We start from the raw sequence: 461,373 nt of genomic DNA, 5'->3' as shown, positions 1-461,373 counted from the left end.
TATATTCATCAATGATATCAAGTATTTCCGGGCTCTGAGTCATGTTAAACTTACGTGCAAAAAGCATGTCAGATTGCAATAACTTTTCAGCATCGCTGGCATTCAGCACTTTGGGATTTGCACCACCCCGCGACCAATCTATATAACGATAGCTGTTGTTAATAATTTTATCCCGGTAGGGAGAGTTCATTAGTATCGTTTGAAAAACGACCTCATCACTCGCCCAGCTGAAGAAAAAGAAGCGCCGGAGCTTTTTATCGGCCGTAACCCTGTTCACTACATATAAAGCGGCTTCCGGGCTTAGCATCCAGAACATAGAACCACCATAGGGATGCAGTCCGTAAGGGATCTTCTTCCTCGGAAACACTTTGTTGATCACGTTTTCCAGGCTATATTTCCCCGGAAAACTAAATGCTGTCAGGTAATATTTTCTTAGCCGGATCCATCCTTCTTTCCAGTCGTTGATAATGTCCCGGTAACTTATAAATTCCTTTCCCCGGTGTGCTTCCAGGAAGTCGTTGATATAATCGGCCGACTTAATCGGATAATCCTGGCCACTCAGGAAGTTGATAAAATCATAACGTATTCCTGTAGCTGCAATTTCCCGGATACAGGCAAAAGTAGCTAATACCGTGCTGAATGCTGCCCAGGTAACCTTTTGCCGGTTCTGTATAAAATATACATTAGGCAATGTACCCAAATATAAATGTGGCTGTATATCAAACTTTTTATCTACGTGAATATAAAAGTCAAAGTTCTCATGAGATAATCTTTTGATCATCCTTTCCGTTTGATGCGGATCAGTGTAGGTAAGGATCAAATGGGCGATGCGCATACTTTGCCGGCGACATTAATTGTGTATGAATGACGGGTGCGCTGCCTGGTGCGGGAAGCTTGCTTCCTGTACCAAATCATCATCACCCGGGTTAAATATAGTCATTTAAATTCATAATGTATCGTAGTAAATTGTTGTAACAGTGCTAATACTCAAATAATTGTGCGTGGGTTGCATGCGGGGAATATTTTTGATGAGCCTGTTATAGCCCCATAACATCGACAGCTCAGGGCTTGCACACCTTAATTACTTCATATAGATACAGCGGCACAGACCATCCCAGCCAGAAGAAGCTGGGTCCCACTATCGTGAAACTTCCCAGCGTTTCTACCCAGGGCATTTTCAGAATTAATCCCGAAACAACGAAGGCGAGTGTGACCAGGTAGCTACGAACCATCCAGTCTTTATGCTGTTTGAACCGGCGTTTCATTGCCAGCCACCAGGCGAGGAAGGTAGTAGTGATCCATACAGATACCCAGATCTGCAGGGAAAAAGCATAGGCCCAGCCCAATGCATAGGCGCTGGTAGATGCCAGCACCACGGCACAAATGCTGCTGCTTAGTATGGCGAGTAAGTATAGGTAGCCTATCAACCGGTGCAGCCGGGCATTCCGCTGCAACCTGCCCCAGAACTGTAATGGGCCGAGCACCAACGCACCTCCTCCGGCGGTAATGTGCAGTAACAGGAACCATTTTACCGGCAGGTATTTTCCCAGCGCTGCCGGCGTTAACTCCAGGTATTTATCTGCTCCGTGCATGAAGGTCCAGGTAATAAAGAGAATGCCCAGCCAACCGGAAATATAAAGTAGGTCTTTCGATGTAAATGCGCCCTGGCTAATTGTCTTGTTCATGTGTGATACGGATTTGTTGCAACAAAATTCCGTAACGGCGGAGGAACAATCAATAACCGAAAAATTATTCGGTATAGGCAACCGCTTCTTTTACCTGCCCGGCATATGTTTTTCCCCAGGTGTCTATCGCCTGTACTACCGGGAGCAGGGAGCGTCCCAGGTCAGTCAGTGTATAGTTAGCTTTTAACGGGAAGCCGGGGCCCTGATTTTTCTGTACCACGCCTATAGCTTCCAGCTCCCTCAGTTGCATATCCAGTACCCGTGGCGTAGCCTCTTTCAGGTAACGATGCATTTCACTGGGGCGCTGGTACCCCTTATCGATCATATCAATGATACAAGGCTTCCATTTGGCGCCGAGTACTTTCATGTATACGGTAATGCCACAATCAAGGTCTAATGGAGTTTTACGTTCGTATGTTAACATGCTTCAGTCAGTTTACGGTAGGTGGTGGTGGAAAACAAATCTAAGGATTATACCGCTTCATCTTCAGTAACACCCATACACCCGATAAAAAAGTAAGTATGCCGGCAATATGCACGGCCCAAACCAGCCCCGCCAGCTGCGCTACAATGCCCGACATGACGGCGCCCACGGCATATCCTATATCTCTCCAAAATCTATATACCCCCAGGGAAGATGCCCGCCAGGAAGGATGCGCCGCATCGCTCACCGCGGCCAGCAACGCAGGATACACCATCGCAGTGCCAGCACCTAACAACACGGAGCCTATTATACCAGACATAAAGGGGGAGAAGAGCAACAATCCAATCACTACATGGCCGGCGGCCTGGGTAAACATCCCCCATACAATCAAGGGCTTCCGGCCAATACGATCCGTCAGCGGCCCCGTTACTACCTGCCCCAAACCCCATACCACCGGGTAAATAGCTTTTATCCAGCCAATACCCTCCAGGCCCACACCCGCGGAAACAAAAAGCAACGGGAATACCCCCCACGACATACCATCGTTGAGATTATTGATAAGCCCGGCCTGAGATACAGCGAACAGGTTTTTATTTTTAATACTGGTTTCTTTAAATACCCACCACAGGTTGGGCCGGTGTGGTCGCTCCCCGGACGTGGTAATAGCTACCTGGCTGGCTTCCAGCGCAGCATGAGGACGCGTATCGCGGATAATGAAAATAGACAATAACAGCCCGAGAATCGTATAGGCGATACCGATATAGAAAGGGTGAGGCCTTAATCCATATTGCGCCGCTATATAACCGGTGAGTAATGCCGTTAGGCCAACGGCGCCATAACCGGCGGCTTCATTGAGCCCCATGGCCAGGCCTCTTTTCTTGGGACCTACCAGGTCAATTTTCATATTAACGGTCATCGACCAGGTGAAACCCTGGCTCATGCCCAGTAATACGTTGGCCAGGATAATCCAGTTCCACGACGGTCCCCAGGCGAGCAAAAAAGGTACGGGCAAACCAATGATCCATCCCAGTATCAACACCCGCTTACGGGTCAGCTTGTCGGCCAGTACGCCGGATACCAGGTTGGTAAATGCTTTCACCACACCAAAAGCAATGATGAAGGAGAATACAACAATGTCGGAGGCAATCTTAAATTCTTCTGATCCTACGAGGGGTACTACGGTACGTTCTAATCCCACCATGCCCCCCACCAGGCAGTTTACCAGCACCAGCAACACAAATTGTTGCCAGTTTTCTTTCAATCCCAATTTGATCTCCACGATAGCTTGATTATTTGATGGCAACCGGGTAACCCTTCGCAGCCCAGTCAGGGAAACCTTCATATAGCCTTTGCGCCTTATAGCCTTTTTTCTTCAGTAAGGCTACGGCTTCATCGGCAAACACACAGAAGGGGCCACGGCAGTAAGCGATCACAGTTTTACTTTTGGGTAATGTTTTCAGGATGCTGCTCAACTCCTCTATCGGGGCAGATAGCGCCCGGTGTATATGTCCCCGGTTATATTCTTCCGCTGATCGTACATCCAGCAAAATTACTTTGTCTTTTTCCAGCAGAACAATCAGCCCTTCGGCATCAATGCTTTCGATAGGGCCGTATCCTTTCCGGAAATCACTCACCACTTTTTCTACTTCGGCATTATACACAATGCCCAACGCACGCAAGGCCGCCCAGGCATTAAACACGTTTTCGCCGGCCAGGGAATATAAAATAAAGTTGCCATCCCGCGTAATGCAAACCAGCTTCGCGTTTTTTAATACCTGTAAATGCTGAGAAGCATTGGCTACCGACATGCCCGTATGGTTAGCAATCTGTTCTACTGAAAAAGGACCTTGCCCCAGCAGATCAATGATCTCCAGGCGATGGGGATTGCCCATCGCCTTCGTGATCTTCGATAACTCGCCATACACTTTGTCCTTAAACGCCCGCTTCATCATACCGGCACACTATTTTTGAGTAGGATAATGTTGATCGATCCAATTCACTTTCACGTTCTTCTCAATATTCAATAGCCTTGCCTGTTTGAATCCCATTTCCGTCAACGTTTTAAATGCCGGGCGAACATTCGGGCATTTATCAAATGGGCAACAGCCACAGTAGATCACCACTTCTTTATTTTTGTCGGTGGTTTTCAATACCTGTTTCAGCTTGGCTAAACTTTCTGCATCTGATGCCGGGCCTATGTCAATACTGTTTTTGATAATCGCGCCCGGACCTACGGATAAAATGAGCAGGTTACCATCTTTTTGATGGGTAATGGCATCTGCCAATACCGCTGGCGCCATTAACTGGGCAGGTGTCCATGGCTCCGCTTTTTGTTGCGCTGATAAGCCCTGTATACAGGCTATTAACCCCATCATCAACAAAGAGAAATACTTCATAAGCTCTTTTTTTGACAAAAGTAGGGGATATTTAACTATTCAACAAAATTATTGAATAGATATGGCGTCCACAAGTGACGAAACAGGAAGTCTTGTTATGAAGGGAAAAAGTCAGGGCTGATAATCCAGCATCCGCTCTACCATAAGGGCAAAAGAAGGTCCATACTGTTGGCGTATGCGGGCCAGGCAAACGTTGATGGTATATGGGTGGCGGGTAGTATCGTAGGGAATGACCTGCAAACGGGGATTTCGCTGCCGGCATTCATCTACCCCTGCTTCCCGGAGGCCAGGTACATGCAGTTCGTCCAGCGGGTGTTCACGGGTATTACCTGTAGGAATCAGGGTAAGTCCGAACCTGGATACCACCGGGCGGTTACCGGCAGAAAAAGAACGGATAGACGCCGGAAAAGTACGGTAATAGGTATCCATAATAGCCGCCAGCTGTAATTCATTGACACCGTCGGTAAGCAATACGCCCACATGCTGGTTGGCGCCAAAAAATATTTTCCGTGCAATGCGCCATTTGGCAGCACCGTTCACCTCAAGGCTTTGATGACGCAGGGAAACGTCGTTGTACGGATAGCCAATATCCTGGATAACTTGACGTAGTATAACGGTGCCGAATAAACGCTTGATCACTACGAGGCTGCCTGTTACAGCATTGGCTACGCCGGCGGTACTGTAACAATTGCCGGCTGCGGTAACACCGGTATCCCGCACCCAGGCCAATTCAGGAAACTGCTGTTGGTTTTTCCGCAGTTCGGACGCATGGGTAGTGATGGGTTTATCATGGTATAACCCTGTAGCAGCCATCGTGAGGGACCCCTGGCAAACGGAGAGCAGGAGGGTTGAATCGGCATATTGCTGCCGTATCCAACGCACGATAGCGCTGTCCTGCCCTTGACGGTCCATGGCCGATAACGCTGGTACAACCAGCACATCAGGTTTTTGGGGCAGGAGGGCCGCCTCCTGAAAACTCAGGTGCGGCAATACGTATAACCCTTTACGTAGTATCACCGGCTTTTTTTCCGGCGCAACAAGAAACACATTCGCTTTCCCGGTAGCCTGGAAAAGATAAAAAGGCGCCATCATATCAAACAGTTCGGTACCCCGGTTGTCTGCCACAATAAAGACGGTCTTTTTTGCAGGATCATAAACGGGAGCAGCATAGTGGAAGTCATGATGGCCACGGTATTCCGGGAATGTATAGAATGCTTTGAGTGGCTTACAGCCATGAAAGGTCACGGCCAGGCATGCCACGGCGGCCAGGGCCAGCCCGGCTTTAGTAATCAGGTGCATATAGTAGATATTGTTTTAAGGAAGAAGTATCCGCTGTAATTGGCGGGCCGACGTGAAGCCGCACTGGCTGGCAATATAAGCCATGGTATGCGCGGGATCTTTACGCAGGGTATGGGCTTTTTCCATTCTGAGTGCGGTAAGGTATTGGTGAACGGTGATGCCGGTTTGTGTTTTAAACACCCGGGCCAGGTTACGGGGGCTCATAGCAGCAACATCCGCCAGCGTATCCAGGTCACAGTCGGTAGACAGGTGTTCGATCATATAGTCCTGAACCCGGTGTATTTCCGCCCGTATATGATTGCGGTAAGCGAGATAAATACTTTGCTGGGAATGACCGGCATTGCGCCGGTGGTATACCACCAGCCCCCTGGCTACCTGGTGGGCAAACAACGCCCCCTTCCATTCCTCCAGTACAAATAGCGCCAGGTCTATACCCGAACTGACACCGGCACTGGTATAGATTCGCTCACTTTTTACAAACAATACATCCGTTAATACTTTGACGGCAGGATACAGCTGCTGTAACATTTTTACAGATCTCCAGTGAGTAGTACACTCCCGCTGATCCAGCAGTCCCGCTTCGGCCAGCACAAAGGCGGCATTACAAACGCTGCAAATCAACACGCCTTTCCCCGCCTGGCTGCGGAGCCATTCCAGGAAAGCCTTTTCGGCAGCCGGTTCACGGGAAAGTGTTTCGGCATGTATGCCCGGCAGAAAAATGATATCACTGGTATCCAGGCTTACATCGTTGTAATGCAACGCGGGTGCCAGCGCCAAACCTGCCGCACTGTTGACCGGCTGATGAAACCCGCAAAATATTACATCGGCGGCCAGCCCCTGGCTCCTGGCCTCGGTAAATACCTGTGCAGGTCCCGCCAGGTCCAGCAATTCTACCTGTGGTAACAAGATGAATACAATTTTTCTCTTCGTCATACTACAAAGGTATTGCGCTACCAGCAACTACCCAAGGACATTCATGCGTCAGAAAAGGACAAGCCGTAAACAAAAACAGGCGCCTCTCTGCAGAAGCGCCTGTCGGTTATACAGATGAGAATAGTTTTAGAACTTATACGTTACGTTACCGGAAAAGCGCCTGGGCATCTGTGGTTCCAGGGTACTCCAGCCTTTATAATAGATCTGGTTAGTGAGATTGTCCAGTTTAAACGCCACGCCAAATTTGTTGGTGTTGTAAAACAGGGAACCATTCAGCACGGTATAGGAAGGTAATGTGAAAGTACCAGTGGTAGCGCGGTTCAGGATAATGTTTTCACCAGCGTAGTTGCCACCAAAACCAATACCGAACCCTTTAACAGCACTCCGCTGGAATTTGTAGGTTACCCAAAGGTTAGCCAGGTTTTGCGGACCAGCTTCCTCGGGACGCCTGTTCATATAATCAGCGGCGTCTGTTTTGGTGATCTTACTGTCGTTGTAGCTATAGCCGGCAATGACATTTAACCCGGCTACCGGGTTGGCCGTGATCTCCGCATCGATACCGCGACTGTATTTTTCCCCGCCCTGGTTGTAATACCGTGGTTGATGGGGCATTTCCATGATAATATTTTTCACCTTGATATTGTAGTAACTTACAGAACCGGTGATCATACCTCCCAGCAGACTGGCTTTCACGCCCGCTTCCAGCTGGTTGGCCTGCTCAGGTTTGAAGGTTTTGATACTGTTGTCGCCCTGCTGCTTAGGTGAGCTGTTGGCGTTGGAGAAGCCATTCATATAGTTGGCGAAAACAGACAAGATATTGGGAATAGGTTGATATACCAGGCCAAACTTAGGCGATACGGTGGTTTGCTCGTATTTGTCGTTCTTATTGAGTGTCAGTCCCCCGTTGGTGAAATGATCCACGCGCAGGCTTACCATCGCTGATAAGTTAGGCAGGAAGTTAAACACATCGGATACATACGCGCTGTACACATCCTGTTTCAGGTTGGCATTTTGCAGGGGCAAGGCGTTGAGCAGTGAATCAGTATGCTGTTTGGAAAGAATGCCATTGTCGGCGCCGGCCATATTGATGATGCCATTCATGGCATAGCCGGTGGCGCTGCTCACGGAACCGCGACTGAAATAATCCAGCCCGGCTACCACCCGGTTGCGGAACTGACCTATTTTGAAATCACCAATGAAATTTTGCTGGATATCCGTGGTATTGGTACTACCGTTCTGGTAGCTGATATACCGGGCAAAAGTAGGGGAGATATTCGGAAACCCAGGCGTGCTGGCAGATCCTTCATACAAGTAAGAATAATATCCTTCAGATTTGGCCGTTCCTCTCGACACAATCGTCTGGGATGTCCACGCATCGGAAAGTTTATATACTGCCTGTGCCTGCACACTGGAGGTAGGCGTTTTAATGCTCAGGTTATTGCTGGTATAAGAGCGCCGGTAATCATAGCCCAGCGCAGCCAGGTTCTTGGCAAACAGCGATGATCCGCGGTCAAAGAACAACATAGTGGGATTGGTGCTTTCGGCTGACAGGAATTCTGTATGCAGCATCAGCGTAAGGCGATCATTTACCTTGTAGGTGAGGGAGGGTGCAATAAAACGTCTCTTCGCGAATCCTGCATCCTGGAAGCTGTTTTCATCATGATAGGCGCCGGTTACACGCAGGAGCACTTTTTTATCCTTATCCAACGGGGTATTAATATCCATCGTTAAGCGGTTCAGACCATAGCTGCCACCGGTGTAACTGATCTCTCCCCCAAAATGATCATAAGGCTTTTTGGTAATGGTGTTGATCAAACCGCCGTAGGAGATAACAGAGCTGCCAAACAGTGTGCCCGATGGGCCTTTTACCACTTCAATCCGGTCAATGTTGATCACGTCCAGGCCGCCGTTGGTTAAGCCAGGCAAACCATTTACCAGCGTAGGCTGTACGGCAAATCCACGGAGGGAATAGTAGCCGGCGCCATCGCCTTCGCGACCGGTGGAGGACCACAGTTTGCTCAGCCCCGGTGCGTTGTTCAAGGCATCGTCGAAACTGCTCACTACCTGGTCTTTTAGCAGGTCGGCCGAAATAACACTGTACACTTGCGGATTTTCAATATTCTTGAGCGGCAGCTTGGCTACGTAGTCGCTGTTGCTTTTCGTGTATTTATTACGGGTACCGGTAATCTCTACTTCATTTAAATTCTTTTCGGATATGTTCAGGCGGAGATTAATGGTAATGGTTTTATCTTTTATTACGGTCACCGGTTGACTGCTGGTTTCATAACCCGTGAGTGATACCTGTAGGGTGTATTGCCCAGGCGTAATGTTACGCAGCAGGTAGTTGCCATCGTCGTCTGTTACGGTCGTCTTCTTACTGCCCTTTAACACCACTACTACGCCGGGCGCTGGTTTGTTGTCTGAGGTAGTAATCAATCCTTTTATGCTGCCGCCGTTGTCAATGTCGGAAGCAAATCCCACTCCGCAAAAGAGCAGGTTGATAAGCAATCCATACCAGATGGTACGGCTGAAAAATTTTCCTGTCAATAATGTATCCATAATCCTAGGCATGTTAATTTGCTGGCGCAAAATTCGGATGCTTATGCCGCCGGGGATAATCCGATACGGAATTTGATTTACGCGATGCGGAAAAACATGTATTCTTGTCTTGCCATCGCCATAATTTGGTTTTTTTTAACACCGTTAGCCCAATGTCTCCCCAATGAATAACATAATTTAACGGCTCCTTTTACGGCTTATGCAAATGAAAATCTACCTGGTTCTTTTCTTGTGCCTCGGTACTTTAGTGAGGCCGGCATGGGCGCAGCAGCTCCCGCGCAGCATTAGCGGCAAAGTGATAGATGCGGCCAGTCACCAGCCATTGTCTGCCGCCAATATTACGGTGCATAAAACCGGTATAGGCACTATCAGCAATGAAGCCGGCGAATTTCGCCTGCAGGTACCCGCCGGTTTTCAAAAGGATACCCTGCGCATTTCCTGCCTGGGCTACGCGGTACAATACCTGCCGGTCGCACAAATGACCACCGACGCCATGATCGCATTGGAGGCCACGGGCATTCAGCTGAAGGAAGTTGCCGTAGGTATCAGGGATCCGTTGAAATTACTGCAGCAGGCGGTGAAGAAAATACCAGGGAACTATCTCACCAACCCTTACCTGTTAAAAGGTTTTTACAGGGCCGTTACCAAAAAAGACCAGGAATACCTGGAGCTATCGGAAGCCGTTTTTAATATTTATGGCGAAGGGTATGGTAGCGCAGCTTCCAACCAGCTATACCTCGAAGGTATGCGGGCCGTGAAAGATGAAGCAGCGTCCCATGGCGTGGAATGGGGACTTAAACCCAACAACCTGTTCGAATTTGATGTAGTCAATAGTATGACAGGCAATGGGATGTTCGGCGCAGCCACATGGCGCAAGTATGTGTTTGCATTAACAGGTATCATTAACTACAAAGGACAACCGGCTTATGAAATTACCTTTGATCAACGGGAGGACGTAAAAGAATCTTTATACAAAGGAAGGTTTTATATAGACGAAGCCTCGCTGGCGTTTCTGAAAGTTGAGTATGCCCTGAGCCCCAAAGGATTGCCCTATGCCCGCTATGGCGATATGGTAACCCGCTCCCTGCTTAAAATGCTGGGCATGGACATCAAACGGCTGAAAGAAACCGTGGCAGTGGAATACAACAAAGTGGGAAACCGGTGGGTACTATCGAACGCCGTAAATTACTCCGATATAAATATCCATAGTAAAAACCGCGGCTATAATTTTACCAGTCATACCAAGGTCGATTATATCATTACCAATGTAGATACCGCCGCCACGGGGCAAGGAATTGCAGGTCAGAAAATCAAAAGCGACAAGCTGATTGAATTCCATACCTTACCACCTGATACAGCGTTCTGGCGTAATAACACCATCCAGCTGGCCGACTTCGATGCAGCAACCGTTTTCGCTACCCTGCGTGCAAGAAATGAAGCGGCTAACCTGAAAAAGCAATGGCAAATACGTACCCGGAAAATGAAGTGGACGCCCATAGAGCGAATCGACTCCCTGCTGAGCTTTTATCATCAACATCAGCAATTCAATGGCACCGCGCTGATCAGGGATAACCAGGGAAACAGCTACGTTAAACATTACGGCTACGCTAATAAGGAACAGCAAAAGTCTGCAGATAGCCTCACCCAATATCGGATTGGTTCCCTGTCCAAATCGTTCACGGCGATCATAATCCTGCAACTGGTGGAAGAAGGAAAGCTGCACCTAAACGATGAAGTAAAGAAGATCTTACCCGGCTATGCGCATGGAGAGGTAACGATTGAACAGCTACTCACGCATCAGTCAGGGATTCCCAATTATACCAGCAACAACGAATATGTTTTCAGCATACTGCATCAGCCGTTTTCCCTGGACGAACTGGTGACGCGGTTCTGCAGCGACTCCCTGGATTTTATACCAGGTACCCGTTTTCAATATAGTAATAGCGGCTATGTGGTGCTGGCCCGTGTGATAGAGGTGATCTGTCATCAGCCATTTCCCCGGGTACTGACAGAGCGGATTTTTATGCCGGTGGGGATGCGGCACACTTATGCAGGAAGCAGGGATACCACGGTTGCCGGGCAGCCGGCTGCAGGGTATATCGATAACGCCCCGGAGCCAGCCTATTATACCAACAACACGTTGGGCGCCGGCGGCATTGTTTCTACGGCGGAGGACCTCCTTCGCTGGAATAACGCCCTCGCTACACATACGTTGCTGCCACAACGCCGGCTGGAGGAAATGTGGCAACAGCATGCCTTGTACCCCGATTGGGATGCAGGGTACGGCTATGGCTGGATGATAGACTTGGGACAGTTTGACGCATCTACGGAAGCCAATCGCATTATCTACCACCCCGGGACAGATATGGGTTTCTATACCATGTTCGCCCGGCAAGCGGGCAAGGCAGGGGTAGTGATACTGCTGAATAACACCGGCGATTTCCCTCGCTTCGATCTCACAGACATGATTTTTACTACCCTTAATGAAGCCCCTTAAGGGCTATGGCATCTGTTGCAATTGCTGTAGCGTGAGCGGGTATTCTTCCAAACGTTGCTTCAGGTTAGATAAGATGTAGGAGTCAGCGCTGTGCGACCTGGAGGCGAGGTCCTTGTATATGGGCAACAGCTGCGGATCTTTTATCCCCGATAATGCCTGCAGGGCCGTGCGGATAACGTCTTCCGATTCATCCTTCAACCCGCTGATAAAAGAGGAGAGATAAGCGCCTTTATCGTCCAGCTTGCCCAGGGTATATAATGCCGTAACACGTATATCAGCCAGCGCATGATGTACAAGAGGCGCTACCACTGGGCCAAAAGGGTACTGGCTTTCGGTGAGGAGATAAGTACAGAACCGGAATGTTTCCCCATCGTTTACAAGTGGTAGCGTGGCCACCACCAGCTCGCACCATTCTGCACAGTGGTCTTTTGCATACCAGTATATAAATTTAACGATGTCTGGGAAGTAGTCATCCCAGGAAGCCAGCAGATGGGGCTTTGCGCGGTTATAATCAAACTTGGTTAATATTTGTAACCATCGCAGATGAGTTGTCTTATCCGCATTTTGCAGGGCAGTTTCCAGCTGATCTGTTGTTACGGTACCCAATACCGTTTTCGCAACGATACCATCCAGGCATTCCGCCTTAAATACCGGGTCTGTAGACGATTGATATTGCTCCAGCAGGGCGGCCATACTTCCACTCCGCCGGTAACCATACCAGGGAGCTGTATCGGCAGTAAGATCGCCGGAAATAACTTCGTTCAACCAACCCTCATACCAGTCCAGGAAATTATCGGCAAAGGAAAACACCGGTTGCGCCAGGTCCAGGTCAATATTTACCACACGGCCGGCGTGCGGGCCATTCAGTAGCAATCCATGATAATAACTGCATCCCTGCGATCCAATAGGCAATATGCCGGAAAACACCAGACCTAACGCCGCCGTATATACGTCGTCTGCCAGATCATCGGCCAGCAAGTCCTGTTTTAAGGCTTCCCAATAAGCTGCTGTCATGCCGGGATAAATGGTAACTGCCTGCCGCAGGTAGCTGGCAGCATTTTCTAAAAACTCGTCCGTATTTTCTCCCATTGGATAAATACCATAAAATGGCCCGGCGGCGGAATCCATGTAGGATGGACCTCCATTGCCTATAGCGGTAAGAAAGGCTTTATAACAGGCAGGTAACGTAATTCCCTGGGTAAGTTCAAACGCGGCTACCTGCTTAGGTTTGAGCGGTTTGTACAGCTTGTATCGGTGATAGCTGGCGCCAAATGTTTTGCGCTTTGCATCTACGCTACGCGCCTGGGCCAATTTGAGCTTTATCCGGCTGATCTGTTCTTCAAATACTGACATTGCTGTTCCGGTTAACAAGAAAATATTTTTTTTCAATGGCAAGGTACTAAACCGGTTATTACCTGCCGCCAGTTATTTTCATTATTTATAAAGAGATATTTGTATCTTGCAATTAAATGTTTAATTGACAATTAATTAGACGTCGATATAGTATTGCTAAAATTCCACGTTACAGCACCTTTAGACATCGCTTACGTATAAACGGAAACCTATGAAAACCGGTTCTCTCCTAAACGGGAAAACCGGTATATTGTATAGATCAACTAAAACAGTAATAACATTTATGAAGAAAATCTGGATGGTCATCCTGCTGATAGGCATGGTGAAGGTAGCAGCAGCACAGGATTCAATATATATATTTTCTTATTTCAAAGATAACGGGCAAGACGGTCTGCACCTTGCGTATAGCGAGGATGGCTATACCTGGAAGGAACTGGGCAATGGCCGTTCTTACCTGCAGCCTACCGCGGGAAAGGATAAACTCATGCGTGATCCTTGCGTAATCCGCGGCGCCGATGGATTGTTTCACATGGTGTGGACCGTTAGCTGGAATGAAAAAGGGATAGGCTATGCTTCATCCCCGGATTTGCTGCACTGGTCGGCCCAGCAAGACATTCCCGTCATGGAGCACGAGCCCGGCGCACTCAACTGCTGGGCGCCGGAAATCACCTATGATGCCCGGAATAAAACCTACATGATTTACTGGGCTACCACCATTCCGGGGCGTTTCCCTGCCGGGGATACCAGCGGTGATGATAAATACAACCACCGCCTGTATTACGTCACCACTAAAAACTTTAAAACGTTCACACCTGCGCAGGTACTGTACGACCAGGGATTCAACGTGATAGATGCTACCATCATACCCGACAACAACCGTTACGTGATGTTCCTGAAAGACGAAACCAGGAAGCCGCCACAAAAAAATATCCGCGTTGCGGTCAGCAATAAATTGACCAGGGGATACGGAAAACCGTCAGCGCCCATCACTGGTCAATACTGGGCAGAAGGTCCTACGGTATTGAAAAGAGGGAAGGAGTGGATTGTTTATTTTGATAAATATACCCAGGGCAGCTACGGCGCCGTAAGGTCTGAAGACAATGGGAAAACCTGGACCGACATCTCAGACAAACTGACCATGCCCAAAGGGCTCCGCCATGGAACGGTGGTAGCCATTACCCGGGAAGAATTTAATAAGCTGAAAGACTAAGCAGAAAGCATAAAGCATAAAGCAAAAAGCTATTAAAGCGAATCCATCTAAGCGGATATTTACTCGCTCGGATCATTCGCTTTAATAGCTTTTTGCTTTATGCTTTATGCCTTCAGCTTTTTAAAAATAATTGTCAAATTGACGATTAATAAAATAATTTATTATTTTTCCGTTGAAAACAGCCGGCAAAATATATACAATGCTGCCGGGAAAAGCATTCACGGTTATGAAAAACACAAACAAATGGTATGCTGCCAAAAGACCGCTCCCTGGTATGGTAGCATGCCTGGCAGCAGTACTCAGCAGCTTGTCAGCCAACGTTACTTACGCACAACAGCAAACAGCCGGGCCACTGGTAAATGGTATCCCTGCGAAAACTATTTCGCCCAATTTGTTTGGTATCTTCTTCGAAGACATCAGCTATGCAGCGGATGGAGGACTTTACGCAGAACTGATCCAGAACAGGTCGTTCGAATATACGCCCGCCGACCGTAGAAACTGGCATTCCCTCACGGCCTGGGAGTACCTCACCAAAGGCTATGGATATGGCTCCTTGTCGGTGGAAACAAAAGCGCCGGTGCATCCCAATAACCCGCATTATGTGGTGCTCAACGTAGACGATGCCGGACAGGAAGGAGTTGGACTGGTAAATGAAGGTTTCGATGGCATCGTGATCAGGGCAGGAGAGCAGTACGACTTTTCGGTATTCACCCGCTTGTTGTCGGCGCAACCAATCCCGGTCACGGTACAACTGAGAAGTAAGAAAGGAGAGATTTACGCTGAAACGACCTTTACAGCAGATGCCAAAAACTGGAAAAAGTATTCCCTGGCACTCACACCCGGCAAAAGCGACGATAGCGCCAGGCTGGCCATCGTAGCCAAAACCAAGGGGATACTGGCCATCGATATGGTGTCCTTATTTCCGCATAAAACTTTCCATGGAAGAGCAAACGGGCTGCGTTCCGATCTGTCGCAGGCCATTGCTGATCTGCAACCGAAATTTATGCGCTTCCCCGGGGGCTGCCTGGTACACGGCGATGGACTCGATAACATGTATCGCTGGAAGAATACCATCGGCCCGGTAGAAGAGCGGAAGGAGCAAAGAAATATCTGGTCTTACCACCAGTCCACCGGCCTGGGGTATTTTGAGTACTTCCAGTTTTGTGAAGACATTGGCGCCAAACCTCTGCCGGTAGTGCCTGCCGCGGTGAGCTGCCAGAACTCAGGCGGTACCTGGGTGATCGGCGGCACCGGGCAAAAAGCCCTGCCCCTGGCAGATATGCCGGCTTATATACAAGAGGTCCTCGACCTGGTAGAATATGCCAATGGCCCCGCCACTTCTAAATGGGGCGCAAAAAGAGCCGCTGCCGGCCATCCGGCGCCTTTCCATCTCGAATACCTGGCCATCGGTAATGAAGACAAACAAACACCGGAATTCCGGGAGCGGTTTAAAATGATTTATGACGCGGTGAAGAAAAAATACCCCAACATCACGTTGATCGGTACTTCCGGACCCGGTTTCGAAGGAGAGGATTTTGAGGAAGGCTGGGCATTTGCCAACAAATACGGCTGGCAAATGATGGATGAACATTATTATGAGAACCCCGAATGGTTCCTGGCACATACCCACCGCTATGATCAATACAACCGGAATGCCTCCAAAGTTTATATCGGCGAGTATGCTTCTAAGGGAAATACACTGTTCAATGCCATGTCGGAAGCTTTGTATATGACGGGACTGGAACGCAACGGCGATGTGGTAAGCATGGCGTCTTATGCGCCGCTGCTGGCCAGAACGGCGCATACCTCCTGGAACCCCAACCTGATCTATTTCACCGGCAGCAGCGTGTCGTTGACGCCCAATTATTATGTGCAGCAATTATTTTCCCGCAACAATGGAGACGTGTATTATGATAACGTGGTATCATTTTCACCGGCGGATAGCCACACTGCCAGCGCTTCCTGTGTAAAGGATACCAAAACCGGCGACGTGATTATTAAGCTGGTAAATGCCGGTGATACACCGGTTACCGCTACTGCTTCACTGCCTCCACTGGGAGCACGTTCAGGAATGGCCGTCATCACGGTGCTCAGCGGCGAAAGCAAAACGTCCACACAACCCGTGATCAAGACTACAGACTTTAAACCGGGAGAAACCCTGAACTATACGTTACCACCTTATTCGTTGTCCGTGATCCGGGCAAAAACGAGAGACTAATCATTCCCGGCGCCGGTAATGCCGGCGCCGGAACCAGGTATTAGTGCAAACTAATAACCCGGGATATCTGCCAATGACCATCCGTATTTTTCCAGAGCACAATAAACTTACTGGCTTTAGACGGCGTACCGGATGGCTGTTGATTATTATGAAACCGGTGGTAGGCTATTTCCACCGCGCCATAACCGTGAATCGGGTATACTTCCAGGCTGCCGGGTACCAGTTCCCGGGTTACCTTGCCGCAAATATTTTTACGGGTAGACTCCAGCACATCTTTTTTGGAAGCACTCAAACCTGTTTGGTCATGATAAAATTCCAGGCTGTCACTAAATGTGTTGGTCATCGTTTCCATATCACAGTTGTTGTAGGCATGGAAGAACAGGCTGTCTTGCCGCGCAATCACTTCATATAATGGCTCCGAAGAGGGCACAAACGGATTCGGTACATAACGGGCCTGCCCGGCATCAGGGAAGCTGGTTTTTACTGCATAGTCCAGCTCACTCACCATCTTCCAGTCGTTGCCCTGCTTTTTCCAGTTGCGCGTAAATTTAGATTCCTCCACCAACTTTTCCCCTCCCTGCTCCGGCAGCACATACAGGCGCTGTATCCCGGTTTGTATCGCCTCCTGGTTGTTGACCGGGATCACCTGCAGACTGTTGCCAACAATTTCACGTCGCATCTTCGGCGTATGGGTTGTACAGCGACGCTGGATGTTGTCAGTAAAATTGGCCAGCGACTGTGTTCCTGTGGGACCATCAGACCCATTGTCGTGATAGAATACAAAGTCCGGAGAAAAGATTTCATGTAACCGTTGAACATTACAGCTTTGAAAGGCGATATCAAACAACAGGCTGTCCTTTGCTTTCAAGGTCGCATAAAGCGCCGCCGGTGCCTGCCCCCGGGCGCCTGATACTTGCAGTGACAGCGCGCCTATTATAATCGTAAATAATTTAATGTGTTTGATCATGACATGATTTTTTGGCTGTAGATACCGTATAAATGGATAGTTGATGTAATGCAAAGATATATGTATTTAATAGTAGTATGCAATACATATTACATGGTTTTCAAAAAAATAATGATCAACGGTAAATGTTGTCCAGTGCCGGTGGTGTTATTTTTTATGCTATCTTTAATAAGTTGATCCCTGAAATTCCATTATGATCCTGTGATGTTTAGCTAATAGAAATCCTCATAAACCCTCAAATTATGATACGCCACTTTAGGAAAATTTCATGTGTATTGTTATTGATTACCCTGATGGGTAACGCTACTGCGCAGAAGGAGATTGCCTCGCTGCCTGTTGCCAACGACAGTTCTTATGGCTATACGGCGGCCAACCCCGTGAAACTTAAAAAAGGTACTGTGGAGAAAAGCATCCTTCATACAATGGATTACCTGGCGGGACTAGTGACGGCAGATAACCAGGCGCTGGTGCTGGTAAAACGCTCCTCCGTACCGGCTCCCGGACGCTCCTCCACCGCCGTCAGCGAACGATTTGGCGTGGCCAAACCTGGCATACTGGATAAATATGTTTTCGTAACAGCCACTTCAAAAGATACCATTACCCTGTTCGTAGATATTTATAACAGAAGCAAAACCATGATACCAGCAGGACTGAAGTATGTACAACCCTGATGGATTTCGTGTATTCCTGCCCGTTAAGTCATCATCCTCCCATAAAAAAAGAGGTTGTACAGCGTACAACCTCTTTTTTATGATCTCTTACTCGTGCTTACTCAACAGGCGTCAGGTATTGCGCATAGGCATATCCTTCCGCTCCGCCATCAGTACGGATTAACCACCACTGGTCGCTTTGTTTGCTGATCAGTGAAACCACTTCGTTGTGAGCGGCTTTACCTACAATCGGCTGATCAGTGCCCGGACCCTTACGGATATTCAGGTTGGTAGAGTCGGTAGTCACCGTCAGTTTAGCGCCCGCTACTGCCGTTGCTACATTGATGTTCATGACTACATCGCCGGCCAGGAAGTTAGGATCTATCTTGCCGTAAATGTCCCACAGCTGGTCTTTTACAGCGCCACTGGGTGCTTCGCCATCAATATGTAATACGCCATCCTGTTCAGCTACCTGGAGATTGGTGGTGCCGGAGGATTTAGCCGCATCAATCAGCTCTTTATATTTATCCTGTAATGCCATGATTAATAAATTTAGGGGTGGAAATTATTTTACTTTCAAACCGGAAGCATCAACTTTCTTAGGTTTCAGCGCATCCAATGCCATTTTCAGTTTTTTCCAGCGATCTGCTTTTGCTTCCCCGGTAATAGTAATAACACCGTCTTTTACATCTGCTGTAATACCAGGAAAATCTTTTACGATATCTGCTACTGAAGTCTTCAGCGCATCATCAGCAGTGGCAACAGGAGCTGCCGGAGGAGGTGGAGGAGGTGGCGTTACGGTAATGTTGTCTACCACGCTTTTTACTCCAGCTGTTACTTTGGCTGTATTTTCTGCCGCATCTTTGTCCGCTTCATTGGCAACGGCTCCCGTAAGCGTAACTACACCATCTTTTACGTCAGCGCTAACGCCGGGACTCGACTGTAAAGCCGCTACTACCGCAGCTTTGATGTCCGCATCTTTAGGTTTTGATTTACAGGAAATCATAAACATAAGTCCTGCAGCAAGGGCGAGTGAGGTCAGGTGTTTCATTTTCATAGTCATACTGTGTTTTAGTAATGAAATAATAATTCTTAAGTTAAGTATCTTTTTTCAACTGGCCATCACGCCATTGTATGTTGTTTATTTTTTAATACGACGCTTCAGCTTGCAAAATCATGCCGGTTTTTTATCTACCTCAAAAAATTCCCAAAATTTTTTTAAAACCCGTATGGAATTTATACCACCCCAGCATCATGCCGCCGGACAGCGATAAAAAGTCTGGTCACATTGAAAGTATCGTCCTGGTTAATAAATATTTATAGCGTTTACATAAATTTTAGTTCCATGTCTTCATCCGGATAACAATGACATATATACGATAATATAAGTTATTTATATTGAGAAAAACAAAAATATATCCCTTTGAAATATCTATACTGTTTACTGTTGCTCCCCGCCGGGTTAATGGCCCAGGAAAATAAGCCGGTAACCCCGGTTATTTCCAGCGACTATCAACGCCTTATACACACCGACGGCATAGTACCATCCAGGCATTCCACTTATCACACGCTGCAGGTAAAGAATATGGCGCCCGCCAACACGCCACTCCGGAAATTGGCCGTCCGCCGCGATGAACTGGTCATGCGCCAGCAATACCCCACCACATTGTATATTAAAGGCGTCTATTCTGCCACCATGGAACTGAAAACAGTTAACCGGCAGCCAGCCCTGCAAACACAGTTTGTACAAGGCCGCTCCGGCGCCTGGCAGGGACCTGAAACCAATGAACTGTTTAGCTATGGACCGGCACTGCATAGCCTCGAATTCGACGGCAGCGCCTACACATGGGACATCAACGGGAAACTGGTGCCTGCCGGAACAGGCAACGGGCATAACGCCATCGCCTATATGAACAGTATCTTCCACACCGGCAGTCGCTTTTCCCAGAGCTTTGACCTGCAATCCAGGCTGATGCAGCAACATAATAATATAATGGAGCTCAACCTGCACCTGGGGCATAGCAATGAAAACACGGTTATACGCGACAACAACAACTATCACAAAGAACTCAGTGCCACCGCCATCGCCCGGATAAAATGGCTCCGCATCGCCGGCACCATCCAATATACCGATGACGCCTTTTCAAATACCAACCGCAACGGATTCCTGAACCAGGTATACCGCCAGTCTATCCTGACCCCTGTGAGCTTCGATAACGCACAGGGCTACACGCTGGGAGCCGGCCAGAGAAGCTATAGCCTCCTGGCCGACAACCCCGGCTTCCTCCTCCATAACCCCAGTCACTACGCCAACGCCACCAGCCGTCGCATGAACCTGGTACTGGAAAGAAATAGCTACAAAAAAGTGAAGTATACCCTGAGCCAGCTGTTCGACCGGCATACCAGCAACAGCGGCGAAGGATACCAGCCTGGCAGCAGCAGCTTCCCCTCCGGGAAGCCACTATACCGCAATGCCACGGATAAATTATACCAGCTCAAAGGAGAAGCTTACCGCAACATCCCGTACGGGGTCTACAGCCTGAATGGTGATATAACCGCCCGGTATATTTTTACCAACGTCAGCACCGGTATCCAATACCTGCCCAATGAACAGTACTATCGCTACGCCCGCTCCCAGCATGAACTAAGCCTTAGCTATAATACTTCGTATGCGCTTGACCGTTGGTTCTTTTCCCTCGGGCTGGAAGACAAAGTCTATGTCTCCAACACCGCTACCCGGAAGGACTTCTTGCTGCCGGCTGTTAAAGCGACCGTCAGGCTCAGCGAATTTGGCGACGGCTGGAGCGGAAGCATCAATACCTTGTACACACAGGTTAACACCGAATTACCGCTGTCCGGCTCACTGGCCGATATCAGTCTCCTCCGCTATAAAGTAAGCGAAGCGGGCAAATACCTGCCGGCAGAAGAAATCGCCGGCTTCGATCAGCTGGCCCCCATACATCACACCGACTGGACCGGTAGCCTGGTTGTTAATAAAAGCCGCTGGCTGGGATTCACCGGTACCCTGTTTCTAAAACAGGTAACGGATGACCAGTTGCCCATCTTTGAAAAAAACAATTTCCAACTCGTGAACGTAGCTAACCACCAAACCAAAGGAATAGACCTGGAGCTGTGGTTATTTCAGATCGCCCCACAGGACAAACGTCTGCAAACCAGTCATACACTCAGTTTTTATGCTTACCGGAATAAGGTGACATCGGTGCTTTCTTCCGCAGAGCCCGTACCCATGGCCGGATTTAGCGATGTACATACTGCCGTGGTGGCCGGGCAACCTATGGGAGTGATCATGGGAAGTACCTGGGAAAGAGATGCCCGGGGCAACCGGGTGATAGGCGCTGATGGTTTTCCCCTGGTGGCAAAGAACACCGCCATTATCGGAAATCCTCATCCCGATTTTATCGTGAAGTGGAACAATACCGTGCATTGGTGGAAGCTAGACCTCTATGTCAACGTGGAATGGAAGAAAGGAGGCGACCGCTGGAACGGCACCCGGGCAGCACTCGATTACTACGGCCGCTCACAGGGCTCCGCGCAGGATCGTAACGTGAACGGCTATATCTTCCCGGGAGTATTAACGAACGGCGCACCTAATCATACGCCGGTCAGCTTTTATGATCCCAAATTGCCGCTGGAAACCAATCGCTGGGTAAGATATGGGGAAGCCGGCGTAGCGGCCGACTATATCGAAAGAGCGGACCAGCTACGGCTTAATACCCTGAAACTAAGCTTCCGCCAGCCTTTCCGGCAGGGAATCCGGCAGCTCACGCTCAGCGCATACGTCAACAACCTGGTGCTGTGGACACCCTACAAAGGGGTGGATCCGGAGCAACGGCTATTCGATCAAACCAATAGCATAGGCCTCGATTATTTCAATCTCCCCGCTACAAAAACCTATGGTATTAACGCATCTATTCAATTTTAACTGTTATGAAAAAGATCATCTGTTGTATCGCTGTATACCTCCTGGCCATGTTTGTAGCCCATGCACAAACGAACGATTATGCTACTTATAAGGAGAAAATTTATATCCATACCAGCCACGTCTTCTTTCAACCAGGCGACGACGTATTCTTTAAACTCTACCTGGTGAACGCACAAGACCAGCGGCCCGCTAAGCTCAGCAAAGTAGCCATCGTAGAGGTAATGAACCCTGCCGGTAACATCCTCAAAAAGATGAACTATAAAGTGACCGATGGTTATACGGAAGGCTCTTTTACATTCGACAAAGCAGATCCCGGTGGTGTATATAAGATAAGAGCCTATACCACCTGGATGCGGAATGAAAACGACAGTACCTTCTTTGAAAAGGAAATTACCATGCAGCAGGCCATCAGCCCCAGGATACTGATGCAACTGGATTTCCCAAAGAAAGGATATGGCCCCGGCGATGAGGTGGTGGCAGATTATTCCGTTCGCAACCTCGCCGATCAACCCATCTCCAACTATAAAATAAGGTATAAGATATCCCTGGCCGGCAAAGAATTCGTTACCGGCAAAGCGCAGACCAACAGCGCCGGTAAGGCCCGGCTGACATTTACATTGCCCAATGATTTGCAAACCGCCGATGGTTTGCTCAATGTAACGATCGACTATGATGCCTACACAGAATCTATTTCCCGGAGTATCCCCATTACACTAAACAAAATTGACCTTCAATTACTGCCGGAAGGAGGCACGCTGGTAGCAGGAATCAGCTCCAATATTGCCTTCCGGGCGGTCAACGAATTTGGCAAACCGGTGGATGTAAGAGGCGCCGTGTACGACAACTCCGGGAATAATGTAGCCGGTTTTGAAAGTTATCACGCTGGTATGGGGCAGTTTCCCTTCACGCCGCAGGCCGGAAAAAAATATACGGTAAAAATCACATCGCCTTTACATATCAGCCAGGAGTACGCTTTCCCGCTATTTACCAGGGAAGGAGTGGTCATGAATTTTGTGAGAAAAGATGGCAAGCTGTATGCATTGCTCAAATCCTCCGGGAAACAACAACTGGTATTAACTGGTCAAACTAAAGCCAAAACTTTTTATACCCAACCCCTGCGCCTGGAAAGGGGAACGCAGACCGTGGAAATAGACACCACCTTGTTTCCCACCGGTATTGCGCAATTTACCTTATCCCGCGAAAATGGGCTGCCACTGGCGGAGCGGCTGGTCTTCCTGAACAGGGACCAAACCTTGCAGGTAAATATCAGCACCAATAAAAGCCGTTACCTGCCAAGAGAAGAGGTAGTGATGACCGTCAAAACCACCGATGATAAAGGCATACCACTACCATCCAATTTATCACTGGCGGTGATGGATGATAAACGCTGGTCGTTTGCCGATGATAAACAGGATCATATCCTGTCCTGGCTACTCCTCAGCTCTGAACTGCATGGTAAAGTGTTTGAGCCTTTATTTTATTTCCGGAGAGAAGCGCCTAAAGCATTGCCTGCATTGGACCTGGTAATGCTCACACACGGCTATCGTTACTTCGACTATCTGCCGGAAGTGGAGGGCGGTAAATCGCTTAAATATATGCCTACCGGGGGATATGTGGTGAGTGGTACCATTCGTGATAATGAAGGACATCCTGTAAAAGCCAGCGTATTCCTGATACAGATGAGCAACCAGGGGAAAGCCCGGCAGATGAATACCGGCGAGGATGGTACGTTTTTCTTCTCCGACCTGGAGGGGCAGGTAGGGTACTATCTTGCCGCAAAACCGCTGCATTCCAAACAGCCGGTAACCATTGTTATCGAACAAAGTGGAAATGATGAAAATGCGATCCGTACCCGCAAGATGCTGGAACATGGCGATAATCCCTTCGTTGCACCGCTTAAACTGGCCAGTCCACAGCGCCCCGCTTCCGTCGCGGAATTAAAGAAGGTCACCAAAACCCGGGAGTGGGAGGCATTAAACGATGATAAAAAACTCGATGAAGTAATAGTCGTTGGATATGGGGTGCAAAGAAAAGAAATGAATGTGACCATCAAACCGGTAAATAATGCGGTAGATGCCCTGGAGGGTAGGGTAGCGGGCATTGTGGTCAACCGCCAGTTTAATACAGGCGCAGCACCCGAAATACAGGTGAGAGGCGCCAGGGGCTTAACCGGCAACGGTCAACCGCTCTTTATTGTAGACGGTGTGCCCATGACCGCACTGGATGCTAACCTGAACCCGAATAATATTACCTCTATTGAAGTTATAAAAGATGCTACCGCAACAGCCATCTACGGCACCAAGGGGGCTAATGGCGTGATAATCATAAATACGAAAAACGGCGACTGGGAACGTATTAAGGTAGGCTTGCATAAAAGAAATTATTATAGCCTCCGGTATATTGGTGATAACGTTGACGCATATACGGTGGCCCGCCGTTTTTATGCTCCTCACTATGCTAACACGGAAACGGACGAACGAACAGATTTCCGTGAAACCATTTACTGGAACCCGGTAGTGCAAACAGATAAGGAAGGAGTAGCCACATTGCGGTTTTATAACTCCGACGCTGCCACCACCTTTCGGGCTATTGCCGAAGGCATTGCCTGGAACGGAAAGCCGGGGCATACCGAAACTACCTGGTCTGCCCGGAACGCATTGCAGGCGGATGCTAAAATTCCTCCTTACCTCACGGTAGGCGATCGCGCCAGGATACCACTGGTGCTTAAAAACAACAGCGGCGCCACAAAAGTATTTGATATCAGCATCGCAGTACCCGAAGGCATCAGCACCGGGCTGTTTACCAGCCAGGTAACCCTGGAGGCCGACAGCTCCCGCCAGGTATTAATCCCATTGGAAGCAATAACATCGGTAGCCGGCATTGTGAAATTTACGGTGAAAGGCGCCGGTGAGAAGGAAGTATTGTCACTCCCTATAACGGTGGCCCAGAAAGGCTTCCCCGTAACGCAAACTTTTTCCGGTGATCAGTCAGCACATCATGCCTTTAGCATTACCCGGCCACTGGCTGGAAGCATGCACGCACAGCTGAAAGTGTTTAGCTCCGTAGAAGGTCAGCTGTTAGATGGTATTGAGTCGATGTTGCAGGAACCTCATGGCTGCTTTGAACAAACCTCTTCCGCTACCTATCCGAATATTTTAATTCTCAAATACCTGCGGGAATCGGGTAAGTCGAGCCCGGAAGTGGAGGCAAAAGCAATGCAATACCTGGAAACAGGCTACAAACGGCTGGTGAGCTACGAAACCGCAGATCATGGCTTTGAATGGTTTGGCAATACGCCTGCGCATGAAGCGCTCACAGCTTATGGGCTATTGGAATTTACGGACATGCAGGCGTTCATCAATGTAGATAAAGATATGCTGGCGCGAACCAAAGATTTCCTGTTGAGCCGCCGCGATGGGGCAGGAGGATTTAAGCTGTCCCGCAGAGGTTTGGACAGGTTCGCTGCCGTGCCAGATGCCATTGCCAACCTGTATATCGTGTATGCGTTAACGCAGGCCGGTATCGGCAAGGAAATCCAATTGGAATATGCCACGGCCGTTAAAAAAGCGCTGGCCTCCGGCGATCCTTACCAGATGGCACTGATGGCACTGGCAGCCAGTAATATGAAAAATAACGCGGACTATGATTATCTCATGGAACAACTGCAAGGGCTATACGAAAAGGGCCATTTCCAGGCGACTACTACCGTCGTTAACTCCAGGGATGCATCGCTGCGGGTGGAAACATGGGCTTTGTACGCCATGGCATTGGCCCGGCAGCAATCGCCCAAAATAGGCATGATAGCGGATGTCATCTCCCGCATATTATCAGAGAAAACCTACTATGGCTACGGCGCTACACAGGCTACTGTACTGGCTCTGCAGGCAATAGTAGATTATATAAAGATAAAAGGCACCGCGGAAAGCGCCGGCAGCCTCAACTTTGAGGTGAATGGTCATGCATTGGCTGTTGACAGCAATGTGGTGGCATTGATGAAAACCGGTGACAACATTTTTAATGTCCGTTATAGTAACCCCAAAGGCGGATTACCCTACAACCTGCAGCTGTCGTACTTTACCCTCCAACCACCCGGTAACCCGGAAGCACCACTGCGGCTGGCTACCAGCTTAAGTGATACGGTCGCCAAGATAGGGGCAACGGTGCGGATGACCATCTCCGTGGAGAACCGGGAAAATGTATTGCAACCCATGTCCCTGGCCAAAATAGGGATCCCGGCTGGCTTGTCGCTGCAGCCCTGGCAGCTGAAGGAGCTGACGGACAAGAAGGAAATTGCGTATTACGAAATCTTCGATAACTACCTGGTGCTGTATTGGATGGGATACGCGCCCAACGAAACAAAGACGGTACAACTCGATCTTAAAGCAGATGTGCCGGGTAACTACCAGGCCAAGGCCAGCAACTGTTACCTGTATTATACGCCGGAGCATAAGCACTGGCAGGAGGGCGCCCAGATAACGATTCAACCCTAATGTTATCGTGTCACGCAGAGGCGCAAAGCAGCAAAGATTGTAGCGAATTTTAAGTCCGCAAAGCGGGGAGATTACATAATATGTTTACATATCACGTTAACGCCGCGGACTTAAAATTCGCTACAATCTTTGCTGCTTTGCCTCTTTGCTTCTTTGCGTGGGAAAATATTTTGCAGATTACCTCCGTTCACCTAATTTTGTATTTAGATAGTTGTCTAAATATATATCTGATGAACAACGTTTTCAAAGCGCTCAATGATAAAACCCGCCGGGATATCCTGGAGCTGCTGAAGCAGGAAGACATGACGGCGGGACAGATTGCCGACCACTTTAATTTCTCCAAACCAACGATCTCGCATCACCTGGATCTGCTGAAACAGGCGGAATTATTGACCAGCGTGAAAAAGGGACAGTTTGTGTTTTATTCGCTTAACACCACGGTGATGGATGAGTTATTAAAGTGGATGCTGCAGTTTACCGCCGATACCCTACCTCTCAGGAAGAAAATAACACCCCGTTATGAAGGAAAATAAATGGTTGAGGGAGATCCCGCTGCTGGCCGTTATGGGCGCACCTTTCGTGGTATACCTATGCCTGCGGACCCAACTGCCACCTACGTTGCCATCGCACTACACAATTGGCGCGGATGGGAAGTGGATCGCCAATGCCTACATGTCGCCGCTGGGAAACGTATGCGCCATGCTGATCGGCAGCCTCATTGTATACGCCGCGATGAGCATCCCTATGTTTATAAACTCGAGAAAGCCCGGCGCCGACCGGCAAATCAAAGCCATCGGTCCTACTTTATATATTATGAAAGTAGCGCTGGTACTGTTGTTTACGGGTATCCCGATTTATGAAATGCTCGTAGGCGCCGGTAAGTTATCTACTGGAAGCTCTTCTATACTGGCTTACATCGGGGGCGCCGGGTTGCTGGTGCTACTGAATATCTTTATTTACCGGGTATACGCCATCATGTATAAATATGCCGATGAAAAACCGCTGGCACGTAAATCCTATGTGGTCATTTGGGCCAGCACCCATGTGGTAACATCTATCGGTCCCCTTTGTATACTGCTTGCCGGTATCCATGTCAACCCGGAACGAATGATAGCACAGTTTGTCCTGGTGTTTCTTGCCATTACCGGCAACCTGTTGTACAATGTGCGCCCCAACCGCTACCTGGGCATCCGCACGCCCTGGACGCTCAGGAACGATACGGTGTGGAAGAAAACACATCGTTTGGGAGGCGTCCTGTTTTTCGTGTTTGGCGCCCTGGGTTTTATCGCTACCTTAGTGGCCACCGGTTATCAGTCGCGCTACATCATGCTGGCTGTCCTGGTCATTACCACGCTGATACCCATCATATACTCGTTTGTCCTCTACAGAAAATTAATTCATCAAGCTTAATACTATGAAACGTCTATTAACCTTATTGATAGTAGGCTGTAGCCAAATGGTAACAGCATCTTATATTCATCAAACTACGCCTTTGCGCCTTTCTTCCCTTGTACCTTCGCGTGACCAACAGCAAAAAGACAGCGTTGTCAGCTTCTTCTTTGAACAACTCGGCAAAGGCAACTGGGAGGCCGCCCGGGAGGCGGTGGATCCTGCGGTAAAGGACAAGCTGACCGCCGCCTTGCTCGGCAGTACCTGGCAACAGTTGGAACTGGCCTATGGCAAGTGGGTGGCATTCACCAACCAGCAAACAATTCCGGCCGACCGTATGCACGTGATACTCGCTGCCAATACCTTTGCCCGCGGGTATATTACGTTTAAAGTGGCATTGAGCCAGCAGCATAAGATAACAGGATTTTTTATAGAAGAAGCCCGGACTAATGCGCCGGTATTGCAATCCAATGAAAGCGCCGACTCCATCACCACGAAAGACGGTGGTACGCTCCATGGCACGCTGACGCTGCCCCCGGGAAAAACAGCCGTCCCCATAGTGTTGATCATCGCCGGATCTGGTCCCACCGACCGCAATGGGAATAATGTGATGCTGCCGTTACCCAACAGCGCTTCCTACCAGCAACTGGCTGCCGGCCTTGCCGCCAGCGGTATTGCCTCCCTGCGCTACGACAAACGCAGAGTAGGAGAGAGCCAGGGATTTTCTATACCGATAGATCAAACGACCCTCAACGAATTTACTACCGACGCCATTGCCTGGGTAGACCACCTGCTGCAAGACAGGCGGTTTATTGACGTTACCGTTATGGGGCACAGTGAAGGGTGCCTTATAGGCAGCAAAGTGGCGGGAGAAAGGAAGTTACGCCGGTTGGTACTGCTCTGTCCCCCGGGAGAACCCATGAGCAAACTGCTGGCCATGCAATTAAAACCACGCCTGAGCGATTCCCTGAATCAGCAGTTGGATAATATCTTAGCCACGCTGAGCCAAGGCAACAATCCCACCACCATACCCCCCGACCTAGGAATGCTCTTTGCTCCCTCCCTGTATAATTTCTGGAAAAGCACCTTTAAGTATGTGCCCTGTACTTTACTGGCCTCCGTAAAAACACCCATACTGCTGGTAGGCGGTTCGGCCGATGTACAGGTGCCTCCCGCGCAACTGGATATCCTGCACCACTGCAAGCCTGCAGCCGCCTTGCTGATGGTACCTGGCATGACGCATACCCTGAAAAGTAACAATAATATAGGGCCGGATAAAAATGCTCCCTTACCTTTGGCCCCGGAGTTACTGCCCGCATTGGTAGCATTTATTAAAAAATAAGCCAAAATTATTTTTCGCCGGCATAGGGGGATTTTTCGGGTAAGGTGTATTAAAGGTATAACAGCAAAGAGAGTTGCATCTGCCACTGGAAATGGAGCAAAGTCATGACAAACTGGTTTCACTTGTAGAACACTACTTTCATACTTACTATGAAAGCCTGCATCGCTATGCCTTTACAATCCTGAAAGACAACGACCAGGCAAAAGACGCAGTACAGGCGGTGTTCCTGAAACTATGGGAGAAAAGAAGTACGATCGACGAAGAACAATCTGTAAAATCGTATCTCTATACAGCCGTATACAATTATTGCCTGAATGTAAAACGGCACGATAAGATAAGAGACCGCTATACCACAGAAAGCAATGCTATAGGTTATGAGGAGGGAAATCAACTGGTCGGCAAAGAAGTCAACCAGCGTATCATGGGAGAGATAACTGCACTGCCTCCTCAATGTCAGCTGATCTTTACTAAGAGCCGCTTTGAAGGTAAAAAGTATGCAACTATTGCCGCAGAAATGAACCTGTCGGTAAAAACGGTAGAAGCGCAAATGGGCAAAGCATTAAAAATTTTACGGGAAAAATTGGGAGATTTAATTGTTATCCTGGTGATCATTTTTTCCTGATATAGCTAACATTATTAACGATGAATAGTCCCGGTCACATACAAGTAGATGAGGAAGTACTGGCTAAGTATCTTTCCGGAGAAGCATCTCCGGAAGAAGCCATGGCTGTGGATAATTGGGTGAAGGCAGATGATAGGAACCGGCGCCTGTTTGAACAGGCTATGAAAGTATGGGAGGGCGCCAACACCGGCCCTTCCTGGCAGCTTCCTGATCCGCAAATCATTTTAGCAGCTATCCGCGCACAGGCGCCGGCTAAATCCTCCGGCAGGATAAAAGCGATCCGCTGGAGTATTGCTGCCGCTGTGCTGCTGCTGTTGGGCGCCACCGGTCTGTATGTGGGCTGGCAAAAGAAAAACACCGGGCAACCGCTACTGGCACTGATCACCCGAACAGCACAGGACACCCCGTTACAGGATATATTACCGGATCACTCGCTGGCTATTATCCAACCAGGCAGCACGATTGCTTACACGCCCGGTTTCTCCGGCACCACCCGGGAGGTACAACTGACAGGTAATGCCACCTTCGATGTAACTTCCAACCCAGCTAAACCGTTTAGGGTGCGTGTGGGAGATATCCAGGTGCAGGTGTTGGGTACGGTGTTCCGTGTGAGGGAAGACAGTGAGCTCATCAGGGTACAGGTAAATACGGGTGCGGTAAAAATGTACAGGAACGAAGATGGTATCATATTGAAAGCTGGACAAACAGGCAGCTACGACAAAGCCCTTCACCGCTTCATCACCGATTCCATTCCGGCTGTTGGAGCACCGCTGCAGTCCTTCACCTTTACCAATGCCAGCCTGAAAGATATGGCCACACAACTGGAAAAAGCCTATGGTATACGTGTAGTATTTAAAAATAAAAAACTGGAAGCCTGTACCATGAGCAGTTCTTTCGATAATAAAACGAAGGAATTTATTTTTGATGTTATCTCAATTACGTTGAATGTTCAATGCAGGATCGAAAAAGATACGGTGTATATCAGTGGTAGGGGATGTAATGAATAATATTGGCCGCTGCATCATAGTTGTGTTAATCGCCCTGGTTGTCGCCAGCCCTGCCAACGCACAAAGAAAAGTAAACCTGCAAAAGCAGGTAGTGCTTCCGGGAACTGCCCTCCGGTTTGATTCGCTGTTGGGAATAATCAGCCGGCAGACGGGCGCGCGCTTTTCGCTGAACACCCGCAAGTTTCCACCGGGCCGTATCATCCGCGTGGGTAGCGGCACCAGGTCTATGGCAAAGCTGCTGGCGGAGATCAGGCAATATACCGGTATCTACTATACGATTTTAGGCGAACACATTATCTTCATTGATAATCCACCTCCCGGTGCTAAACCGGCGCCGGCACATCCGGTAACGAAAATGACCGCTAAGACGAAAGCGCCAGCCCCTCTTATTACCCCATGGCGTCAACAATTACATACGCTGCCTCCACGATATCCTTCTCCCGCTATACCCACCAACTTTGATACGGCTATCCGTCTTTTCATGGCAGATACCGCATGGACGCTTTCAAAAAAAGACACGGCATTTAGCCGGCTATACCCGCCAGCAGATAGTTCCAGGCAACTGACCTTAACGGGCGGATGGTCCTGGCGTCCGGGATGGCATTGGAAAAAAGGAAACGATTCCTCTCAGTATATGCCTGTTATCGTCCCAGGAAAAGATACGGCTGCGGATAAAACAAAACCACCGATAACCGATAAGGCCAGGGCAACTGCTACCGGCAAAACCAGCGCGCTGCAATCATGGCTGCAGGAAACCTTTGCCAGCCGCTATCAACGGCCGGCGGCTATGAAAGGGAATGGAAGCAGCGAACGACGCCCCTTTGCCTTCCTGCTCAACGCCGGCGTATCGGCAGATGAAATGAATTATGTAAACCCCACCGTGCAACTGGGATTCCCTTTTCTGTATGGCATCGGCTCCTGGAGCAGCGACTTTAGCAATTCCAGCCTGCGCTGGGGCGCAGGTACCTCTATACGATTGTCGGATGATTGGCGGCTACACCTGCAAGGGACTACCGGCCAGCTCAAACAATCCTGGGACACTATGACGTTAGTTTCCACGATGAAAACGCAACACTTGAAACTGGCACTGATAGCAGAAAAAAAATTAGGCCATCATTTTAGCCTGCAAGGGGGATTATCCTTTAATCGCATGGTCATGCGTTATTATGATTTTAATGGCAAATTCCAGGCGCTGGATAAACCAGGTATGGAAGCGATGAATGCTTTTTTTACGCTGCCCAAACCTCCCTATACGCTCAGCGATAACTATGGCAGTAATGGAAATGTGAAAACCTGGATAGGCTTTCAGCTGGGCATCTTTTATAACATGAATTTACCAAAACGCAACTAAGGGTTTTTCATTATCCGTGTGTAGTAAGTAATGCCAGGTAAAATGACGATAGTCAGGATACCGATTATTCATTTAAAGACGCATTACTATGTTGGCATTATTGAAAACGGCCGAACGGATCAACAACACTTCTTTTGTAAATAACTATGTTTTTCAGCGGCATGTATTTGCCTATAAGGCTATTCCAATGGAGTACCTGCTACACAAGCAGGTATTGGAGCTGGGCTGTGGAGAAGGATACAGCCTGGATTTGCTGGCAAGGCATACTGCCCATTACCGGGCAGTCGATAAAAAGAAACCACCAGCCGCACTTCCCGCCAATGCTTCTTTTCAAACCTGCCACCTGCCACGCCTAACGGGCATTGCCGGCAACAGCTATGATACGGTGATCTGTTTCCAGGTAATAGAACATATCCGCGATGATCACGCATTGTTGCGGGAAATAAAACGTGTATTGAAGCCCGGTGGCCGCCTGTTGCTAACCACTCCCAATAAATACATGTCGCTGAGCCGCAACCCGTTTCATGTGAGGGAATACCTGCCATCCGCCATGCAGGCGCTGATGAGGGCACACTTCCCACGGGCCACGGTAGCAGGCATTTACGGCAATGATACGGTGATGAGTTATTACGGAGAAAATAAACGACACCTCGACGCGCTGGCCAGGTTCGATATTTTCCGGCTGCAATACAGGCTGCCAGCCTTCCTGTTCAAAGGGCCCTATACGTTATTGAATAACATCAACCGCTATTTCCTGCTGAGAAAAATAGAAGATGTAACCGTGAATATTCGTCACAACGATTTTTATCTCCAGGCCCTGGATCAGCATTGCCTGGATTATTTTGTTACTGCGGTAAAAGAAAGTTAACTGTAGCGATCGTTCCTCCAGGGATAGGCGGTGTTGGAATAGCCCCGCTCTTCCCAGAATCCAAGGGTGTTGGCCGTTAAAAATTCAATGCGGTGTATCCATTTTGCGCCTTTCCATGCATACAATTCCGGGGTGATCATTCGCACCGGGCCTCCGTGTTCCCTGGGCAATGGGGCATTTTCTACGGTGTGCGCCAGCAGCACATCTGGTTTTAATGCTTCCTCCAGGGATACATTGGTGGTATAGTCGTCATACCCATAACACAAGATATGCGTAGCATTTTCCACTGGTTGAACCAGGGCCGCCAGATCGAGCAGGCGTACGCCTTTCCAGTGCATGCCGAGTTTCGACCAGCTGGTAACACAGTGAAAGTCGGATGTATCCTCCGTTTGAGGCAAGGCCATGAAATCGTCCCAGGTAAGCGTCGTAGGATGCTCTACAGCGCCATCCAGTATCAGTCGCCACTCTGTTAACGATATCTCCGGCTCAATACCCAGGTCCAGTACCGGCCATTTATGGGTAATGATTTGGCCTACCGGTAATTCCGGCATGCCATGCCGGTTGAGCTTACCGCTGCCCTGAGGCCGGTTGTCTGCCACCGATGGGGTTAGCCGCATCTTCTCTTCAAAGCGGGATTTTAGCTTCATCCTCGCTTCCACAATGCGTTTCAGTTTGTCTGCCGCTTCCATAAAATATATATAACACGAAGGTACGCATTTACCGCTGGTCCCATAATGTTTGAATTTTTAGGAAGAAGTTAATACTTTGTACGAACAATTTGTTATTTGTTCATACAAGCTGAGCTATTCCGTTGATTTAAATGTGCGCGTTATGATTTTTTTTCAGACATTATTCCACGAAATTATCGGCTTCTTAGGGATATCCAGGTTGATAGAGATTTGCAAAACCGGCGACTATAAAGTATTATTGACGCTCAACGGGATCTTCTCTGTGATTTCCCCGCTCATACCTTTTCTGTTGCTGCTGGAAATTGGCCGGGCAGTATTTTATAAGCGCTTCAAAATAGAGGACTACAAAATGCCCTTCTTTATTTTTGTAGCCAATCGCTTCATCTCCCGTTTTATTTCTATTGCCGCTGTGGCATTCTGCATCGGCGTACTGGAGAAATATGCACTCTTCAGCACTTCCCTCAAATGGTATTGGTTTATTTATGGCTACGTGGTATGGGAATTTTCTCATTTTATTTATCATTACCTGGGTCATAAGGTGCGCCTGTTCTGGTGTTTACACTCTACTCATCATGCGCCGGAAACCATGAACTTATCGGTGACCTATGCCCACTTTTTCCTGGAGGCGCCCTATGCAGATGTAATCCGCACCAGTATCTGCATACTGATGGGCGTAAACCCACCGCTGTTGTTTATCATCATGTTTATCGACGGCACCTGGGGCGCGTTTATCCATGTCGGGGAAAACCTGATCAAAGATGGGCGCCTGGGTTTCCTGAACAATATTATTCTCACGCCATCCCATCACCGGGTACATCATGCTAAAAACCCGCTATATATGGATACCAACTTCTGTAACCTGCTTAATATATGGGACAAGGTGTTTGGTACTTTCCAGCATGAAAAGAGGGCAATGAAGATTGAATACGGGATATCACGCGATGTGAATCCCAATAATTTCCTGGATGTTTACTTTGGGGAGCTGTATGGCTTATGGAAAGACATGGTAAAAGCGCCGGGGATTAAAAATAAGTTGTTGTATATCGTGATGCCTCCGGGCTGGAGCCATACCGGCGAACATAAAACCGCCAGGGTGGTGAAACGCGCCTGGCTGGAGGAAAATAAGGAATCAGTCCATCTGGTCAAAGAGATAGTAGAGGGGTGATTCTTCCAGGACCGTGCGTGTATCATTTTTCCATTTTACCAGGAGGATAAATCCATCCGCTATTTCAATGCCGGTAATGTCGCCATCACTGAAGCAGCAGCAGCCCGTATTGAAGTAGGAGGGATGTGCCATGGTTTTTACGAATTGTTTACCTGCATATTCGACCCTGCGGGCCTGTAATGCCTGTTGTAAGACGTGTACCTCCGCGGTATCTCCCTGGCTTTGGGCTTTTTCCAGTTGCTTTGTCAGCCGGTCTATATGATCCAATGAGGCAAACACCGGTTTATGTGTATGTCCTGAAACCAGGAAAGTTTTTTGGTAGTCTTTACTCCACTCGTACATCAGGCTATTGTGCCGGTCGGCCAGATCGTAGCTATCGGAAAGGGTATCCATGCGGACATTAAAATACCGTTGTACCGGCGTCCAGATAGCAGCAACAAACCATTTGCTGAAAGCATTGCCATCGCTCCGCAAATCGCCCTGGTGGCCATGTGTGAGGAAAATGCGATAGGTTTGTTCCCGGTAGCTGGTTTGAAGGATAAGCCCCTCATATACCTTCAGTTTCCTGCCGAATATGGGTTTCAGAAACTGCCGCCGGGGAACGGCATACCGCCACTCCAGGTCGTGATTACCAAAGATCCGGAAATACTTTTTTTCCTGTAAAAAACGGGCTTCTGCTGTAAGCGTAACCTGGTTGGCGGCCAATACCTTTGCAGGCGTACATTCCCACAGTTCCTCACAGTCGCCGAGGTTAATAAATGTGAATTGTTGTTCCCCGTAATGCCGCAAGGCAGCCAGGTAGCTGGACTCTGCGGCCATGAAGTCATCTGCACCATCTTTTCCGCCTTTATGCTGATCGGAGAAAATGATAAAGCGCGACTGCTCCATATCAAAAGGCAGTACCAGTCCCTTTTGGCGCCGGCCTGCAAGAATAGCTTCGTGCAATGCCGACAGGGAAGTGAATACCTGTTGCCGGTCAGGACTGGATGAAAACCTGGTGGAAAGCCAGATCACCGGGCGTTGTAACAATCGTTTTAACGGGTTAGACACGCTTCGTTGACTTTAGGAATAGTAATAGCGTTGGTTCCCCGTCCGTGAGGAGGAACGATGCGTGGTAATAGTGACAGGTTTGCCGGTGGTTAACGGCTTACTTCTTCTTTACATTCACCGCATTCAGCCCTTTAGGGCCTCTTTCCACTTCAAAGGTCACGCGGTCTCTTTCTTTAATCGGCCCGGCCAACTGGTTAATGTGTACGAATACACTATCCTGTGTTTCCTGGTCAATAATGAATCCATAACCTTTGGACTCGTTGAAGAATTTTACCACTCCGCTACGTTCGGTATTAACGGGTTCGGAAGGCTGCTGTTTGGGGGCACCTATCTGGATGTCCTCCAGTTTAATTTCCACTTTCTTGTTTGGATCAGGAGGGGTAGAAGTCAGGTTCCCGTTTTCATCGAGATAAGCCAGCATGTCTTCCAGTCCCTTTCCTTTTCCACTGTTTGCTTTCCGCTCTTCCTTTCTCTCCGCCTTTTCCTGGCGTTGTTGCTTTTTTCTCTTTTCTAATTCTTTTTTGCCACCTGTGTCCTGAGATTTGGCCATATGTTACTTATAAATTTTTGGTACGGCATAAAGATCGGTTTTTTTTAGCTATGCTGGTAGAAATATCCGGTATAATCCTGCGGGGTTGAGTTACCCTGTATCCCCTGCATAGAATGCATTATCCTGCCAGATCACCGGCGATACCAAATATGGGATTTTAACGGGATGTTTTACCGGATTTACATAGATTAGTAAACAGGTTTTAATCCTGCAACATCCGGCCTTAAATAAAAGGCACCGGTGTAACCATCTAAAACGCTTATGATGAAAAAAATAACCCTGATCTTCCTGGCCGCCATGGCCGGAAAACAGGCCATGGCACAGGTAGATGCCGGCCTATTCCGCTATCCCGATGTGTCCAGGTCGCAGATCGCATTTTCCTATGCAAATGATATCTGGATTGTCCCCAAAACCGGCGGCACCGCTATCAAACTGATTTCCCCGCCCGGCGTGGAAACCTTCCCGAAATTTTCGCCCGATGGCAGCAAACTGGCTTATAGCGCTAACTACGACGGCAACACCGACGTGTATGTATTGCCCGTGGCCGGTGGGATACCATTGCGACTTACCCAATACGGTGGCGCCGACAGGGTGGTTGACTGGACGCAGGATGGGAAACAGGTGCTCTTTGCCTCCGGCAGGGAAAGTACCAAGGAGCGCTTTAACCAGTTCTATACCATCCCGGAAACCGGTGGCGCCCCGGTGAAACTGCCGCTGGCTTACGCGGAATTCGGCTCCTGGTCGCCCGACGGCAACAGCATCGCGGTAACCACCCGCACCCAAAGCTTCTCCAACTGGAAAAGATACCGGGGCGGCATGAAAGCAGATATCCATATTTTCGATTTTAATAAACAACAGTCCGAAAATATTTCCAGCAAAAGTGAAACCAGCGACGAGTTCCCGATGTGGTATAAAAACTATATTTATTTCCTGTCGGATCGTGGCGACGAAAAACGGATGAACCTCTGGCGCTACGACACCAACACGAAAGCCAGTATACAGGTAACCCACTATAAAGACTACGACGTACATTTCCCCTCTATGGGGCCGGCCGATATTGTGTATGAAGCCAATGGGAAATTATATCTCCTGTCACTCGACAATGAACAAACCACGGAAGTAAAAATCAGCATCAGCACCGACCTGGCAGGCCTGAAACCCCGTACGGTGCATCCGGGGGCGCTCATACAATCTTCGGCCATCAGTCCCGACGGACAGCGCGCCCTGATCAGCGCCCGGGGCGATATATTTTCAATACCAGCCAATAGCGGGTATATCAAAGACCTAACCCGCACCAGTGGTGTAGCGGAACGCTACCCGGTATGGTCGCCCGATGGCAAAAATATCGCCTGGTGGAGTGATAAATCGGGGGAATATGAACTCTGGCTGGCGCCTGCCGGTAAGGAAAACGAAGCGCACCAGGTCACCCACTATGGCCCCGGTTTCCGCTTCCGCCCTTACTGGTCGCCCAATGGAAAGCAAATCGCCTTCATCGACCAGACCATGAAAATATTTGTACTCGATATTGCTACCGGCAAAACCACCGAGGTAGACAAAGCCCTGCACTATTCTCCCGATGCATTTGAAACATTCCGCTTTAGCTGGACGCCTGACAGCCGCTGGTTAACATATAGCCGCGACCTGGAAAATGGACATGAAGCCGTTTTTCTCTTCGATACAAAAGATAACCAACGCCACCAGGTCACCAGCGGCTTTTACGACTGCAACCGTCCCATATTTGATGAAAGCGGAAAGTACCTGTACCTGTTCACCAACCAGTCTTTCAAGCCTATCTATAGCAGTATAGATAATACTTTTATTTATGCTAATAGCACCCTCATTGGCGTCATAGGGCTGCAAAAAGAAACCCCTTCTTTGCTGGCTACCCGCAATGATGCCGTAGACATGAAAGAAGATAAAAAGGGATCCCCCGCGCCCGCAAAGGATAAAGACAAGCACAAGAAAGACAAGAAAGAGGATGACAAGAAAGAGGATGACAAGAAAGACAAGCGGGGTGCCGGAAAAACAGTCGCCACCGCGATTGACCTCGACAACATGGAAGCCAGGATGATATTGCTGCCGGTGCCAGGCGGCAACTATTCCCGGCTGGGGGCCACTAAAGGGAAAATCCTGTTTCTCACCACCAGCACGCCGGACGAAGACGAAGGAAACGGCGAAAGCACGTTACAATACTATGATATCGCCACCCGCCAGGTGAAAACCATCATCAAAAACCCAGGTCAGTACGAGCTTTCTGCCAATGGCAATAAAATACTGGTCAATAACGGCCCCTATGGCGTGATCGATGTAGCCGAAAATCAGAAAATAGATACGGCTATGCGCATTGCCGAAATGACCATGACCGTCCAACCCATGGAAGAATGGAAACAACTGTTTATGGATACCTGGCGCATGGAAAGGGACTTCTTCTACGATCCGCATATGCATGGGGTAGACTGGAATGGTGTAAAAGATAAATACCTGCGCCTGCTGGAAGGGGCCCGCACCCGCGATGAGGTCAGCTTCGTTATCCGCGAAGTGCTGGGTGAAATAAGCTCCTCGCATACCTACAATATGGCTGGTGACGTAGAAAATGCCAAAATAGAAAATGTTGGTTACCTGGGCGTCGACTGGCAAGCCGACGGCCAGTATTACAAAATAAAAAGAATTATCCGCGGCGCACCCTGGAATGGAGAAGTGCGCAACCCGCTCGACGAACCCGGTGTAAACATCCATGAAGGGGATTATATACTGGCGGTGAATGGTGTGCCGCTCACCACCGCACAGGAACCCTATGCCGGCTTCCAGGCACTGGCAGGCAAGGCCGTGGAACTTACCTACAACAGCAGGCCTGCAATGGAAGGCGCTAAAACAGCGATCGTTACCACTATGGGCAGGGAATACCGCCTGCGTCACCTGGCCTGGATAGAAAGTAACCGTAAACGGATTGCGGATGCCACCAACAACCAGGTAGGCTATATCTATGTGCCCAGCACGGGCTGGGATGGGCAGGATGAGCTGATCCGTCAGTTCAACGCGCAATGGGATAAAGCCGCGCTCATTATCGATGAACGCTTCAATAACGGTGGACAAATCCCCGATCGCTTTATAGAAATGCTTAACCGCAAACCCCTCGCTTACTGGGCCACCCGCAGCGGTACGCCACAGCCATGGCCCATGTACGCCAACTTCGGTCCCAAGGTAATGCTCATCAATGGCTGGAGTGGCTCCGGAGGAGATGCCTTCCCCGACTACTTCCGTAAAGCCGGCCTCGGGCCCATTATAGGTACACGCACCTGGGGCGGATTAATAGGTATCAGCAATACACCGCCACTGATAGATGGCGGCGTGATAACCATCCCTAATTTCCGCATGTTTAACCCCGATGGCACCTGGTTCCGCGAAGGCCATGGCGTAGATCCGGATATCCCGGTAGATGAAAATCTCGGGGATATGGCCAAAGGAGTGGATCCGCAGATAGAACGTGCTATTACAGAGATAAAAAATCTCCTGCAAACCAAAGGCTATAAGGCGCCCACACAGCCGCCTTATGAAGTGAGGTAGAGATTTTTTAAGCAAAGCGGCTTTGCCGCTTTGCTTAATCAGGCAACTGTTGAATGCTTTCCGGCTATAGGTCGGAAAGCATTTTGTATTTTAATATACTCGTTCCCGTTAGTGACGCCCAGGCTTGAAATTCCATCGTAGACCACCGCTAAAAAAATAGTTCGTTGCCAGGCGATGTGGATGCTGTTTATCAAACATATGCGACAAATCTTTTTCCTGGAAAGACACTTCATTCAGCAGGGTAGCGCCCCCGGAGGCGACAAAGTCGATATGCTTGTTCAGGTGCCAGGTATTTTCCAGGCCTATACTCATCTCCGTTTGGCCCATCATTCTTTTGTTGTTTTGCTGATTTTCTACGTCGTAAGCGGCGCCACGCATACGGAAAGCAAGACCGAGGTCAGTATATTTATTCAGCGTGGTAGACACACTGATTTTTTCAGGGAAATTAATATCTATCCTATACTTGTTATCTGTTTGCCATCTTACCATGAAGGCGGGAAGTACCATAGGCGTACCAAAGGAATTGGTCAGCATTGCCCCTATGCCGTAGGAGAAACGACGATTCACCTGTTTCACAAATAAAACGCCTCCATTTACAAAAAGATCTTTCTCATCGACCTTTACAAGGTCCGTGTAAATACCTGCTGAAACCAGCGCCACCAGCGACCATCGCCGGTTGAGATTGCGGTAGTGCTGCAGTGCCAGTTGGGTACCCAACAGTTCTTCCGGGAAGATGTTGCGCTCATAATCTTTGTTGCTGAATTTGGTGTAACTGCCGGAAGCCGCCAGGGTCCAGTTTCTTACCTTACCGGTGATGGTGTCAACACGGCTGCTGAGCGAAAAGATAGCACCAAAATTATAACGTACCTGTGAAGAGGTGGAATGTGTTTTTACGCTGTCTTCCGGGCGGATATAACGCGAAGCAGGCAGGTAATCTATGCTGAATCCAATGCCGGGTCCATTGAGGGAAGTGGCGCCCAGCTGGGCAAAGATACGTTGAGCAGGAGCAAGGGTGAATATGGCCACTAATAAATAAAGTGATTTTTTTTGCTTACGCAGTTGCAGGTGTTTTGATGTGTAACCCATCATGATTGTCTTTTTTAGTATGTTTTTTTAAACTACATGAGGAAGACAGCATGACCCGGGCATACCCCTACGCACTTTTTAAAAATTAATTTTCGCGAGGTAGTTGATAAAAAAGGCGGTCGTTTTTATGACGACCGCCCCAGGTATTATAGGTAAGTTTTCAACTATATTTTTCGGAAGACGACAATACCATTGTGGCCGCCAAATCCAAAGGTATTGCTCATGGCTACCGACACTGGTTTTTCTATAGCATTGGTCAGCACTATCTGCATCCCTGCGGGAATGGCAGGATCCAGTTGTTGGGTGTTGATGGTAGGAGGGATGATACCCTGCTGTATGCTCATCACGCTGGCAATAGCTTCTATGGCGCCTGCTGCGCCCAATAAGTGCCCCGTCATAGATTTGGTGGCGCTGATATGCAGGTGTGCAGGTGCTGCTCCAAATAATTTACCAATTGCGGCTATTTCGCTCAGGTCGCCCACCGGAGTAGAGGTAGCATGGGCATTCAGGTAATCGACGGAAGATTTATCCAGTCCGGCATCTTCGAGTGCCTGCTGCATGGCACGGAAAGCGCCCAGTCCTTCAGGATGCGTAGCGGTCATGTGATAGGCATCTGCTGTCATCGCGGCGCCCGCCACTTCTGCATAAATATGCGCGCCCCTGGCCTTTGCATGTTCGTACTCTTCCAGTATCAGTGCGCCGGCGCCTTCTCCCATCACAAATCCATCGCGATCCACATCAAAAGGCCTCGAAGCCACCGTCGGATCATCATTACGAACCGACATGGCCTTCATCGCGCAAAATCCACCTACGGAGGCCGGCGTAACAGGCGCTTCAGAACCCCCTGTTACGATAACTTTAGCCTTGCCCAGCCGGATGTAATTTAACGCATCCATGATGGCAGTATTGGAAGTGGAGCAGGCAGATACAGTGGTATAGTTGATGCCCATCAGCCGGTATTTAATAGAAATCATTCCTGAAGCCATATTCGTAATCAGCTTGGGTACGAAATAGGGACTGAAGCGCGGATTAAAATCACCGGACACATATTCGGTCACCTGCTCTTCGAAAGTCTGCATACCGCCTTGTCCTGAGCCCCAGATCACCCCGGTATCAAAAGGATCCATGTTACTGAAATCCAGTCCGCTGTCGCGAATGGCCTGATCGGCAGCAACCAATGCATATTGTGTAAATGGATCAGTTTTCCGGAGTTCAGCCTTATCCAGCAGGGCGCTGGCGTCAAACCCTTTCAATTCATGGGCAAACCGGGTGCGGAAGCGGCTGGCATCAAAATGGGTGATGGCGGCAGCGCCACTTTTCCCATTCACCAGGTTATTCCAGAAAGAGGCAACATCATTGCCTATTGGCGACACCGCGCCCATGCCTGTTATGACAACTCTTTTCATAGTTAGCTATTTTTGACAGAGGTCTTCCAGTAGTTGATCTGCAATCCGGTGAAAGGCGGATGGGCCCATCACGCGGGATAGCAGCAGGGAAGACTGTAAATTGGATATGATCATCAGCGCCCGCGCATCGGCGTCGCCTTTAAAGTGAAGACGTTTGTTTTTACGGCCCTGCTCCAGGCAATTGGTCAGCCATTGCAGAATGATGCCGCCCATTTCCTGTACCTTGGCCTGCATGTCGGGCGACAATGTTTCAAAATCAGTAGCCAGTGAGCCCATCAGGCAGATGTTGCCTTCGCTGTTGTAGCGCCGGAATACATTGAATAACTGCGACAGCTGCTCATCTTCCGGCAGGTGGGCCCATTTGCCGGTGTTGCCGGTAAATAGCGCAATTTCATGAGCTACTACCTCTATTCCTAAATCTGCTTTCGCCGGAAAATGATAGTGTACCGCTGCATTTTTAATATCCAACGGCGCGGAAATGTCTTTGTAGCTGAAGGCGTTGAACCCCTTGGTTCTTACCAGCCTGTCGGCCATGGATACGATTTTATCTTTTGTGCCCGCCATATCTTTTGTTTTTTGGCGGTGTAAAGATACTTACTTAGTGGTAAGTAAGCAAATCAAATTCTTTCTGTCAGCAAAATTGCCAGCGCCTGGATCGCTTTCCTGGAGAATAGCTCCAGCTTCAATGGGATCTTTTCACCACTTTTCATCAACAACGTGAGTCGGTATACGGTAACCTGCTGACTGGTATGTGTCAGCAATTCAATATCCACGATATCGCGGTAATAGTAACAGGTAGCCTGGCGCCGCAGGTTTTGAGTAGTAATGCATTCGGAGTAAACATCGAGGTAACAAACGCTGTTGGATTTGAAAAAGGCGTCATAACAATACCAGCCGATCCCTCCCAGGTACAACACAACGAACACCATTTCCGGGATCTCGTAGTTGAGGTTGGGCACCAGGTACCAGTACAAAGTGTACATCAACCCGGTGAAAATGAAGAACAGCAAAACAGAATGGTAAAGGCGGAAGGAGAAATGCTGTTCTTTCATTTTTACTCATGTGTTGACTGGGCCAGGATCTCAGGTATGATAGAGTCCTTGTAAAATTTTTCCGCTTCTTTGGGTAAACCTGCCAGTGGCTCACAATAGATCTTGCTATCCTGTTTGTTTTCGAAACCTGCAAAGGTAAAGTCGCCATACTCCGGGAAATTGAGGTTGAAAGAGAAGTTGGCGTAGGTTTCATTGCGGGTAATTACATAGAAACGGGTTTTGCTGAATTTCACCCCAATCCGGTGCGGTCCCCGTGCAACCCTGATAGCGCCCGTGGGAAATGTGGTGCGTACATCCAGGCTGTCAATGCGGGTAATCTCCAGGTTATTGCCGGTATACAGTGTAACAGTGCTGTCGCCCTTAGCAAGGCGTTCCAGCTTCCGGATATTGCTACGTCCCTTGATTTCTTTCTGTGCCAGCACAAATAATCCCAGCAGCAGTAAAGCGATATAAATGATGTTTCGTAGCAGTTTCATACATACAGATGGTTAAAATCTGCTGTTAAACTACACACAGCCCCGCATCCGTGATGGATACAATACATATTCGCGGTTAATAATCTTATATTCGCCCCGTTTGCCGGGATACGTGTTTTTCTTGTTTGGTTCACCAGCATCTACAGGACGCAGGTGCCGTAAGTCAGATGCTATTTTTTATGATACCCTTTTTCATCATATGGCGCCAGTTCCAGCATCACCAGCTGTTCCAGGGCTTTAACATCTTTGCGGTGGTCTGCGCCCGGCTCAACAGACTCCTTTAGTACTTCTACGACCTCGTACACGAAACCTTCTTCGCCGTATGCCAGCCAGTCGCGCTGTAAGGCTTCATTGGCGTGATTCCCGGATTTTAACTGTACCCGCAGCGAGTTCCAGGCCCTGTCCAGGTCCATGCTGCTGCCAATAAATATTTTGTCGTTGTGCTTATTACGCAGCTGGTATACTCCTTTGGGAAAAGTCATTTCTTTGTATACCTGCTTCAGTGCTTTCTTCGATGACATGATGTTAACTTTTTAGCTGGCTGTCGATAAAATGGGTGGCCTGTTTGAAAAAGGCGTCATAGCTGCCGGGATGGCGCCTGTTGAGGTAAAGCGTGAGCAGGCCGGTAGTGCCGTATAGCAGGGCGGCTTTTTTCAGCCCCGCTTCGCGGGAAGTGAGCATACGCATGTCTATACAGTAATCCCAGTCCGCGGCGCATAACTCCTCCAGTAGCGAGGTAATCAATGTACTGGTATCTCCCTTACCACTGATATCCGATAATTTCTCCGCAAAAAACAAGTCGAATATACCCGGGTATTGGATGAAGTATTCCATATAAGCCAGGATAATGGCTTTCAGTCGTTTGTTGCCGGGCGTAACAGTCGTCGTGCGGGTGTCCACATACTCCCTGCATTCTTCCCGGAAATCCTTTACACAGAGGAATACCAGGTCTTTCACATCTTTGAAATAGTTGTACAAAGTAGCAAAAGAATACCCCGCCCTGTCTGCAATGTTGCGAACACTCACGCTTTTTAGACCCTCGCTTTTCAACAGGTCTTTCGTAGCGGTAATAAAATAGCCTTTTACCCGCTGCTCCTGTATTTCCTTTTTATTCATAATAGTGCAAATATATTGAACAGTGTTCAAAATGTAAAACAGTATTAAATTAAATGAATAAAAAAGGCGCTTCCATTGGAAGCGCCGCATATAGGTGAAGTCATGATAACCGCTCAGGAAGTGCGTTTCGCCTTTTTCAGGGCTATCTTATATTTATCTGGTGTGCCGGAAACATTCAGGCTCATAAAGCGGACCTTCTTGTCCTTATCGCGTACCTCAATTGCATCTACCTGGTCTACATCCACCTCTTCCCGTTTGCGGCCAAACAGGGCCTGGAAGCCCACCTGCGTCACCATCTTCATAGGGATACGGAGGTAATAGTCCATCTGCATATTCAGCGACTGGCTGCCGGAAACCTCTATATATCCCAGGGAAGAATTGATGTTCATCTTGGGGATCTGCAATACGCCGTTTTTCAGCGTGAGCTGGTTACGCAGGGTGTCAAACCGCACCATACGGAGGTTCTTATCCTTGAAATAGCCAGCCATGGCCTGCATAGGACCGAAATCCAGCAGGGTGCCATTCACAATGGCAATATTCATCTGCGATTCGGTTTCGCTCAGCACCGGCGTCAGATCTGGGTGCAGGCGTACATTGCTCTTGATATGCCCGCTCAGCGTACCTTTCAGGTTATTATTCAGCACGAAGTCCTGCCCAAAATTGTCGAACTTGATCAGCAATTTGGAGATATCTACATTTTCGAGATAGATACCGTTTTTGAAATATAGTTTCTTTGGATCACTGGCGTTAAACATGCCGCGCATGGCTACATGCCCGCCGGCAATGTTCATAGCAATGGTGTCTACCTTAATCTTTTTATCTTCCCGCATATGTACATTCGCCAGCAGGTTTTTTATCCATAGCCGCTTATACTTGACCTTTTTAATATCTACCTGCGTTTCAAATTCGGAGAAGGGGATATTGAATACATTAAAGCCAGCCGCATGCAGGGAATCGTTTTCCTTTATGGTGGTGTGTTTCGCCGGCGCGGTGGTTACAACCGGTTCGCTGAAATCGTAGTTCATCAGCTCATCCACATCCAGCAGGTTGGATTTAAACCGGAAATAATTGCTGCGCTTTTGTTTGTTCTTACCCGGCCCTACGGCATAGCGCATGTTCAGGTCAAAGTCGGTACGACCTATTTTGCCGGTCAGCGTATCTATCACAATAAACCGGTTGTTGCCATAGCGTATCCGTCCGTTTACTTTTTCTATATTAATAGGATGCTCCCGCAGGCTGCCGGAAATATTGGCGATATGTGCATCTACTTTCTTAAATACGGTATCGTATTTAAGGCTCATCTTAGAGCGCAACCACACATTGTTTGCCTGCTCATACCAATACCCCTGGGGAATAAACTGGCGCCCCCGCTGGCTGATCAGGTCATTCACAGCCAGCCGGTCCGATTTAAAGTCAAACGCAATTTCTGTATTTCCCTTTTTGATTTTACTGAACCAGAGGAGATAGTTATTGAGTCGTCCCTTCAGCACAAAATTACTGCTGTCGATGTTTCCACTGAAATTAGACACCCGTAAACTGCTATCACTGATCGCCACCGCAGCGTTGAAGTTGTGCAACGCATGCGGGTACTGCTGAAATGCTGCCTGCAGATGCTCCACTTTAAAGGTTCCCTTAGGCAATGGATTGGGATGTAATAACTCTTTTACCGAGCTTTCAAAAGCCAGTCCTATATTGAAGTCTTTTACCACTTCTTTAGCCAATGCCGGGTGGGTGGAATCCATTTTCCACAGTTCGCCCAGCTGCAGGCGCCTGCTGGACGCGCCAAAGGTAACGGCTACCGGCTTGTTTTGCTGGTGGAACAAGGCCGGTACATCGCTCACAGCAGCATGCGCCAGTATATCGGAACTGCCTATACGAAAAGCCACGGAATCGACCTGTAGCCGCCCTTGCTGAATCACCGCATGCACATTCATATTTTGTACTGGCAGGTGATAACCGGGAATCCTGAACTCCAGGTGCTTTACGGTTAACTCGCTTTGTACGCCTTCTTTCAGCTTGGCCAGGCTTTCTTCGGGAATACGCATATCCACCATTTCCCGGAAATTCATATTAAGCTTAATTTCTCCGCTGATCTGCTCCAGGTCTTTAATGCCCAGGAATTCCCCCACAAATCGCAGGTTCAGCTCAGAATATAACTGCATAATGATTTGCGGATCGGTGAAGTTCTTCATCACAAAGTTGCCCTTGAATACACCAGTACCCGGGCGGGCATTGAAATTAAGGATATGCAACTCTGATGTTTGAAGGTTATGCGCTGCGCCATTGGTGTAATATCCCTTAAAGCCCAGTTGATCTACTTTCCGGTCTACTTTTTTATTCTGGAACCATACGGCTTCGCAACCAAAATTAACGGTAATCAGGGGGGCTATTCCCTTGCCTACTGGTCCTTTGATAATACCGTCGAAAAAGATACGACCGTCGTGTTTGTATTTCTCCAGTAACACCGCTACGTCCTGCGGCACCAATGCCAGCAAGAGATTCATGTCGGGCTTGTCGCCCTTCACTTTAAGATCCACAAAGTGCTGGCTCAATAGTCCCTCCAACTCGAGGGAAGCGGCTTCCAGCCTGATCTTACCCGGAGGAAGCGTCAATGTTTTCTTCTGTTTGTCATAAACGGCACTCAACGTAAACTGAAGCTGCTTGTGCCGGAAAAGGCTGGTATCGGTTTTCCCGGTAACATCCACTGTCAGCTTACTGTCCATGTTAATAGCAATGCGGTTGGCGTCCATGGAGAACGCGGTTTTGATTTTATCGATATGGGAGGTAACCTTCCATCCGGTAGCATCATCATGATAGGTGACGTCGATATTTTTCAGGATGATCTTTTTTAGATCGAGATTCAGCGCAGTTGTGGCAGTATCTGTAGCAGCGCTGCTGCTGTCGCTTTTCAGCGTATGTGCGTCAATAATATCTACGGCGCCATTGGCGTAACGGGCCACATGTACTTTCCCGTTGGCCAGCACAATGATGCGGGCATTATACCGCTGCTGTAATACGTCGGGCAGGCTAAAACCTACGTAGAGTCGTTCTACCTGGTACAAAGGAGTCCCATCCATTTTTTTATCTCTGAAAAAACGGACATCGTGTAAGGCAATAGAGATATAAGGAAAGTTGCTGAAAGGGGAGATGCTGCTGCTGGCTATTACCAGTTCCCCCGGGAGTTGTTTGTTCAATTCCCTGATGGCCATCTGGGTAAGCCGTTCCTGCTGACTGTACAGTATACTTCCTGCTATAGCGATCACCAACAGGAAAATACCTGTGATGATCAGTAATAGCCTGATTATTTTTTTTCCACGCTTCATGCCAATTGCCTTTCTGTTGAATAAAAGTATGCAAAAGTATATCGGAAATTTATCATCTTTAAAAACGCTATGGAGATTTTATTATTTTTAACGATTCATTTTAATTGTTATTCATGAAAAGAAGAATTATAGCATTGTTATTATTGGCAGGGAGCGCGGGCATGGCTACAGCACAGCAAAAGAAGCTGGACAAATTATCCGGAAACCCTGTATTCCCCGGCTGGTATGCAGACCCGGAAGGGGTGGTATTTGGTAAGGAGTACTGGATTTATCCAACATACTCCGCGGCTTACGAAAAGCAGGTGTTTTTTGATGCCTTTTCTTCGCCCGACCTGGTTACCTGGACCAAACACCCGCGGATATTAGATACCGCCGCTGTAAAATGGGCTAAAAGAGCCATATGGGCGCCGGCTATCATCCAGAAAAATCAACACTACTATTTGTTCTTCGGCGCCAATGATATCCAAAGTAATGCCGAAATTGGCGGCATTGGTGTGGCGGTTGCCGATCATCCCGCCGGACCGTATAAAGATTACCTGGGAAAGCCCCTCGTGGATAGGATCATCAACAAAGCCCAGCCCATTGATCAATACGTGTTCCACGACAGCGATGGTAAATACTACCTCATCTACGGTGGCTGGGGGCATTGTAATATTGCGCAGCTGAAAGATGATTTCACCGGCTTTATTCCTTTTGAAGATGGTACTATCTTCCGCGAGATTACGCCGGAGAAATATGTAGAAGGCCCGACCATGTTTAAGAAAGACGGTAAATACTATTTCATGTGGTCGGAAGGCGGCTGGGGAGGCCCTGACTATTGTGTAGCCTACGCTATCGCCGATTCTCCGATGGGCCCTTTTAAACGCATTGGCAAAATACTGGAGCAGGATCCGGCTATTGCCACCGGCGCAGGGCATCACTCTGTGATCAGCATTCCTGATGAAAATCGCTGGTATATTGTATACCACCGCCGTCCGCTCACAGAAAAAGCAGCCAACTCACGGGAAACCTGTATCGACCGGATGGAGTTTGATGCCAACGGGTATATCAAACCGGTGAAGATCACTAAAGAGGGGGTGACGCGCGCGCCGATCCGATAGACAAATTCCTTATCGCGTAAATCATTTTCCCGATACGATAAAGGCGCCGGTCTGCCTGGTTATATCTTGCGAAAAAAAAGCAATATATGATTAAGCAGACCGGCTTCTTAATAATATGGGTAGTACTCCTTTCCATTCCTAAATTCCTCCTCGCCGAAGACGAGCACGGTGGATCCGTTAAAGGGAAAGTGGTGACCGTAGATGGAAAATCCGCCACAGATGTAGTTATCCGTATCATAGAAACCAACGAGGCCGTTGTGTCAGAAGCAGACGGCACTTTTATATTCGAGCATCTCAAACCGGGTAATTATCATTTGAGCGTTACCCTCATGGGATATCAGCCCATTGAAGAAACGGTAGTAGTCAATGCCGGTAAAGCCACCCATATCCGGATTCAGTTGGCCGTATCCAGCAAGGCGCTGAGGGAAGTGGTGGTCACCGGTAATCACAATAAACTGGTGCGTACTTTCAGTGAAGATGTCGCTAAAATGCCGCTGAAGAATATTGAAAACCCACAAGTGTACAGCACCATTACGAAAGATCTGTTGCAGCAACAGGTAGTTTTTTCGGTAGATGATGCCCTGAAGAATGCACCCGGCCTCACCCGCATGTGGGATGCTACCGGCAGGGGCGGAGATGGTGGCGCTTATTATAACCTCCGTGGATTTATTGTGCAAAGTAAACTGCGCAACGGTCTCGCGGGAAATGTGACCGCCCGGATCGATGCCTATAACCTGGAACAGGTGGAAGTGATCAAAGGCCCATCTGCAACGCTGTTTGGCAATGCGCTTACCTCTTACGGCGGGTTGATTAACCGCGTCACTAAAAAGCCCTATGACCGTTTCGGCGGCGATGTTACCTATTCCATGGGCAGCTACGGCTTTAACCGCATCAGCGCTGATATCAATACGCCGCTGGACAAAGAAAAAGATGTGCTGTTCCGCTTAAATGCCGCCTATAATTATGAAGGCAGCTGGCAGGACTACGGCTTTTCTAAGAACCTGGCGCTGGCGCCCAGCCTGTCTTACCGCGTCAACGACCGCTTATCTTTCTTATTTGATGCCGAATTTTCCACCGGGCAAAATACGGGCCTGGGGGTGTTTTTCTTCCCGTATATGCAGCCGGTATCCGCGCTGGGAACGGATCGTGCTGACCAGCTGAAGATCGATTACAAACGCTCTTACGCCAACAGTAACTTGTTTCAGACAGCCCGCAACACCAATATATTCGGGCTCATGAAATATAAAATTTCGGATCAATGGAACATGAGCACCAATATCAGCTCCACCAACAGTTTTTCCGATGGCCCATCGCCTTACTTTTATCTCTTGTCCGATGCTGCAGCTACCGGGGTAGCGGGAGCAACGGGCAGTAACTATATCTCCCGTAATGACCAGTTTACCGACAATAGCCGGGATGCAATTGTGGAGATACAACATAACTTCAATGGCGACTTCCACATCGGTAGCCTGCGAAATCGCTTTGTAGGCGGATTGGATTATTTCCATCATCATTCCAACCAGTTCTTTGGCGGCAATACTTACGATACAATCCCTTCCCATGGCGATATTCCCGCTTATGGTAACTTCAACCGCCGCAACCTGGATACCCTGTATGCCCGGCATGGATTGTCGTTTACTTTCCCTGTGCGCACCATCAGCAATACGTACAGTGCCTACGCCTCGGACCTGCTCAATATCACCGATAACCTGATGGTATTGGCCGCCCTGCGTATCGACTACTTTGATAATAAAGGCAGCTATAATGAAGTAAAAGGTATTTATGAGGGAAGTTATAACCAGACTTCTTTCTCTCCCAAATTCGGGATCGTATACGAGCCGCTGAAAGACCGGCTGTCCCTGTTCGGTAACTATCAGAATGGATTCACCAACCAGGTGGGCAATGCTGCCAATGGTAAGCCATTTAAACCGGAACAGGCCAACCAGCTGGAAGGTGGTGTGAAATTGCAGTGGTTGAATGGACGGATCAACAGTACGATCAGCTATTACTATATCAAGGTGAAAGATGTACTGCGCCCGGATCTGGGCAATCCTAATTTCTCCGTACAGGATGGTACCCAGGTGAGTAAAGGGATAGAGGCAGAAGTAATTGCCAATCCTTTACAGGGACTAAATATCGTGGCTGGATTTGCCTATAATGACGCGAAATACGAAGCCGCTGCGAAGGAGGTAGAAGGACTTCGTCCTGGTACTGCAGGAGCGCCCACGGTGGCCAACCTTTGGATCAGTTACCGCTTGTCTGCCGGCGCCGCGAAAGGGCTGGGAGCGGGTTTTGGCGGCAACTATGCCAGCGATAATAAGGTGCTGAATGATAGAACGGTAGGCACTTTTATCCTGCCGGCCTACACGGTATTAAATGCCAGCGTATTTTATGATCAGCCCCGTTTCCGGGTAGCGTTGAAAATGGATAATCTCACTAATCAACATTATTGGATTGGTTATACCACCGTAAATCCGCAGAAACTCAGGAGTGTTACCGGCAGCCTGTCATTTAAGTTTTAATGAAGGCGTTGTTATACCAGCACCATCTTGTACCCGGTACACGGTGGTGCTGATTTTTTTACGGTAGTTAACAAATACCACGGTCGCCACAGCGCCCGCCAAACCCGCTACAAATACGGTCAACCGGGGACCAATCAGGTGGGACAATAACCCTGTTAATAAACTTCCTACCGGGATAATACCCTGGAAGGCCATGATATAATAGCTGATAGCCCTGGCGCGCATGGCAGGAATGGCGTGGGTTTGTATGTAAGTATTGATACTGGCTGTTTGTGCCATCATACCCACACCCGAAAGCGCCATGAAGAGGAGCGCTAGCGGCAGCCAGCCGGAAAAGGCCAGCAGCAGCACGCTCAGCGAAAAGATCAGGCTGGCGGTGATCAGGATCTTTATAAGATCTTTATTAGGCTTCAGTTTGGCCATGTAAATAGCAGAAGCGATGGAACCCAGTCCCGCAGCACTCTCAAACCAACTGAAAGTTTTTGCATCTCCATTAAAAATATCTTTGGCAAATACCGGCATCAGGGTATTGAAGGGAATGACCAGCAGGCTGCTGGCACAAAGCATCAGCAATAACGAGGATAAGTCTTTATCGCCTGCAATATAATCGAATCCTTCCCGTAGTTCGGCCCATATACTCCGGTCGGATTTTACAATGACCGGCAGGGTGATTTTCATCATCCACAGGGAAATCAATACCGGTACATAACTGAGGAAGTTGCTGAGAAAACAGAAATCCTCCCCGAAGGTGCTGAGTATAATACCTGCCAGCGCCGGGCCGGCAATGCGGGCAAAGTTAGCCATGGTGGAATTGAGCGCAATAGCGTTGGGCAGGTCTTCCCGCTGCTCCACCATTTCTACCATCAGCGATTGACGGCAGGTTACATCAAATGCATTGATAATGCCCTGTACGAGCGACAGGAAAATGATGCCGGGGATATTATAATATTTGAGTAAGATGATGCCTGCCAGCGCGCCCGCCTGCAACATGGAAATCACCTGGGTAATGACCAATACGCGGTAACGGTTATGCCGGTCGATGTAACTGCCGGCATAAGGTGATAAAAACAGGGAGGGGATCAGGCTTACAAAGCTTACAACACCCAGCAATACCGGCGAGTTGGTGAGCCGGTATACCAGCCAGCATACCGCCGTTTTTTGCATCCAGGTACCTATAAGGGAGATTGATTGTCCGTAGAAGAAGAGCCGGAAATTCCGGGATTTTAAAGCACGAAAAGCATCCATTATTCCACACTATTTAAGTCGTTAATCATATAACCTGGTGCAAATTTCGGGAAGTTGAATATATTTGCTAAATAGATTGTTTTAATGATATTGATTGATAAAACCGATTGATGTATGGAATTAAGGCAACTGAATTATTTTGTAAAAGCGGCGGAGCTGTCCCATTTCACAGAAGCTGCGGGCGCCCTGTACATCACGCAATCGACTTTGTCGCAGCAAATCCGTCAACTGGAAAATGAACTGGGTATACTGCTATTTGATCGTATAGGCAAGCATGTTAGTCTTACCGAAGCAGGCAGCGTATTCCTCTTGCATGCCCGGCAAATACTGCTGGAGGTAGAAAAAGGTAAACAGGCGATACAGGACTTGCAGCAGCTGCTGAGCGGCGATTTACGTATAGGCGTTACCTATGCCTTTACCTCCTTCCTGTTGCCTGCCCTGGCTAGTTTCCCGGTACAGTATCCAGGTATCCGCATGTATGTAGAGTATGGCACCACTCAATTGCTGGAAGCTAAGCTGAGAGCATCAGAACTGGACCTGGTGTTGGCTTTTCACCAGGAGACCTTTAATAAAGACCTGGAAATGCTGGAGCTGTTTCGCTCCAAAATGGTGGTGGCAGTTTCGCGCAAGAATAAGCTGGCCTCTCTGAAAAAGATACCACTGCAGCGGCTCACAGGGATGGACCTCATTTTTCCGTCCCGTGGCTTTAGCGCCCGGGATTCGCTGGACGAGGTATTGCAAAAGAATAATATCCAGCCGGCAGTGCGTATTGAAATGAACGACGTGCATTCCATACTATCGCTGGTAGAAAAGGGGCATTGGGCCACTTTGCTGAATGAGCGGGCCCTGCTGGGTTGGAAAAACCTGGTGGCCATCCCTATTGAAGGCCGGGAACTGCAACGCCGCGCCTATATCATCTGGCAGAAAGGTACGTACCGGAAAAAGGCGGCCGATTTATTCATACAAGAGCTATTGAAGGCATTGCCGGATATGGAGAAATAAGTGACGGCACTCAGCAGCAGCATCGGCCACTGCCGGGTGACCACAGAAAGTGTTATTGTGCCATCCGCAGATCAGCAACGACACAGCGGTAATATTTTCCAAAGGCCTGTACCATTTCTTCCCGGTTATTGTATTGACTGATAGCGGCAATATGCGTCAGTGAATGATCAGTTTCCGCAATCATTTTAAAGAGGCAGGCCATTTTCTCCTGTTCAATCAGTTGTTCCACGGTAGCCAGGAATTGTTGTTCAAATGGCGCTTCCAGGAACTCGGGCACTACCTTAAAGCGTTGGCAAAGAGCTTCTTTACTGACAGCTTCCAGCGGATGCTGCTGTATAAAGGTGGCGATCTCTGTTAACTGCTGCTGATAGCTTTCTTCGAACATAATGGGCGGCCTGTTTTGAAGAAAATGAAGATAGGTGAGATAAAAATCGAGTGCATTCCGCTCAAGGAAAATATCGGAAGCCTTTCCAATATACTTGCAGTTGCAAATCCGCTGCATCACGCCGTAACTGACAAGATTTAGCTGGAATGGCCGGTTATGCGACGGTTTCCGGGTTTCTTCCAGGCCTATGGCGTCGATGATTTTAAATGCAGGGAATAGCGACGACATTTTTTTGAGGGAGTAGCGATTAAAGTTTACATGGAAGCTGAGGATAAATTCTTTTTCATCGGCCGGCACTTCAGGAGCACCTTCCACAGCTTTCACTGTTTTTTTCCTGAGCCGCATACGCATGGGCATGGCGGGATTATTTTCAGTAAACCCCGATACGTGGGCCGGGAGCGCATAGTCGAACGGAAGTACCGTATCCAGGTGTACCCCTTCTGCCAGGTGAATAAAATGATAGTAGATGGCCCAGTCCTCCGATTCCAGGATCTGCTGGTCGATCACCATACCATTCTCGTCAACATCGGTAAAGCATTTAGCATTGGGAACCAATAGGGGATGTACATAGCTGGGTATATGTTCATAAGTGGTATACCTGGTATCGCCACGGACGATCCTCAGTTCTTTGGTTGCAGATTGTTGCATGTGGAATGGTTGATAGATTTTGAGATTTTCGGTTATTTAAAGTGTAGGGTGCTGTCTGCTGTAAAATAGTAATCGGTGCCGGTGGTGGCTTTGATACCTTCCAGGAAAAAGCTCATGGAAGTACTCTTGTCCAGCAGACCGGTAAATGTCCGCGACGCCAGTTCGGGTTTGTCCAACACCGCTTTTACGCCATACCAGCGGAAAACGGACTGGCAAATTTCGTCGAGGTGCGTGTTTGAAAAACAATACAATCCTTTTTGCCAGCTCAATTCTACGGTGGCATTAAACGGTTGCGTATCAAGCGTGGCTGCCTGCTTGTTGAAAATGGCTTGCTGACCGGGTTTCATCGTCACGGTTTTTTTGCCGGCTTTCATTCTCACTTTCCCGTCTACCAGTGATACCTTTACCATGCTGCTGTCATAACTATTGATATTAAAGCTGGTACCCAGTACTTCTACCGTGCTGTTGGGCAGGTGTACCAGGAAAGGACGGTTGGGTTGTCGCGCTATTTTGAGATAAGCCTCGCCGTTGAGGGTAATTTCCCGGCCGGGTCCTGTTGTGGCAAAGCTAAAATCCATGCGGGTGGAGGCATTCAGGTTCACTACCGAACCATCGGGTAGTGCTACCTCATAGCTTTTCCCCGGGGGAACGATCAGCGTATTCATTCCTTCCGGGAGCTGGTCGGCAGCGTTGAGGAACAATGTGTTATTTTTATTCGGAATGGAATGGCCACCAATAGTGACGGCGCCGGATGACTGGCTGAGGTTGATAGTAGGCTGTCCGGCTACCTGTAATAATACGTCTGTATTTATTTTAGCGACGGGAGCGGGTTTGGGGGGAAACAGGAAGTTCCATTTCCACGCAGTCAGCGACACCAGCGCCAATACAGCTGCGGCGGCGGCCCAGGGCAGCATCTTGCGATAGATGGACCTTCTGGGCTTGAAATCAATGATTTCTATCCAGGGATCGGGGGGAGGCGGCACCTGGATAGCGGAAAGCTGCATCCATTTTTCGCGTACTTCCGGATCGGATTCGATCAAATCCTCCAACCATTGATCATCTGTTGCGGAAATAAGGCCCGCAATCTTCTCTGTCATTAACTTGTATATTTCTTCTGCGCTGTTCATGTACACTATTAACCGATTTTTAAATGGCACGGGGTATTAAAAAAAGAGGATTTTTTTTAAAGAAGCCCGTAACGTTTTCAGCGCATTGGCGACTTGTTTTTTCACTGTTTCTTCACTGGTGGCCATCTCCGCGGCTATTTCCTTGCGGGTTTTATGCTCCTGGTAGGCGAGCCGGAACGCCATGGACTGGCGTTCCGGCAGGCGACTGATGGCTGATTCCAGCTGCTCCCGCAATTCATTGTTCTCCAAACCGTTGGACGGAAGTGTGTAAGTATCTGAAAGAAAAATGTCTTTTAATCTCCTTTTCCTGGTAGCATCTTTGGCAATCTTATTCAGGCAGCGGTTCCGGATGCTGACAAATAAAAAATTCCTCAATGAGCTGGTGGTATTCAGGTCAATCCGCATCCCCAGCCCTTTCTGCCAGAAGTCGACAAACAGGTCCTGTACCAGTTCCTGTGCTTCTGCCTCATTTTTTATGATAGAGTAGGCCGCTACGTACAGCCAATGCCGGTAGGTAGTATAAAAGTGCTGAAAAGCTTCAAGACTGCCCGTCTTCAGTTGTGCAAGCAATTCATCATTATCGTTGATAGATGCACTCATGATGGGATTTAGTTGATAATGGTAACAACGGTGGTAGGTTCCCCAGAAGACAACTGCTTTGGTAACAATGCATTAACATGCCTAATGGTATATTCGGTTCAATCAATGACACGGATTTCTATTTTTGCCCCTGATTTGTTAATGATTTGTTATTCAGGTGAATCTAATACCCCTCTCCAGCATTTTGCAACAGGAAATCGTTCAATTGGAATTTGCCAGGTGCCATTTGTACAATAGTACCAAATGTTTTGATAAAATGTGCCTGGTCATAAAAACCATACTCCAGCGCCAATTGCGTCATACGGGCGGGATCGGGCAAATGCGACAACGCATCCACCAGGCTGCGCACGCGGATAATGCCGGCATAATCCTTTGGGGTAATCCCCAGGCTGCGTCTGAACTGCTTTTCCAGGTAACGGGTAGAACATCCCAGTTGCACCCCTAAAGCATGTATCCCCAGGTTTCCGCGATACGCGCGTATCAGCCGGCAGGCAGGTTGTAATATATCTTTCCGGCCTGCATTCCCCAGGATCCGGAGCAACGCCCCTTCGAAAAAAGCCACGATTTGTGCTTCATCATCCAGTGGCATTTGCTGTAGCTGCCGGTACAACAGCGCGTCGATATCTCCCAGGGGAATAAAATTACCGGCAGTATCCTCCAGGGAAGTGGCCAGCAGCTGCCCGGCTGTCCATGGATATAGCTGCACCAGGGTAATCTTCGTATAAGGCCGGATACTGACCTGTATACTGGAACGCAATTGTCCCACCAGGTAAATACCGGCTGACAGGTATATTTCTTCTTGTTTTGTTTTTATCGAGATACCTTCCCCCGAAATAAAGGCCAGGTTGGCGCAGCCATTGGGAAGAATACTTTTATTGCTCATAGCGGTCGTCTGCTGGGAGTTATCAAGTACCCAGAATTTTTTTATATAAACAGACAACGCAGCATCGGCTGGGTATTCCCTGTAATGAAACATAACGTGGAGCTTTCGGCTTGTAAGATAAATCATGTTCGCATTTTTACAAGGATGCGGCGTCAACGTCTTTTATTTTTATCCCCTGATTTAAAATTCCTTCGTATGAGTAACAGACGACATTTCCTCAAGCAGGCAGGTATTATCACTACCGCAGCCTGGCTTAGCCCCGCATGGGCCGCTGCAGCCCCGTTCAACTACAAACTGGGATTACAGCTATATTCCCTTAACAACGAAATGAAGAAAGATCCCAAAGGTACCCTGCAGCAGGTGGCTTCCTTTGGCTACCGGGAAGTGGAAACTTACGGTTTTAATCACGGCAACAACCAGTTCTACTGGGGAATGGCGCCGAAAGATTTCAAGCAGCTATTGGATGATCACCAGCTCACCTCTTCCAGCGGGCATTACGACATTGATAAATTCCTGATCAACGGCGTCGGGAAAGAGGAACGTACCAGGTATGTAGACGACTGTATCAAAGGGGCGCATATCCTGCAACAGGACTATATCGTATGGCCCTGGCTGGATCCGCAGCTTCGCAATCCAGAAAAGTTCAGGTTGCTGGCAGCTACGCTCAATGAAATAGGGGAGCAGGTGAAAAAAGCTAACCTGCAGCTGTTGTATCATAACCACAATTTCGAATTTGTAAACATGAATGGCGAAATGGGCTACGATATCATCCTGCGGGAAACAGATCCTTCGCTGGTAAAACTGGAACTGGATCTATATTGGTCCATACGTTCGGGACAAAAACCTCATCAGCTCTTTGCCAGTCAGCCCGGACGCTTTGCCGTCTGGCATATCAAAGACATGGATAAAAAGGACCCGGACCTGCATACGGTAGTAGGTGATGGCAGCATCGACTTTAAAGAGATTTTGCCGGATGCGAAGTTATCAGGACTGAAACGCATTTTCGTGGAACAGGGCAATAACTATGTACCGGATGCATTGAGCTGCGTGGCGAAGAGCGCCCGGTATATGAAAAAGGAGATATTACGGTGAGTAAAACAGGGGTTACCCTGTTTTACTCCGTGCCTGGGGCGCTTTAGAATGAATAATAAAACTTACATTAGCGGCTTGCCTTACAGGTATGGAACAACATGAGTGTATCGATCAGTAGTTTACAGCAATTACTATTTGAGCTGTCGGGGGTATTGCCGGCAGATTCCTCTCCTTTATTTGCCGTTACCCGGCAGGTAAAGCTGCATGCGAATGAAACGTATATCCGGGAGGGAGATAAGGACCGGCGGCTGGCCTATATTGAAAAGGGGATTATGCGCGCCTATACGCTGAAGCAAAATGGCGATGAGGCCACGTTGTTTTTGCGTTGGGAAAAGCAGTTCATCGCTTCCCATGATACGATCATACACCGGAAGCCGTCACGCTTTGTATACCGGGCCCTGGAAGACGTAACACTGCTGGAAATTGACTACGACATACTGGAAGAGGTCATGAAAGTACATCCCCGGTTCGAACCGCTGCGCAATTTCTTCCTGCTGCGCATGCTGTCTGAATCCCTGGCTATAATGGAGGCGTTTGTAACCCTCTCCCCGGAAGAACGCTACCGCAACCTGCTGGCCGAACGCTTCGATGTGGTGAACAGGGTACCCGACAAGTATATCGCCTCTATGCTGGGCATTACGCCGGTTTCGTTGAGCCGTATCCGTAAGCGTATGCTGGAGAAGGGAAAATAGGAAATTAACTTTTGTTATCGCCGGAAATTAACTTTTGTAAACCACTGCTGCCACTGCCTTGCGTTATTTTTGGAGATAAATACACAAGGCGATGAAATCAATTATTGAAGCAGGCATTAAGGTTTTCAGCATGTCGGCCCTTCGGTACTTTTTACTGGCGGGCATTCCTTTTACGCTATTTTATTTGTTGATGCCCGCGAGGTTCAACCGGTTTAAGATCCAGTTGAAGCAGGCCACCAAAAAGGATTTCCTGCGTGAAATCTGGTATTCCATGCAAAGTACCCTGGTATTCACTATCATCACCGTGATATTACTCTTTACACCAGTGAGGAAATTTACGCTCGTTTACGATCACCTCAATGATTTCCCGCTATGGTATATAGGCGTGAGCCTGGTAGCCAGTCTCATTTTACATGATACCTATTTTTATTGGATGCACCGGTTGTTGCACCACAGGCAATTGTTTAAACGCACACACCTGGTGCACCATGAAAGTACCAACCCCTCTCCATGGACGTCCTATAGTTTTCATGTGCTGGAAGCGGTGGCAGAAGGAGGGATATTAGTGTTAATCGTCAGTGTTATGCCCATGCATCCCTTGACCGTACTACTGTTTACCATTTCCGGTTTTATCATCAATGTATATGGTCACCTCGGATATGAGCTAATGCCGGAAAACTTCCGCTACACCTGGTGGTTTGAGGTACTGAATACCTCTGTGCATCACAACCTGCATCACAAAAAATTCAAGGGTAATTACGGGTTATATTTCCGGGTATGGGACCGGATTATGGGCACGGAGCATCCGGACTATGTGAAAGAATACGACCTGGTGCAGGCCCGGCGTTTTGGCCCCCAAACAATAAAAGCTTAGCATAAAAAAATCCACCGCCAGCTGCGGTGGATTTTTTTATGCTAAGCTCGTACTATTTTATTTCTTCTTCGGTGTCCGCTTCTTCGGCTTACCGTATTTCAGCATCATCTTATCTTTATGTGATACTTTCTTGTTGGTCTTCATATTTTTTGCCAGCTTCTGGTGGAAGGCAGGTCCCACGTCTTCCCGTTTGGGTGCTTTCACCAGCGTATTACGCATGAACACCTTCGGTTTTTCATCTTCCGTTAATATATCTGAAATAGTAAGATCGGCTGGTAACGCCTGTTCCGGGACGGCGTAGTTCATCAGGCTTTCTATGCGTTCGAGGTTTTCCCTTTCTGCATCTTTGGTAAGCAGGATGGCAATCCCTTTTTTGTCTGCTCTACCGGTTCTGCCTATACGATGAATATAGTTTTCCGGTACTTCCGGCGTATCGAAGTTGATTACATGCGTTACTTCGGCAATATCCAATCCACGGGCTACGATATCGGTAGCAATGAGGAAGCGGGTTTCGCCCGACTGGAACTTACGCACCGTATTAAAACGATGGTTCTGTTCTTTATTGGAGTGAATGATACCCACCTTGTCGGGGAATTCTTTGATCAATTGTTCGTACAGGTCATCCGCCAGCTGTTTCGTTCCCACGAAGATGAGGGTTTTGGTCATGCTGGTATCATCGGTGATCAACAGTTCCAGCAGGTTTACCTTGGTATAAAAGTTAGGAACTTTATATACGATCTGGTCGATGTTTTCCAGGGGAGTGCCGGTAGGAGCCGCTTCTATTCTAACAGGATCATTGAAGTGTGTGTTAATCATTTTCTCCACGTCTTCCGTAATTGTGGCGGAAAACATCAGGTTCTGTCTTTTTGGTGGCAGCAGGTCCATAATATTGGTTAGCTGTGTACGGAAGCCCAGGTTCAGCATTTCATCTACCTCGTCGATGATCAGGCGTTTGATGGATTTAACTTTAAGAGCGCCGCTGAGAATGATATCGTATAGGCGTCCGGGTGTGGCCACCAGGATATCCAGTTTATCTTTTACGGCTTCCATCTGTGGGTTCATGTTCACGCCGCCATATACGCCCAGCACCGATACACTCATGTAGGGAGTTAATCTCCTTACCGATTCTACCACCTGCTGTACCAGCTCACGGGTAGGCACCATGATCAGCACAGTGGGGTGCTTTTCTTTTGAAAACTTGAACATCCGGAGCGTGGGCAGCAGGTAAGCAAAAGTTTTACCGGTACCTGTTTGTGCAATGCCGCATACATCCTTACCGGACATGATCACGGAAAATGCGCGTTGTTGTATAGTAGTAGGCTTGCTTAGGCCCAGTTCATCCAATGCGTTTAATAAGGGGGTGTTAAGATTTAAATCACCAAAAGTCATGATACAGCTATAATTATGAACGGCAAAGGTAAGTTTTTTCAATTTTATGACCGGTGGTTTCCACTTTGGGCAGGCTGCAAGGTGTATCTTAGCAAAAAAAAGCTATGAAGAACCTCCACATACCCGCTATCCGCGTACACACCTATGGAGGGCCGGAACAGTTGCTGCTGGAGGAAATCCCGGTGCCGCTTCCCGCCAAAGATGAGGTGTTGATAAAAGTGGTCGTCAGCGGGGTGAATCCTATCGACTGGAAAGTAAGAGAAGGCTTTATGCAGCATCCGCTGCCCTATATCCCGGGTGTAGAAGGGGCCGGCGTTGTTACTGCTGTGGGAGAAGGCGTATACGGCCTGAAAACAGGCGATGAGGTGTATGGATCCATAGATGGCTCCTATACGACCTATGCCTCCGTGTCTACTGAGGTATTGTTCCGTAAGCCACCTGCGGTTTCTTTCGAGGAAGCTGCTACCATGGCCGGCGCGAGAACCGCCTGGGGCGCCTTGTTCGACGTAGGGCGACTGGCCAAGGGCCAGCGTATCCTGGTACATGGCGGGGCTGGCGGCGTAGGCCATTTTGCCGTACAACTAGCCTATAATGCCGGGGCATATGTGCTGGCTACGGCCAGCGAGGCTAATCTCGACTTTGTGGCCACGCTGGGCGCCAATGAGGTGATCGATTACAAAGCTGCGCCTTTTGAAACGCAGATGGACCCGGTAGATATTGTGTTGGATACCGTGGGTGGCGATGTGACCGCACGGTCTATGAAAGTGCTGAAACCCGGCGGGTTGCTAATCAGCATCGTCAACATGCCCGATCCGGCCATGGCGGAAGCTGCCGGCGTAAGAGCCATATGGGGAGGCACTAAAACCCTGGCCGCTATGAAAGCAGTACATGAGCTGTTGGATAAGGGCCTGATAAAACCTTATGTACGCCGGGTATTTCATTCCCTGTCTGAGGCTGCTGCCGCCCAGGAATACAGTAAAAATGGAGGAAGTGGGAGAGGGAAAATTGTATTGAAAATAGGAGAGATATAATCCAAAGCGGCGCCACCAGGCGCCGAGGTTATTTTCCCAGTATCTTCTTCCGGTGCTGCAATCCCCACTGCTGCAGCGCTACAATCACGCTTTCCAGGGTGGCGGCGTAGGGGGTGAGGGTATATTCTACCTGCACCGGCTGCGTATTATATACCGTCCGCCGGATAAGCTTATGCGTTTCCAGGTCTTTCAACTCCTTGGAAAGCACCTTCGAGGTAATTTTAGGGATGCTGCGCTCAATGTCCCGGAAACGGTTATGCCCCCGGGAAACGGCAATGATAATGGGCAGCTTCCATTTTCCACTGATCACGTCCAACGCATCTCTTACGGGCATGATCACCTTATGACAATCGGTATGGCTGTCGCCCGTTGGCGGGGCGCCACAATCCACCAGCAATCCTGTACTCTTCATCTATATCGGTTTGGTTTCCCCCGGTAAAGCACTTACCTTTTGGAAACTGGTTACTTTTTGATAGCAAATGTATTTAACTTTGCGGAGCAAACACTAAAAAAATAAAAATGAAAGTAGAAATATGGTCCGACATCATGTGTCCGTTTTGCTATATCGGCAAAAGGAAATTTGAAGCGGCATTGGAACAGTTTCCCGGTAAAGACAAGGTCACAGTGGAGTGGAAGAGCTTCCAGCTGAACCCCGACCTCAAATCCCAGCCAGGCAAAGATATATATGAATACCTGGCAGAAATAAAAGGACAGTCCCGCGAATGGTCGGTGGCCATTCATGAGCAAATGACGGGCACTGCCCGGGAAGTAGGGCTCACCTATAACTTCGACAAAGCCGTGGTAGCCAATTCTTTTGATGCGCATCGCCTCATCCAGCTGGCCAAAAAGCACGGAAAAGGGGATGCGGCAGAAGAACGCCTGTTTTATGCCTACTTCACAGAAGGAAAAGACATGAGTAATCATGATACCCTGCTGGAAATAGGCACCGACATCGGTCTCGATAAAGCCGAAGTAGCAGCAGCGCTGGCATCCGGCGAGTTTGCCTCAGCAGTGAATCATGATGTAAATGAAGCGCAGCAACTGGGCATCCGCGGAGTACCCTTCTTTGTATTGGACCGTAAATACGCGGTATCCGGCGCACAGCCGGTAGATGCTTTTACACAGGCACTGGGACAGGCTTTTGATGAATGGAAGAAAACACAACCGGTAATAGAGCTGGAAACCTTGTCAGGACAGGTGTGTACGCCGGATGGAGAGTGTAAATAAGTTGTTTTTGGTATAGTAGGGTTGGTTACGGTGTAACCAACCCTTTTTTATGGTACATCGTTAGAGCGATTTCAGGATGGTCATAAAAACATGTGCCTGTTCCTTGGTTTTAATGACTTGTGCCAGGGAGTTTATACCACCTGATTTTCATGAGGGTGATGTCCTCATTTACCTGGGATTTTAAAATCAATGTAAAAATGCTGAAAGGTCATCTCCCGTTGGGAAGATGACCTTTCTTATAGAACAATATTCTTCTTAGCTTTATATCACAATTATTGATCTTATGGCGCTTCTGAAAAGAATTAACCCTTTTTTAAGACAAAACAACGACACCGGCTTTGGCGTGAATGCCAACGGTTACGGTGGCCGCTTTATTAACCGTGATGGGAGCTTCAACATACGCCGGGAAGGCCGGTCGTTTATGCACCGTTTCAATATTTACCATGCGCTGCTGAATGTCCCTGCCTGGAAGTTTGCAGTCGTGATCCTGTTATTTTATTTTTCCATCAACCTGTTATATTCCGGTATTTACTGGTGGATTGGTTACGACGATTTCCAGGGAATCATCGGGAAAACGCCGTGGCAACGTTTTAAGGAAATTTATTTCTTCAGTACCGAAACCTTCACGACGGTAGGATATGGGCGGGTAAACCCGGTGGGTGACGGAGCTAATACGGTGGCAGCTATTGAAGCTATGACAGGCTTCCTGTCCTTTGCGGTGGCTACGGGTCTTATCTATGGCCGGTTTTCGAAACCCCGGGCACACCTGCTGTTTAGCGACAATGCAGTAATTGCCCCTTTCCAGGATAAAACCGCCCTTATGTTCCGCTTCGCTTCCTACAAGGAAAATCATACGCTTACTAATGTAGAAGTGCTGGTTACCCTGGGCTTGCAGGTGCAGGAAAATGGAAATGCGGTGTATAAATTTTATACGCTACCCCTGGAACGGCGACATATAGAAACCTTGTCTATGAACTGGACAGTAGTGCATCCTATTGATGAAGACAGTCCCCTGCAGGGATTTACGTCACATGACCTGGAAACAGCCGATGTGGAAGTATATGTAACCGTAAGGGGCTTCAACGATGTATATGCCAATACCGTTATACAGCGTACATCTTACACTTATGATGAAATTGTATACAACCGGAAATTTGTACCGATGTACCGGGAAAGTGATAATGGAAAAACAACGGTGCTGGAGTTGCACCATCTGAATAAAACCGTGGAAGTTTAAAAAAGCGGAAAGCTGAAAGCTGAAAGCAAAAAGCTATTGTGGAGATTGATTAAAGCGAATTTAAACAATCGCTAAATTCTTTTCCACAATAGCTTTTTGCTTTCAGCTTTTAGCTTTCTGCTTTACGTGATATCAGCAACAAGCCCATAAACGTAAAGAAACCATTTATAATCAATAGTTCCAGCCCTATCTGGAAATGTCCGAACAATACGGACTGGTAAATATCTACTACTAAGCACAGCAGAGGTGCTGCCACGCATACCAGGGGTACGAGGGCGTCATTTACTTGACGTTTCGACAGGATACCAAAGGCAAATAATCCCAGTAATGGTCCATAAGTATAAGTAGCCACTTTCAGGATCACGCCAATCATACTCTGGTTATTCACCCACTCAAATACCATCACGAACAATAAGAAAATGAACGCCATCAGGAGGTGTATACGCTGCCGCACTTTCTTCTTCATTTCTTCCGGCCAGTCGCTTCTCCGCTGCATGTCCAGTATATCGATGCAGAGGGAAGAGGTGAGCGCTGTCATAGCGCCATCGGCGCTGGGAAACAGTGCAGATATCAGGGCAATAATAAAGATCACGGAAATCACCGGCGGCATATGATGCAAGGCCAGTTCGGGGAATAGCTTATCGCCCGTAGCAGTTACCTGCTGCTGGGCGCCATACAGGTGAAGCAGGCCGCCCAGGAAGAGAAACAGGCCGATCACGATCACCATGATAAAGGCCAGTGATACCATGTTTTTCTTGGAATCCTTTAATGTTTTTACAGAGATATTTTTTTGCATCATCTCCTGGTCAAGCCCGGTCATCGTAATGGTGATGAAGGCGCCCGCCAGTATCTGTTTTATAAAAAATAACTTGCTATCGGGATCCGTATTGAAAATGGTGGTCAACCCCCGTTCATGCATGGCACTTAGGCTCTGCCCCAGGCTGAGATCCATGGTGTGCAGGATAAAGCCTACACAAATGACCAGACCTGCCAGCATACAGGTGGTTTGCAGGGTGTCCGTGTAAACGATGGTTTTTACCCCTCCTTCATACGTATACAGGAGGATCATGATCAGGATGACCAGGGTGGTGACCCAGAAAGGCACTCCGAAGCTGGAAAGAATGGCATCCTGGAGGATGCGTACTACCAGGTATAACCTTGCGGTAGCGCCCAGGGTGCGGGACAGGATAAAAAAGGAGGCGCCGGTTTTATAGGACCTGGTACCGAACCGGGTATCCAGGTAATTATAAATAGAGGTGAGCTGCAAGCGGTAATACAAGGGAATCAATACGTAGGCGATGGTGACATAGCCAATAAAGTACCCAAGGGTAATCTGCATATAGGAAAAAGCGTCTTTCCCTACAGCGCCAGGTACGCTTACAAAGGTAACCCCGCTTAAAGAGGTGCCAATCATACCAAAGGCCACCAGCATCCAGTTACTGTTACGGTTGCCGATAAAGAAAGAGTCATTGTTCGAATTACGGCCTGTATACCATGCCACGATCAGCAGGATGACAAAGTAAGCAATGACAAAAGAAAATAATAAACCCGGAGACATAAATCTGATTTGGTGATAAGGGCCTTTTGCTGCTGAACAGCAAAGGGAAGGTAGCAAATATAATATTTGCTGGAAATTTATCTTCATAGGTAGCAGAAAACCGGTAAATGGTTGCTTAAAACCGTCCAAAATAAATAGTTGACATAGGCAAGTAAATTATTTGCCTATGTCAACTATTTGTGTATTTTTGTTTGAAAAACAGCCTCCTATGTCCAGCAATTCCCAGGTAGTAAGTGATGTACGCAGTTTTAACCGGTTTTATACCGGCATGATCGGGTTATTAAATCAGCATATCCTGGATAGCCAGTTGTCGCTATCGGAAGTGAGGGTATTATATGAAATCGGGCAGCTGGGAAAATGTACGGCGGGGCAGCTCACCGGTATTTTGGGAATAGATGGGGGCTACCTCAGCCGCATGTTGAAGCGCTTTGAAAAGAATGGCTGGCTGTTAAGGCAACAATCTACCGCCGACGGACGTACGTTTTTTTTACAGCTGAGTGCAGCTGGGAAAAAACTGATGGCTCAGCTGGAGGACAAATCGACCCGGGAGATTCATCAACTTACCGATCCCCTGTCTGAAAAGGAGCAGCAACAGATCACCGGCGCCATGAAAACCATCCGGCAGGTGTTGTCGAACGATAAAAGCGGGGAAAATTCAGATATCCATATCCGTTATAACCTGCTCCCCGGTGATGTGGGATACCTGATTTACCTGCACGGACATTTATATGCCCGGGAATGTGGGTACAACCTGGAATTTGAAAGTTATGTCTGTAAAACGTTCTATGAGTTCCTGCCCACCTATAACCCGGCGAAAGACCGTATGTTTATCGCTACGGCCAATAACCAGATGGTAGGTGCCGTGGCTATACTGGGATCTTCCCGGCACCTGGCGCAGCTGCGCTGGTTCCTGATCCATCCCGACTACCGGGGCAAAGGACTGGGAAAGCGTTTGCTACAGGAAGCCCTCGATTTTTGCCGGGAAAAAGATTACCAGAAGGTATACCTGATGACAACCAGCATGCAGGAAGCCGCGATTAGCCTGTATAAGAAGGCCGGCTTCCGCAAAACAGGAGAAAAGCACCTGCAGCTGTGGGGACAGCAACTATATGAACAACGTTATGATATGGACCTGTTTTAGGCGTATTTATGTAGCAACACAATTTGACCGAGGTGATAGGCATCGTGTTCGGCCAGTCCCTGTAAATAGTAGATGACAGCATGTTCGGTGCCGGGAATGGTATCAAACAGGAATTTCTCAGGGAAGTTCCGGATAGCCATGGTGATCATATCAAAAGAATGTCCCAGCCGGTGAATGGCCGCCTGCCAGTTTTCCTCCCCATGATTTTCAGGCATATAAAAATCAGGCAGATCTCCGTCCTGCTCGGGGGCCTCATTATGCATATGCCGTTGCACCCGTTGATGCCAGAAGATAAGGTGATTCACCAGCTCCCAGGTATTGTTGGAGCCGCCGATACGTTGCACAGCCTGGGCTGCATTTATGCGCGACAAATGCTCCTGGAAAGTGACATCTATCCAGGGATCGCCGTTGTATAGTTTTTCCAGTGATGAGGCTAAGTGTTCCGTTAACGACATACAAAAGAATTTTATTTTTTAAAAGATATCTGTATCTCTTTTAAATGCTATACATATAACTGGCATACAGCTATATAAATGAGAAACAGAATCGCGGTAATCATAATATTCATCAAAATACCAACGAAGTCCGGCAGGAGACGGGCAGCTCCCTCTTCGTAATTTACTGAATTCTTTCCCTTATTTTTAAAGAATATAAAACCCATCGTTATGGATCAGCAGCAACTGGAAACCAATAAAAATGAAGATGCCATGCGAATGGCGATCAGTACTATGAAACAACGCCTGGGAGTGATTGAACAAGGCGGAGGAAAAAAAAGCCTGGAAAAGGTGCGGCAACGTGGTAAGCTCACTGCGCGCGAACGTATCGACTACCTGGTCGACAAAGACACCACTTTTATGGAAATAGGCGCCTTTGCCGCCTATGATATGTACGATGAATATGGAGGTTGCCCCGCCGCCGGTACCGTTGGGGGGATCGGGTATGTAAGCGGGCGGCAATGTATGATCGTAGCGAACGACATGACGGTAAAGGCGGGCGCCTGGTTTCCGATGACCGGTAAAAAGAACCTGCGTTTACAGGAGATAGCAATGGAGAACCATCTCCCGGTCATTTACCTGGTAGACAGCGCCGGCGTATTCCTGCCCATGCAGGATGAAATTTTTCCTGATAAAGAACACTTCGGCCGCATCTTCCGTAACAATGCCCGGATGAGCGCCATGGGCATTACCCAGATTGCAGCCGTAATGGGTAGCTGCGTGGCAGGAGGCGCCTATCTGCCCATTATGAGCGACGAAGTGCTGATGGTAGAAGGCAATGGCTCCATCTTCCTGGCTGGTCCTTACCTGGTGAAAGCCGCTATAGGAGAAGAGGTAGATGCTGAAACGCTGGGCGGCGCCGTTACCCATACTGAAATTTCCGGTATCGCAGACTATAAATTCAAATCAGATGAAGAGTGCCTGGACCAGGTGAAACGAATCGTCAGCAAAATAGGCCAGCCCGCCCAGGCCGGATTTGATCGTATCGCAGCAGTGGAGCCGGCTAAGCCAACTGCCGAACTAGATAGCGTGTTGCCAGCCGATAGTACCCGTCCCTATGATATGCTGGAAGTAATAGAACGCCTGGTAGATGATTCTGCATTTGACCAGTATAAACAGGATTATGGTAAAAGCATTTTGTGTGGATACGCCCGCATCGATGGATGGGCAGTGGGTATTGTGGCCAATCAACGTAAGATTGTGAAAAGCCGTAAAGGCGAAATGCAGATGGGAGGCGTTATTTACAACGACAGCGCTGATAAGGCCGCCCGCTTCATTATGAACTGTAACCAAAAGAAAATCCCCCTGGTATTCCTGCAGGATGTTACCGGGTTTATGGTAGGCAGCAGAAGTGAACATGCAGGCATCATTAAAGATGGCGCTAAACTGGTAAATGCGGTAGCCAATTCGGTGGTCCCTAAAATTACGATCATCATTGGCAACTCCTATGGAGCAGGCAACTACGCGATGTGCGGAAAGGCTTATGATCCCCGTTTTATCTATGCATGGCCATCTGCCAAGATTGCAGTGATGGGAGGGGAGCAGGCGGCGAAGACATTATTACAGATACAGGTAGCTTCCCTGAAAGCCAAAGGCGAAGTGATTACCCCTGAAGAAGAAGCACGGCTGCTCAAGGAAATCACCGATAAATATACCGCACAAACAACCCCTTACTATGCAGCCGCCAGGTTATGGGTAGATGAAATCATCGACCCGGCCGATACGCGTATACGTATAGCAGAAGGTATTAAAGCCGCCAACAACGCGCCTGTGGAACATGCCTTTAACGTGGGCGTATTCCAGGTGTAGTAAGCTTAAAGCAGAAAGCGGAAAGCAAAAAGCTATTGTCGCGAATGATCAATCCGGATAGTTATCCGATATAATGACTCGCGACAATAGCTTTTTGCTTTCCGCTTTCTGCTTTCTGCTTTTGCGCATTTATCCTACCTTAGCACTTCTTTAAAAATAAATATGGCTGAACTGGTAGTATATACGGATGGGGCATCCCGTGGTAACCCTGGCCCGGGCGGATATGGAGTGGTATTGATATGGGGTAGTCTGCGCAAGGAGTTGTCACAAGGGTACCGCAAAACCACCAACAACAGGATGGAGCTACTGGCTGTAATTGTAGCGCTGGAAGCCCTCAAGAAGGAGGGATTGACAGTCACTGTTTTTACCGATAGCAAGTATGTAGTAGATAGTATAGAGAAAGGGTGGCTATGGGGTTGGGTAAAAACAAACTTTAAAGAGAAGAAAAATAAAGACCTGTGGCTTCGTTTCATTCCACTCTATAAAAAACATCGCGTCAAAATGCAGTGGGTAAAGGGACATGCCAGTAACCCATTCAATAACCGCTGCGATGAATTGGCTACAGCTGCGGCCGACAGCGGTCATTGGCTGGTAGACGAAGAATTTGAACGCGCAGGCGGTTAGATAAACCCCACGATGTTACTCCAACATTGACGATTAAAAAAAACAGCCCTTCTGCATTTTGATAACAGGGAATTTCCGTTCATCACATTTTTATCAGCGCAATACCGCGTCAAACCTGTAAAACGAATATTTGAAAAAGTTTATCCATTTTTTTAACAAATGTTTTGTTTTTCTTTATGAAAGCACCTAGCTTTGCGACCCATTAGTCTATAGAAATTATAGGGTAATAAAAGATAGAATTTAAATGATTGCTTATGCGGAAAACAACCCAACCATTTTTAGTCAATGACTATTGTTGTTGCCATTAATTAACCAATAAACTGAAAATACCAACTGTCCATGCAAACCGCTGTGGCGGCGAGTTACAACAATCTATAACCGTACCTGGTCACACCAGCCGTTACGGCTATTAACAACAATGAAATGCCATACTGTAAAAGTCTGTTTACACAACAGGCCTGTACTTGTATTGCCGAAAACCTGGTTTATTATACTCTCAACCCTTAGTTTATGTTACAACGACTACTGCTCTCATTGCTGCTATTTGGCCCGTTGGCCATATTTGCGCAATCACGTACGGTTACAGGCCGTATCTATTCTGCAAAAGACAATACGCCACTACCCGGGGCCACCGTGGTAGTAAAGGGAACGACTAACGGAACAGTTAGCAGTCCTAATGGAAATTTTACATTACAGGTCAACGACCCCGTTGCCACTACGCTGGTAATCCGTTTTGTGGGCCTGGAGTCGCAGGAAGTACCTATCAGTACTACGCCATTGAGTATTTCCCTCAAAAGCGCAGGGAAAGACATTGATGAAGTAGTGGTGGTAGCTTACGGAACGGCCAAAAAGAATTCCTACACAGGTTCGGTGGCCACCATCAAAAGTGATGAACTGGTCAACCGCCAGGTATCCAACGTTACCAAAGCCCTGCAAGGTCTGGCTGCCGGCGTGCAGAGCTCCGCTTCCAGCGGACAACCTGGCTCGGAAGCTACCATCCGCATCCGTGGAGTAGGTTCTATCAATGCATCCGCCGATCCTTTGTACGTGGTAGATGGCGTGCCTTACGGAGGTAGCCTCAGCGCGATCAATCCATATGATATCGAATCCATCAGCGTACTGAAAGATGCCGCTTCCAGCGCGCTATATGGTTCCCGTGGCGCCAACGGGGTGATTATCATCACTACCAAAAAGGGCAAAAAAGGTGGAAATAATATAGACATTCGCGTTAGCCAGGGCTATTCTAACAGAGCAGTAAAAGATTATGAGAAAGTAAGCACCGACCAATATTTCCAGATGTACTGGGAAGCGTTGCGCAACGCAGGATTGACCAATGGCTTATCTCCCGCTACAGCAGCCGCTCAGGCCAGCAGCAACCTGGTAAGGAGAGTAGGCATTAACCCATATGGCACTGCCTTCCCGCAACCGGTGGGCGCCAACGGTAAACTGGTGAGCGGCGCTAAACCCCTCTGGGATGACAGCTGGAACGATGCCATGCAACGTACCGGCCACCGTACAGCAGCCGACCTCAATATTAGCGGCGCTACCGACAAAAGCCGCTACTACATTGCCGGAGGCTACCTCGATGACCAGGGCATTTACCTGGGCTCAGGATTTAAACGCTATAATGTGCGCAGCAACGTGGAACTGGATGCCAAAAAATGGCTGAAAGTAGGACTGAACCTCAGCGGCGCACACTCAGATCAACAGGCGCCTCCTTCAGAAGACAGCCGCTCCGATAACTATGTAAACTATGGCCGGCTCATGTCGAACTTTTATCCTATTTACCAGCGCGACAAAGCCACAGGACAATACATCCTGGATGCCAACGGTAATAAGATATTTGATTTTGGGAGCTACCGTCCCAGTGCCGATAATCCAAACAGTAACCTGGTGGCCACTTCTGCAATAGATAAACACAATGTGATCCGGGATGACGTGTCTGCCCGTGTGTTTGGAGAAGCAACGATCTGGCGCGGACTGAAATTTAAATCCAGCTACAATGCCGATTATACCAACCGTCAATCACACGACTACACCAATCCGACCCTGGGATTCGATGCAGAGGTAGGTGGTACCGTCGAAAAGGCCACTTATCGTACTTTCAGCTGGACCTTCAACAACCTCCTTACTTACGAGGAAACGTTCAATGAAAAGCACCACCTGAGCTTACTGGCCGGACAGGAAGCTTATAAATACCAGACCACTTTTATGGATGGTCAGAAATCCGGTTTCTCTCTGCCCGGGCTGGATGAGCTGTCGGACGCCTCTCTGATCAAGGACTTACAAGGATATACAGATACGTATACCCTTTCCAGTTACCTCGGCCGTGCCGAATACGACTACGAAGGTAAATACTTCCTGTCGGGTTCCCTGCGCCGTGATGGATCTTCCCGCTTTGCGCCCAACCGCCGCTGGGGTACCTTCTGGTCAGTAGGCGCCTCCTGGAAACTGACGGAAGAAAAAGCGCTGAAAAATATTGCCTGGCTCGATTTGCTGACAGTACGTGCCAGCTACGGAGGACAAGGTAACGATAACCTGGGTCCGGATTCTTATTATAACTACTATCCTTTGCTGGAAGTAAACAGCAACCTGGGTGAAGGCGGTACTTACCGCAGGTTTCTCTACAACCCGCTGCTGAAATGGGAAACAAACCTGAACTTCAACGCAGGGGTAGACTTCGCCATGTTTAATAACCGTTTTAGCGGTACGGTGGAATTCTTCCAGCGTAGTTCGAAAGACCTGCTGTATTCTAAGCCACTGGCGCCTTCCCTGGGCTATGGTTCCATTGCACAAAATATCGGGGCCTTGAAAAATACCGGCGCTGAACTGACCTTGCACGGCATACCCGTTAAAACAAAGGATTTCAGCTGGGCCATAGACCTGAATATGACGCACTACCGCAATAAGGTAACAGAACTACCACAAAAAACTATTATCAGCGGCACGAAAAGATTGGAAGTAGGGAAGTCCATTTATGAATTTTATCTCCGGCAATGGGCGGGAGTAGATCCTAATACAGGTTTACCGCAATGGTATGTAGACAAAGCCGACGGCACCAAAGGAATTACTAATAACTACAGTGCCGCCAGCCTCTATGGTAGCGGCTCTTCACTGCCGGATGTATATGGTGGTATTACCAATACCTTTAACTATAAAGGATTTTCTTTCTCCTTCCTGGTGGCGTATAGCCTTGGAGGTAAGGTACTGGACCAGGATTACCTGTTCCTGTTAGGAACCGGCACCAGTCCTGGACGCCCGTTTGCTACGGAAATGCTGAACCACTGGACGCCGGACAATAAGAACACAGATGTACCCAAGTTGACAACTATCAACACCAACTGGACGTCCGTTTCCAGCCGCTTCCTCTACGACGCCAGCTATGCGCGTTTAAAGAGTGTGAACCTGAGCTATAACCTTCCTGCTTTATGGATGGAGAAAGCGCACCTGCATAACGTAATGATTTACCTGCAGGGAGAAAACCTGTTCACCCTCTATAAACATAAAGGGCTGGATCCGGAACAATCCATCGGCGGAACCACCTATTACCGTTATCCGGCTATTAAATCACTATCCGCCGGTATTAACCTCAGCTTCTAAACATTCATGCCATGAACAAGAAATTATTACTGATCATATTCGCAGCATTGGCGTTCAGTGCCTGCAAAAAGGATTTCCTGGATACAAAGCCCACCAATGCTGTGCCTGACGACCAGGTGTTCAATACTGCCGACAATGTAGAAACGGTATTGAATGGTACCTGGTCCTATATGTTTGAGGAGTTTTTTAGTTACGCCGTACCGGGTTATAAATCCATCAACCTGACCAGCGATGCCATGGGCAGCGACGTAGCCGTGATTTCCTCTTACGGATTCAGTGCAGCCTACGGCTATACGGAAATGAATGACAACACCAAGAACCGCGTAAGCGCTTATTGGACCATCTTGTATAAGGTAATCGACAACTGCAATAACATTATCGCCCGGGTGGATAATGCCACAGGAGATGATAGCAAAAAACAACGCCTTAAAGGCCAGGCATATGCGCTGCGCGCCAACTGCTACCTGACCCTGGCTTCCTTTTACCAGTTCAACAGAACCGGTGCAGAAAAAGCAGTGCCCATTTATACTACCCCATCTGGCCCTACTTCCGTAGGAAAGCCCAAAGCTACTATCGGAGAGGTGTATAAACTGGTGATAGATGATTTACAAAAGGCGTTACCGCTGCTGAAAGATTACCAGCGCAGTGGTACCCAGAAATGGAAAATCGATGCCAGCGTAGTGAATGGTTTGCTGGCCCGTGCTTACTTATATAACCGCCAGTGGAACGAAGCCATTACCAGCGCTGTAGCCGCACGTAACGGTTATCCGCTGATGTCGGGCGACGAGTATAACAAGGGATTCAGTGATATCAGCAATGGCGAATGGATCTGGGGACATGCGCAAACGCCTAATCAAAGTAATGCCAGCTATAACTTCCATTTCCTGGATGTGTCTACTCCTGCGTCTTACTACCAGAGCTTTATGGCCGATCCGTATTTCAAAAATTTCTTTGATAGTGCAGATGTGCGTTTCCGCTTGTTTGACTGGGATACGCTGCCTGACCAGGAAGGGCTCCTGCGGTATAAAAAATTCCGCTTCAGGGATCCGGGGGCACTGATCGGCGACCTGGTACTGATGCGCTCCGCTGAAATGTACCTGGTCGAAGCAGAAGCCTATGCACAGAGTGGTAATACCGGCAAGGCAGCAGCAGCATTGAATGTATTGAGAGATGCCCGCAGCGCCACCCACTACACCGGCAATGGCAGTCACCTGTTGGATACAATCCTTGTAGAAAGAAGGAAAGAATTATGGGGAGAAGGATTTTCGCTCTCTGACATTATTCGTACAGGCGGTACCGTGATCAGAAAACCATTCTTGTCATACGATGGGCAAGACAGTATTATCCGGGTACCGAGAGGAGATGGCTCTTTTGTGGAAGTAGCAGGACAGGGGCATCAAACGCTGAAACAGCCAGATGGAACGGCCTTCACACCTTACAGTAATTTTTACTTGTTCGCCATACCAATAACGGAAGTACAGAATAATCCTAATCTTAATAACTAGTGGTTAGAAAAAATCCCCCACGCGGTTGGCGTGGGGGATTTTTTTATTAATTATTGGTTGCTAGTAAATCCATGGCACCAGTCGACTGGTGTGTTTCATATAGTTAATATACTCCTCTCCAAATTGCGTTGTCAGCATTTTCTCTTCCACGTTTATCCGGTGAATAAAGGCGGCCAATACCGGGATAAATGCTACTGCCATCGCCAGCCAGTTATTGAGCGATAAGCCAAATCCCAGGAAGGACAGCAGGGAACCGGTATAGGCAGGATGCCGCAATATGCTGTACAACCCATCTGTTTTCAGGACATGATCTTTACGGATAGTGACTACCACGGTGAACAATCTTCCCAGCTGTTGAATAGCTGCAAAACGGAGTATCATACCGAGCAGTATAAGGGTTAAGCCTATACGTGGCATAAGCGGGCCAGGCGTTATAATATACCGGGTTTTAAAAGCGATAAAAAAGGCAACGTTCAGGAATATGATAATCACCAGCCAGATATACGCCAGGCTGCCTTTGTCCTGCTTCTTTTTGTCTGTTTGGGCGCCGCCGCGTAAGATCCTGTGCAAAAGAATTTCAGAGAGAAACCAGGCCAGGTAGATGATGGAAGAAACAATATTCATATGCAGGGAAATAAATGATTTTGTATATCTAATATATGTTATATTTTACGATCTTCAAAAAGTACGTAATTTGGTGTTGGAATTAAATCGTGTGCCATGGAAAATCTGCAAGCTATGCTGCAATCTCCCATTCCTGTATTAATTGATTGTTTTGCGACCTGGTGCGGTCCCTGCCAGATGGTGCCGCCAATCCTGAAAGAGGTAAAAGACAAAATGGGTGATCAGCTACGGATCATTAAAATAGATATCGATAAGAATCAGCAGCTGGCGGCGCAATGGCAGATCAGCAGTGTGCCTACCTTATTGTTGTTCAAAGCAGGCCGGCTCATCTGGCGCCAAAGTGGGGTAGTGCCCGCACACCAGTTAATTCCTATCCTGAAGCAAAAGATATAATCTCCCTTAAAGACTGTTATAAAAACTCTGCAGGTCCCTGGCCAGCACATCATAAATGGGGCGGGTAAATTCCATGAACAAGTCGGAAGGTGGTGGTGGCGGTACATCCTGTCCACCCATAAGTTTACGGTCCTCATCACTCAGCGCTCTTTCATCACCCCGGAAAGTACCAAATTGATTCACCCAGGTATAATTGCCTGGGATCCGGTCAGTACGCAGCACCTGGCCGTTGTTGGTATCGGTAATACGGTAGTCCAGCAGCCCTTTCGATACTACCGTCTTTTTGGTGATGTATAAGGTAGCTTTTACAGTCTGGTATAAATTGATAGTATTGCCGCTGGTATCTTTTGTGGTGCCGGTTACAATTTCCTTTGACACATCCCGCTGGATACGGTCTACAAAGGTTTGTCCCACTACAAAGTCAAAAAAGCGTAATTCGATGTATTCATCCGGGCGAAGGTTTTCGCTGCGGGCTATCCGTTCATCGTAAAACTGTACAAAGCGGTTGATATTGCGCTGTTGCAGGTTTCTCACGAGGTAATCGCGGAACTGGTCGGCGCTGAACTGGTAATAGGGCGAACGTACTTCTATCTGGCTCACCACCACATTTACGACGCCCAGCTGAAAGGCCTCGTCCATGCGCTGTTTGGTATCACGATAGTTGGGGATCAGTTTGAGCGCAGCGCCAAATTCTTCATATGCCTGCCGCGCGCTCACCTTATCGCCACGATTCAACAACGTGGTGCCGCGGTCATACCGTATTTCAGCGGCATTTTCCTGGGCGCCGGTGATGGCGTCACGATAATCCTTCGGCTGCACCAGTTTCAGGGCAGCAGGGGAGCCGTGGATGCTGTTATAGAGGTTTTGAAGCGCCCGGTACTCATTCCTGACACTTTCCCATTTCAGTTGATTATTGGAACGCAACCATTCGTTTACCCGGTCTTCCCCCGATTGCAGGGCCTGGTGGTAAGCATCCGGCAGCAACCGTGTAGCGGTAGCATCCTGTGGTTTGCGTTGCAGTTTTTTTACAAACGTGAGCACTGCTTCACTGTAGCGGCCTTTGTTGTAGAGCTTTTCACCTGATTTGCAGGAGAGGAGTAGGGTGTAGGCGAGGAGGGCAACTATACAGCATAACTGCCTGCAGGATAATTTTTTCAAGGGGGTGGTTTTAAATGGACTCGTTTACCAGCTCGATGATTTATTTGAATTGTCGTCTTAATTCTCTGTCAGCCTCCCTGGCTTTGATGGTATCCCGTTTGTCGTGTACTTTCTTACCTTTACCGAGTCCTATCTCCAGTTTAGCGAGACTTTTATCGGTGATAAACATGCGCAGGGGTACAATGGTATAGCCGCGTTCTTTGATCTTATTTTCCAGCTTCCTCAGTTCCCGCTTGGTCAGTAACAGCTTGCGTTCTCTTAAAGGGTCGTGATTGGAGGACGTGCCATGGGAGTATTCTGCAATATGCAGGCTTTTCACATATAACTCTCCTTTGGAAAAGTAGCAGAACGAATCATTAAAACTCACTTTATTGGCACGTATAGATTTGATTTCCGTACCCAGCAACACCATCCCGGCAATGAATTTATCTTCTATTGCGTACTCAAAATATGCCGATCTATTCTTTAATTCTGCCATTATTCGTTTTTTAGCGATTTAACAGCCGGCTTTCCATGATGAAAGGCCGGCTGCCAAATGCTTAATTTTTGAAGATGGTCAGCAGGCTGGCCAGCTTCGTCTTCAATTCTTTTCTATCCATGATGAAATCCAGGAATCCATGTTCCAGCAGGAACTCTGCACTCTGGAAGCCAGCAGGTAAATCCTTTTTAATTGTTTCCTTAATAATCCTTGGACCGGCAAAACCAATGAGTGCGCCTGGTTCAGCTATATTCAGGTCGCCCAGCATAGCATAAGATGCCGTTACGCCACCCGTGGTAGGATCGGTCATCAGGGAAATATAAGGCAACCTTGCATCGGCCAACTGGGTCAGTTTAGCAGATGTTTTAGCCATTTGCATCAGGGAAAATGCACTTTCCATCATACGGGCGCCACCTGACTTGGAAATAATCATCAGCGGGCTCTTATGAAGAATACAGTGGTCAATGGAGCGGGCTATCTTTTCACCTACTACAGAACCCATAGAGCCTCCAATGAAATTAAAGTCCATACAGGCTACCACCAGGTCGTTCCCCAACACTTTACCAGCTCCCACTGTCATCGCATCTTTCAGACCGGATTTCTTCTGGGCATCCTTCAACCTGTCACCATAAGGCTTCAGATCCTTGAAACCCAGGAAGTCCGTTGGGTAAATATTAGGAAACAGTTCCTCGAACTGATTGTTATCAAAAATGATCTCAAAATATTCGGCAGAGTTGATACGGTTATGATAATTACACTTATCACAAACATAGAAATGCTCCTTCAGATCCTTAACAGTGGTGGTTTTCTTACAGTTAGGACACTTATGCCACAACCCATCCGGTGCTTCCTTCTTTTCACTGGTGGTAGTGGAAATGCCTTGTTTAATTCGCTTAAACCAGCTTGACATATTTTGCTATTAGATTAGAAAATAGTGGTGCAAGATACGAATTATCGTATAAAGCCAAAAACATATGAGAAAAAGCTTAAAGCATAAAGCGGAAAGCAAAAAGCTATTGCAGCAGAGATGGTAAATATATTATATAATATAACATAATTTATAATCTCCTCTACAATAGCTTTTTGCTTTCCGCTTTATGCTTTAAGCGTTCCTTATGCGTTTCTGTTGATGCAGTTCAGGTCTCTGAATGCTTCTTCCAGGCGTTTTACAAAGGTTTCTTCACCTTTGCGCAGCCATACGCGTGGATCGTAGTATTTTTTATTAGGCTTGTCGGCGCCTTCGGGGTTACCCAGCTGTGCCTGCAGGTAATCTCTCTTCGCTTCGTAGAAATCATGTACACCTTCCCAGAATGCCCATTGCATATCGGTATCGATGTTCATTTTGATAACGCCATAACCCAGAGCTTCGGAGATCTGGTGTTTGGGAGATCCGCTACCACCGTGGAATACATAGTATACTGGTTTCGCAGCAGTTTTAAATTTCTCCTGGATGAATTCCTGGCTGTTGTGCAGGATCACCGGGCGGAGTTCTACGTTACCCGGAGAATATACGCCGTGTACGTTACCAAAAGCGGCAGCTACGGTGAAACGGGGGCCTACTTTAGATAAGATTTCGTATGCATAAGCTACCTCTTCAGGTTGCGTATATAATTTGGCGTTATCCACACCGGAATTATCAACGCCATCTTCTTCACCACCAGTTACGCCCAGCTCGATTTCGATAGACATACCCAGTTTGTTCATTCTCTCGAAATATTTATGAGAAATTTCGATGTTCTCTGCAATAGGTTCTTCAGACAGATCCAGCATATGAGAGCTGTACAGTGGCTGACCAGTTTGTTTGAAATGCACTTCACCCGCGTCCAGCAAACCATCGATCCACGGCAGCCATTTTTTGGCAGCGTGGTCAGTGTGCAATATTACTGGTACGCCATAATATTTAGCTACTTCATGTACGTGTTTAGCACCGGAGATACCACCTGCAATATTGGCCTGCAGCTTGTCATTCGGCATACCTTTACCGGCAAAAAACTGTGCACCGCCATTAGAAAACTGTATAATCACCGGTGAATTTACCTTAGCAGCTGTTTCCAGTACCGCATTCACGGAGTTAGTTCCCACAACATTCACGGCAGGCATAGCAAATCCGTTGTTTTTGGCATCGTTATACAGCGCATCCAGCTCTTCGCCGAATAATACGCCAGCTCTGTACTTTCCCATACTCTGATATGTGTTTTATTTTTTAGGAAAGCAAATATAAGGAGTTAAATAGAAGATTTATAGCGAAAAGTAAGTGCTTATGTATTTAATCTACCAACAGAAAAATGTATTTTACCCTTTTCTCAACCCGGTTCCATATGAAAAAATACCTGGCCCTGTTACCGCTGTTATGGCTAGAGATGCCCGTTGCGCAAGCTTTTGCGCCCAAGGCGACCGACTCTCTCCTGTACTATACTTCTTTTGACGGTACCCGTATTCATTATACAGTAAAAGGAAGCGGCAAACCGGTAATATTAATACATGGCTTTATTGTAGACGGCGAATCCTGGAAAAGAACCGCCTTATATGACTCTCTGCTCTTGCATGGCTTCCGCGTTATAACACTGGATATGAGAGGTAACGGCGCCTCTGATCATCCGCAGGACAGCACTGCCTACCTGCACGATGCCGAGGCAAAAGATGTGATGGAGCTGGCCAGCCGGCTGGGACTCCAGCATTACCAGGTAGTGGGATATTCCCGCGGATCCATTATCACCGCGCGTTTGCTGGTACTGGATAGTCGTATATCCAGTGCCGTTATAGGGGGGATGGGAACCGCCTTCACCAATCCGGCCTGGCCGCGCCGCCAGCAATTTTATGAGGCCCTCTCCGGGAAGCCGGTCCCGGCATTGGCCGCGATGGTGAAAAATGTGCAGCAGGCAGGCCTGGATCAGCGTGCCCTCGCCTGGATGCAGTTTGGCCAGCCTGCTACGACACCGCAGGAACTGGCCAAAGTACAGCAACCAGTATTGGTTATCGGAGGGGATAAAGATGAAGATAATGATACCGGCGGATCACTCGCCGCTATGATGCCGGCTGGTATGCATGGCACGGTGACCGGCGATCATAATTCCGTAGTGCGTAGCGCCGCATTTGCCGCATGGGTACTGGATTTCCTTCAAAATCACTAGCTGACGGTCAACACACTTCCATCTACTTTTACGGTAAAGGCAGATAATGCCGCCGAAGCAGGACCCGTATTCACGGCGCCGGTAGTGGTATACCTGCTGCCATGGCCGCAAGGCGCATTGCACTCAATTAATTTGGAGCTGTTGTTGTAGGTAGCTACGGTACAGCCCTGGTGCGTACAGGTGCTGGACAGCGCAGTGAAAGCCGATGCCGTATTACCGCTGCCGGTACGGATCAGGATAACGCCATTAGAGATTTTAAAATCGCCTACATTAGGCAGATCGCTGGTCAGGTTGAGTGTGAGCTTTGCATTGCCATTGCCGCCCGCCGGGGGCGTAGGGGTGGGATTGTCATTACTGCCGCCTTTACTGCAGGCCGCCAATCCCGCTGTGCAAGCCAGTGCCAGCGTTAGTCCGAGGTTGGAAACAAAATCTCTTCTTTCCATAAATGTGCGTTTTTTTGTTGATCTATTCACTGTTTACGCAAACGAAAAGAAGAAGGTTGCCTCGTCATTTTAAAGGATGTAGCAAAGATTGAAAATAAGCCGGAGATTCCAGTAAACGGCTGCCGTACCACGAAAACATTTCCCCATCTACCAGCTGTACCTGTGCATCCGGCAGGATGGCCTGTAATTCCGCGATATGTTTTTCCTTAAAAGGATAGGGCTCCGACGATAATAATACCCGCCGGCACCCGCTAAGCGAAAGCTCTTCCGCAGTCACCGATGGATAACGGGGCCGGGCACCGAAAACATTCTGCCACCCGCACGCACGCAACATTTCGTGAATGAAGGTATCACCGCCGGCTACCATCCACGGATCCCGCCAGATAAAGTAGGCAGCAGGCTCCGGCTCAATGAGTGGTTGCAACGCGCTAAAGCCCGCCTGTATACGGGCACGGATGTCGGCAGCTGCCGACTGCCGGCCGGTGATTGCTCCTATACCGGATATCATCTCAAAAGCATCTTCCAGGGTTTGTATATTGCTCACCCATACCGGGTATTGATCCATCAACGCCGTTATATCTGCTTCGGTATTTTCTTCTTTATTGGCAATGATCAGGTCCGGGTTCAGCGACCGGACAATGTCGGGGTGTATATTTTTCGTTCCGCCTACCCGCGTTTTTTCGCGAAACCACGCAAATGGGCGTACGCAGAATTTAGTGATGCCCACCACTTCTTTTTCAAGCCCCAGGGACCAGAGCAGTTCGGTTTGTGAAGGCACCAGCGAAATAATGCGCTGTGGCGGATGGGCAAGTGTTATTTGCCGGTTTAACTGGTCAGTGAAAGTGAGCATAAAAGATAAAGCATAAAACAAAAAGCTCAAAGCAAAAAGCTATTATAACGAGTGAGTATAGCGGGTAATTATCCGCACTGGTCATCCGCTATAATAGCTTTAAGCTTTCCGCTCTTTCTAACGGCCCAGGGCCTGGATAATGTCGTATTTCGTAACAATATGGTGATTGCCGCTGTCATCTTTGGTGAGTACGGCACCGTTTTCCCGGTTAATGTATACCGACAGTTTTTCTATAGGCGTATCTTGTCCTACCAGCGGGAAAGAAGCCTGCATCACCTGTTGCACGGCGGCGTCTTTGAGGTTGGCGTCATCGATCAGGCGATTGAATAAACCGCTTTCAGAAATAGAGCCTACTATCTCTCCGTCTTTTACCACGGGGATATGTTCAATATCAAATTTTTTCATGCGGGCAATGGCTTCGCTTACTTTTTCATCTGTGCCAATGGTGACCAGCGGCTGATTACGGCGGCCATTCACCACATCCTTTACCGTCTTTACATCAAGGAAACCCCGTTCCATCATCCATTGATCGTTGTATATTTTTCCTACATAACGGCTGCCGTGATCATGGAAAATAACCACTACCACATCGGTAGGTTTGAGAGAAGCCTTCAGCTGCAGAAGTCCCTGTATCGCCGATCCGGCAGAATAACCCACAAAAATACCTTCTTCTTTGGTGATGCGGCGCGCCATCACGGCGGCATCTTTATCGGTTACTTTTTCGAACTTGTCGATGACGGTCATATCGTAGTTCTCCGGCACAAAATCTTCTCCTATACCTTCTGTGATATAAGGGTATACCTCATTCATATCTATTTCACCGGTTTCAAAATATTTTTTCAGCAGGGAGCCATAGCTGTCAATAGCCCATACCTGTATATCGGGATTTTTTTCTTTCAGGTACTTCCCGGTACCGGTAACAGTACCGCCGGTGCCGGTAGCCACTACCAGGTGGGTGATCTTTCCCTCCGTTTGCTCCCAGATTTCCGGGCCTGTTTGCTCGTAGTGGGCATCCCGGTTGGCCAGGTTATCATATTGATTCACATAAAAAGAGTTGGGCACTTCTGTGGCCAGCCTTTTGGATACGGAATAGTAGGATCGGGGATCTTCAGGTTCCACGTTGGTGGGACATACAATTACTTCGGCGCCTACCGCCTTGAGGATGTCCACCTTTTCCTTGGATTGTTTATCAGTAGTGGTAAAAATACATTTATAACCCCTTACAATGGCGGCCAGGGCCAGGCCCATACCGGTATTGCCGGAGGTGCCCTCAATCAGGGTGCCGCCGGGTTTCAGCAGTCCTTTCTGCTCGGCTATGTCTATCATTTTTACCGCCATCCGGTCTTTAATAGAGTTGCCGGGGTTAAAAAACTCCACTTTGGCCAGCACGGTGCAGGGAAGGGTGGCAGTAACGCGATGCAGCCGGATCATCGGGGTATTTCCTATCGTTTCGAGTATGTTATCACAATATTTCATAAAAAATGAGGTTGTATGTTTACGAAAATACGGAATTGGGCCGATACCGCCCGGGCGCTTTAGGATTGGTTTCCGGCGCTACTTTATACATTCTCCCTATATTTGCTGCCAATGAGTGAATGCATATTTATTACCGGTATAGGAACCGGCGTGGGAAAAACGATCAGTGCAGCCTGTATAACCGAAGCGTTGCAGGCAGATTATTGGAAACCTGTTCAAACAGGGTTGCTGGAAGGCACAGATACGGATACTGTCGGCAGCCTGTTATCCAATAACGTGTCAGTTTGTCACCCGGAGGCCTGGTTACTGCAGGCACCTGCCTCTCCGCACCTGGCAGCCCGGCTGGAAAATAAAAATATTGATATCGACCGCATCGTGGCCTTGTCGAAACAATACCAGCCCAGGAACCGGGCGCTGGTAATGGAAGGCGCCGGGGGATTGCTGGTACCCATTAATGAAACACTGTCGACCCTCGACCTGATCCTGGCGCTGGAAGCGAAAGTGCTGGTGGTGGCGCAGAATTACCTGGGGAGCATTAATCACGCAATGCTTACTGCGAGGGTGTTGCAACATACAGGCGTACCCGTTATTGGATGGGTGTTTAACGGCGATTATCACACCAATGAAGACGATATTGTACGCTGGAGCGGCTTTCCCAAAGTGGGGCGTATCCCGCTGGCCGATCCTGTAGATAAGGCATTTGTACAACAACAGGCACAGTTGTTGTCTGCCTCGCTGCATACTTTAATGGCATGACCACTAAAAAGGATATACGAAAACATTTCCTGGAGCTGCGGCTCAATATGGACGACGATACGGCCCTGGACCTGAACGGGCGGCTGCTGGACCGCTGCCGGCAGCTGGATTACAGCCGTTTCCGGATGGCGCATGTTTTCCTGCCCATTTCAGAAAAAAAGGAAGCCGATACCTGGCCGCTGGTAAAATGGCTGCGGGAGGAACAACCCGGCCTGCAATGGGTGCTTTCCCGGTCGGACATGAAAACAGGCGACATGATCCACTATCTCTGGAAAACCAATACCATCCTTGTCAAAAACCAGTTTGGCATCCCCGAACCCGAGCATGGGGAGGAAGTACAACCGGCTGATATAGACCTCATCTTTGTACCTTTACTGGCCTTCGACCGGAAAGGGCAACGGGTAGGATACGGCAAAGGTATGTACGACCGTTTTCTGCAGCAATGCCCGGAGGCGCATACGGTGGGATTGTCCCTGTTTGAACCTGTGCCCGCCATCCAGGATGTAGATCCCTGGGATATTCCGCTGCAAACGGTGGTGACCCCGGATCATATTTATCAATTTAAATAAACAACAGTGCTCAGATACCTGAATTTTCTTTTATACCCCTTTTCCCTGCTGTATGGCCTGGTGATGTGGATCCGTAACCGCTTCTATGACAAAGGACTGCTGACCGCCGTGGAGTTTGACCTGCCGGTTATTGCCGCCGGCAACCTTTCTGTAGGAGGTACCGGTAAAACGCCGCATGTGGAATATATGATCCGCCTGCTCAAAGACCATCTCAACGTAGCCACCCTCAGCCGGGGGTATAATCGCCGTACCAGCGGCTACCTGCTGGCCGATGAACATAGTACCGCTGCAGATATCGGGGATGAACCGATGCAGTTTCATGATAAATTCCCCGATATCAAAGTCTGCGTAGGGGAAGAAAGGATGCTGGCTATTCCCCAGTTGCTGGGCGATGAACCCAACACCCAGGTGATATTGCTCGACGATGCCTTCCAGCACCGCTCTATTAAGCCAGGCATGAATATCATGATCACCGATTACAGCCGCCTGTTTACCCGCGATCATGTGGTGCCCTTCGGCCGACTTAGAGAGGGCCGGGCCGGTTATCAACGCGCCAACTGTATCATCGTATCCAAGTGTCCGCCGGATATGAGCCGGGCAGAAAAGGCAGCCCTGGAAAAAGAAATTAACCCTTTGCCTCATCAGCGGCTCTTTTTCACTACCTTGCAGTACGGCGCCCTGTCCGATATGGTAACCCATCAACCGGTGGAAATCCCCCCATCAGCAACTGTATTGCTGGCTTGTGGTATAGCAAGGCCCGAACCATTGCTCGATGAACTGAAACGGCGTTATGACCAGGTTTACCTCTTGTCCTTTCCCGATCACTATTATTACACAGAAAAAGATATCACAAAAATCAAAAAAGAATGCAGCGACTTGCCAGGTACCGAAAAGATTGTCATCACCACCGAAAAGGATGCAGTGAGGCTACACCTGCTGAAAAAGGAGCTGGCAGAACAAAACCTCCGCATGGCTGTTATTCCTGTGGAAGTATCTTTCCTCTTCGGGGAAGCAGAATTATTTAATAACTTTATTTTTGACTACATAAGCCGGCACCTGCCAGCTCCGGGTCAATGATAACTTACGACTAACATGAGTAGAAAAAAGAAAAATAAAAAAGGGAGTCATCACCATAACCACCAAAATACCCAGAAGAAAACCTTTAAAGGCATTGTGGAAGTAACAAAGTCAGGAATGGCTTTTGTAATCGTGGAAGGCCTGACCAAAGATATCATGGTGAAGCAGAAAAACCTGCAGACCGCCCTCGACAGGGATGAAGTACTGGTAGATGTATTGAAGCAAGATCGTAACAATGGCACCCGCATGGAAGGCATTGTAACAGACATCCTTAAACGAAATAAAACCGAATTTACCGGCACCCTCCAGGTCAGCAAGAGCTTTGCTTTCCTGATCCCTGAAAAGGGATTGTTTATGCCGGATATTTATATCCCCGCCAATTCCCTCGGAACTGCCAAGAGCGGCGATAAAGCTGTGGTGAAAATAGTGGCCTGGGGCGAGAAATCCCGCAAACCGGTAGGCGAAATCATAGAAATACTGGACGCTACCAATACCAACGACCTGGCGATGAAGGAAATCCTCATCGAAGCAGGCTTCCCGCTCAACTTCCCCAAAGAAGTCATGGCCGAGTTAGACCATCTCCAGGAAAATATAACGGAAACGGAAGTACGTAATCGCAAGGATATCCGCAAATTTCTCACCATGACCATCGACCCGGTGGATGCAAAGGATTTTGATGATGCCATTTCCCTTCGCCTGTTGAAAAGCGGGCTGTATGAGGTAGGCGTACACATCGCAGACGTAAGTCATTATGTATTGCCCGGAACGGAACTGGATAAGGAGGCCGATAAACGCGCCACGTCGGTATACCTGCCAGACAGGGTGCTGCCGATGTTGCCCGAAAAAATATCCAATGAACTTTGCTCCCTGCGCCCGCATGAAGATAAACTCACCTTCTCGGCCATGTTCCAGATGACCGATAAAGGAGAAATAAAACAACACTGGATTGGGCGGACGGTCATTCATTCCGACCATCGCTTTACCTATGAAGAGGTACAGGATATTATAGAAACGAAAGAAGGTCTTTACCGGAATGAAGTACTGCTGCTGAACAGGATTGCTCAAAACCTCCGTGCACAACGTTTTGAGAAGGGAGCTATCAACTTCTCTTCCCAGGAAGTACGTTTTAAACTGGATGAAACAGGTAAGCCCATTGGGATTGTGGTCAAAGAAAGCAAGGAAGCCCACCAGCTGATCGAAGAGTTTATGCTGCTGGCCAATAAAACCATTGCAGCCTTTGTAGCAAAACTGAGAATTAATAAACAGCCTATTCCTTTCCCATATCGCGTGCATGATACGCCGGATCCGGAAAAGTTGAAAACCTTTGCCCTGTTTGCAGGCAAGTTTGGTTACAAATTCGATCTCAGCGGGCCGGAAACCATTGCGGAATCATTTAATAATATGCTGGCCCGGGTAAAAGGCCGGCCGGAACAGCCGGTGCTGGAAACGCTCGGTATCCGTACCATGGCGAAGGCTATTTATACGGTAGATAACATAGGCCACTATGGCCTCGGCTTTGAAGATTATTGCCACTTTACCTCGCCTATACGTCGCTACCCCGACGTACTGGTGCATCGCGTACTGGCAGAATGCCTGGCCAACAGCGTACGCCCCGATAAGCAAATGGAGCAGAAATGCAAACACAGCTCGGAGATGGAACGTAAGGCTATGGAAGCAGAAAGAGCCGGTAATAAATATAAACAGGTGGAATACATGCAGCAGTTCATTGGTCACACCTTTGAAGGCGTGATCAGTGGCGTGGCGCATTTCGGCTTCTGGGTGGAAACCATGGATACCAAATGCGAAGGACTGATCAGTATTCATAACCTCAACAGGCGGGAAGATTTTCAGTACAACGAAGGAGAATACGCCCTGGTGGGACAACGCACCGGTCGCAAGTTTCGTATAGGCGAGAAGGTAAGTATCCGGGTGGTAGCATCCAACCTGGCCAAACGCCAGCTGGACTATGACCTGGAAGATGAACTCACCGGCACAGGTGTACCTGCCGCTCCTGGCGCCTTCCAACCTAAGCGCCGTGATGAACAACGCAGGGAACAACGTCGCGATGAACGTAAACGGAAAAAAGAAAAATTCCGTGCCGACAAGCAACGCAGACCATGGGAACATGCACCCGCGCCTAAAACACATGAAGCGCCCCGCATTGAGGCAGAGCCAGTGCCAGTAGTAGACCAGGTGGTGGCAGAAACCCATATGGTGCCCGTTACGCCTGTAACAGAGCCGGTTAATCCTGTAGTGTCTCAACCTGCTGCGCGGGAAAAGAAAGCGAAGAAACAGAAAGAACAAAAGCCCGTCACAGTAACAGCTGCGCCTGCGCCAGTAGGCACTCCTGCACCGGAACCAGCAAAACCTGCTACACCAGCACCTGTTAAGGAGACGGCTGTTAGTAAGGAAGAAGTGAAAGCGCCGGTGAAGAAAGCTATTGATAAAGTAGCCGCTAAGCCAGTTACTGCAGCGAAAGCACCAGCCAGGAAAACAACGGCGAAGCCGGCTGCTAAACCTGCTCCGGTAGCAAAAACACCAGCTAAGAAAGCCGCTGTAACCAAAGCGCCTGCGAAGAAAGCGGTGGCAAAAGTAGCTGCTAAACCGGCGAAGAAAGCTGCTGTAACCAAAGCGCCAGTAAAAAAAGCAACGGCAAAAGTGGCTGCCAAACCGGCTAAGAAAGCCGCTGTAACGAAAGCACCTGCGAAGAAAGCAGTGGTAAAAGTGGCTGCTAAACCGGCTAAGAAAGCCACTGTAACGAAAGTGCCTGCGAAGAAAGCAACGGCAAAAGTAGCTGCTAAACCAGCTAAGAAAGCCAATGTAGCTAAAGCGCCTGTGAAGAAAGCGGTGGCAAAAGTAGCTGCTAAACCGGCTAAGAAAACCACGGTGGCCAAAGCACCCGCGAAGAAAGTAGCTCCTAAACCCGCGAAGAAAGCTGCAGTAACCAAAGCGCCTGCAAAGAAAGCGGTGGCGAAAGTGGCTACCAAAGCAGCTAAAAAAGCAAACGCTAAACCGGTCAATAAAAAAACAACAAAGAAAAAGAGTAAATAATAAAATCCGAGCCAAGAGTGATGCAGTCATTTCAAGATTTAATAGCCCAGTTTAGTCAACATTTTAATCAGCAACATTTTCCGGAACACCCCCGGAAACTGTATGACGCGGCCTCTCATATTTTGGGAATAGGTGGTAAAAGAATCCGGCCGGTATTGTGTTTGATGGGAAATGAGTTGTTTGATGCCCTGCGCCCGGATGCATTGGAAGTGGGAAGCGCTGTTGAACTTTTCCATAATTTCACCCTGGTGCATGATGATATCATGGATAAAGCGCCGCTTCGTCGCGGTAAGCCCACGGTACATACGGTGTATGGCGACCCGGCCGCTATCCTGGCCGGCGATGTGATGCTGATCAATGTATACGAACGCCTGAACAAGGTACAGGCACATTACAAACAAAAGATCATCAGCGTTTTTAATAAAGCGGCTATCGAAGTATGCGAAGGTCAGCAGCTGGACATGGACTTCGAAACCATGGACCCGGAAGCGGTGCAATACGATGACTATGTAAACATGATTGGCCTTAAAACTTCGGTATTGCTGGCCGCCAGCCTGCAGCTGGGCGCTATCATCGGCGGCGCCGGAGAGGGCAACCAGCAACACCTGTATAACTTCGGCAAAAATGTAGGTATTGCTTTCCAGATCCAGGACGACTACCTCGATGCTTTCGGAGATCCCGAAAAATTTGGAAAACAACAGGGAGGCGATATCCTGGTGAATAAGAAAACGTTCCTTTTACTCAAGGCTTTTGAACTGTGCAATGCAGCGCAAAAGGCTGAACTGATCCGGTTAATGGAAACATCGCCGGCAAACAAGGTAGAAAGGGTATTGGAGCTGTTCCGCGCCTGCAAGGTAGATGAGTGGGCCGAAAAGGAAAAAGAACGCTTTACCCAGCTGGCCTTCCAGAGCCTCGATCATATCGCAGTACTGTCGTCCCGCAAGGCGCCGCTGATGGATCTGGCCAACTACCTGTTAAACCGCCAGCAATAAGTTTTGTATTCAAATTCGCGTTATATTCGCGCTTGTCTTATTCAGGATGAAAGTGAGAATGCTGTTTACACTGATTTTTTTCTGAAAGATTTAATCAGGGTAATCAGCATTTTTATTTTACCAGGACAGGATTTTTTTAAATTACATTAAAAGCCAAACTGTAACACGTAATTCCTTAGCCAATGTCTAATTCGCTGTTTCGAAAAAAATCGCTTGCCACTATTTTAAAAGATGCCAAAGATGGATTGGCAGACGGTCATGAAACAGGGGGGATGCATAAAGTGCTGAAAGTAAAGGACCTTACTGCCATGGGAATTGCGGCGGTTATTGGCGCCGGTATCTTTTCCACCATCGGGGAAGCTTCTTTCCATGGTGGTCCGGGCGTATCCCTGTTATTTGTGATTACTGCGATTACCTGTGGATTTTCCGCCCTCTGTTACGCCGAATTTGCCTCCCGGGTACCGGTATCCGGTAGTGCCTATACTTACTCTTACGTTACTTTTGGAGAATTAGCCGCCTGGGTGATAGGTTGGGCGCTGATCCTGGAATATGCTATCGGGAATATCGCCGTGGCCATTTCCTGGAGCGGGTATTTCAATAACCTCCTTGGGGGCCTGGGATTGAGCCTGCCGCCCTGGCTGGCCAGCAACTACGACAGTGCCAGTCCTGCCCTGATAGCCGCAGCCCCGCATATTGCCGGTATCCCGATAATTCTTAACCTGCCCGCCTTTATCATCGTGGTAATTGTTACTTACCTGGCTTATGTAGGTATCCAGGAAAGTAAACGGAGCGCCAACTTCATGGTGGCCCTCAAAATACTGGTGATCCTCTTTGTCATCGTAGTAGGTTTTTTCTACGTAAATAAGGCCAATTGGTCGCCTTTTATGCCTAATGGGTTCTCCGGTGTCATGAAGGGGGTATCGGCCGTATTTTTCGCTTATATTGGCTTTGACGCAGTTAGTACTACTGCGGAAGAGTGTGCCAACCCACAGCGGGATTTGCCCAAAGGCATGATTTATTCCCTTATTATCTGTACGGTATTATATGTGCTGATTTCTTTTGTGCTGACAGGTATGGTGCCGTTTTATAACCTGAAGGTAGATGACCCCCTGGCATTCGTTTTTGACCAGGTACATTTACCATGGATCAGCTACCTCATATCTGTGAGTGCAGTGGTGGCTACCACCAGCGTATTGCTGGTGTTCCAGATTGGTCAGCCCCGTATCTGGATGAGCATGAGCCGCGATGGGTTATTGCCCCGCCGGTTTAGCACGATCCACCGCCGGTTTAAAACGCCTTCCTACGCTACTATTATAACCGGCTTGCTGGTAGGTATCCCGGCGCTGTTCCTCAACCTGACGATTGTAACAGACCTCACCAGCATCGGTACCCTGTTTGCCTTTATCCTGGTATGCGGCGGCGTATTGCTGCTTCCCCGGGAGGAAAAAGCTGCTACCAAACGCTTTCAACTGCCTTATATCAACGGGCAATGGATTGTTCCAGCACTGGTAGTCGGTCTGATTATCCTGTTTAACAAAGAAATATTAATCAAACTGTCTATGGAAGGAGGGTGGAATGTATGGAAACATAATATTCCTTTCTACCTGTTTGTGGTGGTAACCCTGATCATTTCCTACCTCTCCGTTACCCGCAAACTCTCGTTGATACCGGTATTAGGTATGCTAAGCTGCTTTTACCTGATGACAGAAATAGCCTTGAAGAACTGGATCGTATTTTCTATCTGGCTGGCGATAGGCTTAGTGATTTACATAGGCTATAGCTATTCGCATAGTAAACTGGCGGTAAAGGAAAAACAGGCGTAAGCCGTACTTTATACATAATTACGGGGAGATGAGAACTGGTTACCTGTTCTCATCTCCCCGTAATAGTTATATGCATTCCGCTTTTCCCTTTTTCGTAACTTCACAGTAGCTCTTTGATCTTAAAATTTATATTTTATGAACATGCTACAACGGGTTGAACACTGGGGCGATACTCATAGCCCCAATTGGCTGAGTGCAGTACGCATTCTGCTGGGCGTATTTCTCATGGGAATGGGTGTCCTGTTTGTGATGGACAGAGATGCTTTGGTGTCTATGATCAGTCAGCGGCCTACAATGGCGGCCATGTCGATCATACTGGGGCACTATATTGTATTTGCTCACACGGTTGGCGGTTTATTCATAGCCATGGGGCTGGTGACACGGTTTTCCGTGATCGTCAACATACCCATCCTTCTGGGCGCCGTTTTCTTTGTACATTCTCCTACCAGGTTATTTAATGTATATCCTTCTACAGGCCTTGCAATCATAGTGCTCCTGTTACTGATTGTCTTCCTGGTGGAAGGAAGCGGCCGCATTTCTGTCGATGACTATATGCGCCGGCATCCGGAAAAACGCAACCACAAGTATATCGACTTCTGATATTCCGGATATCTGTGGCCCGCATATCCTTTCAAATTTCTATTTTTGCAGTCTGAAGAATGCAATTATGAAATACCAAATAGGCGACAGGATACTGCTGTTGAGCTCAAAAGAAGAAGGAACGGTTGTTGAACTGGTGAATGATAACATGGTAATGATCGAGATAAAAGGGACATCTTTCCCGGTGTATCTCGACCAGATAGACTTCCCATATTTCCATCGTTTTACCCAGCAGAAGCTGGTAAAGGAAAAGCCGCGGCTCATTCCCGGCGATGAAATCAAAGTAGACAGAAGCAAGTATGAAGTGTTTAAAACAGATAAAGGCATGTTCCTGTCTGTTTTACCGGTATACCAGATGGACGGTTTAGATGAAACAGTGAAACTGATGAAGTTTCACCTGTTCAACGATACTCCGCATGCCATGCGTTTCTATTTTCAGATCTGGCTGAACAATCAGCTGGATCTGGAAATAAAGAATGAGATCCAGCCTTACAATCATTTCTACCTGGCAGACCTGCTGTTTGAATCACTGAACGACAATCCCCGTTTCGAGTTTACTTTCTTCCTGAAAGAGCCACAACCCAAGCTGGCTACTTCTGTGAAGAAAACCTGGAGAATAAAGGCAAAACAAATGTTTGTGCAGCTGGAACAGCTGCGTACCAAGGCAGAAGCCACTATTACCTATCCTTTATTTGATAAATTTCCGGAGAAAGAACCAGAACCGGAGCCCACACCGGAGCAGCCTAAAAAGAAGGCGCCCGTTACCACTATCGGATCCGGGAACTTTGCCAGCCTGTTGAGCAAAATACAGCTGCAGCCTGAAACTTCGCTGACTCCCAAACAGGAGGTAGACTTGCATATAGAAGCGCTGGAAAAAAACTGGAAAGGTTTGAGCAATATTGCCATCCTGGCTATCCAGCTCAATGCTTTTCAACGGTACCTGGAACTGGCTATCAGTCACCATCAGCACAACCTGGTAGTGATTCATGGCGTGGGTAAAGGAAAGTTGCGGGATGAAATTCACCAGGTATTGCGACAAACGCCGGAAGTGGCCAACTTCGTTAATCAATACCACGCCAAATATGGATATGGCGCTACAGAAATAACGTTTAGGTAATATTTTCTTACCTTCGCGCCTCAACTACAAACCGTGCTATCGTTTCGCTGACTTGTTCAGCGAAAAGGAAAGTCCGGACAGCGCAGAGCAACGCACCACCTAACGGGTGGGGCCTCCATCATTGGTGGAGGCACAGCAAGTGCCACAGAAAATAACCGCCTCTACCCCGGTAGAGGTAAGGGTGAAAATGTGGGGTAAGCGCCCACGGTGCAGGCAGGTAACTGTTTGTGCGGGTAAACCTTGCGTGCTGAAATGCCATGTATACGGTCGCCTGAGGGCTGCTCGCCCGATGACCGAGGGTAGGCAGATACAGGCAACGTGCGAACGTTGCCGCAGATAAATGATAGCAGCCCTCCGCGAAAGCGGGGGGAACAGAATCCGGCTTACAGGTTTGTAGTTTTTTTCTTCTTCTCTTTTGATATGCTAAAATAAGCTGTTAACTTCCCTTTAATATTTAATCTTATATTTTATGAATCCTAAAGAAGAACGTACCTGGAGTACCTTTATTCACCTGGGCGGCCTTATTGGTATGTGGATTATCCCTACTGTAGGCAATATTATCGGGGCGCTGGTACTATGGCTGATTAAACGCAATGATTCCCATGTAGTGGACGATCAGGGCAAGGAAGCTGTGAATTTCCAGATCACTTATAGCCTGGCTGTTATTGCCGCCAAAATCGTTGAAAATATCCTGTATGGCATCTGGTCAGTGGCTACGTTTTGGTCACGGCCCTGGTGGAATTTCAGTTTTACCTGGGGATGGGGAAGCCTGGTGCAGATATTATGGTTCCTCAATATTATTTTCAGCATCGTGGCAGCAGTACGGGCCAATGAGGGCAAGGTATACCGCTATCCCCTCAGCCTGCGCCTCGTTAAATAAAAAGCATTAAAAATAAAAAGACCTGGCTGATGATCTTATCGCAGCCAGGTCTTTTTAGTATGATGGATACTGATTAGTTCTTTTTGATCGGTTTCACTTTCGCCTTGTGTTGTTTCTTTCCTTTTACATTTTCTCCCTTAATAGTAGCCGCCAGCTTCAACGCTTCATAAGCATTTACCAGGCCCCCGGTAACAGATAAATCTGAAAAAGCAATTTTTTCATCGCTGCTGCCTGGTTTGTTAACCATGGTAGAACCATCCGGCAGCGGGGTAGCACTCTTTTCGAGCACATACTTCAGTTGTTTGGCACTCAGTTCGGGGTAATAGGAGAGTACTAATGCCGCCACGCCTGCTACTACCGGGCTGGCCATGCTGGTACCGCTGGCAGAACCGTATTTGTTGCCACCCGGGATCGTAGAATAGATTTGCACGCCCGGTGCAAACAGGTCTACTTCTTTCTTGCCATAGTTGGAGAAGCTCGCCACTTTATCAGGCATGGTGCCGGTACTGATGGCACCTACGGTGATAAAGTTGGCAGCCCGGCTCCCGTCGAGGTAGTTCGGGTTAGGGTAGTTGGCAACGGAATCGTTGTTGGCGCCATCATTACCAGCGGCATGCACCAGTAATACCCCTTTTTCTTCTGCATATTTCACGGCGGCATCTACCCATTCTTTATGAGGAGAGAAGGGCTTGCCGAAGCTCATATTGATAATCTGTGCGCCGTTATCCACTGCATAGCGGATAGCCAGGGCCACGTCTTTATCTCTTTCATCGCCGTCAGGAACCGCTTTTACGGCCATGATACGCACATTGTCGGCTACGCCGTCGATACCTACGCCATTATTCCTGGAGGCGGCAATAATGCCGGATACATGTGTTCCATGGAAGCCGAAAGTACCCATCACATCCTTGTTGCCGTATTTGTTGTCGTTGATATCTTCGAGGTTGTCGCCTACAATCCTTTCGCGGTTAGCGTTGGGCAGTACATCGGTGGCTTCTGCCTTACGTTTCAGCTCATTCATGTACTCATCGAACTCCATTTTGAACTCGCCGAAAGTAGCTGGTTCATCGCCGGCGCTTTTCAACAGGCGACTCATGAAGTTGCGGGCCAGCAGCACATCCTGGTTGGTAGTTTGGATACTGTCCAGTTGCGCTACATTGAAATCGTCTTTACCCAGGTAGTTTTTCAGGATGGTTTCACATTTGTTCACGTTTTCCTGGAGCTTGGACATGCTCTTGTATTGCACCTTAAACTGGGAGTTCGGCTTTTCCACTTTCGATTGCAATTGCTGCCAAATAGTATATTCCTTCGAATCTTTTGCCAGCGAGGAATCAGGATTGCCATATTTGGTTTTATAGCGATAGTATTCGCGGGCTGCTTCTTCAGAGTCTTCTTTCAGACTTGAGCCGTCCTTGCCTCCGAGGAAGTTCCAGCCATGAACATCGTCGATATAGCCATTGTGGTCGTCATCCTTGCCATTGCCGGGTATTTCCCGCGGATTGGTCCACAATATGTTCTTCAGGTCTTCATGCAGGGTATCGATACCCGAATCGATCACGGCTACAATGACCGGGGTACTTTTCTTCCCTTTTAACAATTCTTTATAAGCTTTTTCGGTAGACGTACCGAACACACTATCGGTATCGTAGCTTAAGAGTTGCCAGTTTTTGGGGACCTGGACTTTACTTTGTGCATCGGCGCTTGTTGTAAATGCAGTCATCAACGCAACGCAGCCTGCAAGGGCCGCTACCTCTCGACTAAACAATTTCATGTTCAATAATTTTCCCTATAAAAAACAACTAAAAATATCTTGATGATAAACGATAAAGGTATAGAAAAAGCGGTATAACATTAAATTTTAATGATAAACGCGCTATTTATTGGTTGATTGGAGAATGGAAGGACAGGAGCAGTAGGATAACAGTGAAAGGAGTGACTTAACGGGAAATGCCATTCTTATCTTGATAAAGTAGCCTGCCAGCACTGGCAGCCACCTGTCATAATGTGGTTGATGATCGATGAAAAGCAACGTAGTTTTGGGTTGTTCCTGATACACATTATACCTGCTCTTCTACCATATCTAACCGGGATTCTATCTTTTTTTTTACTGGTATCCATTTTTCATTTATTAAATCTATCGTCATGTTTAAAGCAGTTCTGATGGCCACTTTGCTGGCTACTGGTTTGCGGGTGTCTGCGGGAGAACCCCAGGTAACCACCCTTGTTTTCGTGAACGCAGGTGAAATGGAAGTTTCTACCTCTACTGATGCCAACCTGAGCACCACCGGGCAGGAGCAAGCCAATCAATTGGTGTCCTCGCTGGATGGAATGGACATTTCCGCCATTTACACCACTTTTGTGAATCGTGCTGTAGAAACAGTTACCCCGCTGGCAAAAGCCAGGATGAAGCAACTGGACTATTTCAAATTGACTGATGACCCAGAGCAGGCCGCCAGCGTATTTAACGACTTGATAAAGAGAAATAAAGGCAAAACCATTGTTATTTGCAGTGATCCGGAAAATATTACTGCGATGATTTATCGTACCGGTTTAAGGGGAAAAGAGATCAAAACCCTTTATGACAAAGGATGCGGACATGTTTTGATAGTGAAACAGAGCAGCAATAACGCACCCGTAGCACAAAAGTTGAATATGAATATTCAAAAAAAAGTTTAATATTTATATCCAGAAGAGTATTTAATGGCTTCCGGCCATTTTTACTTTTCTCATAAGCATGGTTTCCGTTTAACGAAAAGCGGGGTTCTCTAACCTCGCTACTATTTTTAAAACTGTGCACGCAGTATGTAGAGTAAAGTGCAGCCCAGGTTGCGCAAAAAGAGTATTAGTCACGCATTTTATCAACCGCTTTTAAAAATCTGATCGGGTAGCAGTTCCAGTCATGAAAATTAAAAGCTCCGGGGCTACCGCCTCGGGGCTGGAATCCGAAAAAAAGCGAAAGCAGCTATCATAAAAGTAAAAAAGCTATTAAAACAAACGACCGGTGCGAATATCCGCACCGGTCGTTTGTTTTAATAGCTTTATGCCAATTCTTAGAAATCGAATTTGATTCCTTGTGCCAAAGGCAAGCTGGTAGAGTAGTTGATCGTATTGGTCTGACGGCGCATATAGGCTCTCCATGCATCGGAGCCGCTTTCGCGACCACCACCGGTTTCTTTTTCACCCCCGAAAGCACCGCCGATTTCTGCACCGGAAGTACCGATATTGACGTTGGCAATACCGCAATCAGATCCCGCATGGGAGAGGAATTGCTCCGCTTCCCGGAGGTTGAGGGTCATGATGGCAGAGGAAAGCCCTTGCGGTACATCATTCTGCATAGCAATAGCCTCCGCCAGGGTCTTGTATTTCATCACATACAGGATGGGGGCAAAGGTTTCATGCTGAACAATCGCGTAGATATTTTCCACAGCGGCAATGCAAGGTTTCACATAGCAACCGGATTCGTATCCTGCCCCGGAAAGCACACCCCCTTCTACGAGGAAACTGCCTCCCTGTGCTTTTACCTGTTCAATGGAATCCAGGTAAGCGTTAACAGCCGCTTTATCAATCAATGGGCCTACATGGTTATGCTGATCCAGCGGGTTACCGATGCGCAGCTGTGAATAGGCTTTTACCAGCCTGGCGGTAAAGGCGTCGTATACGCTTTCGTGGATGATGAGCCTGCGGGTAGAGGTACAACGTTGCCCGGCAGTGCCCACGGCGCCAAATACAGCGCCAATGATAGACATATCGAGGTCGGCATCCTGCGAAATGATAATGGCGTTGTTGCCGCCTAATTCCAGCAGGGAGCGTCCCAAACGCTGTCCTACAGCTGCTCCTACAGCTTTACCCATGCGGGTGGAACCAGTAGCCGACACCAGCGGGATACGGGTGTCGTTCGACATCCATTCGCCGGCATCACGGTCGCCGATCACCAGGTTGCATACGCCTTCGGGTACCTTATTGGCGGCAAATACGGTGTCGACTATACGTTGACAAGCCAGTGCGGTCACCGGTGTTTTTTCTGAAGGCTTCCAGATACAAACGTTTCCGCAAACCCATGCCAGCATAGAGTTCCAGCTCCATACGGCTACCGGGAAATTGAAGGCGGAAATGATGCCGGTAATACCCAACGGATGCCACTGCTCATACATGCGGTGGCCCGGGCGTTCAGAGTGCATGGTTAACCCGTGCAATTGCCGCGATAATCCAACCGCAAAATCACAGATGTCGATCATCTCCTGTACTTCTCCATATCCTTCCTGCAGGCTCTTTCCCATTTCATAAGACACCAGTTTACCCAGGTGCTCTTTATGTTTACGCAAGGCTTCGCCAATCTGCCGCACAATTTCTCCTCTCTTGGGGGCAGGCCAGTGACGCCATTCTTTGAAGGCTTCCTGGGCGGTAGCTACGACCTGGTCGTAGTCTTCCCGGCTGGCGCCTTTTACTGCAGCAATTTTTTTATCATCTACCGGGGATACGGAGGTAATAGTAGCTCCGTGAGCTGGCAGCCAATGGGCGCCGGTGCTGACACCGCTTTGTTCACCCTGGATACCTAATGCTTTTAAAATATCTTCAACCATTGTCAGGTGTATTATAGAACTAAATTAGGAAGTTTTTTTTGTTTGAGCAGCGTAGGTACTTTCGAATATCTTATCGGCATTACCGGCTTCAAAGCCTTCCCGGCGGTGCTCGCGGCGGATTTCTCCGGCTGGCAGACCAGCAAATGCGGGGAGTACCTTCCTTTCGGCAAATTCAACGTAGGAGCCGGCAATATCCTGTTTTTCCCCGCCGGCAAATTCGGCGGTGATCATACGGGCTACGGTGGCGCTTTGCAGCAACATGCCATCCGGGCTGGTTTTGATTTTGCCCCCGGCATCATTCAGCCGGAAGCCGTGTTTCTCCAGAAAAGTATTGAAATCGGCTACTGTATTATATCCTGTCGGCAGGTTATGTACGCTCACGGTAAAATGGTTCAGGTAATAGCGATTGTAAATTACCCAGGCGGCATACTCACTTTCCGCCGCCAGCAGGTTGTAATCTGCTACGGTAGGGGTACGCCACAGGGCGCTGTGTAAAAAGGTATCTACAGCGGCGCTATTATCCAGGTTCAGTTGATCTACCGGGTCGCTGCTCACCTCGCGGGTATAGCTATGAATAATATCCTGCGCCTGCTGGCTGAGATCTTTCACCCGGAGTTCGCTGATAAAGATCCGCGGATACTGGGGCGCAGGCGGCGCATACCACCAGGCGTCCAGCTTTTTGGCGGCGAAATGGTAGTGGTCCATTTTCCGGTAGCCATAGTGCAGAAATATTTTTTCCAGCGAAGCTACCCCCAGCTGAGGAACTCCCATTGTTCTGAACGCAATATGATCGTTTTCGATATCATCTGCCTTCCGGATCATTCCTTCTTTTATCATGGCGGTAATCACTGCCGCCACATCCGGAACCCGCTGCTGATAGCGTTCCATCAGCCCATTTAATACATCTTTTAACATGGAGGATGCGTTTTTGCAATTAGCTGTTAGTATTTCTGGTAAAGAGGCCGCTCTTTACCGCAATTTACCAAGAGCAGATAGTTAAAAACTAATTATAATATACCGCAAAGCGGTTCTTGATCAAATCTCCGAACGCCACATCTTCCTGGCGAACAAAGCCGGTAGCCGGCAATTTGCCCTTGGCATGGAGGTCGATTACCGCGCAGGCAGCACCGGCGGTGGTAAGCTGGATAGCTGTGAAATCCTTGCCGGCAATAGCCTGGTTGTAGATCTTACGGGAGTAGGAGCGTTGTACCGAACGGCCATTTACGGTGCCGGAAACGGATACAAATACCAACACCACGTCCTGTGGGGTGAAAGGTATGCTATCTTCCATAATCTCCTTCAACATTTCTCTCTTTTTATTGAGTTTAAGCTCGTTGAGCAGGATTTTCATCAGGTTACAATGACCAGGATAACGTACGGTTTTATAGTCGAGGTTATATACTTTGTTATCCAGTATTTCAGCCAGGGCACCTAATCCGCCGGAGGTATTGAATGCTTCATATTCCACGCCATCGAGGGCAAAGCGTTCGTAGCCTTCCATTGGCATTACTTCCTTGCGTTCGCCTTCATGAATGGCATCGCAGGGGTTGCAATATTCGTTGATCAGGCCATCGGTACTCCAGGTAAGGTTATACATGAGGCTATTGGTAGGAAACTGGGGCAGGGCGCCAACTCGCAGGCGTACGGCATCCAGGGTATCGAATTGTTTGGCAATATCATGAGCGGCAATGCTTATAAATCCCGGCGCCAGGCCACACTGTGGCATAAAACTCACATTGGCTTTGGCGGCTATTTCCCGGATAGCATTGGTAGTAGCCACATCTTCTGTGAGGTCAAAATAGTGGGTGTTGGCTTTGGCTGCAGCAGTGGCAATTTTTACGTTCAGGTAAAAGGGACAGGCACTCAATACCATATCCTGGTCGGTTAATGCCTGCTCTAAGGCGGAAGCATCGTTTACATTCAGCAAGGTTTTGTGAATGCCCTCATCTGTACATTTTTGCAAAAGCCCTTCATTACTGTCTGCCAGGGTTACAGTATAGTCGCCAGACTGTTGCAGCAGGAAAGCTGCGGTTTCACCGATCTTGCCGGCGCCGATAATCATTACGCGTTTCATAATCTGTTTGGAATTATAGTGATGCGTGAAGCGGTTAGCTTCACCCGTTTAGTGAAAAAACATAGCCATTATTACACACTACGTATATCCGTTAACGTTATATTCCATGCAACAAACTTTTATGAATGATGACTGTTAGTTTATACCATGGAAAATACCGGTACAGCTGACGCCGATCATTCATTACAGGAATGCTGAAATGCAATACAGTTAACCGCTTGAGCGGTAGTGTAGCAAGAAAAATATGTAGGGAAGTTAAATGCCCTTTGTGCTACCTATGGCACATGGGAGCAGGTGCTCCGTAAATAGGAGAGAAGAGAAAGCTGTATGTTTAACAGGTGATTCATTCAACTTATAAAAGTGATGAACAAATATAAGTATTTGAAACGAAAGAAAAGCGATATCTATAAAAATAAACAGCCCCGCTTTTGGCAGGGCTGTAAAAAATGAGCTTAGTATTGTTCGTTGTCGTTCGGGAAATCTTTGGCTTTTACATCGTGGATATAAGCCTGGGTGGCTCCGTAGATTTCTGTATAGAGATCGAGGTAACGACGCAGGAAGCGTGGTTTGAACTCCTTATTGATACCCAGCATGTCGTGCATCACCAATACCTGGCCATCTACATATTTACCGGCGCCAATACCGATAATAGGAATTTCTACCGACTCGGCCACTGTTTTAGCCAGTGTGGCAGGGATTTTTTCCAGCACAATAGCGAAGCAACCAGCTTCCTGCAACAGTTTGGCGTCGTTGATCAGCTTATTGGCTTCGGCTTCTTCTGTAGCACGTACGGCGTAAGTGCCAAATTTGTAAATTGACTGGGGGGTAAGTCCCAGGTGACCCATTACCGGCACACCCGCGGAGATAATACGTTTTACGGATTCAATAATTTCTTCGCCGCCTTCTATTTTAATACCGTGTGCGCCGGTTTCCTTCATAATGCGGATCGCAGAGCTCAGCGCTTCCTTGGAATTGCCCTGGTACGAACCAAAAGGAAGATCTACTACCACAAAGCAACGTTTAATGGCTCTTACCACCGAAGCAGCATGGTAGATCATCTGATCTAATGTAATAGGCAGCGTGGTTTCATGACCGGCCATTACGTTGGAAGCAGAATCACCCACCAGTATGATATCAATGCCGGCATCATCAAAAATGCGGGCCATAGAATAATCGTATGCAGTGAGCATAGATATTCTTTCTCCGTCCACCTTCATCTTCTGTAGTACATGCGTGGTGATACGCTTAATTTCTTTATGGACTGACATAAGCAGTAGCTTTTAGCATTAAGGGCTGTTAGCAATAACCGCAAAGGTGGCAATATAAAAAGATAAAAGGAAATGTTTTTTATGTGCGGCTGACGGCTATTTCCTCGTAAAGTGCATGGATAAGGCCATCTGCCAGTCCGATCTTAGGAACGAAAATTTCCGGCGTATCGGCCCAGCGCATCACGTTTACGTAGATCTGCAAGGCAGGTACGATCACGTCGGCGCGGTCTTCCCGGAGGTTGTAGAGGTGAATACGTTCTTCTACAGTAAAGCTGCTGAATTCCTTGTAGTAATCTTTCAGCGTATCCAGTGATAGTGGTTTACCTTCTTTGCGTTTAGAGAGAGAGAATATTTTATTAATGTTGCCGCCGGAGCCGATCGCGTATACGGGACCGGCCCCTTTGAGCTGTTGTTTCAGAAAATCTTTCAGCTGCTGCCACTGTACGTCGGTCACCTGTTGCTGCAACAACCGGATCGTACCTATATTAAACGATTCTTTGAATACCTGTTTGCCGGCACTGAAGAGCGTGAGTTCTGTACTACCGCCACCTACGTCTATATAAAGATAAGACTTGGTGGTATCCAGGTGTTCGGCTACATGGTTCTCATAAATAAAAGCTGCTTCTTCCTGGCCGGAGATAATTTTAATATCGATACCCGTCGCTTCTTTTACCTGCTGCAGGATTTCGGGGCCATTGGTGGCATCCCGCATGGCTGAGGTGGCACAGGCCTTCAGGTATTTTACATCGTATACGTCGAGCAGGAGGCGATAGGATTTGATGGTATTGATGAGTTGTTCGGCCTTTTTCTCTGAGATGATATTGCTGGTAAATACGTCAAATCCCAGTCGCAGCGGTACCCTTACCAGATTCAGCTTGGTAAAGTCCATCACTCCGGAACTATTTGGCGATGCTTCAGAAATGAGTAATCTGGCAGCATTGGAGCCAATATCAATCGCAGCTAATTTCATCTGTCAGTCGTTAGATCAAAAACCAAAAGTAAAACATTTTAAATTTACAGGTATTGTTTTTCGTGCAGGTACCGGTAGATTTCTACCTGGGTACGGATCTTTTTATCCCCTTCTTTCTTGTATTGATTGGTTTGCTCATTATCCAGTATACGGGCTTTTACGTTGCCGCTCAGCTGTATCTGCATAATATCGATCAGCTCCTGTCGTATAGCCGGATCCGTTATCTGTACGGCGGCTTCTATGCGATGATCCAGGTTACGCACCATCCAGTCACAGGAGGCAATAAATACTTTCTCTGCCCCGCCATGATGGAAAATAAATACGCGGGCATGCTCCAGGTATTCATCTACAATACTGATGGCATTGATATTCTTCTTCCATTTTTTATTCTCCGTATAGGCGCAACAGATACCCCGGATCACCATCTTCACATCTACGCCCGCTTTGGCAGCTTCATACAACTTGGCAATCAGCATCGCATCCGAGAGCGAGTTCATTTTGATGGTAATGGCGGCCTTCTTCTTGTGTTTGGCGTTTTTAATTTCCCGGTCTATCAACCGCAGGAAGGTATCGCGCATGTTCAGCGGACTAACCGGCAGGGTTTTGCAGCCCTGTAGTATTTTGATATCATGCCGCGGACTTTCCAGGTAAGAGAAGATGCGGTTCATGTCGGCAATGATCAGGCGGTTGGCTGTTAACAGGCAATGATCGCCGTATACCCGCGCTGTTTTTTCATTGAGGTTGCCGGTGCTGATAAAGCCGCACTGAATGGTTTTGTTGCCAATCCGTTTTTTAATCACACAGAGCTTGGCATGTATCTTCATGTTGGGAATACCCAGCAATACTTTTACGCCTTCTTCTTCCAGCCGGGATTTCCAGTCGAGATTGGCTGCTTCATCAAAACGTGCACGCAGTTCCAGTACTACGGTTACCTGTTTACCGTTACGTACGGCATTCACCAGGGCATTGATAATTTTTGAATTACGGGCCAGCCTGTACGCAGTTATCTTGATTGCGGATACGTTGGGATCTATGGCGGCTTCCCTTAACAAGTCGATAATGGTATCGAAGCTATGGTAAGGGAAATGGAGCATCACATCCTGTTGCTGAATCACATGCATTACGCTGGGCGCATTTACAAACAGGGGATGGGTAAAGGTTTTGCGGTGTGTATGCGGGGGGAAGATAGATTCCGGGAAGTCCATAAAATCTTTGAAGTTATGGATGCGGGCTCCCGGGATGAGGTTATCTTTCCCCGATAATCCCTGCCGGCGCATCAGGTATTCCAGCAGCAGCGGGTCAATATCTTTGTCGTATACAAACCTTACCGGCTTGCCTTTACGCCTGTCTTTCAGGCCTTTTTCAATCTGGTGAATGAGGCTGTCGGAGATATCATTATCGATGTCCAGTTCCGCATCACGGGTCACTTTGATGATGTGTGCGGAAAATTTATCGTAACCAAAATAAACGAAGATGCTGGGTAAGCAGAAGCGTATCAGGTCTTCCAGCAGGATAATATCATGCTCTCCTGGTTTGGAGGGCAGAATGATAAAGCGGGGAAGTACGTTGGCAGGGATTTCTATCAACGCAAATTTCTGTCGCACCGAATTATCCTGGCGGGCCAGCACAATGGCCAGGTAAATGGACTTATCACGCAGGATGGGAAATTGTTGTATACTCTCGATCATGAGCGGGATGATGTTGGTACGTACCTGCTCATTGAAGTAATTGAGTACAAATTTCTGTTGTTCTTTATTGAGATGTTTTTCCGTGCGGAGGTAGATATGCTGCGCTTCCATTTCCGTGGCAATATCTTTCCATACCTGGTCAAATTCCCGTTGTTGTTCTATTACCCTGGCCTGGATTTCATCCAGTATTTTGTCGGGGTTTTCTTCGAGGTGCATTTTGGCTGATTTGCCAAAAGACATCATGCGTTTGAGGGTGGCTACGCGTACCCTGAAAAACTCGTCGAGGTTATTGGAAAAGATACCCAGGAAGCGAATGCGTTCGTGAAGGGGAACTGTTTTATCAGCTGCTTCCTGTAATACCCTGGCATTGAATGCCAGCCAGCTGATATCCCGGGCTATCATTTTTTTCTTTTCGGGAAGGGGCTTTTTCCGGGCAGTTTTTTTAGATACAATTACTTCAGGCATTGTCATGATATCGAGGTTCTCACTATTCTGCAAACGCATACTAACTAATTTACATTCAAAAAATTCACATCATACTAAAATACGATGATACGGCTTTCGCTTTAATTGAAGTATTAAATTAAAGTTAAAGAAAAACAGGATATTTCGTACGGTCAGGCATCTTTATAGGAAATAAAAAACGCCCCGTGTTAGCGGGGCGCTTCTAATCGATATCTTTCAGCTGGGGAGACACTAAGGCGTTACGGGCACGGCTTCTTTCTTTTTGTTATAGATAGGAAGGGCCACCAGGCTAACAAAGCCCAGGATGATCACCAGCATGGTTTGTGCCACCCAGATAATCCAGCCAAAGGCGAAGCCGATAGCTGAAGGGATGCTGTAGATTTCCAGCGTTTTCTGTACCAGTGGCTGATAGGCGCCGATACCGCCGGGCATAACGATCATGCCTACACTACCGATCATGAGCACGGCCAGGGCGGCGCTGATGCCCAGGTGGCTGGTTTCCTGGAGACAGAAAAAGCCAATATATACCTGGGAGAGGTAGCAGGACCAGATCAATACGGAATGGATAATGAACCATACTTTTTTCTTCCTTTCCATTTTGCCGATCGACAGGAAGCCTTCCGCAATGCCCCTGATCAGGCCTTTTACGGTGATAGCTATTTTGGAACGGGCAAAGCGGCGCAGCAACCATCCGAGTACCAGAATGGCCACGGCAACTATGATGATGCCTGCCAGCAGTTGCATGCCGTTGGCATGCGCTATCTTGTTGGAGATGGGCTGCAAAACGGTTTCATTTACCAGGGAGCCTAGAAGATCGAGCTGGGTTACCACGGTAAGGATCATGAGGAGAATAAGGCATACCAGGTCCACGGCGCGTTCGGCAATCATGGTGCCTACCAGTTTGTCGGCCGGTACTTTTTCATACTGGGCCAGTAAACCACAGCGGGTTACTTCTCCCAGGCGGGGTACGGCCAGGTTGGCGAGATAGCCCACCATCACGGCAAAGAAGGTGTTGAGGGTAGCAGGTTGATGGCCCAGGGGCTTCATCAGTAGCTTCCATCTTACGGCCCGGAACCAGTGACTGGCGATGCCGATGGTCATAGTAGGGATCAGCAGCCAATAGTTGGCTTTGCGCAGGGCCACTTTAATCTGGTCCCACTCTGCTGCATTGATATTCCTGGAGAACAGCCATATCAATAGCACCCCTATGCCGAAAAAGCAAACAAACTTAATGACGTTCTTAAGCGTTTTGGGCATGATCCAAAGTTGTTTAGGGTGTTAATAACAATAAGGGTTACAATTTATTCCCTTCTTTAGGGAAAATGGCAATAGGCGTATATTTTTTAGCTTCTTCAAAATCCATGGTGGCATAGGAAATAATAATCACAATGTCTCCAGGAGCTACCAGGCGGGCCGCAGGGCCATTCATACAAATGACGCCGGAACCGCGTTTTCCTTTGATGACATAGGTTTCCAGTCTTTCCCCGTTATTTACGTTTAATACCTGGACTTTTTCGTATTCGATTAAACCAGCAGCATCCATCAGGTCTTCGTCAATCGTAATGCTTCCAACATATTGCAGATTGGCTTCGGTAACTACTGCGCGGTGAATCTTACACTTTAAAATTTCGATTTGCATAATTTGTACTGGCTTAACGCTTATTAAAAGAGCGTCTGCAAAACTAGGAAAAAAATATGGAAGATCGAACAAGACATGCAGTCCTGGTGCAGCGTGCGCTGCATGTCTTGTTCCATAAGGCTAGAGGCTGCCCTTTAATATCATGTTGTCGATCAGGCGGACCCCGTCGAGCCAGGCGGCCAGTGCTACTACCACCGTGGCATCGCCGGGTGGCTGATCCAGGGGACGGAGCATACCGTTTTCCAACTGGAGTATGTCCACGTACTCCGGTTCAAAGCCCTCTTTTTTCAGGTGGTCGAAAGCCTCATGGGCTTCTTCCATGAAATAGAGGCCTTTACCAAAATTATTTTTGATGATCGTCAGTTCCTGGTAGATGGTGGTGGCCTTTTTGCGGGCGGCAGGGGAGAGCCGGGTATTGCGGCTGCTCATGGCCAGGCCGTCTTTTTCTCTTTCCGTAGGACACACGACCAGTTTCACAGGAGAATGGGTAATCTGGAGCAGGCGACGGATAATCAGGCACTGTTGCAAATCTTTTTGTCCCATAAAAAGCTGGTCTGGTTGCACAATATCCAGTAACTTGTGAACAATGCGGCCTACGCCCTGGAAATGCCCGGGCCGGAATTTACCTTCCAGGATGTTTTCCAGGTCGCCAAAGTCGTAATGCAGATCGCTTTCCAGTCCCTCCGGGTACATTTCTTCTACGGATGGTAAAAAAAGTATATCTGTCGATGCGTGATTTAATTTTTTAATATCCTCTTCAATGGTGATAGGATATTTTTCAAAATCTTTTGGATCATTGAATTGAGTTGGATTGACGAAGATGCTGCAAATGACCACGTCAGTATTTTTCCTGGCGGCCTGAATAAGTGACAGATGCCCATCGTGGAGGGCTCCCATAGTGGGCACAAATCCAATGCTTTTGTTGTTTTTTCTTACCAGGTCAAGATGCTTCTTCAGGTCCGTGCTGCGCTTAAATAGATACATAAATCATTGCTTAAAAGGATGTTAAAACTGACAGATTGGCCAATATTCCGTAAAAAATCCGTAATTTTGCAAGCCAAATTAAAATTACTGCATTAATAATCAGCGTTAAATGTCCACAAAGAAAAGAATTCTTTTTATTGCCCAAGAGATGTCGCCGTACCTGGAATTGAGTGATTACGCGAACATGGTCAATAAAATGGCAATTAAGTCCAATGAGGCTGGCCTGGAAGTGAGAGTGATCATGCCCAGATTTGGAATTATTAATGAGAGAAGACACCGTTTGCACGAAGTGGTAAGGTTGTCGGGTATCAACATTGTGATTGACGGGGATGATTACCCGTTGATTATCAAGGTGGCATCCCTTCCGAATGCCCGGTTGCAGGTTTACTTCCTGGATAATGAAGATTATTTTAAGCGGAAGACTGTATTTGCCGATGAAAACGAGGAGTTTTTTGACGATAATGCAGCCAGAGCTGTCTTCTTTTGCAAGGGAGCCCTGGAAACAGTGAAAAAGTTCGGATGGCCTCCGGACATTATTCATTGCAGTGGCTGGATGACCTCTCTGATACCGATGTATCTGAAAACGGCCTACAAGAAGGAGCCGGTTTTTGCCAACTCAAAAATCATATATTCGCTGACGCCTAACACGTTCAAAGAAAAGTTAGGCACCACCTTTGTGAAGAAAGCCACCATCAGTAACCAGATCAAAGAAAAGGATATGGAGCTGTTTAAGGATGGTACCAACACTGCCTTGAACAGGGGAGCTGCCAAATACGCAGATGCGGTGGTACTGGCGGGCGACAAGCTGGAAAAGAAAGTGGTGGATGAAGTAAAAGCAGAAAAGGGAAAGATAATTTTGCCTTTCAAGAAAGATAACGATGATCTTGGCGATTACCTCGCATTATACAACCAGTTGCTGGGTAAGTAGCTATTTCAAAGCATGTTCGGCAGTTTAACCAATACTCACTAACAACATAACGCGTGAAGATCAATTTCAGAAACCTTAGTTTCTTAACAACCTATATTACTCTACTGTTTGGCGCCGCAGGTTGTAATAAATCTACCCTCCTCGGAAGTGGCCTTATTCCTCCTGGCGATTTTGTAAATGCACATGACACCGTGATTTCCGGTATCATCGCCAACAACATTCTCCGGTATGATTCCTCTGTTGCAAATGGTAATAGCAGTTACCGGAAAATCCTGGGCTCTATTACTACAGACCCGGTTTTTGGTAAAAGCCATGCCTTCGTATATACGCAGGTATCGCTGCCCAAAAGCGCTTTCACCTTTGACGGAGCCGGACAAACCCTCGATTCTGTAGTATTGTCACTGGCATATGCAGGTTATACGGGAGATTCTTCCACCCCGCAAACGTTCCGCATTTACCGGATGACAGATCCCAAGTTTACGATCGATACCAACTACGCCTATGACAGGGCATTGGGATACGATAAAAGTAATCTCCTGGGCCAGGTAACGGTAACGCCCCTGAGTCTCCGTGATTCGGTAAGCGTTTACGGCAACAAAGAGGCAGCACAGCTGCGTATTAAGCTTAGTCCTGCCTTTGGTAACGAGTTACTCCAGCAGAAATCGGATGGCGCATTTGCCACCGACTCCGCATTCAGGGCTTATCTGAAAGGATTTGCCATTATACCGGATACCCTGCTGGGCACCAACCGGAACATGATTTACCTGTCGCTCAATGATGTAAATACGAAACTGACGGTATTCTACAAGAACTCAGAAAAGGATTCGCTGCGGGCCGTAATGAGCTTCAACCAATATACCAGCGCTCACGCCAACTATTTCGCCAGGAATTACAACGGTTCTCAGGCAGGCCGGTTTATCAATACCGGTAACCCGCAAGGCGACAGTATCCTGTTCCTGAACAACGCGCCTGGTTTGTATACGAAGCTGACTATCCCGGGATTGGAAAACTTTCCTAATGTGATGATCAACAAGGCAGAATTAATCATTACACAAATTACTGCCGGACCTTCTGACATGAATAATATTTTTATTGAACCAGGAAGCTTATCTTTACTGCAATATGGCAATGGGGACTCCACCAAGGTGCCCATCGACTACTATTCATCCGGTGGCCCCAGTTACTATGGAGGAACCCGCCAGGTAATTACTAACTTCGGAGGAATACAGGTAGTCCAGTATACATTTAACCTTGCCAATACGGTACAGCGGTTTATCAAAAAACTCGATGCCAATAATGGTTTCAAGCTGAAAGCGTTGAATACTTCCTCTCTGCCCATAGACGTGGATAGGGTGAAAGTAGGCGGAGGTAATCTGTCGCAATACAATATGAAACTTAGAATTATTTACACTAAACCATAAAACTACTAATCCCAGTTTTTTATGCCTTACTTATTTACATCTGAATCTGTTTCAGAAGGACACCCTGATAAAGTAGCAGATCAGATCTCCGACGCTTTGATTGATAACTTTCTGGCATATGATGCATCATCTAAAGTAGCTTGTGAAACGCTTGTAACTACCGGTCAGGTTGTACTGGCAGGAGAGGTGAAATCAGAGGCATACCTCGATGTACAAGACATCGCGAGAGAAGTAATCCGTAAGATCGGTTATACCAAGAGCGAATATATGTTTGAAGCAAATTCCTGTGGTATCCTGTCTGCTATCCATGAACAATCGCCTGATATCAACCAGGGTGTAGACCGGCAATCTCCTGAAGAGCAGGGTGCTGGTGACCAGGGAATGATGTTTGGCTATGCTACCCGCGAAACCGAGAACTACATGCCGCTGGCGCTCGACCTGGCGCATAAACTGCTGTTGGAACTGGCCGTACTGCGTCGTGAGAATAAAGATATCAAATACTTGCGCCCGGATGCTAAATCCCAGGTAACTATCGAGTATTCTGATGATAATAAACCAGTGAGAATTGATACGATCGTGATCTCTACCCAGCACGATGATTTTGATGCTGATGAAAAAATGCTCGCAAAAATCAAGGAGGATATGATCAATATCCTGATCCCCCGGGTGAAAGCGCAGCTGAAACCAGAACTGCAAAAACTGTTCGATGGTTTCGACATCAATCACCATATCAACCCAACCGGCAAGTTCGTTATTGGTGGCCCTCACGGTGATACCGGCTTAACCGGCCGTAAAATTATCGTAGACACCTACGGTGGTAAAGGTGCTCATGGTGGTGGTGCATTTTCCGGTAAAGATCCTTCCAAAGTAGACCGTTCTGCCGCTTACGCTACCCGTCACATTGCCAAAAACCTGGTAGCTGCAGGCGTTTGTGATGAGATACTGGTACAGGTTTCCTATGCTATCGGCGTTGCTAAACCTTGCGGTATTTATGTGAATACCAACGGCTCTTCCAAAGTGAAAATGACCGATGGTGAAATCGCTAAGAAGATTGAAGAAATCTTTGATATGCGCCCATATGCTATCGAACAGCGCCTGAAACTGCGCAATCCTATCTATAGCGAAACGGCTGCTTATGGCCATATGGGCCGTGAGTCGCAGGTAGTGACCAAAGTGTTCAACAAGGGTAAAAAACATGAAAAATCAGTGGAAGTAGAGCTGTTTACCTGGGAAAAACTGGACTATGTGGATAAAGTAAAAGCAGCATTCGGGTTGTAATAACCAGGATGATATAAATCATAAAACAAAGCAGCCGTTTCAAAACATTTGAAGCGGCTGTTTTGTTTTTAACCTATACCTTTTTAATCATTTAATGCATCATCCACCTCTTTTTTAAGAATGTGGAAAAGTTTTTCAAATTTTTTTTGATTTTTTCAATAAAACTTTATGTATTGTTATTTTTTATATATATATAAAATAATAATACAGTTGATCGGCCTGCGTTTTAGAGTAGGCAAGGACGTTATGGTCTCGGTATATTTTCTGATCAATGTTTGAATCGGGCGATTTATTTTCTCTAACAATGGATAACTTAAAAACACCCCGTTTCCGGCATATAATATTTCGTTTCGGAGGTGCGTTAGAGTGCTGTTTTGTATTCAAAATTCTGGATATTCGCAGCCATAAATTATAATCGGACCGTTTTAATTGTTTCCGGAGACGTTAATATGTGTGCAGTTATTTTTTAGAAAAACCGAGTCCATATCAGATGATCACCATTTGCTATTAAACTTTTAGTAGTAAATATTTTATTGAAACCATACAAATAATTTGAAAAACCATGAGGCATTTTAGCACTGCACGATTGACTATGTTCACGATTTTATCAATTGCCCTGACATATATGATTACAGCGGAAAGCTGTAATAAGGCGCAATTGGACCAACTTAAACCTTCAACACCAACTGATACGGTTGCTACAACAGCACCCATTACCGGAAAGGAATATATACTTGTACCTGATGCTGCCGGCCACCTCGTGGTAGATGGTAGTATTTATAAAGGAGGAGATGTAATAAGCCTTAAAGGAAACTTCGCCGCTGTTGTTTTTAACAACTTACGTGGAAGCGCAGGTAGTCCTATCATTGTTCGTAACGCTACCGGCACTGTTACCACTATTGGAAACCCAACCTGGAACGGTGGATCCTGGGCTACTGCACTCAGCTTCAGCGATTGTCATTATGTAAAAGTAGGAGGTCAGAGCTCAAAATCTAACTTTGTTGTGAGCGGTAGTACACAAAGCAGCAGACAAGCTTATTTTAACGTGGCACTTGCCAAACACTCAGATAACTTTGAAGTAAGCAACATCACCATTCAGAACGGCGGTACCGGTTTGTGGGCAAAAACAGAAGTGGTTGCCAGCGATGCGACTACACAGTATCCAAATTCATACATGGAAAACCTGCTGATACATGACGTATCTATCAGCGGCACTTTCAATGAAGCCATGTATATCGGTCATACCGCTACTTACTGGGACATGACGACCAATGCACCTTATTATGGAGCTCCATCAGGATTTACTTCCGGACAACAGTACGCGCAACCCATCAAATGGCGTAATGTGAAGATCTATAATAACAGCGTATCTGGCAGCGGTGCGGATGGTATTCAAACTTCTGCCATTGATGGCCTGGAAGTATACGGTAACGAAGTAACCAACTGGGCTACCAAACATGGTAGTGCTGATGCAGGTGGTATCTTAATCGGTGGCCGTACCACCAACACCAATGTGCACGATAACTATGTACACGATGGTTGGGGTGAACTTTGCCAGTTCTACGGTTCTGGTGAAAATGGCGCTACGCACATTATCAAAAACAACCTGTTCAGAGACAACCAGCTGGATGGTGTTAGCCTGAGAGGTACCAACAATGCAGTAGTACAAATCGTTAACAACACCATTGCCCGTATTGGTGGTGTGGGTATCCGCATCAATGGTTACCTGGGTATGACTGCTCCGCAGGTTGTTAATTCGAATGCTATCATCCAGCCTCGTACTACTGGTGGCACGATCTATCCTAACGCGTACATCTATACTGAAAATGGTGGTACGGTTACAGAAGGTACCGGTGGCTACGCCAATGCTAAATTACCAACCGTTGACTCAGCGCTGGTGGATATCAACAACTATTACATGCCTATGGCAGGGTCTCCGTTGCTGTCGATTGGCTATAAAAAATAATTCATCTCCCGATACTGCTTCTGTTTAAAACAGTATAGGAGTTACCATATTAAGCAATCGCCATCCTGGTTTACCGGGAGGGCGATTGTTGTTAGATGGCAGGGAAGTGAAAATTAATCCTTTGCCTGCAGGTACTCCCACATGAGGCTATTTACCTGTGTTGGCTGTTCATAATGCGGCATATGTCCCGCACTATCTATTTCATGTACTGCTAAAGTTGGGTATAAGGAGGTGTAAGTATCCAGTTTTTCCCGCGGGAAAAAAGGATCTTGTTTGCCGTAAATCAGCAATATCTTTTGCGGGGCAACCTGTTTTAACAGGTATAACTGGCTCTGGTTGAGCATATTCATCCACGAAGACAGGGTAATACGTTTATAACCGTTAAAATTGTAGAAGTACTTCAGCCGTTTGGCATAGTCGTTAAACAAGGGTTGATTGACAAATTCCTTTCGTTGATTTTCAATAGCCCGGGGATACCAGTACCCACTCATCAAAATATCAGAAATGACGGGAACTTTCAGGAATGGACTGGGATGGAGATCTCCGCTGGCAGCAGGACCCAGTAAAATGATCTGTTTTACCTGGCTGGCATGCGTGGCCGCATAGTCCAGTCCGATCGCTGCTCCCATCGACATCGCAATCAAATCAAAGGGCTGGTGAATGCCCAGCGTATCCAGCAGGCTGCTGAGCTGCCGGCGATACAGCAGCAGGTCATAAGTAGTTTCCGGCCGGTCGGAATACCCCCGGCCGTACAGATCGTAGGTAAGTACCCGGTAGCCTTTAGACAGGAGAAAGGGCACATTGTATTTCCATACTTCCATGCCACTGGAGCCGCCGCCATGAATCAGTACCAATAATCTGGCCGTATCGGGGCCTGACAAGCGGTAATGCACCAGGCCTTGCGGGAGCCGGATAAACCGCCCGGGAGCGGCTGCTCTCGCGGCTTCATTCATGACAGCAGTTTCCTGCCTGCTTTTAAAGAGCAGGAAACCTGATATGAACACCACCAATGCTCCGGCGCCCGTAATACATAACCACTTTTTAAAAGAAGCCATACCTGGTTATCGTTTGAATTGCAGCAGCCATTCGTAAATATTCATTCCATTCTCCCGATAGGAGGGGTTGTAATATTGTTCCCAGCAGCAGTGCTTATGGTCACCAATCGTTAGTTTGGTAAGCCCGGGTTTATATTTATTGGTACTGTCGGCAAACAGCTTGCAATTGCCCAGGAATACCGGCTCTTCAATGCCCCCGAAATACCATACGTGGATATTGTTTTGCGCTGTTACCTGGAAGCTTTTCAGGTTTTCTGCGTCGATCGTGGCGGGCGACATATTTACAGCAGCAGCGATTCGCTTCGCCATTCGTTTGTCGGTAACCGCCATTCCTACCGACCATCCGCCGGCGCTATAGCCGGTGATATATACACGGGAAGAATCGATAGGATATCTTTTCAGTACATCCGTCAGCGCAGCATCCAGGTGTTCCGGGCCCAGTGACCAGCTGGTGGCCAATGGCGCCAGGACAATGAACTCATATTTTTTGCCGTCTGTTTTGTTGACAGCATCTATGTTTTTGCCCTCATGCATTTGCCGGGCCACCCCTTGTCTGAATATCTTTGTCAGGTCCGTACCGGCAATACTTCTGCCATGCAGGCAGATTAATATCGGGTAACGTTTACCAGGTTTCATATTATCCGGCAGCTTTAGCAAAGCCGGTATATGATGCCAGGGCGTTATCTGCACCTGTATCGCCTGAAATGGTTTTAAATCCTGCGCTGCCAACACCATTGTCTGCAGCATTAATCCAATTACTAACGTCAATCTCATTGTACAAATTTATTTGCCGGCATACTTCCACCGGCAGCCCCCCTGATTATAAATGCAGCAGTACTTCTTCCATAGAACTACCGATAATACCTTCCAGCGCTATTTTAGATTGTTTTACATCTCTTTCCAACGCTACTTTTCTTACCATTTCAGCATTGTAAAGACGATACGCTTCATTTAAAGTTTCTACCTGCGTATTCTGATCGGCTTTGGAAAACCTGGATTCTACCTGTTTGTAGTGGTTGTAGGCATCTTCCAGTAATGGCAATTGCAGCTCATACAATTGTTTGTTGGCGGCATAGTCTTCGTAGGCTCTCAGTACCGCTGCTTTCAGCGCCAGTTTACCGGTTTCTTTTTGTTGTTCCAGTGCTTTGCCGTTTGCCTTGGCTATTTTAACATCGTTAGGAATGCTGATCAGGTGGCCAATGGGAACCATTACCCCGAAGTTGTATCTTGGATACAGGGTATTATTGTTGGTAGTACCACTTCCTTTGATGGTGAACTCGTTGAGGTTACCCGCAGCGGTGAGCATATCCAGCCAGCTTGCTTTAGCTTTATTTTCTTCATATTTAGAAATCTGTTTCTTAAAATCGATTTCTTTTAACTGGGGATTCTGATAGGCCAGTTCTACCAGTCTTTCCTTTAACCGGGCAACAGTAGGCTGATCGGCGGGTAAACGCAGCAGGACAGCGGTGTCGGCTTGCTGGGCCTTCGCTATAGTTCCTGTGAATGCTACCAATAAAAATAATAATACGCGTTTCATGATGTGATGTTTGGAGATGATAGTAGATATTTTAACTTTATAGTGATCCCATTTAAGCCATAGTACAGCAGGGCAGATTCAATCAATCCGGACGATTCCTGGGCATACATACTCACCACTATGGCAAACATGACGCAGAGAATGACCAGGGTAAACTGCTTTTCCGTTTCCGTTCGCGCAGCAAAATAGTTTGACACCATGTACCGCATCATGATGAAAATATTGATCAACACTAGCGTCAGGCCAATTAAGCCCTGTTCCAGTACGGTACGCAGGTAACCGCTGTCGGGAGGAAATCCATCCAGCTCACTACCCGAACCCGGTTCACAGCTGAGAAAACCTCCACCGATCGGGTGTTTGAAGATATAAGGCTGAATACGATGCCTGTTTACTTCCCTTACATTGAGAGAAGCGTCTTCCGAACCCGAGAAGGCGCTACGCATCCTGATCACAGTAGAGTTGCCGTGGAACGGACCAAACATCAATACCAGGAAGGCCATTACAAACACCAGCGCGCCGATAATCGTGTTGCGGTGCCGCATATTCACAAACACCATGATCAGAAGGCCCATAGGCACCATAACGTATGCGGTACGCGTGCCGGAAAATCCCAGGGCCATAAACTGCAGTATCAATGAAAATACCAGGAAAGCCTTTTTCGCCGGAGAAATCAGTTTCATGGAACTCGTGAGCAGCACGATATTGATAATGCAGCCACAGGCCATGATCACCCCGAATACTGCCGGATCAGACACAAAGGAGAAGATGCGGATACCGGTTAAGATCAGTACGGTCTTAAATTTTTCCGGGTACCTCGCAATATAGGCCTTCTCAAAAGGCATCAGCCCAAACCATTGCTGGATACAGGCATAGAAAGCCGCGATGGTAAGCATGATGATCCAGAACTTCAGGTAGAATTTCAGGTCATCCATATTTCTCACAATTCTCATCACCAGGTACATGGCTACCATATTACGTACATATACCCGGGCAAAGGTAGTCCAGCCATGCCGGTCGTATACAAACGCCGGGTTGAAGAACTGCAACAGGATATACCCGCCATATATATAGAAAGTAATGATGGCAGGATCCCGCAGGAAGTCTACCTTTTTGATATTATTATCTTCCTGTTTTAGCAAACTGCCGACCAGCGTTATCAGCAGGATGGCATCTATCAGCACGCCCACGGGGATTTCTGTGCCAGACATTCGCTCCAGCAATCGAACAGTCAGCGCTACGGTGCAGGAAATAAAATAACCTGCCCGGTAATTCAGCACGGAAATTAACGCTACGCTAATACCTACTACCCCACCTATCAGCAAAGCAGTGTACTTTACCTCCTGGGAGCTTGTATAGGCAATAACTGGTACAAGTATTACCCAGCAGATAATAATGAAGATGTTGAAGATATTTTTTTTCGCTACTTCCACTGAATAGAATTTATAAGAAAACTATTTTAACCGCCATAGCGATAATTGTGAGCACTATAAAAATGAGGATCAGCACCTGGTGCAGGTGTTGGTCAATTGGCTTATTTTTAGTTTGCTTTTTCATGTTTAAGATGGCAATGCTGTTTTATTATTGGCGTTATGCTGACCAAATGGTCCTGTAAACAACCAGCCGCATTTTAATTGTATCAATACCCGGTAAGCGATAATCGACAGGAAGATGGAAGTGGGTATCAATGCCAGTAAAAGCACTATGCCATTGCTGATACCTATTCCCACCAATACTGCGCGCAATACCGCGAATATGGTAATGTGCAGCAGGTAGATGTACAACGAATAATGACCTATTACGCCCAGGAATCCCATCAGTTGACGTTTGGCCAGCCAGGACGAAAGCATCATCACAAACAAACATCCATTGAGTGCAATCAGCATCAGGACATACAGGCTCATTTGCTGATGATACAGGTAATACCATTGCAATAAACCAAATACTGGCGCGAGCAGCAGCAGGTTAATTGGGTTGGAAAACTGCCTTTGCGTTTTTTCCTCGAAAAAATAGCCGGAGGCTATGTCCCCGATGGCAAAGTAAATATAGTGTATCGCTATATCGTAAAAGGTGCTGACCGGCTGCACATAGGGCGCTATCCCCAACAACGCCAGTCCAATGACCAGTTGCCATGCTTTTCGTTCTTTTATTGCGAGCGATGACAGTAAGTACAGCATCGTTACATTAAACAGGGCAAACAGGTACCACAGCTGATCCAGCTTTCTCGGCTGAATAAAAATGTTCAGATAATCAGCGATGGAACGGGTAGCATTACTATAGTCTGAAAATAATATCTGCAGGGTGATCTGGATCACCGCCCAAAGCAGGTATGGATATAGTAATGTATTCACTTTGTTCACCAGGAATGTTCCGGGACCACGTTTTCCTACACTTCTGCTGAAGAAAATGCCTGACAGTAAAAAAAAGAGCGGCATCCTGAAACTGTATAACATATCGTTGGTAGCCAGTACTTGCTTGGGTAATACAATGTCGCTGGCTACAAGCCCATAGGCCAAATGCCGGTATACAACCAGGATAATAGCGATGCCTTTTGCATAGTCAATCCAGGCGTAGCGCGACGCTTTATTCTCGGGGCGTAAACTAAATATGTCGTGAAGTTTCAAAGGACCTTTAATTTTAGAGAAGTTTACAATTCTATGTAATCCTCCTTAACGTTATTCAAGACAGCTCCCAGGAACTTGTCGCCGAGCGATTCCAGGAATTCGGATGATTCCCGGTCTATTTGTTTCATTTTTAAGTGAGAAGAAAAGATGGCGATCACTCCTTCTGCATATACAGATAACTCACGGCTGTCGGTGAAATCGTTCAGTGGTGCACCTTCCATTAAGATGTAATCGTAATATTGCTTGAGCTCTGGCAGGTAGTTGAGCAGGTGATTGGGAGGCAAAATTTCGGAAGGGGTATAATCACCACCCCGGCAGCCAATCACTTCAATACCTGGCGCTTCATATGTTGTCACAATCGCTTTCACTTTTTCGATGCTGAATTCAGCAGGGGGTACAGAAAAGAACTCCAGTGTAGGCTTGGCTTCCATCTGTACGCTCAGATCATTGTTACAGAAGTTGGTGTCGATCACCAATACTTTTTTGTTGCTCAGGCTCAGGCTATAGGCCACTGCCTGCAGCAGGGTGGTTTTACCCTGCTGGGGTTCTGTACTGGTAAACAGGAATACCTTGCGGCCGCTGCTTTCCAGCTCATACCGGAGTTTGCGCAGCAACTCGCGGAAAATATTTTGTCTTTTCAGCCATTGCGATTCATCTGCTTTCCGTTGTAATATTTCCAGCAGTTTATAGCGCTGCAGGTTAGCGTGGTTGATGGTAGCAATGAGCTTCAAATCGGAAGTGCGGTTGAAAATGGAAGGAGATTTCAGGGAGTTATCCATAAACTCTTTGAACAGGATACTGATACAGGCAATCATGAAAACGGCCATACCAGACATACCCATGATCACCAGGCGTTTGGACGATTCCGGTGTAAAGGCAGGTTGTCCTATTAGTGTTTGGCGGAAGTTATCCTGTGGTACGTTGCGGTTGTCCAGGGCAGATCCCAATTTTTCTTTCAGTTTATTATATTCTTCCTGTGCCAGGGTAACTTCCTGTTGCAGTGAGGTAACGGTAGCTTCTTTATTGGCGTAGGAACCAACAGAGGAGCGCAGGTTACGGATTTTATTCTCCAGGGCGCTGATGTTCAGCCTGGAGGCGCTTACCTGTGCTTCCAGTGCTTCCTTGCTCTGCAGTAATTCTTCTTTGCTGCTTACTTTACCGGAAGGGGTAGAAGCATCCAGCATGGCTTTTTGCAGGCGGGCGCGCTGTGTTTTTATTTTATCGGCCAGCGCATTGTCGGTAGAGCCGCCGTTCACATATTGATCATTCAGGTCGTTGATTTGTCTTCTCAGCGAAATGATTTCGGCATTTGAGTTGGAATAGGCAGGCTTGCCACTATTGGCCTGGGCTAATTGCATGCTGATGTTATTGAGAGAAGCCTGCAGGTTGTTGTAGTTAGCCCTTTCATCGGAGAGGGATTTTTCAAATTGTTTGATCAGGTCCCACTCGTTGCCACTGGCTGTTTCTACGTTCAACACACCCTGGGCAGTTTTATATCCCCTGAGTGCTTCTACTTTCTGATCCAGTTCCCGTTTTTTCTGTTCTACCAGCGCTTCAAATGTTTCTACGTTTTCTACAGAGCGTTCGGAACGGGAGCTGCGATAAAAGCGGATAAATTCTTTATAGAGTGTATTTACCGCGTAGGCAGACAACTCCGGATTTTCTGAATAGCAAATGATGTTGATATAGTCTGTACGCTGAAGGCGTCCTACCAGCATCATTTTACGGATGCTCTCATAATCGTATTTATAGAGTTTCATAAACTCAAGGATCCTCCTTTCTTCTGGAACGGAAGAGGAGAGTATCTGCAGGGAATCAATTTTCTGGCGGCATACCCGGGCAATTTCTTCTTTATTGGCCGAGAGGTATACCGGTTTTTTCAGCTCCTGTTCTGTAAGCTGACGGAAAGGTTTATTGCTGGTGAGATCATGCAGCATCAGGTTACAGGACAACAGCCCGGTAACGAGTGGCGAATTAATATTTTCTATGACGTTATCAAATTTAACGTCTGCCTCAAACAGGTTAACATTTTCATCTCTTAATTTAATCTGCTCGTTGGTAGTGTATCCGGTCGCCATTTGGGCGGTGGATGCGTATAATTTGGGTTTACCGATGGTAAAGGCAAAGGCTGCAGCCACTGCAGCGATGGTGCTGAGCAGTATCCACCATTTCTTTTTGAGTAACGCCTTTATGAAATACACGATGTCCATATATAATTTTTCCTTTTGCTAAAATTTACTGTAATACGCAGAGGAGGAGCATGGATATACATGTATAGAAGTCCTGTCCCGGCGCAGATACTGGAGTGTCAGAGGAGATGGTAAAAAATCTAACTAATGTTGGGCTTATTGCCCTTCAAATTCTGGTTTTATCGAGGATGAGGTTATGGGGGAGATATCCGGGAGAACATAAGTATCCTGGTATATCCGGTTATGAGTCAAAGGTAAAAGATTATATTAAAAGACACTTTATTTTTAAGCGAAACATAAATTTTAGTTGGTTATCGCTGAAGTTTGGGGGGTAACGCAAATTTAACTAAAAGAAAACCGCCCCGAAAATTTCGGAGCGGTTCTACTTTGATCATAATCATTCAGTTACAACTCAATTTCCCTTGACAAGTTTAACGCTCTTGGTTTCGCCGGTCGAAGTAGTCATCTTCAGAATATAAATACCTGGTAAGCTGATACTGCTCCTGGTGTTGATCCGGATGAGGTTCTTACCTTGCGGTACTTCCTTCCGGGTTTCTGTATAGAGGCGTTTACCGCTGAGGTCAGTAATTTCTATCATCATCACAGGCGCTGACTTCCGTAAGGTCATATCTATGGCCAGGTTATCTACATATGGATTTGGATAGATATTGGCCTGGATACTGCCTTTATTAGCACCGTCTGATGTCAGGGCAAGCTGATGGTTCGTTACATCTGCCACCATTGTCTTTGCAGTGTTTAAGGTCTGGACATTGGAGGTGGCATCAATTTCCATGGCATTCAGGTAGCCTACCTGGCCGCCTGCCGGGATGCTGAGGGTGAAGGCAATTTCACCATTGGCATCTGCTGTCAGGTTGGCGAAGTCGGCAGTAGTGGTGGTATTGTTTTGTGCATACAGCGTTTTGCTGACGCCGTTGATCGTAAACTGGGTGCTGCCATTGTCTGGTTGCGGCGCCCACCATTTACTGTCTGACAGGAATTTGATGGTATAAGTAGTATTCGCGCTTAAACCGGTCAGGTGTCCGTGCATTACCGGGGCGCCGTTAAAGAAGCCTGGCAGTGATCCGAAGTACAGGTATTCCTGGAGTACCACATCAGGATAAACACCGCTGTTGTTACCGGTAGTTGCACCTTCTACGCCGGCAGCCCACCAGCTTTCGTCGAATCTCATTCCTACGGTAGTCGTCTGGCCCTGGTCATTTTTCAGGCCGGATACAGTGCCGTTGGCAAGGTTATTCCATGGAGCCGGAGCCGTGTTGTTGAGTTTAAAGTTCAGGTACAGCTTGTAGCTGCCGCTTGAACCAGCTGGCGTATTCACTGTAATGCTGAACGTAGTGGTATCTGCGGCGCCATAAGAATCCCTGGCAATCACCTGGACATTGTTAAAGGTGCCTGAGGTACCCATTGGAGGTGCAATAGACAGGGATTCACTACCACCTGACTGTACCAGCGTTACGAAAGATGGCTGGTTAACCATGCTATAGCTGATCGGGTTACCATCCGGATCGCTGGCCACTACCGGCACGCTGAGGGTAGTACCTGCATCCAGTGTCTGGTTGCTGATATCAGTTAATACCGGTGGATGGTTAGTTGTTACGGTAGTATCGCCTACGCCGCCGGCATCAATTTCCATGGCATTCAGGTAGCCTACCTGGCCGCCAGCAGGGATGCTGAGCGTGAATTTGATTTCACCATTGGCATCTGCCGATACGTTTTGGAATACAGCGAGATTGCTGGTATTGTTTTGCGCACGCAGTGTTTGGCTAACACCATTGATGGTGTATTGTGTACTACCATTGTCTGGTTGAGGCGCCCACCATTTACTGTCGCAGATGAACTTCACGGTGTAAGTCCTGTTTGTTTCCAGGCCGGTAATATGACCGTGCATGGAAGGTGCACCGGTGAAGAATCCAGGCAGAGAACCGAAATACAGGTATTCTGCCAGCACGGAATCAGGATATACACCGCTGTTGTTACCGGTAACAGCACCTTCTGTACCTGCTGCCCACCAACTTTCATCGAAAGTAAGACCGGCACTGGTTACCCGGCCACCATCATCTTTCAGGTTGGTGGTAGTAGTACCGAAGATATTGTTCCACGGTGCAGCTACGTTGTTGTTGAGTTTGAAGTTGAGGAACAGCTTATAGTTCGGCGTAGGCCTGTCTACTACCGTAAGTGTAAAGCTGCGTACGTCGATACCACCGGCATTATCCGCTGCCTGCAGTTTTACCACATAGGTGCCCGCATCGCTGTATCCTGGCGCTAAAGTCAGGAGGCAGGTGTCGTTGGCGCTTACTATGCTGGCAAAGGCCGGCAATTGCAGGGCTGTCCAGGTAAAGGTATTACCCGGGTTCAGGTCATGCAGGGATACCTTCACAGTGGTGGTAGTGCCTTCATTGACGCTCCATCCGGCTACTGAATCAATCACCGGCGGATAGTTGTCGTTCACTACCAGGTTGAAGAGGGCAGTGTCTTTACCACCGTTGTTATCTGCTGCAATTACGCCGATACCGTTGTAGGTACCCTGTTGTGCCGCCGTAGGCGCCAGGTACAGGGAGGTAACGCCCGCATTTTGCTGCAGGGATACAAAGGCAGGTGCATTATAGAGACTGAAAGTAATCGGATCGTTATCTGCATCCGTAGCGCTTACCGGTATGGACTGCGTAGTACCATAGCGGATAGTCTGGCTGCTGATAGGCGCCATCTTAGGCGGATTATTCAGCGATTTGGTGCCTGCAGCCGCAGTGAATGCGGAGTAACCACCTTCTCCGAAGGCCCTTACTTTATAGTATACAACTGTATTAGCTGCTAACGTAGAGTCAGAGTAGGTTCCCTGGCTGGAAGCGAAGGCGCCCAGTGTTTTAAAGGAGCTGAAATGCAGGCTGTCGGCCAGTGAACGTTGTACTTCATAACCTGTTTCAATGGTGGTGGTATCAGTCCAGGTGAGTTTCACCACGGAAGTAGACAATGCCTGTAAAACGAGGTTAGAAGGCGCTGTTGGCGGCAATGGTTTCGCCGCAGTAGTAGCGCTGGCCACGGTAGTATAGGCAGATTCGCCATACTGACCAATGGCTCTTATTTTATAATAATAAGTGGTGCTGGCGTTAAGTGCAGTATCGGTATATGCAATAGCTGAAGCTGCGGTAGTAGCTACGATATTGTAGGTGCCGGAGCTGCTGGTGCTTCTGTAAATTTCGAAGCCTGTTTCATTGGTACTGTTATCTTTCCAGGTCAGGTTGAGCTTACTGTAATTATTGACAGTAACTGCCAGGTTAGATGGCGCTGCAGGTGCGCTGCCATTTACCACGGAAGTATCCACGAAAGCAACATCCGGAATCAGTGTACGGGTAGTAATACCGGCAGCAGTGCTGGTCCAGTACACGTTCATGGCAGAGCCACCGCCGCCCTGGAAGTAGGTAACGGTAATGGGGTATACACCTGCATTGACAGTTACGGTACCTGAAGCATAGGTGGCGCCGTGTGAACCGTCATTATTGACAGTAGCAGTGGCCAGGTAGGAATATGTTTTATTGAAATACAGCTTGCTGCCATCGTCTGAATAGGTTTCAAACGTATAGGTACCGGTAACCGGGATACGGATGTAACCAGTCCACATGATCGCATAATTGGTGGTAGTGCCAGCCGGTACTATGGACAGATCCGGGACATAGGCCTTACCTGTTTGAGCTGGTGTCAGCGTGCTGAAGTTAGGTAAGCTGGTATAGCTACCATTATAGAACTTGTAAGACAGGTTTGCCTTTTTAGTTCTAACTGTTACCTGGTTACTTGGCGTAGATGTTTTACCCGACAGGTCTTTTGCTTTCACATAGAAGTTGTACAGGGTGCCATCGGTCAGACCGGTAACAGTGGCGGTTAATACATTGCCGACAGACATTTTCAGTACGCCGTTGGCATACACGTCATAACCGGCAATACCCGCATCATCTGTGGCGGCAAGCCAGGTTAATACCACCTGGTTATTGGTATAACTGCTAATGGCTAATGATGGAGGGGCAGAAGGAGCGGAACTATCTGCAACAGTTGTTCCTTTAACTTCAGCAGACACAGGCCCGGCTGCGTTATCATTAACCGGACGTACTTTATAGAAGTAGTTGGTACCAGGTATAAGGTTCACGTCAGTGAAAGTCACCACACCTGAGTTGTTCTTGCCAACTAAAATATATGGCCCACCGCTTTGGGTAGCTCTGTATATTTCAAAGTATTTTTCATTGAAAGCAGGGGTCGGATTCTCTGTCCAGGACAGGGAAATAGACGTTTTGGTGAAGCTGCTTACTACGAGGCTGCCAATTGGGTCCGGACCGTTGATACCGGTGGCATTCACCACCCGGAAGGTGTCGGAATAGGTGCCTATGCAATAATTGGGCGCTGTAACCCTTACCACGTATGCACCAGGTGTAGACGTAGTAAGCGTATTGGTGTTGCTGAGTACAGTTGGGTTACTGCCATTGATCCATTCATACTGGGTCATGCCGGCAGGTACCTGCATAGTAATGCTGGTGCTGCCATCGAGGGCAGGTAATACATTGCTGGCAAGTGCAGGGGAGGTAGTAATAACCGGTGCCGGTGAAGCAGGTTTATAACTTGTCACCAGCGGGGTAGGAGACCATCCGGTCCATCCGGTGGGCAACTGTCCCCTAACACGATAACTACCCGGCAGGGTTACTACCAGGGAGTCGGCTGTACCAGTGTAAACGGTAACGCCATCTTTTTGCCATTCATATTGCTGGAATCCGGGTGCTATACCAATGGTAATCGACTGCCCGGCACAGAAGGTCGTAGATCCAAACAGGGGCCAGGGATTTAGCCGGTTGGCCCTCAGCATGAATGGCGCAAAGTCAGGTTCATTCCAGGCGTCCACCCAGGTATTATGCGGATCATTTGGATATGTAGTGAGTTTGAAGTCACTACCTGCCGCCACAATTTGTGCTGCTACCTGGTTGGTAGTATAAGGAGCGGGGTTACCGTCCTGGCCACCCTGGAAGAGCCACAGGGGAGTGAATTTATAACTATTGATGTGATTGGCATAATCCAGCGTCATGGCGCTCATAGGGAGGAAGCAAGCAGTCAGCTGGGGATAGCGTAATGCAAACTCCCAGGTACCCCATCCACCACCGGATAAACCGTTAACGCATAAACGATCGGGGTCGCCTTTACAGGAAGCCACAATAGAATCTACTACTTCTTTCAGGTTATCGTAATCGTTGGGCCCCCAATAGCCGCCCTGGCTTTGGGGATAGATCAGGTAACCATCGAATGTACCGGCGTCAACACGGGAAGCCCACAGCTGGCCGCCCCACAATAACTGGAATTCGTTATCGTAAATTGTTCCTTTTTCTCCTACACCATGGAAGAACAGGTAGATGGGATATTTTTTTCCATCATTGGTGCCAGGGACGTAGGTCTTAGGGAATTTGAGACGAAACGCCATGTTCTTATAAATGTAACATTTATAAGAATCGGTGTTGTAGCTCATTCTTACTGTTCTTACCCATTTTACGATTTTGTCGTACTGCGGAGTGGCAGGAGGGTTGGCAGAGTTGTAAGTGATCACCGGATCACTGGGGTTTAATGCCGTTTGCGCATTGGCTTCGTGGAGAAAGCCCAATGCAAGCAGCATCATAAGGAGCATGCGGTGTAAAGTTCGATTCATAGAAGTATATTGTATTGCGTGATCCTACAGCTTTCGGCATGACTGAAGGAATAAAAATGTCACAGTTAAAACTCCGGGAAACCGGAATTGCGTTTCGTTCAGAGGAGATGGTAAAAATTACTGGCTGTATCAGACACTCGTCTGTCAGCATGGTGGCTTTGTCGAAGGATAAGGCTGAGGGGAAATGGTGGTCAGGGAATTAACTTATTCACTGATGTCGTTGCATTGTCTGTCCATTCAAAAAGCAGGACACTATCTCTTTATTCAATTTCCTTTATTCCCTGCTAAAATAAATAACTGTTCGTATATATTATATTTTTTTTGGTAAACGGCGTCTTTTGGCTGGTAAACGCGAACATCTGCCTTGTGAATAAAAAAAGCAAAGGGGGCAATTACTGCACGGCTACACTTCTTTGCGCCCGTTCCCAAACGGCGGATTGTCGCTTCCTGAAATAGCGTATGCAACCGATGTAAACCGCTACATTCATAAATACGAAATAGAATGGGATATAAAAGTATTTCACTTTTTTCTGGCGTTTAGCGAGAAGATAACCTACGAGCGCAGCTCCATAGAAGCAGACTTGTGCGATGCACGTCACAACATAAATATTGCCTGCCTGACCGATCACCAATAAGGTGTTACTAATGATGGCCAGGAGCAGCGATAAGGGGGCCAGGGTCCACCGGAGTACCCGGTGGGAAATGTATTGCCACGTAATTTTGGGATAGCGGAAAGGGTTGAGCAGCGGGAGCAGGCGGCCCATTGACTGGAACCCGCCGGCAGATATCCTTACTTTACGTTTATATTCTTCTCCAAGGGAGGCAGAAGAAGTTTCCATGGCATAGGCTGCTGGTTCATACATCACTTTATATCCTTTCATATTGATACGGAAAGAGATCATAAAGTCATCCAGGATCGTATCTTCTTCCGGGTGTTCGTACAGCGCCGTACGTAGGGCGATGAGTTCGCCCGCCGCGCCCATGACACTGTAGAGCTCCGCATCCCATTTTTTGAGCAGGGACTCATATTTCCAGTACATGCCTTCTCCCTCGGCTTCTGCGCCGCCGGTGGTGGGCATCACCTTTTTTTCTCCGGCCACTACGCCGGTAGCAGGATCAGCAAAGTGTTGCATGAGCAGGGACACGGCGCTGGGATTCAATAGCGTGTTGGCATCCGACAGTACCACAAAGGGAGTGTGTACCTGTTCCATGGCGCGATTGACAGCGGCCATTTTACCCTTGCGCTGAGGATGATATAATAAAGTTACCTGTGGATACTGTGCTATTATTTCATTGGTGCGATCCGATGATCCGTCTGTTACAAAAATGAAACGGATTTTATCGGCAGGGTAGTCCATCGCCAGGCTGTTCTTTATTTTTTCGGCGATAAAATCTTCTTCATTATAGGCGGCAACAAGAAAAGTTACAGAGGGAATAAAGGATGAGTCGCCATGCTGTGAATGCCCGTGTAATAAACGCTTCACACGTATAACGAAATATAATAGCAGGCCATATCCTACATAACTGTAGCATACTATAAAAAGGCTTAGCCAAAAGATCACAGACAAAAAGGTGGACATAGCAGCAAAACTTAAAGGGGCTTATTTGTTTTCTTCACAAAAGTATTGTAATTTAAATGATACGCAAATCGTAATTTGTGTTAGTTCATGCTCCAGAGCACTTTATTGAAATGTAAATGACCGTTTACCTCAAAAATTACAACACTTACCCTCCAATTTGGGTCGTTTACAAAAAAAAATATCGCTGGTATTTTTAAAACTATACTTTTGCTTTCATATTCATCGAGTGAAGATTCGGGAATACACAACAAGCATGAAAAAACCATTTTTCCTCTCTCATATCCCCTGCAAAGACCGCATTAGGTAACTTACCTGACTGATAATTGACCAGATCCCATCAAAAGCCTTCGGGAGTTTGCGCTAAAATTTTTGCAAACCACCATGTAACAGTTTTAAATAATTGTTTGAAAAGAAGGTATAATGAAAAAGAAAATTTTAATAATAGATGATAGTATGCCGATGCGTTATTTGCTGGAGGCGGTTTTAGGGAAGGAGTATTCCGTGGTAACAGCGCAGGACGGCTTGGTAGCAATTACCTGGTTACTGAATGGTAACAAAGCAGATTTAATTATTACCGATTTACAGATGCCTAATATTGATGGATGGGAACTGCTGGACTACCTGTCGGGTAGCTATTTATACCAGGATACGCCCGTAATGGTGCTGTCTGGGTTTTATGCCGACAAAACCAATGATCTGACTGCGCGGTACAATAGTGTAAGAGAAGTGTTGCAGAAGCCATTTGATCCAATGCAGCTATTAAATAAGGTGGACTTTATCCTGGAGAAGCAGTTAAGCGCCACCGCTATTTAATGAATATGTTATTGTCACAAACGAATACACTACAATTTTTAACCGATGAATACCATTACCCCCAATTTACTGCAAGTTAAGAGCATCAGAGGTGTGGAAGTAAATAGAAACAGTTTACTCACCCAGGTAGCAGATGCTGAAAGCGTGGTGCTTTTTGTGGGCAAACCCAACAAAGCCATGCTGGCGGAAAATAGTCAGTTTAGATGTGTCGTGACAGAGCAAGTAGAGGATGCAAGAAAAGTAATTCATCAGCTGCAGCATGTTTTCAAGAAAATGCCTTCAGCGATCATTTATGGGTTTGACAGCAACTATGAAACAACATTAACGGAATGGGATGCTTTTTTTAACAGCCACCAGTTTCTGGGTTCTATTCCTTTCTTCGTATATGTAGATAAAGGATTTGATGAACTGAAACCCCTGGTTGCCCGTTATAACTTTATTGATGATATTATTACCACCGACGCGTGGCATATGCTGAACAATAAAATTGCTATTGTCAGCAAGTTCAAGCGCATGCGTACGTTTCCTGTTTATAAAAGCAGCAGCCTGCGTACCCGCTTATATTCCGGCAAGTTTTACAGTAACCTGCTCAAACGTACCCTGGATATTACCCTGGCTGCCGGTGGCCTGATCGTGTTAAGCCCCGTCCTGCTGGTTATTGCAGTGATGATCAGACTGGAGTCAAAAGGTCCTGTATTTTATGCCGCCAAACGTGCCGGCAGGAACTATCGCGTATTTAAGTTTTATAAGTTCCGTACCATGATACCAGATGCGGATAAGCAACTGGATAAAATTAAACATCTCAACCAATACGATGATGGTCAGGGCAACGGACCTACCTTCATTAAAGTTTCCAACGATCCAAGGGTTACCAAATTGGGCAGCTTCCTGCGCAATACCAGCCTGGACGAAATTCCCCAGCTCCTGAACGTAATCAAGGGAGATATGTCGCTCGTAGGCAATCGTCCTTTACCATTATATGAGGCTACCACGCTGACCACCGACCAATGGGTGGAAAGATTCCTGGCGCCTGCCGGCATCACCGGTCTTTGGCAGGTAAGCAAAAGGGGAAAGAAGGAAATGTCTGTACAGGAAAGAATAGACCTGGATATTAACTACGCACATAACCGCTCCTTCAGATATGATATGTGGCTGATGGCAAGCACACCATTTGCCCTTGTACAAAAAGATAATGTATAATGATAGCTACTATAGAAGTAATACTGTTTGTTTACCTGGCCGGTTGCGTATTGTATAATCTTTTGTTATCCATAGCAGGTCGCCTGAGCCGCAAAAAAAAGATTAGCTACGAAGAAACGACTGCTTTTGCAAAGATCGCAATACTTATTCCTGCCTATAAGGAGGACAGTATTATCTTATCGACGGTGAATAGTTATAATCGCTTACGTTACCCGCTTACCAGGTTTGAAGTAGTGGTAATAGCTGATTCTCTCCAGCCGAGAACGCTGGAAGAGCTGGCAGCTACCGGGGCCAACGTGATCGCTGTTAAATTTGATAAAAGTACCAAAGCCAAATCACTGAATGTGGCATTTGAGAAATTGGGTGATAATTATGATATGGCCCTGATCTGCGATGCCGACAATATGCTGGAAGAAGACTTTTTATTAAAGATCAATCACGCTTATCAGCAAGGATATCACGCTATACAAGGTCAACGGGTAGCAAAGAATCTCGATACGCCTTTTGCTATACTGGACGCCGCCAATGAAATTATAGCGAATCATCTTTACCGTAAAGGCGCTAACGCATTGGGTTTGTCATCTTCTGTTATCGGATCCGGTATGGCGTTTCATTACCCGCTAATCAAACAGATATTAAGCGAAATACAGGCTACCGGTGGATTTGATAAAGTGTTACAACTGCTGGTAATAGAAAAGGGGCATAGCATCCACTACCTGGAAGACGCCTACGTATTTGACGAGAAAATTACGCATGCGGCCGTATTTGAAAACCAGCGTAAACGTTGGATGTCCAGTCAATTGGTGTATTTACGCACTTACTGGCGCGCCGGATGGAAAGCTCTTTTCAGGGGTAATATCAACTACTTTAACCTGGCCGTTTGCCAGAATGCGTTATTGCCAAGGATGTTGCTCCTGGCCGCACTAACGTTCATTACCGCTCTTTGTTTCCTGTTGCAGTCTTTTATGGTTATTCCGGCTTATGTGTGGGCAGGGCTGTTTATGGCAAATATGCTGAGTCTCCTGTTGCCCATCCCGGGAAAGTTTTTCAGGAAATACCTGGTTACCGCCATGATCGCATTGCCCAGGGCCATCGGTATTATGATATTATTGTTGTTCCGCCTCAAAGGCGCCGACAAAACATTCATTCACACTACTCATACACAAACGGGTATTAATAACCCTTTATTAGATGCAGCCAGAAAATAATACATATTATCCACTGGTATCCATTATCACTGTTAATTACAATAACGCTAAAGTAACAGTGGAACTGATGGCGTCGCTCAAACGCATCAGCTACCCCCGCCTGGAAGTGATTGTGGTTGACAACGCCTCTGCCGAAAACCCCACCGGGGCCATCCAGCAGGAATACCCTGCTGCCAGGGTTATACTGAGTGAACAGAATCTCGGATTCGCAGGGGGCAATAACCTGGGTATAAAAGCCGCTACGGGTGAATACCTGTTCCTGGTCAACAATGATACAGAATTTACCGAAGGCCTGATAGAAGGATTACTGGAAGTGTTTAGCCAGCATCCCGATGCAGGTGTAGTAAGTCCAAAATTTCATTACTTCTTTCAAAAAGGCACTATCGAATACGCCGGTTATAAAGCCGTAGATACGCTCACCGGCAGGAACAGCATGATCGGTTGCCGGGAAACGGACAAGGGCCAGTATGATGCGTTTACAGAAACACATTATGCACATGGTGGCGCTATGATGGTGTCTGCTGCTGCTTTACAAAAGGTAGGCCTCATGCCGGAAGTATATTTCCTGTACTACGAGGAATTTGATTGGTGTGAACAATTCAAACGCCAGGGATATAAGATATACTACCAGTATAAATCCCTGATCTATCATAAAGAGTCGATGACTACCGGGAAGAATAGCCCGCTGAAAACATACTACATTACACGCAACCGGATATTATTCATGCGAAGGAATGTTAAACTGCCAGCCCGGATGTTTTTTATGTTGTACTTTATCTTTTTCACCATCCCCAAAAACACGGCGCAGTTTCTATTAAAAAGGGAATCCGTTCATATGAAAGCATTCTGGAATGGCATTTTCTGGAACCTTAAACATCCTAAACCAGATAATATATGTGTGGCATAGCAGGGTTTATTGATTTTACCCAAAAATCAGATACAGGTATATTACGCAGTATGACGGATGCGATGGCACATCGCGGACCTAACGATGCCGGGTATGAGGTGTATGAACATCCACATGCTTCCATCGGTTTGGGGCAACGCCGGCTGTCGATCCTGGATCTTTCCAGCTCCGGTCATCAGCCCATGCACTTCGAACAATATTCCATTATCTTCAATGGAGAGATATATAATTTTAAAGAGATCAGAACCGAACTGGAAAAGCTGGGTCACAGTTTCCACTCCGGCGCCGATACCGAGGTATTACTAAAAGGCTACGCGCAGTGGCAGGGTAAGATCCTGGATAAATGTATCGGGATGTTCGCCTTTGTGATCTACGACCGCCACGCAGGGGAAGTAGTCCTGTTCCGCGACAGGGCCGGTGTGAAGCCACTGTACTACTACTGGCACAACCGTACGCTGCTTTTTGCTTCCGAGTTAAAGGGACTCTGTGAGCATCCCTCTTTTAAGAAAGAAATTGATGAGAAAAGTCTGTCCCTGTTCCTGCAATACAGCTATATCCCGGCGCCATACACTATCTACAGGAATACGCATAAGCTCAAACCAGGGCACTTGCTGAAAGTATCTCTGGAAAAGGAAGTCATCAGCGAGCATGAGTACTGGAATGTGTTGAATGCGTATAAACAACCGCTGACGCACCTGTCTGAAGGGGATGTGATCCGTCATACCGAAGAGCTGATGCATAGCGCGTATAGCTACCGTATGGTATCCGACGTACCGGTGGGTGTATTTTTAAGCGGTGGATACGATAGCGCCAGCGTGGCGGCCTTACTGCAGTCCAATACCTCCAGCCGTATCAAAACCTTTACTATCGGCTATAAAGAGCCACAGTGGGACGAGTCCAGGGAAGCAAAGAAAATAGCGATGCACCTGGGTACAGAGCACCACGAGTGGATAGTGGGACCTAAAGACGCACAGGAAGTATTGCATCATCTGCCCGAAATATACGATGAGCCCTTTGCTGATAATTCTACCGTACCCACTACGCTGGTGAGCCGTTTTGCCAGTCGGGAAGTGAAAGTAGTGTTGTCTGCGGATGGGGGAGATGAAGTGTTTGCCGGGTACAATAAGTTTAACCAGTCGCTCCGCTATACTGGTAGCTTTCCCCGCCCGATTCAGCGTACCCTGAGTGCGGCGATGTCGGTGGTATCCCCGGAAGTGATTCCTTATTTCAATAAGCAATACAACTTCGCGTCCCGCTACGAGAAAATGAAATTGATCTGGGCCAGTGGAAAGCCACAGCACGCCCTGAAATATATCAGCCAGTATCTCACCGAAAACGAAGTAAACTATTATACCGCCAGCCCGGTAGATGGTTATAAAACCAACTTCGATATGAACGGGGAACTGGATCGCATGAACGATCCGCTGAATCGCTTACTGGCAGTGGATTATAAAACATTCCTGGTAGATAACAACCTGGTAAAGGTCGACAGGGCTACGATGTCTGTTAGCATCGAAGGCCGTGAACCTATGCTGGATCACCGCCTGGTGGAATTCCTTGCCCAGGTGCCTGCCAGCCTGAAAACGAAAGACGGGATCAACAAATATATCCTGAAAACGATCGTACATAAGTATATTCCCAGGCCCCTGATGGAACGCCCCAAAAGACCATTCATTGCGCCTTTGCAGGAGTGGTTCCGCGACGACCTCAAGGAACAGATGCAATATTACTTATCCGGTGAGCGCCTGGCAAAATCCGGTTTGTTCAACGTTCCACATGTAGAGCAACTATTGAATCATTATTTATCCGGCGGAAAGGTGAGTCACCAGAAACTGTGGAACATGCTGGTATTTCAATTATGGTATAGTCGCTGGATTGAAAAATTGTAGTATGGGAAAAGTAAATGGCAAGATACGTGTACTGGAAACCATCCGTCAGGGTAAGATTGGCGGTGGCGAGAGCCACGTACTGGACCTGGTGGCAACGCTGGACCGCGATTTATTTGAGCCGGTAGTACTTTCTTTTACAGAAGGGCCGATGATCACCGCGTTGAAACAAATGAATGTACCAGCCTATGTGATTGGCAGTGAAAAAGCATTTGACATAGGGGTGTGGAGAAGGGTAAAGAGCTTTATACAGCAGCAACAGATCGATGTGGTACATGTGCACGGCACCCGTGCGAACTCCAATGTGTTGTGGGCCGCACGTAGCCTGGGATTGCCGGTGGTATACACGATTCACGGCTGGTCGTTTCACGAAGGCCTGCATCCGCTGACCAAGCGCCTGCGTATTGCGGCAGAAAAATTTATTACCCGTAAAACACAGGTGAATATCTGTGTGTCTGAATCCAATCGTCAAACGGGTATCAAGGCATTCAAGCGCTTTGCCGGGGTAGTGATACGGAATGGCGTAAGCCTGCGGAAGTTTAACCCTGGAGGTACTTACCCGGATCTGCGGGCTGAGTATGGGATACCAGCGGATAAGCTGCTGATTTGTTTTATTGCCCGGATGACTTACCAGAAAGATCCGGTAACGATGATCAAAGGGTTTGCGGCGGCATTGCAACAGGTACCGCAACTGCAGTTGCTCATGATTGGCGATGGGGAGCTGATGCCGGCAGCGGTAGCTGCTGCCCGTGAAGCAGGGGTGGAACAGCAGGTGATCTTTGCCGGCTACCGCCAGGACATACCAGCAGTGCTCCATGCCGCTGATATTTACTGCCTGCCATCGCTTTGGGAAGGATTCCCTATTGGGGTACTCGAAGCAATGGCCATGGGAAAAGCAGTGATAGCCAGCGATGTGGATGGCACCAAAGAAGCGGTGAAAGATGGCGAAAATGGCCTGCTGATACCCGCGGAAAATGTGCCTGCGTTAGCAGACGCTATTGTAAAAGTAGCCACAGATGAACGTTTGCGCCATCAGTTGCAGCAAAACGCAAAAATTGAAATTGCTACGCACTTCAACGTAGCTGGTATGACCGAAAAAATAGCAGCTGTGTACCAGCAGCTCTGTAAATAATAACACACTTATCAATTTTGATATGACAAAGACCGCAATCACCTACGAATACGACCGGATTACTGATATAAAACGCCTCAATTTTATAACAGATAGTCTGAAGAAAAACATTCCCGACGGAGGCCGTGTGCTGGACGTAGGATGTGGTAACGGCGTGATCAGCCGCCACCTCGGACAGTTTGGTTATGAAGTATTGGGAATAGATATCAGTGAAAAAACCATTGCTGTGGCCAATGCGCGGAATACTTATCCCAATGTGAAGTTTGCGGCTATCAGCGCAGAGGCGCTCACCGCACAAGGGGAAACATATGATGCGGTGATCTGCAGCGAAGTGCTGGAGCACCTGGATCAACCTGAGCTGTTACTGCAAACCATCCACGATTCCCTGAAGGATGATGGACTGCTGATCGTAACCGTTCCCAATGGACAAGGGCCAAGAGAGTTATGTGTTACCCGGCCTATGCTGAAGGCACGCAACAACCCGGCATTATGGAAAAATATTAATAAGGTAAAACACGCACTGGGCTTCAAAGGCACTACTGCCCAATCACAGGCCGATAACCTGGATCACGTGCAATTCTTTACGGTGAAGGATTTGCAGAAGCTGGCCGCTGCGAGCGATTTCAAAATAGTACGCTTTGCCAAAACCAATTTTGTGGAAGACGTATTCCCGTTTTCACTGATCACCAAGCGGGTGAAGTTCCTGCAATCATTGGATTGCCAGGTGGCAGAAATACTGCCTTACAACTTTACCGGTGGCTTTAATACTTTGTGGAGAAAGAATACTCGATAATAAATAATATACGCAACGAGTGTAAAAAAAGAAACCGTCTCTGCGGAAGCGACGGTTTTCTTTTTTTATAATACTTTCACCCGGCTAGCGCTGCGTTGCCAGGTCAATCCGGTCCAGCAGTTCCGGGGTTTTGTCCATATCAAACTTACGTGCCAGCAGTTGCCCCGACTGCAATATCTTATCCAGATCCTGTATGGTAAACGTTTTGGGATGGGCATGTCCTTCCGACCAATCTATATACCGCATGTAACTATTCCGGACAGTATCTTTAAATGGACTGTTCATAATGAGTGTCTGGAAAATAAATTCATCTCCCCCCCAGGTATATTTATAAAAACGTTCCAGCCTGGGATGATCCTTTACATATTGGGCGCACCATAGCGCGCATTCCTGTGTAAGGCTCCACCAGAGCGAGCCGCCATATACCTTGAGATTAAACGGGTGGCGCCGGGCCGGTAATATTTTGTTGAGCAGGGAAGCCATCCGGTACTTGCCAGGAAAACGGAGATCCTCAAAATAATAGGCGGTGATTTTAGTCATCATCGGTTGGAGTGCTTCCGGTGGAAGCAGGTCCAGGAACTGTTGCCCCGGATTGCTGGCGAAGAAATGATACAGCACGTCAATGTCTGCCAAAGGATAATCCTGTGCACTGATCAGGTGGATAAAGCCGTATTGCCTGCCGGTGGCACCAATGTGTTCAATGCCATTAAGTGCCGCCCGGATGGTGCCGTAACCGGCCCAGGTAACGTTGGCTCTTTTGGTGATAAAACTGACCTGAGGGAAATGTAAAGCATCCTGCCATTCCCGTATATCTGCTTTCGCATCGAGATGAATATAGCAATCAACCGCCGGATGCTGCAGCCGGCCGAGCAGGCGGCATAACTGCTGAGGATTCCTATGACTCAGGATAATAAAAGCTATCCTCATAAATGGTTAGTTATTTATACTGTAAGCGGAAGAGTTTTAATTTCGACAAAAGTATCTTGCATTCATTCCAACCATAAAGCCATACATCTTTCAACTTCACATCTGGAAGATAACGGTGAAGGAAATAATAACCGAATACTACCGCAAACACCAGGTTAAGGGAAGAGGCAATCGCCACAGAGCGAATATCGGTAAATAGCAACACCAGTAATATATCCAGAACAATATTTATAATTAGTTTCAACAGGTTTTTATAAAAATTTACGCCTGGTTGGTTGATCATGTCCAGGGTAACGCTGATGAAACGGTCAATCGGGTAGAGAATGCCCGACAGCAGGAATATTCTCACGATATCGGTAGCCGGCAAATAGGCCTTGGCAGCCAGTATCATAATCAATGGTTTGGTAAATATCAATAGCCCTATGATAAAGGGTAGAATGATGATCGTAATGGTGCCGGTATAACGGCAAAATGCTCGGGATACTTCCTTCCAGTCGTTCCGGTTGGCCGCAGAAGAAATAGTTGGCTGCGAAGTGGCCACAAAACTCCGCAGGATAATTTCAATGAACTCCATAAATTTCTGCGGGATGCTGTACACCGCTACTGCGGCAGGATTGATCATCGTTCTTAATACCAGGTTATCAGAGTAGGTAAGCAGGGAAGAAGTCACCATGCTGCCCACTATCATCCGCCCGTACCGGTAAAGCTGTACGGCATGTGCTTTGGTGCGTACGGCCAGGGTATGCAATTCGGTCCACTTAAAAATCATGCAGTATATGCTGGTTAAAAGCAGCGACAAAGTATATGCATATAATACGTTGTGCAGGTTCACCTGTTTCAGGAGAAACAGGGTGCAGAGCAGCACCAGGAAAGAACCGTTTTGCATCATGCGTATCTGCACAATTTTATCAAACCGGTGTGCGGCCTGTAGTACCCAGGTCGAGAAGTTGAAGGGCAGTGAAAACAACGTCATAATACCCAGCCATCCCAGGAAAAAATGCCAGGTGTCGCTGAACCAGCGGTAGCCGGCAGCATATACGATAAAGGAGGCGACAATAAAGATAAATGTCAGCAGCAGGGAAATATACCAGGCGGCTCCGGTTACCTGGTTGCTGATATCTGCCTCTACACCCGCACTGAATTTAATAATGCCGGATTGCAGTAACGCCGTTCTTATCTGGTCCAGGATGTTGTAGGTAGCGAGAAATAATACCCATTCGCCAAATGCAGGAAGGGATAGCATCCTTACCAGCAATGCGAAAGAAAGTACATTGAAAAACGCCATAATAACATTTCCAAGAAGTGAATGGAAATGCCTGTTACGCATTACTGCCAAAAGTTTAAATGCCATGAACCATTAATTACAATCGTATTGTACTGAGATAATGGTCTTTGTATAGGAAGAGGTCAAAAAATAAGGGGTCTGTGTAGACTAATGACTGCAAAGTTAGGTTTTTTATTGACAAAAAAATCAATCTTTTGCCAGATAGATTTAAAATAAACAAATAAATATAGATATAAATTTTTTATACTTTATTTATTGCCGATATATATGTTATTTTTTTTGATTATATGAAAGAAAAAAAACCTTTCTTTGCAAGGACAAACCCCTGCTTTTGGGAACCTTCAAAGAGAATGACTATGAGGATAGAATTTTAAAACTATTGCAAGCCATATAATTACATGATAAACCATCTTCCCTTGCCCAGGCGCTCGTTTCGCCGCAGCATGTACCGGTTAACTGCCATCCTCCTCCTGGTGTCCTGCATAGGATTCCTGCCTGTTTTGGGCCAGGTACAAACGGCGCGGTCATTTAGTGATCCTACCATGTCTAATATCAAAGGCTTTTATGAGTACCTGCCTGCTGGTTATACCCGGGGTGGTGGTAAGAAGTATCCCCTCATTATGTTCTTTCATGGCGTAGGTGAACTTGCCACTAATTCGCCCTTATCAGGTGTATTGAGAAATGGTTTGCCGAAGGTGATCAACGATGGCAGATTTCCTACCAGTTTCACTGTAAATGGTCAGCAGTATTCATTTATCGTGATTTCCCCCCAGTTTAATACCTGGCCCGGTTCAGGAGATGTAACACTGTTTAAAAACTACCTGCTTTCAAAATATGATATCGATACCAACCGCATTTATCTTACCGGCTTAAGCATGGGAGGAGGGCTCACCTGGGGAGCGCTTTGTGAAGATAAAACTAAAGCAGCGGCATTTGCAGCCGCTGTAGAGGTATGCGGTATGTATCCGCCTACCACCACGCTGGCAGCCGTAGTGGCAGGTAATAATACGCCTGTATGGGGGCTGCACAATAACCAGGATCCCACTGTACCTTCTCAGTATTCGATCGACTGGGTGAAAGATATCAATTCCACCGTACCTACTCCCAATCCACTGGCAAGACTCACCCTCTTCCAGGCGGCGTCGCACGATGCCTGGACGCAAGCCTACGACCCGAATTATAAAGAAAATAATAAGAACATCTATGAATGGATGCTGCAATACAGCAAATCCGACACGTCGACCACCACGCCGCCACCCGGCACGGCGAAACGTATTGTAGTACCCATGACCAATACCGCCAACGGAAGAGCGGAAATGTATTACCCCAATGCTATGACTGCATTGAACGTAAACCCGGGAGATACCTTGTGTATACCCGCGGGGGAGTACGAATACCTTCATCTCGGGAACCTGACCGGCACTCCCGATAAACCCATCGTAGTTACTAACTGCGGCGGCCAGGTAAAGCTGGGTGTTCGCAACCAGGGCACTGCGGCGGTGTTCAACTGTCCCACCTGCCGCTTCGTGGAAATCAGCGGTAGCGGTGATAAAAACTACGAATACGGATTCGACCTCAATGGTACCAATATCAACGGTCTCCCTATTTTCGGGATCACCTTTGGCATGGGCGCTTCCGATTTTGACGTACATCACCTGTATATCCACGATGGCAATATCCTCCTTCAGGCCAAAACGCTGCAAACCTGCGCGCAGCCCCAGTATTGGGAAGGTAACTTTGTGATGCAAAACGTGAAAATACATCACCTTAAATGCAGAAATGCCGCAGGGGAAGGCTTCTATATCGGTAACACCCACTATTTCTGGAACGAAGGTACCTGCACCAACATGCGCTCTCACTGGATTGAAAACCTCTGGGTATACGACAACGACCTGGAAAATATCGGGAGCGATGGGATACAGATTGCTATGGCCAAAAACGGTGATAACCGCGTGTTCAACAATCGCCTGGTCAATTATGCGATGTCTAAAAATGCCGCCCAGGGATATGGCATCCTCATTGGTTCCGGTTCGGCATTGAAAGTTTATAATAATAATGTGTCTACCGGGTATATGCCGGCCATCGAGGTGTTCGGCTCCGGTGTCAGCGAAATCTATAACAACATCATTTCAAATATTTACTACGAAGGTATCAACGTAGCGGATAAGATCCCCGATGGTACTACCCCTGATCTGTTTCCTCCACCCACAGCAAACATCTACAACAACACAATTGTCAATACCGATAGCGGGCAAAACGCGATCAAAATATTTGCCTATCAAACCACCATTGGTCACCAGGTATATAATAATTTATTGGTAGAGAAGGGGACGCCCTATGATTATCCATCAAACGGTATGTATATCAAAGGCGCTCAACCAATCAAACTGCAGTTCGGCAACAACATTTGTTATACGGACATGACCACTGCCAATTTTGTAAATGGCGCTGCCGGCGACTATCACCTGTTACCCGCATCCACGGCGGTAAATACGGGAAGAGATATGTCTGATTTCAACCTGAAAACAGACTACGATAATACCATACGCCCGCAGGGCGGGAAATACGACGTGGGGGCCTTCGAATTGAAAAATGGCACCACGGCGCCTCCGGTTGCCAATGCCGGAAGCGATATTACCATCACCTTGCCCGTGAACTATGCTACGCTCGATGGCGCTGCATCTACCGCGGCATCAGGCAATACGCTTACCGGGTATGCCTGGAAGAAGTTAAGCGGCCCTACTGGCGGAGCCCCCGTGACGCCAGCTGCCGTTAAAACAAATATTACAGGCCTGCTGACAGGAATCTACGTATATACGTTGACGGTAACCGATAACAAAGGGTTGACCAGCACCGATACCATCAATGTAAAAGTGAATCCTGCGGCCAACAAACCACCGGTAGCTAATGCAGGCGCCAATATCCAGGTACAACTGCCGGTCAGCACTACCGCGCTTGATGGCAGCGCCTCTACGGACGCCGACGGGCAAATTACCACCTGGCTGTGGGAAAAAACCGCCGGTCCTGCCGGTGGCGACCTCGCTACTCCCGGTGCGTCAAAAACGAATGTGAGTAATTTACACGCAGGTACTTATACATACCGGCTGACAGTAACGGATAACAGCGGCGCTACTAACTCCGCTACCGTAACAGTAACTGTGTTGGCAGCTCCGCTTAATAAACCGCCGGTAGCTAATGCCGGTACCAATATCCAGGTACAGCTACCACTCAATACCGCCGCCCTCGATGGCAGCGCCTCCACGGACGCCGACGGGCAAATCACCACCTGGCTCTGGGAGAAAACCTCCGGTCCTGCTGGTGGGGACCTGGCTACACCGGGTGCGTCCAAAACAAATGTGAGCAATTTACAAGAAGGTACTTATACTTACCGGCTGACCGTAACAGATAACAATGGCGCTACCAACGCGGCTACGGTAACGGTTACTGTGTTGGGCGCAACAGTTAACAAGCCGCCGGTAGCCAATGCCGGTACCAATATCCAGGTACAGCTACCACTCAATACCGCCGCCCTCGATGGCAGCGCCTCCACGGACGCCGACGGGCAAATCACCACCTGGCTCTGGGAGAAAACCTCCGGTCCTGCTGGTGGGGACCTGGCTACACCGGGTGCGTCCAAAACAAATGTGAGCAATTTACATGAAGGTACTTATACTTACCGGCTGACCGTAACAGATAACAATGGCGCTACCAACGCGGCTACGGTAACGGTTACTGTATTGGGTGCAATAGTTAATAAACCGCCGGTAGCTAATGCTGGTACCAATATCCAGGTACAGCTACCACTCAATACCGCTGCCCTCGATGGCAGCGCGTCCACAGATGCCGACGGACAAATTACCACCTGGTTATGGGAAAAGACCGCGGGTCCTGTGGGTGGTGACCTGGTAACATCGAATGCGTCTAAAACAAATGTGAGCAACTTACAGGAAGGTACTTATACTTACCGGCTGACAGTAACAGATAATGGCGGCGCCAGTGCTACAGCCACGGTAACAATTACCGTACTGGCCGAAATACCCAACAAACCACCTGTTGCCAATGCTGGTACCAATATCCAGGTACAGTTGCCAATCAATACTGCCGCCCTCGACGGCAGTGCTTCTACCGATGCCGACGGGCAAATCACTACCTGGCTATGGGAGAAAACCGGCGGCCCTGCCGGTGGCGACCTGGCCACACCAAATGCAGCCAAAACAAGTGTGAGCAACTTACAGGCAGGTACGTATACTTACCGCCTCACCGTAACCGATAATAAAGGTGCCAGCGGTACCGCCACGGTAAATGTGGTAGTAGCGGCTATACCCAATAAATCACCTGTTGCTGTTACCCAGGGAGATAGAAGCATAGAACTGCCCATGGACGCATTGATTGCTGATGGAAGTGCCTCCTACGATCCCGATGGCAACATCGTAAAATATGAATGGTCACAGGTAAATGGTCCGGTAGCAGCGCATATACAAAGTCCCAATACTGCCCAAACCCTGATCAGGGTGACTGAAGGAGGAGAGTACCAGTTCCGTCTTACGGTAACAGATGATAAAGGAGCTACCGGCACAACCCTGTTTTCATTAACAGTAACTGGTAATAATGACGGACACCAGGAAAACAAGGTACAGCTGTACCCGAATCCGGCGACGCAGTATGTGCGGTTGCAAATTACCCGTAGGGGCGAGGCGCCGCTGCAGGTGAGGATTTTCGATCTGAATGGCCGTATGCAAAGTCAAACCCGGTTTACTACGCCTGGTGCTTTCCTTGCTGAAATAAACATCAGTAACCTGGCCAACGGCTACTATACGGTGGATGTAAAAGCAGAAGACGGTAGCTTTAACTGGAAAGGCCGCTTTGTGAAAGTAAACAACTAAATTTTTTCCCAGGTACCACTGGATGGTTGATATTGCCGGATGGGGCGGGCAGGGTTACCCGCCACTATCGTATAAGGGGGAACGTTTTTGGTGACCACGCTGCCTCCCGCCACTACGGAATGACGGCCGATAGTAACTCCTGCGGTAATAACACTGTTGGCGCCAATCCAGCAGTCGGCCTCCACCACGATCTCGCCTGTGCTGCAGGGTTGCTGCGCAATAGGTACATCAGGATCTGTATAGCCATGGTTTAAGCCGGATAATACGATGTTCTGCGCCAATATAACATTGTCGCCTATACGTACCGGTCCTATCAGTACGTTGCCGATACCTACCCGTACATGGTGCCCAATAATAACGGCGCCCATACCATTATTAACGGTAGCAAAATCTTCGATGGTGGAATAGTCGCCCAGCGTGAAAGTGTTGAAAGGCAATACATCCATCCGGGTGCGCCGCCTGATCAGGGACCCTTTACCTTTCTTATGCATAAAAGGATTCACAAATAGCCTTACCCACGCACGTGGACGGGCCTGGTGTCTGGGCATCAGGAGGTACAATGCCAGTTTCTTGAGACCGGGGCTCTGTTTCAGTTTTTCTTTTATGCTCATAATTAATTGCCGCTGGTAGATAATATGGCCTGGTAAATGGCCGCAACCGAATTTTCCCAGGTATGGGTACCTGCAAAGTGTATGCGCGCTGCCGCCATGTCGGCATTGTTTTCTCTCAAAGCCTTTTCAATCAGCAACGTATATTCGTCCGGGTGAGTAGCCAGGTACACATAGTCCCTGAATAGTTCCATCGTTTTAGTGGCGGTAGCCACCACCGGTTTGCCCATCGCCAGGTATTCATCGATCTTTAATGGATAGTTGCCTACGGTCACTTCATTCACCACCTGCGGGTTCAGGCAAACATCGAATGCCTGTATATACGCAGGCAGCTGGGAAATGTCTTTACTGCCGGTGAAATGAACGTTGGGAAGTTGGTGCAGGGAAGAGGCTTTAAAGTCGTCGTCCTCGGGGCCTACCAATACCAGCTGCCACTGTGGCCGGTCTTTCGCTATTTTCTCCAGCACGGATATATCCAGGCGCAGCGATTTTAATGCACCCACATACCCGATGAGCGGGCCCTGACCGGTTGGAATATCATCCGGCACGGGGTGACCACCGGCGCGGAATAACTCCAGGTTGCATCCCTGGCCCACATAATAGCTATGAGGATTGTATTGTTGAAGCATTTCAGCCAGGTAGAGAGAATTGGCTACCGCCGCATCCGCCTTGGCAATATGTTGCGGCTCCAGCTGCAGGCCATGCTTCTTCCAGTAGGGTACGCCCAGCAGGTAGTCCCTGCTATAGTATACATAACTGGCGGGTTGCAGCATTTCTTTCAGGTAAAATCCCCGGAAGATGTCGTTATCATTAAACAGGATGACATCCTTGAAATTCATTTCCTGTATCGCTTCCCGGATGCTGTCGGCAAACTTTCTGTTGTTCCGTTTGTTAAACCACGAGAAGAGCGGCGTAAAAGGCAACCAGTTGATGGATTCCAGCACAGCGGATGGATAATGGTTCCATAAGTTGTCGCTGATCTGCACCGTTGCCGGTACTTTTTTATCCCGGGCGTCCAGGGTATATTGTACGTGAGGGTCGTCTTTCCCGTGCATAATAGTGCGCCGGTCCAGCGGGGAGTTGATATACAATACCCGGTTATGACGGGCAAATTCACGGGCAATACTTTTACAGTTGCTGCCAATTGAAGTATACCATTGCTGCAATCCGATAATGACGATATCTCTGTTTTCTATTAAAGGCACAGTAGTAAGAAGGGTATCGGTTAATGAAATAATTGTGCAGGCTTGCCACCGGGGTATGGTTAAATTATTTGAACCGTTGATTGATGATACAAAAGTAAACGAAAATTTCTATATTATTGAAAGGTACACCGGGAATACCCCAATTTATGAACAGAAACTTACGCTATGTCAGAAACAGTTGAAGTCAGAAATTTAACAGTAGCCGATTACATGGACCTGAAAGAATCGATGGTGTCTGCCTATGCAGATATGGTTGGCAGCTATTGGCGGGAACCTACCATACAGCGATTGATCAAGCTCTTTCCGGAAGGACAGATTGCCGTGGCGGTAAACGGAAAGGTAGTGGGCTGTGCATTATCTATTATTGTAGACTATGATAAGTTCGGGGACAACCATACCTACGAACAGATTACCGGCTATTATACCTTTAGTACCCATAACCCCAAAGGGGATACGCTTTATGGGATAGAGGTATTTGTACACCCCGACTTCCGGGGGAAAAGGCTGGCCCGCCGCCTGTACGATGTCCGTAAAAGTTTGTGTGAACAGCTAAACCTGGAAGGGATTGTGGCCGGAGGCCGCATTCCCAATTACGAGAAGTACGCAGATCATTTGTCGCCCAGGGAGTATATAGAGAAGGTACAGGACCGGGAAATTTATGATCCCACGCTGACTTTCCAGTTTGCCAACGACTTCACCGTGAAGAAGATATTAAAAAATTACCTGCCCAACGATGAGGCCTCCAAAGGATTTGCCACCCTTTTACAATGGTTTAATATTTATTATGAGAAGGACCAGGATACCATCCGGTATAATAAATCGACCGTCCGCATAGGACTGGTACAATGGCAGATGCGCGATTATGGTAACCTGGACGGCTTCCTGCAGCAGGTGGAGTATTTTATTGATGCCGTGAGCGACTACGGATCTGATTTCGTGGTGTTTCCCGAGTTGTTTAACTCCCCCCTGATGAAGGAATTTAACCAGATGGATCCTGCCGGCGCTATCCGCGGGGTGGCCAAGTACACCGAGCAGCTGCGGGAGAAGTTCCAGGAGCATGCGGTGGCCTATAATGTAAATATCATTTCAGGGAGTATGCCCATTGTGATCGACGAGGTGTTGTACAACATCTCTTATCTCTGTCGCCGCGATGGTACCTACGACCAGTATATTAAGATCCATCCTACACCCGGGGAGGTAGCTGCCTGGGGGATCAAGGGAGGAAGCGAAATTAAGGTGTTCGACACCGATTGCGGAAGGGTGGGAATCCAGATCTGTTATGATGTGGAGTTCCCGGAGCCGTCCCGTATCCTGGCCGAGCAGGGAATGCAGATCCTGTTTGTGCCTTTTTTGACAGATACCCAGCATGCCTACAACCGGGTAAGGTTCTGTGCCCAGGCCAGGGCAGTGGAAAATGAGTGTTATGTGGCGATAGCCGGGTGTGTGGGCAATCTTCCGAAAGTCAATAATATGGACTTACAATATGCCCAGTCCTGCGTATTTACGCCCTCCGATTTCGACTTCCCGGTAACCGGTATCAAGGCAGAGTCGACCCCTAATACCGAGATGGTGGTGATCGCAGATGTGGATCTTGTATTGTTGAAGGAATTACATGCCTTCGGAAGTGTACAAACTAAAAAGGATATACGAAAAGACTTGTATGAAGTCAACTATAAGAGGGTGAAATAGATAGTGATAAGGGAATTTTATAGGTTGTTAATAATCTTAATTTGAGCGGCAGGAGCTTTTACCACACTGCTTCCCGCTTACATTCCTAAGATTTATTTTAACCGGAAAACCCAACTATCATGAAAGATCACGCCTATTATCCCTCCTGGAGGAACTTATCTAAATACGGGCAATACCTGTCGTATTTTGGTGAGTACATTCGTTACAACGATTGGAATTCGTTGGCCGCTTCCCTTAAACTGGTGCTCTTTAATAAACCACCTGGAAAAACCTGGCAGGCTACCTCCGCTATGGGACGTTTCAGGATCCGCAAAGGCACCACCGATTTTCAATTTATCAACTACGCCTATGAACGACGCGTACGTAACTACCTGAAAGAGCAGGTAGATGCAAAGGCTATTGGTAGTTTCATTGACATCGGCGCCTGTATCGGGGAATACGATGTATGGCTGGCAGGTCAAGGCGTTCCCTGCATCGCTTTTGAACCAGTTAACTACAAAGCGGTGGAGGAAAACCTCCGGCTCAACCAGTTGGAAGACAAGGTAAAGTTGTATGCCGCAGGACTGGGTAGCCGGCGGGAGAAGGTCAATTTTGTGGTGATGGGAACGGTCACCGGGTCGAGTCACATGGACCGCGACCATAAGGACGGGGGTAATATCCCTATTGAAAGGCTGGATGATTTGGTACCTCAACTGGGGCTAAACCTCCGGGGACGCATTATTGTGAAGCTCGATGTGGAAGGAATGGAAACCGAAGTGCTGGAAGGCGCCAGGAATTTTATCCGGGATACCTCAGATCTTCGTATTATTTTTGAACGCTACGAGGGGGACAATACTGTAAACGATAAACTCAGTTCAATGGCTGATTTTGAATTCACCCGGATTGATCAGTATAATTACCTGGCCACCAAAAAGGCAACAGCATAGTTACCCATAGCAGGAGAGAAGAAATGTATATCAAAGCAATTTCTGTACTGAAAAACCTATTTATTATTTAAAATATAAATACATTAAAATTGATATACATAACTGCATTTTAAGTAAATCCGCGAAGAAGGAATTGAAAAGTGAATGGAGTATAATAAATTGATTAATAAAGTTTTATGATATTTATATATATTGTTACTTTAGATGAAAAAATCGGATGGACCGATAATAAATGATGATTAATAAAAAGATGCGACAAAAGAGAGATGTTTTGTTTGAAGAAATAGTTTATGTAAACGTAATTATTTATATATAATTCAATTAATTAGATAAATTTAAAAAGATGAATAACAAGATCAATTTAGCGCTGCAAATCATTCCTTCGGTGCCTTCTGAGCAGGTTTATGCGGTAGTTGATGAGGCTATTGCGGTGATCAAAGACTCAGGTGTCAAATATAGGGTGTGTCCTTTTGAAACGGTGATGGAAGGTACCTATGATGAGCTCATGGAAGTGGTGCGTAAAGCCCAGGAAGTTTGCTTTAAAGCAGGTGCGTCTCAATTGCTGGTGTATGTAAAAATGCAGATAAGAAAAGACAAGGATGTTACCATGGAAGAAAAAACCGGTAAGTATGATAGCATATAACTAAATTTCTTTATCTTACCAGGCAATTAAAGGATAGGAACTTATGCGATATGCCGCCCGGTTGGACGATAACTCAAAACTTGTCACACACCTGATCATTATCATTTCATTGGTCTTTTTATTCCGGCAAATCACCGACATCTCACGGGATACGCTCAGTACCACAGTGATGTTGTTTATCCTGGTACCTGTAATCGTTATTGCCTGGTGTTTGAGTCCGCGGTATTATACGATCACTGCTACGACCATCCTTATCCGGCGGCCGTTGTTGAGCATCACCATTCACCTGGAGGATGTGGTTAGGTTGAGGAGCATTACAGAAGAAGACCTGGGAAGCAGTTCCCGCCTGTTGAATATAGGAGGCGTATTCGGGTACCTGGGTACCTATCGCTCCAGCGAAATAGGGAAGTACCAGCGTTGGTGTACTAACCGGGAAGACCTGGTGCTCATTGAATCTGATAACCAGAAATGGTTGATCAGCCCTGCCGGGGCCGACGATTTTGTAAGAAGGGTAAACCAGTTGATTAACATACCTGATCAGCCATAATAACAGTATAATATTAAAGAGAGAAGGGACAATAAGTGCAGCTTATGCCGCATTTATTGTCCCTTCTCTCTTTATAATATTATATATACTTACGCGGTATGAAAAAACAGGTACCCCAGCAGGATGGCACAGAGCATTCCAAAAAAGTCGGCAATCAGGCCCGCCGCCAGTGCATACCGGGTCTGCTTTACATTCACAGAGCCAAAGTATACCGCCAGTACGTAAAATGTAGTTTCGGTAGTGCCCTGGATAATGCTGGCCAGCTTGCCCACAAATGAATCTACCCCATGGGTTTTCAGGATATCCACCATCAGGGCCCTGGCGCCACCGCCACTCAGCGGCTTCATAAAGGCTACCGGCAGTGCTGGTACGAAATCGGTATTAAGTCCCAGCCAGGCGAAGAACAAGCCAATACCATGGGTGATATAGTCCAGGCAACCCGTAGTGCGAAACACGCTAATGGCCACCAGCATACCTACCAGGTAGGGAATAATCCGGACAGATACCTGGAATCCTTCTTTAGCCCCCTCTATAAAAGCATCATATACATTTATTTTTTTTACCATACCCGCCACCAGGAAAGTAATCACAATAGTAAAGATGATAGCACCACCCAAAGAAGCGGTCTTGGGGCCTATTTCAGCAGGAGGCAGGCTTTGCACCCAAAAGTAAAGTCCTGTCATAATACCGGCAAACAACAACAGGAAGACCAGCACCGGTAACTTGAACAGGTTGATTTTCTGGAAGATGGAAACGGTAAACATTCCCATGATAAATGCGATAAAGGTAGAGATCAGGGTAGGGATAAAGATGTCGGCCGGGTTGGCGGCCCCCGCTGCCAGTCGTAACGCGATCACCGAGGTAGGAATCAGCACCACGCCCGCCGTATTCAGTACCAGGAACATAATCTGGGGGTTGCTGGCCTCCTCTGGTCTTGGATTGATTTCCTGCAGTTCTTTCATGGCTTTCAGGCCCATAGGCGTGGCGGCGTTATCGAGGCCCAGCATGGTAGCGGAAAAGTTCATCATCATCGATCCCATAGCCGGATGGCCTTTGGGAACGTCAGGGAATAGTTTGGAGAAGAAAGGGTTTACCAGGCGGGAAAAACGGTTGATCATGCCGGCTACTTCCCCTATGCGCATGATACCCAGCCATAAAGTCATAATACCTGCCAGCCCCAGCGAAATCTCTGCGCCGGTTTTAGCGCTGGAAAACATCCCGTTCATGATCTCCCCGAAGATGGAAGCGTCGTGCAAAACTACCGACTTGAAAACTGCTACAACAAATGCAATAAGAAAAAATCCCAGCCATACGTAGTTTAATGCCATTAGATTATTGGTTTATTCATCAACAAATAAACTAAAATAAACCTATCTTTGCGCAAATTTTAAAAAATGGCTTTGCAAGTTGGAATTGTAGGATTGCCGAACGTAGGAAAATCAACTTTATTTAATGCGGTGAGCAACAGCGCTAAAGCGCAGGCCAGCAACTACCGCTTCTGTACTATAGAACCCAACGTAGGTCAGGTAGACGTGCCGGACGTGCGTATGTATAAACTGGAAGAGCTGGTAAAACCTGAAAGGGTAGTACCGACTACGATCGAGTTTGTAGATATTGCCGGCCTGGTAAAAGGCGCCAGCAAGGGCGAAGGACTGGGAAATAAGTTCCTGGCCAACATCCGCGAGGTAGATGCGATCGTACACGTGATCCGCTGCTTCGAAGATGATAACATCCTTCGTGAAGAGGGCGCTATCAACCCCGTGGGAGACAAGGAAATCATTGACACCGAATTACAGCTGAAAGACCTGGAAAGCGTGGAACGTAAAGTAGCCCGCACCGAGAAAATGGCTAAAACCGGTGGAGATCCTAAAGCAAAAGTAGAATTTGAAGTCCTGAAAAGATGCCAGGCACACCTGGAACAGGGCCGTAATATCCGTGAACTGGGACTCAGCAAGGAAGAACGCGTAGCGATCGCCGACCTGTTCCTGCTCACCGAAAAACCAGTACTGTATGTGGCCAACGTAGATGAAGCGTCACTGCATACCGGCAATAAATTTTCTGAAGCGCTGCAGGAAGGCGTAAAAGCAGAGAATGCGAAAGTTATCGTGATGAACAATACCATTGAAGCCCAGATCTCCGAAATGGAAGACCCGGCCGATAAGGAACTGTTCCTCGAAGAATACGGACTGACAGAGCCAGGCCTGAATCGCCTGATCCGCTCTGCTTATGGACTGCTCAACCTGATCACTTACTTTACTGCCGGCGTGCAGGAAGTACGCGCCTGGACCATTCACCAGGGATGGAAAGCTCCGCAGGCGGCCAGCGTTATCCATACCGATTTCGAAAAAGGATTTATCAAAGCAGAAGTAATTGCATACGATGATTATGTGAAATATGGTTCCGAAGCGGCTGCCCGCGACAACGGACGTCTGCGTATTGAAGGAAAAGAATATGTGGTGGCTGACGGTGATGTGATGCACTTCCGCTTCAACGTATAAGATACTTCATGAAAATATCCATGAGGGTTACAACAATCAAACGGGCCGGAGAAATCCGGCCCGTTGTTATGTAAATGCACTAACGCCCACGCATATATCATTTTTTGCCCCCTACATATATTATATTCCCACAAAATTGCCGGTCAACGTTCGGAAATTGTAATTCTTTTGTTAGCTTTAGCCCGTCTATATTTAATGTTAATGTTAGCTCATGCGAATTGTCAGGAACGTAAAACTCTTTTTCCGGGAAGGGAACTCGGATAAGACCTATGAAATTGACCTTTGTGAAGTTGGCCCGGAACAATATATTGTTAACTTCAGATACGGAAAACGTGGTGGTGCCCTGAAAGACGGCACCAAAACTGTAAGTCCCGTAGCACTCGCCGCTGCCACTACCATCTTCGACGCGCTCGAAAAGGAAAAACGAAGCAAAGGTTATTTAGGAGAACAAGAAGCTGTGCAGGATTTGACATTTGTGCCGGTAGATACTACCCAGGTGGCAGATGTAAAACACCGCGCTATATTAAGGCGACTACAGGACGCTGTGGAAGGAAAATCCAGCTATAAAACTACCTGGAGTACTTCCCGTGTGATCTGGAGAGCGGGAGAGGAGAAAATAAGAGAAGCCGTACCCTACCTGGTCAAACTGGTAGAAAAAGGAGATGCCCGTCAACGTTATGCGGCTTTATGGTCGCTGGGCAAAACAGGTGATCCGGCTGCCGGCCCTGTATTGCGCTCCTATGCCGACAATAGCTCCCGCCCGTTGAACATCCGTATGCTGGCGGCCAACGGCCTCCTGCTGGTATTGCCGGCAGAAGAAAGGGCCGCGCTTATACAGGCATATGTACAACGGCTCCCACCTGCTTTTCAAACCGCGGTGACCAATAACAATGGGGAAGAACTTTTCAACCTGCTTACCCAACAGGTAGTGTCTCAGCAGCAACTGAGTTACCCTATGCTGGAAGAACTTTTCGTGATCTCCTGGCAATACCCTGCGGTAAAACAAGTACTGGTGACCCTCTTGTCGCGCATGCCTTTCCGGCCGTCTTTCTTCCAGCACGTCCGCCATATCTTTAAACAGGCGGAGCTGAGGGATGAACATAATATCGTAGGCCTGCTGGCTACCCGCTTTGAAAGGGAAGCACCCATGTTCAACAACCCGGGCAGCAGTACCGACTACGATGGTGAGCCCTATATTCCTACCATCTATATTCCTGAGCTACAGGAATCGATGAAGGCGGACAAAGAACTGAAAAAGCCTACTTCCCGGTTATCTTATTCCAACCGTACCCGCGCTTACCTGCACCGTCGCGTATTGCGTAACCTGCAAACATTGGGCGCCCGCGAAGATGTACAATATGTACGCCTCGCCACCGCCTTATTGCTGCACTACGACGAAAGCAGGGATGCCACCAAAGAATACCAGGTACGGGATTATGCGTATATCAATAACCGTTATACGGCTATTTATATACAGTATCCCGCCAACTCACGCGCGGTATACCTGAACTATATTACCCGCGGAAATGCCACCAATCTCCGTCTGAAACGAGATAACAGGGAATGGGTATTCCAGGAACCGGGTAACAATGGGGCACAAAGTACTGCCAAAAGTACATTGGATGCCAACCCCGATACCCTGAAAAACGGGGATAAAGGCGGTTTGCTGAAAAAGCTGTTTGGCTGGCTGGGTGCTGAAAAACCATCTGTAACACCGGCAGTTCCTAAAGAATACCAGGCCACACCGCCGCCAGCGCCGGCGATTGTAAGCGATGTGCCTTACCTCCATCTCTGGCAACAATTACCGCAGGCTTTTGTACAGCTGCTCATTTCCGGCCGTATGGAAGCCGTGCATATTTTTGCGATGGAGCAACTGAAAGCCCACCCTGAATATGAAAGCCTGAAAGCTAAGATGGATGAAGGCGTTATAGCCGGGCTGCTGGCCAACGCGTTCAGTATTCCTACTATGTACGGACTGGAGCTGGCCAAGGAAAGATATGATCCGGCCAACCCGTCTATACCACTTCTGTTCAGCCTGATCAAAAGCCCGCTGGACCTGGCCCGTGTACAAGGGTTGCAATGGATCAGTGAAAACCAGGCGACATGCTTTGGCAACCTCGACTTCCTCATGCACCTGTTATTCTCGCCCTATAAGGAAGTGCGTGATTTTGTACGTAAGCAATTAACACTGGAATACCTGCCGGGCGACAATCCCCGTATCTTATGTAATATGGCGATTGACGGTTTGCTGGCACTGCAGTCTGCTACCGCCGCTGGCAACGACAACCTCAACGATTCCTGCAGTATACTGGAACAGGTTTGCCGTCAGGCGCTCACGGTTACGGATATAGCTATTATCGAGAAATTACTGGGCAGCCCGGTGCCGGCTTGTCACGCGTTTGCCGCGCGCCTGCTGCTCCTGAAACAAGGGCACTTTAATTACACCGAAGTATCCGACGGCTTAATCCGTGAGTTGCTGGTGAATGCCTTCCAGCCCGTAAGAGCTGCCGGGGTCAATATCCTGCAAGCCCTCGGTACGGCCGAACTGCTGAAAAGACCCGAACTGGTACTATATATTATTACCAGTACGTACACGGACGTACGAAATGGCATACGTCCCCTGATCAGCCAGTTGGTGCAACAAGACCCACGCATGGCCGTTTACCTGGTAAATGAACTGGTGCCCCTGCTGATGCGTAAGGAAACTGCTGAGGGTACACATACAGATATTGCGGCACTGCTCAGCCATGAGCTGGTGAACTATTTACAGGATGTGGATACTGCCACAGCCCTGCGTTTGCTGTATTCGAATTACCGGTCGGCACAGGAATTCGGTATCGTGGTACTGGAAAAGTATATCCCTGCCGAGGCATTGACGTTGAAACAGGTCATTGCTGCCGGTAGCCATGAACTGCTGGCTGTACGCGAATGGTGTTGGCTGTTTTATCACAGAAATGTGGCCCGTATCCGCTATGAAAGAGAAGCGGCCATGGGATTGCTGGATGCCAAATGGGAAGACACCCGCCAGATGGCCATGGAGTTTTTCCGTACCCAGTTTACCGACAAAGACTGGACTCCGGAAACACTCGTATCGGTGGCCGACAGCGTGAGACCTGATATCCAGGCCTTCGGTAAAGAAATGCTGATGCGCTTTTTCCGGGAGGAAGATGGTACCACTTATTTGCTGAAATTAAGCCAGCACCCAAGTGTAAGTATGCAGTTATTTGCCACCAACTACCTGCAAAGCTATGCCGCCGGTAACCTGGATTACCTGCAACAACTGGAACACTACTTCAGGGTAGTGCTGAGCAGGGTCAATAAAGCCCGCGCCGCAAAAGAAAGAATATTTGCATTCCTGGAAGCCGAAGCGCTGAAGTCTGCCGAAGCGGCTGCGTATATTGGCCATATCATTGCTCATATTTCCGCTACCGTGGCGATAGGCGATAAGGCCCGTTGTATCGATATCATGCGTAACATACAACAGCAATACCCGGTAGAATTGCCTATCCAGATGATGCCAACAGCTATCAGAGTATCTTAAAAAAGTAATCCATTTATGTTATTTAACTACAGATATAGTGGTAACTCGCAGGTGTACAGCAATGCCTCTTCCGCAGGCATTTCCTTTGCGCCGGATACCCGTCGTGACCCGACATTCTTCGTAGGAAAGCTGCACAAAAAGATCGCTTTCCGCGAAGCCATATCCGCCCTGCATGATGTGGTGGTGTCTGACCTGCGTTTTAAACCCAAAGATAAAACTGCCTATAAAGAATGGGCTGCCCAGCAGGAGTCGCTCTGGCTGGCAGAATATATGAACGGCTTCGATATGAAAGCCGCCGATGACCGTATTGACACACTCAGAAACCAGCTGCACGATATTTCTGTGGAGCGGGACCGTGTAATGGGCCCTTTCTATAAAGCCCGCAGAACTTACTTCGACTATATATATAAAAAAGACCGTGATGCCTGGTTTGTGCTGGATCCCGTTATCAGTGTACACCCGGATGAAATGTTCTTTGAATGTTTCAGCCAGGATGAATCGACCTATGGGAAACTAAGCGCCAGCTATAATGTATTTAAGGAGGTGAACGAGTTTGAATGTGGCACTACCAACATCGATTACTCCGCCGCTTTGTATGATGAGTTTCAGAAGATACGTGATTATAAAGAAACAGATTTCAAAATTGATCCGGGAGGGTTCCAGGTGCAAACCTCCCAGGAAGAGCTTTACCATGAGGTGAAAATCGACCTGCCGGATAGCTGGGTGAGAGGATTTTTGCAGGTAAGCTCAGCTATGACGTTGCCTGCGGCCACTTTTGACCTGCATCCGATGGATGTATATAACTTCTGTTCCTGGCTCCGCCGGTTTAAAGAAAAGAAAGGACCCCGCTCCATTCGCTTTATACTGGAACCAGGTAAGCCGGTAAGAGCCATTTTTGAACCCTGGAACCAGGAAATCGTATGTGCGAGATCGTTATATACCGGTCCGCAGTCGCGCGAAATCCGCATATGGGGGAGAAGGCGGCTGCTAATACTGGAACGGCTGATTCCCATTGCAAAAAAATTCACGGTGCATTTGACCGGCAACGGCTTACCATCTTTTTATATAGCCGACCTGGGAGATATGCAGTTTACGCTGGGACTGAGCGGATGGACGGCCAATGACTGGTCCCGTGCCGGTCAGTTTGACCTGATGGCGCCCAGGGCCATAGTAGATGACAGCGCCAAACTAAAAGTATTTGCCGACCTCAAAACGAGGTGGATGGCCAAACCGGAAACCATTGCCCATGCAACTGGCCTGGATAAAGCCACAGTGCTGGGTGCGCTGGGTATCTATACCCAGGCAGGCAAAGTGATCTTTGATCTGCATACCGGGTTTTACCGCTTACGGGAACTGAGCCGGGAGCCATTGCCATTGGAAGACCTGCGGTTTTCCAACCCCGAGGAAGCTGCCGCCAACAAACTGGTGCTGGAAAAACGGGTACAGTTCACCGAAAAAGATATCCCGGGAGTGGGGCTGCAATTAACAGGTACTGTGAAAGGATCACATCGTGTATACCATCCCGTTATTACCATTGATGCAGATGAAAGATTGAGCAATGCGCATTGTGATTGCAGCTTTTATGCAAGCAATAAATTATACAAAGGCCCCTGCGAACATATGCTGGGCCTGCGTATCGCGCATGCGCAAAAATAAAAACAGGAAAAAAGTAAGAGAAGATTTTTTGTTTTCCGGAATAATTTTCTAACTTGCTGGCTCATTAATAACAAAGATCTTTGTAAAGAGGAATTGATTGCACTTGCGCCCGAAAAGGGACGAATGATGTTTCGTCATTCAGGTATTTTGACTATACATGCTTCACTAAATGCAATCTTTACTTTGGGAGGGGCCTACCATACGCATATTTCCGGTAGAAGCCCCAGGGGCTGAAATATACGTATGGTAGGCCCCTCCCTTGAGTTGATTGATTTAGTCAATGGCTTGCACGAAGGCCTCTTCCTCTTTACAAAATTTTGTTACTCCCCGTCAGCGAGGCACTACAGCCGGTATATCTTCTCTTCATTTTTACTGTCTTACAACTATTTTTTATTTAGTCTGAAAGTAATGTCGTTGCCTGAAACAGCATTGCTGTAAATGAAAATGAATAAATACTTAACTATTTATCATGGCCGAAAGCTTAACCCGTCAACAGCTGTACGATAGAATACGTGCATCCTCTAAAGAGGAATTTATACTGGAAGAAATGATTCGCCTGGGTTTCTGGGCAAGAAATACTGCACAGCCGTCTCCCTCTGAAACGCTTATCCGCAGGGAGGGAGAGTTGCGCCGCCAACTGAATGACCTGCTGTCTGAAAAGCAACGTTATCAAAATAAAGTCAAAATGCTGGCCGACATGCGAAAAGATCGCATGGCCAAATCAAAACTGAAAATTGCGGAAACTAAAAAGCGCCGCGAGGAAGAAAGGAAGGCCAGGGCAGAAGCATGGGCGGTTGCTAAAGACCAACAAATCCTTTATCTCGGGGAGGAAATATCTGCGGGCCTGAACAAGGTAAATCCTGACACAGCACAACTGGCAAAGTTTAACCTGCCGGTATTTGCAGATGCCACCGCGTTGGCAAGCGCCATGGGCATTACGTTGGGCAAACTCCGCTACCTGGCGTTCAACCGGAAAGTGGGGCATCATACCCATTACCAGCGTTTCCAGGTGCCTAAAAAATCCGGCGGCACCCGTGTGATTTCTGCACCGATGCCCCAGTTGAAGGCCGCACAGCACTGGATCCTCGAGCATATACTGTATAAAGTCAGCCACAGCGAGGCCGCGCATGGCTTTGTGCCGGGGAAATCGATCGTTACCAACGCCGCCCCACATGTGGGCCAGGATATTGTGATCAATATTGACCTCCGCGATTTCTTCCCGTCCATCGCTTATAAAAGAGTGAAAGGATTATTCTGCAAATTGGGATATGCCGAACAGGTAGCTACCATCCTGGCCCTCATTTGTACAGAACCGGAAGTAGATGAAGTGTTGCTCGATGGCCGCAAATATTATGTGGCTAAAACGGCCCGCCATCTCCCGCAGGGAGCTCCCACCAGCCCGGCCATTACCAACCTGATTTGTTTTAAGCTGGACCGGCGTTTTGCCGGTCTCGCGGAGAAATACGGTTACGCCTATACGAGGTATGCAGATGACATGACGTTTTCTGCGAAAGGAGCAGCAGCCGACAAAGCCGGGCAACTCCTGCGTGCAGTGAAGATGTTTGTAAAAGAAGAAGGATTCACTATTCACCCCGACAAACTCCACGTCATGCGTAAAGGCGACCGCCATGCGGTAACCGGTATCGTGGTAAATGAAAAGCTGAGTATAGACCGAACTACCTTGCGTAAGTTCCGTGCCCTGTTGCACAACATTGAGAAAACCGGTTTGTCGGGTAAAAGATGGGGCAAAGGAAAGAATATTATCAGCAGCATAGAAGGCTATGCAAACTTTGTATACATGGTGAAACCTGAATGGGGCGCCAGGCTGAAAGAAAAGCTGGCAGCACTGTTACAGCGACCAGATATCAAGGCAGAAGCGCATGCCATCTGGACAGGCAACAATTCACAACCTGTTACAACCGAAGCTATATCTGCCTCTTCGCATCCTGCTGGCTATACCAGTTCTGCCACTACTACACCCGCAGCTACTACCGATAGTTCCACTACCACACCAGGTAAGATAACGCCGCCGGAACCGCCTGCGGCAACAGATAAGCCCTGGTGGGATGTGGTATAAATAATATATATTAAACAAAAAAAGGCCCCGGTTTTTCTCCCTGTTACAGGAGAAGAGCCGGGGCCTGGTTGTTTATACGACTTAAATTTTATCAGAGATTATACCCCAGCGAGATATACCATTGTGAACCAATGGTAGGGTTACCCCATGAAGTGGTATATTTCTTATTCAGGATATTGACACCACCCAGTTTCACCGTAGTTTTACATTTAGGGAAGAATTTACTTACCATTGCATCCAATGTGCCATAGGAAGGTATTTCACTCAGTCCCGCAGCATTGACTGCCGGTCCTACGAAAGTGGATTGCCAGATAAATGAATCTTGCCATTTCCATAAGATATTAAAGGCGATATTGGAATTGGCAACATTCCGGTTGCCGAAGTTCAGGCTGTAACGGTATTTCGGCGTATTGTACTGGGGAATAAAGCTGCCCAGGTCTTTCGCATTACTCAATTCATTGTAAGTAATGTTACCGCCGGCAGTAAAGTTCAGTGGCAGGCTGTAATCCAGGCCTAATGCCCATCCCCATGATTTCACAATTTGCTGTGAGCTCACAGGAACGGAGAAGTAAGCGAAAGGCTGGGTAGGGTTGGTGGTTGGTTTAGCTACCACCTGGCTACCGTTCATATTTTTGAAATCATTTTTATAAATGTAGGCATCAATCAGCAGGCGTTTGGCGATAACTGATTTATAACCGATTTCATATGCCTGTATTCTCTCCGGTAAAAATTCCTGGAATTGATATTGAGTGGGATTACCTGCCAGCAGCGATTGTAAAGAGTACACTCGGCCGGTATCCAGCCCATAACGCTCACGCATAAACGGCAATCCGCCAATCAGGTGCGCCTGTGGTGTTACGAGGTCAATATACTGATCCTGGTTGGTAGGAATACGGAAGCCTGTTTGGTAAGAGGCCCGGATATTCTGGCTTTCCAGGAAGGTGTATACGGCGGAAATACGGGGGCTGAACTGGCCTTTGAAGTTCATGTTTTTATCGTAGCGTACGGAGCCGGTCAGTTTAAGATGATCATCTATCAGCTTTTTCATGACCTGCACATAAGCGCCATATTCGTTGATCTTAAATTCTTTTCCGTTATCGTCCAGGGCAAACAGTGTTTTCTCTGAGTTCAGGGAGTAGCGGCGATAGTTACCACCGACAAGGATTTCCGCAAAATGTACCAGCTTGTGGAAGTTGTACATAAACTCGGCCTGGTAAAGGTTGGTTTTATCAGTGAATTTGGCGCCTACGCCTTTCGCATCGCCGGGAATAGGCTTGCTCTTCACCTGGGCGGCAGCGGCATCAAATTCAGGGGTACCTGGTAAGAAACGTCCCTGGTCGGCCACGTCCCTGGCAGATTTAAAGAAGACGGGCTGCTGGGCTTGTACCGCCTGCTGGGCGGCAGCTACAGCAGCTACCGGGCCATGGGCAATGTTGTCCATGATGGTTTTCTGGAAAAGGGCGCCGGCAGTTGTTGCGTAGGTGCCAAAATATTGTGTATACCAGGTTTGGCTGCTTTTCCAGGCTTCGTTAATCCCTGCGGCCAGTGTACCGCCGGCATAGCTGTCGCCGGATCTTTCCTGGGTAGTATACAGTCTTACGTAAAAGTCGGGACTTCTCAGTTCCACTTTATATTGGCCCATGTTGAAATTCTTCAGGGAATAACGGTCGTTACCTGTATATACACTGGTACCGGAACCGTAGCTACCCTGTATCAGGGCTTCGAGGTCCTGTGTAATCTTATAATGGAGGGCAGCATTTAATTTCAGGTTTTTGGTAGTATAGTCTACCACATCAGATTCATTATAACCGGTACGGGTTACATTTGACATATTGGGTGCAGGCATCAGGGCATTGTAGAGCTGTGTGGGGCTCACTGCGCCACCGAGTTGTGTAGATAAAGCCGTCATCTGGGGCATCAACGCGGGCTTCAGGAAATTGTACATGTTGACGGAGTTTTCATCACCATAAGTGTTGACCCCATTGTAGCCTTCATTATTAGCCCTGGTGCCGTCCTGGAGGGTGTGGCCATTGGCCAGGCTTTGATCACGATGGTCATATGCCTGCCAGTCCTTCGCTTGCAGGTAGCCCACGTTTAACTTGAAGGCCCACTTATTATTGAAGGCATGTGCATAGCGAACAGATACATCGTAGAAGGGAGTGGTGGCTTCGGTACGGCCGCCGTCATTGAGTACGCCGCCTTTTACCTGTGCGCTCAGGCCCTGGTATTGAAAGGGGTTTTTGCTGGTCATCAGCACGATACCGTTCAGCGCATTGGGCCCATACAGGGCAGATGCGGCGCCCGGGATCAGTTCTACGTTGTCCAGGTCCAGTTCCGGGATACCTATCATATTGCTCACGGCGAAGTTGAGCCCTGGCGCCTGGTTGTCCATACCGTCGTTCAGTTGCAGTACGCGGGTATTACCATTGCCGTTAAAACCGCGGGTGTTAACGGATTTGAAGGTTAAGCTCTGCGAACTGGTTTCCACGCCTTTCAGGTTGGCGATGGCATCATAAAATGAGGGGGCAGGAGAGGCCTTCAATGCGCGGGCATCCAGCTTTTCGATGGACACGGGCGATTGCAGGATGCTTTCTTGCACGCGGCTGGCGGCTACTACCACTTCCTGTCCAAGGATTTCGGAAGTGCTGAGTTCTACCGTCACGCTTTCACCGGCGCTGCTGACTTCTTTCTCTTCCGTCTTATAACCAACGTAGGAAAACACGAGGGTTAGCGGAAAAGCGTGGCTCGTTTTGAGTACAAAGGTACCGGCGTTGCCTGTAATGGTTCCCGCCGTGGCGCCTTTGACGCTCACAGTCACACCGGACATGGTACGGCTGGAGCCTTTTTCCCGTACAACCCCGTTAATTGTGGCCATAGTTTGCGCCGAAACTACCTGGGTCAGGGATAGCAAAAGTAATAGAGCACCTGAGAAAGACCTGATGAACGTGCTTTTCATAGAGTGGATTTTAAACAGATTTAGATTCGGTTTAATTTAAATATAGGGAAAAAAGCACAAAGCAAAAAAAAGCTGGAGGAAGGTAGCGGGGAACTAAAAAGCGTTTACTGCAAATGACCAATGTGGGCGGTATTCCCCTATTGATTGTCTGTTGTAAACGCAGTATGATACAGGGTTTCAGGGACGCCGTCAGCGCTCCATCCAGTCCCTGAGTATATTGCCGATCTTTTCAAATTCTATGAGGAAACCATCATGACCATACGAAGAGTCGATTTCATGATAAGTTGCCTGCGGGAGATGGGCAGCCATGAACTGTTGCTCTTCCGGTGGGCAGAGAATATCGCTACTGATGCCAATTAGCAGGGTACGTTGCCGGATATGCGACAGGGAAGCGGTAATGTGTTCATGTCGTCCACGGGCAACATTGTGGCTGTCCATCGCTTTGGTGAGTAACCAGTATGACTGCGCATTGAAGCGTTTTACCAGCTTATCGCCCTGGTAGTTGATATAAGAGGAGGCACGGAAATGATCTGTCTTTTCCTTGTCTTCATCTGATTGGGCGCGTACAAAGGTCTGATAGTTGCGGTAGGTGAGCATACCGATGGCCCTGGCGGCTTTGAGGCCCCTGGAGCCGGCGCTGTGGCAGTCCTGTTGCCAGGTATCGTCGGCCTCTATGGCCAGTCGCTGGGCGGTGTGAATAGCAATACCCCAGGCACTTTCCGCCGCGCCGGTGCACAGCAGGAATAGCTGGTCTATCACAGCAGGTTCGGTCAATGCCCATTCCAGCGCCTGGTACCCGCCCATGGAGCCGCCGATCAGCAGGTGAATATGGGGCACCTGTAAATGAGCTCTCAACAGCATATGTGCCTGTACCATATCGCGGATGGTTACAGTCGGAAAGCTGTGATACCACGGCTTGCCGGTGTCGGGGTTTATCGTATGTGGCCCGCTGCTACCATAACAGGAGCCGATAATGTTGGCACAAACAATAAAGTGCCTGGAAGGATCAATTACCTTCCCGGCGCCTATCAGGCCGGTCCACCAATCTGCCACATCGCTGTTGGCCGTTAACGCATGACATACCCATACTACGTTACTACCATCTTCATTCATAGTACCGTAGGTATGATACGCGATGTGCAATTCGGGTAATACCTGGCCGGACTCCAACCGGAACGCTGCTTTACTGTGAAATACCTTTGCCGACAATGCTTCTTTAAATTTGCGCAAAACTACAATATTGGAATTAAAAATTACAATTACAATTACAGCGGCAGATTTACGGAAGCCCCGCGTATGGGTGTTATTCGTAATTCGTAATTCATAATTGTTTTATTTTATCTTTGTTGAAGAAAAATAATAACCATGAAGATAGCATTACAAAGAATAGACGACGGATTCAATATGGAAGCGGTAGACGAAGGCGGACACAAAGTACTGATGGACTCTTCCCTGGAAAATGGCGGAAAAAACAACGGGGTACGACCCATGCAAATGGTGATCATGGGCCTGGGTGGTTGTTCTGCCATTGATGTGATGATGATCCTGAAGAAACAACGTCAGGACGTACAGGATTTCCGTATTGAAATCGAGGCTGAAAGAGAAAAAGGAAAAGAGCCTTCGCTCTGGGAAACCGCTCACCTGGTGTTCCACCTGAAAGGTAATATAGATCCGGATAAAGCGGCACGCGCCGTGGAATTGTCTATGAACAAGTATTGTTCCGTAGCAGAAACCCTGCGCCAAGGACATACCAAACTGACCTGGGAAGTGAAACTGAACGCGTAAAAGCTGTAATTACCATATCCATGAACAAAGACAGACATCAATACCAACCAGATACCAATGCAGTAAGAATCCAGATTCCGAGGACAGATCAGATGGAGCATGCATCTCCAATGTTTCTTACTTCCAGTTTCTGTTTTGATAATGCAGAAGAAATGCGGGCTACGTTTGCCGATGAAACGGATTTCAATATCTATAGCCGTTTCAGCAATCCCAACGTAGATGAATTTGTACAGAAGATGTGCGCCCTCGAAGGAGCGGAAGCTGGTTATGCCACCGCCTCTGGTATGAGCGCTATCTTTGCCAGCTTTATGGCCCTGCTGAAGGCTGGTGATCACCTGCTCTCTGCCCGTTCTATCTTTGGCTCTACACATACCGTGATTACGAAGTTCCTGCCTAAATGGGGTATCACCACCTCTTATTTCGATATTACAGATGATCCGGCCACCATTGCGGCAATGATCAAACCCAATACCCGGATGATTTTCCTGGAAACGCCATCCAACCCTGGACTGGAGATTATTGATATTGAAATGTTGTCCCGTATTGCGAAGGAACATAAAGTAATACTGAATGTAGACAATGCTTTTGCAACCCCTGTATTGCAAAGGCCACTGGCCTATGGCGCCGACCTGGTTACCCATTCTGCCACCAAGTGGATAGATGGGCAAGGACGTGTATTAGGCGGTGTGGTAGTAGGAAAGAAAGAACTGATCAAAGAAATATATACCTTCTGCCGCAGCACCGGACCATCCATGTCGCCATTCAACGCCTGGGTATTGAGCAAAAGCCTGGAAACCCTGTTTGTACGTATGGAACGCCATTCGGACAGTGCATTGAAGCTGGCTAAAGCCCTCGAGAGCAACCCACACCTGTCGTTGGTGAAGTATCCATTTCTACCCAGCCACCCGCAATATGCCATTGCGCAAAAGCAGATGAGTGGAGGAGGAGGTATTGTATGCTTTGAGCTGAAAGGCGGCCTGCAACAAGGGGTACGTTTCCTGGATGCCTTACAGTTGCTGTCGCTCACCGCTAATTTGGGTGATAGCCGCAGTATTGCTTCGCATCCGGCCAGCACTACACACGCCAAACTCAGCGAAGAAGAAAGAGCTATTGCCGGTATTACGCCGGGACTGATCCGCATTTCTGTGGGATTGGAGAATATTAAGGATATTCTCGAGGATATTGAACAGGCGTTGGAGAAGAGCAAATAAGCAGAAAGCATAAAGCAAAAAGCTATTGTGGAGAATGACCTTAGCGGTATTAAAAGTCGCTTTGATCATTCTCCACAATAGCTTTTTGCTTTATGCTTTTCCGCTTTAAGCTTTTTATCCTATATTAGAATTATGAAATCCTTTGCACATTTTCTCCTTATCCTTATCCTGGCTTATATAGCCGGTATGTTTTTGCCCTGGTGGAGCGTGGCGTTGGTTGCCTTCCTGGTAACCCTGCTGATGCCCTTATCTCCCGGTAAATCCTTCTTCAGTGCATTCATGGGTATATTTGTGCTGTGGCTGATGCTCGCATTTTATATGGATGTACGGAATGATCATCTGTTGGCCAACCGCATGAGCGAAATGATCCTGAAAGTGAAAAGCGCCCCGCTGATGGGTGTCGTGAGTGCATTCTTAGGCGCACTGGTAGCAGGTTTTGCCGCCAGCTCCGCCGCCTTTTTACGCGTAACAAAAAAGCCAGCCTGATTGCTTATCAAGGCTGTTAAACTTCTGGTAAAACGGCGTACCCGGTATACTGGTAACCCGTTGGCCGTTACATTTGGGAATATGATGAAATATCTATCCACCCTGTTGTGTATCCTTATTTCGGGCTATTGTCAGGCCAATGTGGTGAATGGCCGTGTAACGGATGATAAAGATCAGCCGCTTCCCTTCGCTACGATATTCATAAAAGGAACCACTACCGGCACCACTACCAATGCTGCCGGGCAATATCACCTTGACCTTCCCCCGGGGCAATACACCATCGTGTGCCAGTATATCGGTTTCCGGAGAACAGAACTACCGGTTAACGTTAACGCCCCCACGCAAACGCTCAATTTCCGCTTACAGCCAGTAAATATGCAGATCCGGGAAGTAGTGGTAAAGGCCGGCGGAGAAGATCCCGCCTATGCCATTATCCGGCAGGCCATTAAAAAGCGACAGTTATACCACGACCAGGTGAAGGAATATACCTGTATGTTGTATATCAAGAGCGCTGTTGGGATGCAAAATGTACCCACTAAGTTTTTAGGGACGAAGATAGATAAAACAGAAATGGGGGTTGATAGTACCGGAAAGGGCATGGTATTTCTCTCTGAATCTATCACAAAAATATCCGCCCGCCAGCCAGATAAGATTAAGGTGGAAGTCATCTCTTCCCGCAAAAGCGGTGGTGGCTTTGGGTTGACATTTCCGGCTATTATCAGTTTTTACGACAACAACGTGGAGGCAGTTATCACACAAATGGGACCACGCGGTTATATTTCTCCCATTGCTGAAAATGCCCTGGCTTTCTACAAATACCGACTGGAAGGTACGTTTATAGAAGATGGTAAAACGATCAACAAAATAAAAGTCATTCCCCGCCGTAAGCAGGAGCCGTTGTTTTTCGGCGATATCTTCATTACCGACGGCGACTGGCGTATTCATAGCACCGACCTGTTTCTCACCAGCGAGTATCAGCTGGAGCTGATGGACACGCTGGAAATACGGCAGACACATGTGCCCGTGACAGCCGATATATGGCGGGTGAAAGACCAGGTAGTGCGTATCTCCTTCAACAAATTCGGTTTCCGCATGGGGGGTAGCTTTGTAAATGTGTATTCAGATTATAATGTACATCCTAATTTACCAGCCGGATTTTTTGACAAGGTATTCCTGAAGTACGATACTGCCTACGATAAGCAGCAACATGCCTATTGGGATAGCATTCGCCCGGTACCGCTGGAACCCGCGGAAATAAAGGATTACCACGAGAAAGACAGCGCCGCTCAGGCAGAGCGGGATTCTGCGGCATCAAAGTATCGGCTGGCTACCTTGCAGAAAAAACAGAAACCAGTAAAGCTGACGGACATCCTCTGGGGCGGTGCCAGACATAAGTATTATTTCCGTCGCGATAGCGCTATCAACTTCCACCAGCTTTATGTCAAAGGATTATTGAAATCGTTGAAGTCTAATACGGTAGAAGGGTTGGCACTGGCCCTGGAGCCGGAGTTGACCATCAATACCAGTGAGGAAAGCAATTTGCGCATCGCGTCATTCATTCGCTATGGGCTGAGTAATACTCACCTTAACGCCTATACGGAAATTAATTTTCACAACAGCAGCAGGATCAGCAACCGCTTTGGGCACAACGACTGGAAACTGGCAGGGGGTAAGCGCATATCTCAATTCAACCAGGATAACCCCATCGACAATATCGCCAACGAATTTTATACCCTGTTCCTGAAGGAAAACTATATGAAGCTATACGAGAATTGGTTTGGTAACCTGCAATACAGCAGAACGTTTCAAACAAATGATCGTTTAACCGTTGGCGTGAATTATGAAAGCAGGATACCCGTAGAAAACACTACCGACTTTGTATTCTTTAAAAATGATCGGAAGCAGTTTACTCCCAATCATCCGCAGGAATTGGCCAACGTGCCGTTTGAAAGGCACCAGGCTTTAGTGGCAGATGTCAGTTTCACTTATCAGCCGGGGCAGCAATTTATAGAATTACCAGACCGTAAAATACCGCTGGGCTCTAAATATCCTACCTTTAAAATCAGCTATAGCAAGGGGATTCCGAACGTAGCCAATAGCATCGTTGATTTTGATAAGTGGAATTTTTCGGTGCAGGATAATATGAACTTTAAGTTACTGGGCGAGTTCCGTTATCATATTGGCGTAGGGGGATTTCTGAATGACAAAAATGTGCAGATCCCGGACTATCAGCATTTCAACGGCAACCAGACGTTCTATAACATGAAATACCTGAATAGTTTTCAGCTGGCTCCCTATTACCAGTATAGTACTACTGCGTCGTTTTATACTACTGCCAATGTAGAGCACCATTTCAATGGGTTACTAACCAACAAAATTCCGTTGTTCAACCGGCTGAAATGGAACCTGGTAGCGGGCGCCAATGCTTTTTATGTAAACAGCGACAACAACTACGTAGAAGTATTCGGAGGCCTGGAAAATATATTCAAAATGATCCGGGTAGACGTGGTGGCGGGTTATCAGAGCAAACAGGATACCCGTATAGGCGTGCGCGTTGGCTTTGGCGGAATATTAGGTAACGTGGTGAAGTTTAACAGCCGTTGAGTTTGATGCCGGAGATTTTACCTGGGGTACCGTAAAATCTCCGTATCTCAACATCCACACCCATGAAAAGGGGTTACTTTTTCCTGCTCTTCAATTCTTTTTTCTCGTCGAAGTAATACGCCAACAATCTGTAGATCCAAATACCAACGACTGCGTAAATGAAGTAAGTAATGTAAGTACTCATAATGTAACATTTAAGGGTTAAACAATAATTGTTCTTGTGATACCATTTTTCAAAAAGGGTGCCAATCGGGGTCGTAACTTATGACAAAGTTATATACAATAATTATCAAATAGTTATAAAATAATAAATATTTTTTTTCTCAGGAAAGAAACTTTTGGTTGATGAATTACGTTAGTAAGGTAAGCATATTTGCGGGATCGCCGTGCACATTTTACTCACACGTAAGTGCCAGCGGCCATTAGTTAATAAGAAATCGTTCGTTATGAGGAAAATCGCCCTTTACGCGTTATTATCAGGCATCCTGCTGGCAGCAGCAGCCTATTTTACAGAAATGAACGACCTGCCAGGCGCGGTGGAATTAAGAACGCCTGGTTTTGTGGGTTATATATTCATTATCAGCGCAATAGGTTGGTTTTCCCTGAATACCCTGTACGAATGGGGACGGGAAGCCGAGGCTTACCAGTATTGATATTGCTGTATTTTTGCTACCTTTGCGCCCTAATCAATTGTTCTTTTACGATTAAAGAGGGTTGATTGAAGTTTTGTTCACGACGCAGGTGTCCTTAAAATTTCAAGCAATTATGGCATTACACAACAGAGTATCTGCCGCCGAACTAAAACAACGGCTGGCAAAAGAAACATTTAAGCGCGTTACGATATCTTTCTACCAGTACGCAAAAATCCCCGATCCGCAGGCATTCCGCGACCAGCTCTACGAATCCCTTTTCAAACTGGATACATTTGGCCGTATCTATGTGGCGCATGAAGGCATCAATGCTCAGATCAGTGTGCCCGAACATCATTTTGATACATTTAAGGACACTTTATATGCCGTCGACTTTCTGCATGGTATTCGCCTGAATATTGCGGTGGATGACGATGGTAAGTCATTTTTTGTATTGAAAATTAAGATCCGGGATAAAATTGTTGCCGACGGTATCGAGGACCCTACCTTTGATATGGCCAACCGTGGCCGTTATGTAGACGCCAAAACCTTCAATGAGCTGACCGCAGATCCTGACACGGTGATTGTAGATATGCGGAACCACTATGAGTACGAAGTGGGACATTTTGAAGGCGCCATTGAAGTACCTTCTGATACTTTCCGCGATCAGCTGCCCATGGCGGTAGACATGCTCGCCGACCAGAAAGATAAAAACATCATTATGTACTGCACCGGGGGCATACGTTGTGAAAAGGCATCGGCCTACATGCTGCATAATGGTTTTAAGAACGTATTTCACCTGGAGGGCGGCATTATTGAGTACACCAACAAAGCCCGGCAGCAAGGCCTTCCCATCAAATTCAAAGGCAAGAACTTTGTATTCGATGATCGCCTGGGTGAACGTATCAGTGAAGATATTATCAGTCATTGCCATCAATGTGGCGAGCCTTGTGATACCCATACCAACTGTCTGAACCAGGGCTGTCACCTGTTGTTTATCCAGTGCGAGTCCTGTGCCAGGAAGTACAATGGCTGCTGTAGTGAAGCCTGCCAGACAGTACACGCTTTACCGGAAGAAGAACAGCTCGAATTGCGCAAGGGGGTAGAGAAAGGATTGATGTTTAATAAGTCGAGACGGAGAAAAATATAAGTGGGGAAATTTCCTGCAAAGTAAATAAACAGCGAAGCCGTAGAGAAATGTAGTTACATTCTTTACGGCTTCGCTGCTTGATTTTAAAAAAATCCGCTCCGCGTTGTATCCTCTCGGCAGGGCGGAGTAGTATGATCATAAAATTGAATGGTCGGAATTACTCCGGCCATTCTTTTTTATGGCCATGCTATCAACCTATATGCGAACTAAAATTTTCATGGTTTACTTATAAAGCGTCCTTCTTATTCTTATAAGCGCCGTAGAAGATAATTGGGAACACCAGCAATGTTAAGACGGTGGCCGTAATCAATCCTCCAATTACTACAATAGCCAGCGGTTTCTGCGTTTCCGAACCAATACCATGGGAAATGGCGGCTGGTATCAGACCAATGGCAGCCATCAGCGCGGTCATTACTACCGGACGTATACGACTCTGTACACCCAGTTTAATGGCCTCATTGAGCGGCACTTTCCCTTCCAGGTTTTTATGGAAGACGGAAATCAGGATCACCCCATTTTGTATACAGATTCCGAAGAGAGCGATGAAACCAACACCAGCGGAAATACCGAAGTTCATACCGGTAACATGCAGCGCCAGGATACCACCAATCAAAGCAAATGGTACGTTCATCAATACCAGGCCGGCATCTTTTACACTACCCAGCATGATAAACAATACCATAAAGATGGCGATGATACTGATGGGCACTACCTGTCCCAGACGTTGCGTGGCGCGCACCTGGTTTTCAAACTCACCGGTCCAGCCAATAGAGTAGGCCTTCGGCAGTTTAACCACCTTGTTGATTTTAGCCTGCGCTTCGGCAATGGTACTACCCAGGTCACGGTCACGTACGGAGAACTTCACCCCGATAAAGCGCTTGTTGCTGTCCCGGTAAATGAACGCCGGCCCTGTAATCGTTTTGATCTCCGCGATTTCTTTCAGCGGTATCTTATTATTGTTGATGGTAGGCACCATCAGGTTAGCCAGGTCGTCTTCCGTTTTACGATAGTTTTCGTCATAACGGATACGGATATCGAACTTTTTCTCTCCCTGGTACAACTGGGTAGCAGTTTTACCACCAATCGCCATTTCAATTACCGCCTGCGCGTCGCCGGTGGCCACACCGTATTGGGCCATTTTGTTGTCGTCGAGATTGATACTCATTTCAGGCTGACCAATGTTACGGATAACACCCAGGTCTTTAATACCCTGTACGGTTTTCAGCTGTGCAATCACCTGTTGGGATAATGCTTCCAGCTTCGTCAGGTCATCTCCGAAAATCTTTACCCCGTTAGCAGCTTTAAAACCTGCAACGGCTTCTGCTACGTTGTCGCTGATAGGCTGGGAGAAGTTCAGGATGATGCCAGGATATTTTTTCAGGCGATGCTCCATTTCTGCAATCAGCTCGTCCTGTGTGATCTTACGCTTCCATTCATCTTTTGGCGCCAGGTCTACCTGGTATTGTACGAAGTAAAAACCGTTAGGGTCAGTACCGTCGTTGGAACGGCCTACCTGCGACAATACCCTCTTTACTTCAGGGAATGCGCCCAGGTCTTCCCGGATATCATGCGCCATTTTCGTGCTTTCGCTCAGTGCCATACTCATGGGCAATTCTGTTGTTACCCAGAGCGAGCCTTCATTCAGCTGGGGCAGGAACTCTGTTCCCAGGAATTTGGCAGAGATGAAGGTCACTACCATGAATGCCAGGGCCAGCGTCATGCTTAAACGCTTGTTGCGGTAAGTCCAGCCGAAACCGCGCATAACGATGCGGTCGAAGAAGTTAACCAGTATATTGTTTTTCTCCTTTACATTTTTATTGAGCAGGATAGAGCATAATACCGGCACCAGTGTTAACGTAAACAACAGGGCGCCCAGTAAGGCAAATCCCAATGTCCAGGCCAGTGGCGAGAACATTTTACCTTCTACCTTCTGGAAGGAGAAGATAGGAATGAGGGAGATAATAATAATGAGTTTGGAGAAGAAGATGGCCTTCGCCAGCTCGCCGCCGGTTTGCTTGATCCATCCCAGCTTAGCCATTTTATTAAACCGCTCCATGCCATACTTATGGGCTTTGTGGTCGAGCATTACGAAAACACCCTCCACCATTACCACGGCACCATCGATGATGATACCGAAGTCGATAGCTCCCATCGACAGCAGGTTGGCACTCATACCTTTCAGGCGTAAGCACATGAAGGCAAACAGCAATGCCAGCGGGATAATGATGGATACGATCACCGTGGTGCGCCAGTCGGCCATGAAAAGGAATACGATCACCGTTACGAAAATGATACCTTCTACCAGGTTATGCATGACCGTATGGGTACAGAATTCCATGAGGTTATCACGGTCATAGAACGTTTCCATTTTGATATCATCCGGCAGGATGGTTTCATTCAGCTCTTTCAGCTTGTCTTTCAGGCGGGCCAGGACTTCTGTCGGATTTTCGCCTTTACGCATTACTACGATACCCTCTACCAGGTCATCATTTTTATCGATACCTACCTGTCCCACGCGTGGAGCAGAGGCTTCGCGTACATTGGCCAGGTCTTTTACCAGCAAGGGTACGCCATTGATATTTTGTATGATGATGTTATTGATATCCTGTATGCTGTTCAGCAAACCTATACCACGTACAACATAGGCCTGCCCGTTCTTTTCGATCACATCGCCGCCTACGTTGACGTTACTCTTGGTAACGGCCTGGTATAATTCCAGTGGGGTAATATCGTATTTAGCCAGTCTTACCGGGTCAGCAGAAATTTCATAAATCTTTTCCTGTCCGCCGAAGGCTACTACGTCGGCAATGCCGGGTACGCTGCGGATCTGGCGGTCTATGACCCAGTTCTGCCAGGTGAGCAGGTCGCGGGAATCTCGTTTGTTGCTCTTGAGATAGTACCTGAATATTTCACCGGTAGGGCCGTAAGGGGGCTGTACCTCTGGTTCGGCGCCTTCGGGGAGACCTATGTTAGACAACATGTTGTTGACCTGTTGCCGGGCGAAGAAGTCTTCCACATCGTCCTCAAACATGATTTTCACCACAGACAGACCGAACATGGTAACGGAGCGTACACTGGTTTTCTTTTGTACGGCGTTCATCGATACTTCTATGGGCAGCGTTACAAAACGCTCTACTTCCTGGGCGCTACGGCCGTTCCATTTGGTAACGATCACGATTTGCGTATTCGTTACGTCGGGAAATGCTTCGATCGGCGTGTGTACAAAGGAAAATATGCCGGCTGCTATCAGCGTTGCTACGCTGATGAAGACAAACAACTTATTCCTCAGCGAAAAAGCTACAATATTTCTAATGAATTTATTCATAACTCCTGTTCTTTAGAATGCCACTCTGGTCCTTATGCCGACGATATTAACCGGTCCGCGGTCCTTGTTGTAAGCAGGATGCAGCACAAACTGGTAATCAGGGCTTAAGGCAATATGTAGCCTGGTAATGTTACATTGATAGAAAACTTCGGCAATCATTTCCGGAGCATAGTTCAGCTGGCCATCGCCCACCATGAACCCGGTGCCTCCGGCAGCCAGGTAGTCGCGGTGATCTTTCGACAAGCCGTTTACGGCAATGGCAATACCGGCATTATCCTGTGCGCGGTGCCACCATTGGCCATTTTGCAGCCATCCGGCGCTTAGCGACTGATCTATTTCGGTATAGGCCCAGGTTTCATTATGACCATCATTCCAGGATGCTTTCAGGAAAACGCCCCCGCTTTTGGTAATCTCCTGGTCTATATTAATACCGAAGCCATATTTAGTACGTCCATCTTTCCTGGCTGTGGTAATGTCGGGTGTATCGGTAGCCTCTTTCAGTGCCTGCCGGTAGCTGCCCATAGGCGCCTGGTTAATGAAGGCCATCAGCCGCACATTCCCTTCATGCTTATTCAGTGTATGCGTATGCGTTACTTCTATCACTTCCCCGTTCGACTTGCCATAGTCATAATTCAACTTAGGACCGTTGGCCAGCTTGGGTTCCAGCGAAGTTGCTGCCTGCAACTGCCACTTGTCTTTCCGGTATTGTACGGTCAATGCCATGGTATATCCGCGTACATCGGCGGGATAGTCCCAGGCGGCATTGGCCATCAGCGACCAGTTCAGGAACTGTGTGCGGGGATCATGGCTGTAGGTGTTCTGATCGAAGAAGTCGGCCAGGCAATACTTACCGGCAATAAACCGCAGGTAATGGGTAGGTGTAGTACCGGCTACATTGTTCAGGTCATCTTCATCAATTTCCCTTTTGGAAGTTAACGGTAACGTATATATGCCAAATGCCCGGGCCAGGTAAATGGTAGGAGTGGGGTTGCCCACCCTGAATGTTTCGCCGTTGGGGAAACCCGCGATGCCGGTGGCATGGCTGAGACCCTGACCACCAGCAAGTTCCGGGTTTACATATAATTCCAGGTTCTTTAACGGACGAATGCCCGCATAAATAGTACTGGTAATAGAAGTAGCGCCTTTTTCATGCGTCTGGAAGCTGTTGGGACCGGAATACTTTGCCTGAAAGTCCGGATGCCACTGCGTTACCAGTGTTTGCTGGAAATGGAAAGTGTAAGGAACAATGCTATCCGTTCGCTTGTCCTGTGCGATAGCCTGGCTACCGGCGAATGCCAGCATACCCAGGGAGAATAAGGGTTTTATTCCCAGCTTAGTCTTTAAGTGCATCGTAAATAAGCAATTGATTTTTTGAGATAACTTTTTCATCTGCATTGAGGCCAGATGAAAGATAAGTAATATCTCCCGCTGTCTTGGCGACCTCTACCTGGCGTACGGCGATATTAAATTTGTCCTTAAATACGAGCACATAGTTTTTGCTGTTGTCGAAAATAACCGCTGCAGAAGGCACTGCTACTTTTTCATCGTTATCCTGGTATTTCACGTACACGGTGGCAAACATTTCCGGTTTCAGCTCCATGTTTTTGTTATCGATGGCGATTCTTACCTGCATGGTTTTGGTAGCAGGGTCCAGGAAGTTGTAGATCTTGTCAATCTTGCCATGGAAAGGCTCATCGGGATAACTTACGGTTACCACTTTGGCTTCGTAGCCTTCTTTAATGCGGGCGATATCCGTTTCAAATACGTTGGCCATTACCCATACATCATCCAGTTCAGAGATGGTGAAGATGTTGGCGCTGTTATCCGAGCGGATCTCCATATTGTTGTTGATGTTTTTTTCGATAATATAGCCGGAGATGGGTGCTGTTACCAGGTAGGTAGCGCCATTTCCTTTGCGGTAAATTTTAAAGAGGTCGTTGAGGCGGTTAATTTCCGCTTCTGACTTCTGTACTTCTCCTTTGGCGTTTACCACATCTTTTTCTGTGCTCAAACGGCTGTCATACAGGTCCTGTGCTACTTTCAGGTTTTTGTCGGCTACATTGCGGTCAGATTTTGCCTGTGCCAGTTGCTTTTCATAGTCGGCAATTTCCGCACTGTGTATCACGGCCAGCACCTGTCCTTTTTTAACATAGTCGCCCAGCTGCACTTTGATATCTTCTACATAACCACTCACCAGCGGATATACTTTCAATACCTTGCCACCGTTGGGCGTTACCTTACCGGAAAGGCGCAGTTCATTCATCACCGGTTGCATATGCGCGGTATCAATGCGTATATTTTTCAGCATGGTATCGCTGAGTACAAAGGTGGTCTTCTCTGAATCTTCTGCCTGGCTGTGTTTGCATCCACTCCACAGAATGGCTGCCAGCAGCGAAAAGCCAATAATCAGAATAGGCTGTTTCATGTGCTTAGTTTTTAAATAGTTCTTGTCCTGTTGCATAGTTGAGTTCTTCGTAAGCGTTTACCCGGTTGGATAAAAACTTATTAATATTTTTTGCGTTGTCGCTATAACTGTTGAAATAGTCGATAAACTGGAGCAGGGAGATGTTACCCTTGCTGAAGTTTTTGGATACTTCTGCGATGAGGGTGTCAAATTCGCCCTGGAACTGGTGGAGGTCAAATCCTTTGTAACGCTTTTCCAGTGCCATGATGCGCTGGTAGGCATTCAGCACTTCTGTTTGCGCTACTGATTGTTGTTGCAGTAACTGTTGTTGTTCGCTGCTGATTTGCAGTTTTGCAGCGTGTATATTGCCCTGGTTGCGGTTCCACACCGGCAGATCAATACCAAGGGTCAGACCCAGGAAGTTATTAACGTAGCTGCCTTGTTTGTCGTAAGTGGCGCCCACATGCAGGTCTGGCACTGCCAGGGATTTTTGCAGGCGATAGTTAAGCTGGGCAGTCTGGTATTGCAGGTCAGCCATCCGCACATCAGCCCTGTTTTTTGAAGCGGCTTCCAGTAGCTGGGGCAACTGTATCTTATCCAGCGTGTAAGGTGCCAGGTCGGCGGGTTTGATATCAGCTGCGTAGAAATCCTGGCTGTGTAACAGCTGTTGCAGGTTTTTCTGCGATTCCAGTTCCTGTTGTTTCAGGTCGGCGAAATCATTTTCTATACCCACCTGCAGGGCCTGAAGCCGTACCAGGTCAGCGTGTGCCACGCTTCCTTTTTTATCAGCAGTAACGTAGGCATCTACGATTGTTTGCAGGTTGCCCAGTTGTTCTTTTAAGACTTTTTCAGTTTGCTGCTGGTAGTAGATATTGTAAACGTTTTCCCGCAGTTGTAAACGGAGGGTGCGTATCAGCTCATCGAAATTGGCCTCGCTCATTTTGGTGGCGGTGGCGGCCAGCTGAATAGCTTTATTCCTTTTGCCGGCAGTTTGAATCAGCTGGTCGATGTTGTACTGTGTTTCACCACCGGATCCAACGTTAAAAGGTTTCAATTTATCGGTGCTGCCAAAACCAAGTACGGTACTGAAGGAAGGGTTGCTCCACATCTTTGCCTGGCGTACCAGCGCTTTGGAAGCATCAATCTGGTAGCGTTGTGCCAGCAATAAGTAGTTTTTAACCAGGAAAGAGTCCTCCACAGACTGGAGGGTCACTGTTTGTACAGAATTTTGTGCCTGTGTAGGTTGAATAAAGCCCAGGCATGTTCCACATGCTGCCAGTAGCAGCATCCTTATAGTTCGCATAGTGCCAATTTTGATCATACAAAATTCTTAAAGCGAAATTAAAGGCGCCTTTAAGCCACATTAAAATGCCCTTAAAATAGGATTAGAAAAAAGAGCGTATAATCGTGCACGTTGGGTCCTGGTAAAGCCCACGGCGATTGGTTGTTGACTTGTAATGTTTGCTGGTGGCTTGTTTTAGCGAAACTGGTAAAATTATCATCTGGCATTTTAAAACTAAAATGCCGTTCATTCCGGATTAGAATAAGATTAGAACCAGGTTATAAATGGGGGAGTATGACGGTAAAAGTGGTGCCTTCCGGTAAATTAGAAGTAACTGTAATGTGTCCGTTGTGGATCTGGACTATTTTCTTGCAGATAGAGAGTCCCAGGCCATGACCGCGGATTTGCAGGGCATTCTGGCCGCGGTAGAAAGGCTCAAATATTTTATTGATCTCATCCGGGGGGATACCAATACCGGTATCTTTTATCTGTACCAGGATATATTGGGTAAAGAAATCGATAGAAACATGCGCCGTATTGTTGTCAGAGAACTTGCAGGCGTTATCAATCAGGTTCAGGAAAAGCACTTTCAGCAGGTTTTCATTGCCATAGCAGGTGACCAGGGAATCGTTGTCAGGGACCTTCAGGAAATGCAATTCCAGCTTGCTGGCGGTTTTCTGCTTCAGCCGGATCAACGTGGTCATTTCCATCAGCAGTTCATCAATGCGCACGTTGCTTAGCACAAATTCCTGTTGCCGCATTTCAGACTGGGCCAGCTGTAACAGCCCATTGGAAAGGTCAGAGAGGTTTTCAGCGTCTTCCAGCACGGAGCTGAGCAGTGCCTGGTATTCTTCCTGGGTCCTGTCTTTCGACAGCGCTACCTGTAGCTGGCTGATAATGGCGGCCAGCGGGGTACGCAGCTCATGGGAGGCATTGCTCACAAAGCTTTTCTGGAGATGGAATGACTCACTGAGGCGTTGCAGCATGGTATTAAAGTTGGCGCCCAGCTTGGCAATTTCGTCTTTCCCCTTTACGGCTACCTGCGTATCCTGCAGGTTATTGGCATTGATACTGTCAACCTGTTGTACTAATTGGTCAATCGGTTCCACCATTTTGCGGGCAAAGAAATAGCCTATCACCACCAGTATAATTACGGCGGTGAGCAGCTCCAGTAGCAGGATCTGGCTCAGGTGCTGCAGGTTGAGGAAACCATACTTATCGAAAGAAGATACAATTACGATCACTGAAATACTGCCTTCCGTATAGTATACACCTACCACTTCGCCGCTGCCTTTGTCGTAGCTGTATAATTTATTCTCCTTGATATAATTCAGTAAGCTGGGGTGGGTGCGGATGGTAGTGTCTTTCAGGTTGCTATAGAGCAGGTCATAATTGGTACTATATACAAGGATGGTTTCCTTGTACAGGTCCTGGAAGGTGGTTCTGTCCAGTTTTCGCAGCAGGTCTACCTTTACGATATCATCTTCAATGATTACATTGGCAATGGAGCGGGCGCGGTATTCCAGTCGCTCCAGGTATTCTGCTTTGCGCGACTTGGCCGAGAAGTAATAGGCAAGTCCCGCAAACGCAATGAGCATCAGCGTAGCGGAAAGCGTGTAATAGAGCGCTATTTTATATTTGATCTTCAAATAAAACTCCTATTCTTCGGAAAGATAATATCCCATACCGGTTTTGGTATGGAGCAGTTTCTGGTCAAAGTCTTTGTCTATTTTCTTGCGGAGGAAGTTCATATATACTTCGATCACGTTAGTGCCGGTATCGAAGTCGATGTCCCACACTTTTTCGGCGATGGTGAGTTTGGAGATCACTTTTCCCTTGTGCATGGCCAGGAACTCCAGCAGCTGGTATTCTTTGGCGGTAAGGGCAATTTTTTTGCCGGCGCGGCTCACATCTTTTTTTTCCCGGTCTATTTCCAGGTCGGCAATCGTGATTTTGTATTGGGTGCCATGGGTGGCTTCAGAGCCGGCACGTTTCAGGAATACCCGGATGCGGGCCAGCAGCTCACGGAAGTCGAAGGGTTTTACCAGGTAGTCGTCTGCTCCCAGCTCAAAGGCCTGCATTTTATCTTCCATGCCGCCCAGGGCAGTGAGCATAATGACCGGTACCCGGTTATTTTTGTTGCGGATCACCTCACAGAGCTCATACCCGTTGTTATGGGGGAGATTGAGGTCGAGAATCACCAGGTCGTAGTGATTACTGGTCACCAATCCTTTACCAATGCGGCCATCATAGGCTACGTCTACATCAAAACCATTTTCTTCCAACCCTTTCTTAACGGCATTGGCCACCTTAACTTCGTCTTCAACTACCAGTATTTTTTGCATACTACAGGAAGGGGAATGGTTAAAAAATATAGCTGACTAGCTACGGTGTGGAAGGTGAGTGGCCCGGTCCACACCGTAGTAATGATACCTGAATGTAATGATATTAGCTGACCAGGCTGGCTTCCAGCTGCATTATTTTTTCAAATAACTGCTCATATTGCTGGTTGGCGCGGTCTAAATACTTCTGTACTTCCTGGTATTCACTTTCTACCTGGGCAAATTTTGCCCGGTCGCCGTAAATATCCGGTGACCCGAGGCTAGCTTCCAGGTTAGCTTTGCGCTCTTTCAGGCTGGCTACCTGTCCTTCTACCTGGGAAAACTGTTTCTGCTGTTTTTGCAGCTCACGTTGTACATCTTTATTGATGGCTCCCTTGCCGGCGTCAGTTGCCGGGGTATTATTTTGAGGAGCCGCTTCTTTTTTCGTATCTGCGTTATTGTTAGTCTTTGTAGCAGCGGGCTGTTGTTGGGCCGCCATTCTCTTCTTCCACTCTTCGTACTCGTTATAGGTGCCTTTGAACTCTTTAATTTCGCCGTCTACGATCTCCCAGATTTTGTTGGCCGTTTGGCTCACAAAATAACGGTCGTGCGATACCAGCACCAGGCTGCCTTCGTACTTGTTCAATGCATCGATCAGCATTTGTACGGAGTTCATATCCAGGTGGTTGGTAGGCTCATCCAGCATGAGGAAGTTAGCCTGGCTGATAATGGTTTTGGCCAGGGCTACGCGGGCTTTTTCACCTCCCGACAGGATTTTGATCTTTTTAAATACGTCGTCGCCGGTAAAGAGGAAGCAACCCAGCAGCTGGCGTAATTCCAGCTCTGTGCGGCCGCTGCCGAAGTTTTTCAGCTCGTCCAGGATCTCTGCGCTCAGATCCAGCGATTCCAGCTGGTGCTGGGCGTAGAAGCTGGTTACCACGTTATGGCCGGGAACGCGTTCTCCTTCCATAGGTTCCATCCCGAAAATGATGCGGAGCAGGGTAGACTTACCTTTACCGTTGGCACCTATCAGGGCAATTTTATCGCCGCGGTTGATTTCGGCGCTGGTACCTTTCAGGATTTGTATATCTCCGAAACTTTTACTGATATTGTTCAGGGTACATAAAATCTTACCAGGCATTTTATCCACGGTAAAGTTGATTCGGATTTTAGAAGGACCATTATCAACCTGTTCTACCCGTTCCAGTTTATCGAGTCGTTTTGCAATACTCTGTGCCTGGGCGGCTTTGGAGGCTTTGGCTTTAAAGCGTTCAATAAAGCGTTCCTGCTGGCGGATATAGTCCTGTTGATTTTCGTAAGCGCGTTGCTGCATTTCGCGGCGCAGTTCTTTCTCCACTTCATAGTCGGCATAAGAGCCGGCATAGTGGTGCAGCTGCTGCTGGTATACTTCCACGATTTTGTTCACCATGCGATCCAGGAAGAAACGGTCGTGCGATACAATGATCACAGCGCCGTTATAGCCTACCAGGTATCTTTCCAGCCATTCGATAGATGGAAGGTCCAGGTGGTTCGTGGGCTCATCGAGCATGAGTACATCGGGCTGCTGCAAGATCAGGCGGGCGAGGAGCACGCGCATGCGCCATCCTCCGGAAAACTGGCTGTAGGGGCGGTCCAGGTCAGATGTAGTGAAGCCAAGGCCTTCCAGCACCTGCGCTGTTTTATGTTTCATGTTATATCCGTCCAGCGCCTCGAATTCGTGCAACTTATCGCTGAACTCCTCCAGCAATGCATCTGTCTGGCTATGCTCCAGCTCTTTGGTAATACGTTCTATGTCCTTTTCCAGCTCCAGGGCCTTACCGAAGGCCATCATACCCACGGTGAGGATAGATTCATCGGTTTCAAAACTGAGCAGGTCCTGGTTAAAGAAACCAATTGTCAGATTTTTACTTTTATTAACACTTCCTTTAGAAATGGAATATTCCCCATTGATAATGCGTAGCAGGGTTGACTTTCCGGTACCGTTTAACCCAATAAGGCCCACGCGGTCACCGGGTTCTATATGCCAGGAGGACTCTTCCAGTATCACCCTGGATCCAAACTCAAACGTAATATCCTGTAATGCGATCAACATAAAAACAAAAAAAATTGGATAAAAAACGTGCAAAGTTAAGGATAAAAGCTGAAAGTAGGAGCGGAAAGCGTAAAGCAGAAAGCAGAAAGCTATCGGAGCGACTAATTGGCGCGAATTGTTATTAAAATATCCGCTTATATCAGTCGCTCCGATAGCTTTCTGCTTTCTGCTTTACGCTTTCTGCTTACTTTTGCTAAAAGACAACAAGATGCATATCAAACAAGGCTTATCGATTGGATGTTTACTGGTGGGGCTTTGGGCCTGCCATTCCCAGGCGCCTAAGGAAGAACAGGCAACCGCGCCTGTTACATCAGCGCTGCAGGCGCCCTATAGCCAGCAGTTTTACGACTCGCTGGGAGGAGTAATGAGTACCTATTACCGTCTTTCCGCCGCACTGGTGGCGGCCGACAGCCTGACAGCCAATCATACTGCCGCCGTGTTGAAGACGCAGGTGGACAGTCTGCCGGTCAACCTGTTACAGATGGATAGCAGCCACCTGGCTAATATAAACGGTATCAGCACCAGTGTCAGCGCCGAACTGGCCGGTTTTGAAGGGGAACAGGGACTGGATGGCAAACGGGCATCGTTCCAGATGGTATCCGATATGTTGTTCGACCTTGTTAAGAATACCGGTTTAAAGGGACATACTATTTATCACCAGTATTGCCCCATGGCATTCGACGATAAAGGCGCCTATTGGCTTAGCGATAAACCGGGTATTCAAAATCCTTACTTCGGCCATGATATGCTCACCTGCGGAGAAACCCGGGATAGTTTAATTTATAAGTAGATTATCGTCGGGTAAATCGTAAATTACCAGCAACGATCTTACGGTATGTTTACACGATATGGTCCCTTTTTACTGATGTTATGGCTGTCATGTTTTGCGGGTGCAGCATGGGGACAACAATATACCGTCAGCGGCTTTATAAAAGACAGCACCAACGGCGAATCCTTGCCAGGTGCCACTGTGCAGGTACTCCATTCCTCCAGCGGTGTACAAACCAATAATTACGGCTTCTACTCCCTCACCTTGCCGGCCGGCAGCTATATATTGCTTTATTCTTTTGTAGGATATGAATCCAGGGCCGTGGCGCTTAACCTGGTGGGAAATGCCACCCAGCATATGGAATTGTCGCCCCATACCTACCAGGCAAAGGAAGTGGTGATTACCGATAAAAAGAAAGATGCCAACGTTAAAAGTACCGACATGGGAAAGGTGGAAATTACCGCTGACCAGGTAAAGAAATTACCCGCCCTGATGGGAGAGGTGGATATGCTCAAAGCCCTGCAGCTTATGCCGGGCGTACAGGCCTCGGGAGAAGGAAATGCAGGATTTTACGTGCGGGGAGGTGGGCCGGATCAAAACCTCATCCTGCTCGACGAAGCGCCGGTATATAACACCGGTCACCTTTTCGGCTTTTTCTCGGTATTCAATGCCGATGCCATCCGCAATACCACGCTGATCAAAGGAGGGATGCCTGCCAACTACGGCGGGCGCCTGTCTTCCGTAGTGGATATTTCCATGAAAGAAGGTAATAATAAAAATTTCCAGGGAGAAGGAGGAATAGGACTAATCTCCTCCCGGCTCTCTTTACAGGGACCATTGAAGAAAAACAAGGCTTCCTTTATTGTAAGCGGCAGGCGTACTTATATCGACCTGATCACAAAACCGGTTATTAATAATACTTCGTATAAGGGTTCGGGTTATTATTTTTATGACGTCAACTTGAAGATGAATTACATTTTTTCAGACAAAGACCGCCTGTACCTGAGCGGTTACCTGGGAAAAGATGTGTTCAGCTTTGCCAATAAAGGCCGCTCGTTTAATGTAAATATCCCATGGGGCAATACCACGGCCACATTGAGATGGAATCATATTTTCAGCCGGCAATTGTTTGCCAACACCTCACTCATTTACAACGATTATAAATTCCGTTTCAATGCGCTGCAAAACAGCTTTGATATTCGTTTGTCGTCCGGTATCAGCGATGTGAACTTTAAAACGGATTTCGACTACTATCCGCATGTGGATCATCATATCCGGTTCGGCGCCAACTATATCCACCATATTTTTACACCTTCCACTGTGTCTGGCAGGCAGGACTCTACGCAGTTTACGCCGGAAAAAGCCTTCGAGAAATATGCCCATGAGGTTGCGGTCTACCTGATGGACGACTGGGAAATATCTCCCAGGCTGCAACTCAATGCGGGCATTCGTTTCAGCGGGTTTATGCAGGTGGGACCCTATAAGCGGTACACCAAAGATGCTAACGGCAATAATACTGACAGTGTTATGTATGGCAGGGGGCAAAAAGTAGTGAGCTACGGAGGGCTGGAACCCAGGGTGATCCTGCGTTTGGCACTGAATGATCAAAATTCCCTGAAGGCATCCGTTACCCGCAACTACCAATACATACACCTGGTGTCTAATGCAGCCACCACATTGCCTACTGATGTTTGGGTGCCCAGCACGTATCTCGTACAACCGCAGGTGGCCTGGCAATACAGCGCTGGCTATTTCCGCAATTTCGGTCATAATACCTACGAAGCTTCTGCGGAGGTATATTACAAGGAAATGGACCACCAGATTGAATATAAAGAAGGGTATACGCCTTCTTTCACAGACCCGGAGCAAGATTTCGTTTTTGGTAAGGGGCAGGCTTATGGGTTGGAGCTGTTTGTGAACAAGAAGAAAGGACGTTTCACCGGGTGGCTGGGATATACGCTGGCATGGACCTGGCGGCAATTCCCCAGCTTAAATGATGGCAAACAATACCCGGCGAAATATGACCGTCGCCACGACCTGGCGCTGGTAGGGACTTATGAGCTGAGTAAACGCTGGAGCTTTTCCGGTATATTCATCTATGGCAGTGGCAATACGACTACTTTGCCGGAAACCTTTTACTTTATGGAAGGTACGCTGATACAGGCCTTTGGGAACCTGAATGGTTATCGCCTGCCAGCCTATCACCGCCTGGATCTATCAGCCATTTATTCGCCTCAGCCAAAGCGGCTCAACCGCCGGTTTAAGAGTAGCTGGGCGTTTTCAATATACAATGTATACAGCAGGCAAAACCCTTATTTTGTGTATTTCGATCAGAATGGAAGCGTGGTTAACGGGACATTGCAAGTGAGTGCCAAACAGGTGTCGTTGTTTCCTATATTGCCTTCTATTACTTACAACTTCAGGTTTTAGGGAGAGAAAAATGGAAGCTTAGCAGAGGTGGAACGTAACAAATGGGTTACTTAATTACGCCTGCGTATTTCAGGATTGTAAAAATGGAAATCAGGATGACCAGCAGTTGTGCCAAACTTGCTGAGAAAATAGTCCGGGTAAGTTTCGTTTCAACCTTGTAGATTTCTCCCGTCAGGTTTAAATTTACCTGGCTTAGCTCCGCTTTTGTGGCCATTTTTGTTGTCATTAGTTCGGTCATGTGATCAAACCTTGCATTTACCTCAGCTTTAGTTGCCATTGTTTCGGTCAGGTAGTCAAACCTTGCATTCACTTCCGCTTTCGTGGCCATAGTTTCGGTCATGTGATCAAGCTTTTCGTTCAGCTCCACTTTTGTGACCATTCGTTCTGTCATGTCATCAAGCCTTAAATTGATTGCCGAGATATCAGCCTTCAATTCATTTTTAGTGCTTTCAAGTTCGGTTTTGGTAGCCATTTTTAAATTGATTGCCGAGATATCGGCCTTCAATTCATTTTTGGTACTTTCCAGTTCAGCCTTAGTGGCTACTTCCGCTTTGGTAGGCAAGTCCCTGTTAGCATTGGCGACCTTTTGCGAGAAAAAATCATCCATCGCCACCATGGCTTCCATGGCCCGGTTGTCGGGCAAGTGAAGATCCAACCTAAGGATGTCGTACAATCGTAAGTTTTCAAATGTCATATAAAATATGGTTTTAAATCACGATAAAATTACGGCATCCGAACATGGAATATTTAAATATATATAGATATTTCTTTTAACTATATTATATTAAATTTTAGCTCATTAAGATGAAAAATAACCACTCATTTTGATAACAGATAACATGAAATCAGATCGCGATTATAAAAATGAGAATAGCTTCATCCTGGCCAGCAGTACAGTATAAACAGGTATGCCACTGGTTATCCCAAAAAAATATGACAAAAACCCATTTCTGTCATTTTTTAACTGAGCTCATACCGCTGTAATAATATTTATTTTTAAAATCCTTAATTTCAACGACATGGTTATCTAAATGCTAACAAAGTATTTCTTAACTTCGCAAACATTTTATAAAGGAAATATAGCCCATATGAAGCAGTATGGAGCTAACAGCAAAACGTATGATAAATATCACTTTTCCGGATGGCGCAGTTCGTCAGTATGAACCAGGAGTAACTGCATTGGACATTGCCAAATCCATCAGCGAGGGATTGGCGCGTAAAGTATTGGCAGCAAATGTGAATGGGCAGGTAGTGGATGCTACGCGCCCGATTTTGACGGATAGCACGCTGCAGTTGCTGACGTGGGTGGATAAGGATGGCAAGGCAACGATGTGGCACTCTTCCGCCCACTTGATGGCCGAGGCCCTGGAAGCCCTGTATCCTGGTGTGAAACTGGGTTACGGACCGTCTATCGAAAACGGATTCTATTACGATGTTGACCTGGGCGACCGTACCATTTCGGAAGAAGATCTGAGAAAGATTGAAGCCAAAATGGTGGAGCTGTCTAAATTAAACAGCGAGTATATACGCAAGGATGTCAGCAAAGCAGATGCGCTGGCTTACTTTACAGAGAAAGGAGATCAGTACAAAGTAGAAACCATCAATGAACTGGCCGATGGCAGCATCAGCTTTTATACCCAGGGTGGTTTTACAGATTTGTGCCGTGGCCCGCATATTCCGAACACCGGCTTTATCAAGTCGATCAAGCTGACCAGCATTGCTGGCGCTTACTGGCGTGGAAATGAAAAAAATAAGATGCTGACCCGCATCTATGGTATCACTTTCCCTAATCAGAAGGAGCTCGACGAGTACCTGACCCTGATCGAGGAAGCGAAGAAACGCGATCACCGTAAGCTGGGTAAGGAACTGGAGTTGTTTGCCTTCTCCGAAAAAGTGGGTCTGGGGCTGCCTATGTGGTTGCCTAAAGGCGCTATGCTCCGGGAACGTTTACAACGTTTCCTCCAGGAAGCGCAGATTGCCAGCGGCTACCTGCCCGTGGTAACTCCGCATATCGGTAATAAAAACCTGTACGTGACTTCAGGTCACTACGAAAAATATGGTAAAGACAGTTTCCAGCCAATTCACACGCCGGAAGAAGGCGAGGAGTTTATGCTGAAACCTATGAACTGTCCGCATCACTGCGAACTGTACAAGGTAACGCCTAAATCATACAAAGACCTGCCGGTTCGTTTTGCCGAATTCGGTACCGTGTATCGCTATGAGCAACACGGCGAACTGCATGGCTTAACCCGTGTAAGAGGATTTACCCAGGATGATGCGCATTTGTTCTGCCGTCCTGACCAGGTGAAGGCTGAATTCCAGAAGGTGATAGACCTGGTGATGTATGTATTCAACAGTCTCAGTTTTACCGATTTCACTGCGCAGATTTCCCTGAGAGATAAGGAAGACCGCAGTAAATACATTGGTTCAGAAGAGAACTGGGAGCTGGCAGAACAGGCGATTATCGAATCTGCCGCCGAAAAGGGCTTGAATACGGTAGTAGAATACGGCGAAGCGGCCTTCTACGGTCCTAAGCTGGATTTCATGGTAAAAGATGCATTGGGCCGTAAATGGCAGCTGGGTACCATCCAGGTGGATTACAATTTACCAGAGCGTTTTGAGCTGGAGTATATTGGTGCCGATAACCAGCGTCATCGCCCGGTAATGATTCACCGTGCGCCATTTGGTTCACTGGAGCGGTTTATAGCTGTGCTGATTGAGCACTGTGCGGGTAAGTTCCCGTTATGGCTGGCGCCTACCCAGGTGAAGATTTTACCGATCAGTGATAAAAGCCAGGAGTACGCAGAAAAAGTAGCAGAATTGCTAAAAAATGCGGAAATTCGCGCTGAAATAGACGATAGAAGCGAAAAAATAGGCAAAAAAATCCGGGAAGCCGAGCTGGCAAAAATTCCGTACATGCTCGTCCTGGGTGAAAAAGAAGCCGCCGATAATGTAGTAGCAGTTCGTCGTCAGTCTAAAGGTGATATGGGAACTATGCAAATTGACGCTTTCACCGCGTTGATCAATGAAGAGGTAGCGAACCGGAAACCATTAGAATAGTGATGTAATAAATGTGGAAAAAAGGTATATAAAACAATGAACATTACTGGCGAAAGGTATGTTTATTGCTATAATTTTCCCCTTATTTTTGTAGAAATTGTTTTTGGTCCATGGAAGAGAAATGGACCATGGACTAAATGGACAATTAATTAATTAATTTTAATTTTCTTAATGCAACAAAGACCCAGACCAAGTTTTGGCGGTAACAACAACCGGGGAAGAAACCCCAACTTCCGCAGGGAACAACAACAAGAACATCGCACCAACAGGATGATACGTGTCCCTGAGGTTAGACTTGTAGGCGAAAACGTTGAAGTAGGTGTTTACAGAACGGAAGAAGCACTCCGGATGGCAGAAGAACAGGGATTAGACCTGGTAGAAATTTCTCCGAATGCGGTGCCTCCTGTTTGTCGTATTATCGACTACAACAAATTCCTGTACGAGAAGAAGAAGAAGGAAAAAGAAATGAAGGCGAAGGCGCACAAGAGCGAAGTGAAAGAAATTCGTTTTACGCCTAACACCGATGATCACGATTTTGATTTCAAGGCCAAGCACGCGGAAAGCTTCCTGAAAGACGGTAACAAGGTAAAAACCTATGTACAGTTTAAAGGTCGCGCTATCATGTTTAAAGAGCGTGGCGAGTTAATTCTCCTCAAATTCGCTGAAAGGCTGGCAGAAGTAGGTGGTTTGGAAAGCATGCCTACTATGGAAGGTAAGCGTATGATTGCCATCTTTGCGCCGAAAGCAGCCAAGAAGAAAGAGAAGGAACCTAAAGAGCCAAGAGAACCAAGAGAGCCGAAGGCAGCTACTCCTCCGTCATCCGCTGATGCGGGTGGCAGCGCAGAGTAATGACCAACGGTTATATACCTGATTAAGAAAAGCAGCACAACGGGGTGTGATACCTCGTTGCGCTGCTTTTCGTTTATGGGCTTGCGTGTTTTATTGAATGGCTTTCAGTACCTTCTTTGCCCTCGACCGGATACCGGGCGTGGGATTGGTTTCCAGCTGGTCTTCCACCAGGAGGCGGATCTCATTTTTAATATCGGGATAGTCTTTCGCCAAACCGGCTAAGATACTCATGGAAAAGGCTTTTACCGCTACAGGTTCTTCCAGGTCTTCCAGGAAGCGGAAGCAGCTGTTCATCACTGCGCCGTGAAGGGACGGGGGGATGGAAAGGTATTGCAGTATCCTGAGCACATTTCTTTTAACGGCTACCGGGATGCCGGCATCTTCCATCCTGGCCACCATGGCGGGCAGGTGAGGAGTTAGCAGTGCCGGGTGTTTCATGGCCACGAAGCTAATGATCCAGGCGGATCTTTGTACCACGCGGTATTCATCTTCCAAAAATAATTGTATGAGCTGCCGGAATCGGGAAGCACTATTGCCGATCCAGCCTGCAACGTACAGTGATTGCGTACGGGAGTGTTCTGCCAGTATGGTTGTTCTAAGGTCCATACCGGAAAGTTAATACAAGTAGCTTAATCAGCCTGGTTTATTGATAATGCTCCAGCAGGTAGGACAGCGTTTTTTGCTTCATCCGGCTAATGTCTCCGGGCAGTACCGGCATGTCGGTTTCTTTTCCCATATCGTCCCATATTCTTATCTGGATGTATTGTTGGAACAGGGGATCACCGCGGAAAGCAAGGGCTTCTTCTTCAGTCATAGGCCCACCCTGGTATTCGAGGGTTTGTTTACTGGCTTCAGAAAGCGTATCGTAATAAGCACTGTCGGACCAGGTGAGATAACGTTTGGCGGCCACATGACTTCCGACCAGTTTGGCCATCCTTTCAGGAAACCCACATTCTATGAGGTAAGCGCTGCCCAGGTCGTCGTGCGCCTGGCTGCCATAGATGCCCATTTGCGCTTCCTGTTCAAAAAAATGCCCGATATCGTGTAAGAAGGCGGCGACAATCATCTCATCATCGAATCCAGTACTTTCCGCTATCAGGGCGGCTTGCATCATATGCATCATCATCGTTACCTGTTCTCCGTATTCCTGGTGCCCGAGACGTTCGTATAAATCAAAGATATTGTTGATAACGGTATGTGCATGTAATTCGTTGTCGGTCATTTTCCTATATTAATGAGGGTTAGGACTGTTTTTCAGTAGTCGTGGTAACGCTTATCGCAAATGTAATGGCTATCGATGCTAAATCAGCACAGGTCTTGTTATCTAATTATTAAGGTCTTGGATATAACAGGGCATAAAAAAAGCAGCAGCGCTGCTGGCGCCACTGCTGTAAGATCGTTACCGGTCGTTGATTTATTCTTCTCCTGCTTCTTCGCCATCACCATGGCCCAGTATTTCACGTACTGGTTTTACTGCCTGGTAAATGCCGCGGTTATATTTGTTGCCTAATATAATCAGGGTAGTGGTGTCTTGTACAAAGCGGTAAAACACAGTATTGTTACCATGCCACCATCCGTTGTGGTACACGATATTTTTGGTGCTGTCAGGGTATACCATCAGTCGCCATCCCAGGCCGTAGTTGCGTACGCCGGGTTTCTCGTTGCTGTAAGGCGTGTAGGCTGCTTTCAGGCTGGCTTCATTCAGAAACTGGCCGGAGTAAAGCGCCTGGTCCCATTTCAACATATCTTCTGCGGAGCTGTAGATACCTTTATCGCCCATTACGCCATCGAAATAAGTGTCGGGCTCAAACTGTCCGTTATATTTGTGGCTTTGTGTCTGGTGTGTATGTACTGCGCTACCCGGATTAAATACAAAGGTGCTGTTCATGCCCAACGGTTTGAATATGGTTTGCGTCATGAAGTCGGCATATTTTTGTCCGCTTACCTTTTCTATGATAGACGCCAGCAGGAGATAGTTGGTATTGCAATACTGGAAGTGAGTACCTGGCAGATGCTGCATGGGCGGCTTATGTACTTCCATCAGTTTAATTACTTCATCGTTGGTGATAAAGCCTGATTCTTTTTTCCAGAGGCTGTCACAGAAGTAGAGGTAGTTCGGAAGTCCGCTGCGGTGGCTTAACAGCATACGTACGTTGATTCCCTTGTAGGGGAATGTGGGAAAGAACTTTTGCAGGGAATCGTCCAGGCTGAGTTGTTCTTTTTGTGCGAGCCATAGTACGGCTGCGCCGGTAAATGTTTTAGAAACAGAAGCCAGCTGGAAGGCAGAGCTGTCCACAATTGGCGCCTTGCTACGGGAGTTTTCGTATCCATGATATTTCTCAAAAATCACGACACCTTTCCTGGCCACAATCATCGCGCCGTTGAACCCGCTGCGGATAAGTTTACCGTTATAGAATGCTTCCAGTTCCTGTTGCATTTGTTTGGTGCGGGGTGATTTAAGGATGGCTTCCTTTTCCGCATCGTTTAATCCTAATGTATAAAGAACACTGTCTGATGTTGCTTTCTTTCTGTTTGCTTCCCTGCGAGCTGCATTGCTCTGGCAACTTGATACAATTGCAATTCCCGATATTAAAATGATACTTACTGCTTTCAATCGCTTCATTAGAGGAGTGTATACTAGCTTTCTTAATTCAAATGACCCTTAATAAAAATACAAGGCGCTAAATTTATATTCAAAGTGTATGATTGCCAAATAAAAACAGTGTTTTCAGATCGTTTTAATGGGTTTTTAAGCCCAAAAGCTAAAAAAACTTCAAAATTTGTCCCTGATACGCGTGTTTTTTTGATAAAATCGAATTTGATGTTCCTACTATTTGAATATTCCCCGACATAGAGTAGGTTTGTGCCCTGTTTCCCCGCTATCAGCAATTATTAAGCCAATTGCAACACAGAGATACACATATAATCTAGTATAATATTATGGACCAGCAAAAGTCGACAAGTTATCCGAAAGAGAAGATCAGTATTTTATTATTGGAAAACATCAGTGATGCCGCCGTGGCAGAATTTACGTCGGCGGGGTACCAGGTGCGTAAGTTGTCGGGCGCGATGAATGAAGATGATCTGATCAACGAGATCAAGGATGTACATCTCCTAGGAATACGTTCTAAAACCAAGGTTACCCGTAGAGTGCTGGAGGCAGCAAAGAAATTGCAGGCAATAGGATGTTTTTGTATAGGTACCAACCAGGTAGACCTGAAAGCAGCAACAGAACATGGTGTGGCGGTATACAATGCGCCTTATTCCAATACCCGTTCGGTAGCCGAACTGGTAATAGGGTTATCCATCATCCTGATTCGCCGGATTGTAGATAAGAATGCTGCGGCTCATAATGGTACCTGGCTGAAAGAAGCTACCGGTAGTTATGAACTCAGAGGTAAAACGCTGGGTATAGTAGGATATGGTAACATTGGTAGCCAGGTGAGTGTACTGGCAGAAGGTATGGGCATGAACGTAATTTATTACGATGCAGAAACCAAGCTGCCCCTGGGAAATGCAGAACAGCAACGTACGCTGAAGGAATTGTTTAATAAGTCGGACATTATTTCCTTGCATGTGCCTTCCAGTAAAACTACTGCCAACATGATCACCAAAGAGGTGCTGGCAGATGCTAAACCAGGCGCTATCTTTATTAACTACGCCCGTGGGGAAGTGGTAGACCTGGAAGCATTGAAGGACGCATTGGAAAGTGGCCTGTTGTCTGGCGCTGCCATCGATGTGTTCCCGGTAGAACCGGAAAAGAACGGGGCTGCTTTCAGTACGCCGCTGCAAAAATTATCCAACGTTATTTTAACGCCGCATATCGGGGGTAGTACCGAAGAAGCGCAGCATAACATCGGGCTGGATGTGAGCAGTAAAATGCTCAATTACCTCGAAAAAGGCGCCAGCTTTGGTTCGCATACTGTGCCTGCCATCAGCGTACCACCGATTGAAAACACACACCGCATCCTGCACATCCACCAGAACGTGCCAGGCGTGTTGTCGGCGATCAATACCGCACTGTCTTCCAACAAAATCAATATCCTCGGACAATACCTGAAAACCAACGACCAGATTGGTTATGTAGTACTCGATGTGGATACCCGTTTATCACAGGAAGCATTGGCGCTACTCAAAGAAGTAGAACATACTATTAAAACAAGGTTGCTGTATTAAGACGTGCAATCAACATAAATATTTTTAGAAAAAGCAGGGAGAGATCCCTGTTTTTTTGTTTCTTTACATTCATTTCTAAACCCTAATACCTTTTCTGTACGATGAGAAAATTAACCCTTTTCCTGGCGCTTTGCGCAGGATTGTTATCCCAGCAAACGAAGGCCCAGATTGGTAGTTTTGATACCATCTATTTAAACAAGACCTATCGAAACAATATTTTCAGCAGTTTCTACAGTGCCAATTTCAGATCCGGGTTAACCTTTCAAACCGGGGCCTCCATTAATTCGGCTATCAGCAACTATGCGTATCTTGGCTTCCAGTTTAGGTGGCTGGCCAATGATGTAGCAGTCGATTTTACCACAGACCGGGACCTTATCATGAAGTTAACTCCCGTTGGAGACCTGTCAGTGAAAAAATCCCTGAACGCACCTCTTCTAACTGTAGGAAGTGCCACCGACAGTAATTATTATAAGCTGGTTGTCGTGGGGCCTAACAGCCCTTATGGCCCGGAAAGCAGGCGTGATCTTTCCTATGAGTTCGCAGGCGCCGGTAAAGCTATTGTGCGTTCTTACAGGGGAGGATCCTGGGATACTTACCTGCAATTTTTAACGAGCGGTGTCAATAACACCGGGGGAGAACCTAGCGTAAAAATGCATATTGGAGAGGACGGTAACGTGGGTATTGGAACTACTGCTCCAACGAACCATTTGCAGCTGGCCACTTCAGCGGCGAATAATCCCAACATGCTCAATATCGTGAATACGGGCATTACTAATTCCCAAATGTACATTGGCAACACCACCAGCAACTATATTGTTACCAACCAACGTGATGCCAATATCATTGAAAGTTATAGGGACTTACACCTTAGTGCAGCCAATGCAGGAAGCATTTATTTTGAAACCGCCCGGGGCAACACCACTGCACCTGTTCGCATGACTATCCTGAATGATGGCAGCGTTGGTATTGGTACAGCTACTACGGGTACGAACAAGCTGGCAGTAGAAGGAACGATCGCTGCACGGAGAGTAAAAGTTACTTCCGCCAATCCATGGCCGGATTACGTGTTTCACGAAGGGTATCAATTGCCGCGTCTGAACGACCTGGCGCATTATATAGCGCAATACAAGCACCTCCCAGGCATACCGGATGCAGCAGCTATACAGCAGGAAGGGCAGGACTTGGGAGAGATGAACCGTAAATTGCTGGAAAAGGTGGAGGAACTTACCCTGTATATCATTGAGCAACATAAAAGAAATGACGAGCAGCAGGCGCAGATAGACATGTTGTTGAAGCAACTGAAACACTGATGGTATATTTTGGGAGATGATGGCAATACACATCTCCCAAAGCTTCCCTTGTTAACTCCCCAAAAATGGCCATTCACCGACTCTTTTTCCCCATATACGCTTTTTATTGGTGGATTGTCAAAATTCTTTGCTAACCTTGTAGTGCAACTGAAAATATTAGCACATGAAAATGAACAGGGCACTGACAACGGGAGCAGGGATAATAGCCGGATTACTGTTATTTGTAAAAGCTTCTGCGCAGGATGAACCTAACAAGTGGGCGCCGGCCAACATCAAGGTAGACGGACAAGCTACCGAATGGCCTAAGCCCCTCCAGTTTTATAATAATGAAACCAAGTTATTTTATACCATAGCCAACGATCAGGATAATATATACGTAATCGTAAGTGTACCTGATCCAAAGAGCCAGATGAAAATTATGCGTTCAGGCCTGACGCTTTCCGTGAATGCCACCGGGAAGAAAAAGGGAGGTGCTTCTATTACGTTTCCCCTAACGGAAAACGTAAGCACCGGGGCGCCGGATGTTCCTGAAGCTTCCAGGGCTTTAATTGCCGGGGAGCTGAAAAAGCAGGTGCTGGCTAACGTTAAAGAAATTAAAGTATCGGGTTTTGAAGGTATACCGGATGGCAATATTCCAGTGCGCAATACGTTTGGTATTCAAACAGCCGGCACTTATGAGGCCGCCGGGAACCTGGTACTGGAGGTGGCTATCCCGTTAAAAACTTTGGGTGTTACCTCGTTGGCCAGTCAAGCCATTGCCTATCATTTTAAGGTGAATGCGATGAAGCGGGAAGATAAAAAGGAAATGGAAGCCAAGCGGGCCAAAGGGCAGGCGGCTCCCATGCCTGGTGAGTATGAAGACAATTTCGCCATGTACTATTCTGCCGACTTCTGGACCAGGCAAACACTGGCCAGCCACTAGTTGGGGCAGTGCAGATCGTCTTAACCGTTTTTATGTATAGAGAGCTGTTTACTACAGGAGCAAAAGCAATGCTGGCTGGCGTTTTTTGTGCCGGCGTTTTGATGTCTTGTCATAAAGACCATAACCCCGCTCCCGATCCAGGGACAGGCCCCGTTATTACAGATGCCATGAAGGAAGATTCCCTGCGGTACCTGATGTACCAGATTATGCAGGTGACCTATGGCGATGGCGGGCGGAATGCCAGTACGGGATTACCGACTTATTATTGGAATAAATCGGTGCCGGTACTGAATCCCTTTGATAAGCAATTTGCCAATGCCGATAGTTTGCTGGAACAAATGAAGCGATATGCCATTAACCCCACTACAGGAAGGCCCTTCGACCGTTATAGCTTCCTGGATCGCGATGGTACGCTCACCAACAAGCTGATGAATGGCGTTTCTTCCCAGGCTTATATCGCCGCTACCGGCTCGCTGGGCCTGGATTATGCGCCAGTACTGGTACCGAATACCAACAAGGTGAGGTTGTTTGTATTGTATGCCGACAAAAATAGTCCGGCAGGGCAGGCAGGGGTTACAAGAGGCTGGGAGATTACCAGTGTAAACGGAACAACTGATTTCAATGCCACCAGCGCCTCGCTCGACTTTGTGTACAATGCCATCCTCAAATCTTCCAGTGTTACGCTGACGTTTAAGGTGCCTAACGTGAACGATCCGGTTACCCGCACCATTAATACTGCAGGCTATAACATCAACCCGGTATTGTTTGACACTATCTATACCGTGATCTCCAATCACGGTCCGGTGAAAGTAGGTTATTTCGGCCTGTATACTTTTGCCAGCGTATTTAATGAAAAAGGACAGCCTACGGCTACGAAAATAGCACTGGATCAAACGCTGGGTAAATTTGCTTCCCAGGGTATCCGGAACCTGGTGGTAGATCTCCGTTATAATGGCGGCGGCGCCACCACTACTGCCGAGTACCTCGATAGTGCGATTGCACCCGCTTCGGCAGCAGGGAAGGTCATGTACAAGTATAAGTATAATGAAGCCCTTACGCAGAACCTGAATGCCGCCGGCCTGGCATCGCAGGTAAACTTCCCGGCCAATACTGGTGGTTTCACACTGGATAATGTTTTCTTTATTGTTTCCCGGGGTACAGCATCCGCCAGTGAGCTGACGTTGAACAACCTGAAACCCTACATGAATGTAAGGTTGGTGGGAGATACTACCTATGGCAAACCGGTAGGATTCATCGATTTTAATATTTCGATGTACGACAACACACATCAGCCTAAATACCTGGCCGACCTGTATGCCATTAACTTTGAAACCATGAATGCAAAAGGAGAGGGCGGGTATTTTACCGGCATCGGCGAAGATTTCGGCGCCTTTGCGCATGATTTTGTAAACGTGCCATGGGGTGACACTACCGATCAGAATATCAAACAGGTACTGAATTATGTTCGGACGGGCGCTTATCTGAGTATCCCGCGTAATGCGCGCCTGGCGGCAGTTCCGACCAGCGGAGGTAGTTTACAGATCCCCATCCAGAATAGCCATCCGGCCCCTAATTTCAACGGCATGGTTGATTTCAGGATGAGGCAGAAGATCAGATAAAAATCAAGGAGAAAATAATAACGTTTAGGCCTGCCCGTTAGTCGATGTGCTAACAGGCAGGCCTAAACGTTAATAGATAATTACTTCGTCTGCGAAGAGAAAGCCATGTTGCAGGTTCTTTGCATGTATCCGGATATACCGCGCCGACTGCCCCTTTAAATCAAACCGGAAGTCTTTAAACGTCAGTGTTGATTGCGTAGCAGGGACATCATTGTCTATCTGTTTTACCTTCCTGAAATCTTTATTATCATCAGACACCAATACTTCCACGAAGGCCGGTATATATACTCCGGGGCCGGTTTGCTGCATGAAGGAAACCGACAGGCTTTTGAGTGCGGTGGCCTGATCCATATCGATAGTAACGTCCATATCTTTCCCTTCAAATCCCTGCCATTGGCCATCGCCGTAGGTGAGCGATCCCCGGTAACCATTTACCAGCGTAGATTCCCGCTGACCAGGATAGCCTTTGCTGTAGGGGAGATTATAGATCACCTTTTTGCCAAGTGCGAGGTGATGGTCGAGCCGAAGGGAAGCAGGTTTGCCTGGCATATTATTGTCTTTGAAGATTGCAGCAGTAACGGTGGCTGTACCGTGTACTTCAAAAGAACTGGCATACAACGCCGACTGGCTCGCAGGCACCGTACCATCGAGGGTATACCGGATCTGTGGTTGGTATTGTTCCGTACTAAAGGAAATAACAGTTTTATGTGCTGCGATATTTATATCTGGGTGAATCGTAACCGCATACGATGGCCGATAATAGTTTACGTGTAGCCGTTGAAGTAAGAGATAGTGCGATTGTAACCGGCGCACCGGTTCGTAACTATATAGTTTTTCCAGGGGGAGATAGCCCCCAATGGCCCGGTGGTGCCGGCAAGTAAGGCCGCTACTTCTTTAAAACGGGGAGTGCTGTATACCTTACCCTGAGGGGTAAAGGTAAAAGTGCCCGCGATAGCCATTATCCTTGCCGGCCGGGGAATAAGGTCCAGGTTGCCCCAGGTCTGGCTATACAGGACGTTTGAAAGTCCCATTGCCAGCAATAATAAACAGGTAATACGTTTTAACATGCACAATGTTGAATGATAACCCGTGAAAGTAGCTTGTTTTGGGCGAAATATATATAACCGGCTGATAAAGTACCGGTATGTGTCAATATACTATAAATGGAAGAGGTCCGGGCAGTGATACCCGGACCTCCTGGCGCGTTATGAAGATCGTTATTTTGATCCCAGTTTGCGGATCATATCTTCCGACATATCTTCTGAATAAACACCATAGCCATACATCAGCACTCCTTTGGCGCCGGATTTCGTTTCGATGGCATATACTACGGCTTCATCTCCCGGATCACTATCACCTTCAAAGCGATAGATTTCTATGATTTCAAAATCCTGGGGATGTACGGTGTTGTTGTCATGTTGTATACTATCAAAAAGCAGGTTGAAATCGGCCAGGTATCCACGTGTACGCAGATCTTCAATGGCGGCGGTTACGGTATCATATACTTTCATACGGTCATTTATTACTTGTTATACTAAGTTAGGGAAAAATGTGAAAGCAGGTAAAAAAGGAACAGCATAAAGCCGGTTGACTTTATGCTGTTCCTTTTTATGATCGTTGGCCGTTGTTAGCGGACTACGGTAACCTCTCCTTTCAGTACGTTGGCATTACCTCCTGCAACTTTCTTGTAGGTGAGCCACCATACGTAAGTACCTACGTCTACCGGTACCCCTTTGTATTTACCATCCCATCCTTTGTGGTTGTCGGATGTCATGAAGATCATCTCACCCCAGCGGTTGAAGATTCTTAATTCGTATTCGAACATTTGTCCTCTTACAACTGGTCTGAACACATCATTACGTCCATCGCCATTTGGTGAGAAGGCGTTCGGGATGGTTGGTTTAGGTTCGCACTGTGTAAAGTTCACTGTGATATCATCGGTAGCGGATCCGCAATCGTTGAATACGGTGACGGTGTAGGTACCACCGTTGGTCACCGACAGGGAAGAGGCGCTGGAACCGTTATCCCAACGAACACCTGAGATGCCGGTGCCCATGGCGCGGAGTACCAGTGTTTCGCCTACACACATCACGGTGTCTCTGCCGAGGTTTACCGTTGGTAAGCCGGTGATATTTACTGCTACGCTATCCATGAATACGCGTTGGCAATATTTATCCATCACCGCCAGTTTGTATTTACCGGCCTGGGTGATTTGTTTCACTGGGTTTGGATCACCGTCATTCCAGAGATAGGAGATCGCATCCGGGTTGGTGCCATCGAGGGTGATAGTACCGCCGGGGCAAATATTCCTGTCTGGTCCCAGATCCATCATCAGTGCCGGTTTCATTCTCACGTTTACGGTATCTCTTACCACGCAGTTGTCTCTGCTAACTGCTACCCAGTAACCACCTGGTTTATTCACCACGATAGAGTTGCTGGTTTCACCGGTTTGCCATTGGATACGGCCGCCGTTTGAATTTACCGTGAGCATGATTGACTGGTCAGGGCAGATAGCGGTATCGCGACTCAGGCTGATATCTGGTGGCGGATTCACGCTTACTTTAATGGTATCGATCGTGATACAGGCTGATTTCATCACTTTCACCCAGAATTGTTCCTGTGTGCTTACCAGTATGGAAGAAGCGGTAGAACCGTTGCTCCACAGGTAGGAAGCGCCATCTACATAGGCATCCAGTTTCACAGACTGACCGCGGCAGATGGTGGTATCAGGGATACTTACCAGCGGTGTTGGAATCAGTCCCACATGAATGGTGTCGGTGGTCGCACATTCACCGTTGCTTACATTTACCCAGTAGGTACCAGCCTGGTTGATGTTGATTCTTTGGGTGGTAGCACCGGTAGACCATTGGATCTTGTAGGCGAAGTTAGCCGCGCCCGCGTCGAGTACCAAGCTATTGCCGCCACAGATGGTGGTATCGCTGCCCAGGTTTACCATTGGTTTCTGGATATAATTGATGTTGTAAGTCACGGTGTCGGAAGAGCAACCTGTTCTGCCATCTGTAATGATGAAGGAAGCCGACGTGGCGCCGTTCAGGTTAAACACGTTGTTGTTTTGTGTTCTAGGCAAACCTGTCACTGCGTTGGCGGGTGTAACAGCTACCAGCGTGTAGGTTGGCATATACACATCGCCCACTTTATGTAATGCAATCCTGCCATTGTCGGAGCAGTTGGAAGGCAGGGTAGCTTCCAGTTGCGGTTTAGCGCAAGGCTTCACAATTACACGTTGGGTAACGTCATTGGCTTTATTGCCACAGGCATCCATGATGGTCCATCTTCTCACAATAGTATAACCGTTACAGATATCGGCCACATATGGATCTTCTGAATAGATAGCGTTTTTCGGGAAGCTATTATCGCAGTTATCCGTCGCGGTCAGTACCGGAGGAGCCGGAATTTTATCCTGGCAGTAGATCACCACATCAGCCGGAGCTGGCATGATCACCGGTCTGGTGGTATCTTTTACGGTTACTACCTGTGTGATGGTGCTGGTGTTACCGCAGGCATCTTTCGCAATCCAGGTTCTGATGATGCGGTAGTTGGAAGCGCATGCACCTGGTATTGTTTCTACTGTTACGCGGCGGCTTACCGTCAGACCATTTCCGATGGTGCTGCAATTATCCGTTACAGTTACATCGGTAGCGGGAGCGGGGATGTTATCGCAGCTGACGGTAGTATCTGCCGGTGGTTTCACGGTGAATACCGGTTTAGTGGTATCCTGTACGGTGATGGTTTGTTGCATCACGGATTTGTTACCGCAATCATCAGTAGCTGTCCAGTAGCGGATTTCCTGGTAGTTGCCTGCGCAGTTGCCTGGCAATTTCACGGTTTTGCTGGTGGTGAATACCTGGACATTAGCGGTACAGTTGTCACTTGCAGTGATAGCCGGCCATGCTGGTACTTTATCACAATCTACCACGGTGTCTTTCGGAGCAGGCATGCTGAATACTGGTTTAGTGGTATCCTGTACGTGGATGATCTGCTGTACTGCGCTGGCATTGCCACATTGGTCAAAGGCAGTCCATTTCCTGTAAATCAGGTAGTTACTGTTACAGTTGTTGATATCACGTGCTATCGAATCTTTCGGCGTTACGGTAATTACACCTGGGGTACAGTTGTCTTTAGCCGTAAGGTTAAAGCCTGCAGGTATTTTATCGCAATCCACGGTGGTGTCTTTTGGTGCTGCCATATCGAATACCGGGGCGGTCATGTCTTTCACGGTGATCACCTGTTTGAGGGTCACGCCTGTATTACATGCGTCTTTCGCGGTCCAGGTACGGATCAGCAGGTAGTTGTTGGTACAGTTGCCCGGGATATCCTGGCGAACTTCCACCACAGGGATGATGATTTCACCGGCACAGCCGTCATTCGCCTTCAGATCTGTTTTAGCAGGAACCTTGTCGCAATCCACGGTGGTGTCAGCAGGAGCTGGCGTAGTGAATACCGGCGCTTTGGTATCCTGGATAGTGATCGTTTGTGATGCACTTACAGAACGTCCGCATCTGTCGGTCGCGGCCCAGGTACGGGTAATCGTACTGAGGCAAGGCGATGTTACCACGGTGGCATCATTGTAAGTGATGGTCAGTTTTTCGTCGTCATAAGGTGCGTGACTGAATACCGGTGTTCCGAAGAGCGTGGTATAGTCTTTACCTTTTTCACATTCCGTAGTGATGGCAGGAGGAGTAGAGGTAACGATCGGGTTGATGGTTATCACTGTGATCTTCACTGCATTACTGATGTTATCGATACAAGCGCCTGAAGCAACGATTCTTCTGTACCAGGTATTTGCAGCGAGCGTACCAGGTTGGTAAGTATCGCTGGTAGCACCCGGGATATTTACAAATGGTCCAGTAGCGCTGGTGGTACTTTGTTGCCATTGGTAAGTGTAAGCGCCATTACCACCGCTGAGGGCATTGCTGCGTATAGCCATTGGCGTTTCTGTGATACATACGGTTTGATCGGCCGTGATGTTGTTACCCAGAATTGGCTTGCGGTTAATCAGTGTTACACTGGAGCTGGTAGCGGCACACACACCGTTGCTTACTACCCAGGTCAGTTGGGCTGTTTCGCCGGCAGGTACAGTAACCGTGGCTGTTCTCAGGTTGATGTCGCTGATCTGGATGAGGCTGGCGTTGTTGCTGGTTACAACCCAGGTGCCTTTTGCACCGGTTACACCAGGATCGCTGGCATTCATTTTAAAGGTTGCGTCATCGCAATGTTCCTGGTTAGTGCCTGCGTTGGCAGTTACCGGCATCCGGTAGTTAATGAGGGTTACATCATCCCAGCTGGCGCTACATACGCCATTGGTAACCGTCCAGCGTAAGGTAACGGTGTCACCTACGTTGATATTTACCAGGGAGGTAGGACTGTTGATGGATTTGATGACCGCATTACCTTTTACGATTGACCAGAAGCCTTTGGCGCTTGGAACAGATACGGGATCTGCGGCCATTTTGAAGTCGCCGGTGTTGTTACACATTTCCTGGTCAGGACCTGCATTGGCGTCATCAGCTTTTTTGTAGTTGATGAGTGTTACAATGCTGCTGGTGCTGGTACAAGTACCGTTTGTAACCGTCCATTTCAGTATAACGGTGTCGCCTATAGGAACGGTTACCGCTGTTAACGGATCGTTTGGCGCTTTGATGGTGGCGCGGCCAGGGATACGGCTGATGTCTGTCCATGTGCCTGTTGCAGAGCTGGATCCAGGCTGGCTGGCTTTCATGATGAAGTCGGCAGCGGTGTTACATTTTTCCTGGTCAGGGCCTGCATTGGCAGTGATGGCAGCTTTATAGTTAATAATAGTTACCCTGCTGAAGGTGGTATCACATACGCCGTTGGCGATAGCCCACTGCAGTACAACCGTGTCGCCAACAGGTACTGTCACCGCAGTAGTCGGGCTGTTAGGCGATTTGATGATGGCTCTGCCAGGGATCCGGCTGATGTCGGTCCAGGTACCTTTAGCAGTTGGTACGCCTGGTGTATTTGCCTGCATGATGAAGTCGCCTGTATTGTTACAGATCATCTGATCAGGTCCTGCATTGGCCTTGTTGGCTGTGGCGTAGTTGGTGAGCAGTACTGTATCGGTGGTAGCGGCGCAGGTACCATTAGAGATGGTCCATACCAGCTTCACAGACATGCCGGCCGCTACCGTGACAGTGGTATTGTATTGATTTGGATTTAAAATGTTGACACCAGCAGTACTTGCAGGGTAAGTCCATGTGCCTTTTACATTCAAACCTGTTGGCTGGTTACCATTCATTTTAAAGGTAACGTCGTTACAGTTTTCCTGATCGGGTCCTGCTTTTGCCGCAATTGGTTTTTTATAGCTGGTAATGTCAACGGTATCGGATTTATCTGCGGCACACTTAGGATTAGAAATAGTCCATATAAAATGTATCACCGTGTCGATCGGAACTGTTACAGATGTCTTAGGATCATTCACATTTGTCATCTTCACATTAGCGGTAGCAGGGAGGAAGGTCCATGTGCCGATTGCACCCAGTTCAGTAGGAGCGGTAGCATTCATGGTAAAGGTTGTTTGCTCACAACCTATTTTATCAGTACCTGCGTTACGCATGATCGGTTTCTTGTAACTGGTGATCCTCACGGTATCGGCGTTATCAGCAGAACATTTCGGATTGGCAATCTTCCAGGTGAACAGGATAGTGCTGTCTGCCGGAACTGTAACGATAGTTTTAGGATTGTGAATATCGGTAATCTTCACGCTGGCAGTAGCCGGGGTAAAGTACCAGGTACCAGTAGCTCCGAGCTCAGTAGGCGCGGTAGCATCCATAGTAAAGGTAGTCTGATCACAAGCTGCCTTGTAGCTACCTGCATCACGCATGATCGGCTTCTTGTAGCTGGTGATGCTAACGGTATCGGCGTTATCAGCAGAACACTTCGGATTGGCAATCTTCCAGGTAAACAGGATAGTGCTGTCTGCCGGAACTGTTACGGTAGTTTTGGGATCATGGATGTTGGTGATCTTCACGCTGGCAGTAGCCGGGGTAAAGTACCAGGTACCAGTAGCTCCGAGCTCAGTAGGCGCGGTAGCATCCATAGTAAAGGTAGTCTGATCGCAAGCTGCCTTGTAGCTACCTGCATCACGCATGATCGGTTTCTTATAGCTGGTGATGCTAACGGTATCGGCATTGTCAGCAGAACACTTCGGATTGGCAATCTTCCAGGTAAACAGGATAGTGCTGTCTGCCGGAACTGTTACGGTAGTTTTGGGATCATGGATGTTGGTGATCTTCACGCTGGCAGTAGCCGGGGTAAAGTACCAGGTACCAGTAGCTCCGAGCTCAGTAGGCGCAGTGGCATCCATAGTAAAGGTAGTCTGGTCACAAGCTGCCTTGTAGCTACCTGCATCACGCATGATCGGTTTCTTATAGCTGGTGATGCTAACGGTATCGGCATTGTCCGCAGAACACTTCGGATTGGCAATCTTCCAGGTGAACAGGATAGTGCTGTCTGCCGGAACTGTTACGGTAGTTTTTGGATCATGGATGTTGGTGATCTTCACGCTGGCAGTAGCCGGGGTAAAGTACCAGGTGCCGGAAGCTCCGAGCTCAGTAGGCGCAGTGGCATCCATGGTGAAGGTAGTCTGATCACAAGCTGCTTTGTAGCTACCGGCATCACGCATGATCGGCTTCTTGTAGCTGGTGATGCTAACGGTGTCGGCGTTATCCGCAGAACACTTCGGATTGGCAATCTTCCAGGTGAACAAGATGGTGCTATCCGCAGGTACTGTAACGATAGTTTTAGGATCGTGAATATCGGTAATCTTCACGCTGGCAGTAGCCGGAGTAAAGTACCAGGTGCCGGAAGCTCCGAGCTCAGTAGGCGCAGTAGCATCCATGGTAAAGGTAGTCTGATCACAAGCTGCTTTGTAACTACCAGCATCACGCATGATCGGTTTCTTATAGCTGGTGATGCTAACGGTATCAGCGTTGTCCGCTTTACATTTAGGATTGGAGATAGACCATGTAAATAAGATAGTGCTATCTGCCGGTACAGTCACGATAGTTTTAGGATCATGAATGTCGGTGATTTTTACGCTAGCGGTAACCGGCACAAAAGTCCATGTACCAGTGGCGCCGAGCTCAGTAGGCGCAGTGGCATCCATGGTGAAGGTAGTCTGATCACAAGCTGCTTTGTAACTACCGGCATCACGCATGATCGGCTTCTTGTAGCTGGTGATGCTAACGGTGTCGGCGTTATCCGCAGAACACTTCGGATTGGCAATCTTCCAGGTGAACAAGATGGTGCTATCCGCAGGTACTGTAACGATAGTTTTAGGATCGTGAATATCGGTGATCTTCACGCTGGCAGTAGCCGGCACAAAGGTCCATGTACCGGTAGCTCCGAGTTCTGTAGGCGCGGTGGCATCCATGGTAAAGGTAGTCTGATCACAAGCTGCTTTGTAGCTACCTGCATCACGCATGATCGGCTTCTTGTAGCTGGTGATGCTAACGGTATCAGCATTATCCGCAGAACACTTCGGATTGGCAATCTTCCAGGTAAACAGGATAGTGCTGTCTGCCGGAACTGTTACGGTAGTTTTTGGATCATGAATGTTGGTAATCTTCACACTGGCAGTAGCCGGTGTAAAGTACCATGTACCAGTAGCTTCGAGCTCAGTAGGCGCAGTGGCGTCCATAGTAAAGGTAGTCTGATCGCAAGCTGCCTTGTAGCTACCTGCATCGCGCATGATCGGCTTCTTGTAGCTGGTGATGCTAACGGTATCGGCGTTATCAGCAGAACACTTCGGATTGGCAATCTTCCAGGTGAACAAGATGGTGCTATCCGCAGGTACTGTAACGGTAGTTTTTGGATCATGAATGTTGGTGATCTTCACGCTGGCAGTAGCCGGCACAAAAGTCCATGTACCAGTGGCGCCGAGTTCAGTAGGCGCGGTAGCATCCATGGTAAAGGTAGTCTGATCACAAGCTGCTTTGTAACTACCTGCATCACGCATGATCGGCTTCTTGTAGCTGGTGATGCTAACGGTATCAGCATTATCAGCAGAACACTTCGGATTGGCAATCTTCCAGGTAAACAGGATAGTGCTGTCTGCCGGAACTGTTACGGTAGTTTTAGGATCATGAATGTCGGTAATCTTCACGCTGGCAGTAGCCGGGATAAAGTACCATGTACCAGTGGCTCCGAGTTCGGTAGGCGCGGTAGCATCCATGGTAAAGATGGTCTGATCGCAAGCTGCTTTGTAGCTACCTGCATCACGCATGATCGGTTTCTTGTAGCTGGTGATGCTTACCGTATCAGCGTTATCCGCTTTACATTTTGGATTAGAGATAGACCATGTAAATAAGATAGTGCTGTCTGCCGGTACAGTCACGGTAGTTTTGGGATCATGAATGTCGGTGATTTTTACGCTAGCGGTAACCGGCACAAAAGTCCATGTACCAGTGGCGCCGAGTTCAGTAGGCGCGGTAGCATCCATGGTAAAGGTAGTCTGATCACAAGCTGCTTTGTAACTACCTGCATCACGCATGATCGGCTTCTTGTAGCTGGTGATGCTAACGGTATCCGCATTGTCAGCAGAACACTTCGGATTGGCAATCTTCCAGGTAAACAGGATAGTGCTGTCTGCCGGAACTGTTACGGTAGTTTTAGGATCATGAATGTCGGTAATCTTCACGCTGGCAGTAGCCGGGATAAAGTACCATGTACCAGTGGCTCCGAGTTCGGTAGGCGCGGTAGCATCCATGGTAAAGATGGTCTGATCGCAAGCTGCTTTGTAGCTACCTGCATCACGCATGATCGGTTTCTTGTAGCTGGTGATGCTTACCGTATCAGCGTTATCCGCTTTACATTTTGGATTAGAGATAGACCATGTAAATAAGATAGTGCTGTCTGCCGGAACTGTTACGGTAGTTTTGGGATCATGAATGTCGGTGATTTTTACGCTAGCGGTAACCGGCACAAAAGTCCATGTACCAGTGGCGCCGAGTTCAGTAGGCGCGGTAGCATCCATGGTAAAGGTAGTCTGATCACAAGCTGCTTTGTAACTACCGGCATCACGCATGATCGGCTTCTTGTAGCTGGTGATGCTAACGGTGTCGGCGTTATCCGCAGAACACTTCGGATTGGCAATCTTCCAGGTAAACAGGATGGTACTATCTGCCGGTACTGTTACGGTGGTTTTAGGATCATGAATATCGGTGATCTTCACGCTGGCAGTAGCTGGCACAAAGGTCCATGTACCGGAAGCTCCGAGCTCAGTAGGCGCAGTAGCATCCATGGTAAAGGTAGTCTGATCACAAGCTGCTTTGTAACTACCGGCATCACGCATAATTGGTTTCTTATAGCTGGTGATGCTTACGGTATCCGCCTGGTCGGCAGAACATTTAGGATTTTTGATCGTCCATGTAAACAGGATAGAGCTATCGGCAGGAACGGTAACAGATGTTTTAGGATCGTTTGCGTTTGCGATAGTGACACTGGCAGTAGCAGGTGTAAATGACCAGGTACCATATGCACCGAGTTCGGTAGGCGCAGTGGCATCCATGGTAAAGGTAGTCTGGTCGCACGCCGCTTTGTAGCTGCCTGCATCACGCATCACTGGTTTTTTGTAACTGGTGATTCTCACTGTATCCGCCTGGTCAGCAGAACATTTAGGATTTTTGATCGTCCATGTAAACAGGATAGAGCTATCGGCAGGAACGGTAACAGATGTTTTAGGATCGTTTGCGTTTACGATAGTGACGCTGGCAGTAGCAGGTGTAAATGACCAGGTACCATATGCACCGAGTTCCGTAGGAGCAGTGGCATCCATGGTAAAGGTGGTCTGGTCACAGGCTGCCTTGGTGCTACCTGCATCCCGCATTATTGGTTTTTTATAACTGTATATTCTTACGGTATCAATGTTATCGGCAGAACATTTAGGATTAGAGATAGTCCATGTAAACAGTATGGTGCTGTCGGCTGGTACTGTTACAGTAGTGGTAGGATTGTTTTTATCAGTAATGATCACGCTGGCGGTAGCCGGTAAATATGTCCATGTACCATATGCTCCCAGTTCAGTGGGAGCGATGGCATCCATAGTGAAGGATGTTTGATTACAAGCAGCTTTGTTGGTACCAGCATCTTGCGCAACGGGCTTTTTATAATTTGTAATGAACACTGTATCGGTCGTCGATTTGCAGGGGCCATTAGAAATAGTCCATATTAAAGAAGCGGTGTCGCCCACGGGCACTAATACAGTGGCATTGGCTTGGGTAGCACTGTAAATTGTTACCCGTGGATTGGTACTAGTCCATATGCCAATTGCAGTAGCCGGGGTTGGCGTGTTGCCATTCAGTTGGAACGCGGTTTTGCGTTCGCACTCTGCCTGATCAGTACTTGCGTTGGCGTTATTTGGTTGTGCATATACGGTTACCGTAACGGAAGCACAGGTAGTGTTACCACAAGGTCCGGCACTTGGCGCCATCACATAATAAGTAGTAGTAGCAGTTACATTCTTGAAGGTAACGATGGAACTGTCCGTATTAGAAGAAGTAGGATAAACACGTGTGCTGCCAGGAGTACCAGGGCAAGCGCCTGTATACCATTTCCAGGTAGCTGGAGTTTTAGTGGAATCCATTCCCAGGGAGCCGCCTACAACGGTTAATGTTACATCTCCTTTTACACACAGCGAGGTGGTAGAGGCGGTGACGGCGGTAGGATTGGTAGATGGCTTTTCTACAGATAAAGAGAAAGGCACGCTCACTGTACAACCATGGAGCGTATCTACTTTTCCGGTGAGTATGAAGTCGTAGACACCCGCAGGAGTATTAGCCGGCAAGTTAATATTAGAGGTACCGGAAGCACTGCCAACAGGCCAGGTACCTGTAACCTTTGTAAAATTCGGCATTGGCCTGGTTGGCGCTGCAACTATTTCATAACTCTTAATGGTATCTGTTAATCCCGAATAGTTAATAGTGAAGAAGGCGACGGTATTACATACGGCAGCAGCTGTTATGTTGACAGCTGGAGGATTCTTCAATGTCAGTTTAACAACACTAGAAGTCGGATTTGAACACACACCATTGGAAATAGTCCATATCAGTTGCACGGTTTGTGGGGCAGCAGCGATGATGGTAGCTTTTGCGTTATAAGCAGTACTGTCGTCAATCGTCACCATAGCGGCTGTAGTGCCCGTACCCAATGTCCATCTACCCTTTTCCCCGGGGCCTGGTTTGTTGGCACCCAGTTGAAATAGATTGATGCCACATTGTGCCTGGGACGCACCAGCCACACTTGGTGTAAGCGGCTTGGTGTTAATCAGCGTTACCCAGCTGGTATCCGTACAAGCAGCCAGTGATTTATTGGTGATCACCCATATAACAGTGACTGTATCTCCGGTTGGTATACCTTTCACGGTTGTATTGTTCGACGTAGGGTTGGTGAACGTGATACCACTGGTGTTGTTCTGGGTATCGCGATAAACCAGCCACTTGCCTTGCTGATCGGAAGGACTCGTCGGAAGGGCAGTGCGGGTGACAGCGAAGTCCGGTATATTACATTGTTTATAGGTAATTGCCGTATCTGCTTTAGGAAGCGATCTTACATTTACCTTAAATGTATCAACGGCCGTACAGGTTTTATTGGTCAGTAATACGGAATAGTTTTGCGTACCTACTGCAGAAGGGATGTGTGTAATACTCACATCATTTGGATTGCCAATACTAGTAGTATTGTATTTCCAGCTCCAGGCCAGGCTATCTGGTGGCGCCCCGCTGTTGGTAACATTTAATTTTATCTGTTGGCCTAAACAAATATCTGTCGGGCCACCACTAATTTTGGTGACTGGTTGAGCATCTACGATTACCTGGGCGGAGCCGGTGTCTCTACACTGTCGTTGCTCCATTTTAACTGCATCCCATCCATAATCAGCAATACCAATGGCTGAGTAGGTGGAGGTAACAGTGGGGTATACGGTCATAATAGGCCCGGTAACAACCGGGTTCACCTGCCATTCATATTCACTGTATCCTCCATTGGCGGTCATCACCACACTATCTCCTATACATATTCTACCGGAGGAAACGGTTACTTTAGGTTTAGGTAATATTGTAATCTTGGTGTATTCAGAAGGCGCCGCACAGTTGCCAAGGTTGCCTTTTTCCAGGATGTTTACACGGTAATACTTTGTTACAATCTGGTTCGGATCTCCTTTCAAAGCGCCAGGTGCAAACACAACAGACGATGTCATGGTTCCCGAGATACCACTGCCGTCGTGGAGGGTGTCCCAGGTAACGCCATCATTGCTCGAGAACCATTGATATTGTGGATTTTTAAAATAGTCTTTAGTGGCATCGTAGGTACCATCTGGCTGCCAGCCATTCGGACTGTAAGAGGCTTTCATGGTTACCGGGGCGCCATCGCATAATGAATCTGCTCTTAACCCGAGTTTACCATCTATATAAGAATAAATATAAGGGCTACAATAAGCGAAGGAAATGTCATCTACAGCGATGTCATTTCCGCAACCTCCGGGCCGGTCATTCACAATCTCAAGCCGGACTGAAGTAACACCTCCCGGCGTTTTAAAACCACCTCCATACATCTGCCACTGAGGGCCCGACAGGTTCATCGACACATCGAAGGTCTTAAACCGGGCGAGGGTATCCCAGGTGGAGGAAGGGGCGCCCCCTTTTGTATTGATGATCAAAAAGCTTACACCTGCGTAGTGGTATCCATCCCAGTTACCGTTGATGCAACTTGAATTGAACACTTTGATACCATTTACGTTAAGGAACCAGGCACTAAAATTATAAAGGGAGCCGGGACAGACCGGTACATTGTCCCTGGTGAAGAATGACCTGGCATCGTAAGAGGAGTTGGCAATCAGCATACCACCTACAGAGTCGACGGTACTACCGGTATGGTCAGTCATACTTACCCATTCGCTTCTTACCTGGGTATTCCAGAAAACGGTGTAGCTGTTATCGTCCATGGTGTAAGGACTTGCCAGCGGAAGCGGGTTATAGACATAGCCGGTTACATAAGAGCTGGATTTACTGGTAGTCGCACCATTTTTGAAGTTTCCAAAATCTTCTTTGAAGTCACCCAGCCCGGTATTCTTACCCTGACAGGGGAGGATAGAGCAGTCCTTTGAATATATTTTTTTAGTGACAACTGATTTGACGCCGTTGTACCAGAGGGCAACCGAAACGGTATATTGCCCGATATCATTGAACTTGATCGTCAGGGCATTCCGTTTATAGGTAGGATCGGGTTTTTGCCGGACCAGTTTATTGGTATTATCGGAGGAATACAGAACCGTAATAGAGGACCCTCCTGGTGTAATGGTCCAGGTAGCCGAATCCGGCGTATTCGACGATTTCCAGTAGAAAGCGTTCATACTGGCGAAACTCTTCCAGCAGGTAGTATCCGGAAGGTTCATGAAGGGAGTTCCTGTAGAGGGTTCGGATTGTGCTTCTGCCCCTTTGCCCAGGAATATTAGCCCGGTCAGCAAGTACAAGAAGGTTAATAGTCGTTTCATAGGTGCAAACAGTTAAGTAAAAAAAGTATCAGAATTGTACAGGATAAGCTGTTCAATTCTTATTGATGCTCAACTCTTTACATAAATAAAAATAGCCGGCGGAAATTTCCCGGCTCACTTGGATAGATGGGTAAAATGGTTTCATAGGCGTCAGGTATTTATACATGGTATGGTTAAAATATGTAATTAAAATAAAATTAAAACTAATGATAATATAGGGAAATAAAAAAAGTGTGATTAATTATAATATGAATAACGACCAGATAACTTGACAAAGGTGGAAAGATGAAAATTGATAGTCAATCGCTTAAGAGAGGGTAAAAAAATATTAGAAAAGTTATCCACATTTGGGAGGGGCGTTAATTATTTATACAAGACTGTGCTTTATTGAATTATTTTCATACCTTTGCAGACCAAATTTGATGTAAGATGCCCAAAGTAAAGACACATTCCCGTGCCAAGAAAACGTTCAAGGTTGGTGGGAACGGACAGATTAAGCGGTTCATGGCCTTCAAAAGCCACTTACTGACTAAAAAATCTACGAAAAGAAAACGTAGCTTAAGAGGTAGTACGCTGGTTCACGAAGCAAATCTTAACCTGGTTAAGAGAATGCTCGGAATGCGCTAGTATCTGTCAAAAGAATCGAATTTTATAACCTGAGAAAAAACAAAGCAAATGCCTCGTTCAGTTAATGCCGTAGCTTCAAGAGCCCGGAGAAAAAGGATCTTAAAGCAAGCCAAAGGCTTCTACGGTAAAAGAAAGAATGTTTACACCGTAGCGAAAAACGTCCTGGAAAAAGGACTCACTTACAGCTATGTTGGTCGTAAATTAAAGAAAAGAAACTACCGTCAGCTGTGGATCGCCCGTATCAACGCTGCTGTTAGAGCAGAAGGGTTGACCTATTCTGTGTTTATGAACAAATTAGCCGGTAAAAATATCGACCTGAACAGAAAAGTTCTGGCAGATCTGGCTATGAATGAACCAGAAACATTTAAAGCACTGGTAGCTTCTGTAAAGTAAGACTTACCTGATAGTAAATACCCGATAGCTGGCATCCCACAGGATGTCAGCTATTTTGTTTTTAGGGAATATACCCACCACAGCTGATCCACTTCCGCTCATAGCAGCATACAAGGCCCCAGCCGCATATAATTGTTCCTTGATCCCCGCTAAAACGGGATACGCGCTGAATACCGGCGCTTCAAAATCATTGGTAATTATTTCTCTCCAGGTAGCCACCGGTGATTGTATTTTCTCCCTCAGCCCATAAGCTGGCGCCTGGGGCGTAAGTTGCCTGAACGCCCAGCCGGTATTAACATGAATGCCCGGGTGCACCAGTACAAAGGAGTACCCCGAAAGATCCAGGTCAATAGGGTCCATAATTTCACCACGTCCCGTGGCATAACAAGGCCGGTTGTAAATAAAGAAGGGGCAATCACTACCCAATTGGGCTGCATAGTCAGCCAATGCCGTATCGGAAAGTCCCAGTTGAAACTTCTGGTTGAGCAATTGCAGCATGAACGCGGCATCTGCCGAACCTCCTCCTAGTCCCGCGCCAATTGGAATGTGTTTATGCAGGTGGATATTTACTGGCTGCACCTGCGGAAAATCGCGCTGCAGTAACTGAAAGGCCCTGATACAAAGGTTATCGGCCGCCTCCCCGGGAACAGGGATACCGCTGCTGGCAAACTGTAAAGATGGATGGGCAATGATTTCCAGGGCATCGTTTACAGGCAGGGGATAGAAAACGGTTTCCAGGTCATGAAAACCGTCAGGGCGTTTACGGGTAATATGCAGGCCCAGGTTTATCTTACAATTGGGAAATACGATCATCTATTATCTGTTGCACGGCAAACCTACAGCTACATGCCAAATGGCTGTCAACTGCACGATTATACTGAAAGAAAATTATTTGCTTTTGCGACTGTTTAGTTCATCGCGGATGGCGATAGCACGAATGTAATCTTCCTGTTCCAACACTTCCTGTAGGAGCGTGTTTAATTCATCCACATTCATAGATTTGAGGTCGTCTTCCACACCTTTTTCATGCTCTGAAATAGTAGGGGTTACCGGCTTGCTGCTTTTTTTGCCGGCAGGATCGTCCAGCAATATACCCGCGCTGTTGAGGATATTCTCAAATGTATAAATAGGGCATCCAAAACGAACCGCAAGCGCCAGTGCATCTGAAGTGCGGGAATCTATCTCAATAGTTTCATCGTTATTGGAACAGATAAGTTTGGAATAAAAAATGCCTTCCTGCAAATTACTGATGACCACCTCTTGCAATTCCACATTAAAGGCGTTCATGAAGTTTTTCATCAGGTCGTGCGTTAAAGGCCGGCTGGGTTGCATTTTCTCCAAAGCCACCGCAATAGCCTGCGCTTCAAAGCCCCCGATCACAATCGGCAAACGGCGTAGTCCGTTTACTTCTCCCAATACCACGGCATATGAATGAGTCTGCGTAATGCTGTGCGATAAAGCAACTATTTCCAGTTCTATTTTTCTCATATCTGTCTTGCGTTGTCGCTGAATAGTTTGTAAGTCTGTGAAGTTAGAAAAATATTCCCTATCTAAAAAAAATCTATCTGATAAATGCCTAATATCAACCCTACAAAGCGAAGAATTATGGATTACTGATCAGGATGATTTTAACATTTGCATCAGTCACCCATAATTCTTCCTTTGTAAAGTCTTTTATGATTGTTTCAGCTTCTGAACGGCTGCTGTCAGCTTAGGCACTACCTCAAAAGCATCGCCAACAATGCCGTAGTCGGCTGCCTTGAAGAAAGGTGCTTCCGGGTCTTTGTTGATCACCACAATAACCTTGCTACCATTTACGCCTGCCAGGTGCTGTATAGCGCCGGAAATACCAATGGCAACATATAAATTGGGCCTTACGGTCAGGCCGGTCTGGCCTACGTGCTCATGATGAGGGCGCCATCCGGCATCGGCCACGGGGCGTGAGCTCGCGGTGGCTGCTCCCAGCGCCTTGGCCAGGTCTTCCAGGATACCCCAATTTTCAGGACCTTTCATACCGCGACCACCACTTACTACGATTTCGGCCTCCGTTAAAGGTACGTCGCCACTCACTGTTTCGGTTTTTACCACTTTCACTTTAAAGTCGCTATCCTGGATGGCGGGAGAAAAAGCTTCTACTGTAGCTGTTCCTGTGCCGGGAGTGAGCGCAAAAGTATTGGGCATAATAGCAATGATTTTCTTATCGGAGGTGATATTGATATGGGCGAACGCCTTACCGGAGAACACATTTTTCTTTACCACAAAACCATTGCTGGTGTCAGGGTAGGAGATAGCGCCGGCTACGAGCCCCGCTTTGAGTCGCGCAGCCACCCGGGGAGCTACCGCTTTTCCATCAAAATTATGTGGGAAGATGATCACCTGGCTGCCTTCTTTTTCTGCTGCTTCCGCAATTACTTTAGTATATACGATACTTTCTACTTCGTGCAGGCGTGCATCGGCGGCGTGCAATACTTTTTGCGCACCGTAGTTACCGAGTGCAGAAAGTTCCGCGGCATCTACCGGGCCAAGTACCAGCGCGGTGGCAGTGGTACCCAGTTGAGCGGCCACTTTGGCGCCATATTGTACGGCTTCCAGTGCCGCTTTTTTAATCTTACCCTGTACCTGATCGGCAAATATTAATATAGACATGAATAATTTAATTAGTAGTTAGGAGATAGAGAACCCTTAGATCACTTTGGCTTCTTCGTGGAGTAATTTCACCAGTTCTTCCACGTTGTCGGGGCTGATCAGTTTTACACCTGCTTTTGCCGGCGGCAGCTCAAAGCTAACCACGGAAGTGAGGGTGTCTGCTGCTACAGGATCTACTACTGTCAAGGGTTTGGTTCTGGCAGCCATGATGCCGCGCATATTGGGAATACGGGCTTCGGCCATTCCTTTCTGGCAGGAAACTACCACCGGCAGGGATACTTCACAGGTTTCTTCGCCTCCTTCAATCTCCCTGTTTACCGTAGCCACGGTACCATTCAGGTCAAATTTCGCCGCAATGGACACATAGGGAAGGTCCAGCAATTCCGCTACCATACCGCCTATACCTGAACCATTATAATCGATGGTTTCTTTACCGGTAAAAATGATGTCGTATTGCTTTTCCCGGGTATGAGCCGCAATCTGGGAAGCGATATAAAAACTATCAGCGCTGTCGGCATTGATACGGAATGCTTCATCACCACCCAATGCCAGGGCTTTGCGGATAATAGGATCGCAATCAGCACCGCCTACCGTTACCAGGTGAACATCGGCGCCCATGGTTTCTTTCAGCTCCAGCGCCCTCACCAATGCGTACCACTCATCGTATGGATTAATAATAAACTGTACACCAGCCTCATTGAATTTCGTGTTGTTGTCCGTGAAAGCTATTTTTGCAGTCGTGTCCGGAGTTTTGCTGATACATACTAAAATCTTCATGGCCTTAAACTGTTTTGTTTAAAAATGCGGTAGTAGCAAATATATTTAAATAATATAAGCCAACCGCAGGCCGGAAAATGATTTTAATCAGTATTATCATTGACATATTGTAGAATTAAATAATAATAAACGGATGGATAGGATCCCGCAAATAAAGCAACTGTTGCTGGCCACACCCAACGATAGCTTTTTGAAACATGCGTTGGCATTGGAATATATTAAGATAGGCGACGATGTGGCCGCCCGTCAGCAATTTGAAGAACTGTTGGCATATGAACCCACCTATGTAGGTTCCTATTACCACCTCGGTAAGTTGCTGGAACGCGCAGGTGACAATGCCGGCGCCATCAGCGTATACGAAAAAGGAATGAGCATGGCCAAGGCAGCCAATGAAAGACACGCCTACAACGAATTGCAGTCCGCTTACGAAGAGCTGGTATACTGATATTTTAAATCCAATTAACCACGGATGCCTCAACATTTATTGACTCATTTTTCCGATTATATATCCCGGCAGCGGTTATTTGATCCCACTCAAAAAATACTGCTGGCCGTTAGCGGGGGCGTAGATTCTATCGTCATGGCCCGATTATTTAAACAGGCCGGATATGCCGCAGGCATTGCCCATTGCAACTTCCAGCTCCGTGCTGTCGAATCAGAACAGGATGAAGCCTTTGTAAAACAGGTAGCCGCCACGCTGGGCCTGCCTTTTTACTCCATCCGGTTTGATACCAGTGCTTATGTAGAAGCACATCGTGTAACCATACAGGTAGCCGCGAGAGAATTGCGCTACGAATGGCTGGAGCAAATACGCGCTACGGAAGGGTATGCATATATTGCTACCGCACACCATATGCAGGACAGCGTGGAAACTGCCCTGATGAATTTTACCAAAGGCACTGGCATAGCTGGTTTACATGGTATCTTGCCCAAACAGGAAAAGATTATCCGGCCTTTATTATTTACAGAGAAAGATACCCTGGTGGCCTATGCTGCCTTGCATAATATCGCTTTCCGGGAAGATAGTTCCAATATAACAGATAAGTATACACGTAATTATTACCGGCACCAGGTCATTCCCAGATTGCAGGAAGCATTTCCCGGCGCAGTGCGTAATATGGCGGCTACCATAGAGCGGATGAAGGAAGCAGAATATCTGTACCAGGAAGCACTGGAACGGCATCGCAAGCGGTTGCTGTTCCAGGAAGGCGATACCTGGAAGGTGCCGGTAGGCAAATTGCAACAAAGCATCCCCCTGCAAACTATTGCCTGGGAACTGTTTCGCCCGTTTGGTTGTTCTCCGGCACAGGTGCAACAGGTTTTGTCGCTGCTCGACAGCGAATCGGGCCGGTACGTGGAAACGGCTACGCACCGGGTTATCCGTAACCGGCAGTGGTTACTGATAACGCCATTGGCCATGGAAGCAGCTCCGCTGGTAGTTATTGAAGCCGATACGCAGCACGTGCATTTTGGCGGAGGCCAGCTACGCATCCGCCAGCAGGAGAGAGGCGCTGCCCCTATACCCACGGCCGCAGCAGTGGCCTGGCTGGATGCTGCACAGGTAACGTACCCGATGATCCTGCGGAAATGGAAACAGGGCGATTATTTTTATCCACTGGGTATGCCCCGGAAGAAAAAAATAAGCCGGTTCCTGATCGATCAGAAGCTGTCGCTGCCACAGAAAGAAAATGTTTGGGTATTGGAATCCAATAAGCGGATCGTGTGGATTGTAGGGATGAGGATAGACGACCGGGTGAAGATAAGCCCTAAAACAAAAGCGATACTGAGCATCGAATGGATGCCGTGAAAATGAGTGCAGCAGCGGCTTTATGGGCGCTGCTGCACTCATTGGTTATTGCACAAACTGAGAGCGATGCATAATCATATACAAAAAGTTGGTGCCCAGTTCCGGATGGAAGATCAGCGGAAATATCAACCCAAATAAGGCGCCCCATAAATGCGCATCGTGATTAATATTGCCTCCACCTTTTCTCCCCATATAAGCGGAAATCCCAAGAAATAATACACCATACACTACCGCTGGCAATTTGAGCGCAAAAAACAGGTAGATAGACGCCCAGGGGTTCACCAGGATAGCGGTAAACACAATGGCGGAAATAGCGCCGGAGGCCCCCAGGGAAGAGTAATAAGAATTGTCGCGGTGCTTAATGTAAGAAGGAATATTGGCCACAATAATCCCCAACAGGTAATAGCCAACATACACCATTTTGTTATGGAATAGTTGTGCAAAAACACGCTCAATAAACCCTCCGAAGAAATATAAAGTCAGCATATTAAAGAGCAAATGCTGGAAGTCGGCATGCACAAACCCGGAAGTGATAAAGCGGTAGTACTGGTTGTAACGCTTTACCATATAGGGTTGCAGGCTCAGCTTATCTAACTGGTCATAGTTCTGCAGGGCGGTATAGGAGATAAGGCAGGTAATGATAATGATAACTAAACTGATTGAAAGCGTCATACAATGAGATGATTTTATCTATAAATGTAACTATTGATGATGATACTTTTCCCTGTTTAATACCGTATAGGCACGATATAATTGTTCGGTGAAAATAAGCCGTACGAGTTGATGAGGGAAGGTTAAGGGCGACAACGACATTTTCAGCTGGGCTCTCTGCAACAGGGTTTCGTCAATACCAAAAGCGCCCCCTATGAGAATGATGAGTTGCCGGGTACCCGCATTGGTACGTTGTTGCAGGAAGTCAGCGAATTGCACGGTCGTCATCATCTTTCCCTTTTCGTCCAGCGCCAGCAGGAAATCGGTAGGCTGCAGCAGGTCCATGATTAATTTGGCCTCCTGCTTTTTGAGTTCAGGTATCGATAAACTGGCAGCCTGCTTTACGGTTGGGATCAGCTTTACCTCGAAATCCACGTAATGTTGTAGCCGTTTTTGAAAAACTGCCATTCCGTCCCTGATGTAGGGATCATGCTCCTTTCCTATACTCCAGAGTTGAATTTTCACTTCGTATGATAATTAAGTAACGGTGTAAAAGTAAGTGTAAATCAGAAGATTGCATGAATTTTTTTAATAACTATTTGGTGTTTTCGAAAAATCCGCTACCTTTGCCATCCAATCATAATTAATGGCTCCGTAGCTCAATTGAATAGAGCATTTGACTACGGATCAAAAGGTTTCAGGTTTGAATCCTGACGGGGTCACTAAGAGGAACGCCTCCCAACTTTGGGGGGCGTTCCTCTTTTATATTGGCACTGGCGGCCTGGCGGGAGCCCATGAGACGGGCTTTTGCTTTCTGAGGAGCCACAAAATTATCCTGTCATCATTATAAGCTTTCCATTTACGTATATACGTTACCGATAGGTATCCCTGCGACCCTTATCAACAAAGTACCACCAGATTAAAAAAAATATTTTAAATTAAGGAAGATATAAATAATAAATACAACCATCATGGCCATTGCTGTAAAACAAAGATTGTTATCATTGGATTTCTTCCGGGGCCTTACGGTAGCGGCTATGATACTGGTGAATAACCCGGGAGACTGGAACTATGTATATGCACCGCTGGAGCACTCCAAATGGAATGGCTGTACGCCCACTGATCTCATTTTTCCTTTTTTTCTCTTTATCGTGGGGGTGTCTATCGCGTATGCCCTCGGCAGCCGGAAAGATGACCCTACGCAGCATGGACAAATGATCCGGCAGGCATTGCGCCGGGGCGCTACTATCGTGGTGCTGGGATGGTTGTTGCACCTGGTGCCCCGGTTTGATTTTTCGCACTGGCGTTTCCCGGGAGTGCTGCCACGTATAGGCGTGGTGTTTAGTATCTGTGCGATATTATTTATCAAAACAAGCCGGCGTACGCAGCTATGGACGGGAATAGCATTGTTATTGGGCTATTGGATATTGATGACATTCGTGCCAGTACCAGGTATAGGAGCGCCCAACCTGGAGCCGGAAACCAACCTGGCGGCCTGGTTAGACCGGCTGGTATTTACCCCTGCGCATTTGTGGGCGGGTAGCAAAACCTGGGACCCGGAGGGGCTGCTAAGCACCTTGCCAGCTATCGGTACAGGTATCTTCGGGATGTTGGTGGGGAGCTGGCTACGCCGCAAAGACCGCGAAGATGCCGTAAAAGTATCGTGGCTCTTTGTATATGGTTTTATAACGGTGATCCTGGCACTGATATGGGATCCGTTTTTTCCTATTAATAAATCGCTCTGGACCAGTTCTTTTGTATTATACACCGGCGGGCTGGCTACCATGGCGTTGTCGGCCAGTTACTGGCTGATCGATGTGCAACAGCACCAACGCTACCTGGCGCCATTCGTAGCGTTTGGCCGCAATGCCATTACGGCTTTTGTCTTGTCGGGACTTATTCCGAAAATACTGGGATATATCCCCGCAGGTAATACTAATGTAAAAGAATGGTTTTACCAGGCGGTGTTTGCAGGTAACATGCTGCCCTATCACGCATCCCTGGGAGCGGCCATACTGCTGGTGTTGGTGATATGGGTGCCCATAGGAATCATGTACCGTAAGAATATTATTATTAAGGTATAAAACGGGTAAAAGCGTATAGCCTTTGGCGATAGTTTACGAAAATTATTTGCTGATTTTTTTTGATAAATAAAAAACAAGTTCTACATTTGCAATCCCAAAACGGGAATGGCTTCATAGCTCAACTGAATAGAGCATTTGACTACGAATCAAAAGGTTTCTGGTTTGAATCCAGATGAGGTCACAAAAAAAAGAATGCTGCAACAACTGCAGCATTCTTTTTTTATTAATAATATCTTTATTCGGTACGTATACTCTTCACCGGATCTACCCAGGCGGCTTTTACGGCCTGCATACTGATGGTGATCAACGCAATTAGCAAGGCTGTTACGCCGGCCACCACAAACATCCACCAGCTTATACTGATACGGTAGGCAAAGTTTTCCAGCCACCGGTGCATCAGCCACCAGGCAATGGGGCATGAGATCACAATGGCAATCACTACCAGCTTCATAAAGTCTTTCGCCAGCAATTGTACGATGTTATTCGTGTTGGCGCCCAACACCTTCCGGATACCAATTTCTTTTTTCCGTTGTTTGGCAGTGAAAGTAGTGAGCCCGTATAATCCCATACAGGCAATGAATACAGCGATCAGGGCAGACACAATAAAGAAGCGGCCCAGCCTTTGTTCTTCCTTGTATTGGTTATCGTACATCTGGTCGAGGAAGAAGTAATCGAATGGATTGCCCGGAAATACTGATTCATACAGGGTTTTGATACTGCTTATCTTTCCGGAAATATCTGCTGCATTTAACTTCAGCGTAAAATAATTATCGATATCAGAGGGAAGGAAAATGGTAGGTTCTATCAGCTGTCGCAGCGATAAATGGTGATAGTCCTTTACCACGCCGATGATCTCCAGGTCTTTATCCTGCCATTTTATTTTCTGAGAGATGGCGTTTTCTGCACTGGTGAATCCCAGCTGCTTTACCGCTTTCTCGTTAACGATCACTTTGCCATCCTTTTCCCATCCGCTTTGCACCATTTGAGGCGTAAAGTTTTTGCCGGCTACCAGGGGGATTTCATAAGTGCCAAAGTAGTTATCATCTATCTTCAGCAGGTAGTATGTTTTTTCTTCCATGGTCGACAAATCAGCTCCCAGCCGGTATATGCGGTTGTTGGATAGATTGTATCCCATACCTGGTGTATTATCAGAAGACGCCACACTCTTTACAAACGGCAGTTGGCTTAGCTCATTCTTAAATGTGGCGGCGCTGGTATTACTGGTATCTATCTGGTTAGACGGGCCCGTAATAATCAACCGTTGCTCGAGGTTAATGCCCAGGTCCTGCGTTTGCATATAGGAGAGCTGCCGGTATAGCACAATGGTGGCAATAATGAATATGATAGAAGCCATAAACTGGAACACCACCAGGCCTTTGCGTAGGGTAAGTCCTCTGCCCGACTGGTTAAATTTATTTCGCAGCATGGCAATGGGGCTGAAGCCAGTTAACACGAGGGCGACATATCCGCCTGACAAAATAGAGCTGATAAAAATGAGCACAACTCCCAGGAGCCAAAACCAGCCACGATTGAGCACCAGGATGGAAAGTGATTTCCCGGTAAAACCATTATAAACGCCCTGTAGCGCCAAAACAATGAGGATAGCCACGAGGGTGCTGAGGATGGTTAGCAGGAAGGTTTCTGTGAGGTATTGTACTACCAGCTCATGCCGCTGGGCGCCCAGCACTTTACGCACGCCCACTTCCTTCGCGCGGTTCAGCGCCTGGGCCGTAGAGAGATTGATATAGTTTACCCACGCAATCAATAATATCAGGACGGCAATGCTGAGCAGCGCTACCACCAGTTTGAGGCTACCGAACGTTTGATGTATATAGTTGAAGGAAGGGGCCAGGTGTAATTCGCTCATAGGCTGAAAGGCCATGCGGTCGGTCGACTGCGGCTTTACCTTATGTACAAATTTGGTGATTTGGTCTGCTATCTGGTCTACCGGTGAATGATCGGCAATCAGCAGGTATACAATGCTAAAGCCGGCTTTAATACTCCTGGGGTCAGCCCAGTCGTTACCGTTGCGGTTGGCGGGGTTTTCCAGGGTTTTAAACGACAATAATATATTGGACTTGATATCAGACTCGCCAGGCATGTCTTTAAATACAGCCGTTACGGTGTAAGGGGTGGTGCCAAACTGGTTACTCAATTTTATAATTTTCCCGACTGCATTGTCATTGTCGAAATACCGCCTGGCGGTTGTTTCGGAGATAGCTACTGTATTGGGTTCATTTAAGGAAGGGGTACCTGCCACGAGTGGAAAAGTAAAGAGATCCAGGAAGTTCCCATCTACATACATTACTTTGTCTTCGAGAAAAGCTTTTTCCCGGTTGGCATTATCGGTAACAGATACCACGCCGTTGCCGATATCCTCGGCAGTCCTTACATATGCCCGGATACCGGTACTGTTGGCAAAGTTCTGTTGTATCACCGGTGCAAATCCCGGGGGGAGGTGATAAGTGCTGCGGTCTTCCTGGCTTACGACCATCGTTCTGTATAACCGGGTATAATTTTTATGGAACCGGTTAGCACTCCATTCAAACGTAACATATTCGATGATGAATATAAAAAGAGCTATTCCGATGGCCAGTCCCGCCATATTAATGGTCACGAAGGTTTTATTTCTCCATAAATTCCTGCGGGCAATTTTCAGATGAGTGATGAACATAGGGCTATTGTTTTTGAAGGAGGCTAAGTAGATTTTTGGATTGGATGTTTTAAAAACAAGCGAATGATTAAAGTTACCTGGAAAAAATCTATTGGGTCAAAAGGGTCCTCGTGCTACGAAATTCTTTGCTGATGCCGGTTGCAGGAAAGAAACGCATTAGTGAAACTATACCAGGGTATTCAATATCCGCCATTACAAAATGATGCCAGTTTATTACAGGCATGAAAATCAAATCATTCCATTGCTGACGGTTCACAACAGTGTCCGTTTTTGAAACAATGATGTTCGCTTTTGCAATAACATGGAACAGGTTTATTTTTCAACCGGAAGATAGATATCTTATAAATAATAAAATAACGTATCATGCAGAAATGAGGGAATCCGTAACAAGATTTATAGTTTTCTGCATTTTTTGGTAATTATTCTCCCGTTATCTTTATGAATCTTATTTTTTTCCGAGAACCCAAATAATAATTGTTACTATATGTGTTGAATTAACTGATATGGGAGTATCTGTAGCGCCAGCTATACCATGTGATTAGGAATCAGTACTACTTTGCTGTCAGTTGTTTTTTTTCTGTATATTCTGCGTAGATCCTTGAACCTGTTTTAGCCAACGGAATGAAGGCTGTTCCATCTGACAACAGATGGGACAGGTATTTGTTAATCCCTTCTTTCCACTTCACAGTATCCATTTTCCAGGTAAACGCGTCGGTTCCAGTTGTATCCGTTTCATCCAAACGGTCAGGGGGAAGTATTTGCTTTATCGCCGGGTAAATCAGCTATTTCCATCTCTCCGTCCACTTTTAATTTTTATCATTAAGCCTATGTGTGTTTCATCCCCCGAAGAGAAATGGCTGGTCGTTTATACCAAACCCAAACTGGAGAAGAAGATCGCCGCCGAAATTACCTCCATGGCATATGAGTGCTATCTGCCTTTGTACACGGTAGCCCGTAAGTGGAGCGATCGTATAAAACGGCTACGGCAGCCATTATTTCCCAATTACCTTTTCGTGAAGATAAATCCCCGTGAAAAGTTCAGGGTATTATCAGCTAATGGCGTTATCCGACTGGTTGCCTTCAAAGGCGAACTGGTGGCTGTCAGCGATGAAGAGATAGCACGTATCAGGATGATTGAAATGGCCGGATGTGAAATCACCCGCGAACATAATTATTGTATAGGCGAAAAAGTGAAAGTGATAGAAGGAGTGCTTTCCGGTTTGGAAGGTATCCTGGTGAAACGTCATACCGACAAGCGTTTTGTAGTACAGTTGCCATTGATTAACCAGTCAATCGGCGTGGAAATTCCCATGCATTGCCTGGAAAGAGTCAGTTAATATTTTACCCTGCTCACATACTATCCCGGACCTGTTAAGAACAACGCCTGCTGTTCGGCTACGTCCGTTTGAGTTTACAGTACCTGTAAATCATTACACATGATGAAGAATGAACCTAACACACCGATAGCCATTGTCGGAATTGGTTGCCGTTTGCCTGGCGGCGCCTCTTCTGCTCCGAAATTCTGGGACATGCTCATGAATAAAACAGATGCCATCGTTGAAATCCCCCGCGAACGGTGGGACAACCGGCGGTTCTGCAGCCAGTCGGACCAGGCGCACAATAAAATCCGTAGTTTTCATGGTGGTTTCCTGCGAGAGAAAATAGATGAATTTGACCCGTTCTTTTTCGGCATTTCTCCCCGCGAAGCCGAAACGTTAGACCCGCAACAGCGGCTGTTGCTGGAGGTTTCCTATGAGGCTATGGAAGATGCCGGCATTACGTTGCCACAGGTAAAAGGCAGCAATACCGGTGTTTTCGTAGGGGGATTTACGTATGATTTCGGGCTGTTGCAGCTGGAAAAGGATAATCGTGCACTTATTAACTCCACCACGGCTACGGGTATCATGCTCACCATGCTATCCAACAAATTATCCTACTGGTATGATTTTAAGGGGCCGAGTTTCACTATCGATACCGCTTGTTCTTCTTCGCTGGTGGCTACTCACGTGGCCTGCCAGAATATCTGGGCGGGAGAATGTGATATGGCCATGGTAGGTGGTGTAAACGTAGTGCTGAAACCTGTGATGAGTATGGTGATGAGCGCGGGTAAGTTCCTGTCCAAACATGGACGCTGCAAAGCTTTTGATGAAGAAGCAGCGGGCTATGTAAGAGGGGAGGGCGCTGGTATAGTGTTACTGAAACCATACGATAAGGCGGTGGCAGACGGCAATAAAATTTATGCCCTGATCAGGGCTACCGGTATTAACCAGGATGGAAAGACCGGCGGGATTACTGTACCAAATGGCCTTTCACAAAAAGCGTTGATAAGAAAAGTACTACATAAGAGCGGTATTCACGTGAACCAGGTACACTATGTGGAAGCGCATGGCACCGGCACCCAGGCCGGCGACCCGGTAGAGTTTAATGCCATCAATGATGTTCTGAAAGAAGAAGGATATAGCAATGGCAAGTGCCTGATTGGTTCTGTGAAAACCAATATCGGCCACCTGGAAGCCGGATCGGGCGTGGCCGGATTGATTAAAGCTACGCTATGCCTGCAGCATAAGACGGCGCCGCCTAACCTGCATTTCAACAAGCCTAATCCAGGTTTGAATTATGAGGAAAGCCTGCTGCGTATTCCCGTACAGCCGGAACCATTACCTGCCGGCGAGCCTTCATTTGCCCTGGTGAATTCCTTTGGATATGGAGGCACCAATGCGCATGTGGTGCTGGAAGAATATCACATGCCCGCAACCGATAGTACTGCCACGGCAACTGTTACAGCAGAAGCCCCCATGATATTTCCTCTCTCTGCACATGATACCGGTGTGCTAAAGCAGTTGGCGCAGTCTTACCTGGCGCTGCTGGAGAAAAACGAAGTAAGCGCAGCGGATTTGCTGTATTCGGCCGCTCACCGGCGTACGCATCACAAGCACCGCCTGGCGGTGGTGGCACAGGGAAAAGAAGACCTGAAAGAAAAGATGCTGGCCTTTCATCATAATAATTTAGGAAAACATATTGTTACCAATACGGCAGGTACAGAGACGGGCAAGACCGTTTTTGTATACACCGGTATGGGGCCACAGTGGTGGAAGATGGGGCGGGAGCTAATGGCTTGCGAACCTGTATTCCGTCAAAGCCTGGAAGACTGTGACGCCATTTTCAGGAGAATAGCTTCCTGGTCTGTGCTGGAGGAAATGCAAAAAGACGAAGCGACCTCCCGTATTAAGGAAACGCAGGTAGCGCAACCGGCTAATTTTTTCATACAGGTGGCTTTAACGTCCCTGCTGGCGCATTTCGGCGTGAAGCCTGATGCAGTTGTTGGGCATAGCGTAGGTGAAGTGGCGTCCGCATATATTTCAGGTGCGCTGTCGCTTGAAGAGGCCATCCTGGTAAGCTATCACCGGAGCCGCCTGCAACAGCTGATTGCGGGTAAGGGCAGGATGCTGGCGGTATCTATCCCGGCGGCTACTGCGGAAAACATGATTGCGCAGTACCCCGACATTTCTGTGGCGGCCATCAATAGCCCCGATTCGGTTACGTTGTCCGGCGATGAATCCGGTCTGCTTGCGCTGGCAGACAAGTTTGAGCTGAAGGGTATTTTCTGCCGGATGCTGGAGGTGGAAGTACCTTATCACAGTCCGCTGATGAATGAAATTCAGGAAGAATTGCTGGTGTCGTTGCGCGGGTTACAACCGGCAGCTACGCATATCCCGCTTTATTCTACCGTTACCGGCAACCTGATTGACGGCACGGCTATCGACGCCAATTACTGGTGGCTGAATGTGCGTAACCCGGTTAGTTTTGCGCCGGCTATAGATGTATTGTCGGCCAATGAGTTTGATTGTTTCATGGAGATTGGTCCCCATCCGGTGCTGAAAACGGCTATAACAGAGTGCTTGCAGGCCAGGAGCCGGAAAGGCACGCTCGTTCATTTTATGAACCGTAAGGAAAACGAACCACTTCATTTTTATAGCGGCCTGGCTACTTTATATACCCTGGGTCATTCGGTTAACTGGGACCTGCTGGCTCCCCGGGCGGCTTTCGTTCCATTGCCGGTTTATCCCTGGCAGAAAGTACGATACTGGAATGAAAGCGGGATATCCGCGGAAGACCGGTCTGGCCTGGAGGGAAACGTATTCCTCTATAACCGGCTGCCAGCAGCCCAACCCATGTATGAAGTAGAATTGAATACCCTATTCTTTCCTTTCCTGCGCGATCATATTGTGCATGGAAAAATAATTTTCCCGGGAGCCGGCTATATCACTGCCGCTATGGCTATGTATAGCAATGAACCCGGTAATGCAGGCAAAGGGATGATATTGGAAGATATTGCATTTCACCAGTTGCTGCTGATCGACGACCGGCAGGTACAACTGCTGCATGCCACGATGGATACCAGTCTGGGGCAGTTTCGTGTACTGAGCCGGCAGGAAGGTACTTTACCTGGTTGGCAGCTAAGAGCAACAGGCAGGTATGTAAATGGAAATATGCCGGTTACCGGTAAGCAGCTGGACTTGTCTTATCTGCGCAGTAAATGCACCGCGCACCTGACGGCCGAAGCATTATATGATAAACTGGCGCATATAAAACTGGAGTATGGTCCATTGTTCCGTTGTGTGAAAGAAGTGGCCCATGCGCCGGGAATGGCGTTGGCGGCTATTGAGGGACATCCTTCTTATGCGGCCAACCGCGAGGAATATTTCATTCACCCCGTATTGCTTGATGCCTGTTTCCAGGTAATGGTGGTGGCCAGTCCACGGGAAGTAGTGCCTGTTTCTATCCGCCGGCTCAACTGTTATCACGCAGTGGGCAATCGTTTCCTGTGTTATGCTACCATCACCTCCGTAACATCTACAGAAGTGGAGGGCGATTTGACGATATGCCTCGAAGACGGTGCAGTGGCGATGCACATCGAAGGGCTGAAATGCCAGCAGATGTTGAAACTGTCTGATGCTGATGAAGAGCAGGGAGTAGCAGATGCTTTTTATACGCCCGAATGGCAGGAGTATGTACTTCCTGCCGGCAGGCAGGATATGCCAGCGCCGGTAGTGGTGCTGGCGGCCGATAAGTCGACGGGGCTTTCTGCTGCAACCGCCCTGTCGGCAAGGGGAATGGTCGTAAGCCTGTTATGCCAGGGTAACGCCGGCCGGAAAGTAGGCGAACGCCAATATGAAGTGGATCTTAGTAACGGAGCCGATATAAAATGGGCATTGGAAGAAGCCGGGAGTCCAGGTATGCAGGTGCTATATATTCCCGGAAAACAGGAAGAGATACCAGCTGCGGAGCGATGCCTGCAGGAAGTGACCCCGTTGCTGCAATTGATGAAAAACTGGCCTGCCACCGGACCCCGGTCGTTGTACATTGTTACGCAACAGGCACATGTTATAGCGGACGACGGCGCTACTGTGAACCTGGCGGCAGCGCCTGTATGGGGATTAGGCGGTGTGATTGCCAACGAATATCCTCAGTGCCGGGTGCAGTTGATAGACCTGCCCGCCCAACAACCCGACTGGTCATTGCTGGCAGCCGTGGTGGAACAGGAAGAATCAGAAACGGAAATGGCTATACGGGGTACGCAGCTATATGTAAGGAGATTACACCGGAAGGCAGCTGCGACGCCTGAAACACTGAAGGAATCTGTTAATGTAAGCCAACATCCGGTTGCGCTGAAAACGGGGCAGAAAACGTCCCCGGGTGTACCTGCATTTGAAGAAGTATCAAGGGGCGTACCCGGTAATAAAGAGATAGAGATATTGGTATATAATACCGCCATTAAGAACAGCGATTATCCCAAAATAGCCAATAAAGGGACAAATGCCACCCACTACCAGGTGGGAGTGGAATGTGCCGGTGTAGTAATGTCGCTTGGCAAAGATGTAACCGGTTTTCGTATAGGCGACCATGTGATGGGCATCTGTCCTTCGGGGGCGATCAGGTCATATGCTATGCTACCAGATCATTTAACCATACAGCTGCCGGCGGGGATGCCGCATAGCGGCGCAGTGGGACTGATACCGTTTGTGGGCGTACTGCATGCACTCAAATATATTGCACAGCTGGGAGCGGGCGATAAAATACTGATACCAGGTGCTACGGAGAGTGCAGGTATGGCGGCCATTCAATATGCGCGGATGGTAGGAGCTGAAATATTTGCCACAGCAGAAGGCGCGCAGCAACAGGATATGCTGAGAAACGCCGGCGTGCAGCATGTATTTGGAGCGGATGATATCGGCGCTATTGCCGCTATCCTGGGCATCACCAATGGTTATGGTATAGACGTGGTGTTCAGCATGTCGCATGGCGAAATGTTGTACCAGGGACTGGCCTTGTTGGCGCCTTATGGCAAATATCTGGATGTTAGCGGCGATCAAAGCGCTCAGAAGGTACTGCCTATGCAACACTTCTCCCGAAATCTGACCTTTGCTGCGGTGGATGCGGAGCGCATTATCAGCGAAAGGCCTTTACTGGCAGCTAAATACCTGAAAGAAATTCGTGAATATATGGAAGCCGGTCATTTCACTGCTTTGCAGGTAAAAGAAATAGCCGCCCGGGAAATTGGCGACGTTGAAGCCAGAACAGCAGAACAGCCTTGGTCTGTCGATAAGACCGTCATTCGTTTTTATAACGAAGAAGTAGAAATCCCTGTAGTAGAAAATACCCGGTTGACCTTAAAGCCTGACGCTACTTACCTGGTTACCGGCGGTACCCGCGGCCTGGGCCTGGAGATAGCCCGATGGATGGTGGCGCGCGGGGTGCGACATGTGGTGCTGGTAAGCCGTTCCGGTGCGCAGCTGCAAAGCTCACAGGATGCTATCCGGGAAATGGAAGCTGGAGGAGCGGTAGTATGGGTGGTAGTAGCTGATATCACAGACGATAAGGCTGTACATGCGCTGATAAGCAAGATAAGGGCCCAGCTGCCCCCATTGAAAGGTATTTTCCACGGCGCCATGGTACTGGACGACGGTTTCTTTGCAGATATGACACCTGACCGTTTCCGCAAGGTAATGGCGCCTAAAATAGATGGCGCCGTGCACCTGCACAATGCAACGGCGACGGATACACTGGATTTCTTTGTATGTATTTCCTCTATCTCCACATTAATCAGTAACCCAGGGCAAGCGAACTACATTGCCGCCAACGGCTTCCTCGATGCCTTTGCGCATTACCGCCGTCAGAAAGGATGGCCGGCTACCACCATCAACCTCGGCGTGGTAGCAGGAACCGGTGTAGTGGCCCGGGATGAAAAATTACAGGCTATGTTGGAAGATGCGGGTATCCATGGTTTGTCGACCCGGGAAATAATGGAAGGCATTACCATCATACTAAAAGAAAAACCAGTACAGACAGGCTTCTTCAGCGTTGACTGGGAAACCTGGGCCAGCGGCAACCCCGTAGCAGGGCAATTCTCCCTGTTCAAAGACCTGGTTGCGAAGAACCGGCAAGACACTGGCCCGGTGCAGCAACAGCAGGAAGTAGTGGCTGCATTAATGGGTATGAGCCGCGAGGAATGGGCCGGTTACATAGGAGGACTACTCGTAACAGAGTTATCGCAGATCCTTAAAATGGATGCCGGCAAAATTGACCGCGATAAAGGCATTAACCTGCTGGGTATTGATTCTGTAATGGTGGTAGAATTGATTGGAGCCGTAAAACGAAACCTCGGTATCGTGATGCTGCCTATGGAATTTTTGACAGGTCCGTCAGTGACGGTATTAGCAGAGGTGATGCTGAAAAGATTACCATTACCCGCCGAAGAAATGGTCAGCGAATAAAAATTGTTTCCGCCATATAGCGTGCCTAATATACTCTTCTATGTCATCATCCCTACAACATAGCCTGGAACATAGTTTCACCGCATATGCCCGGCATACAGCCATTCTTGCCGGCAATACTGCCGTTAGTTATGAACAACTGTCGCAAACTGCCGCCAATATTGCTGCGGGTCTTGCGCAACAGGAGATTCCTGCGCTTACTTTTATTGGCGTTACTGCTACCAGCAGGATCGACTACATCTATGCCTTTACCGGCATACTCAAAGGGCGCTATGTGTATGTGCCCATTGACCCGCGGTTGCCCGTTTTGCGAGTGCAGCAGATGGTCCGCAAGCTGAAGATCAGGCACCTCGTGGCAGATCGTACAGCCCTGGATACAATATACCAGGATAGGTCAGCCTTCAGCGAAGTCTGTTTTCATGAGCTGGATGCGCTGAAAACCAGCGTCGCTCCTGCAACACCGAGTCCAGCCTTCAGCGAAGATGATCCGGCCTACGTATACTTTACCTCTGGTTCCACCGGAGAGGCCAAGGCCGTATTGGGCAGAAATGGCAGCCTGCTGCATTTTATTCAATGGGAAATTCAAAATTTTCATATAAATGACACGGTTAGAGCCAGTCAATTTGTGCATCCCGGTTTTGACGCCTGGATGAGGGACATCCTGGTGCCATTATTTGCCGGTGGCACCATCTGCATATATCCCGCTATCGACAGCGGCGTATATGAACAGGAGCTGACGGCCTGGCTCAATGATACAGGAATTGGATTGATTCATTGCGTGCCCAGCTTCTTTAAGCTGGTTAATCACGGGAGGCTGCAATCATCCGATTATCCGGCGTTGCGATATGTATTGTTATCTGGCGAACATATGGCGCCTCAATACCTGGAAAACTGGTATCGTCTTTTTGGAAACAGGGTACAGTTGGTGAACCTGTATGGTACCACCGAAACCACCCTGATCCGGACCTGGTACCCGATACAACCAGAAGACGTGCAACGGCCACGTATTCCGGCGGGCAAGCCGATAGCCGACACGGAAATATTATTGCTGGACGGGCAGGGGCAGGCCTGTGAAGCAGGAGCTACGGGGGAAATATATATCAGTACCCCTTATATGACTTACGGTTACTACAGCGATGAACAGCAACAGCAGGAGCGCTTTCTGCCACATCCGTTCAACGCCGGTAAGCCATGGGCGTACCGTACGGGCGACCTGGGAAGATGGTTGCCGGATGGAAATCTCGATATCCTGGGGCGAAAAGATAAGCAGGTAAAGATCCGTGGCATAAGGGTGAATTTGCAGGAGATAGAAAATGCGATGCTCCGGCACCCCGATGTAAAAGAAGTGGTAGTAACCGCCCCTGAAACGGCGCCAGGCGAGCAAAGTTTGCAAGCGTACTATGTGCCGGGCAAGGAATTGCCGCCCGAATCATTGCGCATGTTCCTGCAATCAGTATTGCCGCCATACCTGGTGCCCGGATCATTGATGCCATTGTCTCATTTTCCGCTGCTATCTAACGGGAAGATAAATTTGAACGCGCTGCCTGCGCCGGAATGGACTATCCCGGAAGGACAGGGAGCACCTGGAAACCACGTGGAAGAAGTACTTAGAAAAATATGGGCAGAGCTGTTACATCTCTCGCCAGAAAAAATAAGTACAGACATTAATTTTTTCCAGTTGGGAGGCAACTCTATACAGGTATTGCAATTTCTTTCCCGTGCGCTGGAGATGACGGGTTACCGGATACCGCTGGAGAAATTTCTCCGGACGCCTACCATCCGGGCCTGTGCAGGGATGATGGCGCCGGGAACTTTAAATGGAGAAGACACACTCGCACCAGCCCCGGAGAAAAGCGGGTATGCGCTGACAGAGAACCAGGAGCATATCTTCTTCGATTGCTATAAACATCCTTCTTCTACCGCCTACAATATGATCAGCATTGTAGATATAGTGGGAGAGATATCTGCAGAAGAGATAACCAAACTGTTGCAACAGCTGATCACACGTCATGAAATGTTTCGTACCTCTTTTCATATAGCCGGCAACGGTAGTGCCTACCAGGTAGTACACCCGGAGGTAACCTTTGCGGTGGTGGAAGAACAGGTAGAAGAAGATAAGTTACAACAGGCCATCCGCGGCTGTATCAAACCGTTTGAGCTGGATAAGGCCCCGCTGATCAGGGCTTTCATGATCAGGGCCGGTATGGATAAATCGGTGTTGCTGCTGGATATTCATCATCTGCTGACAGATGCCGTGTCTATGCGGATCATGGAGAAAGAACTGAAACAAATTTATCGTGGTGTCCCATTAACGCCATTGACGCTGCATTATAAAGATTATGCCGAATGGCTGCAACAGCCGTCGCAGCAGCAGCTGTTGCAGGAGCAGCGGCGCTACTGGCAGCATCAGTACCGGGCGTTGCCAGCGCCGCTAACATTGCCAATGGATGAAGAAAGGCCGGCGGTCAAGAGTTATGAAGGAGCCATCTATCGCTTTGAGTGCGATGCCATATTTGCGGAGCAGCTAAACAGCTTTGCCCGGGCAGAACAGGTAACCCTGTTTACCTTGCTGCTCACCTGTTATTATATCCTGTTACAGAAATTGGGAGATACCAGCGATATCGTAGTAGGTATTCCGGCTGCAAGACGTAGTCACCCGGCTACCGGGAGTATGATGGGCCTTTTTGTAGGAGAACTGGCATTGCGGGTATCATCTGGTCCTGACCAGGATTTTCGTACGTTCCTGCACGTTGTACATACCACCTTGATAGATGCATACAAGCATCAGGATTTTCAGTATCGGGAGTTGTTGCAGCAACTGAATCTTCCTCCGGCAGCCCCCCGTAATCCGCTGTTCGATGTGTGGTTTGCTTTTCAGCAGGTAGACCAGTCGGAAGTCGTATTGTCAGAGAAACTGAAATTTGTAAAACATATCAATAATAATACAGTAGCGCTTTTTGATCTGCTGCTGCGAGGTTATGAAATAGATGGGCAGATTCAGTTCCGGTTTGAATATTACAAGAAGCTATTCCGGGAAGAACGGATCGCACAGTTTGCCGGCTACTACCTGGATATACTCGAACAGGTATTGGCAAACGATCGGGTGAGCCTGCGCCAGATACGTTTACAGGGCCAGGAAAACATGGTCTGAACTACAATATTTCCCGATCCCACATGCTTAAACCTATTATTGATATGAAATCAATAGAAGCGCTGCTCCAAAAAATTATGCAGGCCTACGAATTGCCCGGTATGGCAGTTGGTATTATGGAAGGAGGAGAGGTAACGTATCGGCAACATTTTGGTGTCAGCAATATCACTACCGGCGCCGGTCTTACCCATGAATCCGTTTTTCAGCTGGGATCCCTGTCGAAAGTGTTTGTAGCTACTGCCATCATGCAATTGGCAGAACAGGGCAAGATAGCGCTGGACGAAAAACTGGTGACTTATCTGCCTTACCTGAAAACAACAGATACGCGTTACGGCAGGATTACTATCCGGCAAATATTATCGCATACCTCGGGTATTCCTGATGTCAGGAACTTTGAATGGAATAAACCACAATACGACGATGGTGCGGCGCGCCGCTATATAGACACGTTGGAGCACCTTCCACTGCTCGATGAACCTGGTGTACTTTATCACTATAGCAACCGGGCTTACAATGTGCTGGCAGATGTAATCCACGTCTGTTCTGGTATGTTGTTCGAAACATATATGCGCCGGCATTTTTTTGAACCGCTGGAAATGCCGCACAGCACCTTTATTGTAACGGATGTGCCGGAGCGTTTGCTGGTAAGTCCGCATACCCTGGCAAAAAATTTCGTGAGCAAGGTCCGTAAGGTATATCCCTACAATCGCATCCATGCGCCCAGCTCCACACTCTATTCCAATGTACCGGATATGATGCATTGGATGAAGGCCAACCTTGATAACGGCGTATGGAAAGACAAGACCTTGTTACAGGAAGATAACTATCGCCGGTTAATGCAACCGGAGGTAGAAACGGAGCAGGATACCTATATGTGCCTGGCCTGGAAGCTGGTAAAGCGCGATGGCCATACCATGGCGGTATCGCTGGGAGGGGAGCCCGGGTTCCGCGCTTTTATGATCCTGTTGCCGGAAAAGAAAACCGGTGTATTTGTTTGTATCAACTCTGATAATTTTTCAGCTGAACAGGTGGCTATCCCGGTATTGCTGATGAAGTTGGGATACGAGGTAGATCCGCCTAAAACCCCTATACATCTGCCACTTGGCAGAACGCTGATGCAAAGCGGGTTTGATGCGGCGGTGCAGGCCTATCATTACCTGAAGAAAGAAGCTCCTGGCGCTTACGACTTCCAGGACACCCACCTGATTGCGCTGGGATTTAAGTTGCTGTACCGGGCACGTAAATGCCAGGATGCGCAGAAAATTTTCCGCCTTTGCGTAATGGACTATCCCGATTCCTGGGAGGCCTGGTATGGGTTAGGAGAATCACAGTCCTGGGCAGATGAAACCGAAGGCGCTATCAGCAGCTATCAACGTGCCCTGGAGCTGAATCCGTCTTACGATAAGGCGGTGCAGGCACTTCGCAAATTAATGGAATTCAAAAACGCATAACGTTACTATCGATATATGTCAGTTGATAACAGGAAACTTACCGGTCTTGAAATAGCAATAACGGGCATGGCTATACGTGTTCCGGGCGCTGATAGTCCCGCTGCTTTCTGGGATAACCTGGTAAATGGCCGGGAAACGCTCTGTTTCTTCACAGATGCAGAACTGGAGGCATCGGGGATCAGGTCTGCACAGTATAGTCAGCCGGGATATGTAAAAGCGAGGGGGATTATTGATGACGCAGAAATGTTTGACGCGGCTTTTTTTGGTTTCACTCCCAAAGAGGCAGAACGGCTGGATCCCCAGATACGCTTGCTTTGCGAGCTGGCCTATGAGGCGATGGAAAACGGAGGATGTAACCCGGCTACCTGGCAGGGATTGATGGGCGTATACCTGGGCGCGGCTCCGGCTACCGCCTGGCAACAGCATACCCTGGCGGCTTGCAGGGCATCTTTTTCAGACGAGTTTGCCACTTTGTTATTGAACGATAAAGATTTTCTCAGCACCCGCTTATCGTACTTACTGAACCTGCATGGGCCCAGTATGACTATTTATACCGCCTGCTCTACCTCCCTGGTAACGGTGGATACTGCCTGCCAGGCGTTGCTCACCGGTAAGTGTGACGCAGCCCTTGCCGGCGCCATATCTTTATCGCTGCCGGTAAAGGCGGGGCATTTACATGAACCAGGCATGATTTTATCGGCCGACGGGCATACCCGTTCCTTTGATGAAAAGGCTTCGGGATCAGTATTCAGCGACGGGGCCGGCATCGTGATGCTGAAACGGCTGGCTGATGCCCTGGCCGATGGCGATACAATACATGCGGTGATCAAGGGAAGCGCTATCAACAATGATGGCGCCCGCAAAATTGGCTATACGGCACCTGGATCTGCCGGGCAGGCGGAAGTAATTGCCATGGCGCACCAGGTAGCAGAAATAGCGCCACAAAGCATCAGCTATATCGAAACGCATGGCAGCGCCACTGCTATCGGTGATAAAATTGAAATAGAGGCGCTGGAATCGGTTTTTCGCAATGTACCTGGAGATTTCCGTTGCCCGCTGGGAAGCGTGAAATCCAACTTTGGCCACCTGAATACGGCCGCCGGCATGGCGGGCCTGATCAAGACCGCACTGGCCTTAAAGCATGGTATGATACCTCCCAGCCTGCATTGCACCCGGCCCATCGCCGGGCTGAATACCGGGCAAAGCAGGTTTTATGTAAATACCACCCTTGCTCCCTGGACAAACGATCAGCAGCCTTTACGGGCGGGGGTGAGTTCTTTCGGTATCGGAGGCACCAATGCACATCTCATCCTGGAAGAAGCGCCGGTAGCGGCAACAGATACACCTTCCTGGAGAGATCATTACCTGTTGCTATTATCAGCCAAAACCCCGGCAGCATTAGAGGCCAGGGCCACGCAATTGGCAGCTTACTTGTCATCGGCCACGGATATCAATATGGCCGATGTAGCCTATACCTTGCAAACCGGCCGGCAGGAATTCCGCTACCGCAGTATTTGTGTGGCCGCCGATCGCGAGGAGGCTATCCGGAAGTTAACCGCGCAAAGTAACAGGGGGACACAAACTGCCGGGGTAAATCAACAATGCCCTCCGCTGGTATTTCTCTTTGCAGGGTTAGGCGGGCAGTATCCCGATATGGGGCGGGACCTCTATGAAAAAGAGCCGTTTTTCAGGAAAGAGGTCGACCGCTGTCAGCAGCTGCTGGCCGGCACGGAGATGGCAAAATGGACGCAGTACCACAACAATCATACGCCCGATAATAGTTTTACCGGTTCTCAACTCAGGATGTTTGTATTTGAATATGCATTGGCCCGACTGCTGATGCATTGGGGATTGCAGCCGGATCATCTTGCAGGCTACAGTCTCGGGGAATATGTGGCGGCCTGCCTGGCCGGCGTTTTTTCGCTGGAAGATGCGCTGCAACTAATGCTTATCCGGGGACGGCTGGTAGAAACGCTGCCTGCCGGAGCCATGGTGAGTATCCCGTTGCCGGCAGCAGAAGCTATGCGCCTGTTACCGGAAGACGTGTACATGGCAATTGACAATGGTCCCTCCTGCGTAGTATCAGGGGGATTGGAAGATATTATCCATCTCGAAAAACAACTAAAGGAAGAACGCCTGTTGTCGTTCAGGATATCTTCCACGCACGCTGTACATGCGCCTGCGGTAAGCCCGGTGTTATCTGCGCTGAAGGCACACCTGGCATCGATGGTATTGCATCCGCCAGTTATCCCTTTCCTTTCAAATGTAACGGGGCAGTGGATGACAGCGGCAGATGCCACCTCGCCGGAATATTGGTGTCAGCACCTTTCCCAAACCGTGCGCTTTGCTGATAATCTACAACATATCACGGCTATTCCGGATGCCACCCTGGTGGAAATTGGTCCGGGCAATGATCTTACCATGCTGGTAAAACGGTTATTGCCGCCGGAACAGGAAAATCGTGTACTCAGCACCGTTAGAACCCAGTCAGTGGGTGTATCTGATGTAGCGTACCTGTTGAATCGGGTTGGTCAGCTGTGGCTGAGAGGACATCAGCTCAGCTGGGAAAATTTTTACCGGGAAGAAAATCGCTGTAAGATACCGCTGCCGGCTTATCCTTTTGAGAAGGTACCGCATACGATTGATATTGCACAAGCAGTACGTCGCGATCAGGCGGAAACAGCTAATACCAATAGCATTACAAAGCAGGAGGATCTGTCTTCCTGGTTTTACCTTCCTTCCTGGAAGCGGCAACCCTTACTGCCATACCAACCGGCAGTGGATTTACCGGTAAGCTTACTGCTGTTCGTACCGCCAGGTATGCCAGCCCCACTGCTGTTGAATGAACTACAGACCTGGGGTATTACCGATGTGGTAATGGTGCACCTGGGCAACACTTTTGAGCAAACGAATGCCACTGATTTTATTATCCATCCGCAGTCGGCAGAAGACTACCGGGAAATGTGCCGGCGGCTGCAAGCGGCCGGTTGGGAGGCCTCGCATGTGTTGCATGCCTGGAATATAGGTAATAGTGAAGAACAGGTACTCACAACTGCCAGTATCAAAGAAAAACAATATACCGGTTTTTATAGCCTGCTTTATTTGATGCAGGCATTGGAATATACCCAATCCCTCTCGCTTTCACTGCAGCTCACCGTAGCGGCCGACAGGATATTCCGCATTACCGGGGATGAAAATACAGATGCCGGCAAAACAACTTTGCTGGGCCTGGTAAAGGTAATTCCGCAGGAATATCCCGGGGTACGTTGCCGGGTAGTAGAACCGGGAGGTGACGACTTTTTCCGGCAGGTAATCCGGGAAGTATTACTCTCCACAACCGGTATTATAGCCGCCTACCGTGGAAAGTCGCGGTGGGTGCAGCAAATGGAGCCATTATCCTTACCACCTGTTCCGGCAAAAACAGCCCGGCTCCGGGTGGGGGGCACTTACCTGGTAACCGGGGGAATGGGCAATATAGGATTGGCTATTGCCACTTACTTACATCGCGAGTACCAGGCTAAAATAATACTGGCAGGCCGTACGCCATTACCTCCCCGCAGCCAATGGGAACAGCAGGCTAGCGCTGAAGTCAATGCGGGAAAGCGCCGCAAAATATCCACGCTGCTGGCATTGGAGCAGGAAGGCGCCACCATTGCTTTTATGGCAGCAGATGCCGGAAGCCTTGAGGAAATGCAGCAGGTAGTAACGGAAGCTGAAAGTAAATTCGGCCCTATTCATGGTGTGTTTCATACCGCTGGGATCATCGACATACACGCTTTCCCCACTATTGGCCAGTTGCAGCCATCAGACTATGAAAGACATTGCCATCCTAAGATAACAGGTACGCTTGTACTGGAAGAAATTTTCAGGAACAGGCAACCGGATTTTATCCTGTTGGCATCTTCGCTGTCACCGATACTGGGCGGACTGGGACTGGCTTCCTACGCCGCCGCCAACCAGTTTATGGATGCAATGGCTTTGAGGCTGGCCGCCGCCGGCAAGCCCTGGATCAGCCTTAACTGGGCGGACTGGGAAGGATGGGAAGCGGGGTTGGAAAATATGATGATCAGCAGCGAGGCAATCGCACTCAATATCTCCGCAGCTGAAGGGATAGAAACCCTGAAGCGGGTATTACATCATGCCCTGGAAGAGGGACAGGTAGCTATTTCTTCGGGCAACTTATTACAGCGTATGCAGAAGTGGGTATACACTGCGAATGATCATTCGGGTACTGTCGCCACGGTGGATGCCTCCATGGCCATACCGCTAAAACCCAAGCCAGCCCTGTTAAATGAATACCTGCCGCCGGCCGACGCACTGGAAGAAAAATTGGTGGAGCAATGGAGCGAACAACTAGGATTCAGCGGCATAGGCGTACAGGACGACTTCATGGAATTGGGAGGCGATTCACTCAAGGCTATCATCATGTTATCCCGTGTACACCGGCTCACCAAAACGGTTGTATCGCTGGAAGAATTTTTCCGTAACCGTACCATTCAACATATTGCGCAGGTAGTTCGTCATACAAAGCATAAGGCTTACAAGCCGGTAATGCCGGCGCCGGACCGCATGCATTATCCTTTGTCGGCCGCGCAACGCCGGCTCTTCTTCCTGCGTGAGTTTGATACCAGTGGTATTGGCTATAATGAAACCCACGTTGATATCCTGGAAGGCCGGTTAGATATTGACCGGTTAACCAACGCATTTCGTACCATCATACAACGTCACGAAATTTATCGCACCGCATTGCTGATGACGCCGGAAGGCCCGGTACAGCAGGTGATGGAACAGGTGCCTTTTGAACCGGAATTACTGGAAGCAGACGAAGCTGCCTTACCAGCGCTGATCCGAAATTTTGCCAGGCCTTTTCATTTCGATCAACCACCCTTTATGCGGGTTGGCATCGTGAAGCTGGCGGCCGATAAACATGCGGTTATATTTGATCGTCATCATATTATTTCTGATGGGATCAGCAGCGAAATATTGGATCGTGAACTCGTTGCTTTATGCGGAGGCGCTTCCCTGCCAGCCGTAACGCTGCAATACAAGGATTATGCAGTATGGCAGGAAGAAGAGCAGCACAGCGAATATCGCAGGCAGCAGCTGGATTGGTGGAAAGAGATCTTCCAACAGGACATCCCCGTATTGCAACTACCCACCGACTATTCCCGGCCGCCCGTGCAGTTATTCGACGGCGATGCTGTTCACTTTACGCTGGATGAAGCAACTGTATTGGCTGCCAGGAAGCTGGTAAAAGAACTGGACGTTACCATGCATAGCCTGTTATTGGCTGTCTTTAATGTACTGTTGTCCGGACTTTCGGGGCAACGGGATATCGTGGTCGGTACGCCGGTGGGCGGAAGACGGCATCCTGACCTGGAAAATATCAGCGGCATATTTGTAAATACGCTGCCTTTGCATAACCAGCTGCCGGAAGAAATGCCTTTTAATACGTTTCTACAGGAAGTTAAGAAACGGGTATTTACAGCGCTGGAAAACCAGGATTGCCAGTACGAAGACCTGGTAGAACAGCTACATCTCCCCAAAGATATTTCCCGCAACCCGCTTTTCGACGCTATGTTGGTGTACCAGCATTTTTCTATCCGCAAGAAAGGCTGGGAAGGTATTCGACGTACGCCTTATCATCACGTTACTGATAAAGCCAAATTCGATTTAAACCTGGTTTGCTGGGACCAGGATGCGTCGCTGTATTTTGAACTGGAATATAGTACCCATCTCTTTAAAAAGGCTACTGTTGAAAGATTCGCCCGATATTTTATACATATTCTACAGGAAGTATTATTACAACCTGCGTTGCCATTGAGTTCCATCAGCTTATTGCCTGATAGTGAAAAAGAACAACTGCTATATACTTTTAATCACCTGAAATCAGATCGCTGCAAAGGTCTTGTTCTCCAGGAGCTGTTTATCGAACAGGTGGAAAGAACACCGGAAGCCATTGCGCTGGTAGACGGCGCTCAAACATTCACCTACCGGGAACTGAACCGGAAAGCTAACCAGCTGGCGGAAACACTGATGAAAAAGGGCGTAACCACCGATGTGCTGGTAGCCCTGTATACAGGTCGCAGTGCCGCTACTGTTGTAGGTATGCTGGGTATTATCAAAGCCGGAGGCGCCTGGTTGCCGATAGACCCGGTATTGCCGGTGAACAGGGTACAGTATATGCTGACTGATAGCAAGGTGAAATTCTTACTGGCCGACGATGAAACGGTTTCCCAGGCTGCAACATTATCAGATACAATAACGGTAATGGATATATCCAGGGAAGATACGTATAGTGGTAACGGTGACGAGCCGACGCTGATCAATAAACCAGGCGACCTGGTATATGTGATTTATACTTCTGGTTCTACTGGTCGCCCGAAAGGTATTATGCTCGAACACCGGAACGCCGTAAACCTGGTGCAGCACTGTATTTACCATACCGGCATGGATTTCAACAAAGTACTGCAATTTAGTACGATTTCCTTTGACGTTTCTTTTTCAGAGATATTTTATACGTTATGTGCAGGCGGAACGGTATATATGGTCCGTGAAGCAGTGCGGAAAAATATCCCCGATTTACTGGCATTTATCGGGGAACATCATATCAGCACTGTCTTCTTTCCTATGTCGCTACTGAGATTGTTGTTCAGGGAAACCGCATACATAGAAGCCATTCCCGCCTGCATCCGGCATATACAAACTGCCGGCGAACAAGTGATTGTCAGCAATGAATTCCGGCATTACCTGCAGTGCAACGGGGTATACCTGCATAATCATTATGGTCCTTCTGAAACGCATGTGATTACTACGCTGACCATTTCGCCGGAGGGCGATATCCCGGCGCTACCGGGCATTGGTACGCCTATTCTCAATACAGATATCTATATCCTGGATGCCATGGGAAATATTACGCCTATGGGTGTCCCCGGCGAACTATGTGCAGGAGGAGAGCAGGTGGGCAGGGGATATATCGGGAATGAAACATTAACCAGGGAGAAGTTTATTCCACATCCTTTTCAGCCTAACCAGCTGATTTACCGCACTGGCGATATTGCCCGCTGGTTGCCCGATGGTACGATCGACTTTTTAGGCAGGATAGACGGACAGGTGAAGATCCGGGGATACCGGGTAGAACCTGGTGAAACTGAAAGTTGTTTACTGGAGATACCTGCGGTGAAAGAAGCGGTTGTTACGGTGCAGCAACATACAGATGGCGACAAGTACCTGTGTGCCCACCTGGTGCTAAACGAGAAAATAGCTGTTGAAATGCTGCGGCAGCTGCTATCCCGGCGGTTGCCCGACTATATGATACCATCGGCGTTTGTAATGGTAGATAAGATACCTGTTACTGCCAACGGGAAGATTGACAAGGCAGCCTTACTTCCGCCGGCGCAGCAGCAACAGGAAGGATATGTAGCTCCTGTTACCGCCGCAGAAATACTAATGACGCAGATATGGGCGGCTGCCTTACAAATGGATGCTGCACATATCGGGGTAATCGACAACTTTTTCATCCTGGGAGGGCATTCGTTGAAAGCCATGCAACTGATTGCTGGTATCCAGCAGGCCTTTAACGTGAAAATACCGTTGCCGGAATTCTTCAGGGATCCTACTGTCAGGGCCAATATAGCGGCGGTGTTGCAAGGAGTGCGTGAGAGTAGCACGATTATCAACCACACGGCTTCGCAAACTTTTTACCCCGCCTCCGATGCACAGCAACGTTTGTATTTCCTGCACCGGTTGCATCCCGGCGGACTCGAATATAACATGCCTGCCGCCTACCTGGTAAAGGGACATCTGGACCTGGTAGCCTTACAGGCCGCCCTGCAACAGCTGATGGCCCGGCATCCGGTGCTGAGCATTACCTACGATATTGCAGATAATAATATCGTCCAGGTACCCGCGACGAACAGGACAATAGAAATTATACGGCTTCCGGCCACCACCAGGAACCACCCGGAAGCAGCCTTTCACCAGTTCATCCGGCCATTTGATTTAAACCGTGGACCCTTATTTCGTATAACTGTTGCTGATATTGACGACAACAATGCCTGGTTATTCCTTGATTTTCATCACAGCATTGCCGACGGCATTTCTTCCGGTATCTTTATCAGGGAGCTGAATGGCCTCCTGGCAGGAGAGGCGCTGGCGCCGGTATCATTGCAATACCAACACTACGCCGCCTGGCAGCAGTCGGAAGAATACCGGCAGTTATTGTCCCGCCAGGAGGTTTACTGGCTGGAGGTATTCCGGGATCTTCCCCTTGCCCGGCCTTCCTTACCAACAGATTTTAACCGCGCTATCGGCATACATACCGCTGGCGATACGGTTATTACCCGCATAACAGCTGCGCAATACCAGGCGCTTAAACAGCTGGCAGCTACAGAAAACACCACGGTATTTGTGGTATTAATGACGCTTTATCATGTATTGTTATCTCACCTTACCGGGTCAGAAGAGATGATAGTAGGTACGCCGGTAACGGGGCGACGAAGAACGGAACTGCAAACCGTGGTAGGCTTGTTTGTAAACACCCTGGCACTACGATCTTTCCCCAATGATTATAAAACATTTGGTGGATTTCTGGGAGAAGTCAGCCAGCTGGTGCTGGAGGCTTTTGATCAACAGGAATACCCGCTGGATTTGCTGATCCGGCGCCTGGGGCTTAGCAATCTCCCTGGCCGCAACCCGCTTTTCGATGTGATGATGGAGTTTGATTATGCAGACGATACCACCCTGCAAATTCCCGGTGCTGAAGTAACGCCGTTCCCGCTAAAGAAAAGGATCGCCAAATTTGACCTGGTCCTGTATTGCCGCGAAGTTGGCAATACGCTGGAACTGGAACTATGTTACGCTACCCATCTGTTTAAGCAGGAGCGCATGATGGCCTTCATGAATGCGTTGCAGGTCCTCATTGCCCAGGTGCCGGAGCATCCACATTTACCATTGGCTACACTCAAAGCTGCCTGCCAGCCTGTGGCAGCTGCTGCCGTACAACCCGCCAACATTGCCCGCTAACAATTATCTACGATCCCTTTAAATGAAAGTATAGCGCCATGAATACCCTCCAGGATATCTTATTATCAGGTTTTAAACAATATGCTGATAGTCCCGCTATCAGTGATGGTAACAGCGTTATTTCCTATGCGGAGTTGCATCACAGCAGTGATGTACTGGCTCGTGCCCTGCTGGCCAGAACCGGTGGACAACAGCTTATGATGGGCGTTTGCAGCGAAAACAGGGTGAAGATGATTATCACATTGATCGCTATCCTGAAAGCCCGATGTATTTTTGTGCCAATAGATCATACCTTACCGGCAGCGCGTATCCGTCATATTCTACATACGACAGCTGCCCCTTTGTTGCTCGCCAACCAACAACAAATGGCACTCCTGGAGGAGTGGAAGCCTGCACAGGCAATGGTATTGGATTTAGACGCCTGCATGCAGGAAACAACAACTACTGCTATATCATGGCCAGTCTATGATGCAGAAGACAGTATCTACGTATACTTCACTTCTGGTTCTACTGGTCTGCCGAAAGGTATTGTGGGAATGAATAAAAGCCTGCTGCATTTCATCCGGTGGGAGATCAACACCTTTCAGCTGCAGACGGGCGATCGTATCAGCCAGTTCATCAATCCCGGGTTCGATGCATTTCTGCGCGATGTATTTGCAGCCTTATGTGCGGGGGCTACCATTTGTATTCCCCGGGAGAAAGAAACCTTACTGCACCAGCGTAAACTGAAAGCATGGATACACGACAACAGGATCACCCTGATCCATTGTGTTCCCAGTTTTTTCAGGCTGATTAATCACGATGCAGGGGAAACAACCATCTTTCCTCACCTGAAATATATTTTATTATCGGGAGAAGCGTTGCGCCCGTCGGAGCTGCAACAATGGTACGATCAACATAGAGATACCATACAACTGTATAACCTGTACGGCCCTACGGAAACGACCATGATAAAAACTGCCTACCAGGTAAAGCCTGCAGATACGAGGCGCGCCACTATTCCCATAGGAAAGCCCATGGAAGGGGCGGAGATATGGCTGCTCGATGAATCGTTGCAGCCGGTAGAGAGCGGTATGCCCGGTGAAATATATATCCACACCGCTTATCGTACCAAAGGTTATTTATGTGAGCCCGGGCTCAATGAGGAGAAATTTATTACGCATCCCCAGGGCGATGGAGAACTGTTATATAAAACTGGCGACCTGGGAAAATGGCTGCCAGACGGGAACCTGGAGTTACTCGGGCGTATCGACCGCCAGGTGAAGATCAGGGGCGTTCGCGTGGAGCCGGGAGAAATAGAATCACATTTGCTGCGTCATCCACAGGTAAGCGATGCCGTAGTGGTAGCCCGGCCCGACGAAACTTCCAGCTATGAGCTATGCGCCTATGTAGTGCCGGCAGCTACCAGCGTTACGATAGCAGGTATTCGCGAATACCTGTCAGGTCTGCTGCCGGAATACCTGGTGCCAGCCCATTACGTACTGCTGGATAAAATCCCGCTCACGACTAATGGTAAAACTGATATCGCAGCATTGCCGTTGCCGGCAGCAGTGGCAACACCCGCCACCGCTGCGCCGGTTAATGCCACAGAGCAGCAGTTGGCGCAGATCTGGTCAGATGTGCTGGGCATCCCACTGGCGAAAATCGGCCGGCACGACGATTTCTTCAAAATAGGCGGACATTCCCTGAGAGCCACTATCCTGGCTGCCAGGATAGAGAAAACTTTCGGAATAGCCTTTCCGCTGCTGGACATATTTTATTATCCTGTTTTATCGGAGACAGCAGCGCGCATAGCCACCGCGGAGGCAAGCCAGGTACCGGTTATTCCACCCGCACCTGTTGCATCCTCCTATGAACTGTCATCCGCACAGGAACGGCTATACGTAGTGCAGCAATACAATACCCAAAGCACAGCCTATAACATTACCACTACTTTAACTGTTGCAGGTTACCTGGATATTGATCGCCTGGAATTGGCCATGCAAACCATTATCGACCGCCATGAAAGCCTGCGTACAGCTTTCATCCTGCAGGAGGGTATGCCCCGGCAGGTAATATTGGAACGGCTGCCGTTCAAAATTACCAGGCTGCGGGCTGCCATCGGCGAAGAAAATACTTTGATCCCTGATTTTATTCGTCCCTTTAACTTACAGGAGCCGCCACTGATCAGGATGGGGGTGATCACTACGGCAGCCGACCAGCATACCCTGGTACTCGATATACACCATGCCATAGCAGATGGCACTTCCCTGGGTATCCTGGTGCGGGAATGCCTGCAATTATATGTGGGAGAAGTCCCCCCGGCAGTGCCACTCCAATATAAAGACTATGCCGTATGGCAGCAGCAACAGTTGCCCATGCAGGCATTGCAACAGCAGGAAGCTTATTGGCTGCGACAGTTTGCCGGCGACGTAGAGCCGTTGCAGTTACCCACCGATTTTCCGAGACCGGCGCGGCAAACCCTGGAAGGCGCTTCCCGGCGCTTCCTGCTGGATACCGCTACCTATGAAGCCGTGAAGGCATGTGCGGTACAGTATAACACCACCGTATATACGATTTTGCTAACTACCTACCTGGCGCTGCTGCAGGAGCTGAGCGGCCAATCGGATATTGTTATCGGCACCATCATCGCCGGCAGACGACAGGCCGACCTGATGAGTACTATCGGTATGTTTGCCAATACCCTGGGACTACGGTTTGATATAGCCCGGGGCGGCACCTGGATGGAGCTGCTGCAATATGTAAAAATAAAAACGACCGAGGCCCAGCAACACCAGGATTATCCCTTCGAAGAGCTGGTGAAACGGGTGGTGAAATGGCGCGACCCAGGACGCAGTCCATTACTGGACGTGATGTTTAACCTCCAAAACCTCGACCTGCCAGACATCGATCTACCGGGGCTAAGCATCCGCAGATTTGATGTAGAGAAGCACATCTCTAAGTTTGACCTTACCCTCAGAGGCATCGAGGAATACGGCCACTTTGAGCTCACTTTTGAATACAATACCAACCTGTTTACCCTGGCTACCATACAACGTTTTATTGGCGGCTACCAGCGTTTGCTTAACGATTTTATCCAACATCCCGGTGCCCGCCCGGCGGAGGTTACATTATTATCTGAAGAAGAAGAGCAGTGGTTACTGCACCAGGTAAATGCTGCACAGGAAGCATTTCCGCGGCACCGGGCAGTGCATGGGTTATTTGAAGAGCAGGCGGCGCTGCACCCGCAGCAGGTAGCCCTTGAATATGAAGGGGAGCTGGTGACTTACCAGGCGTTGAATGAGAACGCCACCCGTGTAGCCCGCGCCCTGCATGCCCGGGGCATTCAGCACGGATCGGTAGTTGGGCTCATGATGGATCGTTGCCCGGATATGATAACGGCGATCCTCGCGGTGTTGAAATGTGGCGCAGCCTTTTTCCCGGTAGACCCGGATTATCCCATGGCCCGCAAATCTTACCTGCTCTCCGATAGCGGGGTACAGGTTTTACTCACCAATACCCGTACCCAACTTGATCAGCAGTCCTTCCTGGAAGATTGCGGCGTACCACACATTTTGTGCATGGATAACCGTAGCTGGTGGAGTAGCGATGCCAGTAATTTGCCGATAGCGGTTGCCGGTAATACCGCTGCCTACCTTATTTATACATCCGGTACCACTGGTCAACCAAAGGGTATCAGCATTCCTCACAGCGCGCTGGTAAACTATGTGAGCTATGCTATTGGCAACTACCAACAGGGCGCCGCCATGGACTTTCCATTGTTTACCTCCGTAGCGTTCGACCTTACCCTGACGGCCATTTTTGTACCGTTACTCTCTGGAAACAGGATGATCATATATGGCAAACGTGGAGAAGATGCACTGCTGCTGGAACATATACTGCGGGAAGATAAAGGGGATATTATTAAGCTCACACCTGCCCACCTGAAGATAATGGCAGCATTACGGATACGGCCATCCAGGCTCAAAGTGCTGATAGTAGGCGGGGAGGCATTACCTTATCAGCTGGCCTTGAAAATACACGAACAATTTAATGGCCACCTAGCCATCTATAACGAATACGGGCCTACGGAAACTACCGTAGGCTGCGTTGTTCACCGGTTTAATCCTGCGGAAGTACTGGAGTCAGTACCCATCGGTCTGCCGGTACCCAACACCCAGGTGTATTTGCTGAACGAGTATCTGCGTCCGGTGCCGGTAGGCGTAACCGGTGAAATTTACCTGGGCGGAGCGCAGCTGGCGCATGGTTACACCCGGCAAGAGGAACCCGGCAAGGCGAAATTTATTCCCCATCCATTTATTGCCGGAGAGCGGTTATATCGTACCGGCGACCTGGCTCGCTGGCTGCCACAGGGCATATTGTTGTACATGGGACGTGCAGATGAACAGGTAAAGATCCGGGGGTATCGCGTTGAACTGGCGGAAATCGAAAGTACCCTGTTATTGCATCCCGGCATCGATGCCACTGTGGTGGCAGTCAATGAAAATGTGGAGGGCGATAAATACCTGGTGGCCTATTACACCGCCGGGCATCAACCAGGCGTATTACAGCTTAAACAGTTTATGGCGGAACGCTTACCGGTGCATATGTTGCCAGCCCACTATGTGCAATTGGATCAGATTCCATTAACGACCAATGGTAAGGTGAACCGAAAGGCATTGCCTGCGGTAGCGCCGCAAAGGGCGACCGAAAAGCCATCGCCGATAATGGGTAACCCCGTAAAAGACCAGTTACGCAGTATCTGGGCAGATGTATTGGAAATCCCTGCCGGAGATATCGATGATCAATCTGATTTTTTCCGGGCAGGTGGTCATTCGCTCGCAGCTATCACCTTACTGGCTGCTATACAACAACAATGGGGCATACAGTTGGGGCTGAGCGAGGTATTTGATACGTCGGTATTTACACAGCAGGCTGCTTTACTTGAGGCCACCATCACTACATCCGCAGCGCCGGTAACAGCAAATGCGGCTATCCCTGTATCCTCTCAACAGCCTTATTATCCGCTATCATCCGGGCAGCGTCGCCTGTTTGTATTGCACCAGCTGGCACCCCAGTCAGTCGCCTACAACATTCCGTTGTTTTACCGCGTGAAAGGCAGCCTGGATATCGAAAAAACAACCATCATATTCCGGCAGCTGATCCAACGATACGACAGTTTCAGGACCGCGTTTCATATCCGGGAGGGCGAACCCGTGCAATATATTCAAGCCGATGCCGATTTTCGTATAATCGTTTACGATGGTACGGATGTCGATACAGTTATCCGGCAGTTTATCGCTCCCTTTAACCTGGAGTGTGCGCCGTTATTGAGAGTCGGCGTAATGCCGCTGGCAACGGATGAATACCTGCTGATGATAGATACCCATCATATTATATCAGATGAGGTGGCCACCAGCTTGTTTATGCACGACTTTGTCAGCCTATTGCAGGGCGAACTCCTTTCCCCGGTAAAGCTCCAATATAAAGACTTTGTAATGTGGCAGCAGGAACCGGCCCAAATGAGCAGCATCAACGCGCAGAAAGATTTCTGGATGAATCATCTGTCCGGTGAGCTGTTACCCAATGACCTGCCTGCCGATTTCCCACGTCCTGCCGTGAAAGGGTTTGATGGCGGCGTGGTAACAGTACCGCTGGATGCCGCCGTGACTGCACAGCTGCAGGAAATCGCCAACAAAGAAGGCGTAACCCTTTACATGGTATTGTTATCGTTGTACCATCTGTTAATCAGTAAGCTCTGCGGCCAGGAAGACATATTAACCGGTACCATCACAGCAGGACGGCCCCACGCTGATTTGCAGAAAATACACGGCGTATTTGTAAATACACTGGTATTAAGGGCGAAGCCGGGGCACGACCTGTCGTATCGCGATTTCCTCCAACAGGTGAAAGCAATGACACTGTCTTGCTTCGAACACCAGGACTATCAATACGAAGAGCTGGTAGAGGCACTGGCCGTGGAAAGGGATACCAGCCGCAATCCACTGTTTGAGGTCATGTTCAATATGCACAGTATTGCACAGGAAACGCTGGTATTAAAAGACCTTACTTTCCTGCCTTACCCGTATTATACCACTACCACCAAGTTTGATCTTAACCTGCAGGTAGTACAACAGGAGGGCGGCCTCGCACTTAATTTCTGTTATGCTACCGATTTGTTTAAACGGAGTACGATAACCAGGTGGGCAGGATATTACGTGCGGCTGGCAAAGTCCATCGCCAGCCATTTATCACAGCGCATAGGGGATATCAGCCTGCTGCCGGAAAACGAACGGGAACAACTCATTTATACTTTCAACGATACAGCGGTTCCCTATGACAGGGCCGCTACTTTGCCGGATATTTTTGAAGACCAGGTGGTCCGCACACCATCAGCTACAGCCCTGGCCACCGCCACCGGCCATATCAGCTATGAAATGCTGAATATGGCGGCTAACCGCCTGGCGCATACCCTGATAGCTGGTGGAATAGGGCCTGGTCAGTTTGTGGCAGTTACTATCAGCCGTTCTATCGAAATGGTGGTGGCATTATTGGGTATCCTGAAGTCGGGTGCCACCTATGTGCCGTTGGAACCTTATCTCCCGGATAACCGGGTAACGGGCATCATGGATACATTACCCGTAGCCGCGGTAATAACAGATACCGCTCATGCCATGAAGGTGGCCTCCTGTACAGGAAGCTTGTCTGTAGCCAATCCGCTAAAGATCTGCCTTGGTAAGCAAGACCACACATTGCCTCCTGGCGCCTGGATCAATCAGCAACAGCTGGACCATCATCCCGTTCATAATCCCCGGCTACCCTTGTTGTCTACTTCGCTGGCCTATGTCATTTTCACCTCCGGTTCAACAGGCACACCTAAAGGGGTAGCAGTTATGCATCAACCGGTGATCAACCTGATCGAGTGGCTGAATCGCCGCTTTGGTATTGGGGAACAAGATAAACTGTTATTTACTACTTCGCTGGGATTTGATCTATCGGTATATGATATTTTCGGCATACTCGCAGCGGGAGGAGTGGTGCGTATTGCATCGTCTGCAGAAATAGCCGAACCGGAAAACCTGGTGTATATACTATTGAGAGAAGGTATAACCTGTTGGGACTCCGCCCCGGCAGCACTGCAACAATTGGTGCCCTATCTTCCGGAAGCCAGGCATACAGGCACTGATAGCCTGCGGCTGGTACTGCTCAGCGGCGACTGGATTCCGCTTACCCTGCCGGTGGATGTAAAGCGCACGTTTACACAGGCGCAGGTCATTGCCCTGGGAGGTGCTACAGAGGCCACGGTATGGTCTAACTTCTTCCCGGTAAAGGATATCGATCCGGCCTGGAGAAGTATTCCCTACGGCAAGCCTATCCAGAATGCTGCTTATTACATTCTCGATAAGCAACAGAAATGCTGTCCCATCGGCGTAAAAGGCGATTTATACATAGGGGGAGAATGCCTGGCCAGTGGTTATATCAATGACGCTACATTAACGGCCACAAAGTTTATCGCTAATCCTTTTGTGCCGGGAGGTACCATGTATTATACCGGCGACAAAGCCCGCTGGTACGAAGATGGCAACATCGAATTCCTTGGCCGGGAAGACGCACAGGTGAAGATCCGTGGCTATCGTATCGAATTGGGTGAAATAGAACAACAACTCCTGAAATATGCCGGGCTGAAAGCGGTAAAGGTGGTGGTAAGAACAGGTCACGGCAACAACCGCTATCTCTGCGCCTATTATGTGGCCGATCAGTTGGCGGAAGAAGAAACGCTGCGCCGGTTTCTGAGCGGTCAGCTTCCGGAGTATATGTTGCCCGCTTACTTTATACGTATAGCGGCTATCCCGGTAACTGTAAATGGTAAGTTGGATCTGAAAGCATTACCAGCACCGGCAGATAATGAGAAGAAGCAATACCAGGCCCCGGTAACGGAAACAGAGAAAGTACTGGTCAATATCTGGGGGCGGGTATTGCAACTCAACAGCGCTGCTATCAGTACCGATGCCGACTTTTTCAGGCTGGGCGGCCATTCCCTCAGTGCTACGCTGATGCTTGCTGCGGTTACACAGGAACTGGAGGTTAAAGTACCCCTGATTGAATTGTTTAAGCGGCCCGTGTTAAAAGACCTGGCCCAATATCTAGCGCAGGCCTGTAAAACATTATTCCATCATATGGAAAGGGCCGAGCCGGCAGACTACCATCCGCTGTCGCCCGCGCAGCAGCGGTTATTTACCCTGCAATTCCTGATGAACGACTCTTGTGCCTATAACATGCCGGTGGCCTTTATGTTAACAGGCGTCATCGACAAAGCGCGACTGGAACAGGCATTGCAATCATTGATAAACCGGCATGAAAGCCTGCGTACTATTTTTTGCCTGCATAACGGCGAACCGGTACAGCGGGTGCTGGAGCAGGTTGCCTTCCAGCTTACCTGGTACAACGGCGTATATGCGTCGCCGCAGGAAGTACTGGATATCTTTATCCAGCCCTTTCAGCTGGAGGAAGCGCCGCTCTTCCGTGCCGGCATATGGCAACAGGATGAAAGCCATTTTATGCTGATGCTGGATATGCATCATATCGTTTCCGACGGCATTTCCATGGATATACTGGTACGTGACTTCCGGTCTCTTTACCAGCAGCAGACAACAGGCGATATACCGCTAGGCTATAAAGACTATGTACATTGGTACCTGAAGCCTGCTACCCAGGTGATGATCGCTGAGCAGGAAGCATATTGGTTGGCACAGTTCCGGGAACCGGCTCCCGTATTACAACTACCCGCCGATTATGAGCGTACCGGTTTAATGGACTTTAACGGAGAAGCCATCCGGTTCCGGGTAGCAGAGGAAACCGCCATAGCATTGCATACCCTGGCACAACAGGAAGGGGTGACGATGTTTATGGTATTGCTGGCGGCATTGAATGTATTGCTGGCTAAGTTAAGCGGGCAGGAAGATATTGTAATAGGCTCGCCGGTGGCCGCCCGCAGGCATACGGCTTTGCAGCAGATTGTGGGGCTGTTTGTAAATGTACTGGCCTTCCGTCATCAGCCATCTCCCCGTAAAACCTTCCGGCAGTTTATGCAGGAAGTGAAACAGGGTGTGCTCGATGGCTTCGATAACGGGGAGTATCCATTTGATGCCCTGGTGAATAAGGTGGTGAACCAGCGCGACTGGAGCCGTAGTCCACTCTTTGACGTTTACTTCTATATGGATAACATTCATATCGGCTCGCTGGATATCCCCGGATTACAGGTACGCCTATACGAAATGAAAAGAAGGCATACCCAGTATGATATTATGCTGGGAATGAGCCAGCAAGGCACGGATTTAGCCGGGGTGTTTACCTTTGCCACCAGCAGGTTTAGCCGAGCCACCATGGAACAGTTTACCGGCTACTTTCAGCAGATGTTGCTCCTGGCAGCCACTCATCCGGATCAGCTGTTGCAGGATATCCGGCTACAAAGCGTCTTCGTTGATTTTAAATAAATCTTTGTTCTCCTTCACCCGATAAACCCTATTTTTCTTATGTGCGGTATTTGTGGATATATGTTGTTGCCCGGCAGGCAACAACCGGCGCCCCCCATCATTGAGAGAATGGCTGAAAAGCTGTATCACCGCGGCCCCGACGGCACAGCCTTTCTGCATCGCTATCCTGTTACATTCGGTTTTACCCGGCTGAGTATTATTGATTTGTCGGGTGGTATGCAGCCGCTTACCAATGAAGACAACTCTCTTATGCTGATCTGTAATGGCGAAATATTTAATTACATTGAGCTGAGGGAAGAACTGCGGCAAAAAGGACACACCTTTAAAACCCATACCGACGTGGAAGTAATTCTTCACCTGTATGAAGAATTTGGGGTACATTTCTTAAATCGCCTCAACGGCCAATTTGCGTTTGCACTGTATGATGAAAAGAAAGGGCAACTGTTTTGTGCCCGTGATCACTTTGGTATTATCCCATTCTTTTATACCATGGCCGGTGATGGTTTTGTTTTCGGATCTGAGATCAAAGCCATACTCGAATATCCGGGGATAAAGAAGGAGCTGGACCTGGTGGCACTGGACCAGGTATTTACCTTTCCCGGCCTGATCAGCCCCAGGACCATGTTTAAGGGCATTAAAAGTTTGGAGAACGGACACTATTTATTGCTGAACCGCGATGGCCAGCTAACCGATCACGAGTATTGGGACCTTGTTTACCCGGAAATCGGGCACACAGATTATGCCCATCCGGAACATTATTATGTGGAGAAACTGAATGAATTGATTGATCAGTCGATCCGCCTTCGGCTACGTGCAGACGTGCCCGTAGGATGTTACCTGAGTGGAGGATTAGATTCATCGCTGATTGCATCCAAATTAATGCATCTTACACCAGATGTACGCCGGTATTCTTTTTCCATAGATTTTGCGGATCATAGTGCCTCTGAAGCCGATTTTCAGCGTACCGTGGCGAGCATGATCGAATCTGTACATTCGGAAAAATTATTCCTGGAGTCGGATGTGATAGCGCAGCTACCCAAAACTATCTACCACTGCGAATGCCCCGTAAAAGAATCCTATAATACGGCATCGTTGACGCTATCGCGCCTGGTGCGGGACAAAGACATAAAGGTAGTGCTCAGTGGCGAAGGCGCCGATGAGCTATTTGGCGGCTATGTAGGTTATAAATTCGACAAGATACGCGGCATGATGGCCCAGGCGTCACCGCAGCCAAAGAATGGTGAGCATGCGCTGCGGGAAGTGCTCTGGGGTAACGAAGATTTTTTTTACGAGAAAGATTACCATCTTTTCTCAGACGAAAAAAAACAATTATATGCCAGCTCGCTCAGTGATCATTTTCATGAAATAGACTGCCTGCAGCATTTTATTATTGATAAAGAGAAAATCCGGAACCGGGAAATACTGCATCAGCGCTCTTATGTGGATTATAAGCTGAGAATGGTAGATCACCTGGTATCTGATCATGGCGATCGTATGGCGATGGCCAATTCAGTAGAAGCACGTTACCCTTTCCTGGATAAGCATATCGCTGAATTTGCGTACCAGATACCCACTGGCCTGAAATTGAAAGACTTCCAGGAAAAACACATCATTCGCGAAATAGCGAAAGACATTGTACCGCCACGTATCCTGGAACGCGAGAAATTTGGCTTCATTGCGCCTCCAAGCACCCAGCTGCTGAAAAAGAACCACGAGTATATAAACGACCTGCTTTCCTATGATGCTATTAAACGCCGTGGCTACTTTAATCCCAGCACCATCGAAGCCCTGAAACAGCGATACAGCGAAAAAGATTTTAAACTCAATATTCCTTTTGAAAGCGACCTGTTGATCACGGTACTCACTTTCGGCGTTTTCCTCGAACAATTCGACCTGTAATTTTTCTTCTCCTGATCATTTATCCAAAATCTGACAACTGCTTATGGCAAACGAAATATTTCAACTACAGCTGAAAACCGCCCTGCGCACATATAGCCGGCAAATAGCGCTGATACAGGGAGACAGGAAAGTTACCTATAAAACGCTGGAGGCAAACACTTGTCGCATTACCCGCGCACTCTTGCTTACACCAGGATTCAGTAAGGGAGATTTTGTCGGCATCCTTTGCAGCAGCAAGCAATACATCATTACCGCTATAGCCGGGATCAGTTGTGCCGGCGGCGTATTTGTACCACTGGACACCGCATTACCTGCCACCCGTATCCTGCAGATGGCAGATACGGTATCATTGATCATGGTGATCGCCTCCAGGGAAGACACAGAGGTAGCAGGAATCATCGCACAATTGCAACAACAGGAAGTCCATGTGTTTTATATAGAAGATATGCTGCAAACAGAAGAGCGGGAGGATAGTGAATTCCCGGAAGTAGCTTATCACCGGAACGATGCGCTGTATATCTACTTTACATCCGGAAGCACAGGCAGGCCCAAAGCTATATTGGGACAGAATATGAGTCTCCATCATTTTATTAACTGGGAGATAAATACCTTTAAAGTGCCTTCCGGCGCCAGGTTTAGCCAGTTGATCACTCCCGGTTTCGACGCGTTTTTACGTGACGTTTTTGTCCCTCTCTTTTCCGGCGGTATTATTTGTATTCCCGAAGATCCGCAACTGGTATTACAGGCAGATACGCTGTCGGCCTGGTTAAACCGGGAAGAAATTCAGTATATCCATTGTGTGCCCAGCATATTCCGGCTGATCGGCAACGCTGCCACCATCCACAGCTATCCCCGGTTACAGTATGTGTTCCTCTCCGGCGAACGTATTGTGCCTGCCACATTAAAGCCCTGGTACGCCCTGTTCGGCTCCCGTATACAGCTGGTGAATTTTTATGGCGCCACCGAAACAACACTGATTAAAACATACTATGAAATCAAACCCGCAGATGCAGATAGTCAAAATATTCCCGTTGGAAAACCCATGGAAGGCGCCAGGGTATTGGTACTGGATGAACTGCTGAATATATGTGATCCGCTGGTACCGGGAGAAGTATTTATCAGCACTCCCTATTCGGCTAAGGGTTATTATAACGAAGAAGCGTTGACCCGTCAGAAATTCATGTTCGATCCTTATGACCCCAATCCCGATGGACGCATCTTTAAAACCGGCGATAAAGGCCGTTTACTGGCAGACGGCAACCTGGAATTGCTGGGTCGTATCGACCGGCAAATAAAGCTGCGTGGGGTGAGAATAGAACCGGAAGAAGTAGAAACTATTTTGCTGCAACATTCATCCGTAAAAGAAGCTGCGGTAGTTACCACTACCATCAACGATACTACTATACTCTGTGCCTGCCTGGTGCCGGTAACCGATGGCACGGGCGATAACGAAGAAATATTGCAGTATGCCCATACCTGTCTGCCTGATTACATGGTGCCGGGCAAAATCAAATGGTTGTCGGCTTTCCCGAGAAAGGTAAATGGGAAGCTGGATTATGATCAGCTGGAGATCTTACTGCAACCGGCTGCTGAACCGGTATCCGGGCCTTTAACAGCGTTAGAACAACAGCTGTTTGATACCTGGGCAGGCATCCTGAAAAACAATCAATTCGGTGCTGACAATACTTTTTTTGAAGTGGGAGGTAATTCCTTTCACCTGATAGGGCTGGTAGCAAAAGTATACAGTCAGTTCAGGGTACGGCTCACGATCGAAGAAATTTTTAAATACAATAGTATCCGCAAGCTGGCCATTTTCCTGGAAGGGAAAATGACACAGGAGGCGCCGGATATAAAGCCGGCACCCGTGCGGGACTATTATCCCCTGTCTGCCGCACAGTTCAGGATCTACCACCAGCAACAGCTGCAGCCGGAAGGTACCGGGTATAACCTGCCTCAATGCTTTGAAATAACGGGGCCTGTTGATATGGGAAAAGTAGAACAAGCCTTCCGGCAAATGGTACAACGCCATGAAAGCCTGCGCACCTGTTTTAAGATGGTAGGGGGAGAAGTGGTACAGCAGGTGCTGCCGGAAGTCGATTTTCGTATAGACTACCAGGTGAGCACGGAACCCATACCGGCATTAATATCCCGGTTTGTTCGCCCCTTCAACCTGGCGGAGGCGCCACTGTTACGGGTTACCCTGGTGAAAAGAGGCCCCGCGCAATATCTCCTGATGATGGATGTACATCATATCATCGCAGATGGATTGTCGCAGTTGTTGCTCAATAAGGAGTTTTCGGTGCTGTATATGAATTTACCCGCCGCCTCACCGGTGTTGCAGTACAAGGACTTTGCCGTTTGGCAGCAACAGCAACGTACCAGCGAAGTAGTACAACAACAGCAGCAGTACTGGCTCAAAACATTGGCCAATCCTCCGGCGGTATTATCGCTGCCGGGCGAACAGGCTGCAGATCATGCTACGGGCGCATTGCATCATTTTACACTGGCGCGGGAAAATTATCAGCGGTTAAAGAAAATGGCGAAGGAAAGAGAAACCACCATTTTTGTATTACTCCTCGCTGCCTATAATATACTGTTGTCGAGACTGAGCGGGCAGGATGACATTATTGTGGGAACGGCGGCCAGTGGCCGGCAACATGCAGCGCTTGATAAAATGATAGGCATGTTTGTAAATACCCTTGCCCTGCGGAACCAGCTCAGCGCGGATATGTCATTCGATACATTGTTAAAACAGGTGCACAAAAACATGTTAGCCGCACTCCAGCACCAGGACTATCCGTTGGAAGAGATTATCCAGCAGTTACAACTACCGAGGGGGAAACGACATCCCTTATTCAGCGTGATGTTGGTGCTCCAGAATATGAGTGTGGGCAGCGAAAACATTCCGGGCATTACCATTGCTCCTTATCCCATTGCAGAAAGTACGCCGCGGTTTGATCTTACGCTGTACGGACAGGATACCGGCAATGACCTCGTTTTCCGCCTGGCCTATGCTTCGCAGCGCTTTTCTCCAGTCCGGATACAACGCCTGGTAGACTACTTCCAGGAAATTATTACCCAGGTATTATCCTCTCCCGATATACAGTTAAAGGATATTCATCTTTCACACCAGCTGGAAACAGCTGTTAACCAGGTAGAGAAGATATCCTTCCGGTTCTGATCCTGATCCCATCCGCATATACATTCATATCAAATGCTTCATTCCATGTTTCGACAAGAACAACTGGATATACTAACGGCCGCATCTATCCATAACCAGCGGGAAAAAGAATACTGGTTAACGGTGATGGCCGGAGAACTGCCCCATAGCAGCCTTCCCGCAGCGCATAACACCGATCCCAAAGCGACTACCTGTAGCCACTACGAATTTTCAATAGGAGATGACCTGCACCAGCGTTTGCAGCTATTAAGCAATGATTCAGATTACTCCCTGCAGGTGATATTAATGGCCGCATTGCAGGTAATGCTGAGTAAATATACCGACAACGGCGATGTTATAACGGGGACGCCTATATACCGGCAAACGGAATTGTTGGCCGACCAGTTGATGAATACCGTCCTCGCCATCAGGGGTACCGTAGCGGGCAATGCTACTTTCGCTTCCTTGCTGGAGGCCACGGGGCAGCAGATGGTGCAGGCTATACAGCACCAGAACTACCCGATAGAGGTATTGCAGCAGGAACTGGCAGATAACCTGGTGCCCGGTGCTGAGGGACTTTTCAGTGTAGCCCTTTTATTAGACAATATACAGGAACTGCATTACCTGGATAGTATACGGCCAGATATTATCTTCGTATTTACCGCCACCGACAGCTCACTCAAAGGACAGCTGGTATATAAAACGGCCAGGTATGATGCCGCCGTGGCAGCGCGCTTTACACTTCATTATTGCACGTTGCTGCAATACCTGGTTACCCATATAGCGCAGCCATTATACCTGGCCGATATGATGCCGTTAGAAGAAGCTGCCCTGATCCATCAGCAATTCAATGCTACCGACCGCGAGTACGGTAACGCTACGCAATGCCTGGCACAATTGATGGAGGCGCAGGTACAGCGCGATCCTACACGGATTGCCGTTACCTGGCCGGATGGGGTATATACTTACGAGATGTTGAATCGCAAAGCTAACCAGCTTGGCAACGTACTACGTGCCGCCGGTGCAGGGCCTAACCAGGTGGTAGGTGTATTGGCGGAGCGTTCGCCCGAAATGCTGACAGCCATCCTGGGGGCTATGAAATCCGGCGCCGCCTATTTACCCATCGATCCTTCTTACCCGCCAGAACGGATACAGTTTATGCTGGAAGACAGCGGCTGTAAATACCTGGTGGTACAATCGCATCTAACGGTGCCGCCTATATCAGCAGGCGTAACCGTATTTAACCTGAATGACCCTGGCTTATATACAGGCAGCGGAGAAGACCTGCCTTGGGTAAATAAACCGACCGACCTGGCTTATGTGATTTATACTTCCGGGTCTACCGGCAATCCCAAGGGGGTGATGATTGAGCAGCATTCACTGGTAAACCGGCTCAACTGGATGCACGACCGTTACCGCTTAACCGGTACGGATGTGATCCTGCAAAAAACGCCTTTTACATTTGACGTATCCGTATGGGAGCTTTTCTGGTGGCTGTTTACAGGGGCAGGTGTTTATCTGCTGGCGCCTGGGACAGAGAAATACCCCGACCAGATGGTGGCGGAAATAAAAGCCAATAAGGTCACCGTTATGCATTTTGTGCCTTCCATGCTGGTGGTATTCCTGGAGTACGTGTCAGCCACCGGCTGTGAAGCCGCCCTGGCTTCGCTCCGGCAGGTATTTACCAGCGGTGAAGCACTGAGTGCGGCAGCAGTGAGGGAGTTTAACCGCCTGCTGCCCGGATGTGCGTTGTCTAACCTCTACGGACCTACGGAGGCCACAATTGACGTCTCCTATTTTGACTGCCCCGCAACGGGCGTCCCCGACAGTATTCCCATTGGTAAGCCGATCGATAATATACAACTGTTTATCACCGACCGTCATCAGCAGCTGCAGCCAATTGGTGTGGCAGGAGAGTTGTGCATTGGTGGCGTAGGGCTGGCACGGGGTTATCTCAATCGTCCTGAGCTAACAACAGATAGGTTTATCACGGTGCCCTGGCACGACACGCCGGTATATCGTACTGGCGACCTGGCCCGCTGGCTACCTGATGGTAATATTGCCTATCTCGGCCGCATCGATAACCAGGTAAAGATACGGGGATACCGTATTGAGCTGGGTGAAATTGAACAACAGCTCCTGAAGCTCGACTGCATAAGAGACGCGCTGGTATTGGTACAGCAAAGGGAGGAGGATAAATACCTGCGCGCATTTGTCGTCCCTGCAACACCCTGTACAGAGCATACCATTAAAGAAGCCCTCGGCCACGTGTTGCCCGTATATATGGTGCCTGCCTATATCACGTTATTGGATACACTGCCGCTTACCCCCAATGGCAAGGCCGACAGGAAAGCCCTGCAGCGTATGCCACTGTTTATAGAAACAGCAGCACAGCATTGGGACGATCCGCGGGAGCAGATGGTGGCAGATATCTGGAAAGAGGTATTAAAGACCGTGGCAGCCAATGCGGCCGACAACTTTTTTTATCACGGTGGCGACTCTATCCTGGCCATACGCCTGGTGAGTAAAGTAAATACACAACTCCAGGCCAGCATTGACCTGGCAGCGTTTTATGAAGTACAAACATTGGGAGGACTGATTAACCTGGCTACGGCTACGGATACACGCGCAGCTACCGCAGAGAAGATGGCGGTGCTGGAAGAGATCCGCGCATTTGAATCGCAATACCTGGTGGGTATTTCAGCGGAAGAAAAGCAGAATATTGACAGGGTTTATCCTATGAGTGATATCGAAAAAGGAATGTGTTATCATCACCTGAAAGATCCTGCGCTGAATGTTTACTACGAACAAAATACCCTCGATTTTCTTTTTAGTGATATCGATATTGAGCTGATTGTACGGGCATTGAAACTGATGATCACTAAACATCCGGCCCTTCGTACAGCATTTGATCTAAACCGCCTGGCGCATGTGGTTTATAAAGAAATTTCATTGCCCCTGCAGGTGGAGAATCTCATGGATAGGGACAGGGATACACAGCAACAGGTAATCGGCCAGTTTCTGAAGGAAAGTAAACTGAAGGCGTTTCCACTGGCCACGGTGCCGCTATGGCGGATTACGATGTTCCGGATCAATACAGGGCACCTGGTATTTACAATGGAAGCACACCATGCCATTTTTGATGGTTGGAGCTGGGCTTCCTTTATGACAGAATTCAGCAACGTTTATTTCCGGTTAAAGGAAGAACCGGGCTTTACCCCGTTGCCATTGAAGTGCACTTTTGAAGATTATATCCTGGAAGAACTGCTGTGCAAGCGAAACAAAGCCATTACCACCTTCTGGAAAAACGAACTGGAAGGATATCAGCGCCTCCAACTCAATGGCAGCAAGGAATCGCCGGAATACCTGAAAATGTTCCGCACGTTCGACCGTCAATACCTGCTAGGTTTACAACAGGTAGCAGAGCAGTACCAGGTGCAGGTAAAGCACCTGCTCTTTGCGGCCTATGTATATGCCACGAAGATGTTGACCTATGAAAATGATATTGTTACCGGCTTGGTGGCTTTCAGCCGCCCCCTGGTAGAAGACGGAGAGCGCCTGCTGGGTTGCTTCCTGAATACAGTACCCGTGCGTATACAAGTGCCGGCAGGGCTATCATGGCGGGAGTACCTGGCGGCCGTGGAGGAAAAACTGGCATTGATCCGGAAGTATGATCAGCTGCCTTTACTGAGTATTGTAGAACAAACCAGGGAGCAGTACAGCGGCGGCAATCCGTTGTTTGACGCGCAATTCAACTTCGTTAATTTCCACGTCTGGAAGGAAATCAATGATAATACAACGGTAGGTGGAACCGGCGTACCATTCAGGTTTGAAAGCTACCTGCGGGAAAATACGCTGTTCGATTTCAATGTGGACCTGACAGACGGCAACCTGAATATTGCCATAGAATATTTCACCGCTTATATCAGTACCCCTGCTTTAGAACAATTGCTTTCCTGTTTTGAAAAAGCATTGCATCACCTGCAATATACGCCTGATGAAAAGATAGACCCGCTGTTGTTAATGGAGGACGACGTACATCAGATCAGGGAAGTATTTAATGCCACTGCAAAGCCATATGATCAGGCAAACGATACGCTGGTACAGCTCATGGAAGCACAGGTGCGCCAGCACCCTTCCCGCGTGGCGGTTAGCTGGCCGGGCGGCGTCTACACGTATGAAGAGCTGAACACTAAAGCCAACCAGCTGGGCGCCATGCTGCGTGCATTGGGAACAGCGCCCAACGAGGTAGTAGGCATATTGGCTGAACGCTCCCCCGAAATGCTGGTGGCCATCCTGGCAGTAGTGAAATCCGGTGCTGCCTATCTGCCTATTGATCCTGCATACCCCGCAGAGCGGATACAATTTATGCTGGAAGATAGTGGTTGCAGCTACCTGTTGAAACAACAACAGTTTCCTACTCCCGGTATTGAAGGAAACATCACCGTACTGAATATCAATAATGCGGCGCTTTACAAAGGAGCAGGAGCTGATCTGCCATTGGTGAATACGCCGGCCGATCTGGCCTATATTATTTATACTTCCGGTTCCACCGGTAAGCCTAAAGGCGTGATGATAGAACAGCATGCCCTGGTAAACCGGCTGTGCTGGATGCAGTCGAAGTATCCGCTGACCAGCACAGATAAGATCCTGCAAAAGACGCCGTTTACCTTCGATGTGTCGGTATGGGAGCTGTTCTGGTGGCTATTTACCGGCGCTGGCGTTCACCTGTTATCCGCCGGAGCCGAAAAATTCCCCGACCAGATTGTGGAGGAAATAGCGGCAAATGAGATCACCGTCATGCATTTTGTTCCTTCGATGCTCACCGCATTCCTGGACTATATAGCCGGGACGGGATGCGAAGCGTCCCTGCCATCACTGCGGCAGGTATTTGCCAGTGGCGAAGCCCTTCCTGCATCGACTGTGAAAGCATTTAACCGCCTGCTGCCGGGATGTGCGCTGTCTAACCTCTACGGACCTACGGAGGCCACTATTGATGTGTCTTACTACGACTGTCCTAAAGCCGATGTACCGGACAATGTACCTATTGGTAAGCCCATCGATAACCTGCAGTTATATATCACCGATCGTTATCAGCAGCTGCAGCCTATCGGCGTTCCGGGTGAGCTTTGTATTGCCGGTAAAGGTCTGGCCCGCGGATATCTCAACCGGCCGGCGTTGACAGCAGAACGATTTATCCGGGCGCCATGGTGTAATTCGCCCCTGTATCGCACCGGCGACCTGGCGCGCTGGCTACCGGATGGCAACATCGAATACCTGGGCCGTATCGATAACCAGGTGAAAATCCGAGGCTATCGGATTGAACTGGGAGAGATTGAAGAAGTATTGGCGCAACATGAAAACGTATCACAGTGCGCGGTGATCGCAAAACCTACCGCCGGTGACGCATTGCAGCTGCATGCTTATATTGTTCCCCTGGGGGCGTTTAACCGTGAACGGCTATACGAATACCTGAAGCAACGTTTACCTGCTTACATGATACCACCGTTCCTGGTGGAAATGACCGCGTTGCCGCTTACCGGCAGCGGTAAACTGGATCGCAAAGCATTGCCGGAAATGGAAGCACGTGGCCAAAGCCGGCAACAACCCGTTCGGCCGCGTAACTCCATAGAGCTGCAACTCCAAACGATCTGGAAAGAACTGCTGGGAGTAACGGAGATAGGTATTCATGATAACATCTTCGAATGGGGAGGACATTCTTTAATGGCGATGAGGGCTATTGCCACCATAAATACCGCCACAGGGGCAAATGTAGTGATCAGGGATGTTTTTGCATATACCACCATTGCTCAGTTTGCAGCCTTACTGGAAGAGAAAGGCGTAGTGGCTACGCCGCTGGCGCCCACCTTCCTGCGTAAAGGCCCCTTATCCTTTTCCCAGGAAAGATTGTGGTTTATAGACAGCCTGCAAGGCAGCGTGCATTATCATATGCCCGTAGTCGTGAAAATGGAAGGCCCACTAAACGTACAAGCCTTGCAACAGGCGCTGGAAAGCCTTATTGAGAGACATGAAATCCTGCGTACGGTTATCCGGGAGGAAGGCGACCAGGTGTTCCAGTTGCTATGTGAAACAGGCGGCTGGATCATGTCTTATACCGACGATGCTTCCCTGACAGATAAATCCCTGTTGGAAGCACACCTGGAAGAGCAGATCCGGCAACCATTTGACCTTTCCGCGGATTATATGTTGCGGGCCGAACTGATCCGGTTAGCGCCCGATGTACATATACTCCTTACCGTTACCCACCATATTGCAACAGATGGCTGGTCGCTGTCATTGATGGTGAAAGAGTTGATGGAGTTATACCTGGCCGTAGAAGAGAACAGAAGTCCGCGCCTGCCGGTATTGCCCTGGCAGTACGCAGACTATGCGGAATGGCAGCGTACACACCTGCAGGGTGATGCGCTGGCTACGCAACTCGACTATTGGGTGGGTAAGCTGAAAGGTGTATCGCCACTGGATTTTCCGACCGATCGCATCCGGCCGGCGGTGGAAAGAATGCACGGAAGTATTGTACACCACAACATATCACTGGAGCATGCTACACAACTGAAAGCACTTTCCAGGAAAGAAGGCGTTACCCTCTTCATGACGCTCCTGGCGGCTTTTAAAGTATTGTTATATCGTTACAGCGGACAGGAAGATATCTGCGTAGGGATTCCAATCGCTAACCGTACCCGGGAAGAAGTAGAAAAGATGGTGGGATTTTTTGTGAATACCCTGGCGCTGCGCAGCGACTTAGGGGGCACGCCATCCTTTAGTGAATTTTTGCAACAGGTAAGGGAGACTACCCTCGACGCCTATACGTACCAGGAAGTGCCTTTTGAAAGGATTGTAGAACTGGTAGGCGCCGCCCGTGATATGACCCGTAGTCCGTTGTTCCAGGTAATGTTTGTGTTCCAGAACACGCCGGCTACAGAAGTGATGAACTTCGGAAACATCAGCGTATCGCAGGCGAATTATGAACCGGAAACCGCCAAATTTGATTTCTCCTTTGAAGTAACGGAAGTTGCCGCCGGCTTGCGTGTGAACATAGAATTCAAAACAGACCTTTTCAATGCGTCGACCATTCAGCGAATGGCTGCACATTATGAACAGCTGTTGATAGCCATCGCCAGCGATCCCACCCAGAAGGTGAATGAACTACCCCTGATGACTAAAGGGGAAGAGCGCCACCAGCTCGCCGGCTTCAACAATACCACTGTTCCCTATCCGGCTGATACCACCGTGGTACAGCTATTTGAAGAACAGGTAGCCAGAACGCCCGATAAAATTGCAGTGACTTACGATGAGCAGTCGCTTACCTTCCGGGAGTTGCATCAGCGATCATCCGTGCTGGCGGCTTTCCTGCAAACGAAAGGAGTACGCCGGGGAGAGATGATTGCTCTCTGCCTCAACCGTTCATTGGAAATGATCATCGGTATCTGGGGCATCCTTAAAGCCGGATGTGCCTATGTACCTATTGATCCTGCTTACCCGGCTGACAGGATTAGCTATATACTCACTGATACGGATACACGATTGATACTGACAGATGAGTCATCGGCCTCCCGTATTCCACCGGCAGAGAACCTGGAGCAGGTACTGCTGGATGCACATTGGCCTGTCATCAGGAATACGCAGCCAGTAGGTACAGGTAGCTACCCGCAGCCGCACGACCTGGTATACGTTATCTATACGTCTGGTTCTACCGGCAAGCCTAAAGGAGTGATGATAGAACATCATTCGCTGGTAAACCGCCTTACCTGGGGGCAACAGCAATACCCGTTGCATACAACAGATGTGATCATCCAAAAAACGCCTTTTACATTTGACGTATCCGTATACGAGTTGTTTTGCTGGTCATTCACCGGCGCCCGGCTATACCTGCTGAAACAGGGAGAGGAGAAATACAGCGACCGCATTGTGGAAGTGATGATCAAAGAGAAAGTGACCATCATGCACTTTGTGCCCTCTATGCTCACACCATTCCTGGAATATATACAGGAGTCGCCTGAACTGCAGCAGTTGAAAGGCCTGCGACAGGTATTTACCAGTGGCGAAGCTTTATCGGCCGCCGCTGCCCGGCAATTTAAACAGCTGCTGCCATGGTGTGCATTGTCTAACCTCTACGGACCTACGGAGGCCACGATCGAAGTGTCTTATTACAACTGTCCCGACGACAATATTCCGGATAATATCCCCATAGGACGTCCTATCAACAACACCCGCCTGTATATCGTGGATGCCTGGGGAAAACTACAACCAGTGGGCATTGCTGGCGAACTATGTATAGCCGGCGTAGGACTGGCCCGCGGCTATCGTAACCGCGATGACCTGACGGCAGAAAAATTCGTACCCGCTACCTGGACGGACGAACGGATATACCGTACCGGCGACCTGGCCCGCTGGCTGCCCAATGGGAATATAGAATACCTGGGCCGCATCGACGACCAGGTAAAAATAAGAGGCTACCGGATTGAACTGGGCGAAATTGAAAATGTGTTGCTGCAACACCCGGCGGTAAGCCAGGCGGTAGCAATTGCCCGGGCGGATCATAGCGGGGTAAAGCGTTTACAAGCTTATGTTATTTGCCGGGCGCCATTTGATAAAAGCGACATCCTCGCATTTATTGGCAAACATGTACCGGTGTATATGGTGCCAGATATTCTCCTGGAATTACCCGCCTTCCCGCTGACCCCAAGTGGTAAAGTGAATAAGAAGGAACTGCCCGATCCGGAGAATACCGGCATCCAATCAGTATATGTGGCTCCGCGCAATACAACGGATCAGCAGCTGGCCGCTATTTGGCAGGTGTTGTTACGCCTCCCGCAAGTGAGTATCCAGGATAACTTTTTCCGCCTCGGTGGTCATTCCCTCATGGCTATGCGGGTGATGGCTGCTATACGGAAAGATATGGGCGTTGCCCTGTCTATCAAAGACCTGTTTAACTATACTACGATCGCTGCATTATCGGACTATATCAGCAACCGTGGTACCAGTAGTTCCGTGCCAGCTATCGTTCCTGTGGCGGTATCCGCCCGGCCCGCCCGCATTCCGTTGTCTTTCTCCCAGGAAAGGCTCTGGTTTATTGACCGCCTGGAGGGAAGTATACACTATCATATCCCCGGGGTGCTGGAATTGAACGGTACGCTCGATAAAGACGCACTGGAATACGCCTTCCGCGAAGTAGTGAACCGTCACGAGGTACTGAGAACCGTGTTGCGGGAGGACGATGGAAGGCCCTACCAGGAAGTAATGCCGGAAAACCGGTGGAAGATGATTTACCGCGAAGACCCGGCAATGATCGACCAGCAACGCTGGCAGGCACATGTGGTGAATAGTATCCAGCAGCCTTTTGACCTGGCAGCAGACCATATGCTGCGCATCGAACTGGTGAAGTTGTCCGACGTGAAACACAAGATGATCCTGGTTATACACCATATCGCTGCAGATGGCTGGTCGGTATCTATTCTTACCAGGGAGCTGTCGGAATACTATCATGCCCGGCTGGAACAACGCGCACCGGTACTGGACGCATTGCCTTTACAATATGGCGATTATGCCACCTGGCAGAGAGGATACCTGCAGGGGGAAGTATTGGCGCAGCAATTGAAATACTGGAAAGATACGCTGACAGGGATTCCACTCCTGCAACTGCCTGCCGACTTTGAGCGCCCGGCCATAGAAACGATGAAAGGAGGTGTTATTCACTTCCGGGTAGATGAAACTGTTTGCACCCAACTAAAGGACCTGGCGCAGCGCGAAGGGGTCACTTTATTCATGCTGTTAATAGCCGCCCTGAAGGTGCTCCTGTTCCGCTACAGCCGCCAGGAAGATATTTGTATAGGCGTTCCCGTAGCCAATCGTATGGAAAAGGAACTGGAGCCATTGATTGGCTTTTTTGTAAATACCCTGGCCCTGAGGAGCCGTTTCCGCGGACAGCAGTCATTCGCGGAGTTGTTGCAGCAGGTAAAGCAAACCACGCTCGATGCGTACGCTCACCAGGATGTTCCTTTCGAAAAAATAGTGGAGTCGGTAGGCGTGGAAAGAAGTATGAATCACAGCCCGCTTTTCCAGGTGATGTTTGTACTGCAAAATACCCCGGAGATTATGGAAAGCAGGTTAGGAGAGGCGGTGATCAGGCCCGAAGAGTTTAACCGCACCACATCCAAATTTGATCTCACGTTCGATATCACGGAAATGCAAAATGGGCTTTCCCTGCTGGTAGAATATAACAGCGACGTATATGCCGCCGCTTCCATGGAAAGACTGGGTAGGCATTATTGCCAGTTGCTCAAGGCGATTGCGGAAAGTATTCAGCCATCATTGCTGGAATTGGCTGTTGCGAGCGAAGAGGAATTGGCTACGGTATTTGCCTTTAGCCAGGGACCGGCAGCGCCGCCTCCCGCTTCAACGGTGCTGGATACGCTGGCACAACTGGCCCTTACCCATGGCGTTGCCACCGCCGTGGTGGCAGGTGCGGAGCAATACTCGTTTGCCGCGCTGGAAGCATGGTCTGGGCAGTTGGCCCACCGCCTGCAACAGGCAGGCGTAAAATCTGCCGATGTAGTTGGTATCAGCATGACCGCTTCTCCGCAACAGCTCATAGCTTTACTGGCCATCTGGAAATCCGGCGCTACGGCAGTGCCGCTGGATGCAGATACGCCGCCGGAATACTGGCGAGATGTGGTAAAACAAACGGGCGCGCAGTGGTTATTGACTAATAGAGATATGACCCGTTTGCCAGCGGGACTACTAACCGTAATAGATATACGTGATCAGGCAGCAGGCACACCGGCCGCCGGAAATGACCTGTCATTATCGCTGAACAATATTGCTTATACCCGGCATATTACCGGCGCGGATGGTTTGCCGCTGGGTTTTACCGTAGGCCACGCTCAGCTCGGAAGCCGCCTGGAACAGGCCCGGAAAGCCTACCTGGGTAACGGCATAGGGACCACCGCCACGGTAGCCCATGAAGGACTTGGCTTCGATAAATGGCTGATAGTGGTGCTGGCCTCATTGCTGGCAGGGAAGAAAGTGGTAATGATGGCACAGACCCTGCCCGAAATGCTCGACAACCCTGATTTACTGAAATATGCTCCCTATGATTTTATCGCGTTGCCATCTTCCGCATTGCCCCTGGTGGCAGAGCTGGCAGCCGTTTGGAAGTTGACTGATAAATACGTCACCAGCGGAACGCCATTGCAGCGGGCACATCTTGTGGAACTGGCCGCCGTTAATGAACGTTGTATTATCGTGAACGAATACAACACGCCTGGCGCAGCCACCGGTTGTATTGCCGCCAGTATACGCATCACCGACGCCGTTAATCAGCCGGGAAATAGCATACGCCTCGGTCGCCCGCAAAACAATGTAACGGCCCTGGTATGGGACACCCTGGGTCGCCCGGTTCCGCCCGGAATGCCGGGAGAGTTGTGTATTAGCAGTGACGGGGACGTCACTCCTTATTGTACCGGCGACCTGGTCCGATGGGACGCGGAAGGAAACCTCGAATACCTCGGCCGCCTGGACCATGTGATGGAAATAAATGATAAGTCCGGTGATGTTCAGCCAAAAGGCGATGATACGCCGGCAACACCCACAGAGATCATACTGGCAGCCATCTGGCAGGAAGTACTGCAGGTAGAACGGGTAGGACTATACGATAATTTCTTTGAAAAAGGCGGCGACTCACTGGTAACCGTGAAAATATTGAACCAGGCCCGAAAAAAAGGCATCGTATTCCGTATCCGCGACATTTTTATGCACCAGACAGTCGCCTCCCTGGCCGCTTTTATTGATGCCAGTGTAGCAACACCTCAATCCTGACGCTTTTCTTTTACCCCTTAATACTTTTCAGATGCGTACGGCAAAGAAAGAAGTGATAGGCGTGATCGGCGGCTGCGGCCCCCATGCCGGTATTATGCTGGCGGAAAATATTTTCAGACAAACCCTTGCCGGCTCAGACCAGGAACATTTACCCATGTTACTGTCGTCTATGCCGGATCAGATACCCGACAGAACAGCCTTTATCCTGGGAGATGCTGATGAAAATCCCGCCTGTGCTATTGCCTCGATCATCCTGCAAATGGAGGCGCAGGGCGTTACAGTGGCAGGTATTGCCTGCAATACCTCCCATGCGCCCATTATTTATCACACGATACAGGGCATTCTCCATGCAGCCAGGTCAGAAGTGAAATTGCTGCATATGATTGAGGAAACAATGTATTTCCTGGAAGAACATTTCAGGCAGGCAAAACGTATCGGTGTACTGGCCACCGACGGTACCTATAAAACCGGGTTGTATGAATACGCATTGCAGCAACACGGTTTTAACTATATCAAGCCACCTGCAGACTTTCAGCATAAATATATTCACCAGTGTATCTATGACAAGAAATATGGCATCAAGTGCCAGTCGGCGCCGGTTACGCCACAGGCAATGGAAATGATGGAAAAGGCCGTGCAGTACTACCGCGACAAAGGCGCAGAAGCACTGGTGCTGGGATGTACGGAGTTTTCGTTGGCGCTTAGCCGTAGTTCCGTATTTGATATACCGGTAATAGACTCTACGAAAGTGATGGCCCGGGCGCTTATCCGGGAAGCGGCGCCGCATAAATTATGTCAACTAAACTATCACCAACTGACTGTATAATATGCAAAAGATTAAACTGTTTTGTTTTCCATTCGCCGGCGGCGCTGCCTCATTTTATAATCCCTGGAGAATGTTGCTGCCAGACTACCTCGAATTGCATTGCTTTGAATTGGCTGGTCGCGGCAGCCGTATCACGGAATCGCTGTACAGCTCCATCGCAGAAATAGTGGATGAGATCATGATTAAACTGCGGCCCGCATTTGAATCAGGCCCCTATGCGCTCTTCGGACATAGCATGGGCGGTATCATTGTATACGAGCTGACAAAACGGATCAGTGAACAAAACATGCCTATGCCCGTACAGATATTTATTTCCGGGAAAGGCCCCCTGCATTTACCACGGCCGGAACTGAAGATATTCAGCATGCCCGACGAAGAGTTTCAGAAAAATATGATTGAAATGGGGGGCATCTCAGAAGACTTTTTCCGCTCACCGGAACTGGCTTGTCTTTTCATCCCTGTTATCCGCAATGACATGCGACTCGCAGAAACATTTGAAGTGAAAGAGCTGGCGCGGCTGAGCTGTAATATTACCGTTTTTTATGGCGAAGAAGAAATACTGAAACCCGCCGATGTAGAACAGTGGAGATATTACACCAAAGGCGTTTTTAAAGTACACTACTTCAAAGGCGGACATTTTTTTATCAAAGACTACACCCGCGAAATCATAGATATTATATCTGACACCATCATGCAAACCCAAATGAGCTGCTGATACCTGGCGCGGCTCTGCTAAATCATTGTTATGGAAATTACCAAATTACCCTTTAGCCCGGATATCTCGGAGGATACCTTGTTTCCGATGAGGATCCGTTTTCCCCAACATACGGGCATCGATGAGCTCATACACTTTTATCACCGTAACCGCGAGTTTATTGCCACTAAGCTGCAATGTAATGGGGCCATCCTTTTCAGTGGGGTGGATATCAACACCCGTGAAGACTTTCAAACCGTTATGTCGGCTATGGGCGAGCGCTTCCTCGACTATGCAGATGGAAACTCTCCCCGCACCAAACTGTCTGATTTCGTATATACGTCCACGGAGTATGATGCGGGCAAAAGCATTACCATGCACAATGAACTGTCTTATTCCGCCCGCTGGCCATCCAGGATCTGCTTTTGCTGCATTACGCCCGCAGCTACCGGTGGTGAAACACCTATTGCCGACGGCAGGGAAGTGTTGAAACAGATGAATGCGTCGCTGGTATCAGCTATCCGGGACAAGGGATTACTATATATCCGCAATCTTCACGGTGGCGCTGGTTTTGGCCCGTCCTGGCAGGATACGTTTGAAATGAACGACCGGGAACAGGTAATGGCATATTGCCGGGAAAGGAACATGACCTATGAATGGAAAGAAGATGGCGGTATTAAGCTGATGCAGTTTAGCAAAGGGATCATCCCGCATCCGGTTACCCGCGAAATGGTCTGGTTTAACCAGATCGACCAGTTTCACCCTTCCCACATGGGCCGTGATGTATACGATGTTTTAATGCAGATGTACGAACGGGAAGAGGAATTACCCACCTATATCACCTTTGGCGATGGCAGTCCCGTATCAGCTACCACGGTAGCCCATATACTTGATGTCATGGATCGTGTATCCATCGTAAGACCCTGGGATAAAGGCGACCTTATTCTCCTGGATAATGTACTGGTAAGCCATGGCAGGAAACCCTTTACCGGCAAACGTGAAGTGCTGGTATCTATGATGCAGTAATCTATGTATTCATCTCCTTAACAAGATAATTATTATGAAAAATCTTTTCTTACTCAGTTTCCTGCTCCTGCTGCAAACCTCCGCAAGGGCACAGATCATCACCCTCAAAGGGCAATCCATTTCCCCGGTTGAAGTGGATGACTTCATCCAGGAAAAAATGAAACACTATAAGATCCCCGGCCTGTCAATTGCCATTATCAATAACGGACAAGTAGTCTATAACCGTGCCTTTGGCGTTGGCAATACCACCCAGGGAAAGACGATTGATACCAATGCGATCTTTGAAGCCGCCTCTCTTTCCAAACCTATATTCGCCTTCGCGTTTGCCAAATTGGTAGACCAGGGAAAAATTGCATTGGATACCCCCCTTTATAAATACCTGGAATACGATGATATTAAATACGACGATCGTTATAAACTCATTACCGCCCGCATGGTATTGTCGCATACTTCGGGGTTTCCCAACTGGCGGGAGAATAATAAAGACGGTAAACTCAATATCAAGTTCACACCAGGAGAACGGTTCTCTTACTCCGGCGAAGGTTACGAATACCTGAGCCATGTGGTAAAAAAGATAACAGGAGAGGATTCGGAAGATTATATACGCCAAACAGTGTTTGTGCCACTGGGCATGACACATAGCTATTATAAGTGGAACAGTGTGATGGACTCCATGGCGGTAACCGGGCATGACCGCTCTGAAGTACCGCATAAAAAATGGAAACCCAAGGAAACCTCGGTAGCATCAGGATTGCATACCACCGCAGTTGACTATATCCATTTCCTGCAGGCCGTGATACAACATAATGGAGTATCAGAAAAAACACTCGACGAAATGGAAAAGCCACAGGTGAAAGTAACAGACCGCGCCATTCATGCAGACACCTGGGGGCTCGGATTTGGCATTAAAGATACGCCGGAAGGTACGGTCATCAACCACTTTGGGGCAGATCCCTATTTCGAATGTTATATGGAGATACTGAAAGGCGGCAAAACCGGGATGGTATATTTCACCAACTGCAAGGGAGGACTAAAGATCATGAAACAGCTCCGGAAAAAACTGATTGTAGGAAAGGCTGCCTGACTATTATCCACGCCATTAAACCCCTTTTGTATGAAAATGACAAAATCAATGGAAACAGCATTCCGGGAAGATGGATACCTGATGCTGGAATCACTTTTTTCTGAAGAAGAAGTATCCTTTATACTCCATCAGCTACCCATGCTGATGGCCAGCGAAACACCCCACGTGGTAAAGGAAAAGAACGGCCAGGTACGCTCCGTATACGGGCTGCATGAAATCAATGTGGTGTTTGAAGAACTGTTCCGCGTGGAGCGCCTGATCAATATTGCCCGATCCCTGCTTAGCAGCGATGTATATATCCATCAAACAAAGATCAATATCAAACAGGCATTTGATGGGGAATGGTGGGAGTGGCACCAGGATTTTCCTTACTGGCACCTGTATGATGGCATGCCTGTACCCCGGGTACTTTCTGTCATGATCTTCCTGGATGAAGTCACAGATTTCAACGGCCCCCTTTACGTGATACCGGGTACACATGAATTAGGGATGGTAGATTTTGAGAAGAAAACAACAGTAGGCATCGATGGCGCTCCGGCCTATACCTCGTCGCTGAGCGCCAACCTGGAATACACCATTGAACGGAAAGTATTAAGCCAATGGTTCCGGCAACGCGGTATTTTCGCCGCTACCGGCAAACCCGGTACAGCACTGGTGTTTCACGGTAATATATTTCATGCATCCAACTGCAACCTGTCACCGCTCGATAGGCGGGTACTGATTATTACCTACAACAGTATTGAAAATACATTGACGACCGTGGAAAAGGAACGTCCTACTTTCCTGAGCAATCGCGACTTTACCCCCTTGTCGCCGGTACCCGACAACTTCCTCCGCATAGGCAATACCTTATAAATAAATCTCCATGATGGTAAATAAAATTGCTGTAATAGGAGCAGGTACGATGGGCAGCCAGGTGGCGCTCACATTGGCTATGCATGGCTATACCGTTGTACTGAAAGATATCAGCACTGTTGTATTGGAAGCTGCTACCCGGCGAATAAAGTCAGATGCAAGAATGCTGAAAATGCTGAGTAAATCAGCACTTACTCCCATAGATGATCATTATGCCGACCGGATTACCTGCACCCTGGAAGAGCGCTTATTAGAAGAGGTAGACCTGGTGATCGAAAATATCCCGGAACATTGGGAACTGAAAAAACAACTCTATCAGCGCCTGGCTGCTATCTGCCCGGCGCATACACGATACGCGGTGAATACCAGCTGTATTGCCATTACCGGCATTGCCGCGCTGCTACCTGATCCGGGCAGGGTAGCGGGCTGGCATTTTATGAACCCGGTATACAGCAAGGAACTGGTAGAAGTAGTGCGCGGATTACATACGACAGACGAAAATATACAATGGACGCTGTCCTTCCTGCAATCCATACATAAAAGGGCCGTAGTAGTGGAAGATGCCCCCGGCTTTGTTGCCAACCGGTTATCACACTTGCTGATGAACGAAGCAGCTTTCCTGGTACAGGAGAAAGTGGCAAGCCCGAAAGATGTGGATCTCATCTTCAGAAAAGGATACGGCCATGCGATGGGGCCCCTGGAAACGGCCGACCTGATTGGCCTCGATACGGTAGTCAACTCGCTGAATATCCTGTATGATAGCTTCCAGGACCCTAAATTCCGCTGCTGTCCGCTGCTTCATAAAATGGTACAGGGAGGACTGCTGGGGCGTAAAAGTGGAAAAGGCTTTTTTGTCTATGATTAATACAACCTGTTATGAAAGGAAAAACGATCAAATGCCTGGTATGGGATCTTGATAATACGCTCTGGAACGGCACACTGCTCGAATCGGAAGAAGTAACCCTGAAAGACAGGGTAGTGGAGGTGATCCGCGAGCTGGATGAAAAAGGCATCGTACATTCTATTGCCAGTAAGAACAGCTATGAGGATGCCATGACCCGGTTAAAACATTTTGGTATTGACCAGTATTTCCTGTACCCGGAAATACACTGGAATGCCAAATCCGCTTCTATCAACAATATCCGCAAGCAACTTAATATCGGCATCGATGCCATTGCTTTTATAGATGATCAGCCCTTTGAGCGCGAAGAGGTGAACAGCGTGTTCCCGGAGGTATATTGCCTCGACGCGGCCGAATATGGGCAGCTGGCGCACTACGACTGCTTTAACCCACCGCAGGTCACGGAAGATGCCCGCCGGCGGCGGAAAATGTACCAGGAAGAAATACAGCGGAAAGAGGAAGAAGAAAATTTCCAGGGCCCGTCGGATTCATTCCTCGCCGGGCTGAATATGGAACTGTATATCACGTCCGCCACGGTGCATGACCTGGCCCGTGCAGAAGAATTAACGCTGCGTACAAACCAGCTCAACGCCACCGGGAAAACGTACAGCTACGCGGAATTGGAACAGATACTGACTTCTCCCGATCACCTGCTGTGGGTATGCGAATTCAAAGACAAGTTCGGCTCCTACGGCAAAATAGGCCTGGTGCTGCTGCATATCTCCGCGCACAACTGGCACCTGGAAATGATGCTGTATTCCTGCCGGGTAATGTCCAGGGGAATCGGCACGGTAATGCTGAATTATATATTGGAACAGGCCCGTTCCCGTGGTAAAACTATGACCGCCGGATTCCGCGATACAGGGCGCAACCGGATGATGTATATGGCCTTTAAAATGGGCGGATTTACAGAAACCGGGCAACAGCGGGGCGACTGCTCCCTGCTGTCGCATTCCCTCGAAAATATCCGGCAAAACCCAACCTACATTAAAATTCTTACTCAATACTAAACGCTTGCACCATGGAAGTAAAAGATAAAATCAGGGCCTTTATCGTAAAGAATATGTCAGTATGGGAAGATGATATTGTACTCGCAGATACAGATAATATCTTCGAAAAGGGCTTTGTCAACTCCCTGTTTGCCATGCAGCTGCTCAACTTTGCCGAGCAGGAATTTAATATCACCATTGAGAACAGCGAAATAGATATCGCCAACTTCAGCTCTGTTAGTAACATGGAGCAACTGGTCACCCGTAAACTACTACTGCTCCATGCCAGGTAACGCTACCCTTACGCTCGAAGCAGCGGTAGCCCGCTTTGCAGCAGAAGAGATCCGGCCTTTTGCTACCCACTTCGAAGAAATACCCGGCATTCCCCGGCGCCTCATTACACGCATGGGGGAGATCGGACTGCTGGGAGCCGTGTTGCCGCCGGCATACGGCGGCCTGGGCCTGGACTGCCTGGCCTATGGAAAGCTGACAGCGCTGATAGGAAAAGCCTGTTGTGCTACCAGGTCGGTGCTCACCGTACATACTTCGCTGGTAGGCGAAACCATTTTACGTTTTGGCACAGAAGAACAGAAGGCCCATTGGCTGCCCCTGATCGCCTCCGGCGAGAAAATAGGCGCCTTTGCACTCACGGAACCAGAGCATGGCAGCGATGCCGCAGGTATTCAAACCAGCTACCGCAAATCAGGCAGCGATTACCTGATCCGGGGACAGAAGAAATGGATATCATTGGGCGGCATCGCCGATTTCTTTATCGTACTGGCTACCAACAACGGCCGTATCACCGCCTTCATTACAGAACGGGATCACACGGTAACCACCACGCCTATGACCGGACTGTTGGGCAACAGGGCCGGCCACGTGGCGGAAATAACGTTTACGGATACACGGGTTACACCTGCCCATATTTTGGGCAAAGAAGGAAATGGGTTTACACATATCGTCAACGCAGCCATGGATTATGGCCGCTATAGCATTGCCTGGGCAGGACAAGCCATCGCACAGGAAGCATTGGATAATATGGTCAGCTATGCCAGAACCCGGTCCCAGTTTGGCCAGAAACTTGGTCAGCTGGGCGCTATCCAGCAGTTGATTGCTACGGCTACCGTAAAGGTACATGCCGGCAGCAACCTTTGCCGGAAAGCAGGCGAGGCACGTCAGCAACGGGATCCGGATGCTACGATGGAAACTATTATCGCTAAATATTACACCTCCAAAACTGCCATGGAAATCGCTACCGACGCCGTGCAGTTATTTGGCGGCAATGGCTGCTACAATGTGTATCCTGTAGAAAGACTCTTCAGGGAAGCCAAAATCCTCGAAATCATTGAAGGCACCTCACAGGTAATGGAAGGAATTATTGCCGGATTTGCATTGAAAAAATACTACATACCATCCACATGAATAAAGCATCATTGATTTTGACAGGCATCACCATTTTCCTGACCACGGCAGCCGTGGCCTACCTGGGGTTTATTGTGACAGGAGTGATCCGGCAACAACGCAGCTTCAAAAACTTTCGCTGGCCCGGTACCTTCCTGGCAGGGCTGCTTTTCCTATTGCCCTTGCTGGCGGGCATTTACCTGCTACCACAGGTGATGACGCCCACGGCATCTAAGGAAGCGACTGTTCCACTTGAATTATGGGCAGCCGGCTCATTGATATTCAGTTACCTGGTATTTTTTACTGGACACTTTTTCCCTCATCGCAATAAATACTATAACCCCGGCGCCAAACTGGTTTTTATCAGCCTGCTGCCCAGCATGGCCAATGCCGGCATTATCTTCATTATTACTACGTACCTCAATAGCAATGGAGATAAACTTTATTATCTCGTATTTTATTTTGTCCTGTGTGTGTACCTGTACGTTACTACCAACAAAATCATTAAGGAGCAGGTGCTGGATATCTCCAAAACCGTTATCCTCGATCTCAATAAACTCATCATCAGCAAAGTATTCAATACCTCTTTCCGCGATTTTGAAAAAATACGAAAGGGTAGCCTGTTCGCCGTATTGAACGAAGATATTGAACGGATCACTGTTTTTTGCAACAATGCAGTAAACCTGTATACCGCGGGGATCACCGTCATACTGGTGCTCATCTACCTTCTTACCATCAATCCCTGGGCGGTATTACTGCTCTTTGTGGTGTTGGCGGTTATTCTTTCCATCCACTACAGCATGGGCATTAAAACAGCGAAGCATTTTCACCGGGCATCTGAACTCAGGGAGGTGTATATGGACCAGCTACTCGGCCTCTCCAACGGATTTCGCGAGCTGATCATGCACCAGGTCAAAAGGCGGGATTACCGGCAGGAACTGGATACCAGCTGTACTAACTATAATGAGGTGATCCACCAGGCATATAAAAAATATATCAACCGCACCATGGTGTCAGATATGGCTTTTATTCTCAGTATCGGTATCTCTTGCTTCCTGCTGCCCGCTATCTTCCACCTCGATATGAAGGTGGTAACAGCTTACATCATGGGGGCCCTTTTCTTATGGGGGCCACTGAATATGATTGTAAAGTCAGTACCGGAAGTAGTAGGCATCAAGGTTGCCTGGAAAAGAATACAACAATTCATGGGCGCCAATAGCATCAACAGCGAAGAGGCTATACGGCAGCTGATAGAACAGGATAGCTTTGTCATCGAAAAATACAGCAACCGGGAGGTGGATAGCATTACTGCGGAAGAAGTGTTGTTTGAATACAGTAGCGAACAGGCGCCGGACGAAAAATACTTTGTAGGGCCACTTAATTTTGAAGCCCGGAAAGGAGAAATTACGTTCGTGGTAGGCGGCAATGGTAGCGGAAAGACAACGCTGGCCAAGCTGCTGGCCGGCTTATATGTACCAGGCAGGGGGAAAGTGAAAATCAATGGTAAGCTGGTACCGGGCCGGGAGCTGGGAGAATATTTTTCCGTAATATTCAGTGACTTTTATTTATTCAGGAAAGTATATACCGAAACAGGTGTCAGCAAAAAAAATACGGAAGCACTGATTAGTCTCTTCCGGCTCAATGGAAAAGTAACGGTAGATAATAATACTTTCAGCACCCTCAATTTATCCCGTGGTCAAACCAAGCGCCTGGCGCTCCTGCAATGTTGGCTGGAAAACCGGCCCATCTTCCTGTTTGATGAATGTGCCGCCGACCAGGACCCTGAATTCAAGGAGTTCTTTTACCTCGAACTGCTGCCAAGAATGAAGCAGCAACAGAAAATCGTGATCGTGATTACACATGATGACCGTTATTTTAATGTGGCAGACAGTATCTTCAAAATGGAGATGGGACAGCTGGTATGCCTGAATGATAAAGTAATGTAACACATGCTATCTGTTAGCTATCTGTATTTCGACCGCCAGGCCCCAATGCCGGCGCACCTTTTCGACAATGGAATGTCGTTGTTGCCTGTTTACGAGCAGGAAAAAATAGAACAGTTCCATCGCTGGCAGGATGCCCAGGCAGGCATGCTGGGGAAGATCCTGTTGCGCCGGGAGCTGATGAAAATACACCCTACGGCAACGGATATACTGGAGCAGTTAACGTATAGCCGTTTCCGGAAGCCTTTCTTAGAAAATGTTCCGGTCGATTTTAACATCTCTCATTCCGGCAACGTAGTCGTATGCGCCGTGAGCACCCATGGGCGTATAGGCGTAGACGTAGAAGTGATACAACCGGTGGAGCTATCGTACCTGGCGCCCCAGATGCAGGAAACGGAATGGCAGGCAATACAGGCTGCTCCCGATATATACCGGTCTTTTTTTTATCACTGGACCCGTAAAGAGGCCCTCCTGAAGGCCAACGGTAAAGGATTGCATTTACCGATGAATGCGATTGCCGTCCATACCAACAGTGTTATCATAGAAGAGGAAAAATGGTACCTGTCGGAATTGAACCTGGGCAACGAGGTTGTTTGCCACCTGGCCACCGCTTGCCCGGTCCTTGAAAATGAAATACAGGTACAGGAGATATTTTTCGATGTATTAACCGCTTAAGCTACATTATTCGTGAAAAATCTTATTGACATGCTGATGGCTGCCGCCGCAACAGACCGGCAGCTTACCCTGATAACCGGCAAAGGAGAAGAGGAACAGCTTTCCTACCGCCAATTGTACCAGGATGCCCGCTGCCTCTTATCGCGTTTGCAACAGGCCGGCCTGCAACCTGGTAATGAGTTGATTTTGCAGTTTCAGTCAGATATTTACTTTATAAAGATCTTCTGGGCTTGTGTAATAGGTGGCATCATCCCGGTGCCCGTTACCTTTGGTGTCGGGGAAACGGTGGTCATGAAGATTGCCAACATCTGGAGATCACTCTCACATCCTTACCTGGCCACCGACTTTCCGGATTACGCCTCCCGCATGGAGCAAGTGGTGGCCAGTCACCCGGTAAAAGAGCGGATATTGGTGTTGAAGCCAACGGACATTTCAGGACCAACAGCCGCGCCGGTGTCTGTGCTGCCGGAACAAATTGCGTTCTTACAGTTCTCTTCCGGTTCTACCGGTGTTCCAAAGGGCGTCATGAATACCCATGAAGGTATCCTGCAAAACCTGGTGGATATGGCCCGTTGCTTCGGGCTCAGGAAGGAAGACCGCTTTATGGGATGGATGCCGCTGACCCACGACATGGGAATGCTCTTTTTCCATATGCTGCCGCTTTACCTGCATGCGTCGCACTACCTGATTCCGCCGATACTCTTCCTGACCTATCCTGCGCTCTGGGTGGAGAGTATGGCCAGGCACCGGGTAACTGTTAGTGGTTCCCCTAACTTCGGCTATAAGTATGTATCGGAAACGGAGCTGCCAGCGGTGCTGTCCCCGGATGCACTGCAAAGTGTGCGGATATTGCTGAATAGCGCAGAACCCATTTCGATAGAAGTTTGTCAGCGCTTTCAGGCAGCGCTCGCGCCGGCAGGATTGCCTCCTCATGTAATACGGCCGGCCTATGGACTGGCAGAAGCCACCCTGGGGGTAGCTGCGCAGGCTTCACAAGGGCCTATACAAATGCACCGGCTGCTGAGAGATCATCTTAATATAGGCGACAACGTAGTATATGCAACCGACGATGACACACAGTCTGTATCATTCGTAGATCTGGGCGCCTGCGCTACTGCAACGGCGGTATGCATCATGAACACGGAAGGCGCTGTACTTCCCGATAACACCATCGGATTGATAAAAATAAAAGGCGTGGCAGTAACCGGCGGATATTATAACCTGCCGGAAAGTCGCCGGCAGATAACGCAGGATGACGGCTGGCTCAATACCGGTGACCTGGGCTTTATGCAGGACGGGAGACTGACTATCACCGGACGCCATAAGGAAATGATTATTATACAAGGGCAGAATTTCTATCCCAACGACCTTGATATGGTGGCGGCGGAACTGGAGTGGACGAAAGACCGCGCAGCAGTGGCCTGTGGCATTCACAACAATGTATTACATACAGATGAAGTTTTTTTCTTCGTGGCCTACGAAGGGAAAATGCAGCCTTTTATCGCACTGATGAACTCACTGAGACGCCATGTCAGTACCAGGACAGGGGTGAAGGTGAGCCGGGTGATACCGGTAAAACAAATTCCGAAAACGACCAGCGGTAAGGTACAGCGGTTCAAGCTCCGGGAAGACTACCTGGCCGGCCTGCACCAGGAAGCGCTGACCAAACTGGCCGAAGCCCTCAGTGATCTGGAACCCGCCGGTGAAGGAGTGCCGGTTACAGCAATAGAACAAACACTTGCCAAAGTATGCGCAAAAGCGTTGCAGCTGGAAGGAACGCTGAATATAAAAGATAATTTCTTTGACCTGGGCTGTACATCGCTCACAATAAAAACAATCAGGGGCATGTTGGAAATGGATTGCAATATCGTGCTGGATGAAACAGTATTTTATCGTTATCCCAATGTGAAAGCGTTGGGCCGCTATATCCGCGAGGGCCAGGCAGGGGCAGCAGACGACAAAAAAATGGACAGGAAAGCGATCCTGGAAGAAGCCAGGCAAAGAATGAAAATAAAACGGCAATAGGAATGATCAGATAATACTGTTTTTTAGGGCGTACTTAATCAGGCCGATCGTATTTTTGGCGCCTGTCATCTCTTTCAGTTGTTGCTTTATCTTTTCTACCGCGCTGATACTGACAAATATCTCCGCCGCGATTTCCTGGGTGCTTTTTTCCTGCCACAGTAAATGAAGCACTTTTTCCTGGTTGGGAGTAAGGGGAGGGGTTTTACCCGTTTCCGGGCCATGATGGGCTATTTGGGCCGCACGCCAGTAAAGGGCATCCGCAACGAGTTTGTTGTGGTACAATCCACGAACAGCTACCTGGCTGATCGCCTCGAGCAATTCGGTGCTGTCGGTATTTTTGGTGAAGAAACCACATACGCCCAGGTCGAGCAGGGAATTGATAACTTCCGGGGTAAAATGTTGCGACATCGTCAATACACGAATAAAAGGATATTGCTGGTGTATAGTGCGTAAACAGGCTTTCTTTTCTTTATCGGGTTTCGACCAGTGAAACAGAATTACATTCATTTGTTTGCCCTTATATAGCTGCTCCATCAGCTCGTGCTCGGTTTCCACTTCTATCAGTTCCCGTATGTGATGATGCTTCGAAAATAAGCTGGCAAGAGCGTTCCGGATAATTTTGTGTTCATCTACAATGCATAAAAGGATGTCACCTGGAGCTGTTTGCATGGCGTTATCATTTACGTCAATGGATTGGATTGGGCGTTCAGCTATCATATTAATTAACAAATGCCCGCCGGGTGGTTAATCCGGCAGATGTAAAAAGGGTATCACACTATTATTGAAAACATCATAACATCTGACTACTATCGTTTAATGCTGTAAGGGCAGTGAATTTCGCCTATCATATTGGCCTGGCATAGACAGGGATCACGTGATGCTTGAATCTCCTGGATGACAGTTGTTAACGCACATAACTGAATTATAGGGTAGTATCTCTCCGATTTAGAATTATAGACAGCAAACAAGTCACGGATAGTCTTTTATGGGATAACCATAACGATGATTTTTTAAGGGAAAAAATAATTTCTGGTTCGCATACGGTAGCATTAAGCTATTGTATAATGCAATATAAGGATAGTTGAATAAAAAATCAAACACATATTCGATGCCGTTAGCGGAGAAATTTTACCTCCCACCGAAAATAAAATATCCTTCTATATAAAAACATCTGAAGTATGACTGGGAAAAAATTATACCTCAAGCCCAATGTGGTTATAGAACCATTGGTAGATAGATGGTATGCCTGGAGCCACCTGTTATCTCCGGCCACGGCGGCAATGAATATCGCCGGCCGGCATCTGACAATTATGGAATCTTACCTGAAAGCGCCGGTCATTCATGCGGAAGCAGTACGCAATCCCAAAATGAAAGGAGGCCCTTTCATGGATGTAACAGTCAACCGCCTGGAAGAAGTCAGGCGTTTGTATGAACATACCTGCGCGGAACAGGACCATATGATCCGCTTTGCCGCCGCCGTAAAAGAACTGGATACCCTCCTGGCTACAACCGCCATAGGCGCCGGACTGGAGCCATTATATCAGCAAGTGCCCGACCTGCTCAAAGGATATGTGGAACTTTTTTACGATCGTAATAATAATGCCGACTTCCGTTTTTTTGAATCATTACTGTATACCAGCGAATACTATAACCGCAAAGGGCAGAGCATCGCGCTGTGGATTACCGACAACGATCACCGCCCGTTTTGCCTCAGCACTCCCCGGCTGGAGGAGGATCATGTGCTGCAATTGCCGCTTTCATTCGATCATCCCGGGATCGATGCATTGGCAAGGATGAAGCGGGAGCCCCGCGATCCCGCTGAGATCAAAGCCTTGCTGAGCATAACAGCACAACAGGAAACCCTGTTCAATACCTTCTTTACAACGGAAGCCCCGCCGCCTTACCAGCGTTATACCGGCGACAAAATCCGGATGCGCTACTTCGGTCATGCCTGTATATTGGTGGAAACGAAAGATGTTAGCATCCTGGTAGACCCGCTCATCAGCTACTATGGCTATCATTCGGATGTGGAACATTTTTCTGATGTAGATCTGCCCGATGTTATCGACTATGTGCTGATTACCCATAATCACCAGGATCATATTTTATTTGAAACGCTCTTACCGTTGCGGCATAAAATAAAACACCTGATTGTGCCCCGTACTAATAGCGGTAGCCTCGAAGATCCAGACCTGCGGCTCATGTTCCAGCATGCCGGCTTCCGGCAGGTAATGGCAATCGACGAAATGGAAACAATTCCCTTCGCCGATGCAACGATTACCGGCCTGCCATTCACAGGTGAGCATAGCGACCTGAATATTCTCACCAAGTCCTGCTACCTGGTTAAAATAGGCGCTTTCAAACTCTTGTTCCTGGCCGATTCCAGGATTATTGAGTCGGCCCTCTACCAGCATATTCAACGCGCTATCGGCGATGTAGATGTCATGTTTCTTGGGATGGAATGCGATGGCGCGCCGCTTACCTGGCTCTATGGCCCGCTGATGACGAAGAAAATAAGCCGGGAATTTGATCATAGCCGCCGCCTGGCAGGATCCGATTGCGAAAAAGGAATGGCATTGGTCAATATCTTTCACCCCCGGGAAGTGTACGTATATGCCATGGGAATGGAGCCGTGGCTGGAGTTTATCAGTAGTATCAAGTATACCGCTGCCTCCAATCCCATTATACAGTCGGATCAACTCATTGCATGGAGCCGGGAAAAAGGCATTATCTCCGAACGCCTGTATGGCGAAAAAGAAATGCTCTACCAGAGAAAAGAAACATACGTTACTGTAGCATAAACAACCAACCATGATGCGCTGTCCCCTTACCGGGGCAGCGTATCCGTATAGCCGTTGACGATAGTGTCATAAAAAAAGATGACATTTTTTTTGATAAATAAAAAACAAGTTCTACATTTGCAATCCCAAAACGGGAATGGCTTCATAGCTCAACTGAATAGAGCATTTGACTACGAATCAAAAGGTTTCTGGTTTGAATCCAGATGAGGTCACAAAAAATGAAAATGCTGCAACAGCCGGTTGCAGCATTTTCTATCAAAATAAAATATCTGAAGAAAAGCTGTCAGGTATAAATTATTGAAAAATAATTTGTTAGAAATAAAATAATGGCGTATCTTCGCTATCCCAACAGGGAACGGCTCCGTAGCTCAACTGAATAGAGCATTTGACTACGAATCAAAAGGTTTCTGGTTTGAATCCAGACGGAGTCACCAACAAAAGGACGAACACGAGTTAAATCGGTTCGTCCTTTTTTTATGCGCCCTCATCTCAATGTTATAATCACTATTAATTGATTATAAAACATTAATAAATATTTTAATAGTCATATGTGTTTAATTTATAATTAAATCGCCTCCGCATACAAAAAAACATTATGAGCCTGTTTTTGTTAGATGAATATGCTAACAACAAACCTTGCCCGCATGATACGGATCAAAAAAGACGGAGTTATTTTAAGGCAAACTGCCCTGGATTTTGAAAACGAAGGCGTATTAAATCCTGCTACGATCAAAGATGGAGGCCAAATCCTGTTTTATTACCGGGCAGTCCGGCGAGGTAACCATTCTTCCATTGGCTTTTGCGCCCTGAGCGATCCTCTCACCGTGGCCGAACGGCTCACATCGCCCATTCTTTTTCCTGAGCATAGTTTTGAAGCCAAAGGCATGGAAGATCCGCGGGTGGTAAAAATTGATGGCCTGTATTATCTTACCTATACTGCTTACGATGGTGTTAATGCCTGCGGTGCATTGGCTACCTCTAAAGATGGCCGGCGGTTTAAAAAGGAGGGGCTGATCGTAGCAGAAATGGAACTGAAAACGTTTATCCAACTGGCTTCCACGCATGCCCCGCTCGATGAAAAATATAATTTATTCAACAGCAACAGCGCCCGTTTGTGGGATAAGGATGTTATCTTTTTCCCGAGGAGAATAAAAGGTAAACTGCATTTCCTGCATCGCATTAAACCCGATATACAGGTGGTAGCCGTCAATGAGATTTCCGAATTAACCCCGGATTTCTGGAAAAATTACTTCCTGCATTTCCATGAACACTTACTGTTAACGCCTAAATATGCCCATGAAAGCAGCTATGTAGGAGGAGGATGTCCCCCGGTAGAAACGCCGGAAGGATGGCTGCTGATTTACCACGGGGTACGGCAAACCGCAAAAGGCTTTATCTACGTGGGATGCGCCGCCCTCCTGGACCTGGATAATCCGCAGATAGTGCGGGCGCGCCTGCCACATCCTATACTGGTACCCGAGCGGGTATGGGAAACCAGGGGAGATGTGGATAATGTTTGTTTTCCTACAGGTACCGTACTGGTCAACGATACCCTTTATATTTATTATGGCGCCGGAGACGATGTGATTGCCGTTGGAGCGGTAAGTCTGCAGGAAATACTGCAGGCACTGCTGGCTCATAAAACGGTGTAGCAAACCACGATCGTTTCTATGACACGCTTTGTCTCGTCGGGATCGCGTACTTTGATACAATCAACGCCCGTTTCTTTTGCCGGGTAATCATTGCCGCCGGGGAAAATGGCATCGCCTGCAAACAACATTTCTGCTAACCCGATAATCAGGATATCTCTTAGTTTATGAATGCCGTAAGCTTTATCTATGCCCGGTTTGGTGATGTCTACCGAGGTAGTGCCTCCCAGGTTGATGGAAAATTCGGGGATCATTTTTTCCAGTAATGTTTTCATCTGTTGTCTTTTGGAGAAATCAGGATCCCACTTTTTCTTTTCTTCTAAAGGCGCTTCCTGCCCCAGGGCAGAGAAGGTAATCTGGCTGCCCCTGTCTTCTATCGTATCACCCCAATGTTGCGCCGGTTGGTAGCCAAGAGTAGCCACTACGGCCTGTAACGCCTGGATAATCTTTGCCTTTTCTTCGGTGCTGAGGTCCTCTGAATAGCGTTTATTCCATCCCCGGTTATATTCATAAAATTGGGTACCGCAGGTAGGTAAGATGGATAACCTTTGCAGCCGTTCATCGTCTGGTAAGTGTTCCAGCACCTGTTGCTGGAACTGTGGCCAGGCGCCGCCAGATATAATGGCTACCCTGGCCACCTGTAACAGGGAATAAAGCAACGTACTCATTTCAGGATCAATAGCCGCTTTGCTTTCGGCCAATGTACCATCGAGGTCAAATACAATCAGTTTTTTCATGAAGGGTGATTATTTTTTCAAAAGTGCCAACGCGCGTTCGCAGATGTTGTCGGCAGTGAAGCCAAACTCGCGCAATAGCACCGGGCCGGGTGCGGAAGCCCCGAAACGGTTCATCGCCACCTGGATGCCTGCTGTCCCGGTATATCGTTCCCATCCCTGTGAAATGCCGGCTTCTATAGATACCCGGGCGGTAACTGCGGGAGGGAGCACCTGGTCGCGGTACGCGGGCGTTTGCGCTTCAAATAATTCCCAGCTGGGCATAGATACTACACGTACGCTAATATGGGAAGCCTGGAGCTTTTCCTGTGCAGCCAATGCCAATCCCACTTCCGCACCGGTAGCTATTAAAATCAGCTCCGGTTTGCCATCAGGAGCATCAGCCAGTACATAAGCGCCAAAACGAAGCCCGTTGGCAGCTGCATATTTACTACGATCTATGGTAGGTACGGCCTGCCGCGACAGGATGAGTGCTACCGGCCGTTGAGGCAGTTGTATGGCCATTTGCCAGGCATTCAGCGTTTCGTTGGCATCAGCTGGCCTGATTACCACCAGGTCGGGAATGGCGCGCAGTGCGGCCAGCAATTCTACCGGCTGATGGGTGGGACCATCTTCTCCCATGGCAATGCTATCGTGCGTAAATACATATACCACTTTCAGCTCCGACAAAGCAGCCAGGCGGATGGAAGGCCGCATATAGTCGGAGAAAGTAAGGAAGGTGGCGCAGTAGGGGAGAATGCCTCCATGCGCCGCCATACCGTTGGAAATAGCCCCCATGGCGTGCTCCCGCACGCCGTATTGTATGTTCCTGCCGGCATAGCTCCATTCACCACCGGCAGCGCCCTGTAAATCACCTTCCTTCATCAGGGGACTTTCAAAATTGCCGGCATCTTTTAATTCGGTATTGGTAGAGGTATTCAGATCGGCCGAACCACCAATAAATCCGGGCAGGTGATGAAAAAATGCCTGCATCACTTTCCCCGAAGCAGCCCTGGTAGCCAATCCCTTCGGGTCGGCTGCAAACGGCTGGATATCCTTATCCCAGCCTTTCGGCAGTACATCGTGTATCAGCTCCCGTAATTCATGCGCCAGCTCCGGGTATTGCTGCGCGTAAATAGCCATCTGTTCTTCCCATTTAGCCCCCCATCGCTTACCATCGTCAACGGCTACACGAAAATGGTTGAGAGCTTCAGGAGGCACCAGGAAATCGGGTGATACCGGCCATCCCAGGTTTTCCTTCGTGAGTTTTACTTCGTCTTCGCCAAGGGGACTACCATGTGCAGCGCAGGTATCCTGTTTATTGGGAGAGCCATAGCCGATATGAGTGCGCACCAGGATAATGGATGGCCGTTCTGTTTCGGCCTGTGCGGCCCGGATGGCCTGGTCAATCGCTTCCAGGTCGTTGCCGTCTGCCACCTGCTGTACGTGCCAGCCATAGGAAGCAAAACGTTGGGCATGATCTTCTGTAAAAGTTACCGGCGTAGCGGAAGCCAGGGTAATACGGTTATCGTCGTATAGGTAAATCAGTTTGCCTAGTCTCAGGTGGCCTGCCAGTGACGCTGCTTCGGACGCAACGCCTTCCATCAGGTCTCCATCGCTCACCAGGGCGTAAGTGTAGTGGTCCACTACCGCATTACCCGGTTTATTGTACCGCGCGCCCAGGTAAGCTTCTGCCATGGCAATACCTACCCCGTTGGCAAAGCCCTGCCCCAATGGACCGGTAGTTACTTCCACACCAGGCGTGAGTCCCCGCTCGGGGTGCCCGGGCGTTTTACTGCCCCATTGCCTGAACTGCTTCAGCTCCTCCATCGGCAAATCATAACCGGTAAGGTGGAGCAGGCTATACAACAATGCCGAACCATGTCCGGCCGATAATACAAACCGGTCGCGGTTAAACCACAACGGGTTGGTAGGACTATGCCGCAAAAACCGGGTCCACAGCACATATGCCATGGGAGCAGCGCCCAGGGGCAACCCCGGATGGCCGCTGTCGGCCTTCTGTACGGCATCTACAGACAAGAAGCGGATGGTATTAATACAAAGTGTATCGAGGGCTGTAGCGCTTAGAATGAGAGAAGTGTCAGTAGTACCCATAGAGCATTTTTTTAGAGATGAAGAAATCTCACATAGGTCAACAAATTTCGTACTCATAAAGTTGGCGACACCAGCTATTCAAACAGGGTTAATTCATCGCGGGTAAGGGCGTGAAAAAGATTTTGCAGCTGGTGTACATGCACCAGCGGGCGTCCATAGGGCACCAGTCCTCCCGGCGCATCGGCCATGGGTTGGAAGATGCTGTTTTCATACCGGACATGCATACTATCCAGCCGGTTGTACTTTAGTGAATATACATTTACATCTTCTCCATATTCCGGGTCTCCTTTGATAAAACCAAAGCGGGTAAGCAGGTAAAGATCCAGTATAACGGGATTCACCTTTTCAATTGGTAGTTTACTGCGGGGCAGCTGGGAGTTATATACAAAACCATCCAGGATACCTTCTGCGATAAAGGCTTCTTCCTCCATATTGTAGTCGAACCAGGCCACATAATTACCTATCCGGATATCAGACGCCAGTATCATATAAACAAAATGATGAATAAAGTAACGAGCGCCGGTAATGCCTGGGAAAAGAAAATCTTTTTGTCGGCAGTAAAAGCCCCGTAAATGCCCGCTACACTAACACAGCTCAAAAAGAAAATGGCTATCCTGGCCCACCATATCGGGTCGGCAATGAAAAAAGTCCATGCCAGCCCGGCTGCAAGGAACCCGTTGTACAACCCCTGGTTGGCCGCCAGCGATTTGGTAGCAGGGAAAAGCTCTTTGGGAAAGCGTTTGAATATTTTAGGCCCGCGGGTCGTCCATGCAAACATTTCAAACCACAGGATAAACAGATGTTCCAGCATCACAAAGGCAATGAGGATTTTGGCCAGGATCAGCATAAGAAGTTGATTATTGAGTTCCGCTAAATATAACTAAATTATTTTTTCAAGCAGCCAGGCAATCGCCAGGGCAATGAGGGTACCCACGGCATAACATACACAATCGCTCCATAGGAAGCCATGTCCCAGCAGAATACCTGCCGGGGTATTCCGGAACCGTACTGCCCAATCAGCCTGGTATAGCTGCTGCAACTCGATGGCAAAACAAACCAGGTAGTTGCTGATACCGATTTTCCAAAGTGGCGTAACAGGATACAGGAAACGAATGCCAAAGAAAATACACGTGGCAGATAGCACATCTCCACCATAAATTCTCATCAAATCAGGGAAATATTGAGGCGCCCAGCGGGTGGCCAGGCCTAAGGGGACATTTGCTACGATTAACAGGAAATAGAGCCAGCGTCTTTTTGCTTCCATATAGTAAAAAGCAATAAATATAAGAAAGATCTCCTTATATCCACAGTCGCTGAAAAGAAGAGGACTGGGGTAGTATCCTCTCCATAAAAAAGCAATAACCCATTGCCTGGGTTATTGCTGGTTATTACTTTCAACGCTGTTTTTCTTTTTACCTCGGTTAGTACCGCCTTTACGGCCGATAGTGGCCATGTGTTCACGGTTTTTACTCACTGCTTCACCACCTTTTTTACCAGCGGCACGAGCTTCGTCAGAAGTAAATTTATGGGCAACACCTTGTTGATGCGCTGCTCTTCCACCTTCTCTTGATATGGCACGCTGCTGCTCAGGGTCCATAGAAGCGAATCCACGTTTACTGTGTTTGGTTTTCTGTTCGGGATTCGACTCCTGTAAATGAGTGACTGGCGTGGCATGTTGAAATCTGATGTCTTCCATAATCCTGAAGTTTTTTATAGTGATAGTAGTTAAATATTCCCCAAAAGTCGATCAAGATATGTGCCACCACTCGTATTGCTATGCCAGCCCGGTTATCGGGCAATATTGCCCCGGCAATATGGGGCAATACATTCCACAATCCATAGAATTTTTAACACAGTTTAAGCCCATTTCTACGCTTTTTCCCATGGAAAACACTCATTTTCCATGGCTTATAATTTGTTTTTACCATTACGTTATTTCTTTTCTTAACCCATCTAAATTTTTTTGACATGGCAAACTATTCAAAAAAAGCCCAGAGTAAAGTAGAGAAAAGTATGCACGAAATGCACGAGGGTAAGCTAAAAAGTGGAAGGAGCGGTAAAAAGGTTACGAATCCTAAGCAAGCTATCGCCATAGGCTTATCTGAGGCCAGGGAAGAAGGCGCCAAGGTTCCTGGTAAGCCAACCGGCAGGAAAACTACCGCTAAGAAAGCCACTGTAAAAAAAGCAGCACCGGCAAAACGCGTTATGAAGAAAACGACGGCTAAGAAAACCACTGCCAGGAAAACAACGGCAAAGAGCAGTATTACTAAAAAGACCACAGCTAAGAAAGCACCTGCTAAAAAAGCTACTGCAAAAGCAGGAGCAAGGAAAACTGCCACCAAACATACCACCGCCAAAAAGGCAACTGCCAGGAAAGCAGCGCCCAAAAAAAAGTCAGCAGCACGTAAAAAAATGGCAGCCATGGCCTGACCATGATTACTTGTAGTCCTTTCAATATACGTGCAAAGGCCGGTGAGTAGATCGCACTGGCCTTTATTTATGGTATGTACCTTGCGGCATTTTTTATATGGAAAAGCACAGCATCACTGTGATCATCAAAGGTAAGCCCTATGGATTGGTGATAACCATCGATAGAGGCGCCTTGGAAACCGCCTTCCAGGTTGTACCCGATGTAAGTGAACATGTATTGGAAGAATTTGAACCTCATACGAATACCTTTACCGCCGATCACACAGACACACTTGAAGGAAGCATCCGCACCGTGGAATCAGAACAGATTGCCCGCATTATCTGGGAAGATATCCTCGATAAAATGAAATAAACAGGATTGCCTCACAAACCAATTAGCCGTTGTACCTTCGCAAAATTAAAGCGACTGTGTATAACTATGATGGTAACCGATAAAACCTATAAGAATACCAACCGCCGGGAGCGGGTTATCTTCCTGGCTAAACTGGTGGTATATCTCTGTATTGTTTATTTTAATATTGAACATCCTGCTGTTTATAACAAGTTTGTATGGCTCTTTAAACTCACCAACGCCCTGTCTTTCTTCCTGGGCGCCAACCTCGTCATTTCCCTGGCCTGGCTGTTGATCCTCTCCTGGTATACCCGGCGTAATCGCAGTAAACCATTGGAAAAAGACAACTTCGTATTGGGTATCAACAGGATTACCTCCGTACTGAATACCATTTTCCTGGCACTGGCCATTATGCTCTTTTTTGGCGTCGATTTGTTGGGGCTAGTTACCAGTATTACCATCGTGGCAGCGGCCATTGCGCTGTTAACGAAAGATTATATTACCAATATGATCAATGGACTGATCATCATGTTTTCTGATCAGTTATCATTGGGAGATCATGTACGCATTGGTGACTATAAAGGAAAAATACTGGATATTACCCTCATTAACGTGGTGTTGCAAAATGAAGACGATGATATCGTAATCATTCCCAACTCCGTTGTGTTTACTACTATCGTGGTGAACCAGTCCAAACAGAATATCAAAAAGCTGACATTGGAGTTTGAACTGGACCACAAACATCCTTTTACCATCCGGGGACTGGAGGAACGCCTCAGACGCGCGGTGGACCGCTATTCCAGCAATTTTACGCCGGACAGCTTCGCCCTGAAAACCATCGAAATCAAAAAGGATTTTGTTCAGTTTAAAGTGCAGCTGCTCATGCCGCTGGCCAACAAGGAAATAGAGCGCCAGATCCGCCGGGCGCTCAATACAGAAATCATGGCGATTGCTGAAGGGATCGACTAAATGGCTGCCGGCATGGAGGTCAGCGTGGCAATGAATGCATCTACCTGCTGCCGGTTTACATTGGGCATACACACCAGGTGCGACCAGCCATTTTCAGACGCCAGCTGCCACCGTTGACGTACCGCTGCCGGCGGGTCAGGAAATACCACCGTGATGGCATCCCGGTTGCGCCAGGCCGCAATCCCGTTTTCGTTTAGCCGTTCTACCGCGTAGGCTGCCACTGCCAAACTATGCCGGGCCCTTTCTTCTAAACCAGCCACCCCCAGGCATTTGATCGCATACCATAAAAACAGGGGACTATGCCCGTTTCTTGACCCGGTGATGGTGGTATCCATACTGCCGATATAAGCCACTGAACGTGCAATCCGGTCGCGATTCGATTTTTTGGCTACCACCACGCCACAGGGAATAGGAGCGCCAATAAATTTATGCCCGCTGATGGCGATGCTGTCGGCCCCATCTGCAAAATCAAAGGCCGGCCGCGGCGCCAGGAAAGCGCTGTAACTGCCCGACAACGCGCCATCTGCATGTATATAATGATGCCGGATGGCCAGCTTTCTCAGGATATCTTTAATACGTTTTACATCGTCCCGCGCTTCCGTCATCGTGGTGCCGATATTGGCCAGCATGATCACCGGTAAATGCCGGTTCATGCTGATAGTATGCTCCAGGTCATCATAATCAATTTCCCCGTTAGGCAAAGTGCGTATAATAATCCCAGGCATGTTTAACAGGTGCAGATTTTTTTGTACACTGTAATGCGTGGCTTCCGAATAATATACCATCCCTTTAGGATATAGCTCCCTCGCGAGGTATAAACCATATAAATTACCTTCAGAACCGCCATTGGTCACATATCCCCACCAATCATTTTCCGGTGCGCGGAATAAGTCCGCAAAGAACGACACCACTTCTTTTTCCATCTCCCTGGATCCCACACCGTAGGTAGAAGGTACAAACGGATCGCCCAGGTTATTCAAAGGGTATTGCAGAAAAGGTAATAGTGGACTGTAATCAAAATCTTTAGATACGGGATACCCGAGGAAATCTTTGGTGCAGGATGCTACCCGCGCCAGTAGTTGCTGTAGCGCTGCTGCATCAGGGGCAGCCAGCCGGTTTTTTTTCATAATCGTTGGTTACAGGTGTATGATCCTGTAAAAGTAAGGCGGTATAACCTAATTGAACTGGATTATGTTATATAACAGAAAATATATACTACTTTTGATTGTGTGGTAGATATAAATAACCATTCCGATGTCTTACAGCACCTTTTTACAGAAAAAAATAACTGCTATGGATACACTGGATAAAACGGACCGGCGCATACTACAGGTATTGCAACAGGATGCCCGGTTAAATACCAAGGAAATTGCCCATCGTATAGGGCTGTCTGTTACGCCTACATATGAACGGCTGAAAAAAATAGAGAAGAGCGGGGTGATTAAAAGTTACGTTACCCTGCTGGAAGGAGATAAAGTGGGTAAAACGTTGATGGCTTTCTGTAATGTATCATTGCAGCTGCATTCACAGCCACTGATCAAGAAATTTGAAGCGGCCATCGCTGGAATGACGGAAGTGATGGAATGCTACCATGTAGCCGGTACTTATGATTATCTGCTGAAGGTAGTGGTAGATGATATGCGGCGCTACCAGCATTTCCTGACCAATAAACTGGCGGCAATTGAAAACATCGGGCAGGTACATAGTTCATTTGTGATGACTGAAATCAAGCATACTACTGCCTTTGAGCTGTTGTGATTACCTTCTCAATACTTTTACGCCGGAAACCGGGTGGTCCTGTACCACTACCGTATAGCCACGGGTGTTTGTATCCTGGTCTTCCGAAACCGGGATCGTGAAACTGAAGCTGCTACCGGCGCCAGGCATACTGTTAAACCAGATACGTCCATGGTTGCGTTCCACAAAATCCTTGGAGAGGTGCAGCCCAAGGCCACATCCCTTTTCATTCTGTGTACCGGTGGTAGAGTAGTATATGTTGGAAAAGATGCGATGCTGGCTTTCTACCGGGATGCCGGTGCCATTATCCCTTACGGTGATCTCTGCAAATTCGCCATCCTGCCGGGCGGTTATAACGACTTCACCGCCGCTGGGCGTAAATTTAATAGCGTTGTTGATCAGGTTGCGTAATACGAGCTTGATCATATCCGGATCAGCATATACCATGATGCATTCGTGCAGCTCCTGCGATAATCTTACTTCTTTTTGCCTGGCGAGGGTTTGCAGCAATTCAAATTCCCGGCTGAGCAAAAGGGTTACATCGAAGTCGTCGGCCTTTACACCGATGCCCTTCATTTGGTTGCTGGCCCATTGCAACATATTATCCATCATATAGGCCGTATTTTTTACATCTCTCCAGAGTTCATCAGTATACATCCTGAACTGCCCGGCATCAATCTTTTCATCTTTCAGCAGGAATAACAGTCCTTCCAGGATGGCCAATGGCGAGCGCAGGTCATGGGAGATCACAGAAAATATTTTATCCTTCACCTGGTTCAGGTTTTCCAGGGTACTGTTTTGCTCCAGGATAATACGGTTTTGCATGGATACTTCCCGGTTCTTGTTATTCAGCTCCAGGTAAAGTTCCTGTTGTCGTTTATACAGGCGGTATACCATCACGGTAATCAATAGCAGGGCGAGAAAGAGCGCCGCTGCAGATAGCACCAACACCCGTTGCTGTTGTATCGTGGCCAGGTGCATGTGTTGTTCTTTCTTCAGTATAATATTTTCCCGTTGCTTCTTCTCCGACTCATATTTCTCTTGCGAACGGGAAATCTGTCGTCCTTTTTCAGCATTAAAGAAGTCGATATTACGGGTACTGAATTCCTTGTAACTCCGGAGGGCGGCAGCATAGTCTTTCCGGGCAGAGTCCAGCTCATAGCGGATCTTGTAATAGATCATCTCATTTTTTACATTGCCCAGCTGCTGATTCAGGGCCTGGGCCTTGTCGAGGTTTTTATCAGCTTCCTTCAGGTCGCCCAGCATGGTTTGTACTTCAGCGAGATTGAGACTCGCTTTCACTACACCCGGGAGGTTGTTGGCTTCCCGGTAATAGGCTTCCGACAGCAAATGGTAATGTAAGGCCTTGTCGTAGCGCGACTGTAGCATAGAAACGATACCCATATTTTCATAGGTAAAGGCCAGGCCACGTTGATCATGCAGGGCTATTTTAATTTGTTCTGCCTTTTCGAGGTAGTACATGGCAGAATCATGTAGTTGGAGGGTGATGTAGGCAGATCCAATATTGTTCAGTGTTTTCCCGATTTCAGATTTTTCCCGGCGCTTTTCCTTGATTTCCAGCGACTTTTTAAGATAGGCGAGGGCATCCCGGGGGCTGTTTAGCTCGATAAAAATATTACCTACGTCGTTATTCAGCACTCCCAGGGTGTAGGAGTCGTAGTCTTGTTCGGCCAGTTTCAACGCGTTGAGGGTCAGCTGCATTTGATGATCCAGGTTGCCCCGGGTATTTTCAACCAGGGCCTGGTTACGCAGCGCCCATATTTTACCCTTTGTAAAATGGAGGCTGTCGCTCAACTGCAGGGCTGATGCTGCATATTGCGCCGCCATGGCAGCATTTTGCGTGAAATAGTTCCTGGCCAGCTGGTTGAGCAGGTTTATTTTAACAGTATCGTTCGTCGGATGCAGGCGTAGGGCTGTTTGCAGACTATCGTTAATACTTTGCTGAGCTGTAACCGCAGGCGACAGCAAGAACATGAAAAGGGGGATTAAAGCGCATTTTTTCAAAGGACTGGCCGGCAGCATAATATATAATGTTGGCAGTGACTAGGGTGGAGCGATTCGGGGCGGTCCACAATTAATATAGGTTAAAATTAAAGATAATGTGCCACGATTCAAAGGAAGTTGATATAAAATATTCATGTGGCAGACAGGTATTTCGTGTTATTATACCTATAAACCAAATAGGATTGTATCTTTCGATGAATTTTCACTGCCGCAGGAGCACATTGAATTTTGTCAGGCGGCCATTGCACAGATATTTAAAGCAGACAGTATATGAAACCTGTTATTACGATAGAATATTGCCCTAAATGCGGCTGGTTGTTGAGAGCAGCTTACATGGCCCAGGAACTGCTTACCACTTTTGCGGACGACCTGGGGGGAGTGACCCTGCGTCCCAGCGAAATTGGAGGCTCCTATATCATTTCCCTGGGTGAGGAAAAAATATTTGACCGCAAAGACGCCGGTCATTTCCCGGAAATCAAACACCTGAAACAACTGGTCAGGGACCGGGTAAACCCGGAGAAAAGCTTGGGACATTCGGACCGGCCCTGATCATAAACGGAAAGCGTGGCTGTAAATGTAAATCCTTACATTTGCAGCCTATGCGTAAAAACCTCCATATCTCGGCTTTATTAGTATTATCAGCGACCGGCGCCATGGCTCAACAGGACAGCGTTTCAAGGAAAACCTCCTCCCAACAGCAAGGACTATACGATAGTGTTGGCGTGCGCAAAAGTAGTTTTTTCCCATTACCGGTATTAGGATATTCCCAGGAAAAAGGACTGGAAATAGGGGCCGCCATGTTGTACTCTTTTTATACCGACAACAAGAACCCGGATCATACCACCCGCAACTCCACGCTCAACCTGATTCCCGCCATCACCACGGAAAAGCAGTTTAAAATAGACCTGAAGGCCAATATCTGGACACGCGCCAATACCTGGCATTTTAAAGGGAACCTCCGTTACCAGAACTACCCGCTGTATTTCTTCGGCATAGGAGATACTACGCGTCATGATACCAGGTCACTCGTAGATAATATCCGTTATAAAGTGCAGCTGGAAGGCGAACGCCGGGTATCGGGCCATTTTTATGTCGGCGCATCCATACTTTACCAGCATGATACTTACAGCAGCAGCGACAATAAAGGGATTTATAACACCATGCCCCTGGTCGACAAAGACGGAGGCTACGTGACCTTCCTCGGGCTGACCGGAATATTCGATAACCGCGACAAAGAAAACTATACCCGTCACGGTTGGTGGCTCAGGCTGAATGTGGCTTACGCGCCCTCATTCCTGAGTAAACACCCGCTGTTTAAACTGGAAGCGCAGGGATCACATTTTGTTCCCATCTCTCCCAAAAGTACCATCGGCTTCAATGGCCTCTTCCAAAGCTTACAGGGAAAACAACTACCTTTTTACCTGCTGCCTGAAATGGGTAATGACAATATTATGCGGGGTTACTATACCGGAAGGTACCGTGACCAGAATTACCTCGCTGGACAAGCTGAATACCGGTACCTCATCGATCCGAAAATGCATATCCATATCTGGTTCGTAGATATAAAGCCGAAGTTTGCACTGGCAGCCTTCGCTGGAACAGGCAGCGTATTTTCCAATCACGATTTTAGCCTGGCTGGCTTCAAACCCAGTTATGGAGCAGGTATCCGCTACTTCTATGATGAAAACTCCCGCCTTACTATTCGTATAGACTATGCCGTAGGAGAAAAACATACAGGCGAAGCCAGGCAGAAAGGGCTGTACCTGTCACTGGCAGAAGCGTTTTAATTAATTGGTTTTGGTGATATTTATTTGGTAATAATTAATTAACTTCCAATAGAATAACACCAAAACTATGTTTATGAAAACGCTATTCCAATTTGGGACAGCAGTGTTGTTAACCGCTGTAACCCTTGTAACCCTTGTAACCCAAGCCCAGGAGAATTCCTCCGCCCATTCCAAATGGTATCTCAAAGCAACCGGCGGCTATTTTTTTAGCGTATCACCCGGACAGTTTCCGAATGTAGGGCCTTATCCGCCGCAGGATTTGCGCACGCAGTTCAATCCCGGCAGTCCCAACGCCAACCATATGGATACGCTGAGCCGTAGGGTGCTCACCGGCTCCTATGGGGAAGGTTTCAGAGGTGGTTTGTCGGTCGGGTATAATATCAACAAATACCTGGCAGTAGAAGCCTCCTTCAACTATTATCACAGCCGGAAAAACCTGATGACCCGCCAATCTACCACGCTGGTAGGCAGCAATACCGAATTGGGACATGTGGAATCGCACGGCTATGTCAACGCAGTGGATTTCGCGCCCAGCCTGGTGGTAAGCCCGGGATACGAAAAGGTAAATCCTTATGTGCGCTTTGGGTTCGTGGTGCCGCTATGGGGCCGCCTGTATATAGAAACTGACGCCAACCAGACAACCGCCGTATCGCCCACCACGCAGGCGCTGACGACGATCAGTCGCAAAGAAGAAATAAAACCCAATGTGACCATCGGTTTCCAGGGAGCACTGGGTGTTTCCTTTAAAGTAGGCTCCCGCTTCGATGTTTTTGTAGAAACAGAATATAGAAATGTACCGGTAAAAAGTAAAGAAAAAGAAATTACCCAATATAACGAAACCACGAAGTTGGTCGCCGCCGGGAAGGTAGTAGGAGAGTCGTCCCGAACGCTCGACCAGCTGAGTTATGCGGAAAAACATACCATCTACCAAACTACCCTGGATCAGAACTCTAACACACCCATTAACCAGCAGGGTACCAAAGTGATTTATAAAGATGATAGCAAGGCATCTAACGACCTGAAATCGTATATAAATATCGGTGGCCTCGGTGCTAATGTAGGAGTGAAATTCAGGCTGTAAAACCAAGGCACGCAAAGGAGCTAAGGAGCAAAGCAGCAAAGGCATTTTGCCAAAACATAAGCTCTTAGGGAGCTTATAAATTTCTTTGCTGCTTTGCTCCTTAGCTCCTTTGCGTGCCTTCTGCACCTTAAAATTTGGTTAAAATACCAGGTACAACAATACTAGTCAGCCCGGTATTAAATAACTTAGTGCAGCAGAAAGAAATATACCACATGAAATTATTCCGCCAATTATTCTTCGTATGGATAGCGATAATGTTCCTGCCCCATGTGCAGGCACATAGCGAAATCCTGCAAAGGAATGCGCTTGATAATATTCATGTGGCTAAGCACGGCATAGTGGTGGTACAGCGGGTAGAAGCACCCCGGGTAAGAGCCGCCATTACCCGCTTTAAGCGCAGACCCGTTGGTATCAACGACAGCTACGGACATGAAAAAGTTTGTCCCCCTTTATTATCTGCCATTGCTCCCCGTTTTATTTACGTCGACAAAACCCATCGTGGATATTATTTCAACCCTTACCTCAGCGTACCCATACCGCTAAGAAGCTGGAGAGGCCCGCCAACAGCCTGATCACCGCATTCAATTCCTTTTTATTTCATTCTTTTTTCGTCGATTTATGAACGCACATATGATCGCGAAGAAGTTGTGTGGGTGGTTGCTATGTTTTTTCCCTTTCACATCTTCGTTCGCACAATCTGCAGCGGATAGCTTTTCGCTGCATCGCGCCATCGCGCTTACACTTGAGCACTACCCGGCGCTAAAAGCCAAAGCAGCCCAGGTGAAAGCGGGGCAGGCCAACCTGACAGATATTAAACATAATTGGTACCCCGACATAAAACTGCATGAACAGCTGGACGCGGGCACAGATAACAGTATTTACGGCTCTTACTTTACATTGGGAATGATACCTTCCACTTCAGGGGGTATACGTGCAGAAAATAACAGCACCCTGATGAGTGGCAATATTGCTATGACTGCCATGCAGTGGGAAGTATACAACTTCGGCGCTTATGGCAGCCAGCAGCGGGAAGCCGCCCAGGCATTGAAAGTACAGCAATCCGATCTTAATAATACGGCCAACCAGTTGACCGTACTGGTTATACAAAATTATCTCGAACTGTTACGGCTACACGCTTTACAAAAAATAGCATCGGATAATATTCAACGGAATGCTGAAGTACTGCGCGCGGTAGCCGCTATCGTATTACATGGTTTGAAACCGGGCGTGGACAGCGCCGTGGCTGCGGCAGAATTATCCAAAGCTCGGCTCAACCTCCTCGATATCAACAACAGCTACAACCGGGTACGCATTCAGTTATCCGTCTTCACCGGGCTGGATACCGTGCAGATCAAACCGGACGAGGTGAACAATGAACGCCTGCCGGTATTGCTCGGGCTCACGCCTCCGGATAGCATCAGCGCACACCCTTTGCTGGCGTACTACCAGGCCATTTACGGACAACAACGGGCTGCCACCGACGTGATTCGCAAGGCAAGATTGCCTAAAGTAAACCTGATGGCAGCCGGATGGATGCGTGGTTCCAGCGGATCGTTCAATGACGTATACGATAAAAATCTCTGGAGCGGACTGGGATACAGCAGGTACAACTATTTATTGGGGCTGGGGATTACCTACAACCTCACAGACCTGAAACGCACCCATGAAAAGGTGGCGGTACAGGATTACAAGGCAGAAGCAGCACGGGAACAACTGGAAACTACCCGCACTACGCTCACAGGCCTCCTGCAACAGGCGGAAGCAGATATCGCCGCTTCAGGCGATAAGCTGAAGGAATTACCTGTGCAACTGGCCGCCGCACAGGCTGCCGCCAGGCAAAAAATGGTGTTGTATAAAGGGGGACTTACCAATATTATTGACGTAACCACCGCTTTATTTGTACTCAACCGCGCGGAAACAGACCTGGTGCAAACCCGCGATGCCGCCTGGAGAGCGCTGTTTCGCGCCGCCTATGCCGGCAATACGATTTCACAACTTTTACCTGACCTGAACTAAACTACCAACTATGTCATTTGTTGCTTCGGCACTGAAAAAACCAATAGCCGTGGTGGTGATCACCGGGGGACTACTGCTTTTCTCAGTGCTGTCTATATTCAATATCCCCATCGATATTTTTCCGAAGCTCAATTTGCCCACCATTTATGTGATTGAGCCTTACGGGGGAATGTCGCCTCAGCAGATGGAAGGTTTTTTTGCCACGCGGCTACAGGACCAGTTCCTTTATGTGAATGGGGTTAAGACGATTACCACTAAAAACATACAGGGGTTAACCTTATTAAAACTCACCTTTTATGAAAACACCGATATGGCGGAAGCCTCCGCCCAGGTGGCCTTACAGGTGAATCGTGTAATGACTTTTTTCCCGCCGGGTGCATTGCCTCCGCAGGTGATGCGTTTTGATGCTTCTTCATTGCCGGTAGGGGAGCTGGTATTCAGCAGTCCCTCGCGTTCTCTGAAAGAAATCTATGACCTGGCGGCTACCCGTATCCGGCCTATGTTTGCCGCAGTGTCGGGGTTGTCGGCGCCGCCGCCTTTTGGCGCTAACTCCCGATCTGTGATTATCAACGTAGATCCGCAGAAACTGCGCAGCTTCAACCTCAGCGCCGACGAGGTAGTGGAAGCCGTGGCAAAAAATAACGTGATGACGCCCTCCGGTAACATCCGTATCAACAACACCATGTTTGTGACCACCGTGAACTCGCTGGAAAAACAGGTGACCAATTTCGAAGATATTCCCATCGCCACCAATGGCAACAACAACGTATTTGTACGCGATGTAGCACGGGTAGCCGACGGAATGGATGTAACCGTAGATTATGCCCTGGTGAATGGCAAACGCTCTGTATACCTGCCGGTGGTAAAAACAGCTGATGCATCTACCTGGGATGTGGTAAAGGGATTGAAAGCAAAGATCCCGGAAATGCAAAGCCTGTTGCCCGATGATGTAAAGGTTTCTTACGAATTTGACCAATCTGTATTTGTGATCAATGCCGTAAAAAGCCTTATCTCCGAAGGAGTACTGGGGGCGTTGTTGACGGGGCTTATGGTGTTATTGTTTTTAAGAGATCTCCGTAGTTGCCTGGTGGTAGTAGTAACTATTCCGGTGGCAGTGTTATGTGCAGTGATGGGACTTAAGCTGGCAGGCCAAACCATCAATATTATGACGCTGAGTGGATTAGCACTGGCCATCGGTATTTTGGTAGACCAGGCAACGGTAACGATTGAAAATATTCACCAACACCTGGAAATGGGTAAGCCGAAGAAGCAGGCTATCTACGAAGCTTGTGAGGAGATTGCCTTCCCGTTGCTGCTGATTTTATTGTGTATACTGGCGGTGTTTGCGCCTTCGTTTATTATGACGGGCGTGCCCAGGGGCATGTTCCTGCCTTTGTCATTATCTATCGGCTTTGCCATGGTGGCCTCTTATTTCGCTGCCCAAACATTGGTGCCGGTGATATCCAACTGGTGGCTAAAGGCAGAAAAATACCAGCACGCGCATGCAGGGCTGGCGCTGGATGCAGCGGAAGTAGAAGAAATAAAAAGTCATTTACAGCATGAACAGGCGCACCCGGAACAAGCCACTGGCTTTGAGAAATTCAAACTGAAGTTCATGGGCATCCTGGAGAAAGGGATGAACAGATCGCGGCTTATTGTTACGGTCTATGTCATTGGCGCATTGGCGCTGGCAGGTGGCTGTTATATGTGGATTGGAAAGGACCTGATGCCGCATATCAATACCGGGCAGTTTCAGCTGCGTTTACGTATGCCGGATGGCACCCGCCTCGAACGTACAGAAGAAGGGCTGCACGAGGTGTTGAATATTGTTGATAGTACCGTAAATGGGCATGTGGCCATTAGCTCGGCGTATGTGGGATTGGTGCCCAGCAGCTTCGGCGCCAGCAATCTCTATGTATTCAACAGCGGTACCCATGAAGCAGTGTTGCAGGTAAACCTGGATGAAGATTATAAGGTAGATATCGACCGGCTGAAAGACCAGCTGAGGGCCAATATCACGGCCAAAATACCGGAGATACGTTTGTCTTTCGAACCTATAGATCTCACCGAAAAAATTATGAGCCAGGGCGCTGCTACACCTATTGAAGTAAGGGTGGCAGGTAAAGATATACAACAGATTGCAGGGTATGCAGGGCAGCTGGTGAACCGGCTGAAAACCGTGCCATTCCTGCGGGATGTACAGATAGCACAACCGCTGCACTTCCCGGTGATCAGTATTAATATCGATCGCTTCAAACTGGCGCAGATGGGATTGAATATTTACCAGGTAGCCCGTTCGGTGACCGCATCAACTTCTTCCAGCCGTTTTTCTGAAAAGAATCAATGGCTCGATGAAAGGGTGGCCTACACTTACCAGGTGCAGGTGCAGATACCTGAGTATAATATGACGGCGATCAACGACCTGAAGGAAATACCGCTGGTGAAAGGCCAGGCCAGGCCGGTGCTGGCGGATGTAGCCACCTTTACCACGAAGGAAATGCCCGGAGAGTATGACCGTTCAGGCCCTCGTAGGTTCGTTACCGTTAGTGCCAACGTTTCCGGGAAAGACCTGGGCACTGCTACGGCAGCGGTACAAAAGGCTATTGACCAGGCGGGCCCTCTTCCCAAAGGTGTGATCACAGAGCTGAAGGGCTCATCCAGCCTGCTGGTAGAAACATTGAACAGCCTGCAGAATGGATTGATGATTGCCATTGTGGTGATTTTCCTGTTGCTGGCAGCCAATTACCAGTCGTTCAAATTATCGTTGGTGGTACTGGTTACCATCCCTGCGGTAATTGCGGGCGCTTTGATCGCGTTGCTGCTCACAGGTGCTACGCTCAACCTGCAATCTTACATGGGCATGATCATGTCTACCGGGGTGTCGGTGGCCAATGCTATTTTGATTGTGACCAACGCAGAAAAGCTGCGGCTCGATTACCAGGATGCCCGGAAAGCCGCGGTGGTAAGTGCCGGGGTAAGATTGCGACCTATCCTGATGACCAGCCTTGCCATGATAGCGGGCATGGTTCCCATGGCCAGCGGGCTGGGAGAGGCTGGCGATCAAACAGCCCCACTGGGGCGCGCAGTGATAGGAGGCCTGATAGCCTCTACATTGGCGGCACTCCTTATATTGCCACAGGCGTATGCGCTGATACAGCGTAAAGCCAGCTATGCATCTCCTTCGTTAATGCCCTCTGAGTCCAATGATATAAAATAAAAAAATGATGAAGCACTATAAATATTATTTGTCAGCATTAAGCGTCATTACCGGTTTGGCGGCCTGCAACTCCGCTGCCATGACGGATAAAAAAGCAATTACCCATAACAGTGAACACCAATACACCCTGGCAACGGTGGTACAACGCCCGCTGGAAGGAAGTATTCGCCTGCCCGGGGCTTTGGCGGCTTTTCAGAAGGTAAGTATCTACCCAAGGATCAATGGTTTTGTAAAAAGTATTGCGGTAGACCGCGGTAGCAAAGTAAGGAAAGGCCAGGTGCTGCTGATACTGGAAGCGCCGGAGGTAGAACAACAGTACTATGCTGCCAAATCCAAATACCTGCAGGCTGCGGCTATGTTCGCTTCCAGTAAAGACAACTACGAGCGTACACTGGCGGTGAGTAAAGAGCCGGGTACTATTTCGGCACACGACCTGGAGCTGGCCAAAGCCCGCATGCTGGCCGATAGCGCGCTGATGAACAGTGAACAGGCCAACTTTCGCGCCCAGGAAGTTAATAAAAGCTACCTCACGGTAACAGCGCCATTCGATGGTGTAATTACAGAACGTAACATCCATCCGGGGGCATTGGTGGGGCCGGATACCAAGGTAGATGACAAGCCCATGCTGATGCTGGAACAGGAAGATAAGCTGAGGCTGATATTACAGGTGCCTGAAATGTACAGCGCACAATTGGCACAGCAGTCGCAGATTGCTTTTGATGTGGACGCTATCCCCGGAAAGCATTTCCAGGGCGCTATCTCCCGCCAGGCGGGCACACTGAACGATAAATACCGTTCGGAAGCGGTGGAAATTGATGTGCAGAATGCCAGCCATTTGCTGAAGGCAGGTATGTATGCAGAAGTTCTTTTGCCCCTGCAGGGCTCTGCGCAGGCCATGCTGGTACCTTCCAGTGCAGTGGTGATGTCGACTGAGCGAAAGTATGTAGTAGCGGTAAAAGATCATTATACCAGGTGGGTAGATGTAGAAGAAGGCAACCATCACAACGATTCTACTGAGGTATTTGGTCACCTGGAGGCAAGCGACCAGGTAATTACTAATGCTACGGATGAGATCAAAGACGGGGTACGTGTGCCTTAGCACCTGGGGGATGAATGCAAAAAACGACCGTCCCGATGATTCGGGACGGTTTTTCTGCTAACTGTTCCGTCTATATTGATTTTTTATGTTCTTATTAAAAAAAGAGAACAAATAACATCCACCTAGTAATCAATAACGGATTTACCTGTTGTTCAACTAAAAAAAAATGTTAAAGCAGGCAATAGCATGCCACCACGCATTTGCGTGCCATGGGGCTCCCAGCGGGAAAAGATAAACTTGGATTTTGCCTCATGCTGTTGGGCAACCATAGCGTTTAACGCAGGATGATGGCCGTCTGTGGTGTTCTTACCTACCTAAATACGTTTCTGTTTCGCTGTTTAGATTAATAACACGAAAGGATTTGAAATTGTTGAAGAAAATATACTAAAAGTTGAAAAGTTCGCGGAGGCCCAGGGCGAGCATCTGGACACCGATTACGGCGAGGATAAGCCCCATCATTTTGGTGATCACCATCATCACGTTGGTGCCGATTACTTTTACAATCCGCTCACCGGCAATAAAGAGGAGATAGGTGATGTAACATATAAAGGCATAAATGGCTATTACAATGGCCAGATGGGTGAGGTCTTTTGCAGCAGAATAACTCATAGAGGTGGTGATCGCGCCAGGTCCTGCCAGCAGCGGCATGGCCAGGGGAGTAATGGCGATGCTGATACCCTGGTCGGCTTTTATGGGCTGTGCGCCCAGCTTTGCGTTTTCGGATTTGCTTTCCTTATCTCCCCGCACCATTTCATACCCGATCACAAATACCAGGATACCACCTGTAACGCGCAATGCCGCCAGTGTAATACCGAATACATGGAATATCAGTTTACCCGCCACACTGAAAACAAGAATAATACAAAACGCCACTAACACCGACTTGGTAGCTATATTGCGCTTGGCTTTCTTATCCATATGAGACGTGAGCTCCATGAAAACAGGGATGGCCGAAATAGGGTTCACAATGGCCAGCAGCCCCATGAACACAGTAGTAGCAAACGCAATGTAGTTATCAAATAAAGTCATCATATCAGCAATATAATGAAATTTATTTACCGGCACACATCCATTTAGCTATTGTGGGAAACTAAGCCCGCATGCGGGGTAACTGCCAGTTGTGGCGCAGGCTGACCAGTCGTATCGTTACTATAACGCTAACGGCTATACTCTGTACAATATCGCCCGGAATACCAGTGTAGTGGCCGGCTACCAGGTAGAGGATCCCACCGGCCAGCGAAGCTGCCGCATAGATTTCCCGCGTGAAAAGTATAGGCTGCTCGCCGCAGATAACATCGCGTAATAAGCCGCCAAAAGTACCCGTTATTACCCCCAGGGCTACGCATACCGGCATAGGTAAGCCCGCAGCCAACCCTTTGTTGATACCGGTAATGGTGAACATACCAAGCCCGATAGCATCAAACGTGCTGAGTAAACGCGTCAACTTTTTAACATAGGAGAAGAATACAGCGGCTATCAGTGCAGCTACGATAATGGCCGTATTGCTAAGCTCATCGGTCATCCAGGCTACCGGCGTAGCACCAATGAGTAAATCGCGTATGGTTCCGCCTCCAATGGCTGTAATAAATGCCAGCGCCAGTAATCCTATAACATCGTAAGATTTATTAATGGCGGCTGTTGCTCCTGAAACAGCAAATGCGAATGTACCGAGTAGTTCCAGTACCTGAATAAAGGTGAGCTGCATTCTCCTTATCTGATTTGCGGTCGAAGATAAGGATACTTTGGCTGTAGGAACATTTTTTTTAATACGTTATCAATAGTCATACGCCGACTCACCGCGTAAAGTACGCTCAATCTGGTTGCGGAGATCGTGACTGAATCCCACCACTTCAATTTTAGGATGATGATCGAGGTAGATAAGAAAGCGTCCGGCTTCTTTGGTGACGAGGTCGTAAATATCTTCCAGCAATGCACTCAACAATTTTCGCGTGGTTTCCGCAATCTGGGCGAGTGAACTATCTTCAAAATGCCGGTATTCACGGTTTTTATAAGATAAGGCAATCTGTATCATAACTGATGGTTTTTCCAGGATTAGTTATACTGATTAGTATTATCTAATCAGTTGGTTTTCATTATTTAATTATTAAATCTGGGCATAAAAATAGAAAAAAAGAAATTGTTTTATTCCAACTAAAGGGGGATTTTTATCCACAAAAAAGAAAAAAGATGAAATAAATAATATCTTTCCAAGTTAACCACCCGCCACTACAACAATACCATTCCCACATTGTTCATTTTTTTTCCGTTATAATTTAGCTACCATTGCACTTCATATTATTATAGAATAATGAAGCAACTAACCTTATTAATTGTTTTAGTAGTGCTGTATTGCCTGCCCATGCAGGCTCAGCCCGGAAAAGGTGTCCGTTGGAGCCATGATGGACAAGCTTATTTCAAGGCAACCCCGGCAGGCATCGAAGTCTATCCTCTATCAGGCGCAACCGCCACAGTAAAAGTCCCCGCAGCCGCCTTTAATGGCCTCCCCATCAGGGATTTCTATTTTTCAGCAGATGAAAAGAAATTGCTGCTCTACACCAATGCAAAAAAAGTATGGCGCTATGAAACCAGGGGCGACTACTGGGTGCTGGATATCGCTACAGGTAAGCTGCAACAGCTGGGAAAAGGTAAACCGGCATCTTCCCTGATGTTCGCGAAACTGTCGCCAGATGGCACTAAAGCCGCCTATGTAAGCGAACATAACATTTTCGTGGAAGACTTACAGAGCGGAAATACCACCGCGCTGACCACCGATGGTACCCGCCGTTTCATTAATGGTACTTTCGACTGGGCTTATGAAGAAGAATTTGGATGCCGCGATGGATTCCGCTGGAGCCCCGATGGTAAACAGATTGCCTACTGGCAGATCGATGCTACCAAAATCCGCGACTTCCTCATGATCAATAATACCGACTCTATCTATTCTTTCACTGTCCCGGTCGAATACCCTAAAGCGGGAGAGAGCCCCTCTGCCTGCCGTATCGGCGTAGCGGATATACGTACTGCTAAAACAACCTGGATGCAGGTTCCGGGCGATCAGCAACAACATTATATTCCCCGCATGGAATGGGTGCCCGGCAAAAATGCGCTGATCATCCAGCAGCTCAACCGCAAACAAAATGAGAGTAAGGTGATGCTCTGCGATGCCGCTACCGGTAAAGTGCGCTCCCTGTATGAAGAAAAAGACAGCGCCTGGATCGACGTGAAATCACGCTGGGATGACGATAATATAGCTGGCTGGGACTTTATCCGTAATGGAAAGTCCTTCATCTGGGTAAGTGAGGAAGATGGCTGGCGTCATCTTTATAATGTAAATATGGAAGACAGCAAAGTTACCCTGCTTACGCCAGGTAATTACGATGTCATCAGCATCGCCAAAATAGATGAAGCGAATAATACCATCTATTTTGCGGCTTCTCCCGAAAACCCTACCCAGCAATATCTTTATAAGGTACTGTTGACTGGTGGCAAAGCCGAACGCATTACACCCGCTAACCAACCCGGTACGCATGAATACAAAATTTCTCCTTACAGCAACTGGGCCATTCATGATTTCAGCAATGCCGTTACTTACCCTGTAAATGAAAACCTGCAACTGCCTGCGCATAAAAGCAGCACCAACGCTGTAATGAACGCCATCAGCAAGGCGGGCAATGCACCCAACAAACCCGAATTCTTTGATATTACTACTGTAGATGGCGTAACCATGACAGGCTGGATGAGCAAGCCCGCCAACTTCGACCCTGCAAAAAAATATCCGGTGGTATTCTACGTATATGGCGAACCTGCAGGCGCTACTTCCCTGGATGCTATTGGGGCTGGCCGCAACTTCCTTTATGATGGCGATATGGCTGCCGATGGATATATCTATGTGACCATAGACAACCGCGGTACCCCATTACCTAAAGGACGTCAATGGCGCAAATCCATCTACCGTAAAGTGGGATTGATCAATGCCCGCGATCAGGCCATGGGCGCGCAGGCGCTGATGAAGAAATATTCCTTCATCGATCCGGAACGGGTGGCAGTATGGGGTTGGAGCGGAGGCGGTTCTATGACGCTGAACCTCTTATTCCAGTATCCCGATATTTATAAAACCGGTATTGCCATTGCAGCGGTGGGCAATGAGCTGACCTATGACAATATCTACCAGGAGCGCTATATGGGCCTGCCACAGGAGAATCGCGAAGATTTTGTAAAAGGATCGCCTATCACTTATGCGCGTAACCTGAAGGGCAACCTGCTCTATATTCATGGTACCGGTGATGATAATGTGCATTACCAGAATGCAGAAATGTTGCTGAATGAACTGATTAAGTACAACCGGCAGTTCCAGTTCATGGCCTATCCTAACCGTACCCACAGCATATCTGAGGGACCTGGCACCTTTGAGCACTTGTCTACCCTGTACACGAATTATCTGCGGACACATTGTGAACCGGGTGGAAAATAAGCAAAAGCATTACCTTTGCCACCCTAAATAGAAAAGTATGCCCAGGACGGCTATTATTGGTATACTGGCAGTTTTGCTGGTAATTGCATGTGCTTTTTTCCCTTGGTCTTTCATTGAAAGCAAGCACCTGATGTTTACAGGAATGAATGGAACCGGCTCCAGCTACGGAGAACCCGGTAAACTGAGTATTATTCTTTCTGTGTTGGCGATCATCGTATTCCTGGTGAAGAATAAATGGGTATCCAGGATGAACCTGTTCATTGTAGGATTCCTGGTAGCCTGGACTTTTCGGAATATGCTGTTGTATTCGCGTTGTGAAATGGGAATATGCCCGCAGCCGGGAGTGGCCTTGTATGTTTCACTGGCAGCAGCGCTGCTGGCCTTTGGCTGCGTGCTGTTTACACGGACGCCCGGGAAAGGTTCCTGATAATGATGATGTAAAAAAGGATGCCGGGAAAATATTTTCCCGGCATCCTTTTTTTAGAAAATAGCTTTATGAAGTATCCAGGCTCCGGCTAATATCCCGGCGCCCATAAGCCAGTATCGCAAAATAACGGGAAGCGGACGTTGGGCAGTGACCCTTGCTTTGATAAAACTAAAAACGGTAAGCCCCAGGAAAACCAGCATGATGCTGGTTTGAGAGGCTGCCGGGAAATTTTCGTTAGAGAGATAAGGCCCCAGCGATACAGTTCCTCCCAATAAAAAAAAGAAGCCAGTCAGCAATCCATGCTTTATAGCACGTGAACGGCTAAACGAAGTTTCACTTACTTTTTCATTCTCCAGTAACTGTTCCCAGGAATGCGCATCTTTTTCCATCTCCTGCTCTATATGGGTGATCGTATGCGCATTGATATCGAGCTGTTGTAGTTTGGCTCTTTCCTTATCCGATAGCAGGGGACTGTCGTGTTGCAGATCGCCCTTATTGGCCTGGAAAGCACTGAACATTACCAGTACGCCGGCGCCCAGCAGGAGGCACAGGTGAATGGTATAAAAGGTTTGCACCTTGATGGAGAACAGCTGTATTACCTGGGTGGCAAAAAACAGCAGGAAAAGTCCATCGGGAAAACCGATTAAAAAGTCTGTTTTCCATCCGGAACTACGGATGGCTTTATGGGAAGCAGTCATACCGTGATTAACTAGCTAAAAGCCTGTTCCAGGCTCTTTTGAATGATTTGCACACAATCTGCAATCTGTGCGGCATTGATGGTCAATGGCGGCGCAAACCGTATTTTATCCCCATGGGTAGGTTTGGCCAGCAAGCCATTCTCTTTTAACGTCAGGCACAGGTCCCACGCGGCTTCAGGATCCGGATGCTGAATGACAATGGCATTGAGCAAGCCTTTTCCGCGTATAGTGGTGATGTAGGGAGAATGAAGATCTTCCAGGCCACTGCGTAGTAACTGGCCCATTGCCACGGCATTTTCGGCCATGTGTTCATCCTTCAATACCTGGAGGGAAGCGATGGCCACCTTACAGGCCAGGGGGTTACCGCCATAAGTGGAGCCATGTTCACCAGGCTTAATGGTCAGCATGATTTCGTCATCGGCCAATACCGCGCTGATAGGCAGGGTACCGCCAGATAATGCTTTACCAAGGATCAATATATCCGGGCGTACCTGCTCATGGTCGCAGGCCAGCATTTTACCGGTACGGGCAAGCCCTGTTTGTATTTCATCTGCAATAAACAATACATTGGCATCCTGGCAATACTGCCGGGCTTTGGCCAGGTATCCTTCGTCAGGTACCATCACCCCGGCTTCGCCCTGTATGGGTTCTACCAGGAAACCGGCTACGTCTTTATCCTGCAACGCCTGTTCCAGTGCGGTCAGGCTATTGTATGGAATCACTTCATAACCCGGCATAAAGGGACCAAAGTTATTCCGTGCCGATGGATCTGTGCTGAAGGAGATCACATTCAGCGTACGTCCGTGGAAGTTATTGGCGCAGACGATAATCTTCGCCTTGTTCTGTGGGATTCCTTTTACAATATAAGCCCAGTGCCGGCAGAGTTTCAGCGCTGTTTCCACCGCTTCCACACCGGTATTCATCGGGAGTACCTTATCGTATCCAAAGTAGCTGGTAATGTATTGCGCATATTCTCCCAGCAGGTCGTTATGAAATGCACGGGAGGTAAGCGTCAGCTTTTGCGCCTGTGCAATCAGGGTAGCAATTATTTTAGGGTGGCAATGTCCCTGGTTAACTGCAGAATATCCGGATAAAAAATCGTAGTAACGTTTACCGTCTACATCCCATAAAAAAACACCTTCTCCCCGGTCCAATACAACGGGCAACGGGTGGTAGTTATGGGCACCATACTGTTCTTCCAGCGCCAGGTAATGTTGTGAATTTTCGCTTATCGTGTATGAAGGTATCATGATTCAAAAGTACGTGAAAAAAGCGTAAAGTAGTCACGCAAAGGGGCTAAGCAGCAAAGCAGCAAAGGCATTTTGTCAAAACATGAGCTCTTGGGGAGCTTGTAAATTTCTTTGCTGCTTTGCTGCTTAGCTCCTTTGCGTGCCTTTTAACCGCTGCACCAGCGCTACATATTCTTCCATAGCAGCTTCCCTGGTTTTGCCATGCAGCTCGGCCCAGGCCTGGTGTTTGGCTTTGGCTACAAAATCGAAAGGGTTGGAGGGACCTTCGGCATCCGCATCTCCACTGGTGCCCTGTTTGTACAGGGCATACAGTTGCAGTAATATCTCATTGGATGGTTTCTCGGGCAGTGTCTTACTTTCGGCTACAGCCTGTTCAAATTGCTGGGTCAGTTCCATGATCACCTGGTTTTTATTTGTTAACAATCCGGTTTTGATGCCTCATTTTTCCTTTATGTCTATAAAGTTGAACATTATATGTTAATATATCAAAAAAAGCCGGTGATCCTTAAAAACCAACCTGTAAAACATAATTATTAAACACATGAACTAATGAACTAAATTCAATACCTTTGCCGGCTGAAAAGGTTTAATGCAGTAATTTGCAACAGGCCTACGGAACAGCAAAACATCATATGAAGAATATTCGCAATTTTTGTATCATTGCCCATATTGACCACGGTAAAAGTACCCTGGCAGATCGTTTATTAGAGTTCACCAAGACTATTTCAGACCGTGACATGCAAGCCCAGGTACTGGACGACATGGACCTGGAACGTGAAAAAGGGATCACTATCAAGAGCCACGCCATCCAGATGGACTATACCGCAAAGAATGGCGAAAAATATATTTTTAACCTGATTGATACCCCCGGTCACGTGGACTTCTCCTACGAGGTGTCCCGCGCACTGGCAGCCTGTGAAGGCGCCTTATTGCTGGTAGATGCCGCACAGGGTATCCAGGCACAAACTATCTCTAACCTCTACCTGGCACTGGAAAACGACCTGGAAATCATCCCCGTTATCAATAAAATTGATATGCCGGGCGCTATGATTGAAGAAGTGAAAGACCAGATCATAGAACTCATTGGCGTAAAAGACGAAGAAATTTTGCTCGCATCCGGTAAAACCGGTATCGGTATTGAAGATATCCTCGAAGCAATTGTACACCGCATCCCCGCACCCAAAGGAAGCGATGAAGCACCGCTGCAGGCGCTGATCTTCGATAGCGTATTCAACTCTTTCCGCGGTATTATCGCGTATTTCCGCGTGTTTAATGGCACCATTAAGAAAGGCGACAAAATCCAGTTCGTGAACAGCGGAGAGGAATATTTTGCGGATGAAGTAGGGATACTCAAACTGGGACTGGACCCCCGCAAAGAAGTGTCTACCGGCGATGTGGGATATATTATTACCGGTATCAAGAGCGCAAAAGAAGTAAAAGTAGGGGATACCATCACCCTGTCTAATAACCCTTGCACAGAAGGTATCAATGGTTTCCAGGAAGTAAAACCCATGGTATTTGCGGGTATTTACCCGGTAAATACCGAGGACTTCGAAGAACTGCGGGAATGTATGGACAAGCTGCAGCTGAATGATGCCTCTCTGACCTATGAGCTGGAAACATCGCAGGCGCTTGGATTTGGTTTCCGTTGCGGATTCCTGGGCATGTTGCACATGGAAATCATCCAGGAACGCCTGGAAAGGGAGTTTAACCAAACGGTGATCACCACCGTACCCAACGTAAGCTTTATTGCACACACTACCCGGGAAGGTATAGTGATCGTGAATAACCCCAGTGAAATGCCAGATCCTACGAAACTCGACAGGATTGAAGAGCCTTTCATCCGGGCACAGATCATTACCAAACCGGAATACATTGGTAACATCATGACCCTCTGCCTGGGTAAACGTGGTAACCTGCTCAACCAAAGCTACCTGACCACCACCCGCGTAGAGCTCATGTTTGAAATACCGCTCACTGAAATCGTATTCGACTTCTATGACAAGCTGAAAAGCCAGACCCGTGGCTACGCTTCGTTCGACTATACGCCGATCGGCTTCCGCGACAGCGATATCGTAAAAATGGACATCCTCCTGAACAGCGATAAAGTGGATGCGCTCAGCGCCCTGATTCACCGCAGCCGCGCCCAGGACTTTGGCCGCAAATTAACCGAGAAACTGAAAGAACTGCTGCCCCGTCAGCAATTCCTCATCGCCATACAGGCCGCCATCGGCGCTAAAATCGTGGCCCGCGAAAATATCAGCGCTATGCGTAAAGACGTAACCGCGAAATGTTATGGCGGTGATATTTCCCGTAAACGTAAACTCCTCGAGAAACAGAAAGAAGGTAAGAAACGTATGCGCCAGATCGGTAACGTAGAAATCCCGCAGGAAGCATTCCTCGCGGTATTGAAACTGGACGACTAAACGCATCAGCAATAATACATGGGATAGCGAAGATGCCGGCAAACTACCTGTCGGTATCTTCGCTAATCTTTTTTAAAGAGAAGAAAGATTAACCTTATTTTTGAGTAAAACCAATCACCCATGCGATCTTTATTACTTTCCTTCTGCTGCCTGTTTACAATAGGCATATTTGCTGAAGTACAAGCGCAGCAAACGCCTCCTGCGGCCAACCAGGTGGTAAAAGATGCCTGCAGTAAAGCGGCTAAAAACAATAAAAAGGTGTTCGTTATTTTCCACGCCTCCTGGTGCGGCTGGTGCCACAGGATGGACACCGCCATGAACGACGCTTCCTGTAAAAAATATTTTACAGACAACTATGAAATCCGTCATATTACCGTCCTGGAAAACGGTGACAAGAAATCGCTCGAAAACCCCGGTGGATTTGACATGCTGGCCAAATATAACGGGGATAAGGAAGGCATTCCTTTCTGGCTTATTTTAAGTCCTGGTGGGGAACTGCTGGCTGATAGCCGTATGAAAGATGCCGCCACGGGGAAACTGCAGAATGTAGGTTGCCCGGCCCAGAAAGCGGAAGTAGATTACTTTATCACGCTTCTTGAAAAGACTTCCCGGATGAAAAGTACAGAACTCGATGCTATTCGTACCAGGTTCAGTAAGATCGCTCCCGGGCATTAGAAAACTATTTATACCGGGTGCGGCAAACAACTGACACCCGGTATCACATATTCCCCAATTTCGCACAGCCCTCACCGTTACTGTGGCTTTTTTGCCTCAACTATTCCTGGTTTCAGCCCCGTATGCTCACTAATCCGGTACCCAGACCGGCAGGCATGGTTTTTAGCAGTGTTAAACTGTTTACCCTTTCATCTGTTATAGCAAATAAAAACCTTTACCTTATGCGAAAATGGCTCCGGATTATACTCCTGGGATGCGGCATCTTGGTAGCTTTAGTTGTACTGTTGTTCCTCGGAATGACCTGGTATATACACGCCAACAAAACGGAGTTCCTGAAGCAACTGACCGCCCAGCTAAACGACCGGCTGAATGGAAAACTGACCATCCAGGATATGGAACCCTCCCTGCTAAAGAGCTTTCCCAATGTATCTATTGCATTGAAAAAAGTAGTGTTGCAGGATAGCCTGTGGCAGCAACACCGGCACGCCCTGGTGGACGTAGACTATATTTTCGTACGGGTAAATACGTTATCACTGTTACGCAAGTACGTAGATGTGAACGAAGTGACATTACAAGATGGCACGCTGTTTTTATACACCGATTCTACCGGCTATTCCAATACCTACGTATTGCAGGGGGCAGGCGATAAGAAGAAAACCAGTAGCCATAAAGACGCTAACATCCGGCAACTGCTGTTGCGTAATATTAATTTTGTGATAGACAACCGCCAAAAATTCAAGCTGTTCCAACTAACGATCAACCGGCTGGATGGTAAGGTGAAAGCATCCGACAGTACTATACAAGTGACAGTACTATCCAATATTCTCTCTAAAAATTTTGAATTCAATACTCTCAAGGGCAGCTACCTGAAGGATAAGATGTTACAGCTGAACCTGTCAGTTATCTTCAATAAGCACACAAAAATAATGACGGTGCCGCCACAGGAAATCCGGATCGATGATCATCCGGTACAAATCACCGGGCAGTTTGGCTTCGGAGAAAAACCACCGCCGTTCCAGTTAAAAATTAACGCCAACCAGGTACTCCTGAAAGATGCGGCTACTTGGCTGCCACCCAATATCAGCACCAAGTTGAGTAGTATTACCCTCTCTAAGCCACTGGATGCCCAGGCGGACCTGGCCGGGCATATGAAATTCCGCGATACACCCGATGTTCGCGTTACCTGGAAAACAACCGGCAACGTCCTGGTTACCACCATGGGAGAGTGGACGAACTGCAATTTCACCGGCAGGTTTAATAACGAAGTATTGCCCGGACGTGGACATACTGACGAAAACTCGGCAGTGACCATTTTGGGCCTGAGCGCCAACCTGTCGGGTGTCCCTCTAAAAGCAGATACCATCCGGGTGGTGAACCTGAAACATCCGTTATTACATGGGCATTTCCGGTCAGCTTTCCCGCTCACCACGCTGAATGGCGCCACGCCCGACGATGCGCCTATTCTATTCAAAGATGGCAACGCCGATGCAGACTTGTTTTACACCGGGCCGCTGTTGAAGGATGACAATACCGGATCATCGCTGCAAGGCGTGGTGAAGGTACAAAATGGGGCTTTTACCTATCTGCCGCGTAACCTGGATTTTCATGATGCCAGCGCCACCCTGCGTTTCACCGGGCAGGACCTGCTGTTGGAAAATATCCATATACAATCGGCCAAAAGCAGTTTACAGATGGATGGCGCCGTCAAAAACCTGTTGAACCTGTATTTTACCACCCCCGAAAAAATAGCGATCAACTGGAATATAAGAAGCCCGTTGGTAGACCTCAATGAGTTTAAAAGTTTCCTGTCGCCCCGTAAAAAAGCCAAGCTCTCCCGCGCCCGGCAAAGAGCAAAAATGGGCCGGGTATCTCAACAGCTGGATGTGGTATTGGCTTCCAGCAATGTGAATATGCAGGTATTGCTGGACAAGGTAATCTATCAGCGTTTTACCGCGCAACAGGTAAAAGCTGTTGTTGATCTAACGAATACGGATATACTGTTGAAGCAGATTGCCCTACAGCACGCTGGCGGAAATATGCAGATGGCTGGAAATGTACACCAGGAGGGGAACAACAACTATTTCCAGGTAAATGCTACGGTAAATAATGTGCATATCAACCAGCTGTTTTATGCGTTCAATAATTTCGGATTGGATGGATTGACTGCAGAAAACCTAAAAGGAAATGTATCTGCCAAAGTGAATTTGAAAGGCAATATACTGGATAACGGCACATTGGCGAAGCGATCTTTATCAGGATCGGTCAACTTCAACCTGAGAAATGGTGCCCTGCTCAACTTCGGGCCGCTGGCGGATATCGGGAATTTCGCGTTTCGCAAACGCCACCTCGACAGCATCACCTTTGAGAACCTGAGCAACACGTTCCAGATAGCCGGGAATAAGATAACGATTCCTCCGATGCGCATTGCTTCCAGTGCAGTAAATATAGATGTACAAGGCGTCTACGGACTGGATGGCGGCACCAATATTAACCTGGATGTGCCTTTGCGAAACCCCGCGAAAGATGCGGACATCACCGATAAAGAAGAAAAACGTAAACGTAGCCGGAGAGGAATTGTATTGCACCTGAGAGCCGTATCAGAAAAAGATGGCAAGGTGAAAATAAAGCTGGGAAAAGGAGATGGTGGCCGGGATGACGGAGGAAAGATTGTAGATGAATAAAAGTTGCCGGCACAGAGACGTGCTGCATGCCGGCAATCCAGGCCTGTGCTAGCGAATAGCATCAAATCCCTGGCTCAGGTCACCCTTGATATCATCAATATGTTCTATACCCAATGAAATGCGCAGTACGCCCGGCGCTACACCGGCTTTCCTTTGCTCTTCTTCGCTCAACTGCTGATGCGTGGTAGTGGCCGGGTGAATGATCAGTGTTTTGGAATCACCTACGTTGGCCAGGTGATACACTAACTTCAACGATTGTACGAACTTATCAGCCGCTTCTTTGCCGCCTTTGATTTTGAATGATAATACACCGCCAAAGCCGTGCCGCAGGTATTTCTTACCCAGCTCATGGTATTTGTTGCCGGGCAGTCCGGGGTAGTTCACCGAATCTACCTGTGGATGCTGTTGCAGCCATTCGGCCAGTGCCAACGCATTGTCTACCGTCCGTTGTACCCGCAGGGATAATGTTTCCAATCCCTGGATAAAGAGGAATGCATTTTGCGGCGACAGGGCAGGGCCCCAGCTACGCAGTCCCGCTACGCGCGCACGGATAATATAAGCAATGTTGCCAAACGGACTATGGTCGCCAAATATTTCCCAGAATTTCATGCCATGGTATGCTTCATCGGGTTCGCTGAACTGTTTGAACTTACCATTGCCCCAGTTATAATTACCACCATCTACGATGATACCGCCTATGCTGGTGCCATGCCCGCCAATCCATTTGGTTGCGGCTTCCACTACTACGTTGGCGCCATGTTCCAGCGGACGGCAGAGATAACCGCCTGCGCCAAAAGTATTGTCTACCACCAGCGGCAGGTCGTGCTTACGTGCAATAGCGCTGATCTTTTCAAAGTCAGGAATGGCAAACCCCGGGTTACCAATGGTTTCTACATAGATAGCTTTGGTATCTGCATCTATTAATGCCTCGAAGCTCTCCGGCTTATCAAGATCTGCAAAACGGGCTTCAACGCCGATACGCTTAAAGCTCACTTTAAACTGGTTGAAAGTCCCTCCATACAGGTAAGAGGAGCATACAAAATTATCGCCCGGTAATAAGATATTATGGAGCGCGATGAACTGTGCCGCCTGCCCCGATGCTACGGCCAATGCGCCTACGCCACCTTCCAGCGCAGCTACTCTTTTCTCAAATACATCCGTAGTTGGATTCATGATACGGGTGTAGATATTACCAAACTGCTTCAGCTGGAACAGATCTGCTGCATGTTCTGCACTATCGAATGTATAAGAGGTGGTTTGGTAAATAGGTACTGCTGCTGCATGTGTGGAAGATTCCGGCTGGTAGCCCGCGTGTACCTGCAATGTGTCAAAATGTAATGGCTTAGTAGACATAACTGGGGATTTAGAAAAGATAAAAAAGTCTACAAATATAGTAGACTAATTGTAATAACAAAATATTTTTACCAGTATTATATTTCAGAGAAGATATTCCAGAGATATGTCATGAATTTGTACTAAATGATAAAAAATAATATCTTCGTTTTATTCATGATAAAAAGCGTGCTTCCGGGAAGGAGCACAGTTGACCGATGTTATTAACTATTACGACTAAACGTTACCCCGCGACTGACCTTGGCTACCTGTTGCATAAACATCCTGCTAAAGTACAAACCGTAACACTGACGGCAGGCAGTGCCCACATTTTTTACCCAGAGGCAACTGATCAAAGCTGTACCGCCGCTTTGTTGCTGGATATAGACCCGGTGCGCCTGGTACGTGGCAACAATGGTCCGGCCGATTTTGTACTGGAACAGTATGTGAACGACCGACCTTATGTGGCCTCTTCTTTTATGAGTGCAGCCATTGCTCAGGCTTACTCTTCTGCCATGAACGGGCGTTGTAAAGACAAACCCCACCTGGTAGATGAAGCCATCCCGTTTGAAATCAATTTGTCTGTATTACCAGTAACGGGCGGAGAAGCGCTGCTACGCGAGTTCTTTGAGCCCCTGGGCTATGATACCACGGTGCAATCGCACCTGTTGGACGAACAGTTTCCCGAATGGGGACAAAGCCGTTACTTTAATGTAACGCTGCGTCATACCCTGCCGCTTAAAACCATCTTGAGCCAGCTGTATATCCTCATCCCCGTATGCGATAATGATAAACATTATTTTGTAGGCGGGCATGAGATAGAAAAGCTCATGGAGAAAGGGAAAGGCTGGCTGGACACTCATCCGGCCAAAGAACTGATCACCCGCCGTTACCTGCGTTATATCGGTCCCCTTGCTAAAGAAGCGCTGGGCATGATTATGAAAGACGAAGTACTGCCAGTGGAAGAGAAGCAGCCGAAAGACAGAATAAGACTGCACGACCTGCGGCTGCAAATCGTGAGGGATATACTCCTGGAACTGAACGTAGCCACCGTGGCCGATATGGGATGTGGTGAAGGGAAGTTGTTGCGCTTACTGATGGAGAAGCCGGCATTTAAAAAAATCCTGGGCATGGATGTTAGCTACCATGCGCTGGAGATTGCCCAGAGCAAACTGAAAATGGACCGCCTGCCTGAAATGCAGCGGGCCAGGTTGCAACTGGTACAGGGCGCCCTAACGTACAGGGATAAACGCTTGTCAGGTTTTGATGCCGGCGTATTGGTAGAAGTGATTGAACACCTGGATGAACCCCGCCTCGCCGCGTTGGAAAAGGTGGTGTTTGAGTATGCACGGCCGCAATATGTGATCATTACCACCGTTAATGCCGAGTACAACGTGCTGTATGAAAAGCTTGGCAGCGGCACTTTCCGGCACAGCGATCACCGTTTTGAATGGACAAGATCGCAGTTTGCCACCTGGGGCGACCGGGTAGCAGCACAATTTGGTTATGAAGTATCTTACAGGCCGCTGGGAGAAACAGATGAAGTACTGGGAGGGCCCAGCCAGCTGGCCTTATTTAAACGTTCGTGATGGAAACAAATATATTACAACAGATAAAAGCACTGGAAGAAGAACACCAGGTGAAAATTCTTTATGCCTGTGAATCAGGCAGCCGCGCATGGGGCTTTGCCTCTACAGACAGTGATTATGACGTACGCTTTATTTATGCCCGCCATAAAGATAGTTACCTGAGCATCCTTGAACAGCGCGATGTCATTGAACTGCCGGTAGATGAAGTGCTGGATGTAAGCGGTTGGGATATCCGCAAAGGACTTCAGCTATTCTTGAAATCCAACGCGCCGCTATATGAATGGCTGCAATCACCGGTGGTGTACCAGGAAACCACCGACTTTAAAGAAACGCTTACCGGATTAATGGAGAAATATTTTTCGCCCCGTTCAGGTTGTCACCACTACCTGTCTATGGCTACCAATGTATTTACCAACGAGCTGTCGGGCGCTTCCGTGAAGCTGAAGAAATACTTTTATGTGCTTCGTCCCATGCTCGCCTGCCAATGGATCCTGGCTGGAAAAGGCGTGCCACCGATGGAGTTCTCCCTGCTTCGTACCTTGATTACTGATGCCGGCATACAGGCAGCTATTGATCATCTATTACAGCTGAAAGCTGGCGCCGATGAGCAACTGATGGTACCCGCCATGCCAGAATTACATCAATGGATAGCCAGCATACTGGAAGAATGCAGGTACCAGGCAGCGGAATTACCGGTAGTGAAGAATGATGCGACTGAACTGGACGGCCTCTTCCGTAAATATATTTCCCATGACTTTTGAGGAGTTAAAGCAGCAACCGTCTTGTATACTGCTGGAATGCATCAGCGGGAGCAAGGCCTATAATCTGCAGGTGCCTACATCAGATACCGATATAAAAGGGGTATTTATATTACCTCAATCTGAGTTATACGGTATGTCCTATACTCCACAGGTAGCTAACGGGAGCAACGATGAAGTATATTTTGAAATCAGGCGCTTCCTGGAATTGCTGGAAAAGAATAATCCCAATATACTCGAACTGCTCAGCACTACAGCGCAAAACGAATTATACCGTCACCCCCTGATGGACCTGGTAAAACCAGCGGACTTTTTATCCCGCTTATGCCTGGATACCTTTGCTGGCTATGCAAAAGCACAGATTAAGAAGGCGAGGGGGTTGAATAAAAAGATCAATCAATCCTATCCGGAAAACAGGAAACCCGTCATTGAGTTTTGCTACGTGATCAGGGGAGGGCAAAGTATGCCATTACTGGAATGGCTATACGAAAAAGAACTGCGCCCCGAAGACTGCGGTCTGTCGAAGATCGACCATTTCCGGGATGTATATGCCCTGTATCACCGGCAACAGTTTACTACGGAAGTAGCCTTTAAAGGTATTTTTTCGGGAGAAAATGCTAACGACGTGCAGCTAAGCTCCGTGCCACCGGGCGTAGACCCGATGGGCATTATGCACTTTAACAAAGATGGGTATACCGTGTATTGCAAAGACTTTGCGTCCTACCGGGAGTGGGTGGAGTTGCGCAACGATGCCCGTTATCAGCATAACCAGGCGCTGGGTGCCGACTATGACAGTAAGCACATGATGCATACCTTTCGCCTGCTCAACATGGCAGCCGAAATAGCCCGTTACAAAGAAGTACGGGTATATAGGGCCGACCGCGATTTTTTATTACGTATCCGTAACGGAGCATTCAGTTATGATACGTTGCTGGAAATGGCGGCCGAAAAATTAGATCAAATGGAACAATTATATGCGGCATCAGATTTACCGGAACAACCGGATCCGGCACTGGCAGCATCATTGTTAATCCGCATCAGAGAGGAATATTATGTCCCGAAGAAACACTAAACTATCACATATCTCTATACCAGAATTATCGCTGGTATTATTAATCGGCCCTTCCGGCGCCGGGAAATCTACGTTTGCCCGCAAATTTTTTAAGCCCACAGAGGTCATTTCTTCCGATGTTTGCCGCGGCCTGATCAGTGACGACGAAAATAACCAGGCGGTATCGGCAGATGCCTTTGAAGTGGTTCGTTTTATTGCCGCCAAGCGTCTCAAGCTGGGATTGCTCACCGTGATTGACGCTACCAACGTGCAGCCGGAATCCCGGAAAGAATGGGTGCGCCTGGCCCGCGAATACCACGTGTTGCCGGTGGCCATTGTATTGAATATGCCCGAACGGGTTTGCCAGGACCGCAACGTGTTGCGAAGCGATCGTAATTTCGGCGCGCACGTTATTCCCCAGCAGATCGGCCAGCTGAAGCGCGGACTACGCGGCCTGCGGGAAGAAGGCTTCCGCCATATTTTCGAGATGCGCTCAGAAGAAGACGTGACCGTGCTGGAAACAATTACCCGCACGCCACTCTATAATAATAAGAAAGAGGAGCATGGCCCCTTCGATATTATCGGGGATGTACACGGCTGTTACGATGAATTGTGTACGCTGCTGTATGCCCTGGGCTACCAGGTGGACAAGGAAAATGCGACGCTGATCAGCGCCGCCACCACTACTACCGCCAACGGCTATACGCTTATCCGCAGGCCCGTATTCGTGGGCGACCTGGTAGATCGTGGCCCCAAGTCCCCACAGGTGTTGCGCCTGGTGATGAATATGGTGGGCAATGGTCAGGCGCTATGCGTGCCTGGTAACCACGATGCCAAACTACTCCGCTACCTCAATGGTAAAAACGTACAGCTGAGGCATGGCCTGGAACAAACCGTGGCCCAGCTGGCAGGTGAAACACCCGATTTCCTGGAATCCGTGAAATCATTCATTGACGGCCTGGTAAGCCATTATGTGCTAGACGATGGCAAGCTGGTGGTAGCACATGCCGGCCTGAAGGAAAGTATGCAGGGACGCGGCTCCGGCGCTGTAAGAGAGTTTTGCCTGTATGGCGAAACCACCGGTGAAACAGATGAATTTGGTCTCCCGGTAAGATATAACTGGGCGCTGGAGTATAAAGGCCGCGCCATGGTGGTGTACGGGCATACGCCGGTACCCGCTGCACAATGGTTAAATAACACCATCGATATAGATACCGGTTGCGTATTTGGCGCATCCCTGACCGCCCTGCGGTACCCGGAAAGGGAGCTGGTAAGCGTACCTGCGCTGGAAGAATATGCCATACCTGCCCGCCCGATTGGCTATAATGCGGGGAGTACACTCAGCGTACAACAGCAATACGATGGCGTGTTGGATATCGCCGACTTTACAGGCAAACAAATCCTGGAAACGCGCTACAGTCACAACATCACTATCCGGGAAGAAAACAACATTGCTGCGCTGGAGGTGATGAGCCGCTTTGCGGTGAACCCGAAATGGCTGATCTACTTGCCTCCCACCATGTCGCCTGCTGAAACCAGCCAGGAGCCAGGCATGTTGGAACATCCCGCAGAGGGACTGCAATATTTCCGGGATGCCGGGATCACAAAAGTGATCTGTGAAACCAAACATATGGGTTCTCGCGCCGTAGTGATTGTATGCCGGGATGAAGCAACTGCAGTGGCCCGTTTTGGCGTAACAGGAGAAGGTAACGGGGTCGTATATACGCGAACCGGGCGCGCTTTCTTTACCGATAAACAAATGGAACAGGCGTTTATAGCCCGTATCAATACAGCGTTGATCAATACTGGCTTTTATGAAAGTTTCAATACCGACTGGGTATGCCTCGATGCGGAGCTGATGCCCTGGAGCGCTAAAGCCCAGGCACTGTTGCAAAATCAGTATGCAGCGGTGGGCGCTGCTGCCGGGCATGCGCTACCGGCTGTGATGAACGCCTTACAGCAGGCAGTATCCAATGGTGCGCCCGCAGAGGCTTTGCTGAACAAGTACAGCCAACGCCTGGAGCAAACAACGCGGTATACAGATGCTTACCGGCAGTATTGCTGGCCGGTAAATGAGCTCAGCGACTATAAACTGGCGCCGTTTCATATCATGGCCACGGAAGGTAAAACGTACTTCGACAGGGACCATGAGTGGCATATGTCTGCCATAAAAAATATTTGTGCCGGCGATGAACAAATACTATTTGCTACGTCTTATTTGTTGACAGACATCGGGGACGCCGAAAGCGAAAAGGCCGCCATCACCTGGTGGGAGCAGCTAACTGCCGCAGGAGGAGAGGGGATGGTTATCAAACCATATACTTTCCTCAGCAAAGATGCCAAAGGGCTGATTCAACCGGCGATTAAAATCCGTGGAAAGGAATACCTGCGGATCATATATGGACCGGAATACGACGCAGAAGAAAATTTAGAGCGCCTGCGCAGCCGTAAGCTCTCCGGGAAACGATCACTGGCATTGCGGGAATTTGCCCTGGGATTGGAAGCGCTGGAGCGATTTGTAAATAAAGAACCTTTGCAGCTGGTACATCGATGCGTATTTGCTATTTTAGCGTTAGAGAGTGAAGCGGTAGATCCACGATTGTAAATCAATATATCTTTCTACATATTAAAAACATTCTTATGAAAGCGGTAGCCGTATCGAAATTTAAAGACATTCCCGCAGTGATGGATTTACCCAAGCCAGCGGTGCGTCCAGGCACAGTGTTGATTAAAGTAGCCGCCGCCGGCATCAATCCATTTGACTGGAAAATGGTAGATGGTATTATGGATGGAGCCATGCCGCACCAGTTTCCGCTCATCATGGGCGTGGATGGCGCAGGTACGGTGGAAGAGGTAGGCGAAGGCGTTACCCGGTTCAAAAAAGGCGATAAGGTATATGGGCAGTTTATTCACGCGCCTATCGGAGAAGGCTCCTATGCCGAGTATGCCATCGTACCGGAGAAATCGGGGCTTACGCTGGCGCCGTCCAGCCTGTCGGCCGCCGAAGCCGCAGCAGTGCCTACTTCCGGCATGACAGCACAGCAAATGCTGGACCACCTGAATCTGCAGGAAGGCGATATCCTCCTGGTAGTGGGCGCTACCGGCGGCGTAGGCTCTTTTACCGTACAGCTGGCAAAATTACAGGGCATTCATGTGATAGCTACGGTGGGCGATGATGCTGCCGCTGAGAGAATGAAAAAGCTGGGCGCCACGGTAACAATTAACTATAAAGCGGCACCCCTGGCTCAACAGGTGAAAGCAAAATATCCTGGTGGCGTAGATGGATTGATCGATGTAGCCAGCAATGGCGACGGATTTACAGCTAATCTCGACCTGGTAAGACCCGGTGGGGGAGCGCTGACGACTATGTTTGTAGCTGATGAAGCCGCCCTCAAGGCCCGGAGCATTCATGGAGGCAATTTCGAAACCAAGGGAAGCGCCGCTTCGCTCGACACGCTTTCACTCATTATTGACCGGGGCGACCTACAGGTGCCCGTAGAAAATAAAATCAGGCTGGAGGAGGTGCCGGATGCTATTGCCCTGAGCCGCCAGGCGAAAGGCAAGGGAAAAACGGTGATTATTATTTAAAGCTAAAAGCTTAAAGCAGAAAGCAAAAAGCTATTGTGGAGTATGACCACGCGATTTTTAATATTCGCGAAGATAATCCTCCACAATAGCTTTTTGCTTTCTGCTTTAAGCTTTCAGCCTCCCAGCAGTAGCCTTGAAAATCTCCGCATTTCCGGTAACCTGGTAAGTAGCATTGTACGCTGTGAAAACGCATTGGCCTTTCTGCAGGGCAATGGTGTCTTCTCCTTTAATAGTAGCGCTACCGTTTATCACGATCAGGATTTCTGCCGCCCGGGCAGTATGCTGATAGGTTTGTCCTTCGGAGATATTTATTTTGCTTACTTCGAAATCGGGAGCAGGCGATGGATAGATTCTTTCCAGTCCATCGGCACTCAGATCGCCTTTTATGATATGTGGGTGGATACCTTCAAAACGGGTATGTTTCAGCAGCTCCGGTACATCTACATGTTTGGGAGTAAGACCGCCACGCAGTACATTGTCGGAATTGGCCATCAGCTCTACGTTCTGTCCTTCGAGATAGGCATGTGGTACACCCGCATCCTGGAACACGGCATCCCCGGCCTGTACCTGCATGATATTAAAGAAGTAGATAGAGAAGATACCCCTGTCCAGTTTATCCTTGCTGTTAGGATCATTTAACACGGCCCGGGCAGCCCAGAAGCCCGGATCTGTTTTCGCTAACTGGTTAGCTTTGTACAACGGTATGAGGCGATCGGTCAGCGGGCGGAGAATAATATTCACCAACGATTGTGGCATCTCCATTACATTCTTATACAGACCGAAGTAACCTTCATTTTCGTATATGCTTACCAGTGAAGTAAATTCCGGTACCGCATTTAACACCTCCTGCAACTGTGCATGTGGCAGAAAGCCGTGTAACAGGTAAAACTCGCTCAACGCCACCATAATTTCAGGTTTATGGTTGTCGTCTTTATAGTTGCGGTTGGGCGCATTCAGCGGAATGCCTTCTGCATTTTCCCTGGCAAATCCTTTCTCTGCTTCGCTTTTAGTAGGATGCACCTGTATGGACAACATGTCTTTTACATCCAGTATCTTAAAAAGGAAGGGCAGCTCTTTGAATTTTTCCCATACCGCCGGGCCGGTAATATTGGCCGGATCCTGCTGTATCAGCTGGTTCAGCGGTTCCTGGCTGCTAGCCGTAGTAATGAGGGAAGGAGCGCTGGGATGCGCACCCATCCAGTATTCTGCACTAGGTTGATCAGTAGGCTTGATGCCCAGTAATTCAGGAATGTAGGTATATCCTCCCCATGCGTAATGCTGTACTTTTCCTTCCAGTCTGAATAAGTTCATATATGGTTATCTGTTTTACTTGTTTAATAGCAGAGAATGAATAAATTTATATGCCTGCAAAAATAGGTGTTAAGTAGAATATTTTTCCCGTGATTATTCCCGCTTAACAGTTTGTGATACCTAACCCTGAAAATATATGCATCATTTATCGTTGGGCCTGCAGGGCGAAGCCATTGCCCAGGCTTATGTGCGCCGCCACTGCAGTGTGTTGCATGTCAATTGGAAATCCGGTCGTAGAGAAATAGACATCATTGCCGGAAAAGATAACAGTATCTATTTTATTGAAGTAAAAACGCGTTGCGGCAATCGTTATGGATGGCCGGAAGAGGCAGTCAACTATAAAAAGGAGGAACACATCCGCAGTGTGGCCACCGATTACCTGCTGCAATATGCCTTGCATCCTGTAAGTATCCGGTTCGATATTATCGCCATTACTTTTTATGGCGACACCTATGATTTAATGCATCTGAGAGATGTGTTCTAAAGATCCGGGGCCTTCCCCTTTATACCCTGTTTCTTAACCAGTTATTAACAAAAAAATGCCTGTAATAATTCTATAATAGTATCATTATTTATATATTTGCATCGCTTTTAGCACCTACCCCTTGTTGTTACCCACTCCGGTATACCGGTAGTTTTCAAGCAAGTTATTTTCCTGGGAAAGACCCATAACGAGGTGATGACAACCTATGCAGGTGATTTATTGCCGGTATTATCTGTAACAACAGGAAGGGGAGAAACAGAAAATAGAAATTAATACAAGAACAGCGTTTGTTTAACCTAAGCGCAGTAATGCACTGAAACGTATTGATCGCAGAAATTGCTTTCGGGAGTTAACAAAAAAGCTCCGTCCCTGGGACGGAGCTTTTTTTATGATAAAGGTATCAGCTTACCACAAACCGGTATAGTTATGTGGTGTAATCGCTTTCAGTTCTTTCTTCAGCGCAGCGCTGATCTTCAGACCATCAACAAACTTGTGCATGCTTTTCTGTGTAATCTGTTCTCCGCCACGGGTCAGCTCCTTCAGGGCTTCGTAGGGTTGCGGGTAGTTTTCACGACGCAATACCGTTTGAATGGCTTCTGCCACTACCGCCCAGTTGTTTTCCAGGTCGTATTTCAGCTTGGCTTCATTCAGGATCAGTTTGCCCAATCCCTTCTGGATAGATTTGGTTGCCAGCAGGGTATGACCAAAAGGAACGCCCAGGTTACGTAATACCGTGGAATCGGTCAGATCGCGCTGTAAGCGGGAGATAGGCAACTTGGCGCTAAGGTGCTCGAAGAGGGCGTTCGCCAGTCCCAGGTTACCTTCTGCGTTTTCGAAGTCAATCGGGTTTACCTTGTGCGGCATCGCAGAGGAACCTACTTCATTTTTCTTGATTTTCTGCTTGAAGTAGTCCATGGAGATGTAAGTCCATATATCGCGGCAGAAATCCAGTAATATTGTATTGATACGCTTCAGCGCATCGAACTGTGCGGAGATATTATCGTAGTGCTCAATCTGCGTGGTATATTTCATACGTTGCAGGCCCAGCGTGGTGTTCACGAATTTTTCACCGAATTTTTCCCAGTTGATTTTAGGGAAAGATACGTAGTGCGCGTTGAAATTACCGGTAGCGCCGCCAAACTTAGCTGCGAAAGGAATATGTCCCAGCAGGTTCACCTGGCCTTCCAGGCGCTCTACAAATACCAGTATTTCTTTACCGAGAATGGTAGGCGAAGCGGGTTGCCCGTGGGTACGGGCCAGCATCGGTACTTTCATCCAGGATTCGCCCAGTTTCTTCAGCTCCAGGATCAGGTTAGCCAGGGCCGGCATATATACGTGCTCGATAGCATCTTTCCAGAAGAGAGGAGTAGCAGTATTGTTCACGTCCTGGGAGGTGAGGCCGAAGTGCACCCATTCCAGTTTATCTTCCAGTCCCAGGTTTTTCAGTTCATTCTTCAGAAAATACTCCACTGCCTTTACATCGTGGTTGGTAATCTTTTCTGTGTCTTTGATCAGCTGTGCATGCTCGATGGTGAACTCCTGGTAAATCTTACGCAGGGCAGGGAATTTGGCTTTGGGCAGTGTAAACAGCTTCTGCTCCGACAGTGCAATAAAATATTCCACCTCTACCATCACACGGTAACGGATCAACGCAAATTCAGAAAAATAATTGGCCAGCTCGTCCAGTTGCTTGCGATAGCGCCCGTCCAGCGGAGAAATGGCAGTTAAAGGTTGTAGTTGCATATTCCAGTATTACAATTAACGTTTTTAGCGGCAACAAGTCACATTTACCCGCCAACAAATATTCATTTGGAACTTGTTAACCGGGATTTAATTACTTTTGCAGCTTCAAAATTACTGAAATTGGAACGGAAAGTAAAAGTTGCGGCTGTAAGTTATTTGAATACGAAGCCTTTATTATATGGATTCAGGAATCATCCGGTGATGGAGATGATGGAATTATCGATGGATTATCCGGCTAAGATAGCCCAACAGCTGATAGATGGAGAGGTAGACGTAGCCCTGGTGCCAGTGGCTATTATTCCGGAACTGAAAGAATATCATATCATAGCAGATTATTGTATCGGTGCAGAAGGACCAGTGGCCTCTGTTTGTTTATATAGCGATGTACCCCTGAATGAAATAAAACGTATTTACCTCGACTACCAAAGCCGTACCTCTGTAGCGCTGCTCCAGGTGCTGGTACGCGAGTACTGGAAGCTCGATGTGGAATTTGTGGTTACCAACGGCGATTACCAGGACCAGATCAAAGGCACCGACGCCGGCCTGGTGATTGGTGATCGTGCATTGGCGCAGCGTAAAGTATCTCCTTATATATATGACCTGGCAGAAAATTGGGTACGCTTTACCAGCCTGCCTTTTGTTTTTGCTGCCTGGATCAGTAATAAACAGCTTCCCGCGGAGTTCATAAAAGAGTTCAATAACGCTACCAGCCTGGGTATTAGGAATATCCCGGCAGTAGTGGCAGAAAATCCTTACGATATCTACGACCTGGCTACCTACTATATCCATAACATCAGTTATCCGCTTACCCCGGCTAAAAGACAGGGAATGCAACGTTTCCTGGGATACCTGTTGCAAGAACGGAAAGCATAAGGTATAAATATTAAATGTAAATATAATACAATGGGTGGCTGTCTTTACTAAAGTTGCTTAGGGCTGAAAGCCCTAAGCTTTCAGCTTTTTTAGTTATCTTCATGTTTCGCACTATCCTTAAATAATTGCGCATGAAAATTGGTATCCTTGGAAGCGGTCCGGTAGGATTAACCCTAGGTGTAGGGCTTATCCGAAATGGACATGATGTTACTATCGGTACCCGGAATCCCTCCAGGGAATCGTTGCAACAATGGGTGAAGAAACAGGGGAAACAGGCCATGGCAGGTACTTTCAGGCAGGCCGCCGAATTCGGTGACATGTTATTGATCTGTACCAGCTGGGGCGGCACACAAAAAGCCATAGAAGCAGCAGGTATCTGGAACTTCAAAACCAAAACCGTGGTAGATGTCACCAATCCCCTGGATGGCAAAGGCCCCGATGATCACGGTAGACTCACCTTTACTATTGGCCATAATAATTCTGCCGGCGAACAAATACAGGCCTGGTTACCACCTGATGCCAATGTGGTGAAAGCCCTGAGCTGCATAGGCCATGAACGCATGTTTTTACCTAATTTCAGGGAAGGCGCACCCACTATGTTTATTGCAGGAAATAACCCCATTGCCAAAAAAGAAGTCACCGATTTATTATTCCAGATAGGCTGGGAGGATGTAGCCGATATGGGGAGGATTGAAATGAGCCGGAGTATTGAGCCCCTTTCCATTTTGTGGGCAGCATATGGTTTCCTGAATAACAGTACTTCCCACGCATTTAAATTGCTGAAGGGCTAAAAAAGGCCCATCAGCAAAAAACTACTTTCCCGCTGATGGACCATGATACCTTATTGTACCTGCTTCGTGTGAATATAAAAGTTCTTATCTACCTCAAAGTCCTTCATATTAGTCAACGTAACGCTGGAACTACGCCATAACGTTCCCGGATATATTAATTTATAACCGTTGTCGCTCAGCTTTACTTTTACCGGCATATTGAAATCCTTTACATCCGTTACCCAGCGGTATTGCACCTGTTGGCCTTTAAACCGGTATTCCAGTGTGGGCACGGTTGTATGACGGAGGTATTGATCAAACACTTTGCTCAGATCCATACCTACGGCATTGCTCATAAATTGCTCTATTTCTTTGGTGGTCACCGTTTGATGGTAGAAGGTTTTATTCAGTCCCCTCAGCATTTGCCGGAAGGCCTCATCGTTTTCCATGATCTGCCGGATATTATGGATCATGTTGGCTCCTTTGTAATACATATCTCCGCTGCCTTCTGCATTCACGCCATAGGGCGCAATGATAGGCACATCATTTTTAATGTTCTTCCGGATGCCCTGCAGGTATTCATTTGCCGCCTTCAGTCCATATTGGCATTCTGTAAAAAGTGTTTCAGAATAATTGGTAAAGGATTCATGTATCCACATGTCTGCCAGGTCTTTACTGGTAATACTGTTGCCAAACCATTCATGCCCGCTTTCATGGATAATAAGAAAATCCCATTTTAACCCCCAGCCGGTGCCGGAAAGATCGGTGCCCTTATAACCCATTTTGAACTTGTTGCCATAAGCTACTGCACTCTGGTGCTCCATACCCAGGAAAGGCGTTTCTACCAGCTTGTAGCTGTCCTGGTAAAAAGGGTATTTACCAAACCAGTATTCGAAGCACTTCAGCATAGGCTTTACTACCTGGAAATGTTCTTTGGCTTTTTCTTCATTATAATCCAATACCCAGTAACCCAGTTCCAGCTTGCCGCCCTCTCCGGAGTAACTGTCTTTCATCTCTATATAATTACCAATGTTCACTGCCACATCATAATTATTGATCGGGTTGTTCACCTGCCATACATAGGTATGGGTGCCATCGCCGTTTTCAATGGTTTTCTTCAGCCGCCCGTTGGATACATCCACCAGTTCATTGGGCACGGTTACGTTGATCGTCATTGCCTCGGGCTCATCGCTCTGGACATCTTTATTAGGCCACCAGATGCTGGCGCCGATACCCTGTACGGCGCTGGCTATCCAGGGACGGCCTTTCTCATCTTTTGCCCAGACGATGCCACCGTCCCAGGGCGCATTTTTAGCTACCCGGGGTTTACCGCTATAGAATACGGTGAGCTGTTTCTTTTTATCTTTTGTTTGGGGAGATGACAACCTGATAAACCAGGCATTGCCGTCCCGGGTAACGGGCAGGGATTTCTTGTCCTGTATAACGCTGTCTATCACCATAGGTGTTTGCAGATCTATCTGCAGGAGGGTATCGGGTTTCAATACCTTATAGGTAATGGTGTTGAAACCGCTGAAGGTGCTGTCTTCCGTGTTAACAGTTACATGCAGGTCGTAGTGAATAACGTCCCACCATACACGTTGAGGAGCATTGATATTGCCCCGCAGGCTATCCGCCCGGGTGAAGTGTTCCTGGGCGCTGGAGGCCAATGTTGCCAATAACACTATACAAAGCATTGTGATGCCGCGCATATTATTCGTATATTTTAACCTGAAAGATATTAATTTACTGCCAAATGAAAAGTTGTTATTGTCAGGCGGTTATAGTTAAATGGGGGCTTGTTCTCTTCAGCGGCTTATTGTGGGTAGCCTGTAAGCCGTCAGAAAAACGGTCGTTGCAGGTATTCCGGTACAACAGTACCTATACGATTGCCAGCCTGGACCCGGCCTTTGCCAAAAGCCAGGAAGTAATATGGGCGGTAAAGCAGTTATATAATACGTTGGTGGAACCCGACAGTAACCTGGAAATCCGCCCTTCGCTGGCCAGGCAATGGCAGGTGTCGGCCGATCACCGCACCTATACCTTCGATCTGCGCACGGATGTTTATTTCCACGACAGCGATATTTTCCCGGGTGGGAAAGGCCGCCGTATGACAGCCCACGATGTGGTATATAGCCTGAAGCGCATCATGGACCCGGCTACCGCATCCTCGGGCGCCTGGATATTCAATGGTAAACTCAGCGCCGACAGCGGATTCAGGGCCGTTAATGATTCCACGTTTTCCATTACCCTGTACCGGCCTTTCCATCCGATACTGGGCATTCTCAGCATGCAATACTGCTCTGTGATACCTCATGAGGCGGTGGAAAAATACGGGAAAGACTTTCGTAGCCACCCCTGTGGTACCGGCCCTTTCCGCTTTTTCTTCTGGGATGAAGGCCAGGCCCTGGTGCTGCACCGTAATTCTGGTTATTTTGAGAAAGACAAAAACGGGCAACGTTTACCATACCTGGAGGCAGTACAGGTGAGCTTCCTGGAAAGCAAAGCATCTGAGTTCCTGCTCTTTCGCCAGGGTCAACTGGATTTTATGAATGATATCGACGCTTCATTTAAAGATGAGGTGTTGACCAAACAAGGTCGCCTGCGAAAGGAATGGGAGGGGAAAATGGTACTCAGCAAACATCCCTACCTGAATACCGAATACCTGGGCATCCTGGCCGACAGCAGTAATTCCCTGGTACGTAACTCGCCCCTGCGCCTGAAGAAAATAAGGCAAGCGATCAATTATAGTATAGACCGTATCAAAATGATGACCTACCTGCGCAACGGTATAGGTACGGCGGCTACCTCCGGATTTGTGCCGGCGGGCTTGCCCTCATTCGATTCCAGCCAGGTAAGGGGATATTCCTACAACCCCGGGCTGGCCCGGCAGCTGCTGAGGGAAGCCGGCTATCCTGACGGAAAGGGGTTACCGGTAATCAAGTTACTGTCTATCCCCATTTACGCCGACCTGGCCAACTATGTAGCCAACCAGGTGCAGGAGATAGGAATCCACATACAGGTTGAGGTAGTACAGAAAAGCCTGTTGCTGGAGCAAACCGCCAAATCCCAGGCACTCTTTTTCCGGGGCAGCTGGATTGCCGACTATCCCGATGCGGAAAGCTACCTGGCGATGTTCTACAGTAAAAACCCGGCGCCTCCCAATTATACCCGCTATAACAACCCGGTTTTCGATCGCCTGTATGAGCAGTCGCTCGAAGAAAACAATGATAGTATTCGTTATAAACAGTACCAGGCCATGGATAACATGATTACTTCAGATGCCGCCGTGGTGCCCCTGTTTTATGATGAGGTGATCAGGCTGGTACAGCCGAATGTAACCGGGCTTACGGGTAACGGTATGAATATGTTGGAGTTACGAAGGGTGAAGAAATATTGAGCGTTAAAAGTATTTTAACGTTTCCTTCACCAACCGGATGGCTTTTTTTATGGGTTTATCGGTCAAATTAGTGTACCTTTGGCGCTTATTTGTCACTTTACAAAGTATAGAAATGACGGCGATCCTGATATTCTTTTGTGTGCACTGGTTCTTTTCCTTGTTTTTTCACACATTCTATTTACACAGGTATGCATCTCACCAGATGTATACTACCAGCAAGTTCTGGGAGCGTTTCTTTTATTTCGGCACCTGGTTTTTCCAGGGATCATCTTACCTGATACCAAGAGCTTATGGCGTCATGCACCGCATGCACCACGAGTTTAGCGATACCGAACATGACCCGCATTCTCCGCACTTCTTTAAAGATGTTTGGGGTATGATGGTACAAACCCGCAAAATCTATAATGGTTTTGTAACCCGTACAAACGTGGTAGATCCTAAATTCACTGCAGAACCATTACCAGAATGGGATGCCATGGATAAATTCGGCGACAGCAACATTACCCGCTTTGCATGGATGGCTGCCTATGTAGCTTTTTATGTGGTATTTGTGCCTGCCGGTATGTGGTATCTTTATTTATTGCTGCCTATCCACTTCCTGATGGGACCTGTACAAGGAGCTATCGTTAACTGGTGCGGACACAAATATGGTTACCAGAATTTTGATAACGGCGATCATTCCAGGAACACCTCTCCATGGGGTATTGTGTTACTCGGAGAACTGTTCCAGAATAACCACCACAAATTCAAAGACAGTCCTAACTTTGCTAAGAAATGGTATGAGCTGGATCCCAGCTACCAGGTAATGAAGTTGCTGAATTTTGTGGGTATTATCAAGCTGAAACCTGCGCTGGTTACACCTGCACAGATGAAGCAGGCTAAGGCCGCCTGATAGAAGTGTACAATCAATCTGTTACAATAAAAAAAATGCCCTGCCGTAATGGTAGGGCATTTTTTATGTCGTGAAGTACTGATTTACATGCTCCGGAAAGGTTTATACCCGGTATGTTGTGCCAGCGCCAGCATGGGCCTGTCGCCTTTGGTATCGCCATAGGCATATATTTCCTGGAAGTTCTCCAGGTGATACGCCTGGCGGATACGGTTTACCTTTTCTTCTCCATTACAGTTGAGTCCCTGTATCTTCCCTGTAATTACTTTATTTTTTACTTCCAGCCGGGTGCCCAGGCAAACGATGTTTTCCCGCCTGCACCAGGAGGCTACCCAGTCCTGCGCCGAGGCGGTTACTACTACCACATGATGGCCCTGCTGCTGATGCTTTCGTATAGCCGTCAACGCTAAAGGACGGATCAGTGCGGGTAATCGTTCCCGGGAAAATTTTTCACAGCCTGCCGTGAATTCAGCTACGGGCATATCTGCAAAGAAATATCCCAATACCTGTTCCTTTAATTCCTGGGCCGGCATCATTTTCAAAAAGTAGCGGATAAACGCCGGCGCCAGTTGTACTACACCAGCATACATAGCCGCCCGCCCCCTGTGGAACTTAATAATTTCCCATAGGGTATCTTTATGAGTAATGGTGCCGTCGAAATCGAAAAAAGCGATGATCACAAGGATAGTTTTTTGAAAATGCTTTCGGGAATAAGTTTGATAATGAGCATAATATATCTCCAGTGCCATTTAACATACAGCACATTTTTCTTTTTCTCTATTCCTTTAAAGATAGCCTGGGCCACCGCTTCCGGTTGGGCAGTCAGTAATGGGGGCAGGGTAAGGTGTTGTGTCATCCGGGTATTTACAAACCCCGGTTGCACACTCATTACGTGCACGCCACTACGAAAAAGACGGTTCCTCAGCCCGCTCAGGTAAGCGGTAAAACCGGCCTTGGCGCTGCCATATATATAGTTGCTTTGTCTTCCTCTTTCACCGGCAACAGAGCTGATCCCCACAATAACGCCCTGTTTTCTATCAGCGTAACTGTTGGCCACCACATTGAGAATGGATACCGCCCCGGTATAGTTGGTATTAATAATGTTGACCGCTTCGTCCCATTGCTGCTGCGCTTTTTCCTGGTCGCCGAGATAGCCAAATACACAGATGGTAATATCTGGCGTTGCAGGCAGCCCCGCATAAAACGCAGCATGCGAGGTAAAGTTGGTGGCATCAAAGGCATGGGTGGTAACGGTAACGCCGTAACGTACCTGCAAATCCTGCTGTTGTGGGATAAGGGTGTCGGCAGCCCGTGCTGCTAACTGTATATTATATTTTTCGGCAGCAAACTTCCGCGCAATAGCGATAGCCATATCGGAACCGGCGCCTAAAAGTAAAATGGTCGGCATGTGGTGTTTCGTTAATAGGGTACACTATTTAGTCAATGACAAACGCTCCGATTGGAGGGATTCAAACCGGGCGTTGCTGTTATATTGCTTCACAATGTCAGCAAACCTGCCGGCATTGGGATAACTGTTCCAGAATATTTCCCGTTTCATCCGGGCATCTTTAGACAGGTATAGCCTGCCTCCATATTGTAATACAATTTCATCCAGCTCATCCAGGAATTCAAACAATCCTTTTCGTATGGGGAAATCCAGGGCTAGTGTATAGCCCTCCATCGGAAAGGAGATAAGGCTTTCCTGTTTACCAAATACTTTTAATACTGCCAGGAAGGACCCCCAGCCTTTGTCGCTGATGCGTTTGAGGATGGCAATCAGCCCATCTTTCTGTTCCAGGGAAACGACAAACTGGTACTGTACAAACCCTGCTTTACCATAGCCCCGGTTCCAGTGGAGGATGGCGTCGAGCGGATAAAAGAATGGTTCGTAAGGAATGACTTTATGCATTTCCCTTTTATAGTTCTTCCCGTAATACAACCAATTAAACGCCTTTACGGTAAAAGTGTTCAATACAAAAGAGGGTAGGTTAAAGGGCAGGGTCAGCTTTCGTTTAGCCGGCAGCGTAAGGGGCGCCTTCCGTTGCGCTGCACTGAGCTCTTCCGGGGTGGCATGTTCACCTACAATGAGAATACTGCGCCCAAAGCTATCGCCCTTTTGCAGGCAATCGATCCAGGCCATGGAGTAGGTGTAGTGTTTATATTCTTCAAAAAGCCGGATCACTTCCTCCAGGTTTTTTGCTTTCAGCTGTGTTTGACGGATATAGGCGGTAGAGATTTGCTTTAAACCGAATTTCACCCGGGTAATAACGCCGGTGAGACCCATACCGCCACAGGTGGCCCAGAATAGGTCGGGGTGTTGACTGGCAGAGCAGCAAATGGTTTCGCCGGAGCCGGTGAGTACATCCATATCGATGATGTGGCCGGAGAAAGCGCCATCCACGTGATGGTTCTTTCCATGTACATCTGAAGCTACTGCGCCACCTACGGTAATATATTTGGTGCCTGGTGTTACAGGTAAAAACCAACCTTTAGGAACTATGATATCGAGGATTTGATCCAGGGTTACGCCCGCCTGTACATCCATAATGCCCTTTTCGATGTCGAAGGCCAGCATTTTATCGTACTTCAGCATAGAAATGCTGTGTGCCCCGAGAGAGGCATCTCCGTAACAACGTCCATTACCACGGGCTATCATATGGGTATTGGCTACCACATACTTCCGGAGTTGTTCTTCCTGGGTAAAGGCGTTTTCGTCACTGGTAATAGCCGGGTAGTTACCCCAATTTGCTAACCGTTTTTGCATTATTCAAAAAATGTTTTGTCTGTCGGTAAATAAATTAAAATATAAAAATTAAGCACCCACAGGAATATGGTTAATTGAATAAAACGGTCTTTATATAGGATTTTAGTGGGAGAGCCGGTATTGTTCTCCACGTAGGTTATTTGCAAATATCGTAATAATCCGCCAATTACAAAGAGTGTGGTGTAATATAGGCGATAGGTCTTAAACCGGAGCTGGGTTTCGGGCGAAATGGTATACATTAAATAACATACAATGATGACCGCCGATACCAGCGCCAACATCACATTGAGAAAATCCATATTATACCCGGAGGCCGCTTTCCGCATCTCTTTGCCGGAATCCATTTTTATCAGGATATCATCCCGGCGCTTGGCGATAGCCATAAACAGGGCCAGCAGGAAGATCATGATCATCAGCCACTCTGAAATGGCAACCTCGGCTGCTACACCGCCGGCCTTCACCCGCAGCACAAATCCCACCGATAGGATCATAATGTCGAGGATAGAGATATTCTTCAGCCCGAAGCAGTAAGCCAGGTTCATGATAAAATAGAGACCCAGTACAAACGCGAATTTCTCCCTCACCAGGCAGGCAATGGCAAATCCCCCCGCCACACACAATATAAAGAGCCATAGTGCCGCCGTGGTGGAAATAGCCCCTGAGGCCAGTGGCCGTTTACATTTCACGGGGTGCAACCGGTCGGCAGCCACATCACGGTAGTCATTTAAAATATAGATGCTGCTGGCCACTAAACTGAACGCAACAAAAGAGATCAGCAGCTGTATTAGTTTGGTGGTGTTGAAGATTTCCCCTGCAAAGAAAAGCGGAATAAAAAGGAATGCATTTTTTATCCAGTGTTTTGGCCTGAGTAATTGAATGTATTTCATGGGGAACTAAAAAGTTGATTCTGACAGGCCAAGATACAATTTATTCAATTACTTTTGCCACCATTCACATTACCGGATTATTACAGATAACCGCTAATCCCAATTTTCTATGTCGCTTATTTCCCTAAAGGACCGCAAGTGGTCCATTACCGAAAGCATTATTATTATCGTACTGGCATTGGTTCCCCTGTTCGTTACTTTTCCTTACCGGGTAAATATATTCCTGTCCTGGGAGGGAGCCTATCGACTATCGTCCGGACAAATCCCCTATAAGGATTTTGGTACGCCGCTGGGATACGGTTACTGGATTATTCCCGCTATCTTCTTCAAAATCTTTGGGCCTGAGCTGATTACGCTGGTAAAAGCCCAGGTGTTTATTAATATTATTGCAGGTTTTGCTTTCCGCTCTATTCTCAAAAGCCTGGATCTGCCCAAAGGGGCACGCCTGTTGTCGGTGTTGGTTTTTGTATTGTCTTATTCGTTCTTCAACTTCTGGCCCTGGTATAACCATACGGTGATTGTATATGAACTGGTAGGTATCAGTTTTCTCCTGAAGGCCTTCTTTTCGGATAGTCGTCAACGTAGTTATGCCTGGATGGCGGGCGCCGCATTTTTCATCTTCCTGTCTGTCTTCACCAAACAAGACGGCGGCGGTATGGCCTTCATGCTATGCCTGGCGCTACTGGCGTATAATTGCTTCCAGACAAAGCGCTGGATCGACTTCCCCGTGTTCATTGGCATGTTTATACTGATAGCGGTGTTCATGATTAAGCCGCTGATGCCGGGGTTTGCTTATTGGTTCAACCATGGGCAGCCACCTCACAGCTCACGGTTAGCCATAAACGATTTTACGGATGAAATCATGGGCGGTTCCGACTGGATTAAGGGCTACCTGGTGCTGGTAGTGCTGTGTCTCGTAGCCAGCGTAAGACAATGGAATACCTGGCTGCTGCAACGGAGACAGGTATTGTTTGCACTGTTGACCCTGGGTATTTTAGGCGAAGCGGCTATTTTCCAGGTGACCAGCTATACGCCGCCAGACAACAATATTTTCTTCCACAGTTTTGCTTTTGCCTTCATTGCCACTTACTTATGCGAGCTGTTGAAAATAGATATCAGCCGCCCGAAGGTGATGCTGGGGGCTACTTTGCTGGTGCTTTTCTGGTGGTCGGGTACCTGGTGGAAGTATGTAGGCCGGTTTGCTGACCGCCTGTTCCCTACACATGAAGTTGCCGATGCCCATAATCCTAATCATGAAAACGTGGTAAACCGGCGCAACTTTATGTTGAATACCGACACCATCGACATCCCCGTATCTTCCTGGGTGTTTTCCAGCCTGAAGCCATTCCGTAAGGTATATATGCCCGAATCGACCGTGAAAGGGATGGATCGGGTATTGGCGCTGCCAATAGTCAAAGAAAAGAAGGAAAACATCAAAGTGCTGAATATGACCGAACTTACGCCATTGGCGGCAGCAATGCCATATAAACTGGAAACCGGTCCTGATTATCCCTTATGGTATCACCTGGGTGTAGGGATGTTTAACCGGCAGTTGGCCACCTTTAAACAGAAGGTACAGGAAGGTCACTATGACCTCGTGTTGTTTGAATATGCCCCCGGTCTGAACAACTTTTTTCCCTTCGCCCTGAGAGAGGAGCTAAAGAAAGATTACCACCAGGTGGATACATTTTATGCCCCCCGGAGACCTGTAAATGCAATTATTGAAGTATATGTTAAATAAATAATGTATCTTTAAGGTGCTACCGAAGAAATAAATGGGGATTTGAAATTCCGACAGATTAAAATACTATCATCAGCATAGGAAAAGCAGCTCTTAATGGGCTGCTTTTTTGTTTGTAAAATAATTGATTTATAATTGTTTGTATATTTATTATTAAAGTGGTGGTTTAAAGAATATAATTCGCCATTTTACCCTTATTTTTTATTAACCAGTAAAATAAGTTTTACTGGTTAATATTTAGATTTATCTTTGTTGCACCTGGTCAAATTATAGGGATATGTCTGCTCAAAAATCGATTACGGACCTCCGGCTGGATGGTGGTATTTTGTGTCTCGATTTTATCAATACCATCAGTAACCGGAAGAAGATACCGCTCGTAGATTACCTGCATCACTTCAAAGATGTATTGCAATGGTATGGACATACGGGCAGCTTACCTGCCAAAACGATCCATACCTTGGAGCGGTTGGCAAAAGACTATCCGCAAAAGGCGGCCGTTGTTTTTGACAAAAGCATAGCGTTAAGGGAATTGCTGCACCGGCTGTTTCTATACAAGGCATCCGGCAAACGCCCGGCGCCGGCAGATTTGTTTCAGTTCAACAGTTACATTGGTGAGGCCTATGCTAATATTGAAATTGCCTGGGTAGCAGGCGGAGGGCAATTGCAATTCAACGCGCCTGCCCTGGAGCAGGTATACTGGTGGCTGGTAAAATCGGCGGTAGATTTGTACACGACCGATAAGCCCATGCCTGTAAAGGAATGTCCCGCCTGCGGATGGCTGTTCCTGGACAAAAGCAGGAACGGGTCCCGGCGTTGGTGCAGTATGAGCACCTGCGGCGACGTAGACAAAGTAACACGGAGTTATCAGCGAGCTAAAAAGAAATCGTCATGAGTAAGGAAACAGGGAGTACTATATCTTCTAAACTGATCTTTTGCCTGCTGGCGGTATATATTATCTGGGGTTCTACTTACCTGGGTATGAAGATCGCCACCAAAGTGGTACCACCCTTTATGCTGTCGGCGATGCGCTTTTTGTTGGCGGGAAGCCTGTTAGGAGTGATTGGTTATATAAAAGAGAGAAGCTGGCCGCATCGTCGCCAGTTCCTGTCGGCTTGTTTAGTCGGCATTGCGCTGATAGGCATAGGTAATACTACCGTCGCATTGGCTGTTCATCATATGCCATCAGGACTGGTGGCGCTGATGGTAGCAGCTATGCCTGCCTGGATCATGGGGATGGACTGGGCATTTTTCAGCCGTAAGCGCCCGTCTTATTTAACTATGTTGGGTATTATAGTCGGTTTCGTAGGGTTGTTCCTGTTATTCAATCCCTTCCATGTACAGGAGGCCCGCAGCTTTCCCTTATGGCCGGTGGGCATTGTTGTAGCGGGCAATATCTGCTGGGCGGCCGGCACGCTGTTAGTACCGCGATTGCCAATGCCTACCCAGATTACCAGCACTGCTATCCAGATGCTGGCAGGGGGTGTATTCTCTTTCCTGGTAAGTCTCGTTTTTGAGCCGGGCGCCATGGATACCATTCCGTTTATGACAACAGAAGGATGGCAGGCTTATTTTTATCTAGTGTTTATCGGATCACTGGTAGGTTATACATCTTATAGCTGGTTGTCGAAAAATGCGCCGCCCCGCCTCACGGCCACCTACGCCTATATCAATCCCATTGTAGCCTTATTTCTCGGCTGGGCCATCGGGCATGAAGATATTAGTGCGATGGTAGGCGTATCAGCTGCCATTGTTATCTCCGGTGTTATTCTCATGACATTGGGTCGCCGTTGATCGATCCTTACTGGTGGCCGTTCTTAGCCTGTTTTCCAGTATTTCTGCTTTCTTTTCCGCCCGATAATGTTTATCTTGCCAACTTCACATTTTTACAGGTGTAGCCCTTATCCAGCTCTGGATAAATCCTGTGGTTCAACTTCCGCCTTGTAGCAGCATTGCATTAATGTATATATGTAAATTCCGCTCTTTTGGGTTCATTTTTGTTGTGTTAATGGCTATTCTTATTGAATGTAATTAGATAATAGATTATATAAACTGACTATGCGAAAGACCATTATTGTATCGAACAGACTGCCGGTAAAGATTTCAGAAGCAAACGGTGATTATACGTTAACTCCCAGTGAAGGTGGCCTGGCCACAGGCCTGGGCTCTATCTACAGGGAGGGTAATAACATTTGGGTAGGCTGGCCGGGACAGGAGATTACAGACCAGAAAGAGCAGGAGAAAGTAACTAAGCAATTGAGAAAAATGAACCTGGTGCCGGTATACCTGACACAGGATGAAATCAACAATTTTTACGAAGGGTTTTCCAATGAAACACTGTGGCCTGTTTTCCACTATATGTCTGTTTATGCCCACTATGAACAATATTATTGGGATGCCTATTTCCAGGTCAATAAAAAATTCAGGGATATTATTTTGAAGATAGCGGAACCGGGTGACATCATCTGGATACATGATTACCAGTTGTTGTTATTACCCGGAATGATCCGGGCAGAGCTACCGGAAATCTCCATCGGCTTTTTTCAACACATTCCTTTTCCTTCCTTTGAGTTATTCCGCCTCATTCCCTGGAGGGCCGAAATCCTGGAAGGGATGCTGGGGGCCGATCTCATGGGCTTTCATACCTTCGATGATACCCGCCATTTCCTGGATGCCGCCAGCCGTATCCTGCCGGTGAATACTTCGGCCAACATTGTATCTTACAATGACAGGGCTATCGTGGTGGAAACGTTTCCCATGGGTATCGACTTTAACAAATACGCAGCACTGGGCAATTATCCCGAAGTACAGGAGCAGATCAGGGACCTGGAACAGAACTTTGATAAGAACCAGTTGATCCTGTCGATCGATCGCCTCGATTACAGCAAAGGGATCCTGCAACGGCTGCAGGCTTTTGAATTATTACTGCAATTACATCCCGAATACATTGGGAATGCAGTGTTGTATATGATTGTGGTGCCCTCCCGTGATACGGTACCACAATACAAGGAATTGAGGGATGAAATAGATAAGTATGTGGGTAATATCAATGCGCGTTTCAGGACATTAACCTGGCATCCGGTGCAATATTTTTATCGTGCTTTCCCCCTGGAAACGCTATCTGCGTTGTATAATTTTGCCGGCATTTGCCTGGTAACGCCCATGCGCGACGGGATGAATCTCGTCAGCAAAGAGTATGTGGCCAGTCGTAATAATAATGATGGGGTATTGATCCTGAGCGAGATGGCCGGCGCATCTAAAGAGTTAATTGACGCCATCATCGTTAATCCGAATAATATCGGCGCTATTACCCGCGCTATTGTAGATGCGCTGGATATGCCGCTGGCAGAGCAGCAACGGCGCATGAAACAGATGCGGACAGTAGTGGCCAAGTTTAATGTACACCACTGGGTAAAGTTGTTCATGGCGCGGTTACAGGAAGTAAATGAAATGCAGCAAAATATGCTGGCCCGCCGGGTCAACCAGGAAACTGCCGTAGCCATCCGGCAGCAATATTTCCAGGCAAAGAAACGCATCATCTTCCTTGATTACGACGGCACACTCGTAGGCTTTCAGCCTAATATAGACATGGCTTCTCCCGACCAGGACCTGTACCAGCTGTTAAAAGAGCTGGCCGGTATACCAGGCAATGACCTGGTAATGATCAGTGGCCGGAACCATGAAACGCTGGGAGAGTGGTTTGGTCATCTGAAGCTGGATCTCATTGCTGAACATGGCGCCTGGCAGAAAACCCGGACAGGGGAGTGGTATCAGCTACCAGGGTTAACGGACGACTGGAAGAAAGACCTGTTGCCTATTATGGAACTGGCCACCGACCGTACACCCGGCTCTTTTATCGAAGAGAAGAGTTACTCGCTGGTATGGCATTACCGCAAAGTGGAGTCGGGGCTGGGTGAATTGAGAGCCAATGAACTGATGAATACCCTGCGTTACTATACGGCTGAAAAAGGATTACAGGTATTGCCCGGCGACAAGGTGATTGAAGTGAAAAATATAGAGATCAATAAAGGGAAAGCCGCCCTGAGCTGGCTCAATCATAAGAAGTATGATTTCATTATGGCTATGGGAGATGATATAACGGACGAGGATATCTTTAAGGCGGTTCCAGCCACGGCCATTACGGTAAAGGTGGGCAGCCAGGTATCAGCGGCGCGGTATTATCTAAGAAGTTATCATGAAGTAAGGCATTTGCTCAGAACCCTGAGAAACCGGGAAGGGCAGGGGCAGTAGAGAGCAGAAAGCAGAAAGCGTAAAGCAAAAAGCTATTATAGCGAGTCGCCAAAGCGGATAACCATCTGCATAGATCATTCGCTACAATAGCTTTTTGCTTTACGCTTTCTGCTTTCTGCTATATAAAAATCGGTACATCCAGTTTCATGGCAATACGGTAAGCAGCATTCATCAAACCCACATGGCTATACGCCTGCGGGAAATTGCCCCATTGGCTGCCGGTTTCTGCTTCCACGTCTTCGCTGAAAAGGAGCAGGTGATTGGAATACTGCAGTAGTCTTTCAAATTCCCGTTGGGCATCATCCAGCCGGCCTACGCAGGCCAGCGCTTCTACATACCAGAACGCACATACGAGAAAAGTGGTTTTGGGTTTACCGAAGTCATCGGAGTGGAGGTAGCGGAAAAAGAGTCCTTCCGGTGTTTTCAATTCCCGTTCTAGTGCCGCGAGATGGTCCCTGGCCCGCTCAGAGGCAGGATCCAGGTAATTCATCATTATTAATTGCAGGGTGCTGGCATCCAGGTATTTACTGCCGGCGGCATTGGTATATACTTTTCTTACCGGGTCGTAACAGCTTTCGATATGGGCAGCCGCACGTTCTTTCAGTGCGGTAGCGCGTTGCAACAGGGCCTGGTTGCCAATGGTGCGGGCCATTTTCTCTGCAGCGGAGCATCCGGCCCATTGGAACAGGTTCGTATAGCAATGCACGTTGGCCATGTTCCTGAACTCCCAGATACCTGCATCTTTTTCATCGATGGTTTTCTCTATTTTCTTCAGCAGTAATTCTATCCAGCGGTCGGAGTCTTTGCGTTCTGAGAAAACAAAGCGGTGATCGGTATACAGCGGTAGCATGGAAATCAGCACCTGCCCGTAAATATCATTCTGGATATGCTCATAGGCCTGGTTGCCAATGCGTACCGGTTTATTATTCATATATCCGTCCAGGTGGGGGAGTATAGTTTCTACCAGCTCCTTTTGCCCTGTAATGCCGTACAGTGGCTGATAGCGGAAATCCCCGGAGAACGAGATATCTGTGATATACCCGAAGTAGCGTTCCATCTCCTCAAAGTGGCCTATATGGTTGAGCGCGGTGATAATATAATAGGTGTCCCGCAGCCAGCAATAACGGTAGTCCCAATTGCGGCCACTGTCAGGAAATTCCGGTAAGCTGGTGGTGCTGGCGGCAATGATAGCGCCGGTATCTTCAAACTGGTGAATTTTCAGGGCCAGGGCCGAACGGATCACATAAGGCTGGAAGTAATGGGCAATGGACGAGTGCTTGATCCAGGTTCTCCAATAGGTAATGGTTTCCCGGAGAAATCTTTCTCCCGTACTAACCAATGGCGCTTCCAGCGGATGGCCGTAGGTAAGGATGAGATAACGGGTATCATTGAGCACAAAAAATTCATCTTCAAAAAGATAACTCACCGCAATGTTGGTCGTGAGTCGTATGTTTTCATCACAACCTGCAAATTCGATATGGCTGCTGCCTCTCATGCGTTTGAGCTTATAGGCGCCATAGTCGCACACCGGTTCACATTTTACCCGGATACGGGGCGATCCCTCCAGGGGCTCAATTTTGCGCACCAGCATCAACGGTTTAAAAAAACGCTCAAATTGCATAAACCGCGGGGCGAAGTCCGTAATCCGGTAACTGCCTTCAGTGGTAGTAATCTCAGTACACAGGATATTGGTGTTTTCCAGGTAGTACTGATGGGAGGAATAATCGGCGGCTGGAAGGATAGAAAATTCGCCGCCATTTTTTTTATCCAGCAATCCGCCGAAAATAAAGGAACTATCCATGCGGGGCCAACAAAGCCAATCGATGTTTGTGTTCTTGTTTATATGCGCCAGGAATGCGCAATTGCCAATAAGTCCCGTCTGATAGGTATGTCTTTCCATAATCCCTTGATTTGTTTTGATTTACATTTTTCCCTGAATTTTGTTCATCCGGAACAAAAGCTGTTCCAATAATGGCTGGGCTTCCGCCGGATGTCGTTTATTAACAAAACATATTCATGTGGTAGTTTTCATGGAAACGCTTATTTTTAAGTATAAAGTTCCACAGCGATGCAAACAATGAAAAAGCAGCACTACCTTCCCCGGTTTATGATGCCGGTATCTGATAGCGGTGTCAAGACTTACCTGCTGGCCGGTGACCTCGGCGGCACCAAAACCAACCTGGCGCTGTTTAGCAGTGTAGATGGCGAGTTGGATCTGATTCGCGAGCAGCGGTATGTTTCCCGTGACTACGCCAGCTTTTCAGATATCATCCAGCATTTTATCGGGGAGAGCCGGGATACATCGCCGCAGCGTATATGCATTGGCGTGGCGGGACCCGTGGTAAAAGGGAAAGTGGAACTCACTAATTTGTCGAGGGAATTGAGTGAGGAAGAAATACGGCAAACAACCGGTATCAACGCTGTGGCGCTGATCAACGACCTGGAAGCCACCGCCTATGGCCTGGCTACTTTGTCGCCCCAGCAGCTGACCACCCTGCACCGGGGCGCTGCAGATCATACTGGCAATATCGCGATTATCGCACCAGGAACGGGTTTGGGAATGGCCGGCATGTATTGGGATGGAAAGTATCATCATCCGTTTCCCACGGAAGGAGGACATACCGACTTTGCGCCGCGTACGGACCTTGATATACTGCTATTGCGTTATTTGCAGGAAAAATATGATATCGTGAGTTGGGAAAGACTAGTGAGCGGACCAGGTATATATGACATTTACCAGTTTCTGAGAGATATAAAAGGCATGGACGAACCGGTGGAACTGCGCGCCGCGATGAATGCCGGTGACCCATCGGCCGCCATCAGCAAGGGCGCTATTGAGCAGAAGATCCCGGTTTGTGTAAAAACCATGGAGCTTTTTGTTCGTTACCTGGCCAGGGAATCCTGTAACCTGGTACTAAAAATGAAGGCCACAGGTGGCTTGTTCCTGGGTGGTGGTATTCCTCCAAAGATTGCAATGCTGCTGGAAACGGGCGAGTTTTATCATCACTACATGCAGGGCGACCGGATGGCTGAGCTGTTAGCCAGTGTGCCCATCCATATTGTGAACAATGATAAGTCGGCCTTATGGGGGGCAGCATTTTATGCTGGATTATTAAAAGATTAAAGTTATTTTTGAGAGATAAACAGGAAATGGTGTCTTCCTGACCAGAACCGTCAGCCCAGGGCTGTCTGATGGCGCCTACAAATATTAATGGCATAGTATGCCATTTCACACTGCTATTTGTAGGATATGAAACAATCTAAGTTTTCTTCTTTTGAACAAGGGAGAGTAGCATACCAGCTACTCCGCTGGACTGTATTGGTAATACCGGTATCGCTGATCGTGGGTTCGCTGGTGGCATTATTCTTATGGTTACTGGAAACGGTAACGCATATACGCTGGGAACACGGATGGTTATTATGGGGTTTACCGGTAGCCGGTGTCCTTATTTATTGGCTGTACCGGTTGGGAGGCAAGCAGGCCGACAAGGGCAACAACCTGATCATGGAGGAAATTCACCAGCCCGGCGGCGGGGTTCCTGCGCGCATGGCGCCATTGGTATTGGCGACCACCATCCTTACCCATTTATTTGGTGGCTCGGCAGGACGGGAAGGTACAGCGGTGCAGATTGGCGGTAGTATGGCCGGCTGGATCGGAAAACAGCTGCGGTTGTCGGTAGCAGACTTGCGTATTTTGCTAATGACGGGAATCGCGGCGGGTTTTGGAGCCGTATTCGGTACGCCGCTCACCGGGGCGGTATTTGCCCTGGAAGTACTGGCTATCGGGGTAATGCGCTATGATGCCCTTGTACCTTGCCTGATAGCAGCGGTCTTTGCCGATGTGGTTTGCAGCGCCTGGGGTATTCATCATACCCATTATCATATCAATTATATTGATCACCCACTGGTGGATAGCCTGCCATTTATTCACCTGGATGTATGGTTGCTGGTGAAAGTAATTGTTTGTGGCGTAGCATTTGGATTGAGTAGTTTCCTGTTCTCCACGCTGATGCACAATATCAAGCATAACGCACAGGCCTATATAAAAATACCCTGGCTCATCCCGGTGGTAGGTGGTATCGTTATTTTGTTGTTGAGTTATATTGCCGGAACAACCGATTACCTGGGATTAGGTGTCAGTAGTAAATCGCCCAACGGCATTAGCATACTGGCAGCCTTTGAACCCAACAGCAGTGTAAATGACTGGAGTTGGCTTTGGAAGCTGGTCTTCACAGCCATTACGCTGGGAATGGGTTTCAAAGGGGGAGAGGTGACTCCCCTATTTTTTATAGGCGCTACTTTAGGTCATACATTGGCGCTGTTGCTAGGCGCTCCTGTTGACCTGTTTGCCGGGCTCGGATTTATTGCTGTTTTCGCCGGCGCAACGAATACGCCTATTGCCTGCACGTTGATGGGCGTTGAACTATTTGGCACCACCCATGTGCTGTATTTTGCCGTGGCCTGCTTTACTGCGTATTACTTCAGCGGACATTCGGGGATTTATGGCGCCCAGAAGCTGGAAGTAAGAAAATGGCGCTAACAATTTTGTTAGCACCTTTTTATGTGAATACCACCTTTTACATTTGCCACATGACAACGATAACAGGCATACATCATGTGGCCATACAGGCAAAAGACTACCAGGCTACCATAAAATTTTACGAGGCGCTGGGGCTGAAACGCTTTCACAGCTGGGCGCTGCCAGAATTTAATATTGAATACGCCGCGCTGCTGAATATTCCGGGCACCAGCTCTTACGTTGAAATATTCGACAAAAATGCTAACGTGGCTACACAGGGTCGCCGGCCAATAGCGGGCGAAACGCCTGTTAGTGGCGCATTGCTGCACCTGGCATTCACAGTGAGTAATGCCGCTCAGGCGTATGAAGATGCCCTGGCATTAGGCGCCGCCAGTTGTATCCCGCCTGCAGCGCTGCATTTAGGCGAGCCGGTACTAAGTATTCGTAATGCGCTTGTTTACGGCCTGGATGGTGAAGTAATTGAATTCATTGAGCCGCATGCGTTAACTGTTATGGCGTAAACAATCATTTCTGTACTTGTAATGACATACGCCTTTGTGGTTACTTTGTGCTGTAAAAACAGCTCAACAGTATGGAAAAGATAGTACAGCTCATCAATCCCGAAGGATTATACGATCCAACACCTAATGCGTATTCACACCTGGCCGTGGTGCCCCCGGGTCACACTTTGGTATATGTAGCAGGACAAGGTGGAGAAACCATTACCGGGCATCTGGTCAATGATTTTCGCACACAGGTAAAACAAGCGTTTGAGAACCTGGCGATTGCCCTGGCTTCGCAACAGTTAACGCTCCAGGATGTCATAAAACAAACCACACTGGTAGTAGCTCATGATATGGAGAAGTTGAAAATATTGTCGGAGGAGACGCTGATAATCTGGCCCAACAAAAAATTCCCGATCAATACATTAATTCCGGTGCCCAGGTTAGCCCTGGATGGTATGTTAATTGAGATCGAAGTACTGGCTGTAAAGCGGCAGTAGAATATCATTAGTAATTTTTTGCGCCGGTGGAGGATATCCATCGGCGTTTTTTATTTGACACAAATTCTATGGATCCAGGAATGGGATAGATGTCGCGATTCCGTCCAAAACGAATGCGCTGAGAGTGAAATATACGATAGTTGGTACAGGTATTATCTTTTTATTCAATTCTCAGCGCATTCATTTTTAATGATATAAGAGGGATGGACGCCTAAAAATTCAAAATCGCCCCATGAGATTAGAGACTTTCCAGTACTCTTTAAAGGGTTGAAATTATTCCTATAATTTATATTATGTTAAATAAAACAATTCAGTTTATATCTAATGATAATAACATAACTATCTCCTACGCTTAGCCGTTACTTAAAACGACATAAGCATTCCAACCTCCGTAGCTATTGCCAGGGAGCCGTTGCTGTTAGTAAGATGTTTCTTTGCTGAAATACTATGAGCTGACAACCTTCCCGGTAGCAGCATCCAATGTAAATGGCCGCCAACCGCCCGGAGGATCCCACTCTCCGTCCGCGTTAATGTGTTTACCCTCGAATGAATTAATAATTACACCGTCAACAGCCAGGTTGTCGTTATGCCAACGTACCTGTCCCTGCTTATCGATACAATAAATACCTGTGGAGTCTGTAACGAAGAAATGACCGTTATTCTCGCGGCAATGGCCAAAATAGCCATTCAACGCAAGCCGTAAGAGATTTGACTGCTGTTGCAGATCATACAGGTAAAAAAAGTCTTCATGTCCTATTACCAACAGCTGATCCGCCAAAAATGCCTGCCAGCCATACTGGCCTACCTGAAATTGAGATCTGATCTCATAAACGCTTTTAATATCAGTATCTTCGTATACCACATATACAAAATTGGCCAGTTGCCTGGTATCTTCGCCTGAAATCAATATGGGTGTACAATCTGCAGGCAGTACGTTCGAGAAATAAAATCCCAATTTACTGTTGCCACGTGAAGCCCGATCTAATTGTTTTTTTATTAAATAAGGAGATATAAGCCCTAACAGGAAACCACTTACTAAACCGCCTATGTGTGCAGCATTGTCCACCGCACCGGTCAGCCCGACTAACAGGTTAATGCCAACAAACGTCAGTATAGAGATTAAAAGCGCTTTTCGTGTACTCGTATCCGTTGGGAATTTCTTTACAAGCAAGAGCGCCGCCAGCACGCCTGCCAGCCCAAATATAGCGCCCGATGCACCCACGCCTATTACATCCGGCCGCCAATAAACACTGACAATAGTGGCAATAACGCCTGTTAATATGTACAGGAACAGAAAATAATAACTTCCAACTACCTCTTCCAATAATACACCTACCAGCATCAATCCAACCATATTGGAAAACAGGTGCATTGCGCCTCCATGCAGAAAAATACAGGTTAGTAACCGCCACCATTCCCCGTGCAACGTCAACGGACCAAAATTAGCCCCCCAGGGTAGCAAGTCTGTTGCATGGAATGATATAACCCCGATTCCGGCAAATACCATAGCCACCCAAATCAGTACGTTGATACCCCCCAATAAAGGCGTCATAAAAAAGCCTTTCCGGGGCCGTAAAGTTTGCCATAATTCCACCCAAAGGTCGTCTGAGGCTTCCCTCCAGCGTGTCTTCACTGGCTCTTTTAACCCTGGAATCAATACCATAATAAACCATAATGGGATAACGACAATCAGGGAAATTAAAAACGCGTGAAGTGAAGCATTATCTTTCTACGAAAAAGATGTGTTCTTAGGCAACAGCAAAACAGGCGCCGCATCGTCGTTATATTTGTTACTCTTCTTTATTACCTTGCGAAGCCCGTCTCTATCATCATTATTTTCGGCGCGCTTCAGGAAAGAAAATTGTGTAACATCCAGGGAATCAAAAGCCGCCTCATTGTCAGCTAAAAATTGTTTGTAAGCCAACTGCTTCTTTTCATCACTAAGGCGGTTACTAATACTTTTCGTGTATACAATAGTCAATTCCCGCCTGGTGTTTATCAATATAAAAATGATCCAGTTGGTAATACCTGGACAACGGTTGTTTGATCTCGTTAATATTATTGAGCTTTGTAAGCTTGCCTGTAGCCGATACCATGTAATACTGGGCAATGACCAATGGGGCCATGATAAATATCCAGGCGGCTATCTGATAGAGGAAATATCCAGTATCCTTTTTGTTATCGAGGTTTAGCCGCTTTATCCGGGGACGCAGATACACGATAATCGCCACACCCGCTAATAGCATAGGTATAAATAACTGGTGTATATCGTCGCGGATCAATGAAACATCCCAATACACAAAGATCAACCAGTTCAGGAAGGTATAACCAACTAATAATGAGACTGTAATTAGTAAAAAAGGGAGAAATGCTATTTTAAACTTAGTCAACAACTTTTTCATGATATAGGTCCTGCTTCCTGTAAAGATACAAGATCTATATCTTCCGGTTATTCCTGTCACACAGGCTCATGATAAGATTATCATCATATCGTTTAACCTATACCGTAGCCGCAGCAGGCTGCTTCGTTTTTACGTTAATGCTGGTGCGACTAATATAAGGCGTTATCACAATTAAGAGCATTAATATCATTATCAGGATGGCGATCAGCTCATAGTAGTCCATTGCGTATTTCAGGAAGGCTTGTTTTTGGATGGCTTTATCCAATAAACCCGGCGCCAGCCGCGCTGCCTGGTCTACCATTAATCCACGGGACTGCAGCGCCGCCTGGTAAATTTGTAAACGTTCTGCCAAACCATTATCTACCCTGGATACACCGTCGCTGAGTCGCGTGGCGTGCGTCCTGGTAAAATAAAGCGAGAAATAATTGATCAGCGCCGTACTTAATCCAAAGAATGTAAAACGGATAAACACTCCGGCGGTGGAAGCGGATACGCTAATGGCTTCCGGCACGGACGAAATGATAAATAATACAATCGGCGTAAGCAACATCCCTGCTCCCATTCCCTGTAGCAGCAGTGGCAATATAAAAGTAGCCTCGTCTACCTCAGACGTAAACAGGAAGTACATGACACTGTGAAATACCAATAACAGGAAAAAGCCTACCAGCCAGATGAATTGTAAGGGGCGCTTTTTTATAACCAGTCTCGCTGCAATAATGGCTCCTATCACAATCCCCACCAGGTTATAGCTCAACAGCTCATACGTATGCAACGGGTCCATTCCCAATACATTGGAGAAGTAGCTGGTGGTAATATTAAACGCGCCGCGGATCAGGTACAGGCCGCCCAGTAAGGTAATTCCAAATATAAATGATCTGGATTTGAATACCTCCATATTAATGAACGGGCGCTTGCGATGCAATTGCCTGACCACAAACGTAGCGGTCAGCAATACAATGCCAATGACGCTTCCAACAATCCGGGGATCCTGTAGCCAGTAATATTGTTGCCCGTAGATCAATATATACCCCAATAAAATAAGCATCGGCGCATATAGGAAGAAGCTGGTCCAGTCGAGCTGGTAAAGCGGTACCCGGCGCACAAGGTGCACCCGGTTCATCAACAACAATAACAAGGTAGCTCCCGGTACAAAGGTGTAAATGACCATCTTATACAACACATTGTACTCAAAATCGTCTACCAGCGGGGCAGTGATCAGCGAAGTTAAAGAACCCGAACAAAGGATCATCCCGTAAAAAATGGCGTAACCGGTTTCACGCGCGTGCTCCGACTTCAGCCTGCTAAACAACAATGTTAAACAGATGCTGGTGACGCCACAGTTAAGAATACCTTGTAAAAAACGGCAGATAAAAAGCACTGCCACTTCCCTGGTATGATAACACCAGTAAGTAACGATTACCTGCAACACCAAACAAATCAGGAAATATTCCTTGGTAGCGATGCGGCTGAAAAAGCGTTTTTCCAACGGGGTAAAAGCCACCAGGGCGGCATAATACAAGAGCATGGAAAATTGAATATCCTGGGGTTCGGCGCCATAAAATCCCGTAGCTGCGTTCACGTTAGCCGTCGATAACGCAAATAGCATCACTGTTGGAAACAGCACCAGGAAAATTGTCAACCGGATCAACCATTCAGGCACCCAGGAACGAAATATCTGTTTACTTTGCCCCATAGTTATTGACGTTCTTTTGCGACGGACACATTCACATTCATCCCGGCCGACAGCTGCTTCAGCTCTTCCGGTGTGCCGCTGAGGCGTATACGTACCGGGATGCGCTGGGCTATTTTTACGAAGTTACCGGTGGCATTGTCCGGCGGCAACAGTGAAAACCGGCTGCCAGTGGCGCCGGATAGCGATTCGATTTTTCCTGTGAGTTTCTTTCCGGGGAAAGCATCCACTACTATGCTCGCGGTTTCACCGATATTCATATGGCGGATCTGTGTTTCTTTGAAATTGGCCACTACCCATTTGCCCGCTTCCCAGTCTACAATATAAGCCAGCACCTGCCCTGCCTGCACCAGCTGCTTGGGTTGTATGGTGCGGCGTCCCATTTTACCGTTATAGGGCGCTGTGATAATGGTGTAGGATACGTTAAGATCATTTTTGGTCACTACGGCTTCTCTCCTCTTTATTTCTGCATTCAGGGCGCTCTGCTGTACCCTGGCATCATTGATCTTAGCCAGCGATGCCTGGTAGGCATCCTCCGCGGTTTTGTAATCAGAACGGGCTACTGCCAACGCGGCCTCTACTTTCTCCAGCTGTTGTTTGGTGGCAGATTCTACATCATATAATTTTTTGTAACGATCATATTCCTGTTCCTGGTTTACAAGTTTTGCTTTGGCCGCCGCTATCTGCGATTCGTATACCCTGGCTGTCTGCGCCGAGGTAGTAACACTGCTTTCCAGCACAGTTACCTGCGCACGGGCGTTGAGCAACGAGGCTTCCGCTTCTTGTTGTTGCGCGGCATATTCGCTGTTATCTATGATAATCAACGTATCACCTTTTTTTACCTCCTGGTTTTCTTCATAGCGGATCTCTTCTACATAGCCGGTTACCTTGGCTACAACGGGATTAATGTACTCGTCGATTTGTGCATCGTTGGTTTCCTCAAACTTCCAGTGCTGCAACAGGGTGCTTATCCCCCAAATACCCAGGCATACTACCACGATCGCAGCAATGATAGTAGTAATACGGGAAATGAGTCTGTCGGTTTTGTTAGTAGTGGTGTTGGTGTTCGTCTTGTTCATATATTAAAGGTTGCCTGTTGCTTTCAATAATTGATAGTATTGTAATTGTGCGGTTACTTCAGCTGTGGTCAGGTCAAAGCGGGACTGCAGCAGTTGCGTTTCTGCGTCCAGCAGATCTGTGAGCAAAGACAGCTGATTGAAATAGGTATTATTGACAATCCGGAAATTCTCTTTTGCCTGTGTGATATTGTCGTTGGCTACCTGGATGCGTGTTAACGCCTCTGTGTAGCGCAGGTAGGCAGCTTGTACCTCCTCGCGCACCTGGTCTTTGGTATCGGCATGTTCTATTTCCTGGCGCTCCAGGTTGATCTTTGCTTCCTGCTTTTTATGCTTATTCTGATAAAATGCGGAGATGGGAACCGCCGCTTTCACTCCCGTTTGTCCCAGTCCATATAACGCGATGGAGTAAGGATAAAAAAGTATCTGGGGATAGGTGTAGGCGTACTCCGCATACAATCCTACTTTAGGGAGTATGTTACTTTTTACATCCTTCAGTTTCAATTCACGCAATGCGGTTTCCTTCTCTGAAATCTTAAAGACAAATGAGTGCTCGTAAGCATCAGCAAGATAGTCTTCGTAGCTGCGTACCGGCGCCTGCGGCACTACCAGTGTATCAAGGGATAGCTGGTTATTGCTGCTGTCTGGCTGACCAATCATGATATTCAGCCGCTGGTTGGAGATCTGTATCCCATTCCGTATTTCGAGCAGGGTCATTTTTTGTTTGGATAGCATCAGCTCGGCCCGAAGTACATCACTTTTCAATACCACCCCATTCTGGTGCAGGTGGCGGATTTCCTCCAGTTGCTTTTCCCTTTCGGCGATATCCTGCAACAATACTTTTTCGTATATCCGTCCCCGGTAGATATCCAGGTAGGCTGCTGCCGCTTTATAATGTATTTCTGTAACAGTAAGATTTTTTTGTTCTGTGGCCAGTTCCGCTTCGGTTTGCCTGGCCTTGATTTCCCGGGATGTTTTTCCCCCGTTATATACATTCAGGTAGGCATCTGCCCCAAACTGGTAATAAGCATGCACCACGGGATATTGCGTGGGGGAATGTAATAATCCGTCCTGGTAGATAGCGAGATTGGATACGCGGGCATATAAGCCACTGGCTTTCACTTCTGGTAAACGCTCATCCCTGGCTGTTTTAGTACGTTCGTCCATACTTTGTACATGGAGATACTGCATTTGCAATTGCCGGTTGTAAGCATCAGCTCTTTTCCATACATCCGTTAACGTTAGGGTGTTCTTCTCGGGGGCCTGACTAAGGGCTGTCTGTGTGGTGAAAAGTGCAATCAACACCCCTCCTGCCAGCCACTTATTAGTAATTCTAGACATATTTATAGTGATGAAGATGCAAAGTTCCAACCCGATTAGTTAATTTATTTTCTATAAATTGCCATAAAATTGTTAGATCCGGCCAAATGAGCGATTTTGATCCACTACTGATATTGAACGCTGTTGATGCCATCCCGGAATCAGCCTATGTATGGCATTGGAAAACAGAACATCATTTTTCCTCCCATAAGCATAACAAAGGACAGCTCACCTATGTTGAAGGAGGCGCTGCTTTTTTATATACAAAAGATAAAACCTACTTTCTGCCCGCCCGGCACTATATGTGGGTGCCCGCAGGAGTAGAACATTATTTTCAGCACCGGTACCCGGCGAATTTTGTACGTACTATTTATTTTTTCAGTGAGCCGGAAGACCAGGACGATCCTTTTTATACCAAGACAGGTATTTACCCGGTCAGCAACCTGCTGCTGGAAATGATCCTGCATACAGCCCAATGGGACGGAGACATATTGCCGGGCGATAAGCGCTTTACATTCATTAAGGCCATCAAGGACATGCTGCCTGAAATCAGCTCCGTACCCCTTCCTATTACTTTGCCCACTACCGATAATCCCCGGTTGCAGCCCGTGCTCAGGTATATACAGGAAAACCTTGCTGAGCCGCTTACCCTGGAATCGGTGGGACATGCATTCAACTACAGCGAGCGTACATTGACAAGACTTTTCCGCGCCACCATGGACATCTCTTTCTTTCAATACCTGAAGCTGGCCCGGATGATCAAAGCCATGGGATACCTGCTGGAGACAGAGAAAACCATCAATGAAATAGCCTGGGATACTGGGTACAACAGCGTTTCTGCATTCAGCAATACTTTCTTTAAGCTGGTGGGAAGAAGGCCTAGTGATTTTCAGCAGTAACCAGGCAGCCTTGCTCCACTCATCCTAAAGTATTTGAATTTATGCGGCTTTTGCATAATCTTTAAATCCAATCAAGATCCGATCCATGAATATAATGAGCAAGCAACTGATGCTATCGTTATTGCTGTCAGGCACTTTTGGACTGTCACAGCTACAGGCACAACAAAAAAACACGAAGCCGCCGGTACCTTCTAAAGAAAATGCACCGCAGTACGGAACTGTTATTCTCAACCCGGATACAACGGTCATCACCTACCACGATGTTACGGTGAAAGGCCAGAAGATCCCGTATAAAGCGATTGCCGGTACACAGCCTGTATGGGACCAGGACGGAAAGGTATTGGCCGGGCTCTTTTATACCTATTATGAAAGAACAGATGTCAAAGACCGCGCAAACCGTCCCCTGGTTATTTCCTTTAACGGTGGTCCGGGTACGCCTTCCGTATGGATGCAGATTGCCTATACCGGTCCCCGGTTGTTGAACATCGACGATGAAGGCTATCCCGTACAACCTTACGGCATACACGAAAATCCAGAGTCTATTCTCGATATTGCGGACATCATTTATATAGATCCGGCCAACACTGGTTTTTCGAGAATCACCGGCAAAGATGTACCCCGTGAAAAGTTCTTTGGCGTAAATGCCGATATCCGCTACCTGGCCGAATGGATCAATACTTTTGTCTCCCGCCAGAACAGGTGGGCTTCTCCTAAGTACCTGATTGGGGAAAGCTACGGTACCACCCGGGTATCGGGACTCGCGCTGGAATTGCAAAATGCACAATGGATGTACCTGAACGGCGTAATCCTGGTATCGCCCACAGAATTGGGCATATCGCGCAACGGTCCGGTAGATGCCGCCCTGCGCCTGCCCTATTTCGCAGCCACTGCCTGGTACCATAAGGCATTGTCGCCCGATTTACAACAAAAAGACCTTTCCGCCGTACTTCCGGAAGTCGAAGACTTTACCATCCATGAGCTGATACCCGCTATCAGCCAGGGAGGCTTTCTCGACGATCAGCAGCGTAAGGCCATTGCCGCCAAAATGGCCCGCTATTCCGGTCTGTCAGAGAAAGTAATATTGCAGCACAATCTCAATGTACCGCCTAATTTCTTCTGGAAAGAATTGCTGCGGGACAAAGGCTATACCGTGGGTCGCCTCGACTCCCGCTACCTCGGCATGGACCGGGAAGATGCAGGGAACGGCCCGGATTACAACGCAGAACTTACCTCCTGGTTACATGCGTTTACACCCGCCATCAATATTTACCTGCGGCAGGAACTGGATTTTAAAACTGATCTGAAATACCTGATGTTTGGGCCTGTGCATCCATGGGATAGTAATAATGATAACACCGGGGAAAACCTGCGCCAGGCCATGGCTGCCAATCCTTACCTGCATGTCATGATCCAGTCGGGCTACTATGATGGCGCCTGCGATTATTTCAATGCCAAATACAGCATGTGGCAAATGGACCCGGGCGGCCGCCTGAAAGACAGGCTCTCCTGGCATGGCTACCGCAGCGGACATATGATGTACCTGCGTAAAGACGACCTGGCTACCGGCAACAACGATATCCGTGCTTTTATTAAGGCATCGATGCCCAAATCCGGGCAGCCGGCAAAGTATTAAGGAGAGCTGAAAACATAAAATTACTATCATTGCAGCATGTTGGACAAACAACGTATAAGAAGGATCCTGACATATGCAGCGAAATGCGTAACCGGCGTACTATTGGTACTGGGGTTATCCTGGCTGACGGGATATGAAGATGTCATCTGGGTATTAATTTCTGTAATGCTGGTGCTATCGCCGGACGGTTCAGACGCGGTAACGCTGGCGGTTACACGTATAAAGGCCAACGTAGTAGGCGCCATTTCGGGATTTCTGCTGATACTTGTACATCCCAACATGCTGCTGATGATGTGTGCGGCGGTATTTATCACTGTGGTGATCTGCAACCTGCTGAAGCTGGAAGCGGCTACCCGAACCGCGTTGGCGGCTACTATCATCGTGATGACCCACGAAGCCGGCGCCCACGCCTGGGATACAGCGGTTGCCAGGGTATTATCGGTGCTCGCCGGTTGTTTGTTAGGCTTAGTGATCACTTTCCTTTTCCATAATAAGTATACCCGTCAAACTGCCGAAATAATACTCCCCCGAACCCCGGATCGTGGCGGGGAATAGGCAAGTACAGATTTCCTACAGAATTGGCCGCTATTTTTGGGCGATTAAGGAGAGATATGAAGAAAATGATATTTTCAGCGGGACTGGCTTTAGGCGCCTTTACCTTCTCTGATAAAGCAATTGCCCAGGAGATTGATTCCCTTCCTTCCCAGTTTGATTCATCGCATATTGTAACAGCTGTTCCCTCGCCCCGCCAATTGGGATGGACGCCCCCTGAACGTTTTCACAGCACAGTGGCAGGTATTGCTATACCGGCAGTGATGCTGGGATATGGCTTTATTGCATTGAACAATCCTACCTTACGGGATGTGAATACCAGCACCAAGACAGAAGTAAAAGAAGACCACCCTACCTTCCGCACGCAAATTGATAATTACCTGCAATATTCACCTGTAGCAGCAGTGTACGCGCTGAATGCCCTGGGTATACATGGTAAGCACAACTTCCGTGACCGTACCATCATCCTCGGACTGGCAGCTGTGTTTACAGCCGGTACTACTGAGGGGATCAAGCACTGGACACATGAAGAACGCCCCGATGGCTCCGATTTTCTTTCTTTTCCCTCTGGACATACGGCTACCGCCTTTGCTTCTGCTGAATTTCTCCGGCAGGAGTATAAAGATGTATCTCCCTGGTATGGCATTGCCGGATACGCCGCCGCTGCTGCCACCGGAGCATTACGGGTATACAACAATAAGCACTGGGTAAGCGATGTGGTGGCCGGGGCAGGTTTAGGTATTTTAAGTACCAAAGCAGCCTACTGGGTATATCCCTGGATACAGCAAAAACTGTTTAAAGGTAAATCTGAACACGCCGATAAAGTGGTGATGCCTTATTATAATCCTCAGTTTCATAGCGCAGGACTTAGCTTTATCTTCTTTCCCCGCTAACAACCATACATGATAAATATATTCTATACAGAAAATACCACTAGCTTAAAAGGCTATTGATACTGTGCACATTGTATTAAAGAAAATCAAAAAGTATTAAAAGTGGAGTATATGGGGGTTAACCCCCTAAAGCTGACCTGGCTACAAACACCTGTTTTTGGCAATGTGGCAAAGTTGCAGGATTCTGTCGATAAATTTTGTGATTTAATTGTTAACGTGAGAAAAAAGATCCATTTTGTAGCCATCCTATGAGAACGGTATCCTGTGTAAATCTGTTTTTTGTTAACATTGGATTTACAGTTGCACTAATGAATCCGGCTATTTTAGTGTTATCAAATTGAACATTTAAATATCACCAAACCTGCTGTAGTTAACGATGTAAATCTGACTCCCATGTTTCTTTCTACTACCCTCAAAACCTGTTAATCATGTACATTCCGGTCATTATTTTTTCCTTTTTCACCCTATGGTATATTCATTTCAGAACCCGTAGTTTCCGGCAGGCCCGCATTAAAGAAAAACGGTTAAAGCCTGTTCCCGGAGAAGATGCGATACACACCGTACGCATTGTTGGCATTTCCAATAGTGTATTCAGTGTTTCCAAATATCTCCGCAGCGTTAAAAACCTCTCCGATAAACGATTTATGACCGTGGCGGTGGACCAGGTAATTACCACCGCGATGGGCACTACACGGCAGGCCCGCCTGATTGAAAACCTCGCACCCGGGGAAGAGCGCCGGCTTGGACACAGCGATCATGTCCGCGAAGGGAAATACCAGATCTATATCGGCTATGAAATACTATGGGCAAGATATATACCCGCACCGGCACATTATAAAGGAAAAGCGAAAGAACCGTACGTCCCCGCCAGGTTATACAACGACCTGCTTCACCAGCATCAGCACTCCCTGATACAGGCCATGGAAGCCAGGAAGGACCTTTTATCGTGATAACTGTTCTTCCTTTCCGCCAAAGAAACTTAGCCAGACCATTGTGAAAAAAACGCCTAATACAGCGCCTGCCGTTACATCCTCCAGGAAATGCTGACTCATATACATGCGGGAATATCCTACCAGCATGGCCAGCGCCAGGTATAACAACGACCAGTACCTGTTACGTGCATAGTAGGCCAATACCGTAGCTGCTGTGAAAGCACAAATGGTATGACCGGAAGGAAAACTCCTGAAATTATCGAGCACCTGTACACCAGGTACAAAATAGATATCGTGCAAACGATGTGCGAAATAACGGTGTGGACGGGGAAACCCGATCCATATCTTCAATACGCCGCCAATAGCAGCCGTAAAAAGATAAGCCGAACCAAGTACCATACCTATACGCCTGTGGAATACCAATAACGCCGCACTTAAGAGGATGGCAGCCACCGTACTGCCCAATTCGGTGATATACGGGAATAGCAAGTCCCCTGCCGGGGTATGTAAATGATTGATGAAAAAATAAGCAGTAGTTCTGCTCACCGTCAAGCGGGCCAGCAATATTCCTAACAGCACGGTTATCAGTGGCCATAAAAAAAGCGTTAGCCGCAGGTATACCTGCTTAAAGCGCTCCAGAAAAACACGCATGAATTTACGACTGGGTTAAACGGCGATGGTAATTGATCTGGCCGAGATGGTAATTAAGATGGGTGCACAGGTGTACGAGGAAATGCCCGGTAGACATAGTTCCGGAAAATACCTTCTCCGGGTACAATTTCTCCAGGTCTTCTGCTTCCAGGTCGGCAATCACCGTCAGTGTAATACGGCGGGTAGTACCTATCAATACCAGCAAATCTTCCCTGGCAATGTTCCTGTCGCGGAATTCCCGGTCGCGGTCCCGCAGGTAGCCCGTTTTCCCAAGTATAGCGCCTACAAAATGCTGCAGGTTACCGCACAGGTGCAGGCACAGGGTTCCTGCTGAATTGCTGATACCGGCAGGCACCTTCCAGATCCCTTCCTGGGTTTCATAAGCAGCGATCTCCTGTTCCAGTTTGCTGAGATCCCGCTCAAATAAATTGATTAAAATACTGGTAAGCATAATCTAAAGATAGCGAAAGATTCACATTGCCGCGGCAAAGGGCATAACGGCAATGCGAATCCTGTCAAATATTGCAGTACCTAATGGGAAAGGTCTATTTTACACTAAAGAGCGGCTGTACATCGAGCATTGCTTTCTGGTAAGCGAGATCAAAAGTCTCCCATTTACCACCAATACCAAAGCGATAGTTGGCGCCATCGATCACACTAAAAGACGCCACTTTTTTGTTGAATCCATGTTTGGTTCTCTGGAAGTCTGTAATATCCGATAAAGAGAATTCAATCGCTTTCTTGTTGCGGGTAAGCAGCCAGCCAATGACACCAAATAAGAGAAACATCAGCATCGGTTTGGCTTCAAAAACAATTCGTTCGTTGGTCAGGTACAGGGCTCCCTGCTTAGCATTCCAGCTGTTCTTGATGTAAACTGCATTCACTTTGTACAAAATGGTTTCCTGTGGGTTAAGGGGCCATTTAACTTTGATGGTTCGTTGCATTGATTAACAATATGGTTAGCCGCAAAAATATAATATTATTGTGAATCTAAATAACAGACCATGATCCTGACATCGATTCTCGACAATGACTTCTACAAATTCACCATGCAGCATGGAGTGGTTAAACTGTTTCCCAAGGCGCGTGCCCGTTATACCTTTATCAACCGGGGCAAGCATTCGTTTCCTCCTGGCTTTGCGGAGGCATTGAGAGCGGCGGTGAATGATATGGCCCGGTTACAGCTAACGGCAGAAGAAAAAGAATTCCTGCAGATCACCTGTCCCTACCTCGATCCTACTTACCTCGATTTTCTCCAGGGATACCGCTACAATCCTTCCGAGGTGCATATTGCGCAGCATGGGGAGGAACTGGAAGTACATGCCGATGGATACTGGTACCGGACCATTCTTTGGGAAGTACCATTGATGTCGCTGATCTGTGAATTGTATTATCAGCTTACAGGACAGCAACGGGTTAGCGATGCAGAAGTAACCCGGATTACCCGGGAGAAAATTGAAAAATATAAGCAGATGGGTATTACCATCGCCGATTTTGGCACCCGCCGCCGGCACTCCCTGGCAGTACATCAATTGGTGGTGAAAGCCCTGCGGCAATATGGGGAAGGATGTTTTATCGGCACCAGTAATGTGCACCTGGCCATGCGCAACGGGGTGAAGCCGGTAGGTACCCATGCACACGAATGGTTTATGTTTCACGCGGCCAAATACGGTTTTAAAATGGCCAATATGCTGGGGTTGGAAAACTGGGTACACGTATACCGGGGAGATTTGGGTATTGCCTTATCGGACACCTATACTTCGGCCGTTTTCTTCGAACAGTTTGACAAAAAATTCGCAAAACTATTTGATGGCGTACGCCACGATAGCGGCGACCCAATCTTGTTTGCAGAACAAACCATTGCCCATTACATCAGTAAAGGCGTGAACCCGCTCAGCAAAACGATCATTTTCTCAGATGGACTGAACTATGATAAAGTAGCGCATATCGCTGACTATTGTCGCGGTAAAATAGGCATGTCGTTCGGTATTGGTACCAACTTCACCAACGATGTAGGGCTTACCGCGTTGAATATCGTTATCAAAATGTATGAGGCCCTGCCGGAAGACGCGCCCAGATGGACACCGGTAGTGAAGCTGTCTGATGTAAGCGGTAAATATACCGGGGACGAAAAAATGATTGAACTGGCGAAGGAAATGCTGGCCATATAAATCTCAAAATAAAAAATCGGTCACGTGATATCACGTGACCGATTTTTATTTTAAAGTCTTCTAAACGCTTACCAGCTTCCCAATCCAATGCCGGTATCTCCCTGGGAAACATCTCCTGATTCAAATCCTTTTTTAAACCAGAACATGCGTTGAGCAGAGGTACCATGGGTAAAGGCATCCGGTACCACTTGGCCGGTGGCCGCCTGTTGCAGGCGATCATCACCTACAGCGCTGGCAGCACTTAACCCCGACTCTATATCTCCCGGATCCAGGAAGGGTTTGATTTTATTGGCGCGGTTAGCCCAAACTCCTGCCAGGAAATCGGCCTGTAGTTCCAGCATCACCGACAGTTTATTATATTCTTTTTCGCTCAGCCTGGAACGCATTGCCTGCATTTTTCCGCTGATGCCCAATAGATTTTGAACGTGATGACCTACCTCATGGGCAATTACATAAGCCTTGGAAAAGTCGCCCTTCACCCCAAAACGTTGTTCCAGCTCGTCAAAGAAGGAAACATCCAGGTATACCTTACGATCTGCCGGGCAATAGAAGGGGCCCATGGCCGATTCTGCAAAGCCGCAACCAGACTCCGTTCCTTTTTCAAAAGATACCATACCAGGTATTTCATAGGTTTTGTTCCTTTCCTGGAATTCCAGCTTCCATACCCGCTCTGTGCTGTGTAATACTTTGGAAGACATGATCTCAAAGGGAGAAGCATTTTCTTTGGTCAGTTTCTCCGAGGTACCCTGTCCCTGACCGGGGCCTTGTGCCTGTTGTACCGCCTGCATCACCTGCTGAGGGTCCTGCTTAAAGAGCAGCGCCAGCACTATAATGATAATACCGCCAATTCCGCCGCCAATACCAATGTTGCGCATACCGCCACCGGTACGTTTCTCGACGTTGTCGCTCATTTCTTCATCATCAAGACGCATAGTAGATCTAAAATTTAAGGGTGAAGTTTCTTACCCCGAATGTACATTTTTCTTTCATATGTAGGGCTTTTATGCTAAACAAAAACATCCCGGTGCTGTTATTATTGGAGCACCTTTCTTAACGCCAAAATACCATCGTATGCAAATCAAACAAATCCTGCTGGCTTCCCGTCCCCAGGGGTTACCAGACGATCATACCTTTAACACCGTTAAAAGCAGTCTCCGGGAACCCCAGCCCGGAGAGGTACTGGTAAAACCGCTTTACTTTTCGGTAGATCCGTATATGCGTGGACGTATGAATGACGCTAAATCCTATATCCCGCCCTTCCAGGTAGGAGAGCCTATTGAGGGGGCAGGCGTAGGGGAAGTCATTACCAGCAGGGACGATCAATTCAAAACCGGTGACCTCGTCATGGCTACAGGCGCCCGTCCTTTTTTGCCCTGGGCCACGGCAGCTATCTTTCCGGGTACCCATCTCCGGAAAATTGATAACAGCATTCCTCCTACCTACTATCTGGGCCTCCTGGGCGTACCGGGATTAACGGCCTATTTTGGCCTGGTAGATATCGGTAAACCCAAAGCGGGTGAAACCGTGGTGGTATCCGGTGCTGCCGGCGCGGTAGGAATCATCGTGGGACAAATCGCCAAAATAATGGGCTGCCGGGCGGTAGGTATCGCCGGAGGCGCCGAAAAAGTAAAGCTGCTCACAGATACCTTTCATTTCGATGCCGCTATTGACTATAAAGACAACCATAACCTGGATGCCGCCATTGCCGCGGTATGCCCTAATGGCATTGATATATATTTTGATAACGTCGGGGGCGAAATTTCCGACGCGGTGATGAAGCATCTGAACTTCTTCGCCAGGGTGCCGCTCTGCGGACAGATAGCATTGTACAACGTTACCGAAGTGCCAATTGGTCCCCGTATCCAGCCATTCATGGTTACGCGGAGTATATTGATGCAGGGTTTCACGATTGGCAATTACTCCGCCCGGTTCGGAGAAGGCGTGAAACAACTGTCGGAATGGATAAAGGCGGGCCAGATAAAATATACCGAAACCGTGGTAGAAGGTTTCGACCAGTTACCCGCTGCTTTACTGGGATTATTTTCCGGGAAAAACAGTGGTAAGATGGTAGTGAAAGTGTAATTTTACGTATGACAAATGCTATTGTTCATACCCGCGTCAGAAAAGTAGCTGTGGCAGGATTCACCGACACCAACGATATCCTGGCTACAGAAGATCCGCTCGAAATCAGGCTGGTACATGGGCCTTCTCATAATCGCCGGCAGCAAAACATATCCGTTACCATGCGTACGCCCGGCAACGATATGGAACTGGCTGCCGGCTTTTTATTTACAGAAGGCATCATCTCCCATAGTGATGATATCCAGGAAGTTATTTTATCATCTACCGAAGATGGCGACATTGCCACCGTGCACCTCAAACCTTCGGTCAACGCCCGGCTGGGACAAGTGCAACGCAATTTTGCCGCTACAGCCGCCTGCGGCGTTTGTGGTAAAACCAACCTATCATCCATTCGTACAGGCGTGAGCGTTAGTGAACATACTTTCACCCTGACCACCCCTTCCCTGCTCCGGCTTCCGGACTTACTCCGGCATCAGCAATCCGTATTTGACAGCACCGGAGGCCTGCATGCCGCCGCCTTGTTCAACGACAGCGGGCAATTATTGCTGCTGCGGGAAGATATTGGCCGGCACAATGCGGTCGACAAAGTAATAGGCGCTGCCATGCAGCAATCACCGATGTCTTTGCAGCAATATGGTTTGCTCCTCAGCGGACGTGCGGGATTTGAGCTGATCCAGAAAGCAGCCATGGCCCGCATACCGGTGATCGCCGCTATCGGCGCACCTTCCAGCCTGGCAGTAAAAATGGCGGAGCAATGGAATATTACCCTCGTAGGTTTCCTGAAAGAAGATCGTTTTAACATCTATAGCGGCGCCGCCACTATTGATGTTCCACAAAATACCACCCAACATGGATAGCGCAGAAAATCCCGTAAAGTTTACCGGCATTAAGCTCGGACCACCAAAAACAGTCGCAGCGGGCATCCCGGCAGTAATATCCAGTATGCGGCACGTGCTGGAAGAAATGAATGCCTTTCGCGGCATGAAAGCATTACTGAAACTGAACCAGAAAGACGGGTACGACTGCCCCGGCTGCGCCTGGCCCGATCCAGATGATGAACGATCCGGGATCGCCGAATACTGTGAAAACGGCGCTAAGGCTATTGCAGAAGAAGCTACCACGAAGAAACTCACGCCCGACTTTTTTGCGCAGCATAGCATCGCAGCACTCGGCGAACTAACCGATTATGAAATAGGTAAAAAAGGCAGGATAGCCCAACCCATGTACCTGGCCGAAGGAGCTACCCACTATAGCCCCATCTCCTGGGAAAATGCCTACCAGTGCATTGCCGCTCATCTCAGGCGCTTATCCTCACCCGACGAAGCCGTATTTTATACCTCCGGCAGAACCAGTAACGAAGCCGCCTTTCTTTACCAGCTAATGGTACGGGAATATGGTACCAACAACCTGCCCGACTGTTCCAACATGTGCCACGAGTCCAGTGGCGTAGCACTCAACGACTCCCTGGGCATAGGAAAAGGATCTGTAACCCTGGAGGATATTCACGAGGCAGAAGTGATTATTATACTTGGGCAAAACCCGGGCACCAATCACCCCCGCATGCTCACGGCCCTTCAGAAAGCCAAAGCGAACGGCGCAACGATTATTTCAGTTAACCCGCTCAAAGAAACAGGACTACTTAACTTCCTTAATCCGCAAACGGTAAAGGGAGTCTTGCAGATAGAAACACATCTCACCGATATTTTTCTACAGGTAAAGATCAATGGCGACATGGCGTTGGTTAAAGCCCTGTCCCTGCTGCTGTTACAGGAAGAAGAACGTCATCCGGGCACAGTATTTGACAACGCATTTATTGCCAATCAAACCAACGGATTCGACAACTATATCCAGCACCTGAAAACACAGCAGCTATCACAGCTGATGGCCGACAGTGGCGTAGATCCGGTACTGATAGAAGCCGCTGCGGCGGCCCTCTTCCATAAAAAGAAAATCATAGCCTGCTGGGCTATGGGCCTTACCCAGCACAAAAATGCCGTAGATACCATCCGGGAAGTGGTAAACCTGCTATTATTGAAAGGCAGCATAGGAAAGCCGGGCGCCGGAACCTGTCCCGTACGCGGCCATAGCAACGTGCAGGGCGACCGTACCATGGGCATTTACGAACAACCTGCTGATGCCTTCCTTGACAATATACAGGCGGTATATGGCTTTAATCCACCCCGCGCGCACGGGTATGATGTGGTGCATGCCATCCACGCCATGTACAAGGGCCAGGCAAAAGTGTTCGTGGCTATGGGAGGCAATTTTCTCTCTGCTACACCTGACACTTTATATACAGCTGCCGCACTGCGTAACTGCGACCTTACCGTACACGTATCTACGAAATTAAACCGCAGCCACGTTGTACATGGTAAAGAAGCCATTATACTGCCATGCCTGGGCCGCAGCGACAAAGACCTGCTGCACGGAGAAGCCCAGTTTGTTACCTGCGAAAATTCAATGGGCGTTATTCAAATGTCGAAAGGGAACCTGCACCCGATATCTGAGCACCTGAAAAGCGAGCCCGTCATCATCTGTGAGCTGGCGACAGCATTGTTCGGAAAAGATTCCCGTGTACCATGGAATGATTATGCCAAACATTATGATCATATCCGTAACGATATTGAAAAGGTAATTCCCGGCTTCGATCAATATAATCAACGAGTAAGGCATCCGGGGGGCTTTTACCTGCCCAACGGCGCCAGGAAAGGGCAATTCAATACCCTTACCGGTAAAGCTAATTTTAATATTGCGTCCGTACTCAAGACACCACTTGCTGCCGGCGAGCATATGATGATGACAATTCGCAGCCATGACCAGTTTAATACTACCATCTATGGTCTGGATGACCGTTACCGTGGCGTATACCATGAAAGGCGGGTGATATTCATGCATCCGAAAGATATTGCTGACGGCGGATTTCAGCCAGGCCAGGTAGTGGACCTGTATAACTATCATGGGCAAACGGAGCGCGTGGCTTATGGCTTCATTATTGTAGCCTATGATATCCCGGAAAAATGTACCGCTACTTATTTCCCGGAAACCAATGTGCTGGTCCCTGTTGACAGTGTGGCAGACAAAAGCAACACGCCCACTTCCAAACTGGTGATCATTCAAATAAAATCATCTGACATAAAAAATTAGTACATGCAACCCATTATATGGCAAGCGCTGAGATGGCCTGCTACCGAATATTGTACCCTGCAGGATCATGCACAGGGAATGCTGGCCAACGGCAGAATTAACGGTGTTTACGAACAGCAGCCATTCTCCGTTCACTACACCATAGAAATTACGGCCGACTGGCGGGTATCTTCTTTCCATATCCGCCAGGAAGGGATACATTATACGGAGCTCAAACTCACCTCTGACCTGCATGGGCATTGGTTCGACAAAGACAATAACCACATTGCTGCCTTCGACCACTGTATAGATATTGATATCTCCCTGACCCCCTTTACCAATACATTGCCCATAAAACGGGAGTCATTTGAAGAGGGAGAAAGTAAAGTGTTAGATATGCTGTATATCAGCCTGCCCGCCTTTGAGTTGCAGAAAGTGCAGCAGCGCTATACCCGGATAGGCCGCCATGAATACCTGTATGAAAACATTGTCACTGACTTCAGTGCCAATATTCCTTTTGATCACCAGGGCATTGTGCAGGATTACCCTGGATTATTTAAGCGAATTTATTATTAGGAAAAAGCAGGGCGGTTTCCCGTACCAGCTCCGCAAAGATATCTGCCGCGCTCCACGCCTGTGCCTTACCAGCTGCTTGTCCCGCCCACATATTGATCCATTGCGGGTTATCCGCTTCCCTCGCCACTTTGCGTGCAGGCTGGGTTAACATATCCTGAAAAGGATAAGGGCAAAACGCCTCCCCCGCGGCTTCGAGTGCTGTCATCAGTTTATTACGCACACCTCTTGCCCAGCGCCCGGAAATGGCCCTGGTAAGCTGCGTGTCTGTATCTGTTATATGACCCAGTATAGCCTTATGTGCGGGAGTAGCCAGGCTTTCATGGCAACGGAGAAAAGCACTGCCCATTTGTACGCCGACGGCGCCCAGCATTCTCGCGGCGGCTATTCCCCTTGCATCCATAATACCCCCTGCTGCTATAACGGGCATGCGCACACGATCTGCAATTTGCGGTACCAACGCCATGGTGCCCGTTTGCGATAAGGGTCCGGGTAGGAAAGATCCCCGGTGCCCACCGGCTTCTATCCCCTGTGCCACAATGATATCTGCACCGGCCTCTTTCAGCGCCACTGCTTCCGCCACGCTGGTAGCGGTTCCCATGATATGCATACGATGCGCTTTCATTAAAGCAAATCCGTCGGCATCCGGCATACCGAAAGTGAAACTCACGGATTGAATGCCCGCAGCGATCAGCACCGGCAATTGTTCCCTCCAGGAATGAACCTGCAAATCTTCATATTTGATAGCTGCCGGTGTAAATCCGGCCGTCTGGTATAACTCGTGGATCAGCGCCTGCATACCATCAAAAGTGGAACGGTCAGGGGCCAGCTCTGGCTCGTAGGTAAACATATTCACCGCAAAGGGGTTGGCCGTCAGCGACTTTACTTCCCGGATCAGGGCAATTACCTTCTCTGGTGATAATCCTCCGATGGGCAGGGAGCCCATGCCCCCACTATTACTGATAGCAGCCACCATTGCGGGAGTAGTGATACCTAACATAGGGGCTTGTATCAGGGGGTAAGTGATACCCAGTAACCGGGTTAATTCGTTTTTCCATTCCATGACAATAAGGTTTGTTGAACGCAGTAATGACATCCCGGAAGGCGTTTCACTTTCCCGGTCATGTAAAGGTAGAAACTATTACGCAGTCTTAACGTATTTCAGGAAGCTGTTAGCGGAAACTCAATATGTTGGGCACTTTCAGGGCAGATACGTCAAACCGGAAATCAACAATGGTGGTAATCTCCAGCATACCTTTTTTCATCGGCTCCGGCGCATTGGGGTAATAATAACCGGATACCTTTATCGTATTCAGCGCCAGGTTTTCATTACGTACCCTGAAACCACCACCAATACCCAGGTAGATGGGATTTTGCAGCAGGTCGTCGTTATTGTTGTTAATCACGGACGCCTGCAGGGTGGTAAAGAAGTTAAATTTGAAGCCCAGTAATTTGAATGGACTGTAATACACCGTTTCTGAGCCGACATTCAAACGTTGAAAACCATTGAGCTTCGTGTTCTTGTATCCCCAGATGCCATTCTCCATGTTAACGTTGAGTGGCTTATTAAAAAAGGGATTAGGACTTTCCAGGTAATCGGCGGTAAAGAACTGGCGGAAGCGCGACTTCCGGAAAGTGAGCAGGCGGCTGTAATACTCCACCCTGGCATGGAAGACGGCATCTTCGGTGGAGCCCCGCAACCAAAATGTACTGAACCCCATCGAGGTATTGAAAAGTCCCTGGTGCCGGGTAATCCAGAACTTCTGTGCTTCCAGCCCCGTATACATCCTTCTCCGGCCTTTCCAGCTCTCCCACCCGCTGGTGGCGCTCAGATTATAGCCCAATGGAATATCCTCTGTACGGCCAAAGCCAAAGAAGTAGTGCGCTTTGAAATAGTCGACGCGGTAGGTTTCCAGTTGCAGCAAATAGAAGCGGTGGTTGTTATATACCGGATCGTCTTTATACCTGGCCTGGTCGGGCTTTCGCTGGAACGATAAATTATAGTGTCGCGCCAGCAGCGCCAGGTTGGGCTTACGTCCTATGGATCCGTCGTGTTTATAGTTGTTAATCAGGTTATAACCAATCCAACCGTCAATCACCGTATAGTTATAATCCCGGTAGAGGCTATCCCCCTGGTCGGCTAACGAACCGTGTATGTTGATAGACCAGTTCTTAGATATATTCAGTCCCCCTACCAGCTTAGCCGAATTCCGGTACAGGGGGCGGTTGAAATTAATAAATACGGCGCCCTCATAGGCATTAGTATCCAGTTGGGCATAATTGTTCAGCGTGGTATACCCCACGCTCATATCGATGAAAGAGCCAAACATATTGTATTTGGTATACCGTACTTCCGTATTCCAGGTAGGCGAGTAATCCGATCGCCACTGCATCCCAAATTTAATGCCTTGTCCTGCGCCAAAGAGGCCGTTGTTGGATACGCTGGCCCTGACATCGGTTGCGCTGAACTGTGTAAGGTCGGCACCATATTCAAACAGGTCTTTGGTAACCACTTCCACGTCGATAGAATCGCCGGCCGTACTTTTCACATAAATACGGGCATCCTGGATAAAGGGGCGGTTACGCAGGTAACGCTCATTGTCGGCCAGTTCAAAGGGATCCACCCGCTGGTCTTCCCGGAAGAACAGAGACTGCCGGATCACCCATTGTCTGGAATCATAGTGCAGGCGGTTAGCCAGGCGGAGCAATTTCATGGAAGAGGTGAAAGTGGTATCATTGATATTCCTGGGACCGAATACTTTTACCCTCCGGTAGTAAATATTGCGGATCACCTTACCGGCAAAGGGCGTAAAATAGGCCTCACTTTTAATGATGGTGCTGTCGTTGTCGTCGGAGCGTACCGGCTCATCCTGCCGGGTAATACGTTTGATGAGCGTTTGCCGGTAGCCTTTGTTACGCATGGAATCCCGGTACTCTCCTATTTTTTTAAACAGTCCACCCCCCGTTTTGTGCGGTATAGTATCAGTGGAAAGCGGGAACTGCTGGGCGCTGGCATATCCTGATGCCGGGCTAAGCAAACTTATTAGCCAGCAGATGACAGTTAATGTAGGCCATATTTTTAGATACTTCCTCAAGGATTAGCAGTAGGTAACAAGTATATTGAAAAAAAACGAGAACGCAGAAAGCCATACCGCTATTTCATGATGCTCGTTTCCCAACCGTCGTATTCGGCATTTACCTGTTGAGCCAGTTCCCACAGGCTCATGACTACGCTGTCGATGGTAGTTTCTACGGTATTATCAGCGCGGGCAATACAGAGTTTAAAGGGGAATTCCGGGTTATCTAATTTTTCATCTCTTACCAGGGAGAAACCATTTTCTTTGATGTGCTCCCAGTAAACGTTTTTATCCTCTTCTGTCCTGAAATGTATCCAGTGTTCAATGGTACGCTCTTTTTCTGACGCGTCTCCATGCTGACGGAGCATACGCAACACTTTCCTGTTTTGTATACGCTGAAATTCATATACGTCAGGGAAGAGAAAATCAAAATACAATTCCCAGTTATTATCTTCCTTCACCCCATAATCATAACGGTAATCGGGGAAACTGACCATCGCATCCGCAATGAATTTATCATGCAGTAACGTAGTGCCGGCATAAAAGTAGAAATCACGTACGCCATTAGAGAAGGTGCGGCCAACAAAGTGCGCATCCAGCTTGGTTTGCAGTTGTTCCACCAAACGATCTTCTATTTCACCCATGACGGCAAATTCATCGTTCTGCGGGAATCCGTCTTCACGTGGATGATTAAGATATACTGTTATATATATAGCATTCGGCTTTTCCTTCAATGGTGCAAATCGTCTCAGATCAAGGTCAAGGCCTATTACTGCTGGACTTTCCTCAATATGGCACGTGTAAATATCCCAGTCCGGTCGGTAATCCTTATGCATATAAAAAAATTAAAATAACGCAACAGCTGGCTGTAAAGATACGTTGCTCTCCGTTACTATGGAAAAGATAAACTTGTATTCAACGCTTTTTTATCCACAAATTTTAGCGTATGCTTTCCATTGGGCTCCATACACTTACAGGAAGCTTAACACTAATTAACAGTTGGGATATTTTTCTACAGTATTTCTATAACCTGCTACTACAAAGAATTCTGCGCAATTCTGAAGTTGAAATAGCAGACTGTAAAGGGTTCTGTCTGACCTTTCATCCTAAAAAACAGGCATTCTTTAGGCATAAGAACTAATTTTACGCCCGCTATAAATTGTTGGAAGCTATTATGAGAAAAATTGTATCGTTATTTACAGGTTGGCTATTATTGTTTGGTTGCTTTAGCACGATGGCACAACAACCCGGTGAAAAAGCCGGCCCGGGCAGCACCGGCATCATCTATGGTAAATTGCTGGACGCTCAGACTGGTAAACCTATTGAGTATGCCTCTGTGGCACTGCTGCGTCCCGACTCCTCTGTGCAAACAGGGATGCTCTCCAAAACCAATGGAGATTTCCGCTTTGAAAACATCGCCCTCAATAAATATATCCTTAAGATTAATTTCATAGGATACGAAACGATCTATAAAAATGCGGTCCTTTCTCCCAAAGCCAACAGTATCGATGTAGGTAACTTTAAATTGAAACCCAATGTAAAATCACTGGCGGCTGTGAATGTAGTAGGTGAAAAGCCTGCCTTTACTATGGCCATCGACAAACGGGTATTTAACGTAGAAAAGAACCTCGCCAGTATTGGCGGTACGGCTACCGATGTACTGAAACAGGTACCTTCTGTGAATGTAGATATAGACGGTAACGTTACTGTAAGAAATGGTACACCCACCATCTTCATTGATGGCCGGCCTTCTACATTGACGCTCGACCAGATCCCCGCCGATGCTATTCAGAATATCGAAGTGGTCACCAACCCCTCCGCAAAATATGATGCAGAAGGGATGAGCGGCATTCTCAACATCGTTCTAAAGAAAAATAAGAAAGCCGGTATCAACGGATCGGTGAATGCCGGCGGCTCCTCGCTGGGTAGTACCAATGGCGGTGTCGATTTCAACCTGCGCCAGGAGAAATTCAATTTCTTCATTAACTACAATTTCCGTAACCGCAAATCCCCGATGAACAGTCGCCTGTACCGGAAAAATATAGGCGCTGATACCACAACTTATACCGAGCAACTGGAAAGCGGTGACTTTTATCGCAAGTTCCAAACCGGTCGTATCGGGTTTGATTGGTTCATCGATAATCGTAATACAATTACCCTTTCTGAAAATATCACAGGAGGTAACTTCAATAAATATTTCGATCAAACCGTCAATGAGCTGGATGCCCACCAGCAGCGGGTTCGCTATGGCACCGGTATCGACAATACCCTGAACGGATTCCGTAACTACACTACCCAGCTGGGCTTCAAACATACTTTTGCAAAAGAAGGAGAAGAGCTGACCGCCGATTTTACTTATAACTACGCCACCGGCGACAACGGTTCTAATTACTCCCTCCAGTATTATGATCTTTCCGGCAAACCGGTCTATGATCCAAGGAAGCCTGAGCTACGCAATGGTAGCGGCGAAGGCACTACCACCTATCTCACCGCACAGGTGGATTATGTAAGGCCGCTCACCGAAAAGTCAAAGCTTGAAATGGGATTACGCAGTAACACCCGCAAATTTGATAACTACACGAATACCTTTGGTCAAAATTATCCTTCTGGTGATTTTGTGCTGGATTCTGCGCTTTCCAATAGTTATCACTACCAGGAACAGATTAACGCGGGCTATGTGAGCTATACCGGCGCCAAAGATAATTTTGGCTACCAGGTTGGCTTGAGGGCAGAACAGTCGAACTATGACGGGGAAACAAGACTGGGACAAAAATCGTCTTATAAAATCAGCTACCCGGTAAGCTTCTTCCCCAGCATCTTCCTGTCACAGAAATTCAAAGGCGATCATGAGTTGCAGCTGAACTATAGCCGTCGTATCCGCCGGCCCTGGTTCCGCGACCTGCTGCCAACGATCGACTATAGCGGGCAAAGCGCCAGCACCGGTAACCCGGATCTGAAGCCTGAATTCACCAACTCCTTTGAGTTGTCGTACCTGAAAGACTTTAATCATCAGCATAATCTCCTGGTATCCTTATACTATCGCAATACCGACAATGCCATTACTGATTTTTATGTAGATACCACCCTTACGCTGAACGGACAGGCGCAGCATGTGGTCTTGTCGTATCCTATTAATGCCAGCACCCGCAATTCTTACGGGGCGGAGTTTACCTTGAGGAGCCAGCTCACGAAAGCCTGGGACCTCACCACCAACGTAAACCTGGCCCAGACTAAGATCAATGCTACCGGCAACGGTAATAACCTGTCTAACCAGGGCTTTACCTGGTTTGGTAAATTAAACAGCAATACCAAACTGCCCTGGAACCTTACCTTACAGGTAAGTGCCGAATATGAGTCCAGGCAAATTTTACCACAGGGAGAAAGAAAAGCAAAATGGTCGGCCGATGCCGCAATCAAAAAAGACATGTTGAAGAATAAGGCATTGTCCATTTCCCTGGGCATTAACGATATCTTCAACACAGACCGTAATCTCAGCTATACCAGTACCGCATTTTCTGAACAGGAAAACTACCGTAAGCGTGCTTCCCGTGAACTGCGACTCAATGCCACCTGGCGTTTCGGCAAGATGGACACCAATTTATTCAAGCGAAAAAACAACCGTCCAAAAGATAACAACGGTGATATGAACGGAGGTGATAACTATTAATTCGTACTTTGTAGATCGTAAACATCTTTTATGGATTCTATTTATCACACTATTACCCTGCGGTTTCTGGCCGAACCATCGGACGTTAATTTCGGTGGAAAGGTACACGGCGGCTCCGTTATGAAGTGGATTGACCAGGCAGGTTACACCTGTGCGGCCAATTGGAGCGGGCAATACGCCGTTACTGTCTATGTGGGAGGCATTCGCTTCTTCAAGCCGATTGCTATTGGCGACCTCGTGGAAATCCAGGCCAAGATCATCTACACCGGTAACACCAGCATGCATATCTCCATAGATGTATTTGCCGGCAACCCGCGACAACAACAAAAATCAAAGACGACCCACTGCGTCATGGTATTTGCGGCAGTAGACGATACCGGGAAAACCGTGCCGGTACCCAAATGGATTCCGCAAACAGCCAATGAAATCAGCCTGGAAGGATATGCCAGGAAGCTGATGGACCTGCGTAAGGATATTGATGAAGAAATGAAGCCGTATTTATAATCGCATATAAAATAAAGCGGGACGCCATGGTGGCGTCCCGCTTTATTTTATACAATCAGCTTAGCTCGCAAACTGCATATCACTCAGGGTTCTATACAACCCGTCCAGTCCTATTAATTCATTGTGCGTACCTTCTTCTACAATACGTCCTTTATCGAGTACAATAATTTTATCCGCCTGCCTTACGGTGGCCAAACGATGGGCAATTACCAGGGAAGTACGGCCTTCCATGAGCTTATCCAGGGCATCCTGCACCAGTTTTTCCGACTCAGAATCCAGGGCAGACGTAGCTTCGTCCAATATCAGGATACGGGGATTTTTGAGTACCGCACGGGCAATGGCAATGCGTTGGCGCTGTCCGCCGGAGAGCTGTATGCCACGCTCTCCCACTACGGTGTCGAGTCCTAATGGGAACCTTTGTATGAATTCCCAGGCGTTGGCTTGTCGCGCGGCGGCTTCCATTTCGGCTACGGTAGCATCGGGTTTGCCATAGGCAATGTTCTCAGCAATGGTATCACCGAAAAGAAAAACATCCTGCGGTACTACGGCCATCTGCGAACGTAATTCCGATAATGGAAAAGATTTACTGTCTTTACCGTCGAACAAAATATGTCCGCTCACAGGGTCGTACAGGCGTAACAGTAAGGATACGATGGTACTTTTACCGGCGCCGCTGGGCCCTACCAACGCTACCTTCTGATCGGCATATACATCAAAGGAAACGCTATCCATGATGGTCAGATCCGGCCGGGAGGGATAATGGAAAGAGATATCGCGGAAGCTGATCTGCCCGTCCAGCTGGTTTTCGGGAGCAATAGTAGTCACCGGCGTAATATCTTCTGCCGGTTCGTCTAAGATTTCCAACAAGTGTTCAGTGGCGCCGATACTCTTTTGCAGGTTGGTATATACTTCCGCCAGCCCGGCCACAGAGCCGCCTATGAACAGGGAGTATAGCACAAAGGATAACAGTGCGGAAGTGGGCATGCCCATGGCTACGCCTCTCCAGATCACGGCTACCAGGGCGCCGAAGATGCCCAGGATAATAAAGGAAGAAAATGCGCCCCTGTATTTACCCCCTTTCATGCCCGTGCGGGCCGCTTCGTTGGTGCGTTTGCGGTAGCGCGCTATTTCAAAAAATTCGTTTGCAAATGCTTTTACATTCAGGATACCCTGTAAGGTTTCCTCTACCACCGTATTAGCGGCTGCTACCTGTTCCTGTACCTGCTTGGAAAACCGGCGGATGAATTTCCCGAAAAAAACGGCAGCTACCATCATGGCAGGCAACGTGGCCAGCATAAAGGCAGTCAGCCCGGGAGAAGTAATCAATAAAATTACAACGCCTCCTATGATGATAATCATCTGCCGGATAAACTCAGCCAGCGTGGTGGTAAAGGTTTCCTGCAACAAAGATATATCTGAGGATATACGGCTGCTCAACTCTCCTACCCGTCTTTCCAGGAAAAATTTCATAGGCAGCTTAATCAGGTGGCTGTACACCGTTTGGCGAAGGGTGGCCAGTGTTCTCTCGGTCACATTCACAAATAATATAATGCGAAAAAATGAAAACACAGACTGTCCTACAAGCACTGCTACCAATAGTACACCCGCCAGGTTCATGCCTTTAAATAATTGTTCGCTGCTTTTCGGATCTACCAGGTTACCTAATAATTTGGGAAGTGCCAGGCCAGCCAGGCTGGAAACCAGGAGAAACAGGAGTCCCAGGGCAAATTGAGCCCAGTAGGGTTTTACATAACGGAATAGTCGGAATGTTTTCTTGAGGGAAGCCAGCTTAATGGGTGGCTGCTGCGTCGCTGCGGTGGTGTCGTTTTGCATTCGGATATAAACTTTTTATATAGAGGTTGACGAACGATATCCAAATATATTGCAAAAAGAGCGATAAAATAATGATGCCTCCGTTGCTTACCCGCAAGGTATAAACATCGGAGGCATCGGTTGACGTACTAGCGACGCGGCCTGTTTTTGGACGAATCCCCGGCGCCAGTACCATAGCGGGCCGAATCTTCCCCGGGATTGATGGCACCCGGAGGCGTTTGCGCCGCCGGCGCCGTATCTGCCGGCGTAACGGCTCCCGTACCCATCCCGATTGAATCTGTGGAGTTGTTGAGAGAATCTGTCGCCGGTTTGTGACCGTTTCCACAGGCGACGAGCATTAAAGTGGCTACTCCCGCTGCCAGGAACATGTTTGATACTTTCATCATATTGACTGTTTAAGGGTGAAGTAATCATTTGAATGAGTTAACCTGCTACTTCCCCTTATGGTGTTTGATCAATGACGCGTAGTATCGGGCTTTGTTTTCATGGTATCCACGGGTATTACACTGGTACTGTCTACACGGGGCATAGACACCGCAGCTGAATCTGCTTCCCTGCTGGCTTCTTTACTACCACTGCAGCTAAAAAGAAAAATGCTGAGCATTCCGGTCAGGCAAATGATAATACAGGCTTTATAGAAAAATGGTTCCATCCGGGCATAATTTATAGTGAAAAAACGCGGCTGCTAAAACGACGAACACACGAGTGGTTTAATTTTCCTTTTGTATTGAAAGAATTGTGCCAACGCTTACATTTGTAAGAAGATATTTTTTTGCCCCATGAAACATGTATTGCAAATCATAGAAGAAGATCAGCTCCTCAAAATATTGATCGCACTGCTAGTGGGTTCCCTACTGGGGATAGAAAGGGAGTACAAACGTAAAGCGGCAGGTATGCGTACTATGACGCTGATCTGCATTGGCAGTACGGTTTTCACAATATTGTCGGCCGAAATGGGATTTCCCAATTCCCCTGATCGTGTTGCCTCCAACATTCTCACAGGCGTTGGGTTTATCGGCGCCGGCGTTATCTTCAAAGGTGACTTTACCATTGATGGCATTACTACTGCCGCATCCATCTGGATAGCAGCAGCATTGGGAATGGCAGTGGGAATGAGCCAGTACTGGCTGGCAGCCGCCGCGCTGGCAGGGTCTTTGGTGGTATTGATATTGCTGGAATATGTAGAAAAAAGTATTGCCGACATCAACGATAAACGGGTGTACACGATTTATTTTTATGAAGATAAATCTCCACATCCCGATGTGGAGGCCACATTGCAATCGTTTCATCTTAAATACAAGAAAATGCTGACGGTGAGGAAAGAAAATGTAATAGAGATGAACTACGCTGTGCGGGGGCATCGCGACAAAATGGAACAATTAGATGAATTTTTGCTACAGCAAAAAGACATCTTCGAGTACCAGATCCAGGCTAATCCCCTATAGCAGCTTCTTAACTTTTTTTATATGCCTTCATATGCTGATATGCCACTACACTACGGTCAGGTACCACCCTGGCTGGCCCGCCGAATGAGCCTTTTAGGCGGTGCTATTGTAGAGTCCATTGTGACCGATTATGGCAAAGGAGAAGTGATTAAAAGGCTCAGCGATCCCTGCTGGTTCCAGGCACTGGGTTGCGTGCTGGGCATGGACTGGCATTCTTCCGGTATTACTACCAGTGTGATGGGGGCATTGAAAAAAGCCGTTAATCCCCGTGCAGCGGAACTGGGTATCTATATCTGCGGTGGCAAAGGCCGTTACAGCAAACAAACACCCGCCGAACTCATCGCCATTGCCGATAAAACCGGCTTACCGGGCGATCAGCTGGTATACAGCAGTAAGCTGACTGCCAAAGTCGATAATACCGCCATACAGGACGGCTTTCAGTTATACCTGCATTCCTTCATCCTGTCGGACGAAGGAGAATGGGCCGTAGTGCAGCAGGGCATGAATGACGCCAGTAGCATGGCCCGGCGCTATCATTGGCACTCCGCTGCCTTTAAGTCCTTTACGGAAGCGCCGCATACATTTATTTACGGCCGCAACCAGGGACAAATCCTCAACCTCACCGACCTTCAGGCCGATAGCACCAAATCAGGCATCTTACAACTTACCAAAGAAAAGCCAGCACACCTGTTACCGGAAATCAAACAGCTGATCATGCCGGAGCATCACGATGTAAGAGCAGAAAATGTGAACCTGAAACGGCTGGGGAGCGTACTGGCATTAGCGCATGACACCAACCCGGCCAATTTTGAAACGCTATTGATGCTGGAAGGCGTAGGCCCGCGCACGTTACAGTCGCTCACCCTGGTGAGTGAAGTGATACATGGCACTCCTTCCCGGTTTGAAGACCCGGCCCGGTTTTCGTTTGCCCATGGAGGTAAGGACGGGCATCCATTCCCCGTGCCTACCCGTATTTACGATGAAACGATTCATACGCTTAAAGAAGCCCTGTATAAGGCTAAAATCGGGGAATCTGATAAGAAGGATGCCATCAGGAAGCTATCTGTATTATCACAACAAATAGAAAAAGATTTCGAACCCAACACCAACTTCGATAAATTAATTGAACAGGAACGTCAAAACTCCTGGCAATACGGTGGTAGAACCGTTTTCGGGAAGGCGGTGAAACCCACGCCACCTCAAAACGGAGATCAACTGACCCTTTTCTGAATGGATCTGTAAACAAACGGATATGCCGGACTATAATGAATTAACCGTTCCCGAGGCTACCCTGCTGCAACGGGAGCTACAGGAAAAAGTAACGCTGGTTCCTTATAAGGGCCCTTTGAACTATATCGCAGGCGCCGATATCTCTTTCAATAAATTCAGCACCACCGTATACGCGGGTATCGTGTTGTTAAAGTTTCCATCGCTGATACCAGTGGGTTATAGCCTGGTGAAGAAAGAGGTACACTTTCCTTATGTACCCGGATTCCTCGCCTTCCGGGAGGTACCTGCCCTGCTGGACGCCTGGGAGCAGTTGCCATTAAAACCTGATATACTGGTGGTGGATGGGCACGGCATTGCACACCCGCGCCGCATGGGTATTGCCAGCCATTTTGGTGTACTGGCGCAACAGGCCACTATCGGCAGCGCCAAGAAAAAACTATATGGCGTATATGAGGAACCGGGACCTGAAAAAGGCAGTGTTAGCCCGTTGACGGATCGAAAGGGGCAGCTGTTAGGAAATGTATTGAGAAGTAAAACCAATGTAAAACCCATCTTTGTTTCCCCCGGTCACCTGGTCGATGTTCCTGATAGCCTGCGCATTCTCCGGCAGTGTATACAAAAGTACCGGCTGCCTGAGCCTACGCGGCTGGCGCATAATGCCGTGAATCAATTCCGCCTGGGCGCCATCCCGGAAGGATGGACGGGAATGAGCTGAAAGTATAAAGCTTTCCCCTTTATTAAAATTTTATCCAGGCAATATTGGCTTTCTTCTCCAATCCCTTTCGTGAGATCACCAGGGTAGCATAGGTACGGGAAGCGGCGTTGTAATCCGCAGCGCCCATCATACAGGCATATCCTTTCGTTACTTCCGGCATGCCAAATAAAAAGAGCTTTTCCATTTTACCATTATAAAAACGACAACAGATAAAATTAGCATCTACAGCGAATTTCAGCGGTTTGCGCACCCGGTCTTGCCCACCGGTATCCAGGTATTGCAAGTAGTCGTTAAACAACACAAAAGATGCGTCGGGTGTAGCGATGTAGTCGTAAGAAAGATAGGTGTTCGTATTGAGGGCAGCAATTTTATTGCGGAATATCCACGCACTCTTGGCCCTGCGTTGTAGCTGGAAAGGCTCACATACGCCGGTAATGACCTGGTATTTGGATATGGCCACAGCGCTTTGCTCCCGACCTGCCGTGTCGAGCCGGCTGATGCCGATGTCGCCCAGGTTGGTATGGAGCTTACTGATTTGTGAATTGCCCTGTTTGTAAAACGACAGGTTTTCCAGCAAGAGTGTACTGCTGCCATCTTCGTGTAGCAGTAACCGTTGTGGTGTTCCTTTAAAGTCGTCCTTATAGCCCAGCTCCTGTTGCGCTTTACCGTTGAGTTCCGGGAGCTTCCATTCCATATGCCTGCGTAGCTTCCCGTTGGGCGCCTGGAAAACATTCATCATCATACCATTGACCGGATGGTTCAGTAAGAGGTATACCTGCGATAATGCAGTTGCAGTCCGGATATACCCGGTCATATTACCGGCGCCGGCAGTATAGTCGAGCACCCGGTGTGCAAAGGTGGCCGAGTCGGGCGATAGCATGGAAAAGAGCACTTTGGGCGCCGCATCTCCTTCTTTCCTTTTAGCATTAAAACCAACGGTAGCCAGGTACACCTTTTCTTTACCCTGTACCGTCATATCGATATAACTGAAATAGCTATACGATGTATCGGGCAGGTAAAACCATCCCTGGTGGATCATTTCATGCGATGGTGAAAAATGCAGTACCTGAATGCGTTCGTGAATGCTGTCGTTTTTCTGGATAGCTGCACCTGAAAACAGGGCCACTGCATAGTAGTCGCTGTCGGGATCCTTTTCTACATAACAATCGTGAGAGGCGAGATTATCTTCGGCAAATACGCTGCGATGCTGTATGGACGGTAGCTCTCCCAGTTTATCTTCCCGCAGTAGCTGGCCTGTTTGTCCGTCCAGGACCAGGCGATACAGCACCGGGTTATATTTCACCAGCTGTTGCAGGAAAATAACCGGTTGTCCGCTGATCTCGTAAATCCCGTCTATTTCGGTCGATTCCAGGTCTTCCGCATTCCATTGTGTGGTGTGTATCGTATCATTGACAACCGGCTCCCGCTGTGGGTTATATATGGTTAGCAACAGTCCTTCTTTCTTTCCAAAATGCAGGTATACCGTGTTGCCGTTTTTCAGCTGCAGGAGTTTATCCCAACCGTCTCCAGGCTCTCCGAAGGCCGGACTCATGGTAACAACGGGTATCTGCGCAAAAGCCGCTGTGTGTAGCATTAATCCCACTAAAAGAACCGGCCATCTTAGATATGTCATCATTCAATTAATTAATAATTTCAAATATATGAAATATTTTAAATTCCTAAAGAGATAGTGAACAGAGAGGATTGTTTGGAGGATAGTTATGGCTGAGATGATATTATATTATGAATTGTCCTTAAATTAGCCGCATGAATTGCCTGATAGTAGACGATAATAAGCTGGCGCGTACTGCCATGAGGCAGTTGGCCAGTCACGTAGAGCAACTGCAGGTTGTAGGCGAATGCAATAGCGCCATGGAAGCCTACAATATTTTGCAAAAAGAGAAAATAGATCTCCTGCTCCTGGATATTGAGATGCCCGGCATGAGTGGACTGGAGCTGACCCGCAACCTCGGGAAAAAGCGCCCGGTGATTATCTTTACCACGGTGAAAAAAGAGTATGCGGTAGAAGCGTTTGAGTTGAATGTAGCCGATTACCTGATCAAACCTGTGCCTCCTGCCCGCTTTATCCAGGCTATCGAGAAAGCCCGGGAAATCGTTGACAGCAACAACCGGGAGCTACAGGTATCAGACAATGAATTTGTGTTTATACGGGACAATGGTGTTTTAAAGAGAATACGAACAGAAGATATTCTCTTCCTGGAAGCCATGGGTGACTATGTAAAACTGAATACGCCTCAGAAGTTTCATGCCATTCATACCACCCTGAAAGCGCTGGAAGAAAAGCTGCCAGCAGGGAAATTTATGCGGGTGCATCGTTCTTATATAGTTGCGCTCGACAAAATCGAGTCTATAGAAGACGGTACCATTATTATCCAGAAGAATGCCATCCCCGTAGCAGATGCGTACAGGGCAGCCCTGAATAATAAGCTCAACCTCCTTTGATTCAACGACACTTTCCCCTTTTTGACCGATAGCTGCCGCCCATTGGGCCATAAGTTAAAGTACTGCCTTTGAACCCGTTGTATCTTTAGGTCGTCAAACAAATTGATCACTAATTAAAGTATACAACCATGAAAAAGTTTAGTATTATCATCGCTGCAGCTATGTTGTTTATGAGTGTATCAGTATTTGCTCAAACAACTAATCCTGCTCCTAAGAAAGAAAAAGCTAAGAAGGAGATGAAGGAAGAAAAGAATGAAACTGCAAAGCAGGAAAAGAAGGAAGAAAAGCAGGAAAAGAAAATGGCTAAATCTCATAAGATGCACAAGCATCACCATCATGCAAAAGCTGCTGCACCAGCTGCACCGAAAGCAAAATAATTACATACTGTTATTCAGTTTTTTCAACACCTTAGCCTCAGAGTAATGCTGCTCTGAGGCTAAGTTTCTAAGGAACTACAGAATAAATAAGTATTTTTAATGAACTGGCATCCTATATCAGCATTTTATATGTACTAAACTGTCATGCAGCCTAAAAGAATCAAATATTACCTCCTCGGCCTGTTCATTACCGGAATGATATTGTTTGTTGTGCTGCAATTTAACTCCGCCAATAATATCCGCAAACTGATTAAAGGCAATGAACAACTACTGCAGGAACTGAATGTAAAGAATGAATTACAGAAGCTGCAAACCAATATGGCCAGGACCGACAGTAAAGTACGTGGAGCGGTCATTTCCCAGGATACCACCCATATTACCGGCATTGAAGCCGAGATAGCCGTTATCAAAGCCGACCTCAAAGAGATTAATAAAATCATCAAAAACGATAGTACCGAAAGATTGCTCACCCAGCTTAATTACCTGGTAGATGAGAAAAATAACTTTAACCTGATGGTGCTCGATACTTTCTACAGCAATGGTAAATGGGCGGCAGAAAGAATGATCAACAACCAGAAAGGCAAACGCCTGGGAGAAGCCATCAACAGCATTATCCGGCAACTCGACACTACCCGGCAAACGGAAGTAAACCGTACTACCCACCTGATCGACAGCAGCGGACAGAAAGCGCAAAGCTGGGGAAGCGTACTCGTTTTCTTTGCCTGTCTCACCAGCCTGCTGGCATTCCTGTACATCACCAGCCGTATACACCGGCAAGAGCAATTGATTGAAGCACTAGATGCCTCCCAGCAACAGGAGAAAAAACTGGCCGCCGTAAAAGACCAGTTCCTGGCCAATATGAGCCACGAAATTCGCACACCCATGAATGCCGTACTGGGATTCACCCATTTATTGAAAGCGCAACCCCTCACCGATAAATCAAAGGAATATGTGGGCGCCATCGAAAACGCTGGACAAAGTTTGCTGGAAATTATTAACGACATCCTGGATATCTCTAAAATAGAATCCGGTATGATGCGGATTGAAGCCAGCGCCTTCAGTTTACGCAGTGTTTTGCATGGCGTAAACACCATGTTCAAACCTAAAGCAGAAGAAAAACAACTGCACCTGTCCGTAACCATTGACGATAATGTACCTGATATCCTATACGGTGATGTAATGCGCCTTACCCAGGTACTGATCAATCTCGCCAGCAATGCCGTGAAGTTTACACAGGAAGGAAACGTACGTATACACGCAGCTAGAATCTGGGCGGAAGACAATGCTGTTCGTATATTGTTTACCGTTAGTGACACCGGTATTGGCATAGATCCCTCCAAACTGGACGCAATATTCGATCGCTTCAACCAGGCGGAAGCTTCTACCACCCGCAAATTTGGAGGTACCGGCTTAGGTTTAACAATTGTTAAACAACTGATAGAACTGCAAAATGGTTTTATTTCCGTAGAAAGCAAACCCGGAGAGGGCACCACGTTTAAGGTAGAACTGCCCTACACCCTGGCTGATTCCCTGTTGGAGGAAGGCAATGCTTACTTCACAGAAAACGATCAATTGCCCTTACATCCCGATGTGCGTATACTTGTAGCGGAAGACAATAAACTAAATCAGAACCTGCTACGTCATCTGCTGACTGGCTGGCACCTGCAATATAAAATTGTCACCAACGGAAAAGAAGTATTACAGGCGTTAGACAAGCAACATTTCGACCTGGTACTGATGGATATTCAAATGCCGGAAATGGACGGCTATAGCGCCGTACAGGCTATCCGCAACGAACTTCATTCCACCATCCCGGTCATCGCCATGACTGCTCATGCTATGGCAGGAGAAAGAGAAAAATGTTTGCAGATGGGCATGAATGAATATATTTCAAAACCCATTATTGAAGAAGAACTGTATAAACTCATCCAGGTATATATCGGGAAACTTCCTCCCCGGGAATTACCTGCCACTAATCATTTACCACATGAAAATGGTACCCATCAGCTGATTAATATGCATTACCTGCATGATTTATCCAAGGGCAATACCAGCTTTGAAAAAAATATGCTGGAACAGTTCATCACACAATTACCGGAAGAATTATCCCTGCTAAAAAAAGCGGTGGTGGCAGAAGATATAGCTGCTATCCGTGCCAGCGCACATAACCTCAAAACAACAGTATCCTTTATTGGCCTGGAGGATCACCTCTATCCTATCCTGGAGCCACTCGAAAAAGTACAGGAAAATAATTATCATGCAGCAGTGGTGGCGGGGCAGTTTAATACCCTGAAACAGCTGTGTATACAGGCTGTACAAGAAGCGATCAACATTTTATTGTAGCTGTATTTCGCCTATCACTGCATACATTAACGTACGTTTCTCCCTGTTCAACGACAGTAATTCCCTGTTCACCGAAACTTATCAATCATGCCACTGTTGCTGATGTATTTTTACTATACAAATCAACAAACAACATTCTTAATCTAATCATTCTAAAAGACAATTATCATGAAAAAAAGCCTGATCGCCGCTGTAGTAGTAATGAGCATTTCTGCTGCTTCTTTCGCACAAGCTCCAGCTGCTAAACCTGCAAAAAAGGAAAAAGCTAAAACTGAAGCTAAAGCTGAAGCAAAACCTGCTGCTGATACAACTAAGAAAGCTGCTAAACCTGCTAAGAAAGCTGCTAAGCCTTCTGAGAAGAAAGCTGCTTAATTTAAGCTATACAGCGTTTGAATTAATTAGTCCCGTTGGTCTCTGGCCAACGGGATTTTCTTTGCTCGCAAAGAAGCAAAGTGGGTAAGCAGCAGAGATTACTAAGCCGTTGCTGACGTAACTAAATGCGACCAACAAAATTTACTTTGCTGCTTACCTACTTTGCTTCCTTGCGTGAAAAAAAAGAGTCCCGCCGATATGGCGGGACTCTTTTCAATGATATATACTAAAGAAGGAATTATTTCTGGCCTAATGCATCCAGTTTCTTTTTCACTTCTTCTACTTTGGCGTTGTTGTTTTTAATCGCATAGATTTTCTGCAAAGCATACAGGCAGCTTTCATAAGTCTGTTTGTCGCTCGCTTCCAGGCTACCGGCTTTAGCAGTGAAACCTGCATCTGCCTTTTCAAAGAAAGGTAATGCCTGGTTCATTAAACCTTCAACTTTACCTTGTAATTCTTTTGCTTTAGCAGAAGTTTGCTGTTTGCTGTCAAGCCCGTTCAGTTCTTTGTTGAAAACAACCGCACGGTTGAAGTACAGTGCACCTAGCTGGAAGTTAGCAGTAGCATCAGCAGGATTCATTTCGATCGCTTTCTTATAAGCTCCTTCTGCTTTACCCATCAGCTCTTCGTAGTTAGCTGGTTTAGGAGCATCATTACCTTTATCGTCACGAGGATTAGCCAGGTTGTCTACGCGGATAGCGTAATCCAGTACAGCTGCTTCGTCATTAGGATTTTCAGCGATTTTCTTTTCCAGCATACCTAGTAACTCATTGGTTTTACCGGTTTTGCTGTAGAACGCCATTTCCATATCGTTGAAGCGTTTATCCTTAGGGAACAATCCTTTCGCTTGTTCGATGGTTTTCAGCCAGTTAGCCTGATCACCTTTTTCTTCATACAGTTGACCCAGGATCACGTACAGTGCTGGTTCGCCTTTAAATTGCAGGTCGGAAGCTTTTTTCAGGTAAGTGAAAGCGTCATCTTTTTTACCTGCCATGTTAGCGGCGTATCCTACATAAAAAGTCAGGGCAGTATCTGTAGGGATAGAGCCACCCAGGTTTTTACCGTTATAGAATTCAGCTACTTCAAAAGCTTTTTTGAAATGGATCAGTGAAGAATCCCATTTCTGTTCGTTCAGGTTAGCATAACCGGCGTTAGCGATGGTAGCATATACGTTGAACAAAGGCTGGTTCATTTCCAGTACCGCCTCTTTCATTTTAGGATCTATTTCCAGGGCTTTTTTGAAGGCGGAAAATGCTTCGTCAGCCAGGGCTGGGTTCTTTTGTTTGGTACCCATTGCCTCGAGGATTTTACCATCTACCAGCCATGTTTTAGCGTCGCCTTTGGTTTTATCGTTCTGCAATGCTGCGTCGATGTCCGCTTTGGCTTTTTCCAGGTCCTGCTTCTTCAGGTTCTCATCCGCACTGCTAACTTTTGCCCGTTGCGCCATTACCGATACACCGGCCGTGCAAAAGAGAAGAGATACCAATAATTTTTTCATGCTTTTGTTTTTTTTAGTTGCTGATTACAATAAGAGTATGGTGCTCTGATAATATATACAACCAGACACGGCGTTACCACTATAGCTTGGCCTATTTTTTTATCAGGAAAAAACAACAGCTCCTTTAGAGAGCTGTTGCCTGTATCGTTATCTTAATTATTCTGCTGATTCGCCGGTGGTATTTTCTGCTGCATCGTTGTTTTCTGCAGTAGTATCACTGTCGTTGGCGGCAGTGGAAGCATCGGCGCCTTCTATGCCTTCGGCTCCTTCTTCTGTTTCAGCCTCTTCCTGTTCGTCCAGGCGTGCTACCGCGGCAATTTCATCACTGTCATCCAAACGGATCAGGCGAACGCCCTGGGTAGCGCGGCCCGCTTCACGGATATCTGCTACCGCCATGCGGATGGTGATACCGGATTTGCAGGTGATCATCAGATCCTGCTTTTCTTCTACATCCAGGATAGCGATCAGGTTACCCGTTTTCTCAGTGATATTAATGGTCTTCACCCCTTTACCACCACGATTGGTAATACGGTATTCTTCAATATTGGTGCGCTTTCCGAACCCTTTTTCAGAAACTACCATGATGGTTTTCTGCTCGTCGTCTTTATTCACACAAACCATACCAACCACTTCGTCATTGTCGCTATCTACCTCAATTCCTCTTACACCAATGGCGCCGCGACCGGTGTCGCGTACGGTAGCTTCAGGGAACCGGATAGCGCGTCCGCTCTGGATAGCCATCATAATCTGGCTGTCGCCCGTAGTGAGACGGGCTTCCAGCAGCTGGTCGCCTTCATTTACTGTAATAGCGTTCACACCATTCTGACGGGGGCGGGAGAACTCTTCCACCATCGTTTTCTTGATGATACCCTTTTTGGTACAGAGAACGATATAATGATTGTTGATGAAGTCTTTGTCGCTCAGGTCTTTAATATCGATGATAGCGCGGATCTTATCATCTGCCGGCAGCTGGATCATGTTTTGGATCGCACGGCCTTTTCCGCTCTTCTCTCCATCCGGGATTTCATAGACCTTCAGCCAGTAGCAGCGGCCTTTTTCGGTGAAGAACAGCATCGTATGGTGGGTAGATGCCACAAAGAGGTGTTCAATATAATCCTCGTCGCGGGTTTTACCTCCAATGGCGCCGCGGCCACCGCGTTTCTGCTGACGGTAATCGTAGGCAGAAGTACGTTTAATATAACCCAGGTGAGAGATAGTGATCACCACATCTTCTTCTGCGATGATATCTTCAATTCTCATTTCGCTGGCCAGGTACTGGATTTCCGTTTTACGCTCGTCTCCGTATTTTTTCTTTACCTCTTCCAGTTCTTCCTTGATAATCTTCATACGCAGGGATTCATCGCCCAGTACTTCTTTCAGGTAAGCGATCAGCTTCATGATATCGTCGTACTCTGCGCGGATCTTATCGCGTTCCATACCGGTTAAACGTTGTAAACGCAGTTCCAGTATCGCTTTAGATTGTATTTCAGACAAGCCGAATTCAGACATCAGTCCGTCTTTCGCTATTTCAGGCGTAGCGGCAGCGCGGATGAGGGCAATTACCTGGTCCAGGTGATCCAGGGCAATCAGGTAACCGGCTAAGATATGTGCTTTTTCTTCTGCCTTGCGTAAGTCGAACTTAGTCCTTCTTACTACTACTTCATGACGGAAGTCGATGAACTCTGCGATCATATCTTTCAGGTTCAGGATACGTGGACGGCCTTTTACCAGCGCCACGTTATTGATACCGTAAGATGTTTGCAGTTCGGAATATTTAAATAACTGGTTGATGATCACGCTGGAAATGGCTTCCCTTTTCAGATCAATTACCAGGCGCATTCCTTCGCGGTCACTTTCGTCCCTTACGTCGGAGATGCCTTCAATGATTTTATCGTTTACCAGTTGCGCAATCTTCTGGTGAAGTACGGCTTTATTGATCTGGTAAGGCAGTTCATAGATCACCAGTTTTTCGCGGCCGTTTTTGGCTGTTTCCGAGGTGATCTTACCTCTAACTACTACCCTGCCTCTACCGGTTTCAAATCCTTGTTTTACGCCTTCAAAACCGTAAATAACACCTCCTGTCGGGAAGTCGGGTGCCTTTACATGTTTCACCAATTCATCGATCGTGATGTCTCTGTTGTCAACATAGGCAATGGCGCCATCTACTACCTCACCGAGATTGTGGGGCATAATGTTGGTGGCCATACCTACGGCGATACCGGAGGCACCGTTTACGAGCAGGTTAGGAATGCGGGTAGGTAGTACAGTAGGTTCTTCGAGGGTATCGTCGAAGTTGTTGGTGAAATCTACTGTTTCCTTGTCGATGTCTTCCAGCATAGCCTCCGCGATCTTCTGCAAACGGATTTCTGTATAACGCATCGCTGCGGGCATGTCGCCATCTACTGAACCGAAGTTACCCTGACCATCCACCATGGGATAGCGCATGCTCCAGGGTTGCGCCAGACGTACAATGGTGTCGTAAATGGAGGCATCACCATGCGGGTGATATTTACCCATTACTTCACCGACCACACGCGCTGATTTCTTGTAAGGCTTGTTACTGTGGTTGCCCAGTTCATTCATTCCGAATAAAACGCGGCGGTGTACAGGTTTCAAACCATCTCTCACATCGGGCAAGGCTCGGCCTACGATCACGGACATAGAATAATCTATGTAGGCCGTTTTCATTTGTTCCTCGATATTTATCTGGACAATTCTCCCTTCCTGCTGATTTTCCGTATGCTCTGTCATTTTGTGTGTTGATTTACAGTTTTTTCTGCTCAAAACAGATAAAGGCAAATATAGCCATTTCGGCCCTTATTTGAGCCTAAAAATCAAGAAATGTGAATAAAAAAGGCCATAGGGATTAGCGATTATATGGCAATATCGATATATAGCTAAATTGCCCCATGAATGACAACTATTTATAGCGCTTTTTTGTTATAAAGGAGAAGCGCAATTTTTAATTTATCTGCTATATGTTGAACCCGTTTAATATATGAGAATATAAATATTGGCAAAGTATTTGTCTTTAAGGCCCTGATAATCAACACATCGAATCAACGGAAAACATATATATAATAAGAATAAATCCGAATGGGCGTAAAAATTCGAACATTAGTATCAAAAGCACTGTTATTCCCCTGATTCTTAATCATTTTTCGACAAAAAATTATGAAGAACATACTGTTGTTTGGCGCCGGGAAATCGGCCACGAGTCTGATCGATTATCTCTTAACAAACGCACCCAGACAAAAATGGCATCTGACTGTTGCAGATCACGACCTGTCTCTTATCAAGTCTAAAACAGGAAAGTCATACTACGCTACGCCCGCAGCCCTGGATATCAACGACCAAGCCGCCAGATTACAACTCATCAGGGAAACCGATCTTGTTATCTCTTTATTGCCTGCCACCCTTCATATTTTAGTCGCCAGGGATTGCCTGGAAGCCAAAAAGAACTTACTGACCGCCTCCTATATAGATCCTGAAGTACGTAAACTGCAGGCTGATATTGAAAATGCGGGCTTATTGTTTATGTACGAAATGGGACTGGACCCGGGCATCGACCATATGTCGGCCATGAAACTCATTCACTCCATTGAGAAAAAAGGCGGCCAGATCTTTTCGTTTAAATCCTACTGCGGGGGACTGATATCGCCCGACAGTAATGATAATCCCTGGCAGTACAAAGTGTCCTGGAATGCACGCAACATCGTATTGGCGGGCAGCTCCGGCGCCACGTACAAAGAAAAGGGCAAGGTAAAGGAACTCTCCTACGAACAGCTGTTCGACCATACCAAAACAATCCACGTGCCCGGGTTGGGCAAACTGGCCTTTTATCCCAACCGCGACTCCCTTACCTACATGGAGGAATACAAGCTCACGGAGCTGGCTACCTTCATGCGGGCGACCCTCCGGTTTCCCGACTTCTGCGAAGGCTGGAATGCCCTGATAAAGCTGGGCCTTACCGAGGATAGTCATAAAATTGCAACAGATCAGCTTACTTATATTGACTGGGCTACCCGGCTCGTTCATGAACAATCCGGCAGCCATGAAGAGAACTTGGCGCAGTTCCTGGGCGTTAGCACCAAATCAAAAGTGATCCGTCAGCTAAAATTTCTCGGGTTATTAAGCCCAGATGTCATAAATTTAGGGGACAAAACGAGTGCGGAGATACTCCAGTTCCTGGTTGAGTTTAAACTCAAAATGGAACCAGCCGATAAAGACATGATTGTAATGATGCATGAAATTGAATTCGAGCGTCGCAATATGGCCACCAGGATGCACAGCTACATGATTGTTCAGGGTGAAGATAATATTCACACCGCCATGGCTAAAACAGTCGGGCTGCCACTGGGCATTATGGCCAAACTGTTGTTACAGGAAAAAATTACGCTGACAGGACTTCATATCCCGGTAATGCCGGAAATTTACAACCCCGTTCTGAAAGAATTAGAAGACTACAATATACGATTTGAGGAAAGCTTTGAATAGCAACATTATTGTTTTCCTATGATGGACTCTATTGGACACCCAAGGACTTGTGATACCTCCCCTTATACGGGGAGGTTTTTCATTTTATAAAATACCTAATAGCTCCAGCACTCCTTCTGTAGCCGGCTTTTCAATCCGGTGCAGGTTAGCCGCCACTTCTACAGCCGGTATTTTGCGGTCAATGATATACACCGGTACGTGCGGCATTACATAGTTCAGCAGGTTGGCCGCAGGATATACCTGCAGCGAAGTACCTATCACTACAAAAATATCGGCACGGCGTACTTCCATCAACGCTGGTTCTATCATTGGTACGGCCTCACCAAACCAGACGATGTGCGGGCGCAGCTGCCCGCCATCTTCCGCCACATCTCCCATTTGTATGTCATCGTAGATATCGTAGATCAACTCTTCGTTACTCACGCTGCGCATTTTGAAAATCTCTCCATGTAAATGCAGTACCCGCGTAGATCCGCCGCGTTCATGCAGGTCGTCGATGTTCTGGGTGATCACGCACACGTCATATTTTTCTTCCAGCTTTGCCAGGCCTGTATGCGCTGCATTGGGGAGTGCTGCTTTCACATCTTTCCGGCGACCATTGTAAAAGTCCTGTACCAGGGCGGGATTTTTTTGCCATCCTTTAGGAGAAGCTACTTCATACACATCATAGCCTTCCCATAATCCATCGGTATCTCTAAAGGTCCGGAGTCCACTTTCTGCGCTGATGCCGGCTCCGGTCAGCACCACTAATCTTGGTTTCATGTTTTTTCGTTTATTGGTTTACGTTATTGGGGTTAAAATAATTCTGTTGCTGTATAAATATAAGGAGAAAACCGTTACAGTGGGCTACAACGACCGCGGGTGTATCAATGTTTTGATACACCCGCGGCACTTTATTGCAGTAAAAAGATTATTTCTTCATGCCTCCCATCTCCATGATCACTTCAAACTCTTCAGGCTTCACATCACATACCGATAAGCGGCCCTGGCGGATCAGCGAGAAGTTCGCCAGTTTTTTCTCCGCTTTCATCTGTGCCAGTGTAACGAATTGTTTGAAAGGCTTCAGTGGCTTGAGGTCTACTACTACCCAGTTAGGATCCGGTGTGGTAGGGTCCTGGTAAGCTTCTTTTGCTACCGTTGCCAGGCCTACGATCTCCAATCCTTCATTACTGTGGTAGAACAATACCTGGTCGCCCTTTTTCATGCCTTTAAGGTTATTACGTGCCTGGTAGTTACGCACGCCGTCCCAGAAAGTAACCTTGTCTTTTACAAACTGTTCCCAGGAGTACTTAAACGGTTCTGACTTCACCAGCCAATAGTTCATATTGCATTCAGTTTTCAGGTTTGAGGATATGCCGGTTTACCAGCCACTGGCCAGTACATCAGCGATGTGCATCACTTTAATATTGGTGCCGTGTTTACGGATATAGCCATCCAGGTGCATCAGGCAGGATAGATCCGTAGAAATCAGGTAGTCAGCGCCGCTGTTCACCGCGTTGTTTACCTTCTGCTCTCCCATGCCCATGGAAATGGGTTCAAACTTCACAGCGAAGGTGCCTCCAAATCCGCAACAGGTCTCACAGTCGTTCATCTCTTTCAGTTCCAGTCCCCGTACTTTTTCCAAAAGTTTGCGGGGGCCTTCCTTGATACCGCATTCCCTCAGGGCGCCGCAGGCGTCATGATAGGTGCCTACGCCGTTAAGGGTAGCTCCCAGGTCGGTAACATGCAATACGTCGGTGAGGAATTCGGTGAACTCGTACAGATTTTTCTTCAGCAGCTTCACATCGTTGTGCGCAGCGGAATTGTCGAACAATTTACCATAGTAATTGCGCACAAACCCTGTACAGGAGCCACTTGGAGCAACAATGTAATCGAAGGTTTTGAAATCTTTTACAAACTTGGTAGCAACGGAGCGGCATTCGTCCTGGTAGCCCGCATTATAGGCTGGCTGGCCGCAACAGGTTTGCTCCGTGTTATACATTACGTTACAACCGAGTTTCTCCAACACTTTCACCATATTAAAGGCTGTTTCGGGAAACAACTGGTCTACAAAACACGGTATAAATAACTGTACATTCATCTTGTTAGTTTCAGCTTTTAGCCAATTTCCGTTGCAGGGCAATCATCTTCAGGGCGGTGATGGCTGCTTCTTCGCCTTTGTGACCGTGAGCGCCTCCCAGCCTGTCGAGTGCCTGCTGTTCATTATCCACTGTCAGAATTCCAAATATAACAGGAACAGGTAACTGAAGGTTCAATTGCAGGATACCTTCCGTTACGGCTTTACACACATAGTCGAAATGTGGCGTTTCGCCGCGGATCACGCAACCGAAAGCAATAATAGCGCCAGGCTGTTTACCGGTGCCTTTGGTGTTTTCCCAATATTGCTTACAGGCGTAAGGTAATTCAAATGCACCAGGTACAATGATCTTCTCTGATTTACTTACCTGATACTGGTCCAGGGCTTTTTCACAGCCGGCTACCAGTTCATTTACGATGGTATCATTCCATTCGGTATACACCATAACAACACTGGCATCCTCCAGGTTGAGAATGCCAGCGTCATTAAGTAAGCTCTTATTATGCTCAGACATATTTTTCCGCTTTAAAAACAGCTGGCTGTCAGTGAGGTACACCAACAGCCAGTTGTGATATTAGTTCTTTACGTCACCCAGTCTCGCCAGGTACTTATCCATTTCACGACCTTCGTTGGTCAGTGGGAACTTCTCTTTAATTTCTTTATAGATGGTGATGGCTTCCTGTGCCTTACCTGCTTTTTCCAGGGCCTGACCGGCGCGGAACAGGTAAACAGGAGAAGTCAGTTCATTATCATTGTAGTGAGCTGCTTTCTTGTAAGCTTCGATACCTTCTGCAGTTTTATTCATTTCCATGTAAGCATCTCCGATCAAACCGTAAGCAGTAGGCTGCAACAGTAAGTCGTTAGAGCTAAAGGAATTCAGCATGTCGATACCTTTCTGGAATTCACCCAGGTGGATATAACAAACGCCTGCACTGTATTTAGCGAGGTTACCTGCTTTCGTGCTGCCGTATTTTTCCGCTACCTGTAAAAAACCATAATTATTACCGTCACCATTCAGCGCCAGTTTGAAGGAATCCACGGCGAAATAGTTCTGCGCATGGAATACCATTTCCTGTGCTTTGGTTTCGTTTGGCTGTTTAACAAAACGGTTATAAGCGAAGAAACCGCCTACTACCACCACCACAGCCAATACTGCGATAGAAATAACGTTCTTGTTTTTAACGAAGAAATCTTCCGCCCGGTGCATGGATGCTTCCAGGTCAAAATCTTTAGTAGGTTGAGGCGTGGTGGCTTTATCTTTAGTTTCTGCCATTGTAAGGTGTAATTGTGATTTGCTAGATTATTTAATAGGTAAACGACCGGCTCTGTTGTTAGTGTTTCCTTTAGCCAATACAGCGAAGAGCATTATACATCCTCTTCGCCGTATTGGTTACCGGGCAAAATACTAACCCTAATATGCTTAGTCAACGATAAATGGATAGTCTTCCTGTACGTAAACGTCTTTCAGGAGCTCATCATCGCTTGGCCATGGTGACTCTTCTGCAAAAGTTACGCATTCTTCAACTTCAACTTTTACGCGTTCGTTGATCGCTTCAATTTCTGCTTCAGTAGCCCATTTATTTTTCTGGATAACTTTCAGTACTTCGTTGATCGGATCTTTCTCTTTGTACTCTTCCAGTTCTTCTTTGGTCCGATATTTAGCCGGATCACTCATAGAGTGGCCGCGGTAGCGGTAAGTCTTAATTTCGAGCAAGGTAGGTCCGCCATTTTCACGGGCGCGTTTTACCGCTCTTTCGATACCATCATGTACTGCTTCGCAACTCATACCATCGATAGAATCTGCCGGCATTTCGTAAGCATCTGCTAACTTATAGATGTCCAATACGTTAGAGGTACGTTCTACAGAAGTACCCATGGCGTACATGTTGTTTTCGCAAATAAAAATAACCGGGAGTTTCCAGGTCATCGCCATGTTGAATGTTTCATGGAGAATACCCTGACGGGCAGCGCCATCACCGAAGAAACACAACACTACGTTGTCTGTTCCGGTATATTGTTCTGCCAGGGCCAGACCTGCGCCTGTGCCTATCTGGGCTCCCACAATACCATGGCCGCCAAAGAACCCGTGCTCTTTCGAGAAAAAGTGCATACTGCCTCCCTTTCCTTTCGAACAACCGGTTGCTTTACCATACAGTTCTGCCATACAAGCCTTCGCTGAAATTCCCTTAGCAATTGCCAGCGCATGATCACGATAAGCAGTGATGAATTTATCTTCCGGCTTGGTAGCTGTAATCGCACCAGCAGCTATTGCTTCCTGTCCTATGTACAAATGACAAAACCCACGGATTTTTTGCATCCCGTACAATTGGCCTGTCTTTTCTTCAAAGCGGCGCAGCAAAAGCATCAATTCATACCAGTACAGATATGTCTCTTTGGTGAATTTCGTCTTCACGTCTGTTTTAGTTTGCACTCTTTCTAAATTTGTTCGCAAATATAACAGGAAAATCGTAAAATATAAATATCAATTCTAATTCCCATTAAATTATGCAAATTGATCAATTTCAAACAGTTTTGCATTTAATTGCACCTGAATCACATCGAAGTTCCCATTAGCGCGGTTTTTTATCACTTATAAAGTGGATTATTTTCGCATATTATTAATTACGCATAATTTTTTTCTTTGCTTTATATAAATAAAATATCACTCGTCCAGTTCAAAAACTACCAGCAGGCCAGCTTTTCGTTCCAACACCGCATTGTTGGCATTACGGGCAGGAATGGCGCCGGTAAAACCAACCTGCTGGATGCCATCTACTATCTTTGCTTCACCCGCAGCTATTTTACCAGCAGCGACACTCAGAATACCCGGTACCAGACCAATGGCTTCCGCCTGGAAGGACTCCTGGAAAAGAACGGACAGCCCGAAAAAATTGTATGTACAGTAAAAGATGGTAAAAAGGAAATTTCCCTCAACGATGATAAATACGACCGGTTTTCCCGGCACATCGGGCATTTCCCGGCCGTGATGATAGCCCCAGATGATGCCGACATCATCCTGGGCGGCAGCGAAGAAAGACGCAAATGGCTCGATAGCCTCCTGTCGCAGCTCTACCCCGACTACCTCGATCACCTGATCATTTATCAGAAAATATTATTACAGCGCAATACATTACTGAAAAATATGGCGGCCACCGGCCAGCAGCAAGACCACCTGCTCGATGTGTTCGACCTGCAGCTGGTTATGCACGGCGTACCCGTGTATGAAACCCGCCAGGCTTTCCTGCAAACATTTATTCCCAAAGTGCAGCAGCTGTACGACTACATTGCCGGCACCCATGAAGTGGTAAACATACAATACCAGTGTACGCTGCAGGAGGAGCCCTATGCGGCGCAGCTGCACAAGGCCAGGTACCGCGACATGCAATTGCAACGCACCAGCACCGGTATTCACCGCGACGACCTGCTCTTCCTGCTGGATGGCCACCTCATGAAAACCAGTGCCTCCCAGGGACAACGCAAAAGCTTTTTATTTGCGTTGAAGCTGGCTCAGTTTGAAATACTGCGGCAACATAAAAATTTTCCGCCGCTATTGCTATTGGATGATGTGTTTGAAAAACTGGACCAGGAAAGGGTACAGCGGTTAATTGCCCTGGTGGCAGGCGATCACTACGGACAGGTATTTATTACAGATACGCATGTGGAACGGCTACAGCAGGCATTTGCGGCTACCTCCGGGGAAATCCAGCTCATTACTATTTAACGTATATTCTTTGCAGTATGCCGCTCTAAAATTTACTACCTTTGCCCTATGCGTCATGGAACTACCAGTATAGGAGATGCACTCCGGGAATTTATGAATAAGAGCAGGATGAAACCCCGTCTTACGGAGGTGCGCATCCAGGAAAATTGGGAACAGATTATGGGGAAAACAATTGCCCGGTATACACAGAGCATTCAGCTGATAGACGGTAAATTGATTGTTACTACAACAGTGGCGCCACTAAAGCAGGAGTTAACTTACTCTAAAGATAAGATCATCAAGCTGGTGAATGAAATGCTTGGAGAAAGCATTGTTAAGGACGTGATGATCAGGTAAAGGGATCAGTTGGATGCAAACTGACGGATCAAAGTATTGATATCAGACATTTTCAGGGTTGTCTGCAGATTCACAATCACAAAGTCACTCTCATCCTGTATCAGCATTACCACCTTACCCAATTCGTCGTCGGTTCCCTTATTCAGGATATGTACCCGGCTGTTTTTGTCTCTTACATCCATCAGTTCATCGAAATGATCGTTGCGTAGCAGGTTGCTTTTCAGGTCAGCAATGTCCTGGCTGTTGACCGTATTACCGTTAACGTTAGTAATCGTGTATACCTTTGCCTTCTGTATCCCTCTCATTACCCCTTTCATGTCTTTGGAATCATCTGAAAACGAGAGACAGAAACCTGTCAGTCGCATTGCGAAGCCACCTATACTAATAGTATGTACCTCGGAGCAATGACGGTACTTGTTGCGGAACTCGCGCAGGGAGCGGTCCTGGGCTTTAACAGCTACCGCAGCTAATAAACAGCAGCCTGCAATAATGAATGCTTTCATGGGAAAATGTTTTAGTTACTTTTTCTTGATGTTTTTCAGTTTGTCCATGCCCTGTATATTAACAGACCCGGCAATCTGGGAAATCTCATTGAGGTCGATGTCACCTACCAGGCTCATGGCCAGGAATTCGGTAGAGCTACCTACGAGCATGACCAGCTCATTGATGTTACCTTTGGCGTTTTCCTTTACCATGAACTTCAGGTCGCTGTCCTTGTCGCGGAGCGTCATCAGTTCTTCGAAATCGCCTCCCAGGAAAGCTGCCGCTTCTTTATACAGGCGGGGACCATCTTTGGTACTTTCTTTCGCCAGGATACGCAGGCCTTTTAATTTCTGGATAACCCGCATCAGGTTTTTGGCATCCGGGTCGCCGGCATCTACCTTAGCGAACATGCTGAACATTTTGGGCGTAATACTGACCAGCGTAAAGTTGCGGTCGTTTTCATACCTCTGGAAAAAGCGGTCTATGGCGCTCCCCTGCTGGGCTGACCCATGGAAGCTGGCAAAGATCGCCATCAATAAAAACAGGAATCGTTTCATTTCTCAATATTTATATCAGGTTTTATAATAGCCGTTAATCATCCTTTCCCTCTACCAGCGAAGTGGCTTCATTGAAGTAGGCCAGCTTCTGCATTTTGGTGGTACCCTTATTCAGGTTCCTGGCCAGCAGTTGCAGTGCTTTCTTCGTTTCATCCAGGGCTTTCTGCGGGTCGTTCATTTCCTGCTGCCGCAGGGCAATGGCCGCATCCTGCTTACGTACCTGCTGCTGTTTCAGCGCATACCCGATACCTACCGCTACCAGGGCTACTGCTGCATACTTCATCCAGTGCCGTAGCGGCGACAGTTTTACCACCGGGGTGGTAACCGGCAGCGTAATCGGGGGAACATCCCATTCTTTTTCTGCTTCGCCTTTAAAATATTGGAATAGCGGCGCCGCCTCCAGTAATGCTTCAGGCAGGTTTGTGTGTGGTACGCTGAAAAAATCACGGAGCATCGCTTCCTCCTCCAGGGTAGTTTCTCCCTCCCAGTACTTATCCAGCAAATCGCTGATCCATTTATAATCCATATACCTGCAGATTTTGTAGTTTCTCCCGTACTGATTTACGGGCACGGTGCAAATTCACTTTTACGTCATTCATATCTATATCCAGTACATCGGCAATTTCCTGGTAAGAAAGACCATCAATATCTCTCAGTTGGAGAATAGTGCGGTATTTCTCGGGCAGGGCGTTGATGGCCACGTGTACTTTCCCCATTACGTCATTTTGTTCGGCCGCTGCATGCGGGCTTTGCTGGTGTATGGCAGGTACTTCCCCTGCCCTGTCCAGGTCGTCTGATAGGCGGTATTTCCGCGACTTGATTTTATCCAGCGCCAGGTTGCGGGTGATGCGCATGCACCAGGCTTCCATGTTTTGCAGCTCCGCCATCTTTTCCTGCATCCCCCATACCTTCATCAGCGCGTCCTGCGTAATATCCTGTGCGTCTTCCTCGTTGCCCAACAGGCGGAATGCAAAGCGGTAAAGCTTTTGCCGGACGGGGACCACCTGTGTGAGAAATCTTTCGAGTGACATGCAGAATAATGCGTTTGAGAAGAAGACGACTGTAAAAAAAAGATGTTACAGCAATTTGGAAAAAAATATCCGGAGCGATTATTTTTTTTCGTTATTCCTATCTATAAGATTGATAATGATGCTATTAACTGGCTAGTCCAGTTTTATTCTCGGATCTATCAGCGTGTATAGCAGATCGGCCAGGAGGTTCACGATGACGAAGATGCCTGCGGTAAACAGGATGGCGCCCATCACAACGGGGAAGTCGAATTTGTCGAGGGCATCTACCGTTACTTTCCCGATGCCTTTCCATCCAAAGATATATTCCACGAAAAAAGCGCCGGCCAGCAATTCCGCGAACCAGCCAGTGATGGCTGTGATCACAGGATTCAAGGCATTGGGCAGCGCATGGCGCCAGATAACGGCCCGTTTGGAAAGGCCCTTGGCATAAGCCGTGCGGATAAAGTCCTGGTGCAGTACATCCAGCATGGCGCTGCGGGTGAGCTGTACGATGATCGCCAAAGGGCGGATGCCCAATGTGATGGCGGGTAAAATAAGATTACGCAGGTTGAGTACCCTGCCTTTAAACGGATCTACATCGAACAGGCTGCCGGTCATATGCAGCCCGGTATAGTCGCTGAATACGAAGCCGAACAGGTAAGCCAGTACAATGCCGGCAAAAAATGAGGGGGCTGAAATCCCGGCTACGCTGGCAAATACCGCCCCGGTATCCATCCAGGTATTTTGTTTCACGGCAGATAGCACACCCAGGGCTAATCCTACCACGGTAGCAAACAACATGGCGGCTACTGCCAGCAGTAAGGTACCGGGTAAGGCTTCCAGCAAGATATCCCATACCTGCTTTTTTCCCTGGTACGACCGGCGCAGATAAGGCGTTTTGAGTACCAGGATCTTATCTTTTGATATATGCGCGACTGTTATATAATGTAGATTCTCCGCCGCTTCCGTAACGGTATGTACGCCTACGGGCAACAAATCATTCAGATAATACCCAAACTGCACCCCTACCGGCTGGTCGAGGTGCAGTTCTTTCCTTACATTTTCCAGGGAGGCCACGTCTGCCCGCTGTCCCAACGTAAGCCGTGCTGGGTCGCCGGGCAGTACGTTGAACAGGAAAAACACCAGCACCACTACGCCGAGTAGTACCAGTAATCCATAAGCTGTTTTGCGGAGCATGAAACGCAGCATCACTATTCAGTTTTTATCTCAGGGGATATCATTGTAATGCCATTTCCCTTTAATGGTGCCTTTATTGAGCAACATCAGGCAAGGATTACTCCTGCCCGCTGTTTTGATAGCCACACCATCCATTTGCACAAAAGGAAACTCCAGTCCATGCTGTTGTTTAAAGGCGGCTATTTCATCTTTGGTAGAAGCGGTGACACCATATATTAATATCTCCTGGTTCTTCCATTTGGCCTGCAGGGCTTTCATCTTAGCATCCCAACCGCTGCCTGCGTTCTGTACATTCTGTACCAGAAACAGGTATACAGGTTTGTCGGCCGACAATACTGCCTCCGTTTGATTAACGCCATCGAGGTCGGTGAGGATAAAATCTTTGATGGCAGGTTCTGCATTTCCTTTCTTCACCAGTTTATCCTTACGGTCTACAAACTTCCAGGTACTGTCGGACCAGGGATAGTTATCGGCCGTAAACTCTTTCTTCTGCCCGTCTTTTTCGTAGATGAACACCATTTCATATACGTCGGGCGTAGCGCCTGGCGGCAATTTCATCTTTTCGGGAATATTATTCCCTACTTTATAGGGCAGGCAATCGAATATAGGCAGGTGTTTTAACGTATACGCCTGTACGCCAAACGACAATAGTACCGAGAAGATAAATACCAGGGCTGCCCCTTTCACCGGCAGTATCTTTTTACGGTAAAAGAATATCACCAGGATCATCAGCAGCAGGATCACATCTTTCCAGAAGGTTTCTACCGGCGTTAATTTGATACAGTCGCCGAAGCAGCCACATTCCCGGATAGTACCACTGAATAGTGCAAAAGCAGTGAGGAAGGTAAAGAAGATAATCAGCAGCAGTAACAGTACAGAAAAGATGCGCATACGGTATCCCACCAGTACGGCCACGCCGGCAATGATTTCAAAGGCATTCATCACCACGGAAAATGCCAGTGAGTAAGGCGACAGGAAAGTCAGGTGTAATACTTCAAAGAATTCGTCCATCTTATAACTGAGGCCCAGTGGGTCATTCGCTTTAATAAGCCCCGAAAAGATGAACAGTACCCCTACGATGATGCGTAACAGGTTAAGGATAATCTTCATAAAATAGTTTAATGGTTAAGTAATGGTGAAGTTAAGGACTATCCCGATTTACCTGTATTAGAAAGTGATGAGCGTAACCCATGCAAATCTGTTGCTGAAATAAACATCGAAATCCCTAAATTCGAAAATGATTGATTTTCCTCCTTAGATTTGCAGGCAAAATAAAGAATTTCAGCTAAAAGGCTGGAACTATATGATAAACCGGAGGTAAAAACCTGCACGCTCACTATTCAATGCTATCACATGACACCGCACCATATCCATGCGCATCATTCACCGGTTATTAACTGCAGGGGACAACTATTGTCCCTGGCCACACCTGTAGTGATGGGTATTATTAATGTAACGGATGATTCCTTCTATGAAGGTAACCGTATGCATCAGTTGCACCAGGTAATGGAAAAGGTACAGCAGCACCTGGAAGAAGGCGCCGCCATACTGGACCTGGGGGCACAGAGTACACGTCCGGGCGCCACGGTAGTAGGCGCCGACGAAGAAATACTCCGCTTAATTCCCGCCATTCATGCTATATTGAACAGCTATCCGAAGGCCATTATATCTATAGATACCTGGTATGCTTCCGTAGCAGAAAAGGCCGTACTGGCAGGCGCTTCTATTATTAACGATGTGAGTGCCGGCGACCTGGATGCAGCCATGATCCCGACCGTTGGTAAATTACAAGTGCCATATATCGCCATGCATATGCAGGGGAAGCCAGCTACCATGCAACAGCACCCACAGTATGAAGATGTAGTGGTGGAGGTATTGGATTACCTGCAAGGGAAACTGGCAGCGTGCAGGGCAGCCGGGATCAAAGATTTTATTGCAGACCCGGGATTTGGTTTTGGGAAAACCCTTGATCACAATTATACCCTGCTGGGGCAATTACACCTTTTCCGGGATGTGCTGGGCGTACCGGTGCTGACGGGTATTTCGCGCAAGTCGATGATATATAAATTACTGGGCGTTACCCCGGTGGAAGCGCTCAATGGCACCACGGTGCTGAATACCATTGCGCTGCAGCAAGGTACACATATCCTGCGGGTACATGACGTAAAAGCGGCGGTAGAGGCAATAAAGATCACAGAGAAAATGAAGGGTCGTTAAATCTTATCTTACTATTTTTACAATTATGAAGGAAGTTATACAGTTTTATGGAGTTGAGTTTCGCTGGCTAAATGTTTTGGACCTGCTGATTGTTATTTTTTTAATTATTCAATTATACCGTTTACTAAAGGGCAGTCTTGCGTTTAATATTTTCGTAGGCCTGTTGATGGTATATGCCGCTTATTTCCTGGTCAGGGCTTTGTCGATGCCCATTCTGACCAGTATCCTGCAAAACTTTATTAATGTTGGGATTATCGCCATCATTATTATTTTCCAGCCAGAGATCCGGAAGTTCCTGCTGGTACTGGGTAAGAAGACACCTTTGAGCAAGGATAGTTTTTTCACCAAGTTATTCCTGCCTGATAAGTTTAAAAGCTATAAGGAAGAAGAAAATATCATTAATGAGGTCATTGTGGCGGTGAGCCGTATGCAAAGCACGTTTACCGGCGCATTGATGGTAATAGCGACCACCTACCGTGTAAAGTTCGATTCGGCATCCAGTATTCCGATTGATGGAAATGTAAGTGCCAAGCTGATAGAGAGCATTTTTGAAAAGCATAGTCCGCTGCACGACGGGGCATTGATTATAGTAGGCAACAAGATCCTGGCGGCCAAAGTAATATTGCCCGTATCGGAAAACCCGAATCTGCCTACCCGTATTGGATTAAGGCATCGTTCGGCGGTGGGTATTACCGAGCATAGTGATAACCTGGCGATTATTGTATCGGAAGAGCGGGGAACGGTTTCTTATGCGATGGATGGGGTGCTGACCCAGGATGTATCGCTGGAAGACCTGAAGGTAAAATTATACGAGGTATTGATAGATGGCTACGCCTGATAGGGGTAGCATTAATATATGATATAGAAGAAGGGCCCCCCGCTGATAGCGGGGGGCCCTTCTTTATTACGATCGGGTAATTTATTTTTTAACCGGAGCTGGCGCAGCGGGTGCTACAGGAGCAGCGGGTGCTGGTGCACCTGGTTTAATGTCTACCAACTGTACGTCGAATACGAGGATAGAGTTGCTAGGAATTACCGGAGGACTTCCCTGCAGGCCATAAGCCAGTACAGAAGGAATAACCAGGGTAGCTTTGGATCCTTTTTTCAGACCGCTTAAACCTGCATCCCATCCTTTGATAACGAAACCACGGCCGATAGGGAATTTAATTGGCTCTAACGGCATGCCTGGACGCATGGTTGAGTCCTGGCTGGAATCAAATACTTTACCGGTGGTGAGTTTACCAGTGTAATGTACGTAAACGGTATCTCCTGGATTAGGGGTGCCGCCGGTACCTTCCTGGGTAACTGCTACGTATACGCCTTCTGCGTTTTTAGTAGCGTTGATTTTGTTTTTCTCCAGGTACTCTTTAATGAGTTTTTCGTCTTTCTCTTTCTGAGCTGCTGCTGAATATTTTCCTTCAACCGCGAAAGTGATTTTCAGCTTATCACCTTTCTTACCAAATGGAGGACGTTCCTGCGCTGGTAATGAATCCCATGGAATAACGAAAGTAGCGCTATCGCCTTCATGGAGGAGGGCAATACCTTCCATCAGGTCGTACTTGTTCTGTGCTTTAGCCACGAGTACGGGGATGGGTGCGCCTACCATTTTACGGGAATCTCCCAGCAGGGAATCATTGATACGCTGGGTAACGTTCAACAGGGCGGTATCGCCCAATTTCAGTTGTGCTCCGCTGCCGGATTTGTGAACGATATACTCAATACCGCCCGGTGTTTTTTTAACACCTGTACCGCAACTGGCTACGAATAAGCCGAGTGCTGCGGTTGCAACTAATAACTGATTGTGTTTTTTCATTTGATTGTATTAGTAGGTTGAAATACTTTAATTCATTTATTGTAACAGCGCTTCGTTTTGCTCTATGGCTTTTATAAACCGGTCTACCGTTTTTTCGAGTGAATCGGTGCTACGGCCGCCGGATGCGTTGAAATGCCCTCCCCCGTCAAAATATTTCCGGGCGAAAGTATTTACATCGAAATCACCTTTGGACCGGAAAGACAATTTCACTTCTGAGTGGCGGTCGATGATCAATGCCGCCATTTTGATTCCCTGTATTGACAGCAGGAAATTAACCAGGCCTTCCGTATCTCCGGTTTGCAGATCAAACCTTTTCAGGTCTGTATAAGGAATGGCCAGCATAGCGGTATTATATTCATAGAATACTTCCATACGGTTCAGGAGGCTATGCCCGAGGAACCGGAGGCGGTTTTCCAGGAAGTTATCATAGATCGCCTGGTGAATCACTTCGTGGCGCAGCCCTCTTTCCATCAGGTCGGCTACCATGCGGTGAACGGCCGCCGAGGTAGACGCAAAACGGAAGGAGCCGGTATCCGTAACGGTACCTGCGTAAATGCATTGCGCAATTTCGAGGTTAATATACTGCTCATCTCCCAATTTATATATAGTTTCATAAACTAATTGGGCGGTGGAGCTGGCTTTTGTATCACTTATACCATAGTCAAAACTGGGTTGAGGCTCCAGGTGATGGTCAATTAGGATCTTGATACAATCTAATTTCTCGAGGTGTGGCGCCAGGTTTTTGGTGCGGTACAACGCATTAAAATCCAGGCAAAACAGCAGATCGGTCCCTTCCAATGCCTGTATAGCTCTGTCCATAGAGGATTCAAAATCAATGACCGTATCTGCACCTGGCATCCATTTCAGGAAATCCGGAAAGTTAGTGGGTGAGATTACAGTTACCTGGTGTCCTTTCTGTAACAGGTAGTGGTACATAGCCAACGAAGATCCCATGGCATCAGCATCTGGTTTCTGATGCATTGTTACGACCACTTTCTTAGGGCTCTCCAGCAAAGGCTTAATTTCCTCGATCGGCTTCATTAAAAAACTGTAATGTTAAGAGTTGATTTCCAATCACAACAAGTGGTTGAAACAGAAAACGAAGTGCGAAGTTCTTTATTTGAGCCAGAATTTCAAAATTTTTTACCACTAAAGAAAATGTAATTACTTTTGCGGCCTAATCTGTAATTCGGAATTAAACATTATATGAGCAACAGAACATTTACTATGATCAAGCCTGATGCAGTAGCAAACGGGCACATTGGCGGCATCTTAAACATGATCAACGCTGCAGGTTTCCGCATCGTAGCCATGAAAATGACGCAGTTATCTACTGCAAAAGCAGGTGAGTTTTATGCAGTACACAAAGAAAGACCTTTTTACGGTGAACTGGTAGAATTCATGAGCAGCGGCCATATCGTAGCAGCTATCCTGGAAAAAGACAACGCCGTAGAAGATTTTCGTAAACTGATCGGTGCCACCAACCCAGCTAATGCAGAGGAAGGTACCATCCGTAAAAAATATGCTGAGTCTATCGGCCGTAACGCCGTTCACGGTTCTGACTCCGACGAAAACGCTGTGATCGAAGGTAACTTCTTCTTCAGCGGACTCGAAAAATTCTAATACTGTTACTTACGTCAGTGCAAAAAGCCGGTTTTAATAACCGGCTTTTTTGTTGCTATTATCAACTAATTTATTTTAATTTAATTAATTGATTTATATTCATTTACAATGATTATATAAATCATCGCTTTAAATAACAAGCAGAAACTGACAAAACGTCGTAATTACATGATTTTTAATAGAAATATGATAGCGGAAAAGGTCATTAAAACTACGGTTTTGCCAATATAAAGAGCAAAAATAAATACCTTTCAAATAACTGGTTTTCAATAATATAATAACCTATTCATCAGGTAATACTTCAAACAAAACCCTTCTCTCCCATTTTCCACCCAATATTACCCCATTTTAGCGCTTTTTCGGATAGCCATCACCGTTGTTTTATAAAAAGCATTTAACTTGCTTCCATGTGGGAATCGTTCCGAAAATTATTTAAAGGCTACCTGCGCTTAGAGCGATCGATGTCGGATCATTCGGTAGAAGCCTACCTCCGTGACGTAGAAAAACTGGAGCAATACCTGATGGCCAACGGAAAAGAAAAACTCCGGCCCCAGGATGTTACACCCGAAGATTTGCAAGGCTGTATACAATGGATTGCTCAATTGGGTATGACCGCCACCTCCCAGGCCCGGACCATTTCCGGCCTGAAGGCTTTTTACAAATTCCTGCTGCTGGAAGACATGGCGCAGGAAGATCCTACCCAGCTACTGGAAGCGCCCAAGGTGTTGCGTAAACTGCCCGATGTGCTCACCTTCGAGGAAATTGAAAAGATCATTTCCCAGATATCGCTGGATACGGCTGAAGGCCACCGTAATAAAGCCATCCTGGAAACGATGTATAGTTGCGGACTCCGGGTGAGCGAGGTGATTAATTTACAGATTACCCAGCTGCACCTGGATGTTGGGTTTATCCGCGTGATCGGGAAAGGCAATAAAGAACGTATGGTACCTATTGGCAAAGATGCCATGCGGCAGATAGATATTTACCGGAGAAATGTACGTGTAATGCTACCTGTTAAATATGGAGAAGAAGATACGCTGTTTCTTAACCGCCGGGGCGGCGCCCTGAGCCGGGTAATGATCTTCCTGGTGATCAAGGAGCTGACACAAAAAGCAGGCATCCAGAAGAACGTATCGCCGCACACCTTCCGGCACTCCTTTGCTACCCACCTGGTAGAAGGCGGCGCGGATCTCCGGGCCGTGCAGGAAATGCTGGGACATGAAAGTATTACCACCACAGAAATCTATACCCACCTGGACCGCGAATACCTCCGGGATACCCTGATGCGGTTTCATCCCCGGTTTTAGAATATTATAAAAAGGCAACAGCTACCTGCGAAAGGTAGCTGTTCTTTTTTGCCATTTGCAATAAGGGGGAATTTACAAACACCGGATGTTCAAACATCCAGACAACTTTTACAGTAAGCTATATTGGGTTATCAAACGGAATTTATCACTCTTGCTTTTTCGTGCACCCTTAAGGGTAATTATTTCTGAGAACCAGCTACCTATCTGGTCCGAAGCTCGTTTCACTTTTGAAGACTTATAAATAAGATTGATGTTACTACAGGGGGCGATATCTCTTCTTTCCCGGCTTAGTCCCATCCGCTCATCTTCTGCCCATAGTAAGTGGTTATTGCGATATACTTTAAAATACACATCCGGGCCCAGGTTTTTACGACCGGGAATGATGGCTTGCGGACGCCCGGTACCTACCTGGTCCCGGGAGAAGTGCAAAAAGTACCGGCCTGATTCATCGGTATGGGCAATGCCCAACAGCCGTCCGGAGAGCGCGTTGTAGGCTTCCACTTTCAGGTGGGGCTGCCCGGGTGCACTAAAATAAGGTTTTACCACGCCGGTAATAAGCCAGGCGCCGGCGCCGGAATAAATGTTCTGCCAGAGCGCTGCCGGTATCACATAGGCATAGGCGCCTACATAGCCGGTACTGTTTCTTTTCCAGGGCAGCACCAGCCGGCTAAGGTGATAGTTGCGGGGATGGCGGTTACCATTTTTTCCCGGCAGCTGATCGAGGCACAGGTCCAGTTCCAATGTTTCGGTAAACAGGTGTACTTCGCTCCAGGACAAGCTGAAGCCACCTTTTTCGTCGAGGGTGGTCTCCGCCAGGAGCCTGTCGGCTTTCATCAGCACTTCCCGTGCCGACAAAGGCTGCATATCATTAAAGATACCATTTGGCTGCGGGGTTGCCGGGGCGTGTGTCGCCGGCAAATAAACCCGGATGCGTGCATTAGCCAATGGCTCAATACAATCATTACAAATAAGTGCAGAGATGTTTCCGATTAATAGGTAACTCATAATTTTATTTTTTTTAAGAAACAAAAGGGGTTAACGAGCATCACCTGATGAACTGTTTCTGCATATACTAATCAAACAAGGTAGAAAGGCCCAAATACACGGAGGTATTTTCTAAATACAACTGATACTTAAGCGGTTGATGTTACAAAGATTGTGAAGTTTATCAGAGCAGTCAAGCGTTGAACAACTGAAAAAAAGGATTACGTATAAGTACGCAGATCCTGATAAGAACCACGTAACAGCCTGCTGCCGGTATGCAGGCAGTTCACATGATAAAACGTGCCGGGTATGTCCCAGCCGAAGCAAGTGAACGGAATCAGGTATTTGCCATTGGAATACACCTTCAACACCTGGAAAGGCATGCGTATAAGTACGTATTCTATGGAGACGGCTACTGATTTTCCCATCTCCCCAAATAAGCCAAAACATGTACCCACAAAGCATTTGAGAACACTACGCAAGACAAAACAGCTTACTTACCTGTGTAATTCCCCCGTTGATTATGTAAGAAATTATGATATTTTTGACGCAAACTAAAACTTCCCCTATATGAGCAACCTACCTAACAGACCCATTCCGTCAGACGCGGGCGGGTTCATTTCTTTAGAAGAAATGTTGGAGTTAACAAAAAATCATGATGACGATCACGCGAATCAGAAGTCTTTCGACAGTCATGTAAAGGCAATGTGCTTTGGTAAAGACAAAGTGCTGGAATTGCTGGACCAGCCAGGTGCTGTTGCACTGAGAATTTATTATGGTATCAAGTTAAATGGCGATAGTCAGCGGGAAAGGAAGATGATCCTGGTAGCCGTAGACGAAAACGGTAACGATATCCTTCCTAAATCCGCTGCAGAAATGGCCGCTGCCCAGGCTTCCGGCATTGTTGCCAAAGATACACCTCCTGTTATCCTGGATCAGGGTGTACCATGCCCACAATATTGTTCCGGTACAAAACCTTAACTATAAAGGAATCTCGTGGATAAATTATTCTGGTACAGTTATTACGCCATGATGGGGATCGAATTGCTTATTCTGATCCCCTTCATCCTAAACTATAAACTGTTTGACCGCCCTTCCCTCTGGATATTTTATTATATCGTTAGCAGCATTGTTTTCGCTGTTGGTTCCGATGTTATCGGATACCTGTTCCACAATAACATGTGGTTCTTTAATTTCATGAACCTCGTTCAGTTTGTTATTATTTCCCTGGTTTACCTTAGTTGCATTAAAAACAAGGTGATTAAACGGGTGATCCTGTTTATGCCCATCGTTGTTGCCCTTGTTTTTGGCCTCGACATCTTTGTGATTGAAGGATTCTATCACTACAACTCTATCTCTGCCGGTATCAAATCGATTGTCATTCTCATATACGGGGTTATATTTTTCTGGCAGATGTTGAACGACAAAGAGCTGATAGAAAAATCGATCTATATTGACACCATGCCCTCCTTCTGGTACAATTCAGGGATCTTTCTCTTTTACTGTACAGTATTCCTGTTTAATATCAGTTATAATGTACTGCAACAGGTGTTCAGGCCTGATCCCAGGGGAAAAGTGATTTCCGGGATTCTGACCATCAATAATTTCGTTGGCATAGTTTCTATGATTCTGCTGTATATTGGGCTCTCAAAACTTAAAAAATTGAGATATGCAGACAGTTGATATTATTGTAATTGGAACTACAGTAATGTTAATGCTTGGTGTTATTGTGATCATTTTAGTGATGTTACAGCAGAAGCAGGTTATCCAGCACAAGCTGCTGATCCGCGATAAAGACCTGCAACTCCAGCGGGAACGTCTCGTAGCTGTTTTACAGGGCCAGGAGCAGGAACGTAAGCGCATTGCGGAAGATCTGCATGACGAGGTAGGCGCACAACTGTCGGTGTTAAAATTAAATATCGGTGGCCTGCAGGCCCTGCTGAAGACAGGTAACGGCGAAACAGAGCGGCTTAAAGAAACCAAAGAATTTACAGATACCATTATACAGCAACTGCGATTCATCTCTCAAAGCCTCCATCCCCAGGCACTGGAAAACCTTGGTTTAGCCCATGCACTCGATTCTTTCTGTAACCTGATGAATAAAAACAAACAGGTAAAGATCAGTTTCAATGCCGCCGGTAGCGGGCAAACGGTAGACCGGGAAAAAGCCCTGAATGTATACCGCGTAGTACAGGAACTGATTAACAACATTCTGAAACACGCCGGCGCTACTGAAATAAAAATCAGTTACCAAACCACCCCGTCCCTGCTCACGATAGATGTAGCAGACAATGGTAATGGCGCCCTCCTCACTACGTTGGGGGATGCCCGTAAGAAAACAGGTAGCCTGGGCCTTAAAAATATTGAGAGCCGCCTCAATATTATCGGCGGAAATATTACCTTCACAGCCGGAACACCACAAGGTACAATTGCGTCGATTAGTGTAGAGAATTACCAGTCATCCTCACAGAATAGTTGATACTTATCTTGTTTTATTATTAAATTGCCATCCGGTTGTGTTAAACCCGTATAATAGCATGACTAATAGTAATTTATTCACAATAAAATAATAGCAAATCTTCTAACTGTCCACCTATGGCACACATAAAAGTGGCCATTGCGGATGATCATAAAATCTTCCGCAGTGGAGTCATCAACACACTGATTCCTTACGAAAATATCCGCTTTATTTTCGAGGCGGATGATGGACTGCATTTGTTGCAGACCATGGAAACACAACAGCCGGATGTTATACTGATGGACCTGAAAATGCCCAATATGGATGGCATTGAAGCCACTATCAAGGTAAAGGAAAAATACCCGGATGTAAAAGTCATCATACTCACCATGTATGAAGACGACAACTTTATTGTCCATCTGGTAGAAAACGGCGCCAATGCCTACTTACTGAAAAATGCGGAACCTGAAGAGATCTACGAAGCCATCTGTACTACTTTCGAAAAAGGATTTTACTTCAATGAAAATGTAAACCTGGCCCTGCTGAAAAAGGTATTACATAAAAACAAGCAACAATTTAAGCCGACACTTAAAAACGAAATACAACTCAACGACCGGGAGCAAGAAGTACTGAAGCTGATTTGTAATGAACTGACTACCCAGGAAATCTCTGAACAGATTTTCCTGAGTCCCCGCACCGTTGAAGGTATCCGCCAGAAGTTACTGGAAAAGATCAACGTTAAAAACAGCGTTGGACTGGTACTGTACGCATTCCGCAATGGGATTATCGAATAGCATTTAAATACCCACCTAAATATGAGAACTATCAGAACCTTCGCCGCAACAGCTGGTGCCATGCTTTTGCTGTATGCGGGCACCACCCTCGCCCAGGGCATTAAGATGCCTGCGCCAAGTCCTACTCAGACTATCAAACAGGACTTTGCCTTATCTAATATAGAGCTGAGCTACTCCCGTCCACAGAAGAATGGCCGTGTGATCATGGGCGACCTGGTTCCATACGACAAAGTATGGAGAACCGGCGCCAACAGTGCTACCACCATTACTTTTGGAGAAGACATCACCTTCGGCGGTATACCTGTTAAAGCGGGTAAATACGGTTTATTATCTATCCCGGGTGCTAAATCCTGGACCGTAATCCTGACCAGCAGCCTGGACGTTACCAGCCCTGCGGCCTACAAGCCTGAAAACGATATCGCCCGCGTGAAAGTATCGCCTGTTGCAATGCCTTTTTCGCAGGAAAACTTTACCATCGAGTTTGAGAACGTACGTTCCAATAGCGTTATCCTTGCCCTCAGCTGGGATAAAACCAAAGTACCAGTAGTCATTAAAGCCGATATCGATGGTAAAATCACCAGCCAGATCGAAGAAGCCATGAAGGGTGACAAGAAGCCTTATTTCCAGGCAGCCGTGTACTACTTCGAAACCGGTAAAGACCTCAACAAGGCAGTAGAATGGATTGATGCCGCCGCTGCTCAAAGCCCTGAAGCTTTCTGGGTTTGGTACCAAAAAGCACGCATCAACGCAAAAGCTAAAAAAGTAGCAGTAGCGAAAGAAGCTGCACAGAAGTCTATCGAACTGGCCACTGCCGCTAAAAACGATGACTATGTAACGCTGAATAAAAAGTTACTGGCAACCTTGAAATAAGCAGAAAGCAGAAAGCTTAAAGCAGAAAGCTATTGTGGAGGATGATTATGCGAATATTTAATATTCGCTAAAGTCTTCTCCACAATAGCTTTCTGCTTTAAGCTTTATGCTTTCTGCTCAAAAAACTGGTGAAATACCCACGCCAGTAATAATACCAGCAAACAACCAATGGCGTTGAGCCATAGGAAGGATACGGCGCCGATCCAATACACTACCAGTACTACGATTTCAGCAATGATGGCTGCCCAGAAGGTGGCCGTCCCTCCCACCTTTTTCAGGTAAAAGGCTACCAGGAAAATTCCCAGCGTAACCCCGTAGAACCACGACCCCAACACGTTTACCACCTCAATGAGACTACCCAGGCTACCGGCAAACTGCGCCACCACGATACAAAAAATTCCCCAGATCAATGTCCAGAGCCGGGAAATCATGAGATAATGACCGGGTGATGCATTGGCGTTATACAGGCGCTGGTATACATCTACCACCGTAGTAGAGGCCAGCGAATTCAATGCAGCCGCAATACTTCCCCAGGCGGCCAGGAAAATAATGGCAATCAGCAAGCCCACCAGGCCTTTGGGCAAACTATTCACGACGAAATGCAGGAAAATATAATTGGTGTCACCGGTGTCGGCCGTAGGATCTGATGCTTTGATGAGCGACAAGGCTTCCGTTCTGATGGCGGCCGACCTGATGTCTGTTTGCTGTAACTCTTTTTTTGCGATGTCAGCTTGCGCATTGTTATCCGCTTCCAGGGCAGCGGCGAGTTGTTTTACCTGCTGTTGTTTTACTTTACCTAATTCGGTGTATTGATCTTCCAATTTCAATAACGCAGGTCCCTGTTCTGTTTTATGCGCCCTGGCCAGCTGGGCTTCATTGAAGAAAATAGGCGCCCTGAAATACAGGTAAAATACAAATACCATGGCTCCTATCAGCAGGATCAGGAATTGCATGGGTACTTTCACCAGGCCATTCATCAACAGACCCAGGCGACTTTCCTTCACCGATTTAGCCGTCAGGTAGCGGCCTACCTGTGACTGGTCTGTTCCAAAATAAGATAGGGCCAGGAAAAAGCCACCGATGATACCACTCCAGATATTGTATTTGTCTTTCCAGTCGAACTTCGTTACGATCACATTCAGCTTATCCATCTTACCGGATACCTGCAAGGCCTGTTTAAACCCTACATCCGGAGGCAATAAGTGCACGACCATCCATCCTGCGAGAAACATGCCGCTGAAAATGATGATGAGCTGAAACGTTTGTGTATAGGCTACTGCACGGGTACCGCCTACTACGGTGTAGATGATGAGCAATCCGCCCATGATCATATTGGTCCAGTATAGGTTCCATCCCAGTAGTGACGACAATATAATAGACGGCGCGCAGATACTGATACCGGTAGAGAGTCCACGTTGGATCAAAAACAGCATAGACGCCAGTGTACGCGTTTTAAGATCAAACCGCTGCTCCAGGTATTCGTAGGCGGTGTATACTTTAAGTTTGTGAAAAATGGGGACAAAAGTGATACAAAGTACCACCATGGCCAATGGCAGACCGAAGTAATACTGAACGAAACGCATCCCGTCAGTATAGGCCTGACCGGGTGCTGAAATAAAGGTGATGGCGCTGGCCTGGGTACCGATAATAGACAACAGGATGATATACCAGGGCATAGATTGGTTGTCCAGGAAATAGCTATCCAGGTTTTGCTGGCCGCGGCTTTTCCAGACACCGTACAGAATAATAGTGGTGAGCGTACCGATAAGTACCATCCAATCTAAAGGGCTCATGAAAATGTTTTGGTGAATAAGTAGAAGAGCACTATCAGTAACAGCAACCAGGCTATTACCAATGCATACCAGTATCTCCATGTGGGGAATAAAGGTGGTTTCTCTTCCGGCTGTTGATCCAACGCCATATTAATCGTTTGAATTACTTTTACTCCACATACTTCCTGATAAGAGGCCCAGCGCAATTCCTATAATCAATCCCACCTGCACGCGCTTGATACTGAATCCTATCAGCAACCCCAGGATAATACAAAAGCCGGCAGCTATTCTTAGCCGGGGGCGGTTCTGTTCGTGTTTCTTACTCATTTTCGTTCAATCCCTATTTAACAGAAATCAGGTTTACAAACAGGCGATACGCACCTGGTACGCCTGCCGGCAGCTGCCGGAAAAATGACAGCCCTGTATACACATAAACACCTTTACCATAATGCGTTACCAGCGTAGAACCATCCAGTGGCGATTCTCCCTGGTCATGCATGGTAAAGAGTTTATCGTAAGCTTTATCGGCATTAGCAGTATAGTATAATCCCCGCTCCTGTACCCAGCCGTTGAAATCAGCCGCTGTAATTTCATTGGGATAATGAAATACCGGATCTTTTGGATTGATGAAATCCACTTCCGCGTTTTCATCTGTTACCCGGTCGCGGGAAAGGCTGAACGGATATGGCCCGAGGTTGTTGGTCACCAGGGGGCTGTTTACGTTGTACTGCACAATGAGTTTACCGCCATTGTTTACATAGTCCATCAACCTGGGCTGCCAGTATTTCATACGTGCGTTCACGTTATAGGCGCGTACCCCGGCAATGATGGCATCGTATTGTTGCAGGTTACCGCTCATGATGTCCTTTTCGGTCAGCTCCGTCACATCATAGCCTACCTGGCGCAGTGAAGCAGCTACCATATCGCCGGCGCCGGGAATATATCCCAGGCGGTTGCCGTTATGTTTCAGGTTCACGGATACCAACCTGGCTGCAGCCGGTGGGAATAAGGTAATGAGCGGGATATGATCATAGCGGATCTGCTGTAAACTCTGCGTGTATTCCTTTCCGTTAGTTTGCATCACTACCGTAAAAGTATCTGCATGGTTATCGGTAATATTCTTTACCGGGTGGATGTTAAACCGCACCTCTACCTCATCGCCTTTCTGCGCCAGGTTAAAAGGCAGGCTGCTTTCGGTAGCAACAAAGCCGGCGGGCAATTGCAGTTTCACCGTTCCCTGTGCCTGGTCGGCCATGGCCTTAATTTTCACCGGTACCGCCTGCGGTTTGGTATCTGTAAAGATATATACCTGGCTGTTCAGATCTGCTACCACTGGTGGCGCGATCACCAGCGGCTGGTATATCTCTCCTTTTACAGGGTCCGTATATTTATATTGCAGGGGACGGGCAATGTTGAATTCCTGGTCGCCAATGCGGAACCGGATCTTAGCCTGCAGTGGTGGAATATTTTCCGGGTTACCCACCAGTAAAGGATCATTTATAACATACATGCCTACCCGGTGTGCTGCTGCCAGCCAATAGGGCTGTGACTCCGGGGTGCTGGCAGGTACTGCCAGGGTTTGCGAAATGCTGGTAAACTTATTATAGGCCAGTTCCTGCTGCCCGGCGGCATTGGGCTTTCCCGGAAGGTCGATCTGCTCCAGGGTTACCTTCACGTTTCCGCGATTGATCAGCTGTACAGTGGCTTCCATATTGGTTCCGGGTACTACGGTAGGAGAAGTACTATAGGCTTCTGCCCAGAGACCGGCACAGGCGTAGATGAGTTGCTCTGTTTCTGCAAGTTTCAGATTACGCCAGTAGCCATCGGGCAAGGCCTGAATGGCCCGGTGTATTTCCAGCAAAGCCGGAACGGAAGCAGACGGATCATCCATATTATACGCGGCGAGTGCGGCATCTACCAGGCGTCCTACTTTTTCGCCACCTGCTACCCTTGACCAGCTGGTATTGACATCGTCGAGTAAATCTTTTTTCGGCGTATTGCCTTTGATGGTCAGGAAATATTCCAGTGAGCTCCCCCTGGAAGCCGGTACCCCGAAGCCCTGACTTTTGTGCTGGGAGCGACTTTCCGCGGCAATCTCTCCAAATCCCTTACCCAGTAATGGATTAAAGGCGCCTACATCTATTTTAAACTGGTCATCGGCTGTAGTATTGATGCTGCCAAAGCTGAAGGTATTCCACAGGATGCGTTTGGCCTGCCAGGGTTTTACAAGCTTCAGCTGTTCAGGGTATCGTTTGGGATCAGCGGCAGCAGTAAATGCTTCTGCCGCCAGCATGGCGGAGGCGGTATGGTGCCCATGCCCGGCGCGACTATCCGCCGGAAAACGACAGATGATCACGTCTGGTTGAAATTTGCGGATCATGTATACTACATCTCCTAAAATCTTTTCACGATCCCATATGGTAAATGTTTCCTGTGGATTTTTAGAGAACCCGAAGTCCTGGGCACGGGTAAAGAACTGTTCTGCCCCATCGATGCGGCGGGCGGCCAGCAATTCCTGCGTACGAATCAATCCAAGCAATTCGGATTGTTCATTGCCTACGAGATTTTGTCCGCCATCGCCACGGGTGAGCGACAAGTATCCCGTTCTGTACAGCTTTTCCTTGGCCAGGTAGCCCAACAGCCGGGTGTTTTCGTCGTCGGGATGGGCGGCTACGTATAATACGCTTCCCAGCGTATCGAGTTTTTTCAATTGCAGTCTGATATCAGCAGCATTCCATGCCGGAGATGGCTGTGCCATAGCGGGTAAACCGATAGCTGCTAATAAAATGATAACCAAAGCGGTAGAACGTCTTATAAACATTTGGCGATACGTGAATTTACAGATTGTCAAAAGTAATAATTAATTAGTGGGAGTTGAAGAGAAATTGGTTGAATGGCGGAATAGGGCTATAAAAACAAAAATCCCCCCGCTTTTGGCGAGGGGACTTCTTTTCTTCATAAGCAAATAACCAACCAGCTTGTAAGCAAAAACCAATTATTAACAAAGGCGGTTTAGATTTAATTGTATCCTTCGTTCTGCTGGTTGCGTATGTTGGGGTTAGCATCCAGTTCTCTCTGTGGGATGGGCAGTATTACTTTGGTACTGGGCCAGGCCACTGGTATCGTTTTATCACCCGCCAGGTATTTGGTGAATGAATGTTTTGTTCTGTTTAAGTCGAACAGGCGGTGTCCTTCAAACGCCAGTTCTTTTCGTCTTTCCAGCAGGATCGCTTCCAGCAATGCAGGGCCGGTAACAGTTACCGGCGCCGCGGCCGGATCTGCGCGCTGCACCACCATGTTCAGATCAGCCAGTGCTTCCGTTGTTCTTCCAAGGTGGGCTAATGCTTCCGCACGGATCAGGTATAATTCCGCCAGCCGCATCACCTTAATACTTTCGGAGAAAGTAGTTACATCATTGTATTTCGTAATGATGTTGGCCGGGTTCTCTCCTCCACTACCAGCGCGTTTACCCTTCTTTAAAAAATTGCGCCGTACATCCGTGCTGGTATAAATGTTATATATATCGTTTGTTGCCAGCACATCTCCGTAGCCATCCTGGCTGAAGATGTAGGCCAATCCGTCCGTTCCCTGGTTATCAACCGGGGTATTGATTACTTCAAAGATCGTTTCACCGTTGCCGGTATTTTTAAAATCGCTCACCAGTTTGTCGGTGGCCAGCAGCTGGTATTTATGGGCGTTGATAACATCGCTGGCGTAAGCTGCCGCTCCAGCCCAATCTTCTTTATACAATAATACCCTTGCCAGCAGTGCCTTTGCGGCATACACATTCAAATGTCCGGATGAAAAGGCCGTGCTCCCGCTTTCTTCGAATCGGCGGATGGCGGTGGTAAAGTCGCTGATCACCTGTGTGTAGGTATCCCTGATGTTGCCACGGGAAGGCGACTGTACCGAATCTATATTCGTTACCGTTACAATGGGTATTCCCATATTTGTACCGGTGGGTGTATAATTATAAGGTTGCGCGTACAGGCGTGCGATATCAAAAAATACCAGGCCTCTCACGCCATAAGCCTCTGCTATCATCGCCCTGGCTGAAATCGTGTCTGTTGCAGCAGGCAACAGGGTTATTGACGGGCCTTTCATGATCACCATATTGGCGTTGGCCACTACGCTGTATAACTTATTCCAGGTATCGGTAACGGATACATCGTTGGCAGTAACAATATACTGGTCATGGTTACGATAGCGGTTAGAGTTGATCACGCTGATAAACGCGTTGTCCGCCCGCAAATCGGGCAGCAAAGGCATCGTACGGCCGTAATAGTTAGCGTCCTGCAAGAGGGAGTATACACCGCTGACGGCAGCTTGTAATCCCGGCAGGTCTCTGATGGTTTTACCGGTTTCGGCCGACTGGTCTGGTTTCAACTCAAGGAAGTCCCTGCTACAGGCTCCCAGCAAGCCTGCCACTATGATGATGATGCTGAATGAGTATCTCTTTTGCATGGCTTCCTTAAAAATTTACATCCATACCTACCAAAAACGTTTTAAATACCGGCGGGCGTTGATCGTAATCCCCTGTTACCGGTACTTCCGGGTCCATCGTGAGCCGTTTATCTTTTACGTATGTCCATAAGTTGTTGCCGCGCACATAAATTTTCACTTCCCCGATATTGGCTTTTTTCAGCCAGGTAGCGGGCAGCGCATAGGCCAGCATTACATCTCTCAACCGGATAAAGCTGCCATCGTACAAGAACCTGGAAGAGAGTTGATTGCTCAGGCCCGACTGGGTGTTGCCGAACACGACTTTCGGTACGCTGGTGATATCACCGGGATGTTGCCAGCGGTTTTCGTAAGTGAGTCGCGACATCTTTGCGCTGCTTCCAAATCCGCCGCTGCCGTCGGATTCCGTGAAGGCGCCCCAGTTGTCGTATACCTTGTTGCCCCAGTTAAAGAAGAACTGAAAGTTCAGCTCAAATCCTTTATACCTGAAATAATTACTGATACCGCCATAAAATTTAGGGAGCGCACTGCCCTGGTTAAAACGTTGCGCTTCGCCGTAAACCTTGGTGGTAGTAGTTTTCGTAGCATCTTTATACCAAAGGGCCTCTCCTGTTTGTGGATCGGCGCCGGCAAATCCGGCCAGGTAGAACTGGTAAAAATCGGTGCCCAGCTCTCTCCTGTAGATCAGGCTGGTGATGGGATTGTCCAGTTTTGTAATCGTATTTGTCAGCGTAGAGAAATTAGCATCTGTACGCCACGAGAAGTCATTTTCATTGGTGGCAATGATATTGCGGGAGGAAAGGGATATTTCTATGCCCTTATTTTTCATCTCTCCGTTATTCCTGAAAATGGTGGTGATACCATTTGCCGATGATACCGGTACATTGAGCAGCAGCCGGGAGGTGGTTCTGTTATAGTATTCCACCGTACCGGATAACCTGTTGTTTAGTACCGCAAAATCGAGTCCCACGTTAAACGGTTTGTTCTGTTCCCAGGTGAGGAAAGGATTGGGGTATTGTGTCAGCACATACCCCGGCTTTCCATCGTAATCATTTCCCGGACTGTACAGCGACAATGAGGCATAATTATCAATAGCCTGGTTTCCGTTGCTGCCGTAGCTAGCTCTTAATTTCAATTCATTGATGCCGGTTACCTGCTGGAGGAATGGTTCGCGGTAGATATTCCAGGCGGTTCCCATCGACCAGAAGGCGGCACTTCTTTTACGGCTGCCAAATCGGGAAGAGGCGTCTCTCCTGATGGAAGCCGAGAGATAATATTTTTGTTTGTAGTCATAACTGTTGTTCAAAAACAGTCCGGTTAATGAGTTGGCGCTGGATACCGAGGTCACTGATTCAGGTTTGGAAGCATCTGCCAGCAGCTGCAGGTTGGGCAGCAGGTTAGATGCCTGTGTGGTATTGCCGCTGTTGGTTGTTTTTTGTGCTTCGTATCCTATAAAAGTGTTGATACCATGATATCCCCAGCGCTGGTTAAAGCGCAGGATATTTGTAGATACCCAGTTGTTCCAGAGATTGTTGTTGACCGATATCCAACCATTCGTATTTCTTCCGTCGCCAAAGCCGGGCGATAAGAACAGGTTGCTGCGGGCATAGTTCAGATCGAGGCTGATTTTGGTTTCGAAGGAAAGGTAGTTGGTAAAGGCGTATTTAGCGGCAGCTCCTCCGAGGAGGCCATAGGTAGTACCGGTGCGGCTGTTGCCGTTAAGTACCGCTACAGGATTAAAGGTATTATTATAGCTGAAATCATAGCTGCCGTCGTTGTTGTAAACCTTCAGCCAGGGCTGTAAGCGCACGAGTGCGCGCACTGGGTTGGCCATGAGTCCCACATCTCCTACTGCGTTGGCGCGCTGGTAGGCCAGGGAGAGATTTACGTCGAATGACAGGCGGCTGGTGGCCTGATTGCTCAGGTTGATCCTGCTGGTCATGCGTTTATAATCTACTCCTTTGAGGGCGGATTTAGAGTCGTACAGGCCGCCGGACACATAAAATTTAGTTTTATTACTTCCGCCGGCGGCAGATAAATTAGCCTGTGTGTAGTTACCATGGCGGGTGAGGACATCGATCCAGTTGGTATTTACTGTGGTATCGACTCCCCTGGCGCGGAGTTCCTGCTGAAATCCGGCTTCGCCGGTACCGTCTGCCTTATGAACCCATCCTTCGCGTAGCAGTTCCATCATTTCTTTGGTACTGAGTGGATAGTTAGCGCGGGGAATGGTGAGCTGGTTGCTTCCGGTTTGTACCGAAGCATTGAGCCGGGTACGGCCCTGGGTACCGGTTTTGGTCGTAATAAGAATTACGCCGTTGGCGGCCCTGGAGCCATAGATCGAGGCAGCGGCGGCATCCTTTAAAACGGAAATCGAGGCGATATCAGCACTGTTGATTCCCGCAAGGGTATTTACGTTATAATCCGTGAGATTGTCGGTCACCACTGGTACACCGTCCACCACATATAGCGGGGAGCTGCCGGCGGTGATAGAACCGATGCCGCGGATATAAACGCTGGGTACGGAGCCGGGTTGACCGGAGCCGTTGGTAGATTGTAAACCGGGTACATTGCCTTGTAAGCTTTCCTGGAAGCTGCTACGGGGCGCCTTATCATACAAAGAGGCGTTGACCATAGTAGCTGATCCTGTCAAAGAACTTTTTGTTTGCACGCCATAGGCTACCACCACTACTTCATTCAATCCTCTGGCATCGTCTTTCAGCGTGATGTTAAAGTGGGCGGTATTATTGACCGGCACTTTCTGCTCTTCATAACCGATGAAAGAACAGATCAATACTGCTGTGGGCGGCGCCTCCATCTTGAACTGTCCTTTTTCGCCGGTCGTTGTTCCTTTATTGGCGCCTGCAATCCGAATACTTACACCGGGCAACGGATGTCCGTAAACATCTGTGACCACGCCACTGATACTTAGTCCGGTACTGGCTTTCTCCTCTGGAGCAATGGCAACCAGGTTAGCAGAAAGTTGCTTAAAAGTCAGGCCAGTGTTCTTCAGTATCTTCCGCAACACATCTTCTGTCCATGCATTCTCCATGTCCACTGATACTTTGCTGTTAGCTGGCAGCTGATCGTTGCGATATACAAAGCGGTAGCCGCTTTTCTTTTCAATCAGCTTCAGCAACCGGGTCAATGGCAATGAATCTGCTTTTACGGAAATGCGCCGGTCTTGCTGACCGTAAGCATTTCCTGCTATTTGCAAACAGGTAATAAGAATAATAAAGGACACCAGTTTCATTATCAATACAACTTTTCCCAATGTTTTTATACGCAAAAGGATTGCATAATGTATGAATTTTTTCCATACATTTAGGTTGTAAAAGGTCATAAAACTACGACAGCACTACATTGCCAAGTGAAGCTAACTGCCGTTTGATCTCAACAAGGGGGTAAATGTTAGCAGCATTTACCCTTTTTATATGAGAGGTATCGATTTCTGTTTTCTTCCAACCCCTATTGGGTAATAAATATTTCGTTGCCGGTGATCCGGAAGCGAAATGATGTTGTAACCTTCAGCGCTTCCAGTACTTCCGGAAACGATTCATTTTTAAACGTGGCGGTAAAGCGGTATTGTTTCAGTTTTTCTCCGTTGAGATGTATTTTGATACCATACCAACGCTCCATTTTACGCGCAATATCTTCAAAGCTGTCATTGTCAAATACCAGGTAATTATTGTACCAGGCAGTTTCTGCCACGAGGCTATCCTGCTGATTATAGCGGATATTTTCTACCCGGTATCCATCTACCTGTCCTGCTGGTTTGGACGATGCGAATTCATTGTTGTGTTGTAAAACGATTTTCTGATTGGGCAACAACCTGATGGTACGTTCTACTCCATCATTGAGGGTTACTTCCACGGCGCCGGTAATCAGTGTAGCTTCAGTGGTTTCATCCTGCGTATAGGCTTTCACGTTAAAGGAAGTCCCCAATACCTGGATATTCATTTTGGTGGTATGGATGGAGAAGGGTTTCGCTGCATTTTTTGCTACATCAAAAAAGGCTTCGCCTTCCAGTGTTACCTCCCGGCTATCCAGGTTGTTCATATCAGGATGATAGGTTAAACGGCTGCCGCCATTGAGCCAGACTTCCGTCCCGTCGGGCAATTGTGCCCGAGAGCGCGAGCCATCTCTTGTGAAGATGGCTGCGACACTGGCTTTGTTCCCCATTAAAGGGGTATTTCTCATAAGCAGATATACGCAATAAGATCCCAGCATCAGTACCAGTACCGATAGTATGGCGGTGAGCTTGCGGATGTTCCGGCCTGTTCTTTTCACGGGCAGTTCTTCCATGGGGAATTCCGCCTCCATTCTTAACAGGTGCTTTTCGAGGGCACTTTCTGTTTTTTGTTCCCAGGCATTATCGTTGCCTGCCGGAGGCCAGTTACTTAATACAGACAGCTTGTATCTCATATCGGGGTCTTTCTGCATCAGCTCTTCCAGCTCACGCAGCTCCCCCATCGTGGCTTCGCCCGATACCTTTCTTCCCATCAAAAGCCATATTCTTTCCTGTTCCATGTGTATGATACAAAAGCATGATTATATAGAAGGACAAGTAAATATTCCCAATCTACTACTCCGACTAAAAAAAAAATTTTAAATTATTTTGTCCTGGTAAAAGAGAGGTTGATCACCTCGCTGATTTTTTTGAGGGCCTGGGCCATGTGTACGTCAATGGTATTGACAGAAATATCGAGGATTTGGGCTACCTCTTTGTATTTCAGGCCATCTTCCCGGATGAGCTTAAAGATCATTTTCCGTTTGGGGGGCAGGGCATTTACGGCGGCCTCGATCCTTTTTACCATTTCCCCGGAGATGAAGATCTGTTCCGGGGTGGCATAACTTACTGTAAAATCGACCGCCAATTCATCCAGGCTGAAATGCTGGGTACGTGCCGCCTTATTGAGGTAGTTGAGGGCTATGTTTTTGGCAGATACATAAAGATATACTCTCAGATTATCGACCTGTAGTAGTCGTTCCCGGTGTTTCCATACATTCACAAAAACATCAGACGCTATTTCCTCGGCCGATTCCCAGGATTTGATGATAGAATAGGCAAACTGGCTCAATGGTTTATAAAACAACCTGAATAATGCCTTGTATGCCTGCTCATCTCCCAGTGATGCCACCCGTTCCGCCAGTAACTGTATATTAGCGTCTTCCCTCAATGCAATGTTTTTTGGTTGAAAAGTGAATCCCTAAAGATAATACAGATTAATTTTTAATTTAACATTGGATTATATCTTTTTTTATATAATACATTATATTGTTAATATATTTCTTTTCCGGGTCATTTCTTAAACATGAAATATACGGCGCCGATAAGGAAAACAAACGACACCAGGTAATTCCAGCGAAGCGGTTCTTTCAGGAAAGTAACGGCGAAAATGCTGAACACAGTGAGCGTAATGACTTCCTGGATGGTTTTTAGCTGAAAGCCACTGAACCCTTCCTGGGCGCCATATCGGTTGGCCGGCACCATAAAGCAGTATTCAAAGAAGGCGATGCCCCAGCTGATAAGGATTACCTTCCAGAGGGCTACATCCTGGTGTTTGAGATGCCCATACCAGGCAACGGTCATAAAGGTATTGGAAACGGTGAGTAGAAGAATGGTGCGCATGCGCTGTAATTGAATTTTTAAAGATTGGACGCAATTTACAGCGTATTTATGAAAAAGCCGACGGGCTATAAACCCGGTCGGCTCGTCATTTTAAAAAAAACAGGCAGCATCTTTTATGGTTCTCCTGCTGAAAAAACAAAAAAGAGGGACCGGTGAAGGTCCCCCTGCATCAAACCAAAATGGGGCTTCCATTGTGGATGATCTTGTGTTGTTGGTTGCTATTTCATTATAAGAAAACTACTATTGTTCCAGCTTAATCTCGCCCAGGTCGGTAGCTTTACCTTCTTCCACCTTCACATCTTTTAATACGGCATTTTTGTAAGGGCTTTTACCAAAAATGGTGATGGTATAAGTACCAGCTTTAGCAGCAGGGATGGTGAATGCACCCTGGGAAACGGCGCCTTTCAGTTTATCTGCACCATTTACGGCTTCTACTTCAGCAGCACCATCTGCGGGGCTGATTTTACCAGTGATAGCACCCCCTTCTACAGCTACACTTTTCAGCGAATCAGTAGTTTGCAACGAGTCCATACGTTGTAAAGAATCCCTTCCGCTCAGGGAATCCAGGCGTTGTAAAGAGTCAACACCAGTCAGTGAATCCAGACGCAGACTTTGTAAAGAGTCTACTCCATACACTTTCATTGAATCTAAGCGAACAAGGGAGTCTACACTACGCAGAGAATCTACCCCAGCGATTGAATCCACCATTGTGGCGGTGCTGTCTGCGGACTTCACTGCGGTGGCGCCGGCATTTTTAAATGCGGACATTCCTACGACCATTGTTGCTAAAGCGAGCATTCCTACAATTGATTTTTTCATGGCTTCAATATTTACATGGTTAATATTTAATAAGACTTTTATCCGTGCTATGATGAAAGTGCATGGTTTTTGTTATATGCCCTCATCGTTGGCTGCCGTATAGTAACAATACATTCGACAATGGTGATACCATTAGTCAAAGAAATGTTAAAGTGAAAAAAAGAATCATTGCAGCATTAACAGGCAAGCATTCTTAATTAGTACTTTTAAAAATTATCTTTGCCGTACGGAAAGAAATACAAAAGACGAAACGCATGTTGCAATTGAGTAATGACGAAATAGTAAAAGGTATCCGGAGCAGGAATAAAGATGTCTTTGAGGCTGTTTTTAAACAGTTCGCCCCTTCTATGTATAATATCGCCGTACGCTATGTAAAGAACGAGGATGATGCGAATGATATGGTGCAGGACGTATTCCTCAACTTGTGGAAAGGTGCGGAAAACCTGGATGAAAGAGCCCCTATTAATCATTACCTGGCCCGGGCCACTGTTAACACCTGTTTAAATCGTATAAAAAAAGAACAACGGCAGGAAGTATATACCCGGGAACAAATGCTTCAACCTGTACCTACCGCCAACAGTCATTCACAGCTGGAACATAAGGAGCTGGAGGCCCAATACCGTCACGCCCTGGAAAAATTACCGGATCAATGCCGTCGTGTATTTGAGATGAGCCGCCTGAAAGGTTTGTCGCCGGCCGAAATCGCTGATCAGTTGAATATCTCTATTAATACCGTGTACGCGCATCTTACCACAGCGTTGAAACGATTGCGGGTAGACCTGATCAACAAGCCTTAGCCTGACCAAAATTTTTTTTTAACATCGCTTAATGGTATAACGTTATCCGGTTGTATTACTAATAAGTAGCCATGAATAATCAAACTGACATAGATATAGTAGTCCGTTACCTGGAGGATCCGGAAAATGAGCTGTTAAAGCAACAGCTTAATGAATGGATTCAACAGGATCCTGGCCATCTCGACATATTCCTGGATATGAAAGCTATGTGGCAGGGCGATCCACTCCCCGCTCCTTCCGCTTTCGATACTGCCGGAAAATGGGAAGAGCTGAACGCCAGGCTGGATAAGGCTGCTGTGCCTGCTGCTACGGCGCAAGCTAACACCCGTGTCATTAAAATGAACCGCCGGTATTGGTGGGCTGCTGCCGCTGTGCTGGTCATTGCCGGCACCTGGACCCTGATAGGGCCTGGCGGCTACAAAACCTTCGCTACGGCTCAAACACAGGATAGCCTGCGTTTACCGGATGGCTCCATGCTTTACCTGAATGCCAATACCAGCGTACGCTATGCCCGTAGTTTCGGAAAAGATAACAGGATCGTAAAAATAGATAAAGGCGAAGCCTTCTTTGACGTAAAGCCAAATGAAACCCTTCCCTTCATTGTAAATGCACCGGAAGTAGAAGTACAGGTACTAGGTACCGCCTTCAATGTAAAAGCTGCCAATACCGGCGTAAAAGTGTTTGTACAGTCCGGAAAGGTAAGCGCCGCCTACAGGGGCACTGAAAAGAAAGTGATCCTGACCCCTGATATGGAAGCCTCGCTGAAATTGCATGGCAGCACCATAGATACACACGTACATAAAAAGAATAATAATATACTGGCCTGGAAAACCAGAACCCTCACATTTGATGAAGCGCCGCTGAACGAAGTAGCAGAAGCGCTGGAAGATTTTTATCATGTACAGGTGCATATCAGCAGCCCACAACTGGCGGATCAAAAGCTGTTGGCTACCTTCCCCAATATGGCATTGGACGAAGTACTGGACATTATGAGAAAAACCCTCCGCATCAATATCACGCATAAAAACGACCTGGTAGACATCTACTGATTCGCGCCCTGACCACTTGCTTATGCAGCAATTTTTGCTACAGGCGCGATGCTCCAATACCAGGTTTGGAAGCGTGCCTGCCTTTATTTTCGTTGTTATCCTGGTATTGGCGACTGCCCTGGCAGTGGCCCAAAATCCTATTGCCCCACCCAAACGTATTTCACTGCAATTCAGCAATGCGCGACTGAAAACCGTTATCCGGGAGATAGAACGGCAGACCCAGTATACTTTCGCCATTTCTTCCCAGGAGCTGGAAACCCGCCACGGCGTTAGCTTACATGTACATAACGCCACTTTACAGGAAGTACTTCCCAGTATCTTTCCCCCTTCCCGTTATAAGGTAGAAATCAGAGATGGACAGATCATCGTGATCCCTATCAATGCTGCGACTACCGACACGACGCCTCCTATTCCCCTTCCGGCCGACTCCACCAAGTGGCTGGTGGCCGGTAATGTATCGGATGGAGAACAACCGCTCAGCGGCGTATCTATCCGTGAAAAAGGCACGACTAACGGTACCGCCACTACGGAGAATGGCAGCTTTAAACTCAACGCCGCCAGTGGGCAGGCCATTTTACAAATATCCCTGATCGGCTATGAAACAAAAGAAGTGTCCATCCGGGAACGGAGAAATATCAACGTATTACTGCAACCCGATCTTCGTAAGCTGAATGAACTGGTGGTACTGGGCTATGGCCTGCAAAAACGCGCTAATATCACCGGCGCTATCTCACAGGTAGACGGCGTACGCCTCCGCAGCAGGCCTGTAGCCAATGCTATGGCAGCCCTACAGGGCACTGCCACCGGCCTGGTAGTAACCCGCAGTAATGGCCAGCCCGGGCGTGAAGGCTTCAACATACAGGTACGGGGCGTTAGCTCCGCCTCCGGCAGCAACACGCCTATCATTGTAGACGGCGTTCCCGGCTCCCTGGCAGTGCTCAACCCCGATGATATTGAATCGGTATCTATCCTGAAAGATGCTTCCGCTGCAGCCATCTATGGCGCCCGGGGAGCAGGCGGCGTGGTACTGGTAACCACCCGTACCGGCAAACCCGGTAAACTGAAAGTGGACTTTAGTACCCTCGGTGGATTTGAAACGCCCATACGGCTGCCCAATCGCGTACCTTCCTGGATAGCCGCCACCATGCAGAACGAAGCGGCCCAAAATGCCGGTCAGCCGATCCCCTGGCAACCCACAGAAATTGCCCTGATGCAATCCGGTAATCACTATGCCATTGATTACCTGCACCCTGACTATTATAAATACTACTATAACCTGGATCAGCTACACCTGCTCACCAAAAGCAAAACAGGGGTAGAAAATTATAACGTGTCTGTAAAAGGCGGCGACAGCGCCAACCAGTTTTCCGCCTCGCTGGGATACTTCGGGCGACAGGGACTCTTCGCGGCAGGCCCCGACAGAACACGCCGGATGAATGCCAGGGTGAACATGAATAACCGGCTCAATAAACATTTTAGCCTGGAAACAAGATTGTCTTACGCCCAAACCAATACCTTTTCTCCCGCGCAACCGGTAGAAGGACCCAATGGCTTGCTGGCCGGACTTTACCGCGGCCCCGGCAATGTGCCCGTTTATGTGCCGGGCACCCAGCACTTTGCCGATGGCGGCGCCCCGGTATATGCCATTCTACAAGACGGTGGCAGGCGGGATGAAAAAAACAACTATATCGATGGGGTATTTACCCTGCGGGCCGACAGCCTGGCGAAGGGACTCACCTTACGATTGATTTACAGCCCCCAGCGTCATATACTGCAGGATAACCTGGGCAGAAATACCATTGCCGGCTGGAACAGGGTAGACACCACCACGCTGGTACAACCTGGTAACCTGGTACAGCAAAGCCGGCTGGAATCCAAAGGCGGCAACCTTCAAGCACTGGCGGATTATGATCTGAAAACCGCCAAACATACCATTCATCTGCTGGGAGGCTTTACACAGGAAACCTACAATACCACCCAAAATACGGTGGCAGCGTATGATACCGGTAACCCTGACCGCTTTGATAACGCGCGCGACTATACGCAGTTGCTGGCGGCTTCCGGTTCTTTACAGTCGCTCTTCGGGAAAATAAATTATAACTACGATAATCGCTACCTCGTAGAGGCCAATCTCATTGCGGCCCACCTGGTGCAATACAGCACCCTGTTTAATGGCGGATCACAATGGCAGGCCTTCCCTTCTTTTTCAGCAGGGTGGCGACTGAACAACGAAAGCTGGTTTAGCAATGCGCTTCCTTTCTTCAACGAGTTTAAACTGCGCTGGTCGTGGGGACGTCTGGGCAACGTGAACAGCTGGAACAGCATTCCTAACGATGAGCAACTGCAGACCTTTACCTTCCATCCAGGCTGGCGTTCCCTGTTGCCATTTGTATATAAGAATCCTGTACTACAGGCCAATGGTTGGGAAAATATCGCCACCAATAACTATGGCTGGGATGCTACCTTGTTCAGGGGACAGCTTAGCTTGTCGGCCGATTACTTTACCCGGCGCAATAAAGACATGCAAATGCCGGAGCTGATGGCCTCCACACAGGGCGCCTGGCCCATTGCATTTCAAAGAGGCGTACTCAAAACCTGGGGCTGGGAAATCAATGCCGGCTGGAAACATGACCGGGGGCCGTTTACCTGGTATATCAATGCCAACCTGTTTAACAGCCGCAATGAGGTATTGCAACATGAGCATATTATGCCTAAGCCCGGCTGGAACCAAGGCATAGCAGGCCACCCGTATTCCTCGCTGTTTGGCTACCAGGCAGACGGGTACTTTCAAACGGCAGCAGAAGTAAATCAGCACGCCTACCAGGGCCCAAACACTGCTCCGGGCGATATTCGTTACCGGGACATCAATGGCGATGGAAAAATAGATGAGGCAGACCTGGTTTACCTGGGCAGTCCCGATCCCCGGTTGTCTTATGGCATAGATGCCGGCTTTGCCTGGAAAGGCTTTGATTTTTCGGTTTTCTTTCAGGGGGTGGCTCAGCGTGAGGTAATGCCTGATCCCCGTTATAATATGCCTTTTATCAGCTCCTGGCAGCAGCCCTGGGATATCAACCAGGACTATTGGACGCCGGAGCGCCCGAATGCACTGTTTCAAAGGCTTTATCTTAATGATCAGCAAAACAGTGTACCATCTTCCCACTGGGTAATGAATGGTTCCTATATCCGGCTCAAAAACCTGCAATTGGGTTACACCTTTCCCAGGAACTGGCTGAAGCGGATATGGTTGAGTAACCTGCGGATATACTTCTCCGGGCAGGATCTGTGGGAGACGACTAAAATGAAAATAAAATATTACGATCCTGAACAGGCAGGTGGATATAACGGGTACGCCTATCCGTTCTTTAGGTCTTATACCCTGGGACTTACCGTAGGATTTTAATCTCTCCCCTGCTTAAAATAATAATGCCCTTCACCGTTGGCGAAGGGCATTATTATTTTAAGTATATGAAACCTGGCAGGTTATTCTGTTACTTTCTTTCCAGCCAGCAGGTACAGTGCGGCCATACGGACGGCCACCCCGTTTTCTACCTGGTCGAGAATAATAGATTGGCCGGAATCTGCTACATCAGAATTGATTTCCACACCGCGGTTGATGGGGCCGGGGTGCATGATCACCACTTCTTTCTTCAGACTGTCCAGCAGCTCGCGGTTTACCCCGTAGGCCAGGGAATACTCCCGGAGAGAGGAAAACAGCGGTGTATTTTGTCTTTCCAGCTGAATGCGGAGCACGTTGGCCACATCGCACCATTCCAGCGCCTCACGGATATTGTAACTTACGTTAACACCGAGGGCAGCGGCCATATATTTCGGGATCAGGGTGGGCGGGCCTACTACGGTTACTTCTGCTCCCAGTTTCTTCAGGCAGTAGATATTGGAAAGTGCCACGCGTGAATGCATGATATCCCCACAGATGGCTATTTTTTTGCCTTCCACGCTGCCTAATCTTTCCCGGATAGAGAAGGCATCGAGCAGTGCCTGTGTGGGGTGTTCATTGATACCGTCTCCGGCATTAAGGATAGGCACATTGATGTGCTTAGCCAGGAAATGCGGGGCGCCGCTGGCAGAGTGCCGCATCACTACCATATCTACTTTCATAGACAGGATATTGTTAACGGTATCTATCAGCGTTTCTCCTTTGGAAACAGAGGAGCCTGAAGCAGAGAAATTGATTGTATCTGCTCCCAGCCTTTTCTCCGCCAGCTCAAAAGAGATGCGGGTACGGGTGGAGTTCTCAAAAAATAAATTGACAATAGTTGTATCGCGGAGCGTAGGAACCTTTTTTATAGGTCTTTGTAAAACCTCCTTAAACTGGTCGGCGGTTTGAAAAATAAGCTCTATATCCTGGCGCTGCAGATCGCGAATTCCGAGTAAGTGTTTTACAGAAAGTGACATTAATGTGCAAATATAAAGGGTGAAATCTGAATTCTGAAATCCGGACTCATTTTAGTCAATCAGAATTACTTCGTCTTTACCATCCCGTTCGTTCCAAAGCACCCTTACCTTCTGGGAGATGAGGGCGTCGATGGTACGACCGGTATAGTCGGGCTGGATAGGCAGTTGCCTGCTAAAACGCCGGTCTATCAGCGTGAGCAGCTCTACCGAAGCCGGCCGGCCGAAATCCAGCATTGCATCCAGTGCCGATCGGATGGTGCGGCCTGTGTACAATACGTCATCTATTAACACTACCTTTTTATTTTCTATCGAAAAATCAATACTGGTTTCATTGGGAACATGCAGCGTTTTACTCTGGTTAAAATCATCCCGGTAAAAGGTGATATCCAGTTTACCATAATCAATATGCGCCCCCGGCACTAATTTTAATAAGGTTTGATGCATCCTGCCGGATAAATAAATACCCCTGGGCTGTAATCCAATCAGCACGGTTTGCTCGAACTGTAAATGATTTTCTATTAACTGATGACAAAGCCTGTCTATCGTAATAGCCATTTGTTTGCCGGTTAGTATGGTTTTCAAAACACAACGTTTTAGGGGCCAAAAATAATGATTAAAGCGGAAAGCAGAAAAGCAAAGCGCATTGTTTGTCATTTATTATATTATCATAAAAACGTCTTGTTTTAATCCCGGGCGGCTCTTTTTAGGGTTTACATGAGTGGGATTCGTAATTTAGCAGTACAATGCCCGATCATGAAACTATTAAAGACAATCATCGCTATGGCCGCCTTTTTGCAATTATGGGGTTCCACTGCCCAGGGACAGATAAAGACCGGAGACAAGATACCTGCATTTTCTTTGCAGGACCAGGATGGAAAGACATTTAACATCACCAGTGTATTGGGGAAACAACCATTGGTCATCTATTTTTACCCGAAAGATGAAACCAGTGTATGTACCAAAGAAGCCTGTTCATTCCGGGACTCCTATCACGACTTCCAACAATATGGTGCAATGGTGATCGGCATCAGTGCCGATAACGTAGCTTCACACAAGAGCTTTGCCAATCATCATCAATTGCCATTTACCCTGCTGAGTGATCCAAAAAACGAGGTGCGTAAATTATTTGGCGTACCCAAAACTTTCGTTATTCCGGGCCGCGTTACCTATATCGTCGATAAAAAAGGCGTAGTAGTACATGAATTCAATTCACTCCGGGATGGAGAGAAACATGTAACAGAAGCCCTGGCGGCGTTGAAGAAAATGCAGTAGTTATCTTTTGATTTCTTTCTGTTTGATCATTTTACCTTCCGGAGAAAAAGCCCAGGTAGTAATGGTAGAATCTGCGGGCGCCATGTCATCGTCTAGATCGGCAGCCGTATAAGCGGTTTCCGTAATGACCAGTACCGAATCATTGGCCAGTTCATAACTCAGCTCATTGGCATTGCGCCCATAGTCAATATCGCATTCATTCCTCACCAAACGGCTATCTGTAGCCACCAGCGTGGCTTTATCAATCAATACCAGGTATTGGTTCAGACACACCTCCTGGTCGTCTTCCGTCAAAATAGCGATGGCATATGGCTTATCGGACGGAAACCTAACCGTACTTCCGGCAAACGAACTTTCGGAGGCCAGGTTAGGAATATGACGCTGCATTTGAGTGGGTGTAAGCTCCATGCCTGCTTCCAGGCTGTCGAAGAAATTACGGGGCGCGATATCAGATGCCGGCACGGAAAGCGAATCCCGGGTAAGCGGATTTTCCTGTGCGGGGCCCAGGTAGCCGCAACTACAACAAAGTGTGACAATGACAGCAGGGAATAGCAAAAGCTTCATTAAGTATACTTAAGGTTCGTTTAACACCGACACGTGTACCAGTATTTGCTGGTCATCCCCATCTATGATCTCCCCATTCGCATCCAGCGGATCAACAGTAATATATTTCAATTTTCCCGTATTACCATCAGGCGTAAAATAAAAATTGCCCAGGTCTTTCCAGGTAAAGAATATCCTTGCCATATAGGGCTGCCGGTCGAGGTTAACTAAAATACCGGTGCCTATTTCACGGAATTTGCCGGTGGCGCAATCGGCGCTGGCAATCAGCAGCAGGTAATGATATTGGGCGGATTTAAACGTGTAGGCGTCCCCGATAGTCGTGGCATCCAGTTCTTCACCATTGACGGTATCTCCATTTTCTGTGAAGTATTTGATTATCTCTTTTCCATTGATTTTTATTTTCCCTTTGCAATCGAATGGATCTCCCCCGGTACTGCTGATACTAACAATGTTAAAGCTATCGCCCTTTAAGGTAGTAGTGGTGATGAGCGCATTTCCTGCTCCCCGGCTTTCTTCCTGCTCCCTGCCAAGAGGCACATACTTTTCAAAAGCAGTATCCCATTGTTGGCGGGCCAGGTAACCAAACAAGGCATTGGACGCCATAGAAATCCCTTTACTGCTATCGGTGGTAATGTTCTTATCAACAACCGGGGAAGATGCTGTCCCGCTATTATCCGCCGGCACAATAGAATCGCTAAGAGCAGCAGTGGTGGTTGGCTTGCTATGGAAATCACAGGAGGCCAGGGAGAGAACAATCAGCAGATATGCATATTTCATGGGAGATATCCGGTTTACTTATGAACAGCCAATTTACTTTTTCCCCGGAGGAAAATGAAATTATCACAGATCCTGATAAGTAAACGAAGTCGGGGGAATAGTATCCGCGGGCAGATTATAAATTCCTCATGTCTTTGAAAGTATTAATCTCTTCTTTCAGGGCAAACAACTGTACTCCCCATATCAGGCCGCGCACCAGCGCAAAGGCCACCAGGGCGAGGGAAAGGGATACCTGCATGAAGCTACCTTCTTCACGGTTGGTAAGGGTAATAATTTTAATGAGGAAGATCAGGCCTATGCCAAAGAAAATAGCCGCCCTGATGCCTTTTGTGCGGAGCTGTTTTTTGAAATAGGCGTCAAATCCGCTGGCAGCGACGCGACTGGCGTCAGCCTTTTCTGTGCCCCCGGCTATAAGGCGTTGTTCAAGATCTGCTACCCTGAGTTGTTTGTGACGTTCTGAAAAATAAGTGGTGACGATGTCTTCCTGCATAATGGCCGCTGTTCTGAATGAGACTGCAAGGTACAAAAAAGGCGATGGATATACATCCACCGCCTTCATATAAATCATGAACATTTACTAAGCTTCTTTCAGGAACGGGTACCTGTAATCGGTAGCCGGCACAAAAGTTTCCTTGATACTTCTGGCGCTTAACCAGCGGTACAGGTTCAGCATAGAACCAGCCTTGTCATTGGTTCCAGAGGCACGGGCACCGCCAAAAGGCTGTTGCCCCACCACCGCACCGGTTGGTTTATCGTTGATGTAGAAGTTACCGGCACTGTTTACCAGTTTGCGGGTAGCCAGTTCTACAGCGTAACGGTCCTGCGCAATTACGGCGCCGGTTAGCGCATATTCTGAAGTGGTATCCACGGTGTGGATGATGTCTTCAAACTTATCGGCCTCATATACGTAGATCGTCAGCACCGGGCCAAAGATCTCTTCGCACATGGTTACGTAGTTAGGATCGGTAGTTTCAATAACAGTAGGTTCAATGAAGTAACCTTCAGATTTATTGTAGTTACCACCGGCGATGATCTTCGCGGCAGGATTGTTCTTCGCATTGTCGATGTACTGTGCAATTTTGTCGAAAGAACGTTCATCGATCACGGCGTTGATAAAGTTGCTGAAATCTTCTGTAGTTCCCATTTTCATGGTTTTCAGTTCAGCTACCAATTTTGATTTTATATCGGCAGCAAGATTGTTTGGTATGTATGCGCGGGAGGCGGCAGAGCATTTCTGTCCCTGGTATTCGAAGGCGCCGCGGGCTAATGCGGTAACAGCAATATCTATGTCGGCAGATTTGTGTACCAGCACGAAGTCTTTACCACCGGTTTCACCAACGATACGCGGGTAGGTTTTGTATTTGTGAATATTTTCACCGATGGTTTTCCACATCGTCTGGAATACGCCGGTAGAGCCGGTGAAGTGGATACCTGCGAAGTGAGGATCCGCAAAGCAAATGTCGCCGATAAGCGGACCACCTGCATATACCAGGTTGATTACGCCGGCTGGTAATCCTGCTTCGATCAGCACTTTCATGATGATCTGGGCGGCAAATACCTGGGTGTTGGCGGGTTTCCATACTACAACATTACCGCACATGGCTGCGGAGGTAGGCAGGTTACCGGCAATAGCGGTGAAGTTGAATGGTGTAACGGCCAGTACAAATCCTTCCAGTGGGCGGTATTCTACCCTGTTGTGGATACCGGGCGCGCAAACGGGCTGCTGACGGTAAATTTCGCTGAGGAAGTGTACATTATAGCGTAAGAAGTCGATCAGTTCACATGCGCTGTCTATTTCAGCCTGGAAAGCATTTTTGCTTTGTCCCAGCATAGTAGCGGCATTGATATGATAACGGTATTTGGTGGCCAGGAGTTCTGCGGCGCGGAGGAAGATGCCGGCGCGTTGTTCCCAATCCATATTCGCCCATTTTTCGCGGGCTTCCAATGCGGCTGCGATGGCGGCTTTCACGTGGGAGGCATCTCCCACATGGAAATGACCCAGCTTGTGTTTGATTTCGTGGGGAGGGCGCAGATCTACGGTATTACCGGTGCGTACTTCTTTACCACCGATATACATGGGTACATCTGCAACTTCTGCCTTAAAAGCGGCTAATTGTTTCTTTAGTGCAATTCTTTCTGCAGAACCGGGTGCATAAGATAACACAGGCTCGTTAGCAGGCGCTGCGTACTCAAAGTATCCTGTATTCATTGTAACCTGAATTTAATATTTATTTATTTGATTATTTGTTCACCGATACGACAATATCTGATAAACAAATAACCAAATAAACAAACGACAACGTGATTTGTTTCCGCTGCAAAATTAATGGTTACAACGCCGGAACGCTTATTAATTATTAGTCGATACTTATTAATTATTGTCCTCTTCCTTCTGCATCATGAGGTATGCCTTGATAAATCCGTTTAGTTCGCCATCCATTACAGGTCCTACGTTTCCAACCTCGTAGTCGGTACGGTGGTCTTTGATCATTTTATACGGATGGAATACGTATGATCTGATCTGGGATCCCCATTCGATTTTACGCTTGTTGGCGTTGGCTGCATTTTTCAGCTCTTCTCTTTTGCGGATTTCCTCTTCATACAGGCGTGATTTCAGCATGGTGAGGGCTTTTTCCCGGTTCTCCCCTTGTGTACGTGCCTGTTGACATTCGATAATAATGCCTGATGGGACGTGTTTCAAACGTACGGCGGTTTCCACCTTGTTTACGTTTTGCCCGCCTTTACCACCAGAACGATAGAATTCCCATTCCAGGTCGGCCGGGTTAACAGCGATCTCGATGGTATTGTCTACTAACGGGTACACGTATACGGAAGCGAAAGAGGTATGCCGGCGGGCGTTGGAGTCAAACGGGGAAATGCGTACCAGGCGGTGTACTCCGCTTTCTGCTTTCAGGTGGCCATAGGCAAAGTCGCCATCAAACTCCAGGGTAGCGGATTTGATGCCGGCGCCGTCACCGTATTGGGTATCAATTTCTGATACTTTCCAGCCTTGTTTTTCTCCATACATGCGGTACATACGCAGCAGCATTTCGGCCCAATCCTGGCTTTCCGTGCCGCCTGCACCGGAGTTGATGGTGAGCACTGCGGGCATTTCGTCTTCCGGCTGGTTTAAGGTAGACTTAAATTCCAGGTCGTCCAACGCTGTTAATGCGTCGCTGTATGCTTGTTCCACTTCTTCTTCGGATGCTTCTCCTTCTTTGAAAAAATCATTTAGCACAGCACTATCATCGATAGCTGCGTTTACGTGATCATAAAGGTCAACCCAATATTTGTTTACCTTAATTTCCTTCAGAATCGAAGTCGCTCTGACGTTGTCGTCCCAGAAACCGGGCGCCAGGCTTAGTTGTTTGTCGTTTTCTATTTTTGCTAATCGGTCAGGTACGTTAAAGAAAACCTCCCAGGACATATAAACGGTCCCTCATAGCTTTTAGTTGCTCAGCTGTCATAGCTGGCAAATGTATGTAAAAATAGAGATATAAGCTAATGTCGGAATAGTTTGTTTTGATTCTCCAGTTTAGCATAATATTTGTGTTGCAACACGGTAGCCATATCGCTAATATTATAAAAAGTGATTATTCATTATGGTGCGCCATGAAACCCTTCACTTCAAGAACAGGTCTATATTCAACACGCTTGGTTACATTATCATGATCACAGTCAATGTGCTGGCGATGTTACTTCCAATTAACGGCAATACCACCGGGCAGGTTTCAGCAGCATATCCCAGCCTGTTTGTGCCGGCGCATATTACGTTTTTCATATGGGGAATTATTTACCTGTCATTGCTGGGCTTCATCATTTATCAATTGTGGCTGGCTTTTTCCAATAAACATCCGGAAGGCTTATCGCATTTAATGCGACGCATGAAGGACTGGTTCCTGATTTCTTCGGTGTGTAATGCCTGCTGGCTCTTTGCCTGGCACTATCAACTGATACCGGTGAGCGTAGTGATTATGTTGATATTATTGTTATCGCTGGCGGTCATACACTTCAATTTTGGCATCGCCACTGCCCCTGCTTCCTTCGCAGAGCGGGTATTCATTCACATTCCGTTTAGTCTTTACCTGGGCTGGATCGTTATTGCCACCATTGCCAATATCGCCGCTTTCCTGTCCTATGCCGGCCTGGAAGGCAGTTTGCATACGCAGGTAGTCCGCACCATTGTGATGATAGCCGTCGGTACCCTGGTGACTATCGCCATGGTCCTGTTTCGCAACAATATCGTATATGCGCTTGTTAGTGTTTGGGCATTTTATGGTATCCTGTTAAAAGGAAGAACGGTGGATATCATGGAGGAAAACGCCATCATACACGCCTGTATTATTGCCATAGGCGTTATTGCGGTCACAATTTCCTGGCAATTATACAGGAAGCAGAAATCCTGATATGAAAAGATTATTTTTGATGCGCATTTAATAAACAAGATTATGTTTCCATCTACCAATCCAACTACCACCAAGTCGTGGGAGGCACTAAAAAAACACGCTGAAGACATGAAGCAGGTACATATGCGTACCTTGTTTATGGAAGACAAAGAACGCTTCAGTACATTTTCGCTACAGTTTGAAGACCTCCTTTTCGACTATTCGAAAAATATTATAACGGAAGATACCCGTAACCTGTTGTTAAGCCTGGCGGCAGAATGCAAAGTACCGGATGCTATCAAGGCTATGTTCAGTGCGGAAAAGATCAACGTAACGGAAAACCGTGCGGTGCTACATACAGCACTGCGTAATACATCCGACAAACCGGTTTTGCTGGATGGCCGCGATGTAATGCCCGATGTGAAAGCCGTATTAAATAAGATGGATCATATCTGCCGGCAAATACATTCCGGTGAATGGAAAGGATATACCGGCAAGCCTATACGCTATATCGTTAACATTGGTATCGGCGGCTCTGACCTGGGCCCGGTAATGGTAACAGAGGCGCTGAAGCCTTACTGGAGACCTGGCATACAGCCGTATTTCGTGTCTAACGTAGACGGAACACATATTGCCGAAACGCTGAAAAAAATTACGCCCGATGAAACCCTGTTCCTCATCGCGTCTAAAACGTTTACCACACAGGAAACCATGACCAACGCCCACACGGCGCGCGCCTGGTTCCTGGAGCATGCAAAGGACGAGAAATTTGTGGCCAAACATTTTGCGGCGTTATCTACCAATGAAAAAGCAGTGACTGCTTTTGGCATCGATCCCAATAATATGTTTGAGTTCTGGGATTGGGTAGGCGGTCGCTACTCCTTATGGTCTGCTATTGGCTTGTCTATAGCGCTGACCATCGGTTTTGAAAACTTCACCGAACTGCTCGATGGCGCGCATGCGGTAGATAATCATTTCACCCAAACGCCACTGGAAAAAAATATCCCGGTGATCATGGCGCTGATTGGTTTATGGTACGGCAACTTCTTCGGCAGCGCTACAGAAGCCATTCTCCCTTATGATCAATATATGCACCGCTTCGCGGCGTATTTCCAGCAGGGCAATATGGAGAGTAATGGTAAGACAGCCGATCGTACAGGCGATAACGTTAGTTACCAAACCGGCCCTATTGTTTGGGGTGAGCCAGGTACCAACGGACAGCATGCCTTCTATCAACTCATTCACCAGGGTACGAAGATGATTCCCTGCGATTTTATCGCACCAGCGATCAGTCATAACCCTATCGGCGACCATCATGTGAAATTGCTGTCTAACTTCTTTGCCCAAACGGAGGCGCTGATGAATGGTAAAACGGAAGCAGAAGTACGCGCTGAGCTGGAGAAAGCAGGCGCCTCTGCTGAAGAGATAGCCAAAATATTACCTTCGAAGATATTCAGTGGTAACCGCCCTACCAACTCTTTCCTGTTGAAGAAGATAACGCCTCGTTCCCTGGGCTCACTGACAGCCCTATACGAACATAAGATCTTTGTACAGGGAGTGATCTGGAATATCTACAGCTTCGATCAGTGGGGCGTGGAACTGGGTAAACAATTAGCCAGCAAGATATTGCCGGAACTGGAAAACAATGATACGATACTGAATCACGATGCCAGCACCAATGGACTGATCAACGCCTGGAAACAGATAAAAGGTTAATCGCAAAGACGCAAAGTATTAAAGGCGCAAAGGAGTTTGATAATATCTGCTCCTTTGCGCCTTTAATACTTTGCGTCTTTGCGATAAAAAAACCCCCGGAGAAATCCGGGGGTTGACAATTATTTTAAGTAAAAAATCTTACCATTTGTCTACCTCATCTGAGCTATGTGAAGCCGGGGCAGCAACAGACGCCTCAACAGGTGCCGCTACAGCTTCCACTGAAGTACGCACTTCAGCTCCTTCTGTTTCTGCTTCGTCCTGTTCTTCCTGCACATAATCATGGTTGTAGGCATCAAAGTCGAAATCAGGCATCAACTCAGTTTTTACATAGTTGATGGTTTCGGTCAATGCATTCAGGAACTTGTTAAAGTCCTCCTTGTACAGGAATACTTTATGCCTGTCATAACCATTGTCATTAAAACGTTTCTTACTTTCTGTGATAGTAAGAAAATAGTCGTTTCCCCGAGTGGTCTTTACATCAAAGAAGTACGTTCTTCTTTTGCCCGCTTTCAATCGTTTAGAAAAGATGCTATCATTGTTTCTTTCCTGTTGATTGTTGTTGTCGTACGCCACAGTTGATAGATTTAAGTGTTAACGAATCAAATCCTGTTACAATAAGAGACAAATATACTATTGTTTTACAAATATCAAAATATTTTTAAATGATTTTGAAAAATCATAAAACCGGCTTGTAACCGGCTTCCACAAAGGGTATACAAGCTCATGATTGTTATTCAGTTACGTTTTCCTCCTCTCCTGTTTGCTGACGAGTATACAATTCTGCGTAGTATCCATTCAATGATAATAAATCATCATGCGTCCCTTCTTCTACAATTTTTCCTTCGTCCAATACGATGATTTTATCGAACTCAAACAACGCAAAAATGCGGTGGGTAATGATAATAGCCGTTTTATGCTGCAGATAGGCGTACAGGTTACCAATGATTTCTTTCTCAGTGCGGGCGTCTACTGCCGACAGGCAGTCGTCGAAGATGAGGATATTAGGATCTTTGATGAGCGCCCGGGCGATGGAAATACGTTGTTTTTGCCCGCCGCTGAGGGTAACGCCCCGCTCCCCTATTTCTGTTTCAAAACCTTCATTAAAACCGAGGATGTCTTTTTCTACAGAAGCTTGCCGGGCGGCCGTCTTCACCGTTTCCAGGGAGGCGGTAGGATCTCCAAAACGAATGTTATTGGCTACTGTATCTGAAAACAGGAATACGTCCTGTGGTACATAACTGATCTGCCCCCGCAAGCTACCCAGCTGAATGGTACGAATGTCCTGTTGATCCAATAGTACCTTTCCCAGCTGGGGATCGTACATGCGGATCAGCAATTGCGCCAGCGTACTCTTGCCAGCACCCGTTCTACCGATGATGGCTACCTTCTGACCGGGTTTAATATGCAGGTTAAAGTCCTTCAGGGCAGTAATGCCGGTATGCGGATAGGTAAAGGATACATTTTCCAGCCGCACCTCTCCTTTCAGCGTAGCCGGCTGCGCGCCCGGTGCATCGTTAATAACCGGCGTAATCTGCAGGAATTCGTTTATACGTTGTTGTGATGCCGCCGCGCGCTGTATCATAGACGCTACCATGCCAATAGAGAAGAAAGGAAACATCAGCATGTTTACATAAATTACAAACTCCGCGAGATTACCTACAGTAATATTTCCATCGATCACCTGTATACCGCCGATAAAGATGGTCAATATCACGCTCAGTCCTATCATGAGCGCCATGGTGGGCTGAAACAGGGCATCTGTTTTGGCCAGGCTGATAGAGCTGTTTTTATACGCCTCGCTGGCTTCTTCAAAATGTTGTGCGCTGGCATCTTCCTGGATATAGGATTTGATAACCCGTATACCGGAGTAAGACTCCTGTGCAATAGAGGTGATATTAGACAACTGCGCCTGTATTTTTTCACTTTTACGATGGATAATCCGGTTCACATAGTAAATAGTTAATGCCAGCAAAGGCAATGGCGACAAGGTATACAGCGTTAGCAGCGGGTTTACCTGGAGCATCAGGTACACAATAATGACAATGAGAAACAGGGTACGTGAAGCGTACATAATAGCTGGTCCTACGTACATACGTACCCGTGATACGTCTTCTGTAATACGACTCATCAGGTCGCCAGTCCTATGCATCTTGAAGAAGTTCAGGTCCAGGCGCTGGTAATGCTGATAGATTTCATTTTTGAGGTCATATTCAATATGTCGGCTCATCACAATGAGTGTTTGCCGCTGCAGGAAGAGAAAGAAGCCGCTGAGCAGGGCAAAAATCAGGATGCTTATGCCATAAAAAGCCAGTACATGTGTAAAATCGGACCGGAAAAAGCTTTTCAGCGAGGTATCGCTCAGGAGGCGGTATTCATCGATATTATGCGACAGCAAATCAAAAATCTGCCGGACCATGATCGGCTGAAAAATACTGAACACGATGGAGATAGCGGTAAACAATAATCCAAGGATCAGGCGCCATTTATTGGAAAGAAAATATTTATTAAGTGCTGCCAGGTGTTTCAATGGTGAATGATTTGGAAGTAAAAGTACTACAAAGAGCCGAAAGCAGAAAGCATAAAGCAAAAAGCTATTATGAAGGATATCTTAGCGAATATTTAAAATCGCTTTGATCATTCTCCATAATAGCTTTTTGCTTTATGCTTTCTGCTTTCAGCTACTTTGCATTAAACGACGTCAGTATTTCCTCCAGGGCGGGCGTATACTTTTCCATTTCGTTTGCAAGCGTAGTGAGTGTAATAGCGTAGGCGATATTATTTTTTACGAGTATCGTTACCTGTCCATTGAGCATTGTACCGGATTCGCGGTGGGCATACTGGCATTTCATCCATTTGGCCGCTACATCAGTAACAGTACGTTCGCCTTCCGCCAGCTTTTTATAGTCGCCGAAAAACGTTTCCATTTCCTTTTGCGTGGTGGTCATGTATTTGTCGAGCGTAAAACCAGCTTTCAATTCCTGGGAAACGATGTTAACGTTAGCCTGGAAATCATTGCCTGGCTCCAGGGGCGCCATCATGAAAGTATATTCAATGCGGCTCATCACCGTATCTTTGGTAGACCAGCCCGCGGGAGCTTTCACGGTATACTTTCCATTGCCCGCATTCATACCGGGCGCCTTTCCTGCTATTTCCAGCACTTCAGCGCTGCTTAATTCTTTAGGGGATTTGGAAGCGTGGTTACATGCGGTAAAACTTAACAAACAAACTGCCGCAGAGAGTAATTGTATTTTCATGTGCACAAGGATAAGTAATCGCTCCGGCAGCTACCGGAGCGATTATCATGATTATAAACTTTTCAGTGCAGCTATGATAGTGGATTCTGCATCCGCAGCCGCAACGTCTTCTTTCACAAATTTCTGACCGGTAATATTTTCAAACAGCTCAATGTAACGCTCACTAACGCTAGTTACGAATTCATCTGTCATTTCCGGTACCTGTTGACCATCTTTACCCTGGAAACCATTTGCCATCAGCCATTCACGTACAAACTCCTTGCTGAGTTGTTTTTGCTGAGCACCGTTTTTCTGGTTTTCTTCATAGCCTTCTGCATAGAAATAGCGGGAAGAATCAGGCGTATGAATTTCGTCGATCACATAGATGGTATCGCCGATTTTACCGAATTCGTATTTGGTATCTACCAGGATCAGTCCGCGTTTAGCCGCCATTTCCTTACCTCTTTCAAATAAGGCGAGGGTATACTTTTCCAGTTGTTCGTAGTCCTCTTTACTTACCAGGCCCTGTGCAATAATCTCTTCGCGGGAAATATCTTCGTCGTGGCCTTCATGTGCTTTGGTAGTAGGCGTGATAATGGGTGTGGGGAAGAAATCATTTTCCTTCAGCCCTTCCGGCATGGTAACACCGCAGAGTGTACGCTGACCGGTTTTGTAAGTTCTCCAGGCATGGCCGGTAAGGTTACCGCGCACAACCATTTCCACAGGGAAAGTTTCGCATTTCAAACCAATCGTTACACTTGGTAACGGAGAGGATTTTACCCAGTTGGGAACGATGTCTTTGGTTGCATCCAGCATAATAGCCGCTACCTGGTTCAATACTTGACCCTTGTAAGGAATCGGACGAGGTAATACCACATCAAATGCAGAGATACGATCACTCACCACCATTACCATCAGCCTGTCTTCAATCGTGTAAACATCACGTACTTTTCCTTTGTAAAAGGCAGTTTGACCTGGCAATTTGAAACTTGACTCTAACATGAATAAAAAAATTAAATATGAAATCTGTGATTAGGAGCTGCAAAAGTAATCACGAATCACTTTATTTTTCGCTATTGCGCTTTTTTTTTCTTGGAGTCGCGGAAAACAGGTATTTATGCTTACTTACGAGGTGGCGAGTTGCCGGCTATTACTGGCGTACGGCCGTAGCAGCCCAATGATGACTTCATTTTCCGCATAGGGCGTCAGGTAGGTTCTGAACTGTTCCACGTCAGACAGGTCTACTTCTGCGGGTATATAGCCCATTCCATAAAACCGTCCCCGTTCCATCAGGATACAGCTCTTTTCGCTACTGTTGCGTCCCTTATCGATGATAGTGACCGAAGGTTGCTGCTCCTGCAGAAAAGCGATGGCTGCCTTCATCCGTTCATTGTAAGCTTCCGGCGTTTCCGCTTTTTCGCAGGCCCCTTTGCAGGTGGCGGCAGTAATCCCGGCACAGGTACCGTTGCCTTTCTGGAGAAAACATAATTTGGGGCATAACCCGAACTCCTTTATCAGCGAGCGTAGCAGCCGATGTCCATCTATCAGTAAATTAAAGCTGTGTACCGGGTGGGTATATTTCCGTTTCTTTTCTATGACCAACCGTAGGTAACCGTGTTGGTCTTCAAACAGGTAAAAGCCATAGCGGAACTCCACACGCTTCTGGGCGGAGTTATAAATGGGCCAAAGCCGTTTTATCTCGACCGACTCCAGGATGCAGGCCATCAAGTCTGTAGCGGTTTCCTGGTGGGTAATGCTATAAATGGTGCGGAGGAAGTTTTGCCGCTGGCGACTGGTACTATGCCCTGTAAAGTGGCTGTTGACACGCTTTTTCAGGTCTTTTGCCTTGCCTACATATACCACTTTCCCTTTCTGGTCGTGGAAATAATATACACCAGGGCGGTCGGGCAACGACTTTACCTGTTCTGGTGGCAGATTTGGCGGCAGGAACTGTTCTTTTGAACCCACCTTCAGGGCGGCGGCAATCACTTTATCCTTATCATTGGCCAGCAACAGGCCAAATAGTTTGGTCGTGGCCTCCGCATCGCCACCCGCGCGGTGACGGCCATGAATCGGGATACTGAAATGCCGGCAGATATTCCCTAGGCTATAGGAAGCCAGGCCGGGGAAGATCTTGCGTCCCAGCCGAACCGTACACAGTTTTTTCGCTTGCAGGTCAAAACCGGCGGTGTTCAGCTGGTGTTTAATAAAAGAATAGTCGAAGTTGACGTTGTGCGCCACAAAGATCCGGTCTTTTAATAAATCGAACAGCAGCGGCGCAATTGCTTCAAAGGGAGGCGCTTCCGCTATCATTTCATTGGTGATCCCTGTCAGGGACTCAATATAATAAGGAATGGGTATACCGGGGTTTACCAGGGTTTGGTAATGCTGCGTAATTTCCTTGCCATCAAACAGGAATACAGCTATTTCCGTAATTCCATTGGCACTGGCATGGCCACCTGTGGTTTCAATATCTACAATTGCGTACATCCGTTGGCAAAGATATGGATTGTTGTTACTAAATTTTCACGAATAAGGTTTGAAGTATTTGAAAAAAATTATACATTATTTGATAATAAAGGAGTTATGGTTAAAATCACTACCTTTAGCAGCTATGATAAATAGTACATCATTTACTGTATTTGATCCATTTGCTCCCTGAGAATATCACCCGATATTTGTGTTATAAAAAATTGAACAATAATTTTCAGTTCTTGTTAAAATATAGTCCTGCAGCGGTTTTCGCAGTTAAAACAACATTGATTCATTATAAAACTACATTTACTTATGGCAAAGCAACAATGGACCTTAGATCTTACCCACAGTGAACTCGGATTTAAAATCCGTCACCTGATGATTACCAATATCAATGGTAAGTTTCACGATTTCTCGGTAGATGCCGAAACAGAGGGCGAAGACTTTATGACAGCAAAAGTAACGGTGAAGGTAGATGTAGACTCCATCACTACTGGCAGCGATGACCGGGACAAGCACCTCCGTTCTCCCGACTTCTTTGATGTAAATACTTACCGGGATATTACGTTTGTGACCACGAAATACGAAAACGTGGACAATGATGGCTCCTACGAGTTATGGGGCGATCTGACCATCCGCAACGTAACGAAGAATGTAAAGCTGGCCGTTGAATTCGGCGGCGTGGTAAAAGACCCCTGGGGCAATACCAAAGCAGGATTTACCATTAACGGTAAAATCAACCGTAAAGATTTCGGTCTTACCTGGAATGCAGCCACAGAAACCGGCGGCGTGCTGGTAGGCGACGATGTGAAGCTCTACGGAGAAGTGCAATTAATTAAAAAATAAGGCGAAGTGGTTAGCTACAGGTAGTAGCTATCTGTAGTTAACCACTCCTGCTTAAAAGGAGGTGTTATGAACGAACAAGCTATCACTGGGTTACACCATATTACCGCCATATCCGGCAATGCTAAAAAGAACTATGATTTTTACACCCGTGTCATGGGGTTGCGATTTGTAAAAAAGACGGTAAACTTTGACGACCCACATACCTACCATTTTTACTACGGGGATGAAACCGGCACTCCGGGCACCATACTCACCTTTTTCCCCTGGGAAGATATTATGGCCGGCCGCAGAGGCACGCATATGGCTACCGAAATAGGTTACTCCATCCCGGAAGGCAGTATTGACTTCTGGTTAAAGCGATTCGAAAAAGAGAATATTATTTATAATAAACCTTCGTCCAAATTCGGGGAAATATACCTGACTTTCCTGGATCCCGATGGGCTGAAGGTAGAACTAACGGTACCAGACCTACCCGATTCCCGCGTGCCCTGGGTTACACCGGAAGTGCCCGAAGAACACGCTACGCGTGGATTTCACCATGTAACGCTGACACTTGAGGACATACAGGCGACCTCCGATATACTGGTATCCGTTTTTGGTTACCAGTTGGTGAAGCATCATGCCAACCGCTATCGTTTTGCCAGTCCTGCCGGCGATACTGCCAACTTTATAGACCTGGTAGAAGCCAAGGGCGAATCCCGTGGCCATGTAGCCGGGGGCAGTATACACCACATCGCGTTCCGGATGAAAGACGATGCCATGCAGTTACGTTACCGGCAGCTGCTGGAAGACCGTGGCCTGCATCCAACGGAGCAGCTGGATCGCAAATACTTCCGCTCCGTTTATTTCCGGGAGCCTGGAGGCGTGCTGTTTGAACTGGCTACCGACACCCCGGGATTTGCGGTGGATGAGCCGATAGCCGAACTGGGTACGCACCTGATGTTACCGGATCAATTTGAACCGCAGCGGGAAGAGATTGTACAAAAACTGATTAAACTGGGATAGCATAAAATATGGATCAGGAAGTTAGTGTAAGTTTATCCGGACAGCCTTACCAGGTGACCATCGATACCCGGGGCCACCGCTGGTTGGGAGATGAACCTGAAGACGTGGGAGGCGGCGATACCGGCCCACAGCCCGGGGAATTATTATTGAGCAGTTTGGGCGCCTGTACCGCTATTACTTTAAAGATGTATGCCAACAGGAAAAAATGGCCCGTAGAACATATCGCCGTGGAACTGCGCTACAACAGTGCAGCAAAGCCTAATCCGCTTACCACCGTTATTGATATGGAAATTCATTTTACAGGAGACCTCAGCGAGGAACAGCATGCCCGCCTGCTGCAGATAGCACACTCCTGCCCTGTTCACAAAGTGCTGAGCAATCCTATTGTTATTAATACAAAAGCAGTTTAAAGAGATGAAAGATATCACCAAACATTACACCAATGGGGAGGTAACCATCGTATGGAAACCGAATGTTTGTATACATTCGGAGATCTGTTTTCATGGGCTGCCTGGCGTATTTAATCCGCATCAAAAGCCCTGGATCAATGCGGAAGGCGCTTCCACGGAAAAGATTGTATCGCAGGTGAAACAATGTCCTTCCGGCGCCCTCACCTTTTATATGAATGCCGACGTGGCGGCGGAGGGAGGTACTGCCCCCGACATCACTGCCGAAAGTATTGTAGAACCTATGCCTAATGGTCCGCTGCTGGTATACGGCAATATCGTGGTAAAGGACGCCAGCGGCAAAGAAACGCATAAAAATAAGGTCACTGCTTTCTGTCGCTGTGGCGGCTCTTCCAATAAGCCTTATTGCGACGGTACGCATACCAAAATTAATTTCTCTGATAAACCTTGATGATAGTATGGAACTCACGATTACCAATAATACAGCGAAACAACAGTTTGAAACCGTAGTGGATGGTCATACGGCATTGATTGCCTATAAGCTGTTTCCAGGCGGCATTGCCTACATACATACAGAAGTGCCACAGGAACTGGAAGGCCGTGGCATAGCGGGCCAGATGGCGAAGTATGTACTGGAATATGCCCGGGAGCATCACCTGAAAGTGAAGCCGCTATGCCCTTACGTAAACGCCTATATGAAAAGACACCCGGAATACAACGACCTGTTGTAACAGCTGTCTGGTTAATATCTAACAAATACCTGTTATGCAACTATTAAAGTTTATTCAGCAGCCCTGGCACTGGTCGGTGTCGGGGTTGCTGATCGGGCTTACGGTACCGGCACTATTGATATTGGGAAACAAAGTTTTTGGCATCTCTTCTTCACTGCGGCATATCTGCGCTGCCTGTTTTCCTGCCAATATTACCTTCTTTAAATACGACTGGAAGAAGGAGTCATGGAACCTTTTCTTTGCAGCAGGCATCCTGCTGGGGGCATTTATTGCCGGGCATTACCTGCAGGATGGGCAAAACGTCGAGGTAGCAGCCGCTACCCGGGAGCGTTTGGCGGGTTATGGAATACACGACTACCGCGCGTTATTGCCGTCCGAAATATTCAGCTGGCAGCAGCTGTTTACCTGGAAGGGACTTATTTTCTTCGTGATAGGCGGCTTCATGATAGGCTTTGGTACCCGGTATGCCGGGGGGTGTACCTCGGGGCATTCTATTATGGGATTGTCCAACCTGCAATGGCCTTCGCTGGTGGCCACGATCTGTTTTATGGCTGGCGGATTTGCCAGTGCGAACCTTTTTATTCCCCTTATTTTTAAATGGCTTCACTAAGATGAAAAATATTAAGTACCTGTTGGCGGGCGTTTTCTTCGGTATTGTACTGGTAAAAGCCCAGGTGATCAGCTGGTTCCGGATACAGGAAATGTTTCAGCTCACGTCTTTCCATATGTATGGGGTGATTGGCACGGCGGTGGTGACCGGCATCATTTCCCTGCAGTTGATTAAACGCTTTCATATCAAAACGCTCTCGGGCGATCCCATTGTAGTGGCGCCCAAAAAATTCAGCAAGGGACAGATATACGGGGGATTGATCTTCGGGCTGGGATGGGCCATCACCGGCGCCTGCCCCGGGCCGCTCTTCGCGCAGATAGGTATGGGGTTTAGCGTAGTGGCAGTTACGTTAGTGAGTGCCATTGCCGGCACCTGGATATATGGTGCTATCCAGGCTAAGCTGCCTCAATAAAAAGCAAGCTCCAGGGAACGGATCCCTGAAGCTCTTTTTGCTATTCTCTGGACTCACAACTAGCTTATTGATTATTTGATTGTTTTCTGGATGACCCTGGCGGAATCCTGGTGCACTTTCAAGGTAGGCAAAGTACTTGTTGCCCATGTTTTAAGATCCGGATCTGTCAGATCGCCGGAAGCTTTTTCAAACTCTTTTACATCCTTGTCGTGGTCATCTACCATCATATCGATGTAAGATTTATCAAAATCTTTCCCGCTCTTTTTACTCAGCTCATCCAGGTGATTTTTTTCCTGGGTAGATAGTTCAGCCGGTAACGCAATATTTTTCTTTCCTGCCAGCTCTTTCAGCTGATCTCCTGCCCTGGTATGGTCGGTTACCATCATAGCGCCAAACGCTTTCACTCTTGCATTAGATGCTTTTTCCTGTGCCAGCTTTCCCATGGCTACTTCCATCATACCGCCATTAGCAGCATCCACTGCAAACTTTGAAGAAATTTCATCTACCGGTTTAACAATTTCATTGAGGTCTTTGGCGCTGTCGACCGGTTTTTCCGATTGCGGATTCCTATTGCTGTTGTTGCCACAAGACTGCATCATCCATGCAGCCAGGGCTATAGTTGATGCTAACATTAGTTTCTTCATGACGTAATATTTTGGGTTCGTAATAGGTGTGCCTGTATAACATTGATTTTACAAAAACGGGACCCGGATTGCACCCTTTCTCTCCATACGTGCTATGACAAAGAGTTTCCCGGCGTCAGCGAGCTGCGGGGCATGTGATAGTATTTGTAGATTGTTTTCCCCAGAGCGCGAAAAAAATGGTGTTTCCCTTACTGCTGCGTTCTCTATTAACAGCGGTAAGGAAAACACCATCTACCAGTGGTGCTGGTATTAATTATTTCGATTGACTGACAAAATAGATAGTAGCAATGATGACAATGATCAGCAGGATAAGTCCCACAATCTTGATCCAGCTATAGGGTCTGTCGCCTGTTACTTCTCCGGTACATGCATTTACCACGAAATGATAAAGCTTTCCGTTGTAGCGGTATGCACTGATCCAGACAGGCAGCAACAGGTATTTAATTCCCAGGTTATTATAATCTACATCGTAGCGGTCGATGCTTTGTTCATCACCGCCGATGTCGCTGCAAATTTCGTCTTGTATTACCGGGTCCATTCTCTTCTTAGCAACCACCAGGGCCTGTTCGGCATTGGTTTGATATATTTCTGCGCGAAATCCGCTCAGGTACCGCCCATCGTATTGCTTCAACTGATCGAGCAGCCAGGGCTCCAGTATCTGCGCCATTTTAAGTGGCAGTGAAGGACTGGCAGATACCAGTACATCCCGGAAATCGTTGCTCACCCTGCCGGAAGCAGGGTACCAGGCGGTATGACGCACCTGCCGGGTACGGGTTTCCGTTTTACCGTTTACCTCTTCTGTGTAAGTTTCGGTGGTATAATAGTACTCTCCTCTTTGTCCTATGTAATCGGTAACAGTATCAGTATCGTAGCTCCAGTGCGGGATGTACACGCCTTTCAGTTGCTGAGAAGAGCCATCTTTCACTTTCCTCACCAGGTCGGAAGGGGCAAACCAGAGCTTACCCATCCAGGTGCGGAAGTGTTGCAGGGCTTCATTATCTTTTACCACGAAGGGCAGTACATAATGTGGCTGGAGAATGGCTGTTGTCTGCGCCGTATCTACCACCAGCGGAGAGGCGCAAAACGGGCAGGCATCGGCAGTTACATTGGGAAGCATGGTGGTAGAAGCTCCACAGCTTTTACATTTTACGACCACCGCTTGCTGGGTAGTTTCGGTATGATTTTGCTGTTCCGCGATAAAGGTAGCGTAGTCTATTGCATGAACGGCGGTAGTAATGGTTTCCTGTTCAATTTTATTTACAGTGCCGCAGTATTCACATACCAGGCTGTTGGTACCGGGAGCATAATGCAAGATGGCTCCACAGTTCTGGCATTTCAGCGAGTTGACTGTTTCACTTGTTTTTTCCTCGAAAGACATAGGAATATTTTGGGTAACGGCTGATGAGTCGATGCAGGAATCAACAGCCGTTACCAATGATTGTTAGGGTAATGGTGGCGGAATGGTAGCTAATACCGGCGCCAGTTCAGGCACAGTAGCTGCGGCCGACCAGGCAGCCATACCGGTTTTCCATACCAGGGTTTGGGCATTCAGGTTGCCGGCAGCTGCCAGCTGGCGGAGTTGTTCCACATCAAAAGGGCCGCTTTGTTTTCCTTCAATGGCTACGTAGAAAGGAGTAGCACCGGGCAATGGCGGAGGCGTACCCGCGCCGGTATTGGCAGGTTGGTTGTTGTTTTGGAAGACATTCCCTACTTGTCCCATCATGGCTGCACCCATACCGGCGCCCAGTCCTGCTGCTGCAAGCCCGCCGCCATTAGGATTTTCCGCTGCTTTCTCCATGGCGTTGGCTGCCTGGAACTGCGCATAGGCGCCCAGGTTGCCTACAATGCCCATGCTGCTGCGTTTGTCGAGCGCGGTTTCTACTTCTGGTGGCAGGGAAATATTTTCGATGAGGAACTTGGTTAATTCCAGGCCCAGCTCATTGAATTCAGTACCGATTTTACTGGTGATCTGCGAAGATACTTCTTCATAGTTGGCCGCCAGGTCAAGTACGGGGATCTTTGCTTCCGCGATGGCTTCCATTCCGCGGGATACCGCCAGGTTGCGCAGTTGTTCGTTGATGCCTTCTACGGTGAACTCCGGGTTGGTAGCCGCTACCTCTTTCAGGAAAGCGCCGGCATCTTTTACCCGGAAAGCGTAGCTACCAAAAGCACGGAGTCTTACCGGTCCGAATTCCGCATCGCGGAGCATCACCGGGTTTTTAGTACCCCATTTCTGGTTGGTAAACTGCCTCGTGCTCACAAAGAACACGTCTGCCTTAAACGGGCTATTAAAGCCATACTTCCATCCCTGCAAGGTGGTGAGTATGGGCATATTTTGTGTAGTCAGTGTGTACATGCCGGGTTGAAATACGTCGGCAATTTTACCTTCATTCATAAAAACGGCCACCTGTGATTCGCGCACGGTGAGCTTCGCGTTCATTTTTATTTCATTCTGGTAGCGGGGAAACTTCCACACAATGGTGTCTGTGGACGGGTCTGTCCACTCAATAATGTCAATAAATTCATTCCTGAGTTTATCAAAAATTCCCATAGTAACAGGTTTTAGCGTCGGTCAAATGTAGAGAATTATTTACTCCCAATATCAGTCCTGCCTCGTTATAATTATTTCACAGTTGTTTTCAGCCATTGTTCCAGGAGTGCGGGCCAGGCGTCTGCTGCGGGATTACCGCTGCGCAATCCATATCCATGACCACCTTTGGCATAAAAGTGCAATTCCACGGGCACTTTTGCATCCCGGAGGGCGCCGGCCATCACCAGGGCGCTGTTCCCGTAGGGATCATCGGCAGTAGCAAAGAGAAACATAGGGGGCGTTTGCTCAGTCAGGGTCAGTTCGGGCGTAAGCGTTCTGTTAGCACCCTGATCAAGATAAGCTGGGTATACCAGGATACCAAATGCCGGCCGGGCAGACAGGCTGTCGGCCTTGTCAACGGCCGTATAGGTGTTCACGTTATACCGGGTAGCTGCGCGGGCGGTGAGGCTACCACCGGCAGAGAAGCCCATCATGCCTATTTTATCGGGCTGCAGGCCCCATTCAGCAGCGCGGCTGCGTACCAGGCGAATAGCCCGTTGCGCGTCCTGCAAGGCGCCGGCTTCTTTCTTAGGTACCCTGTATTGCAATACAAACGCTGTATAACCCAGCTTGTTAAGCCAGGCTGCAATTTCATATCCTTCCAGGTCGATAGCCAGTATGTTATAGCCGCCACCGGGATTGACAATTACCCCCACGTCATTGCTATTGCCTGTCGGAGCCGGAAACACTTCCAATACCGGGTCGGTGACATCTGTCAGCCGTTTAACGTTATTACTGCCGTCGGGCGTTACCATTGCTGCATGCTTTGCAGCGGTTTCGCCGGGAACTTTCCCTGGCCATAGATGAATAGTTTGCTGCTGAGCGCTGATCGTCATGTTCAATCCTAACATTATTGTTAATAAAATACCTGTTTGTTTCATAAGTGGAAATTCATGTGATGAAACAAATGTAATAAATGTAAAGGGCAGATAAAAGAGCGGCCTCCCAAAAGGGAAGCCGCGTGGTCCAATCTAACCGACAGGATATATGCAGATCCTGAAAGGTATCATCCTTGCTTATTGAATCAGGTATTGTATTAAATAGCTTTGTAGACGATAACAACCGATCTTACGACATTTTCTCCATCGATCTTTCCTACTGCTGTAAGGGTGAACCCGTGGTCATTTTTAACTACACTGGTATGCCCTTCAAAATTATCCAGCATTTCACCGCTAAATGTGCCATCTGCGGTCATGCTCCAGTTGAAGCTGCGGGTTTGGTCTGAATCCGGGCACTTGTCTCCTCCCTCATCTTCCGTACCTGTACCATTTTCTTTCAGCACGATAAAATTATCCCGGAAGCAGGCCGGCATTACAGCCAGCAAATCTGTTACAGGCCCTTGCCCCATGTCTATGCCAGGTGTTACCGTAGCCGCCGCAATATTCCATTTTTTATTGATGAGATAGGACTTGTCGATACCGCCGGGCTGATCATCTTTCTTCCTGCATTGAGAAAAAAAGAGCACCATTAAGATGGCAACAGCAAATAATGTTACATCAGCCAGGCGGGCACGAAATGATTTTTTCATGATTAAATGTTAATAGTGAACAATATGGGGTTAATGGGTGCAAAGCTAGTTTGCACCCCGTTGTCACTATTCAGTAGAAGTACTTAATCTTAAAAATCAGGGAAGAAGGAAACTGTTACTTTATACATTGCAGCCAGGCTTCCGCCATCAGCTGAGCACCCGCAACGGAGGGATGTACCCCATCCCCTGTCCAGTAAGCGCCGGGAGCCGATTGCAGGGCTTTATCGAAAATG

Annotated in this window: 354 protein-coding genes, 4 tRNA genes, 1 other RNA gene and 1 riboswitch (2 of these 360 running past the window's edge); of the genes, 186 read left to right on the top strand and 173 right to left on the bottom strand. The window is 47.8% G+C overall.

What is annotated here, in order from left to right:
• The 9 genes from HGH91_RS04755 to HGH91_RS04715 form a co-directional block, all read right to left on the bottom strand.
• Positions 1-835: the 5' portion of a beta-1,6-N-acetylglucosaminyltransferase gene (locus HGH91_RS04755; RefSeq protein ID WP_168737280.1), read on the bottom strand. The gene continues 41 nt to the left of window position 1, outside the view; only the first 835 of its 876 coding nucleotides appear in the window; its start codon is at positions 833-835; its stop codon lies beyond the left edge, outside the window.
• Between the two features lie 226 nt (positions 836-1,061).
• Positions 1,062-1,685, bottom strand: a complete 624-nt coding sequence (locus HGH91_RS04750) for a DUF2306 domain-containing protein (protein ID WP_168737279.1) — start codon at positions 1,683-1,685, stop codon at positions 1,062-1,064.
• 64 nt (positions 1,686-1,749) lie between these two features.
• The gene (locus HGH91_RS04745) at positions 1,750-2,109 is read right to left on the bottom strand and encodes a winged helix-turn-helix transcriptional regulator (RefSeq protein WP_168737278.1); all 360 of its coding nucleotides are present in this window, start codon (positions 2,107-2,109) and stop codon (positions 1,750-1,752) included.
• Positions 2,110-2,149: 40 nt separating this feature from the next.
• Positions 2,150-3,388, bottom strand: a complete 1,239-nt coding sequence (locus HGH91_RS04740) for an MFS transporter (RefSeq protein ID WP_317166803.1) — start codon at positions 3,386-3,388, stop codon at positions 2,150-2,152.
• Positions 3,389-3,398: 10 nt separating this feature from the next.
• On the bottom strand, positions 3,399-4,061 hold the full coding sequence (locus HGH91_RS04735) for an ArsR/SmtB family transcription factor (protein WP_168737277.1): 663 nt from the start codon (positions 4,059-4,061) through the stop codon (positions 3,399-3,401).
• A 9-nt stretch (positions 4,062-4,070) separates the two neighbouring features.
• Positions 4,071-4,505: a rhodanese-like domain-containing protein gene (locus HGH91_RS04730; protein WP_168737276.1), complete on the bottom strand. Its 435-nt coding sequence runs from the start codon at positions 4,503-4,505 to the stop codon at positions 4,071-4,073.
• 111 nt (positions 4,506-4,616) lie between these two features.
• A complete protein-coding gene (locus tag HGH91_RS04725) occupies positions 4,617-5,804 on the bottom strand; it encodes a DJ-1/PfpI family protein (protein ID WP_168737275.1) in 1,188 nt (395 codons plus the stop codon).
• A gap of 15 nt (positions 5,805-5,819) precedes the next feature.
• On the bottom strand, positions 5,820-6,737 hold the full coding sequence (locus tag HGH91_RS04720; protein ID WP_168737274.1) for a GlxA family transcriptional regulator: 918 nt from the start codon (positions 6,735-6,737) through the stop codon (positions 5,820-5,822).
• Positions 6,738-6,863: 126 nt separating this feature from the next.
• The gene (locus tag HGH91_RS04715) at positions 6,864-9,296 is read right to left on the bottom strand and encodes a TonB-dependent receptor (RefSeq protein ID WP_168737273.1); all 2,433 of its coding nucleotides are present in this window, start codon (positions 9,294-9,296) and stop codon (positions 6,864-6,866) included.
• Between the two features lie 205 nt (positions 9,297-9,501).
• Here HGH91_RS04715 and HGH91_RS04710 point away from each other — a divergent pair, with 205 nt between their 5' ends.
• A complete protein-coding gene (locus HGH91_RS04710) occupies positions 9,502-11,793 on the top strand; it encodes a serine hydrolase (RefSeq protein ID WP_211092197.1) in 2,292 nt (763 codons plus the stop codon).
• A gap of 3 nt (positions 11,794-11,796) precedes the next feature.
• Here the strand turns inward: HGH91_RS04710 and HGH91_RS04705 are convergent, their stop codons facing one another.
• Entirely contained in the window at positions 11,797-13,146 is a 1,350-nt protein-coding gene (locus HGH91_RS04705) for an SMI1/KNR4 family protein (protein WP_168737271.1), read from the bottom strand.
• 283 nt (positions 13,147-13,429) lie between these two features.
• On the opposite strand from HGH91_RS04705, the gene HGH91_RS04700 reads away from it, so the two are divergent.
• Both HGH91_RS04700 and HGH91_RS04695 read left to right on the top strand, forming a co-directional pair.
• Entirely contained in the window at positions 13,430-14,356 is a 927-nt protein-coding gene (locus tag HGH91_RS04700) for a glycoside hydrolase family 43 protein (RefSeq protein WP_168737270.1), read from the top strand.
• A 226-nt stretch (positions 14,357-14,582) separates the two neighbouring features.
• Entirely contained in the window at positions 14,583-16,574 is a 1,992-nt protein-coding gene (locus tag HGH91_RS04695; RefSeq protein WP_247651647.1) for an alpha-L-arabinofuranosidase C-terminal domain-containing protein, read from the top strand.
• Between the two features lie 40 nt (positions 16,575-16,614).
• On the opposite strand, the gene HGH91_RS04690 is transcribed toward HGH91_RS04695, so the two are convergent.
• A complete protein-coding gene (locus tag HGH91_RS04690; protein ID WP_168737269.1) occupies positions 16,615-17,541 on the bottom strand; it encodes a nuclear transport factor 2 family protein in 927 nt (308 codons plus the stop codon).
• 242 nt (positions 17,542-17,783) lie between these two features.
• On the opposite strand from HGH91_RS04690, the gene HGH91_RS04685 reads away from it, so the two are divergent.
• Positions 17,784-18,212 carry a hypothetical protein gene (locus tag HGH91_RS04685; protein ID WP_168737268.1) on the top strand — a complete coding sequence of 143 codons (429 nt, stop codon included), beginning with the start codon at positions 17,784-17,786 and terminating at the stop codon, positions 18,210-18,212.
• A gap of 97 nt (positions 18,213-18,309) precedes the next feature.
• Here HGH91_RS04685 and HGH91_RS04680 read toward each other — a convergent pair whose 3' ends face one another.
• Together HGH91_RS04680 and HGH91_RS04675 are read right to left on the bottom strand one after the other, a co-directional pair.
• Positions 18,310-18,732: an SH3 domain-containing protein gene (locus HGH91_RS04680; RefSeq protein ID WP_145665712.1), complete on the bottom strand. Its 423-nt coding sequence runs from the start codon at positions 18,730-18,732 to the stop codon at positions 18,310-18,312.
• A gap of 24 nt (positions 18,733-18,756) precedes the next feature.
• Complete coding sequence (locus HGH91_RS04675; protein WP_168737267.1) at positions 18,757-19,248, bottom strand: BON domain-containing protein; 492 nt, start codon at positions 19,246-19,248, stop codon at positions 18,757-18,759.
• Positions 19,249-19,614: 366 nt separating this feature from the next.
• Here HGH91_RS04675 and HGH91_RS04670 point away from each other — a divergent pair, with 366 nt between their 5' ends.
• The 9 genes from HGH91_RS04670 (at position 19,615) to HGH91_RS04630 (ending at position 33,203) form a co-directional block, all read left to right on the top strand.
• Positions 19,615-22,134 carry a hypothetical protein gene (locus tag HGH91_RS04670; protein WP_168737266.1) on the top strand — a complete coding sequence of 840 codons (2,520 nt, stop codon included), beginning with the start codon at positions 19,615-19,617 and terminating at the stop codon, positions 22,132-22,134.
• 5 nt (positions 22,135-22,139) lie between these two features.
• Entirely contained in the window at positions 22,140-26,624 is a 4,485-nt protein-coding gene (locus HGH91_RS04665; protein ID WP_168737265.1) for a TonB-dependent receptor plug domain-containing protein, read from the top strand.
• 230 nt (positions 26,625-26,854) lie between these two features.
• A complete protein-coding gene (locus HGH91_RS04660; protein WP_168737264.1) occupies positions 26,855-27,157 on the top strand; it encodes an autorepressor SdpR family transcription factor in 303 nt (100 codons plus the stop codon).
• A complete protein-coding gene (locus HGH91_RS04655) occupies positions 27,144-28,034 on the top strand; it encodes an SdpI family protein (RefSeq protein WP_168737263.1) in 891 nt (296 codons plus the stop codon). The genes HGH91_RS04660 and HGH91_RS04655 overlap by 14 nt, the downstream gene beginning before the upstream one ends.
• A gap of 4 nt (positions 28,035-28,038) precedes the next feature.
• Positions 28,039-29,355 carry an alpha/beta fold hydrolase gene (locus HGH91_RS04650; RefSeq protein WP_168737262.1) on the top strand — a complete coding sequence of 439 codons (1,317 nt, stop codon included), beginning with the start codon at positions 28,039-28,041 and terminating at the stop codon, positions 29,353-29,355.
• A gap of 73 nt (positions 29,356-29,428) precedes the next feature.
• The gene (locus tag HGH91_RS04645; protein ID WP_168737261.1) at positions 29,429-29,977 is read left to right on the top strand and encodes an RNA polymerase sigma-70 factor; all 549 of its coding nucleotides are present in this window, start codon (positions 29,429-29,431) and stop codon (positions 29,975-29,977) included.
• A 20-nt stretch (positions 29,978-29,997) separates the two neighbouring features.
• Positions 29,998-30,984, top strand: a complete 987-nt coding sequence (locus tag HGH91_RS04640) for a FecR domain-containing protein (RefSeq protein WP_168737260.1) — start codon at positions 29,998-30,000, stop codon at positions 30,982-30,984.
• Entirely contained in the window at positions 30,923-32,335 is a 1,413-nt protein-coding gene (locus HGH91_RS04635; RefSeq protein ID WP_168737259.1) for a hypothetical protein, read from the top strand. The genes HGH91_RS04640 and HGH91_RS04635 overlap by 62 nt, the downstream gene beginning before the upstream one ends.
• Before the next feature lie 88 nt (positions 32,336-32,423).
• Positions 32,424-33,203 carry a class I SAM-dependent methyltransferase gene (locus HGH91_RS04630; RefSeq protein ID WP_168737258.1) on the top strand — a complete coding sequence of 260 codons (780 nt, stop codon included), beginning with the start codon at positions 32,424-32,426 and terminating at the stop codon, positions 33,201-33,203.
• On the opposite strand, the gene HGH91_RS04625 is transcribed toward HGH91_RS04630, so the two are convergent.
• The gene (locus HGH91_RS04625) at positions 33,200-33,892 is read right to left on the bottom strand and encodes a molybdopterin-dependent oxidoreductase (RefSeq protein ID WP_168737257.1); all 693 of its coding nucleotides are present in this window, start codon (positions 33,890-33,892) and stop codon (positions 33,200-33,202) included. The two genes, HGH91_RS04630 and HGH91_RS04625, sit on opposite strands and share 4 nt — an antisense overlap.
• 142 nt (positions 33,893-34,034) lie before the next feature.
• On the opposite strand from HGH91_RS04625, the gene HGH91_RS04620 reads away from it, so the two are divergent.
• On the top strand, positions 34,035-35,057 hold the full coding sequence (locus tag HGH91_RS04620) for a sterol desaturase family protein (RefSeq protein WP_168737256.1): 1,023 nt from the start codon (positions 34,035-34,037) through the stop codon (positions 35,055-35,057).
• Here HGH91_RS04620 and HGH91_RS04615 read toward each other — a convergent pair.
• Together HGH91_RS04615 and HGH91_RS04610 are read right to left on the bottom strand one after the other, a co-directional pair.
• Positions 35,022-36,107: a metallophosphoesterase gene (locus HGH91_RS04615; protein WP_168737255.1), complete on the bottom strand. Its 1,086-nt coding sequence runs from the start codon at positions 36,105-36,107 to the stop codon at positions 35,022-35,024. The two genes, HGH91_RS04620 and HGH91_RS04615, sit on opposite strands and share 36 nt — an antisense overlap.
• Positions 36,108-36,204: 97 nt before the next feature.
• Positions 36,205-36,657: a cold-shock protein gene (locus HGH91_RS04610; RefSeq protein ID WP_168737254.1), complete on the bottom strand. Its 453-nt coding sequence runs from the start codon at positions 36,655-36,657 to the stop codon at positions 36,205-36,207.
• A 264-nt stretch (positions 36,658-36,921) separates the two neighbouring features.
• On the opposite strand from HGH91_RS04610, the gene HGH91_RS04605 reads away from it, so the two are divergent.
• Positions 36,922-40,221 carry a S41 family peptidase gene (locus tag HGH91_RS04605; protein WP_168737253.1) on the top strand — a complete coding sequence of 1,100 codons (3,300 nt, stop codon included), beginning with the start codon at positions 36,922-36,924 and terminating at the stop codon, positions 40,219-40,221.
• A 108-nt stretch (positions 40,222-40,329) separates the two neighbouring features.
• Here HGH91_RS04605 and HGH91_RS04600 read toward each other — a convergent pair whose 3' ends face one another.
• From HGH91_RS04600 to HGH91_RS04565, 8 genes are all read right to left on the bottom strand, one after another.
• Positions 40,330-41,310, bottom strand: coding sequence for a DUF6268 family outer membrane beta-barrel protein (locus HGH91_RS04600; protein ID WP_168737252.1), 981 nt, complete (start codon positions 41,308-41,310; stop codon positions 40,330-40,332).
• Between the two features lie 161 nt (positions 41,311-41,471).
• Positions 41,472-42,713 (bottom strand): beta-ketoacyl-ACP synthase II, encoded by a 1,242-nt coding sequence (gene fabF / locus HGH91_RS04595; RefSeq protein WP_168737251.1) that lies wholly within the window; start codon positions 42,711-42,713, stop codon positions 41,472-41,474.
• Between the two features lie 6 nt (positions 42,714-42,719).
• Entirely contained in the window at positions 42,720-43,277 is a 558-nt protein-coding gene (locus HGH91_RS04590) for a TetR/AcrR family transcriptional regulator (RefSeq protein ID WP_168737250.1), read from the bottom strand.
• A 53-nt stretch (positions 43,278-43,330) separates the two neighbouring features.
• Complete coding sequence (locus tag HGH91_RS04585) at positions 43,331-43,765, bottom strand: hypothetical protein (RefSeq protein ID WP_168737249.1); 435 nt, start codon at positions 43,763-43,765, stop codon at positions 43,331-43,333.
• Positions 43,766-43,767: 2 nt separating this feature from the next.
• Positions 43,768-44,241, bottom strand: coding sequence for a hypothetical protein (locus HGH91_RS04580; protein ID WP_168737248.1), 474 nt, complete (start codon positions 44,239-44,241; stop codon positions 43,768-43,770).
• A gap of 170 nt (positions 44,242-44,411) precedes the next feature.
• Positions 44,412-44,762: a GIY-YIG nuclease family protein gene (locus HGH91_RS04575; protein WP_168737247.1), complete on the bottom strand. Its 351-nt coding sequence runs from the start codon at positions 44,760-44,762 to the stop codon at positions 44,412-44,414.
• Positions 44,763-44,766: 4 nt separating this feature from the next.
• Entirely contained in the window at positions 44,767-45,357 is a 591-nt protein-coding gene (locus tag HGH91_RS04570; protein ID WP_168737246.1) for a TetR/AcrR family transcriptional regulator, read from the bottom strand.
• A gap of 113 nt (positions 45,358-45,470) precedes the next feature.
• Positions 45,471-48,680, bottom strand: a complete 3,210-nt coding sequence (locus tag HGH91_RS04565; protein ID WP_168737245.1) for an AsmA-like C-terminal region-containing protein — start codon at positions 48,678-48,680, stop codon at positions 45,471-45,473.
• Positions 48,681-48,793: 113 nt separating this feature from the next.
• Here HGH91_RS04565 and HGH91_RS04560 point away from each other — a divergent pair, with 113 nt between their 5' ends.
• Both HGH91_RS04560 and HGH91_RS04555 read left to right on the top strand, forming a co-directional pair.
• A complete protein-coding gene (locus HGH91_RS04560) occupies positions 48,794-49,780 on the top strand; it encodes a glycoside hydrolase family 43 protein (RefSeq protein WP_168737244.1) in 987 nt (328 codons plus the stop codon).
• An 86-nt stretch (positions 49,781-49,866) separates the two neighbouring features.
• Complete coding sequence (locus tag HGH91_RS04555; RefSeq protein ID WP_168737243.1) at positions 49,867-52,302, top strand: TonB-dependent receptor; 2,436 nt, start codon at positions 49,867-49,869, stop codon at positions 52,300-52,302.
• Here HGH91_RS04555 and HGH91_RS04550 read toward each other — a convergent pair.
• A complete protein-coding gene (locus tag HGH91_RS04550) occupies positions 52,288-53,547 on the bottom strand; it encodes an MFS transporter (RefSeq protein ID WP_168737242.1) in 1,260 nt (419 codons plus the stop codon). The genes HGH91_RS04555 and HGH91_RS04550 overlap by 15 nt on opposite strands.
• 114 nt (positions 53,548-53,661) lie before the next feature.
• Here HGH91_RS04550 and HGH91_RS04545 point away from each other — a divergent pair, with 114 nt between their 5' ends.
• Complete coding sequence (locus HGH91_RS04545) at positions 53,662-54,549, top strand: LysR substrate-binding domain-containing protein (protein ID WP_168737241.1); 888 nt, start codon at positions 53,662-53,664, stop codon at positions 54,547-54,549.
• A 52-nt stretch (positions 54,550-54,601) separates the two neighbouring features.
• Here HGH91_RS04545 and HGH91_RS04540 read toward each other — a convergent pair whose 3' ends face one another.
• The 4 genes from HGH91_RS04540 to HGH91_RS04525 all read right to left on the bottom strand — a co-directional run bounded on the left by HGH91_RS04540 (position 54,602) and on the right by HGH91_RS04525 (position 58,285).
• Positions 54,602-55,582: a helix-turn-helix transcriptional regulator gene (locus HGH91_RS04540; protein ID WP_168737240.1), complete on the bottom strand. Its 981-nt coding sequence runs from the start codon at positions 55,580-55,582 to the stop codon at positions 54,602-54,604.
• 32 nt (positions 55,583-55,614) lie between these two features.
• Entirely contained in the window at positions 55,615-56,709 is a 1,095-nt protein-coding gene (locus HGH91_RS04535) for a FecR family protein (RefSeq protein ID WP_168737239.1), read from the bottom strand.
• 36 nt (positions 56,710-56,745) lie between these two features.
• Positions 56,746-57,309, bottom strand: a complete 564-nt coding sequence (locus HGH91_RS04530) for an RNA polymerase sigma factor (protein ID WP_168737238.1) — start codon at positions 57,307-57,309, stop codon at positions 56,746-56,748.
• A 163-nt stretch (positions 57,310-57,472) separates the two neighbouring features.
• The gene (locus HGH91_RS04525; RefSeq protein WP_168737237.1) at positions 57,473-58,285 is read right to left on the bottom strand and encodes a helix-turn-helix domain-containing protein; all 813 of its coding nucleotides are present in this window, start codon (positions 58,283-58,285) and stop codon (positions 57,473-57,475) included.
• Positions 58,286-58,387: 102 nt separating this feature from the next.
• Here HGH91_RS04525 and HGH91_RS04520 point away from each other — a divergent pair, with 102 nt between their 5' ends.
• The 3 genes from HGH91_RS04520 to HGH91_RS04510 all read left to right on the top strand — a co-directional run bounded on the left by HGH91_RS04520 (position 58,388) and on the right by HGH91_RS04510 (position 60,850).
• Positions 58,388-59,284, top strand: a complete 897-nt coding sequence (locus tag HGH91_RS04520) for a sugar phosphate isomerase/epimerase family protein (RefSeq protein ID WP_168737236.1) — start codon at positions 58,388-58,390, stop codon at positions 59,282-59,284.
• Positions 59,285-59,382: 98 nt separating this feature from the next.
• On the top strand, positions 59,383-59,976 hold the full coding sequence (locus tag HGH91_RS04515; RefSeq protein ID WP_168737235.1) for a Crp/Fnr family transcriptional regulator: 594 nt from the start codon (positions 59,383-59,385) through the stop codon (positions 59,974-59,976).
• A gap of 91 nt (positions 59,977-60,067) precedes the next feature.
• Positions 60,068-60,850, top strand: coding sequence for a sterol desaturase family protein (locus HGH91_RS04510; RefSeq protein ID WP_168737234.1), 783 nt, complete (start codon positions 60,068-60,070; stop codon positions 60,848-60,850).
• A 57-nt stretch (positions 60,851-60,907) separates the two neighbouring features.
• Here HGH91_RS04510 and HGH91_RS04505 read toward each other — a convergent pair whose 3' ends face one another.
• Positions 60,908-62,239: a DEAD/DEAH box helicase gene (locus tag HGH91_RS04505; RefSeq protein WP_168737233.1), complete on the bottom strand. Its 1,332-nt coding sequence runs from the start codon at positions 62,237-62,239 to the stop codon at positions 60,908-60,910.
• Positions 62,240-62,343: 104 nt separating this feature from the next.
• Between HGH91_RS04505 and HGH91_RS04500 the strand changes: the two genes are divergently transcribed.
• Complete coding sequence (locus HGH91_RS04500) at positions 62,344-63,270, top strand: NADP-dependent oxidoreductase (protein ID WP_168737232.1); 927 nt, start codon at positions 62,344-62,346, stop codon at positions 63,268-63,270.
• 28 nt (positions 63,271-63,298) lie between these two features.
• On the opposite strand, the gene HGH91_RS04495 is transcribed toward HGH91_RS04500, so the two are convergent.
• Positions 63,299-63,682: a winged helix-turn-helix transcriptional regulator gene (locus HGH91_RS04495; protein WP_168737231.1), complete on the bottom strand. Its 384-nt coding sequence runs from the start codon at positions 63,680-63,682 to the stop codon at positions 63,299-63,301.
• A gap of 107 nt (positions 63,683-63,789) precedes the next feature.
• Here HGH91_RS04495 and HGH91_RS04490 point away from each other — a divergent pair, with 107 nt between their 5' ends.
• Positions 63,790-64,497, top strand: a complete 708-nt coding sequence (locus HGH91_RS04490) for a DsbA family oxidoreductase (RefSeq protein ID WP_168737230.1) — start codon at positions 63,790-63,792, stop codon at positions 64,495-64,497.
• A 283-nt stretch (positions 64,498-64,780) separates the two neighbouring features.
• A complete protein-coding gene (locus HGH91_RS04485) occupies positions 64,781-65,734 on the top strand; it encodes an ion channel (protein WP_168737229.1) in 954 nt (317 codons plus the stop codon).
• 109 nt (positions 65,735-65,843) lie between these two features.
• On the opposite strand, the gene HGH91_RS04480 is transcribed toward HGH91_RS04485, so the two are convergent.
• Positions 65,844-67,292, bottom strand: coding sequence for a sodium:solute symporter (locus tag HGH91_RS04480; RefSeq protein WP_168737228.1), 1,449 nt, complete (start codon positions 67,290-67,292; stop codon positions 65,844-65,846).
• Positions 67,293-67,500: 208 nt separating this feature from the next.
• Here HGH91_RS04480 and HGH91_RS04475 point away from each other — a divergent pair, with 208 nt between their 5' ends.
• Complete coding sequence (locus HGH91_RS04475; protein WP_168737227.1) at positions 67,501-68,433, top strand: bifunctional helix-turn-helix transcriptional regulator/GNAT family N-acetyltransferase; 933 nt, start codon at positions 67,501-67,503, stop codon at positions 68,431-68,433.
• Here the strand turns inward: HGH91_RS04475 and HGH91_RS04470 are convergent.
• Positions 68,430-68,888, bottom strand: coding sequence for a DinB family protein (locus HGH91_RS04470; protein WP_168737226.1), 459 nt, complete (start codon positions 68,886-68,888; stop codon positions 68,430-68,432). The two genes, HGH91_RS04475 and HGH91_RS04470, sit on opposite strands and share 4 nt — an antisense overlap.
• A gap of 210 nt (positions 68,889-69,098) precedes the next feature.
• On the opposite strand from HGH91_RS04470, the gene HGH91_RS04465 reads away from it, so the two are divergent.
• From HGH91_RS04465 to HGH91_RS04450, 4 genes are all read left to right on the top strand, one after another.
• The gene (locus HGH91_RS04465) at positions 69,099-70,736 is read left to right on the top strand and encodes an acyl-CoA carboxylase subunit beta (protein WP_168737225.1); all 1,638 of its coding nucleotides are present in this window, start codon (positions 69,099-69,101) and stop codon (positions 70,734-70,736) included.
• A 162-nt stretch (positions 70,737-70,898) separates the two neighbouring features.
• Entirely contained in the window at positions 70,899-71,360 is a 462-nt protein-coding gene (rnhA, locus tag HGH91_RS04460; RefSeq protein WP_211092196.1) for a ribonuclease HI, read from the top strand.
• 510 nt (positions 71,361-71,870) lie between these two features.
• Complete coding sequence (locus HGH91_RS04455; protein WP_168737224.1) at positions 71,871-74,960, top strand: SusC/RagA family TonB-linked outer membrane protein; 3,090 nt, start codon at positions 71,871-71,873, stop codon at positions 74,958-74,960.
• 11 nt (positions 74,961-74,971) lie between these two features.
• On the top strand, positions 74,972-76,465 hold the full coding sequence (locus HGH91_RS04450; protein ID WP_168737223.1) for a RagB/SusD family nutrient uptake outer membrane protein: 1,494 nt from the start codon (positions 74,972-74,974) through the stop codon (positions 76,463-76,465).
• Between the two features lie 60 nt (positions 76,466-76,525).
• On the opposite strand, the gene HGH91_RS04445 is transcribed toward HGH91_RS04450, so the two are convergent.
• The gene (locus tag HGH91_RS04445; protein ID WP_168737222.1) at positions 76,526-77,089 is read right to left on the bottom strand and encodes a methyltransferase family protein; all 564 of its coding nucleotides are present in this window, start codon (positions 77,087-77,089) and stop codon (positions 76,526-76,528) included.
• 96 nt (positions 77,090-77,185) lie between these two features.
• On the opposite strand from HGH91_RS04445, the gene trxA reads away from it, so the two are divergent.
• Positions 77,186-77,482, top strand: a complete 297-nt coding sequence (gene trxA, locus HGH91_RS04440; protein ID WP_168737221.1) for a thioredoxin — start codon at positions 77,186-77,188, stop codon at positions 77,480-77,482.
• A gap of 6 nt (positions 77,483-77,488) precedes the next feature.
• On the opposite strand, the gene HGH91_RS04435 is transcribed toward trxA, so the two are convergent.
• The 4 genes from HGH91_RS04435 to fbaA form a co-directional block, all read right to left on the bottom strand.
• The gene (locus tag HGH91_RS04435) at positions 77,489-78,640 is read right to left on the bottom strand and encodes a hypothetical protein (RefSeq protein ID WP_168737220.1); all 1,152 of its coding nucleotides are present in this window, start codon (positions 78,638-78,640) and stop codon (positions 77,489-77,491) included.
• A gap of 40 nt (positions 78,641-78,680) precedes the next feature.
• Complete coding sequence (gene smpB / locus HGH91_RS04430; RefSeq protein WP_145665847.1) at positions 78,681-79,118, bottom strand: SsrA-binding protein SmpB; 438 nt, start codon at positions 79,116-79,118, stop codon at positions 78,681-78,683.
• A gap of 61 nt (positions 79,119-79,179) precedes the next feature.
• On the bottom strand, positions 79,180-80,028 hold the full coding sequence (gene accD / locus HGH91_RS04425; RefSeq protein ID WP_168737219.1) for an acetyl-CoA carboxylase, carboxyltransferase subunit beta: 849 nt from the start codon (positions 80,026-80,028) through the stop codon (positions 79,180-79,182).
• 203 nt (positions 80,029-80,231) lie between these two features.
• Positions 80,232-81,299, bottom strand: a complete 1,068-nt coding sequence (fbaA, locus tag HGH91_RS04420) for a class II fructose-bisphosphate aldolase (protein WP_168737218.1) — start codon at positions 81,297-81,299, stop codon at positions 80,232-80,234.
• Positions 81,300-81,436: 137 nt separating this feature from the next.
• Here fbaA and HGH91_RS04415 point away from each other — a divergent pair, with 137 nt between their 5' ends.
• A complete protein-coding gene (locus HGH91_RS04415; RefSeq protein ID WP_211092195.1) occupies positions 81,437-82,249 on the top strand; it encodes an alpha/beta fold hydrolase in 813 nt (270 codons plus the stop codon).
• Here the strand turns inward: HGH91_RS04415 and HGH91_RS04410 are convergent.
• From HGH91_RS04410 to HGH91_RS04400, 3 genes are all read right to left on the bottom strand, one after another.
• Positions 82,246-82,692, bottom strand: coding sequence for a ubiquinol-cytochrome c reductase iron-sulfur subunit (locus HGH91_RS04410; protein WP_168737217.1), 447 nt, complete (start codon positions 82,690-82,692; stop codon positions 82,246-82,248). The two genes, HGH91_RS04415 and HGH91_RS04410, sit on opposite strands and share 4 nt — an antisense overlap.
• A 64-nt stretch (positions 82,693-82,756) precedes the next feature.
• The gene (locus HGH91_RS04405; RefSeq protein ID WP_168737216.1) at positions 82,757-83,542 is read right to left on the bottom strand and encodes a helical backbone metal receptor; all 786 of its coding nucleotides are present in this window, start codon (positions 83,540-83,542) and stop codon (positions 82,757-82,759) included.
• A 117-nt stretch (positions 83,543-83,659) separates the two neighbouring features.
• Positions 83,660-85,018, bottom strand: coding sequence for a pyridoxal-phosphate dependent enzyme (locus HGH91_RS04400; protein WP_168737215.1), 1,359 nt, complete (start codon positions 85,016-85,018; stop codon positions 83,660-83,662).
• A 111-nt stretch (positions 85,019-85,129) separates the two neighbouring features.
• Between HGH91_RS04400 and bioD the strand changes: the two genes are divergently transcribed.
• The 10 genes from bioD to HGH91_RS04350 all read left to right on the top strand — a co-directional run bounded on the left by bioD (position 85,130) and on the right by HGH91_RS04350 (position 95,883).
• Entirely contained in the window at positions 85,130-85,774 is a 645-nt protein-coding gene (bioD, locus tag HGH91_RS04395) for a dethiobiotin synthase (protein ID WP_168737214.1), read from the top strand.
• Positions 85,771-86,343 carry a 5-formyltetrahydrofolate cyclo-ligase gene (locus tag HGH91_RS04390; protein WP_168737213.1) on the top strand — a complete coding sequence of 191 codons (573 nt, stop codon included), beginning with the start codon at positions 85,771-85,773 and terminating at the stop codon, positions 86,341-86,343. The genes bioD and HGH91_RS04390 overlap by 4 nt, the downstream gene beginning before the upstream one ends.
• Positions 86,344-86,349: 6 nt before the next feature.
• Complete coding sequence (gene lpxK / locus HGH91_RS04385) at positions 86,350-87,420, top strand: tetraacyldisaccharide 4'-kinase (RefSeq protein WP_168737212.1); 1,071 nt, start codon at positions 86,350-86,352, stop codon at positions 87,418-87,420.
• A gap of 15 nt (positions 87,421-87,435) precedes the next feature.
• A complete protein-coding gene (rnr, locus tag HGH91_RS31055; protein WP_211092194.1) occupies positions 87,436-90,471 on the top strand; it encodes a ribonuclease R in 3,036 nt (1,011 codons plus the stop codon).
• 20 nt (positions 90,472-90,491) lie between these two features.
• Positions 90,492-91,463 carry a polyprenyl synthetase family protein gene (locus HGH91_RS04375; RefSeq protein ID WP_168737211.1) on the top strand — a complete coding sequence of 324 codons (972 nt, stop codon included), beginning with the start codon at positions 90,492-90,494 and terminating at the stop codon, positions 91,461-91,463.
• A 182-nt stretch (positions 91,464-91,645) separates the two neighbouring features.
• On the top strand, positions 91,646-93,286 hold the full coding sequence (locus tag HGH91_RS04370) for an amino acid permease (protein WP_168737210.1): 1,641 nt from the start codon (positions 91,646-91,648) through the stop codon (positions 93,284-93,286).
• A 135-nt stretch (positions 93,287-93,421) separates the two neighbouring features.
• Entirely contained in the window at positions 93,422-93,886 is a 465-nt protein-coding gene (locus HGH91_RS04365; RefSeq protein ID WP_168737209.1) for a DoxX family protein, read from the top strand.
• Positions 93,887-93,953: 67 nt separating this feature from the next.
• Positions 93,954-95,003 (top strand): Smr/MutS family protein, encoded by a 1,050-nt coding sequence (locus HGH91_RS04360; protein WP_168737208.1) that lies wholly within the window; start codon positions 93,954-93,956, stop codon positions 95,001-95,003.
• Between the two features lie 23 nt (positions 95,004-95,026).
• Positions 95,027-95,405, top strand: an RNA gene (gene rnpB, locus HGH91_RS04355) — RNase P RNA component class A.
• A gap of 67 nt (positions 95,406-95,472) precedes the next feature.
• Entirely contained in the window at positions 95,473-95,883 is a 411-nt protein-coding gene (locus HGH91_RS04350; protein WP_168737207.1) for a DUF4870 domain-containing protein, read from the top strand.
• A 73-nt stretch (positions 95,884-95,956) separates the two neighbouring features.
• Here HGH91_RS04350 and HGH91_RS04345 read toward each other — a convergent pair whose 3' ends face one another.
• On the bottom strand, positions 95,957-97,654 hold the full coding sequence (locus tag HGH91_RS04345; protein WP_211092193.1) for a S8 family peptidase: 1,698 nt from the start codon (positions 97,652-97,654) through the stop codon (positions 95,957-95,959).
• 371 nt (positions 97,655-98,025) lie between these two features.
• Here HGH91_RS04345 and HGH91_RS04340 point away from each other — a divergent pair, with 371 nt between their 5' ends.
• A complete protein-coding gene (locus HGH91_RS04340; RefSeq protein ID WP_168737206.1) occupies positions 98,026-98,559 on the top strand; it encodes a histidine phosphatase family protein in 534 nt (177 codons plus the stop codon).
• Between the two features lie 374 nt (positions 98,560-98,933).
• Here the strand turns inward: HGH91_RS04340 and HGH91_RS04335 are convergent, their stop codons facing one another.
• The 9 genes from HGH91_RS04335 to panC all read right to left on the bottom strand — a co-directional run bounded on the left by HGH91_RS04335 (position 98,934) and on the right by panC (position 109,551).
• The gene (locus HGH91_RS04335) at positions 98,934-100,463 is read right to left on the bottom strand and encodes an aldehyde dehydrogenase family protein (protein WP_168737205.1); all 1,530 of its coding nucleotides are present in this window, start codon (positions 100,461-100,463) and stop codon (positions 98,934-98,936) included.
• A gap of 24 nt (positions 100,464-100,487) precedes the next feature.
• Positions 100,488-101,378, bottom strand: coding sequence for a DUF1338 domain-containing protein (locus HGH91_RS04330; protein WP_168737204.1), 891 nt, complete (start codon positions 101,376-101,378; stop codon positions 100,488-100,490).
• Between the two features lie 88 nt (positions 101,379-101,466).
• The gene (locus tag HGH91_RS04325; protein WP_168737203.1) at positions 101,467-102,537 is read right to left on the bottom strand and encodes a saccharopine dehydrogenase family protein; all 1,071 of its coding nucleotides are present in this window, start codon (positions 102,535-102,537) and stop codon (positions 101,467-101,469) included.
• 452 nt (positions 102,538-102,989) lie between these two features.
• Positions 102,990-103,805 carry a 3-methyl-2-oxobutanoate hydroxymethyltransferase gene (gene panB, locus HGH91_RS04320; RefSeq protein WP_168737202.1) on the bottom strand — a complete coding sequence of 272 codons (816 nt, stop codon included), beginning with the start codon at positions 103,803-103,805 and terminating at the stop codon, positions 102,990-102,992.
• Positions 103,806-103,884: 79 nt separating this feature from the next.
• Entirely contained in the window at positions 103,885-104,775 is an 891-nt protein-coding gene (locus HGH91_RS04315) for an exopolyphosphatase (RefSeq protein WP_168737201.1), read from the bottom strand.
• Positions 104,776-104,819: 44 nt separating this feature from the next.
• On the bottom strand, positions 104,820-106,967 hold the full coding sequence (gene ppk1 / locus HGH91_RS04310) for a polyphosphate kinase 1 (protein WP_168737200.1): 2,148 nt from the start codon (positions 106,965-106,967) through the stop codon (positions 104,820-104,822).
• Between the two features lie 192 nt (positions 106,968-107,159).
• Positions 107,160-108,185 carry a lysylphosphatidylglycerol synthase transmembrane domain-containing protein gene (locus HGH91_RS04305; protein ID WP_168737199.1) on the bottom strand — a complete coding sequence of 342 codons (1,026 nt, stop codon included), beginning with the start codon at positions 108,183-108,185 and terminating at the stop codon, positions 107,160-107,162.
• 37 nt (positions 108,186-108,222) lie between these two features.
• The gene (panD, locus tag HGH91_RS04300) at positions 108,223-108,567 is read right to left on the bottom strand and encodes an aspartate 1-decarboxylase (protein WP_133811105.1); all 345 of its coding nucleotides are present in this window, start codon (positions 108,565-108,567) and stop codon (positions 108,223-108,225) included.
• 120 nt (positions 108,568-108,687) lie between these two features.
• Complete coding sequence (panC, locus tag HGH91_RS04295) at positions 108,688-109,551, bottom strand: pantoate--beta-alanine ligase (protein WP_168737198.1); 864 nt, start codon at positions 109,549-109,551, stop codon at positions 108,688-108,690.
• 109 nt (positions 109,552-109,660) lie between these two features.
• On the opposite strand from panC, the gene HGH91_RS04290 reads away from it, so the two are divergent.
• From HGH91_RS04290 to HGH91_RS04275, 4 genes are all read left to right on the top strand, one after another.
• Complete coding sequence (locus HGH91_RS04290) at positions 109,661-110,479, top strand: glycogen/starch synthase (protein ID WP_168737197.1); 819 nt, start codon at positions 109,661-109,663, stop codon at positions 110,477-110,479.
• A gap of 53 nt (positions 110,480-110,532) precedes the next feature.
• Positions 110,533-111,900 carry a DUF4270 family protein gene (locus tag HGH91_RS04285; protein ID WP_168737196.1) on the top strand — a complete coding sequence of 456 codons (1,368 nt, stop codon included), beginning with the start codon at positions 110,533-110,535 and terminating at the stop codon, positions 111,898-111,900.
• A 21-nt stretch (positions 111,901-111,921) separates the two neighbouring features.
• Positions 111,922-113,178 (top strand): methionine adenosyltransferase, encoded by a 1,257-nt coding sequence (metK, locus tag HGH91_RS04280; RefSeq protein WP_168737195.1) that lies wholly within the window; start codon positions 111,922-111,924, stop codon positions 113,176-113,178.
• A gap of 625 nt (positions 113,179-113,803) precedes the next feature.
• Positions 113,804-115,144: a right-handed parallel beta-helix repeat-containing protein gene (locus HGH91_RS04275; RefSeq protein WP_168737194.1), complete on the top strand. Its 1,341-nt coding sequence runs from the start codon at positions 113,804-113,806 to the stop codon at positions 115,142-115,144.
• Positions 115,145-115,257: 113 nt separating this feature from the next.
• Here the strand turns inward: HGH91_RS04275 and HGH91_RS04270 are convergent, their stop codons facing one another.
• The 8 genes from HGH91_RS04270 to HGH91_RS04235 form a co-directional block, all read right to left on the bottom strand.
• Positions 115,258-116,199, bottom strand: a complete 942-nt coding sequence (locus HGH91_RS04270; protein WP_168737193.1) for an alpha/beta fold hydrolase — start codon at positions 116,197-116,199, stop codon at positions 115,258-115,260.
• A gap of 6 nt (positions 116,200-116,205) precedes the next feature.
• Positions 116,206-116,973 carry a prolyl oligopeptidase family serine peptidase gene (locus tag HGH91_RS04265; RefSeq protein WP_168737192.1) on the bottom strand — a complete coding sequence of 256 codons (768 nt, stop codon included), beginning with the start codon at positions 116,971-116,973 and terminating at the stop codon, positions 116,206-116,208.
• Positions 116,974-117,019: 46 nt separating this feature from the next.
• Positions 117,020-117,736, bottom strand: a complete 717-nt coding sequence (locus tag HGH91_RS04260; RefSeq protein ID WP_168737191.1) for a TolC family protein — start codon at positions 117,734-117,736, stop codon at positions 117,020-117,022.
• The gene (locus HGH91_RS31480; protein WP_168737190.1) at positions 117,733-119,166 is read right to left on the bottom strand and encodes an O-antigen ligase family protein; all 1,434 of its coding nucleotides are present in this window, start codon (positions 119,164-119,166) and stop codon (positions 117,733-117,735) included. Before HGH91_RS31480 ends, HGH91_RS04260 begins: the two co-directional genes overlap by 4 nt.
• Positions 119,167-119,292: 126 nt before the next feature.
• Positions 119,293-120,357, bottom strand: a complete 1,065-nt coding sequence (locus HGH91_RS04250) for an acyltransferase family protein (protein ID WP_168737189.1) — start codon at positions 120,355-120,357, stop codon at positions 119,293-119,295.
• A gap of 23 nt (positions 120,358-120,380) precedes the next feature.
• Positions 120,381-122,567, bottom strand: coding sequence for an exopolysaccharide transport family protein (locus HGH91_RS04245; RefSeq protein WP_168737188.1), 2,187 nt, complete (start codon positions 122,565-122,567; stop codon positions 120,381-120,383).
• A 391-nt stretch (positions 122,568-122,958) separates the two neighbouring features.
• Positions 122,959-128,235: a fibronectin type III domain-containing protein gene (locus tag HGH91_RS04240; RefSeq protein WP_168737187.1), complete on the bottom strand. Its 5,277-nt coding sequence runs from the start codon at positions 128,233-128,235 to the stop codon at positions 122,959-122,961.
• A gap of 392 nt (positions 128,236-128,627) precedes the next feature.
• On the bottom strand, positions 128,628-129,719 hold the full coding sequence (locus tag HGH91_RS04235; RefSeq protein WP_317166802.1) for a glycosyltransferase family 2 protein: 1,092 nt from the start codon (positions 129,717-129,719) through the stop codon (positions 128,628-128,630).
• 516 nt (positions 129,720-130,235) lie between these two features.
• On the opposite strand from HGH91_RS04235, the gene HGH91_RS04230 reads away from it, so the two are divergent.
• Genes HGH91_RS04230 through HGH91_RS04200 form a run of 7 tightly spaced genes read left to right on the top strand, consistent with a single transcriptional unit; the run spans position 130,236 to position 137,754 of the window.
• Positions 130,236-130,628, top strand: a complete 393-nt coding sequence (locus HGH91_RS04230) for a response regulator (protein ID WP_168737186.1) — start codon at positions 130,236-130,238, stop codon at positions 130,626-130,628.
• Positions 130,629-130,673: 45 nt separating this feature from the next.
• Complete coding sequence (locus tag HGH91_RS04225; protein ID WP_211092191.1) at positions 130,674-131,828, top strand: sugar transferase; 1,155 nt, start codon at positions 130,674-130,676, stop codon at positions 131,826-131,828.
• The gene (locus HGH91_RS04220) at positions 131,828-133,036 is read left to right on the top strand and encodes a glycosyltransferase (protein ID WP_168737185.1); all 1,209 of its coding nucleotides are present in this window, start codon (positions 131,828-131,830) and stop codon (positions 133,034-133,036) included. Before HGH91_RS04225 ends, HGH91_RS04220 begins: the two co-directional genes overlap by 1 nt.
• A complete protein-coding gene (locus HGH91_RS04215) occupies positions 133,020-133,943 on the top strand; it encodes a glycosyltransferase family 2 protein (protein WP_168737184.1) in 924 nt (307 codons plus the stop codon). The genes HGH91_RS04220 and HGH91_RS04215 overlap by 17 nt, the downstream gene beginning before the upstream one ends.
• On the top strand, positions 133,931-135,832 hold the full coding sequence (gene asnB / locus HGH91_RS04210; RefSeq protein ID WP_168737183.1) for an asparagine synthase (glutamine-hydrolyzing): 1,902 nt from the start codon (positions 133,931-133,933) through the stop codon (positions 135,830-135,832). Before HGH91_RS04215 ends, asnB (HGH91_RS04210) begins: the two co-directional genes overlap by 13 nt.
• A 1-nt stretch (position 135,833) precedes the next feature.
• Complete coding sequence (locus HGH91_RS04205; protein ID WP_168737182.1) at positions 135,834-136,961, top strand: glycosyltransferase family 4 protein; 1,128 nt, start codon at positions 135,834-135,836, stop codon at positions 136,959-136,961.
• Positions 136,962-136,983: 22 nt separating this feature from the next.
• On the top strand, positions 136,984-137,754 hold the full coding sequence (locus HGH91_RS04200) for a class I SAM-dependent methyltransferase (RefSeq protein ID WP_168737181.1): 771 nt from the start codon (positions 136,984-136,986) through the stop codon (positions 137,752-137,754).
• 84 nt (positions 137,755-137,838) lie between these two features.
• On the opposite strand, the gene HGH91_RS04195 is transcribed toward HGH91_RS04200, so the two are convergent.
• Both HGH91_RS04195 and HGH91_RS04190 read right to left on the bottom strand, forming a co-directional pair.
• Positions 137,839-138,681 (bottom strand): beta-1,6-N-acetylglucosaminyltransferase, encoded by an 843-nt coding sequence (locus HGH91_RS04195; protein WP_168737180.1) that lies wholly within the window; start codon positions 138,679-138,681, stop codon positions 137,839-137,841.
• Between the two features lie 10 nt (positions 138,682-138,691).
• Positions 138,692-140,032 (bottom strand): lipopolysaccharide biosynthesis protein, encoded by a 1,341-nt coding sequence (locus HGH91_RS04190; protein ID WP_168737179.1) that lies wholly within the window; start codon positions 140,030-140,032, stop codon positions 138,692-138,694.
• Positions 140,033-140,364: 332 nt separating this feature from the next.
• Between HGH91_RS04190 and HGH91_RS04185 the strand changes: the two genes are divergently transcribed.
• Entirely contained in the window at positions 140,365-144,849 is a 4,485-nt protein-coding gene (locus HGH91_RS04185; RefSeq protein WP_168737178.1) for a PKD domain-containing protein, read from the top strand.
• Here the strand turns inward: HGH91_RS04185 and HGH91_RS04180 are convergent.
• Together HGH91_RS04180 and HGH91_RS04175 are read right to left on the bottom strand one after the other, a co-directional pair.
• Entirely contained in the window at positions 144,846-145,460 is a 615-nt protein-coding gene (locus HGH91_RS04180) for an acyltransferase (protein WP_168737177.1), read from the bottom strand. The two genes, HGH91_RS04185 and HGH91_RS04180, sit on opposite strands and share 4 nt — an antisense overlap.
• 2 nt (positions 145,461-145,462) lie before the next feature.
• On the bottom strand, positions 145,463-146,662 hold the full coding sequence (locus HGH91_RS04175; RefSeq protein WP_168737176.1) for a glycosyltransferase: 1,200 nt from the start codon (positions 146,660-146,662) through the stop codon (positions 145,463-145,465).
• Positions 146,663-146,827: 165 nt separating this feature from the next.
• On the opposite strand from HGH91_RS04175, the gene HGH91_RS04170 reads away from it, so the two are divergent.
• From HGH91_RS04170 to HGH91_RS04155, 4 genes are all read left to right on the top strand, one after another.
• Complete coding sequence (locus HGH91_RS04170; RefSeq protein ID WP_168737175.1) at positions 146,828-148,351, top strand: bifunctional GNAT family N-acetyltransferase/carbon-nitrogen hydrolase family protein; 1,524 nt, start codon at positions 146,828-146,830, stop codon at positions 148,349-148,351.
• 119 nt (positions 148,352-148,470) lie between these two features.
• Positions 148,471-149,277 carry an FkbM family methyltransferase gene (locus tag HGH91_RS04165; RefSeq protein WP_168737174.1) on the top strand — a complete coding sequence of 269 codons (807 nt, stop codon included), beginning with the start codon at positions 148,471-148,473 and terminating at the stop codon, positions 149,275-149,277.
• 343 nt (positions 149,278-149,620) lie between these two features.
• Positions 149,621-149,920, top strand: a complete 300-nt coding sequence (locus tag HGH91_RS04160) for an MTH1187 family thiamine-binding protein (protein ID WP_168737173.1) — start codon at positions 149,621-149,623, stop codon at positions 149,918-149,920.
• A gap of 43 nt (positions 149,921-149,963) precedes the next feature.
• On the top strand, positions 149,964-150,467 hold the full coding sequence (locus tag HGH91_RS04155; protein ID WP_168737172.1) for a PH domain-containing protein: 504 nt from the start codon (positions 149,964-149,966) through the stop codon (positions 150,465-150,467).
• Between the two features lie 89 nt (positions 150,468-150,556).
• Here HGH91_RS04155 and HGH91_RS04150 read toward each other — a convergent pair whose 3' ends face one another.
• Complete coding sequence (locus HGH91_RS04150) at positions 150,557-151,795, bottom strand: nucleoside recognition domain-containing protein (RefSeq protein ID WP_168737171.1); 1,239 nt, start codon at positions 151,793-151,795, stop codon at positions 150,557-150,559.
• A 66-nt stretch (positions 151,796-151,861) separates the two neighbouring features.
• Between HGH91_RS04150 and ychF the strand changes: the two genes are divergently transcribed.
• The 4 genes from ychF to HGH91_RS04130 all read left to right on the top strand — a co-directional run bounded on the left by ychF (position 151,862) and on the right by HGH91_RS04130 (position 160,239).
• On the top strand, positions 151,862-152,965 hold the full coding sequence (gene ychF / locus HGH91_RS04145) for a redox-regulated ATPase YchF (RefSeq protein WP_168737170.1): 1,104 nt from the start codon (positions 151,862-151,864) through the stop codon (positions 152,963-152,965).
• A gap of 211 nt (positions 152,966-153,176) precedes the next feature.
• On the top strand, positions 153,177-156,506 hold the full coding sequence (locus HGH91_RS04140; RefSeq protein WP_168737169.1) for a HEAT repeat domain-containing protein: 3,330 nt from the start codon (positions 153,177-153,179) through the stop codon (positions 156,504-156,506).
• Between the two features lie 15 nt (positions 156,507-156,521).
• A complete protein-coding gene (locus HGH91_RS04135; RefSeq protein WP_168737168.1) occupies positions 156,522-158,162 on the top strand; it encodes an SWIM zinc finger family protein in 1,641 nt (546 codons plus the stop codon).
• A 469-nt stretch (positions 158,163-158,631) separates the two neighbouring features.
• A complete protein-coding gene (locus tag HGH91_RS04130) occupies positions 158,632-160,239 on the top strand; it encodes a reverse transcriptase family protein (protein ID WP_168737167.1) in 1,608 nt (535 codons plus the stop codon).
• A gap of 91 nt (positions 160,240-160,330) precedes the next feature.
• Here HGH91_RS04130 and HGH91_RS04125 read toward each other — a convergent pair whose 3' ends face one another.
• Together HGH91_RS04125 and metX are read right to left on the bottom strand one after the other, a co-directional pair.
• Positions 160,331-163,195 carry a TonB-dependent receptor gene (locus HGH91_RS04125; protein ID WP_168737166.1) on the bottom strand — a complete coding sequence of 955 codons (2,865 nt, stop codon included), beginning with the start codon at positions 163,193-163,195 and terminating at the stop codon, positions 160,331-160,333.
• A gap of 189 nt (positions 163,196-163,384) precedes the next feature.
• Entirely contained in the window at positions 163,385-164,425 is a 1,041-nt protein-coding gene (gene metX / locus HGH91_RS04120; RefSeq protein ID WP_211092190.1) for a homoserine O-acetyltransferase MetX, read from the bottom strand.
• A 135-nt stretch (positions 164,426-164,560) separates the two neighbouring features.
• Between metX and HGH91_RS04115 the strand changes: the two genes are divergently transcribed.
• The 6 genes from HGH91_RS04115 to HGH91_RS04090 all read left to right on the top strand — a co-directional run bounded on the left by HGH91_RS04115 (position 164,561) and on the right by HGH91_RS04090 (position 171,060).
• A complete protein-coding gene (locus HGH91_RS04115) occupies positions 164,561-164,980 on the top strand; it encodes an OsmC family protein (RefSeq protein ID WP_145666067.1) in 420 nt (139 codons plus the stop codon).
• Between the two features lie 20 nt (positions 164,981-165,000).
• Positions 165,001-166,191 (top strand): O-succinylhomoserine sulfhydrylase, encoded by a 1,191-nt coding sequence (locus HGH91_RS04110; RefSeq protein WP_168737165.1) that lies wholly within the window; start codon positions 165,001-165,003, stop codon positions 166,189-166,191.
• A 132-nt stretch (positions 166,192-166,323) separates the two neighbouring features.
• Positions 166,324-166,677 (top strand): hypothetical protein, encoded by a 354-nt coding sequence (locus tag HGH91_RS04105; protein ID WP_168737164.1) that lies wholly within the window; start codon positions 166,324-166,326, stop codon positions 166,675-166,677.
• Positions 166,678-166,758: 81 nt separating this feature from the next.
• Complete coding sequence (locus tag HGH91_RS04100) at positions 166,759-169,281, top strand: DUF5686 and carboxypeptidase regulatory-like domain-containing protein (protein ID WP_168737163.1); 2,523 nt, start codon at positions 166,759-166,761, stop codon at positions 169,279-169,281.
• 446 nt (positions 169,282-169,727) lie between these two features.
• Positions 169,728-169,934: a hypothetical protein gene (locus HGH91_RS04095; RefSeq protein WP_168737162.1), complete on the top strand. Its 207-nt coding sequence runs from the start codon at positions 169,728-169,730 to the stop codon at positions 169,932-169,934.
• 112 nt (positions 169,935-170,046) lie between these two features.
• Complete coding sequence (locus HGH91_RS04090) at positions 170,047-171,060, top strand: rhodanese-related sulfurtransferase (protein WP_211092189.1); 1,014 nt, start codon at positions 170,047-170,049, stop codon at positions 171,058-171,060.
• Positions 171,061-171,286: 226 nt separating this feature from the next.
• Here the strand turns inward: HGH91_RS04090 and HGH91_RS04085 are convergent, their stop codons facing one another.
• The 7 genes from HGH91_RS04085 to HGH91_RS04055 form a co-directional block, all read right to left on the bottom strand.
• Positions 171,287-174,385, bottom strand: coding sequence for an efflux RND transporter permease subunit (locus HGH91_RS04085; protein WP_168737161.1), 3,099 nt, complete (start codon positions 174,383-174,385; stop codon positions 171,287-171,289).
• Between the two features lie 12 nt (positions 174,386-174,397).
• Positions 174,398-175,735, bottom strand: a complete 1,338-nt coding sequence (locus tag HGH91_RS04080) for a carbohydrate porin (protein WP_211092188.1) — start codon at positions 175,733-175,735, stop codon at positions 174,398-174,400.
• Positions 175,719-176,810, bottom strand: coding sequence for an efflux RND transporter periplasmic adaptor subunit (locus HGH91_RS04075; RefSeq protein WP_168737160.1), 1,092 nt, complete (start codon positions 176,808-176,810; stop codon positions 175,719-175,721). The genes HGH91_RS04080 and HGH91_RS04075 overlap by 17 nt, the downstream gene beginning before the upstream one ends.
• Before the next feature lie 4 nt (positions 176,811-176,814).
• A complete protein-coding gene (locus tag HGH91_RS04070) occupies positions 176,815-178,092 on the bottom strand; it encodes a TolC family protein (RefSeq protein ID WP_168737159.1) in 1,278 nt (425 codons plus the stop codon).
• Positions 178,093-178,349: 257 nt separating this feature from the next.
• Positions 178,350-179,720: a sensor histidine kinase gene (locus HGH91_RS04065; RefSeq protein ID WP_168737158.1), complete on the bottom strand. Its 1,371-nt coding sequence runs from the start codon at positions 179,718-179,720 to the stop codon at positions 178,350-178,352.
• 9 nt (positions 179,721-179,729) lie between these two features.
• Positions 179,730-180,416 carry a response regulator transcription factor gene (locus tag HGH91_RS04060; protein WP_168737157.1) on the bottom strand — a complete coding sequence of 229 codons (687 nt, stop codon included), beginning with the start codon at positions 180,414-180,416 and terminating at the stop codon, positions 179,730-179,732.
• 103 nt (positions 180,417-180,519) lie between these two features.
• Entirely contained in the window at positions 180,520-182,484 is a 1,965-nt protein-coding gene (locus HGH91_RS04055; RefSeq protein ID WP_168737156.1) for an ABC-F family ATP-binding cassette domain-containing protein, read from the bottom strand.
• A 208-nt stretch (positions 182,485-182,692) separates the two neighbouring features.
• Here HGH91_RS04055 and HGH91_RS04050 point away from each other — a divergent pair, with 208 nt between their 5' ends.
• A complete protein-coding gene (locus tag HGH91_RS04050; protein WP_168737155.1) occupies positions 182,693-183,274 on the top strand; it encodes a DUF3347 domain-containing protein in 582 nt (193 codons plus the stop codon).
• A gap of 45 nt (positions 183,275-183,319) precedes the next feature.
• Positions 183,320-185,683 carry a TonB-dependent receptor gene (locus HGH91_RS04045; protein ID WP_247651646.1) on the top strand — a complete coding sequence of 788 codons (2,364 nt, stop codon included), beginning with the start codon at positions 183,320-183,322 and terminating at the stop codon, positions 185,681-185,683.
• Positions 185,684-185,729: 46 nt separating this feature from the next.
• Here HGH91_RS04045 and HGH91_RS04040 read toward each other — a convergent pair whose 3' ends face one another.
• Positions 185,730-186,377 (bottom strand): hypothetical protein, encoded by a 648-nt coding sequence (locus HGH91_RS04040; RefSeq protein WP_168737154.1) that lies wholly within the window; start codon positions 186,375-186,377, stop codon positions 185,730-185,732.
• Positions 186,378-186,802: 425 nt separating this feature from the next.
• Here HGH91_RS04040 and thrS point away from each other — a divergent pair, with 425 nt between their 5' ends.
• Both thrS and infC read left to right on the top strand, forming a co-directional pair.
• Positions 186,803-188,743: a threonine--tRNA ligase gene (gene thrS, locus HGH91_RS04035; protein WP_168737153.1), complete on the top strand. Its 1,941-nt coding sequence runs from the start codon at positions 186,803-186,805 to the stop codon at positions 188,741-188,743.
• A 171-nt stretch (positions 188,744-188,914) separates the two neighbouring features.
• Positions 188,915-189,592: a translation initiation factor IF-3 gene (infC, locus tag HGH91_RS04030; RefSeq protein ID WP_168737152.1), complete on the top strand. Its 678-nt coding sequence runs from the start codon at positions 188,915-188,917 to the stop codon at positions 189,590-189,592.
• A gap of 90 nt (positions 189,593-189,682) precedes the next feature.
• On the opposite strand, the gene HGH91_RS04025 is transcribed toward infC, so the two are convergent.
• The 3 genes from HGH91_RS04025 to HGH91_RS04015 form a co-directional block, all read right to left on the bottom strand.
• A complete protein-coding gene (locus HGH91_RS04025; protein ID WP_168737151.1) occupies positions 189,683-190,198 on the bottom strand; it encodes a hypothetical protein in 516 nt (171 codons plus the stop codon).
• Positions 190,199-190,235: 37 nt separating this feature from the next.
• Complete coding sequence (locus HGH91_RS04020) at positions 190,236-190,814, bottom strand: HD domain-containing protein (RefSeq protein WP_168737150.1); 579 nt, start codon at positions 190,812-190,814, stop codon at positions 190,236-190,238.
• Positions 190,815-191,006: 192 nt separating this feature from the next.
• A complete protein-coding gene (locus tag HGH91_RS04015; RefSeq protein ID WP_247651645.1) occupies positions 191,007-192,215 on the bottom strand; it encodes a serine hydrolase domain-containing protein in 1,209 nt (402 codons plus the stop codon).
• Between the two features lie 317 nt (positions 192,216-192,532).
• Between HGH91_RS04015 and serA the strand changes: the two genes are divergently transcribed.
• From serA to HGH91_RS03995, 4 genes are all read left to right on the top strand, one after another.
• Entirely contained in the window at positions 192,533-193,768 is a 1,236-nt protein-coding gene (serA, locus tag HGH91_RS04010; RefSeq protein ID WP_168737149.1) for a phosphoglycerate dehydrogenase, read from the top strand.
• A gap of 101 nt (positions 193,769-193,869) precedes the next feature.
• The gene (locus HGH91_RS04005; RefSeq protein ID WP_168737148.1) at positions 193,870-195,078 is read left to right on the top strand and encodes a tail fiber protein; all 1,209 of its coding nucleotides are present in this window, start codon (positions 193,870-193,872) and stop codon (positions 195,076-195,078) included.
• 163 nt (positions 195,079-195,241) lie between these two features.
• Complete coding sequence (locus HGH91_RS04000; protein ID WP_168737147.1) at positions 195,242-196,000, top strand: hypothetical protein; 759 nt, start codon at positions 195,242-195,244, stop codon at positions 195,998-196,000.
• Between the two features lie 32 nt (positions 196,001-196,032).
• Positions 196,033-197,619 carry a S41 family peptidase gene (locus tag HGH91_RS03995; RefSeq protein WP_168737146.1) on the top strand — a complete coding sequence of 529 codons (1,587 nt, stop codon included), beginning with the start codon at positions 196,033-196,035 and terminating at the stop codon, positions 197,617-197,619.
• Positions 197,620-197,688: 69 nt separating this feature from the next.
• On the opposite strand, the gene HGH91_RS03990 is transcribed toward HGH91_RS03995, so the two are convergent.
• From HGH91_RS03990 to HGH91_RS03975, 4 genes are all read right to left on the bottom strand, one after another.
• Positions 197,689-198,432, bottom strand: a complete 744-nt coding sequence (locus tag HGH91_RS03990) for a chitobiase/beta-hexosaminidase C-terminal domain-containing protein (protein WP_168737145.1) — start codon at positions 198,430-198,432, stop codon at positions 197,689-197,691.
• The gene (locus HGH91_RS03985; protein ID WP_168737144.1) at positions 198,384-198,686 is read right to left on the bottom strand and encodes a hypothetical protein; all 303 of its coding nucleotides are present in this window, start codon (positions 198,684-198,686) and stop codon (positions 198,384-198,386) included. The genes HGH91_RS03990 and HGH91_RS03985 overlap by 49 nt, the downstream gene beginning before the upstream one ends.
• Before the next feature lie 150 nt (positions 198,687-198,836).
• On the bottom strand, positions 198,837-199,130 hold the full coding sequence (locus HGH91_RS03980) for a phosphoribosylpyrophosphate synthetase (protein ID WP_168737143.1): 294 nt from the start codon (positions 199,128-199,130) through the stop codon (positions 198,837-198,839).
• A 116-nt stretch (positions 199,131-199,246) separates the two neighbouring features.
• Positions 199,247-212,146 (bottom strand): gliding motility-associated C-terminal domain-containing protein, encoded by a 12,900-nt coding sequence (locus HGH91_RS03975; protein ID WP_168737142.1) that lies wholly within the window; start codon positions 212,144-212,146, stop codon positions 199,247-199,249.
• A 429-nt stretch (positions 212,147-212,575) separates the two neighbouring features.
• Between HGH91_RS03975 and rpmI the strand changes: the two genes are divergently transcribed.
• Together rpmI and rplT are read left to right on the top strand one after the other, a co-directional pair.
• A complete protein-coding gene (rpmI, locus tag HGH91_RS03970) occupies positions 212,576-212,773 on the top strand; it encodes a 50S ribosomal protein L35 (protein ID WP_079471802.1) in 198 nt (65 codons plus the stop codon).
• A gap of 48 nt (positions 212,774-212,821) precedes the next feature.
• On the top strand, positions 212,822-213,166 hold the full coding sequence (rplT, locus tag HGH91_RS03965) for a 50S ribosomal protein L20 (RefSeq protein ID WP_078673350.1): 345 nt from the start codon (positions 212,822-212,824) through the stop codon (positions 213,164-213,166).
• Between the two features lie 3 nt (positions 213,167-213,169).
• Here rplT and ispE read toward each other — a convergent pair whose 3' ends face one another.
• The 4 genes from ispE to HGH91_RS03945 form a co-directional block, all read right to left on the bottom strand.
• Positions 213,170-213,979 (bottom strand): 4-(cytidine 5'-diphospho)-2-C-methyl-D-erythritol kinase, encoded by an 810-nt coding sequence (gene ispE, locus HGH91_RS03960; RefSeq protein ID WP_168737141.1) that lies wholly within the window; start codon positions 213,977-213,979, stop codon positions 213,170-213,172.
• Positions 213,980-214,054: 75 nt separating this feature from the next.
• On the bottom strand, positions 214,055-214,654 hold the full coding sequence (locus HGH91_RS03955) for a bifunctional nuclease family protein (protein ID WP_145666142.1): 600 nt from the start codon (positions 214,652-214,654) through the stop codon (positions 214,055-214,057).
• Between the two features lie 186 nt (positions 214,655-214,840).
• A complete protein-coding gene (locus HGH91_RS03950; protein WP_168737140.1) occupies positions 214,841-215,812 on the bottom strand; it encodes an electron transfer flavoprotein subunit alpha/FixB family protein in 972 nt (323 codons plus the stop codon).
• A 36-nt stretch (positions 215,813-215,848) separates the two neighbouring features.
• Positions 215,849-216,589, bottom strand: coding sequence for an electron transfer flavoprotein subunit beta/FixA family protein (locus HGH91_RS03945; RefSeq protein ID WP_168737139.1), 741 nt, complete (start codon positions 216,587-216,589; stop codon positions 215,849-215,851).
• Between the two features lie 133 nt (positions 216,590-216,722).
• On the opposite strand from HGH91_RS03945, the gene HGH91_RS03940 reads away from it, so the two are divergent.
• Together HGH91_RS03940 and tilS are read left to right on the top strand one after the other, a co-directional pair.
• Positions 216,723-217,034 carry a tetratricopeptide repeat protein gene (locus HGH91_RS03940; RefSeq protein ID WP_168737138.1) on the top strand — a complete coding sequence of 104 codons (312 nt, stop codon included), beginning with the start codon at positions 216,723-216,725 and terminating at the stop codon, positions 217,032-217,034.
• Positions 217,035-217,058: 24 nt separating this feature from the next.
• Complete coding sequence (tilS, locus tag HGH91_RS03935) at positions 217,059-218,396, top strand: tRNA lysidine(34) synthetase TilS (protein WP_168737137.1); 1,338 nt, start codon at positions 217,059-217,061, stop codon at positions 218,394-218,396.
• Positions 218,397-218,441: 45 nt separating this feature from the next.
• Here tilS and HGH91_RS03930 read toward each other — a convergent pair whose 3' ends face one another.
• On the bottom strand, positions 218,442-219,068 hold the full coding sequence (locus tag HGH91_RS03930; protein WP_168737136.1) for a rhomboid family intramembrane serine protease: 627 nt from the start codon (positions 219,066-219,068) through the stop codon (positions 218,442-218,444).
• A 30-nt stretch (positions 219,069-219,098) separates the two neighbouring features.
• Positions 219,099-219,572: a 23S rRNA (pseudouridine(1915)-N(3))-methyltransferase RlmH gene (locus tag HGH91_RS03925; protein WP_168737135.1), complete on the bottom strand. Its 474-nt coding sequence runs from the start codon at positions 219,570-219,572 to the stop codon at positions 219,099-219,101.
• Positions 219,573-219,695: 123 nt separating this feature from the next.
• Between HGH91_RS03925 and HGH91_RS03920 the strand changes: the two genes are divergently transcribed.
• The 3 genes from HGH91_RS03920 (at position 219,696) to HGH91_RS03910 (ending at position 221,312) form a co-directional block, all read left to right on the top strand.
• Positions 219,696-219,769, top strand: a tRNA-Arg gene (locus HGH91_RS03920).
• Positions 219,770-220,018: 249 nt separating this feature from the next.
• On the top strand, positions 220,019-221,131 hold the full coding sequence (locus HGH91_RS03915) for an acyltransferase family protein (protein ID WP_168737134.1): 1,113 nt from the start codon (positions 220,019-220,021) through the stop codon (positions 221,129-221,131).
• Positions 221,132-221,238: 107 nt separating this feature from the next.
• Positions 221,239-221,312: transfer RNA gene (locus tag HGH91_RS03910), tRNA-Arg, on the top strand.
• 54 nt (positions 221,313-221,366) lie between these two features.
• Here HGH91_RS03910 and HGH91_RS03905 read toward each other — a convergent pair.
• Positions 221,367-223,805: an ABC transporter permease gene (locus tag HGH91_RS03905; protein WP_168737133.1), complete on the bottom strand. Its 2,439-nt coding sequence runs from the start codon at positions 223,803-223,805 to the stop codon at positions 221,367-221,369.
• Positions 223,806-224,632: 827 nt separating this feature from the next.
• On the opposite strand from HGH91_RS03905, the gene HGH91_RS03900 reads away from it, so the two are divergent.
• From HGH91_RS03900 to HGH91_RS03800, 21 genes are all read left to right on the top strand, one after another.
• Positions 224,633-225,142: a UpxY family transcription antiterminator gene (locus HGH91_RS03900; protein ID WP_168737132.1), complete on the top strand. Its 510-nt coding sequence runs from the start codon at positions 224,633-224,635 to the stop codon at positions 225,140-225,142.
• A 99-nt stretch (positions 225,143-225,241) separates the two neighbouring features.
• On the top strand, positions 225,242-231,580 hold the full coding sequence (locus HGH91_RS03895; protein WP_168737131.1) for a type I polyketide synthase: 6,339 nt from the start codon (positions 225,242-225,244) through the stop codon (positions 231,578-231,580).
• Between the two features lie 40 nt (positions 231,581-231,620).
• Complete coding sequence (locus HGH91_RS03890; RefSeq protein WP_168737130.1) at positions 231,621-234,731, top strand: non-ribosomal peptide synthetase; 3,111 nt, start codon at positions 231,621-231,623, stop codon at positions 234,729-234,731.
• 44 nt (positions 234,732-234,775) lie between these two features.
• Complete coding sequence (locus HGH91_RS03885; RefSeq protein WP_168737129.1) at positions 234,776-236,182, top strand: serine hydrolase domain-containing protein; 1,407 nt, start codon at positions 234,776-234,778, stop codon at positions 236,180-236,182.
• Between the two features lie 15 nt (positions 236,183-236,197).
• On the top strand, positions 236,198-245,206 hold the full coding sequence (locus HGH91_RS03880; RefSeq protein WP_168737128.1) for a hybrid non-ribosomal peptide synthetase/type I polyketide synthase: 9,009 nt from the start codon (positions 236,198-236,200) through the stop codon (positions 245,204-245,206).
• A 38-nt stretch (positions 245,207-245,244) separates the two neighbouring features.
• Positions 245,245-254,679, top strand: a complete 9,435-nt coding sequence (locus HGH91_RS03875; protein WP_168737127.1) for a non-ribosomal peptide synthetase — start codon at positions 245,245-245,247, stop codon at positions 254,677-254,679.
• Between the two features lie 39 nt (positions 254,680-254,718).
• Entirely contained in the window at positions 254,719-256,578 is a 1,860-nt protein-coding gene (gene asnB / locus HGH91_RS03870; RefSeq protein ID WP_168737126.1) for an asparagine synthase (glutamine-hydrolyzing), read from the top strand.
• A 43-nt stretch (positions 256,579-256,621) separates the two neighbouring features.
• Positions 256,622-259,759: a non-ribosomal peptide synthetase gene (locus tag HGH91_RS03865; RefSeq protein ID WP_168737125.1), complete on the top strand. Its 3,138-nt coding sequence runs from the start codon at positions 256,622-256,624 to the stop codon at positions 259,757-259,759.
• Between the two features lie 45 nt (positions 259,760-259,804).
• A complete protein-coding gene (locus HGH91_RS03860) occupies positions 259,805-271,573 on the top strand; it encodes a non-ribosomal peptide synthetase (protein WP_168737124.1) in 11,769 nt (3,922 codons plus the stop codon).
• Positions 271,574-271,604: 31 nt separating this feature from the next.
• The gene (locus tag HGH91_RS03855) at positions 271,605-272,399 is read left to right on the top strand and encodes an aspartate/glutamate racemase family protein (RefSeq protein ID WP_168737123.1); all 795 of its coding nucleotides are present in this window, start codon (positions 271,605-271,607) and stop codon (positions 272,397-272,399) included.
• Position 272,400: 1 nt separating this feature from the next.
• Positions 272,401-273,114 (top strand): thioesterase II family protein, encoded by a 714-nt coding sequence (locus HGH91_RS03850; protein ID WP_168737122.1) that lies wholly within the window; start codon positions 272,401-272,403, stop codon positions 273,112-273,114.
• 30 nt (positions 273,115-273,144) lie between these two features.
• Positions 273,145-274,119 carry a TauD/TfdA family dioxygenase gene (locus tag HGH91_RS03845; protein WP_168737121.1) on the top strand — a complete coding sequence of 325 codons (975 nt, stop codon included), beginning with the start codon at positions 273,145-273,147 and terminating at the stop codon, positions 274,117-274,119.
• Positions 274,120-274,153: 34 nt separating this feature from the next.
• Positions 274,154-275,203: a serine hydrolase domain-containing protein gene (locus tag HGH91_RS03840; RefSeq protein ID WP_168737120.1), complete on the top strand. Its 1,050-nt coding sequence runs from the start codon at positions 274,154-274,156 to the stop codon at positions 275,201-275,203.
• A gap of 30 nt (positions 275,204-275,233) precedes the next feature.
• Positions 275,234-276,058, top strand: coding sequence for a phytanoyl-CoA dioxygenase family protein (locus HGH91_RS03835; protein WP_168737119.1), 825 nt, complete (start codon positions 275,234-275,236; stop codon positions 276,056-276,058).
• 10 nt (positions 276,059-276,068) lie between these two features.
• The gene (locus HGH91_RS03830; RefSeq protein WP_168737118.1) at positions 276,069-276,923 is read left to right on the top strand and encodes a 3-hydroxyacyl-CoA dehydrogenase family protein; all 855 of its coding nucleotides are present in this window, start codon (positions 276,069-276,071) and stop codon (positions 276,921-276,923) included.
• An 11-nt stretch (positions 276,924-276,934) separates the two neighbouring features.
• Positions 276,935-277,969, top strand: coding sequence for an HAD-IIIC family phosphatase (locus HGH91_RS03825; protein ID WP_168737117.1), 1,035 nt, complete (start codon positions 276,935-276,937; stop codon positions 277,967-277,969).
• Between the two features lie 11 nt (positions 277,970-277,980).
• Complete coding sequence (locus HGH91_RS03820; RefSeq protein WP_168737116.1) at positions 277,981-278,241, top strand: acyl carrier protein; 261 nt, start codon at positions 277,981-277,983, stop codon at positions 278,239-278,241.
• Positions 278,231-279,370, top strand: coding sequence for an acyl-CoA dehydrogenase family protein (locus tag HGH91_RS03815; RefSeq protein ID WP_168737115.1), 1,140 nt, complete (start codon positions 278,231-278,233; stop codon positions 279,368-279,370). Before HGH91_RS03820 ends, HGH91_RS03815 begins: the two co-directional genes overlap by 11 nt.
• Complete coding sequence (locus tag HGH91_RS03810) at positions 279,367-281,295, top strand: cyclic peptide export ABC transporter (protein ID WP_168737114.1); 1,929 nt, start codon at positions 279,367-279,369, stop codon at positions 281,293-281,295. The genes HGH91_RS03815 and HGH91_RS03810 overlap by 4 nt, the downstream gene beginning before the upstream one ends.
• A 3-nt stretch (positions 281,296-281,298) precedes the next feature.
• Complete coding sequence (locus HGH91_RS03805) at positions 281,299-281,967, top strand: 4'-phosphopantetheinyl transferase family protein (RefSeq protein WP_168737113.1); 669 nt, start codon at positions 281,299-281,301, stop codon at positions 281,965-281,967.
• 12 nt (positions 281,968-281,979) lie between these two features.
• Entirely contained in the window at positions 281,980-283,992 is a 2,013-nt protein-coding gene (locus HGH91_RS03800) for a non-ribosomal peptide synthetase (protein ID WP_168737112.1), read from the top strand.
• A 6-nt stretch (positions 283,993-283,998) separates the two neighbouring features.
• On the opposite strand, the gene HGH91_RS03795 is transcribed toward HGH91_RS03800, so the two are convergent.
• Entirely contained in the window at positions 283,999-284,661 is a 663-nt protein-coding gene (locus HGH91_RS03795) for a DNA-binding response regulator (protein ID WP_168737111.1), read from the bottom strand.
• 509 nt (positions 284,662-285,170) lie between these two features.
• On the opposite strand from HGH91_RS03795, the gene HGH91_RS03790 reads away from it, so the two are divergent.
• The 4 genes from HGH91_RS03790 (at position 285,171) to HGH91_RS03775 (ending at position 288,445) form a co-directional block, all read left to right on the top strand.
• A complete protein-coding gene (locus HGH91_RS03790; protein WP_168737110.1) occupies positions 285,171-286,793 on the top strand; it encodes an MBL fold metallo-hydrolase in 1,623 nt (540 codons plus the stop codon).
• A gap of 138 nt (positions 286,794-286,931) precedes the next feature.
• Positions 286,932-287,005, top strand: a tRNA-Arg gene (locus HGH91_RS03785).
• A gap of 145 nt (positions 287,006-287,150) precedes the next feature.
• A tRNA-Arg gene (locus HGH91_RS03780) sits at positions 287,151-287,227 on the top strand.
• 210 nt (positions 287,228-287,437) lie between these two features.
• Entirely contained in the window at positions 287,438-288,445 is a 1,008-nt protein-coding gene (locus HGH91_RS03775) for a pesticidal protein Cry7Aa (RefSeq protein ID WP_168737109.1), read from the top strand.
• Here HGH91_RS03775 and HGH91_RS03770 read toward each other — a convergent pair.
• The 6 genes from HGH91_RS03770 to HGH91_RS03745 form a co-directional block, all read right to left on the bottom strand.
• Positions 288,430-289,179, bottom strand: coding sequence for an HAD-IIB family hydrolase (locus tag HGH91_RS03770; RefSeq protein ID WP_168737108.1), 750 nt, complete (start codon positions 289,177-289,179; stop codon positions 288,430-288,432). The two genes, HGH91_RS03775 and HGH91_RS03770, sit on opposite strands and share 16 nt — an antisense overlap.
• Positions 289,180-289,188: 9 nt before the next feature.
• Complete coding sequence (tkt, locus tag HGH91_RS03765; RefSeq protein WP_168737107.1) at positions 289,189-291,270, bottom strand: transketolase; 2,082 nt, start codon at positions 291,268-291,270, stop codon at positions 289,189-289,191.
• Positions 291,271-291,344: 74 nt separating this feature from the next.
• Positions 291,345-291,758: a hypothetical protein gene (locus tag HGH91_RS03760; RefSeq protein ID WP_168737106.1), complete on the bottom strand. Its 414-nt coding sequence runs from the start codon at positions 291,756-291,758 to the stop codon at positions 291,345-291,347.
• Complete coding sequence (locus tag HGH91_RS03755) at positions 291,755-292,117, bottom strand: DUF1304 domain-containing protein (protein ID WP_168737105.1); 363 nt, start codon at positions 292,115-292,117, stop codon at positions 291,755-291,757. Before HGH91_RS03755 ends, HGH91_RS03760 begins: the two co-directional genes overlap by 4 nt.
• A 33-nt stretch (positions 292,118-292,150) precedes the next feature.
• On the bottom strand, positions 292,151-292,534 hold the full coding sequence (locus HGH91_RS03750) for a DUF2809 domain-containing protein (RefSeq protein WP_168737104.1): 384 nt from the start codon (positions 292,532-292,534) through the stop codon (positions 292,151-292,153).
• A 111-nt stretch (positions 292,535-292,645) separates the two neighbouring features.
• Positions 292,646-292,966, bottom strand: coding sequence for a KGG domain-containing protein (locus tag HGH91_RS03745; RefSeq protein WP_168737103.1), 321 nt, complete (start codon positions 292,964-292,966; stop codon positions 292,646-292,648).
• A gap of 272 nt (positions 292,967-293,238) precedes the next feature.
• On the opposite strand from HGH91_RS03745, the gene HGH91_RS03740 reads away from it, so the two are divergent.
• The 3 genes from HGH91_RS03740 (at position 293,239) to HGH91_RS03730 (ending at position 295,000) form a co-directional block, all read left to right on the top strand.
• Positions 293,239-293,700, top strand: coding sequence for a DUF6496 domain-containing protein (locus HGH91_RS03740; protein ID WP_168737102.1), 462 nt, complete (start codon positions 293,239-293,241; stop codon positions 293,698-293,700).
• Positions 293,701-293,797: 97 nt separating this feature from the next.
• The gene (locus HGH91_RS03735) at positions 293,798-294,052 is read left to right on the top strand and encodes a hypothetical protein (RefSeq protein WP_145666230.1); all 255 of its coding nucleotides are present in this window, start codon (positions 293,798-293,800) and stop codon (positions 294,050-294,052) included.
• 66 nt (positions 294,053-294,118) lie between these two features.
• Complete coding sequence (locus tag HGH91_RS03730) at positions 294,119-295,000, top strand: mechanosensitive ion channel family protein (protein ID WP_168737101.1); 882 nt, start codon at positions 294,119-294,121, stop codon at positions 294,998-295,000.
• Here the strand turns inward: HGH91_RS03730 and HGH91_RS03725 are convergent.
• Complete coding sequence (locus tag HGH91_RS03725) at positions 294,997-296,127, bottom strand: histidine decarboxylase (protein WP_168737100.1); 1,131 nt, start codon at positions 296,125-296,127, stop codon at positions 294,997-294,999. The two genes, HGH91_RS03730 and HGH91_RS03725, sit on opposite strands and share 4 nt — an antisense overlap.
• A 166-nt stretch (positions 296,128-296,293) precedes the next feature.
• Between HGH91_RS03725 and HGH91_RS03720 the strand changes: the two genes are divergently transcribed.
• Entirely contained in the window at positions 296,294-296,758 is a 465-nt protein-coding gene (locus HGH91_RS03720; protein WP_168737099.1) for an Lrp/AsnC family transcriptional regulator, read from the top strand.
• On the opposite strand, the gene HGH91_RS03715 is transcribed toward HGH91_RS03720, so the two are convergent.
• Positions 296,759-298,732 carry a tetratricopeptide repeat-containing sensor histidine kinase gene (locus tag HGH91_RS03715; protein WP_168737098.1) on the bottom strand — a complete coding sequence of 658 codons (1,974 nt, stop codon included), beginning with the start codon at positions 298,730-298,732 and terminating at the stop codon, positions 296,759-296,761.
• Between the two features lie 300 nt (positions 298,733-299,032).
• Between HGH91_RS03715 and HGH91_RS03710 the strand changes: the two genes are divergently transcribed.
• From HGH91_RS03710 to HGH91_RS03680, 7 genes are all read left to right on the top strand, one after another.
• Positions 299,033-299,311 carry a SelT/SelW/SelH family protein gene (locus tag HGH91_RS03710; RefSeq protein WP_168737097.1) on the top strand — a complete coding sequence of 93 codons (279 nt, stop codon included), beginning with the start codon at positions 299,033-299,035 and terminating at the stop codon, positions 299,309-299,311.
• A 50-nt stretch (positions 299,312-299,361) separates the two neighbouring features.
• A complete protein-coding gene (locus HGH91_RS03705) occupies positions 299,362-300,549 on the top strand; it encodes a polymerase (protein ID WP_168737096.1) in 1,188 nt (395 codons plus the stop codon).
• A gap of 73 nt (positions 300,550-300,622) precedes the next feature.
• Entirely contained in the window at positions 300,623-301,630 is a 1,008-nt protein-coding gene (locus HGH91_RS03700) for an outer membrane beta-barrel protein (protein ID WP_168737095.1), read from the top strand.
• 212 nt (positions 301,631-301,842) lie between these two features.
• Positions 301,843-302,202, top strand: a complete 360-nt coding sequence (locus HGH91_RS03695; protein WP_168737094.1) for a hypothetical protein — start codon at positions 301,843-301,845, stop codon at positions 302,200-302,202.
• Between the two features lie 46 nt (positions 302,203-302,248).
• Positions 302,249-303,646, top strand: coding sequence for a TolC family protein (locus HGH91_RS03690; RefSeq protein WP_168737093.1), 1,398 nt, complete (start codon positions 302,249-302,251; stop codon positions 303,644-303,646).
• A 10-nt stretch (positions 303,647-303,656) separates the two neighbouring features.
• Positions 303,657-306,863, top strand: a complete 3,207-nt coding sequence (locus HGH91_RS03685; RefSeq protein ID WP_168737092.1) for an efflux RND transporter permease subunit — start codon at positions 303,657-303,659, stop codon at positions 306,861-306,863.
• A gap of 4 nt (positions 306,864-306,867) precedes the next feature.
• Positions 306,868-307,962, top strand: a complete 1,095-nt coding sequence (locus HGH91_RS03680) for an efflux RND transporter periplasmic adaptor subunit (RefSeq protein ID WP_168737091.1) — start codon at positions 306,868-306,870, stop codon at positions 307,960-307,962.
• A gap of 384 nt (positions 307,963-308,346) precedes the next feature.
• Here the strand turns inward: HGH91_RS03680 and HGH91_RS03675 are convergent, their stop codons facing one another.
• The 3 genes from HGH91_RS03675 to HGH91_RS03665 all read right to left on the bottom strand — a co-directional run bounded on the left by HGH91_RS03675 (position 308,347) and on the right by HGH91_RS03665 (position 309,994).
• Positions 308,347-308,994: a MarC family protein gene (locus HGH91_RS03675; protein WP_211092187.1), complete on the bottom strand. Its 648-nt coding sequence runs from the start codon at positions 308,992-308,994 to the stop codon at positions 308,347-308,349.
• 58 nt (positions 308,995-309,052) lie between these two features.
• Entirely contained in the window at positions 309,053-309,667 is a 615-nt protein-coding gene (locus tag HGH91_RS03670) for a trimeric intracellular cation channel family protein (protein WP_168737090.1), read from the bottom strand.
• A 69-nt stretch (positions 309,668-309,736) separates the two neighbouring features.
• Positions 309,737-309,994 (bottom strand): hypothetical protein, encoded by a 258-nt coding sequence (locus tag HGH91_RS03665; RefSeq protein ID WP_145666267.1) that lies wholly within the window; start codon positions 309,992-309,994, stop codon positions 309,737-309,739.
• 276 nt (positions 309,995-310,270) lie between these two features.
• Here HGH91_RS03665 and HGH91_RS03660 point away from each other — a divergent pair, with 276 nt between their 5' ends.
• Positions 310,271-312,433, top strand: coding sequence for a S9 family peptidase (locus HGH91_RS03660; protein WP_168737089.1), 2,163 nt, complete (start codon positions 310,271-310,273; stop codon positions 312,431-312,433).
• A 37-nt stretch (positions 312,434-312,470) separates the two neighbouring features.
• Complete coding sequence (locus tag HGH91_RS03655; RefSeq protein ID WP_168737088.1) at positions 312,471-312,860, top strand: hypothetical protein; 390 nt, start codon at positions 312,471-312,473, stop codon at positions 312,858-312,860.
• 53 nt (positions 312,861-312,913) lie between these two features.
• Here the strand turns inward: HGH91_RS03655 and HGH91_RS03650 are convergent, their stop codons facing one another.
• The 3 genes from HGH91_RS03650 to HGH91_RS03640 form a co-directional block, all read right to left on the bottom strand.
• Positions 312,914-313,558: a VIT1/CCC1 transporter family protein gene (locus HGH91_RS03650; protein ID WP_168737087.1), complete on the bottom strand. Its 645-nt coding sequence runs from the start codon at positions 313,556-313,558 to the stop codon at positions 312,914-312,916.
• A gap of 11 nt (positions 313,559-313,569) precedes the next feature.
• The gene (gene rocD / locus HGH91_RS03645) at positions 313,570-314,808 is read right to left on the bottom strand and encodes an ornithine--oxo-acid transaminase (RefSeq protein WP_168737086.1); all 1,239 of its coding nucleotides are present in this window, start codon (positions 314,806-314,808) and stop codon (positions 313,570-313,572) included.
• Between the two features lie 126 nt (positions 314,809-314,934).
• Positions 314,935-315,204 carry an acyl-CoA-binding protein gene (locus HGH91_RS03640; RefSeq protein ID WP_168737085.1) on the bottom strand — a complete coding sequence of 90 codons (270 nt, stop codon included), beginning with the start codon at positions 315,202-315,204 and terminating at the stop codon, positions 314,935-314,937.
• A 236-nt stretch (positions 315,205-315,440) separates the two neighbouring features.
• On the opposite strand from HGH91_RS03640, the gene lepA reads away from it, so the two are divergent.
• From lepA to HGH91_RS03625, 3 genes are all read left to right on the top strand, one after another.
• Positions 315,441-317,234: a translation elongation factor 4 gene (gene lepA, locus HGH91_RS03635; RefSeq protein WP_168737084.1), complete on the top strand. Its 1,794-nt coding sequence runs from the start codon at positions 315,441-315,443 to the stop codon at positions 317,232-317,234.
• A gap of 120 nt (positions 317,235-317,354) precedes the next feature.
• Entirely contained in the window at positions 317,355-317,909 is a 555-nt protein-coding gene (locus HGH91_RS03630; protein ID WP_168737083.1) for a thioredoxin family protein, read from the top strand.
• A gap of 221 nt (positions 317,910-318,130) precedes the next feature.
• Entirely contained in the window at positions 318,131-320,590 is a 2,460-nt protein-coding gene (locus HGH91_RS03625; protein WP_168737082.1) for an AsmA family protein, read from the top strand.
• A gap of 48 nt (positions 320,591-320,638) precedes the next feature.
• Here the strand turns inward: HGH91_RS03625 and HGH91_RS03620 are convergent, their stop codons facing one another.
• The gene (locus tag HGH91_RS03620; RefSeq protein WP_168737081.1) at positions 320,639-321,943 is read right to left on the bottom strand and encodes an O-acetylhomoserine aminocarboxypropyltransferase/cysteine synthase family protein; all 1,305 of its coding nucleotides are present in this window, start codon (positions 321,941-321,943) and stop codon (positions 320,639-320,641) included.
• A gap of 197 nt (positions 321,944-322,140) precedes the next feature.
• Here HGH91_RS03620 and HGH91_RS03615 point away from each other — a divergent pair, with 197 nt between their 5' ends.
• Genes HGH91_RS03615 through HGH91_RS03595 form a run of 5 tightly spaced genes read left to right on the top strand, consistent with a single transcriptional unit; the run spans position 322,141 to position 328,908 of the window.
• Positions 322,141-323,511, top strand: a complete 1,371-nt coding sequence (locus HGH91_RS03615) for a 3' terminal RNA ribose 2'-O-methyltransferase Hen1 (RefSeq protein ID WP_168737080.1) — start codon at positions 322,141-322,143, stop codon at positions 323,509-323,511.
• A complete protein-coding gene (locus tag HGH91_RS03610) occupies positions 323,511-324,272 on the top strand; it encodes a nucleotidyltransferase domain-containing protein (RefSeq protein ID WP_168737079.1) in 762 nt (253 codons plus the stop codon). Before HGH91_RS03615 ends, HGH91_RS03610 begins: the two co-directional genes overlap by 1 nt.
• Positions 324,262-325,341, top strand: coding sequence for a DNA polymerase beta superfamily protein (locus tag HGH91_RS03605; RefSeq protein WP_168737078.1), 1,080 nt, complete (start codon positions 324,262-324,264; stop codon positions 325,339-325,341). Before HGH91_RS03610 ends, HGH91_RS03605 begins: the two co-directional genes overlap by 11 nt.
• Entirely contained in the window at positions 325,322-327,925 is a 2,604-nt protein-coding gene (locus HGH91_RS03600) for a polynucleotide kinase-phosphatase (RefSeq protein WP_168737077.1), read from the top strand. The genes HGH91_RS03605 and HGH91_RS03600 overlap by 20 nt, the downstream gene beginning before the upstream one ends.
• A gap of 35 nt (positions 327,926-327,960) precedes the next feature.
• Complete coding sequence (locus HGH91_RS03595) at positions 327,961-328,908, top strand: NADP-dependent oxidoreductase (protein ID WP_168737076.1); 948 nt, start codon at positions 327,961-327,963, stop codon at positions 328,906-328,908.
• 105 nt (positions 328,909-329,013) lie between these two features.
• Here the strand turns inward: HGH91_RS03595 and manA are convergent, their stop codons facing one another.
• A complete protein-coding gene (manA, locus tag HGH91_RS03590) occupies positions 329,014-330,219 on the bottom strand; it encodes a mannose-6-phosphate isomerase, class I (protein WP_168737075.1) in 1,206 nt (401 codons plus the stop codon).
• Between the two features lie 136 nt (positions 330,220-330,355).
• On the opposite strand from manA, the gene HGH91_RS03585 reads away from it, so the two are divergent.
• A complete protein-coding gene (locus HGH91_RS03585) occupies positions 330,356-330,703 on the top strand; it encodes a YraN family protein (RefSeq protein WP_168737074.1) in 348 nt (115 codons plus the stop codon).
• Positions 330,704-331,108: 405 nt separating this feature from the next.
• Here HGH91_RS03585 and purB read toward each other — a convergent pair whose 3' ends face one another.
• Positions 331,109-332,446, bottom strand: coding sequence for an adenylosuccinate lyase (gene purB / locus HGH91_RS03580; RefSeq protein ID WP_168737073.1), 1,338 nt, complete (start codon positions 332,444-332,446; stop codon positions 331,109-331,111).
• 120 nt (positions 332,447-332,566) lie between these two features.
• Between purB and HGH91_RS03575 the strand changes: the two genes are divergently transcribed.
• Positions 332,567-333,319: a menaquinone biosynthetic enzyme MqnA/MqnD family protein gene (locus HGH91_RS03575; RefSeq protein WP_168737072.1), complete on the top strand. Its 753-nt coding sequence runs from the start codon at positions 332,567-332,569 to the stop codon at positions 333,317-333,319.
• 131 nt (positions 333,320-333,450) lie between these two features.
• Positions 333,451-334,110 carry an NADPH-dependent F420 reductase gene (locus tag HGH91_RS03570; protein ID WP_168737071.1) on the top strand — a complete coding sequence of 220 codons (660 nt, stop codon included), beginning with the start codon at positions 333,451-333,453 and terminating at the stop codon, positions 334,108-334,110.
• Positions 334,111-334,160: 50 nt separating this feature from the next.
• Here the strand turns inward: HGH91_RS03570 and HGH91_RS03565 are convergent, their stop codons facing one another.
• A complete protein-coding gene (locus HGH91_RS03565; protein ID WP_168737070.1) occupies positions 334,161-335,798 on the bottom strand; it encodes a M1 family metallopeptidase in 1,638 nt (545 codons plus the stop codon).
• A 44-nt stretch (positions 335,799-335,842) separates the two neighbouring features.
• On the opposite strand from HGH91_RS03565, the gene HGH91_RS03560 reads away from it, so the two are divergent.
• Entirely contained in the window at positions 335,843-337,486 is a 1,644-nt protein-coding gene (locus HGH91_RS03560; RefSeq protein WP_168737069.1) for an ABC transporter substrate-binding protein, read from the top strand.
• A 112-nt stretch (positions 337,487-337,598) separates the two neighbouring features.
• Complete coding sequence (locus HGH91_RS03555) at positions 337,599-338,378, top strand: acyl-CoA desaturase (protein ID WP_168737068.1); 780 nt, start codon at positions 337,599-337,601, stop codon at positions 338,376-338,378.
• Positions 338,379-338,461: 83 nt separating this feature from the next.
• Here the strand turns inward: HGH91_RS03555 and HGH91_RS03550 are convergent, their stop codons facing one another.
• From HGH91_RS03550 to HGH91_RS03535, 4 genes are read right to left on the bottom strand one after another with little or no spacing between them, the layout of a single operon-like run.
• Positions 338,462-339,055, bottom strand: a complete 594-nt coding sequence (locus HGH91_RS03550; protein ID WP_168737067.1) for an HAD-IB family hydrolase — start codon at positions 339,053-339,055, stop codon at positions 338,462-338,464.
• Positions 339,052-339,783, bottom strand: a complete 732-nt coding sequence (locus HGH91_RS03545) for an SDR family oxidoreductase (protein WP_168737066.1) — start codon at positions 339,781-339,783, stop codon at positions 339,052-339,054. Before HGH91_RS03545 ends, HGH91_RS03550 begins: the two co-directional genes overlap by 4 nt.
• Positions 339,784-339,807: 24 nt before the next feature.
• A complete protein-coding gene (locus HGH91_RS03540) occupies positions 339,808-341,139 on the bottom strand; it encodes an FAD-dependent oxidoreductase (RefSeq protein WP_168737065.1) in 1,332 nt (443 codons plus the stop codon).
• Positions 341,139-342,026 (bottom strand): decaprenyl-phosphate phosphoribosyltransferase, encoded by an 888-nt coding sequence (locus HGH91_RS03535; RefSeq protein ID WP_168737064.1) that lies wholly within the window; start codon positions 342,024-342,026, stop codon positions 341,139-341,141. The genes HGH91_RS03540 and HGH91_RS03535 overlap by 1 nt, the downstream gene beginning before the upstream one ends.
• Positions 342,027-342,135: 109 nt before the next feature.
• On the opposite strand from HGH91_RS03535, the gene HGH91_RS03530 reads away from it, so the two are divergent.
• The 4 genes from HGH91_RS03530 to HGH91_RS03515 all read left to right on the top strand — a co-directional run bounded on the left by HGH91_RS03530 (position 342,136) and on the right by HGH91_RS03515 (position 348,015).
• The gene (locus tag HGH91_RS03530; RefSeq protein WP_168737063.1) at positions 342,136-343,767 is read left to right on the top strand and encodes a hypothetical protein; all 1,632 of its coding nucleotides are present in this window, start codon (positions 342,136-342,138) and stop codon (positions 343,765-343,767) included.
• 277 nt (positions 343,768-344,044) lie between these two features.
• Complete coding sequence (locus HGH91_RS03525; RefSeq protein ID WP_168737062.1) at positions 344,045-344,659, top strand: CGNR zinc finger domain-containing protein; 615 nt, start codon at positions 344,045-344,047, stop codon at positions 344,657-344,659.
• Positions 344,656-345,558, top strand: coding sequence for an EamA family transporter (locus tag HGH91_RS03520; protein WP_168737061.1), 903 nt, complete (start codon positions 344,656-344,658; stop codon positions 345,556-345,558). Before HGH91_RS03525 ends, HGH91_RS03520 begins: the two co-directional genes overlap by 4 nt.
• 264 nt (positions 345,559-345,822) lie before the next feature.
• Positions 345,823-348,015, top strand: a complete 2,193-nt coding sequence (locus tag HGH91_RS03515) for a bifunctional alpha,alpha-trehalose-phosphate synthase (UDP-forming)/trehalose-phosphatase (protein ID WP_168737060.1) — start codon at positions 345,823-345,825, stop codon at positions 348,013-348,015.
• A gap of 118 nt (positions 348,016-348,133) precedes the next feature.
• Here the strand turns inward: HGH91_RS03515 and HGH91_RS03510 are convergent, their stop codons facing one another.
• Positions 348,134-349,915, bottom strand: coding sequence for a glycoside hydrolase family 15 protein (locus HGH91_RS03510; protein ID WP_168737059.1), 1,782 nt, complete (start codon positions 349,913-349,915; stop codon positions 348,134-348,136).
• A 168-nt stretch (positions 349,916-350,083) separates the two neighbouring features.
• Between HGH91_RS03510 and glk the strand changes: the two genes are divergently transcribed.
• The 4 genes from glk (at position 350,084) to HGH91_RS03490 (ending at position 353,537) form a co-directional block, all read left to right on the top strand.
• Complete coding sequence (gene glk, locus HGH91_RS03505) at positions 350,084-351,139, top strand: glucokinase (RefSeq protein ID WP_211092186.1); 1,056 nt, start codon at positions 350,084-350,086, stop codon at positions 351,137-351,139.
• 13 nt (positions 351,140-351,152) lie between these two features.
• Positions 351,153-351,224, top strand: a riboswitch (Fluoride riboswitch).
• Positions 351,225-351,265: 41 nt separating this feature from the next.
• Positions 351,266-352,555, top strand: a complete 1,290-nt coding sequence (locus tag HGH91_RS03500) for a voltage-gated chloride channel family protein (protein ID WP_168737058.1) — start codon at positions 351,266-351,268, stop codon at positions 352,553-352,555.
• A gap of 50 nt (positions 352,556-352,605) precedes the next feature.
• Entirely contained in the window at positions 352,606-353,055 is a 450-nt protein-coding gene (locus tag HGH91_RS03495) for a VOC family protein (RefSeq protein ID WP_168737057.1), read from the top strand.
• A 71-nt stretch (positions 353,056-353,126) separates the two neighbouring features.
• Entirely contained in the window at positions 353,127-353,537 is a 411-nt protein-coding gene (locus HGH91_RS03490) for a RidA family protein (RefSeq protein WP_168737056.1), read from the top strand.
• A gap of 445 nt (positions 353,538-353,982) precedes the next feature.
• On the opposite strand, the gene HGH91_RS03485 is transcribed toward HGH91_RS03490, so the two are convergent.
• The 5 genes from HGH91_RS03485 to HGH91_RS03465 all read right to left on the bottom strand — a co-directional run bounded on the left by HGH91_RS03485 (position 353,983) and on the right by HGH91_RS03465 (position 360,046).
• Complete coding sequence (locus tag HGH91_RS03485; RefSeq protein WP_168737055.1) at positions 353,983-355,170, bottom strand: rhomboid family intramembrane serine protease; 1,188 nt, start codon at positions 355,168-355,170, stop codon at positions 353,983-353,985.
• A gap of 319 nt (positions 355,171-355,489) precedes the next feature.
• Positions 355,490-355,939, bottom strand: coding sequence for a hypothetical protein (locus HGH91_RS03480; RefSeq protein WP_168737054.1), 450 nt, complete (start codon positions 355,937-355,939; stop codon positions 355,490-355,492).
• Positions 355,940-356,036: 97 nt separating this feature from the next.
• The gene (locus tag HGH91_RS03475) at positions 356,037-357,632 is read right to left on the bottom strand and encodes an MFS transporter (protein ID WP_168737053.1); all 1,596 of its coding nucleotides are present in this window, start codon (positions 357,630-357,632) and stop codon (positions 356,037-356,039) included.
• A gap of 2 nt (positions 357,633-357,634) precedes the next feature.
• Entirely contained in the window at positions 357,635-358,708 is a 1,074-nt protein-coding gene (locus HGH91_RS03470) for an HlyD family secretion protein (RefSeq protein WP_168737052.1), read from the bottom strand.
• Positions 358,709-358,711: 3 nt separating this feature from the next.
• Positions 358,712-360,046, bottom strand: coding sequence for a TolC family protein (locus tag HGH91_RS03465; RefSeq protein ID WP_168737051.1), 1,335 nt, complete (start codon positions 360,044-360,046; stop codon positions 358,712-358,714).
• An 86-nt stretch (positions 360,047-360,132) separates the two neighbouring features.
• Between HGH91_RS03465 and HGH91_RS03460 the strand changes: the two genes are divergently transcribed.
• From HGH91_RS03460 to HGH91_RS03440, 5 genes are all read left to right on the top strand, one after another.
• Entirely contained in the window at positions 360,133-360,924 is a 792-nt protein-coding gene (locus HGH91_RS03460) for an AraC family transcriptional regulator (RefSeq protein WP_168737050.1), read from the top strand.
• 85 nt (positions 360,925-361,009) lie between these two features.
• Positions 361,010-362,557 carry a S10 family peptidase gene (locus HGH91_RS03455; RefSeq protein ID WP_247651642.1) on the top strand — a complete coding sequence of 516 codons (1,548 nt, stop codon included), beginning with the start codon at positions 361,010-361,012 and terminating at the stop codon, positions 362,555-362,557.
• 36 nt (positions 362,558-362,593) lie between these two features.
• A complete protein-coding gene (locus HGH91_RS03450) occupies positions 362,594-363,112 on the top strand; it encodes an FUSC family protein (protein WP_168737049.1) in 519 nt (172 codons plus the stop codon).
• Positions 363,113-363,168: 56 nt separating this feature from the next.
• Entirely contained in the window at positions 363,169-364,002 is an 834-nt protein-coding gene (locus tag HGH91_RS03445) for a phosphatase PAP2 family protein (protein ID WP_211092185.1), read from the top strand.
• A 428-nt stretch (positions 364,003-364,430) separates the two neighbouring features.
• Positions 364,431-364,952 carry a hypothetical protein gene (locus HGH91_RS03440; protein WP_168737048.1) on the top strand — a complete coding sequence of 174 codons (522 nt, stop codon included), beginning with the start codon at positions 364,431-364,433 and terminating at the stop codon, positions 364,950-364,952.
• On the opposite strand, the gene HGH91_RS31175 is transcribed toward HGH91_RS03440, so the two are convergent.
• From HGH91_RS31175 to HGH91_RS03425, 3 genes are all read right to left on the bottom strand, one after another.
• A complete protein-coding gene (locus tag HGH91_RS31175; RefSeq protein WP_168737047.1) occupies positions 364,944-365,585 on the bottom strand; it encodes a phosphatase PAP2 family protein in 642 nt (213 codons plus the stop codon). The genes HGH91_RS03440 and HGH91_RS31175 overlap by 9 nt on opposite strands.
• Positions 365,586-365,589: 4 nt before the next feature.
• Positions 365,590-366,036, bottom strand: a complete 447-nt coding sequence (locus tag HGH91_RS03430) for a DinB family protein (RefSeq protein ID WP_168737046.1) — start codon at positions 366,034-366,036, stop codon at positions 365,590-365,592.
• Positions 366,037-366,130: 94 nt separating this feature from the next.
• Positions 366,131-366,529 (bottom strand): GRAM domain-containing protein, encoded by a 399-nt coding sequence (locus HGH91_RS03425; protein ID WP_168737045.1) that lies wholly within the window; start codon positions 366,527-366,529, stop codon positions 366,131-366,133.
• Positions 366,530-366,589: 60 nt separating this feature from the next.
• On the opposite strand from HGH91_RS03425, the gene pncB reads away from it, so the two are divergent.
• Entirely contained in the window at positions 366,590-367,756 is a 1,167-nt protein-coding gene (pncB, locus tag HGH91_RS03420) for a nicotinate phosphoribosyltransferase (protein ID WP_168737044.1), read from the top strand.
• A gap of 68 nt (positions 367,757-367,824) precedes the next feature.
• Here the strand turns inward: pncB and HGH91_RS03415 are convergent, their stop codons facing one another.
• Positions 367,825-368,688: a neutral zinc metallopeptidase gene (locus HGH91_RS03415; RefSeq protein ID WP_168737043.1), complete on the bottom strand. Its 864-nt coding sequence runs from the start codon at positions 368,686-368,688 to the stop codon at positions 367,825-367,827.
• Between the two features lie 139 nt (positions 368,689-368,827).
• Here HGH91_RS03415 and HGH91_RS03410 point away from each other — a divergent pair, with 139 nt between their 5' ends.
• Genes HGH91_RS03410 through HGH91_RS03395 form a run of 4 tightly spaced genes read left to right on the top strand, consistent with a single transcriptional unit; the run spans position 368,828 to position 373,537 of the window.
• Positions 368,828-369,838, top strand: a complete 1,011-nt coding sequence (locus HGH91_RS03410) for an NADP-dependent oxidoreductase (protein ID WP_168737042.1) — start codon at positions 368,828-368,830, stop codon at positions 369,836-369,838.
• An 8-nt stretch (positions 369,839-369,846) separates the two neighbouring features.
• The gene (gene fdhD / locus HGH91_RS03405) at positions 369,847-370,695 is read left to right on the top strand and encodes a formate dehydrogenase accessory sulfurtransferase FdhD (protein ID WP_168737041.1); all 849 of its coding nucleotides are present in this window, start codon (positions 369,847-369,849) and stop codon (positions 370,693-370,695) included.
• Positions 370,688-372,982: an FdhF/YdeP family oxidoreductase gene (locus tag HGH91_RS03400; protein WP_247651641.1), complete on the top strand. Its 2,295-nt coding sequence runs from the start codon at positions 370,688-370,690 to the stop codon at positions 372,980-372,982. The genes fdhD and HGH91_RS03400 overlap by 8 nt, the downstream gene beginning before the upstream one ends.
• Positions 372,983-372,985: 3 nt before the next feature.
• The gene (locus tag HGH91_RS03395; RefSeq protein WP_168737039.1) at positions 372,986-373,537 is read left to right on the top strand and encodes a putative glycolipid-binding domain-containing protein; all 552 of its coding nucleotides are present in this window, start codon (positions 372,986-372,988) and stop codon (positions 373,535-373,537) included.
• Here the strand turns inward: HGH91_RS03395 and HGH91_RS03390 are convergent.
• The 3 genes from HGH91_RS03390 to HGH91_RS03380 all read right to left on the bottom strand — a co-directional run bounded on the left by HGH91_RS03390 (position 373,518) and on the right by HGH91_RS03380 (position 377,447).
• On the bottom strand, positions 373,518-374,597 hold the full coding sequence (locus HGH91_RS03390) for an NAD(P)H-dependent flavin oxidoreductase (protein WP_168737038.1): 1,080 nt from the start codon (positions 374,595-374,597) through the stop codon (positions 373,518-373,520). The genes HGH91_RS03395 and HGH91_RS03390 overlap by 20 nt on opposite strands.
• A gap of 109 nt (positions 374,598-374,706) precedes the next feature.
• Entirely contained in the window at positions 374,707-376,629 is a 1,923-nt protein-coding gene (locus HGH91_RS03385; protein WP_168737037.1) for a hypothetical protein, read from the bottom strand.
• 59 nt (positions 376,630-376,688) lie between these two features.
• On the bottom strand, positions 376,689-377,447 hold the full coding sequence (locus tag HGH91_RS03380; protein ID WP_168737036.1) for a DUF695 domain-containing protein: 759 nt from the start codon (positions 377,445-377,447) through the stop codon (positions 376,689-376,691).
• Between the two features lie 338 nt (positions 377,448-377,785).
• On the opposite strand from HGH91_RS03380, the gene HGH91_RS03375 reads away from it, so the two are divergent.
• The gene (locus HGH91_RS03375) at positions 377,786-380,278 is read left to right on the top strand and encodes an outer membrane beta-barrel family protein (protein WP_168737035.1); all 2,493 of its coding nucleotides are present in this window, start codon (positions 377,786-377,788) and stop codon (positions 380,276-380,278) included.
• A 30-nt stretch (positions 380,279-380,308) separates the two neighbouring features.
• On the top strand, positions 380,309-380,782 hold the full coding sequence (locus HGH91_RS03370) for an acyl-CoA thioesterase (RefSeq protein WP_168737034.1): 474 nt from the start codon (positions 380,309-380,311) through the stop codon (positions 380,780-380,782).
• Between the two features lie 60 nt (positions 380,783-380,842).
• Here HGH91_RS03370 and HGH91_RS03365 read toward each other — a convergent pair whose 3' ends face one another.
• The 3 genes from HGH91_RS03365 to HGH91_RS03355 form a co-directional block, all read right to left on the bottom strand.
• Positions 380,843-382,615, bottom strand: coding sequence for an ABC transporter ATP-binding protein (locus HGH91_RS03365; RefSeq protein WP_168737033.1), 1,773 nt, complete (start codon positions 382,613-382,615; stop codon positions 380,843-380,845).
• A 128-nt stretch (positions 382,616-382,743) separates the two neighbouring features.
• On the bottom strand, positions 382,744-383,001 hold the full coding sequence (locus HGH91_RS03360) for a hypothetical protein (protein WP_168737032.1): 258 nt from the start codon (positions 382,999-383,001) through the stop codon (positions 382,744-382,746).
• Between the two features lie 68 nt (positions 383,002-383,069).
• Positions 383,070-383,267, bottom strand: a complete 198-nt coding sequence (locus HGH91_RS03355) for a DUF4348 domain-containing protein (RefSeq protein WP_168737031.1) — start codon at positions 383,265-383,267, stop codon at positions 383,070-383,072.
• A gap of 127 nt (positions 383,268-383,394) precedes the next feature.
• Between HGH91_RS03355 and HGH91_RS03350 the strand changes: the two genes are divergently transcribed.
• Genes HGH91_RS03350 through nfi form a run of 3 tightly spaced genes read left to right on the top strand, consistent with a single transcriptional unit; the run spans position 383,395 to position 386,005 of the window.
• Positions 383,395-384,060, top strand: a complete 666-nt coding sequence (locus HGH91_RS03350; RefSeq protein WP_168737030.1) for an MgtC/SapB family protein — start codon at positions 383,395-383,397, stop codon at positions 384,058-384,060.
• A 21-nt stretch (positions 384,061-384,081) separates the two neighbouring features.
• The gene (locus HGH91_RS03345; RefSeq protein ID WP_168737029.1) at positions 384,082-385,290 is read left to right on the top strand and encodes a DUF763 domain-containing protein; all 1,209 of its coding nucleotides are present in this window, start codon (positions 384,082-384,084) and stop codon (positions 385,288-385,290) included.
• Between the two features lie 22 nt (positions 385,291-385,312).
• On the top strand, positions 385,313-386,005 hold the full coding sequence (gene nfi / locus HGH91_RS03340; RefSeq protein ID WP_168737028.1) for a deoxyribonuclease V: 693 nt from the start codon (positions 385,313-385,315) through the stop codon (positions 386,003-386,005).
• 22 nt (positions 386,006-386,027) lie between these two features.
• Here the strand turns inward: nfi and HGH91_RS03335 are convergent, their stop codons facing one another.
• The gene (locus HGH91_RS03335) at positions 386,028-387,599 is read right to left on the bottom strand and encodes a hypothetical protein (RefSeq protein WP_168737027.1); all 1,572 of its coding nucleotides are present in this window, start codon (positions 387,597-387,599) and stop codon (positions 386,028-386,030) included.
• A 173-nt stretch (positions 387,600-387,772) separates the two neighbouring features.
• On the opposite strand from HGH91_RS03335, the gene HGH91_RS03330 reads away from it, so the two are divergent.
• The 4 genes from HGH91_RS03330 to HGH91_RS03315 all read left to right on the top strand — a co-directional run bounded on the left by HGH91_RS03330 (position 387,773) and on the right by HGH91_RS03315 (position 391,560).
• Positions 387,773-388,468 carry a LytR/AlgR family response regulator transcription factor gene (locus tag HGH91_RS03330; protein ID WP_168737026.1) on the top strand — a complete coding sequence of 232 codons (696 nt, stop codon included), beginning with the start codon at positions 387,773-387,775 and terminating at the stop codon, positions 388,466-388,468.
• A gap of 128 nt (positions 388,469-388,596) precedes the next feature.
• Positions 388,597-388,845 carry a hypothetical protein gene (locus tag HGH91_RS03325; protein ID WP_168737025.1) on the top strand — a complete coding sequence of 83 codons (249 nt, stop codon included), beginning with the start codon at positions 388,597-388,599 and terminating at the stop codon, positions 388,843-388,845.
• 144 nt (positions 388,846-388,989) lie between these two features.
• Positions 388,990-391,188 carry a hybrid sensor histidine kinase/response regulator gene (locus HGH91_RS03320; RefSeq protein ID WP_168737024.1) on the top strand — a complete coding sequence of 733 codons (2,199 nt, stop codon included), beginning with the start codon at positions 388,990-388,992 and terminating at the stop codon, positions 391,186-391,188.
• A 168-nt stretch (positions 391,189-391,356) separates the two neighbouring features.
• Positions 391,357-391,560, top strand: a complete 204-nt coding sequence (locus HGH91_RS03315; protein WP_168737023.1) for a hypothetical protein — start codon at positions 391,357-391,359, stop codon at positions 391,558-391,560.
• A 238-nt stretch (positions 391,561-391,798) separates the two neighbouring features.
• Here HGH91_RS03315 and HGH91_RS03310 read toward each other — a convergent pair whose 3' ends face one another.
• The gene (locus HGH91_RS03310) at positions 391,799-393,058 is read right to left on the bottom strand and encodes a tetratricopeptide repeat protein (protein WP_168737022.1); all 1,260 of its coding nucleotides are present in this window, start codon (positions 393,056-393,058) and stop codon (positions 391,799-391,801) included.
• Between the two features lie 156 nt (positions 393,059-393,214).
• Positions 393,215-395,809, bottom strand: coding sequence for a DNA gyrase subunit A (gyrA, locus tag HGH91_RS03305; RefSeq protein ID WP_168737021.1), 2,595 nt, complete (start codon positions 395,807-395,809; stop codon positions 393,215-393,217).
• Positions 395,810-396,232: 423 nt separating this feature from the next.
• Between gyrA and HGH91_RS03300 the strand changes: the two genes are divergently transcribed.
• Positions 396,233-397,555, top strand: a complete 1,323-nt coding sequence (locus HGH91_RS03300) for a saccharopine dehydrogenase C-terminal domain-containing protein (protein WP_168737020.1) — start codon at positions 396,233-396,235, stop codon at positions 397,553-397,555.
• An 84-nt stretch (positions 397,556-397,639) separates the two neighbouring features.
• Here the strand turns inward: HGH91_RS03300 and HGH91_RS03295 are convergent, their stop codons facing one another.
• From HGH91_RS03295 to pdhA, 6 genes are all read right to left on the bottom strand, one after another.
• Positions 397,640-398,317, bottom strand: coding sequence for an SIR2 family NAD-dependent protein deacylase (locus HGH91_RS03295; protein WP_168737019.1), 678 nt, complete (start codon positions 398,315-398,317; stop codon positions 397,640-397,642).
• Positions 398,318-398,465: 148 nt separating this feature from the next.
• Entirely contained in the window at positions 398,466-398,879 is a 414-nt protein-coding gene (locus HGH91_RS03290; RefSeq protein ID WP_145666476.1) for an EVE domain-containing protein, read from the bottom strand.
• A 36-nt stretch (positions 398,880-398,915) separates the two neighbouring features.
• Positions 398,916-399,635 (bottom strand): (Fe-S)-binding protein, encoded by a 720-nt coding sequence (locus HGH91_RS03285; protein ID WP_168737018.1) that lies wholly within the window; start codon positions 399,633-399,635, stop codon positions 398,916-398,918.
• A 10-nt stretch (positions 399,636-399,645) separates the two neighbouring features.
• On the bottom strand, positions 399,646-400,146 hold the full coding sequence (gene ribH, locus HGH91_RS03280; RefSeq protein WP_168737017.1) for a 6,7-dimethyl-8-ribityllumazine synthase: 501 nt from the start codon (positions 400,144-400,146) through the stop codon (positions 399,646-399,648).
• A gap of 60 nt (positions 400,147-400,206) precedes the next feature.
• On the bottom strand, positions 400,207-400,905 hold the full coding sequence (locus tag HGH91_RS03275) for a tetratricopeptide repeat protein (protein WP_168737016.1): 699 nt from the start codon (positions 400,903-400,905) through the stop codon (positions 400,207-400,209).
• A gap of 147 nt (positions 400,906-401,052) precedes the next feature.
• Positions 401,053-402,045, bottom strand: coding sequence for a pyruvate dehydrogenase (acetyl-transferring) E1 component subunit alpha (pdhA, locus tag HGH91_RS03270; RefSeq protein WP_168737015.1), 993 nt, complete (start codon positions 402,043-402,045; stop codon positions 401,053-401,055).
• 228 nt (positions 402,046-402,273) lie between these two features.
• Between pdhA and recF the strand changes: the two genes are divergently transcribed.
• Both recF and HGH91_RS03260 read left to right on the top strand, forming a co-directional pair.
• The gene (gene recF / locus HGH91_RS03265; protein ID WP_168737014.1) at positions 402,274-403,353 is read left to right on the top strand and encodes a DNA replication/repair protein RecF; all 1,080 of its coding nucleotides are present in this window, start codon (positions 402,274-402,276) and stop codon (positions 403,351-403,353) included.
• A gap of 48 nt (positions 403,354-403,401) precedes the next feature.
• A complete protein-coding gene (locus tag HGH91_RS03260; RefSeq protein ID WP_145666492.1) occupies positions 403,402-403,689 on the top strand; it encodes a DUF721 domain-containing protein in 288 nt (95 codons plus the stop codon).
• Between the two features lie 5 nt (positions 403,690-403,694).
• Here the strand turns inward: HGH91_RS03260 and HGH91_RS03255 are convergent, their stop codons facing one another.
• From HGH91_RS03255 to HGH91_RS03230, 6 genes are all read right to left on the bottom strand, one after another.
• Positions 403,695-404,192: a DUF4252 domain-containing protein gene (locus HGH91_RS03255; RefSeq protein WP_168737013.1), complete on the bottom strand. Its 498-nt coding sequence runs from the start codon at positions 404,190-404,192 to the stop codon at positions 403,695-403,697.
• Between the two features lie 15 nt (positions 404,193-404,207).
• The gene (locus HGH91_RS03250) at positions 404,208-404,729 is read right to left on the bottom strand and encodes a DUF4252 domain-containing protein (protein WP_168737012.1); all 522 of its coding nucleotides are present in this window, start codon (positions 404,727-404,729) and stop codon (positions 404,208-404,210) included.
• A gap of 34 nt (positions 404,730-404,763) precedes the next feature.
• Positions 404,764-405,255, bottom strand: coding sequence for a hypothetical protein (locus HGH91_RS03245; protein ID WP_168737011.1), 492 nt, complete (start codon positions 405,253-405,255; stop codon positions 404,764-404,766).
• Entirely contained in the window at positions 405,245-405,760 is a 516-nt protein-coding gene (locus HGH91_RS03240; protein ID WP_168737010.1) for an RNA polymerase sigma factor, read from the bottom strand. The genes HGH91_RS03245 and HGH91_RS03240 overlap by 11 nt, the downstream gene beginning before the upstream one ends.
• A 132-nt stretch (positions 405,761-405,892) precedes the next feature.
• Positions 405,893-406,948 carry an ABC transporter permease gene (locus HGH91_RS03235; protein WP_168737009.1) on the bottom strand — a complete coding sequence of 352 codons (1,056 nt, stop codon included), beginning with the start codon at positions 406,946-406,948 and terminating at the stop codon, positions 405,893-405,895.
• A gap of 18 nt (positions 406,949-406,966) precedes the next feature.
• Complete coding sequence (locus tag HGH91_RS03230) at positions 406,967-408,046, bottom strand: BT_3928 family protein (protein ID WP_168737008.1); 1,080 nt, start codon at positions 408,044-408,046, stop codon at positions 406,967-406,969.
• Between the two features lie 243 nt (positions 408,047-408,289).
• Between HGH91_RS03230 and folP the strand changes: the two genes are divergently transcribed.
• Both folP and HGH91_RS03220 read left to right on the top strand, forming a co-directional pair.
• The gene (folP, locus tag HGH91_RS03225; protein WP_168737007.1) at positions 408,290-409,153 is read left to right on the top strand and encodes a dihydropteroate synthase; all 864 of its coding nucleotides are present in this window, start codon (positions 408,290-408,292) and stop codon (positions 409,151-409,153) included.
• Positions 409,154-409,178: 25 nt separating this feature from the next.
• Positions 409,179-409,991, top strand: a complete 813-nt coding sequence (locus tag HGH91_RS03220) for a diadenylate cyclase (RefSeq protein WP_168737006.1) — start codon at positions 409,179-409,181, stop codon at positions 409,989-409,991.
• An 81-nt stretch (positions 409,992-410,072) separates the two neighbouring features.
• Here HGH91_RS03220 and HGH91_RS03215 read toward each other — a convergent pair whose 3' ends face one another.
• Both HGH91_RS03215 and HGH91_RS03210 read right to left on the bottom strand, forming a co-directional pair.
• Positions 410,073-410,966, bottom strand: coding sequence for an FKBP-type peptidyl-prolyl cis-trans isomerase (locus tag HGH91_RS03215; protein WP_168737005.1), 894 nt, complete (start codon positions 410,964-410,966; stop codon positions 410,073-410,075).
• A gap of 36 nt (positions 410,967-411,002) precedes the next feature.
• Entirely contained in the window at positions 411,003-412,007 is a 1,005-nt protein-coding gene (locus HGH91_RS03210) for a DHH family phosphoesterase (protein WP_168737004.1), read from the bottom strand.
• A gap of 165 nt (positions 412,008-412,172) precedes the next feature.
• Here HGH91_RS03210 and HGH91_RS03205 point away from each other — a divergent pair, with 165 nt between their 5' ends.
• Both HGH91_RS03205 and xerD read left to right on the top strand, forming a co-directional pair.
• Positions 412,173-412,589 (top strand): nucleoside-diphosphate kinase, encoded by a 417-nt coding sequence (locus HGH91_RS03205; protein WP_145666522.1) that lies wholly within the window; start codon positions 412,173-412,175, stop codon positions 412,587-412,589.
• A 407-nt stretch (positions 412,590-412,996) separates the two neighbouring features.
• The gene (gene xerD, locus HGH91_RS03200; RefSeq protein ID WP_168737003.1) at positions 412,997-413,896 is read left to right on the top strand and encodes a site-specific tyrosine recombinase XerD; all 900 of its coding nucleotides are present in this window, start codon (positions 412,997-412,999) and stop codon (positions 413,894-413,896) included.
• Between the two features lie 108 nt (positions 413,897-414,004).
• On the opposite strand, the gene HGH91_RS03195 is transcribed toward xerD, so the two are convergent.
• Positions 414,005-414,901, bottom strand: coding sequence for a hypothetical protein (locus HGH91_RS03195; RefSeq protein WP_168737002.1), 897 nt, complete (start codon positions 414,899-414,901; stop codon positions 414,005-414,007).
• A gap of 200 nt (positions 414,902-415,101) precedes the next feature.
• Positions 415,102-415,308, bottom strand: coding sequence for a hypothetical protein (locus HGH91_RS03190; RefSeq protein ID WP_168737001.1), 207 nt, complete (start codon positions 415,306-415,308; stop codon positions 415,102-415,104).
• A 142-nt stretch (positions 415,309-415,450) separates the two neighbouring features.
• Between HGH91_RS03190 and HGH91_RS03185 the strand changes: the two genes are divergently transcribed.
• The 5 genes from HGH91_RS03185 (at position 415,451) to HGH91_RS03165 (ending at position 419,002) form a co-directional block, all read left to right on the top strand.
• Positions 415,451-415,861, top strand: coding sequence for a hypothetical protein (locus tag HGH91_RS03185; RefSeq protein WP_168737000.1), 411 nt, complete (start codon positions 415,451-415,453; stop codon positions 415,859-415,861).
• Positions 415,862-415,876: 15 nt separating this feature from the next.
• Positions 415,877-416,563, top strand: a complete 687-nt coding sequence (locus HGH91_RS03180) for a hypothetical protein (RefSeq protein WP_145666533.1) — start codon at positions 415,877-415,879, stop codon at positions 416,561-416,563.
• Positions 416,550-417,359: a sensor histidine kinase gene (locus HGH91_RS03175; RefSeq protein WP_168736999.1), complete on the top strand. Its 810-nt coding sequence runs from the start codon at positions 416,550-416,552 to the stop codon at positions 417,357-417,359. Before HGH91_RS03180 ends, HGH91_RS03175 begins: the two co-directional genes overlap by 14 nt.
• 116 nt (positions 417,360-417,475) lie before the next feature.
• On the top strand, positions 417,476-418,132 hold the full coding sequence (locus HGH91_RS03170; RefSeq protein ID WP_145666540.1) for a response regulator transcription factor: 657 nt from the start codon (positions 417,476-417,478) through the stop codon (positions 418,130-418,132).
• A 21-nt stretch (positions 418,133-418,153) separates the two neighbouring features.
• Positions 418,154-419,002: a DUF2911 domain-containing protein gene (locus HGH91_RS03165; protein WP_168736998.1), complete on the top strand. Its 849-nt coding sequence runs from the start codon at positions 418,154-418,156 to the stop codon at positions 419,000-419,002.
• 104 nt (positions 419,003-419,106) lie between these two features.
• On the opposite strand, the gene HGH91_RS03160 is transcribed toward HGH91_RS03165, so the two are convergent.
• The 9 genes from HGH91_RS03160 to HGH91_RS03120 all read right to left on the bottom strand — a co-directional run bounded on the left by HGH91_RS03160 (position 419,107) and on the right by HGH91_RS03120 (position 431,686).
• Complete coding sequence (locus tag HGH91_RS03160; protein ID WP_168736997.1) at positions 419,107-420,795, bottom strand: sodium:solute symporter; 1,689 nt, start codon at positions 420,793-420,795, stop codon at positions 419,107-419,109.
• A 129-nt stretch (positions 420,796-420,924) separates the two neighbouring features.
• Entirely contained in the window at positions 420,925-421,101 is a 177-nt protein-coding gene (locus HGH91_RS03155) for a hypothetical protein (RefSeq protein WP_168736996.1), read from the bottom strand.
• A gap of 13 nt (positions 421,102-421,114) precedes the next feature.
• A complete protein-coding gene (locus HGH91_RS03150; protein WP_168736995.1) occupies positions 421,115-423,595 on the bottom strand; it encodes a PIG-L family deacetylase in 2,481 nt (826 codons plus the stop codon).
• Between the two features lie 197 nt (positions 423,596-423,792).
• Positions 423,793-425,238 (bottom strand): RagB/SusD family nutrient uptake outer membrane protein, encoded by a 1,446-nt coding sequence (locus HGH91_RS03145; RefSeq protein WP_168736994.1) that lies wholly within the window; start codon positions 425,236-425,238, stop codon positions 423,793-423,795.
• 7 nt (positions 425,239-425,245) lie between these two features.
• Positions 425,246-428,488 (bottom strand): SusC/RagA family TonB-linked outer membrane protein, encoded by a 3,243-nt coding sequence (locus tag HGH91_RS03140; protein ID WP_168736993.1) that lies wholly within the window; start codon positions 428,486-428,488, stop codon positions 425,246-425,248.
• A 215-nt stretch (positions 428,489-428,703) separates the two neighbouring features.
• Positions 428,704-429,738, bottom strand: coding sequence for a FecR family protein (locus HGH91_RS03135; protein WP_168736992.1), 1,035 nt, complete (start codon positions 429,736-429,738; stop codon positions 428,704-428,706).
• Between the two features lie 110 nt (positions 429,739-429,848).
• The gene (locus HGH91_RS03130; RefSeq protein WP_211092183.1) at positions 429,849-430,415 is read right to left on the bottom strand and encodes an RNA polymerase sigma-70 factor; all 567 of its coding nucleotides are present in this window, start codon (positions 430,413-430,415) and stop codon (positions 429,849-429,851) included.
• A 122-nt stretch (positions 430,416-430,537) separates the two neighbouring features.
• Complete coding sequence (locus HGH91_RS03125) at positions 430,538-430,867, bottom strand: DMT family protein (protein ID WP_168736991.1); 330 nt, start codon at positions 430,865-430,867, stop codon at positions 430,538-430,540.
• 240 nt (positions 430,868-431,107) lie between these two features.
• Positions 431,108-431,686, bottom strand: coding sequence for a hypothetical protein (locus HGH91_RS03120; protein WP_168736990.1), 579 nt, complete (start codon positions 431,684-431,686; stop codon positions 431,108-431,110).
• A 254-nt stretch (positions 431,687-431,940) separates the two neighbouring features.
• Between HGH91_RS03120 and HGH91_RS03115 the strand changes: the two genes are divergently transcribed.
• From HGH91_RS03115 to HGH91_RS03105, 3 genes are all read left to right on the top strand, one after another.
• A complete protein-coding gene (locus HGH91_RS03115) occupies positions 431,941-432,483 on the top strand; it encodes an RNA polymerase sigma-70 factor (RefSeq protein WP_168736989.1) in 543 nt (180 codons plus the stop codon).
• A gap of 71 nt (positions 432,484-432,554) precedes the next feature.
• On the top strand, positions 432,555-433,532 hold the full coding sequence (locus HGH91_RS03110) for a FecR family protein (RefSeq protein ID WP_168736988.1): 978 nt from the start codon (positions 432,555-432,557) through the stop codon (positions 433,530-433,532).
• Positions 433,533-433,554: 22 nt separating this feature from the next.
• Positions 433,555-436,932 carry a TonB-dependent receptor gene (locus tag HGH91_RS03105; RefSeq protein WP_168736987.1) on the top strand — a complete coding sequence of 1,126 codons (3,378 nt, stop codon included), beginning with the start codon at positions 433,555-433,557 and terminating at the stop codon, positions 436,930-436,932.
• 80 nt (positions 436,933-437,012) lie between these two features.
• Here the strand turns inward: HGH91_RS03105 and HGH91_RS03100 are convergent, their stop codons facing one another.
• On the bottom strand, positions 437,013-437,945 hold the full coding sequence (locus tag HGH91_RS03100; protein ID WP_168736986.1) for an aspartate carbamoyltransferase catalytic subunit: 933 nt from the start codon (positions 437,943-437,945) through the stop codon (positions 437,013-437,015).
• Between the two features lie 51 nt (positions 437,946-437,996).
• Positions 437,997-438,527, bottom strand: a complete 531-nt coding sequence (pyrR, locus tag HGH91_RS03095; RefSeq protein ID WP_168736985.1) for a bifunctional pyr operon transcriptional regulator/uracil phosphoribosyltransferase PyrR — start codon at positions 438,525-438,527, stop codon at positions 437,997-437,999.
• Between the two features lie 171 nt (positions 438,528-438,698).
• Between pyrR and HGH91_RS03090 the strand changes: the two genes are divergently transcribed.
• Positions 438,699-439,217 (top strand): peroxiredoxin, encoded by a 519-nt coding sequence (locus HGH91_RS03090; RefSeq protein WP_168736984.1) that lies wholly within the window; start codon positions 438,699-438,701, stop codon positions 439,215-439,217.
• On the opposite strand, the gene HGH91_RS03085 is transcribed toward HGH91_RS03090, so the two are convergent.
• The 5 genes from HGH91_RS03085 to prfB all read right to left on the bottom strand — a co-directional run bounded on the left by HGH91_RS03085 (position 439,218) and on the right by prfB (position 444,025).
• Positions 439,218-439,781, bottom strand: a complete 564-nt coding sequence (locus HGH91_RS03085; RefSeq protein ID WP_168736983.1) for a hypothetical protein — start codon at positions 439,779-439,781, stop codon at positions 439,218-439,220.
• Between the two features lie 9 nt (positions 439,782-439,790).
• A complete protein-coding gene (locus HGH91_RS03080) occupies positions 439,791-440,558 on the bottom strand; it encodes a hypothetical protein (protein ID WP_168736982.1) in 768 nt (255 codons plus the stop codon).
• A gap of 115 nt (positions 440,559-440,673) precedes the next feature.
• Entirely contained in the window at positions 440,674-441,132 is a 459-nt protein-coding gene (locus HGH91_RS03075) for a hypothetical protein (RefSeq protein WP_168736981.1), read from the bottom strand.
• A 3-nt stretch (positions 441,133-441,135) separates the two neighbouring features.
• Complete coding sequence (pruA, locus tag HGH91_RS03070) at positions 441,136-442,767, bottom strand: L-glutamate gamma-semialdehyde dehydrogenase (protein ID WP_168736980.1); 1,632 nt, start codon at positions 442,765-442,767, stop codon at positions 441,136-441,138.
• A gap of 162 nt (positions 442,768-442,929) precedes the next feature.
• Positions 442,930-444,025 (bottom strand): peptide chain release factor 2 gene (gene prfB, locus HGH91_RS03065; RefSeq protein ID WP_168736979.1). Its coding sequence is split into 2 segments (ribosomal slippage): positions 442,930-443,964 and positions 443,966-444,025, totalling 1,095 coding nucleotides; the frame shifts between segments, so codons are not numbered across the junction.
• Between the two features lie 135 nt (positions 444,026-444,160).
• Here prfB and HGH91_RS03060 point away from each other — a divergent pair.
• Positions 444,161-444,964 carry a hypothetical protein gene (locus HGH91_RS03060; protein WP_168736978.1) on the top strand — a complete coding sequence of 268 codons (804 nt, stop codon included), beginning with the start codon at positions 444,161-444,163 and terminating at the stop codon, positions 444,962-444,964.
• A gap of 42 nt (positions 444,965-445,006) precedes the next feature.
• Positions 445,007-446,659, top strand: coding sequence for a glucose-6-phosphate isomerase (gene pgi, locus HGH91_RS03055; RefSeq protein ID WP_168736977.1), 1,653 nt, complete (start codon positions 445,007-445,009; stop codon positions 446,657-446,659).
• Positions 446,660-446,797: 138 nt separating this feature from the next.
• Here pgi and HGH91_RS03050 read toward each other — a convergent pair whose 3' ends face one another.
• From HGH91_RS03050 to HGH91_RS03030, 5 genes are all read right to left on the bottom strand, one after another.
• Complete coding sequence (locus HGH91_RS03050; RefSeq protein ID WP_168736976.1) at positions 446,798-447,232, bottom strand: DUF3276 family protein; 435 nt, start codon at positions 447,230-447,232, stop codon at positions 446,798-446,800.
• Positions 447,233-447,389: 157 nt separating this feature from the next.
• Positions 447,390-449,186, bottom strand: a complete 1,797-nt coding sequence (locus tag HGH91_RS03045; protein WP_168736975.1) for an ABC transporter ATP-binding protein — start codon at positions 449,184-449,186, stop codon at positions 447,390-447,392.
• A 151-nt stretch (positions 449,187-449,337) separates the two neighbouring features.
• Entirely contained in the window at positions 449,338-449,913 is a 576-nt protein-coding gene (locus tag HGH91_RS03040) for a DcrB-related protein (protein ID WP_168736974.1), read from the bottom strand.
• Between the two features lie 51 nt (positions 449,914-449,964).
• Positions 449,965-450,894: a phosphoribosylaminoimidazolesuccinocarboxamide synthase gene (locus HGH91_RS03035; RefSeq protein WP_168736973.1), complete on the bottom strand. Its 930-nt coding sequence runs from the start codon at positions 450,892-450,894 to the stop codon at positions 449,965-449,967.
• 123 nt (positions 450,895-451,017) lie between these two features.
• Entirely contained in the window at positions 451,018-452,382 is a 1,365-nt protein-coding gene (locus HGH91_RS03030) for an exonuclease domain-containing protein (RefSeq protein WP_168736972.1), read from the bottom strand.
• A 297-nt stretch (positions 452,383-452,679) separates the two neighbouring features.
• On the opposite strand from HGH91_RS03030, the gene HGH91_RS03025 reads away from it, so the two are divergent.
• The 7 genes from HGH91_RS03025 (at position 452,680) to HGH91_RS02995 (ending at position 456,378) form a co-directional block, all read left to right on the top strand.
• Positions 452,680-453,213 carry a YceI family protein gene (locus HGH91_RS03025; RefSeq protein ID WP_168736971.1) on the top strand — a complete coding sequence of 178 codons (534 nt, stop codon included), beginning with the start codon at positions 452,680-452,682 and terminating at the stop codon, positions 453,211-453,213.
• Positions 453,214-453,279: 66 nt separating this feature from the next.
• Positions 453,280-454,218: a ring-cleaving dioxygenase gene (locus HGH91_RS03020; protein ID WP_168736970.1), complete on the top strand. Its 939-nt coding sequence runs from the start codon at positions 453,280-453,282 to the stop codon at positions 454,216-454,218.
• A gap of 8 nt (positions 454,219-454,226) precedes the next feature.
• Positions 454,227-454,628, top strand: a complete 402-nt coding sequence (locus HGH91_RS03015; protein WP_168736969.1) for an OsmC family protein — start codon at positions 454,227-454,229, stop codon at positions 454,626-454,628.
• A 4-nt stretch (positions 454,629-454,632) separates the two neighbouring features.
• Positions 454,633-455,076 carry a (4Fe-4S)-binding protein gene (locus HGH91_RS03010; RefSeq protein WP_168736968.1) on the top strand — a complete coding sequence of 148 codons (444 nt, stop codon included), beginning with the start codon at positions 454,633-454,635 and terminating at the stop codon, positions 455,074-455,076.
• Positions 455,077-455,083: 7 nt separating this feature from the next.
• Complete coding sequence (locus tag HGH91_RS03005; RefSeq protein ID WP_168736967.1) at positions 455,084-455,356, top strand: GNAT family N-acetyltransferase; 273 nt, start codon at positions 455,084-455,086, stop codon at positions 455,354-455,356.
• A gap of 34 nt (positions 455,357-455,390) precedes the next feature.
• The gene (locus HGH91_RS03000; protein ID WP_168736966.1) at positions 455,391-455,966 is read left to right on the top strand and encodes a YeeE/YedE family protein; all 576 of its coding nucleotides are present in this window, start codon (positions 455,391-455,393) and stop codon (positions 455,964-455,966) included.
• Position 455,967: 1 nt separating this feature from the next.
• Positions 455,968-456,378, top strand: coding sequence for a DUF6691 family protein (locus tag HGH91_RS02995; RefSeq protein WP_168736965.1), 411 nt, complete (start codon positions 455,968-455,970; stop codon positions 456,376-456,378).
• Between the two features lie 71 nt (positions 456,379-456,449).
• Here HGH91_RS02995 and HGH91_RS02990 read toward each other — a convergent pair whose 3' ends face one another.
• From HGH91_RS02990 to HGH91_RS02965, 6 genes are all read right to left on the bottom strand, one after another.
• A complete protein-coding gene (locus tag HGH91_RS02990; protein ID WP_168736964.1) occupies positions 456,450-457,022 on the bottom strand; it encodes a DUF4142 domain-containing protein in 573 nt (190 codons plus the stop codon).
• Positions 457,023-457,275: 253 nt separating this feature from the next.
• Positions 457,276-458,400, bottom strand: coding sequence for a zinc finger domain-containing protein (locus HGH91_RS02985; protein ID WP_168736963.1), 1,125 nt, complete (start codon positions 458,398-458,400; stop codon positions 457,276-457,278).
• Positions 458,401-458,463: 63 nt separating this feature from the next.
• Positions 458,464-459,573 carry an SPFH domain-containing protein gene (locus HGH91_RS02980; protein ID WP_168736962.1) on the bottom strand — a complete coding sequence of 370 codons (1,110 nt, stop codon included), beginning with the start codon at positions 459,571-459,573 and terminating at the stop codon, positions 458,464-458,466.
• A 71-nt stretch (positions 459,574-459,644) separates the two neighbouring features.
• Positions 459,645-460,463: an alpha/beta hydrolase gene (locus HGH91_RS02975; protein WP_247651640.1), complete on the bottom strand. Its 819-nt coding sequence runs from the start codon at positions 460,461-460,463 to the stop codon at positions 459,645-459,647.
• A gap of 185 nt (positions 460,464-460,648) precedes the next feature.
• On the bottom strand, positions 460,649-461,140 hold the full coding sequence (locus tag HGH91_RS02970; RefSeq protein WP_168736960.1) for a hypothetical protein: 492 nt from the start codon (positions 461,138-461,140) through the stop codon (positions 460,649-460,651).
• A 115-nt stretch (positions 461,141-461,255) separates the two neighbouring features.
• A protein-coding gene (locus HGH91_RS02965) for an SGNH/GDSL hydrolase family protein (RefSeq protein ID WP_168736959.1) crosses the window boundary here: on the bottom strand, positions 461,256-461,373 show its end. 638 nt of this gene lie beyond the right edge of the window; 118 of the gene's 756 nt are visible here — the last part of the coding sequence; its start codon lies off the right edge, out of view; the stop codon is at positions 461,256-461,258.

Origin of the sequence: Chitinophaga eiseniae (assembly GCF_012641265.1) — a bacterium.
Taxonomy (GTDB): domain Bacteria; phylum Bacteroidota; class Bacteroidia; order Chitinophagales; family Chitinophagaceae; genus Chitinophaga; species Chitinophaga eiseniae_A.
The sequence above is the reverse complement of the archived record's forward strand: the minus strand, read 5'-3'. Positions and strand labels throughout refer to the sequence as shown.

Bases quoted from the DNA above. Each gene is read 5' to 3' on its own strand.
- HGH91_RS04750 (WP_168737279.1), bottom strand. From the start codon at position 1,685: ATGAACAAGACAATTAGCCAGGGCGCATTTACATCGAAAGACCTACTT.
- HGH91_RS04745 (WP_168737278.1), bottom strand. From the start codon at position 2,109: ATGTTAACATACGAACGTAAAACTCCATTAGACCTTGATTGTGGCATT.
- HGH91_RS04735 (WP_168737277.1), bottom strand. From the start codon at position 4,061: ATGATGAAGCGGGCGTTTAAGGACAAAGTGTATGGCGAGTTATCGAAG.
- HGH91_RS04730 (WP_168737276.1), bottom strand. From the start codon at position 4,505: ATGAAGTATTTCTCTTTGTTGATGATGGGGTTAATAGCCTGTATACAG.
- HGH91_RS04725 (WP_168737275.1), bottom strand. From the start codon at position 5,804: ATGCACCTGATTACTAAAGCCGGGCTGGCCCTGGCCGCCGTGGCATGC.
- HGH91_RS04720 (WP_168737274.1), bottom strand. From the start codon at position 6,737: ATGACGAAGAGAAAAATTGTATTCATCTTGTTACCACAGGTAGAATTG.
- HGH91_RS04715 (WP_168737273.1), bottom strand. From the start codon at position 9,296: ATGGATACATTATTGACAGGAAAATTTTTCAGCCGTACCATCTGGTAT.
- HGH91_RS04710 (WP_211092197.1), top strand. From the start codon at position 9,502: ATGAAAATCTACCTGGTTCTTTTCTTGTGCCTCGGTACTTTAGTGAGG.
- HGH91_RS04705 (WP_168737271.1), bottom strand. From the start codon at position 13,146: ATGTCAGTATTTGAAGAACAGATCAGCCGGATAAAGCTCAAATTGGCC.
- HGH91_RS04700 (WP_168737270.1), top strand. From the start codon at position 13,430: ATGAAGAAAATCTGGATGGTCATCCTGCTGATAGGCATGGTGAAGGTA.
- HGH91_RS04695 (WP_247651647.1), top strand. From the start codon at position 14,583: ATGAAAAACACAAACAAATGGTATGCTGCCAAAAGACCGCTCCCTGGT.
- HGH91_RS04690 (WP_168737269.1), bottom strand. From the start codon at position 17,541: ATGATCAAACACATTAAATTATTTACGATTATAATAGGCGCGCTGTCA.
- HGH91_RS04685 (WP_168737268.1), top strand. From the start codon at position 17,784: ATGATACGCCACTTTAGGAAAATTTCATGTGTATTGTTATTGATTACC.
- HGH91_RS04680 (WP_145665712.1), bottom strand. From the start codon at position 18,732: ATGGCATTACAGGATAAATATAAAGAGCTGATTGATGCGGCTAAATCC.
- HGH91_RS04675 (WP_168737267.1), bottom strand. From the start codon at position 19,248: ATGAAAATGAAACACCTGACCTCACTCGCCCTTGCTGCAGGACTTATG.
- HGH91_RS04665 (WP_168737265.1), top strand. From the start codon at position 22,140: ATGAAAAAGATCATCTGTTGTATCGCTGTATACCTCCTGGCCATGTTT.
- HGH91_RS04660 (WP_168737264.1), top strand. From the start codon at position 26,855: ATGAACAACGTTTTCAAAGCGCTCAATGATAAAACCCGCCGGGATATC.
- HGH91_RS04655 (WP_168737263.1), top strand. From the start codon at position 27,144: ATGAAGGAAAATAAATGGTTGAGGGAGATCCCGCTGCTGGCCGTTATG.
- HGH91_RS04650 (WP_168737262.1), top strand. From the start codon at position 28,039: ATGAAACGTCTATTAACCTTATTGATAGTAGGCTGTAGCCAAATGGTA.
- HGH91_RS04640 (WP_168737260.1), top strand. From the start codon at position 29,998: ATGAATAGTCCCGGTCACATACAAGTAGATGAGGAAGTACTGGCTAAG.
- HGH91_RS04635 (WP_168737259.1), top strand. From the start codon at position 30,923: ATGTTCAATGCAGGATCGAAAAAGATACGGTGTATATCAGTGGTAGGG.
- HGH91_RS04630 (WP_168737258.1), top strand. From the start codon at position 32,424: ATGTTGGCATTATTGAAAACGGCCGAACGGATCAACAACACTTCTTTT.
- HGH91_RS04625 (WP_168737257.1), bottom strand. From the start codon at position 33,892: ATGGAAGCGGCAGACAAACTGAAACGCATTGTGGAAGCGAGGATGAAG.
- HGH91_RS04620 (WP_168737256.1), top strand. From the start codon at position 34,035: ATGATTTTTTTTCAGACATTATTCCACGAAATTATCGGCTTCTTAGGG.
- HGH91_RS04610 (WP_168737254.1), bottom strand. From the start codon at position 36,657: ATGGCCAAATCTCAGGACACAGGTGGCAAAAAAGAATTAGAAAAGAGA.
- HGH91_RS04605 (WP_168737253.1), top strand. From the start codon at position 36,922: ATGAAAAAAATAACCCTGATCTTCCTGGCCGCCATGGCCGGAAAACAG.
- HGH91_RS04600 (WP_168737252.1), bottom strand. From the start codon at position 41,310: ATGATGGGTTACACATCAAAACACCTGCAACTGCGTAAGCAAAAAAAA.
- fabF (WP_168737251.1), bottom strand. From the start codon at position 42,713: ATGAAAAGAGTTGTCATAACAGGCATGGGCGCGGTGTCGCCAATAGGC.
- HGH91_RS04590 (WP_168737250.1), bottom strand. From the start codon at position 43,277: ATGGCGGGCACAAAAGATAAAATCGTATCCATGGCCGACAGGCTGGTA.
- HGH91_RS04585 (WP_168737249.1), bottom strand. From the start codon at position 43,765: ATGAAAGAACAGCATTTCTCCTTCCGCCTTTACCATTCTGTTTTGCTG.
- HGH91_RS04580 (WP_168737248.1), bottom strand. From the start codon at position 44,241: ATGAAACTGCTACGAAACATCATTTATATCGCTTTACTGCTGCTGGGA.
- HGH91_RS04575 (WP_168737247.1), bottom strand. From the start codon at position 44,762: ATGTCATCGAAGAAAGCACTGAAGCAGGTATACAAAGAAATGACTTTT.
- HGH91_RS04570 (WP_168737246.1), bottom strand. From the start codon at position 45,357: ATGAATAAAAAGGAAATACAGGAGCAGCGGGTAAAAGGCTATTTTATT.
- HGH91_RS04565 (WP_168737245.1), bottom strand. From the start codon at position 48,680: ATGAAGCGTGGAAAAAAAATAATCAGGCTATTACTGATCATCACAGGT.
- HGH91_RS04560 (WP_168737244.1), top strand. From the start codon at position 48,794: ATGAAAAGAAGAATTATAGCATTGTTATTATTGGCAGGGAGCGCGGGC.
- HGH91_RS04555 (WP_168737243.1), top strand. From the start codon at position 49,867: ATGATTAAGCAGACCGGCTTCTTAATAATATGGGTAGTACTCCTTTCC.
- HGH91_RS04550 (WP_168737242.1), bottom strand. From the start codon at position 53,547: ATGGATGCTTTTCGTGCTTTAAAATCCCGGAATTTCCGGCTCTTCTTC.
- HGH91_RS04545 (WP_168737241.1), top strand. From the start codon at position 53,662: ATGGAATTAAGGCAACTGAATTATTTTGTAAAAGCGGCGGAGCTGTCC.
- HGH91_RS04540 (WP_168737240.1), bottom strand. From the start codon at position 55,582: ATGCAACAATCTGCAACCAAAGAACTGAGGATCGTCCGTGGCGATACC.
- HGH91_RS04535 (WP_168737239.1), bottom strand. From the start codon at position 56,709: ATGAACAGCGCAGAAGAAATATACAAGTTAATGACAGAGAAGATTGCG.
- HGH91_RS04530 (WP_168737238.1), bottom strand. From the start codon at position 57,309: ATGAGTGCATCTATCAACGATAATGATGAATTGCTTGCACAACTGAAG.
- HGH91_RS04525 (WP_168737237.1), bottom strand. From the start codon at position 58,285: ATGTTTCATTACAGGGAATACCCAGCCGATGCTGCGTTGTCTGTTTAT.
- HGH91_RS04520 (WP_168737236.1), top strand. From the start codon at position 58,388: ATGAGTAACAGACGACATTTCCTCAAGCAGGCAGGTATTATCACTACC.
- HGH91_RS04515 (WP_168737235.1), top strand. From the start codon at position 59,383: ATGAGTGTATCGATCAGTAGTTTACAGCAATTACTATTTGAGCTGTCG.
- HGH91_RS04510 (WP_168737234.1), top strand. From the start codon at position 60,068: ATGAAATCAATTATTGAAGCAGGCATTAAGGTTTTCAGCATGTCGGCC.
- HGH91_RS04505 (WP_168737233.1), bottom strand. From the start codon at position 62,239: ATGACTTTTGGTGATTTAAATCTTAACACCCCCTTATTAAACGCATTG.
- HGH91_RS04500 (WP_168737232.1), top strand. From the start codon at position 62,344: ATGAAGAACCTCCACATACCCGCTATCCGCGTACACACCTATGGAGGG.
- HGH91_RS04495 (WP_168737231.1), bottom strand. From the start codon at position 63,682: ATGAAGAGTACAGGATTGCTGGTGGATTGTGGCGCCCCGCCAACGGGC.
- HGH91_RS04490 (WP_168737230.1), top strand. From the start codon at position 63,790: ATGAAAGTAGAAATATGGTCCGACATCATGTGTCCGTTTTGCTATATC.
- HGH91_RS04485 (WP_168737229.1), top strand. From the start codon at position 64,781: ATGGCGCTTCTGAAAAGAATTAACCCTTTTTTAAGACAAAACAACGAC.
- HGH91_RS04480 (WP_168737228.1), bottom strand. From the start codon at position 67,292: ATGTCTCCGGGTTTATTATTTTCTTTTGTCATTGCTTACTTTGTCATC.
- HGH91_RS04475 (WP_168737227.1), top strand. From the start codon at position 67,501: ATGTCCAGCAATTCCCAGGTAGTAAGTGATGTACGCAGTTTTAACCGG.
- HGH91_RS04470 (WP_168737226.1), bottom strand. From the start codon at position 68,888: ATGTCGTTAACGGAACACTTAGCCTCATCACTGGAAAAACTATACAAC.
- HGH91_RS04465 (WP_168737225.1), top strand. From the start codon at position 69,099: ATGGATCAGCAGCAACTGGAAACCAATAAAAATGAAGATGCCATGCGA.
- rnhA (WP_211092196.1), top strand. From the start codon at position 70,899: ATGGCTGAACTGGTAGTATATACGGATGGGGCATCCCGTGGTAACCCT.
- HGH91_RS04455 (WP_168737224.1), top strand. From the start codon at position 71,871: ATGTTACAACGACTACTGCTCTCATTGCTGCTATTTGGCCCGTTGGCC.
- HGH91_RS04450 (WP_168737223.1), top strand. From the start codon at position 74,972: ATGAACAAGAAATTATTACTGATCATATTCGCAGCATTGGCGTTCAGT.
- HGH91_RS04445 (WP_168737222.1), bottom strand. From the start codon at position 77,089: ATGAATATTGTTTCTTCCATCATCTACCTGGCCTGGTTTCTCTCTGAA.
- trxA (WP_168737221.1), top strand. From the start codon at position 77,186: ATGGAAAATCTGCAAGCTATGCTGCAATCTCCCATTCCTGTATTAATT.
- smpB (WP_145665847.1), bottom strand. From the start codon at position 79,118: ATGGCAGAATTAAAGAATAGATCGGCATATTTTGAGTACGCAATAGAA.
- accD (WP_168737219.1), bottom strand. From the start codon at position 80,028: ATGTCAAGCTGGTTTAAGCGAATTAAACAAGGCATTTCCACTACCACC.
- fbaA (WP_168737218.1), bottom strand. From the start codon at position 81,299: ATGGGAAAGTACAGAGCTGGCGTATTATTCGGCGAAGAGCTGGATGCG.
- HGH91_RS04415 (WP_211092195.1), top strand. From the start codon at position 81,437: ATGAAAAAATACCTGGCCCTGTTACCGCTGTTATGGCTAGAGATGCCC.
- HGH91_RS04410 (WP_168737217.1), bottom strand. From the start codon at position 82,692: ATGGAAAGAAGAGATTTTGTTTCCAACCTCGGACTAACGCTGGCACTG.
- HGH91_RS04405 (WP_168737216.1), bottom strand. From the start codon at position 83,542: ATGCTCACTTTCACTGACCAGTTAAACCGGCAAATAACACTTGCCCAT.
- HGH91_RS04400 (WP_168737215.1), bottom strand. From the start codon at position 85,018: ATGAAATATTGTGATAACATACTCGAAACGATAGGAAATACCCCGATG.
- bioD (WP_168737214.1), top strand. From the start codon at position 85,130: ATGAGTGAATGCATATTTATTACCGGTATAGGAACCGGCGTGGGAAAA.
- HGH91_RS04390 (WP_168737213.1), top strand. From the start codon at position 85,771: ATGACCACTAAAAAGGATATACGAAAACATTTCCTGGAGCTGCGGCTC.
- rnr (WP_211092194.1), top strand. From the start codon at position 87,436: ATGAGTAGAAAAAAGAAAAATAAAAAAGGGAGTCATCACCATAACCAC.
- HGH91_RS04375 (WP_168737211.1), top strand. From the start codon at position 90,492: ATGCAGTCATTTCAAGATTTAATAGCCCAGTTTAGTCAACATTTTAAT.
- HGH91_RS04370 (WP_168737210.1), top strand. From the start codon at position 91,646: ATGTCTAATTCGCTGTTTCGAAAAAAATCGCTTGCCACTATTTTAAAA.
- HGH91_RS04365 (WP_168737209.1), top strand. From the start codon at position 93,422: ATGAACATGCTACAACGGGTTGAACACTGGGGCGATACTCATAGCCCC.
- HGH91_RS04360 (WP_168737208.1), top strand. From the start codon at position 93,954: ATGAAATACCAAATAGGCGACAGGATACTGCTGTTGAGCTCAAAAGAA.
- HGH91_RS04350 (WP_168737207.1), top strand. From the start codon at position 95,473: ATGAATCCTAAAGAAGAACGTACCTGGAGTACCTTTATTCACCTGGGC.
- HGH91_RS04345 (WP_211092193.1), bottom strand. From the start codon at position 97,654: ATGAAATTGTTTAGTCGAGAGGTAGCGGCCCTTGCAGGCTGCGTTGCG.
- HGH91_RS04340 (WP_168737206.1), top strand. From the start codon at position 98,026: ATGTTTAAAGCAGTTCTGATGGCCACTTTGCTGGCTACTGGTTTGCGG.
- HGH91_RS04335 (WP_168737205.1), bottom strand. From the start codon at position 100,463: ATGGTTGAAGATATTTTAAAAGCATTAGGTATCCAGGGTGAACAAAGC.
- HGH91_RS04330 (WP_168737204.1), bottom strand. From the start codon at position 101,378: ATGTTAAAAGATGTATTAAATGGGCTGATGGAACGCTATCAGCAGCGG.
- HGH91_RS04325 (WP_168737203.1), bottom strand. From the start codon at position 102,537: ATGAAACGCGTAATGATTATCGGCGCCGGCAAGATCGGTGAAACCGCA.
- panB (WP_168737202.1), bottom strand. From the start codon at position 103,805: ATGTCAGTCCATAAAGAAATTAAGCGTATCACCACGCATGTACTACAG.
- HGH91_RS04315 (WP_168737201.1), bottom strand. From the start codon at position 104,775: ATGAAATTAGCTGCGATTGATATTGGCTCCAATGCTGCCAGATTACTC.
- ppk1 (WP_168737200.1), bottom strand. From the start codon at position 106,967: ATGCGTTTGCAGAATAGTGAGAACCTCGATATCATGACAATGCCTGAA.
- HGH91_RS04305 (WP_168737199.1), bottom strand. From the start codon at position 108,185: ATGCCCAAAACGCTTAAGAACGTCATTAAGTTTGTTTGCTTTTTCGGC.
- panD (WP_133811105.1), bottom strand. From the start codon at position 108,567: ATGCAAATCGAAATTTTAAAGTGTAAGATTCACCGCGCAGTAGTTACC.
- panC (WP_168737198.1), bottom strand. From the start codon at position 109,551: ATGTATCTATTTAAGCGCAGCACGGACCTGAAGAAGCATCTTGACCTG.
- HGH91_RS04290 (WP_168737197.1), top strand. From the start codon at position 109,661: ATGTCCACAAAGAAAAGAATTCTTTTTATTGCCCAAGAGATGTCGCCG.
- metK (WP_168737195.1), top strand. From the start codon at position 111,922: ATGCCTTACTTATTTACATCTGAATCTGTTTCAGAAGGACACCCTGAT.
- HGH91_RS04275 (WP_168737194.1), top strand. From the start codon at position 113,804: ATGATTACAGCGGAAAGCTGTAATAAGGCGCAATTGGACCAACTTAAA.
- HGH91_RS04270 (WP_168737193.1), bottom strand. From the start codon at position 116,199: ATGGCTTCTTTTAAAAAGTGGTTATGTATTACGGGCGCCGGAGCATTG.
- HGH91_RS04265 (WP_168737192.1), bottom strand. From the start codon at position 116,973: ATGAGATTGACGTTAGTAATTGGATTAATGCTGCAGACAATGGTGTTG.
- HGH91_RS04260 (WP_168737191.1), bottom strand. From the start codon at position 117,736: ATGAAACGCGTATTATTATTTTTATTGGTAGCATTCACAGGAACTATA.
- HGH91_RS04245 (WP_168737188.1), bottom strand. From the start codon at position 122,567: ATGGACATCGTGTATTTCATAAAGGCGTTACTCAAAAAGAAATGGTGG.
- HGH91_RS04240 (WP_168737187.1), bottom strand. From the start codon at position 128,235: ATGAATCGAACTTTACACCGCATGCTCCTTATGATGCTGCTTGCATTG.
- HGH91_RS04230 (WP_168737186.1), top strand. From the start codon at position 130,236: ATGAAAAAGAAAATTTTAATAATAGATGATAGTATGCCGATGCGTTAT.
- HGH91_RS04225 (WP_211092191.1), top strand. From the start codon at position 130,674: ATGAATACCATTACCCCCAATTTACTGCAAGTTAAGAGCATCAGAGGT.
- HGH91_RS04220 (WP_168737185.1), top strand. From the start codon at position 131,828: ATGATAGCTACTATAGAAGTAATACTGTTTGTTTACCTGGCCGGTTGC.
- HGH91_RS04215 (WP_168737184.1), top strand. From the start codon at position 133,020: ATGCAGCCAGAAAATAATACATATTATCCACTGGTATCCATTATCACT.
- asnB (WP_168737183.1), top strand. From the start codon at position 133,931: ATGTGTGGCATAGCAGGGTTTATTGATTTTACCCAAAAATCAGATACA.
- HGH91_RS04205 (WP_168737182.1), top strand. From the start codon at position 135,834: ATGGGAAAAGTAAATGGCAAGATACGTGTACTGGAAACCATCCGTCAG.
- HGH91_RS04200 (WP_168737181.1), top strand. From the start codon at position 136,984: ATGACAAAGACCGCAATCACCTACGAATACGACCGGATTACTGATATA.
- HGH91_RS04195 (WP_168737180.1), bottom strand. From the start codon at position 138,681: ATGAGGATAGCTTTTATTATCCTGAGTCATAGGAATCCTCAGCAGTTA.
- HGH91_RS04190 (WP_168737179.1), bottom strand. From the start codon at position 140,032: ATGGCATTTAAACTTTTGGCAGTAATGCGTAACAGGCATTTCCATTCA.
- HGH91_RS04185 (WP_168737178.1), top strand. From the start codon at position 140,365: ATGATAAACCATCTTCCCTTGCCCAGGCGCTCGTTTCGCCGCAGCATG.
- HGH91_RS04180 (WP_168737177.1), bottom strand. From the start codon at position 145,460: ATGAGCATAAAAGAAAAACTGAAACAGAGCCCCGGTCTCAAGAAACTG.
- HGH91_RS04170 (WP_168737175.1), top strand. From the start codon at position 146,828: ATGTCAGAAACAGTTGAAGTCAGAAATTTAACAGTAGCCGATTACATG.
- HGH91_RS04165 (WP_168737174.1), top strand. From the start codon at position 148,471: ATGAAAGATCACGCCTATTATCCCTCCTGGAGGAACTTATCTAAATAC.
- HGH91_RS04160 (WP_168737173.1), top strand. From the start codon at position 149,621: ATGAATAACAAGATCAATTTAGCGCTGCAAATCATTCCTTCGGTGCCT.
- HGH91_RS04155 (WP_168737172.1), top strand. From the start codon at position 149,964: ATGCGATATGCCGCCCGGTTGGACGATAACTCAAAACTTGTCACACAC.
- HGH91_RS04150 (WP_168737171.1), bottom strand. From the start codon at position 151,795: ATGGCATTAAACTACGTATGGCTGGGATTTTTTCTTATTGCATTTGTT.
- ychF (WP_168737170.1), top strand. From the start codon at position 151,862: ATGGCTTTGCAAGTTGGAATTGTAGGATTGCCGAACGTAGGAAAATCA.
- HGH91_RS04140 (WP_168737169.1), top strand. From the start codon at position 153,177: ATGCGAATTGTCAGGAACGTAAAACTCTTTTTCCGGGAAGGGAACTCG.
- HGH91_RS04135 (WP_168737168.1), top strand. From the start codon at position 156,522: ATGTTATTTAACTACAGATATAGTGGTAACTCGCAGGTGTACAGCAAT.
- HGH91_RS04130 (WP_168737167.1), top strand. From the start codon at position 158,632: ATGGCCGAAAGCTTAACCCGTCAACAGCTGTACGATAGAATACGTGCA.
- HGH91_RS04125 (WP_168737166.1), bottom strand. From the start codon at position 163,195: ATGAAAAGCACGTTCATCAGGTCTTTCTCAGGTGCTCTATTACTTTTG.
- HGH91_RS04115 (WP_145666067.1), top strand. From the start codon at position 164,561: ATGAAGATAGCATTACAAAGAATAGACGACGGATTCAATATGGAAGCG.
- HGH91_RS04110 (WP_168737165.1), top strand. From the start codon at position 165,001: ATGAACAAAGACAGACATCAATACCAACCAGATACCAATGCAGTAAGA.
- HGH91_RS04105 (WP_168737164.1), top strand. From the start codon at position 166,324: ATGAAATCCTTTGCACATTTTCTCCTTATCCTTATCCTGGCTTATATA.
- HGH91_RS04100 (WP_168737163.1), top strand. From the start codon at position 166,759: ATGATGAAATATCTATCCACCCTGTTGTGTATCCTTATTTCGGGCTAT.
- HGH91_RS04095 (WP_168737162.1), top strand. From the start codon at position 169,728: ATGAGGAAAATCGCCCTTTACGCGTTATTATCAGGCATCCTGCTGGCA.
- HGH91_RS04090 (WP_211092189.1), top strand. From the start codon at position 170,047: ATGGCATTACACAACAGAGTATCTGCCGCCGAACTAAAACAACGGCTG.
- HGH91_RS04085 (WP_168737161.1), bottom strand. From the start codon at position 174,385: ATGAATAAATTCATTAGAAATATTGTAGCTTTTTCGCTGAGGAATAAG.
- HGH91_RS04080 (WP_211092188.1), bottom strand. From the start codon at position 175,735: ATGCACTTAAAGACTAAGCTGGGAATAAAACCCTTATTCTCCCTGGGT.
- HGH91_RS04075 (WP_168737160.1), bottom strand. From the start codon at position 176,810: ATGAAACAGCCTATTCTGATTATTGGCTTTTCGCTGCTGGCAGCCATT.
- HGH91_RS04070 (WP_168737159.1), bottom strand. From the start codon at position 178,092: ATGCGAACTATAAGGATGCTGCTACTGGCAGCATGTGGAACATGCCTG.
- HGH91_RS04060 (WP_168737157.1), bottom strand. From the start codon at position 180,416: ATGCAAAAAATACTGGTAGTTGAAGACGAAGTTAAGGTGGCCAATGCC.
- HGH91_RS04055 (WP_168737156.1), bottom strand. From the start codon at position 182,484: ATGTTGATCGCATTACAGGATATTACGTTTGAGTTTGGATCCAGGGTG.
- HGH91_RS04050 (WP_168737155.1), top strand. From the start codon at position 182,693: ATGCATATCAAACAAGGCTTATCGATTGGATGTTTACTGGTGGGGCTT.
- HGH91_RS04045 (WP_247651646.1), top strand. From the start codon at position 183,320: ATGTTTACACGATATGGTCCCTTTTTACTGATGTTATGGCTGTCATGT.
- HGH91_RS04040 (WP_168737154.1), bottom strand. From the start codon at position 186,377: ATGACATTTGAAAACTTACGATTGTACGACATCCTTAGGTTGGATCTT.
- thrS (WP_168737153.1), top strand. From the start codon at position 186,803: ATGATAAATATCACTTTTCCGGATGGCGCAGTTCGTCAGTATGAACCA.
- infC (WP_168737152.1), top strand. From the start codon at position 188,915: ATGCAACAAAGACCCAGACCAAGTTTTGGCGGTAACAACAACCGGGGA.
- HGH91_RS04025 (WP_168737151.1), bottom strand. From the start codon at position 190,198: ATGGACCTTAGAACAACCATACTGGCAGAACACTCCCGTACGCAATCA.
- HGH91_RS04020 (WP_168737150.1), bottom strand. From the start codon at position 190,814: ATGACCGACAACGAATTACATGCACATACCGTTATCAACAATATCTTT.
- HGH91_RS04015 (WP_247651645.1), bottom strand. From the start codon at position 192,215: ATGAAGCGATTGAAAGCAGTAAGTATCATTTTAATATCGGGAATTGCA.
- serA (WP_168737149.1), top strand. From the start codon at position 192,533: ATGGACCAGCAAAAGTCGACAAGTTATCCGAAAGAGAAGATCAGTATT.
- HGH91_RS04005 (WP_168737148.1), top strand. From the start codon at position 193,870: ATGAGAAAATTAACCCTTTTCCTGGCGCTTTGCGCAGGATTGTTATCC.
- HGH91_RS04000 (WP_168737147.1), top strand. From the start codon at position 195,242: ATGAAAATGAACAGGGCACTGACAACGGGAGCAGGGATAATAGCCGGA.
- HGH91_RS03995 (WP_168737146.1), top strand. From the start codon at position 196,033: ATGTATAGAGAGCTGTTTACTACAGGAGCAAAAGCAATGCTGGCTGGC.
- HGH91_RS03985 (WP_168737144.1), bottom strand. From the start codon at position 198,686: ATGTTAAAACGTATTACCTGTTTATTATTGCTGGCAATGGGACTTTCA.
- HGH91_RS03980 (WP_168737143.1), bottom strand. From the start codon at position 199,130: ATGAAAGTATATGATACCGTAACCGCCGCCATTGAAGATCTGCGTACA.
- HGH91_RS03975 (WP_168737142.1), bottom strand. From the start codon at position 212,146: ATGAAACGACTATTAACCTTCTTGTACTTGCTGACCGGGCTAATATTC.
- rpmI (WP_079471802.1), top strand. From the start codon at position 212,576: ATGCCCAAAGTAAAGACACATTCCCGTGCCAAGAAAACGTTCAAGGTT.
- rplT (WP_078673350.1), top strand. From the start codon at position 212,822: ATGCCTCGTTCAGTTAATGCCGTAGCTTCAAGAGCCCGGAGAAAAAGG.
- ispE (WP_168737141.1), bottom strand. From the start codon at position 213,979: ATGATCGTATTTCCCAATTGTAAGATAAACCTGGGCCTGCATATTACC.
- HGH91_RS03955 (WP_145666142.1), bottom strand. From the start codon at position 214,654: ATGAGAAAAATAGAACTGGAAATAGTTGCTTTATCGCACAGCATTACG.
- HGH91_RS03950 (WP_168737140.1), bottom strand. From the start codon at position 215,812: ATGTCTATATTAATATTTGCCGATCAGGTACAGGGTAAGATTAAAAAA.
- HGH91_RS03945 (WP_168737139.1), bottom strand. From the start codon at position 216,589: ATGAAGATTTTAGTATGTATCAGCAAAACTCCGGACACGACTGCAAAA.
- HGH91_RS03940 (WP_168737138.1), top strand. From the start codon at position 216,723: ATGGATAGGATCCCGCAAATAAAGCAACTGTTGCTGGCCACACCCAAC.
- tilS (WP_168737137.1), top strand. From the start codon at position 217,059: ATGCCTCAACATTTATTGACTCATTTTTCCGATTATATATCCCGGCAG.
- HGH91_RS03930 (WP_168737136.1), bottom strand. From the start codon at position 219,068: ATGACGCTTTCAATCAGTTTAGTTATCATTATCATTACCTGCCTTATC.
- HGH91_RS03915 (WP_168737134.1), top strand. From the start codon at position 220,019: ATGGCCATTGCTGTAAAACAAAGATTGTTATCATTGGATTTCTTCCGG.
- HGH91_RS03905 (WP_168737133.1), bottom strand. From the start codon at position 223,805: ATGTTCATCACTCATCTGAAAATTGCCCGCAGGAATTTATGGAGAAAT.
- HGH91_RS03900 (WP_168737132.1), top strand. From the start codon at position 224,633: ATGTGTGTTTCATCCCCCGAAGAGAAATGGCTGGTCGTTTATACCAAA.
- HGH91_RS03895 (WP_168737131.1), top strand. From the start codon at position 225,242: ATGATGAAGAATGAACCTAACACACCGATAGCCATTGTCGGAATTGGT.
- HGH91_RS03890 (WP_168737130.1), top strand. From the start codon at position 231,621: ATGTCATCATCCCTACAACATAGCCTGGAACATAGTTTCACCGCATAT.
- HGH91_RS03885 (WP_168737129.1), top strand. From the start codon at position 234,776: ATGAAATCAATAGAAGCGCTGCTCCAAAAAATTATGCAGGCCTACGAA.
- HGH91_RS03880 (WP_168737128.1), top strand. From the start codon at position 236,198: ATGTCAGTTGATAACAGGAAACTTACCGGTCTTGAAATAGCAATAACG.
- HGH91_RS03875 (WP_168737127.1), top strand. From the start codon at position 245,245: ATGAATACCCTCCAGGATATCTTATTATCAGGTTTTAAACAATATGCT.
- asnB (WP_168737126.1), top strand. From the start codon at position 254,719: ATGTGCGGTATTTGTGGATATATGTTGTTGCCCGGCAGGCAACAACCG.
- HGH91_RS03865 (WP_168737125.1), top strand. From the start codon at position 256,622: ATGGCAAACGAAATATTTCAACTACAGCTGAAAACCGCCCTGCGCACA.
- HGH91_RS03860 (WP_168737124.1), top strand. From the start codon at position 259,805: ATGTTTCGACAAGAACAACTGGATATACTAACGGCCGCATCTATCCAT.
- HGH91_RS03855 (WP_168737123.1), top strand. From the start codon at position 271,605: ATGCGTACGGCAAAGAAAGAAGTGATAGGCGTGATCGGCGGCTGCGGC.
- HGH91_RS03850 (WP_168737122.1), top strand. From the start codon at position 272,401: ATGCAAAAGATTAAACTGTTTTGTTTTCCATTCGCCGGCGGCGCTGCC.
- HGH91_RS03845 (WP_168737121.1), top strand. From the start codon at position 273,145: ATGGAAATTACCAAATTACCCTTTAGCCCGGATATCTCGGAGGATACC.
- HGH91_RS03840 (WP_168737120.1), top strand. From the start codon at position 274,154: ATGAAAAATCTTTTCTTACTCAGTTTCCTGCTCCTGCTGCAAACCTCC.
- HGH91_RS03835 (WP_168737119.1), top strand. From the start codon at position 275,234: ATGAAAATGACAAAATCAATGGAAACAGCATTCCGGGAAGATGGATAC.
- HGH91_RS03830 (WP_168737118.1), top strand. From the start codon at position 276,069: ATGATGGTAAATAAAATTGCTGTAATAGGAGCAGGTACGATGGGCAGC.
- HGH91_RS03825 (WP_168737117.1), top strand. From the start codon at position 276,935: ATGAAAGGAAAAACGATCAAATGCCTGGTATGGGATCTTGATAATACG.
- HGH91_RS03820 (WP_168737116.1), top strand. From the start codon at position 277,981: ATGGAAGTAAAAGATAAAATCAGGGCCTTTATCGTAAAGAATATGTCA.
- HGH91_RS03815 (WP_168737115.1), top strand. From the start codon at position 278,231: ATGCCAGGTAACGCTACCCTTACGCTCGAAGCAGCGGTAGCCCGCTTT.
- HGH91_RS03810 (WP_168737114.1), top strand. From the start codon at position 279,367: ATGAATAAAGCATCATTGATTTTGACAGGCATCACCATTTTCCTGACC.
- HGH91_RS03805 (WP_168737113.1), top strand. From the start codon at position 281,299: ATGCTATCTGTTAGCTATCTGTATTTCGACCGCCAGGCCCCAATGCCG.
- HGH91_RS03795 (WP_168737111.1), bottom strand. From the start codon at position 284,661: ATGCAAACAGCTCCAGGTGACATCCTTTTATGCATTGTAGATGAACAC.
- HGH91_RS03790 (WP_168737110.1), top strand. From the start codon at position 285,171: ATGACTGGGAAAAAATTATACCTCAAGCCCAATGTGGTTATAGAACCA.
- HGH91_RS03775 (WP_168737109.1), top strand. From the start codon at position 287,438: ATGATACGGATCAAAAAAGACGGAGTTATTTTAAGGCAAACTGCCCTG.
- HGH91_RS03770 (WP_168737108.1), bottom strand. From the start codon at position 289,179: ATGAAAAAACTGATTGTATTTGACCTCGATGGTACATTGGCCGAAAGC.
- tkt (WP_168737107.1), bottom strand. From the start codon at position 291,270: ATGGGTACTACTGACACTTCTCTCATTCTAAGCGCTACAGCCCTCGAT.
- HGH91_RS03760 (WP_168737106.1), bottom strand. From the start codon at position 291,758: ATGATACTGGCGTCTGATATCCGGATAGGTAATTATGTGGCCTGGTTC.
- HGH91_RS03755 (WP_168737105.1), bottom strand. From the start codon at position 292,117: ATGCTGATCCTGGCCAAAATCCTCATTGCCTTTGTGATGCTGGAACAT.
- HGH91_RS03750 (WP_168737104.1), bottom strand. From the start codon at position 292,534: ATGGAAGCAAAAAGACGCTGGCTCTATTTCCTGTTAATCGTAGCAAAT.
- HGH91_RS03745 (WP_168737103.1), bottom strand. From the start codon at position 292,966: ATGGAAGACATCAGATTTCAACATGCCACGCCAGTCACTCATTTACAG.
- HGH91_RS03740 (WP_168737102.1), top strand. From the start codon at position 293,239: ATGGCAAACTATTCAAAAAAAGCCCAGAGTAAAGTAGAGAAAAGTATG.
- HGH91_RS03735 (WP_145666230.1), top strand. From the start codon at position 293,798: ATGGAAAAGCACAGCATCACTGTGATCATCAAAGGTAAGCCCTATGGA.
- HGH91_RS03730 (WP_168737101.1), top strand. From the start codon at position 294,119: ATGATGGTAACCGATAAAACCTATAAGAATACCAACCGCCGGGAGCGG.
- HGH91_RS03725 (WP_168737100.1), bottom strand. From the start codon at position 296,127: ATGAAAAAAAACCGGCTGGCTGCCCCTGATGCAGCAGCGCTACAGCAA.
- HGH91_RS03720 (WP_168737099.1), top strand. From the start codon at position 296,294: ATGGATACACTGGATAAAACGGACCGGCGCATACTACAGGTATTGCAA.
- HGH91_RS03715 (WP_168737098.1), bottom strand. From the start codon at position 298,732: ATGTTCTTGCTGTCGCCTGCGGTTACAGCTCAGCAAAGTATTAACGAT.
- HGH91_RS03710 (WP_168737097.1), top strand. From the start codon at position 299,033: ATGAAACCTGTTATTACGATAGAATATTGCCCTAAATGCGGCTGGTTG.
- HGH91_RS03705 (WP_168737096.1), top strand. From the start codon at position 299,362: ATGCGTAAAAACCTCCATATCTCGGCTTTATTAGTATTATCAGCGACC.
- HGH91_RS03700 (WP_168737095.1), top strand. From the start codon at position 300,623: ATGAAAACGCTATTCCAATTTGGGACAGCAGTGTTGTTAACCGCTGTA.
- HGH91_RS03695 (WP_168737094.1), top strand. From the start codon at position 301,843: ATGAAATTATTCCGCCAATTATTCTTCGTATGGATAGCGATAATGTTC.
- HGH91_RS03690 (WP_168737093.1), top strand. From the start codon at position 302,249: ATGAACGCACATATGATCGCGAAGAAGTTGTGTGGGTGGTTGCTATGT.
- HGH91_RS03685 (WP_168737092.1), top strand. From the start codon at position 303,657: ATGTCATTTGTTGCTTCGGCACTGAAAAAACCAATAGCCGTGGTGGTG.
- HGH91_RS03680 (WP_168737091.1), top strand. From the start codon at position 306,868: ATGATGAAGCACTATAAATATTATTTGTCAGCATTAAGCGTCATTACC.
- HGH91_RS03675 (WP_211092187.1), bottom strand. From the start codon at position 308,994: ATGATGACTTTATTTGATAACTACATTGCGTTTGCTACTACTGTGTTC.
- HGH91_RS03670 (WP_168737090.1), bottom strand. From the start codon at position 309,667: ATGCAGCTCACCTTTATTCAGGTACTGGAACTACTCGGTACATTCGCA.
- HGH91_RS03665 (WP_145666267.1), bottom strand. From the start codon at position 309,994: ATGATACAGATTGCCTTATCTTATAAAAACCGTGAATACCGGCATTTT.
- HGH91_RS03660 (WP_168737089.1), top strand. From the start codon at position 310,271: ATGAAGCAACTAACCTTATTAATTGTTTTAGTAGTGCTGTATTGCCTG.
- HGH91_RS03655 (WP_168737088.1), top strand. From the start codon at position 312,471: ATGCCCAGGACGGCTATTATTGGTATACTGGCAGTTTTGCTGGTAATT.
- HGH91_RS03650 (WP_168737087.1), bottom strand. From the start codon at position 313,558: ATGACTGCTTCCCATAAAGCCATCCGTAGTTCCGGATGGAAAACAGAC.
- rocD (WP_168737086.1), bottom strand. From the start codon at position 314,808: ATGATACCTTCATACACGATAAGCGAAAATTCACAACATTACCTGGCG.
- HGH91_RS03640 (WP_168737085.1), bottom strand. From the start codon at position 315,204: ATGGAACTGACCCAGCAATTTGAACAGGCTGTAGCCGAAAGTAAGACA.
- lepA (WP_168737084.1), top strand. From the start codon at position 315,441: ATGAAGAATATTCGCAATTTTTGTATCATTGCCCATATTGACCACGGT.
- HGH91_RS03630 (WP_168737083.1), top strand. From the start codon at position 317,355: ATGCGATCTTTATTACTTTCCTTCTGCTGCCTGTTTACAATAGGCATA.
- HGH91_RS03625 (WP_168737082.1), top strand. From the start codon at position 318,131: ATGCGAAAATGGCTCCGGATTATACTCCTGGGATGCGGCATCTTGGTA.
- HGH91_RS03620 (WP_168737081.1), bottom strand. From the start codon at position 321,943: ATGTCTACTAAGCCATTACATTTTGACACATTGCAGGTACACGCGGGC.
- HGH91_RS03615 (WP_168737080.1), top strand. From the start codon at position 322,141: ATGTTATTAACTATTACGACTAAACGTTACCCCGCGACTGACCTTGGC.
- HGH91_RS03610 (WP_168737079.1), top strand. From the start codon at position 323,511: ATGGAAACAAATATATTACAACAGATAAAAGCACTGGAAGAAGAACAC.
- HGH91_RS03605 (WP_168737078.1), top strand. From the start codon at position 324,262: ATGACTTTTGAGGAGTTAAAGCAGCAACCGTCTTGTATACTGCTGGAA.
- HGH91_RS03600 (WP_168737077.1), top strand. From the start codon at position 325,322: ATGTCCCGAAGAAACACTAAACTATCACATATCTCTATACCAGAATTA.
- HGH91_RS03595 (WP_168737076.1), top strand. From the start codon at position 327,961: ATGAAAGCGGTAGCCGTATCGAAATTTAAAGACATTCCCGCAGTGATG.
- manA (WP_168737075.1), bottom strand. From the start codon at position 330,219: ATGAACTTATTCAGACTGGAAGGAAAAGTACAGCATTACGCATGGGGA.
- HGH91_RS03585 (WP_168737074.1), top strand. From the start codon at position 330,356: ATGCATCATTTATCGTTGGGCCTGCAGGGCGAAGCCATTGCCCAGGCT.
- purB (WP_168737073.1), bottom strand. From the start codon at position 332,446: ATGCAACTACAACCTTTAACTGCCATTTCTCCGCTGGACGGGCGCTAT.
- HGH91_RS03570 (WP_168737071.1), top strand. From the start codon at position 333,451: ATGAAAATTGGTATCCTTGGAAGCGGTCCGGTAGGATTAACCCTAGGT.
- HGH91_RS03565 (WP_168737070.1), bottom strand. From the start codon at position 335,798: ATGCGCGGCATCACAATGCTTTGTATAGTGTTATTGGCAACATTGGCC.
- HGH91_RS03560 (WP_168737069.1), top strand. From the start codon at position 335,843: ATGAAAAGTTGTTATTGTCAGGCGGTTATAGTTAAATGGGGGCTTGTT.
- HGH91_RS03555 (WP_168737068.1), top strand. From the start codon at position 337,599: ATGACGGCGATCCTGATATTCTTTTGTGTGCACTGGTTCTTTTCCTTG.
- HGH91_RS03545 (WP_168737066.1), bottom strand. From the start codon at position 339,783: ATGCCGACCATTTTACTTTTAGGCGCCGGTTCCGATATGGCTATCGCT.
- HGH91_RS03540 (WP_168737065.1), bottom strand. From the start codon at position 341,139: ATGCAAAAACGGTTAGCAAATTGGGGTAACTACCCGGCTATTACCAGT.
- HGH91_RS03535 (WP_168737064.1), bottom strand. From the start codon at position 342,026: ATGAAATACATTCAATTACTCAGGCCAAAACACTGGATAAAAAATGCA.
- HGH91_RS03530 (WP_168737063.1), top strand. From the start codon at position 342,136: ATGTCGCTTATTTCCCTAAAGGACCGCAAGTGGTCCATTACCGAAAGC.
- HGH91_RS03525 (WP_168737062.1), top strand. From the start codon at position 344,045: ATGTCTGCTCAAAAATCGATTACGGACCTCCGGCTGGATGGTGGTATT.
- HGH91_RS03520 (WP_168737061.1), top strand. From the start codon at position 344,656: ATGAGTAAGGAAACAGGGAGTACTATATCTTCTAAACTGATCTTTTGC.
- HGH91_RS03515 (WP_168737060.1), top strand. From the start codon at position 345,823: ATGCGAAAGACCATTATTGTATCGAACAGACTGCCGGTAAAGATTTCA.
- HGH91_RS03510 (WP_168737059.1), bottom strand. From the start codon at position 349,915: ATGGAAAGACATACCTATCAGACGGGACTTATTGGCAATTGCGCATTC.
- glk (WP_211092186.1), top strand. From the start codon at position 350,084: ATGCAAACAATGAAAAAGCAGCACTACCTTCCCCGGTTTATGATGCCG.
- HGH91_RS03500 (WP_168737058.1), top strand. From the start codon at position 351,266: ATGAAACAATCTAAGTTTTCTTCTTTTGAACAAGGGAGAGTAGCATAC.
- HGH91_RS03495 (WP_168737057.1), top strand. From the start codon at position 352,606: ATGACAACGATAACAGGCATACATCATGTGGCCATACAGGCAAAAGAC.
- HGH91_RS03490 (WP_168737056.1), top strand. From the start codon at position 353,127: ATGGAAAAGATAGTACAGCTCATCAATCCCGAAGGATTATACGATCCA.
- HGH91_RS03480 (WP_168737054.1), bottom strand. From the start codon at position 355,939: ATGAAAAAGTTGTTGACTAAGTTTAAAATAGCATTTCTCCCTTTTTTA.
- HGH91_RS03475 (WP_168737053.1), bottom strand. From the start codon at position 357,632: ATGGGGCAAAGTAAACAGATATTTCGTTCCTGGGTGCCTGAATGGTTG.
- HGH91_RS03470 (WP_168737052.1), bottom strand. From the start codon at position 358,708: ATGAACAAGACGAACACCAACACCACTACTAACAAAACCGACAGACTC.
- HGH91_RS03465 (WP_168737051.1), bottom strand. From the start codon at position 360,046: ATGTCTAGAATTACTAATAAGTGGCTGGCAGGAGGGGTGTTGATTGCA.
- HGH91_RS03460 (WP_168737050.1), top strand. From the start codon at position 360,133: ATGAGCGATTTTGATCCACTACTGATATTGAACGCTGTTGATGCCATC.
- HGH91_RS03455 (WP_247651642.1), top strand. From the start codon at position 361,010: ATGAATATAATGAGCAAGCAACTGATGCTATCGTTATTGCTGTCAGGC.
- HGH91_RS03450 (WP_168737049.1), top strand. From the start codon at position 362,594: ATGTTGGACAAACAACGTATAAGAAGGATCCTGACATATGCAGCGAAA.
- HGH91_RS03445 (WP_211092185.1), top strand. From the start codon at position 363,169: ATGAAGAAAATGATATTTTCAGCGGGACTGGCTTTAGGCGCCTTTACC.
- HGH91_RS03440 (WP_168737048.1), top strand. From the start codon at position 364,431: ATGTACATTCCGGTCATTATTTTTTCCTTTTTCACCCTATGGTATATT.
- HGH91_RS31175 (WP_168737047.1), bottom strand. From the start codon at position 365,585: ATGCGTGTTTTTCTGGAGCGCTTTAAGCAGGTATACCTGCGGCTAACG.
- HGH91_RS03430 (WP_168737046.1), bottom strand. From the start codon at position 366,036: ATGCTTACCAGTATTTTAATCAATTTATTTGAGCGGGATCTCAGCAAA.
- HGH91_RS03425 (WP_168737045.1), bottom strand. From the start codon at position 366,529: ATGCAACGAACCATCAAAGTTAAATGGCCCCTTAACCCACAGGAAACC.
- pncB (WP_168737044.1), top strand. From the start codon at position 366,590: ATGATCCTGACATCGATTCTCGACAATGACTTCTACAAATTCACCATG.
- HGH91_RS03415 (WP_168737043.1), bottom strand. From the start codon at position 368,688: ATGCGTCTTGATGATGAAGAAATGAGCGACAACGTCGAGAAACGTACC.
- HGH91_RS03410 (WP_168737042.1), top strand. From the start codon at position 368,828: ATGCAAATCAAACAAATCCTGCTGGCTTCCCGTCCCCAGGGGTTACCA.
- fdhD (WP_168737041.1), top strand. From the start codon at position 369,847: ATGACAAATGCTATTGTTCATACCCGCGTCAGAAAAGTAGCTGTGGCA.
- HGH91_RS03400 (WP_247651641.1), top strand. From the start codon at position 370,688: ATGGATAGCGCAGAAAATCCCGTAAAGTTTACCGGCATTAAGCTCGGA.
- HGH91_RS03395 (WP_168737039.1), top strand. From the start codon at position 372,986: ATGCAACCCATTATATGGCAAGCGCTGAGATGGCCTGCTACCGAATAT.
- HGH91_RS03390 (WP_168737038.1), bottom strand. From the start codon at position 374,597: ATGGAATGGAAAAACGAATTAACCCGGTTACTGGGTATCACTTACCCC.
- HGH91_RS03380 (WP_168737036.1), bottom strand. From the start codon at position 377,447: ATGCATAAGGATTACCGACCGGACTGGGATATTTACACGTGCCATATT.
- HGH91_RS03375 (WP_168737035.1), top strand. From the start codon at position 377,786: ATGAGAAAAATTGTATCGTTATTTACAGGTTGGCTATTATTGTTTGGT.
- HGH91_RS03370 (WP_168737034.1), top strand. From the start codon at position 380,309: ATGGATTCTATTTATCACACTATTACCCTGCGGTTTCTGGCCGAACCA.
- HGH91_RS03365 (WP_168737033.1), bottom strand. From the start codon at position 382,615: ATGCAAAACGACACCACCGCAGCGACGCAGCAGCCACCCATTAAGCTG.
- HGH91_RS03360 (WP_168737032.1), bottom strand. From the start codon at position 383,001: ATGATGAAAGTATCAAACATGTTCCTGGCAGCGGGAGTAGCCACTTTA.
- HGH91_RS03355 (WP_168737031.1), bottom strand. From the start codon at position 383,267: ATGGAACCATTTTTCTATAAAGCCTGTATTATCATTTGCCTGACCGGA.
- HGH91_RS03350 (WP_168737030.1), top strand. From the start codon at position 383,395: ATGAAACATGTATTGCAAATCATAGAAGAAGATCAGCTCCTCAAAATA.
- HGH91_RS03345 (WP_168737029.1), top strand. From the start codon at position 384,082: ATGCCTTCATATGCTGATATGCCACTACACTACGGTCAGGTACCACCC.
- nfi (WP_168737028.1), top strand. From the start codon at position 385,313: ATGCCGGACTATAATGAATTAACCGTTCCCGAGGCTACCCTGCTGCAA.
- HGH91_RS03335 (WP_168737027.1), bottom strand. From the start codon at position 387,599: ATGCTACACACAGCGGCTTTTGCGCAGATACCCGTTGTTACCATGAGT.
- HGH91_RS03330 (WP_168737026.1), top strand. From the start codon at position 387,773: ATGAATTGCCTGATAGTAGACGATAATAAGCTGGCGCGTACTGCCATG.
- HGH91_RS03325 (WP_168737025.1), top strand. From the start codon at position 388,597: ATGAAAAAGTTTAGTATTATCATCGCTGCAGCTATGTTGTTTATGAGT.
- HGH91_RS03320 (WP_168737024.1), top strand. From the start codon at position 388,990: ATGCAGCCTAAAAGAATCAAATATTACCTCCTCGGCCTGTTCATTACC.
- HGH91_RS03315 (WP_168737023.1), top strand. From the start codon at position 391,357: ATGAAAAAAAGCCTGATCGCCGCTGTAGTAGTAATGAGCATTTCTGCT.
- HGH91_RS03310 (WP_168737022.1), bottom strand. From the start codon at position 393,058: ATGAAAAAATTATTGGTATCTCTTCTCTTTTGCACGGCCGGTGTATCG.
- gyrA (WP_168737021.1), bottom strand. From the start codon at position 395,809: ATGACAGAGCATACGGAAAATCAGCAGGAAGGGAGAATTGTCCAGATA.
- HGH91_RS03300 (WP_168737020.1), top strand. From the start codon at position 396,233: ATGAAGAACATACTGTTGTTTGGCGCCGGGAAATCGGCCACGAGTCTG.
- HGH91_RS03295 (WP_168737019.1), bottom strand. From the start codon at position 398,317: ATGAAACCAAGATTAGTGGTGCTGACCGGAGCCGGCATCAGCGCAGAA.
- HGH91_RS03290 (WP_145666476.1), bottom strand. From the start codon at position 398,879: ATGAACTATTGGCTGGTGAAGTCAGAACCGTTTAAGTACTCCTGGGAA.
- HGH91_RS03285 (WP_168737018.1), bottom strand. From the start codon at position 399,635: ATGAATGTACAGTTATTTATACCGTGTTTTGTAGACCAGTTGTTTCCC.
- ribH (WP_168737017.1), bottom strand. From the start codon at position 400,146: ATGTCTGAGCATAATAAGAGCTTACTTAATGACGCTGGCATTCTCAAC.
- HGH91_RS03275 (WP_168737016.1), bottom strand. From the start codon at position 400,905: ATGGCAGAAACTAAAGATAAAGCCACCACGCCTCAACCTACTAAAGAT.
- HGH91_RS03260 (WP_145666492.1), top strand. From the start codon at position 403,402: ATGCGTCATGGAACTACCAGTATAGGAGATGCACTCCGGGAATTTATG.
- HGH91_RS03255 (WP_168737013.1), bottom strand. From the start codon at position 404,192: ATGAAAGCATTCATTATTGCAGGCTGCTGTTTATTAGCTGCGGTAGCT.
- HGH91_RS03250 (WP_168737012.1), bottom strand. From the start codon at position 404,729: ATGAAACGATTCCTGTTTTTATTGATGGCGATCTTTGCCAGCTTCCAT.
- HGH91_RS03245 (WP_168737011.1), bottom strand. From the start codon at position 405,255: ATGGATTATAAATGGATCAGCGATTTGCTGGATAAGTACTGGGAGGGA.
- HGH91_RS03240 (WP_168737010.1), bottom strand. From the start codon at position 405,760: ATGTCACTCGAAAGATTTCTCACACAGGTGGTCCCCGTCCGGCAAAAG.
- HGH91_RS03235 (WP_168737009.1), bottom strand. From the start codon at position 406,948: ATGCTGCGTTTCATGCTCCGCAAAACAGCTTATGGATTACTGGTACTA.
- HGH91_RS03230 (WP_168737008.1), bottom strand. From the start codon at position 408,046: ATGAAGATTATCCTTAACCTGTTACGCATCATCGTAGGGGTACTGTTC.
- folP (WP_168737007.1), top strand. From the start codon at position 408,290: ATGACACCGCACCATATCCATGCGCATCATTCACCGGTTATTAACTGC.
- HGH91_RS03220 (WP_168737006.1), top strand. From the start codon at position 409,179: ATGAAGGAAGTTATACAGTTTTATGGAGTTGAGTTTCGCTGGCTAAAT.
- HGH91_RS03215 (WP_168737005.1), bottom strand. From the start codon at position 410,966: ATGAAAAAACACAATCAGTTATTAGTTGCAACCGCAGCACTCGGCTTA.
- HGH91_RS03210 (WP_168737004.1), bottom strand. From the start codon at position 412,007: ATGAAGCCGATCGAGGAAATTAAGCCTTTGCTGGAGAGCCCTAAGAAA.
- HGH91_RS03205 (WP_145666522.1), top strand. From the start codon at position 412,173: ATGAGCAACAGAACATTTACTATGATCAAGCCTGATGCAGTAGCAAAC.
- xerD (WP_168737003.1), top strand. From the start codon at position 412,997: ATGTGGGAATCGTTCCGAAAATTATTTAAAGGCTACCTGCGCTTAGAG.
- HGH91_RS03195 (WP_168737002.1), bottom strand. From the start codon at position 414,901: ATGAGTTACCTATTAATCGGAAACATCTCTGCACTTATTTGTAATGAT.
- HGH91_RS03190 (WP_168737001.1), bottom strand. From the start codon at position 415,308: ATGGGAAAATCAGTAGCCGTCTCCATAGAATACGTACTTATACGCATG.
- HGH91_RS03185 (WP_168737000.1), top strand. From the start codon at position 415,451: ATGAGCAACCTACCTAACAGACCCATTCCGTCAGACGCGGGCGGGTTC.
- HGH91_RS03175 (WP_168736999.1), top strand. From the start codon at position 416,550: ATGCAGACAGTTGATATTATTGTAATTGGAACTACAGTAATGTTAATG.
- HGH91_RS03170 (WP_145666540.1), top strand. From the start codon at position 417,476: ATGGCACACATAAAAGTGGCCATTGCGGATGATCATAAAATCTTCCGC.
- HGH91_RS03165 (WP_168736998.1), top strand. From the start codon at position 418,154: ATGAGAACTATCAGAACCTTCGCCGCAACAGCTGGTGCCATGCTTTTG.
- HGH91_RS03160 (WP_168736997.1), bottom strand. From the start codon at position 420,795: ATGAGCCCTTTAGATTGGATGGTACTTATCGGTACGCTCACCACTATT.
- HGH91_RS03155 (WP_168736996.1), bottom strand. From the start codon at position 421,101: ATGAGTAAGAAACACGAACAGAACCGCCCCCGGCTAAGAATAGCTGCC.
- HGH91_RS03150 (WP_168736995.1), bottom strand. From the start codon at position 423,595: ATGTTTATAAGACGTTCTACCGCTTTGGTTATCATTTTATTAGCAGCT.
- HGH91_RS03145 (WP_168736994.1), bottom strand. From the start codon at position 425,238: ATGCAAAAGAGATACTCATTCAGCATCATCATCATAGTGGCAGGCTTG.
- HGH91_RS03140 (WP_168736993.1), bottom strand. From the start codon at position 428,488: ATGAAACTGGTGTCCTTTATTATTCTTATTACCTGTTTGCAAATAGCA.
- HGH91_RS03135 (WP_168736992.1), bottom strand. From the start codon at position 429,738: ATGGGAAGAAAGGTATCGGGCGAAGCCACGATGGGGGAGCTGCGTGAG.
- HGH91_RS03125 (WP_168736991.1), bottom strand. From the start codon at position 430,867: ATGCGCACCATTCTTCTACTCACCGTTTCCAATACCTTTATGACCGTT.
- HGH91_RS03120 (WP_168736990.1), bottom strand. From the start codon at position 431,686: ATGAAAAAATCAATTGTAGGAATGCTCGCTTTAGCAACAATGGTCGTA.
- HGH91_RS03115 (WP_168736989.1), top strand. From the start codon at position 431,941: ATGTTGCAATTGAGTAATGACGAAATAGTAAAAGGTATCCGGAGCAGG.
- HGH91_RS03110 (WP_168736988.1), top strand. From the start codon at position 432,555: ATGAATAATCAAACTGACATAGATATAGTAGTCCGTTACCTGGAGGAT.
- HGH91_RS03105 (WP_168736987.1), top strand. From the start codon at position 433,555: ATGCAGCAATTTTTGCTACAGGCGCGATGCTCCAATACCAGGTTTGGA.
- HGH91_RS03100 (WP_168736986.1), bottom strand. From the start codon at position 437,945: ATGTCACTTTCTGTAAAACACTTACTCGGAATTCGCGATCTGCAGCGC.
- HGH91_RS03090 (WP_168736984.1), top strand. From the start codon at position 438,699: ATGAAACTATTAAAGACAATCATCGCTATGGCCGCCTTTTTGCAATTA.
- HGH91_RS03085 (WP_168736983.1), bottom strand. From the start codon at position 439,781: ATGAAGCTTTTGCTATTCCCTGCTGTCATTGTCACACTTTGTTGTAGT.
- HGH91_RS03080 (WP_168736982.1), bottom strand. From the start codon at position 440,558: ATGAAATATGCATATCTGCTGATTGTTCTCTCCCTGGCCTCCTGTGAT.
- HGH91_RS03075 (WP_168736981.1), bottom strand. From the start codon at position 441,132: ATGTTCATGATTTATATGAAGGCGGTGGATGTATATCCATCGCCTTTT.
- pruA (WP_168736980.1), bottom strand. From the start codon at position 442,767: ATGAATACAGGATACTTTGAGTACGCAGCGCCTGCTAACGAGCCTGTG.
- HGH91_RS03060 (WP_168736978.1), top strand. From the start codon at position 444,161: ATGGTGCGCCATGAAACCCTTCACTTCAAGAACAGGTCTATATTCAAC.
- pgi (WP_168736977.1), top strand. From the start codon at position 445,007: ATGTTTCCATCTACCAATCCAACTACCACCAAGTCGTGGGAGGCACTA.
- HGH91_RS03040 (WP_168736974.1), bottom strand. From the start codon at position 449,913: ATGAAAATACAATTACTCTCTGCGGCAGTTTGTTTGTTAAGTTTTACC.
- HGH91_RS03035 (WP_168736973.1), bottom strand. From the start codon at position 450,894: ATGTTAGAGTCAAGTTTCAAATTGCCAGGTCAAACTGCCTTTTACAAA.
- HGH91_RS03030 (WP_168736972.1), bottom strand. From the start codon at position 452,382: ATGTACGCAATTGTAGATATTGAAACCACAGGTGGCCATGCCAGTGCC.
- HGH91_RS03025 (WP_168736971.1), top strand. From the start codon at position 452,680: ATGGCAAAGCAACAATGGACCTTAGATCTTACCCACAGTGAACTCGGA.
- HGH91_RS03020 (WP_168736970.1), top strand. From the start codon at position 453,280: ATGAACGAACAAGCTATCACTGGGTTACACCATATTACCGCCATATCC.
- HGH91_RS03015 (WP_168736969.1), top strand. From the start codon at position 454,227: ATGGATCAGGAAGTTAGTGTAAGTTTATCCGGACAGCCTTACCAGGTG.
- HGH91_RS03010 (WP_168736968.1), top strand. From the start codon at position 454,633: ATGAAAGATATCACCAAACATTACACCAATGGGGAGGTAACCATCGTA.
- HGH91_RS03005 (WP_168736967.1), top strand. From the start codon at position 455,084: ATGGAACTCACGATTACCAATAATACAGCGAAACAACAGTTTGAAACC.
- HGH91_RS03000 (WP_168736966.1), top strand. From the start codon at position 455,391: ATGCAACTATTAAAGTTTATTCAGCAGCCCTGGCACTGGTCGGTGTCG.
- HGH91_RS02995 (WP_168736965.1), top strand. From the start codon at position 455,968: ATGAAAAATATTAAGTACCTGTTGGCGGGCGTTTTCTTCGGTATTGTA.
- HGH91_RS02990 (WP_168736964.1), bottom strand. From the start codon at position 457,022: ATGAAGAAACTAATGTTAGCATCAACTATAGCCCTGGCTGCATGGATG.
- HGH91_RS02985 (WP_168736963.1), bottom strand. From the start codon at position 458,400: ATGTCTTTCGAGGAAAAAACAAGTGAAACAGTCAACTCGCTGAAATGC.
- HGH91_RS02980 (WP_168736962.1), bottom strand. From the start codon at position 459,573: ATGGGAATTTTTGATAAACTCAGGAATGAATTTATTGACATTATTGAG.
- HGH91_RS02975 (WP_247651640.1), bottom strand. From the start codon at position 460,463: ATGTTAGGATTGAACATGACGATCAGCGCTCAGCAGCAAACTATTCAT.
- HGH91_RS02970 (WP_168736960.1), bottom strand. From the start codon at position 461,140: ATGAAAAAATCATTTCGTGCCCGCCTGGCTGATGTAACATTATTTGCT.